Source organism: Neobacillus sp. OS1-32 (assembly GCF_030915425.1).
GTDB classification, from domain to species: Bacteria; Bacillota; Bacilli; order Bacillales; family Cytobacillaceae; genus Neobacillus; species Neobacillus paridis.
Window position 1 is genome coordinate 2,997,481 of sequence record NZ_CP133263.1, and the last position, 461,373, is coordinate 3,458,853.

Consider the following 461,373-nt stretch of genomic DNA (forward strand, 5'->3'; position numbering starts at 1 on the left):
TTTAATGATAAAAAATTATGCTGTAACCTTCAAAATATCTTTTCCACAATTTTATCCACATGAAGAATAGCTAACTCATAAACATGATTTAACTTTTCCACATTATCCACAAAAATATCTGTTTTTATCCACATTATCCACAATTATTAAATGAATTACCCACAATTGGATTATTACATAAGCGACTTATCCACATTTTTTATGTTTTTCTCCAATTTAATCAATCGTTTAATTAAGGGCACATTAGCCAGTTTTAATTAAACGATTGGTTAAATGAAAACTCGTCGACTGGCGAGTCCTTAAGGACGAAGGCAGAGGCGTAGTTGAATTTATGCGACATAAGGAGGTATAAAATTTAGGAAAATTTTATACCTCCTTATTAGCTAAAAAAATAACCCTCCAAAAAAAGGAGGGCCCAGTTTTAATTAAATATCTCAATTTCAAGTCCAGGAATCGCATTAAGAGACAAATCCGCTCTGACTCCTTTTTCAAACATTACACTGCCGGCTGCCGCAATCATGGCAGCATTATCGGTACAAAATGATAACGGCGGTATCACTAATTCCACATCCAAGCCGGAAAAGGCTTCCTCTAAAGCACTTCTAAGACCTTTGTTTGCGGCCACCCCACCGGCTACTAACACCTGTTTTACTCCATATTCCGCAACGGCATCGACGGTTTTTTTCACTAAGACATCGACTACACTTGCCTGAAAGCTCGCAGCTAAATCCTCTGGGGCAATCGCTTCACCGCGCTGCTCAGCATTGTGGACAGTGTTAATAACAGCTGATTTTAACCCGCTGAAGCTAAAGTCATAAGAGCCTTCAAGCCAGGGCCGTGGCAAATCAATCACCGGGCTGCCTTCGTGAGCCAAGCGATCAATATGCGGACCCCCAGGATACGGCATATTTAATACCCGGGCTACCTTGTCATAGGCCTCGCCGGCAGCGTCATCGCGCGTTTCCCCAATCACCTCAAAATGACCATGTTCCTTCATATAGACCAGCTCTGTATGTCCCCCTGAGACGACCAGGGCTAAGAGTGGAAACTGCAGTTCTGTTACCAGCCGATTGGCATAAATATGCCCGGCAATATGATGGACTGGCACAAGCGGTTTTTGATGCGCAAAGGCCAGCGCTTTCGCCGCATTAACCCCTATTAAGAGAGCACCTACCAAACCCGGGCCTTCAGTAACAGCAATTGCATCAATTTCTGACATTGTGACATTTGCCTGCTTAAGCGCCGCTTCGATCACAATCGTTATTTGTTCAACATGATGTCTGGAGGCAATCTCCGGGACAACCCCTCCAAAGCGTTTATGGCTTTCAATTTGCGATGCTACAACGTTCGCGATAATTTCGCGGCCATTCTTTGTAATCGCCGCTGCCGTTTCATCGCAGCTTGTTTCAATTCCTAAAATTAACAAATCCTTTTTCATACGTTCACCCACATTACTAAGGCGTCTTCTTGATTATCCGAATAATAATTTTTCCGAATGCCGCCATTTTGGAATCCCATTTTTCGATACAGCGATTGAGCGATATGATTCGTCACCCTCACTTCCAGTGTCATTGTCCGGACTCCTTTAAGACGGGCAAGTTCCATTAAATAGCGCATCATCGCGTCACCAAGTTTTTTTCCGCGATATTCCGGGAGGATGGCAACATTCGTCACATGTGCTTCATCCACAATCATCCATGCTCCGCAGTAACCAACTACCCTTTTGTCATGTTCAATGACAATGTAAACCGCAAATTGGTTATTGTGTAATTCATTATAAAAAGCCTCCCTGCTCCACGGCAGCGTGAAAGAAGCATGTTCCACCTCTAAAACCTGGTCAATATCATCTTCTCGCATATAGCGAAATACATATGAATCGTCCATTTCTCATTTCCTATCCATTTAAAGTTTTTCCTTGTTTCTCCAGCCACTTTGCTTCGGCCTCCGCTAAGCGAATATAGTTAGGCACAAAAGTATGCACATCCTCACCCGGCTTATCTTTTCCTAACCATGCTAGCTCAGCAGGACGGGGATTTTGTTCAGTTGGATTTGCAAAAATCGCCTTTGACCCCAATCTTTCTTCAAATACCTTGCGATGAAGCGGCACATCATTACCGACAAACAAAACAGCTTGGCCTAGTTGCGCTAATTTGGGTGCCCAATCTACAGCCATTGCTAACTGATCTGGTTCAACGGTGGTAAGTCTACCATTTTCAAAACGGTACAACCCTGTATAGACTTGTCCCCTTCTAGCGTCAAATATAGGTGACACATAGCCTTCAAAGCGTCTTGCCGGCGCGGCTGCCAATACCTCCAGGCTGGAAATGCCGACAAGAGGAATATTTAACGACCACGCTAATGTTTTCGCAATGGTTACGCCAATTCTTACTCCAGTATAAGAGCCTGGACCCTTGGCGACCACAATTTTTGTCAAATCTGTCGGCTGCTTTTCACAATCCTCCATGAGTGTCTGAATCGCCGGCATGATCCGAATGGAGTGATTCTTTTTTAAATTGGTAATATATTCACCAATTACTTGATCTTCCTGTAAAAGCGCTACCCCCAACGGATTATTGGAAGTATCGATCGCTAAAATCGTCATTGAAAAATCTCCTTACATAATTGCTCATATCTTCGGCCTTTGGGAATGAGGACGATGGTTCGCTGTTCGCCTTCATGATGATATAAATAAACCGTTAACAGCTCATTAGGCAGCTGCTCTTTGATGACATGGGCCCATTCCACTACAGTGACACCATGACCTTCAAAGTATTCATCAAATCCCAAATCCTCCAATGAATCTTCTACCCGATAGACATCCATATGATATAAAGGGAGCCTCCCCTGATACTCTTTTATAATGGTAAAAGTGGGGCTGTTAACAGTCCTCTTAATATCCAAACCTTTAGCAATACCTTTTGTAAAAGTAGTTTTGCCTGCCCCTAAATCGCCTTCAAGGGCAATCACATCACCCGGCTGCAAATGGGCGGCAATTCTTTCTGCAAATTCACTGGTTTCCTCTGAATTATTTGTTTTTAGTTCATACTGGGCCATCTAATCACCTATTTTACTGTAAAAGATCTTTATCTTCATTTTACCTTATTTTTATACAAAAAAACCTTAGGATGTTTCCTAAGGGAACGTATTTGATATGTAGTCTTTTAGTTAGCGAACATAAAAAAAGCCGAAACATCGTTTCGTGCTGACTATTTTTTGAAGATGGCGGTCTGGACGGGACTCGAACCCGCGACCTCCTGCGTGACAGGCAGGCATTCTAACCAGCTGAACTACCAGACCAGATTGCGGGGGCAGGATTTGAACCTGCGACCTTCGGGTTATGAGCCCGACGAGCTACCGGACTGCTCCACCCCGCGATAATAATAAGATATAAAATTTTCCTATGCCCCATGCATAAGGACTGTCCCTTCCTCTACCAGCTTATTCAGAGGAGCTAATGCGTCGGGACAACTCGGAGTTTATTCATTGAAGCAACGCTCGTTGCTCCACCCCGCGATAATAGAAAAATATTGTTTTATTAAAACAGCCCGGCAGCGTCCTACTCTCACAGGGGCGCGTGCCCCAACTACCATCGGCGCTGAGAAGCTTAACTTCCGTGTTCGGTATGGGAACGGGTGTGACCTTCTCGCCATCACCGCCGGACTATTTAGCTGACACTATTTTATTATAATGTCTTTTTGAAATTTTTCAAGGGGAAATCTAAATTTTTTCATTCCCTCAAAACTAGATAATACAGAAGAAGTTCCATTGAAGAACGAGTTCGCTTTCTGATTCATGTCTAGCTCCAGCGTCCAGCAACTAGTGTCTTTCGGTCTTTTCCCTACGATAAGTCAACATTGAATCGTTTCACTCTTCGTGTTTCCTTTATCTCAGTCAAAGCCCACCACAAGGAACACTTCGTCAGCGTAGGCATCGCACGAGGAAAAAGCATTAGCTTTTTCGAGGAAGCCATACGTTGCTAAGCGGACGCTTCCGCTTTTCTATTTGGTTAAGTCCTCGATCGATTAGTATCAGTCAGCTCCACGTGTCACCACGCTTCCACCTCTGACCTATCAACCTGATCATTTTTCAGGGATCTTACTAGCTTAAAGCTATGGGAAATCTCATCTCGAGGGGGGCTTCATGCTTAGATGCTTTCAGCACTTATCCCGTCCGCACATAGCTACCCAGCGATGCCTTTGGCAAGACAACTGGTACACCAGCGGTGCGTCCATCCCGGTCCTCTCGTACTAAGGACAGCTCCTCTCAAATTTCCTGCGCCCACGACGGATAGGGACCGAACTGTCTCACGACGTTCTGAACCCAGCTCGCGTACCGCTTTAATGGGCGAACAGCCCAACCCTTGGGACCGACTACAGCCCCAGGATGCGATGAGCCGACATCGAGGTGCCAAACCTCCCCGTCGATGTGGACTCTTGGGGGAGATAAGCCTGTTATCCCCAGGGTAGCTTTTATCCGTTGAGCGATGGCCCTTCCATGCGGAACCACCGGATCACTAAGCCCGACTTTCGTCCCTGCTCGACTTGTAGGTCTCGCAGTCAAGCTCCCTTGTGCCTTTACACTCTGCGAATGATTTCCAACCATTCTGAGGGAACCTTTGGGCGCCTCCGTTACTCTTTGGGAGGCGACCGCCCCAGTCAAACTGCCCACCTGACACTGTCTCCCACCCCGATTGAGGGGTGCGGGTTAGAATTTCAATACAGCCAGGGTAGTATCCCACCGACGCCTCCACCGAAGCTGGCGCTCCGGTTTCTCAGGCTCCTACCTATCCTGTACAAGCTGTACCAAAATTCAATATCAGGCTACAGTAAAGCTCCATGGGGTCTTTCCGTCCTGTCGCGGGTAACCTGCATCTTCACAGGTACTATAATTTCACCGAGTCTCTCGTTGAGACAGTGCCCAGATCGTTACGCCTTTCGTGCGGGTCAGAACTTACCTGACAAGGAATTTCGCTACCTTAGGACCGTTATAGTTACGGCCGCCGTTTACTGGGGCTTCGATTCAGAGCTTCGCTTTTAAGGCTAACCCCTCCTCTTAACCTTCCAGCACCGGGCAGGCGTCAGCCCCTATACTTCGCCTTGCGGCTTCGCAGAGACCTGTGTTTTTGCTAAACAGTCGCCTGGGCCTATTCACTGCGGCTTTTCAGGGCTATGCACCCTAAAAAGCACCCCTTCTCCCGAAGTTACGGGGTCATTTTGCCGAGTTCCTTAACGAGAGTTCTCTCGCTCACCTTAGGATTCTCTCCTCGCCTACCTGTGTCGGTTTGCGGTACGGGCACCTTGAATCTCGCTAGAGGCTTTTCTTGGCAGTGTGGAATCAGGAACTTCGGTACTGTATTTCCCTCGCCGTCACAGCTCGAGCCTTCACGGTGAACGGATTTTCCTATTCACCAGCCTAACTGCTTGGACGCGCATGACCAGCAGCGCGCTTACCCTATCCTCCTGCGTCCCCCCATCACTCAAACGATTCAGAGGTGGTACAGGAATATCAACCTGTTGTCCATCGCCTACGCCTTTCGGCCTCGGCTTAGGTCCCGACTAACCCTGAGCGGACGAGCCTTCCTCAGGAAACCTTAGGCATTCGGTGGATGAGATTCTCACTCATCTTTCGCTACTCATACCGGCATTCTCACTTCTAAGCGCTCCACCAGTCCTTCCGGTCCAGCTTCAACGCCCTTAGAACGCTCTCCTACCACGGACACCAACGGTGTCCATCCACAGCTTCGGTGATACGTTTAGCCCCGGTACATTTTCGGCGCAGAGTCACTCGACCAGTGAGCTATTACGCACTCTTTAAATGGTGGCTGCTTCTAAGCCAACATCCTGGTTGTCTAAGCAACTCCACATCCTTTTCCACTTAACGTATACTTTGGGACCTTAGCTGGTGGTCTGGGCTGTTTCCCTTTTGACTACGGATCTTATCACTCGCAGTCTGACTCCCACGGGTAAGTCTTTGGCATTCGGAGTTTGTCTGAATTCGGTAACCCGATGAGGGCCCCTAGTCCAAACAGTGCTCTACCTCCAAGACTCCAAGCCGTGAGGCTAGCCCTAAAGCTATTTCGGAGAGAACCAGCTATCTCCAAGTTCGATTGGAATTTCTCCGCTACCCACACCTCATCCCCGCACTTTTCAACGTGCGTGGGTTCGGGCCTCCAGTAGGTGTTACCCTACCTTCACCCTGGACATGGGTAGATCACCTGGTTTCGGGTCTACAACTACATACTAAAGATCGCCCTACTTAAGACTCGCTTTCGCTGCGGCTCCGTCTCTTCAACTTAACCTTGCATGCAATCGTAACTCGCCGGTTCATTCTACAAAAGGCACGCCATTACCCGTTAAAGGGCTTTGACTACTTGTAGGCACACGGTTTCAGGTTCTCTTTCACTCCCCTCCCGGGGTGCTTTTCACCTTTCCCTCACGGTACTGGTTCACTATCGGTCACTAGGGAGTATTTAGCCTTGGGAGATGGTCCTCCCAGCTTCCGACCAGATTTCACGTGTCCGGCCGTACTCAGGATCCACTCAGGAGGGAACGAAGTTTCGACTACAGGGCTTTTACCTTCTCTTGCGGACCTTTCCAGATCGCTTCGTCTACTCCGTTCCTTTGTAACTCCATGTTGAGTGTCCTACAACCCCGAAAGGCAAGCCTTTCGGTTTGGGCTGTTCCCGTTTCGCTCGCCGCTACTTGGGGAATCGCGTTTGCTTTCTCTTCCTCCGGGTACTTAGATGTTTCAGTTCCCCGGGTCTGCCTTCCTTACCCTATGAATTCAGGTAAGGATCCTACTCCATTACGAGCAGGGGGTTCCCCCATTCGGAAATCTCCGGATCGACGCTTACTTACAGCTCCCCGAAGCATATCGGTGTTAGTCCCGTCCTTCATCGGCTCCTAGTGCCAAGGCATCCACCGTGCGCCCTTTCTAACTTAACCTCTGACAAATGATCAGCGTCGAATCTCTGCGTCAGCTTCGTTCACTCAGATCCTCACGTGCCCTTAAGCACGCTCCGGTCTTCGCTCACTCGCTTCCTTGACCTTCTCGCTGCTGATTTGTCATGACCTAAAAGGTTTAAAACCTAAAATGGCGATACTCGGTTCTTACTTGGTTACTTCTTCTATTACGATTATCTAGTTTTCAAGGAACAAGGCCACTGATTTTCATCACGAAGTGATGGATCATATAGCTTTATGAGAGATTATTCCCTCAAAACTAAACAAGGCGACTTCCACGAATCAACTTCATGAATGACCTTCTTAGTTTTGCTTCAAGCTGCCTTGCGACGAGCTGAGGAATACTTCCTCGAACTACTGCGGCGCAGGAGCAAACTTAACGAGAGGATTATTCTCTCAAAACTAAACAAACAAAATACGTACAACAAACTCTTTATTTGTTCGCAAGAACAAAATGATCCTTAGAAAGGAGGTGATCCAGCCGCACCTTCCGATACGGCTACCTTGTTACGACTTCACCCCAATCATTTGTCCCACCTTAGGCGGCTGGCTCCTTGCGGTTACCCCACCGACTTCGGGTGTTACAAACTCTCGTGGTGTGACGGGCGGTGTGTACAAGGCCCGGGAACGTATTCACCGCGGCATGCTGATCCGCGATTACTAGCGATTCCGGCTTCATGCAGGCGAGTTGCAGCCTGCAATCCGAACTGAGAATGGTTTTATGGGATTGGCTTAGCCTCGCGGCTTCGCTGCCCTTTGTACCATCCATTGTAGCACGTGTGTAGCCCAGGTCATAAGGGGCATGATGATTTGACGTCATCCCCACCTTCCTCCGGTTTGTCACCGGCAGTCACCTTAGAGTGCCCAACTGAATGCTGGCAACTAAGATCAAGGGTTGCGCTCGTTGCGGGACTTAACCCAACATCTCACGACACGAGCTGACGACAACCATGCACCACCTGTCACTCTGTCCCCCGAAGGGGAACGTCCTATCTCTAGGAGTGTCAGAGGATGTCAAGACCTGGTAAGGTTCTTCGCGTTGCTTCGAATTAAACCACATGCTCCACCGCTTGTGCGGGCCCCCGTCAATTCCTTTGAGTTTCAGCCTTGCGGCCGTACTCCCCAGGCGGAGTGCTTAATGCGTTAGCTGCAGCACTAAAGGGCGGAAACCCTCTAACACTTAGCACTCATCGTTTACGGCGTGGACTACCAGGGTATCTAATCCTGTTTGCTCCCCACGCTTTCGCGCCTCAGCGTCAGTTACAGACCAGAAAGCCGCCTTCGCCACTGGTGTTCCTCCACATCTCTACGCATTTCACCGCTACACGTGGAATTCCGCTTTCCTCTTCTGCACTCAAGTCCCCCAGTTTCCAATGACCCTCCACGGTTGAGCCGTGGGCTTTCACATCAGACTTAAAGGACCGCCTGCGCGCGCTTTACGCCCAATAATTCCGGACAACGCTTGCCACCTACGTATTACCGCGGCTGCTGGCACGTAGTTAGCCGTGGCTTTCTGGTTAGGTACCGTCAAGGTACCGGCAGTTACTCCGATACTTGTTCTTCCCTAACAACAGAGCTTTACGACCCGAAGGCCTTCATCGCTCACGCGGCGTTGCTCCATCAGACTTTCGTCCATTGTGGAAGATTCCCTACTGCTGCCTCCCGTAGGAGTCTGGGCCGTGTCTCAGTCCCAGTGTGGCCGATCACCCTCTCAGGTCGGCTACGCATCGTCGCCTTGGTGAGCCGTTACCTCACCAACTAGCTAATGCGCCGCGGGCCCATCTGTAAGTGACAGCTTGCGCCGTCTTTTAGCTTATCTACATGTGTAAATAAGAGTCATCCGGTATTAGCTCCGGTTTCCCGAAGTTATCCCAGTTTTACAGGCAGGTTGCCCACGTGTTACTCACCCGTCCGCCGCTAACCTCGAGGAGCAAGCTCCTCTTGATTCGCTCGACTTGCATGTATTAGGCACGCCGCCAGCGTTCGTCCTGAGCCAGGATCAAACTCTCCAATAAAGTTGAGTTGAAATAGCTCATAAAATTTAACGTTGGCTTCATTTCAATAAAGAAATGAATGATTATTGTTTGTTGACGTTTTTGTTTGTTTAGTTTTCAAAGAACCATCCAACTAATTAAAGTGGAGCGGGTGATGGGAATCGAACCCACAACAACAGCTTGGAAGGCTGTGGTTTTACCACTAAACTACACCCGCATATAATAATAATTTACTAACCACATTTTGCTTACGAATCTTCATGCCTCTTCCTCTTCAAGTTTAATCAAGGATGTTTTATGCGTCGAGGCAACTCGAAGTGAATCCATAGGTGCTTTTGCTCATGGCTGTGGTTTTACCACTAAACTACACCCGCATACATTATAAGATGAGGTTGATTATTTTGAATGGTCGGGAAAACAGGATTCGAACCTGCGACCCCTTGGTCCCAAACCAAGTGCTCTACCAAGCTGAGCTATTTCCCGTTAATATGGCGCGCCCGATAGGAGTCGAACCCATAACCTTCTGATCCGTAGTCAGACGCTCTATCCAATTGAGCTACGGGCGCGTTTTTAATAACCAACTTTTAAATAATATCACAAGCACATTGGTTTGTCAATGTTTTTTTGGTGCGGCCGAGAGGACTTGAACCTCCACGGTGTTGCCACCACTAGGCCCTCAACCTAGCGCGTCTGCCATTCCGCCACGACCGCATTATCAACGACGAGATTCATCTTAGCAGATATATTTCTATATTTCAAGAGGTAAATTCTGGTGCGGGTGAAGGGAGTCGAACCCCCACGCCTTGCGGCGCCAGATCCTAAGTCTGGTGCGTCTGCCAATTCCGCCACACCCGCATTTTTTGAAATGGCTGGGCTAGCAGGATTCGAACCTGCGAATGACGGAGTCAAAGTCCGTTGCCTTACCGCTTGGCTATAGCCCAACAATAATAAATTATTATGGAAAGAAACAGGAAATGGACTAAACCTCATCTCCCATTTCTGATGACCCCTACGGGATTCGAACCCGTGTTACCGCCGTGAAAGGGCGGTGTCTTAACCGCTTGACCAAGGGGCCGAAAATGTTTATTAAACGGAGAAGGAGGGATTTGAACCCTCGCGCCGCTTACGCGACCTACACCCTTAGCAGGGGCGCCTCTTCAGCCACTTGAGTACTTCCCCTATATGGCTCCGCAGGTAGGATTCGAACCTACGACCGATCGGTTAACAGCCGATAGCTCTACCACTGAGCTACTGCGGAAAAATAAAATGTATTCCATACTCATTGCATAAATTGTGTCCCCGCCTCAGTATGCTTATTCAAGCAGCGTCTCGGCGTGTACAACTCGCAGCTTTTCCACGACGCTTTGCTCGTCTTTACCACTGAGCTATTGCGGAATAAAACTAAAAAATAAGGCAGATGCCTTATCGACTCTTTACATTATAATGACGGGAGAAGTTAAAGTCAATAAGATTTATAGTAGAAATAAATGGAACGGAGCATATTTATTTTAGAATAACTTCCTTCACTTTTGCTAATTTGCCCCTGCACCTTCCGCAAACAAATCTGCTCGTGTTGATACTTCTTTTTCTCTGATAGGTAAGATGGCAATTGGTACATTGATAGACGAGAAATTTTTTCACGGGACGTTTTGCTTTGGCTTCCGGGAGCTGATTACAAAAACGGGGTGCACCTACTTTTTTTAATAACTGCTTAAAATCCTTATCACGGTGTTGGTGTCCTTTTCCTTCAAGATGAAGATGGTAATGACATAATTCGTGCTTAATGATCCCGATTAATTCCTTATGGCCAAGCTGCTCTAGATATCTCTTATTTATTTCTATATTATGGGTTCCCAGAAGATAGCGGCCCCCGGTGGTTCTTAATCTGGTGTTAAAAACTGCCCTATGCTTAAATGGCTTGCCGAATGAATCGATGGATATCTTTTCAACTAATAATTGCAGTTCTACATCATTCAATTTTCCGCTCCCTCGCTTCTGTAAGAACGTGACAACCTATTATAGCATATATTATTTATACACTTAATGAAAATCCACTTTGGGAGGTTTCATTATGCCGACTTGGTTTCAAAACCAAATGAAAAGAGCCTTTTTTGAAAAAAACCGCCATCAGATCAAATTATTAAACCAATGTTGGTTTTTTTACAGAAAAAAACACTGCTCATAATAAAAGCGTAAGCGCCTTGGATAATTCCAATGGGCAACAAGGAAGCTGGCCCAAAGGCTGCTATTAGTCTTCTTGGCAGTTTGATTTTAGAACCAAAGAAGTCCCAGGCGCTTTCACTATATTAAAAAACAGTGTTTTTTCTTTTGATCAGGACGGTTGCAACATTGTTAGGGCCACGCGTCCTTTTTTCATATCGACAGAATCAACCCAGACTGTGACAACGTCTCCCACGGAAACGATGTCCATTGGATGCTTTACAAAGCGTTTGCTAAGCTTGGAGATGTGAACAAGCCCATCCTGCTTTACTCCGATATCGATAAATGCACCAAAGTCGACTACATTTCGGACCGTTCCCTGCAGTTCCATCCCCGGTTTCAAATCCTCCAGTTTTAAAACATCTTTTTTCAACAGTGGACGAGGCAGGTCATCACGCGGATCTCTTTCCGGCCTCATTAATGCATCGACGATGTCTTTTAGAGTTAATTCACCTATGGCCAACTCTACAGATACAGCCTTTAAGTCGAGTCCATTTAAAGCATTTTTCAACTCTTCCGTTCCTAGATCTGCCGTGGTAAAACCTAGGTTCGTTAAAAGTTTCTTAACCTCATCATAGTTTTCCGGGTGAATTGCGGTACGGTCTAACGGTTCTTGCCCATCAAGCACCCTGAGGAAACCAATTGCCTGTTCATACGTTTTAGCTCCAAGCCGAGGGACCTTCTTTAACTGTGCCCTGCTGGTGAATTTTCCTTCCTCCTCCCGCAGCTTGACGACATTATTTGCAGCCGTCTTGGTCAGCCCGGAAACATATTGCAGCAATGATGCGGAAGCAGTATTGACATTAACACCAACCTGGTTAACTGCCGTTTCCACAACAAAATGTAACGATTCAGAAAGCCGTTTTTGCGATACGTCATGCTGATATTGTCCGACTCCTACCGATTTTGGATCAATTTTGACTAATTCAGCCAGCGGGTCCTGCAGGCGGCGGGCAATCGAAACGGCACTTCTTTCCTCAACATGCAAATCCGGAAACTCTTCACGTGCCAAATCCGATGCGGAATACACACTAGCGCCAGCTTCATTTACGATAATATAGAAAATTTCTTCATCCATTTCTTTTAAAATATCCGCAACAAATTGCTCTGTTTCCCTCGAGGCCGTGCCGTTTCCAATGGCACACATTTCTACTTTGTAATCTCGCAGGATTTTGATTAATTTTTCACGAGCTTCCTTCGTTTTTGAAACAGGGGGATGCGGATAAATTACATCAATTTTGAGTACTTTTCCAGTTTCATCGACGACAGCCAGCTTGCAGCCAGTCCGATAAGCAGGGTCCACTCCTAAAACCATTTTCCCTTTTAGCGGCGGTTGTAAAAGCAAATTCCTTAGATTTTCGGAAAAAATATGTATCGCTTGTTCTTCCGCCTTTTCAGTTAATTCGTTACGGATCTCCCGCTCGATTGAAGGCTGAATTAATCGTTTATAGCCGTCTTCAATTGCTTCTTGAACAATTGCGGTCGCAGGAGTATTTTCTTTTTTTACCCATTTTCTGGTTAGATAAGAAAGAATGAAGTCAACATTCATTTTGATCGATACTCTGAGAATGTCTTCTTTTTCACCACGATTCAAGGCCAAAATGCGGTGAGGAACAATTTTACTTACCGGTTCTTCATACTCATAGTACATTTCGTAGACATTTTTTTCATCCTTCTCCGCATCCTTAACCGCAGAGACGACGGAACCAGATTTAAATGTTTCGCGGCGAATCCACTTGCGGCCGTCCGCATCATCAGACACCATTTCGGCAATGATATCCCGCGCCCCGGCAATGGCATCATCGACAGTGAGCACTTCTTTTTCATCGGACAAAAATTCTTTTGCCTTCTCTTCAACGCTCTCGGTTGAAAAAGTAAGCAGCCACTCCGCCAATGGTTCGAGACCTTTTTCTTTGGCAACCGTTGCCTTTGTCCGTCGCTTTTGTTTATAAGGACGGTATAAATCTTCGACCTCTTGCAGCTTCTCCGCTTTGACGATTGTCCGTTGCAGTTCTTCGGTTAATTTCCCTTGCTCAGCAATAATTCGTAATACTTCTTCTTTTCGCTGATCAAGGTTTTGGAGATATTGCCATCGTTCTAAAATGTTACGGATTTGAACTTCATCAAGAGCGCCGGTCATTTCTTTGCGGTAGCGGGCAATAAAGGGAACTGTATTACCCTCATTTGTTAATGAAATGACACTCTTCACCTGTTTGGGGGATATTCCTTGTTCAGCGGCGATTTTGCCGATATGTTGATCCTCTTTTACGATTGTTTCAGTCACTCAGATAAACCTCCATTCCTTTCCTCTTATTTTATCAGAATAACGGGGGTATTTTCATTAACACAAGTCCGTCAAAAAGAAAAAGCAAGCTTTTTCAGCTTGCTCAAGCAGTTGAAGGCAGAAAAATATGTACGAAAAAACGCTCTTTTTTCTTAAAAGAGCGTGTCATTTCCCTAGAATTCGATGAGACCTAGACTCACTTGTAAGGCTTCATCCACTTTCTCCATCATTTCCTCATCGAGATGGGTAATTTTATCGGTTAATCGCTGTTTATCGATTGTACGAATTTGCTCCAACAGGATGACGGAATCTCGTTCAAATCCGTAGCGTTTTGCATCAATTTCAACATGAGTAGGTAGCTTCGCTTTTTGAATTTGAGCAGTAATCGCTGCAATAATAACTGTGGGACTAAACCGATTCCCGATATCGTTTTGGATGACAAGAACAGGACGGACACCGCCTTGTTCAGAACCAACAACTGGGGATAGGTCCGCGAAATATACGTCACCACGCTTGACAATCAAAGGTTTAACCTCCGCTTACAAGACGTTCAACGGTATGCTCTGCCTCATATTCTGCCTGAAATGCTTCTGATGCGATTCTTAGATTGATTTTAGCCATTTCCATGTATCCACGTCTCATGGATTCGCGAATTTGTCTCTGTTTTCGTTCGCGTAAATACATTTTTGTTGCCTGGTAGATAAATTCACTGCGGTTTACATTTTCTTGTTGAACAAAACCATCAAGTTCTGTTAACAAATGTTGTGGCAATTTCACCAAGATCTCCGTAGTTGCGCTGGATTCAGACACAAACATACACCTCCACCATCACTACACACCATTTTTAAAAAAACAGAATTATATCCATAAAACTGCCCATGCCATCATAACTGCCCATAAAAGGGCTACCATCGGCATGTTATCATTTATCTATACCATAATTTATAATAACATTATTCTTCCTTCGTGCATAGTCTAAATATAATCCCTACTGTATTATAAGCCAATTGGACATTCTTTTATGCACGATTTACACGCAATCTCATCAATATGTTAAATATTCTCTAATAGAACTCACGAATTAAGCAGATAATTTTTTATAGCGACTATCTTTCCGTCCTTTTTATAGATCCTTGGAACCCGGGCGGCTATGATACACGGTACTTCATAATTGATTGTTTCCAGCTTAGCAGCTATTTCATTAACGGAGATAAATTGATTCCCCTGGGTGCCAATCAATGTCACTTCTGTTCCACGCGGAAAATATTCCGGGAGGCGCACCATGCATTGATCCATACATATTCTGCCGACAATTGGAGCCCGTACGCCTCCGACTAACACTTCCTGGCCTGAAAGTTTACGGATCCAGCCATCGGCATAGCCAATTGGAAGCGTACCAATCCACTCATCCCCTTGACTTTCATAGGTTGCTCCATAGCTAACCTTATCCCCCTTGTGCAGCTTTTTGACATTGACAAGCCTTGTTTTCAATGAAAAAGCTTCGTGCAAAGGAAAGGGGATTTCTTTTTCCATTTCCAGTGACGGGGTTAACCCATACATGGCTATCCCCAGCCGGATGGTGTTAAAATAAGCCTTCTTAAAACGGATCGTGGCAGCACTATTGCTGGTATGAACATATTGAGGACGCTGGGACAACTGGCCAAGCATTTTTTCAAAAAAGGCTAATTGCTGATTGAAATAGGTGGTATCGAGTTCATCAGCTGTGGCAAAGTGAGTAAAGATGCCTTCAAATACCAACCGTTTATCCCTTGATACAAACTGCTCAATGGCTGTTAATTCCTCACTGCTCCGTACGCCAATTCTCCCCATGCCTGAATCTACCTTAATATGAAGCAACAGACGGTCGCTGTCAGACAAATATTTTTGCGCCTCCTGAAGCCATTCCTGTTGAAAAACAGTCAGGGTGATATGCTTATCGGCTGCCGTCCGGACATCTTCCGGACGAGAGGCACCTAATACCAGAATCGGGGCGGTGATTCCTTTGTTCCTTAAGGCAATCGCTTCGTCAAGAAAAGCCACTGCTAAGTAAACTGCTCCGGCCTCTAAGGCAGCCTGGGCCACTTGAACATCACCATGGCCATAGGCATTTGCTTTTACCACGGCAATGACGTTTATTTCCTTTGGAACGTGTTTCTTTACTGCAGCAACATTCTTACGTATTGAATCTAAATCCACTTCTACCCATGTATCACGGTAAAAAGTTCCTTGCGCTTCCATGGTTTCACTTCCTGTTTTATTAAATGAACATTCCCATTCTACCACTAACACAAAAATTCTAAAAGTTGGAGTGAATCCTGCATGCCAGTATGTTTTGCTATCGTTTGCACGGCCTTTTTCAGAAAAAACAGACCCCGGCTCGAGGTCTGTAATTCATTCTTGATTATTTTACTTCTTCGGCTTGGACAGATTGGGCAACTTCAATCATTTCTTTTTTTGATAAATTTTTTGAAGCAATCATATAGTCAACGCCATCATGGGACCAAGTGATTGAATGTTTTGTTACTGCTCCGATCGTAAAGCCTAGATCAACAAGATTGCCTTCAACAAAGGTCGTAGAGGCTTCCTTGACCTTTACTTTTTCCTGAACAAGTGTATAGGATTTCTTGCCATCATAGGTTAGAACCACACGTTTGCCATTATCAAGGGCAATTTCTTGTTCATCCTGTAGCTTCGTACCTTCTAGTTCATATGTTGGATACTTTACAATAAAGTCTGCGTTACCGCTGTCGGCCATCGCCGGTAAACCAAGCTGGGCACGAGTCATATTTTTTTCCATTTTAAAATCGTCTTTGTTAAAGCTTGCCTTAAATTTCATCTTTTCAAACTCGACCGTCACGAGAGCATTGCGGTCCGGATCCATCACCTTTACGCTGGCCGGGGATAAATCTTTTTTATTCAACTTAATCTCTTGAAACGGAAGCATTGAATTATTTTGATAGCGGGTCTTCGTTTCGAATATATAATGATCTTTTGTTTCGGCAAATTTAGCTTCTTTGTCGGCAACAATATCCTTAATCAACGACTCGTACAGATAAGCCTGGCTGCTGTTTTGCGGCCAATCGCTTTGGAATTTAAAGCTTTTATTTAAAGCCGGAGTTAGCACAAATACACCTTGATTATTCCGTAAAATCATTTGGCTTTGGTCTTTTTCCGTATTTTTCAAATTAACACGATAAAAAGTTGGATCCTTATGCCAGATTTCCACATTATAAACTTGCGATTCTGCTCCCATTTTCAGCGTCATTTTGGCATCCACTTTATAGCTCGTTAGGTCCTTTTCCTTTAACTCCTTCACCACATCATTCTTGTGATTTCGAGCCACAGGCAGCGAGAATTAAGATGGCCATCAGCCCGGTCATGAGCAGCATGAATTTTTTTCTCATTCCTTCAACCCCTTCTTGTCTCATTTCGTATGATTTTGAGAAGAGAAAGGCAGGGATCAGGCTTCAAACTAACCGTTGCTGACCTTGTCTCTCCTATTCCATACGAATATATGAGACAACCCCGGGGAATATGCGCTGGAGCTAGACAATTCTTAAAGTAAAATTAATCCTCAATAATTACTTGGGCCACGCAATAATCGCGGCTGTGTGAGATGGATACATGTGCTTGACCCGCAGGTCTGACGATAAACGGCTTGCCTAAATGATCTGTTTCAATTTCAATGTCTAAAAACGACAGTTCTCTTCCGATTCCGGTCCCAGCTGCTTTGGCGTATGCTTCTTTGGCAGCGAATCTGCCTGCTAAAAACTCCGTCCTTCTTGCTGCAGATAGTTCTTCAAATTGCCGCTTTTCATTTACAGTTAACACTCTGTCAACAAATTTTTGCTGTCGGGATAACAACTCCTTAACTCGAGAGAGCTCAATAATATCAATGCCAATCCCTTGAATCATGTCCATCTTCCTTCTATAACATTATTTGTTAGCATAATAGTGTAAAAGAACAACAATCTGTTTATGATGATAGTGAGAGGGGGTCCTTCCTTTGTTTACCAGAACCGAAAGCTTGCAAGATTTTCTTCGCTTATACCCGATCGTTTCATTGATAGTCGCCATTCATCTCTGGCTTATATTTATTAACCATTTTACCGATTTTTCCAAACTATTGGTTTTATGAACATTTTTCCGGCGTGAATCTTTATATAATGGAGGGCGAAATTTGGCGCCTGATTACGCCGACGTTTATGCATACCAGCTTTTCGCATATGCTGTTTAACAGTTTTTCGCTGGTCTTATTTGGTCCGGCATTAGAGCGGCTTCTCGGCGGGAGCAAATTTTTATTCATTTATCTGGCCTCTGGTGTCATTGCCAATATCGCTACGGTGATGCTTGAACCGCTCAGCTATACACATGTCGGCTCGAGCGGTGCCATTTTCGGTCTGTTTGGTTACTATATTGCAATGATTGTGTTTCAAAAAAATAGGCTCTCCAAGGAAAACTCACAAATTATTATTACCTTATGTATCGTTAGTCTCATTATGACCTTTATCCAGCCAAATATAAATATTACCGCGCATCTTTTTGGCTTATTAGGAGGTTTTCTCCTCGGCTATTTTTTTAAATGAAACTTGCCGATTGGCGAATCCGTTAGGGTGACTTATGAGGCGTAGTTGAATTTATGCGACATAGGGAAATTGGTGAAGTTTTCTATTAGCCCCAAAATGGGGAGACCCCTTGCCAATCAGCTGGAGAGCTCCCTCTGTCTTTCTCTTGAGTACCATTGATATACCTTTTGAATGTCGCTTCTTTCAAGATCAACTACCGCTATCCAGGAATCACCTGCACCTGACTTCACAAATGCCTCCAGTGTTCCAAGTCCTTGCCTCTGTTGAAAATAACTTTCCCGTAATTTCAAGCTTTGAATCCTTTTCCTTGGCATGAACACAGTCGTCCTGTTAATGGTCCGGCTGCGCAGGCACAGCTGCTGCTGTTCCAAGCTCCAACCGGCATCGTTATATTTTAAAATGGCCCACCAGGTTCCCACAACAAGAATGATCAGCGAAAAGAAGCCCCAGGTTTGGAAGAAGAAGATCGCTGCCGCGACGATCGGCAAGACAATGTACCAGATTCGCAGGATATAGCGCCGCCTCGCTCTTTTTGGAGCAGAACTTAAAGCAGGCTCCAATTGATAGTCCGGCAATGGTTCCTTTAACAACGAAGCTATTTCCTTCACTCTGACAATTGGCAGTAAAATAACCTTGGACTCTTCCTCATTTGCCGTTGAACCGCCCGCACTCACAATGGAAACGGTGGCATAGCCAAGCATTTGCCGGATTATATTCTCGCTAATTCGAATCGCTTGAATCCGCTTTAACGGGATCGTAATTTGTTTTTTCTCAAGCAGACCTTGGGAAATGATAAGATCTTTTTCCGTTTTAATCACGTTAAAATTTGCATATTTCAACATCGTTACGGCTAAAGAAATAACCCAAGCCAGAAAAAAACCAATAAACACAAGAAAAGCCAAGGCAATAATGTTATGGACGGCCCATTTCTCCAAATCGCCAAAAATCTTCTTATAGGGTATAAAGTCATCGAGCTGTGACAAAAAGGCGATAGCTGCAGAAATCACAACACCAACTCCACCTGATGTTAACGAAAGAATCATTAATTCAGGAACCGATATCGAAAAAACGATTTGTCCTTCAGGTTCATCTTTTAACTCATGGTTTTCACCTGTTTTTGCGACCGTGACATATTGCTGAATCAGTTTCGCATCGTCCTTAGAAACTGCCGATAGGACCGCTTCTGCCTCTTCACCACCGCCTGCCGTTTCAATTTGCACCTTAACAAGCCCAAACATTTGCTGCAAAAGCCCCTCTGTGAGGTTAATGCTTTGAATTCGTTCAAAGGGAATGTATCGTTTTTGCCGAACAAACACGCCGTATTCGATGCGAAGCTCATCCTCCTCGAACCTGTATGTATAACGAAGCCAAGAGATTACCCCGATAATGAGGGAAATAATGACAGCAACTAAAGATATAGCCAATGTGATAAGAAGTGATATTTTCCCCTCACTGCCACCCGAGATGATGAGTGCAATCAATGGGAATAATAGCTTTTTTAATCCTTTGCCGGCTGATAAAACAGATGCTATCGGATGAAGCCGCTTTGGTTTAGACATCCTCTTCCGCCACCCTTGCTAACTTGGAAATAAAGAAACGTAATTCCTCGGCCTCCGTCTCCTCTAATGCCGGAATGGTATGGGCAGTGGCGGCTGTATGAACGACAACGGAGGCAAGCTTATATTTTCTTAAAAGAGGACCCTGATTTGTATCAACATGCTGAACCCGGACCATCGGTACTAAAGTCCGTGTTTTGACAAATATCCCCTCCTCCAGTTCAATTTCTTCTTCGCGAACTTCATACCGCCAGCTTTTCCATCTAAGGGTCGGAAAGAGAAAAATATGTAAAACAGGAAAAATAACTGCCAGCACAATCAAAATGATTGATATCCAACCCGGGAGATCAAAAATATGTAATAAAAATACGGCAGCAGCCGTAATCAACCAACCAATTAATGAGGTGATGACACCGGATATCCGCCATACCGTTAATGCTTTCTGTGAAATTCGCTTTTGCGGCTTCGAAATCATTGGTTTTGCCCCTTTCACTGAAACGTTCCACTGTTCAAGTATACAAAAAATTAAGTAAATCGCACCAGCTAATTATGCACAAAATGGCGAATATAAAAAAGAGCATGGACAATTGTTCTATCCATGCTCTTGTTCCATTTATCAACGAGCGGTTCGCACGCTTCTGTCCTACTATCATCAGAACGCTTTCTTGTTTTTTAATTAATGATTATAGCTTCGTGGTTTTGATGATTTACCGCCGCTTCTTGGTTTGATTGGAGCCTTTTTTCGACGGTCGCTATTGAACCCGCGTGACTCATCTCTTCTTCGACGGTCACGATCAAACGGTTTTTTATCCCGTCTTTGTGGAAGTGGTGCTTCTTCCGTCAATTTCACCGGTGTTGTATCCGGTTCTTTCGTTAACATTTTCAATGCAGCAGCAACTACGGTTGAAGCATCATTCGTTTCCAGCAACTCTTCTGCAGCCGCTTTATAATATTGCAGATTATTGTTATCAATCGACTGTAAAATTTTATCGACGACAGCCCGCTGTTGACCTTCCAGCGCTTCATCAAGGGTCGGCGGCTTCATCCGTTCCATTTTCCGTTTCGTTGTTTTCTCGACAACAAACAGATACGATTTCTCGCGCGGTGTTACAAATGTCATCGCCATGCCGGCTTTTCCAGCACGTCCGGTACGGCCGATGCGGTGAACATAGCTTTCCGGGTCTTGTGGAATATCAAAATTATAGACATGGGTGACACCCGAGATATCCAGCCCCCGAGCTGCCACATCTGTAGCAACCAGAACATCAATGGATCCTTCTTTAAATTTGCGGAGAACTGAAAGCCGTTTTGCCTGGCTTAAATCGCCATGAATTCCTTCGGCAGTGTATCCCCTTAAATTCAACGCTTCTGATAATTCATCTACACGGCGTTTCGTCCGTCCAAACACTATTGCCAGCTCTGGTGCTTGAATATCAAGCAGCCGGGTTAATACATCAAATTTATTTTTTTCCTGTACTTCCAAGTAGTATTGTTCAATGGAAGGAACAGTCATTTCCTTTGTTTTCACACGAACCACTTTAGGGTCCTTCATAAATTTTTCAGCAATCCGCTGAATCGGCGCTGGCATCGTTGCTGAGAATAACAGCGTTTGCCGTTCTTCCGGAATTTCCGCAAGAATCGTTTCGATATCCTCAATAAATCCCATGTTTAGCATTTCATTTGCTTCATCGAGAATAACAGTATGAACATGGTCAAGGCGGATCGTTTTTCTGTTAATATGATCCAGGAGACGTCCTGGTGTCCCGACAATTATATGCGGTGCTTTTTTTAACGAACGAATTTGCCGGCCGATATCCTGACCGCCATAGATTGGCAGGACGCGGACTCTCTTTCCTGCACCAATTTTATAAAGCTCTTCCGATACTTGAATCGCAAGCTCTCGTGTTGGTGCAATGATAATCCCTTGAATGGCTTCGAGTTGTTTATCAACCTTTTCTACTAATGGAATTCCGAAAGCGGCTGTTTTACCTGTTCCTGTCTGTGCCTGGCCGATCACATCATTATTCGCAAGGCTGAGTGGAATGGTTTCTGCCTGAATTGGAGTAGCTTCTTCAAATCCCATGCGGAGGACAGCCTTTAATGTCGCTTGGCTTATTCCTAGTTCTTCAAACTTCGTCAATGTTTTCATTCTCCTTCGTCTATTTGAAAATTATTGTATATATCTAGTGCCGAATCTATTCTCACGATACGGATCTATTCGAATTTACGCAACATCTTTATTTTACCAAAAAAAGACATTCCTCCAAAGGAGTATGCCTTCATTTCGTCAATTTCTAGACATGCTGAAAATAATCATAACATTTTCATACATATATTGCAATAAAGTGAAATTTAAACCCGCTGGGTCGTACTCCCGTTAAGGCAGGATAAACGGGTTGTCCTGCATTTCGGGGAATGGTGGCCACTTGGTTGGCATTATGCTAATGGAGTATGTTTCTCGCCAATTGGGGTGCGCTTTTCGCCAATTGGCGTGCGCTTTTCGCCAGTTGGAGTGTGCTTCTCGCCAATTGGCGTGCGCTTTTCGCCAGTTGGAGTGTGTTTCTCGCCAATTGGGGCACTCTTTTCGCCAGTTGGAGTGTATTTCTCGCCAATTGGAATGTGCTCCCCCGCCAATTACAGCATGCTATCCGCCAATTGTTGCTGGAATCCATCCATTACCAATAAGGTTATTCCTTCTGTAATGCTTTGACAACTTCTTCTAACTTCATTCCACGAGATGCTTTAACCAACACGAGCGTGTCTTTATTGACATGCTGCTCTAACTGTTGCACTAAGGCATCTTTATCGAAAAACGCAAACACCCGGTTTGCACCTAAAACTTCTCTTGCAGAATGGGCAATCTGGGCGCCAAGTTTGCCATACGTAAATAGCAAATCAATTTGTTCAGGATTTAAATCGGCACCAATTTTTTGATGATATTGCTCCTCTTCAGGGCCAAGTTCAAGCATATCGCCCAATACGAGGACCTTCCGTTCAAAGCCGTTGAGATTGGCCACCAATTCGATTGCCGCCATCATCGAGGTGGGGCTGGCATTATAGGCATCATTAATAATTTTTTCACCGTGACGTCCTTCCACCAACTCCATCCGCATATTCGTCAGCTTAACCTTCTGGAGCGCCTCGCTGATTTTTGCAAACGGAATGGAAAAATGGCGAGCAATCAACATTGAGGCAAGTGCATTGAGAATATTATGGGTTCCCAAAATGGGCAGTTCAAATGTTTCATTTGCCGCGTTAATTTTAAAACGGTTTCCTTGTTCCAGCTGCGTGATTTCGATTGGATAAAAATCATTATTATCATTTCTGCCAAAGGTTTGCACTTCAATATTGCCTTGATGCTGCTGAATCCTTTCCATTAACAACGGTTCGTCGCCATGAAGGACAGCGAGACCCCCAGGTTTTAGCCCTTGCAAAATCTCAAGTTTGGCCTCGGCAATTGCTTCTCTCGAGCCAAGATCCAGTAAATGAGATTCACCGATATTAGTGATTACAACCGCATCCGGACAGGCAATCTTTGTTAAAAGGGCGATTTCCCCCCGGCCGCTCATCCCCATTTCGAGAACAGCAATTTCCGTGTCCTCTTCCAGACTTAACACCGTTAATGGCAAACCGATATGGTTATTAAAATTCCCTTCCGTCTTTTGGACTTTGTAGGCTGTCGCCAATAAACTTGCCGTCATGTCCTTTGTCGTTGTTTTACCATTACTTCCAGTGATGCCGACAACCTTGAGATTTAATTCGTGACGATATTGCCGGGCCAATTCCTGCAAACTGGCGAGGCAGTCTTCCACAATGATAATCGGCAAATGGCGCGGTGGATTGGGAACATCCTCCTGCCACAGCGCAGCAGCAGCACCTTTGCCAATCGCTTCCTCAACATATTTGTGGCCGTCCACGTGCTCGCCTTTAAAGGGAACAAATAAATTCCCCGGTGCAATTTTTCTGGAATCAATCGTCACTCCGGAAATTTGTATTTGAGAAAATCGGCTTAGATCATTTTTTGCCGAAATTATTTCTGCAATCTGCTGCACAGACCGTTTGATCATGTTCATATCCCTCCTTGTAGATAAGAACGGACATGGCTCCTGCCGTGTCTTTAGATAGTGTATTTGATTTGCTGCTTCTCAGCATGCCGTTCTTTTGCCAGGTTAACGAGGCGTTCAATTAGTTGCGGATACTCAAGCCCTGTATGCTTCCATAATAATGGGAACATGCTAAATGGCGTAAACCCGGGCATCGTATTCACTTCATTAATGATCACCTTGCCATCCTTTGTTAAAAAGAAATCGGCACGGACAAGTCCCGAACAATCCAAAGCTTTGAAGGCGCGAATCGCCATGTCTTTTAATTGCTGATATTCCTCCGCTGTAATATCAGCAGGGATAATCAGCGCGGTATTTCCGTCCTCATATTTTGCTGTGTAATCATAGAAATCCTTTTTCGGGACGATTTCACCGGCCACGGAGCATTCCGGTTCATCATTTCCAAGCACACCAATCTCAATCTCACGGGCGATTACTCCCTGTTCAATAATTACTTTTCGGTCAAATTGGAAGGCTTCTGCGAACGCAGCCTCTAATTCTGCCCGATTCCGGCATTTGCTGATGCCGACACTTGAACCGAGATTAGCCGGCTTTACAAAGCAAGGATAGTCAAGCTCGGCTTCAACTTTTGCATAGGCTGCTTCTTTGGCTTGCTCCCATTCTTTTTTAAGAAATGAAACATAGTTAACTTGTGTAAGTCCCGCTTGGGCAAAAATATTTTTCATTAAAACTTTATCCATTCCCGCTGCAGAGGCAAGAACGCCATTCCCAACGTATGGGATATTTAACAGTTCGAATAACCCCTGAACCGTCCCGTCCTCACCATTTGGCCCATGCAGTAACGGAAAAACCACATCAAGCGAATCCTTTTCCTGTTCGGAAGCTTGGAATACGGCCGGGGCCAAGGCTGCCGGGGATAATTTGTCCCCCTCTGAAAACTGCAGTGCCTTCACGTCTTCCACCGGCGCGGTCAGTTCAGGACCTTTAATCCAACGGCCCTCCACATCTATGTAAATCGGGTGAATTTCGAATTTTTCCAGATCTAATGCTTTCATGACTGCCATCGCTGTTTGCAATGATACTTTATGCTCGGCAGATTTTCCTCCATACAACAAACCTATTTTTGTTTTCATCGGTCTACCTCCAATTTTTCACTCATGTTTTATTTTATCACTTTATGGAAGCAAAGAAATAATTTCAGATATGTTTTTTTATTTAGGAAAAAAGGCGTACTTCGGCAACTTTAAACTATTTTATGTCTTGAACAGCTTGCTTAAAAACGAACGATCAAAAATTTATCAGAATTTTAACAAATAGCCGGCTGGTTTTCTAATATCCTTGTTATCAATGAATCGTTCTCTTAAATGAAAACTCGTCGCTTGGCGAGTCCTTAAAGACGAAGACAGAGACGTAGTTGAATTTATACTCTCTTATTAGCTAAAAAGAACCAGTCCCCCATCGTTAGGACTGGTTCAGTCTCAGGCATTTACTTCACATTTAGCTTCCACTCTTTTGTTTTTTTGTCAAAAATAATTTTGGCATGAGAACGGTCTCGGGAAATCTGCAAATACTCCTCATACATATCATCCATATTAGCGAAATCACCGAGCACCCAAATGGGAATTTCTATCCTGGTCCGCTGGTGGTCAGCATCTCTTAATGAAAGACAAATTCCTTCTTTAATTAATGGTGTTAAGGTAAGCAGAATTTCTTTGTTTACCGGCGGATACACCCGTTTTTTGCGGATCCCCAGCAGTGACTTTTCCACTCTTAATCCTCCGAGTTTATGGGAGATGACGATACTAAACAATTGAAAGAAATCCTTAAAAGTGCGATAATACGTTTTATTGTACCAGCCATCATCATTAGCTAAATAAACAAAGCGATTGCCCAATTTATTATAAAAAGGGAGCCTTAAATGATGCTTGTGGTGGCCCAAATATAACAATTCTGCCATTTCCTGACCGGTCAGTTCATTCAGAACATCTTCTTCAATAAAGTCAATCCAGCAAAAATTCCCGTATCCGTACACATCCTCAGCTGCCAGTTTATTAATTCTTTCAACCGGACAATATTCAAGTAATGTATGCATGTTAAAATCAGCATCATCAAAGCGGTGCTCCAACAGCAGCAGGTTATTTAATGTTCCTGAAAAGGTTGAAACAAACTCAGCAAATTCGATACCATGAGAAATGACATACTGATCTGTTTGATTTAAATGAACATAAATAAGGTCCCGTATGTCTTGATGATGCTTTTTCACTGCCAAACTCCTCCGTTCGATGAGAAAGATGCCAAACGATTCTCAATACTTTATTCAAAAGGAAGTTGTCAAATAACTTCCAGATGCTTCGTTCATACTTACTTATTTTAACAAAAAATAGATCAAATAGCTTATTTCATTTTATTTACAAAAAATAAGCTATGATAACATTGTTGTCATTTTTTGATATAAGAATTTGCAATATATTGACACATACTATTTTTACCTATTATTGATCTTCTGTCTAATTTATTGACCACAAATCTGCCATTTTTTATTTAGGTAAGTCACACAGGAAAGGGTGAGCGAGAAATGATTAAAGATATGACAGAAAATGAAATTAGCTTATATATCATTAAAACCTTAAAAGAAAATAAAAAAGCAGAATTTGAGGCAATGATTGATGAGCTTCAACCTTATGATGTGGCTAAAATTTATCAGGAGCTGCCTGAAAAGCACCGACACCGGTTCCTCCTTTTTTTAAAATTTGACGTTCTTGCTGACCTGATGGAAGAGCTTGATAAAGAGGAACAACTCGATTTATTGAATATACTGGGAATTGAAAAGTCCAGTAAAGTGCTGAATTTAATGGACAATGATGACTTAGCAACATTACTGCATGAAATGTCTCCGGAGAAAAAGGACTCCTTTCTATCTGAAATGAACAAGGAAGAGTCAAACGCGGTTCAGGATATTATGAAATATCCACCGGAAACAGCCGGCCGATTAATGACAAACCGCTTTGTCTGGATCCGTAACTACTATACTGTTCGAGAAGCCGTCGATAAGTTGAAATCCTTTGCCGAATATGCCGAGTCACTTAACTATTTATATGTGATTGATGAAAACAGCCGACTTGTTGGCGTTGTCTCCTATCGTGATTTACTTTTAGCAGAACCAGGTGAAAAAATTAACGAAATCATGTATGAGCGGGTCATTTATGTCACCGTCACGACCGACCAGGAGGTTGTCGCCCAAACTGTTGAACGCTATGACTTTATTGCTGTTCCGGTAGTCGATGAGGACCATGTACTTGTCGGGATTGTAACCGTTGATGACGTTCTCGATGTTGTCATTAAAGAAGCAAATGAAGATATTGAAAAATTATCAGCATCCGGGAAGGCCATTGATTTTGAAACGAAAACATTGGTTGCAGCCGCCAGACGGCTTCCCTGGCTCATTTTGTTATTATTTATCGGACTTATTTCCGGCAGAATTATCAGCGGTTTTGAAGAGACATTGCAGAAAGTCGTCGCCCTTGCCTTTTTTATGCCGATGATTGCCGGTATGACCGGAAACACCGGAACCCAATCTCTGGCAGTGGTTGTCCGCGGCCTGATATCTCATGATATTAATAAAAAGGTCATTTTTCGTTTAGTGATGCGCGAGCTTGGGGTTGGCATTTGCATTGGTGTAACCTGCGCTGTGCTCATCTCGATCATCGCCTATATTTGGCGGGGGAATTTCATTTTAGGAATCGTTGTCGGCTGTTCCCTATTTTTCACCCTTATTATTGGAACGCTAGCCGGAACGGTCATCCCGCTGATTCTTTACCGTTTAAAAATTGATCCAGCAGTAGCATCAGGGCCCCTGATCACAACGCTTAATGATATTTTCTCATTGCTCACTTATTTTGGGATTGCGACAATGTTTTTACAATATTTAGTATAAGTAGCGAAACAACCTTGTCTTTTGGCAAAAAACTGAAACCTTTCTTGCTGAAAAAACGTTATCTATATAGGGGATGCTTTATATTGCATAACATACATTATTGTTGTGACTCAGAAGCGAAATAGTATTCCGCTTCAACTTGGGCAAAAATGAAATGAATAGGTGAAGCCTATGAATGAACATATGAAAAAAAATGATCGGTTTGATTGGACCCTAACACTGCTGTTATTTTTATTTTTTCTGATTAGCTGCATTGCTATCTACAGTGCACAATCTACCGGACAGTACGTGGGCCGGAACTTCATGGTGAACCAAATCTTTTGGTACGGCGTTGGCGCGGTCATTATAGCAGTTACCATCTTTTTTGACAGCTTTCAATACAAAAAGCTGGCGTGGATCTTATATGGTTTTGGGCTGCTGCTGCTGATCGGGGTATACATCGCCCCTGAGAGTATAGCACCGATTAGAAACGGCGCAAAAAGCTGGTTTTTAATTGGAAGACTCGGACAAATTCAACCATCTGAATTTGTTAAAGTGTTTTTGATTTTAGCCCTCAGCCGGGTAATTACATCGCATCATGAGAAAAATCCGATAAAAACTTTAAAGACAGATTTTATCTTGCTTTTGAAGCTTGGCATTACTACGGCAGCACCGGTTGGCTTAATTATGCTCCAGCCGGACCTGGGAACCGCTCTCGTGATTTTATCCATCTTGACCGGGATTATTCTTGTTTCCGGAATTTCGTGGAAAATCATTGTGCCGATCTACGGGGCGGCGGCGGCTCTTGGCACCGGGATCATCTATCTTGTCGTGAAAATGCCAGAACTCCTTGAAAAATACTTGCATGTCCCAACCTACCAATTCAACCGGATTTATTCCTGGCTCGATCCTTATACATATGCCAGCGGTTCCAGCTATCACTTGGTTAAATCATTAAGTGCCATCGGTTCAGGACTTATCTCTGGCAAGGGGTTTCGTAACGGTGAAGTGTATGTTCCCGAAGCCCATACAGATTTTATTTTCAGCGTGATTGGCGAGGAATACGGCTTTATCGGCGGCAGTATCGTTATCAGCCTTTACTTTTTACTCATCTATCATTTAATCAAGACGGCATTGGATACCAATGATCCCTTTAATTCGTATGTCTGTACCGGGATTATCAGCATGATTGCCTTCCATGTATTTCAAAATATCGGGATGACGATTCAAGTGCTGCCAATTACCGGGATTCCGCTGCCATTTATCAGCTATGGCGGCAGCTCACTGATGGGGAATATGTTTGCCATGGGGTTGGTTTACAGTATCCACTTTCATCATCGAAACTACATGTTCTCGTCAGATAAATCATTAAATATCTGATCAGCAGGCGGCAGGTCTATGCTCTGCCGCTTCTCTGCATTTGTTAGAGTTCCAGCCATTTCAACCGGAACATAGGAACCTCTTATATTTCGATTGAAGCGGTTTGATGTGAAAACATTTTGGGAATGTTTCCCGGAAACAAGCCATAATTATTTGATAATGAGACAAAGTGTTATAAACTAAATGAAGATTACTTAAAAAAAGGGTGCGCTATGAAGGAATTTATTTTTACAATTTTAGACTTTTTGGCACAGTTGGGCTATTTAGGCATAGCCTTAGGACTAATGATTGAGATTATTCCAAGTGAAATTGTTTTAGGATACGGCGGTTACATGATATCCCAAGGTCATCTTAATTATTTTGGGGCGATTATTGCCGGCACAATTGGCGGAACACTGGCACAAGTCTTTTTGTATTGGGCTGGATATTATGGAGGTCGGCCATTCTTAGAGAAATACGGAAAATATGTCTTGATTAAAAAGAAACATATCGATGTGGCTGAGCTGTGGTTTCGCAGGTACGGTGCCGGTGTCATATTTACGGCCAGATTCATCCCGGTAGTTCGCCATGCCATTTCCATTCCAGCCGGTATCGCGAAAATGCCGATTTCTAAATTTATTCTATATACGGTGGCGGCAATCGTCCCCTGGACTGTCCTCTTCCTTTATTTAGGAGAAGTATTAGGCAGTAACTGGGCTCATATTAAAGAATATGCCCAGCCATATGTCATGCCGCTCATCATTGCTGCGGTTGTGATTGGCGCCATCTATTTTTTAATCCAAAAAACGCGAAAAACCACCGAATAACTTCAATCGGTGGTTTCTTCTTTGGACGGTTGGCGCGAAAACTTTTCCTGAGCCCAAGCATCAAGCTTCCTGACATGACTTTTGCCAATCGTAAAGCCATAGAGAATAAGAAGGACAATAATTAAGGTAAACAAATCTACTTTTCTGGTAGAAATAAAATTGACAATTCCCATCAACACCTGGGGAATTACTCCGGTGATTGCGAATAAAATCGTGGCTACCTTAAACCAAAAACTTGATTGCAAGCCATAGCGCGCATATAGGAGAAAAAAGGTCGAGGACCATGCCAACACCTCAAGACAGACTAAGATCATCCACTTATTTTCAACCAAAAAAGCCATTTTTCTAACCTCCTATTAAACAAAAAGCCCAAGAGATGACTGATAATCAGTATCTCCCAGGCTTTTATCCTTCCGTGGACACAGAACAACTGAAGTGCGAAACTGGACAATTGAATAGCGGTTCTGTGTGTTTTCTCTCGGACCAGCTGACTTTCTCAAATCACGGAACCCTAGAAAACCATTTATTTTCAATTTTAATGTCATTTTACCACACAAAACCGCGAACAGCACGTCCTTTTTACTTTTTAAAACGATATGGCAAGGTGGTCACAATCACATTTTTCCTATAGATCAGATAGGAGCGGATCAATAGACCAGATTGATTGTGCAAAATATTATGCCAGCTCTTTTTCGGGATAAATTGCGGAATCAACACGGTCACTTCGTAATTCCTCTCTTTTGCTTTATGCTGGACTGTATCAATAAATTTGGCTAATGGCTGCAGTATGCTGCGATAGCGCGATTGCAGCGTGACAAGCCTTACATCCGGATAGGCTTGCCGCCATTTTTCCTCAAATCGTTTTTCATCCTCACGATCAAAGGAAATATAGACGGCATATACTTGATCTGCTAATGTTTTCGCATAGTTAAGGGAGTGTTCAACTACCTTTGTAATTCCGGCAACCGGAACGATGATCACATTTCCCTCCGGTTCAATCGCTGGCTGCTCCGAATGGATTCGCAGCTGTTCGCCAACATCCCGATAATGACGGTGAATTTTAAGGAAGATCGTCACAATGATCGGCAAAAAGACGACAGCAAACCAAACATGAGTAAATTTGGTTAAAAAGAATATAATCAGTACGGTTAGGGTAATCACTGCCCCGATTAAATTCGCACTAAGCCGCGCGGTCCATCCGGCCGGTTTTTCGCGAACCCACTTGATAATCATCCCGGTTTGCGACAGGGTAAATGGAATAAATACCCCGACCGCATAAAGCGGAATTAACTGCTCCGTCTGCCCTTGGAAGATAATGATCAAGAAGATTGAGGCAATTCCCAAAGATACGATTCCATTTGAATAGCCAAGACGGTCTCCTCTGATCGTAAACATTCTCGGCATATACTTATCTTTTGCCAGATTGTAAGCCAATAATGGGAAGGCTGAGAATCCCGTATTCGCCGCCAACACTAAAATGAGTGCAGTTGTTCCCTGAATAAAAAAGTAAACCATATTGCGCCCGAACGTTTCCCTGGCGATTTGTGAAACAACAGTTTCATCATGTTTTGGGGCAATGCCGTAATAATACGCTAAAAAAGTAATCCCGGAAAACATCAGGGCCAATAAGGAACCCATTAAAATGAGTGTCTTGGCCGCGTTTTTTGGCGCCGGTTCTTTAAAATTCGGAATCGCATTGGAGATCGCTTCTACCCCGGTTAACGCCGAGCAGCCGGAAGCAAAAGCCCTTAATAAAATAAATAAGGTTATCCCTTGAACAGGTGTTCCAAGCGGCGCATGCAGACCTTGCGATACATGGCCTGTAGCGATTTTATAAAGACCTGTGACAATTAAAATGAACAATGCAAAAACAAACAAGTATACCGGATAGGCTAAAATCGTCGCCGATTCCGTTAATCCGCGCAGATTCAAGATCGTAATCACAACAACAAGAAGACAAGCAATCAATACAGTATGTGCATGTAATACCGGAAACGCTGAGGTAATCGCATCCGTCCCCGCAGATACACTTACCGCTACCGTTAATATGTAGTCCACTAATAACGAACCACCGGCAATCAAACCGGCCTTCTCGCCTAAATTTTCCTTGGACACAAGATACGCTCCCCCACCTTGCGGGTAAGAAAAGATAATTTGCCGATAAGAGATGATGAGCGCAGCTAATAAAAACAAAACCCCAATCGCAATCGGTACGGAATACCAGGCTGCAATCACACTGATCGATGCCAGAACAATCAAAATTTGCTCTGTTCCATAGGCAACTGATGAGAGCGCATCAGAAGACAGAATCGCAAGAGCCTTTAAGATATTCAATTTTTGTTCGCCTAATTCCGTTGATTTTAACGGTCGGCCAATTAATATTCTTTTTATAGAAGCACGCAAGGGAAGTCACCTACCTGAAGTTATTGAAAAATTACCGAATGATTTTATCACGAAATGTCCGTAAAGATAAATACTTTCTTTTGACAATTTAGGTAACAATGCTTTGAGATGAATTTGAAAAATTGGATTCTTCTTTTAACTAAAGCAAAAAAGCATGAAGCTTATCTTCATGCTTACTTTATAATATAAATGTTTAAGCCGGTTCCTATTCCATTCTTTTTACTACGTTATTAGTTCTTTCTTTCCATAAGAAAAGAAGATAGAGCAGCATGGAGAGAAACACGGATACTGCTGCCGTTTGATAAATGGTGCTGTATCCGAACAAGTGACTGATTTGCCCGAAAACCATTGCACCGATGCCGATTCCCAAATCAAAAAAGGAAAGAAAGGTAGCATTGGCCATGCCCCTGCGATTAACCGGTGTGTTTTCAATCGACCATGCCTGTAGTGCAGGCTGTACGGTTCCAAAGCCAAAACCGTATAATACTGCTGCCGTGTAAAGGATGGTACTGCTTGGCAGCCACGCCAATAAAAGCATGGCAATGAACACTAACAATGTCCCCGGTATAAACACAGCCTGATGCCCTTTTCGATCATACAGCTGGCCGGCAAAGGTCCGGGTCAGTATCAATGAAAGAGCATAAACCATAAAGTACCATTGGATGCCGGAGATATGTTTTTGTGCCGTATATAATGGCAGAAACGAAGCAATCCCGCCAAACGTAACCGTTAGGAAAAACATCAGCACCGCAGGCTTTAAGGCCGTTTTCTCATAGATATCCAGCTTAGCCCTGGCTCTTTTGGTCTCTGGGTCAACTTTTCGATACGTCACCCTTGTAGATAACAATAAAGCCATTAACCCTAAACCGGAGCAGATCAGAAAAAATAGCTTAAATGACAAGATACCGGTTAAGATCAGTCCAAGCGATGGACCAATCGACATGGCCACATTTCCTGACAAACCAAAATAGCCCATTCCCTCGCCGCGTCGCGCAGCCGGGATTAAATCAGTCGCGATCGTACCGGAAGCCGTGGTCGAAAACCCCCAGCCGGCCCCTTGAATAACCCGCATGATAAACAATAACGCGATACTGGTCAAGAAGCCGTAAGAACCGACCGATACAACAAAAATGGTTAAGCCGGTCAAATAAATTAAGCGGCGTCCTTTTGTTTCCAGCCAATTCCCGATAAACGGGCGCAGAAGTAATGCCGAAAAGGTAAAGATACCCACGACAAAACCGATTAATTGATCATTCCCACCCAATTTTTCGACATAAAGCGGAATCGTGGGCAATGTCATTTGAAAACCAAGGAAAATAAAAAAGTTAGCAAATACTATTAGAATAAAATCTTTTGTCCAGATCTTTTCTTTACTTAGCGCTTTTTCCATATAAGGTTAAAGTCCTCTCTTTGTACTAAAATGAAAAAACGTTTCTACTTATCGTAGAAACGAAATTTCATTCTGGTGGCTACTTGGAAGCAGCTGTTTCAATCACACTTGCGGATAGCTATAGTGTATACCATTTTTGTCCATTTATGAAGTAATCAGCTTACATTTCCTCAGGAGCCGCAATTCCGAGCAGGCGTAGTCCTTCTTTCAGCACCTCGGTTACGCTATAAACAAGTGCTAGTCGAGCTGTTTGCTCCTCACTCTCTTCAAGGATACGAACTTCAGCATAGTATTTATTAAACACTTGGGCAAGATCGATCACATATTTGGCAATCTGCGAAGGATCTAGATTGTCACAAGCGCGTTTGATAACATTTGGAAACTCAAGTAAATGGCTGACAACCTTCCATTCTTTCTCCCATGAAGTATGATAGTCCGGTACTGCAGCATCAGCCTGCCAATTGGCTTTTCGTAAAATCGAACATGCTCTGGCAAACGTATATTGTACATACGGACCTGTTTCTCCCTCAAAGCGAATCAATTCCTCTAAAGAAAATTCAATATCGTTCATCCGATTATTTTTCAAATCGTGGAAAATGACAGCACCGACACCAACTTGTTTGGCTACTTCATCCTTGTTGGCAAGCGTTGGGTTTTTCTCTTCAATATTGTGACGGGCCATTTCGATTGATTCATTTAACACTTCTTCTAATAAGACAACCTTGCCTTTCCGGGTGGACATTTTCTTACCGCCGGTCAGCATCATCCCGAATGGAATATGTGCCATGTTTCCAGCCCATTCGAAGCCCATTTTCTTTAATACAGCAATTAGCTGTTTAAAGTGCAGGCTTTGCTCATGGCCGACGACATAAAGCGATTTGACAAAGTCATACGTTTCTTTCCGATATAGGGCAGCAGCTAAATCACGCGTTGCGTACAGTGTTGCACCGTCTGACTTTTTGATCAGGCATGGCGGCAGTCCTTCTTCTGTTAATTCAACAACCAGGGCTTGATTGGATTCCACCAGGAGGCCTTTTTCCTCCAGCATGTCGACGATCCGGTCCATTTTATCATTGTAAAAAGATTCACCGGCAAGAGAATCAAATTCTACATTCAATAGATCATAAATCCGTGAGAATTCCTTTAACGATTCATCGCGGAACCATTCCCAAAGCTCCACCGCTTCCGCGTCGCCATCTTCAAGTTTTTTAAACCAAGCGCGGCCGTCATCCTCCAGCGCCGGATTCGTTTCTGCGACTTCGTGAAACTTTACATAAAGAGCCAATAATTCGGAAATCGGATTGGCTCTCACCTTGTCGGCATCGCCCCAAAGTTTATAGGCGGTAATCAGCTTACCAAACTGGGTGCCCCAGTCGCCAAGGTGGTTGATTTTAATTGGTTGATAGCCGCATTTTTCAACGATCAGGGCGATGGCATTCCCAATAACGGTGGAACGCAGATGTCCCATTGAAAACGGCTTGGCAATATTTGGTGAGGACATATCAATGGTAACATTGCCGTTTTGCCCAAAATCATGTGTACCAAACTCCCCTTTTTGGGTGATAATTTGGCTGATAATTTTTTCTGAAACAAGCTTTTTATTTAGGAAGACGTTGATATAACCGCCCACTACCTCTACTTTTTCAAAAATTGGCGCCTTGATTTGTTCACTTAGTTCTTGGGCTATTAGATTGGGCGCCTTCCGTTTAATTTTTGCCAGTGTAAAACAAGGAAAGGCTAAATCGCCGTGCGCTGCATTTTTTGGTTTTTCAATCAGCAGTTCAAGTTCAGCGGCTGTTTTTTCACTGTTAAGCAGTTCAGCCAGCACTTCTGCAAATTCTTTTTTAAAATTCATGGTTTTTGACCTCCTATATTTGTATAAAGTAAAAAAACTCCCGTCTCCATGAAAAGAGACGAGAGTTTATTTTTCCCGCGGTACCACTCTAATTGTTCTAATGAACCAGCTTCTTTTTGTAACGGAGAGTTCTCCGGCCTACCCTACTTAGTTCAGGCGGCATCTCAAAAGTGCGTTTCATTATCTCGTCCGTACCAGGCTTGCACTATCCCTGATTCGCTTAAACATCCCAGATAACTACTCTCTTTTTCATTGATTTTAGTATGACTTGTTTTACAAGATATTATACTGAAAGAAATCTAATTTATCCAGTCATTGCTGATGATTTTTTTTTGAAGCTGGTTATCCTAAGGAGAAGGAGGGATTTAGATGGCCAGAAGAAATAAAATTCTTGTTCCCGGGGCCCGTGCAGAATTAGACAAGTTAAAAGCGAAGGTTGTCCAGTCACAGAGCCCTGAGGAAGCAAAGTTTGAAGCGGCGGAAGAGGTAGGAGTACCGCTGAAAAAGGGCTACAATGGGCAATTAACTTCCCAACAGGCCGGAAAAGTCGGCGGCCGGCTGGGCGGCAGCATGGTTCGCGAACTTGTCAAAATGGCCCAGCAAAATCTGCGCAACAAGCAATAGTACCGGTTGCTGAATGTGTCAACCGTAACGTTTTAGATTCATCATGTAAAAATATTGGCTTAAGCGGTGCCTATGGGGCAAAGTGATTAGATAATATATTTATCATGTCCCATATTCGTATGCTGTGGGACAAATCTAAGGTTAATAATTGCGGTTATGTCCCATAGACCTCTCCTATGGGACATTTCTTACCTTTCCATACTTGGAAAGGTCCCATAGCCATTAATTCGGGAGCTTTCTAAGCAGGAACACCTTCATTATTTGGGCAATTTGATCCGAACTAAGCGGTTCATGGTTTTTCTCCCAATCAAAAATTAAGGCAATATACATTTTCAACAACAAAAAGCTTGTTAGTTCTGTATCCATAGAAGGGATCGACCCCTTGGAAATTGCGGTATCCAGTTTATTCTTTAAGTAAGCAATAATCTCATCTTCGACATGCCGAAGCATCTCGGAAACAGCCAATGTTCCCATCTCTGCTTCTTCTTGAACCAGTTTAATCATTAACTGATGCTTGGATCGAAACTCCAGGATCCGAAATAACCCCCGATGAACATTTTCCGTTATAGGCAGACCAGGTTGAATGACCGCTTCTGCCTCTGCTATCATTTCTTTTACTAAAGTGGAGATAATCTCCTCAAACAACTCTTCTTTATTTTTAAAAAAAGTATAAATCGTTCCTTTTCCGACATTGGCAAGCCTCGCCACTTGGTCCATTGTCGTTGCTTTATAACCAAATAATGAAAAGGACTTTGTTGCTGCTTCTACAATCATTCTTTCTGCGGTCAGGAGCCAAATGACTTCCCTCCTCTTTGACCAATTTAGTTTTTTGGTCATTTTTCTTAATTCAACTATAGCACAGCACAAACTTGCTTTCAATTTTTTTTGTAAACTTTTTGGAAAATGTTCAAGAATCCTCGCCAACTGGAAACCACAAAGAGCAAAGACAAAGGCATAGTTTCAGTTCACCAAAAAGCATAGTTTTTTGGTGCCCATGCTGGAGAAACTTTCTTTTGTGCACTTTTATACGCTAAGAAAACCCTAACCTTCTAATAAGTTTAAAAAACCGGACAATAGCTGCCCGGTTTTCACTCATCCTTGTTTGCGTCATTAGCTGTTTTGGAATTTTTTAATCTTCCCGCATCTTTTAATGCTTTCTTAATAATAATCTCAATTTGCGCATTTACACTGCGGAATTCATCCTCTGCCCATTTTTCCAATGCATCATATGTTCTCTGATCAACACGCAGTAAAAATCGCTTTTTTTCGGCCACAACATCACAACCTTAGTAAATCGTTCCTGCATTAATTACCGGCTGGCTTCCTTTTTCAGAAACAATCGCAACCATTAAATTATTCACCATTTGTGCCTTCTTCTCCTCGTCAAGATCGACAATCCCTTCTTCTTTCAGCTGGTCAATTGCCGATTTAACCATCGTTACAGCCCCGTCAACAATGACCTTCCGGGCAGCCAGCACGGCTTTAGCCTGCTGTCTTTGTAACATCGCTGAGGCAATTTCACTGGAGTAAGCCAAATGCATGATCCGAGCTTCAATAATTTCCACGCCGGCAAGCTCCAGCCGCTTTTGCAAATCCTTCGTCAATTCATCCCCGACTTCATCAGAGTGCTGACGCAAAGAAATTTCATAATCATTATTGACATTATCATAAGGATACTGGCTGGCTATATGACGCAGCCCCGTTTCACTTTGGGTGTGGACAAACTCTTTATAATCTTCAACATCAAATACAGCCTTCGCCGAATCAAACACTTTATAAACGACAACCGCTGCAATCTCAATTGGATTACCCTCTAGATCATTGACTTTCAATTTATCACTGTTAAAGTTAATGACTCTTAAAGATACGGTTTTTCTTACCGTAAGCGGAATGGTTAGATAAAACCCTTCATGTTTGATCACACCAAGATAGCGGCCAAACAAGGTAAACACCTTCGCCTGATTCGGCTGGATAATCGTAAACCCAGAAAATACAAGTAACGTCAATAAACCGCACAAGATGGCAAGGACCAAAAACAGGAAGCTTTCTTTTAAAACAAATTGCTCAATTCCAACGGCTGTCAATGCCCCCAGCAACAAAAACAATAAAAGTCCAACAAAGCCATTCACTTTAAACATGTCTTTCTCTGTCATCCCAAACACTCCCTTTTATATTTTATATCATTATAGAAAGGGCTTTTTGGTAAAATTTTTTAAGAAACTAGCCCACCGGCCAGCCTCAAAAAGTGAAGACAAAGGGATCCTTGAAGCCCAAAAAAAGAGTGCCAGACACTATGTGAAAAAATCACATAGTGTCTGGCACCCTCGCTGGTATTAGAAGTTTTTATATTTGCCCTCAGATTTCGGTTTGCCTGGCCAAATCTTTCCTTCGATCTTTTCGTATTGATCAAGCAAGGTTTCCAGGAATGTAAGCTTCGGTACGAGCCAATGCATCAATAGCGCGGAAATGAATCCTATTAGAGCACCAGTCAAGACATCTCCCGGATAGTGGACGCCAACCATGATGCGGGAAATTCCAACGGCACAGGCAACGGCCAGCCACAACCAGCCTTCTCTTTTACGGACAAGCCATATCGAAAAACAAATGGCAAAAAAGATGATCGAGTGATCGCTTGGAAACGCATTATCGACAGCATGATCGACAAGCTTATTCACATGGGACAGCTCGGCAAACGGCTGATAGTGGGAGTAAAAGCTGCCAGCAATTTTTCCAATAATCTCAGCAAGTACCACAGCCAAAATACTTTGGATCATCATCATTCGGTTTTTTGTGGTACGGGTAAACCAATACACAAGCATCCCCAAAACTAACACATACACCATATATTCCGCCATAAAAATGGCAACCGGATCAAGCGCCTGATAGGTCTTTCCAACATCATTAATTGAGCGAAAAACGTCTATATTTAGTTGCGAAATTGACATCGACATATCTCCTCATCCATTATTATTCCCTTTTTCTAGTAAACCACATCCTTGAAATTATATCATTCTGAAGGTCTTCAAAAAAGGGGCTGGAAACTTTTTTTACTAGTTACAAAAGCCAATCGAAAACCAGATCCAGATTTTTCGTTAAAAACGCTAATCAAACGTTTGATTCACCAGGATCGGTATTGGCGGTTTTATACCATTACTGTTCAAAAATATTCCATCAAAAAAGGAAGCAAGGTGACTCCCCTGCTTCCTAAAGGCTATTGGATGCTATCACTTGTTTGTACCAGTAGTAGCTTTTCTTTTTAATACGGCGCAAATCATGAGATCCTTCTTCGTGTTGGTTCACATAGACGAGGCCGTAGCGTTTTTGAAAACCGTTAAGCCAGCTTAACAAATCAGTAAACGACCAGACACAATAGCCCAATACTTCGGCACCATCAGAGATCGCCTCTTGAATCGCCGAAACATGGGATCGAAGATAATCAATGCGGTAGTCATCCTCAATCACATTATTCACTTTGAGCTTGTCGTATTCTCCCAAGCCATTTTCACTAATTAGAATCGGTAAATCATAACGGTTAGTGATTCTGCGAAGCGCCATTCTCAGACCTTGCGGGTCGATATTCCAATCCCAGTTGGTTCTGTCCAGATTGGGGTTCACCGTTGTTTTAAACAGCCCGGGAATACCTGAATCTCTTGATGTCCCTTTTATTCCGGTTGTATTCATTTCCCCGGCACCAACGCCGCCATCTAAGGGATTCATCTCAAAGGTCGTGGACTGATAATAGTTTAAACCGATAAAGTCCGGTCTGCCTTCTTTTAATAAGGCAAAGTCCCCTTCCTCGACAGACGGTGCGAGCCCTTTCTCCGCCAGGTAGTTCCAGGCAATTTTCGGATATTTCCCCCATGCATAAATGTCCATCCACCAATGGCTATTCAATTCCTCCGCATTTTCAGCAGCTGCTATATCTTCTGGCTTCGATGTTGCCGAGTAGGCGGGAGAGTAAGCAAAACTGGGACCAATCTTGCCATTCGGAACATGGCGGCGGAATGCCTTGATCACACTGGCATTGGCAAGATTGGCATGATGATTCACTTGATAGAATAGCTTTTCATTTTGCACCCCTGGTGGATGAGTGGCATAAACATACCCGTGGCTGGTAAAAATATTTTGTTCATTCAAACTGACCCAATATTTTACACGGTCCCCGAAGCGCTTAAACAGTTCTATACAATAATTTGTAAAGTCCTCAATGATTCTGCGAGATTCCCAGCCGCCGTATTCGTCCTGAAGCGCCTGAGGCAAATCCCAATGATATAAGGTTAAAATCGGCTCAATATGATATTTTTTCAATTCATTCATTAACCGATCATAGAACTCAATACCCTCCTCGTTGACTGTTCCCCTTCCATTTGGAAAAATCCGTGCCCAAGAGACAGAAAACCGATAAGCCTTGAGTCCCATTTCCGCCATTAACCAGACATCTTCCTGATAACGGTGGTAATGGTCTACTGCTACATCACCTGTTGTTCCTTTAAAAGTCTTGCCGGGAATCCGAACGAACTGATCCCAGTTTGTCAGCCCTTTTCCGTCCTCATTCCAGGCACCTTCCACCTGGTAAGCTGAAGAGGCCGCCCCCCATAAAAATTCTGGTGGAAAAGGTTTAAGTGTTTTATGTATCACTGTCTCACTTCCCTCTCATTTATTTACAACAAGATGCAATTAATTCAGAACATCAGCTTCTTAATACAATATTTTGTCGTTGTAAAAAGTGATACAAAGCGCCAATTAAATTAGAGTCATTCCCAAACTGACATCTTTCCACTTGAACCGTTAAACCGTCTGGATGATATTTCATTTGCTGTAACTTTTCATTCAGTTGTTCAATAAATCCCTCGCGATGACTAATGGCTCCGCCTATCAAAATCTTTTCTGGGTCGATCATAAACTGTAAATTATATATTCCAATAGCAAGCCGCTGTAAAAACTTATTAATTTCTTCCTGCACATCCAGATCCCCATTCTCAGCCCTTTCAAAAATCTCTTTTCCGGTAAGAACCGCTGGAGATACACCTTTTCGTTTAGCCACTTGCTGAATTAAACCGCCTACGGCAGCTAAGGAGCTCCATGTTTCCCATGGCGGACCACTCAAATAGTCCTCCATAATCATATAGCCGAATTCCCCGGCAAAGTGATTTTTCCCATGGCGCACTTTTTTATCAAGAACAACTGAACCACCAATCCCAGTGCCAATCACGATACAGAGATAGTCGTTCACGTCCTTTGCTGCTCCTATCCAACCTTCCGCCAATGCCGCACAATTTGCATCATTTTCAAGCTCAACCTTCAACTGTGTCCGTTCTTGAAGAAGCTGCTTGATGTTCTGTCCATGAATATAAGGAAGTGCCGTAACGCCATCAATGATACCTGTTTCCACATTGACTGCCCCCGGCATACTGACGGCCAAGCCTTTACATAGATGATGATGTTGCAGTTTTTTCAGGATTAAGTCAACTGTTTCCAAAAATGATTCAAGGCTCGCTTTAGGTGTGGGAACCGATGATTTTTCTATAAACACCCCCGTTTCATCCATAAGGGCATATTTAATGGAGGAACCTCCAACATCAAGTACCGCGTAGTAATCCACTTAATAACCTCCAATCAACCCTCTATTTGAAAGAATTGCCCAGGGAGCAGAGACAGGTTCTAAAAAATCTGGGAATCTTTGTTTCTTTTATCCGCCTGCCGACTTTGTGCCGCATGATTCCCTGATTATTAACTCAGAGTCAATAAATACAGGCTTTAATTGTGACTCCCCGTTGATTAAATCATTCAGCATATATGCCGAAAGTTTTCCAAATTTCTCTTTATCCTGTTTCACCGTAGTAAGTTTGGGGTCACTGTAACGGCAGGCCGCAATATCATCACAACCAACAATTCGAATATCCCGCGGACAGTTTAACCCCGCTTCATTAATCGCCCGCAATGCCCCTAGTGCCATCAAATCTGAAACTGCAAAAATAGCCTCCGGCAGCTCTTGACATTGAAGGATCTTCTTCATCGCGATATATCCACTTTCCTCGTGAAAATCACCGTACTGAATCCACTCATCCTGCAGTTCAAGTCCAAATTGATTCATTGCCTTTAAGAAACCCTCTTTGCGATGAACAGAAATAGCAGAATCCCATTTACCGCCAATGTAACCAATTTTTCTTACGGCGTTAAGATAAAAAAACTCGACCACTTTTCTGGATAAATCCACGTTATCTGTCATTAAATAACTTGCCTTAGGTCCATTTAATTCAATATCAATTCCAATACAAGGAAATCCCTCCATCGCTAATTGATAGGTAGATTCCTCCACTTCCTCCCCGGCAATGATTAAACAGCCATCCACGTGAAAATGCCGGCACCTTGCTAAATAACTGCCATTATCTGAAGAAAAGCGTTCATTCGAGAACATTAAGATATCGTAGCCTAAAAGTCCGATGTTTTTTTTGAAGGATGAAATAACCTCATTGAAATACGGATGGGTCATATCTACATTTATTTTTCCGGCATAGATTAATCCAATCAGATTAGACTTTTTCGTTGCCAATGATCTGGCGGAGAAGTTAGGCTCATATCCATTTTGATTAATGATATCCATGACTCTTTTTTTTGTCTTTTCACTAATTCCCTGATAATTATTAATGACCTTTGAAACAGTGGCTTGTGAAACACCTGCCAATTGGGCAATATCTTTAATGGTTAAATTCATCTTGATCCCTTCTATTTTTCAAAAATATACTAGCTTCATTGATAGATTACTAAGCGTTGCCACGAACAACAATGACATTTGGCAGGGCCCTACTTTACAGAGCCTTCCGTAATGCTCGATATGAATAACCGATTAAACAATAGGAAAATAACCAGAAGCGGTACAGTTGCCCAGAATACGCCTGACATAATCATTCCAAAATCCACGTTCCGGGTATTACTGAGCTGAGCTAACGCCACTTGAATCGTATAGTGTTCCGGATCCCGCAAAACCGTAAACTGCCAGAGGAATTCTCCCCAAACAGCCGTAAACACAATAATTCCTAAGGTGGCAAAGGCTGGCAAAATAATTGGAAGCACAATTTTTCGATAAATTCTAAAGTTCGAACAGCCGTCCAATTTGGCTGCTTCCATTAACTCATCCGGGACTGCTTCACTGATATATTGCCTCATCAGAAAAATCCCAAGCGGATTCAAAAAGAACAGCATCATCACACCTGGTAATGTATCCAATAGTCCTGCTTTGGAAATCAGAAAGTACTGCGGAATCAGCCCTAATTGCGGTGGAATAATCATCGTTAAGAGAATCGCAGTGAAAAAGAATTTTTTACCGCGAAATTGAAACTTGGCAAAGGCAAATCCGGCTAGGGAGCTAATAAATAAAACCACAACTGTTACCACCGCACAGACCACAAAGGAGTTCCACATCGAATGAAAAAAATCAATTTGATTTAATACTTTTTTAAAATTTTCCACCAACAGGCTCCCCGGCGTGATGATTGGCGGAATCGAGTTGTACGCTGAACTGGGTCTTGTCGCCATTACAAACATCCAGTAAAAGGGAAACATCGAAAACAGAGCGGCAAGGGATAAAAATAGATACACAAAGACGCGTCCAAGCGACAGTTTTTTCGTTTTTTCTACCGTATTCATCAATCCCCCCTCCTCTTCCTGGCCATACCTGATGTTAAAAATGTATTAATGGCCGCAAAGGCTGAAATCAATACTAATAAAATGATCGCGGTGGCTGATGCGGTCCCAAACGATTGTAATTTAAAGGCATCCCGATATAAATACATCACGATCGTCATCGCCTCGTCCCTGGTAAAAGCACTTGTCCCCAGGAAGACGGTTGGTTCGGAAAATAATTGCATTGCCCCTACCGTTGAGGTGAAGACTGTTAGAATGATAAAAGGCTTCAGCATGGGCATTGTAATATGGATCAGTTGTTGAAATTTATTGGCTCCATCAATCGTCGCGGCCTCGTATAAATCATTTGGAATACTTTGAATCCCGGCAAGATAAATAATCGTGTTATAGCCAACCCATCTCCAAAAGACCATAATTGAAATGGCAATTTTTGTCCCCCATTCAGAACTTCCCCAATGCACCGGATCAAGCCCGGCAAGACTAAGTACATAGTTAGCCAAGGATGATTCATGGTCACTGAACAGTACACTAAAAATGAGGGCTACCGCTACCATCGAGGTAATATAGGGCATGAAAATGGTTACTCTGAAGAAATTTTTAAACTTGAGAAAGGCCTGGTTCAATAAATAGGCAAAAATAATTCCGAAAACCAATTGCGGCGCTGTGCCCATCATTCCTATGATAATGGTATTGTAAACTGATTTCCAAAAAAGCGGGTCTGTTAAAACCATTTTAAAATTGGATAATCCGACAAATGTCATCGGGCTCAGGCCGTTCCACTTTTGAAAGCCTAAATAAATACTAAATAAAGCCGGATACAAACCAATCAATGCAAAGATAATAAAGAAAGGGGCAATGTATAAGTAGCCAGAAATCATGTCTTTCTTCGCCTCAGACCGGTACCTTTTCTTTCTTATCGTTACCTTGTTAGTTCCGATAGTCGGTTTGACATGATCCATTTTCTCACCTCGGTTCGATCAAAGGTGGGCATGATACCCAGGCTGTTTTACCTGGGCAGTCAAATCCACCTCTATATACTGGTAAACTAGTAAATTAGCGGCTTAATAAATCTTTAGCACGCTTAACAGCATCTTTCCATTCTTTTTCAGGATCTGTCCCTTTATTTTGAACATTTTTTAGGGCATTCAGCACTTCTTGATAAACAGGAAAGTATTTTTCCCCTTTAAAAATGGCGCCATTGACATCTTGTGCTGCTTTCGCAAATACGGGTGCTGTTGATTGCCCGCCAAAAAACTTGTCTTGATTATTCTTGAAGGCTTCCATATCATAAACAGATGGTGCAGATGGGAATAATCCCTTTTCTTGGAAGGATTTTAGTTGATTTTCTGGGGAGATTAGCCACGATGCAAATTGATACGCTTCTTTCGCATGTTTCGTTTCCTTTGGAATAGCGATGAACGACCCGCCCCAGTTGGCGGCAAAATCTGATGGCAAGGTGGCTACGCGCCATTTTCCAGCAGCTTCGGTTGCATTGCCCTCCATCCATCCTTTTAACCAGCCGGCTCCTAATTCAGCGGCAAATTCACCTTTATTTACGGCATTAGCCCACTCGGGAGACCACATTTCAAATTTACCAACGATTCCTAGTTTATTTAACTTAACTGCATAATCATAAGCTTTTTTAACCGCATTACCATCCTGCTCTAGCAATAATTCTCCTTTAGGGTTGAGGAATGTCTCTTGAGCGGCATCTAAATAGGCTCTGAATGCCATTTCGATGCTATCGATAAACGGCTTTCCTGTTTTCTCCTTCACTTTTAGACCTGCTTCTTCAAAGGCCGCTGGTGAGTTGATTAATGCTGCCACTTTTTCGGGGTCTGTCGGCAGGCCGGCTGCCTCAAATACGTCTGTACGGTAGTATAAGGCTTTCGGTCCGATATCCGTGGGCAAGCCAATTAAGAAATCACCTTTTTCGTTCTCACCGGTCTTCCATTTCCAATCAAGATACAAGTTCTCGATATCTTTGGCACCGAGGTCATATAAGTTTTCGAAGCGGTCTTGCGCGGCTTTAAAGCGATCAAGCTGATCAATTTCCAACATCGTTATATCTGGTGCCCCGCTTCCGGCAGATAAGGCCGTAAAGAGTGCGTCATGATGCTCTGCTGTTTCAGCTGATCTTACTTTTATTTTGATATTCGGGTGTTCTGTTTCGTAAGCTTTCGCTAAATCCTCATATCCCGTAGCACCAAAGGTCCAAAAATTTAAGGTTATTTGTTTTTCACTGCTTTTGCCAGAGTCGGATGAGGCCTTTTCTTTTCCATTACATGCAGCTAATGACACCGCAAGCACTGCTGACAAACCAATGGCAGCCAGTTTCTTAATGCTTTTCAATAGGATCCCCCCTGTTATTCTTGTTACATTTAATAACATGCTTTTAGAGAATGAATGGATTTCGCTATTATTTATGTACTATTCACCCCCCCTGTTTTCTATATTAGTTCCACAAATCAAAGTAACAGTTGCCTTCTGTTTGGAAACCGGTTTCGTTCACACATATAGGAATTCTCGAAGAAAACGGTTTCGTGGTGTAATTATATGTTAAATTTTTAGAATATTCAACCACTTAATTAAATATTTTTTCTTTTTTGCGAAAACGGTTTCCTTCTGTTATGTATTTTGTTTTTCAAAATCGAGTTATAACCCTTCGTAATCGGCATTCCTTAAGACTTAATCGTTTGCTCGATTGGCAATGGATCAACGAGCTTTCTAGACTTACGTGTCTTTTATCGTCAATTCTACTTTTTTAGTTCCTATATTTTCGGGAAGGGCAGCTATTAAGTTCAAAAAACTCAGCGCCTTCCTTAGACAGAAAGATTACCAAATTATTCACATATAAGGGACAGCCTTAGTTGTTTTCTTTTATACAATAGACTTGCAGTTTAAGAAAGGATGTGTCAAATGCTGCTGAAAAAACCTCTTATAAAACCCCTTAAGTTACATCTTCTGGAATTGCTGGATAAACGAATGGATTTACCTCAAGACCACAAGCTTTATTATTGGCGCCTCAAAAAAGGTTATGAAGGTGAAGTGCGGTTTAATTCTTTGACAGAAACACTCTCTTGTGACTGTTACATCTTCAACGGGCTGCGGTTTGAATTCAACAATACTAAGTTCCAAATTGATTCGCTGATTGCTACAGGGCAAACCTTGTTTATGAACGAAGTGAAATACTTTGCTGGCGATTACTTCTATAGGGATGGACTGTTCTATTCGTTTAGCGGCAAGGAACGCAAAGACCCATTAATCCAAATGGAGCGAAGCGCATCCCAGCTCCGGCAGCTGCTCCGAAGTCACGGATTTCACATGAAAGTTGAGCCTCATGTTGTCCACGTTCATCCAGAATTCACTTTATACCAAGCTCCCCTCGAAGCACCAATTATTTTCCCCACACAACTTAGTCATTATATTAATAATTTAAATTTGATTTCATCCAGGTTGAACCAAAAACATGAGATTCTGGCGGAGAAATTACTTTCCCTTCATGTGGAGGAAGACCCATATGCACAACTTCCGCCTTATACATATGAGGGCTTGCAGAAAGGTTATACTTGTGCGATCTGCGACTCGTTTGCCATCACGGTTGACGGGAGGAATTGTATCTGTGGCGACTGCGGGCACGTGGAGAGTGTGGAAGCCGCCGTATTGCGAAGTGTTGAGGAGTTAAAGCTACTTTTTCCAGAGTTGAAGATTACAGCAAATGTTGTTTATGATTGGTGCCAGGTGGTGGATAGCAGGAAGAGGATCAGCAGGATCCTTGGGAAGCATTTTAGGATTGTTGGATCTCATCAATGGGCTTACTATGAGTATGAACCTATTGGTAAAGGTATCCATAGTTAGGGCGGCGTGCACCTTAAGAAGAATAGTAAAGACTTTTTATGAAGGATATTTGAACTTGATTTCTGGATGGTTTTGTCCTTCATTCACTTTATGAAGGACACTTGACATCCGTTTCGTGGTGGTTTTGTCCTTCATCCGCCTTGTGAAGGACATTTAGCCTCGGTTTCGTGATGCCTTTGTCCTTCATCCGCCTTATGAAGGACATTTGGCTTCGGTTTCGTGGTGGTTTTGTCCTTCATTCACCCTATGAAGGACATTTGGCCTCGGTTTCGTGGTGGTTTTGTCCTTCATTCACCCTATGAAGGACATTTGGCTTCGGTTTCGTGGTGGTTTTGTCCTTCATCCGCCTTATGAAGGACATTTGGCTTCGGTTTCGTGGTGGTTTTGTCCTTCATCCGCCTTATGAAGGACACTTGACATCCGTTTCGTGATGGTTTTGTCCTTCATCCGCCTTATGAAGGACACTTGGCCTCGGTTTCGTGATGGTTTTGTCCTTCATTCACTTTATGAAGGACATTTGGCCTCGGTTTCGTGGTGGTTTTGTCCTTCATCCACCTTATGAAGGACATTTAGCCTCGGTTTCGTGATGCCTTTGTCCTTCATCCGCCTTGTGAAGGACATTTAGCCTCGGTTTCGTGATGCCTTTGTCCTTCATCCGCCTTATGAAGGACACTTGGCTTCGGTTTCGTGATGCCTTTGTCCTTCATCCGCCTTATGAAGGACATTTGGCTTCAGTTTCGTGGTGGTTTTGTCCTTCATCCGCCTTATGAAGGACATTTGGCATTGGTTTCGTGATACCTTTGTCCTTCATTCACCCTATGAAGGACATTTGGCCTCGGTTTCGTGGTGCCTTTGTCCTTCATCCGCCTTATGAAGGACACTTGACATCCGTTTCGTGGTGCCTTTGTCCTTCATCCGCCTTATGAAGGACACTTGGCCTCGGTTTCGTGGTGCCTTTGTCCTTCATCCGCCTTATGAAGGACACTTGACTTCGGTTTCAGAAGTGTTTTGTCTTTCATCCATCTTGGGTGATTTCAAAGGTTTTTTCAAAACTCCCACCAATACACTTACTGTCATCACGATCATTAGGCCTAAAACCCCGCCGCTTATAAAAAAGTCATAGCTGGGCTTAACCCCAAAGAGGTAACTCCAATAGACCGTACCAATAAATAGCACCAACAAGAATAGTTCAAACAACAATGCCATTAAAATAAACATTAAATAAGGAACAACAATTTTTTTATTTGAGACGTGCTGTAAGGTTAGCCCCTGCCAACACAAGTCGGCTAATTTCCCCATCTCCATCACCCCAATAAAACATACTTAGTACACAGTATGTCCATGGGTAATTAGTTAGAAACCAACCGAGCAAATAATTCAAATTTGTTGTTCAAGTTCCAGGTAAGCAACATAAAAAGAGCGTTACACCGTTACTCCAATAAAAAATAGAACGGGCTCCAATAAGCCGAATTCCAGCCTATTGGGTGCCCCTTTTTTAGGAATGCCAAGCAGCAGGGTTGCCAAGCCTTACGTTCAAAAATTCAAAGGTAAGCTGTTTTCCCCTAACCTTTTTAAAATAGCCCTGTTTACTTCCGGCTTCCAACACAGTCCCTTATTTTTTCGGTGCCAGGATTAGCTTGTCTGAATCGGCCCGATACTTGCTGGGATCGGTATAGGTCAAATGATATTTTCCGGTTGTCCAGTCGGCCATTTGATCATGGTACCATTTGCTTAAGACATGCCCGGATTGACCCGGGCCGACAACATTATAGCTTTTACTTAAATCCTTCAGATCAACAACCGAGCGCCAGGCAGCACCATGATTTACCGCACCGGTCTTCGAATCCCATCCGGCAGCACCGACGGTCACCCGGCTTCCTCCCATCGGAATGGGGTCTTTAAAATTAAATAATAGATTTAAAGGTTTGATCGCTGATAATGGATGATTAAATGGGACAGCATGGAATTCGCCCCATTTCCAGTCGGAAGGGGTGTTCCCCTGCATGTCACTGGAACGATCAACCGCCCGCTGAAAGGCCGTTAACACAACTTTTTCCAATCCGCCGGCATCCCGCATCCAAGGTCCAGGGGTACCTTCGTTCGCTCGGCGAATTAATTGATCGACAATTTGCGCCCTGCCCTCAAATAATCCCTGCATCTCCTCCGGAATATCTTCGTCAAATAAGACATTACCAATTTCCTGCATCCATAAATGAAATACAAGCGGGGCAGCTTCTTCTTTGGAATCGACATAGTTCCAATCCTTCATGATTTCGTACACCTTTTTATCAATCGGCCGCCACTGGTCTTTTTGCCCATCTAAATTTTTAATAAAAATTGGCATGAACTCTTCTGCCTGGAGATTATGCTGGTCAAATTGCAGTGCCAGCATATCATCAACCGAAAACTGAGACTTGCTTGTTAACACTTGTCTGATCCGCTCCTGCCGATAAGGCTGAGCCCATGTATTCGTAAGATGATATGGATAATCTTCCCCGACAACTTTATTATTGGCAGTTGAAATGAATCCTTCTTCCGGGTTCACCACAGTCGGCAACTGATCCCAGGGGATATACCCCTTCCACTCATATTCGTCTGTCCAGCCGGGGACTGGAACAGAACTGTCGCCCTTTTTACGAATCGGAATTAGCCCGTTTGCACGATACGCAATCGTACCGTCGGTGGAGGCAAAAACAAAGTTTTGCGCCGGGGTATGGAAATAGGTTAGCGCCTCTTTAAATTCGTCCCAGTTTTTTGCAACATTAAACTTCATCACAGCCTCTAATTCTGCCGATGGATCTAATGCCGTCCACCTCATTGCCAGCGCTGTATTCGGTTTGTCATCATGGGCAAATTCTGAAATAATCGGACCATGTCTTGTGACCACCACCTCATAGGCTAAGGTCTTTTTCCCTTTGACCTTGATTGGTTCCTGAATGACCTTTGCCTGTTCCCATTTGCCGTTATATTTAAATTCTGTCGGGTTCTTGGGGTTTCTTTTTTCAATATATAAATCTTGCACATCAGGGCCGACATTGGTGACGCCCCAGGCGATGTAATCATTTCTTCCTAGAATAATTCCTGGTACACCGGCAAAAATCACCCCGCTAACGTTCATATCCGCGGCCTTCAAGTGGGACTCATACCAGATTGCCGGAGTTGCCAAGCCTAAATGGGGATCATCCGCCAAATAAGGAAATCCCGATTTCGTCTTCTTTCCGGAAACGACCCAGTTGTTACTGCCATTCCATTCATTCGGGATCACCGCTGATGCCAAGCTTTTTACCATATCAAGCTTTTGCTGTTTTAAAGCCTGTATGACGGTTGGACCATCCTTTGGATAGGATGGAAATAGATCCAAGGCCTTTTCCTCGGAGAAGTTTTGTGCCAAATAATAGCGGAATGCTTGTCCTTCCCAGTGGCCGCCCAAATCAAATGCCATATATTTTCCGATTGTTAATGAATCAATTGGGGTCCATTCCTTTGGCTCATATCCCGCAAAGGTAAATTCAATCGGAAGCTTGCCGCTCTCCTTCGCATCTTTTATATAGGCATTAACGCCGTCTGCATACCATTGCAGTACATTTTTGGCTTCAGCTGAATAGGCATTAATAAGAAGCTTCTGCTGCCCGGCGCAAGCCCAACGTTCGGAAAAATTTGTCTTGATTAACAGTTGCCTCACCGATTACTTCGCTTAACTGTCCCGATGCCTGTCTCCTACTTAAATCCATTTGGAACATTCGGTCCTGGGCGGTGACATACCCCTGTGCCATATATAAATCATGTAGAGTTTTGGCTTCGATATGCGGCACACCATTTTCATCCCGATAGACGGAGAGCTTTTGCTGCAACCCTTTTAAAGCCACTTCCCCTTCCGTGACCGGGAGACTTCTTCTGACAAAAATATAAGCGGAAATCACGGCTATGATGAACAATGCCAGAATCACCCCCAAGGAAATAAGGGTGATTTTCTTAAACTTTTTTTGCGGAAGCCGCTTATGTCTTACCACAACATCTGTACTCAATTAATTTCCCCCTTGGTTTATTTTAGTAGTTTCACATTTTATTATAATATTCTGACACATTGTTTGTCATTTAGTTTCCAATAAACCAAGGGGATTGATTCTTTTTGGGATAGTGACTCCAATAGGCACAAATCCTTAACGGGTTACCGATTCCCGAAGTCTGTCAACAAACCAGCGGCGCAGCATGGCTTTTCCCCAGCCGTCATGATTTTCCTGCAGTGTTTGCACCCGCCAGTACATCGGAGGATGGGGCATGAACTGAAATTCTATCAATCTGAGAAATAATGGATTTCGCTTTAAAGAAGAGATATCCTTTTTCGAATCCTCTTTGACAACCATGCTATATTCCACTGATTTGACCAGTGCTTCATCCTGATATCTGGCCAATGTCACTAAGCTGTCAGCCATTTGATCGTGTCCGCCTTCAAGCAGAGCGGCGCCTAAATGATCGGCGCGGACCTCCATCCACTGTGAGCAAAAGGATTGATAGATGGGAAAAAGCAACATCAAAAACCACATCATGAAGAAGAACGGAAACTTGTATTCCTCGATATTGTCAATATTGCCCATGACAAACAGAACAAATGAAATGACAGCCAGAAGAAAGCCGAACCGCCACACCTGGCCCCATAACACATCGCGTTTTTTCACATGAATCGCTTCATGGGCCAAAATTCCTTCAATCACTTCGAGCGGAAGCTTTAGCGTTGCGGTTGTCAAGGTCACCATTGACTTCCCGATATTCATACCGGTTGCCAGGCCATTGAATTCACTCGATTCTGCTTCATATACCCTCACGTTCGGGATTCCTGCTTTTTCAAAAATCCGCTGCGAGATTTCAATTAAACGCTGATCCGTCGTTTCCTTCGCATCCATGGCCACCATTAAGATTTGATCGGAAAAATAAAGATTAATCAGCCAATATAACAGTCCGATTGAAACAAGTAACCATCCGGGGACATTCAAATAATATAAGACCAAAAGTAGGCCCGTATAAGCTGATACCCCTTTTACCGTCGCGGCAAAATATAGCTTTCCAAGGAGACGCTTGAGATTCTTTTTATGGTAAAACGGGAGAACCTTGATCGGCTCCGCTGCCGATGGCCGCATGGCTTCAAATGTTTCCTTCCATTTTTCCGGCTCGGTAACAGTCAGATAAATCGTTTCTCCTGGTAATGACAGCCTTAGCACTTGATGAAAGCTGGTGGTGAAATCAGTGTTAGAGGTAAACAGCGTTAGTAATGGATGCAGCCTTAACAGGTCAACTGTTGATTCCAACCGCAGTTGTTCCACGTCCGAGAGCGGGAATTTGCGTGCTTCGAACCGTGATACAATATACAATATTTCGTCAGAACGAGAATAATAGACGTTGGCACTCTTATAGGCGAAAAATCGCTTGCATAATTCAGTTGCTACGCTCACTAGTCCAAAGATAATTAAAAACTTTAAGGGGCTTTCAGGGCCGTACACAAAAAATAACACAGCCCCGGAAAATACGAGTACGACGACAAGAAAGTCAGCCACAATCCGCATGTAACCCCGTTGAAGCTCAATTTTTTCCACCGCAACAGTCTTTAATTCCGCTTGCAGCTGATCAAATTTTTCCTTTCCTGCTGCTAACGTTGTTATGGCAAAGTAGCCGCTGGAAAGAAACCCGATGTAAATGAAGCACTCGGGAAATGAATATTGATAAAAGGTATAGCCAATGGTCAGGACTGCGGCAATAATCTCAACGATATAGGCAAACTTTTTAAGAAATTTTTCCGCTATCAGCCCCACGACCTGGATAATCGCACCAATCAATAGGAAGAGCAGAATTTCCTGTATACTTGGCAGCATCGTTCCACCTACTTTTCTGAGCTAAGCTTCATTTGTTTCGTCATTTCAATCACTTTCTCCATTTTTAAATCAGGATTCAGGATCATCAGTGAATAGCGCAGCCCTGCTTCATCCCACATCAGCCCATTAATGACCTTTTCATATTCCGCATTCTGTCCGCGAACGGTCCATTTTCCTTTCTTAATTGCCATACCCTTTCCTTCCGGTGTTGGAAAAATCGAGACGGTAAGGGCAGGGATATTTTGCTTCAGGTAGTTCACGGTAATCTCCGTGCGATTCACTTCTCCTTTGAGTTCATCAATTTCGACTTTATCCACTGTTAAATCTTTAAAAATCAAAAACGGTTTTCCCAACGCTTTTTCGGCGTCGGCAATTGAACCAGTTTTGCTACCGATTTCCGACTCCATCGGGGTGATTTTTACATTTTCCGGTAGTTTCAGTTTAAACGTATCGGCGGTGAACTTCGGTGAAAAGTCAATCTTCTTGTACTCCATTTCTGTTTTTTCGTCTCCGACCTGAGACGTTAATTTCACCATAAACCATGTTTTTTGATCAATCCATAATTCCATATCACCCAGAAGATTTTCCTTTTCCTTTGCGGTTAACTTAATGTGATAGGTGTTAAATCCGTGGATTTTTTCCTCACCGACGATTTTTTTCGTATGGGTGTCCTTCATCGCTTCCAGCATGGTTGTCATTTGTTCTTTATGCGTCATCGTCGGTAGTTCTTGATCCGATAAATCCATGCTATAGGCTTTCTTGCTTCCCGTTTCATAAGTAATCAGCTGTTTTCCATCATTGACCGCATAAGCTTGATGGTTTTTTTTCGGAAGATTGGTAGAGACCATCTTTCTCTTGCCATCGCTTCCGGCATACTCTTTAAAATAGATATGTTCTTTTGTTTTACCGCTTGAGGTCACCTTCATGGTTCCTTCCGCGTAGTAGGAGTTACTATCGCCTTTTTCAGCTAAAACCTTTGACACAATTTCCTCTGCTGACACGGTTAATTCCCCCTTACATCCTGATAATATGCCTAAAACTAACAGTAAACTTATCATTATACTTTTTGTTTTCAACTCTCATGCCCTCTTTCTTTGATCCAGCAAGCGACCAGTGTTCCGTATCCGCTCGCTGACCAGAGTTTAATTTTTCCTTCGTGTTTTTCTATCAACATTTTGGCGATGCTCAGGCCAAGTCCGGAACTGCCGCCAAGTCCTCTCGCTCCCTCTGCCTGTACAAATGGTTCAAACACACTTTCCTGTTGCTCAGTAGCGATTGCTTTTCCTTGGTTTTGGATCAGAATCACTGTTCCGTCCTCACGCCATTGGTTTACTTGTGTACTAAAAGGCGGGAAGACCCATTCTGGCAGCGGTGTCGAACTTGAGACTGCCGCAAGCCATATATGGTGGTCGGATTCGGTGTGGCGAATGGCATTCCCCATAATATTATCGACGATGCGTACCATTTGCTTGGGATCCACTTCATAAAGCCCTTCTACTGATTGTTGAACCGTCAGGGGAATTCTTTTTTTGCAGCATGGTTCTTCGTAACCGGAAAGCAGCATCTCGAAAAATTCCTCGCCATCGACCTCGACCAATTCGATCTCTTGCTGCGACGATTGCAAAGACGTGTACATTGATAAATCATCCAACATTTGCTTCATGTATTCGAGCTTTTCAAATAAAATTTCCTTGTATTCCCGCTTTTCCTGATCGGTTAACGTGTTTTCATTCTGCAAGGCCTCAGAATAAGCGCGGATAACCGTTAACGGGGTTTTTAAATCATGGGAAAGTGCGGCGACAATGTACTCCTTTTCTTTATACTGCTTCGCCAATTCCTGTTGGGTCTGTTCAATCTGCTGCTTCATTTTTCGAAAATGACTTACTAACTCGCCGATTTCATCCTTTGATTCCCTGTATGGTTTTTGACAAGCTTGGCCTTGTGCAAATGCCGTCATCTCCATCCTTAAGTGCTGCAACGGCCGGTTTAATTTGCGGTTGAGGAGGACGACAACAACAAAATAAATTAACAGAAAGAAAGCGCCAAACAGAGTTCCCAATAAAAGATAACGATTGTTAACCCCCTCGACCCATTCTTTACGGCCAAAGGTCACTTCATAAATACCGATGATCTGCCCGTCATGCAAGACAGGTTTCTTAACCGTATAAGTCCGGTAATGCTTCTCGATTTCATTCAAGTTTTTATACAGTTGCTCAGTATTTTCTTGATACAAGCGGGAAGCCGGGTCGCTTAAGGAGGTGTAGACCATGACACCATCCGGCCGGTACAATGATATTTTCGTAGACTTGTTTGCCAACTTTTCTACTGACGAATAGTTTTCGATTGGCTGTACAGCATATAAACTTGGTTTTTCAAGCCTGGGTTCCAGCTCAGACAGCCTTTTGGAAATATCGATATATTCGAGAAAATCCTGTTTCTGATCCAGGCTGCTGATGCTGACATAGAGAAAATAAAGACCAGCCACCGGTAAAAGCATCACAACAAAATAACTGATCATGAGCCAATATTTAATTTTCATGAAAGCTGCTCTCCTATAAAACGGTAGCCTGCCCCCCAAACAGTCTGGATGAATTTTGCCGAACGGGTTTCATCATGTAATTTTGCCCGCAGGCTTTTAATGTGAACCGTAACAGTATTGTTGCCATCCATGTTCTGCTGCTGCCAAATATGTTCGTAAAGCTCGGCTTTCGTAAAAATGTGGAACGGATTTTTGGCAAGAAGAAATAACAAATCCAGTTCTTTCGCCGTCAGCTGCACTAAAGATTCATTTAAGTACACCATTTCGTTTGTAAAATCAATCGTTAAGCCGTTTGAATAACGGATGCGATTTTTCCCATGTTGTTTATGTAAATAGCGGCGAAACCTTCGTAAATGAGAGTTAATGCGGGCGCTAAGCTCCTCAAGGCTAAATGGTTTGGTCAAATAGTCATCGGCCCCCAAGTCCAGGCCACGAATTTTGCTTTCGTCTTCGGCTCGGGCACTAACGATTAGCAAGGGAACATCACTTTCCAGCCGGATTGTTTTGCAAAGTGTGAATCCATCCATTTCCGGAAGCATTAAGTCAACCAAGACAAGGTCGTAAGTGTCCAGCTTAAAATCCTCCCAGCCCTCCTTGCCCGTAGAAGCCCAGGTTACACGATACCCTTCCTTTCGCAAATGATCGCAAACAATACGCGCTATTTCTTTATCGTCTTCAACTAACAACAGATTCTCTGATTTCTCCATCTTTCCTTCCTCTTCCTTTCCACTCCATTATAATTGAGAAATTTATAAAGTTCGGATTTTTTATAATGACTTAATAATTTCGCTGGTGCCTCGACACCATTGTGCTTAGCCGAATATGTAAAAAAACATCGCTCAAAAAGTCTGAACGATGTTTCGACTGATTATTTGTGCACCGCTAAATGGGCAAAATGAAAGTGATCGAAGGCATGCAAGTCGTCTTGTCGGTCGGAAAAATACATTTCTTCGATATTGGCTGGAGCGAGATTTTCATACACCAACATACCGCAATCCTGCAATTCTTGGTCGAGCTCAAACGAGTCAAAGCTTGTAATAATTGGTTCACCAGTACTGGCGGTGATTTGCCGCATCTGGGTCATTTTCCTGGCAGCAGTTTTTTCATCAAAAGCACTATGATCCAGGTAATCAAATACAAAGGAGCTTCCGGCTACCGCAAGATTGGATACGGCCGATAGGAGCCTGAGAAAGTCCCTTTTTTCCAGGTACATCACAACGCCGAGAAGGCTAAAATAGCTTTGCTTTTGCTCATCATAGCTGTCCTTCTTAAGTTCCGCAACAAATGAATCGGTTGTAAAATCAACTGGGACAAACTTCAAATTTGCCGGAATGTCCATTCCCAATTCATTAAGCCGGTTACGTTTAAAGGCCTGTGTGGCAGGATGGTCTACTTCAAAGATGGTAAAATCATGAGGAAGGTTTTCTTGGCGGAAGGCAAACGTGTCTAAGCCAGCACCTAATATCACATATTGCCGGACACCGCGATTAATGGCTTGCATAAGGCCATCTTCTGCATATCTTGAGCGGCTAACCAGCTGTGGAATCGTCTGGTTATTCATCACCCATTCCAGCTTTTCAGCAAAGGTCGGCAACGTTTCACCTTTCTCCTGATCAAAAAAATGAATGGCATTTGCCCAATTCGCGGCGATTAATTGTTTTTCTTCATCAAGCAAAAGGGAATTGGCAACTGGATCCTGAAAAATCGGCTTTTGGCTTTTCGATGTATGATATCCTCTGGCAAAACAGCTAACTAAGGCCGTTAAACTCCCCTTATTTTTTTCCAAAAAAACTCCCCCCTTTTAAAAATAGAAACTCCCAGCCAAATGGTGGCCAGGAGTCCATCATAAATCAGGGAGATTATATTGTCAATAAAATAAATATTTTAGCATAAAATTTAATTTTTGTCAATATATTTTTGAAGCTTTCCTTTTTACATACACAGCCCGGCGAGGAAGATTCCCAGTGCTTGCTGCTGGATTTTATCAAATTGCTCGAGCGGCAGCGGATTAACTCCATTGCCAAGCTCAATCGTAAAGCCTGGCCGGCGCCACTCCTGGATGAACCAGTCCTTGTACCCGGCATAGCTTTCGATATTTTTAACCGGGGCATAACCGCTCACACGACTGAACTCCTGAACAATTGTTTCCGATTCGGGCGGTTCCAGATTTTCAAATCCCCAATACATCTCTTCCCCCTGGGTATGAAATGCCAGAACTTTTGAAAAGTCACGCTGCCTCGTCAGCTCCGCCATTGCGATTGCTTCCGGCTCTGTTAACGGCTTCTTGCCGCCATAATCCCGCGGTCCCGGCTGCTTTTGGTTCCGTGCTCTTTCCCCTTCCCAGTTGGCAGGGAATTGATCATTTAAATCCACCCCGTTAATATTGGCCTTCCAGCCAGTAAAGTCTAAGCTGCCTTGGTTTAGCTCCAGTACTCGGGTCCGCCACCGTTCGTTGTCCGGCAGCCCGTGTAAAACAAGATTAACACCGTCCGGATTGACCATGGGAACCAGTGACAATGACGTTTCCGTGTATAGTCTGGGAGTCTCGACACCGCCCATTGGAGTTTGATTCGTTAATGATAAAAGATAGTCATTCAAACATGTCAGCAGCACCGCCGTCGTAATCCACTCATTGGCGTGAAATGAGCCATTATAGTGAATTTTTTTATCTCCATTACCGATTCTTACTTCAGGAATTTCTCTTCCCAGCACAGATTGTCCGATTGCGGAAACACGGATAAATGGATAAATCTGCTGCAATCGTTTTAGGTCCTTTTTCAAGACACGATAATCGTAATTTTGTTTGCCTTGAACCACTCTCTCCGTTATCCGTTGCGGAATATGAATGGTCTGTCCCGTCTGTAAATGATCTGGGTTGATCTCTGGATTCACTAAATACAAGCCATCGAGAGGTAAATTTTGTTTTTGGGCAATCGTCGAAATGGTATCATTTTGTTGTATCTGATAATCCTTGACCATAAATCCCGGAATGATGATCTTCTGCCCAATTGGCAGCTGGTCCAGATGCAGTTTTGGATTGGAATCAATGATGAGGGGAAGCGATATCGTAAACAACTGGCTATAGTACGATAATGAATCACCGTGCCTGACAGTGATCTCCATGGAGGATCTCCTCCTGTTCATTAATCTTATTATTTTCAATGTATGCAAAAATAAAGAAAATAGCGCCTTTAAAATCCAAAGACACTATATGTAAAAAATTCACAAACTGTCCACCCCAGGAGGACATTTGTCCACGAACGGTGTCAGGCACCAATAAAGGTACTCTTTTCAATCACGATGTTCTTTTCCCATTCCTTTTTTTCTTCCGTTATATTTTGTAGTCTGTGGGCGCCGCGGCTTTCTTTTCTTAAGGAGCCGGCATAAGCTGCGGCCCAGGCAACGCGAATTTTGTCTGCCAGTTGTTTCGCCTTGCTGCCATCTGCGGTTTCAATTTGTGCCAGCATTGCCGCCAGTTGGTTTGCCGCTTCCACCAACGAATCAGTGGATCTTTCGATGCCTACCTTTGTCCACATGATTTCCTTCAGTGTTTTCATCATATCCTGTTCCATTGTTGCCGTTATACGGTCATCGTGATCCTCGCTACCCAGAGGCAGATTTTCCTTTTGTGGCAAAGGCACCGTCTCATTCGCCGCCATTTGTCCAACCCTTGATCCAAAAACAAGAATCTCAGTGAGTGAGCCGCCGCCTAAGCGGTTTGCACCATGAAGGCCACCGGTACATTCGCCGCACGCATACAATCCGGCGACACCGGTTCTCCCCCATTCATCCGTCTGAATTCCGCCCATACAGTAATGCTGAACAGGCTGCATCACCCAGTCACCCGTATAGCCTTTTTGATGAAGGCGGTAAAGCTGCGGGCTGTCCTGCTGCAAATCTTCTTTAGATAGATGTGAAAAATCAAGCAGCACTTTTTTTTGTTGATACATCGCATAACATAATACGTCTCTTGTTTCCAGCTCTTGTCTCGGGTACTTATCCATAAAGCGTTCGTTCGCCTCATTGACAAGGATTGCCCCTTTGCCAAAAATCTTTGTCAACACATCAATATTAGCCGGCGTTTTCAATCGGTAAGGATAAAATTGAACAAATTCCATATCTACCAGCTTGGCCCCGTGTCGAAATGCCAGTCCGATTCCTTCCCCGGTGACATCTCTTGGGTTATCGGTCGAATCATACAATCCGCCAAATCCGCCCGTCGCCAGAATGACCGCAGCTGAATAGGCTACAACCCGCTCTTTTTCCATGTCAAAAGTCACACCGCAAACGGTACCATTATCTTGAAGTAACTCCACTAATGAGGCTTGTTCGTGAAAAACAACCCCGATTTCCCGGGCATAGTCCCGCATTGCGGTGGTGACATTTCTTCCCTGTCCATTTCCGGCATAAACCCGTCTTGGAAAAGCATGGCCAGGTGTCGCAATTTTCCGTTCCCGTTCTAAGTTGATTCGATATTTTGTTTCCAATTCATTTACCCTATATGTAGATTCTTCTGCCAATATCTTTGCCAGCCTTTGATCCGTTAAATATCTGCTGCCAACGATCATATCTTGTAAAAACTGTTCAGGCGTATCACCTGGTGAGAAGATTGCAGAAAAGACAGCATTTGTTAATACGGACGAGCCGCCCATCCCGGCTTTTCCCTTTGTGATTATGGCAACGGCTGTACCTGCTTCTTTGGCAGAAATGGCCGCCGTCAGTGCGGCCAATCCCCCGCCAATCACCACAACATCATATTGAAAAACTTGCCCTTTCGACACAAAACTCATCTTCTTTCTTTACCATTTTGAAACAACACCACGCCTTATTAAACGTGTGATTCGATGAAGACATTGCCTTTTTCTTGCAACCTTTTGTACCCCAACTGCTCTCTTTTCCTATCCTCATTTTACCGTAGTTCTGCGGTAATGGCCCTGCCAGCTGTTCTTCCGGTAAATAAACAGCCGCCGACAAAGGTCCCTTCCAGTGAGCGATAGCCGTGAACGCCACCGCCGCCAAAACCAGCAGCCTCCCCAGCGGCATACAGACCGGGGATGGGTTCACCATGATGGTCCAAAACCCGCCCCGATAAATCAGTTTGCAATCCGCCCAAGGTTTTGCGGCTCAAAATATTTAAGCGAACAGCGATGAGCGGTCCGTTTTTCGGATCTAGTATTTTATGCGGCGGGGCGACACGGATTAATTTATCGCCAATATAATGACGTGCGCCGCGAAGAGCAGTGATTTGTAAATCCTTGGTAAACTTGTTGTCGATTTCCCGGTCTCGCGCCACTATTTGCCGTTCGATTTCTTCGAGCTTCAATAGGTTTTCCCCTGTCAGTTGATTCATCCCGGCCACAAGGTCGGCCAGGTTATCAGCGACAATAAAATCTTCCCCATTGTCCATAAACGCTTTGACCGGTCCGGGGGCACCGGGAAGCACTCGGGCCAATACTTTGCGGATACTCTTTCCGGTTAAATCAGGATTCTGCTCGGAACCGGACAAAGCAAATTCTTTTTCAATAATCTTCTGCGTTAAAATAAACCACGAATAGTCATAGCCAGTCTTCTGAATCGCTTCAAGGGTACCTAATGTATCAAAACCTGGGAAATTCGGTGCCGGGAACCGCCGACCTAGGGCATCGAGCCAAATGGACGAAGGCCCAGGTAGAATCCGGATGCCATGATTTTTCCAGATCGGATTCCAATTTTTTAAACCTTCGGTATAGTGCCACATCCGGTCCCGATTCACAATCCGGCCCCCGGCTTCTTCGGTGATCCCGAGCATTCTCCCATCAACATGGGCCGGGACACCTGAGACCATATTTTTTGGAGGCTCTCCTAAGCGGCTTGGCCAATTTTTCCGCACCAAATCGTGGTTGCCGCCAATGCCGCCGCTCGCTACTAGAACCGCCTGTCCGCGAAATTCAAATTCACCAACTACCTTTCGGGAACTCTCTTCACCCCGAAGCACGGTGCTTGGCTCAAGGATTGCTCCACTGACGCCAACAATGGCTCCGTTTTCTTTAATTAGTTGATCGACACGATGCCGCGGGCGGTAATCTACTAAACCAGTTTTCATATGTTCGCGAACTCTACGTTCAAATGGGGCCACCAGACCGGGGCCTGTCCCCCAAACAATATGAAAACGGGGAACCGAGTTGCCATGTCCTTCGGCGATGTACCCGCCTCTTTCCGCCCAGCCTACTACCGGGAAAAAGCGGACTCCCATCCGATGCAGCCAAGCGCGTTTTTCACCGGCGGCAAAATCGACATAAGCTTTTGCCCATTGGATCGCCCAGTAATCCTCATCGGTTTCCCGATCAAAACCAGCCGTTCCCAGCCAATCCTGCCAGGCCAATTCCTTTGAGTCTTTAATTCCCAAGCGACGCTGCTCGGGTGAATCAACTAAGAACAAACCGCCAAACGACCAATATGCCTGCCCCCCAATTGAGACCTCAGGCTCCTGATCTAACAGTAGCACTTTTTTGCCGGCATCAGCAATCTCTGCAGTCGCCGTTAACCCGGCCAAGCCCGCCCCAACCACAATCGTATCAAACTTCATACTCACCATCCTCCGTTTCTTAACATGATATTGTTCCAGTTTAGTAGTTAGTATATATTTTGGGAGATTTCATCGTCAATGCCAGTTTTTTGAAATATCAAAAAATTGATCCTTGCTTTCAGCATCTAAATTTGGCAGTAAACCCAAGGCTCTGTCGAAAAAAGACTCTTAAAGAGGCGATAAATCTCAAAGGAATTTGTGCCAGAATTGTAGAATTTCTGCTGTAGTCATTTTTGACTAAAACAACCCAATAATGACTATAGAAGTGGAGTGAAATAAATGGTAGCAGAAACAATGGAAAATATATTATTGAAAGAAATCATTTCATACTCCTTCGATGAAATATTTATTACTGATGGTAAAGGGAATGTGTTAGCAGTTAGCCCTTCATGTTATGAATTATACGGAGTGGAACCGGAGCAGTTAATCGGGGGAAATGTATTTGAGCTTGAAATAGAAGGCTTTTTGAACCCATCTGTTACAGCTCTTGTTCTAAAATCACAGCAGCCCGTTACCATTGTTCAACAAACAAAAGCCGGAAAAAGAATTTTGGTATCAGCCTATCCCATTTTTCTGGAGGGCAGGCTGGAACGAACGTTAAGTTTTTCAAGAGATATCACAGAATTTGAAAAGCTAAAGGAACGAAATGAACAGGTTGCCGAAACACTTGCGATGTATAAAAAGGAAATTGAAAACCTCAAGAAATTGGAATCATTTCTCTATAAAAATCCCAAAATGACTGAAATCATGGGTATTGTTGAAAAAGTTGCCAATCTTGATGTGACCGTGCTAATTGAGGGAGAATCAGGCGTTGGCAAAAGCCGAGTTGCCCACCTATTACACAAACAATCGTTTCGACATGAAGAACCTTTCATTGAAGTCAATTGCGGGGCAATCCCTGAATCTTTATTTGAATCCGAGCTTTTCGGATACGAAGAGGGGGCCTTTACCGGTGCAAAAAAAGGAGGCAAGAAAGGTTACTTTGAAGCGGCTGGTTTGGGAACTATTTTTCTTGACGAAATTTCGGAAATTCCTCCAAATCTGCAAGTTAAGCTTCTATCGGTATTGCAAAATAGAAAATTAACAAGAATTGGGGGAAGTAAAGAAATAGAAATCAAATGCAGGGTTATTTGTGCGACCAATCAAAATTTAAGAAAACTGGTCGCAGAGAAAAAATTTAGAGAGGATCTTTATTACCGGATTAATGTCATTCGATTGTCACTCCCGCCACTTCGTGAAAGGAAAGATGAAATTCCCTCACTAATCAGCGAGTTCATTGCAAAATTCAATCAAAAGTATAATATAAGTAAACAATTTTCCCCAGAAATGGTCAGGTGGCTTTGTCATTAAATGATGTAGACCCGAGTTTTTTCGAAGGAATGAGGAAAGGAATTGTCGCGTTCAGAATAAAAATCACCAAAATGGAAGCAAAGGCTAAATTAAGCCAAAACCACCCAGTGGAACGACAAGAGTTAATTATTAAGAACTTGGAAAACCGTTCGAATCAGGATAACATCCAAGTGGCCTCTCTGATGAGGAAAAATCTCCAAAAATCCAAATAAAAGTTAGTCCTTATAGAATTAAAGTTGTTAAAAGCTTTGTTATAACAGTATTATCGTTAATCTAGCAAAAGAGTACCACACAGCATCCCTCTGGATGTGACTGGTACTCTTTTAATTGCATCAAACCTCATACATGACTTCCTTTTAGAACATGATGGTTTGGAAGCTATATTACTTGACGAAATTTCTGAAATTCCTCCTAATAAATAGGTTACGCTTTTATAGTTTTTACAAGTAAGAAATTTAGTGAAAAAAACGAAGGTAAAGTGCAACAAGATAATTAACGATAATAATGAGAAAATATATTTTTCAAAATAATAGGGTCTGCGTAAAATCTTATGTAAATCAACCAAACTATACACAATAACAGCTGAATAAAATACAAAAGTGAAACCGCAAGCTTTGAATACAGTTCTGGAAATGTCGTTTCCAAATTTGTCATACGCTTTATTTTCTTTCCTAAATTATACTCTGTTCACCCCTGGTTAGTACTTCTGTATATTCATTTATTATTGGTAAATCAGGCGGACTAATATTGGAGGGAATTTCGGTCAAATTGAAGAACTTTAATTCTCTCACTTCAATTTCATCACCTTTTAATACCCCACCATAATCCTTACATATGTAAGCCGTTACTACATTATATACTTCATCCCCATTAGGATATCTATAGTAAAAATCTTGTCCAGAGAAGACATTGAGCAAAGTTAAATTATTTGCAGTCAAACCTGTCTCTTCGAATAATTCTCTTTTAGCTGCATTTTCTAATGTTTCCCCTATCTCCAAAGAACCCCCAGGTAACCCCCAACAATTATTATCCCTCCGAAGCTGTAATAATAGTTACTACTATTTACAATGATTACACATGCACCAGCCATAATTAGGGGGCGACTACCAACTATTTTTCTTAAATCCATAATGTATCCCATACAATCCTCCAACATGAACGTGGTAATTCGATAATCCTGCTCAGTAGCTTGGTATCTCCAACATAAAGAAGCAATTATTTGGATAAACGCCCTTGATAGCTTATATGATTTATTTACAATTTGCCATTCTATGCAATTATCTCGCCTGAACAGGCCTTCAGTTTTTCCTTAGCAATTTCATTGCATGATCAAGATTATCAGTAAATAAGAAGGCTTAGCCAAATTTCTCATTCACTATTCCAAAAATAAGCGTTAATATCTAGAGCTCGTCTCTTAAACGTTAATTTATTAATACCTAATATGCCTTGCCTGGTGAGTATATTTTTTTAACAAGTTCAAACATCATTCCAACTCCCCTATAAATATTTGTTTAATTGCAAATCCTTGCTTAACTTTTGAAATTTAGTTTAATAAAAAGGGAGACCCCTCATTGAATCTTCTATTATCCAAAAACTCCAGAATAACATTCACAAATTTATCTGTTTCTTCTAAATCCGGGAAATGAGCACTTTTTTCAAATAAGATTAATTGACTGTTGGGTAGTTCTTTATGTATTAATGTAGATATCGGCAACCCTGTGTTCCGATCATAAACACCCGCAATTATTAAAGCCTTTTGCTTTATATATTTTATGCGAGATTCTAAAGGAGACCCATTACAACTATTCTGAATACAGCGCATCATTAACCCTGTATTGATTAACTTGCTTTCCTTCCAAAGTTGCCTGTTCTTATGTGCAATCCTTTTGTTCTCAAATAGGAAGGAATCAACAGTTTCAGTATCAACAAAGTTCCAAACCTTTTCATAAATATCTTCTAGAGAAAAATAATTCTGTAGGAACTCTGAAATATTTTTGCGAAGCTCGAAATTACCTACTGAAAAAAATCCTGCTATTTGAACCATCTTTTGAATTTCTGATCTCATCAAACTAGGGCCGGAAAGGATAATCTTATTTATTTCTTTAGGAAATGCATAAGAAAATTCAAGAGCAAGTTCTCCCCCGAACGAATGTCCCAATAGATCAACTTTTTCCACTCCTAGCCACCTTTTTAGCTCTTTGAAGTCCTCAATTAATAGCTCAATAGTGTAGTCATCATCTGAGGTTGGCTTATGAGTTCTACCACAACCTCGCTGCTCATAATAGACAATGGTTCTTGTTTTGGAAAGCAATGGACCTGCTGTTCTTTCAAAAGTGTAATGGTTTCCACCTGGACCACCGTGAATTATTATTAAAGGCACTGTATTATTTTCAATACCTTCAATTTTCACCCAATGCTTTATGCCGTTTAGTTCTATCATATATTCGCCGTTAATAAGTTTCATAAAAGGAATCCTACTCATCTAGATAAAATTTGGAATATAAGAAAGCTCATTTTTCTATTCTGCTTCGTTCTCCGCAATTCCTTCTAAAACTCCCCGTTGCTTAATAATTTCAACAAAAAGGACGTAATCTTTCTTGATTAACTCATTGTTTAGGACAATTCTTCAAATTTGGCACAATCAAACTCAAATATTAATTTGAATATACCTTGCAAGAATAATTAATGATACACTATTTGCTAGTTAGCTAACTAATTACTGAAAGAAGGGCAATATGTGAAAATTGATTTTCCAAGGATTTCTCCGGAGTTATCTTTAAGAAATTTTAACGATATTTTTTATGAAGAAGACCCGATACTCGAAATGTGTAAAATCGAAGGCTCTGCTTTTGAAAATGAAGCCTTAGATAGAGTCCGGCTATATAATTCCGTGATTAAGAATTGTAAATTCACGAATACAGACTTTAGTAATATTGATATGACAGATGTTTGTTTTGAGAATTGCGATTTATCAAATGTTAATTTAAGCAAATCTTCTGTTCATCGGGTCGAATTTAAAAACAGTAAGTTAATCGGTGTAAATTTTGTGGAATCTAGCATAGGGAATGTTAAATTCGAGAATTCAATATTAAACCTGGCGGGATTCGGCAATTCCAAGCTAGAAAAAGTGATCTTTGAAGAAGCTTCATTAAAAAGTGCAGATTTTTATGACTGTAAACTAAAAAAGGTTGAATTCCAAAAATGTAATCTTGATGGAGCAAACTTTGATCAAACGTCATTAAAAGGAATCGATATTAGTTCGTCTGCTTTTGATACACTTACGGTTTCTATTGAAAGCTTAAAGGCTGCAAGGTATCATCCTATCAGGCAATTCAGTTTGCAACGCTAATGGGATTGATTATTAAGGATTAACCTATCTGGATAAATTATTAACCGTTCTATAACAAAGTTGGAAATTTTAACAGTTGAAGAAACATACTGTGCTGCATCATCACAGTATGTTTCGGGTAGTCTATCGATTTAGCTGTTTAATAAACTCTCTCATGAATCCTGGCAGATCGGGCCAAGCATGACCAGATACGAGATTGCCCTCAACATGGAGAGTATTTTCAATATAGGTGGCACCTGCTGCTTCAACATCCGGTTTGCAGGCGATATAAGCTGTCAGCTCGCGGCCCTCTAAATACTGGCGGACCGTTGTTAACACAAGGCTGGCATGGCAAATGGCGCCAACCGGTTTATTCGCTTCAAAGAAGTGGGCGACAATTCTTGGGACGTTTTCATTTAAACGAATGTATTCCGGCGCTCTCCCCCAGGGATAATCAAGCCATCAAATTCCTCCGGATTGACTTCCTCAAAGGCTAACTGAGATTCAATTAGATATCCTTTGCTTTCGGTATACGTATCCCAGCCGATGAAGTCATGAACAACCGTTTGCAGCTTCTTTTTTGATGGTGCAGCAATTTTTACCTCATACCCTTCTTCTAAACAACGAAAGTAAGGATAGTAAATCTCCAATGCCTCGACTGCATCTCCAGCAATCATGAGTACTTTTTTAGACATATGTAATTCCTCCCCTCCATTTTTAGCAAACAATGTCTATCATCATAATATATTCTCTTTATTTTCCAAAATCCCCTTTATTTTTATCCTTGTAAGACAATTTTTCATAATATCGCAAAATTATTGGGCCAATGCTTTGGTATACTTTAGAAAAAGAACTTTGAATTGGGGGTTGTTATTATGCTAATCGGTCATATTAAAGAAATTGTCCGCCATCCGGTAAAATCTTTTTACGGTGAAAGTGTCCAAGAAACAAAAATCATGGAATATGGTCTGTACGGTGACCGCAGCCATGCTTTTTTAGACGAAACAAGAAAAGGAAAGTTTTTGACGATTACCCAATTTCCCGAAATGGCTCGCTATAAAGCTAGATTCGTTGGAGAAGAATTAGAGGATCAATATCCAAAGGTGGAAATCATTACACCTGAAGGGAAGATTGTTGAGTGGGGCGACGAGGAATTAACCCAAGAAATTAAAAATCAATCAGGCCGAAAAGTCTCTCTGATTACCTATCCCCCTACACATGTACCTTTAGGAGCAATTGAAGAAGAGCACATTCAACTGGTAACCGATGCTTCGGTCAAAAGATTGGAAGAAATGTGGGGAAAATCAGCGATTGATTATCGGCGTTTCCGGCCGAATATCCTGATTGACTTAGAGGAAAAGATTCCGTTTATCGAAGACACATGGTTCGGCAAACGAATGAGAATCGGAAAAGAAGTGGAAATCGAGCTAATAAGGCATTGTGAGCGGTGTATGATTATCACTGTTCATCCAGAAAGTGGCGAGAGAGATCGATCCTTGCTTAAAACAGTGGCAAAACAAAGAGATAATCATTTTGGTGTTTATGCGTCTGTGATAAAAACCGGGAAAATTCACGTTGGGGATGAAATCGTTCTTCAAGAATAAACTTGGACAGCAACATTTGCTATTCTTAGAGGTTATTTAGACCAACTTTATCCAGCCTCTAATGCAAATCACCCTTAAACATGCCAGCACCTATTATTGGATGCTGGCATGTTTCATCTGATAATTTTTATATTACCGCGTTCTATTCTTTTTTTGATGTAACGGAGCATGAGAAGTTTAAAAAACTTTCTGGTTGGCGGAAAAAGCAGAAAAAACCCGATAATATCAGTGATAAAACCAGGAGCTAACAGCAGGATGCCGCCAATTAAAATACAAATTCCATCTAAAACGGCACTGCCGGGAATTTGTCCATGCTGCAGCTGCTCTTGGGCCTTGCGAATCGTTTGCAGACCTTCTCGTTTCGCCAGATAGGCCCCAATGACCCCTGTTGCAATAATCAGCAATAAAGTGGCCCCGACGCCAATCGTTTTTCCTGATACCAGTAACACAGCAATCTCTGCTGCTGGAATGGCTATAAGCAATAGAATAAAATACCGCATACGAATGCTCCCTTTCGATCGGATTGATTCCATTATAGCGGCCTGGCCTATTAAAAGAAAGGAATTGTTCTCGATTAGTTCAACATTCTGCCTCTCCTCTTTTTCCATCAATCGTTTGATTAATACGACCTCCCCCGCTTTTACTAGCCTGCTTGGTCCCACACTCTCAAAATTAGCTATGATCAATAATGGTGGCATTACCCAAGGATGGCACATTTTGCAACCCCCAGGAAAATTTTTTCTTGACAGCGTCAAATGTATTAGTGTACTATTCAATTAGTACACTAATACATTCATATTGGAGGAACAACGAATGAATGCTTTTATCGGATTAGTGAAAAAAGACCTATCATTGATGAGATTTTGGTATCTGATGTGGCTTGCGTTCACGGTAATAGGCATGGGGGGAGGTTATGCCCTGACAGAGAAATTCGATCAACCAGATGGAGTTGTCCCTATTTTTGTGATGCTCGCTGGGATTCATATTTTTTTGATGCCTATCCTCTTACTGCATGTGTTAAGAATAGAAGGAAAAAATCAGATGTGGCTGTATAACCCGCAAAGCAGCCAGATGCTTTTATTTTCAAAAATCTGTGCTGCCCTGTTATTACAAATCGGAGCTCAAGTCCTTCTATCGCTGTACGGTCTTTTCGTTATGAGCGTTCTTGTAAATAATGATTTAATCACTCGCTTTAGCGAATTCCTCCCTGTCAAACAAGGGATTTACTTCGAAATGGCGATTTTATCGACTTCGATTTATATTTCCATGTGGGTAGTTTTCCTATGGACGTTCTATCATTCTTTAGGCAAATTTCCAAAGTTAAATCATTTCCGTGGACTTTTAGTTCTTTTGGTTTGGGTTGCCTATAACCTATTGGAAACTTTTCTTACTAAAATCCACGTTATTGAACATAATCTGTTTGCATTCGGGATCAATTTGCAAGTGGCACCGAAAGCGACCTACGATCCTAGCAAAAGCTGGAGAGTGGAATATATAGAGGCAGCATTACCGATCATCCCAATTTTGTATTATACGATATTGACGGTCAGTTTATTTTTTGCCGCCAGCTGGCTCCTCGAAAAGAAAGTTGAGGTGTAACGATGATGGCAAATCATTTTGAAACATCGAAACCAATTTATCTGCAAATTGTTGATACCATTTTTCAAACAATCGTCCGTGGGGAAATCAAGCCGGGAGAAAAGCTGCCATCTGTTAGAGAAATGGCGATTCAATCTGGAGTGAATCCTAATACGATTCAAAGATCATATGCGGAAATGGAAAGGATGGGAGTCGTGGAAACAAAACGGGGGCAGGGCACATTTGTCACTGAAAGAAAAACCATTGTCGACGAACTGAAGCAGACCATGCAAACCGAAGTGATTGGACAGTTTATCAAAAACATGGAGGAACTGGGCATTACCAAGCAGCAAATTATCGCCGCGCTGCAAGAGTATTTAAAAGAAGGTGAGGAAAAATGACAATCCGTTTCGAAAATGTGACCAAAAAATACGGTTCGGAGGCAGCCTTGGATCATGTAAACCTGCAGTTTCAGCCGGGGAAAATATACGGTCTGCTTGGGCCCAATGGCAGCGGGAAGTCGACAACATTAAAAATGATTACCGGTCTTGTTTATCCGAACAGTGGTACAATCACGGTTTTAGGACAACAGGTTACCCGAAAAATGTGTCATTCCGTCGCCTATTTAACGGAACTCGACATGTTTTATGATTCCTTTACCGTAGATAAGGTCGTTGCCTTTTACGCTTCACAATTTCCCGATTTCAATCTTGAAAAAGCGAATGAACTGCTGAAAGAGATGAATCTTTCCGGCGATAAAAAAATGAAACAATTGTCAAAAGGAAATCGCGGTCGTTTGAAGCTTGTACTCATTTTGGCAAGGGAGGCACCGATTCTCTTATTTGATGAGCCGCTATCCGGCTTAGATCCAATGGTGAGGGATTCGATTGTAAAAAGCCTGCTAACCTACATCCAGTTTGACAAACAAACCGTGGTGATTGCTACTCATGAAATGGATGAAATCGAAGCAATTTTGGATGAGGTAATGGTGATTTACAATGGCCGGATTGTTGGCAACGAAAATGTCGAACAACTTCGCGAACAGCAAGGCCTTTCCGTTTTGGAATGGTTTAAACAAACGATGGAACAAATGGGAGTGTGAGAAAGATGGATTCAGTAGTTGAGTTAAAACAGGTCACAAAAAAGATTCGCGGCAAAACGATTATTGACGACTTAAGCTTTACAGTCCAGGAAGGAGAGGTTTTTGGCTTCTTGGGACCGAACGGCGCCGGAAAAACGACGACCATCCGAATGATGGTTGGCTTAATCAACATCACTTCCGGTGAAATTACAATTTGCGGAAACAGTATTACGAAGGATTTTGAAAAGGCGATTAAACAAGTAGGAGCGATTGTAGAAAATCCTGAGCTATATAAATTTTTAACAGGCTATCAAAACCTGCAGCAAGCTGCCCGGATCATAAAAGGCGTTACCAAGGAAAGAATCGATGAAGCTGTGGCACTGGTCGGTTTAAGCGATCGGATCCATGATAAGGTTAAAACGTACTCCCTCGGGATGCGCCAAAGGCTCGGGATAGCACAAAGCCTGCTGCACAATCCGAAGGTGCTGATTCTTGATGAGCCGACCAATGGACTTGACCCGGCAGGAATTCGAGAGATCAGGGATTATCTGCGGAAGCTGGCTCAGGAAAAAAAACTTGCTGTCATTGTTTCCAGTCATTTGCTGGCGGAAATGGAAATGATGTGTGACAGGATTGCCATCATTCAAAAGGGCAAATTAATCAATGTCCAATCCGTAAGAAATGAAGTCGAGACGGATAAGAAAACTTATTTGTGCGATGTAAACAACCGGAAACAAGCCATTGCCTTATTGGCGAAGCATCATATTCAGGCAACCGAGCACACGGAAGGGATTCAGCTATTACTGGAAACGACTCAGGTTCCCGATGTATTAAAGATTCTCCTTCAGAATGACCTGCTTGTTTTTGAAATGAAAGTGATCAAAAAATCTCTCGAAGACAGATTTTTAGAAATTACCCAGGAGGAGGCAATAATGCATGCTTAAGCTGATTCAAAATGAATGGGTGAAAATTTGGAAACAAAAAAGTACTTTGTTGATGATGGTCTTGGTCATCCTCATGGTCTTTGCCGCAGGGGGCTTAATGAAATATTTTGACTCAAAAGAGCCCCCAGCCAAGTCCGATTGGAAGCAAGAACTGCAAGCGGAGAATAAGAACTTGAAACAAAATCTGGAGCAGATGGATATGGCTGCACCTTCGGCAATTGAATATCAGAAAAAACAAATTGCCATCAATGAATATCGGATTAAACATGATTTAGCTCCTGATCAGGAAAGAACTGTTTGGACATTTTTGCGAGACTCGACAGATTTCATTAGTTTTGCCGGTCTATTTGTGATTATTGTTGCAGCTGGTATAGTGGCACATGAATTTTCCTGGGGCACCATCAAAATATTGCTAATCAAGCCTTACAAAAGGTGGAAGGTTCTGCTGTCTAAATATCTTTCTGTAAATCTCTTCTTCTTGTTGATGCTTGCGGTCGTATTCGTGACCGCGGGAATTACCGGCTTTGTTCTTTTCGGCTCCGGAGAAGCAGCCAATAATGTGCATCTCGCATACGTAGACGGCAAAGTAGTAGAACAAAATCTCTTTTTCTATCTTGTAAAAACATATGCTTTAAATTCTCTCAGCGTCTATATGCTCGTCACCATGGCCTTTATGATTTCGGCTGTTTTCCGTAACAGCGGTTTGGCCATCGGGCTGTCCGTATTCCTGTTACTCATGGGCGGAACGATTACAAACCTGTTGGCGGCAAAATTTGATTGGGCAAAATACAGCCTGTTTGCCAACACTAACTTAATGCAGTATTTCGATGGGATTCCACTTGTCGAAGGCATGACAATGACCTTTTCCATCACAATGTTGTTGATTTACTTTGCCATTTTTCATCTGCTCGCCTTTGGGATTTTTACAAAACGGGATATTTCGGTTTAATTATAAATGGGTCCCCTTACCTAGAATTGGATTGAATAATGAAAATTAAAATTGCTGAAAAGGTGTATCAGAAAGCGCACTACTGCGCCTACTCGATACACCTTTTATACTTTGCTGTCATCCCGTCTGCATGGGTCAATTCAAGCGCCAATATTTTCTCCTTGCAGCTTATAGACCGGAAAGTGCTATTTTATCCGCCTTTGTTTTAGTATCCCTATGATCATGGGAATGAAGGTGCCAATAATCGCCACCGGTAAGAACCACACGCCAAAACCGCCACTCCATCCTAAAGCAATTGAAACAGATTCCAATTCGATGAGAGAAAGATTGACAAGGCAAATGTTTTTTAGTTGATTTACTAATTTTCGGCTGTGTAAATAAAATTGTTCTGCGTTAGATTCATTCAGTCTGCCAGGATAGTTATGGGCTTCGGGGAATTTTTCAAGCACGGTCATTAAAATAAGAATAAATGCCCCCACCAATGGAAGGATTAGAAGTTCCCATTTTGATCCCCAACGGTCCACCTCACCAACAGCATTATAATGTCCTGGCACTTGGTCCGGCAGCATTCCCCAAACAACAAGTAAAAGGATAATTGACCCAAAATAAAATGAATACCCAATTATATCCCAAATAATCTCACTCTTTGACTTTGGAATACGTATTTTGGGCCTTTCCCAATAATTTGCCAATTCGTCTTTCCTCCATTTACAACATGCTAAAATAACTGCATTGGTAGAAATGTTTTTATTCATAATTTACTGTGATACGACTCAAATCTTATCTCATCAATATCCCATTAGATATATTCGTTGACTCTTCCCAATTATCCTTTAAAAAAATCTTGTTTGTTTCTGTTCTTATTTTTTTCCAGCCTATCCAATTCCACCAAAGGACTATAAACGTTTAGGTTCAGAGCGAATACCCTTCATAAAGGCGACAAAATAATTCGAAAAAGCTGATAAAATTGTAATACTGGCAAGAAAACCGAGCGTAACATTTTATAGCGAATTCTATGGAAAAAGCGTCGAACTGTCTCATAGCGAGGTTCTACGGCATGAAAAAAATAGAGAAAATGTCCTTCATCCGTGGATTAGGAGAACCATTCATTTTCTATTAATCCTGTTATTGTTTATAATAGTAACCGAGGTGAGGAATATGGCACGTGAACGGAAATTTTCGACTGATGAATTGTTTCAAGCAACCAAGGCGTTGCTGCTGAGTCACGGCTATGAGGGATTTACCTTCAGTCTTTTAGCTGACAGCTTGAATGTCTCGCGCGGCGCATTATATAAATACTATGAAAATAAGGACGAACTGATTACAAACTACATCTTTTACGAAATGGATCAATATTTGCTTAAACTCAAACAAATCAACTTATATCAAGGGTTTGAAGCACAGCTTCAGTTTCTCCTCGACTTGATGTTTAGCTACTCTAATATTCAGAAACTGATTAAAATTGGTCAGCAGGTTCCAGGCCATCAGGATAAATTTAAAACAATTCATACAGATATGTACCGCTTTTTACAGGACTTTGTTGAATTGGGGAAAAAGGAAGGGAAACTGAAATGTCACCTTCCCAATAATTTGATTTTGGGATATATTTTTCAATCTGTTGCTATCCCCAATCATTCAGAAATCCCATATTCCCTTTGGGTCAGTTCCCTTAAAGAGATGATTTGTCACGGAATACTTTCAAACAATTAAATTGACACTTGCGTTACTTTAAAAGATAATGATAATGACTATAGTGTCAATTTTATTTTTGTCCAAAGTAACACTTGTGTTACTTTGAAACTTCTAAAGAAGGGAGTTACTAAAAAAGTGAAGAAAATCTTACAAACGGTTACCGATCGTGTTTCGAGCAAAAGGGGTATGTGGATAACGCTTGCTTCATGGTTTATCATCACCATGGTCCTTGCCGTTTTTGCACCAAGTGCCAAGGATTATGAAGTATCGACGATTGCTTCGCTCCCCGATGATGCCAAATCAGTGATTGCCCAGAAAAAGATGGATCAATACTTTCCTAACAATGAAGGAACACCGGCTATTTTGGTCTTTCAAGCCAAAAAAGGCGAAGTGAAGATTCAAGAACTTGGCAAAGTCTTGGAGAAAATAAAGGAAAAAAATATTAATGGAATTGATCAGATTATCCCGATCGCCTCCCTTCCACCGCAAGCAACAGCGGGCTTTTTTTCTAAGGATAAAACAACAGCCATCGTCCCCTTAACTTTCAACGCTTCACTCGAAAGTAAGGAAATCAGAGATTCCTTGGCGAAGGTTAAAGATATTGCTGCGGATACAACGGACTATAAATTATATGTAACCGGACCTGCGGGGATTGCCGCTGATACACTTGACCTGTTTTCACGTGCCGACCTCGTCCTGATTTTATCAACAGTCGGTTTAATTCTTATTTTATTAATTGTGATTTACCGGTCGCCATTATTAGCCTTGATTCCGCTCTTAGCAGCCGCTTTTGTCTATGAAGTGGTAAATCAGCTTCTGGGAATCATGGGAAAAGCGGGGCTTGTGTTAAGTAATCAGACATTGTCGATTATGTCGATTCTATTATTTGCCGCAACTATTGATTATTCCTTATTCGTCTTTTCGCGCTATCGGGAAGAGCTGACAAATCATGAAAGTAAGTTCCAGGCGATGAAGGAAGCAATGCGGGAAACAGGCATGCCGGTCTTCTTTTCGGGCGGAACGGTTTTAGCGGCGATGCTGGTGTTATTCTTTGCTCAATTTGGGGACTACCGGAACTTTGCTCCGACCTTTGCCACGACAATGGTTGTGATTATGGCAGCATCAATCACCCTTGTTCCGGCATTGTTCACCTTGTTTGGCAGAAAATCATTTTGGCCGAAAATACCTCATGTGGGGCAGGCCTATGCCAGTAAGCATGTATTTTGGGGAAAAATCGGCCGACTCGTGGCGAAAAAGCCTGGCCTTTCTGTCGTTGTGATTGGCATTTTCCTGTTAGTTTCAGCAAGCAATTTGTTTAATCTTAAATATGAATATGACACAATGAAATCTTTTCCAAAAGATATGCCTTCCCGTCAAGGCTATGAAATTTTAGCACAAAAGTTTGAGAGAGGAGATTTGGCTCCAACCACTGTGGTGTTTGAATCTAAAGATCCCGTTTCTAGCGAACAGCAGGAAAAATTAAGAGCCACGTTGGAGGCACAGCCGCTTGTCAGCAATGTCCGCTTAGGCGAGAAAACACATAATGATTCAGTGCTTTATTATAGTCTGACTTTTTCCGGAAACCCCTATGCGATTAAAACAATTGATGGGCTGGAACAAACAATTAACCATTCCAAACAGATTGTTGCGGACAGCGGCCTTCATGGTAAATTGTATTTTGCGGGCGAAACCGCCACTAAAGTGGATGACCGTATTGTCAATGACCGGGATGTCAAAGTCATTGTCACATTGGAGACGATTTTAATTTTTATCTTATTAATTGTTTTAACCAAATCAGTTAAAATGCCGATTTATATGATGGGCACGATTCTTGTTTCATTCTTTGCCGCATTAGGCTTGGGTACCTTCCTAAGCAATTTGTTTTTTGGAATTGATACAATCAGCGACCGCGTGCCGCTGTATGCCTTTGTCTTCCTTGTCGCCTTGGGAATTGACTACAATATCATGCTCGTCTCGAGGTTCCAGGAGGAAAGAGCAAAGCATACGATCAAAGAAGCGGTGGAAATCGCCGTTACCAATACAGGCGGGGTTATTTCCTCTGCCGGCTTGATTTTGGCGGCCACCTTTGCCGTATTAATGACCCAACCGATTCAATTATTGTTTGTCTTCGGCTTCATCGTCGCAGTCGGCATTCTGCTCGACACCTTCTTAATCAGAGGAATGTTACTGCCTGGATTGATTGTTCTATTAGAAAAAGATAAACAGGTTAGTGAGAGCAAATAATAGCAGTTGCCTTTACTGCCAGAAGCTCAATAAAGGGGGACGGTCCTTTAGCAGAGAACCGTCCCCTTTTGTTATTTCCATATGTTCTTTATCGGATTTGCCGTTTTACTTTTTCCGGCATGCTCTAAACCGTAAAGGTCCTCCAGCGTTCTTAAAAGATTGAAGTGGTTTAGCTTGTCCTTGTATTGACCGGGCTTGACCATGGGGCCGACGAAAAAGGTGGCTATTTTATTATTTTGTGAACCATCGTCCTCGTCCCAGGTTACAATCAATAAACTATTATGCTTGTTCGCCCATTGGACATATGGATCGATGTGTTTCCTCAGCCACTTATCTGCTTCCTTAATGGAGCCATCATGCATGTCATGTTGCAGCGTGGGAATGACAAAGGATACCGTCGGTAGTTTCGTAAAGTCCTTAGGAAAATTTGTTAATGGCTGATTAACCTTCTTTGGTACGTTGATAAAATTCACCCAAGGATTATGCTTACGGGCATATCCACCGGGACGAGTAGATTCCCCCTCAAAGCCAGTGGAAGGAAGGTCTTCGGAATAACCGACAAATGTATCATTTTTTGCAAGCAGCTCACTCGCCAAATTATCCGTAGAGAATTTCTTTTTGGGGACCTTATCATCCGTCACACCTTGATTAGACCCGGAGAACAAATCCAAATAGTTAGGCTGGCTGGGATGCTCAATCGCATAAAAGTTTGTCATATTTGCCCCCTGCTGCATCAGTGAATTGATATAAGGAGCTTCTGAATTTCCTTTAATTGCTTTTAGTGATCGATTTTCCTCAACAACTACGACAATATGGTCAATTTTTGGAAGCTTTCTCTCTGTAGCGATATTTTTTTCGGCTGGAGTTTGCTTTTTCGCCTCTTGATTTTGAGCACAAGCCGTTAAAATAACGACAACTATTAAGAACGACATTCCCCACTTTTTAATCAAAATTCTCTGCCTTCTTTCCTTTCATTTTTAATTCTATTATTACCCAAACAACACCATAATGACCAGTTTTTGGCAAAGGGAAATCAATCACTGTATCAAAAAGGGTAAAAGTATATGAAAAGGGAAACATAGGCACCAGCAAAAAGGGCCAGCCATATCCGCTGGAATCACGGCAAGGGGATGACCTTAGACTTATCTAAATGACCAGAATAACCACAAAGTAGATGACCATAGCTACCATACCAATTGGAAAGGCAAAGCGAGCATATTCGCCGCTTGTAATTTTTAACTTTCCGGCAGCAATGATATTCGGAATATTCCCGGGGATTAACATTCCCCCGCTAATCAGAAGACCCATCAAAATATCTTTAATGGTTTCATCATTCATCGCCGGGCTGATTTCTGCTGCTGCCAGCGTGGCATTATCCAAGATGGCTGACACCATATTGATCCAATACATAAGTTTTGGACTTACATCTAGTAGATAGGCCTCAATAAATGGTTCGAATCCAGCGCCAAGAAATGTCAACGCCATAACGAACAAATAAATTTTCAAACTGCGGATGATAATTTCCCCATAAGACTCTTTCTCCGACTTGGTCTCAGTACTGAATGCAGAATCAGCTTGGCTGTAACCTTGTGATTGCTCCTCCAGCTCCATTCCCGCTGCGACTTCAGCCTCACCTGAACCCTTCCGGGGATGGATGAAAAAAGCAGCTAAGATACCAAAAATAATCACAACAGGGATGACAGAAGTTCCGACTAACTTTAATAAATATAGAAATTCCTCATCCAGTTTGCTGACCACAATCGTTGAAAGCGGTTCGCCAATCGGTGTCAGTACAGCACCCAAGCCAATCGCAAAACAGGCCAAGACAACCACACGGACTTCCGACTTGCGATCAAGCCGCAAAACACTCACGACGGCAACAAGAATAATGGCCGCAATAATAGCAGTAATCACACTGGAAAGCAAGCCCAGAGTAATGACAAACAGGGCAATAAACAACCGGTAAGGCATGACACTACTAATCCAAAGGACACCTTTTTCAATCGGAGCCTGGAACCAGCGGAACAAAAGACCGGCAAACAGAACGGCAAGTGTAATGTTGATAGGATGAACGAGTGCTTCCTTTACAAGCGGCCAGGAAAATACTTGACTCACTGTTACCGCCAACAGCCCCATGATAAATAAAAATACTTCCAGGTTGCGCTCGACAAACTTGGTAAAGGGTAAAAATAGTACGAGCAGCAAGATGATGGATAAACCAATGATCATTCGATCACTTCCTCCTTTTGTTTTTTATATAAAAAAAGCCTGCCACCAAAGGGACATACTTCTCCCTTGGTGACAGGCTCCTCCTAAAAAATAAACTCTTTAATTATTAATAATATTATTCTACCTTATCTTGGTTAGAACTTTCAACATCCAGTCAGGTTATATTTTAACATATAGGAATTCAATCGATTCTATTTTTATATCAAACTGATTGAATTAACACAGAACCCCTCCATACCTAAATACTTACATTAATAGACCTAGAGTGTTTTTTAAAATGACTTATTACTCTCCAACCAAGGAAAATTGTCATTAGGACGTTTCCTATCCCGTCAACAATCCATATAACTACTGGATTTGAACTATAACTAGATAGAATAAACGCACTTGGTAAAACAAATAAATAAGATGTTAGTACTGCAATTATGCTTGGTACTTTTGTATCTAGTAAAGAGTCCAAGACCGACAGTAAGAAATATTGCAATGCATAAAATACAAAGAAAGAGATATGGACCAGCATAATATTATACGCCAATTGGAATGCGTCAGTGGATGGTTGGAGTGAAAATAATCTAATTATATATGGTAGTAATATAAAAATAACCAAAATAAAGAATAAATTTATTGGAATTATTTTCCTGAACAATTCAATTATATTTGATTTTAAAGATACAAGTTCAATTTGATTCTGACCTATTTGCTTTGATAGATGTATAGTAATTACTACACAAAATGCTTGTGGCAACATATACATTAGGCTTGAAATCAAATCAGCTACTTGATTACTAGCAATATGTGTAACTCCGCCCCATCCAACAAAAAGAATTAATACAAATGAAGCAAACCAATCATTTACTGTCGTTACACCTTTAGGTATACCTTTAAGGATGACATTCTTTAGGTATTCTTTTTCAATTGTTATTTTTTTACTTTTAAAAAACGAAATAGACAACTCTTTAGAAACGAAAATAACTACTACCAAGAGCATTAAAATTCTTACAATTAGTGTTGAAAGAGCAGACCCGGCAACATTTAATTGAGGAAATCCAAATTTGCCATAAATAAATATCCAATTTAAAAGTACATTTAATAAATTTCCGAAAATAACTGTATAAAGAATAATTTTTGCCTTCTCTAAAATATATACAGTTTGGGCAAACAGACTGTATATTAAAGCAAATATTGATGACCATTTTAGGACTTCAATATAATTTACCACTAAATTTGAAGTTTTAGAAGGTTGGCCAAATAATGTAAAAAAAGCTCCTGTAAAACTACAAATAGTAATTACAATTAGTGAAAATATAAACCCTAAAAATATCATTTGAATTAAACGTGAAAAGAATACTTGTTTATCCTTCCTTATATTTAATCTTGAAATAAGAGGGGTATATATAGAAAATATACCCAAGAAAAACATCATCACTACATTAAAAAAGATTCCTGCCTGCCCCACAGCGCCTAAATTTTCTTCGCCTAAAGGAGCAACCATTAAACTATCTACAATAGTGAATGAAAAATTTACCAAATTATATAAAAAGATAGGAATTGTAGAGTTTATTATTGAGATTGTTGTAAACGACTGTTGTTCAATACGCAAAATCCACTACCTCTTTCTAGGCTTATTAATTCCGCCACCAATATATTCTGATATTTCAAGTTTATAATTGTTTGGATCTATGAAGTATACTGATCTCGAGGAATGGTACTCTACTTCATAGTTATAAAATAATTTCACATTTAATTCGACAAATTTCATACTTGCTTTTCTTTTATCGTTCAAAGCATTTTCCTCCAATAACTGATGGAAAAAGGGCTGGCTGTGGTGGTTCATACATTTACTCCTGTTTAATCCAAGTCAGATTATTACTAAATTTTACATTTTCACCGGGATTAATTACAAATATACACAAATTTTACCATAATGTAAAATGTATTAATAATCACAATATATTTTAATTTTTAGGTTATTTTGTATATCCTTGCTCAATCACTCTTAACCTAAAACATAAAGAATTGGCAGGAGCCCGCAGATGCAGAGCTTCATCCTATTAAAATACTTTCTAAATAGTCATTTAGGAAGATTCCTTGTGGGTCAAGTTCTTGTCTTATGGAAAGGAAGTCTGGGAGCTTTGGGTAGAGGGCGTGTAACTCATCTTTTTCCAGGTTGTGCATTTTTCCCCAATGTGGTCTCCCCTCATATTTTCTCATGATGGACTCCATATCGCGAAAATAGTCTTCATAAGGCATCCCTTTGTATATATGGAAGGCAATGTAGGCAGAATTCCTCTCGTACGCTGGACTAAGCCAAATGTCATCTTCCTTGACCGTCCTGCACTCTATGGGAAAATGAACTTGGTACTGCTGGTCCTCAATACGCTGCCGTACCTCTTGAAGTGCCGATTTGAAATGCTGAAGCGGAATGCAGTATTCTATTTCCCTGAATTTAACCAATCTTGGAGTCGCAAAAAGCTTATAACTATTTGCTGCTATTTTTGTGCTGCCAACCGCCTTAGCAGATAGTCTGCTGATAGAGCGACAACTCTTTGGAAAGGCTCTGCAAAGTTCCGAAAGGATGAAAAATAAATAGTTTTCCAAAATGAGAAGATTAAGACGGTGAAGCAATAAACTTTGAGGCTTTCGTTCGGTAATGTTCATGGTTTTTACCTGGACAATATCTGAATACGGAAATAAATAAAACTCAAAATGGCGGTTCTCTTTCATGTAACGTTCAAGCTGTGGCTCAAACTCAGAGTAGATTACTTTCTCACTTCGATATTCGTACACAAGGCCTTTAATAATTTTTAGTTTGACTTTGACAATAATTCCAAGACTTCCAAGAGAAACGAGGCAGGCCTTAAAATAGCGTGAGTTTTGTTTTTCAGAAACGGTAAGAATTTCACCTGAGGCGGTTACGAGAGTTAATTCCAAGACTTGGGTTGCCAGAGTGCCGAACATCAGTCCCGTTCCATGGGTTCCTGTTGAAATCGCTCCGGCAATACTTTGGACATTGATATCCCCCAGATTTTCTTGTGCATACCCGGCATGACCAAGTGCCTCTCCCAATTGAAACAGCCTGGTTCCGCCCAGAACCGTGACGGTGCTGTTTTGCTTGTCAATCTGTTCAATTCCGCTTAAGGAATCAAGGGAAACAAGCCATTCCTCTGTTTTTACTAAACTCGTAAATGAATGCCCGGCCCCCACCACGCGAATAGTCTTCTTTTGCTTTGATGCTTCTTTCACAATGGCAACAACCTCTTCGACAGAGGATGGATACCATGTTTTTTCCGGACTACTTTCGCATGTACGGGCCCAGTTTCTCCATGGTCTTCCTTGAACTGTTTTCATTAAAGAAAGCATTTCCCTTCCCCCCATAAGTAGGATAACGATCGACAATTCGCCCATCAGCTATGCAAACAATCTCATTAAAACGCTCACAAATTTCCCCGGCTTTGGCCGCCCGGAAAATAACGGCATCGCCAATTTCCAGTGTTTCTTTTTCATAATAAATCGGCGTTTGCACCTCTCCTGCCCCCTCAAATGGCAGGAGTTTGCCGCCTGGCGGATAAACCGGCTGAGGCACCTTATCCTTTCCATGTGGTCCGGATGCAATGTACCCACCCCCAAGGCATGTATAAATAGTGGAAGTCGGCTTCCTTACAACCGGAAGTGCAAAAAATAAGGCGGGTTGAAAGCGAAAATTTTGATAATAATCGAATAACAGCGGGGAATAGAATCCCGATCCGGCAGTCAGTTCGGTAACTACCTCTTCTTTCGATGTCGTGTCAAGGCTCCCCGTTCCTCCGCCATTGACAAAGGCCACCGGCTGCCCTTCCCTTTCTAACGCTTGAACAACCGATTTCCTTCGCGCCACGATTTTAGTTAATGACTGCTTTTTCATAAAAGTGACAGCACGATTTTTTAGATGCTGTGAAGGCATTCTATCGCCTACCCCGGCAATTTGTGCTTCATAACCCATAAGGCCGAGCAGTTTCAACCCAGAGGACTGCTTTATTTTTCGCACAAGCCGGATGACTTCCTCTTCCGTTCTCAATGGAGAGCGCCTTACACCAAAATGCAGGCTGCCGATCATTGTGCTCATATCGACATCAATGCACAGATAGAACATTCCCTTTGCCCTTCCAGCTATCTCCTTTAGGTGATCAATGTGTTGGAGGGAATCAACCATACAAATAATTTGTTTCCGATTCCCATTTAACCGGGCAATTTGAAACAGAGCCTCCGAATCCCAGCAAGGATAGCCTAACAAAATATTATCAAAACCGTTTTCCGTGAGAAAAATAGCTTCATGGGGACTGTAGCACATGAGGCCTTGAAAAACGGAATTCGATTGAAAAATCCTGTTTAAGACAGGAACTGACCGGATCGATTTAGTGGCAATTCTAATTTTTTTACCGTTCGCCTTTGCCGCAATCCTCCGGCAGTTATCATCCAAAGCTTGGACATCTAAAAGCAAAGCAGGAAGGGATATATTCTGGAATAGTTCTTTTGAAAACAATAACGATCACCTCACTTTATTTATCAATGCAAATTCAAATCCTTAAAAATGATTGCCTTGGATTACTGGTTCTTCTAAATGATACTGTCCTTTCCCGGCATTCATGACTAATCGGACAATAAATAATTTATAGAGGAGAAGGTCCCCTTTCTAGCCAACATCTTGTCTTCTGTGATGATCATATGCGGCCACAAAAGGCGGGATTGTTGCCATTACGCATGCACTCGCAGCCTCCTTCAGCCAAGACCGGATAACCGTCAATGCTATTTCTCCGGTTCTGATTCGCTAATAAATCGCATCAATTCGCTAATAAATGACCTGAATTCGCTAATAAAACTATAGAATCGCTAATAAATGTATAAAATCCGCTAATAAGGTGGGACTTTACACTTTTATGAAGTAAAAAAATCAGTAAATGGCTATAAAAATATTTACAAATAACCCCTAAACAAAAAGGCCTCTATTGTTTAATTATTTACATCAATAGAGGCCTTTCCCGCTTAACGAGCCGGGGCACCCGCCAAAATTTATCCCAATCTCGTCCCATTCGGAACCGGCTTTTCGGGTTGTGCCAATACAGGGACAATTCCATCCGCATAGCCGATATCAAAAAGCATTCCTTCAGAAAGCTCGCCTGCCATTTTTCGTGGTGCTAGGTTAACGACAAATAACGCCTGCTGTCCTTCAATTTCCTTTGGATTTTCTCTTTCACCCTTCATTCCGGTTAAAATCGTTCTGGTAAAATCGCCAAAATCCACCGTCAATTTAATTAACTTTCTCGAGTTTTCAACGTCTTCGACCAATTTAATTGTGCCGACACGAATATCAACCTTTTCCAGCTCATCAAACGTAATCACAGGTTTTACTGGTGCTGTCATATAAAGTTCCCCTTTACATATGATATTAACTTTTGGACTCATTTTAAAAAAGAATGGGATAATCAATGTAATTGTAACACTCTTTTTTACTGAAAAAAATCATACTCAGTTCCCTCTTCATTTTTTTTCTCATTCTAAATCAATGCGAGTATCAACCAAACGTTATCCACCTTTAAAGGAAGCATAAGCTAGCTATTCCTCCCTAATTTATTCAATAATTTTCCATAATAAAGGACATTCTATATTTGACATTGGAAAAGAAGGGTGATGATGTTGAAGCATTTTTTTAAAAGGCGGGCGAGGCTTTTTCGGTTTTTTTCATTGTTGCTTATTTTAACGATAACGACATTGTTTTTCTATCAGCCCTCTAAAGGAAAAGAATCTAAGCAGTTAAACCTTAAATATGGTGACAAACCAGGGCAAACTTTGGACATCTACACACCTGCTATCAACAAGAATTCTCCGGCCATTATTTATGTCCATGGCGGTGGTTGGATGAGGGGGGATAAAAGCAATGTCGCGGCAAAGCCTGCCTTTTTTACCAATAAAGGCTATGTATTTGTATCCGTTAATTATCGTCTCGCCCCTCAAGTAACATATGAGGAAATGGCAAAAGATATTGCAACAGCGATTAAATGGATTTACCTTCACGCCGAACCTCATCATATTGACAAAAGGAAAATAAATTTGATGGGACATTCTGCAGGCGGCCATTTGGTCATGCTGATTGGAACAAAACCTAACTTTTTAAATCGGGCGGGTCTTCCTCCGGAAATAGTGAATTCTGTCGTAAACCTAGATGGACCGGTCGATCTCATGAATTATATCCCGAAAAATAAAAAATACAAGCAAGTATTTGGTGACGATCAGCAAGTTTGGCGTGAGGCGTCGCCGATTACCTATGTTGCCCAGCGAAATTTACCGCCGATGCTGCTGGTTGGGCCCAATAATAAATCTACTTCCTCATTTTTAAAAATAGCAAAAAACTCTGGCAACACGTTACAAACATTTACAAGCAAAACATTGACACACCGCGAAATTACAAAACTGTTAGGGGGGAAAAACGGATCAGAAGAGGCGAAAAACATGACTCAGGCAGTGGTGAAGTTTTTAGAAACGCATAATTCAGAGTTAAAAAAGGATGATTTCAGCAAAAGATTCAAAAAGGAATTACTTTTCGGTAAATTATGTTACTATAATAATAAACCCAAAATTGCTGGAGGTAAAAAAATGGTACTGCCAAACTTTGAAGAAAACCTACAAAAATACGCAAAGCTTTTAGTGGCGAAAGGAATTAATGTTCAGCCCGGAGATTGGGTAAAAATGACGATTAACGTTGATCAGGCACCTTTAGCACGGCTTATCACCAAAGAGGCTTATGCCTTAGGTGCGGAAAAAGTCATCGTCAAATGGTCTGATGATGAAATTACGAAACTGCATTACTTGCATCAGCCGACAGAAGTGCTGACGGACATTCCTGATTATGAAATCCAAGAATCCGAAGATCATGTATTAAATCATCGCGTCAGCAGGCTATCGATCGTCTCTAGTGATCCCGGCCTATTGAATGAAGCCGACCCTGCTAAGGTCGCGGCTTATCAAAAGGTAGCCGGCAAGGCGTTCAAAGCGCAGCGGGTGGCGACCCAAAATGATGATTTAAAATGGACGGTTGCTGCGGCTGCCGGAGCCGGCTGGGCCGCTTCAGTGTTCCCAGACCTGAAAACATCGGAGGAACAAGTGGATGCGTTATGGGATCAAATTTTTAAAACCTGCCGTGTCTATGAAGATGATCCTATTGCCGCCTGGGATGAACACAAAAATACCTTGGATGAAAAAGCAACGAAATTAAATGAAATTCAGTTTGATGCCTTGCATTATACAGCACCAGGCACAGATTTAACCTTAGGACTGCCAAAGAACCATATTTGGGCAAGTGCCGGAAGTTTAAATCCAAAAGGTGAAGAGTTTATTGCCAACATGCCAACAGAGGAGGTATTTACCGCTCCTGATACGCATCGCATGGAAGGCGTTGTTCGCAGTACAAAACCATTAAGCTACGCTGGGACCTTGATCGAAGGCATTGAAGTGCATTTTAAAGATGGCAAAATCGTCGATATTTCTGCTGAAAAGGGGGATGAAGCGATTAAGAAGCTGGTGTTTGACAACGAAGGCGGAACCGGCCTCGGGGAAGTCGCTCTTGTTCCGGACCCATCGCCAATTTCACAATCCGGGATCATTTTCTTTAACACGTTATTTGACGAGAATGCCTCCAATCACTTAGCGATCGGGGCAGCATATCCAACGACCATCCAAGGCGGGACAAAAATGAGCGAAGAAGAATTATTAAAACACGGTATGAATACATCTACGGTTCACGTCGACTTCATGATTGGCTCTGACAAAATGAATATCGACGGAATCAAACAAGACGGTACGGTTGTTCCAATCTTCCGCAACGGAGACTGGGCAATCTAACAAGATACAGCACGGGGACGGTTTTACTTCCTTTATGAAGTAGAACCATCCCCGTCTTTTTATTTTAAGTTCGTTCTATCATAAACCGTCCGTCCCGCAACCACCGTTTTTACCGCTTGGGCTTTTAGCATATCCTCTGAGGTGCCGGCAAATAGATCACGGTCAAAAATCGAGAAGTCGGCAGCGTAACCGGGTTTAATCAGCCCGCGCTCGTGCTCTTTACAAATAGCCTGGGCACTGCCGACCGTATACATGCGAATGGCATCAAACCGGGAGATTTTTTCCTTCGGCACATATCCTTCATGCGCGGCATAAGGCCTTTTCCGCTCTACCGCAGCATAGATCGAAGCAATCGGATTAAAATCCTCGATTGGGGCATCCGTTCCTGCGGCACACATAATGCCATGATCTAATAAGGTCTTCCAAGGATAAGCATATTCCAAACGTTCTTCGCCAAGGCGGTCAATGACCCAAGGAAAATCAGATGGAACAAACGCTGGCTGCACATCGACAACTACCGGCAATTTCGCCATCCGTTCGATTAAATCTTCACGCAGAACACAGGCGTGGATTAAGCGGTCACGTTTGCCGCTTGGCGCCGGATACTGCTCAATCACATTGAGAATTTGTTCCGCCCCGGCATCACCAATCATATGTACGGCAACCACTTCATCATATTTACGGGCAAGCTTGACAAGCTCCTCCAGCTGTTCATCAGTTTGCACCAGCAGCCCGTTATGGCCCGGCTGATCGGCATACGACTTGGATAACGCAGCGGTTGAACCGCCTAATGACCCATCCGTGAAAATTTTCATCGCTCCCGGCTCAATAAATGGCGCGTCAAAGTCAAGATTCGCCTGCATCATTTTTTCAAAAACAGTATAGTGTCGAAGCAGGTTTACACGGAAATGATGTTTCTCACCAATAACACGGTGAAAGGCCGTCAGCGGATTATGAAAATCGCCGAAATAGGACATATCTTCCGTATGGGCACCTGTTAAGCCGACCGACAGCATCTGCTCAACCGCAAGGCTTAGCTCCGCTGCCAAAGAATCAATATAGGCTTCTCCTCCCCGGGGAATCGCATTGGTCACGAGGTCTGAGGCTTTTTCATATAAAAGCCCATTTAACTTTCCAGCGGGATCCCGGCCGATCTCCCCTCCGGCAGGTGCCTTACTTGTTTCCGTTATTCCGCCTGCCTGCAGCGCCGCTGTATTTCCAAGAACAACATGATGACAAACCCTAGTTAAAAGGATCGGTCCTTTTCGAATCGCATCAAGTTCAGCCATGGTTGGAATTCGCTTATCAGGAAAATTATTTTCATTCCAGCCTTCGCCAAACAGCCATTGATCAGCAGGTGTTGTCTCCGCTGCCTCCTTGACCATCGCTAACATCTCTTCCGCCGAACGGGCTTTTGTTAAGTCGAGCCGAAGTAACTTTTCTCCTTGAAAAATCAGAATGAAGATGGCTGTCAACGAACCCCGGGTACATGACCGTACCTTGCAAATTGATGCACTCATCTGCCTGGACATGAAGCTCAGCAAACGAGCCGACCGCTAGGATTCTATCATTCTCAACCAGAACAGCTTCAACCGTTTCATTTTCTTTTTCCATCGTGTAAATGGTTCCACCATACCACAGTTGTTTCATTAAAATGATCCCCTCACCGCAATAGTTTCCTTAAATCAGCTGAAAAACCAGCACACATTCAACGGCCCAGCTTATTCAATCTCTTTTCCTTGCCTTAACAGGACCAAAGTGCCCAGCTACCTTTTTCCAAATTCCAAAGATTATAAATGAAAATAAGACACAGCAGAAGAATAACAAGATCTATTCCTATTATAATCGATAATAATGGAATGCTGACAGGAATCAATTTTAAGATATATTTATTTATAGGTTCCTTTAATGCTGATTTTATAGCCCAAATTTACGAGTAAGTTATGAAGCAAATTGACCCGTGATACTTTCATTCTCTTACATATCGATTTCCAGGAGTAAAATTCCTTCCTAAACCACATATATCCTTCGAATAGTTCTTCAGCAGTCATTTGTTTCGGTTGATAGGCAACTCTTGTTTTTCCGTTATATGCACTCCAGTCGTCTGTCAAAAGCCTTCCTTCTCTTTTATACTGTTCATAAACCGGGGTTTTGGGTAACGGTGTCAGAATGCTGACGGTTACCCCATCAATGCCAAGGTGATTGCAGGCATCCAGTGTTTTCTTAAAAACATCGCGGTTATCTGTATCAAAACCAAAAATGATTCCCGCCTGCACTGAAATGCCGTGCCTGTGAATATCGCCAATGAGCTGCTCATACTTTGCAACATTGTTGATCCGCTTGTTCACACTTTGCAGGCTTTCCTCGGAAAAGGACTCAATTCCGACAAAGAAATAAATACAGCCGGATTCTTTGGCAAGCTGCAATAGTTCCTGATCACGGCACCGCTCCAGCGTCACCTGGGCAGCCCAGCGCTTGTTTAAGCCCTTCAACTCTTTCATCAGTGCTTTAGCATACCTGATGTCACCAAAAAAGTTATCATCCCAAAAAACAAAATATTTGCTCTTCATTTGGCGAATATCTTCAATTACTTCAGCAATCGGCCGTGTTCTGAACGAATCATGATAAATTTGTTTAAGGTTGCAGTACGCGCAATGATAAGGGCAGCCTCTTGAGGAAATGACCGCACCTTTTGTAAAGAATCGCTTATGAATTAAATCCCGCCTTGGAATTGGAATTCCAGCCAAGAAAGGGATCTCACCCATCTGATAGAGCTTTTTCTCACATTCGCCATTGTAAAATTCCGAAAGAAACTGTGGCCAAGTTTGTTCTGCCTCGCCAACAATCAGATAATCACAATGCTCCATTGCTTCGTCCGGTAAAAGGGTGACATGCGGTCCGCCAAAGACAACCTTTGCTCCCATTTCCCTGAATTTTTCCGACATTCGATAACAGTGGGCAGCGTTTGAAGTATTCACGGTGATCGCTACTAAGTCAAAATGCCGGTCAAAGGGGGTCTTTTGGTTGTACTCATCCACTAAGGTTACGAGATATTTTTCCTGGTCAACAAAGGCGGCCAGATACGGCATGGTAATCTGGACAAAGTTATTAAATTGCCTTTTTCTAAAGCGATTGATTTCTTGATTCTCCGGAGTAATCATCAATAATTTCTTTTTCACTCTGCATCACTCTTCACTATTGAAATATCTCAGATTGTTATGTATCGTGACCTAACAAAAAATCTATCTTCCATATAGGTTGGGACAACGGCGGTAAATATGATAGTCTTATTAAAAATATGTTTATAACCCTTAGTAAGAGCGTGGCTGACTTACCTACCCATCATTTAGGAGGGACTCTGATGACATCTTTTCAGCTTAATGAAAAAACAGCAGCCTTTTTAGCGAACTATAAACTATTTGAAGACGATGTAATTCAACAGGTTCAATTGCAGCATCGTTTAAGTTTAGTAGAAGCATTTGCGATTCAAACAGGAATGCATGTATTGGAAATTGGCTGCGGTCAAGGCGATACTACCGTTGCAATAGCAGATGCAGTGGGAGAAAATGGCTTTGTTACGGCAATTGATATAGCCAGCCCTGATTATGGTGCACCGCTGACATTAGGCCAATCTGCTGATCGAATTATGAACTCCGCACTAGGAAAACGTATCTCCTTCCAATTCGAAACCGATTTTGACAAATTTGAATCGACTGCACTATTTGACATGGCGGTCCTCTCACATTGCTCATGGTATTTTAAGAGACCGGAGGATGTACTGCATTATTTTAAAAAACTGCGGGGCATGACTAAACGTCTATGCTTTGCAGAATGGGATCTTGACTTTACCAGCATGGCGCAGCGTGCTCATTTTTGTGCGGCTTCGATTCTGGCGTTATATTCAAACTTTATAAATAATGATGGAAATATCCAAAATTTATTTGATAAAACCCAGATAAAACAGCTGTTGAAACAAGCAGACTTTCAAATTGAAAAACAACTTGTAGTTGATGCAACGTATTTGCAGGATGGGCAATGGGAAAAGAGTTACGCCAATAGTATTCGCCAACAATTTAGCCATGCTTTACCAATGATTCAAACATTGGTCAACAGTTATTATGAATTGATGAATACCTCAACTGGAAATGAGCAGTCATTAAATAGTTTCATTCTCTGTGCACACTAAAAATCAAAGATAAGAGAGACTAACCTCTATTTTAAGAAGATTAGTCACTCTTATTTCTAAAGATTCATTTCCATCCCATTGATCCGAAAATATGATTTAAGCAGTTTGTTTTTTCCATCACAATTACCGATTGGGGCAGCCGCTTCCATTACGATTATTTCGCTGTGTCGTATTCCGGCTCTTTCCAGGCGAGTGTGATTCCAACGCCCACCACCAACATCACCGTAGCAAAATAAAAGGGATAATTAAGATTGACATCGAACAAAATCCCGCCTATGATCGGGCCAATCACGTTGCCAATACTTGTAAACATCGAATTCATCCCGCCAACAAACCCCTGTTCGTTTCCGGCAATCCTTGATAAATACGTTGTAACCGCCGGCCGCATTAGGTCAAAGCCAACAAACACAGTGGTGGTAACAAGCAGAATCGTTGCATAGGTGTTGACCACGGTTGTTAAAAACACCAGAACTGTTGAAAAAATAAAACAATAAAGGATTAAGCGAATCTCACCCAGCCATTTGATCAGGGGGCCAAAAAAGACAATTTGAAAAATGGCTCCGAAAATGCCGCTGCCTGCTATAATGATGGCAATGTCCTTTGGCGTAAAGGCAAATTTATGATCGACAAAAAGGGAGAATAACGATTCAAAAGAAGCTAGACCAAACTGTGAGATGAAAATGACCATAAAAGCAATAAAGTACATCGGTGCAAAAATCCGGCGAAACCCTGTTCTTTGTTTGGCCACTTGCTCATTTTCAGTATTTCGTTCCGGCTCATGAAGTAAAAGAAAAGATAAAATCCCGGCAAATAATCCAAGGCCGGCGGCAAAGAAAAACGGCAAGCGGGTTCCAATTTCCCCCAAAAAGCCGCCAAGCCCCGGCCCGAGAATAAAACCTGCTGAAATAGCCGCCGACATATAGCCAAGCGCTTTTGCCCTTGTATCCAATGTGGTAATATCAGCAATAAAAGCCGTTACCCCCGGCATGATAAAGGCTGCACTGACACCGCCGAGCATGCGCGAGACAAACAGAACTTCCACTGTTTTGCCGATTCCGAATAAATACTCCGAAAGTCCAAAAATGACCAATCCAATAATAATGATATTTTTCCGTCCGAAGCGGTCTACCCAGCGGCCTGCTATTGGAGACACAAACAGCTGCGTCAGCGCAAAGGCCGCGACCATATAGCCGACAACAGACCCGGTTATATGTAGTTCATTCATTATCGCAGGGGTAACCGGAATAACAAGGCCGATTCCCAAAAAAGCGATCAATAGGTTCATCAATACAATGACTAATGCCATGTTTTTTTTCATATGGTTCTACTCCTCCAGATAACCATTATAAAGCAATACTAAGATAATTTCATACCTTTTACCTCCCGAACAATACAGTTATTTTTTTGCGGATCATCGCCTTTTACTTGCGGATGGCCATGCTTTACTTGCGCTCTGCTAATCTACTTGCTGATAGAGTACTTTCTTGCGGAGACAATTTTTCCAAAAAAAACACCCAACCCCGGAACTTGGATTGGGCGTTGCGTATTATGATTCCTTCCAAAGAAGAACACCTGCTACCATAATTTTCAAAGATCAATAATATAGTGATGAAGTTCACTATTTTTTACCAACTATAAGCACCAGGACATTCCACTGGCTCATAATAACAATGCTGTTTATATTGTCCTGCAAATGGTTGATCGTACCATGTTGGTGGACATGGGGCATGGGGATTAAAATACCATAAGGCATGTTTAGCCGGGAAATTCCTCCAATAATCTAAGGTTTGTTTGGCCAGTCTTCTCTCAGAACTTCTCGCAGCCTGGTAAAATACATTCCCCTTTTGAACTGCTTCAAAGGAATAGTTTCCTCCTTGTACTTGAAAAATTACCTGTGGAATTGTCCGTAACCCTTTAAAGTCTAAACAATTAGCCTTTACACGATTCACAATTACATTTCCAACAAGCAACATTCCCATTTTTCCTTCACCTTCGGCTTCAGCTCGCATCATCCTTGCCATCAAATCAACATCAGAAGATCTATATTTTGCTCTCGGCATCTTTTTCACCTCTGATTTAAATGTATGATTAAAAGCCTTCAATATGTTAACGGGTTCGGTTAAAACATTATCCTTGGACTTAGAAAAGCGCAAGCGCCTTGATCAGCGGCGTATGGCCTCCTCAAAAAAGCTATCGCTTTTCCTTCGTGCGATGCAAATGCTGTCGAAGCCTTCCTTGTGGAGCGCTCCAACTGAGATAAAGGAAACACGATGCTCCTGCGCCAAAGTCAATTCGAAGAAGAGAATGTTCAGCTCGTCGCAAAGCTACATGATGTTTTTTCATAGAAGCTGCTTTGTTGACTTATCGTAGGGCGGAGAGCGAAGGACACTAGGCGCTGGAGCTGGACAATTCTCAAAGTCGAAAATTTATACTCCCTTATCTTTTAAAAAAGGGAAGTTGTTTGTAATAACCCAACTCCCTTTAATATTAACCTTTTAACAACAATTACTTTCATTACCTAATAACACGAGTCCATTGGCCTCTTGATTAAAATCAAGGGTGAGATTCTCCGTATAGGGCTCAATATCTGGATCAATTGCTACCGTTATTTCATTAATGGCCACTACTTGATCATTCTTAGTCGGCTCCTCCAGAGCCAGTCCTACTTTTGGCTCTGCTCAGCCAAAGCCTGCAAAATAAACACGGATATTTTCAGCATTGTATTGTTGAAACAATTGCTTTAATACATCACGAGCTTGATCTGTGATTATCATTTTTCCATCGCCTTTCTAAAAATTAACTTCATTATATCACTTGGTTCTTATCATAGATAAAGTTTTAATTGTTCATATCCTCTATTCTCTTCGCTCATTAAAGGGACTATTGCACTCTTTTCAGCCAATTCCGCAGTCACTTTCCGGATCCATGCAACTTCTGCATTAGCTCTTCCTTTTAATACAGGATCATTTGTTTCGGCAGCGTTCAGACTCTGGTTAATCACCCACCATTGAGGAATAATATTTGCACGTTTTAAATCGTCCTGCAAACGACCGGCCTCTAAAACCGGGGTCGCTTCGGCTAGGGTAACGATCACCACACTCGTTTCCTTCGGGTTTCTTAAACGAGGCAGCAAATGCTTGGCACTCTCTGGAATATCCCCTGTTGAACGGGCAAGCTCTTTATGATAGGCTTGAGCGGCATCCAAAAGGAGAAGGGTGTGGCCAGTTGGGGCAGTATCAATCACCACAATGGCATCCTTTGAACTAGCAACAACTTCCGCAAAAGCACGAAAAACGGCGATTTCCTCTGTACAAGGAGAGTTTAAATCCTCTTCAATATAGGCAAGTGCTTCTTCATCCAGGTCACCGCTAACTTTAGATAGCACTTCAGACCTGTAAGCCGCAACTTCCTCTTTTGGATCAATTCGACTGATGGTCAAACGGTCATTGAATTCGCTATTTTGAAAAACAAACTCTAAATGGGCAGCAGGGTCTGTTGTCGTTAGGTGCACTTTATGGCCTTTTTCTACTAGCCCTACAGCAATGGCAGCTGCGATCGTGGTCTTACCAACACCACCCTTACCCATTGTAAAAATAACTCTCTTATTGTTGGCAGAAAAATCCTCAATCACTTGATTTAGGCCTGGTAAAGATATTTTCTTTTCGTCCATCTTTGCTTCTGCAACCGGCAGCGTATCCTGTTTAAATAAATGCCGCAGACTTTGAACGCCTGTTAAGGAATATGATACAAATGGCAAGGCATATTTGACCATTTGCTTTAAGTCGGCAGGTGTTTGTCTTATTGCATGCTGCTGCCGCTGATAAACTGATGAAGAAAGTTGATCATCAGATAGATACGACTGCATTAGCCCATTAATGATCAAAGTTTGATTGGAAATACCAATTTCTTTTAATTCCTTAGCTGCTCGACTGGCTTCAAGTAGAGATGACTCATCAGGTCTGGCAACAAGAATCAACATTGTCTTTGCTGGATCAGAAAGTGCCCTCATGGTTTCCACATAGATTTCCTTCTTTTCGGATAATCCTGAAAGCGGACCGAGGCATGAGGCACCATGGGTACTTTCGTCCAAAAAGCCGCTCCAGGCGGTTGGTAATTGCAATAGGCGAAGTGTATGCCCAGTTGGAGCTGTATCAAAAATGATATGATCATAAGCATTCACAACTCTTGGGTCTGCAAGTAAGTTGGTAAATTCATCAAATGCCGCAATTTCAACCGTACAAGCACCTGATAATTGCTCCTCCATGGTCGCCACTACTGTATCAGGAAGTTTTCCGCGATAAGGCCCGATAATTCTGTCCCGGTAAGCCCTTGCGGCTTCTTCCGGATCAAGATTACAAGCATAAAGGTTAGGAACATTGGGTATTGCTATTGGAGCATTCGTTAGCTCCACTTCCAGAACATCCTGTAAATTTGAGGCAGGATCTGTACTAACAAGCAAAACTCTGTTTCCTTCGTCCGCTAAGCCTACAGCTGTTGCACAGGCGGTTGAAGTTTTCCCGACGCCGCCTTTTCCTGTAAAAAATATGAACTTTGTATCCGCAATCACTTTCAGATTGAAGGATTGAAACATGATTTCCCACTTCTCTCTTATTTTGATGGTTTTAAATCAATGGTCAAACGTGGTTTTGGCTTTTCGGCAAGTTCCTCCACTTTTACCCCAAACCATTCAGCAAATTCTTCATTGGTTGGGTAGGCTCCAATTTTTGCTGTTTTTCCCTCAACCAAAGTAACCGGAAGTGAATCTGGGCCCTTTTCATGAAGGATTTTATTTACCTCCTCGTTCTCAACAAATATTCCTGGTTCTGTTCCCAGGTTATATCGTTTAATGTCATATCCTCTCTTCTCCAATAAAAAGATGGCCGTTGCTACTCTCGTTAACTCTGGATTAACATTTGGACCGCATACACCTGTTGGGCAACATAATGCCGGGTCAAAAATCTCTACTTTACTCATTACTGTCCCTCCTATAATTATATAAGTATTTACTTATATGAAATCAATAATCAAAGCCATGAGTATTGAATCACTCAGCTATTTAATTACTTACCCGTTTCGCCAAAGCGTTTTACCCGATCTTCAATTTCGTCACGGACACGCAGGAAAACCGCTTAACAGCCACAACGAAGCGTTGGATTGCTTTTTTCAATTTGTTTGATTTTCTCTGTCTGTTCAGGAACATGCTCTAAAATATCTTCCATAAGTCCATATAGTTCACTATTCTCATTTAGGGAATAGTAAATCCATTGGCCCCTTCGTTCTTCCTTAACCATCCCTGCATCTTTTAATTTACGGAGATGCTGGCTTATCGATGGCTGGCTCATGTCAAAGACCTCCTGAAATTCACAGACACAGCATTGTCGTTGTTTTAACATGGCCACAATCGTTAAGCGTGTTTTATCACCTAATAATTTCAACATATTTGCGGCATGTTCTATTTCCACCAAAGATTTTTCCATGGTATACACCTCTTCTCAAGCAACATAAATAAATAATTATTTACTTATATAATAGAAAAATATTCAATGGATTTCAAGACTTAAAAATGGGAGAACGTAACAACAGTACGCCTCCCAATTCTTTTTCATTGCCATAAAAAAATTTTCCCTATTATTTCCTGGAATTTCACATAAATCTTTACAGCCTGACGCTGTACCAATGCGATTTTTCCGTGGCTTGTTTTAATAATCGGGTTACTAAAATCAGCTTCAAGTGAAGTTAGGGATTACAATATTAAACTCTCCCCTTGGCAAAAAACCAGACACAAAATGATCGCGTTAAATAAAACGAAAGACAGATAGAAATCCAGGAAATATACCATTCCCAATGTATGTATTTGATGAGATCAGTGTATTTTTCAATCACCACTTCAGCCATTGTCAACACAGAAGTATATCCAACATAATACCCTATTTGAATAAGTTTGCTTCGGTCGTTTGGATACCAAACATTAAAGGCGGCACAGATGACCGGAAAGGCATAATACTCATAGGTGAAGCTCGTCCGACTGACAGAGGAAAAAAATCGAATAGGGTATTCAAGCAGCCCCAGCTGTACGACTACTAAACCGATAAGGAAGGTAATAATCTGTTTAAACAAAAAGGCCACGACTGCAAGCCGTATTTTATTTTTCGGTATGAAGAAAAGAATTCCGGTTGCAACTGCGTACACCGCTAATAAAATCCACCATTCTATTCTCATGAGGGCCTCCCGTTTGTTTGAAACAAGGCTTCATCCTTATAGAACCAATTGCAGCAAGCTTGACTCACGTAATTGAGAAAGCCAATGTAAATCCACATCCCATACCACGTCAATAATTGATATTCTAATAAATCTGTATATCTCTCAAGCATAATATCAAACAGCGTCGTGCCAGTAGCCCATACAAAAAAGTAGATAAATCTATACCATAGACTGCTCTTTGGTTGATAATGGACGTAATATATGGCAAATAATACTGGATAAAAAAAATAATTAATTGTCAGAGGAAGATCGGTCGCTTTTGGCAGCTCCCGTACAGGGGCACTTAACAAACCATATTTAAAGGAAGGCATGTCACAAAGCCAAATGACCGCTTGAGACATCAAGAATGCCAACAGTCCTTTGCGCCATTCTTTGCGTGGAATAAACAGAAGAAAAGCAATAAAGCCAAACAGCCACATGGCTAACAGAATCAAATGCTCCATCATCATACCTCAGAAATCCCCCTCTCCTAAGTAAACTATTATGAACATTATAGTATTTTCCTTTTTCTTAAATCGTATTCAATAACACTGGGAGCAAAATAAGGGAGTTAATCAAGCGGAAAGCGTACAAAGAAAAAGGTTGTCTAAAAAGAAGATTCCCTTTAGACAACCATCATTTAGATGGATCGGTACCCGTATCGTTCATCGTTGAATTCTTCCCTTTAACCTGCTTTAACGTCGCTACGATAAGAAAGCTAACAATCACTAATAAGAGCCAGGAACTCACCTTACCGAGATGAACGGGACTCCATACTTCGGTTTGATTTGGATATTCCCAAGCTCCAAAGAACGTTGCGATATTTTCAGCAATCCAGATAAAAAATCCAATGAGTACAAAAGAAAGTGCAAGTGGCATGCGGTATCGAGTTCTATCAACCTCGTATGTGACCCATGATTGCCAAAAGACAATTATGACAAGCCCGGATAACCACCAGCGAACATCAATCCAATAATGGTGGGTGAAAAAATTTAAATAAATCGCAGCGGCAAGAAGCACCACCTGCACAAATGGTGGCCACTTCACCAGTTCAACCTTCAGCCTCCTCCATGCCTGGCAAAGATAGCTCGCCACACTTGCATACATAAATCCGCTATATAAAGGAACACCAAAAATTTTGAAATATCCTTCCTCAGGATAAGACCAGGAGCCCATATGTGTCTTGAAAATTTCAAGTGCAAGTCCAATGAGGTGGAACAAGGTGATTACCTTTAGTTCATCCCGTGTTTCCAACCCAGAACGTACCATCACCCACTGCATCAGAAGACAAATGATGAGCAGCCAGTCATACCGGGGCAGGAAGGGAAGCGGGAGGATTTTTGTAAAAGCCAACGAGGCAAAAATTACAACTGGAAACAAACAAGATAAGGCCTGCTCCCAGCCAAAACGAACGAGTTGCCTTAGTGCTCTCACGGTTTGAGCCTTCAGGGTTTTTCTCTGAGAATTACTTTGGATGGTTAAATTCAAAAATAGCTCCCCCTTTATGAATTTTCGGTGCCAGCATCACTTCGATATTCTAAAATATCGCCAGGCTGACAATCTAAAGCCTTACAAATTGCTTCTAAAGTTGAGAACCTGATTGCCTTTGCCTTTCCATTTTTCAATATCGAAAGGTTAGCCATCGTTATTCCAACCCTTTCCGAAAGTTCTGTTACGCTCATTTTTCTCTTTGCCAGCATCACATCAATATTGATAATTATCGCCATTGTTTTCACCTCAGACCGTTAAATCATTTTCTGATTTTATATCTATAGCTTCCTGTAAAAGTCTTTGAAGAACGGCAGCAAAGACGGCGATCACAATAGAACCAAAGATAATGATCAATCCAATTACTATAATACCTGGGGCATCGTCTTTCTCCGCCATGAGATAAAACAGTGGCATGCCTGCTACATACAAGATACTGATGGTGATGGCACAGTTTTTTATTTTTTTTAAAGCCATTACAGAAATTTGCGAGAAGGCTTTGTTCTTGTCAATATAGTGTAAAAGTTTAAAAGCCTGATACAAAGCAAAGTAAAAAGGGATCGCCGCTCCATACATGACAAGTAAAACGAGATATTTCATAAAAGCAACATCCGGATACAATTCTGCTGTAAACTTGCCGATCTTCGGCACCAAAAAGATGCACAAAGCAAGCACAGGGATTCCAATAAGAATAACAGCAATTTTTAAAAAGAGTGTTGATCCTCGTCTCATCAAAAGCACCTCGATAGTTTATTTATCAATATTTTACCCTTATATTTATCGATTATCAATAAATATTTATCATTTATTAATGAATTATTATCGATATTTAATTTCTCACCTCTAAATACTCATGCCTTATAACGTTAAAATCTAAACCTTGAATACACAATGGTCCTAATGCGTTTAAATACTAACTATTTAACTGCAAACCGACTTTAATGACACTTGGAGAGGCAGAATAAAGAAATAGAGTTATCCTGCTCCTCCTTAATGCGTTATCTCTTTAACACTAGTTTCTTATCTTCTATGACATAAACACAATCAGCCACTCTCTCTATAAAAGTTCGATCATGTGAAACAAGGAGAACAGTTCCCTCATATGCTTTAAGGAATCGTTCCAAGGCTTCAATACAAAAAACATCTAAAAAGTTTGTTGGCTCATCTAAAACTAGTACATTATATCTTCCTAAAAACAGTTGACACAACACGAGACGAATTGCCTCCCCGCCACTTAAATTGCGGACATTCTTTTTTAAATCATTTCCTGTAAAACTCATGGAGTGTAGGACAGAACGAATTTTTCTCTCATCGTAGTCGCTTCTGTCTTTCATAAAGCCGAGGACCGATTCATTTTTTGTTAATTGATAATCCATCTGTTCAAAGGAACCGATAACGGCTTTTGGAGAAATTGTAATCCCTTCACCCCGCTGTAATATATGGCGAAGCAAAGTTGTTTTTCCTGAACCATTCTTTCCAGTAATGGCGATTGTCTTACCTAATGGAAACTGGAAGCTCGCTTCTTCGAGAAGTACCTTATTCCCTGCTTTTATCGTTAAACGGTTCGCTATAACTGGAAATTTATTGTGTAATTGAAGAGCATTTGACTGGTGAAAACGAATGATTTGCTCCTCTTTGGGAGCTTCCACCGCCTCAAGCTGTTCCACTCTCTGCTCGATTGCTTTTGCTGCTCGTTGAACGGCCTTTTGACTTGTATCCTTTGATTTTGTCATAAACATTTTATTCGCCTTTGCTTTTGTTTCCTTTTTGGACATACGCCCGTTCGCCTGTGTGATTTTTTCGGCCTTCTTCATTTTTTCCTCTGCCGCTTTCATAAGACGTGATTTCTCTTTGAGGTATTGATCATGTTGTTCCTGTTGCTGTCTTTTCTGAAGCTCTTTTTGGCGAGCGTATTCGGAGTAATTCCCTGTATATTCGGTTACCATTCCATCTTCCAGTTCCCAAATCTTTGTTACAAGTTTATCCAATACATACCGATCGTGACTCACAATGATTAAAGCACCATAATAGTAAGACAATTCTTCGATGAAAAATTGTATACCTTCTCCATCTAGATGAGTGGTTGGCTCATCAATTAATAATCCTTCATGATAGTTTGAGAAAATTTGAGCTAACTTTAGCCTTGTCTGTTCACCACCGCTAAAGTTTTCGATCTCCGTTTCTGGAATAGACAGTCTCCCTTTTAGCCCGTAATCTACCTCGGTTTTTTCAGGTGATGTTAGTTGATCAAAATAGGCAAAATCTATGAAGCGTTTCACATGGCCTTTATCTGGCTTAATTTGACCAGCCATAAGTTTCAGCAGGGTACTTTTTCCCGCACCATTCTTTCCAACAATGCCAATTCGATCAAACTGGTGCACGGCCAACCTCGGGATATTTAGTACTACTCTATCTAAAAATGAAAGTTCTATATTTTCCATTTGAATACATACATTTTCCATTACTCTTCGCCCTCCTTCGTCTGTCTATTTACTCCTACCAAAATATCTAAATCAACGGTAATCTCAGAAAAACCTTGATTTGTAAATTTATCAATTTGTTCCTTCTTCGAGTTCCAGGCAAGTGGAGACATTTGAACTAATTTTGATAAATCTGATTGAGGTAATTTCTTGGTATAGCTTAAATGGATCATGTTCACTAGTTGAAAATGCTGGTTAAAAAGTGACACCGTTTCATCATTTTTATAAGTTTTCCTATCCATATCATCGAAAAGTGCTTTCCGAAGTTCTTTAAGATAATTTGTGCGAGGAACCACTTTAACAATGAGACCGTCTGACACTAAAATCCGCTTGAAATCCTTATAATTGGCAGGAGAAAGGATATTCAAAATGATATGGCACGATTGAGCCGATATGGGTGAGTGAGCTAAATCACCGACAAGCCAGATGGATTCTTTGTAATTGCTGGCTGCCATTCTAATGCCTTCCTTTGAAATATCTACACCTAATCCTGTAATTGTCCCATTCTTACCTTTATCTAAAATCCTTTGTAAATGGGAACCTTCGCCACAGCCAGCATCAAGAATGAGGATTTCACCAGTAGAAGCATGTATCTTTTCATTGATAACTTCTGAAATTTTCTGATGAAGCGAGGTATATAAGTTACTTTCCATAATGATTTTTTGTCTTGCCTTAAATAATTTCTTGTCGTAATGGCTATGTGCAGAACGAGTCATCATGTTTACATATCCCTGCTTTGCAAAATCAAACGTATGATTATTCAGGCAGATAAGGCTTTTTAAATGAGTAACCGCCATTGGACTATTACAAAGTGGGCAACTGAATACCTGAACATATTTACTAGCTAATTCAGCACTTTTTTCTTTATTAGTCATATTTCCTCTTCCTTTCAAATAAAAAAATCACAAGCATCTGCCTGTGACTTGAGAGTAAAGGGAGTAGACCCATCCTTATTCCGTTAGGGGGCTATTAAAAGCCGTCAGAAAATAAACCTGCCTTTGGAGTACACAAAGTAAGGTTAAAATAAGACAAAAATAAAGAAAGGCAGAATAAGCCGCCTTTCTGTACATTACATATTTTTTCACGCATAATCAGGCATCAGTGACCCCATTCAAAAGTTGGTTAAGTGGAGAAACAAATTGCCGGTATAGGGTGAATGACTACTTCACAAATATGAAATGAAGATTATTAAAAAAGGACAGACTAATCCCGTTTACTCTGCATCACGAACAGAGCCTTTGACCGTATTCAATTACTGGTTCAAAGTTGGGAATCGTAGTCTCATTGCATGTGTCATTTTTTAATAATCCTCCTAAACGTTTATCATTCACTTATAATTGTATACTGGCCTTTTAAAGAAGTCAAAGGTAATATGTATCTAAGTGACCAAGTATAGTCGAGATTCACTAATTTCAGAATTCAGCAAATGGTTGGTGCCTGACACCACTCGGGGTGTCAGGCACCATTTCGACTTAAACCGTTACTTCCAATGAGTAACCAGTTTGTTCTTGAATTTTTTTGCTGATTTCTTTTTTATTCTTAAACAAAAAAGCCGATTTTCTCGAACAAAAAAGGCAATCAGCTTTTTTGAGATATCCTATTAACGAATGTAATCCATCTTAATTATATTTTTCGTCTCACATTTTTGATTACAACTTGGCTATGAGGAATACTTGGCATACTTACCATGCTATAACTTAAGTCCTGTGCAGGGACTTCATAATCCATTTGGTTGACAAGAAAATCAAGGCACACTTTCATGATTTCAATTGTGACCCATTCACCAGCACAGCGATGCCCCATCATGTAGTCTCCACCACCTTGGGGGATGAATGAAAACGGGTTCTCTTCCCAATTGGCAAAGCGGGCAGGATTAAACACATCCGGATTGTCCCAAATTTCAGGGTCATGGTTTGTGCCATAAAGGTCTAAAAGAGTTAGAGTACCTTCTTCAAATTGATAGCCGTTCCAGGAAAAATCTGTCTTCACCCGTGCGATGACAAAGGGAAAAAACGGATAAAAACGACGAACTTCTTGAATAAACATCTGAGCATATTTGGCGTCTCCGGATTGGAGTTTCTCCCTTTCTTCCGGATAATGATGTAATGCTAAAGTAACGAAATTAATAAATATGGCAATTGCCACAATCGGGCGTAGAATATTGATGACTTCAACAGAAGCCGTTGCGGAATCAAGGAGATTTCCATCTAGATCACGATGCCAAGAGAATCTATGTAAAGCTGTATTTTCAGGAGGTTTCACAGTCCCTTGGCGGACCTTTTCAATCAGTTCGCCCATCCATTTTTCTACATCATTTCGGGCATTTCTCCCCAGCCAATGGTTGGGCCCGACTGCACCTGCGGATTCGAACATTGCCCCCAAATCCTTGGTCAAATTCTCCATTTCATCTTCCTTCATTGGTACTCCAGCCCACTCACAGGCTATCCGACATAATATTTCCTTGGTTTCTTCATAAAAGATTAGTTCATCCATTTGCTCCCAATTAGCTATAGCTACCTCCCATTGTTTTTTGGTAAGGCTAGATAGCCTGCTAAGTTCATCAGGGGACATGATGGACATAAACATTTCCTTGCGATGTTGGTGGGCTTGTCCATCTAATGCTTGAACACCATTCTGACCAAACAAGGTTTGGATCGCCCGGTTAGGTGCAGCGCCTTTCCTTTGGAATTTCTCGGTGTCATAAAAAACTTCCGCTGCCTCTTTTCCCCCCATGCAGATTGCTTTCTTCCCAAGTAATCGAGTCTCAAAGACATCGGAATGAAAACTGCGCCGTCTATTCAAGATGTACATATAGCCTTCTCGCATCAGGCTTAAACTATGGTCTAATCCTTCTTCCCGAGGCATATTTTGTTTATTTATCATAGAATCAACTCCATTTTTATGAGTTAATCCTATTATTTGTCAATCCATCCTTGTTTACTCAAAAGAGTGCTTTTCTCTGTTTTTTTACAAAAGAATGGCAATCACTAAGGATTTCAATTGAGGGAAAGTAATAACAGCTTTTGAGATACTACAATGGTGGTGAACATTCTTGGAAAAATTTATAATAATAATCCTAATCTTTACTGAAATTTTTCTCCCGGCTCAACAAATAAAGGCAAAGAAACACATGAACTTCCTCCGCATTGGCAAGACATAGTAAAACGGAAAGCCCGGTAAACAAGTGACGACCGCAACAAAGAGCAGGGTAATTCATATAATTCGCCCTGCTTTTTCTTTTGCTATACCACTTAATAATGAAATTCATCTTAAGAATTGTTAAGAAATTCCACCACTGTTTCTTTAGGTTTTAAGTCTATTCTAACCATAGAAATACAATTTCGAAGGAGTGAATAGGCTTGAAATCAATAATGTTTTTTCTTCAATATCTCTTTTGTCCAAGAAAAATAGGGGCTGTTTTACCAAGTTCAGATTATCTTGCCGAAAAAATGATTGAAACGGTTGAATTCCAATCAGCCAAATATATTGTTGAATATGGAGCAGGAACTGGTGTCTTTACAGATAAAATCATAAAATACAGAAGACCAGATACCGTAGTTATGTTGTTTGAGAGCAACAAAGTGTTTTACGAGACGTTAAAAGAAAAATACAAAAGTGAAAACAACCTTATCATCATAAACGACACGGCAGAGAACATAGACAAATATGTAAAAAAATATGAAATTCCCTATATTGACTATGTGATCTCTGGTTTGCCTTTTGCGAGTTTACCGCAGAATGTCTCGAATGTTATCTTAAATAAAACAAGAAAGTTGTTGAAAAACAGGGGGGAGTTTATTACTTTTCAATATACCCTGTTTAAAAAGGCACTTTTCAATCAATATTTTGAACAAATTAACATTAAACGTGAATACCGAAATATTCCGCCTGCTTTTGTGTTATGTTGCCAAAATTAAGTGTAGGTTACTAGATGGTACGTAAGGGATGTGAAATAGATTGAGTACAAAAATTTTAATTGTTGATGATGATAAGGAAATCAGAAACCTTATCTCTGTCTATTTAGAAAACGAAGGAATCCAGACAAAACAGGCAGAAGATGCCCTTGAAGCGTTAAAACTACTGGATAAAGAGGTGTTTGACCTCATTATTTTAGATATAATGATGCCGAAAATGGATGGAATTGAAGCCTGTATGAAGATTAGAGAAGAACGCCATATGCCCATCATCATGCTTTCAGCGAAATCAGAAGATATGGATAAAATCCAGGGGCTTGCTTCTGGTGCAGATGATTATATAGCGAAACCATTTAATCCATTGGAACTCATAGCAAGAGTAAAGTCTCAACTTCGACGATATAAAAGGTATAATGCCGAAGCTGATAATGACAAAAGCATCATTGAAATTGGCGATTTAAAAATAAATACGGATACTCGCCAAGTATGGGTGGGGAAGAAGGAAGTAAGGCTTACACCGAAGGAATTTGATATACTTGAACTTCTTGTCCGTAATAAAGGCATAGTGTTAAGCGTCAGCAAAATATACGAAGCTGTTTGGAAAGAAGACTTTTTTAAGTCGGATAATACGGTAATGGTGCATATCACAAAAATTAGGGAGAAGATTGAAGAAGATCCGAAACATCCCATCTATATCAAAACTGTTTGGGGAGTCGGCTATAAAATATGAAGAGATATCGAATCAAGAATTCATTACTTGTAACACTTTTGGTAGCAGTTGCTATTAGTTTTTTTGTTTCGATTGTTGTCATGACAATTATCTCTCAAATTATTTTGCATTATTATAATATTAAATATCTTACTATTGATGAAATTGGAGTAACTACCTATAATTTTATCGTTTTTTTAATATTTACTTTTGTTATCCTTTCTTTTATTGTCACTTTCTTAGCAATGATTCGAAAAAAAATTATGTATATAAAGCGTATTACAGAAAGTATTAATGATATTGCCAATGGAAACTTGGGATTAACCATTGAAATGAAAGGAAATGATGAATTAAGCAGACTTGCTGAAAACGTCAATAGTATGTCTAAAGAATTGGCGAGCAAATTTGAATATGAAAGACAATTGGAAATGGCAAAAAATGAACTAATAACAAATGTATCCCATGATTTGCGTTCGCCTTTAACATCCATAATTGGATATTTAGACTTGTTGAGAAAGGGTAAGTATTCAGATCAAAGTCAACTAATTGAATATCTTGATACTTCTTACTCAAAATCAAAAAGACTTGAAGCTCTAATCAATGAACTTTTTGAATATACTCGTTTAACAAGCCCTGATGTCCAATTAGACTTTAATGAAGTGGACTTGGTGGGTTTATTAGTACAATTGATCGGGGAATACGTTCCCATTTTTGATAAGGAAAAACTAACTGTTGTAAAGGAAATACCCAATGAAGAAATTTCCGTTATAATGGATGTTGAAAAAATGGTACGGGTTTATGAAAATCTTCTTGCAAATGCAATAAAATACAGTTTAAAACCGTCAGAAATACACATCAAGTTGGAAAAACAGGGTTCTATGGCAATTTTGAAAGCATCAAATCAAGTTGAATCTCCTCCTGTTGACGATATAAATAAACTATTTGATAGATTTTTTATAGGGGATAAGGCAAGAAGGAATAATCAAGGTACGGGTCTTGGACTTGCCATCTCAAAAAGAATTGTTGAATTGCATGGTGGAAACATTCGAGCAGAATATAAAGAAGGTTGGATAACCTTTAGAGTAGAGCAACCGATAAAACAATGACTTATGGATTAAAGTCCCATAAGTCATTGTTTTTTATTAGAACTTAAGAATTCTTTAGGATTTCCCATACTGTTTCTTAATCCTCTTTGCTTATGATGTAAATATCAAAAGCAAAGGGATGTGAGCCAATTGAAAAAGAAACTTATTATTGTTGCAATATGGATTTTATCCGTTTATATATTAAAGCAAAATCATTTACTGTCACTTCATTTGGATGCATTAAAGGAATTTATCACTGGAAACACAAAATACGCAATGTTAGTATTTGTGGGTCTATGGATCGTAAGGCTTTTTGCCTTTATACCAGGTGTAACGCTAATGATTTTGGGTGGAATTTGCTTTGACCCACTATTAGGCTTTTTTCTATCTATGGCGGGAATACTTATTAGCGAAACATTGGTATTTGTTCTTTCCAAAACACTTTCAAGTAAAAAGTTAAATCAATTTCTTGAGCATAAAAATCCACAACTAAAAGCACTTCTGGAAAAGTACAATTATAAGTTTTTGGCATTGGGTATCATTTGTCCAATAGCCCCGACTGATGCAATTTGTTTTTTGTCGGCATCCGTTGGGATTCATTATCGAACCTACATCTTAACAATCATGATTTCAAACATTCCAGTCGTGATGTTGTATAGCTTTCTTGGAATAACTATTGGTGAATCACTACTTGGTGTTACCTTGATCGTAATTTCTGTTGTAGTAATTGGAGTTATTACGGTAAAAATTTGGAACAATTTAAAACAGAAACCATGCAATTTAACGGCAAATAAAAGCATTACTTCAATAGAGGTATCACTTTAACGAATAAATGCCATTTCTCTATTTACAAGAGCATCTTTTAACCATCGTGGATGCATTTTCAATAAATCATGAGGCAGGTTTAGTTGCCCAAAAAATTTAATTTCAAGTGATTCATTCTGAATTACATCTAAGTTCTCCTCCTGTAATTTCAGCAAGAAAACAAGTTGTTATAAAATGTACTACTTTACCATTTGGATAAACAAATATTTGTGAATTAGGGTCAGAATAAACACCAATTAACTTTTTAATACTGATATCTAAGTTAGTTTCCTCCTTTACTTCCCTGATGGCTGCTTGAGAAACTGTTTCTCCTATTTCTACATGTCCCGAAGGAATGCCCCATAGTCCTACATCTGCTCTTTTCTGTAATAAAACTTGATTCTCCTCATTAAAAATGATAACAGCAACACCAGCCCTTAATTCATCAATTCTCTCCATACGAAAAACCTCCTTTTAAAATTAAAAAAAGGCCGAAAGGAAAGATGTCAACGCATAACAAATACGCTGAACCTTTCCCCTCGGACCTTTTATGTCAATAGGTGCCTTTTACATTTTGTAAAAGATGTAGACCTCGGTCACAGTCCTATATAAATAGCGGAACCCTATCTACAATTTTCCAGTTCAAAAACGAAGATTATTATTTTTTGTACATTTTATATTGTACAACAAATCTTAAAATAATTGAACTTGATGTATATGAAAAATAGTAAAGATAACTTCAAACAATAATAAAACTGTGATTGATTTAATACACACAAAAAAGCTTCCCTCCATTCCTGGGGAAGCTGCTTTGGTCTTTATCTATTATTTTTTTACTGTTGTTTTTGCGGATTTCCCCTTATTTCCAGCTTTATCCTCCACATAGACATAAATTGACGTTTTTACTTTTTGCTTTTTAATTTTGACAGAGAAGTTTCCATTGCGATTGACCGTAGCAGTCGCCACAATTTTCGAACCAATTTTCACATAAACCTTCGCTCCGGCCTCTGCTTTACCTGTTACTTTTGTTGATTTCACTGTAACTTTGTCAACTTTTGGCGCACTCGGCGGCGTCTTATCTACAACTTTTACCTTTGTTCCTTTACTAACATTGCCCGCCTGATCGACCGCTTTCACAAGGAGAATCGTACCCGCCTTTTGCTTTTTAATCGGCAGAGAGAAGCTCCCCTTTTTATCAGCGGATTTTGCCGCTAATTGTTTACTGCCTGCTGTTACAATAATCTTCGCATTTGCTTCTGATTTCCCAGTAATTTTGCTATCTTTATCACTGATTGATTTTACTGAAGGGGCTGATGGCGCAGTTTTGTCAATGACGGTTAGTTTTACTGTTGGGCTGGCTAAACCTCCAGCATTTACAGCTTTCACATATAAAACAGTACCAGCTTTGATTTTGTTGGCTAGCTTAATAGAAAAAGTCCCTTTGTCTGATGTATTGCCCTTTAAAGTTAGTTTATGTTTATCCGTAATTTCAACCCTTGTCCCCTTTGGTGCTGAACCAGTAATCATTAGACTTTCAGAAGTAACATTGTTTACCTTCGGTGCTTCTGGGGCAGTTGGTGTTGAAGGATTTGGACTTGGATCTGGCGTATGTCCAGGTTCTGGATCTGGTGTCGGTGTGACTGGTCCAGGATTTGGTTCTGGTTTCGGTACTGGCGTTGGTGTTGGGTCTGGCGTTGGTGTTGGATCTGGAGTTGGGTTTGTTCCAGAGTTATCTCCTGGGTTTGGCTCAGGATCAACCGTAGTTGAAATACTTATCTTACGCTCCTGCATCTTTGCTCCTTTTGCTGTTAATCGTAGAGTATAATCCCCAGTTTCCATTTTCTTACCAACCGTAATCGTAGTTTTGATGCTTCCATCCGAATCGATGTTTGTATCATCCCATTGGTATGATTGAATTAGTTGTTTACTAGAATTATATAAGCTTAAAGCAGGGCTTGTTCCTGTCCCCTTCGCTCCATCTTTTAATACCTTGCCAGTGACAGTTATTTTTTCTCCTGTCACATATTTTTCCTTATCGGTATTGAAGTCGATGGTTACTTCCGCTGCATATGCAGGGGCAACATAGCCAAAAACTAACATCATAATAATGGCTAAAACCAACCTTTTCATTATGTTCACTCCTTGTATATTATGTATGGAAGAAAGAGAGGTCACCCCCTCTTTCCCCAAAACTTTTTTATTTATTCCACTGAAAACTGTTTACTTTCGGTCTTGGCTAATGGTGTTGGATCATCAAGGCTGCTCCAAACGAAGACCTCAGCCGTGTATTCCCCTTTTTCTAATGAATCGAGCGGCAAGTTTACAGCCACTTGATCGCGGGCACCTTTATTAAGTTTTTTGAGGCTAAAGGTTTCGAAGACGACAACTTCTTCATCGCTATTTTTCACCTGAACGATGACTTGGGCATCAGTTTTCGCATCGCCGCAATTCGCTACTTTAGCCGCAATCGATAAAATGCCATCCTCTTTTTTTACTTCAATCGCTTTTGCTCCCTCTTTGTGTGAAGGGCCTTCGATGACAACCGGATAATTTGAAACAGTGAAGGTCACTTCTTGCAGATCGTCACTGCCTGCTTGACCAAATTGCAGCGTATACTGACCGCTTGGCGCCAATTCATCCGGTGTGAATTTTGCTGTGTACGTTTTACCTTCAGCGGAGTCTAGTGTATACTCTTTGCCATCTGGATCAATAACCTTTGCTGTCCATTTCACAGAATTAGTTGCCTCAGCATTAAAGACAGCTGGATTTTCCGTACTGACATCTGCTGATGTGCCAAACTCATAAGAAGTAGTCACGGCACCTTCTGGTTTTGTGCCTTTATAAATGACAATGTTTTTCTTGGTAACATGACCAGCGAGATCAGTTGCAAAGATTGTTACTACGTTACGGCCAGTTTTTAAATAATCTAAAGTAACTTCAGCTTCGTGAGAGTGGGGTCTCATCGCAAACGGTTCATCAAATTCGTGTTTATAGACCTCTTCTCCGTCAACCACTAAACGAAGCTCATCAAAGTTATCGGCTGTCTTCACTTTCAAGACGGGATCCTTATCGCCTTCTGCTACAAAATTCCCTTCTGGAATTCCGCTTACTTCAATTTCAGCTGGTGTTGTATCAATAAAGACTTGACGTCTAAATTCAATTTTATTGCCTACAGAATCTTTGCTGCTGAGGTAAAGATCATGTACGCCATCCTCGGTAAATTTAAGCTGTGTGCTGAACTCATAGTTTTTCGTTTTTTCATTGTATTTCAGCGGGATAGTCACTTCCCCACCTTCGAGATTGTCTGCTTTCACAGTTAATTCCTCGACCTTAGAAGCATCAGCAATATAGCCTGTTACCGGAATTTCACGAGTATCATAGACTCCAAGTGCTTCAGGTGCTGATGTAATGACATATGGAATCGTATCATCAGACACATTCGAGATTGCCGCACTGCCAACATTATAGGCATTGTCCACTGCCAATACAGAAATCGTTGAGGATTTCTTGACGTCTTTTAAATTGATTTTAAATGACTTTGTCTTACTGGCATCATAATTCCCAATCTCCTCACCATTAACCTGAACTTGAACAAATTGCAGGCCGCTTCTTTCATCCGCAGCATCGAAGGAAAGAATGCCATTTTTGGAACTATAGGAAATATTTTTAACAACTGGGTTCTTTGTATCGACAATGACAGGGATCTTCATGACTTGCGGATCTTTGCCTTCATAATCGACCTGTGTTTTGACTTGATAATAATATAGGCCATCTTCCGCTTTGCTGCTCTTGATAAAGCCATCCCAAGTTGTTTTGCTAGGCTTATAGACATATGGAGCAGTAGCTTTATAGTTTTTGCTTTGATTCTTGTCTGTTGCGAGCGTGCGTAATTTATTACCGTCTTTATCGGTAATGCTGTATTCTACTTCCTTACTATTACGTAAGAAGGAAAGAGCCGGTGCAATGGAATCATTCAAATTATCAGCATTTGGTGAAATGGCAATGGTATTTTTGTCGTACTTGCCGGAAACACCATTTCGCCCTATCGCATAGCCTTCATCATCAACCATGACGGAAATACCAAAATATGAATCTTGATCGTACACCATATTGTCAAGAACCGGTGGTTTATTCCAATCTCCTTTGTAGCCGACATATGGAACGATTAGATCAGGGAAGCCTTGATCCTTCGTATTAATGAGGCGGACAAACCCTTCGACAAAATAGCCGTTTGGCATCAGTTTTTCTAGTTCTGCTTTAGCATCTTTCAGATCTACTCTAATGGTAATATCTTTGGATTTACCAGCAAAAAGAGTAAATTCTGGTGTATCGACTGTTACCTTTGCTTTTGTAATATTGCGTTCTGCTAATGCTAGAGATTTTCCAGAAACCGCATCTGTTAGAACAGACGTATCGACCTTGTAGCTTGCATCATCTTTACTCACGTTTGTTGCTGTTAGTGTAAAGGTAAAGGAGTCATCCTTGATTTCTTTTAACTCTACTTTTGCTTCATTTGAGTCTTTTTTCGTGACATAAACAGGAGTCGAGACAGCGGAATGAAGCTGCATGATTCCTGATCCTTGACGACGTGGTGAATAGTAGATACCATCATGATCTAGGTCTTCTACTGGTTTCGCGGTATTCATCAATAACACTTTGGCACGCTTCGATTTTTCTGCATTTTTTAGCTCAGGGAATAATTGCTGTACACGTTGAAGAACTAATGCAGACCCACCGGAAACATGTGGAGCAGCCATCGATGTCCCGCTCATCACACCGTATTTATTATCATTCAATGTGGAATAAATTTGCCCGCCTGGAGCTGTAATTTCCGGCTTCATTTCAAGGCTTGGTGTGACGCCCCATGAGGTGAAGTCAGACATATGTCCTGCAGCGCTGTTAGCAACGGTTGCTGTTTTTCCTGTAAACGTCACCTTTCCAGTACCGCCATTGGCTGTGAATTTTGAAATTAATGTGTTGCCGTCACTTTGACTTAACGAAACTAACGGAATCTTTGGAGAGTTTAAGGCCATGCTGACATAGTCACCATGAGAAGGATGTCCCTTCACGATGACGCCTGCTGCACCAGCTTTTTCTGCTTGGGCTTGGATTTCACCATAGTTTGGATTGGTAGCCACACGAGAAGCGAATACTACTCTCCCTTTCACATCTTTGCCTGTATACTGGGCAGCACTGCCATCACCCACATAAACAACATCCTTTTCCGCATTTCCAAACACTTCTAACGGATCTGGAGAGGATTGCTTTTTATAGGCAATTGACAGAGCCTCATTTCCAAATTTCATGCTCATTTGGTCGAGCGTGATTTTATTATTTTCTATCGATGCTACCGATAAGGAGCTCTTCGATACTGATGGAGCACCGACTAAGCCAATATCAGGGTTGGCAGCAAGTGGATTTTTACCGAACTCACCGCTGATATTATCGGAGTTCCCTGCAGAGATGGACATGACAATTCCATTTTGCACGGCATTATCCACCGCTTTTTGCTCCATATTGTTATCATCAACAAACCCTGCTGTCGAACCTAAGCTCATATTTAGAACATCAGCCCCAAGCTTAATTCCATCGTCAATCGCTTTAATATAGACATCCCCAAAAGTCGATGGCATTGCCGGGTCATTTCCAAAAACTTTCAATGCCAACAATTGCGCCTCAGGAGCTACCCCTTTAATACCATCCTTTGATTCATCCCCGTTAGCACCGACTGTTCCACCCACATGCATACCGTGCATGGAAGCATCTGGCCCCAAATCAAGAATTTCATCATTCTTATCCATATAGTTGTAGCCATAGGGGATTTTTTCTGTGTAGAATTTCCCTTCCAGGTGTTCCTTATCAACGATATTTGAAACGGAATCTTTTGTTAGCTTAATACCATTTTTGTCTGTTAATTTCATATCTTTATGATTGTAGTCAAGGCCCGTATCAATGATTCCGACAACCATCCCTTTACCGTTGTAGCCGGCATTCCACGTTTGTTGGGCTTCGACCATTTCCTTGCTGGAAATCATATTTGGCTTTTCCTTAGGGCGTTCATATTCCGTAGCAATCGAGACACTTTCAACCCCTGGGATTTTTTCAATTGCTTCAATATCTCCAAACTCTACCTCACCACTAATCCCATTTAATACCGTTGTGAAGGAGTTTTGCACTTTTAAATCAATTTTTTCTTTTTTGACCTGATCAATGAAGTCTTGTTGTTCCTCTTTTATCGCATCTTCTAAACTTTCTTTTTGTGAAGTTTTTAAGTCCTTATACATGATCCCTTTTTTAGTGGCCTGCTTAATAGCAGGTTCACCTTCCAATTCAATGATGACCCTTACTTTTTCAGCATCATCAAATCCTGCTGTTTCTTTAATTTTCTTTAGACCTTCCTTTTTAATTCCATCTAAAAGTTGATTTACAATACCGGAATTTTCCTTCGAAGCTGCGTATGTAGGCCCTCCAGAATAAAGACTCGACACTGTGAGTAATGAGGCTAATCCAAGAGAGGCCGCTTGCTTCATTTTTTTACTCTTTTTCAATGAAACTCCTCCTTAAATTATTGTAAAATACTAAAACACATGTCCCCCCTTATAAATTTTTCTCTAGTAAATATGGTAAAACTGCCAAATTTACCCTAGCAAAAGGACTATACCATTAAAAGCTATTGTTCGTATATAGCTTATTTTGTAATATTTTGAATTTTTGGAATAAATTTTTCCCCAGTATCACTCTTATTTTGACAAAACCTCTTAGGCATTTACATATTTCCAAGGAAATTGATCATTCTCACAAAAGATTTGTCTTAAATAGGATCGTAACTTTCACTATTTTTCAAGTAACTTCCTATGAAGTTGCTTTTTATAGTTAATATTGTCACAAAAATTCAATAGAAAAACTTTGGGCAAAAGAAAAAGGGCTGTCCGAAAAGTGGTTTTTCAGCCCCAAAAATTAAAAATAGAAAAAACCAAGAATGTTGATATTACGGCATTCTTGGTTTTTTATTTTCGGTGTTTTTTACTCAAAAACGGACTTTCTAGACAGCACCGAAATTATATTGATTTTGATTTTAAACAAACGTTTGATTATCGGTCTAATAATCATTACATTTATAATGTTGTTGCTGTTTATGCTTACTTGTTTTCTTCGGTTCCAGTGTCGACTATGTGACAATAGATACCGATTCAATGGCATGAGGAAACCAACTGAAAGGTAAACGAAGCAGCTTAACTCTTACGGGGCAAGGATTGCTGCTCTTTCGCTATTCAACCATTTAATGTCTTGGACCCCAAAGCATGATGGAGACCCCAATTAAACAAATGGCCGCTCCAATCCAATCGTATGTATCAGGCGTTTTTTTATCAACACCCCAACCCCACAATACGGAAAGAATAATAAATACTCCACCATATGCCGCATATACTCTTCCAAATGAAGGAAATTTTTGTAGAGTAAGGATGATTCCGTACAAAACTAAAATAATCCCTCCGATTATTCCATACCAACATGGGTTGCCTTCACGTAACCATAACCAGACTAAGCCATTCTTTTTCTAAGCTTATATAAAATATGGTCCTACTCAGCTCGTTAAAAATACTTTCCCTTTATTCCTTCTTGAAGATTCAGCAACACGAACAGCCTCTTTTACTTGCAACAAATCGTATTGAGAGTCTTTCTGCATAAGTGTTAATTTTTTGTCATTTATGAGCATAATCAAATGATGAAACGTTTCTTGCCAGGCTCGCACTGATACTTGTTGATTCCAATAACGTAAATGAAATAACTTAGTATTCACTTCTGCCTGTAGTGAAACTTTCTTCCAGTCCACAGGTATTCCTGATAATAAACCAAGAGTTAAAAAAATCCCATTAGGGCGAACACAAAACGCTAATTCAGTACCATCATTGCCCCCAACTGAATCAATGGCGGAAGTTGCCCCCAGTCCATTTGTTAGTTCCATAACAGTATCGTGTAATGCTGTCTCTGATGTATTGATTACATAGGAAGCACCAAGTTGAAGTAAGTCTTTTGTATAATTGTTGTTTCTTGTTACAGCAATAAGCCGAAAACCGAGAACTTTTGATAATTGAACAAAAATACGACCAATGGCAGAACCACAAGCATTTACCAATAAAACATCATTTGGTTTCAGACTTAAAACCTCTGTAAATATTACCCATGCTGTTACGGGATTTATGTATAACTGTGAAGCTGTATAATCATCAATGGAGTACGGGATTGGCACTGCAAATTCTGCAGATGTCTTAACAAATTCTTGCCATGTCCCTTCCCCACGCAAAGGTAAAACACGTTTACCAATTAGCTCTTGTGAAACAGAAGCCCCTACGTCTTCTACAATTCCTACGCCTTCATAACCAGGGATATTAGGCAATGAAATCCGATGGGAGTATGCCCCTTTTATTGGAATTAAGTCAGATGGATTGATAGGGCGAACTTTCATACGAACCAGAACTTCTCCGTTCTCAGGTGGCAGGATATTTTTACGTTCAACTTTTAAAACATTTTCTGGACTTCCGAACTCATAAAATTTAATACATCTTGCTTCCAGACCAATATGTCCCCTTTAAAAAATCAGATTTATTTAATAATATTATCTCTACATGGTAAAGAAGGTAAAGTAACAGTAACGTACCGTTCACATGAATTTCTCATATTATTTGCACAATCTTTTAAGACACTCAAACGATGTTTCCTAAGACCCTCTATATTCGAAACGGAAGGGATGAATAGTTCGTCTAATGAATAAAATGGGAATGGGGTATTAAAGAGGTGAAGATCGCAATGAAAAAGCTGTATTTGTCTACATTGACTCTTACGCAAAGTATCGCTTTGTTTGGCTGTACCAATAGCACAGAAATTGTAAAAAACACGAAAGAAGATCATTATAAGCAAAAAATCATTATCATGGGCTCAGTTAATGATCCACTCCCGCAAGAAGCCAAAAATGTTGAATATATGCCAAGTAATTTAGAACCGCAACAAATTCCAAATTTTAATCTTAAAGAGCCAATTATCATGACCCGAATGCCTTACTACGAAAAGAAAAACAGTGATAATTCTCCATCTAATATAAACAGAAGGTAAAAAGAGTTCCAATTTCATTTTTGGGAAAGTAGTTTTTTATGGATTAATCTCTTATTTCACTATTTTGACTAAAATTTCTAAACACCAATATTTCCACTCATTATCATTAGTCGCTAAAACATCTTGAATGAGTGAAACAATTTCATTCGGGAACGTAAGTAAAAATTCCGCCACTTCCTTTGCTATTGGCCAGTTCATATCCTGAATCCATTCCAGAAGACCTGGCAACAAAAGCAATTGTTCATTTCTACTTAACTTCTTTATTTGGTTTACTTTTACAAAGTCATGCTTATTTCTTGGCATAAAGTCAGCGTTATAACTCATGTTAAGATGACCCTACCCAGTACCAACTTTTATCCAGCTTTTCAATCTCTTTAAAATCACCATCAAAATCATTTTTATAAGGTCTTTGGTCATTCGGCACATAAACAAATCCGGAAAAGTTGTCTAAAATACCACGATAAGTGAAGAACAGAACCGAATAATTATTTTCATTCCTCTCCATAATAATTTCACCGCCACCTTTATCTTCTTCTCTATACTGTCGAGTCGACTTTTTTGCTTAGTTAAATAACGAAAGATAGATAAATAACAAGGTCTTACCTCCCTTAGTTCCCTGAATCATATCTCCGAATCCAATCCAAAAAAGGTTCGAGGCTCTCCCAGCATACTGCAATTTTAATCCGACTAATTTCTCAATTTCAGCTTTAATTTTTTCCTTCATCCATTACTCCTTATAAATGTCAGTTATTTGCTTCGACGGAGAGAAGTAAAACTCTGTGGCCAAAATATATACTCCCAATAATCCAAGGCAAATCAGGGTTATTGAAAATATTAAATAAAAAAGGTTCCACTAGTGTTGCATTAATTTAATTTCACTATTAGGAATACTTGAAATGTTCAATTTTATTATTCTCTGCAAAGAAAAAGTCCTTTATAATGGATAGGTCAGGTGGTAATCCGTCCAAATCCAATATAAAAGGACTAGCTCATGGACAAGATTACACGAAAAACTTCATTTGGACAATGGTTTTCACCAATAAATCTTCAATTATTTGAGGAACAGGTGAAAACGATGAAATTAGATTACTATACAAAGAAATTAACGACGGAGTCGTTCCTAAAATTACTTCTTTTTGCGCAGCTACAAGAAGTGGAAAGCCTTCATGCGCTTGGAGATTACCTTTTCGATGATCAGCTTCAAAAGGAAATTGACCTTGATTCTATTAGTATTTCTCAGCTGTCACGCCGTTTAAATGGGATGAATCCTGATCTATTCCAAAGGCTTTTTCTTGATTTGGTGTCCCAAATTCATGTCAAAACACATTACACAAAACTTGTGATGCCATTAAAAATCATCGATTCAAGTACCTTGCCACTCAATTTGACGAATCATAAATGGGCAAAATTCCGCAAAACAAAGGCTGGAGTAAAACTGCATTTGCGGCTTGTATTTATGGAAAAAGGCACTTCTTACCCGGAAAAAGCCGTTATGACTACGGCAAAAGAACATGATCGTGGCCAGCTTGAAATCATGGTAGATGACAAAGAATGCATGTATGTGTTCGACCGTGGTTACTTAGATTACGAACGTTTTGACCGCATGACCGATGATGGTTACTTTTTTCTTTCAAGGTTACGTAAGAACGCTGTTATACGGGAAGTTTACAACTTTAAACTACCGGAAAATTCTTCTGTTTTATCGGACCAAATGGTGTTGATTGGAACCACACAAAATCGTGCTGAAAATTATTTTCGACTGATAAAAGTTCTGGATTCAAAAGGAAATGAACTCCATTTAATCACCAACCGTTTCGATTTGGAAGCTGATGAAATTTCAGAGATGTACAAATCACGCTGGGCCATTGAATTATTTTTCAAATGGATCAAACAGCACCTCAGCATAAAAAAGTTTTACGGTCAAAGCGAATGGGCGATTCAGAATCAAGTGTTCATTGCACTCATTGTTTTTTGCCTACATGTTCTAGCGCAAATTGAATTAAAAAGTAGTCGAAAAATCCTACAAATTAGCCGATATTTAAGGGCTGCACTATGGAAACCGGCGCATATTTGGCTTCGAAAGATTGAAGGAAAAGCTGTTCCTTAATAAGCAAATTTGTTGTCGTCCCACAGGTCTTCAGGTTTAACTGTAAATAAATTTCCAAATGGACAGAGCCACCTTTAAATGGGTATTTATCTTTTTGGCCCTAAAAGGGTGAAATATTTTAACTGAAAATTCCGATACTTTTTATGCAACACTAGTGAAAAGGTTCATTATTTTTATAGTCCACCTCGTAGGAATGACAATTTTTAATATTTTATATATCCAATCCCAAATAGCCCGTACAAAAAGAAAAAACTACGCTTATTCCATTCCAACAATTCATTGAAATACTCAACCAGATGTTTATCCCAAATGGATTTCAATGTTTTTATTCCTAATAAACAAATCCTGATAACATGATTGTTAAAATCATCAGCCCAAAATAATATCCAATATAGTCCCATTTCGACACCATCAAAACCTCTTCTTAGCAGAATATTTTTTAAGGTCATAACCCTTGCTGAATATTGCATTATTAAAGCCCCTTATGTAGAAAAAACTTGGGCTTTAATCAAAATAGACAGGTTCTTGTGGATTACGCATATGTTTAAATGCCAATTGAATTTGTGATTCTGTATTTCTAGCTATTGACAAAGATGGTAGTTCATTTTCTGCAAAAAATTCAACTGCATTTGTTTCAATACCCTCTTGTGGTTTTCCACCAATGATTTCACATTGGATAAACATTTTATAAACGTGATATGGGGAAGGTGGATGTGGATGGCACTTCTTATCAAATACAGCTATCAATTTTTTTGCTTTCACATCAAACCCTGATTCTTCTTTTACTTCTTTAACTGCAACTTCACTCGGAGATAAACCTACGTCGCCCCAACCCCCAGGTAACGCCCAATCCCCATCTGTGTTTTCCCTAACCATTAAAATTTTATTATCTTTAAACACAACAGCTCTAATGTCTACTTTAGGAGTTGCATAACCTGTTTCATTGGCAAACAAATCTTTTATTACAGTCTTACTAACATCTGTATGTAGTGACAACATTTCAACGCTAATGTCTCTAATCATTTCAAATCTTTCCAAGTCATATATATCTTTCGAATAAGTTAGCCCTGCCTGTGCAATAGATTGAAGCTGTTTTGCCCATTCTAGCCATTTTGGTTCCATCTATCTTCACCACCGAATCAATTTAATACCTATAGTTTTAATTTTTTATTTAACCCAAATAAAGAAGCTACCTCTTGGGGTCGCCCACGTTGCATAATTACTGAACTATTCTTTTAATGTTTCTAATGCCGTATGCCTTCGTTTTTGGAAAGTTGGAATCGTGTACAAAACACTTTTACCCTTTTCCGTTAACTCTATATATGGAATTTACCCTTAGTCCTTCCAAATCCATTGGTAAACCCTTCAACTCCATTCCCACAGAGGAAATTGTTTATGTTTCAGGTTTTAATTTCATCATCGCACCATAATATTGTGAAGCCGTCGTAAAAGAAATAAATGCGCATAATTCACTTATTTCCTCTTCAGTGAAACATTCTCTCAAAATATCAAAAGTTGAATCAGCTATGTCTCCCTTTTGCTTTAAAAAGACTTCTGCAAATCCTACTGCAATAGATGTTTTTTCATTAAATTGATCTGGGTCTGGTTTCCCTTTGGCCTTACAATACTCACATCCGTTACTTTGAGCTAATGTTTTTCTCACTTGTTCCTTTAATTCAGACGTTAATAGTCCATCTTTTTCTAACACATCTCCTAACCGATTCCATCCTTCCATTATATCTATATTATGCCCCAATAGTCGTTGAAAAGGTGTTTCCCCAAAATTAGATTCCACAATTCTTGCCATAAAAGTTCCTCCTTGTTATATTTAACTATGAATTAATTATAAAAAACAAAATAACTAAATCACATTAAATTCACAACAATTATCAAACAAATTCTATTTGAAATTGACGATTTTTGGAGGAAAAACTTTAAAAATGAAAATAAATGATATTGATAAAAAAATTTTAAATGAACTACTTAATAACAGCCGTTTATCAATGAGCGAGCTTGGAAGAAGGGTAAATCTGTCCTCCCCATCAGTAACGGAACGGGTAAGGCAAATGGAATCATTTGGAATAATAAAGAAATATACTTTAGAAGTTGATTATGAGAAATTAGGTTTACCAATCCAATGTATAATTGAAGCAACAGTTAAAAAGGGTGACTATAAATCTTTTAAAAATTATATTGAGAAACTTCCAAATGTAGAATTCTGTTATCGAATAGCAGGAAGTGCGTGCTATATGCTTAAAATGCAGTTTGAAACTTTCGCTAAAGCAGAAAAATTCATTGATGAAGTAAATCCAATCGCACATACTGTAACACATTTTATTTTTTCACAAGTTCCGACGAATTTAAAAATTAATATGGATTGAATAGTTTTTAGTTAGAGGCATTACTCTAAATTACCTGACACGTAGTAAAAATAACCCAGCATTAATAATGATCGAGATTCTCGAACAGATTCCTGCTTATTCCACAAGATGGCTCTAAAATGAAAATGAGCGCTGATTCTTGTTACTGACGCCCGTTTGTGGAAGATGGCTATCGAACTAAAGCGTTAGTTGAATAAACCTGATCCGGGACGTAGTTTATATTTTTTTGAGATACTTGGATCCTGGCTGTTTTTTAAAAATTGGAACATATATAGTAAAGCATCTTTATCTTCATTGGACATAGGAAGCTTTACTTCTTGGGTCCTCTTTCGTAATATAGCAGAACCTTCTTTTACTATATCTTTCATAGTAATTATGTATTCTGGACGAAACTTACTCATATATAAACACCTCGTCTACTTTCCTATTTAAAACTTTTGAAATTTTAAAAGCTAATTCAAGAGTTGGATCATATTTATCATTTTCAACACAATTAATGGTTTGTCTTACAACTCCACATTCCTTAGCAAGATCTTCCTGCGTAATTCCTAATTTTTTCCTTTGACAGACAATGAACCTGATCGAAGCACAAAAGTATAATCCTTCCATTCGAGTCTGTCTTCTAATAGCCAGATTTTTAGAAAAACCTTTAGACGAGTTATTTTGGATCGATGATTAAGAAGAATTTCAATAAAATCAACAGTTATGAAAGGGGAGTTTCAAATGCGTTTACCTAAATGGGGGTTATTGACATTCAATATTCTGTTGTGTGTGGTATTCGCATATGTAAGTATTTCGTCATTTTCTAATGGAGCAACTATCTGGTGGTTGTGGGGGTTAATCTCTATTCTATATGGCTACACCACTATAACCCGATTTGTAAAGGGATATAACGAAGGTTGGTCCTCCACTGAAATTGTTGAGGATGAACGAACTTGGAATGTTCGACTGGTATCATGTTTCATCGCTTTTATTTATATTCTGCTTTTCTTAACTGCTGGAATTATAGTATTTTATATGGGATATCTTTCCTTCGACCCTGTTATTTATATGATTCTTGCTGTTAGTACAAGTGTAGCGGTTTTTGCCATTTCGTAAATTGTACAAACAATTCCAAGATAGGGAGTTTTCGGCTCCTTATCTATGGATATGGAAATTAATTTAATTTCGTAGGGAGAGATAAAATTGAGCAAGAAAGCATTCCATATATACAATATCATTGTCTTGGTTCTGCTCTTATCATTTAACCTTTTAGTCTTATTTGCCTTTGGGATTGGCGAGGGTGGAATGAGATTTTCGGATTGGTTTCCAATAGTCGCTTCATTTATCATTTGGGGTATCTTTTACCGTATTCAATTTTCACGTTCTACCAATACGTGGAGAATATCTTGGTTTTTCATTATGTTAGTGTTTCTTTTCTTCTGGGAAACTGGTCTTGGTGCAACTTTCGGGAAGTTGTTTAGTTTAAATTAGGGCATTATTTTATTTAAACGAACGTTTGATTAATGATCGAATAAAGTGAAACTTCCATTATCCGATTTCTTTAGTGAAGAGGAATATTAATCGCTTAAAGAGCAGGTGAAGTTACACTTTCCTGCTCCCTTACATTCATTTTCTCCATACACTCCAAAAAGTTCACTTAATCTTTTGCAATATTTCAATGGCGGTTTCATCAAACTCTTCTAACTTCTCTCCTGCTGCTGGTCTTTCAAATGGCATCCTTCTCATTAATTCCACTCCAATCTCTAATCATCTTCTACTTCAAATAAACCCGAATATTTATTTGCAAAAATTTCCCCCTAAGCCAATTTAACTCCTTTTAAGTAAAGAGCAACATGTATCTATAAAGTACGTGATTTCTCCCCGTCAATATGTTTAGGAACACCTGATAAATCGAGTAATTCCTTCAAATGGATAGACTTTTTACGATTTGCTTCTATCGTAATATTGTAAGGACCAGCTAAATTCATTAGCGACTCCATTCGTACTCCATCTTCCATGAAGTGGGAATCCAGCAATTCTAATTCAAATGATACGTCTTTATCGCTTCGATTATGTAACACAAAATTACATTCTCCATTCAATAAGTCTTCGCTGACATTCTCAAAATTGCAATTACCATTACCATCGTATGAAATGGCTGTAATTCCACTTGCCAACGTTTCTTGGTACATTGTGATTAGAATATTTGGTAAAATTGCATATACGATTACAACTATTACAATTGTCCGAAAGCGATATTTCTTCATGCCAATGAAAAGTAAAATTATGGCGATTATGAATAAAATGGACCCAATGATACCGAGGGGGATAAATCCATCTTGATTACGGATTGGAAACGACATGAATATAGAACGTGCTTCTAACATTACGTTATTAGGAAACGGGAAAAATAAATACATACATATACCTAAAATAACAACTGAACTAATGAGTGACAGTTTACTTCTTATCATCATACCCCTCCTCTATTTAATTTCTTTTACAAACATTCATCTCACTTCCAAAGCGGAGGCAAAACATCTGCTCTGGATACTGACCGTTTGTTGGATACTTAATCTCACTACAATGTTTTTCTTCAGTAGCAGGATTAAAAACAACAATATCCATTTCTTTTTTAAGAAAATGCTCTTTATCCAGTCCAAAATAATTAATATTCCGTTCTAATTGGATTTTATAATCTATTGGTAAATTGGCTCTTAAGAAAATTGCCAATTTAAACTGGATGCTGAACTCATTGTAAATCTCAATAGTGCCATCGGAAACCATGTTCATGAACCCAACTAATTGAGCTTGTAAATCCATCGTTCACCCCTTATATAAATTTTCTGTTTGAAACGGAGCAAAATCTTCGTCAAAGCACATATAGCAATAGCCTGTTTGGTCATGATTGAAAATTGCATTTCTCTCCTCAATTAACCCTTTAGGCGTGATACAATACGCACGAACTCTTTGTAAATCAGTTCATCATCTTGGTAGCGATAAACTATTAAGACATTTGATTTTTGAACTTTATTCTTTTGAAGAATCAATTCGTTAAGATAATCAATTCTTTCAGCAGATTCAATGTATTGTATCCCAATAACATTATGTGGAATATACCCATCATCTGTTTGGGAAAATAGCTTTTCAATTGTTTCAACATCTTTCCTCGGAAGACTCTCTCTCTCCAAATGTAAGGCAAGATATAAAAACTGTTCATTATCCAATCGGGCATCCCACTTCCACCAAGACAAATCCATTGGTCGGGAACGCCCTTTTAATTTATCAAATTTAGAATCTTCAATGAATGCATCGAAGCCAAGCATTTCTCCTAATTGGGCAAAAAAATCAATTTCTCTTTTTGTGAACATAGAAACATTATGCAAATGGGACAAGTTCATTCTTCGATAATTCCTTACATAGCCCTCAAAAAATTGTACGAGATTAAAATATTGTTTTTCCAATTAGTCCACCCTCTTTTTCTAACGTAATTCATAAGCTAAATCAATATAAGGTCGAATTTGTTCAAAATCATCTACCCATTCTAATCGGATATATGCCTCATGGGGATATTTGTCAATCTCATATTCCTTGCGTTCAAATTTTCTCCCCAGTAGATTATCAATTTCCTCTTGTACACTAAGACCTAATCTTTTTTCTTTTTTTCCGATATGCAATATTAAGCATCGTTGTCTTTGAGTAGTTAAAGTAGCAAATTTGGGCTTCTTGATTCTTTTATAACCAATACCATCATTGGTTTCGGCATCTTGTATGTCCTTGTAACCAGACTCATACCATATATAATCATGGATTTTTCTTGCTAATTCTTGAGCCTTTACCTTTTCAAATTGCAGGAAGAAATATTCATTGGTTTTTGGGCTACCTATACAGTTGATAACGCAAAATTCTTCAAACTGTTCTAATAAAAAGCATGTCAAAACTTCATTAGTATTTTTAAAGTATTGTTGCTGTTCCAAAAAGAAGTTTCTAATCTTTTCCCATGTCAAAATGATATTTTCTTCAACTTCCTGATTAACAGCAAATCTGTTTTTATGACCTTCGATTTGATTGATTTCTAAGTATGAATTTAAACCAATCTTTGTTTCTATTAAAATTGAAACCGAATTTGAGAGGATTGCTCCATCAGGAATATAATACTTTTTTTCTTGTAAGTTATTTATTACCTTATCAGTTTCAGCAATTCCTACTACAACTGCTTGTGGAGTCTTACGGTGTAGTTCATTTGAGACTTGATACATGTATTCAAAGGAGTCTATGTTGTTTTCTTTTATTCCTAACCACTGGATAAAATTCCTGGTTAGAATCGGTGAGGAATGCTGTAAAACATTCACAAATGCTTTTGTTGCATTATTTTCAATCTGTAATTGCTTTGTTTCTTCAGAGCCTTTTCTTGTCTGCCCTCGATAGTAATGAAAAATATTCTTATAAATTGACACTTTTTTCACCTTCTATCATCATATTTAAAGTTGAGTATTTCTTTATTTCTCACAATTATTCTATGTTATTATTTGGTATTATGAAAGCTATATGGATAACAGTTACAAATAATAAACAAATGAAGGGAATAGTAGAACAGATATGCCTGATACTAATTGAATATTTTGCGAAAATGGAGTTTGGCTCATGAGGATGTCACGGTTACTTCGGAAGTAGATGACCATGGGATAGATTTTATTGTAAAAAAGATTAAAGAGGTCGTTTTGCGAGGTCCAGGTAAAATAATAAGAAGGTGAAACCATATGATAGGAAAAGATTTTTTACAATGGAAATATGCTCGAAATTATCAATCATTTCACAACAAATGCAATAAGTGTAAGACAAAAACTCGTTTATTGTATCCAAACTATTAAAATTGGAGATAAAACTATTGAAAATGCCCAGGTTCTTACTTGTCCAAATTGCTCACAAATCGACAATGAAGATTAGCAGGTCCTATAAGAAAAATAAATGTTATAAACTTAGAATAGTTACTAAACAAAATAAAAACAACCACCTTAACTCTTTGCAAAAGCAAAAAAAAGATGGTTGTTTTGTAAAGCAAAATGGGTGGTCGTTCTCTGTCCTTTCGATGACATAACAAAAGCTCCACCACTAATATTTTACCAAATTTCTAAATAAACAGAAAGCAAAAGTGGTATTGCAAGAGTAATTCATTCTTTCAAATCTTGTTGAAGCAACTCCAATAATTCTTTCTTTGTTTCAATCTGAAGTAAGGAAATGAATTCCCTTAGCCCTGTATTGTACAAGCACAACATTAACAGCCTTTCCCGTTCTTTATTAAATGGAAGAAAAATTCCAGAAATCATCTCCAACTTATTCTCAGATGGCGTATATTCCTCATAAATCTTATAATTTATCGGCTGAGCTTCTTTCTTAGGAATTAACATAGGTTCAAATCTCCCTCCTCCATGTTTTGGTACAATAAGGACATTTCCAAGCAAAGATAGAATCCCAATTGGAAATGCCAATTTTTTCACTTACATAATGTAGATTGTATTGCTTTTGTTCTTGTTCGGTGAGAACTCTTATTAAACTCTTACCACAATACGGACAATATTCTTTTGGTATTTCTTGCTCATTTTTCATTCTTTTCTTCTATCACTCTCAACAATCTGACATAATCCTTCTTTTAGAAGAAGCCGAACATCTATACAGGCTTCATTAAAATCAATCTGACTGTAAATTTCCTGTTCCCAAAAATTAATTTGGTCTTTTTTACGAATGATAACATGAACATTCTCTAACATCTGATAGTATTTCATCCTTCACCCTCCCACAATATCAATCGTGTTCTGTATCTGCTTCGTAGAGTTTCCTTTGTATCATCAGAAATAACTTCTACCCCAGATATAAAGTAATTACTCCCTCTTTCTCGGCAGTTTCTATACAACAGGATAAGAAATGGAGCAACCTCTCCTTTTCTTGGTCTACATCAAGTTGCATTGGGTGCAAACCCGAAAAGATTAAGACAGCAGGATGCAACAGTTCTCTAATGGCTTCACTGTAAAACTCTCGATTCTCCACTTCCTTGTATGCTTGTTGTAGCGTTTGATAAGAGACAGTGATTTCATCCCCTCTCCCACTAAAATCTTCGCCATATGGATTAGCCAGACCCAATGGCACATAGAGATGCTCAACATTTGGATTCCAGACCTGAAACGATTTCGTTGCAAAAACCTCATTCTTTTTATTTCGTGCTTCAATATAAAAACCCATAATTCCTTCTCCCCCTTATCTCTCCATTAAGTGACTTGATAACTCCTCCAGCATTGCCAAATACTCCTTTTCGCTGTCAGGTTCACCAAATCCATATTCCTTCAACTGAACTGTAGGTGTCTGTAACCATCCCCGAATATCATTGTCCATTTCCAGGTCCTCCAAAAACAAAATCTCCTCCACCAATTCGTTAATATCTGTATCCTTTTCCTGCATAATTTCATTGCTCATTCTAAAATCCCCCTTATTCTTAAACATTCCATTAAAAAGACCACCTACATCAAAAAGAAAACTTTCACATAGTAGCCAACGACTAAAGCAACAGCAATGGTAAGTACGTCTCCAACTAATTCAATGGTAAGATTTTGTAAAGGGCCTTTCAGCTTTTCCAGTAACATTCTCTCTCCCCCTTTTCAATACAGTTTGGAAACAAACACAATTAAAAACGCCCAGTCCTATGACTGAGCGTTAATATATGTAATATGGACTTTTATAATAGATATCAAAAGTCTTCATTTTGTTTCCTCGTTTCAATAATTATTGTTTCCTATAAGTTTATGATAACTACAGTTCCACACGATATCAACTCAAATTTATTAGAAGTTTGAGTCAAGTATTTGTGGGCAGTTTTTTTATCCCCACAGGGGTGAAAGCGGATTCACTTATTTAGAGTGCTCTCTTGATAGAAAATTTGTCTTTTTTAAAAACCGGCCAACTCTTTTAATGCTTTGTACACTGGAATATTCGCCTTGCCTTTTAGGTAAAGGATATTATCCCTTGTAGCTTCACCAATCGTGCTTTTCACCTTTTCCACATAATGTCTCGGGGGGTTCTTTTCTTCCTTGGTTTCTGTCCATCTTTCCACTCGCCCGAATAGTGTTCTCAAAGCTAAATTATCGAGGAATGCCACCAATCCGGTGATCATGGCACTTACGCCTTTTTCCACCCAACTACGCCCATTTTTGAGCCTTTTTGCGAAGACTCTCATTGTTCCCTCTGCACTTCCCATTGGTCTCATTCCAGATGTCTCAACCCCCTGCTCTTTAAGCCATTCTCGATAATCCCTGAGGGCTTCAGGGTACTTTTCGAGCTGACGAAGCAACTGGTCCAGCCGTTCTTCTTGTTCCCTCGTTTCAAGAGTTCCGACGGCATTATTTAATTCTGTAAGTAGTTTCTGACTGTCATAGGACGCGAGAGCCTTTTGCATTTGGCGATAGCGAGGGTGTTTACGGAACAGGCTGCGAATATCTCGTGCCACGTGAAATCGGTCAATCGAAAAGAAAGCCCTGTCCTTAAAATGCTCACGGCAGGCTGTGATCCAACTAGCACCATCACCGTTTATCACCAGTTTGTGGACAGTGGGGTCATACTCGAAATTCTCGATGAGAAAGTCCTCAAACGCCTCCCAAAAGGGCTGTTTCCCACGGTGAATAAAATGCCGTTTATCTTTTAGACTTACCCGTTTTCCGTTAATTTCCCAGCCTTGATGAACCGCTGCTATTTTTTCTTCCTTTCCTCTTTTTCCTTTTCCCTGACGTTTCACATATATACCGTCCACCTCTACAAATAACACTGAGCGGTGTATAGGCTGACGCTCTTTTGGAATACTGGCAACCTGTAACAGATGTTGACGTATAGCTTCGTGACTGATCACACGGTAGCCTAAAAGTGTTTCAAGCGATTCTGCGGCCTTTCGGTAAGAAGGCCCTGTAATGGCAAGCTCTAGAGCGGCTTCCTCAATAAGGGGACTGAAGGTACCTGCCCCTTCAAATTCCAAATAACGATCAAGGAGATAGACATATTCATTTTTCTCTCTATCACGGTAATAGTTCCGTTCAATCGTGATTTCCCCAAAAAGGCTGTCTAACGTGGTGGTACGCTTATCGAGTAGACGATAACGCTTTTTATTACGCTCTTCGGCAATCTGTTGGTCCATGTCCTCTAAAAGAGTCTTCATAACCCCTGAGAAGGTTTCCTGTAATTGCCTCCAAACTAATTGTTCAATCTGTTTTAAATTGGGATATATTGTGCTATTCTTTTGCATGAGGGCTTCCTCCTTTGGATTGGGTTTGGTCGACTATGATTCTACCAAGGAGTAGCCCTCTTTTTCATGTATTTAGCTTAGAACACTACCGCGCTTTCGCTTGGTGGCCCCTTCATTTGGTGAGCGATCTGACAATCCCTCACCAAATGAAGGGGTTAAATTTTGCCCACATTAATTTTACTCATACTTATTAGAACAATCTAAGAATGCTATAACAGGATTATCAATTTCCTCTTGTAGCTTCTACCCATTCTCTAATATTCTTGCAACATTCCACAAATGCTAATCATAGTCTTGTCTTTTATTTATTCCTTTATTACTTGCTTCCTTTACCCTCTACGTTGTTCACAAATAAAAAACAATGTCCTTTTTCTTCCTCCTGCTTTCCTCTTCCTTCTCCTCCTCAAACCCTTTTCCAGCTTAGGCTCACGCCCTTTCCCCATCTTCTGGAATAGAAAAAAGTTTGTCCTCCCTTTTCCCCACTTTTGCTCAAACTTGTACCGAATTTTCAGGGTCTTAGACATAAAAAACTTTGTCCAAAAATCCTGTATTTCTCCTGCTTTTTCTCCCGCATTTCTTATTTTCCTTCTGCATTTTCCTCTGCCTTTCTTCACCATTTTTCTCTTTCTCTTTCCTGACTTAAACCTTGATTTATCAGTATCTATCGGGATTTCATTTAATCGTTTGATTCAATCTGGCTGACGTACCAACGGTACGTATCCTTGCTTTTTCTCCCGCTTTCTTCATGCAAAAAAGACCGAAGGGCGACCAGGCTTTCACCTGATTTTCCTCCAGTCTTGACCAAACTTTTTTATTTAAGGACATACATTATTGTGTTAACCCAAAGTTTTTTAGGTGAGTACACAAGAACGTAAATAATTATCTATCCATTTATTCCACTGTCACCGACTTGGCGAGGTTGCGCGGTTTGTCGACGTCGCAGCCACGGTGCAGGGAGGCATAGTATGCCAATAATTGTAATGGAACCACAGAGATAAGTGGTGTTAATAATTCGTGTACTTCCGGCAGGACAAAGCTGTCTTCGTCCATGTTGAGACCCTGCATAGAAATGATACAAGGGTTAGCTCCGCGGGCCACGACTTCCTTGACATTGCCGCGAATACTTAAGTTTACTTTTTCCTGGGTGGCAAGGGCAACTACTGGGGTGCCGTCTTCAATTAAAGCAATGGTGCCATGCTTTAACTCTCCGCCGGCAAATCCCTCCGCTTGGATATAGGAAATTTCCTTAAGCTTTAGTGCACCTTCCAGGCAGACATAGTAGTCAAGCCCACGGCCAATAAAGAAGCAATTACGCGTCGTTGATAGAAATTCTCTTGAGATGATTTCAATCAGCTCTTTTGAATCACAAAGAACATCCATCGCATTGGCCACTAAACCAAGTTCATGAGAAAGGTCAAAGCCAATATCGATACCGTTGCTCTTGGCAGTTACCTCTGCCAGAACGGCCAGCACAGCGATTTGGGCTGTGTATGCTTTAGTCGAAGCCACGGCAATTTCAGGGCCGGCATGCAGCAGTAAGGTAAAGTCTGCCTCACGAGATAGGGTCGACCCTGGAACATTTGTAATCGTTAATGCCGGGTAACCCAACTCTTTTACCTTTACAAGAACAGAACGGCTATCGGCCGTTTCACCGCTTTGCGAAATGAAAATAAACAATGGCTTTTTCGATAATATAGGCAGATTATAACCAAATTCACTGGAGATATGAACCTCTACTGGAATCTTCGCCATTTTTTCAATAAACTGCTTGCCAACCAGGCCGGCATGATAAGAAGTCCCGGCTGCAATAATATAGATCCGGTCTGCTTCGTTTACCGCATCAATGATCTCTCGGTCGATGGTCAGTTCACCCTGTTCGTTCCGGTACGTTTGAATAATTTTTCTGATAACGGCGGGCTGTTCATCGATTTCCTTCAGCATATAATGCGGATAGGTACCCTTCTCGATATCACTTGCATCCAGTTCCGCTGTAAACGGTGGACGGTTTATGATCTCACCGTTCAAGTTTTGAATCGTCACTTCATTCTTTTTTAACAACAACAATTTCTTTGTCCATTAATTCGACGAACTGGTTTGTCAATTGCAGCATTGCCATGGCATCGCTGGCCACAACATTAAAGCCATTTCCGAGACCGACTAAGAGCGGACTTTTATTTTTCGCCACATAGATCGTTTCGCTGTCCTCAGCGTCTAATAGGGCAAGCGCATAGGAGCCATGTAACAGCTTCAGCGTTTTCCGGAAAGCTTCCAGGACATTTAAGCCTTCACCCACAAATTTCTCAACCAGCTGCACAATCACTTCTGTATCTGTTTCACTTTTGAAGGGAACGTCTGCTAAAAATTCACGTTTTAACAGTGCATAATTTTCGATGACACCATTATGAACCAAAGTAAACCGGCCGGTTGCACTTTGGTGAGGGTGAGAATTTTCTTTACTTGGAACCCCGTGAGTTGCCCAGCGGGTATGACCAATCCCGATGGTTGCAAACATGTCCTTATCAACAGCTCGACGTAAATCAGCAATTCGTCCTTTTTCTTTGAAAACATGAATACCCTGATCATTTTTTAAGGCAAGGCCTGCTGAATCGTAACCTCTATATTCAAGCTTTTCTAAACCTTTTAGTAGAATTTCTTTTGAGTCGTTATTTCCGATATATCCAACAATTCCGCACAAGTTCTTTTCCTCCCTGTCAAGGGGGCAAGAAACTTCCCGAGGGCATTACTTGCCCCCTTATCTCCGTTTTTTTGAGGTATCTGTTTATACCTTTTCCAAACATAAATCACAATATGCCGCATTTTCTTCCCTTTGTGCACAAGGTTGCCCCTGTGTTTTAAAGAAGAAATTTCGGTTGTGCGTTCAACCGGGAGGTATCCGCCGAAACCTTCGATAAACCTCCTCCTCGTCAACTAACCGACTCTCTTTCGATTAGTCCAGGCGCTTTAAAAAGAAATTTTGTCAGCTGCCCTCCTTTCAAGGAAATACAAAGCAAGTTAATACTACATGAAAAAGAGGAGACTAGTCAACAAAAAAGTAAAATTTTGTGGTACTCTCCACTTATCATAAAATATGCATAAAGGAATGTAATGTTCCCTTATGCATACCCATTTCCTCTTATTCTTTTAAGCCCATTTCCTGCTCAACAACGGCAACAATTCGAGCAACATAAGACGAGCAAAGCTCTTCTGTTGCTGCCTCAGCCATTACGCGAACGAGCGGTTCTGTCCCTGATGGACGCACAAGGATTCTTCCATTGCCAGCCATCTCAGATTCCACTTGTTCAATCACTTCTTTGACCTTAAGATTATCTGTTACATGATATTTATCGGTAACCTTGACATTCACCAGTTTTTGCGGGTACTTTTTCATTTCCCCTGCCAATTCACTCAGTGGCTTTTGGGTTGCCTTCATAATATTGACCAATTGCAAGCCGGTTAATAAACCATCACCTGTCGTATTATAGTCCAAGAAAATAATATGACCGGATTGTTCACCGCCTAAATTATAGCCATTTTTCTTCATTTCCTCGACCACATAGCGGTCGCCCACTGCCGTGGTAACACTTTGAAGGCCATTGGCTTCCAGCACCTTATAAAAACCAAGATTGCTCATTACTGTTGAAACAATCGTATTATGCTTAAGACGGCCATGTTCCTTCATGTATTTGCCGCAAATATAAAGAATCTGATCGCCATCGACGATGTTTCCATTTTCATCAATAGCGATCAAGCGGTCACCATCACCATCAAAGGCAAGACCAACATCGGCACCCTTTTCCTTCACAAAAGCAGCCAGTGCTTCAGGGTGTGTTGAGCCGACGCCGTCATTAATATTTAAACCATTGGGAGCTGCCCCCATGGTTGATAAGTCAGCGTCTAAATCAGCAAATAAGTAAGTCGCCAGTGAATGGGTTGCACCATGAGCGCAATCCAGGGCAATATGAATACCGGAGAAATCCTCTTCAACGGTGTTTTTCAAGTATTGCAGATACTTTTGCCCGCCTTCAAAATAATCCATCACCAAACCAAGATCTGCACCGATTGGACGAGGTAATTGATCCTCTGGTAAGTCCATTAATTTCTCAATCTCCAGTTCTTGCTCATCGGATAATTTGAAGCCGTCAGGACCGAAGAATTTAATCCCATTATCGGCAACTGGATTATGCGAAGCTGAAATCATGACGCCGGCTTGGGCCCCTAATGCCTTTGTTAAATAAGCCACACCTGGTGTCGAAATCACCCCAAGACGCATGACCTCCGCCCCAATCGACAATAGACCTGCCACTAGAGCCCCTTCCAGCATATGGCCGGAAATGCGGGTGTCACGTCCGATTAAAACCTTGGGACGGGCTTTATCTTTTGTTAACACATAACCGCCAAACCTGCCCAATTTAAAAGCCAGTTCAGGGGTTAATTCGCTATTCGCTATTCCCCTTACTCCGTCAGTACCAAAATATTTTCCCATAACAAACCGCTCCTTCAACATTTATTACTCGAAATTAAGCATTATTTTTAATGGTAATTTTTGCTGTGGATTTATTTAGCTTCCAATCGATATTAGGCGGACCGTCTACCTGAATATTGACATTGTGACTCCCCTCATCCATGTTGGAAAGATCAACATAAACATCAAAATCATCCGGACCTAATGATTGCAAAACAGCGCTTGGCCCATTTACAAGGATACTAATCATTTGATTATTCGGGTAATCTATCTCTGCGACAAAATCGCTGGCAAGTCCTTTTATTTTGATCGGAATTTTTGTGACTGTTTTTTCTTCTTGCTTATTAACAATTACCTTAACTTTGACTGTCTGCGGTGTTACTTTGGTAATTCCATTGGAAATGATGACAGGCAATTCCAAGGTGGTATTATCCGTTATTTTGCTAACATTCACTTCCACCCGAACACTGTCGGTTCTTTTTAACACATCATCATTTGCGGAGATGACTGCTTCTCTTGTTTCAAGTTCAATTTTATCAATCGTTACACCTTTTGGTGGAGTTCCTTTTTGAACAATGCTGATTGGAACCTTCTTACTGTTATCCTTGATCGGGATCGTGACTTTGACTGTCTCTGGTTCAACCGTTACATCCAATTTATTTAAATTTTTATCTAAGACTTGCACATCTGCTGCTCTCGCTATCGTTTCTGTCAGTTTCTCTTTTTCTTCAATCGCCGCTTTGACGTAAGTGATCTGGTCAATCAGACTTTTCGCTCCGGTAATTTTAACCCGGGCCGGTTCCACAATCGGTTGCCCGGCTAGGTAGCCATCGGCAATCTGACTGCGATTAAACTCTCCTTCCACCTTATATTCCCTTGTGACTTTCTCTTGAACGGTCACGTAGACAAATTCCGGTTTAATCGTTGCCTTAATCCGATCATTTAAGTCTCTCACTTTGAGCTTGACCTTTTGTCTGCCAATTTTGGCATCCTTTAGGTCCACATATACTTCAAAGTTTCGCAGTGCTTTAGCCGTCTGAACGACTGTAATTGGGCCTTTTAAACTGACGTCTACTGTATTTGGAACACCGGTTACCACTAAATTATCGGTATCATAGTATGCTTTGACAGGGAAATCTTTTATGTCCTCTGTCCTTTGATCCAAAGGCACATTGACATCTTTTGTTCCCGGATTGACAGAGGAATAGAGCAGTACAGCTAACACCAAGGCAAGCCCTTTTATAAACCAAGGATTATCCATCAATTTATCCATTGCTTTTCCCCCTCCAGTTCCAACGGGCTGAAGAAGCTTGTTTTGTTTTGATATGCAGCAATAATTCATTGCTGAGCATTTCTCTTAATTCTTCTGCTTTTAAATCCCGGTGAAGTTCTCCATTTCTTGTTAGTGAAATACCACCGGTTTCTTCGGAGACAACAACCGTTATACTGTCCGTTACCTCGCTGATCCCCAACGCTGCCCGATGTCTCGTTCCTAATTCCTTTGAAATAAATGGGCTTTCGGACAATGGAAGATAGCATGCAGCCGCGGCAACATTATTTTTTTGAATTATGACAGCCCCATCATGAAGCGGAGTATTTGGAATAAAGATATTAATTAATAGTTCTGCAGAAATCTTTGAATTTAGCGATATTCCTGTTTCGATGTAATCACTCATCCCGGTTTCCCGCTCGATTGAGATTAGGGCGCCAATGCGCCGCTTGGCCATATAATCAGCTGCCTTGAGAATGGCTTCCACTGTTTTTTCCTGACCATCTTCGTCTGGACTCGTGCTCCTTGAAAAAAACTTTCCCCGTCCCAACTGTTCGAGGGCCCGCCTAAGTTCCGGCTGAAAGATAATGATAATGGCAAGAAAACCATAGGTGATGACCTGCTGCATCATCCAGCTCAACGTAGTTAAGCCAAAAAAATCACTGGCAACCCTGACAATTAAAATGACCAAAATTCCTTTTAATAACTGGACAGCCTTTGTTCCTTTGATTATATTTATTAGTTTATAAATGACATACCAGACCAGGAGAATATCAACAACACTCGATACATATTTCCAAAATGTCCAATCCGCAAACGGCATGTTTTTTCCTCCGTAATTTTGCTTAAAAAATACCTGTTGTCATGCAACTCATTTATTATAACATATTATGATATGGTCGTTTTAAAAAAACAAATCACCCTGTTTGAGTCAAGTATTTGTGGGCAGTTTTTTTATCTCCACAGAAGTGAAAGCGGATTCACTTATTTAGAGTGCTCTCTTGATAGAAAATTTGTCTTTTTTAAAAACCGGCCAACTCTTTTAATGCTTTGTACACTGGAATATTCGCCTTGCCTTTTAGGTAAAGGATATTATCCCTTGTAGCTTCACCAATCGTGCTTTTCACCTTTTCCACATAATGTCTCGGGGGGTTCTTTTCTTCCTTGGTTTCTGTCCATCTTTCCACTCGCCCGAATAGTGTTCTCAAAGCTAAATGATCGAGGAATGCCACCAATCCGGTGATCATGGCACTTACGCCTTTTTCCACCCAACTACGCCCATTTTTGAGCCTTTTTGCGAAGACTCTCATTGTTCCCTCTGCACTTCCCATTGGTCTCATTCCAGATGTCTCAATCCCCTGCTCTTTAAGCCATTCTCGATAATCCCTGAGGGCTTCGGGGTACTTTTCGAGCTGACGAAGCAACTGGTCCAGCCGTTCTTCTTGTTCCCTCGTTTCAAGAGTTCCGACGGCACTATTTAATTCTGTAAGTAGTTTCTGACTGTCATAGGACGCGAGAGCCTTTTGCATTTGGCGATAGCGAGGGTGGTTACGGAACAGGCTGCGAATATCTCGTGCCACGTGAAATCGGTCAATCGAAAAGAAAGCCCTGTCCTTGAAATGCTCACGGCAGGCTGTGATCCAACTAGCACCATCACCGTTTATCACCAGTTTGTGGACAGTGGGGTCATACTCGAAATTCTCGATGAGAAAGTCCTCAAACGCCTCCCAAAAGGGCTGTTTCCCACGGTGAATAAAATGCCGTTTATCTTTTAAACTTACCCGTTTTCCGTTAATTTCCCAGCCTTGATGAACCGCTGCTATTTTTTCTTCCTTTCCTCTTTTTCCTTTTCCCTGACGTTTCACATATATACCGTCCACCTCCACAAATAACACTGAGCGGTGTATAGGCTGACGCTCTTTTGGAATACTGGCAACCTGTAACAGATGTTGACGTATAGCTTCGTGACTGATCACACGGTAACCTAAAAGTGTTTCAAGCGATTCTGCGGCCTTTCGGTAAGAAGGCCCTGTAATGGCAAGCTCTAGAGCGGCTTCCTCAATAAGGGGACTGAAGGTACCTGCCCCTTCAAATTCCAAATAACGATCAAGGAGATAGACATATTCATTTTTCTCTCTATCACGGTAATAGTTCCGTTCAATCGTGATTTCCCCAAAAAGGCTGTCTAACGTGGTGGTACGCTTATCGAGTAGACGATAACGCTTTTTATTACGCTCTTCGGCAATCTGTTGGTCCATGTCCTCTAAAAGAGTCTTCATAACCCCTGAGAAGGTTTCCTGTAATTGCCTCCAAACTAATTGTTCAATCTGTTTTAAATTGGGATATATTGTGCTATTCTTTTGCATGAGGGCTTCCTCCTTTGGATTGGGTTTGGTCGACTATGATTCTACCAAGGAGTAGCCCTCTTTTTCATGTATTTAGCTTAGAACACTACCGCGCTTTCGCTTGGTGGCCCCTTCATTTGGTGAGCGATCTGACAATCCCTCACCAAATGAAGGGGTTAAATTTTGCCCACATTAATTTTACTCATACAATCACCCTTTATGAGTGATTTGCGTCTATTTTGTTTCTTACTGTTCGAAAAACCCAGTAACTTCCTTGGCTGACTTTTTCATTTGATACCAAATCCAATCAAATACCTCATTAACCTCGTCAATCTGACCCGTTACATGTCCAGCCGAGGCGAGATATTTTTCCCCATGAATCACCGTCACATCGCCTTGAATTTCGCCCTCAATTTTCAATTTGCCATTGCGTACCACCACATCACCTTTAACTACTTCTCCTTTAGGAACAATGACCGTATTATTTTTGACTACTAAGTTCTTTTGATTGGTAACAGAAAATTCCCGATCCTGACTCCAGGTTGAAAACAGGCTGCCCATCATGAGGACAACAAACAGGGAGGCAGCAGAAAGAAATGGGTGATTTCTCAATAGGCGTGCGGCCAAAACCTTTTTCTTTTCTTTTGGCAAGCGGGCCAAAACATGGGCGGTAAAATCAGCAGGGGCCTGCATATTGGAAATACTTTTTACAAACGCAACTGTTTTTTTCAGTTCGTTAAATATAATTTCGCACTCTTTACAGCTTCGGAGGTGCTCTCTTAGGATCTGTTCCTCTTCTGGATCAATTTCTTCGTCCAAATACTGGTGCATAAGTTCTATGATATGTTCTGGACACATAAACAGCTTCACCTCTTACACATACCGTAATTGTTGTCTTAAAGCTTCCCGGCCGCGGTGAATTCTGGTCTTCACCGTTCCAAGGGGAAGCTCAAGAATTTCACTAATTTCATTTAAAGATAGATCTTCGATATATTTTAATACAATGGCCGAGCGGTATTTTTCCGGAAGTTTTAAGATTTCTTTTTGAACAATCTCTTGCAGTTCAAGGCTTTCTAACTCTGTTTCAGGCAGAGGTGTGTCGGACGGAATCTGCGAATACATCGTTAACCCTTCGGAACCGGCTACTTCTGCATCTAAATAGTAATCAGGCTTCTTCTTCCGCAATCTGTCAATGCATAAATTAGTAGCAATTCGAAAGAGCCAAGTGGAGAATTTTAAGTCTTGGTTAAATGATTTTATATTCACATAGGCGCGCAAGAATGTTTCCTGGGCGATATCTTCTGCTTCATGGCTATTTCCAAGCATTCGGAAACAGAGCTGATACACGCTGTTTTTATAAATTTCAACGATTTCCCCAAATGCATCTTGATCGCCTTTGATAACTTGTTTTATTCTTTTTTTTATAATTGCATCCATTCTATTACCTCAGCTCCAATGCTGCTAACCGATAATACGATTCGGTTGCAAAAAAGTTTCGTTTTTAACGAAATTAGTCCTTAATACCTTTAATTTTAACAAACAATTACTAGATATTGCTAAAAAATTGTGACAGAAATTTAGGTTTTGAGATGACTATAACAGACAATACCAACATTAAAATTTTTTATATGTATGTGATTCTCTATAGAGATTTTTCCCTGTTTCTAAATTAAAAACAGCTGCCGATGTTGAGAGCAGCTGCTTAGGTTTGAATTATAAAAGTTTTTCACCAAATAAGGAACCCATAAGTTCGACTGCAATCGAAGCTGTTTTGTTTCTTTCATTTAAAATTGGGTTGACTTCTACAAATTCCGCCGAGGTAATTAAATTGGACTCCTCTAACATCTCCATCGCTAAATGGCTCTCCCGATAACTGATTCCACCAATGACAGGCGTTCCTACACCTGGGCATTCGCTTGGATCTATTCCATCCAGATCTAATGACAAATGAACACCATCCGTTTTATCTTTCAGATAAGCAATCGTTTCCTCCATGACCCTGGACATGCCGAGGCGGTCAATTTCATGCATCGTGAAGACTTTAATGCCTTTTTCTTTTATTAAAATTCTTTCACCTTCATTTAACGACCTGGCTCCAATAATCACGACGTTCTCCGGTTTTACCTTGGGTGAATAGCCGCCGATTCCCGTTAACAAAGGATGTCCAATCCCAAGGCTGACGGCTAAGGGCATCCCATGAATATTTCCAGATGGGCTTGTCTCGGCCGTATTTAAATCACCATGAGCATCGTACCAAATTACCCCAAGGTTTTGATAGTGTTTTGCGCCCCCAGCTAAGGTTCCGATAGCAATGCTGTGATCCCCTCCCAAAATAAGCGGAAAGGCCCCAGATTGAATAATCTCATCGACTTTCTCGGCGAGTACCGCATTTTTCTCAGCTACCAAATCCAAATTTCTTAAATTGGATTTCTTATCTACGATAACTTCAGGTCTGCCAATCGCGATATCGCCCAAATCATGAATTTCATCAAATAATGGCTTTAAGGACTCAATAATTCCCGCGTATCGAATAGCACTTGGCCCCATATCCACCCCGCGGCGCATTTGCCCTAAATCCATCGGCATTCCAATGATTGAAAGTCTCCTGTTCATTTATTATTCCCCCAGCCTTTTTTCTTATATTTTAACTTTTTACATTAGAATGACTCAACTTAACAGAATTTTGCATAAATATACGAATGGTTTGAAATTCAGTCGATAATGGCTTTATTTGGCATGCTTTATGATCAAAAAAGCTCAATGAACCTGGCTTGTCCAGCCGAGTATCATTGAGCTATCCTTCATTATTTATCCTAATTTCCGATTTGGAATCTTATCGATATTATCAAGCATGATTCCTGTTCCAACTGCTACGCAATCCATTGGGTTATCGGCTACAAGTACCGGCACCTTCAACTCATCCGCAAGTAGCATATCCATGCCGTGCAGCAATGCACCGCCGCCTGTTAAAATAACGCCGCGGTCAATGATATCGGCTGAAAGTTCTGGAGGCGTACGTTCAAGAACACTTTTTGCTGCTTGAACAATAACCGAGACGGATTCACGCAATGCCTGTTCGATTTCTTCCGAATGAACCGTGATTGTTCGCGGCAAACCACTGACCATGTCACGTCCTCTGATTTCCATTTCTTCTGAGCGCGATCCCGGAAAAACGGTTCCGATATTAATTTTAATATTTTCAGATGTACGTTCACCAATCAATAGTTTGTACTCGCGCTTAATATAGTTCAAAATCTCTGTGTCAAACTTATCGCCAGCCATTTTAATGGAGGAAGAAGTCACGATATCGCCCATTGAAAGAACAGCAATATCTGTCGTTCCTCCTCCAATGTCAACTACCATGTTGCCGCTTGGTTGAAAAATATCCATCCCCGCGCCGATGGCAGCCACCTTTGGTTCTTCTTCCAAATACACTTTTTTTCCACCACTTTTTTCAGCAGCTTCACGGATTGCCTTTTGCTCAACACTTGTAATGTTTGTCGGGCAGCATATCAGAATACGCGGCTTAGACAAAAAGCCTTTGACATTGAGCTTATTAATAAAATGCTTAAGCATCGCTTCTGTAACATCGAAGTCAGCAATGACACCATCTTTTAGCGGACGAATGGCAACAATATTTCCCGGTGTCCGTCCCACCATACGGCGTGCTTCCTCTCCAACAGCCAATACACGATTGGTATTTTTGTCTATGGCAACTACAGAAGGCTCATTTAATACAATTCCACGGCCTTTTACGTGAATTAACACATTAGCTGTTCCTAAATCAATCCCAATATCCCTTGCAAACATTCTCTATTCTTTCCTCCTCGAAAGATTCCACATACTTTTCCTAATTGTTTATTCTACCATATTCATGTCAAATTCCATAACATTTTCATTAAAAGATGTTAATTTTTGATGAATATTGTCGGAAACGGAGGATTTTCAGAGAATAGTGAGTTTTATATGGATAAACAACAGATACATAATCAATTTGCAATTGATTATGTAACCGCCTCTCCCTCCTTTTCTTCTTTCTGGTATTTCATTTTTGTTGCTTCTCCACCCCGTAAGTGACGGATCGATTTATGATAATCTAAAATTTCTTTTACCTCGGTTGCAAGCTCAGGATTAATCTCAGGAAGTCTCTCGGTTAAATCCTTATGGACTGTACTTTTGGATACGCCAAACTCTTTCGCAATCACGCGAACCGTTTTCCTCGTCTCCACGATATACTTTCCAATCTTGATAGTCCTCTCTTTGATGTAATCGTGCACACTCTCGCCCTCCCTAAATTGGATGTGGAGTGTGAAATGAGACCCGCTTATCACTGTGACGAAATACTGCATCCGCATGGTTTGGTGTCAGGCACCGCAAAAAGACATTTGTCCACGTGGGGTGGACAGTATCTCGAAATAAATTTGGGACCATGCGGCAGAAAGTTAGTCTTTCTGAATCATACGATGAATAATTCATGTCCCCGGCTGAATTCCCGCTAACTTCAAACGACTCCTCACCTCAAACACTCTCTTTGTAAAGGTTTGTAACCATTGTATTAGCTTGGATATGGGTTTATGCACAAAATACACAAACAGGACAAGGGGGAAGGGAAATAATCAGATTGAAAACAAATTCACCTTCTTTTTCGACACATTTTATTTCGATTGTAAAAACATACTGATTCAATGCTTTTCTCGGAAATAGCCGAAAGTCAAGAATATTTCCCGAGAAATTTGTCGAATTATTCAATGGCTTATAAGTTAAAGTTACTGACCTAACCTTGATTGATTTTGGATTTCTTGCACATTTGGATTTCCAACAAAAAAAGTCGAGAACAACTCCCGACCATTTTTTGTAACTGATTATTCCTTCTTGTCGCCGAGGGCAAAGGTAATTTCGGCTTCGCAGGCAACTTGGCCATCTACGGTCGCAACAGCCTTTCCTTTCCCAATCGATCCGCGCAGCCGTACCATTTCAACCTCAAGCCGCAGCTGATCTCCCGGTTTTACCTGTTTCTTAAAACGACAGTTATCAATACCTGCAAAAAAGGCCAGCCGACCACGATTCTCCTCTTTTTTTAATACTGCAACGGCTCCTACCTGTGCAAGTGCTTCAACGATTAATACTCCTGGCATTACCGGATAATCGGGAAAGTGTCCATTAAAAAATTCCTCATTCGCAGAAACATTTTTAATGCCAACCGCTCGTTTTCCTTCCTCCACTTCTAAAATTCGATCGACCAGCAAAAAGGGATAACGGTGCGGAATAATTTCTTTAATTTGATCAATATCAAGCATATCGTTGGTACCTCCTACTAATAACAACTTATAATTCCATTTTACTATTAAAACTATCTAAAAGGGAAGGGCCTCAGGCGGCCCTTCCCTTTTATTTCTCTTTATTAACTAAATCTATAATATGAGTCCAGGTAGATTCCTTAAATACATCGGCAGCTTTTCCACCGCCCAGTACAGAGTATCCCACGACTGCTCCCGCTACAATGCTGACAAACATGAAGACAATCAATAAGATAAGGCGAAGCCAAATTGGAATAAGCCGGATCCTAATTCGTTTATTCGGCAATTCTGATATTTCTGCATTATTTGTTTGCTTATCTCTATTTTGTTTGACTTGAGATTTTTCTTTTTTAAATTCTTCCCTTGTTCTCAATTGTTCCTGATTTACATTATTTAAAGCCATCTTTATTCCCCTTTGCCGAAATCCGTATTTTTGCCTTAAGTACTTCTCTTACGGACCTGGTTAATTACCTCTTATTATAACCAATTTCAATTCGCGACTCGACAAAATTTTATTCTGCTTTCTTTTATTATAAAAAATTATACAGGAATGCACATTACTTTTTTAGGAAATTTCAATTGAGAGGCCTGTTTTGGGTTACTGCAGTCAGTTGAAATGCTGCTGAATATTAAAAAAACACAAGAGACGATAATCCCTTGTGTTCCAGTTTCAAAAATATGAGCCATGAAGGACTCGAACCTTCGACCCTCTGATTAAAAGTCAGATGCTCTACCGACTGAGCTAATGGCTCTAAGAATGGCTGGGCTAGCAGGATTCGAACCTACGAATGACGGAGTCAAAGTCCGTTGCCTTACCGCTTGGCTATAGCCCACCGAGATAAGAATAATATGTCCAAAAAAAAAGAAATTATGTATGGTGGAGGGGGACGGATTCGAACCGCCGAACCCTGAGGGAGCGGATTTACAGTCCGCCGCGTTTAGCCACTTCGCTACCCCTCCAACAAGTGCCGGCCAGAGGACTTGAACCCCCAACCTACTGATTACAAGTCAGTTGCTCTACCAATTGAGCTAGGCCGGCAAAGAAATAAAATATGGTGGAGGATGACGGGATCGAACCGCCGACCCTCTGCTTGTAAGGCAGATGCTCTCCCAGCTGAGCTAATCCTCCAATATGGTGACCCCTACGGGATTCGAACCCGTGTTACCGCCGTGAAAGGGCGGTGTCTTAACCGCTTGACCAAGGGGCCATAATAAAAAAATCAAGTAAGCTTCCAAGCGGGCTCGAACCGCTGACCTCTTCCTTACCATGGAAGTGCTCTACCTACTGAGCTATGGAAGCAAAGCTCAACATCTTGTAGACATAAAAATGGCTCCGCAGGTAGGATTCGAACCTACGACCGATCGGTTAACAGCCGATAGCTCTACCACTGAGCTACTGCGGAACAATGAAATATTGAATATACTCAATGCATAACTTGTGTCCCCGCCTCAGAAAGTAAATTCAAGAAGCGACTCGGCGTGTACAACTCGTAGCCGATTCATGAAGCTTTGCTCGTCTCTACCACTGAGCTACTGCGGAACAATGAAATATTGTTTATTTGAAATAAATTTCAATATAGCCCGGCAGCGTCCTACTCTCACAGGGGCGCGTGCCCCAACTACCATCGGCGCTGAGAAGCTTAACTTCCGTGTTCGGTATGGGAACGGGTGTGACCTTCTCGCCATCACCGCCGGACTATTTAGCTGACACTATTTTATTATAATGTCTTTTTGAAATTTTTCAAGGGGAAATCTAAATTTTTTCATTCCCTCAAAACTAGATAATACAGAAGAAGTTCCATTGAAGAACGAGTTCGCTTTCTGATTCATGTCTAGCTCCAGCGTCCAGCAACTAGTGTCTTTCGGTCTTTTCCCTACGATAAGTCAACATTGAATCGTTTCACTCTTCGTGTTTCCTTTATCTCAGTCAAAGCCCACCACAAGGAACACTTCGTCAGCGTAGGCATCGCACGAGGAAAAAGCATTAGCTTTTTCGAGGAAGCCATACGTTGCTAAGCGGACGCTTCCGCTTTTCTATTTGGTTAAGTCCTCGATCGATTAGTATCAGTCAGCTCCACGTGTCACCACGCTTCCACCTCTGACCTATCAACCTGATCATCTTTCAGGGATCTTACTAGCTTAAAGCTATGGGAAATCTCATCTCGAGGGGGGCTTCATGCTTAGATGCTTTCAGCACTTATCCCGTCCGCACATAGCTACCCAGCGATGCCTTTGGCAAGACAACTGGTACACCAGCGGTGCGTCCATCCCGGTCCTCTCGTACTAAGGACAGCTCCTCTCAAATTTCCTGCGCCCACGACGGATAGGGACCGAACTGTCTCACGACGTTCTGAACCCAGCTCGCGTACCGCTTTAATGGGCGAACAGCCCAACCCTTGGGACCGACTACAGCCCCAGGATGCGATGAGCCGACATCGAGGTGCCAAACCTCCCCGTCGATGTGGACTCTTGGGGGAGATAAGCCTGTTATCCCCAGGGTAGCTTTTATCCGTTGAGCGATGGCCCTTCCATGCGGAACCACCGGATCACTAAGCCCGACTTTCGTCCCTGCTCGACTTGTAGGTCTCGCAGTCAAGCTCCCTTGTGCCTTTACACTCTGCGAATGATTTCCAACCATTCTGAGGGAACCTTTGGGCGCCTCCGTTACTCTTTGGGAGGCGACCGCCCCAGTCAAACTGCCCACCTGACACTGTCTCCCACCCCGATTGAGGGGTGCGGGTTAGAATTTCAATACAGCCAGAGTAGTATCCCACCGACGCCTCCACCGAAGCTGGCGCTCCGGTTTCTCAGGCTCCTACCTATCCTGTACAAGCTGTACCAAAATTCAATATCAGGCTACAGTAAAGCTCCATGGGGTCTTTCCGTCCTGTCGCGGGTAACCTGCATCTTCACAGGTACTATAATTTCACCGAGTCTCTCGTTGAGACAGTGCCCAGATCGTTACGCCTTTCGTGCGGGTCAGAACTTACCTGACAAGGAATTTCGCTACCTTAGGACCGTTATAGTTACGGCCGCCGTTTACTGGGGCTTCGATTCAGAGCTTCGCTTTTAAGGCTAACCCCTCCTCTTAACCTTCCAGCACCGGGCAGGCGTCAGCCCCTATACTTCGCCTTGCGGCTTCGCAGAGACCTGTGTTTTTGCTAAACAGTCGCCTGGGCCTATTCACTGCGGCTTTTCAGGGCTATGCACCCTAAAAAGCACCCCTTCTCCCGAAGTTACGGGGTCATTTTGCCGAGTTCCTTAACGAGAGTTCTCTCGCTCACCTTAGGATTCTCTCCTCGCCTACCTGTGTCGGTTTGCGGTACGGGCACCTTGAATCTCGCTAGAGGCTTTTCTTGGCAGTGTGGAATCAGGAACTTCGGTACTGTATTTCCCTCGCCGTCACAGCTCGGCCTTCACGGTGAACGGATTTTCCTATTCACCAGCCTAACTGCTTGGACGCGCATGACCAGCAGCGCGCTTACCCTATCCTCCTGCGTCCCCCCATCACTCAAACGATTCAGAGGTGGTACAGGAATATCAACCTGTTGTCCATCGCCTACGCCTTTCGGCCTCGGCTTAGGTCCCGACTAACCCTGAGCGGACGAGCCTTCCTCAGGAAACCTTAGGCATTCGGTGGATGAGATTCTCACTCATCTTTCGCTACTCATACCGGCATTCTCACTTCTAAGCGCTCCACCAGTCCTTCCGGTCCAGCTTCAACGCCCTTAGAACGCTCTCCTACCACGGACACCAACGGTGTCCATCCACAGCTTCGGTGATACGTTTAGCCCCGGTACATTTTCGGCGCAGAGTCACTCGACCAGTGAGCTATTACGCACTCTTTAAATGGTGGCTGCTTCTAAGCCAACATCCTGGTTGTCTAAGCAACTCCACATCCTTTTCCACTTAACGTATACTTTGGGACCTTAGCTGGTGGTCTGGGCTGTTTCCCTTTTGACTACGGATCTTATCACTCGCAGTCTGACTCCCACGGGTAAGTCTTTGGCATTCGGAGTTTGTCTGAATTCGGTAACCCGATGAGGGCCCCTAGTCCAAACAGTGCTCTACCTCCAAGACTCCAAGCCGTGAGGCTAGCCCTAAAGCTATTTCGGAGAGAACCAGCTATCTCCAAGTTCGATTGGAATTTCTCCGCTACCCACACCTCATCCCCGCACTTTTCAACGTGCGTGGGTTCGGGCCTCCAGTAGGTGTTACCCTACCTTCACCCTGGACATGGGTAGATCACCTGGTTTCGGGTCTACAACTACATACTAAAGATCGCCCTACTTAAGACTCGCTTTCGCTGCGGCTCCGTCTCTTCAACTTAACCTTGCATGCAATCGTAACTCGCCGGTTCATTCTACAAAAGGCACGCCATTACCCGTTAAAGGGCTTTGACTACTTGTAGGCACACGGTTTCAGGTTCTCTTTCACTCCCCTCCCGGGGTGCTTTTCACCTTTCCCTCACGGTACTGGTTCACTATCGGTCACTAGGGAGTATTTAGCCTTGGGAGATGGTCCTCCCAGCTTCCGACCAGATTTCACGTGTCCGGCCGTACTCAGGATCCACTCAGGAGGGAACGAAGTTTCGACTACAGGGCTTTTACCTTCTCTTGCGGACCTTTCCAGATCGCTTCGTCTACTCCGTTCCTTTGTAACTCCATGTTGAGTGTCCTACAACCCCGAAAGGCAAGCCTTTCGGTTTGGGCTGTTCCCGTTTCGCTCGCCGCTACTTAGGGAATCGCGTTTGCTTTCTCTTCCTCCGGGTACTTAGATGTTTCAGTTCCCCGGGTCTGCCTTCCTTACCCTATGAATTCAGGTAAGGATCCTGCTCCATTACGAGCAGGGGGTTCCCCCATTCGGAAATCTCCGGATCGACGCTTACTTACAGCTCCCCGAAGCATATCGGTGTTAGTCCCGTCCTTCATCGGCTCCTAGTGCCAAGGCATTCACCGTGCGCCCTTTCTAACTTAACCTCTGACAAATGATCAGCGTCGAATCTCTGCGTCAGCTTCGTTCACTCAGATCCTCACGTGCCCTTAAGCACGCTCCGGTCTTCACTCACTCGCTTCCTTGACCTTCTCGCTGCTGATTTGTCATGACCTAAAAGGTTTAAAACCATAAATGAGCGATTACTCGGTTCTTACTTGGTTACTTCTTCTATTACGATTATCTAGTTTTCAAGGAACAAGGCTACTGATTTTCATCACGAAGTGATGGATCATATAGCTTTATGAGAGATTATTCTCTCAAAACTAAACAAGGCGACTTCCACGAATCAACTTCATGAAAAGTCTTCTTAGTTTTGCTTCATGCTGCCTTGCGACGAGCTGAGGAATACTTCCTCGAACTACTACGGCGCAGGAGCACGTTACTTCATTGAGAGGATTATTCTCTCAAAACTAAACAAACAAAGAACGTGCAACAATCTATTTATTTGTTCGCAAGAACAAAATTTATCCTTAGAAAGGAGGTGATCCAGCCGCACCTTCCGATACGGCTACCTTGTTACGACTTCACCCCAATCATTTGTCCCACCTTAGGCGGCTGGCCCCTTACGGTTACCCCACCGACTTCGGGTGTTACAAACTCTCGTGGTGTGACGGGCGGTGTGTACAAGGCCCGGGAACGTATTCACCGCGGCATGCTGATCCGCGATTACTAGCGATTCCGGCTTCATGCAGGCGAGTTGCAGCCTGCAATCCGAACTGAGAATGGTTTTATGGGATTGGCTTAGCCTCGCGGCTTCGCTGCCCTTTGTACCATCCATTGTAGCACGTGTGTAGCCCAGGTCATAAGGGGCATGATGATTTGACGTCATCCCCACCTTCCTCCGGTTTGTCACCGGCAGTCACCTTAGAGTGCCCAACTGAATGCTGGCAACTAAGATCAAGGGTTGCGCTCGTTGCGGGACTTAACCCAACATCTCACGACACGAGCTGACGACAACCATGCACCACCTGTCACTCTGTCCCCCGAAGGGGAACGTCCTATCTCTAGGAGTGTCAGAGGATGTCAAGACCTGGTAAGGTTCTTCGCGTTGCTTCGAATTAAACCACATGCTCCACCGCTTGTGCGGGCCCCCGTCAATTCCTTTGAGTTTCAGCCTTGCGGCCGTACTCCCCAGGCGGAGTGCTTAATGCGTTAGCTGCAGCACTAAAGGGCGGAAACCCTCTAACACTTAGCACTCATCGTTTACGGCGTGGACTACCAGGGTATCTAATCCTGTTTGCTCCCCACGCTTTCGCGCCTCAGCGTCAGTTACAGACCAGAAAGCCGCCTTCGCCACTGGTGTTCCTCCACATCTCTACGCATTTCACCGCTACACGTGGAATTCCGCTTTCCTCTTCTGCACTCAAGTCCCCCAGTTTCCAATGACCCTCCACGGTTGAGCCGTGGGCTTTCACATCAGACTTAAAGGACCGCCTGCGCGCGCTTTACGCCCAATAATTCCGGACAACGCTTGCCACCTACGTATTACCGCGGCTGCTGGCACGTAGTTAGCCGTGGCTTTCTGGTTAGGTACCGTCAAGGTACCGGCAGTTACTCCGATACTTGTTCTTCCCTAACAACAGAGCTTTACGACCCGAAGGCCTTCATCGCTCACGCGGCGTTGCTCCATCAGACTTTCGTCCATTGTGGAAGATTCCCTACTGCTGCCTCCCGTAGGAGTCTGGGCCGTGTCTCAGTCCCAGTGTGGCCGATCACCCTCTCAGGTCGGCTACGCATCGTCGCCTTGGTGAGCCGTTACCTCACCAACTAGCTAATGCGCCGCGGGCCCATCTGTAAGTGACAGCTTACGCCGTCTTTTAGCTTATCTACATGTGTAGATAAGAATCATCCGGTATTAGCTCCGGTTTCCCGAAGTTATCCCAGTCTTACAGGCAGGTTGCCCACGTGTTACTCACCCGTCCGCCGCTCATCTCGAGGAGCAAGCTCCTCTTGATTCGCTCGACTTGCATGTATTAGGCACGCCGCCAGCGTTCGTCCTGAGCCAGGATCAAACTCTCCAATGAAGTTGAGTTGATATAGCTCATAAAATTTAACGTTGGCTTCATTTCAATAAAGAAATGAATGTTTATTGTTTGTTGACGTTTTTATTTGTTTAGTTTTCAAAGAACAAAAGCTCCATCGCTTAAGAGCGACTTTTTAAATATATCATCCGTAAACAATATTGTCAACAACTTTTTTTGTTGTTTTTATTGTCAGCAGCGACGTTTATTAATATATCAATTTAAAACACAAATGTCAATCATATTTTTATAATAAATTAAGACCTTCATTTAGCCTTTTAATCTACTTTTCCGGCCTTTTCTAATATACTTTATACATTCATGCGGTGATGCCACCCTCCTAAATAAAGCAAATAACACCTTATATCGCTCCTCCATTGCACGCTTGACGATATGATCTATCCGGTCATCCCCTAAATCAAATAAAATTTCATCCATTTCTCTTTTAAGTAGATACTCCATTTCCTTTACTTCTTTTTCGTTAATCAGAAGTCCGAGCATTGAATAACCCCCATAACTTTTTTGTTATAGTAGGTTTTCCAAATAGTGAAATTTTATAATAAATTCTTCACTCATATTTTGATAAAAACGAGCATAAGTTGGAGACAAGGATGGTTTTGGACGAGGTGAGGGTTCAGAATGAATTTTTTTGTTGTTTTAAACGGAAAGGCTTTAAAGAACGTAGTACTTATTTTAGTAGCCGCTTTTTTTACGGCATGGTTCCTCTATATTGAGAATATGACCCAAATTCCTGTTTTTTCAACTAAAGACGGTCCGAAAGCTGTTTTTCACGGAGAAAAAGGGGTTGCTTTGACCTTTAATATTGGCTGGGGTGATGAAAAGGCTGAACCCATTTTAGACACGCTAAAAAAGGAAAATGTAAAAGCAGCAACGTTTTTTTTAGCAGGTTCATGGGCGGAAAGACATCCTGATATTGTCGCCAGAATTGTTAAAGAAGATTACGAAATTGGGATTCTCGGTTATAACTATGAGGATTATACTGAACTGGAAGACGCAAAGATTGGTCAGGACATCGCTAAAGCCCGAGAAGCATTTGGAAAACTAAATGTCAAGGACATAAAAGTACTGCGTGCACCAACCGGGCATTTTGATGAACGCACTTTGAAAATCGCCAAGCGCTACGGCTATACCGTGGTTCATTGGAGTGTCGATTCCAAGGATTGGCAAAATCCTGGAGTAGAGAGAATTGTTAAAAATGTGAAGAAGGCAGATAATGGAGCGATCGTACTTCTGCATGCATCAGATTCGGCAAAACAAACGGAGAGAGCATTACCTTTACTTTTACAAGGAATAAACAAAAAAGGATTACAGCTTGTAACAGTCTCGGAAATGATCGCTAACAGTGATGTTCGATCAAAGGAAATCAAGTAAACAGAAAGGAGCATGTGCGATAAATGATCGCTGCGTGCTCCTTTTTTGGTAAATTAAACAGTTGATTTTTTCATTTTTCCTTTCTGATTTACTGAAGGTTTACCTTTACCGACCTTTTGGCCTGTTTTTTGCTGCCTTTCCTGCTCGGATTTGGCGTTCAATTTATGAAGAACTAATATTTGGTAGGTGTTGCAAGCTAGTAAGGCAATGACCATTGGATAGAACCAGTTGCTCGAGTTGATATTTAAAACAGGAACCCATTCTAGGATGGTAACCACGATCATAAAAAACAGCGCCGGTATAAACGCCTCACGGTTGGTCTCTTTTCTTTTAATCCATGCTACAGCCAGCCCGACGATAATTAGCAGAAACGCCGGAGCAAGATACGGCAGCAGGGAATCCCCAGACTTGGCAAAGTTTGTATAGCGCAAATAAACTAAATCAAATAAACCAAAAAGAATCAGAACGACTTGCACCGCGTTCCATAGGGAGACCGATTTAAAGATACCCAGTCCAAAACGATGGATGGTTAAGTAAGCAAAAAAGCCCATTTGACTGATGACACTAAATAAAAAGCCCATAACGAATAGCCAAACAATGGCTGAAATAATATCAAGAACTTTAAAGTCAGCAAAAAATGGCTGCAACTCATGCCAGCGTACCAATAAACCGACAATCGCCGTCGTGACCCCGCCCACTAATAATGTATTCCAAAACAGTTTTACTAAATTACGGCTTGTCACCCTATTAACCCCCAGAACATAAAATAATTCCCCTTTGATTGTACCAAGCAAAATAAGAAAAAGCCATTATTTGCAATACAAACGAATAATCTTTCCTCAATTTCTTCATTATAAAATTAAGGATTTTATGTGAAGGGAGCTTAAAAATGAGAATTAACCATATGTTGCTCCTCCTACCCATCATGATGGTATTATCCAGCTGTTCTTCCAATGATTCAAACGGCGGAGGGCAAATCGATTATGATCAGACCAAAAAAATGGTGGTCGACATTCTTAAAACAAATGATGGCAAGAAAGCAATTCAAGATATTATGAGCGATGATAATTTAAAGGAAAAACTCGTAATGGACCAAAAGGTGGTCAGTGATACGATTGAAAAAACATTAACCTCGGATAAGGCGGTAGCTTTTTGGAAAAAGACCTATAGTGACCCAAAATTTGCTCAAGGCGTTGCCAAATACATGCGGTCTGAAAATGAAAAAATATTGAAGGATTTAATGAATGACCCTTCCTACAGGGCGATGATGATTGAGGTCTTTAAAGAACCGGAAATTCAGAAGGAAATGGCAGATGCTTTGAAAAGTAAAGCGTATCGGGAACATGTGCAAAAGGTTATCTCGGAAACATTGGACAGCCCACTGTTTAAGGCCAAAATGCAGGAATTTCTAATCAAAGCAGCAGAAGACGCAAAAGCGCAGGCGGAAGCAAAAAGCAGCAAAAGTTCCGGGAGTTAAACAGCGGTAGGTGTAAGTTTTATTTATTTAAGTAGACGAGTAGTTGGATTGACCATATCGAATGCGGCAAAGCAGCGAAGCAATTTACCAAAAAGGCCCCTTCCCATCATCGGAAGAGGCCCTTTTATTAGTTATCCAAACGGTCAATGACTTTTTCTGCAATTTCTGTATAAATTTTTCCAAGCCTGTGGTCTTCTTGATAAATGGATGGTGCAAAATCATCATCATTCCAATCAGGCTGGTCAAGCGGCAGTTGCCCGAGGACATCTGTATTTAATTCCTCCGCCAGTTTATCGCCGCCGCCACGACCAAATACATATTCCTTTTCACCTGTTAATTTGCTTTCAAAATAAGCCATATTTTCAATTACGCCAAGAATTTCATGCTCTGTCCTTAATGCCATGGCCCCGGCGCGGGCGGCAACAAATGCGGCTGTTGGATGAGGTGTCGTCACAATGATTTCCTTACAATGCGGCAGCATGGTGTGAACATCAAGGGCAACATCACCTGTTCCCGGTGGTAAATCTAATAATAAGTATTCGATATCTCCCCATTCTACTTCGTTAAAGAAGCTGTTTAACATCTTCCCTAACATTGGTCCGCGCCAAATAATTGGGGCATTGTCTTCAACAAAGAAGCCCATGGAAATGACTTGAACGCCGAAACGTTCGACCGGAATAATTTTTTCCCCGCGAACAACCGGGCGCTTAGTAATCCCCATCATATCAGGGACGCTAAAGCCGTAAATATCGGCATCGATTAAGCCCACCTTTTTCCCGAGACGAGCAAGAGCCACAGCAAGATTGACGGAAACCGTAGATTTGCCGACTCCGCCCTTACCGCTGGCAATGGCAATAAATTTTGTCTTTTTGGATTGAAGTAGATTGGCTTCCTGTTCAGATTCGTCATGACGATGAGCTTCCAGTACTTCTTCAGGGAGTTGGCCAAAGCGGATCCCGACAGTGGAGGCCCCAGCTTCCTTTAGAACATTGACGATTTGGGTTTGCAGTTGCAACTGCTCGCCTGTTCCTGTTCGAGCAATTTGCACTTTCACACTGACATGGTTTTTTTCCTGTTTAAGTTTCACTTCTTCAATAGCATTTAATTCTGCTAAGGTTTTATGTAAAAATGGTTCTTTGAGGCTGCCGACAACCTCGCGGACTCTTTCTTCTGTTAACATCAAAAAACACACCTCGCTATTTGATTTCATTTTTCCTTTTTCAGTATACCATAACCGGGCCTTGAAACAGTCATTTGAATCACAAGATCATTGAAGTAAAAGGCTACATGAAAACTCGCCGACTGGCGAATCCACGGTTCATGGGGCGTAGTTCAATTTATGCGACATAGGAAAGCATAAAATCTGGAAAAGTTTTATACTTTCCTTTAGCTAAAAAATGGAAGGAATCGCCTTCCATCATGAATCTGTTTCTTTTAATTCTTGTTCATTCGTAAAATAACGTAATATCCCCCGATAAATAGAATCCGCAACCTTTTCCTGATACGATTCCTGTTTTAAATTTTCTCTTTCGACAGGGTTGGATAAGAAACCGACCTCGACTAAAACTCCCGGCCTTTCCGCATATTTGAGTATATACACTTGACTTATTGGTTTTGCTTTACGAGTTGTATTCTCCAAGTTTTTGCGCAGTTCCTCCTGAATAAATTTGGCTGCCCGAGCATTTTCTTTATGATGCGGAGCATAAAAGGTTTGGGCACCGCTCCACCGCGATGATGGAATAGCATTCAGATGGATGCTGGCAAAAAAGTCATTATCAGAGTCGTTAATCATTTCCAGTCTTTTTTTCAAATCTTCTACTTTTCTCCGACTGTAGCCTCTTATACCCGGGTCTGCCAAATCCTTATCGGTTTCCCTTGTCATAATCACCAGAGCCCCCTGCTGCTGTAAATAGTCGCGAACCTTTAAAGTTATTGCTAAAGCAATGTCTTTTTCAAGAGTATCGCCGCTTCCGGCGCCGCCATCCGGCCCACCGTGCCCAGGATCAAGCAAAATAATTTTTCCCGATAACGGCAGATTCCACGTCTTCCATGAATCATTCTCGGAAAAATCATACAGAAGAATGAGAAATAATAAAATTAATCCAAGGGAAAAACTAATTACTTTCCACCTACGATTTAGCAACCCAATCATTCCTTCCCGCTCTTCACTAAACAGTAAAATATATGGGACAAGTGTTATTTTTAGAACAGGAAGAAATAAAAATCGTATACATTGAGTGCTTTTAACAAGTAATCAAGGCTCAATTGCAAGAAACCAGCCGGCTAACACAAGTAACCGTGTTTATGCATAAGTAAAGAACTCTATCCGCAAGTAACCGGCCTTTATCCGCAACTAAACGGCCAAGACCATTTGTCATATTCCTTTGAAATTTCTCCTCCCAAAGTTGTAGAAAAACTTCAAGCTTTTCTCCGAGGAGGAATTTTCCAACTATTGATATCTTTAAGACATCAAGAACAAAGGGGAGATTCAGATGTTAAATAATAAGATAGTTATGATTACTGGGGCATCAAAAGGTCTGGGCCGAGCATTAACATTGGCGTTTGCCAAACAGGGGGCAAAGCTGGCAATCTGCGCTAGAACAGAAGCACCGCTGGAAAAAGTGAGGCAAGAGGCCAAGGGTTTAGGTGCAGAAGTACTTGCGGTTTGTGCTGATGTTTCCAATCCAAGAGATGTCGAACGGTTCGTTGCACTAGCAGAAGCGGCTTATGGAAAAATTGATGTCCTCATTAATAATGCTTCGATCTTGGGGCCAAGCCCGATGCCGCTACTGCTTGATTACCCCGAAGAGGACTTCGCTGAAGTATTACGGGTGAATGCCGTTTCACCATTTCTCGTCACGAGAAGGGTGATCTCGGGCATGCTTGAACGAAACCAAGGATCGATTATTAATGTTACATCGGAAGCCGGAAACGTTGGCTACGCCGGCTGGGGAGCATACGGAATTTCAAAATTCGCCGTCGAGGGCCTCACGCAAACATGGGCTGATGAATTAAGCGCGACAAATGTCCGGGTAAACATGGTGGACCCTGGTGAAATGGATACCGAAATGCATCGTCTGGCAGTCCCCGATTGCGATTATCGATTGGCCGATCCGGAAGATGTTGTTGGCGTCTTTTTATATTTGGCATCCGATCAAGCAGCGGAGATGAATGGCCAGCGGTTGACAGCACAATCAGGGGAGGTGTAAAAAAATGACGGTAAAATCTTGGGATTTTTATCTTCCTGATGAATTGAACGCTTCTTATCCCCCAGAAAAACGCGGATTAAGAAGGGATCATGTTCGAATAATGGTGTTGAATCGGCATACAGGAGAAACGAAGCATGATTGTTTTTTTCAGTTAACGGAGTATCTCCAGCCGGGAGACCTCCTGATATTGAATAACAGCCGGACGATCCCGGCCGTTTTACAGGCTGAATGGTGCAGAAACGGGAAATTACTTGCGGAAAAGGTCGAGGTTCGGCTGGCAAGACGGCTTCAAGAGGATATATGGGAGGCACTTATTGCAGCGAATCCAATCACAATAGGCGACACCCTGAGGTTCGCACCAGAGCTATCGGCATCGGTGCTTGCGGAAAAAGAAAATTCACCGCTTAAAATGATCCATTTTTCGAAAAAAGGTACCGAGCTTTTCAATATGATTTATGCGCTCGGGGAGCCGATCCGCTATGAGTATATTGTTGAGCCATGGGCTTTGGACTATTATCAAACGGTCTTTGCCAGCCACCCCGGTTCAGTCGAGATGCCCTCAGCAGGCCGGGCTTTTAGCTGGGAGCTGCTGTTTAAACTAAACCGAAAAGGGATTCAAGTGGAATTCATCCAACTACACACCGGCTTAAGCTATTTACTCGATGATCAGTGGCACCAGTCCCCTGAAGAGAACGATGAGGAGTACCACATTTCAGAAAAAACATTGAAACTCATACGGCAAACAAAAGCAAGCGGGAAAAGGGTGATAGCGGTGGGGACAACGGTTGTTCGAGCACTTGAAACTGCAGCCAAATATTGTGCACCGTCAGGGGTAACCAATTTATATATCGATCGCCATTTTCCTTTAAAAATAGCTGATGGAATCATAACCGGCTTTCACGAACCAAAAGCCAGCCATCTCGATATGCTTACCGCCTTTATCTCGGAACATGATTTGCTGAAAGCCTATGATCAAGCTATTAAATCCGGTTATCTTTGGCATGAATTTGGCGATATGAATTTGATTTTATGATTGGTGGGCTGACAACACCGGCCTTACATTTTTTCAAAAAGCTTGTCTTTCATCCACTATTGTCTTTGGTCAAAAATAAGTCCTTTCTAAAAAAAGCAGAAGTCTGAAATTATAAATAAGTTATAATATTGCTATGAACAATAGATCGGGAGGGAAACAGGATGCCGATTGAGTCTCGAAACGAGGAAATGATCCTTTTAAAAGAAATTGCTGAGCTTTTGAATGAGGGAACAGACACAAGCGACGTGCTATCCGGTGTGCTAAAGAAACTCCTTGATGTGACAGGGCTGCAAACAGGCTGGATCTTTTTAATCGACGATCATGGAAAGCATCATCTCGCTGCTGCTGAAGCCCTCCCGCCAGTCTTAGCCGACAACCATCATCAGCGGATGTGCCATGATGATTGCTGGTGTATCGACAGGTACAATAAACGCAAGTTAAACAAGGCCACTAATATTATCGAATGTAAACGAATTGAAGATGTACTCGAAGAAGGCGCGGGAGATACAGGCGGCCTGACCCACCACGCCACTGTGCCGCTAAGAGCGGGACATGAGCGGTTCGGGATTCTAAATGTCGGCTCGCCATTTAAAACGCATTTTGAAAAAAATGAACTGGCCTTGCTTGAGGCAGTTGCTTATCAAATCGGCACTGCCTTAAAACGCATAAAGCTGACACAAAGGGAGCAGGAGACAGCGCTGATTGCCGAACGCAATCGGCTGGCAAGAGATCTTCACGATTCCGTTAACCAGTTGTTATTTTCCCTCAGCCTTACCGCAAGGGCGGGAGTGGAAATGTCAGCGAACAAAGAAGTTAAACAAACGTTTAGTTATATTCAAGATTTAGCTCAGCAAGCCTTGGGAGAAATGCGTGCTCTTATCTGGCAGCTCCGACCGCAGGGACTGGAAAATGGCCTTGTCAGTGCACTTAGAAGTTACGCAGAGATGCTGGATCTTTCACTTGAAACGAAGGTTACCGGTGCCGCCAGCATACCGGGGAAAGTCGAGGAAGCTTTGTGGCGTATCGGACAAGAAGCCCTTGGCAATTGTAAAAAACATTCACAAACGGCTGCAGCAAGGTTATTTGTTCATATTTCTCATGATGCGATTGTCATGACCATAAAAGATAATGGCTGTGGCTTTCAATATGAAGAAAATCATGAAATTCCCTCCTTAGGTTTGAAAAATATGAAAGTACGGACAGAAGCGTTACATGGGACTTTTCAATTAAAAAGCACACCGGGGAGTGGAACAGAAATCCAAATCCAGATTCCATTTTAAGGTCAAATCCGCTTTCCTTTAGGTTGAGACCATATTACGGAACACAAAACCATTTAAAGGAGTGAAAACTTTGAGCATTCGCATCTTAATCGCCGATGATCATCATGTTGTCAGAAGAGGACTTGCTTTTTTTCTACGGACGCAAAAGGACCTCGAAATTATTGGGGAAGCAGCTAATGGGAAGGAAGCAGTTGAGCTAGCCAAAGCATTAAAGCCGGATCTCATTCTGATGGATTTGCTAATGCCGGAGATGGACGGAATTGAAGCAACCAAGATCATCAAAAACCAGCAAGCTGAGATCAAAATTATGATGCTAACCAGTTTTTCCGATCAAGATCATGTCATTCCCGCCCTTGAAGCCGGTGCTTCCGGATTTCAGCTAAAGGATATCCAGCCTGATGAACTAGTTACCTCCATCAGAAAAATAATCTGCGGCGAAAGTCAGCTGCACCCTAAAGCCACCTCCCACTTACTGGCAAACTTGTCCAATCAAAAAAGCCGGACAAAAGAGCCGCTCGAAGAATTGACGAAACGAGAGTTGGAAGTTTTAAAGGAAATTGCCAAAGGGAAAAGCAATAAAGAAATTGCAGCGGCATTATATATCACTGAAAAAACCGTGAAAACCCATGTCTCGAACTTGCTGGCCAAACTTGAGCTTGCCGATCGGACGCAGGCTGCCCTTTACGCTGTGAAACATCAATTAGTTGATTAAACAACAAACCCTTTGGTTATCGACCCAAGGTGTCGGAGGTTTCTCATAGGACCGTGCATATCGCAACGGCTTGTCCCCATATTTGCTTTGCTAAGGAACATTCATACTAAGGACCCAATCTACCATCAGTTTGAGTAGGCCACGAACGGAGGGATACAGCCCTTTTAAAAAAAATAAAGACCCCCAACCAATTTGTTGAGAGCCTTTACAGCTTATTGATCAATGCTGCTGAAAAAAGGATGCCAGCTTCGCGGCTACTTCGTCTTCGTCTTCACCGTCCACTTCCAAATGAAGGAGATCTCCTTCCTTAACGGAAGTCGACATAATATGGATAATGCTTTTCATATTAAACTTTTTACCATCTTTCACTAAATGGACGGTGCTTTTATATGGCTTTAATAATTTTACAAGCTCCCCCGCCGGACGAGCATGCAACCCATTTTCAATTCGCACTTCAATTTGTTTTTGAATCATATCTTCAACTCCTGGTTCTTTACAAAAGCTTGGGAACTTCTTTGACACTTTCTGCCGCCTTGACGACTTCCTCCAAAGAACTTCCAATTCCCGCTTCAATAACCGCGGTGTAAGCTCCTTCAACCAACGGGGCATCGCAAAAAGCAACTTTTGTATTAGTTTCCAACAATTCGACTGCCAGCTGGGCATTTAACAAAGCGCTGCCTAAATCAAATAACACAGCGACGCCGCTTTCTGAGTCCGCTTTTTCAATTGCCTGCTTGATTTTGATTGCGCTTGTTCCAATTTCATTTTCTTCTGTCCCGCCGGCAATAGCAATCTCTACCTCTGGCTGGATTTGATGCAAGATTTTTCGCAGACCTTCCACCACTTCGTGACTATGAGAGATTAATACAATACCGACACTCATGAGGCAGCACCCTTTAATACCGTGAATAAAGAGCTAAATAAAAGTTCGGAGGAAACGGCGCCGGGATCGAACGTCCCAATTGATCTTTTTCCTAAATAGGCTGCCCTGCCCTTTTTAGCTTCCATCGCTTTTGTTTCCACCATGCATTCATGCGTAAATTCGATTAATTCATCCATGCCTGCTTCTGGATTGTCCAGCCATTTGCTAACGACGGGCTCCCATACATCGACCATCGTTTTCTCGCCTATTTCCGCCTTTCCCCGTAGTTTAATTCCTTTCAGTGCTTCATTTAGGGCATTGGCCAAATCAATATTAGTGCACTCCCCTTTTCCTTTCAAAGCGGCAGAGGCTTTTAAAAAGGCCGTCCCGTAAAGCGGTCCCGAGGCGCCGCCCACTTTTCCAATCAGCGTCATCGCTACCTGCTGTAGCATCGCACCGATGTCCGTGAATTCCTGGGTAGCTAGTTTATTACTCACTTCTTGAAATCCTCTCGCCATGTTGACACCATGGTCTCCGTCACCAATTGCCCGGTCTAATTCCGAGAGATAATCTTTTTGTTCTTGGATTCTTTCATTTGCCAGAATCAGCCAGTCTTTCATATTTTGTTGATTCATCTGCTTTCCACCTCCATTATTTCCAAGCAGCTGTATCCGCAGGTGCTTCAAGAAGTTCAGTCAATTCATCATCCAGTTTCAAAATTGACAGGGAAAGGCCTGCCATCTCAATCGATGTCATATACTCGCCAACAAAGGTTTTATACACTTGGACACCCTTCTTCGCCAAAATTTCCGAAACGTCTTTATTGAAAATAAATAATTCCATCAGTGGTGTGGCACCTAAGCCATTGATCAGGACGGCAACCTTATCTTCCGCTGTGAGCTGATGTTCAGCGAGAACTTTTTCAACGAGCAGCTCAGCAATTTCATGGGAGGTTTTCACCTTTGTTCTCTCAATACCAGGTTCACCATGGATCCCCATGCCCACTTCCATTTCTTCTTCAGAAATTTCAAATCCCGGCTTCCCTACAGCTGGAATCGTACATGGAGTGAGGGCAATCCCCATACTTTTTACGTGGCTGATTACTTTATTGGCGACCGCTTCGACTTCTTCTAAGGAACCGCCTTTTTCCGCTTTTGCTCCGGCAATTTTATGTACAAAAACCGTACCGGCAATACCGCGGCGGCCGGTGGTAAACGTGCTGTTTTCAACGGCAACGTCATCATTAACAATGACTTTGGCAACCTTAATTCCTTCCGCTTCCGCTAATTCTGCAGCCATTTCAAAATTCATAACATCGCCGGTGTAATTCTTAATCACCATTAGGACGCCATTACCACTGTCAATGGCCTTCATACCTTCGTAAATTTGATTCGGAGTAGGAGACGTAAATACTTCACCTGCGACTGCAGCATCCAGCATCCCTCAACCAACGTAACCTGCATGTGATGGTTCATGACCGCTGCCTCCTCCGCTGATCACGGCCACTTTGCCGGGAACAGGAGCATCGGCACGAACGATTACCGTTGTTCCTTCGAGATGGCGAAGTTTATCGGGATATGCCTGAACCATCCCTTCAATCATTTCATGAACCACGGCTTCTGGGTTATTGATTACTTTTTTCATTGAAAAAACCTCCTCAATATATATGCCTGTACATAAACCTTCAATGCATAATTCATGCCAAATGAAAAAGGGCTCTATTTCAGGCCTTTTGAAATCGATTCCAAAAAAATAGGGAAAATGTATCAATGGTGTTGATACTTTTTCCCAACAAGGCTGGTTAAATGATATTTTCTCACCTTGGCAGCGACCGTTTTATGGGTGACCCCTAGTGCCTGAGCGATTTGGTTAAAACTTGGGTAAAACTGAACGACATGAGTATAGATCATTTTTTCATAGTCTTCCATCATTTGAATTGGCAAATTTTCAATTAATTCCGCGAAGGCTGCCTTCGTTTCTTTACCGCTTGATTGTGATGGATTGATAATATAATCAGGAAGGCTGGTAATCGATAGGGTGTCGCCATCTTCCAGTGTAAGTAAACGCTCCATCATATTCTGCAATTCACGAATATTGCCGGGCCACTGATAATTTTTTAGCACTTCCATAAAGCCTGCTTCATATTTGTTGATATTTTTTCCCAAGCGGTCATTATATCGGATCCGAAAATATTCTGCCAACAGCGGAATATCGGATAATCGCTTTCTTAACGGGGGAAGATGGATCGGTACGACATGAAGCCGGTAATAAAGATCTTCACGAAATGTGCCCTTTTCCACCATCTGCTCTAAATCTTGGTGGGTTGCTGCGATAACCCGGACATCGAGAGAAATCGTTTCGTATCCCCCGACACGTTCCAGCTCTTTTTCTTGTAAAACGCGCAATATTTTGGCTTGCAAATCAAAATTGAGATCACCGATTTCATCCAAAAAGATTGTGCCATGATTGGCTAATTCAAATTTTCCTTTTCTCGTTTAAATTGCTCCGGTAAAGGCCCCTTTTTCATGGCCAAATAATTCACTTTCAATCAACTGCGGCGGGATCGCGGCACAATTAACACGAATAAATGGCTTTTCTTTGCGGGAACTGGCCCCATGAATCGCTTTAGCCACCAGTTCCTTTCCCGTCCCGCTCTCACCGGTAATCAGCACGGTCGCATCTGTTTTGGCCACTTTGTTTGCAAGCGAAATCGTATCTTTAAACGTTGAACTTTCACCAATCAATGGATTAAAGGCGGCATCAAATAATTGATGTTTCGACAGCTCCCTTTCTAAATATCGGGTTCTTTCCTTTTCCATTTGCAGTTGTTCAACCAGCTTTTTCATATCATCAATAGGAAGCAAGGCAATGACCGTCCCGCGAAATTCACCATCGACCATCGTCGGATTGACTCGGGCAATATAGGTAGCCTGCCTGGAAAATGAGACAATTTTCGCCCGTGAGACATATTGAGTATGGATCTCGTTCCACAGATCCTCACCGACAATATCACGAACATGGTAATTCAGTCGTTCCTGTTCCATTAAGTTCATAAAGGCGGAATTTAAAAAGATTAATTTCCCGCTGACATCAGACAAGGCCATTAAATCATCGACAGATTGAAGGACCAGCTCTAGCTCTTTCTGTAATTTCTTTGTCTCGCTTAGCTCTCTGCTCAAAGCCTCTATAGTTGAAATATCTTGAAAAATGGCCGTAGCTCCAATAATTTCATCGTCTAACAAAATCGGTGACCTATTTGTCATAATGACTCTGTTGCCGAGCTGCTGCCTTTGGGCTGCCTCTTTTTTGCCTGACTTTAATATAAAGGCCAAATGGGAGTCAGGAATGACCTCATTTGCCTTTTGGTTGAGCAAGTCCCTATCTTGTTTTCCTAATAATCGTTGTGCTTCATCATTTACAAAGGTAATTCTATTTTCCTTATTCACTACGATAATACCGCTAAGAATATGCTTAAGGATAACATCAAACGTTAACGAGTTTTCCACTAACAGCCGATCCGCTTCTTTCTGGATCCCATCATCTGGCTGCTGCTGGAGCAGTTGCGCAATCTCTGCTTGTTCGCATGGGGTAAGCGGATTCTCACAATGAATTGAGATTGACTCTCCCCGTTTGATTTTTAATGAAACGATCTGATAAAAATGGGTGATTGGAACTTTTTGTCCCCGATATTCGAGTATGACATTCTTCAGTTTCTCGTGGTTTTCCAGGATGCCTTGAAATTTGGCTATCAATGTTGCCACAACCCGGATATGCAGTCCATTTTCTTTCATTACTTTGAATTGGTAACTAAACATTTTTATCCCTCTCAGAAAAAACAGAAATAACGGTCCTCGTCACCATCTACTATGACAAATTTTTTCGTGAGCCGTCAATGTATTTTTAGGGACAAAAAGGCTCTCAAGCCATAAGGATTGAGAGCCTTTTGGTAAATTCGAAAAGTATCGTTTTGAGCATTTTATACTCCCTATTAGCCGAAGAAACCAGCCTGCTAGTGCAAGTAACCGTGTTGATGCGCAAGTAAAAACTGCTAGCGCAAGTAGCTGGCATATTGTCCGCATACATTCTGGTGCACAGTAAATTCGTTAATGTAACCGCAGTTTATGGCGCATTTTTCCTTTTTCAAAGCCCTCTTGCCACCAGATATGGACATATTGCTCGCACTGGTAATAAAGCGCTTCGCTCATTGCGCCTTCTTGTCCGCTGCCCCAATATAATAAAAAATTATACAGGGTATCAATTAAATGTTTTTCTTCTTGAAAACAGCGCAGTCTGACTTTTTCGATTTCCTCACCGTAGTAGCCAAACTTGCTGAATTTTGCTCCCAATAAATAAGCTTCAAGGGCAATATCATAACAGGCCTCTTCAACACCCGCATTCATAATCAAGTTCGAGGTAAGTCTCATTGAACCAAATAATTGCTGCACCCGCGTCTTTAGCGATTGGATCGATAACTCACGCAGGACAGAGCGTTCATATTTCATTTGTTTTTCCAGTCGCTTTTCTTTAAAGGTTGTAATTACAGTCACTTCTTTTCACCTCTTAGCACTATTCTTTATCCCGCGTTCAGAAGAAATGCAAAGAGTTGATTGAATTCCATTGCCAAATTTTTTATCCCGTTTTGCCCTTCATCCGCTTGATAACGAACACTTCGAGCAAATTTTTGTCCTCTTTTTCTATTCCTTTAAATTAAAATAAATGGTGAGCAATTGTTCGGCTACGATATCATGTGAATGAACCTTTTCCACATATTGTCGGCCTTTTTCGCCAAGTTCACGACGCCATTCAGGATGTTCAAGCAGCTTTTTGGTCTGTTCATATAAATTATCAGGATTAGCATTCACAATTGGTAACCCGGGCGGAAAGGTAGAGATAAGATCAGGACGAATAAATGTGACTACAGGCTTCCCCAGGGCCATCGATTCCACACTTAGTAATCCGTAGGATCCGCATAAGACCTGATCAAGAATGATATCCGCATTCCTGTAAACTTTAATCGCTTCCTCATGGTTCATTTTCTCAATTCGCTGATAGTCAAAATCATACTCATCCTTTAATCTTTCTATTGTCTGTTCAATATAGCGGGTACCTTTAAAGTCCGGATTGGTTGGGGCATGAAGAATAAGCGGCCTTTTCTTTTGCACGGACGGATAATTGGGCTCGAAATGCGACAGGTCAATCGCAATGGGTACGACATGTACCTTCTCATAATAGTCTTTGACGTATTCATACACCTCATAATCTTGAACAATGGCTTCTTTTATATAGGCGGTAATTTTCAATAATTTAGCATGGATATCTTCATTAGGTGGGGAGTCTCCCGTATATACATATGGATTATGGATTTTCGCCCGGTCATGAAACCGGACATCATTCCCCCAGTGATGCATAATCATTTTTTTATTTCGGCTTCTTATTTCCGGCAAATCGGTAAATTCCGGGGAAAGGGTTGTGCCATAATGAAAATGAAATAGATCAAAGTAATCGAGAATATACTGAGTCTTTTCTTCAAGGCCGTCCTGATCGGTATTGACGAGAAAATCCTTATAACCGAGGTAAGAGTGGAACGTGTTATAGCCTATTGAATAATGCCCTTTTTTTGTCAGAGCACTGCTCAAAATTCCCATTTGTCCGGCAATTTCAGTCGTTCCGTGAAAGATTCTCAAGCTTCTTCCCTCCTTGAAGCCATTGATAGGTTTTAGCAACTCCCTCGGCAATGGTATGAGATGGTTGCCATTTTAAATCAGCGCGGATCTTCTCAGCCAGGATACTCCTCCTTTGTACGACATCCACTTTTCGCTTTGGAGCAAACTGTAATGGAAGGTCTTTCTGCCCGCATACTTTGCGAACCTCTTCCGCTAAGTCAAGGACGCTTGTTTCAATCCCGGTTCCCACATTATAAACAGCCCCAACGGCTTTCTCGTTCTTAGCCGCCAGCAATACCGCATCCATCGCGTCTTCCACATAGGTGAAATCCCGCGTTTGACTTCCGTCGCCGAAAATAACCAGTGGCTGTTGATTTTGCGCTGCCTCGAAGAATTTCGCCACCACCCCGCAATAGGGATTGCTAGCGAGCTGCCCTGGTCCATAGACATTGGAAAATCTTAGAATGCTAATCGGCATTTGATACATTTCCTGATAGACATGACAATAATGCTCCATTGAAAATTTGCTGGCTGCATAAGGAAGTTTGATATTATAGAAAGATTCCGGTGTCGGTAAAATGTCAGCTTGGCTGTATATAGAGGTAGTGGAGGCATAGACAAATCGCTTTAATCCACGGCAGCATTCCTGTGTCTTTTGCAGAAGCAAATAGCCTCCAAAAAGATTGGTTTCAAAATCATCATTCATGCTCTCTACGGATAAGACGAGATTTTTACAGGCAAAATGGAAGACATATTCTACCTGAGGCAATACCTCTTCCAATATTTTTTCATTCGTAATACTTCCTTCATAGAAGGTGACCCGGTCTGATTGCGGAATGGCCTCCCTATTTCCGGTTGATAAATCATCGATAATATAAATATGGTCACATAAGGGCATAAGTCTTCTAACAAGCTGCGACCCTAAAAATCCGGCACCGCCCGTCACAACAACATTTCCAAATTTCATCGTCAGTTTCCTTCCTTTCTGTTCATATCCGTTGTGGAGAATGAGGTTAATGGAAAGTTGACAACTTGTTTCTTCAATTCTGATTGGTAGATAGCAAAAATAACTTCCAGTGCTTTTTTCCCCTCTTTTCCATCAATCAGCACATGTCGGCCCTGTGAATTTACCGCTGCAATAAAGTCCTCATACATATAAAGCTCTTCATTCCCATCATTTAGAAGCTGGTCCAGTTCTTCCATATTGGTTTCCTCTCCTTCCATAAACCAGCGCGATATTTTATTAAGAGAGGGACCTTCGATGGAGATTGTCCCTTTTTCCCCAAAAATTGATAGAGAGTAACCAAGATTATAAGGCTTTGTAACAATATTCGCCTCGATAATCCCCTTGGCGTTATTTTTAAAATGAATAATCCCTACCGCCACATCCTCCGTTTCCTTGATTGGCGATGTTTGAGTGATTTCTCCATACACCGTTTTTACATCGCCAAGAAACCATTGCAGCAGATCCACTAGATGAATGCCTTGATTGATTAGCATTCCACCATCAGTAGACCATTTCCCCCGCCAAGCAGCAGCTGAATAATAGTCTGGTGTGCGATTAATTCGAATCGAAGCAACACCCAAATAAGGTTTTCCAATTTTTCCGGTGTCAATCAGCTGTTTTATTTTTTGCATGACTGGCCGAAACCGCAGTTGGTGGCAAACCATAAGTTCCCTTTGCTGTTTCTCTGCCAGTGCGATGATTTCATTCGCCTCTGCAATAGACAGTGCCATCGGCTTTTCCAGGACAACATGTTTTTGCGCGCGGAGGACTTCTTTAGCCATCAAGGCATGCAATCCGGAGAAAGAAGCAATAATAATGGCATCAATTTGCGAATCTGCAAGCATTTCTCGATAATCTGTGTAACATGTGATCGTTTGGGGTTCTCCTGAAATGGATTGATAGTACTCCTTTGTTTCCTCCATTCGCGCCACATGCAGGTCACTAATGGCGGTTAGCTGTGCATCCTTACAGCTGGCCAATGCCTGAAGATGCTTTCTTGAGATGAACCCGCAGCCAATCAAGCCAAATCGAACCGTCATTTTAGTTTTCATCCTTTTGTTTTAATATCGAAATAATTTGATCTTGTTCCTGCTCTGTTAAAAATGGATGCATAGGAACCGCAAAAAGCCTTTCAGACAACGCTTCGGCAACCGGGAAATCCCCTGTTTTGTATCCTAATGGAGCATATACCTGCTGTAAATGAAGGCAACGGGGGTAATACACGGCTGTTTGGATCTGCGCTTGCAGCAACTTCTTCATCCGTTCTTCACGGCGCTGTGAACCTATACAAAACAAGTGATAAATATGAGTACAGTGATCGGACTCTATGGGTAATGTTAAATCGGAGACTCCCGCGAGAGACGTACGATAACGCTCCGCAAGCTCTCTTCTTCTTTGATTCCATTCGTCAATTTTCGCAAGATTGATGAGCAGGATGGCGGCATGCATTTCATCAAGCCGGCTATTATAACCGATGCGATCATGGAAATATTTCTTGGTTGTTCCATGGGTGCGAAGTTTTCTAATTTTATCTGCCAGTTCACGATCCGATGTTGTAATGATTCCCCCATCCCCCATGGTTCCAAGATTTTTTGTTGGGAAAAAGGAGAAACATGCAGCATCTCCCAGACTGCCAACCGCTTGATTCTTATACATAGCTCCAAACGCTTGACAGGCATCTTCGATAACGATGAGTCCATGTCTTTGTGCAATCTCATTAATTTCATCCATATCAGCGGGCAGCCCGAATAGATGTACAGGAATAATGGCCTTTGTCTTTTCTGTTATTTTCCCCTCTATTTCACTAGGGCTAATATTATAGGATACCGGGTCTACATCTGCAAACACCGGAACAGCCCCGACTCTCGAGATGGCTTCCGCGCTTGCAAAGAAGGTAAATGGTGTGGTAATCACTTCATCTCCTGGCCCAATTCCGTATGCCTCAAGTGTAAGCACAAGTGCATCGGTTCCATTGGCAACAGCAACCGCTTCTGTAACACCTAACCGCCCTGCAATTTTTGCCTCAAGCTCTTTCACTTTTGGCCCTAAAATATACTGGCCGCCTTCAATCACCTCTGCTATAGCCTGCAGCACTTCTTGTTCAACACTTTTGAACTGACGTCTTAAATCGACAAGGTTAATCATTCTCTTCCCCTTCTCTCTATATCAAATATGCGTACACTGGTCTTTCAAGCATCCGCCTTTTCCATGCATGTTCTATTTTTCAGGCTGCGCATCATGAAGAAAGCCAGATAAACATCATTTGATCTAGTCATGTTGTTTATATGTCATCCTAATCTATGACTTACAGATACACGGGGAAACGGCAGGTAACTATTCATCATTGATTTTCCCTTTTTTATCACCCTCTATGGCTCCATTAACCGTTTTTCCGCAAATTGTATGATTATGTCCTAAATTGTGATCGAATTTCACGATTTAGATGTTTGTCCATTTCCACCCTAATTGCCAGACATATGATGTAATATATTTTTTAGAAATGAGGAGAGTAAATAAATGGACATCCAAGATTCACAGAGGAAAACAGAGACCATTGCAGTTATTGGATTAGGATACGTAGGTCTTCCTTTATCTGTCATGCTCGGGGAAAAAGGCTTTTATGTAACAGGAATTGATCTAGATACTAATCGGGTAATGAAGCTACAACAGGGAAGAAGCTATATCGGAGACATTGATGACACGACATTAAAAAAGGTCACAGATAGCGGGCACTTCCATGCCACCACCAATTTTGATGCGATAAAAGCTGTCGATGCCATTATTATTTGTGTACCTACCCCCTTAACTCAGCATAAGACACCGGATGTAAGCTTTATTATGAGTGCCGGAATGGAAATTTCCGCAAGACTTCAAAAAGGCCAGCTTGTTATTTTAGAAAGCTCTACTTTCCCGGGTACTTCAAAAGAAGTACTTTTGCCTATTCTGAAAAAAGGCGGGTTAAAGGTGGGCACTGATTTCTTCTTGGCGAATTCACCTGAACGAATTGACCCAGGCAATAAAAATTTTCGGGTCGATGAGATCCCGAAGGTCATTGGGGGAGTGACGGAGCAGTGTCGAGACAAGGCATTAGCTCTTTACCAGAAAATTTACCGTGAAGTGGTACCTGTTTCTTCAACAGAAGCTGCAGAACTGACCAAGCTACTTGAAAATACGTTCCGTTTTGTCAATATTTCATTTATAAATGAGATGGCGATGCTGTGTGATCAATTAAAAGTTGATATCTGGGAAGTGATTAGTGCCGCTGCCACTAAACCATATGGATTTACCCCATTTTACCCGGGGCCGGGAATTGGTGGTCATTGCATCCCGGTTGATCCGATCTATCTTCAATGGAAACTGCAACAATATGAGACAAGTAGTGCCTTTATCACCATCTCGGACCAAATCAATACAAAGATGATTGACTACATCGTGACTCGGACTGAGGAGCTGCTAAAACCAACACAGACACTTTCTTCTGCAAAAATCTTGATTTACGGTATCACTTATAAAAAGGATGTCGCTGATATACGGGACTCTCCGACATTAGAGATCATGAAACAATTTATCCAAAAAGGGGCCACTGTCAGCTACCATGACCCATATATTCCACAATTAACAATTCTGGAGCATTCGATGACCAGTGTTGCTTTAACAGAGAACTTATTAAGCGAAATGGATTGTGTGATTATTTTAACAGATCACTCATCCATTCCACTGGACAAAATCTTACACCACGCCCAGCTTGTTTTTGATACGAGGAATGTGACAAAAGGACATCAAGGCACAGCCCATGTCGTTCGTCTTGGAGAAGGAGACAATTTATAGAGGATTACTTTGATCAGTGGGGGATTATCCTTTCCCACTGATTTTTATTGTCCACATCGTTGACTATCCTCTGTAACAGACTTAAAAAACCTCGGAATAACGCTAACGCTGGATGGTTTTTCGAAAAAAGTGCTGGAGTTTTTTCATTTTTCATCTGAAAAACCGGGCAATACGACCCGGTCCTTGTGGTTTAACAATTCATATTGTCCCTATAGAGGGGCTATTCTTTTATTCTTCCTGGATTTCCAACAACGGTCTTGTTGGCCGGAACATCCTTCGTAATCACACTGCCCGCTCCAACAATGGCATTTTCCCCAATCGTAACTGCCGGTAAAAGGGTCGCATTGTTCCCAATCTTTGCTCCTCTTTTAATAACGGGGCCTTGATGTTTGAAATTCCCCATCCCCATATACTTATCATTTGATGAAGAAACACATGGTCCAATAAATACTTCATCTTCAATGATCATATCTGCGGTAATATAGCAGCCCGTTTGAATAGTCACACGCTTTCCAATCCGTGTGTTTGTTTCCACGATGGCATTACGGCCCACAATGCTGTCTTCGCCGACTGTTACCTTTTCTCGGATACTTGTTAAGTCACCGACAAAAACACCAGATTCTAACTTGACATGACGATAGATCACACTATTACAGCCAATCGTAACATGATCTGCAATCACTAATGGATCAAGGGTTTTTCCCGGCTTTCGTGCCATTTTTTTGTTAGAAGATGTTGGCTTGCCAAGAACCGTCAGTTCTCCAATTTGAACAAAATCCCCAATCCTCGTATCCTTTTTAATAATCACGTTATGCCCAATCGTGACATTGTTTCCGATTACGACATTCTCTTCAATTACTACGTTCTCCCCAAATGTGACATTATGACCTATTTGTGCTGATGCATGGATCATACACCGACCCCCTCCTATAATGGAATAAGTGAAGCTGTTTCCCATAAGAGATAACGCTTCACTTTCACTATCAAAGCTGCTGGTAAATGGATAAAAGCTCGCTTGCTATTTTTTCACCCGAATGATAGGTTTCCACATATTTTCTACCGGCTACTCCAAGTTGATAGCGCCGCTGTGGGTCTTGAATTAATTCAAGTAGTACATCAGCAAGAGTTTCCGGAGTTGCCTGGACAATGGGCAGTTCGTCAGGAAACTTACTGCGGACATCATCTCTAATGAATGCGACGACCGGTTTCCCCATCGCCATTGCCTCAACACTGAACATGCCATATGTTCCACAGAGCAGCTGATCAATAATAATATCTGCATTCTTATACTCAGCGATGGCTTTTTCATGACTCATCTTTTCGAGAATTTTAAATGTAAACGGTGCCTTGCCTTGAATTTGCTCCATAGCTGCTTCTACATAGTCAGAGCCTTTAAAGGCGCGATTGGTTGGGGCATGAATAATGACAGGATGATGATTTGTAACAGATGGATACGCAGGCTCAAATTCTTCGACATTACAGGCAAGTGGCAGTATAAAGACATTTTTGTAATAATCCTTTACGTAAGGGTACGTTTCATAATCTTGGACGATGGCTGTATCAATATACTGAGAAAGAAACGTAAGCTGTTTGTGAATTTCTTCATCCGTATAATAGGTGGGCGGAAGCGGATAGGGATTCAGCTTTTTGACCATTGCTTCACTGCGGACGTCACTGCCCCAGTGATGCATGATCATTTTCTTCCCGTTTGCTTTTAAGAGCGGAAGATCCGCGAAATCTTGCATTAACGTGTTAGCATTATGAAAGTGGAAAATATCCGTATTCTTAACGAGAAACTCCATTTCCTTCAATATCTCAAAGGCATCCGTATTGATAATGTCTCCCTTATAATTCAAATACGTGTGAAAACAGTTATATCCGGCAACATGATGTCCCTTTTTCCGCAGCTCTTTACAAATAATCCCCATCTGCCCAGCAATTTCAGTTGGGGCATGCACAATGTTCATATACATCTCTCCTTCCGCTATAGTATATTCACATTGGATAAGTTGGTTAGTTATATTACAAAAAATAGGGACGTGCGGACTCACCATTTATTCCAAGGGCTCATACGCTGTAATAGGACAAAAGGAAAGGGTGAGAATTCATTTGTCAACAAATCAATATATGACAGCCGAAGAACTTGGTATCCAAAATCATCTTTGTGTGCTTCCTTATGGAGATGAATCTGAAAGCGGGATTTGTAATTGGACAGCGGAGGATTTAAAACCATATCAATTCTATTTAGTAAATGATGTTGCCATCGATTCAATGTTTGGCGGATTGATCTTCAATCCAATCTGCGGTAGAAAAGATCATTTTATGTACCCGATGTATACTGATTTTGGCAAACCAGTAGAAAAGGAAGATTGGAAGCTAGCATTAAAGCGACTTTTCTTACGAAATTATAATTTGGATGCTGCAGCAAAAAACACAACAGACGGAAAAAAGCTGGATATATGGGTGACCGTCCCATATCCCAATATTACCCAAACAAACTTTGGTAAAGTGGAAGGGGCAGCCATTAATTTTAAAATTGAAGAACATAGAGTCTTAGCGATGACATGGTGGATCAACAGGTTTTTAAGCAAATGGGAAAAGGCCAAGCATCTCCAAGAAAAATTAACCCTTCGAGGATTTGTCTGGCCGCGGGCATCCATTGACAGCCAAGAATGAAAATCTTGTGCAAAAGATGACCACCTATATTCGGCAAAAAGGGTTACTGTCTTTATGGCTGCAACAATATGGTTCTGTCGGATGCGTGGAATGGAAAAAGTTTGGCTTTGACGCTACCTGTACGCATCCAAATTTTTATGGAACCACCGGGCCAGACTTTCCCTGGATTGCCAATTCTACGGTGTTTGCCCAATATTTTCGTATTGGCATGCAAATCACCTTCGGAAAAGGGTTGATGTATAAAGAAAATCATTTGCTTGATTATTTAAATTACGGTATTTACAACGAGTACATGACTAAGAGCCTTCTCGTCTTTCAATTCCCGAATCAGACCATGCGCGAGATTTATCAAAATCATCCCAATGAATACACCTATCTCTATTCTTTTATCAAAAAGGTTTATTCTCCTGTTTATCCGACCGCGGCATTCCCGGCATAACCATATAACGAACTGGTATAAAAGGATCGGTAAAACAATCCCCAGTGGCGGTCTTTATCACCGCTGGGGATTGTTTCTTTCTAAACAAAAACAGGCTATTTCACCAGAAATGAAATAGCCTGTAAACGTTGATATATCATTGTTTTCATGAAGATTAACGTTTTGAGAACTGAGGTGCTCTACGTGCGCCTTTAAGACCGTACTTCTTACGTTCTTTCATACGTGGGTCACGTGTTAACAAACCTGCACGTTTTAGAGTTGGACGGTATTCTGGATCTACTTGAAGTAATGCACGGGCAACACCATGACGGATTGCGCCTGCTTGACCAGTGTAGCCGCCGCCTTTTACGTTGACAAGAACATCATAGCTTCCTACTGTTTCAGTAGCTACTAATGGTTGTCTTACAACAACACGTAGTGCTTCGAATGGGATATATTCTTCAATGTCACGACCATTAACAACAATTTTACCTGTACCTGGGACTAAACGTACGCGAGCAACTGAGCTCTTACGGCGACCGGTACCAATATATTGAACTTGTGCCAAGTGATTTCCCTCCTTTTAATTAACCGCGAAGCTCGTAAACTTCTGGTTTTTGTGCTTGGTGTGGATGCTCTGCGCCAGCATACACATGTAATTTTTTGAACATTGCGCGACCTAGAGAGTTTTTTGGAAGCATGCCTTTTACTGCAAGCTCAAGCATTTTCTCAGCATAGTTCGTACGCATCTCAAGAGCCGTTCTTTGTTTTAAACCGCCTGGATGTAAGCTGTGACGGTAGTAAATTTTATCATTCAATTTATTACCAGTAAGTTGAATTTTAGATGCATTTAGAATAATTACATGATCACCAGTGTCAACATGTGGTGTATAAGTTGGTTTATGTTTTCCACGTAAGATTGATGCTACTTCGGAAGCAAGACGACCAAGGGTTTTGCCTTCTGCATCAACAACGTACCATTTGCGCTCGATATTGTTGGCATTTGCCATAAACGTTGTACGCATGAATTTCCCTCCTAATTAAAATCCTCAAAAATTATTTTTTGGCACTATCACCAGCAGCGAGCGTCAAATTCTGTTTCTTGGAATTAACGATCATTGCCGCTGTACAGCTTAATTTTTCGATCATATATTTTCAAATCACGACTAAAACTTTCCGGGGCTTTATCGTGGGATTAAAAACACACACATATTATATAATAAATATTCAGGGACTAATTGTCAAGAAAAATGTTACACCTGGTAGGGTTGTTTTCATTCATTTATTTTAACCATACTTTTCGTAAAACACCTTCCACAAAAACAATCCCTGCGGTGGGGCTGTTTTACCGGCAAAGCGCCGATCTTTTTTGGCTAAAATAGCCGTCATATCTTCGGGAGACCGTTCACCAGATCCTACTTCCAGCAATGTTCCGACTAATATCCGTACCATATTGTACAAGAAGCCATTGCCCAGAAAACGAAGTGTGAGTAAATCGTCATCGAGCAAAAAATCAATCGTTTCAATTGTCCGTACCTTATCGACCACCTCTGTCTTGGCTGAGCAAAAACTGGTAAAGTCTAGCGGCTGGCCAACTACATACTGACTTGCCTGCCGCATGGCCGCCAAATCCAAGGCGTAAGGATAACGATACGAAAATTTTCGTTCAAACGGGTCCCGCTTTTTTGACAACAGCAGCCGATAGCGATACTCCTTCCCAACCGCATCATAGCGGGCATGGAAGGAAGGGCTGACCTTTTCAACATGAAGAATGGAAAGATCGTCAGGAAGCAGTGAATTTAAGGCAACGACCCACTTATCATCAGGGATCAATAGCGGTGAGTCAAAGTGAATTACCTGTCCCTTGGCATGAACGCCGGCATCCGTACGGCCTGAAGCCGATACTTTCACTTCACGCCCTTTATGCATCTTCGCCAACACCGCTTCTAATTCCGCTTGCACGGTGCGCTTGTTGGGTTGGACTTGATACCCGAAAAAATCTGTGCCATCGTAGGCAATAATTGCTTTATACCGTTGCATAGTTTAACTCCATTAGGAACGAAAATAGATTAGCATAATTGTCACCACTGCTAGGAAAGCCAGCTGCAAGGTATCAACTGTTTTCCAGCTCAACTGGCGATATTTGGTTCGACCTTCACCGCCGCGATAGCCCCTCGCTTCCATGGCAATCGCTAGCTCCTCGGCTCGCTTAAACGAGCTGACAAACAACGGGATCAATAGTGGGATAATCGCCTTAATCCGTTCCATTAGCGGCCCGCTGGCAAATTCGACGCCTCTGGCAATCTGTGCTTTCATGATTTTGTCTGTTTCCTGCATCAGCGTTGGAATAAACCTTAATGAAATAGACATCATCAGCGCCATTTCATGAACCGGAAAGCGGAGTTTCTTTAATGGGTTTAACAGGCTTTCAAGTCCATCGGTAATTTCAATTGGGGTCGTTGTCAATGTCAATAAGGAAGTCATTAAGATCAGAAAGAAAAACCGAAAGGAGATATAGAAACCCATCTTAATTCCTTTAGCATAGATTTTCACGAACCCCCAATCCACCACAACGGTTCCTTCCCGCGTAAAAAACAGCTGTAACAGAAAGGTAAATGCTACTAGCCATAGTACTGGCTTTAGGCCCCCATATAAGAAGCGGATGGGGATCCGCGACAACCCGATCATCAAAAATGTATAAACGCCAATAATGGTATAAGTCAGCCAATTATTTGCAATAAAGATAATACAAACAAACAGAAAAATAATCGTTAATTTCGAACGCGGGTCCATTTTATGAATCATCGAGTCTGCAGGAACATAACGGCCAAAAATCATTTTTTCCATCATGATGTCACACCCCGCCTTAACTGCTCCGCTACTGCCGCCGATAATTGTTCAATCGATAAAAAGATCTTCTCCAGCTTGATGTTCCCTTTTTCCTCTAGCTTTAGTTGAAAACGGACTACCTCAGGGACATCCAGCCCCATTTGCATTAAATCCTGGGGAGCGGAGAAAATTTCTTCAGGTGATCCTTGTTTAACGACCTTTCCCTGTTGCATGATGACAATTTGATCGGCATATCTAGCGGCGTCCTCCATACTATGGGTTACCAGAATGGTCGATAGCTTCCGTTCATTGTGAAGCGCATAAAACATGTCCATAATTTCTTTGCGCCCGCGAGGATCCAATCCAGCTGTTGGTTCATCGAGAACAATCACATCAGGATCCATTGCTAACACCCCTGCGATCGCCACCCGGCGCATTTGCCCGCCCGATAAATCAAATGGAGATTTATCGAGGATTTCTTCAGTTAAGCCCACCTGTTTCAAGGCAATTCGGGCCCGCTTCTTTGCCTCCGCTTCGGAAATACCGAAATTCATGGGTCCAAAAATGATGTCCTTTTCGACTGTTTCCTCAAACAGCTGATGTTCCGGAAACTGAAAGACAATCCCAACACGCTGACGAACAGGACGCAGGTCTTTATTTTTTTGATGTGCTTTAATTTCTCTGTCCCCTATTGTCACGGTTCCTTCAGAAGGAATCAGCAAAGCATTTAAATGCTGCAACACGGTAGACTTGCCGGAACCAGTATGCCCGATGATCGCCAAATATGTACCTGAGGGAATTTCAATCGATACATCCTGGATCGCAAGCCGCTCAAATGGGGTGTTGGCTTGATAACGGTAATTTACATGCGAGAGCGAAATGTCCATAACTCTTCCACCAACTCTTCTTCCGATAAATAATGCTTTGCTAACGAAATTCCTTGTTTTCTAAATGCTTTCATCACTTTAACTGAAAATGGGATATCTAATCCTAATTCAATCAATTGCTCATCCATTGAGAAAATTTCTTCAGGTGTGCCTTCCCGAAAAACTTCGCCTTTATTCATCACAATGATTCGATCAGCTTTTGCAGCCTCCTCTAAATCATGGGTTATCGAAATAACCGTCAAAGCTTTTTCATCCTTTAGCGTTCTGACCGTTTCTAATACTTCTGCCCGGCCTCTTGGATCCAGCATAGATGTTGCTTCATCCAAAATGATGATGGCTGGCCTTAATGCGAGGACACCGGCAATGGCAACGCGCTGCTTTTGTCCGCCTGAAAGATGGTGCGGCTCTTGATGCAGAAACTTATCCATTTTAACCTTTTTTAATGAATCCTCAACCCTATGGACCATCTCTTCCCTGGGGATGCCCATGTTTTCTAAACCAAAAGCCACATCATCCTGGACAGTTGTTCCAACAAATTGATTATCAGGGTTTTGAAACACCATTCCGATCTTTTTACGAATATCCCAAATGTTTTCTTCGACTAATTTCATACCGGATACAGTAATTTCCCCCTCTTTGGGAAATTGCAAACCATTTAACAGTTTTGCCATTGTCGATTTTCCCGACCCATTATGACCAACAATCGCCAGCCACTCCCCCTCATATATTTCAAAGGAAACATGATTAAGGGCATTTTGCTCCTGTCCATCATATTGAAAAGTCACCTCTTTTAGTGACACAATTGCTTTGCTCATTGCTGTGTTCCCCCCTAACCCAACTGCCTTTCTAAATGGCAGCTTACGTTAAGCTATAGCTCCATTTCGTATACTATCTATAAAAATAACATAGATTTGTTTGAAGAAATAGAACTTTGCTATATTTCGTCCCTTTCTGATATACAAAAAAAGCCTGCACCTCTTCCCAGGGCAGTGCTCTTAGCAACTTCTGCATGTATAAAAATTTTTAAATGGAAGAGGTGCATGAGCTAGACGAGTCACAATAAAGGAGAACGGTGTTCCTTTCTTCAGATGGTTAATGGAAAACCGGAAGCTCTAAAAAACAGAGTTGTGCTCATCATAACACTCTTTTTGGCTGGTTCATCAGGCGGTGTGAGCAGAGCTTAGCTTGCCTATATTCAAGTCTGAAATTCAATCATTTCCACTATACTTAAATACTATTGCGACGCTCCGCCTCTGTACAACAAAAGGGCAGAGAACAAGTTTGTTACAAAACTGTCCAGCGCCCTTGTTGTCTGAAAAGATTTTTATACTAATTCGATAATAACCATTGGAGCACCATCGCCGCGGCGTGGTCCAAGTTTCATAATTCTAGTATATCCACCTTGGCGCTCTTGGTAACGTGGAGCAATATCAGAGAATAGCTTTTGTAGTGCGTCTTGACCATTTTCTGCATCTGCTACTTCGTTACGTACGTAAGCAGCGGCTTGACGGCGAGCATGAAGGTCACCACGTTTTCCAAGCGTAATCATTTTCTCAACAGTTGAACGTAATTCTTTGGCACGTGTTTCTGTTGTTTCAATGCGCTCATTGATAATTAAATCGGTTGTTAAATCACGCAGCATTGCTTTTCTTTGTGCACTTGTGCGTCCTAGCTTTCTGTATGCCATGAAGGGTTCCCTCCTTTGTTGAAGTCATTAAAACGGATCGCTTAGGTAAAAATCCTTAGTATTCAAAAAACGGACTAATCGTCTTTACGCAAGCCTAATCCAAGCTCTTCTAGTTTTGCCTTCACTTCTTCAAGTGATTTACGGCCTAAATTCCGTACTTTCATCATATCTTCTTCAGTTTTGTTGGCCAATTCCTGAACCGTATTAATGCCAGCACGTTTTAAGCAGTTATATGAACGAACGGAAAGATCAAGTTCCTCAATGGTCATTTCGAGAACTTTTTCTTTTTGATCTTCTTCTTTTTCAATCATGATTTCAGCATTTTGTGCTTCATCCGTTAAGCCGACGAAGATATTTAAATGCTCCGTTAAAATTTTTGAACCAAGAGCAATTGCTTCCTTAGGTCCAGTGCTTCCATCTGTCCACACATCAAGTGTAAGCTTGTCGTAATTCGACAGTTGTCCTACACGAGTGTTCTCTACCTGATAAGACACACGAGAAACAGGCGTATAAATGGAATCAATCGGAATCACACCAATTGGCTGGTCTTCACGTTTATTTTGATCAGCAGGTGTATAACCACGGCCCCGTCTGGCTGTTAACCGCATACGGAGATGCCCATTTGCCGCTAATGTTGCAATATGAAGGTCTGGATTTAAGATCTCAACGTCACTATCATGGGTAATGTTCCCTGCTAGGACCGGACCAGGACCTTGCATATCAATCTCCAATGTTTTTTCTTCGTCAGAATAGATTTTTAAAGCTATTTTTTTGATGTTTAAGATAATGGAAGTTACATCCTCTACGACGCCTTCAATTGTTGAGAACTCATGAAGTACCCCATCGACCTGAATCGCGGTAACAGCGGCACCAGGCAGTGAAGATAAAAGGATACGACGTAAGGAGTTACCCAAAGTGGTACCATATCCACGCTCTAGTGGCTCTACGACGAACTTACCGTATTTGGCATCATCGCTGATCTCAACCGTTTCGATTTTTGGTTTTTCTATTTCGATCATCCATTAACCCTCCTTCAAAACGTCGAAACCTCAATTAGACAGTTGCTAATCGAAATTCCCCCATGTATATGTTCCCGTTTTTAAGCACAACAACTGGAATAAGTCTTCTGTATAAAGTTTACATAAATTCATATCATATCCCATTATAGACAGGTGATATAAATTCTATACAGAAAAATTATACACAACGACGTTTTGGCGGACGGCAGCCGTTATGTGGAACAGGTGTAACATCTTTAATAGCGGTAACTTCAAGACCAGCAGCTTGAAGTGCACGAATAGCAGCTTCACGTCCTGCACCAGGTCCTTTAACCGTTACTTCTAAAGTTTTCATTCCATGCTCCATCGATGCCTTTGCAGCTGTTTCTGCAGCCATTTGTGCGGCAAATGGAGTAGACTTACGAGAGCCTTTAAATCCAAGCGCCCCTGCACTTGACCATGAAATCGCATTTCCATGTACATCAGTGATGGTTACAATTGTATTATTGAAAGTTGAACGGATGTGTGCAACACCTGATTCAATATTCTTTTTTACACGACGTTTACGTGTATTTGTTTTACGTGCCATTTCATTTACCTCCTTTGCCGATTACTTCTTCTTGTTCGCTACAGTCTTACGAGGACCTTTGCGTGTACGAGCATTGTTTTTCGTATTTTGTCCACGAACCGGTAAGCCGCGGCGATGACGTAAGCCACGATAGCAGCCAATTTCCATCAAGCGCTTAATGTTAAGAGAAACTTCACGACGAAGATCACCTTCAACTTTTAAGTGGTCGACAATATCACGGATTTTATCAAGTTCACTTTCCGTTAAATCACGTACACGTGTATCTTCTGAAACGCCAGCTTCCGCTAAGATTTTTTGCGCGGTATTTTTACCAATACCATAAATGTAAGTTAATGAGATTACTACACGTTTTTCACGTGGAATATCTACACCAGCAATACGTGCCATTTAGAATGTGCACCTCCCTCGAGTTTATCCTTGTTTTTGTTTATGTTTAGGGTTTTCACAGATAACCATAACTTTTCCGCGTCTACGGATAACTTTACACTTTTCGCAGATCGGTTTAACAGATGGTCTTACTTTCATTATCCTAACCTCCTTAATAGTACGGAGTGCAAGCGATTATTTAAAGCGGTACGTAATTCTTCCGCGTGTTAAGTCATATGGAGAAAGCTCAACAGTGACCTTATCACCAGGAAGAATACGAATAAAGTGCATTCGAATTTTTCCGGAAACATGAGCCAGCACTGTATGACCATTTTCTAATTCTACCTTAAACATCGCGTTTGGCAAAGTTTCAATCACTTTACCTTCAATTTCAATGACATCATCTTTGGCCATCGGTCTCGTCTCCCTTCTCATTTGGAAATAAGCGGTTCATTAAGACTAGTAATGTAAAGCGGGTCTTCCCATTCGTAAGTTGTTAGCAACCTTTCCAGTTTACCATACTATACGTTATTTGTCCGCAAGTAAATTTTACTTAATGAAGGAATATTATCCTCATGTCATTCTTGCCCAACTCTCGGTCCTATATTCTTAGGACAATAGAAAAGCCAATTGCTTTCACATACTATCAAATCTTTAGGGAGATAATCGAGAGTCGCATGCCAGGATTTATCGGGTTGAACATTAACTGATAACCCTCAACAATTCTTCGATATCAGCAAAAACTTTTTTAATATCCTGCTGACCATCAATGTTGCGTAAATATCCTTTTGCTTCATAGAAAGTCAATAATGGTTCTTGTTGTTTGATATTGACATCTAATCTGTTTTGAACAGTATCCGCATTATCATCAGCCCGTTGATAAAGCTCTCCGCCACAACGGTCACAAATGCCCTCTTTTGCCGGAGGGTTAAATACTAAATGATAGGTAGCACCACAGCTCTTACAGATCCTCCGTCCAGTCAAACGCTCCATTAAAATACTTTTATCAACATTAATATTAATGACATAATCAATTTTTTTACCCAACTCTTGTAACAGAGTTTCCAACGCCTCTGCCTGAGGTACGGTTCTCGGAAAACCATCCAGCAAGAAGCCTTGCTTACAGTCTTCTTTACTGAGCCGTTCACGGACAATCCCAATCGTAACTTCATCCGGGACCAGTTCACCTTTGTCCATGAATGACTTTGCTTGTAATCCTAACGCTGTTCCCTCTTTCATCGCTGCACGGAACATATCTCCTGTTGAGATATGAGGGATGCCGTATTTTTCAACGATTTGTTCTGCCTGCGTACCTTTACCGGCACCTGGAAGCCCCATTAATACTAAATTCACACGTGTTCCCCCTCGTGCTCTAAAGTAGGTTGATTGGGTCCTCTGTGTGAGGAACCCGTTCACCTGTTACTTAATAAAACCTTTATAATGACGTTTAACTAATTGTGCCTCAAGCTGCTTATATGTTTCCAGAGCAACCCCGACTACAATGAGCAGACTTGTTCCGCCGATTTGTGCAGATTGTGGCAGGTTGGCAATCTTAATAAAGAAGACCGGAAGCACTGCAATCACCGTAAGGAAAAGCGCTCCGACAAATGTTAAACGATATAAGACGCGTGTTAAATATTCCTGTGTGCTTTTACCAGGACGAATACCTGGGATATAGCCACTTTGCTTTTGTAAGTTTTCCGCTGCTTGCTCAGGATTAACTTGAATAAAAGCATAAAAATAAGTAAACGCGATAATTAAGGCAGCATATATGGCCATCCCGATCGGGTGAGAGTAATCAAATACCTTCATAATCCACAGCGTTACACTATTTTGTGGAAAGAATGAGGCAATCGTTCTTGGTGTTACAAGAAAGGAGACAGCAAAGATAACTGGAATAACGCCAGCTGCATTTACCTTTAACGGCATATGGGTCGATTGACCGCCAACCGGATTCCGTCCTACTGCCATCCGTTTTGCATATTGAATCGGAATTTTACGTGTTGCTTGTTGAATGAAAATAACTCCAACAAAAATAGCAATAATTACTAATGCGATGACCAACATGGTTACAATACGGATGAATAATGCTTCTCCAGCATTCTCAAATTGTTGAACATAAATTTGGTTTAAAACATTGGGAATACCTGCAACAATCCCAGCAAAAATGATGATGGAAATACCATTTCCAACACCTTTCTCTGTTATTTGCTCACCCAGCCACATTAAAAAGGCTGTACCAGCTGTTAATACAACCGCAATTAGTAAATAAGTAGGAATTCCAGGATTTTCAACTAACTGACCGCCTGCCAAGTTATTAAAGCCATAGGACATCCCTAGAGCTTGGATAAAACCAAGAACTACGGTCATATAACGGGTAAGCTGGGCTGTCTTACGGCGTCCCGCCTCTCCTTGTTTAGACCACTCCGTTAACTTTGGTACTACATCCATTTGCAGGAGCTGGATAATAATCGAAGCTGTAATGTATGGCATAACACCCATGGCAAAGATGGAAAACTGTCTTAACGCCCCACCGCCAAAGGTGTTTAATATACCAAAAACACTTAACTTATCTTGATCTGCCAGCACCTCTGCATTTACGTTAGGTACCGGAATAAACGTACCCAGTCGGAAAACGACCAACATTAAAAGGGTGAATATGATCTTACGTCGTATATCACCCACGCGCATAAAATTGGAGAGTGTTTGGAACATTAGATCACCTCGGTAGTTCCACCGGCAGCTTCAATCGCTTCTTTAGCAGCAGAGGAGAATTTGTGAGCTTTGACAGTCAACTTTTTCTCTACGTTCCCTTTTGCAAGAATTTTAATTCCTGATTTTTCGTTACTTACGACACCCGTTTCAATCAGAAGTTCTGGAGTTACTTCTGTACCTTCTTCAAAACGGTTTAACACATCAAGGTTCACAATGGCGTACTCTTTACGGCTAATATTCGTAAAGCCCCGTTTCGGTAAACGACGGGCTAAAGGTGTTTGGCCACCTTCAAAGCCAATGCGGACTCCACCGCCAGAACGGGCCTTTTGACCTTTATGACCTTTACCGGCAGTTTTCCCATTACCTGAGCCAATACCGCGTCCTTTACGTTTACGTTCCTGACGTGAACCTTCTGCAGGTTTTAATTCATGAAGTTTCATTTCGGCACCTCCTTATGAAAAACAACGTTCGATTATTGTTCTTTAACAGTTACAAGGTGAGCAACTTTATTGATCATGCCGCGAATGGCTGCATTATCTTGATGCTCAACTGTTTGATTTAATTTACGTAAGCCCAGTGCTTTAACTGTTTCGCGTTGGTCCTGCGGACGACCGATCACGCTACGCTTGAGGGTAATTACAAGTTTATTTGCCATTTGATTTCCCTCCTTATCCTAACAGTTCTTCTACTGATTTACCACGTAATTTCGCTACGTCTTCAGCACGTTTTAATTGTGTTAGTCCTTGAATGGTTGCACGAATTACGTTAATTGGTGTATTTGTTCCTTGAGATTTGGAAAGGATATCCTGAACCCCAGCTAATTCAAGAACCGCACGAACTGGGCCACCTGCAATAACTCCGGTACCTTCTGCAGCCGGTTTTAACAAGACTTCTCCAGCTCCAAACCGTCCAACTACTTCGTGAGGAACAGTCGTTCCAACCATTGGTACTTCAATAAGATTTTTCTTGGCATCTTCAATTGCTTTACGAATTGCATCAGGAACTTCCTGTGCTTTACCGGTTCCGAAACCGACATGACCGTTTCTGTCTCCGACTACAACAAGTGCAGAGAAACGGAAACGACGTCCACCTTTTACAACCTTCGCAACACGGTTAACCGTAACTACGCGTTCTTCTAGTTCAAGCTTGTTTGGATCAATACGACGCATGTTTCTTTAGTCCCTCCTTTGTCTATTAAAATTGTAAGCCGTTTTCGCGTGCAGCATCGGCTAATGCTTGAATACGTCCATGGTATAGGTATCCTCCACGGTCAAACACAACAGCTGTAATACCTTTTTCCACCGCACGTTTTGCAACTAATTCTCCGACTTTTTTAGCTGCTTCGATATTGCTTGAAGACTCAAGGTTAAGCTCTTTATCTAGTGTAGAAGCACTTGCTAAAGTAACTCCTTTGCTGTCATCGATTAACTGAGCATAAATATGCTTATTTGAACGAAACACATTTAGACGTGGACGAGCTGAAGTTCCGCTTAATTTCGCGCGTACACGAGCATGTCTTTTACGGCGAACAGCGTTTTTATCTAGCTTCGTAATCATTTACGTCACTCCTTTCGTTTACCTATGCGGCATTACTTACCTGTTTTACCTTCTTTGCGGCGTACATATTCACCTTCATAGCGAATTCCTTTGCCTTTATAAGGCTCTGGAGGACGAACCGCACGAATATTGGCTGCCAATGCACCAACACGTTCTTTATCGGTACCTTTTACCGTAACCTTTGTATTGGATGGTACTTCAATTTCCAGGCCAGTTTCTGGTTCCATTTCTACAGGATGTGAATAACCAACGTTCAATACAAGCTTTTTACCTTGTTTTTGAGCACGGTATCCAACCCCGATTAGTTCTAGACTTTTCTCGAATCCTTTAGAAACACCCTCAACCATGTTCGCTAAGAGCGCACGAGTTGTTCCATGTAATGTGCGGTGTTCTTTTGAATCTGAAGGACGAGTAACTGTAACGATGTTTTCTTCAATATTAATAGTAATTTCCGGATTGAAAGAGCGAGTAAGCTCGCCTTTTGGGCCTTTTACGGTAACAGTATGATTGTTTAAAGAAACTGTTACACCTGCCGGAATTTCAATAGGTTTTTTTCCTACGCGAGACATTTAGTGCACCTCCATTCATTCAAAAACTCGACTTACCAAACGTAAGCTAATACTTCGCCACCGATTTGTTTTGCCCGAGCTTCTTTATCGGTTAAAACACCTTGTGAAGTTGATACAAGCGCAATACCCAGACCATTTAGGACACGTGGTACCTCATTTGATTTAGCATAAACCCGCAGGCCAGGCTTGCTAATGCGCTTCAAGCCAGTAATAACACGTTCATTATTTGCACCGTACTTTAAGAAGATACGGATAATTCCTTGTTTATTGTCATCGATATATTCAACATCACGTACGAAACCTTCACGTTTTAAGATTTCGGCGATTTCTTTTTTAATATTAGAAGCAGGTACTTCTAATTTTTCGTGACGTACCATATTCGCGTTGCGAATACGAGTAAGCATATCTGCAATCGGATCTGTCATGACCATTATTTTTACCTCCTTCCACAAACTCTAGTTTTACCAGCTAGCTTTTTTAACACCAGGAATTTGTCCTTTGTATGCTAATTCACGGAAACAAATACGGCAAAGCTTAAATTTGCGATATACAGAGTGTGGACGTCCGCAACGTTCGCAGCGTGTGTACTCTTGTACTTTGAATTTAGGCGTGCGTTTTTGTTTCGCAATCATTGACTTTTTAGCCACATTTTCGCCTCCCTTATTTAGCGATTACTTTTGGAATGGCATTCCAATTTGAGTTAAGAGCTCATGAGCTTCTTCATCAGTGTTGGCAGTAGTTACGATAACGATATCCATACCACGAACTTTGCTTACTTTATCGTAATCAATTTCAGGGAAGATTAGCTGCTCTTTAATACCTAATGTGTAGTTACCGCGACCATCGAAAGCTTTTTTAGAAACTCCACGGAAGTCACGTACACGAGGTAAAGATACAGAAACTAATTTATCCAGGAATTCGTACATGCGCTCACCACGAAGGGTAACTTTTGCACCGATCGGCATCCCTTCACGCAGACGGAATCCAGCAATTGATTTCTTCGCACGAGTTACCACAGGTTTTTGACCTGTAATTAAGGATAGTTCTTCTACTGCGTTATCAAGTGCTTTTGCATTTTGAACGGCGTCACCAACACCCATATTGATAACGACTTTTTCGATTTTTGGTACTTGCATAACAGATTTATAATTAAACTTGCTCATAAGAGCTGGGGTAATGTCTTTCACATATTTTTCTTTTAGGCGGTTCATTTCGTGTACCTCCCTTCTTCTATAAACTATTTATCTAAAACTTCACCGGATTTTGCTACGCGTACTTTTTTGCCATCAACCGTCTTATAACCTACACGAGTCGGGTTACCTGTCTTAGGATCGATAGGCATTACGTTTGATACATGAATTGGTGCCTCAAAGCTGAGGATTCCGCCTTGTGGATTTGCTTGAGAAGGTTTAGAGTGTTTTTTCACAATGTTTACACCTTCTACTAATACGCGGTTGTCTTTTGGATAAGCCGCCAGGATTACGCCTGTTTTGCCTTTATCCTTACCAGAGATGACTCTGACTTTATCACCCTTTTTTACATGCATCTATTCGCACCTCCTTAAAGGCAATTTAATTGATATTATAAAACTTCTGGAGCTAAAGAAATAATTTTCATAAAGTTGTTATCGCGAAGTTCACGGGCTACTGGTCCAAAGATACGAGTACCACGTGGGCTCTTATCTTCTTTAATAATCACACATGCGTTTTCATCAAAACGAATGTAGGAACCATCTGGCCGGCGTACACCGCTCTTAGTACGGACAACAACTGCTTTAACAACGTCACCTTTTTTAACAACGCCTCCTGGTGTTGCTTGTTTGACGGTACAAACGATCACATCACCAATGTTAGCCGTTTTGCGGCCTGAACCACCGAGAACTTTAATCGTCAGTACTTCACGAGCACCGGAGTTGTCAGCAACTTTCAAACGTGTTTCCTGTTGAATCATATGTGTAACCTCCCTTCGGAAAAGCTATCTTCCGAACAATTAAATAATAACAGCTTTTTCTACTATTTCAACTAGACGAAAGCGCTTTGTAGCTGAAAGCGGGCGAGTTTCCATTATACGTACGATGTCGCCAACTTTTGCTTGATTTTGCTCATCATGAGCTTTGAACTTTTTAGAGTACTTAACGCGTTTACCATAAAGCGGATGCTTTTTGTATGTTTCAACAAGAACGGTAACAGTTTTATCCATTTTGTCGGAAACCACGCGTCCAGTGTAAACCTTGCGGTGGTTACGTTCACTCATCAATGTGAACCTCCTCTCGAGTTTTACTTGTTAAAGCTGATTTCTCTTTCACGAATAACAGTCTTCATGCGAGCAATCGCTTTGCGTACTTCACGAATGCGAGCTGTATTTTCAAGTTGTCCTGTCGCCAATTGAAAGCGAAGGTTGAAAAGCTCTTCTTTTAGGGATTTAACTTTTTGTTCAATTTCAGCAGTGGTAAGGTCACGAATATCATTAGCTTTCATTTGATTCACCACCAATTTCTTCACGTTTTACAAACTTACATTTTACAGGAAGTTTGTGTGATGCTAGACGAAGAGCTTCACGAGCGATTTCTTCAGAAACACCGGCAATTTCAAACATTACTTTCCCTGGCTTTACCACAGCTACCCAGCCTTCTGGAGCACCTTTACCGGAACCCATCCGGACTTCTAGAGGCTTAGCAGTGTAAGGCTTATGAGGGAAAATTTTGATCCATACCTTACCGCCACGTTTCATGTAACGAGTCATCGCAATACGAGCCGCTTCAATTTGACGGTTTGTAATCCAAGAAGCTTCTGTTGCTTGTAAACCGAATTCACCGAAAGTTACTTCAGTACCGCCTTTTGCGTTTCCACGCATTTTCCCACGATGTTGACGGCGGAATTTTACGCGTTTTGGCAATAACATCTTATTTGCCTCCTTCCTCAGTTTTCTTCTTTGTAGGAAGGACCTCTCCACGATAGATCCATACTTTTACACCAAGCTTGCCATAAGTAGTGTCAGCTTCAGCTGTAGCATAATCGATATCAGCGCGAAGTGTATGAAGTGGAACTGTTCCTTCGCTGTAATGTTCTGCACGGGCGATATCAGCACCGCCTAAACGACCGGATACCATTGTTTTAATACCTTGTGCACCAGCGCGCATGGCACGTTGAATAGCCTGCTTTTGGGCGCGACGGAAAGATACCCGATTTTCTAATTGGCGGGCGATATTTTCAGCAACTAGTTTCGCATCAATATCTGCCTTTTTAATTTCAAGAATATTGATGTGTACGCGTTTGCCGGTAAGTTGATTTAAAGCTTTACGAAGTGCCTCCACTTCTGTACCGCCTTTACCGATAACCATACCAGGCTTCGCAGTATGGACTGTTACGTTCACACGGTTAGCAGCGCGTTCAATTTCTACTTTGGATACAGAAGCATCTTTTAAACGCTTCGTGATGTATTCACGAACTTTAATGTCTTCGTGTAAAAGTTCAGCAAAGTCTTTGCCTGCGTACCATTTTGATTCCCAGTCACGGATGATCCCGATACGCATACCGACCGGATTTACTTTTTGACCCACAGATTATCCCTCCTTCTTCTCTGATAAAACGATTGTAATGTGGCTTGTGCGTTTATTAATTTGGCTTGCACGACCCATAGCGCGTGGGCGGAAACGTTTCAATGTTGGCCCTTCATCAACAAATGCTTGAGCTACAACCAGATCATTTACGTCCATTTCGTAATTGTGCTCAGCATTGGCCATAGCTGACTTTAATACTTTTTCAACGATTGGAGAAGCAGCCTTCGGAGTTAGTTTCAAAATGGCTACCGCTTCACCAACTTGCTTACCTCGGATTAAATCAACGACTAAACGTGCTTTACGAGGAGCAATTCGAACTGTTCTTGCAACAGCTTTTGCTTGCATTAGGATGCCCTCCTCTCTTAACGTCTTGTTTTCTTATCATCACCGGCATGACCTTTGTAGGTACGAGTTGGCGCAAATTCTCCAAGCTTGTGACCTACCATGTCTTCCGTAATATAAACAGGCACATGTTTACGGCCATCATATACAGCAATTGTGTGACCAATAAATTGTGGGAAGATCGTAGAACGGCGAGACCAAGTTTTAATTACTTGTTTCTTATCCGCTTCATTTAACTTTTCGACCTTAACCATTAAATGATCATCGACAAATGGTCCTTTTTTTAAGCTGCGACCCATGAATGAACCTCCCTTCGTGATTGCTCTACGGTTCTATCTTTGAACCGTAGTTCAATCCCGTTATTTTTTACGACGACGAATAATAAGTTTATCAGACTTGTTTTTCTTCTTACGAGTTTTGTAACCAAGAGTTGGTTTGCCCCAAGGTGTCATTGGTGATTTACGTCCGATAGGAGCACGACCTTCACCACCACCATGTGGGTGATCGTTAGGGTTCATAACAGAACCACGAACAGTTGGACGTTTACCTAACCAGCGTGAACGACCTGCTTTACCGACATTAATAAGTTCATGTTGCTCGTTCCCTACTTGACCTACAGATGCACGGCACTCTGCCAGGATCATGCGGACTTCACCAGAAGTTAAACGAACTAGAACATATTTGCCTTCTTTACCAAGTACTTGAGCACTGGTACCTGCAGAACGGACCAATTGACCGCCTTTTCCAGGTTTTAATTCGATATTGTGTACAACAGTACCAACAGGAATGTTAGCAAGTGGAAGTGCATTCCCCACTTTAATATCTGCCTCAGGACCAGACATAACTTCCATTCCAACTTCTAAATTTTTTGGAGCTAAGATATAACGCTTTTCTCCATCAGCATAATTAATTAACGCGATATTCGCGGAACGATTTGGATCGTATTCGATAGTGGCAACGCGTCCTGGAATGCCATCTTTATCGCGTTTAAAATCGATAAGACGATATTGACGCTTATGGCCGCCACCTTGATGACGAACAGTTAACTTACCTTGATTATTACGGCCGCCTCTCTTTTTCAATGGTGCTAAAAGAGATTTTTCTGGAGTGTCAGTAGTGATTTCTGCGAAATCTAATACTGTCATGCCACGACGACCATTAGAGGTAGGTTTGTACTTTTTAATCGCCATTTTATTTCCCTCCTCTTCTTGTCACATTTTATGATTCAAAGATCTCAATTTCTTTGCTGTCAGCAGTTAGCTTGACAATGGCCTTACGACGTTTGTTCGTGTATCCGCCAAATTTACCCATTCGCTTGAATTTGCCTTTATAGTTCATGATGTTTACTTTTTCTACTTCCACACCGAAGATTTCTTCGATTGCGTCTTTGACTTGAGTTTTGTTTGCTTTTACATCTACATCAAAAGTGTATTTTTTCTCAGCCATTAGATCAGTAGAACGTTCAGTGATAACGGGGCGCTTAATGATTTCGCGTGCATCCATTATGCAAGCACCTCCTCTACTTTTTCAACCGCTGCTTTGGTCATAATGAGTTGATCATGACCCACAACATCCAATACATTGATGCCATCTGCTGTTACGACCGTTACTCCCGGGATGTTACGAGCGGATAATGCTACGTTTTCATCCAAGTCAGCAGTAACAACTAACGCTTTTTTCTCAACAGAAAGGTTGTTTAAAACAGCTTTGAATTCTTTTGTTTTTGGAGCTTCGAAAGCTAAGTTCTCTAATACTATAAGATTTTCATCTAATACTTTAGAAGATAATGCCGATTTGATCGCTAAGCGACGAACCTTTTTCGGTAATTTATAGCTATAGCTGCGTGGCTGCGGACCAAATACAGTACCACCTCCGCGCCATTGTGGTGAGCGGATAGACCCTTGACGAGCACGGCCTGTTCCTTTTTGACGCCATGGTTTACGTCCACCGCCTGCAACTTCTGAACGGTTTTTAACTTTATGAGTCCCTTGACGTAATGAAGCTCTTTGCATCACAATCGCTTCAAATAATACGTGTTGGTTAGGTTCAATACCAAAAACGGATTCATTTAACTCGATTTCGCCGACTTGTGAACCGTTTTGGTTGAATAATGTTACTTTTGGCATTCTATTGTTCCTCCTTTCTTATGAAATCGTTATGCCTTTACCGCACTTTTGATTTTTAGTAATGCTTTTTTTGCACCTGGCACATTACCTTTAATTAAAAGCAAGTTGCGTTCTGCATCAACCTTAACGATCTCAAGGTTTTGAACGGTAACTTGTTCTCCGCCCATACGTCCTGGTAACATTTTACCTTTGAATACGCGGTTTGGAGCAACCGGTCCCATAGAACCAGGGCGACGATGATAACGTGAACCGTGTGCCATCGGGCCGCGAGATTGTCCGTGGCGTTTGATCGAGCCTTGGAAACCTTTACCCTTTGAGATTCCTGTTACATCTACTAAATCGCCTGCAGCGAAAATATCAACTTTGACTTCTTGACCAACTTCATAGCCTGCTAAGTCATCTCCGCGAAATTCACGAACGAAGCGCTTAGGAGCAGTATTTGCCTTGCTAGCATGACCTTTTTCCGGCTTGTTGGCAAGCTTTTCGCGTTTATCTTCGAAACCAAGCTGTACGGCTTCATATCCGTCGTTTTCAACTGATTTCTTCTGAAGAACTACGTTTGGAGCTACCTCAACTACAGTTACCGGAATTAAGTCACCGTTTTCTACAAATACTTGAGTCATACCAATCTTTCTTCCTAAGATTCCTTTGGTCATTTCAGTCACACCTCCTATTTTTCTTAACATTTATTTTGATTAGAGTTTAATTTCAATATCAACACCTGATGGCAAATCTAAACGCATGAGTGCATCCACAGTTTGTGGTGTTGGATTTACAATGTCGATTAGACGCTTATGTGTCCGCATTTCAAATTGTTCACGAGAATCTTTGTACTTGTGTACCGCACGAAGAATGGTGTAAACAGATTTTTCAGTTGGAAGCGGAATCGGACCAGAAACGGCTGCACCTGAACGTTTTGCTGTTTCAACAATTTTTTCAGCGGATTGATCAAGAATTCTGTGATCATATGCCTTTAAGCGGATACGAATTTTTTGTTTTGCCATTATTTTCCCTCCTTTATTCGCCTATTTTTAAAATAGACATTCTCCGTGAGAATTTCCCTAACACAGCGCCATGGCAAAGCGGCCGGGTGTGTCAGCAACCTCCCACATCATCGCAGTCAAAGACCAACATTGTTAATTATACATAAAACACAGGGCGAACGCAACATTTATCTTGCATTCACTGCGGTGAATTTCACTTTTCCTATTATAGCGGGCGATATTGTCTTTTTCAATAGCTTTAAAACACTCACCAATAATTCCTAATTACCGTCTTTAGAGTTAGAAAATGATTAATGTATATAATAGAAGAAACGTATGAAAATTAAATGAAAAAAGCAGCTGGATCCTAGGTTTCCAGCTGCTTTCATGGATTCATTTATTATTCGATAACGGTAGTGATTGAACCAGAACCTACAGTACGTCCACCTTCACGGATAGAGAACTTAGTTCCTTCTTCAATCGCAACTGGAGCGATAAGCTCAACAGTCATTTCAGTATTATCGCCAGGCATTACCATTTCAGTACCTTCTGGTAGAGTAATGATACCAGTAATATCAGAAGTACGGAAATAGAATTGTGGACGATAGTTTGAGAAGAATGGAGTATGACGTCCGCCTTCTTCTTTAGATAATACGTAAACTTGTGCTTTAAACTTTTTGTGTGGAGTGATGGATTTTGGCTTAGCCAAAACTTGTCCGCGCTCAACTTCTTCACGAGAAACACCACGTAGAAGGGCACCGATGTTGTCACCAGCTTCAGCAAAGTCTAATAGTTTACGGAACATTTCTACACCAGTTACAGTAGTAGATTTTGGCTCTTCAGTGAAACCAACGATCTCAACTACGTCACCGACTTTAACCATACCACGCTCTACACGGCCGGTAGCAACTGTACCACGACCAGTAATGGAGAATACGTCTTCAACTGGCATCATGAATGGTTTGTCGTTGTCACGAGTTGGAGTTGGAATATATTCGTCAACCGCGTTCATAAGTTCAACGATTTTTTCTTCCCATTGAGCATCGCCTTCTAATGCTTTCAGAGCGGAACCTTTGATGATCGGAATATCATCACCAGGGAAGTCGTATTCTGATAGAAGGTCACGAACTTCCATTTCAACTAATTCTAAAAGTTCTTCGTCGTCAACCATGTCGCATTTGTTTAAGAATACAACGATGTAAGGTACACCTACTTGACGAGATAGAAGAATGTGCTCACGAGTTTGTGGCATTGGACCGTCTGCTGCAGATACAACTAGAATCGCACCGTCCATTTGGGCAGCACCAGTGATCATGTTTTTAACATAGTCAGCGTGTCCTGGGCAGTCAACGTGTGCATAGTGACGATTATCAGTTTCATACTCAACGTGTGCGGTAGAGATTGTGATACCGCGTTCTCTTTCTTCTGGAGCACCGTCGATTTGATCATATGCACGAGCTTCTGCTTTACCTTGTTTTGCAAGAACAGAAGTGATTGCAGCTGTTAAAGTAGTTTTACCGTGGTCAACGTGACCAATTGTACCAATATTAACGTGTGGTTTTGAGCGGTCAAATTTCGCTTTTGCCATTTTAAAAAATCCTCCTTTGGATTAAATTGTTAAGTATATTTAAGTGGAAACTGTAAAACCAGGAATCCCTGCGATTACAGCCTCCATTCTTACTAAAATAGTTATACTTTAAAGAATAGGGAAAATCAATTATTCCCCTTTATTTTTTTTGATAATTTCATCAGAAATTGATTTTGGAACCTCTTCGTAATGATCAAAGTGCATCGTGAACACGCCGCGACCTTGAGTGCTTGAACGAAGAGCTGTAGCATAACCAAACATTTCTGAAAGTGGAACCATTGCGCGAACAACTTGGGCATTGCCGCGTGCTTCCATTCCCTCAACACGGCCGCGGCGGGCAGTAAGCTGTCCCATAATATCTCCTAAGTATTCCTCAGGAATAACAACTTCTACTCTCATGACCGGTTCGAGAATAACTGGATTACACTTTGCTGCTGCATTTTTTAATGCTAATGAAGCTGCAATTTTAAATGCCATTTCTGATGAGTCAACATCATGGTATGAACCATCAAATAATTTCGCTTTGATGTCAACCATTGGATAACCGGCAAGCACGCCGCGTTCAAGCGCATCTTTTAATCCCGCTTCAACTGCAGGGATGTACTCACGTGGAACGACACCACCGACAATAGCATTTTCAAATTCAAAGCCTTTTCCTTCTTCATTTGGTGAGAATTCGATCCAAACATCCCCGTATTGGCCACGTCCGCCTGATTGGCGCGCGAACTTACCTTGAACTTGTGCAGTTCCACGGAATGTTTCGCGATAGGCTACCTGTGGAGCACCTACGTTTGCTTCAACTTTAAATTCACGCTTCATCCGGTCAACGATGATATCAAGGTGAAGTTCACCCATACCAGCGATAATCGTTTGTCCGGTTTCAGGATTTGTTGAAGCCCGGAATGTTGGGTCTTCCTCTTGAAGTTTCTGTAATGCCGTAGCCATCTTGTCTTGGTCTGCTTTTGACTTTGGTTCTACCGAAAGTTCGATAACCGGCTCAGGAAATACCATTGACTCTAAGATAACCAGGTTTTTCTCATCACATAGAGTGTCGCCCGTCGTCGTATCTTTTAAACCTACAGCTGCAGCGATGTCACCAGCATATACTTGAGAAATTTCTTGACGGTGATTTGCGTGCATTTGCAGAATCCGTCCGATACGTTCCCGCTTTCCTTTAGTAGAGTTTTGAACATAGGATCCGGACTCCAGTGTACCAGAGTATACACGGAAGAATGTTAATTTACCGACATAAGGGTCAGTCATAACTTTGAATGCAAGAGCAGAGAATGGCTCATCATCACTTGAGTGACGTTCAATCATTTCATCCTCGTCATCCACTGCATGTCCTTTAATAGAAGGAACATCTAATGGAGATGGAAGATAATCAATAACAGCATCAAGCATTGGTTGTACACCTTTGTTTTTAAAGGCTGAACCACAAAGTACAGGATAGAATTCTACATTAACAGTACCTTTACGAATCCCTGCTTTCAGTTCTTCGACAGTGATTTCTTCACCGCCAAGGTACTTTTCCATTAATTCTTCATCAATTTCAGCAACTGCTTCAATTAATTTTTCACGGTACTCTTCAGCTTGAGCTTTGTACTCTTCAGGAATCTCTGTTTCCTCTATATCTGTCCCTAGGTCATTTCCATAAATTTCTGCCTTCATTTCGACCAGGTCAATAATGCCTTTAAATTGATCTTCAGCACCAATTGGCAGCTGAATTGGATGGGCATTCGCTTGCAGACGTTCATGCAATGTTTTTACAGAGTATAAGAAGTCTGCACCGATTTTATCCATTTTATTAACAAACACGATTCGCGGTACGCCGTATGTTGTTGCTTGGCGCCAAACGGTTTCTGTTTGTGGTTCTACTCCAGACTGGGCATCAAGAACAGCAACAGCACCATCAAGTACGCGAAGAGAACGTTCTACTTCAACGGTAAAGTCTACGTGTCCTGGAGTGTCAATGATGTTAACGCGGTGATTCTTCCATTGCGCGGTAGTTGCAGCAGAAGTAATCGTAATTCCGCGTTCCTGCTCTTGTTCCATCCAGTCCATTTGAGACGCACCTTCATGAGTTTCACCGATTTTATGAATTTTACCAGTGTAATAAAGGATACGCTCAGTAGTCGTGGTTTTCCCGGCGTCGATGTGTGCCATGATGCCTATATTACGAGTCTTTTCTAAGGAGAACTCTCTTGCCATTTAAGTCTTTCTCCTTCCTAGTAAGAATATATTTTTGAATGTAAAATTACCAACGATAGTGAGCAAATGCTTTATTTGCTTCAGCCATTTTGTGTGTATCTTCACGCTTCTTAACAGATGCACCAGTGTTGTTTGCCGCATCCATAATTTCGTTAGCTAAACGTTCTTCCATCGTCTTTTCTCCACGAAGACGGGAATAGTTTACTAACCAGCGAAGTCCAAGAGTTGTACGGCGGTCAGGTCGCACCTCAACAGGAACTTGATAGTTTGCACCACCTACGCGGCGTGCTCTTACTTCAAGAACCGGCATAATGTTCTTTAATGCTGCTTCGAACACTTCCATTGGTTCTTTGCCTGTGCGTTCGCGGATAATATCAAAAGCAGAGTATAAAATTGCTTGAGATTTACCTCTTTTACCGTCAATCATCATTTTATTGATTAAACGTGTAACTAATTTTGAATTGTAAAGCGGATCTGGTAACACGTCTCTTTTTGCTACTGGACCTTTACGTGGCATGTTTTTTCCTCCTTTCAAAGAAGCTTCCTTAATTAATCAGATTATTTCTTAGCTGCTTTTGGTTTCTTTGTACCATATTTAGAGCGGCCTTGCATCCGGTTGTTAACACCAGCTGTATCAAGTGCTCCACGAACAATGTGATAACGTACCCCTGGTAAGTCTTTAACACGTCCGCCACGGATTAGAACAACGCTGTGTTCTTGCAGGTTGTGGCCGATACCAGGAATATAGGCAGTTACCTCAATACCATTTGTCAAACGTACACGTGCATATTTACGTAACGCTGAGTTTGGTTTCTTTGGTGTCATCGTCCCAACACGAGTACATACCCCGCGTTTTTGTGGTGATGATAAGTTCGTTTGAGATTTTTTAAAACTGTTATAACCTTTATTCAGTGCAGGAGATTTTGATTTATACGTCACTGCTTGACGTGGTTTGCGCACTAATTGGTTAATTGTAGGCATTTTTATTTCCTCCCTTCACGATTGTTAAGCCCACACATCCAGGTGGTTCATTTTTTTGCAAAAACAAAGTTTTTGTAGACAGCACAATCTACAAAAACAGTTTTTAACGAATGATAGCAACAGCTGCCGCACCAACTTCTATTCTGCACGCCTTCCCCAACTTTTTCATAGAGTCAACGTAATAGATCGGAATGTTTCGTTCCTTGGCCTCGTTCACCGCTTTTGCAACTACCTTATGGTCTGCATCGCTGGCAATAATAAGTTCCCGGACGATTCCCTCTTGCAGTGCTTTTACTGTTTGTTTTGTTCCTATAATAAATTTACCAGCCTGCAATACTTTTTCATAAGACATCTTTCATATCCTCCAAAGTATCAGGTGTATAGGAGCACCTTTGATATATTACCATCTTCAAAATAAGATGTCAAACAAAAATTTCAGTTTCATTAATGGAGCTTTAAAAAGGCGGTACCCAATTTTTCTAGGTACCGCTTTTCAAATTAATCAATTGAAACCGGCTCTTCCGATGTTACTTCACGAAACATGGGCTCCGCTTTGCGATACCGCTGCATGCCGGTACCTGCTGGAACAAGTTTCCCGATGATCACATTTTCCTTCAAGCCCAACAATTCATCCCGCTTGCCTTTGATCGCCGCATCGGTTAGAACTCTTGTTGTCTCTTGGAACGATGCAGCGGATAAGAATGAATCTGTTTCCAGAGATGCTTTTGTGATACCAAGCAATATCGGACGACCTGTTGCTGGTAATCTGCCCTCCAATAATGCCTTTTCGTTGGCATCAGTAAATTGGTGAACATCTAACAGCGTACCAGGTAATACATCTGTTTCCCCAGCATCAACTACACGAACTTTGCGCAGCATTTGCCGTACCATTACTTCAACGTGTTTATCGCCAATTTCAACCCCTTGCATGCGGTATACCTTTTGTACTTCGCGCAGCAAGTACTCTTGAACGGATAGAACATCTTTTACCTTCAATAATTCCTTCGGATCAATCGAGCCTTCCGTTAACTCTTGGCCAGGTTCAATTTGATCACCGACAGCAACTTTCAAACGTGCTGTATAAGGAGCATTGTACGTACGTGTTTCTACTTCACCTTGAACAACAATTTCATGCTGGCGGTCGCGGCCTTCATTAATGCCGACAACTGTACCGCCAATCTCAGAAATAACCGCTTGACCTTTAGGATTACGTGCTTCAAAAATTTCTTGAATCCGCGGTAAACCTTGAGTAATATCGTCTCCTGCTACCCCGCCGGTATGGAATGTACGCATCGTTAACTGTGTACCTGGTTCCCCGATGGACTGAGCAGCAATAATACCAACTGCTTCACCCACCTCCACCTCTTGACCAGTCGCCAGGTTGCGCCCATAACATTTTTTACATACTCCATGACGGGTATTACATGTAAACGCGGAGCGGATTTTCACTTCTTCTATTCCTGCATCCACGATTGCCTTGGCAATGTCTTCAGTAATCAGTTCATTTTCACGAACCAGTACTTCATTTGTCTCAGGATGCTTGATCGTATTACGGGCATAACGGCCAATTAACCGCTCTTCCAAAGTTTCGATGATTTCTGTACCATCTTTTAAGGCACGGATGGAGAAACCACGGTCCGTTCCACAGTCATCTTCGCGGACAATAACGTCCTGGGCTACATCGACCAGACGGCGTGTCAAATAACCAGAGTCAGCTGTTTTCAGCGCTGTATCGGCAAGCCCTTTGCGTGCGCCGTGAGTGGAAATAAAGTACTCTAACACCGTCAGTCCTTCACGGAAACTTGATTTAATCGGCAACTCGATGATTCGACCAGCCGGGTTCGCCATCAAGCCGCGCATCCCGGCGAGCTGTGTAAAGTTAGAGGCGTTACCACGGGCACCAGAATCGCTCATCATAAAGATTGGATTTGTTTTATGCAAAGACTTCATTAGGCGTCCTTGAATGGTATCCTTCGCCTGGCTCCAAATGGAGATCACCCGGTCATACCGTTCATCTTCGGTAATGAGACCCCGTCTAAACTGCTTTTGCACGTTATCGACTTTGACCTGAGCATCGTGAAGGATCTGCTCCTTCTCACCAAGTACGACAATATCCGCCACGCCGACTGTAATCCCGGCCTTGGTTGAATATTTGAAACCAAGATCCTTCAAACGGTCAAGCATTTTCGACGTTTCGGTAATTTTGAAACGCTTGAAGACTTCGGCAATGATATTACCAAGGACTTTCTTTTTAAATGGATCAACCAGCGGCATACTCTTTATTTTCGCTTTTACATCTTCACCTTTTTCAACAAAATACTTCTCAGGTGTTTTTTCCTCTAAGTTGCTCTTAGTAGGTTCGTTGAGATAAGGGAAAGATTTTGGAAGAATTTCGTTAAAAATAAGTTTTCCCACTGTTGTGATAAGAAGCTTATTGTTTTGTTCTTCGGTAAAGGTTTCGTTCCGCAATGAACCGGCATGGACAGCAACGCGGGAATGGAAATGGACAAAACCATTTTGATAGGCAAGCAATGCTTCGTTTATATCTTTAAAAATCATTCCCTCGCCGATAGCACCCTCTCTTTCCAATGTCAGGTAGTAGTTACCTAATACCATGTCCTGAGAAGGAGTGACAACTGGTTTCCCATCTTTAGGGTTTAGAATGTTTTGCGCTGCCAGCATCAACAGTCTTGCTTCAGCTTGAGCTTCAGCCGACAGCGGTACGTGTACAGCCATCTGGTCCCCGTCAAAGTCCGCATTGTAGGCAGTACATACAAGCGGATGCAGGCGGATCGCCCGGCCTTCTACAAGTGTTGGTTCAAATGCCTGAATCCCTAATCGATGCAATGTAGGGGCGCGGTTTAATAAAACTGGATGTTCTTTTATGACATCTTCAAGCACATCCCAGACATCTGGAGAGACACGTTCAATTTTACGTTTAGCAGATTTGATGTTATGGGCTAAACCTTTCTCTACAAGCTCTTTCATCACAAATGGCTTGAATAGTTCCAACGCCATTTCTTTTGGAAGGCCGCATTGGTACATTTTTAAGTATGGACCAACAACAATAACCGAACGGCCTGAGTAGTCAACCCGTTTACCAAGTAAGTTCTGACGGAACCGTCCTTGCTTCCCTTTTAACATATGGGAAAGCGACTTAAGCGGACGATTGCCTGGTCCTGTAACCGGACGGCCGCGGCGGCCGTTATCAATCAATGCATCCACTGCTTCTTGCAGCATCCGCTTTTCGTTTTGTACGATAATGCTTGGTGCGCCTAAATCTAACAAACGCTTTAAGCGATTATTACGGTTAATCACGCGCCGGTAAAGATCATTCAGGTCAGATGTGGCAAATCTTCCGCCATCAAGCTGGACCATTGGACGAAGTTCCGGAGGAATAACCGGGAGCACATCCAGTACCATCCAAGATGGTTCATTTCCAGAGTTGCGGAATGCCTCTAATACCTCCAGTCGTTTAATCGCACGAGTACGACGCTGACCTTGTGCTGTCTTCAATTCTTCTTTTAAAATATCTACTTCCTTATCCAAGTCGATATCGGAAAGAAGCCGTTTAATTGCTTCTGCACCCATAGACGCTTGGAACTTATTGCCATACTTTTCGCGATAGGCACGGTATTCTTTTTCAGATAATAACTGCTTCTTTTCCAGAGCCGTGTCACCAGCTTCCGTTACTACATAGGAAGCAAAGTAAATAACTTCTTCCAACGCCCTTGGGGACATATCCAACACAAGCCCCATCCGGCTTGGAATCCCTTTAAAATACCAAATATGCGAAACCGGAGCAGCCAATTCAATATGCCCCATACGCTCACGGCGTACCTTTGCCCGTGTCACTTCAACCCCACAACGGTCGCAGACAACGCCTTTATAACGTACCCGCTTGTATTTACCGCAGTGACATTCCCAATCCTTCGTTGGACCGAAAATTCTTTCACAGAATAAGCCGTCTTTTTCCGGTTTTAACGTACGATAGTTAATGGTTTCTGGTTTTTTGACCTCTCCGTAAGACCATGAACGGATCTTATCCGGTGAAGCAAGGCCAATTTTCATATACTCAAAATTATTAACATCCAGCAAGGGGCCTACCTCCCTTTTGATTGAAGAAATCGGCTAATTCGTCGATTACTTCTGTTCTGACATCTAGCCTCTGACAGTTGTAAATCGCTGCAACGTTTTCGAGTTGCCTTAATATAAAGAGAGAACGCAAGCGCACACCCAATCGTGCGCTTGCCCATTTATGTTATTCTTTCGTACCAACCTTTTCCGATTCCAGATTTGGTGTATCCTGAGCAAGGTTTAACGTATCAACTTGCTGCAAGTCGTCTTCGTCATCGATATCCCGCATTTCGATTTCCTCTTCGTCACCGGAGAGAATTTTCACGTCCATACCAAGACTTTGAAGTTCTTTAATTAATACCTTGAATGACTCAGGAACCCCTGGTTCCGGAACATTTTCACCTTTTACAATGGCTTCATATGTTTTGACACGTCCGACAACATCATCTGATTTAACTGTAAGAATTTCTTGAAGCGTATAAGCTGCGCCGTAAGCCTCAAGCGCCCAAACTTCCATTTCACCAAAACGCTGTCCGCCGAATTGAGCTTTACCGCCAAGCGGTTGCTGCGTAACTAGTGAGTAAGGTCCGGTTGAACGGGCATGCAGTTTATCATCAACCATGTGTGCTAATTTAATCATATACATGATCCCGACAGACACACGGTTATCAAATGGTTCACCTGTACGGCCATCATAAAGAATGGTCTTCGCATCACGTGCCATACCGGCTTCTTCAATCGTTGCCCACACATCATCCTCGGTGGCACCGTCAAATACCGGTGTGGCAACATGGATGCCCAATTGTCTTGCGGCCATTCCTAAGTGAAGCTCCAGCACCTGTCCGATATTCATCCGGGAAGGAACCCCTAATGGGTTTAACATGATATCAACAGGTGTACCGTCCGGCATGAACGGCATATCTTCTTCAGGTAAAATCCTTGAGATAACCCCTTTATTACCATGTCGTCCAGCCATCTTATCGCCTTGGTGTATTTTACGTTTTTGAACAATATAAACACGGACAAGCTGGTTTACACCCGGAGGAAGCTCATCGCCATCTTCACGGTTAAATACTTTGACATCGTGAACGATTCCCCCTCCACCGTGTGGAACGCGAAGGGAGGTATCCCGTACCTCACGTGCCTTCTCACCAAAAATGGCGTGAAGAAGTCTTTCCTCAGCAGTAAGTTCTGTAACCCCTTTGGGAGTTACTTTACCAACTAGCAAATCACCGTCTTTTACCTCAGCACCGATGCGGATGATTCCCCGTTCATCCAAATTCTTTAGCGCATCTTCGCCAACGTTTGGAATATCACGGGTAATTTCCTCAGGGCCAAGCTTGGTATCACGTGATTCTGATTCATATTCTTCAATATGAATCGAAGTATAAACATCGTCTTTTACAAGACGTTCACTCATAATAATCGCATCTTCATAGTTGTAACCATCCCAAGTCATAAAGGCTACCAGCACATTACGTCCAAGGGCCAATTCTCCCAATTCCATTGAAGGACCGTCGGCAAGGATTTCACCTTTTACGACACGGTCGCCAGGCTTTACGATTGGGCGTTGATTGTAGCAGGTTCCTTGGTTAGAGCGGACAAATTTTAATAAGCGGTATTTATCAAGGTTGCCTTTAACCTCTTGTCCGTCTATTTCCGTAACACGACGAACCCATACTTGGCGGGCTTCTACGTGTTCAACAATACCGTCGTGTTTACAAATCACGGCTGCCCCGGAGTCTTTACCGGATACATATTCCATACCAGTACCCACTCTTGGAGCTTCCGGCTGCATCAGCGGAACCGCTTGACGCTGCATGTTTGCCCCCATCAAGGCACGGTTAGAGTCGTCATTTTCCAAGAACGGAATACAAGCTGTGGCCGCTGAAACAACCTGTTTTGGCGAAACGTCCATATAGTCGATCCGTTCACGTTTTACGGCAGTATTTTCCCCGCGGAAACGAGCAACTACTTCTTCATCCAGGAAGGCGCCATTTTCGTCAAGGCGAGAGTTTGCCTGGGCGACGACATAGTTATCTTCTTCATCAGCAGTCAAATAATCAATTCTGTCCGTTACCCTGCCGGTGTCAGGATCAACCCGGCGGTAAGGTGTTTCAATAAAGCCAAACCGATTAACCTTCGCATAAGTTGATAACGAGTTAATCAAACCAATGTTTGGACCTTCCGGCGTTTCAATTGGACACATCCGGCCATAGTGGGAGTAGTGAACGTCACGAACCTCCATCCCGGCACGTTCACGCGTTAATCCACCAGGTCCCAGTGCTGATAACCGTCGCTTATGAGTTAATTCTGCAAGCGGATTGGTTTGGTCCATGAACTGGGAAAGCTGCGAACTTCCAAAGAACTCTTTGATCGACGCAATCACCGGGCGAATATTAATTAACTGCTGTGGTGTGATCGTTGCTGTGTCTTGGATTGACATTCTTTCACGAACAACCCGCTCCATCCTGGATAAACCAATCCGAAATTGGTTTTGCAATAGTTCACCGACAGAACGCAAACGTCTATTTCCCAGATGGTCGATATCGTCTGTATCGCCGACACCATGAAGCAAGTCAAAGAAATAGCTGATTGACGCAATGATGTCTGCAGGGGTAATATGCTTGATTGGCTCAGCCACATAAGCATTTCCCAATACATTGATCACTTTTTCATTTTCATCACCAGGAGCATAAATTTTAATGCTCTGAAGAATTATTTCGTCTTCCACTACCCCGCCAACAGGGGTAAAACTCTTAAAGTTAATATTTTTCTCAAGTGCCGGTAAAATTTTATCGAGGTTGCGGCGGTCAAGAACCGTCCCTTTTTCAGCGATAATTTCACCTGTTTCAGGATCAACCAGTGTTTCGGCTAACCGTTGATTAAATAAACGATTTTTTAAATGAAGCTTTTTATTAATTTTGTAACGGCCTACGTTCGCTAGATCATAGCGTTTTGGGTCGAAAAAGCGGGAAATCAATAAACTTCTCGCATTTTCAACGGTCGGTGGCTCACCGGGACGAAGCCGTTCGTAGATTTCAAGTAATGCTTTATCGATACCTTCTGTGTTGTCTTTTTCCAAGGTGTTTCGTAAATATTCGTTATCGCCAATTAAGTCGATAATTTCTTGATCAGAGCCGAATCCTAATGCACGCAAAAGAACCGTAACGGGCAGTTTCCGAGTACGATCAATTCTGACATATACGACGTCTTTGGCATCTGTTTCATACTCCAGCCAAGCGCCGCGGTTCGGAATAACTGTTGCTGTAAATCCTTTTTTCCCATTCTTATCGACTTTCGCACTAAAGTAGACGCTCGGTGAACGTACTAACTGGGAAACAATAACGCGCTCTGCTCCATTAATCACAAACGTGCCTGTTTCTGTCATTAGGGGAAAATCACCCATGAAAACATCTTGATCTTTTACTTCACCTGTTTCTTTGTTTACCAGACGTACTTTTACACGTAACGGAGCAGAATATGTAACGTCCCGTTCTTTTGATTCTTCGACAGAATACTTTGGATCGCCAAGACTGTAATCAATAAATTCCAGTGATAGATTACCTGTAAAGTCCTCAATTGGTGAAATATCCTGGAACATTTCACGCAGCCCCTCATCAAGAAACCACTGATATGAAGAGGTTTGGATCTCAATTAGATTTGGTAATTCTAAAACTTCACTGATTCGTGCGTAACTCCTCCGCTTACGGTGGCGTCCATACTGAACTAGTTGACCTGTCAACTGATTCACCCCTCAAATCAAGCGTAATTTGAAAAATCTATGAACTTTTAAGAAGGGGAAAAGCCCCTTTTCAAAAGACAAAAAGAAAAAGGGTTTTTTGCTCAAAAACCACAATTTCACATTTTGACTATTATTTTGTCATCATTTCCGTTTTATCCTTATTTTATACTGAAAAATAAGCATTTGCAGGAATAAAACGGTAAATATTATGATGGCATTTTATAATGCTACCACAAAGGTAACATATAGTCAACTAATTTTTGCTTTAAATATATAATATCCTTTTGATTTCGTTACCGTCTCAACTACTGAAAAAATAGTTTTTAGCTTCTCCAATGCGGAAGGGGCACCTTGTTTCTTTTGAATCACTACCCAAAGTTCACCACTTGGAACAAGAATTTGTGCACTCTGTTCAAAAATATCGTGAACTGTTCTTTTTCCTGCCCGAATTGGCGGATTGGTTAAGATCGCAGCAAAATCTTTTTCTTTAACAGATAATAGTCGGTCACTTTCATAGATTTTGACATTATCAATCCGGTTAAGGGCAGCATTATCCTTTGCCAACTGGATGGCGCGTTCATTTACATCGACCATGTGCACCAGCCGGTCAGGATAATCCATGGCAATCGCTAACCCAATTGGCCCATAACCGCAGCCTACATCCAACACCTGACCAGCTACAGCCGGCATCACAAATGACTCAATGAGTAAACGCGAGCCAAAATCTACCTCTCTTTTTGAAAAAACACCATTGTCAGTCTTAAAGCGGAAAGAATGATTTCTTAAGGTATAATCCCAGTGTTTTGGATCACTTTCAACCTTTTGAACATGAGAATAGTAGTGTTCAGTCACCTGACTCACCCCCTGAGGAGTTTAATTTTAGAAGAATATCGCGGATAGGCAAAAAAAGCCCGCTTATCCAGCGAGCTTTTCTTAGCGTTTAAATTACTTAACTTCGACGTTAGCCCCAACTTCTTCAAGTTTAGCTTTAATTTCTTCAGCTTCTTCTTTAGCAATACCTTCTTTAAGTGGTTTTGGAGCGTTGTCAACAAGGTCTTTTGCTTCTTTAAGACCAAGACCAGTGATTTCACGAACAACTTTGATAACCTTAATTTTTTGGTCGCCAGCGCCAGCTAAGATAACATCAAATTCAGTTTTTTCTTCAGCAGCAGCAGCACCTGCACCACCAACAACTGCTACTGGAGCAGCTGCAGTTACACCAAATTCTTCTTCAATTGCTTTTACTAAATCGTTAAGTTCTAGAACAGTCATATTTTTAACTGCTTCAATGATTTGTTCTTTAGTCATGATTAAGTTTCCTCCTTAATTTTCGTTTGATTATTTTAAAGACCGGGTAGATTGTCAAACTTAAATGCTAAGCGCCCAAGGGTGGTCGCTTTCGCTTTTCTATGCGCCTTGTTCTTCTTTTTGATCTGCCACTGCTTTTGCAGCAAGAGCCAGATTGCGAATTGGAGCTTGTAGTACGGAAAGCAACATAGATAGCAAGCCTTCGCGTGATGGAAGTTCCGCAAGAGCTTTTACATCTTCAACTGTTGCGATATTGCCTTCGATGACACCTGCTTTTAATTCAAGTGCCTCATTGTTCTTGGCAAAATCATTTAAGATTTTGGCTGGAGCTACTACATCTTCAGTACTGAACGCAATGGCGTTAGGACCAGTTAATGCATCATTTAAGCCGGAAAGTCCAGCTGCTTCAGCAGCACGGCGAGTCATCGAGTTTTTGTAAACTTTGAATTCTACACCAGCTTCACGAAGTTGTTTACGCAGTTCCGTTACTTGGGCAACTGAAAGTCCGCGGTAATCGACAACAACTGTTGATACGCTGTTTTTTAATTTATCAGCAATCTCTTCAACAATTTGTTTTTTAGCTTCGATAGCACTGCTCATTCTTAACACCTCCTGTAGATTATCTCCATTTATACCGGGCAATGAAAAAGCCTCCACATCTTTTCATAGACATAGAGGCCTCATAAATAGCATTATGCTAAATCTATTCGGATCACCTCGGCAGGAAATTAAGCCTGATAAGCACCTGCTGTCTACGGTACAAATGTTTTATTTTTAACAACAAATCACATTATAGTAAATGTCGTTGTTGTTGTCAATTGGTAAAATTACCTTGCAAAAATTATCTTGCAGCTACTGAAGAAGGATCAACTTTTACGCCAGGTCCCATTGTAGAGGAAACGGTTACGTTCTTCATGTAAGTACCTTTAGCTGCAGAAGGTTTGGCTTTTAGCATTGTGTCAAATACAGTCGTGAAGTTTTCTACTAACTTTTCGTTTTCAAACGAAGTTTTACCAATTGGCACGTGGATGTTTCCAGCTTTATCAACACGGTATTCAACTTTACCAGCTTTAATTTCAGCAATTGCTCTGGCTACATCAAATGTAACTGTGCCTGTTTTAGGGTTTGGCATTAAGCCTTTAGGTCCTAATACACGACCAAGCTTACCAACTTCCCCCATCATGTCAGGTGTTGCTACGATGACATCGAAATCGAACCAGCCTTGTTGAATTTTGTTGATATATTCTGTATCGCCTACATAATCAGCGCCAGCTGCTTCTGCTTCCTTCAATTTTTCACCCTTCGCAAAGACTAAAACGCGTTGGGTTTTACCAGTTCCGTTTGGTAGTACTACAGCACCGCGGATATTTTGGTCCGCTCTCTTAGGGTCAACCCCTAAACGAAAAGCAACTTCAACTGTTGCATCAAATTTTGCATAGCTTGTTTTCTTTGCAAGATCGATTGCTTCTGCAACCGGATAAGCTTTTGAACGGTCAACAAGCTTCGCAGCTTCTATATACTTCTTACCTTTTTTAGCCATTATTATTTTCCTCCTTGATATGTGGTTTTAACGTCGTTAAATAACTCCCACGAAAAAGGTTGCGAGTATTTTAAAACTACGCAACCCCCTCATTACACATTAACAGTTACATGGATTAGTCTTCGATGGTGATACCCATGCTGCGTGCAGTACCTTCAACCATGCGCATTGCTGCTTCAACGCTTGCTGCGTTAAGGTCAGGCATCTTTTGTTCCGCAATCTCGCGTACTTTATCACGCTTTACTGTTGCTACTTTATTACGGTTAGGCTGGCCTGAACCAGACTGAATTCCAGCTGCTACTTTCAAAAGAACGGCAGCAGGAGGAGTTTTCGTAATAAATGTAAATGAACGGTCTTCAAATACCGTAATTTCAACAGGAATAATCAATCCAGCTTGATCTGCTGTACGAGCGTTAAATTCCTTACAGAATCCCATGATGTTAACACCGGCTTGACCTAGTGCAGGACCAACTGGCGGTGCTGGGTTCGCTTTACCAGCAGGGATTTGTAATTTAACAACTTTAATTACTTTTTTAGCCACGAGACACACCTCCTTAAAGTCCGTGATGTGGTTAATAGGGACCCAATTGGGAATATTCCCTCCCACTCATTAATAGTCTTTATATAAAAAAATAAAGAGCTTGACAAAAGTCCTGTCTCTTAAACTGAGACATATTGACCTATGAAATATTAACATTTTTTAAAGTTGATTTCAAGTTTTTTTACAATCTAATTAGATTTTCTCAATTTGTGAGAAGTCCAATTCAACCGGTGTATCACGGCCAAACATATTAACGAGTACTTTTAGCTTCGCTTTATCCTTATCCATCTCTTCAATATTGCCGGTAAAGTTGGCAAATGGTCCTTCCTTTACACGTACCGTTTCGCCGATTTGGTAATCGACATCAATCCGTTTTTCCTCTACACCCATCCGCTTGAGAATAACGCCCACTTCTTCCGGAAGCAGCGGCGTTGGCTTGGAACCAGATCCTGCAGACCCAACGAAGCCAGTAACCCCGGGAGTATTGCGTACGACATACCAGGAATCATCTGTCATCACGAGTTCAACTAATACATATCCAGGGAATACCTTGCGTTTCACTACCTTTTTCTTTCCGTTCTTGACATCGGTTTCTTCCTCTTCCGGTACAATCACACGGAAGATTTTATCCGTCATACCCATAGACTCTACACGTTTTTCCAAATTCGCTTTGACCTTATTTTCATAACCTGAATAAGTATGAACCACATACCAATTCTTTTCCATTTTGTAGGACTAAATGTCCGTCCCTCCCTACTCATTAACTTACCATTCATTTTACTCTTTCTTGCACCACCAAGGAAATTGCAAATACAATATACCTATTACCGGTCGCTTTCAGTTTTCTAAGCAAATTAAAAAACCCGTTTAAACGGGCTTTTGCTAAAAATTTCTTTATTGATTACCATTATACCATGAACTACCGCTTATTATTCAAGAATTAAACGAATCAATCTTGAAATTCCTAAATCTAACACCGTGAAAAAAAGAGCAAAAAAAGCAACCGTCGTTAATACGGTAATCGTCGAACGAATAAGCTCTCCTCGTTTGGGCCAGCTGACTTTTCTCATTTCACGGACAATATCACTGAAGAACTTCTTTATGCGTTGCATGTTTGAAACCCCCAACTAGAGCAAATAGCATTGCCAGAATCTGAATCTTATTTTGTTTCTCGGTGGATTGTATGGGTTGCACAAGTTTTGCAGAATTTTTTTAATTCTAATCTATCTGATTGTGTCGCTTTTTTTTCAGTGGAATAATTCCTTGAACCGCATTCGGCACAAGCCAGAATCACTTTTTTACTCATCTCTAACACCTTCAATATATCCCTAAAACTTTAACATGACGTCCATTTTTTTGTCAATAACTATCAACCATTCGTCAGATAACAACGGCAAATTTTTTATCCCGCCAGATGTCATAAGGTTAATTCCCGTATTTCCAAGTAGCGCTCAAGCTTCCGCTTTACCCGCTGTAAAGCATTATCAATCGACTTCACATGGCGATTAAGCTCTTCTGAAATTTCCTGATAGGATTGTCCATCTAAATAAAGAGCCAATACCTTTCGCTCCAGATCGCTTAATAATTCGGTCATTTTGATCTCAATATGGTCAAATTCCTCTTGATTGATAATCAGTTCTTCCGGATCCAATACCTTGGTGCCAGACAATACGTCCATTAAGGTACGGTCTGATTCTTCATCATATATCGGCTTGTCCAATGATACATAAGAATTTAATGGAATATGCTTCTGCCTTGTTGCTGTTTTTATGGCAGTGATAATCTGGCGGGTAATACATAACTCAGCAAACGCTTTAAATGAAGTGAGCTTGTCCTCGCGGTAATCACGGATAGCCTTATAAAGACCGATCATCCCCTCTTGAACAATATCTTCCTTATCTGCCCCAACCAGAAAATAGGATCTTGCTTTAGCACGCACAAAATTACGATACTTATGGATTAAATAATCCAACGCATCACTATCACCTTTATGCACCAGATCAACAATTTCCTCGTCTTCCATCATGACCAGCTGCCCATTGACCTTTGCTCCGAAGTCCGTACTCAAGCGTAATCCCCTCCACCGACAAGCGTAGATAATATTATTATACATTAGAAATATTTTCTAGTCGAGGGCTCATTTATGTCCTCGGCGCCATTTTTCGAAAATTTCTGCCATTTCATCACTAATAGGTATTTTCGATCCCGGTTTTTTTTCTTGAATGCTTTTTACTTGATGTTTTATGCCTTTTTCAACTGATGTCATCTCATGCAGCAGCTCCCGGGCAGATATTCTCAGTGCCCCTTGTCCAAAAATGGCCCATTGCTCTGTATAATCGGAAGTGGCTACATGGATCTGTGTTTTTCGATTATTTAAACTAATTGCCATTTTTTCAATCCGTTCATCAGCCGTTTCATTTTCTCTTGTAAAAATGACTTCAACTTTATGATTTTTATATTTCTTTGCTGTCCCCGGAACATAATAGGCATCAAAGACGACAATCACCCGATAGCCTGACATGGCTTGGTATTCAGCCATTCTCTCAACTAAGCGATCCCTAGCGGCAGCTAAATCATGCTCCTTTAGGGCTTTTAACTCCGGCCACGCCCCGATAATGTTGTAACCATCAACCAACAGGATATCCATACGTCATCCCCCAAGCGGGTGTCGTTTCCGATAAACCTCATACATGAGCAAAGCAGCAGCAACCGAAGCATTTAATGAAGTCACCTTGCCCGCCATCGGCAGCCGAATGAGAAAATCACATTTTTCCTTGATCAGCCGCCCCATTCCTTTCCCTTCATTACCAATGACTAAACCAAGCGGCAGCGTTCCGTCAAACTGGCGATAATCCTGTTTCCCCAAAGCATCTGTTCCCGCAATCCAAAGGCCGCGTTGCTTTAATTCATCAAGCGTTTGTACCATGTTGGTAACCCGGACGACTGGTATATATTCAATTGCCCCGGTTGAGGCCTTCGCAACCGTTGCCGTTAAACCGACAGCCCGGCGTTTAGGAATGATGATTCCATGCGCTCCTACAGCATCAGCTGTTCTCATCATCGAGCCAAGATTATGCGGATCTTCTATCTCATCCAATAATAAAAAGAAAGGAGGTTCATTTTTCTTTTCAGCAGCCGCAAATAAATCATCCATCTCTGCATAGTGATAAGCAGCGATATAGGCAAGCACCCCTTGATGATTCTGTTTGGTTATTTGGTCAATTTTCTTCTTCGGCACAAATTGGACAAGGACCTTCGCTTCTTTTGCCAGTTGAATAATTTGCTGCATTCCGCCACGCTGTGACCCTTCAGCAATTAAGACCTTATTAATATCCCGTCCGGATTTAAGCGCCTCGATGACCGGATTTTTGCCAATGATATATTCCTGATTCATGTTGCTGCCCCTCCTTTCTTTTCCTCTACATATAAAAACGCTTGGTGGATAAGTTCTTCCAGCCTTTCGATTTTTCCTGATAAAAATAAATACCCCATCAACGCTTCAAACGCAGTGCTATAGTGATAAGTTTGCACATCGGTGTTTTTCGGAACCGTTCCCGATTTGGCATTCCTGCCGCGCATTACCACCGCCAGCTCCTCCTCTTGTAAAACATTGTCATCGATCAGCTGAAGGAGAATTTGACATTGCGCCTTAGCCGAGACATACCTGGTTGCCGCCCGATGTAATTGATGAGGTCGAACTTCCCCGGCAGACAGCAGATGACGGCGGACATAGGTTTCAAATATCGCATCGCCCATGTAGGCCAAGGCAAGAGCTTTCATTTGGTATGCGTCTAATGTTTTTTTGTTTTCCAACATCTGTTATCCTCTTTTCCACCTTGTGCCTTGCGGGGTGTCTTCTAAAATAATATTCATTTCTTTTAATTGGTCACGAATTTGATCAGCCAATTGGAAATTACGGTTTTTCCGTGCTTGAATCCGCTGTTCAATCAGGGCGTCAATTTCTTCATCCAGCATTTCTTCTTGTTTCAATGTTAGCCCCAGCACACCAAATAACTCTTCAAATTCTGTCGTAAAGGCATCAATCACTTCAACCGCTGTATTTTTTTCTAATAAATAATAATTGGCCAGTTTTGATAGCTCGAATAACACAGAAATCGCCAATGCTGTATTAAAATCGTCATCCATCGCTTCGATAAATTGCTCACGCAAGGCAGAAATTTTATCAAGCCACTCTTGATTATTGTCAGTTAAATTGGTGCTTGCCTCCCTGCGGTGCTTTAAGTTTTGGTAAGAGGTGGTTAGCCGTTCAAATGCCGCCCTCGTGCTCTCCAATAATTCCTCGCTATAGTTGATCGGATTACGATAATGTACGGAAAGCATAAAGAACCTGAGTACCTGTGGGTTGTGCTTCCGAATAATATCGTGAACGAGGACAAAGTTTCCTAGTGACTTTGACATTTTTTCGTTATCAATATTAATATAGCCATTATGCAGCCAATAGTTAGCAAATGTTTTACCAGAAAGTGCCTCCGATTGGGCGATTTCATTTTCATGGTGCGGGAATGTCAGGTCCTGACCCCCGGCATGAATATCTATCGTCTCGCCGAGGTATTTTTTTGCCATGGCCGAGCATTCGATATGCCAGCCGGGCCGTCCTGGTCCCCACGGGCTTTCCCAGAAAATTTCCCCTTCCTTCGCCGCCTTCCATAAAGCAAAGTCTAAATCGTCTTCCTTTTTGTCACCGACTTCAATCCGGGCGCCAATCCGCAGCTCGTCTATTGATTGATGAGAAAGCTTGCCGTACTCATCAAAGCTGCGTGTCCGGAAGTACACATCTCCCTCTGATTCATAGGCATAGCCTTTTTCCACCAGCTGCCGGATAAAATCAATAATGATATCCATATTCTCCATTACCCGTGGATGAACATCAGCTCTTCTGCAGCCTAATGCTGATACATCTTCAAAATAGGCTTCGATAAAACGGTTGGCAATGGTTGGGACATCCTCTCCTAGCTGATTGGCAGCGCGGATTAATTTATCATCAACATCAGTAAAGTTCGAAACATATTGAACTTCATAGCCGCGATATTCAAAATAACGGCGAACCGTATCAAAGACAATCGCTGGACGGGCATTACCTATATGAATATAGTTATAAACAGTCGGACCGCAAACATACATTTTCACTTTTCCTTCTTCAAGCGGTACAAATGTTTCCTTTTTACGTGTGAGCGTATTATAAAGTTGAATGGCCATTAACCTTTTTCCTTTCTTGTTTTAATTCTTCCAATTCTTTTCTCAGTTGTTCCAGTTCCTGCTGCATTTCTTTAAAACGATCAGCTACCGGGTCTGGAAGGTCACTATGATTTAAATCCCGTTTTATTCGTTTACCATCCTGAACAACGACTCGCCCCGGAATCCCCACCACGGTGGAGTTAGGAGGTACTTCTTTTAAGACAACAGAGCCGCCGCCAATTTTGGAATTTTCCCCAATCGTAATCGACCCAAGTACCTTTGCCCCGGTAGAAATAAGGACATTGTCTTTAATAGTCGGATGGCGTTTGCCTTTTTCTTTTCCTGTCCCGCCTAATGTTACCCCTTGATAAATCGTGACATTATCACCAATTTCGCAGGTCTCCCCAATGACCACACCCATCCCGTGGTCGATAAAAAATCTCCTGCCTATTTTTGCCCCGGGATGAATTTCAATTCCTGTGAAAAAGCGGCTAATTTGCGAAATAACGCGAGCAAGGAAAAAAAATTTACGCTTATACAAGGCATGAGCCACTCGATGAGCCCAAATAGCGTGCAAACCTGAATATGTTAATATGACTTCTAAGTAAGTTCTCGCCGCCGGGTCCTGATCAAATACAACTTCTACATCTTCCTTTAATGTCTTAAACATTCCCATCCCCCCAATTAGAAAAGAGTAAACCCTTTGGTCAGCAGCACACCATGACCAGTATAAGATAAGCGGCTAAAATTCTGTTTCCAGCCTTCTCGACGATTTGCCGTGAACTTTTCTCTTGAATAAAAAAGCGCCCCTGTCCGACGACAGAGACGCTTATGCGTGGTTCCACTCTGATTAGGCACTAGTCTTTTCAGCGTAATTTTCTAACAAACACTGAAAACCTGTATGCCTCACTCTTACTTGTTAACGGAAAGGTTCCGCTCAAATCTACTCGGATAAACTCCTTTTGAAATGAGACTCAGAGGTGCATTTCAAAAAATGAGCGGCTTGAACCACTTTCAGCCGGTGATGGTCCTCTCTTTTAAGCAATCATTTTTCTACTTTTCCTCATCAACGATTTAGCTCATATCATTTATTTTCGCTAAATAAATTCGACTATACTTCGGCAACTGCCCTAATGTCCCCGTCTATCGTCGAGTGTTCATTTATATTTACTATATTACACTTTTTCGCTATTGTTAACCAATAATTTGTTGAATTCTTTGTTGAACCTTTTCTTTTCCTAAAAGTTCGATGGATTTCGGCAGATCTGGCCCATGAGTTTGTCCTGTTACAGCGGCACGAATTGGCATGAACAAGTTCTTCCCTTTTTGACCAGTAGATTTTTGCACGGCTTTCATTGCCGCTTTAATTCCTTCCGCTTTAAAGTCTTCCATTTGGTCAAGCTCTGCTAAGAAGGCCTTTAATACTTGCGGTACCTGCTCTCCAGCAAGCACCTCTCTCGCTTCTTCCTCATATTCCACCTGTTCTTTAAAGAACAACTCGGAAAGTTCAACAATTTCTGCACCAAAACTCATCTTTTCCTGCAGCAATGCTACCAAACTGCGAACCCAGTCTCTTTCCTCAGCGGATAGATTCTCAGGTACCCTGCCGGCCTTGATGAGATGCGGCAAAGCAAGCTCGACAGCCCGATCAACATCGACTTTTTTCATGTATTGATTGTTCATCCAGGTGAGCTTTTGCTTATCAAATAGGGCCGGTGATTTCGACAGACGGCTTGCATCAAAAAGCTTAATAAACTCCTCTTTGGAGTAAAGCTCCTCTTCGCCTGCCGGTGACCAGCCAAGCAAAGTGATAAAATTGAAAATCGCTTCCGGCAAATAGCCCAACTCTTCATATTGTTCAATGAATTGGATAATCGATTCATCACGTTTACTTAATTTCCGGCGGCTTTCATTGACGATCAGGGTCATATGACCAAAAATTGGCGGTTCCCAGCCTAAGGCATCGTAAACCATCAGTTGTTTCGGTGTATTAGAAATATGGTCATCCCCACGCAATACATGGGAAATCTCCATTAAATGATCATCAATTGCAACGGCAAAGTTATAGGTAGGTGTACCGTCCTTTTTCACCATAACCCAGTCACCCATGCCTTCAGAGTCGAAGGAAACAACACCCTTTACCATATCATCAAATGTGTAGGTTTTACCTTCCGGAACAACGATCCGAATGCTTGGCATGCGCCCTTCTGCTTCTAACCGGGCACGGTCTTCAGCTGTTAAGTGACGGCATTTACCGGAATAATGCGGCGTTTCACCACGTGCGATCTGTGCTTCTCGTTCTGCCTCTAACTCCTCTTCGGTGCAATAGCATTTGTAGGCCTGACCATTTTCCAGCATCTGCTTGTAATATTTTTCGTAAATATCATTGCGCTCTGATTGCCGGTATGGTCCGTATTCACCACCGACATCAACGCTTTCATCCCAATCAATTCCAAGCCATTTTAAATATTTTAATTGACTCCGTTCACCGTCTTCAATATTCCGCTTCTTATCCGTATCTTCAATTCGGATAATAAATTTTCCGCCTTTATTACGGGCAAATAAATAGTTAAATAGCGCCGTGCGAGCATTTCCGATATGCAAATGTCCGGTTGGACTGGGAGCATATCTTACACGTATTTCGTTTGACATGGTAATGCCTCCACTTTCCTAATAGTCATCTTGAATCATTTTATCATGATGAATTGGCGGGTTAAAGTCTAATGGTTCACCTTTTTTAAAAGTACCACCGCTTGAGCAGCAATGCCTTCGCCCCTGCCGGTAAAGCCCAATTTCTCAGTTGTAGTCGCTTTTACATTGATTTGGCTGGTTTCCGCCTCCAGAAGTTCAGCGATCCGCCCCCGCATTTGTTCAATATAGGAAGCCATTTTGGGTTTTTGGGCAATAATGGTGCAATCGGCGTTGACAAGCTGATAGCCTTTTTGTTTGACAAGCTGCCAGACATGCTCCAACAGCTTTGCGGAGTCGGCATCTTTAAACCTTGGATCAGTATCGGGGAAATGCTTGCCGATATCCCCTTCCCCAATAGCACCAAGACAGGCATCGCAAACTGTATGCAATAATACATCGGCATCAGAATGACCTAACAATCCCTTTTCATAGGGAATAGTAATGCCGCCGATGATTAAGGGCCGCCCCTCGGTTAGTTGGTGAACATCAAAACCTTGTCCAATTCGAAACATCACTTAAACTCCTTTTTCCGTTTTTTTAAAATTGCCTCTGCGAAGTATAAATCTTCCATCGTCGTTAGCTTTATATTATCATAATCACCTTCGACGATTGCTACACATTGGCCTAAGCGCTCGACAAGACTTGCATCATCAGTCCCAATAAAGCACTCCTTGTCAGCCTTTTCATAGGCCTCCTTGAGGAGGGAAACGCGAAAAGCTTGTGGGGTCTGGACAGCCCACAAGCTCGAACGATCAACAGTTGCTTCGACAACACCATTCTTTACCTTTTTCATGGTGTCTTTGGCCGGCACGGCAATAATCGCTGCCCCTGTTTTCGCGGCCAATTCAGTTAAAAGCTGAATTTGTTCTATTTGGATAAAAGGTCTTGCACCATCATGAACAAGAATAATTCCATCGGTTTCGACCGTTTTTAAGGCATTAAAAATACTGTCCTGCCGTTCTTTTCCACCCGGAGCAAAACCGCAAACCTTGGTTAACTGATACTGTTCAATCAATGCTTTAATTTCTGATTCATCCTGGGGATGGACCGCTAAAATGATTCCTGCACAGGCATCGTCTGCTTCAAACACTCGTAACGTGTGAATCAAAACAGGAATTCCATCCAGCTCAAGCAAAAGCTTATTTTTCCCCGCTCCCATTCTTTTTCCCTGACCCGCTGCAGGGATAATGACTTGATAAGTCATATGGAAAACCTCATTCTTTCTCTCTATCTTGTCTAGCTTTGAACCGAAGGCTCAACGCTGAAGTGCTTCTGCCTTTCAAACCATTATAATGCCTTCTCCAATAATTTCGGTTTGGCAAAAATCATTCTACCGGCAGATGTCTGAAGGACACTGGTGACAAGAACTTCGATTCTTTTGCCAATATACTCTCTGCCTTCTTCCACCACAATCATCGTCCCATCATCAAGGTAAGCAACCCCTTGGTGATACTCTTTTCCATCCTTAATGACTTGAACCGTTAATTCCTCTCCTGGAAGTACAACCGGTTTAACCGCATTGGCCAAGTCGTTAATATTTAACACTGGTACATTTTGTAACTCACAGACTTTGTTTAAATTAAAGTCATTGGTGACAAGAATTCCGCCCGTTAATTTTGCCAGCTTCACAAGCTTCGAATCAACCTCTTGGATTTCCTCAAAATCACCTTCATAAATTTCCACTTTAATGGCCAATTCCTTTTGGATCCGGTTTAAGATATCAAGTCCCCTTCTGCCGCGGTTGCGTTTTAACACATCAGAAGAATCCGCGATATGCTGCAGTTCCTCAAGAACAAATTGGGGGATCACAATCGTTCCTTCCAAAAATCCCGTCTGACAAATATCAGCAACCCGGCCATCAATAATAACACTTGTGTCCAAAATTTTTAATGACTGAAGTGATCCCTTTTCATTATCCTCATCAACCGTTTTTTTCTTATTCCCGCCTCTGCTGAAAAGACCCATCAGCTCATCACGCTTTTTAAGGCCGACCTGAAAACCGAGGTAGCCAAATAGCAGGGTCAATACAATCGGGGCAACCGCATTTAAAATAGGAACCTGCACTGCGTTGAGGGCAAATCCAATTAAAAAAGCGACCACTAGACCAAAAATTAGGCCCACACTGGCAAACAACACATCCGTGACGGGTATTTTTATTAAAGAATCCTCAGCCCATTTAATAAAATTAAGCACATAATCAACTGCCCAAAAGGTAAGAAGATAAAAAATAATAGCACCTAAAATAGCAGTGACATAGGAATTATTAATCAGGGATAGATCACCCATGCCAGCAACATTTAATAATTTGGGTAAAAATAATATTCCAAGCGTACCACCAATAAGGAGGAAGCAGGCTTGCACAATTCGTTTTAACATTTCTTCACCTCCTCTAATAATTATAAACATATTCATAGGATTGAAACCGTGATTTGCCAATTATTTTTTAAATTGTTAGCAATATGAAATCTTCTTGTTATAATAAAGAACTTTCAATTTATAGGGTAGCATCATAGGAAATTTATGTCAAATAAATTGAAAAATTTTTATTTTAACATAGTTTCTATGTTCTAGCAATACTTTTTTGGCGATAATTGGTGTACAGCTAGTAAACTAGCAGAGTTTTTCTTGATTACCCTAGTGCAGCCTTTAATGCTTCAGCGACGGAAGAAACACCAATCAATTCGATTCCTTTTGGACCTGTCCAGCCGCCCAAATTGTTTGCCGGCAAAATGACCCGCTCAAAACCCAATTTCGCAGCTTCCTGAACACGTTGTTCAATCCTTGAAACCCGTCGGATTTCTCCTGTTAAACCCACCTCGCCTATAATACAATCCGCCGGTCTTGTCGGCTGATCACGGAAGCTTGAGGCAATACTGACAGCAACAGCCAGGTCAATCGCCGGTTCATCCAGTTTAACACCGCCGGCTACTTTAACGTAAGCATCCTGGTTTGCCAGCAGCATCCCAACCCGTTTTTCCAGCACAGCCATTAATAACGGCACACGGTTATGGTCAATGCCTGTTGCCATTCTTCTGGGGTTACCAAAGCTTGTTGGGGAAATCAATGCCTGAATTTCTACCAGAACCGGCCGTGTCCCTTCCATAGAAGCAACAACAGTGGAACCAGCAGCCCCGCGCGACCGCTCTTCAAGGAAGATTTCAGATGGATTTTCCACCTCTTCCAAGCCAGATTCCTTCATTTCAAAAATCCCCATTTCATTTGTCGAACCAAAGCGGTTTTTCACCGCTCTGAGGATCCGATACGTGTGGTGTCTTTCCCCCTCAAAATAAAGCACTGTATCAACCATATGCTCAAGCAGGCGCGGCCCGGCAATCGACCCTTCCTTTGTCACATGCCCGACAATAAAAATGGCAATTCCTTTTGTTTTTCCAATTCGCATCAATTCTGCGGTGCACTCCCGAACTTGCGAGACACTCCCAGGAGCCGACGTCACATCCGGATGAAATATGGTTTGAATCGAGTCAACGATGACAAAGCTGGGGTTTGTCTGCTCGATTGTCCGATTCATTTCCTCAAGGTTGGTTTCCGCATAAACAAGCAAATGTTCAGAAGAGATCCCTAATCGCTCGGCTCTTAGTTTCGTCTGGCGCAGCGATTCCTCACCTGATATATATAAAACCTGATGACCTTTCTCTGCAAGCTGTGATGAGACTTGCAACAGAAGGGTGGACTTACCAATTCCCGGGTCACCGCCAATTAACACCAGCGAGCCTTTAACCACACCGCCGCCCAGGACACGATTGAGCTCTGCTAAATCTGTATAAATGCGCGGTTCACTTACCGTTTCAATAGACGTAATTGGAGTCGGTTTGGTTACAATCGTTCCTCCTTGTGAATGAGCAAATGCCCCTCTTCTCGCCGCTCCCGTAACCTCTATTTCCTCCACCATTTTGTTCCAAGTCCCGCACCCCGGACATTTTCCCATCCATTTTGGCGATTCATACCCGCACTCTTGACAAATAAACTTCGTTTTTCGCTTTACCATCTGTTTCTTCCTCTCCAGTCTAGCAGAGAATTTCCATCCTATCGAAAAAAGAGGTACACGGTTCATTTTTATTCACGTGTACCTCTTTAGTTTTTTAAAAATTAAAACCCTTATTTCTTCTTAACTTTGGTTATTTTGTTACCGTTTCTCTCTCTGCGGTTTTGACGGTAAATTCTCCATCTGCCACATCTATTATAGCATGCTGGCCGGTTAATAAGGTTCCTCTTAAGAGTTCCTCTGAAAGCCGATCCTCTACATGTTTTTGAATGGCCCGTTTCAACGGTCTTGCCCCGTATTCAGGATCATACCCTTCCTCAGCTATTTTATCTCTGGCAGCAGCTGTTAATTCAATTGAAATATTTTGCTCTCTCAGCCGCTTAATTAACTGATCCGATAACAGAGCGACAATTTCATTTAAGTGCTTTCTTTCCAGCGCATGGAAGACAATGATTTCATCAATGCGGTTCAAGAATTCAGGACGGAACGCTTTCTTTAGCTCCTCCATTACTTTACCTTTCATATCTTTGTAATTTTGGTCACTGTTGTCCTGAATATTAAAACCAACATATTTGTTCCGTTTCAGCGCTTCGGCCCCTACGTTCGAAGTCATGATTAATACGGTATTACGGAAATCCACGGTCCGCCCTTTAGAATCCGTTAACCGCCCATCTTCAAGGACTTGGAGTAAAATATTAAACACATCAGGATGCGCTTTTTCAATTTCATCCAGCAAGATAACGGAGTAAGGCTTTCTGCGTACTTTTTCCGTTAATTGGCCGCCCTCTTCGTAACCGACATACCCTGGAGGGGAACCGACAAGACGTGATGTCGAATGTTTCTCCATATATTCTGACATATCAATCCGAATCATCGCATCTTCATCGCCAAACATCGCTTCGGCAAGGGCCCGGGCTAATTCTGTTTTACCAACACCTGTAGGGCCGAGGAAAATGAAGGAACCAATTGGACGCTTTGGATCTTTCAATCCGGCTCTGGCACGACGAACGGCTTTGGCAACCGCCTTAACGGCCTCATCCTGACCGATAACCCGGGAATGAAGGATTTCCTCTAAATTAAGCAATTTGGCCGTTTCGGTTTCAGCAAGCTTGGAAACAGGAACCCCCGTCCAGCTTGAGACAACGCTGGCAATATCCTCCACTGTCACTTCATTATTCTCTTTGCCTTGCTTTTCTTTCCAGCTCTTTTTCGTTTCCTCCAGTTGTTCACGCAAACGCTGTTCGGAATCTCTTAAAGAAGCAGCTTTTTCAAACTCCTGACTTTGAACAGCGGCATCCTTTTCTTTTCGGACTTCTTCTAGTCTCACTTCGAGCTCTTTCAAATTTGGCGGGGTTGTGTAAGAGCGCAGCCGTACCTTCGACCCTGCCTCATCAATTAAATCAATTGCTTTATCCGGCAGGAAGCGGTCCGATATATAGCGGTCCGATAATTTCACCGCAGCTTCAATCGCATCGTCGGTAATCGATACGCGGTGATGGGCTTCATAACGGTCGCGTAATCCCTGTAAAATTTGAATCGATTCTTCAATTGTCGGCTCATCGACCCGAATCGGCTGGAAGCGGCGCTCGAGAGCAGCATCCTTTTCAATATATTTACGGTATTCATCAAGGGTTGTTGCCCCGATACATTGCAGCTCCCCGCGGGCAAGCGACGGCTTTAAGATATTGGAAGCATCAATTGCACCTTCGGCCCCGCCGGCACCTATTAATGTATGGAGTTCATCGATGAATAGGATGATATTCCCAGCCTGACGAATTTCATCCATGACCTTTTTGAGGCGGTCCTCAAATTCACCGCGGTATTTTGTACCAGCCACCACGGTCCCCATGTCAAGGGTCATAACCCGCTTATCGCGGAGGATTTCCGGTACCTCGTTATTAACGATTTGCTGTGCCAGTCCCTCGGCAATAGCTGTCTTACCAACACCAGGCTCACCGATTAGCACCGGGTTATTCTTCGTCCGGCGGCTCAGCACTTCAATGACCCGCTGAATTTCTTTGCTGCGGCCAATGACAGGGTCTAGGCTTCCTTCCCGGGCGATTGCCGTTAAATCCCGGGCAAGGCTGTCAAGTGTCGGAGTGTTCGCGCTTGTGGAGGCGCCTCCTTGATGCCCGCCGGTTTCATTGCTGCCTAATAATTGCAGTACCTGCTGACGTGCTTTATTTAAGCTGACACCAAGGTTATTCAGGACACGTGCGGCAACACCTTCTCCTTCGCGGATCAATCCAAGTAAAATATGCTCAGTTCCTACATAGGAATGTCCTAATTTACGAGCTTCGTCCATGGAAAGCTCAATCACCTTTTTGGCTCTAGGTGTATAATGAATGATTTGCGAAGTCTCTTGACCCTTGCCAATCAGGTTCTCAACTTCCTTTTGAATCTTGTCCGAGCCCAAGCCCAGACCGTAAAGGGCTTTGGCAGCAATTCCTTCCCCTTCGCGAATTAATCCTAATAAAATATGCTCAGTTCCAATATTATTGTGTCCCAGGCGGATTGCCTCTTCCTGTGCCAAGGCTAAAACCTTTTGAGCTCTTTCAGTAAACCGGCCAAACATCATTGTGCTCACTCCTCACCTATAATTTATTGAATTCCATTTTAAGACGTTCACGAATTAACGCGGCCCGTCTAATATCCCTTTCATGCGGTCTAAGTTGCCCCCCGGCATACTGCTGTAAGAAACCAGGTTGGGTCAAAATCATTAATTCATTTAGGATCGACTTTGACATATTTTGAATGTAACCCATATCAATTCCCAGTCGTACATCCGATAAACAACGGGCGGCTTCTTTTGATTCTATGATTCGGCTATTGGTTAAAACTCCTAATGAACGGAATACTCTATCTTCTAATTGTATGTTAGAAGTTTTCCGCAATGCTTCACGTGCTGACCTTTCTTGTGAAATTAACTGGCTGACGACACCTATTAAATCCCGGCAAATATCCTCCTCTGATTTCCCAAGGGTAATTTGATTGGAAATTTGAAAAATATTCCCTAAGGCTTCACTTCCTTCACCATAAATTCCTCGTACCACAAGTCCTAATTGGTTTATTGCAGGGATAATTCGATTCATTTGCTGTGTCAAAATTAACCCTGGTAAATGCATCATTACGGAAGCGCGGATCCCTGTACCAACATTCGTCGGACAGCTGGTTAAATATCCGTATTTTTCATCAAAGGCATATTGAATGTGACTCTCAAGCCAATCGTCGATCTCATTAGCAGCCTGTAAGGCTTCGGTTAATTGCAGTCCGGGGAACAAGCATTGAATTCGAATATGATCCTCTTCATTAATCATAATACTAATTTCTTCATTTTCGGTTAATAATACTGCTCCGTATGGTGAATCCTCAGCCAGCTGCGGACTGATTAAATGTTTTTCAACTAAAACTCTTTTTTGAAGCGGCTGCATGTCTTCTATTTTTAATAGCTCCATTTGGCCAAACTTTTGCAAGCCGGAATTTTGCAAGAGCTGTTCCATCTCGGAAATCACCTGTTGTGCCTCTTGATGGGAAAATAATGTTGGAAATTTATATTGTTCAAAATTGCGGGCTAGGCGAATCCGTGTAGTGAGGACGATATCGGAATCTGGCCCTTCCTCGCTCATCCATGAACTAACCGCTTGATTTAAGAAATGCTCGAGCGACACATTATTTCCCTCCCTCGTAACCACTGGTCAATTTCTTCTCTATGCTACGAATTTCATCGCGAATCTTTGCTGCTGTTTCAAATTCCTCCAGCGAAATACATTTTTGCAGTCCTTCCTTTAACTCTTCTAGTTGTTTGCGCAGATGTAAATCGCCGCCAATTCTTTTTGGAATTTTCCCGTTATGTGTCCAGTTGCCACTATGAAGCCTTCTTAATACAGGCTGTAACTGGTCTTTAAAGGTTTCATAACAGTGGGAACAGCCAAACCGGCCCAGTTTTAAAAATTGCGGGAATGTCATTGAACAGTTTTCACAATGAAGGAGTTCCTCCTGTTGAAATGGACTTTGGCTTGGCTTTTGAAAAGTGGGGTCAATTTTTAATAATCCTGCTAATAAGTTATTAAAATCAAAGCCCGACTGTCCATTAAACATCAATATTTCACCTTTTTCTTGGGCACATACTTCACAAAGATTTACCTCTGTTTTTTCACCATTAACAATTTTTGTAAAGTGAAATGCCGCAGGCCTTTGATGACACTCTTGACAAATCATAATTTCACCTCTCCTAACGCTTGACTTTTTCTTGTAATCATTAGGAATAAAACCCTGTTTAAATTAGGAAATACTGCTATATTACTATTTATATTTCAAAGTCGTAAGCATGGCTCTTAGCATTCTTGCTCTTAGTTCATCACGATACGGAAGATCAATATATAGAACAGAACGGTCCATCACGCTTAACATTATTTTTGCTTCCCGATCCGTTATGATGTCCTCGTCAATTAACCTTCCTATAACATCTTCTGCACTCGCTTGACTAATCCTGCTTTGAAAAAGTGACAATAAATGGTCAATTAAATCAGCTGAATCGTGGGATTCCACTTTCATGATACGGATATATCCCCCGCCACCACGTTTACTTTCGACAATATAGCCCCTCTCGATTGTAAATCGGGTATTGATAACGTAATTTATTTGTGACGGTACACACTGGAATTTATCAGCTATTTCACTTCTCTTTATCTCCACATGGTCCGCTTCACTCAACTCTAAAACCCGCTTTAAATATTGCTCAATAATATCGGAGATGTTCCTCATCTTCGCACCCCCACTTCGATCTGACTTTGACTATATTTGACATTAATTATACTTAATTTTTTCCTAAGATGCAACGAATCACTACACTATGATTTTCTCCAAATCTTATAGGAACAAAACATAAAATATATGAGAAAATATTACTAATTTAACAAAACAAAAAAGACAACCTATGCAGATTGTCTTTTTTGTTTGCCCGGCAGCGTCCTACTCTCACAGGGGCGCGTGCCCCAACTACCATCGGCGCTGAGAAGCTTAACTTCCGTGTTCGGTATGGGAACGGGTGTGACCTTCTCGCCATCACCGCCGGACTATTCAATTGAGGTTCATTCCCTCAAAACTAGATAATATAGAAGAAGTGTAAGAACGAGTTCGCTTATATTAATTGTCCAGCTCCAGCGTCCAGCAACTAGTGTCTTTCGGTCTTTTCCCTCCGATAAGTCAACATCGAATCGTTTCACTCTTCGTGTTTCCTTTATCTCAGTCAAAGCCCTCCAAGCCATACGTTGCTAAGCGGACGCTTCCGCTTTTCGATTTTGGTTAAGTCCTCGATCGATTAGTATCAGTCAGCTCCACGTGTCACCACGCTTCCACCTCTGACCTATCAACCTGATCATCTTTCAGGGATCTTACTAGCTTAAAGCTATGGGAAATCTCATCTCGAGGGGGGCTTCATGCTTAGATGCTTTCAGCACTTATCCCGTCCGCACATAGCTACCCAGCGATGCCTTTGGCAAGACAACTGGTACACCAGCGGTGCGTCCATCCCGGTCCTCTCGTACTAAGGACAGCTCCTCTCAAATTTCCTGCGCCCACGACGGATAGGGACCGAACTGTCTCACGACGTTCTGAACCCAGCTCGCGTACCGCTTTAATGGGCGAACAGCCCAACCCTTGGGACCGACTACAGCCCCAGGATGCGATGAGCCGACATCGAGGTGCCAAACCTCCCCGTCGATGTGGACTCTTGGGGGAGATAAGCCTGTTATCCCCAGGGTAGCTTTTATCCGTTGAGCGATGGCCCTTCCATGCGGAACCACCGGATCACTAAGCCCGACTTTCGTCCCTGCTCGACTTGTAGGTCTCGCAGTCAAGCTCCCTTGTGCCTTTACACTCTGCGAATGATTTCCAACCATTCTGAGGGAACCTTTGGGCGCCTCCGTTACTCTTTGGGAGGCGACCGCCCCAGTCAAACTGCCCACCTGACACTGTCTCCCACCCCGATTGAGGGGTGCGGGTTAGAATTTCAATACAGCCAGGGTAGTATCCCACCGACGCCTCCACCGAAGCTGGCGCTCCGGTTTCTCAGGCTCCTACCTATCCTGTACAAGCTGTACCAAAATTCAATATCAGGCTACAGTAAAGCTCCATGGGGTCTTTCCGTCCTGTCGCGGGTAACCTGCATCTTCACAGGTACTATAATTTCACCGAGTCTCTCGTTGAGACAGTGCCCAGATCGTTACGCCTTTCGTGCGGGTCAGAACTTACCTGACAAGGAATTTCGCTACCTTAGGACCGTTATAGTTACGGCCGCCGTTTACTGGGGCTTCGATTCAGAGCTTCGCGTGAGCTAACCCCTCCTCTTAACCTTCCAGCACCGGGCAGGCGTCAGCCCCTATACTTCGCCTTGCGGCTTTGCAGAGACCTGTGTTTTTGCTAAACAGTCGCCTGGGCCTATTCACTGCGGCTTTTCAGGGCTTTGACACCCTAAAAAGCACCCCTTCTCCCGAAGTTACGGGGTCATTTTGCCGAGTTCCTTAACGAGAGTTCTCTCGCTCACCTTAGGATTCTCTCCTCGCCTACCTGTGTCGGTTTGCGGTACGGGCACCTTGAATCTCGCTAGAGGCTTTTCTTGGCAGTGTGGAATCAGGAACTTCGGTACTGTATTTCCCTCGCCGTCACAGCTCAGCCTTCACGGTGAACGGATTTTCCTATTCACCAGCCTAACTGCTTGGACGCGCATGACCAGCAGCGCGCTTACCCTATCCTCCTGCGTCCCCCCATCACTCAAACGATTCAGAGGTGGTACAGGAATATCAACCTGTTGTCCATCGCCTACGCCTTTCGGCCTCGGCTTAGGTCCCGACTAACCCTGAGCGGACGAGCCTTCCTCAGGAAACCTTAGGCATTCGGTGGATGAGATTCTCACTCATCTTTCGCTACTCATACCGGCATTCTCACTTCTAAGCGCTCCACCAGTCCTTCCGGTCCAGCTTCAACGCCCTTAGAACGCTCTCCTACCACGGACACCAACGGTGTCCATCCACAGCTTCGGTGATACGTTTAGCCCCGGTACATTTTCGGCGCAGAGTCACTCGACCAGTGAGCTATTACGCACTCTTTAAATGGTGGCTGCTTCTAAGCCAACATCCTGGTTGTCTAAGCAACTCCACATCCTTTTCCACTTAACGTATACTTTGGGACCTTAGCTGGTGGTCTGGGCTGTTTCCCTTTTGACTACGGATCTTATCACTCGCAGTCTGACTCCCACGGGTAAGTCTTTGGCATTCGGAGTTTGTCTGAATTCGGTAACCCGATGAGGGCCCCTAGTCCAAACAGTGCTCTACCTCCAAGACTCCAAGCCGTGAGGCTAGCCCTAAAGCTATTTCGGAGAGAACCAGCTATCTCCAAGTTCGATTGGAATTTCTCCGCTACCCACACCTCATCCCCGCACTTTTCAACGTGCGTGGGTTCGGGCCTCCAGTAGGTGTTACCCTACCTTCACCCTGGACATGGGTAGATCACCTGGTTTCGGGTCTACAACTACATACTCTAATCGCCCTATTCAGACTCGCTTTCGCTGCGGCTCCGTCTCTTCAACTTAACCTTGCATGCAATCGTAACTCGCCGGTTCATTCTACAAAAGGCACGCCATTACCCGTTAAAGGGCTTTGACTACTTGTAGGCACACGGTTTCAGGTTCTCTTTCACTCCCCTTCCGGGGTGCTTTTCACCTTTCCCTCACGGTACTGGTTCACTATCGGTCACTAGGGAGTATTTAGCCTTGGGAGATGGTCCTCCCAGCTTCCGACCGGATTTCACGTGTCCGGCCGTACTCAGGATCCACTCAGGAGGGAACGAAGTTTCGACTACAGGGCTTTTACCTTCTCTTGCGGACCTTTCCAGATCGCTTCGTCTACCCCGTTCCTTTGTAACTCCATGTTGAGTGTCCTACAACCCCGAAAGGCAAGCCTTTCGGTTTGGGCTGTTCCCGTTTCGCTCGCCGCTACTTAGGGAATCGCGTTTGCTTTCTCTTCCTCCGGGTACTTAGATGTTTCAGTTCCCCGGGTCTGCCTTCCTTACCCTATGAATTCAGGTAAGGATCCTGCTCCATTACGAGCAGGGGGTTCCCCCATTCGGAAATCTCCGGATCGACGCTTACTTACAGCTCCCCGAAGCATATCGGTGTTAGTCCCGTCCTTCATCGGCTCCTAGTGCCAAGGCATCCACCGTGCGCCCTTTCTAACTTAACCTCTGACAAATGATCAGCGTCGAATCTCTGCGTCAGCTTCGTTCACTCAGATCCTCACGTGCCCTTAAGCACGCTCCGGTCTTCACTCACTCGCTTCCTTGACCTTCTCGCTGCTGATTTGTCATGACCTAAAAGGTTTAAAACCATAAATGAGCGATTACTCGGTTCTTACTTGGTTACTTCTTCTATTACGATTATCTAGTTTTCAAGGAACAAGGCTACTGATTTTCATCACGAAGTGATGGATCATATAGCTTTATGAGAGATTATTCTCTCAAAACTAAACAAGGCGACTTCCACGAATCAACTTCATGAAAAGTCTTCTTAGTTTTGCTTCAAGCTGCCTTGCGACGAGCTGAGGAATACTTCCTCGAACTACTACGGCGCAGGAGCACGTTACTTCATTGAGAGATTATTCTCTCAAAACTAAACAACAAAAACGTCAAACTTTTTATCCTTAGAAAGGAGGTGATCCAGCCGCACCTTCCGATACGGCTACCTTGTTACGACTTCACCCCAATCATTTGTCCCACCTTAGGCGGCTGGCCCCTTGCGGTTACCCCACCGACTTCGGGTGTTACAAACTCTCGTGGTGTGACGGGCGGTGTGTACAAGGCCCGGGAACGTATTCACCGCGGCATGCTGATCCGCGATTACTAGCGATTCCGGCTTCATGCAGGCGAGTTGCAGCCTGCAATCCGAACTGAGAATGGTTTTATGGGATTGGCTTAGCCTCGCGGCTTCGCTGCCCTTTGTACCATCCATTGTAGCACGTGTGTAGCCCAGGTCATAAGGGGCATGATGATTTGACGTCATCCCCACCTTCCTCCGGTTTGTCACCGGCAGTCACCTTAGAGTGCCCAACTGAATGCTGGCAACTAAGATCAAGGGTTGCGCTCGTTGCGGGACTTAACCCAACATCTCACGACACGAGCTGACGACAACCATGCACCACCTGTCACTCTGTCCCCCGAAGGGGAACGTCCTATCTCTAGGAGTGTCAGAGGATGTCAAGACCTGGTAAGGTTCTTCGCGTTGCTTCGAATTAAACCACATGCTCCACCGCTTGTGCGGGCCCCCGTCAATTCCTTTGAGTTTCAGCCTTGCGGCCGTACTCCCCAGGCGGAGTGCTTAATGCGTTAGCTGCAGCACTAAAGGGCGGAAACCCTCTAACACTTAGCACTCATCGTTTACGGCGTGGACTACCAGGGTATCTAATCCTGTTTGCTCCCCACGCTTTCGCGCCTCAGCGTCAGTTACAGACCAGAAAGCCGCCTTCGCCACTGGTGTTCCTCCACATCTCTACGCATTTCACCGCTACACGTGGAATTCCGCTTTCCTCTTCTGCACTCAAGTCCCCCAGTTTCCAATGACCCTCCACGGTTAAGCCGTGGGCTTTCACATCAGACTTAAAGGACCGCCTGCGCGCGCTTTACGCCCAATAATTCCGGACAACGCTTGCCACCTACGTATTACCGCGGCTGCTGGCACGTAGTTAGCCGTGGCTTTCTGGTTAGGTACCGTCAAGGTACCGGCAGTTACTCCGATACTTGTTCTTCCCTAACAACAGAGCTTTACGACCCGAAGGCCTTCATCGCTCACGCGGCGTTGCTCCATCAGACTTTCGTCCATTGTGGAAGATTCCCTACTGCTGCCTCCCGTAGGAGTCTGGGCCGTGTCTCAGTCCCAGTGTGGCCGATCACCCTCTCAGGTCGGCTACGCATCGTCGCCTTGGTGAGCCGTTACCTCACCAACTAGCTAATGCGCCGCGGGCCCATCTGTAAGTGACAGCTTGCGCCGTCTTTTAGCTTATCTACATGTGTAAATAAGAGTCATCCGGTATTAGCTCCGGTTTCCCGAAGTTATCCCAGTCTTACAGGCAGGTTGCCCACGTGTTACTCACCCGTCCGCCGCTAACCTTTAGGAGCAAGCTCCTAAAGGTTCGCTCGACTTGCATGTATTAGGCACGCCGCCAGCGTTCGTCCTGAGCCAGGATCAAACTCTCCAATAAAGTTCGAGTTGATTAGCTCATAAAATTTAACGTTGGCTTCATTTCGTTAGAAATGAATGATTATTGTTGTCCAGCTACAGCGCCCTAGCACCTAGTGTCCTTCGCACTCCGCCCTACGATAAGTCAACATCGAATTGCCTTCGGCTTCTTCGTGTTTCCTTTATCTCAGTTGGAGCACTCTAGGCCATACGGTGCTGACCAGGGTGCTTTCGCTTTTCTATGTTGACGTTTTTGTTTGTTTAGTTTTCAAAGAACGATCATCGCTCAAAAGCGACTTTCTTATGTTAACAAGAATGATAGTCTTTGTCAACATATTTTTATAATTTTGGTGGAGCCTAGCGGGATCGAACCGCTGACCTCCTGCGTGCAAAGCAGGCGCTCTCCCAGCTGAGCTAAGGCCCCCAAACTAAAAAATGGTCGGGAAAACAGGATTCGAACCTGCGACCCCTTGGTCCCAAACCAAGTGCTCTACCAAGCTGAGCTATTTCCCGTTAATATGGCGCGCCCGATAGGAGTCGAACCCATAACCTTCTGATCCGTAGTCAGACGCTCTATCCAATTGAGCTACGGGCGCATTATTAACATGGTGCCGAGGACCGGAATCGAACCGGTACGGTAGTCACCTACCGCAGGATTTTAAGTCCTGTGCGTCTGCCAGTTCCGCCACCCCGGCAAATCTGGAGCGGAAGACGGGATTCGAACCCGCGACCCCCACCTTGGCAAGGTGGTGTTCTACCACTGAACTACTTCCGCATATTGAATGGTGCGGGTGAAGGGAGTCGAACCCCCACGCCTTACGGCGCCAGATCCTAAGTCTGGTGCGTCTGCCAATTCCGCCACACCCGCATTATTAAATGGTGAGCCATGAAGGACTCGAACCTTCGACCCTCTGATTAAAAGTCAGATGCTCTACCGACTGAGCTAATGGCTCATACTGTTTAACCTTTTGTCGATTGCTTTTAATGGTGGGCCATGAAGGACTCGAACCTTCGACCCTCTGATTAAGAGTCAGATGCTCTACCAACTAAGCTAATGGCCCATTATCAACAAATTGATAAAAGAGGCAAAAGGTGCCGGCCAGAGGACTTGAACCCCCAACCTACTGATTACAAGTCAGTTGCTCTACCAATTGAGCTAGGCCGGCAAAGAAATAAAATATGGTGGAGGATGACGGGATCGAACCGCCGACCCTCTGCTTGTAAGGCAGATGCTCTCCCAGCTGAGCTAATCCTCCATTACTTTATGCCCGGCAACGTCCTACTCTCACAGGGGCGCGTGCCCCAACTACCATCGGCGCTGAGAAGCTTAACTTCCGTGTTCGGTATGGGAACGGGTGTGACCTTCTCGCCATCACTGCCGGACTATTCAATTGAGGTTCATTCCCTCAAAACTAGATAATGCTGAAGAAGTCATAAGAACGAGTTTCGCTAAGCGGACGCTTCCGCTTTTCTATTTGGTTAAGTCCTCGATCGATTAGTATCAGTCAGCTCCACGTGTCACCACGCTTCCACCTCTGACCTATCAACCTGATCATTTTTCAGGGATCTTACTAGCTTAAAGCTATGGGAAATCTCATCTCGAGGGGGGCTTCATGCTTAGATGCTTTCAGCACTTATCCCGTCCGCACATAGCTACCCAGCGATGCCTTTGGCAAGACAACTGGTACACCAGCGGTGCGTCCATCCCGGTCCTCTCGTACTAAGGACAGCTCCTCTCAAATTTCCTGCGCCCACGACGGATAGGGACCGAACTGTCTCACGACGTTCTGAACCCAGCTCGCGTACCGCTTTAATGGGCGAACAGCCCAACCCTTGGGACCGACTACAGCCCCAGGATGCGATGAGCCGACATCGAGGTGCCAAACCTCCCCGTCGATGTGGACTCTTGGGGGAGATAAGCCTGTTATCCCCAGGGTAGCTTTTATCCGTTGAGCGATGGCCCTTCCATACGGAACCACCGGATCACTAAGCCCGACTTTCGTCCCTGCTCGACTTGTAGGTCTCGCAGTCAAGCTCCCTTGTGCCTTTACACTCTGCGAATGATTTCCAACCATTCTGAGGGAACCTTTGGGCGCCTCCGTTACTCTTTGGGAGGCGACCGCCCCAGTCAAACTGCCCACCTGACACTGTCTCCCACCCCGATTGAGGGGTGCGGGTTAGAATTTCAATACAGCCAGGGTAGTATCCCACCGACGCCTCCACCGAAGCTGGCGCTCCGGTTTCTCAGGCTCCTACCTATCCTGTACAAGCTGTACCAAAATTCAATATCAGGCTACAGTAAAGCTCCATGGGGTCTTTCCGTCCTGTCGCGGGTAACCTGCATCTTCACAGGTACTATAATTTCACCGAGTCTCTCGTTGAGACAGTGCCCAGATCGTTACGCCTTTCGTGCGGGTCAGAACTTACCTGACAAGGAATTTCGCTACCTTAGGACCGTTATAGTTACGGCCGCCGTTTACTGGGGCTTCGATTCAGAGCTTCGCTTTTAAGGCTAACCCCTCCTCTTAACCTTCCAGCACCGGGCAGGCGTCAGCCCCTATACTTCGCCTTGCGGCTTTGCAGAGACCTGTGTTTTTGCTAAACAGTCGCCTGGGCCTATTCACTGCGGCTTTTCAGGGCTTTGACACCCTAAAAAGCACCCCTTCTCCCGAAGTTACGGGGTCATTTTGCCGAGTTCCTTAACGAGAGTTCTCTCGCTCACCTTAGGATTCTCTCCTCGCCTACCTGTGTCGGTTTGCGGTACGGGCACCTTGAATCTCGCTAGAGGCTTTTCTTGGCAGTGTGGAATCAGGAACTTCGGTACTGTATTTCCCTCGCCGTCACAGCTCAGCCTTCACGGTGAACGGATTTTCCTATTCACCAGCCTAACTGCTTGGACGCGCATGACCAGCAGCGCGCTTACCCTATCCTCCTGCGTCCCCCCATCACTCAAACGATTCAGAGGTGGTACAGGAATATCAACCTGTTGTCCATCGCCTACGCCTTTCGGCCTCGGCTTAGGTCCCGACTAACCCTGAGCGGACGAGCCTTCCTCAGGAAACCTTAGGCATTCGGTGGATGAGATTCTCACTCATCTTTCGCTACTCATACCGGCATTCTCACTTCTAAGCGCTCCACCAGTCCTTCCGGTCCAGCTTCAACGCCCTTAGAACGCTCTCCTACCACGGACACCAACGGTGTCCATCCACAGCTTCGGTGATACGTTTAGCCCCGGTACATTTTCGGCGCAGAGTCACTCGACCAGTGAGCTATTACGCACTCTTTAAATGGTGGCTGCTTCTAAGCCAACATCCTGGTTGTCTAAGCAACTCCACATCCTTTTCCACTTAACGTATACTTTGGGACCTTAGCTGGTGGTCTGGGCTGTTTCCCTTTTGACTACGGATCTTATCACTCGCAGTCTGACTCCCACGGGTAAGTCTTTGGCATTCGGAGTTTGTCTGAATTCGGTAACCCGATGAGGGCCCCTAGTCCAAACAGTGCTCTACCTCCAAGACTCCAAGCCGTGAGGCTAGCCCTAAAGCTATTTCGGAGAGAACCAGCTATCTCCAAGTTCGATTGGAATTTCTCCGCTACCCACACCTCATCCCCGCACTTTTCAACGTGCGTGGGTTCGGGCCTCCAGTAGGTGTTACCCTACCTTCACCCTGGACATGGGTAGATCACCTGGTTTCGGGTCTACAACTACATACTCTAATCGCCCTATTCAGACTCGCTTTCGCTGCGGCTCCGTCTCTTCAACTTAACCTTGCATGCAATCGTAACTCGCCGGTTCATTCTACAAAAGGCACGCCATTACCCGTTAAAGGGCTTTGACTACTTGTAGGCACACGGTTTCAGGTTCTCTTTCACTCCCCTTCCGGGGTGCTTTTCACCTTTCCCTCACGGTACTGGTTCACTATCGGTCACTAGGGAGTATTTAGCCTTGGGAGATGGTCCTCCCAGCTTCCGACCGGATTTCACGTGTCCGGCCGTACTCAGGATCCACTCAGGAGGGAACGAAGTTTCGACTACAGGGCTTTTACCTTCTCTTGCGGACCTTTCCAGATCGCTTCGTCTACCCCGTTCCTTTGTAACTCCATGTTGAGTGTCCTACAACCCCGAAAGGCAAGCCTTTCGGTTTGGGCTGTTCCCGTTTCGCTCGCCGCTACTTAGGGAATCGCGTTTGCTTTCTCTTCCTCCGGGTACTTAGATGTTTCAGTTCCCCGGGTCTGCCTTCCTTACCCTATGAATTCAGGTAAGGATCCTGCTCCATTACGAGCAGGGGGTTCCCCCATTCGGAAATCTCCGGATCAACGCTTACTTACAGCTCCCCGAAGCATATCGGTGTTAGTCCCGTCCTTCATCGGCTCCTAGTGCCAAGGCATTCACCGTGCGCCCTTTCTAACTTAACCTCTGACAAATGATCAGCGTCGAATCTCTGCGTCAGCTTCGTTCACTCAGATCCTCACGTGCCCTTAAGCACGCTCCGGTCTTCGCTCACTCGCTTCCTTGACCTTCTCGCTGCTGATTTGTCATGACCTAAAAGGTTTAAAACCTAAAATGGCGATACTCGGTTCTTACTTGGTTACTTCTTCTATTACGATTATCTAGTTTTCAAGGAACAAGGCCACTGATTTTCATCACGAAGTGATGGATCATATAGCTTTATGAGAGATTATTCCCTCAAAACTAAACAAGGCGACTTCCACGAATCAACTTCATGAATGACCTTCTTAGTTTTGCTTCAAGCTGCCTTGCGACGAGCTGAGGAATACTTCCTCGAACTACTGCGGCGCAGGAGCAAACTTAACGAGAGGATTATTCTCTCAAAACTAAACAAACAAAATACGTACAACAAACTCTTTATTTGTTCGCAAGAACAAAATGATCCTTAGAAAGGAGGTGATCCAGCCGCACCTTCCGATACGGCTACCTTGTTACGACTTCACCCCAATCATTTGTCCCACCTTAGGCGGCTGGCTCCTTGCGGTTACCCCACCGACTTCGGGTGTTACAAACTCTCGTGGTGTGACGGGCGGTGTGTACAAGGCCCGGGAACGTATTCACCGCGGCATGCTGATCCGCGATTACTAGCGATTCCGGCTTCATGCAGGCGAGTTGCAGCCTGCAATCCGAACTGAGAATGGTTTTATGGGATTGGCTTAGCCTCGCGGCTTCGCTGCCCTTTGTACCATCCATTGTAGCACGTGTGTAGCCCAGGTCATAAGGGGCATGATGATTTGACGTCATCCCCACCTTCCTCCGGTTTGTCACCGGCAGTCACCTTAGAGTGCCCAACTGAATGCTGGCAACTAAGATCAAGGGTTGCGCTCGTTGCGGGACTTAACCCAACATCTCACGACACGAGCTGACGACAACCATGCACCACCTGTCACTCTGTCCCCCGAAGGGGAACGTCCTATCTCTAGGAGTGTCAGAGGATGTCAAGACCTGGTAAGGTTCTTCGCGTTGCTTCGAATTAAACCACATGCTCCACCGCTTGTGCGGGCCCCCGTCAATTCCTTTGAGTTTCAGCCTTGCGGCCGTACTCCCCAGGCGGAGTGCTTAATGCGTTAGCTGCAGCACTAAAGGGCGGAAACCCTCTAACACTTAGCACTCATCGTTTACGGCGTGGACTACCAGGGTATCTAATCCTGTTTGCTCCCCACGCTTTCGCGCCTCAGCGTCAGTTACAGACCAGAAAGCCGCCTTCGCCACTGGTGTTCCTCCACATCTCTACGCATTTCACCGCTACACGTGGAATTCCGCTTTCCTCTTCTGCACTCAAGTCCCCCAGTTTCCAATGACCCTCCACGGTTGAGCCGTGGGCTTTCACATCAGACTTAAAGGACCGCCTGCGCGCGCTTTACGCCCAATAATTCCGGACAACGCTTGCCACCTACGTATTACCGCGGCTGCTGGCACGTAGTTAGCCGTGGCTTTCTGATTAGGTACCGTCAAGGTACCGGCAGTTACTCCGATACTTGTTCTTCCCTAACAACAGAGCTTTACGACCCGAAGGCCTTCATCGCTCACGCGGCGTTGCTCCATCAGACTTTCGTCCATTGTGGAAGATTCCCTACTGCTGCCTCCCGTAGGAGTCTGGGCCGTGTCTCAGTCCCAGTGTGGCCGATCACCCTCTCAGGTCGGCTACGCATCGTCGCCTTGGTGAGCCGTTACCTCACCAACTAGCTAATGCGCCGCGGGCCCATCTGTAAGTGACAGCTTGCGCCGTCTTTTAGCTTATCTACATGTGTAAATAAGAGTCATCCGGTATTAGCTCCGGTTTCCCGAAGTTATCCCAGTCTTACAGGCAGGTTGCCCACGTGTTACTCACCCGTCCGCCGCTAACCTTTAGGAGCAAGCTCCTAAAGGTTCGCTCGACTTGCATGTATTAGGCACGCCGCCAGCGTTCGTCCTGAGCCAGGATCAAACTCTCCAATAAAGTTCGAGTTGATTAGCTCATAAAATTTAACGTTGGCTTCATTTCGTTAGAAATGAATGATTATTGTTGTCCAGCTACAGCGCCCTAGCACCTAGTGTCCTTCGCGCTCCGCCCTACGATAAGTCAACATCGAATGCCTTCGGCTTCTTCGTGTTTCCTTTATCTCAGTTGGAGCACTCTAGGCCATACGGTGCTGACCAGGGTGCTTTCGCTTTTCTATGTTGACGTTTTTGTTTGTTTAGTTTTCAAAGAACAAAGCTATTATGTTGAATCAGTCTCATATTATCGCTCAAAGGCGACTTTTTTATATTACCAGGTTATCAACTAAAAGTCAATAATTTTTTCTTCTTTTTTAAAGAAGATCTATTGCCTGGCAACAACAAAAATTACTATACCATCATAAATAGTTTTCTGCAATAGTTTTTTATGGTAATAGTTATAGTTATAGTTGTAGTTGTAATTTTCACTATTCTGGATAAAGATGAAAAAAGTGCCACAGGTGCGGCACTTTTTAATCCTAATATATTAACGTTGACGCATTAATGGGAATAATAATACATCACGGATCGAAGGGGAATTCGTCAATAACATAACTAAACGGTCGATTCCAATTCCTAGTCCTCCGGTTGGCGGCATCCCATACTCTAAAGCTTCAATATAGTCTTCGTCCATCATATGAGCCTCATCATTGCCTTGTTCACGTTCTTTTAACTGTGCTTCAAAACGTTCTCGCTGGTCAATTGGGTCATTAAGTTCAGTGAAGGCATTGGCATGCTCGCGTGCGACAATAAACAGCTCAAAACGATCTGTGAAGCGTGGGTCTTTTTCATTTTTCTTAGCCAAAGGTGAAACTTCTACCGGGTGACCATAAATAAACGTTGGTTGAATTAACTTCTCCTCAACCTTTTGTTCGAAGAATTCATTTACAATATGACCAAACTGCATATTATCGTTAATTTCTACTCCATGCTCTTTTGCAAGGGCACGGGCTTCTTCGACACTCATTTCTTTCCAGAAGTCAACTCCGGTATATTCCTTAATGGCATCAACCATATGCAGCCTTTTCCATTCCGGTTTAAGATTTACTTCATATTCGCCATATTGAATCGTTGTCGTTCCTAATACATCTTGCGCGACATAAGCAATTACATTTTCCGTTAGAGTCATAATATCATGGAAATCGGCATAGGCTTCGTAAAGTTCAATCATTGTAAATTCCGGATTGTGACGGGTAGATACTCCTTCGTTCCGGAAAACACGGCCAATTTCATAGACTTTTTCAAGGCCGCCGACAATCAATCGTTTTAGATGCAGCTCGATAGCGATCCGCATATATAATTGCATATCAAGAGCGTTATGGTGAGTAATAAATGGTCGTGCCGCAGCACCGCCGGCGATTGCATGCATCATCGGCGTTTCAACTTCTAAATAGCCATTATCATTTAGATAACGACGCATCGAGCGAATAATTTTACTGCGGGTAATAAAGGTTTCCTTACTCTCTTGATTCATAATCAAATCTAAATAACGCTGACGATAACGTTGTTCCACATCTTTTAGGCCGTGAAACTTATCAGGCAGCGGACGAAGTGCTTTTGATAAGAAAGTAAAGTCTAAAACCTTTATGGAGAGTTCGCCTGTTTTTGTTTTGAACACATGGCCAGCAACTCCAACAATATCTCCTAAATCTGCGGAGGTGAAAATTTTATACGACTCTTCTCCAACAGCATCTTGTCTTACATAGATTTGAATTTGGCCGGATAAATCCTGAATATGCGCAAAACCAGCCTTTCCTTTTCCGCGTTTTGTCATAATCCGACCGGCTAAACGGACAGAAATATTTTTTTCTTCAAGTTCCTCATTGGTTAAGGATTCGTAGGCATCAATAATATCCTTCGCAAGATGTGTCCGCTCAAAGCGTTTTCCAAACGGATCAATCCCATTTGCCCGCATTTCAGCCATTTTTTCACGTCTGACAATGAGTTGATCATTCAATTCTTCGTGACTCACAATTATCCACTCCATTACTATCATAATTATGTAAAACGCTAGTAACAACACGTACTATCATTTTTATACATACTTCTAATATATTACACAAATTTTGCTTTTTAGACATCCCAAAGACCCTTTAAAAAAAACTGCCAGTGACAAAACTGGCAGTTTCCTATAGGAACAAAGCTATTATAGAAAAAGAGTCTGTCAATGTCAACTTATCAGACAATTGCCTGATTCTCTTCCCTGGCCTCTGCTTCCAGTATTAACTCGTTTAATAACGAACTTAATTGATCTCTTGTATGGCATTCATTAATCGCATTGCGAACCTTCGCATTGCCGCGGATTCCTTTTAAATACCAGGCGGCGTGTTTGCGCATCTCCCGAACGGCAATATCCTCGTTTTTCAAAGCGATTAAGCGATCCAGATGCAAGAGGCAAACATCGATTTTCTCACGGACAGATGGCTCACCACTCAGTTTTCCTGTTTCCAAGTACTGTACCGTACGGTAAATCATCCATGGATTTCCAAGAGCGGCTCGGCCGATCATGACACCATCAGCACCAGTTTCATCAAGCATCCTTTTGGCATCCTGCGGGGTTTTCACATCTCCATTGCCAATTACCGGGATGTTAACGGCTTGTTTTACTTCGCGAATAATATCCCAATTCGCCTTGCCTTCATACATTTGTACCCGTGTTCTGCCATGAATCGCAACCGCTTGTCCACCTGCCCGTTCAACAGCCTGCGCGTTTTGAACCGCATAAACATGCTCCTCATCCCAGCCCATCCGCATTTTAACCGTTACAGGCTTTTCTACAGCATCAACAACCGCAGCTACCATTTCATAGATTTTGTTTGGGTCTAAAAGCCATTTGGCCCCGGCATCACATTTTGTGATCTTCGGGACAGGACAGCCCATGTTAATGTCGATAATGTCGGCGTTTGTATTCTGGTCAACAAATTTAGCCGCTTCAACCAGGGTTTCTTTTTCGCCGCCAAAAATCTGCAGGCTTAACGGCTTTTCCCGCTCATCAATATATAGCATATTCATGGTTTTTTCATTTTTAAACACAATCCCTTTGTCACTCACCATTTCGGCACAAACGAGGCCTGCGCCAAACTCTTTAACGGTTAAACGGAATGCAGAGTTACAGACCCCAGCCATTGGTGCGAGGACAACAGGGTTGTTCATTTCAATCTTACCTATTTTTAGCACATCACCAGCTCCTTAATCTTCCTTGTCACCCAGGCACCTATAGCTTTGCTATTCTTTCGGTGCCAAATCCTCGATCGATATTTTTAAACTATGTGCAATCCTTACTAGCAGCTCCTCGGTGGGCAGACGATTTCCTCGTTCAATTTCACCTAAGATGGATACTGAGACCCCCAGTTCCTTCGAAAAGCCCTCCTGAGTATATCCCTTTAGCTTCCGATATGCCCGAATCCGTCTTCCCCATTTTTCCGCTTCCATAATCGGACTCCTTCTCTATCGGGTAATTCATCCAACAGTATTGAAATAGGCTGTTCCATACCAACCATCTTATATTCCGGCTTCATTTCCAAAAGCGGCACTAATACAAATGCCCGTTCCTTCATCCTGGGATGGGGAACAATTAGTTTCACATGATTAATATTTTCTTGATTAAATGCCAGAATGTCAAGGTCAATTGTCCGTGGTCCCCACCTTATTTCCCTCTTTCTTCCAAGTTCTAATTCAATCGTTAAACATCGGTCTAATAATTCCAGCGCATCTAAATCTGTCTCTATCTCGATCACCATGTTTAAAAATGGATCCTGGTTCTCATATCCGACAGGGTCTGTCTCGTAAATGGAGGAGTAATTTACCAACTCGATATCCGGGGAGCTTGTCAATTTTTTGATTGCCGTAAGCAACTGTTCAAGACGATTACCAACATTAGAACCGAGAGCAATAATGGATACGTTTTTCATGCCTATCTACCCCTTGTAATTTCCACAGCAACAGAATCATAATGACCAGGTATCGGCGGATCAGGTTTCGTCACCTTCACCGTTACCTCTTGAACAAGCGTAAATTGATTTAACACTCCAGCAGCAATTTTTTCCGCTACAGATTCAACTAATTTATAAGGTTTTCCTTCAACAATTTCTTTACACAATTGATATAACTCCCCGTAATGAACCGAGTGTTCCAATTTATCCGTTTCACCTGCCTGCTTCAGATCGAGAAATACGATTAAATCAACGGAAAAGCGCTGTCCAAGTACTTTTTCCTCAGGAAAAACCCCATGGTAACCGTAAAACTCCATTCCGTTCACATAAATTTTATCCAAAGTTTTCACCCTTCCCCATCATCGCATCCATCATTTTTGCCATTCGGCTCATTTCCTTCACATCGTGGACCCGAATCATTTGGCAACCTTTTTGGATTCCATAGCAAATGGTTGCCCCGGTTCCTTCCATTCTTTCATTAACGGGAAGATCCAACGCCTCACCAATCATTCTTTTTCGTGAAGTAGCCAATAATACAGGGTATCCGAGCATGACCAGCTTATCTAAATTCTGCATCATCAAAATGTTTTCGTGATAATCTTTAGCAAAGCCTATTCCCGGGTCAAGAATAATTTTTTCATCCTTCACACCGGCTTTCTTGGCAATCGTAATGCTCTCAAATATATCGTTAATGACGTCCCGGACAAAATTCTGATAATTTCGCTCACGACGATTATGCATCAAGATAATCGGTACATCATATTTTGCCGCAACAGCTGCCATTTGCTCGTCCGCCTTGGCTCCCCAAACATCATTGATCATATGGGCGCCTGCTTCTATGGCTTGCTTGGCTACCGCCGCTTTATAAGTATCAATCGACAGAGGAACATCCACATGCTTGGCTACCGCTTCAATCACCGGAATGACCCGTTTTAACTCCTCTTCTGCTGAGACAGCGGCAAATCCCGGACGTGTTGATTCTCCGCCAATATCAATAATATCCGCCCCATTTGCGACCATTTCCTTTGCATGTTCTACCGCTAGTTCTACCTCATTAAATTTACCGCCATCCGAAAAGGAATCAGGTGTTACGTTCAAAATCCCCATGACATAAGTCTTTTTTGAAAAATCTAACGTATATGAGCCACAATAAATGACTTCCTCTGCTTCCTTCAATTTCATAATTCATCCCCCTGTTGTTAAAACTTTTCACTGTTTTTATCATACATGAAATTCATATGAGAATCATTTTTTCATAAAAAAAAGGCCGGTAGCCACCGACCCTTTATTATTTCCTATTCTGCATCATACTGATACAACGCTGTACTTAAATAACGTTCGCCATTATCTGGAATAATGGCCAGTACCTTTTTGCCTTTGCCAAGTTCCTTTGCCACTTTTAATGCAGCATGCACAGCGGCACCGGAAGAAATACCGCCTAAAATTCCTTCTTCTCTGGCTGCGCGGCGGGATGCAGCGAATGCTTCATCAGTACTTACTTGAATGATTTCATCATAAATTTGCGTATTTAAGGTGTCAGGCACAAATCCGGCTCCGAGCCCTTGAAGCTTGTGAGGACCTGGTTTTCCGCCCGATAGAACAGGTGAATCCTGTGGTTCAACCGCAACTATTTTGATATTTGGAAACTTTTCACGGAGGACGCTTCCTGCACCAGAGATGGTTCCGCCTGTACCGATTCCGGCAACAAAGGCATCAAGCTGGTCCATTTGTTCAGCAATCTCTTTTCCTGTTGTTCTTTTGTGAACCTCTGGATTTGCTTCGTTCTTAAACTGTTGCGGCATAAAATAGCCATTCTCGGCGGCCAATGCTTCTGCTTTGGCAATTGCCCCTTTCATTCCTTCTGGTCCAGGTGTTAACACAAGCTCGGCACCGTAAGCGCGAAGCAGATTCCGCCTTTCCAAACTCATCGTCTCCGGCATCACAAACACGGCTTTGTAGCCTTTTGCTGCAGCAACCATGGCCAAACCGATTCCCGTATTACCACTAGTTGGTTCAATAATGGTATCTCCCGGTTTAATCTGTCCCTTTTCCTCGGCTGCTTCAATCATCGCTAACCCGATCCGGTCCTTCACACTGCTTCCTGGGTTAAAATATTCCAGCTTTAAGTAAACCTCAGCGCTGTTTTCATCTGTTATTCTGTTTAGCTTTACAATTGGTGTTTGGCCAATTAAATCAGTCACCGAATTGGCAATACGTCCCATAATAAAGGCACCTCTATTCCGAGTATTTTTATTGGTTTTATATACTTATAATTTAGCAATTTTACCTTGTCTTGTCAATTATTTTTAACGGAAATTTCAGATATAAAAGAAGCACAGAAGTACATTCTCCTATGCTAAGATGTTTTGATCTATTTAATTGGCTTCCTGCGCCAATTGTTCTAACTCCTCTTTGGAATAATGATATTTTTCATTACAGAAGTGGCAATGGGCTTCTGCCCCTCCATCTTCCTCAATCATTGCCATTATTTCCTGCCTTCCTAACCCGACAATGGCATCTGCAAAACGTTGCTTGGAGCAAGTACATTGGAACCGTACCGGCATCGTTTCAATAATTTTGACGTGCTCCTTACCGAAAAGTTCCGCCAAGATTTCCTCAGGAGTTAACCCTTGTTCAATCAATGTTGAAATTGGCGCGATCGTTTGAAGCCGCTGCTCCAATTTAGCAATGACCGAATCCTCGGTTCCGGGCATGATTTGCAAAATAAAGCCGCCGGCAGCCAGAATTGTATCATCCGGATTTACTAACACCCCAACACCGACAGAGGATGGTGTCTGTTCTGAAGTAGCAAAGTAATAAGTGAAATCCTCCCCTAATTCACCGGAAACGAGCGGAACCTGGCCGGAAAAAAAATCCCGCAGACCGATATCCTTGACAACGGACAGCATTCCATTCGTGCCAACCGCACGGCGGACATCAAGCTTCCCGTGCTCATTTGATTCAAAATCCACCTGAGGGTTGGTTACATAACCACGGACCTCACCTTTGGCATTACTATCAACAAGAATTGGACCAAGCGGCCCGCCACCGTCAATTTTTATCGTTAGTTTTTCATCACCTTTTAACATCGCCCCCATCATGACCCCTGCGGTCATCGCACGGCCAAGCGCGGCGGAAGCAGTCCGCCAGGTTTGATGACGACGCTGCGCTTCACTTATTATTTCCGTTGTCCGCACCGCATATGCACGAATCATTCCATCATAAGCTAACGCCTTAACTAAATAATCCTTCAAAAAATCACCCTCCGAATTTCTTCGTGAATCATGGTTAAAATTGCCCGTGCTTCCACTAATCCTATCATTCTTTAGAATTCCCCAAATTTCGTTTATAGATGAGCTGCAAGCCCTTTAACGTTAAAAATGGGTCGACCACATCAATCACATTTGTTTCATTAGCAATTAACGGGGCCAAACCGCCTGTTGCAATCACTTTCGGTTTGGTTTTACTTTGCTCCGACATCCGTTTAACAATTCCTTCAACTTGCCCGACATAACCATAGACAATCCCTGCTTGCATGGCAGCGACTGTGTTTTTCCCAATTACCCCCTCGGGACGGGCGATTTCAATCCGCGGCAATTTGGCCGCTTTTGAGTATAATGCTTCAGTGGAAATACCAATTCCGGGGGCAATTGCTCCGCCTAAATATTGCCGATCCTCATTAACATAGCAATATGTTGTTGCCGTGCCAAAATCAACAATAATAAGCGGGCTGCCATATTCATGGATCGCTGCCACTGCATTGACAATGCGGTCAGCACCAACTTCCCTAGGGTTTTCATATTTGATGTTTAAGCCTGTTTTAATGCCAGGGCCAACAATCAGCGGTTTTAGCTGAAAATATTTTTGGCACATCCGTTCCAAGGCCAGCATGATCGGCGGTACAACGGAAGAAATAATAATCCCATCAATGTCGGAAAAACGAAGCCCGGCATGTTCAAACAACGCTTTAATACTCATGCCAAATTCATCTTCCGTACGATTTCGGCTTGTTTCAATCCGCCAATGAAATTTTAACTGATCCCCTTTATAAACACCGAGCACCGTATTGGTATTCCCCACGTCAAAAACAAATATCAAGTTTATCACTCACTTTTAAATAGAATTTTCTTATTTACATGCAAACATAATACCATAATTTAAATTGGTTGAAAAAAAGAGGGCTTCATGCGAAGCTCTCTTTGCGATATTATTTATAGTCAATTTCATCAGGAGGGGTATCGAGGAATGATTTCTCCTCGTCAGGCTCCTCGTCCTTCTTTTTGTTAATATTAACTTTCAGGTCATCCTGCTTTTTGGTGCCAACTTTAACGGTTGCCAATTCTTCAGGATTTTCCGGTAAGTGGCCATGATCTACTAAATATTTAATTTGTTCTGCATTTAGTGTTTCTACCTCAAGCAAGGTGTTGGCAATCAAATCAAGCTTATCGCGGTTCTCGATAAGAATCTTTTTACATCTTTCGTAAGATTCCTTAATAAATCGTTGAATCTCAAGGTCGATTTCATAAGCAATCGCATCCGAATAATTTTGTTCATTGCCGATATCGCGCCCGAGAAATACTTGACCACCTGATTGTTGACCAAACTGTAATGGACCAAGCTTATCACTCATCCCAAATTCCGTCACCATTCGGCGGGCAATACCGGTCGCCCGCTGGAAGTCATTATGGGCTCCCGTACTTACTTCGCCAAAAACAATTTCCTCTGAGACACGGCCGCCTAATAAGCCGACAATTTTATCTAACAGTTCTGGTTTAGTCATGAAGTAACGGTCTTCTTTTGGAAGCATGACCGCATAACCGCCAGCCTGTCCCCGTGGAACAATGGTAACCTTATGAACCATTTCGGCCTCATCCAATACTAAACCGATAACCGTATGACCTGCTTCGTGGAAAGCGACAATCCGGCGTTCTTTTTCGGAGATCACCCGGCTCTTTTTCGCCGGACCGGCAATGACCCGGTCAGTTGCCTCATCAATATCAACCATATCTATTTTCTTTTTATTTTGCCGCGCCGCTACAAGGGCTGCTTCATTTAATAGGTTCTCTAAATCGGCACCGGAGAACCCTGGTGTCCGCATCGCAATATTTCTTAAGTTCACCGATTCGTCTAAAGGCTTATTGCGGGCATGAACGCGCAGTACTGCTTCACGACCATTAACATCAGGACGGTCAACCGTAATTTGCCGGTCAAAACGGCCTGGACGCAGTAAGGCTGGGTCCAAAATATCAGGACGGTTGGTAGCAGCAATGATAATAATTCCTTCATTTGCCCCAAATCCATCCATTTCGACAAGCAATTGGTTTAACGTCTGCTCGCGCTCATCATGGCCACCGCCGAGACCGGCTCCACGCTGACGGCCAACAGCATCAATCTCATCGATAAAAATAATACAAGGAGCATTTTTCTTTGCATTCTCGAACAAGTCACGTACACGGGACGCCCCGACCCCAACGAACATTTCAACAAAATCAGAACCGCTGATGGAGAAGAATGGAACCCCTGCTTCACCCGCAACTGCACGGGCAAGCAATGTTTTACCGGTCCCTGGAGGTCCAACAAGAAGAACCCCTTTAGGAATCCGTGCCCCCAGTTCAGAGAATTTCCGCGGGTCTTTTAAGAACTCCACTACTTCGATAAGCTCAGCTTTTTCTTCATCAGCACCAGCAACATCTCTAAAACGGACCTTTTTCTTGTCATCATTATAAAGCTTTGCCTTGGATTTACCGAAGTTCATCACACGGCTGCCTCCGCCTTGAGCCTGGTTTAATAAGAAGAAGAATAAAATAAAGATAATCACAAACGGAATAATCGAAGTAAAGAAGGTAACCCAGCCGCTTGTTTCCTTCGCCGGCATTACTTCAACCTTGGAACCAGCCTTATCAATCCGGTCAAGGATTTTCTCACTGTTTGGGATATAAGTGATGAATTTTTTATTACCTGCTTCCAATTCACCACGCACTTCAAATACACCGCGCTCAGGCTGTATTGAAAAAGATTTGACACCATTATTTTCTAATTGTTGAACAAATTTGTCATATGAAATATGATCGGTTGGCTCATTGCTTCCATTGAAGAAACTAACGACGCCGATAATAACTAAAAATATCAATAAATAAAAGATGGTGTTACGGAAAATCCGATTCATCTCTTACCTCCTCCCGCGTTAAAACAGACTATATAAAATAGTATCATAGAAAATCTTACAAATTCAAGAAAATACACTTGCTTCCAATGGCTATCATTTAATCGTTATTGCTATATACTTCAGGTTTTAGCACTCCAATATATGGAAGGTTTCGATACTTCTCCATGTAATCCAATCCATAGCCGACGACAAATTCATCCGGAACGATAAACCCGACATAATCGGCTTTGATGTTACTCTTTCTCCCCGCCGGTTTATCAAGCAAGGTCACAATTTTAATCGATTTTGCCTTGCGGTACTTGAATAAATCGACTAAATAACTCAAAGTAAGACCGCTGTCAATAATATCCTCGATAATTAAAATATCTCTGCCTTCAACAGATGTATCCAAATCTTTGAGGATTTTTACTTCTCCGGAAGAAACAACAGCATTGCCATAGCTGGAAACATCCATAAAGTCCATTTCCAAATAACAATCCATTCGCTTTAATAAATCAGCCATAAACGGCATAGCACCCTTTAAAACGCCGATGGCAAGCGGAAAGCGATCATGATATTCCTCTGTTAATTGGGCTGCCAACTCCTTTATTTTTTCTTGAATCTCGTCCTCTGTTACTAGTACCTTTTCAATATCGTGTTTCATATGTGCCCCCTAGAAGATGTTAATTTATCATAAGTGAATTGTATATAGTGTTTTGTTGTCGGGTTCATTCCTTCAAATGCTGACTTTTTTAAACCTGGAAGCCAAATAATACAATCGTCTCCATCCGTAATGATCGGCCATGTATTTCGATCTTGTAACGGGATCTTTTGATCAATAAAAATGTCCTTTATTTTTTTTGATCCTTGCATTCCTTTAATAGTCATTCGGTCACCCATTTTCCTGGTGCGAATAATAATCGGCCATTTGATGCTCTCTGCCGGAAACACAGCTGTATTGGCGCCCTTCTGCAGCGTCTCCTTATCAGCATATTGGAGCTGAATTTGTCGGCCATTTGGCAGGTGAATCCGCCCCGGCTCCTTCAAGATAAAATAATACGATTCCAATTCAGACTTATGTTTTCGAAATGAAAGTAATAAATCACCATAAGAACGATAAACCTTTAAACCATTGGGAAAGTCAAGTTTCCCTGAAGGTTTGCCATGATTGATTAAGTTTAAAACCTGATCTATATGTAACGCAGAAAGATCAGCAGGTTTTTCTTTATAAAGATAGTTTAATATTAGTTGAATCCCTCTCCTTTGTAAAGGTAAAGGCACTCTGGAGAATAGCCCGATATCAATGGTAACTTCTGACGCTTCTCTTTTTTCACTACTTTATTCAATTCTTGGACAGTTAATTCCTGCAGAAACATTTCATCCGCTTGTAATTCCTCACTAAAGCGCTGAAATTGCTCATGAACCTGAGGATTTTCGGTTTTTAAAAACGGCAGAACCTTTAAGCGATAGCGGTTACGGCTGTATACTTCGGTTTGATTGCTAGGATCAATCCTTGGGGTAAGATTGTGCTCCTGGCAATATTTCTCAATGTCCGTTTTCGTTAGGCATAAAAACGGGCGGAAGATCGTTCCGCTATGAAACGGGCGGGAGAACAGAATGCCTGCCCTTGCCATTCCCGTACTTCCTCTTGTCAGCCGCATGAGGATCGTTTCGGTTTGGTCATCACCATGATGGGCCAGAGCTAAGTAAGGAGCATTATACTTCTCCATAACCTTATAATAAAACTCATAACGGACCTCCCGACCTGCCGATTCAGCACTTTTTCCTGTTAATTTCATCATCTCCGGAACGTTTACTTGGACCATCTCAAAAGGAATCCGGTTTTGTTGGCAATACTCTTTGACAAACAACGCATCTTCATAAGATTCCGGCCCTCTGAACATATGATCAATATGAGCAGCGACAATAAACAGGCCTTGTTTCTCTCGATTCTGGAGCAAAAAGTGAAGAAGTGCCAATGAATCGGGTCCTCCTGAAACACCAACAACGATTCTTTTGTTCTCAAGCTTAAATGCATGATGCTGAAGAAAGGCTGTAACCTTTGTTTGCAACATAAAATACACTCTTCCTTAGATATAAGTTACCTTTTAGTTTACAACTTTATTTAAGCTTGTTTCAAACTATAGGTTCTCTCTATCAAAAGATTGTCCCTTAAAACTCATTGATTCCTTTAATACGATTAACTTCAAAAGAAGTTTCACTTATTATTGTAATTTTAGTACAATATACAAGGCATAGAAAGTCGCTACAACTACCATAATCAGAAAAAATTCCAGCCAATTGTGTTTTTTCTGTTTTCTGCGATATTGTTTCCTCGTCATTGGTTTAGAATCTGGAGACGTCGGGGCTGATTGTTTGATTCCAGCGACACTGTTTCCTCTTCGCCGCCCTGTTTTGCTATTAACATTTTCTCTATTGGGCTGATCGCTGATACATTCCAACAGGTCTGTTCGCATCTGCCCGGCGCTCCGATAGTGGCCCTGCAACGCCTTTATGATGACCGATTCATACATTTTAAGTTCCGGCCGTTGCCGGAGTGCCTCTCGGAGTTGGGAGATTCCGCCAGTTGTTTTATTAAATCTTTTTGGATAGGCTGAGTTTATCATCATCATCGCCACGGCAAATAAATCATAGGTTATCTCAGCTTTTCGCGAGCCCAGTCCCCAATAGCCCCGGTCATAAAACTCCGTAAATTCCTTGATCGACCGGCCCTGGATTGTTGTACCGCCAACATCGATACACCTGATTTTGGGCGGCGGTCCGGAAATAATTAAATTCTCCGGTTTTAAGTCACCGAACACCCAACCCTTTTCGTGAAGTTCAGCTAAATTATTTAATAACTGAAGAAAGAGAACAGGCATCCAGGCCTTCCCTTTTTGTTCTAAAAAAGACAGCAGATTGGGGCCGTGGATATATTCCATTACATAAAAAGAAATCCTTCCCTGGCTGCTTGTCCAATCATCGACATCAAGCAAAGAAGGCCCAAGGGAGTATGGCCCCTGGACCTTTGCAAAGGATTTTAACACATTAACCTCAGAGGTGATTGACATATCATTATCACTCATTTTCAACGCTACCTGCGCTCCCTTAAAACTGGCAAGGTAGACCACTCCGTTTGCGCCAAATCCCAGTTCCTTTATAACCGTATACTGATTGCCATGCCATTTCCCTGTTATAACCGTACCAGAGCGAACCTTACACTGACTCTTCAAAGAATGATTCATCATCATTTGACAGCAGGCTCCTTATTGAACGTTTTTGGTTAAACGAGGAAAGGGCAGTTCTGATCGCTGGTCCCGTAGGTGTAATGCCCCCGGTTGACAGTTGTGAAAAAATGGTTGCCAAACTTTGTAGTTTTGGAGTCCAATCGAGCAATTTTTCGACATAACTATTTTTCCCGGGAAATACATAAACGGAAAATTGGTTATTCCCTGTTCTTGCCGTTAAGCTTAAGGAAAGGTCAAGCAGAGCCTCTTTTACTGTCTCCAGCTTCTGCTTCATACTTGCGCTTGTATCGACAAGAATCAACACTTCTAAATCGACAGTTTCCCCTAATTCATCGACAACCTCCATCACTTCACCACGTTTCTCCGGAGGAAGGTCTTCCATTGATTGGGAACGCCCTAAAATTTGCTGCAGTTCGCGATTGACAACCCCTTGGATTGTTTGATTCATTGCTTTTCGGGTGACCATCTGAACCGTTTGCGAAAGCTGTTTCGCATAGACGATCTGGCTCACCCCGCCGCCTGAGGCGGCAATCCCTTCAATTTCGGTTATTCCTTTTTCATCAATGACGTCGTGCTCCATTACTCCGATCACATTAACGGTCAGACCCTGTTCCTTGGCGAGTGCAGCCATGGCAATCGGGTCCTCGCCTTGATTTGAGCAGCCATCTGTAATTAATAGAATCTGACGGATTTTACCTGTGTACATAACCTACTCCCTCCACAACTTGAGTTGCTATCATTTTCGACGGGGAAAAGGTTATTTATACATATTTATTGACAGAGCTGGATAAAATAAAGCAGTTATGCCTGACGCCTAAGCTTCTGAACCGGAATGGAGGCCCACTTCGGTGTATTGTGCTTAATTTTCGCTACTGCCACCGTCATATCATCATCAATCATATCCGCCCTGGAGCGAATCACTTCCTCTAAAATCAAATCAGCCACCTCTTGCGGATCATCGGTTTCCAATTCGAGCAGCTTCCGTTTCATCCATACATCATAATTTTCCACATGTTTTGGTCCCTCAAAGACCCCGTCACTCATCATGATTAACAAATCGCCAGCCTTTAACTGCTCAGCGACAACATCTACTTCAAACTCCTGAAGAATCCCCATTGGTAAATTGCTGGCTTGGATTTTTATTATTTTATGGCCTCGTTTAATAAAACTCGGGGTGGAGCCAATCTTCAAAAACTTGGCTGCAGCGGTTTGTAAATCAATCATGGCCAAGTCCAATGTCGAGAAGATTTCATCCGTGGTTCTAAGCGAGAGGATCGAGTTGACCGATTTAATGGCTACCTTTTCCTCAATCCCTGATTGCAGAATTTTTTGCAGCAGCTGGAGGGTTTCTTTACTTTCGTAATGAGCACGCTCGCCATTTCCCATGCCATCGCTGATTGCTAGCGCATATTTTCCAAACCCGAGTTCAATTGTCGAATAGCTGTCACCTGAAATTAACCCGCCGTCCTTGGCCGCATGGGCAAAACCTGTTTCAACAACAAATGCCTTGGAGGACCTAAAAGTGGTCTGACAAAAACCACCGGAATGGCTGGCACATTCCTCCTTTTTCACGACGATTGTTTCCCCCAGAATATCCGTCAGCATCGGAGCAATTAACTTTTCACATTCACCGTGGCCATTGCAGAATGGCACAGCCATTTCAATGTCAATATTACCCGGTTCCAAGCTATAGATTTCCACCTGCTCAATATGGATGCCAAACCCCTGAATCGCCTCAATGATTTGCTCTTCCTGCTTATAATAATTTTCCCGTTCCCGTTGAATTTCTTTTGCAAAATTATCCATCACTTCAGAAACGCCCATTAACTGATCGGCAACCAGTTTCCGGCTTTCATGAACTTTTCGCTTTAGCTTTTTACTGGCTTGAAAAAAAGTTAATTCCTGACTGATCGTGTCATAGACCTTTTTCGGACGGGAACAAAGCTTTTCCCATTCCCTTGACACCCTTAAGGAGATACTGCCGTCATTTTGATCCATTTCATGAATAACTTCCTCCATCGCAGTATATGTTGTAGCAAAGTTCTTCGCCCAGCACTGCTCCTTCTTAAAGCAGTTTTGACAGGTCTTTGCGGTGACATTGCCCATGAAATAATCAAGCTCCCGCTGGCCTTCATCTTCCTTTGAGAGAAGCTCCATTTGTGAAAAGCTCTTCGACAAGGCATCAAAGACACTGGAGAATTGCGAAACCCGATGCGCGGTCACATCGCGCATTTTCCGCATGTATTTTTGCTGTTCAGCTGTATATTCCGGAGTCCCGGGAATATATTTTGCCAGTCTTGACGTCAATGCCCTAGGAGTCAGTAGAAATAATCCAATTGCGGCAGCCGATTCTAGCAGCATCAGTTTTACCGACCCGCCACCTTCGCCGTACATTCCGATTAACAACGTAGCAATGAGTAATCCAAATGAAACGCCCACTTTTTTCCCTTCCTTTAACAAGCCACCCAGCACCCCGGTGAATGCTAACAAGCTCATGTGATAGAAACTGGAAATGCTGGCAAGGGTAAAAATCAGCCCGGTCACGACGCCAACTGTTGAGCCGACTGTGGCACCGGCAATGAAAGCAAAGATCATCACCAAGTAGCGGGCCAAAATATGTTCAATCGATAGATCGTAAAGCTTCCAGCCGATGGTGCCGGTCATAATCGATGCCAGCATGATAATTAAGCAAACGATTTCTTCCGTCTTTAACAGCTGGCGTCTTTTATATAAAGTGAATAACGGGATGCTTTGTAAAAAGATTAAAGTTAAAATAAACGCCAGACACGCTTGAACCCCCACCATCATGCCATTATAGATTGTTAATTGATGGAAAAGGATAAAGGACTCTGCCCATTTTCCAACACCGAGAATGGCGGCAACATAGAAAGGCAGTGCCTTCATTTCATTCTTAAGCCATTTTTGGCTGATTCGGAAGACAATCAAAAAGAAAATGGTGATTGTAAAGGTAAAAGCGGCGTTGGCTAATGAAAGAGTTGCCGCGCCAGTGATTAATCCTATAAGGGCAAGTGGTGCCCGATCCTTTTTAATGACATAGACAGATGCGAAAAAAGGTAGACTAAATGGGGTCAATTTCGCCAGAATTAGCGCGCGCCCAAGTAAAAATCCGATCATTAAGAGCAGAATCCCTTTTCTGATAAAAAAGGATTCCAGCTGAAATTGTATTTTCCTCATTATCTTCTGAAAAGCCATTTCTGTTGTCTGAAAATTAACTTCCCCGGGCGACTCTATTAACTCTTGTTCTACCTTTCCCATGGAACCACTCCCCTGCTATTTTCTAGTTGTCCCCTATTATAAAATTGCTAGATTTAAAAGTTTGTCAAAATTATGAACGGAATCCCCAAATTTGTTCGACTGTTTCTACTATATTCACTCATAATCATTCAAAACGAGGCCAAATTTGTGATTTAGGGTTCGCTTGTTTAAGCAAACGCTTTTCCTCCGTACAAATTTCAGCTGGCATAGTCTGGCCTGAGCAGCTAGACAAAAAAAAGACAGGTCGTCAGTGACCCGTCTTGTCATTCTGCTATATTCGCTTAAAAGTTAGCAGCAAGTATATTAACCTCGTCTGGCTCCTCTTCCGCCACGTTTTGACTCTGTATGTCGCTTTAGCGAAGATAGGCGGTCTTCACTGTCTTTTAAAAAGCGCGCCATTTTTGCTTCAAAGGTTTCTGTTCTATTGCCGCCGCGGTCATTGGCCTTACCATGACGAGGACGTTGCGAATGGGAGTTCCTTTCCTTAGGCTCTGGGCGATCCTTGGCCTTCTTAATGGACAGGCCAATTTTCCCATCCTTTTCAACATTCAGGACTTTGACCTCTACTTGGTCACCAACTTTCAAATGATCATTGATATCCTTTACATAATTGTCAGCAACCTCGCTAATGTGTACGAGTCCTGTTGATCCATCCGGCAGCTCCACAAACGCTCCGAAATTTGTAATCCCTGTTACCTTTCCCTGTAACTTGCTGCCTACTTCGATTGACATAAAAAAAATGTTCCTCCTTAAAAATTTAAAAAATCATACTTACTTTATTATACAGAAAGGAAAAATTAAGTGTCAATAAGCTTAAGCTTTGGTTCATTTTTCCTTATCCTCTTCCGGAATATTAAAGATAATTTCATTCTTTTCCGAGAAAAAGTATTCTTTTCTTGCCAGCTTCCCAATATAATCCTTATCATGGAGTTTCACGATGTCCTCTTTCAGAATACTTTCTTTCTTCTTCAACTGTGATAACTTCTGTTCCAGCTTTTGCTTTTCAGCAGTTTTCGCTTCTATTTTTGCGGATTGGGAAAGAACACTGGAAATCATTAAATAAGAAATAACACTGGCCAAAACAAAAAATAACGAAAGCCGTCTGATTAACAGCTTCTTTTTCCTGGCTGAGGCAATTTCTGCATATTCCTGCTGCTTGAGATACGTTGTCTGAATCTTGGAAACATTCCTTCGTCTTTCCGCTCCCATTTTCCTTACCCTTCCTTACTCTTTTCTCTTCTTCCATTTACTTAACCAGTTAATCATATAATTCGTTATTTTCTTGGAATTTCCTGCTATTCTATTATATAACTTCTCGACTGAATTTTTAAGACCTTTCGGCAAAAGTCCCCATAATATCAAAAATATTTTTTCCAAAATTCCCAGGATGATCTTCATGATAAATTGAAATGCTTGGAAAATGAATTTGACAAGGGTCCACAGCCCCTTGCCAAATGCCAAAACAATCACCGAAATTAGCTGAATCAAACCAACGACCGGTTTATAAATGAGAAGCTGGAGGGACTTTTTAATAAATCGGTAAGTGTAAATGAAGATTTGGATAACCCCTTCGAGCAAGCGCAGATAGATGCCTTGTAACAAGCTCTGGTAGGCAGCAAATCCGCAAATAAGGGCAAGAAAAATATAGAACCGGATTTCTCCTTTATTAACAAGAAATAAAATATAAAAGATCAGTAATGCCTGGATCGCCCAAAATAATAAATCATTGATAAACACAATCCAAGCTTTACGTTTCGGTCGTTTTAAAAAGCGCTGATACGTGTCAAACATAGCACCAAACAACGACCCCATGCCAATCATCGAAACCATTGTTAAAAATTGCGTCGAAAGTGTCATCGGAATAACTTGCTAAAGAATCCCTTAGCTTTCTCCCCATGGTGCTCATCAAGGTACACCAAGTCATAAATTTTACCTTTGATCGACACAATCCCTTTTTCCACATCCAAATTTTTCATTTGCAAATTTTGCCCTTTAATCGCCAAAAACCCCATCACGGTTTCTAGCAGAAACTCTTCATTATCAAAGCTCTCCACTTGTTTGACGCCTGTAATATCAAGAAGCTTTCTTCCTCTCATGATCACATCATGATCCTGAATACTGTCTTTTGCTGTATTTGGCTCATATAATTGGCTCATTTTTCATCCCTCACAATCATTTGTACAACCATTCTGTACATTTTTATGTGAAAAATGAAAAATTAGAACCGGATTAGTCGACCGGGTTATCTGTCGGTCGAACCCTTTCTTCTTGCAAAATCGTATACATTTCGGCTGCTTCTTCTTTCCGGGTTGTCTCTTGAATCCGCTCAATTCTTACCGTCAATTTCCTTTGCCCAAGCCTTAGGGTTAATTCATCACCAACCTTAACCGTCGAACTGGCCTTGGCTTCCTTGCCATTAATCTCAATTCTGCCTTGATCCGATACTTCTTTCGCTAAAGTCCTGCGCTTAATTAACCGCGATACTTTTAAAAACTTATCCAATCGCATAAATATTGCTCCTCCTTATTTATCCCGCCTTAACAGGCAGTAAGACCCCCACTGATGGAAGTTTCACTTTATAGACCCTTTGCCTTCGCTTCCTCCCAATACCGATCCAGTTCCTCAAGCGAATAATCCGCAAAATCCCTGCCGCTTGCCTGCACCTTTTGCTCAATATAGCGGAACCGGCGGATGAACTTTTCATTGGTGGCAAATAAAGCCTCCTCCGGATTAATCTTTAAAAACCTGGCTACATTCACAATGGCAAACAGCACATCCCCGAATTCCTGCTTTGCCCGGTCAAGACCTTCATCCGTTCCATCCAGCTCTGCGGAAAATTCCTCAAGCTCCTCTTTTACTTTCTCCAGGGCGGGGGTAATTTCCTTCCAATCGAAACCAACCTTTGCAGCCTTTTTCTGCAGTTCATAAGCACGCAAGAGATTAGGCAACGAATAGGAAACGCCCTCTAAAATCGAAGCCGGTTTTACTTCACCTTTTTCCTGCTTCTTAATCTGTTGCCAATTTCTCACAACCTCTTCAGCATTTGCCGCCGACCCGGTACCAAATACATGTGGGTGTCTGCGGACCATTTTTGCTGACAGACCTTCAATGACATCATCAATAGTAAAATACCCTTCATCACTGCCAATTTGGGCATGAAGCATCACCTGGAGTAGGACATCACCGAGTTCTTCAATCAAATGATCAATATCACCGCTGTCAATCGCTTCGATCACCTCAAAAGTTTCTTCAATCAAGTATTTTTTTAATGATTCATGGGTTTGCTCCTTATCCCACGGACAACCTTCGGGACCCCTTAAGTCGGCAATAATCTGGCAAAGCCTCGTAAATGTCTTCCACAAAATCTGATCATTTGTTACAGGCGGGACATATACTGAAGTCAAATTATTAAGTGATACATGGCGATCCAATTCATAGAGCGGCACTTTGGTCAGGACTTCATCCTGACTGCCCGCCGCAGTTACAATCACGACTTCGTAATCATCCGGCAATTTTTCCATTAAGGTTAACTTAACATTGGAGGCAGAAAATGGATCGTACACCTGGGTGATGATGATATGTTGGTCGATTTGCAGCTGACCGGAGTGAAGTGAGGTTCCATCAAGCAGTTGAAACCCTTCTACCGGATCAATCTTTAATGCAGCCAATAAAGGATCGATAAAACTTTGCCCGCCGCCAATGGTTACTTCAATCCCCTGTTTCGGGCCAGCCGTCAGCAAAAGCTGAACCGTTTGCTCGGCCACAAGCGGGTGCCCTGGAACCACATAAACAAGATCAGCCGTTTCCGCCTCCTTCAGCAATATCTGGACAATTTCCTGATACACTTCGGCAAATTGGGCATGCTTTTCATAGACTGAATCAAAGGAGGTATAGTTTAACCCCTCCTGTTCCAGTTCGGCAACAACCGGATGTTCCTTTGTCCGTAAAAACAGATGCTCTGCTTTGATTAATTTGCGATACACGCCCAGCGGCAACTGGTCGATCTCTCCAGCCCCGAGACCGATGATTTCAATTTTTTTCATCATGATTTTTTAATCCTTTCGTGACATTAAGTACATGAGCCTGCTGCCAAATGGAAATAAGACAAGCTCATCCTTCAGAAACACATTTCCCCTCATAATCACCCATAAATAAGTAAATCCGCCGCCAATTACAGCTCCTAACGCCTCCAAGGCCGCCCCTGCCCGTCCAATATGGTGTGTACTAAAGATTACCCCGGTAACAAATAAGAAGGCCTTTAAAAAAACAAGCATCGCAAATGTTGCCGCAGCAACGATCAATAACAACCGGAATGGCAGCAGAGATAGGCCGACCATCTGCTTCAGCCTTAAGATAAAAACAAGACTAATCAATCCAAGTGTGATTAACGATGAAACAGCCGCACCCATGGTTCCGTATATAGGTATGAGTAAGATATTCAGAAAATATTTAAGCGGAAATACACAAGCAACAGCAACAGCGGGAAATAGCAGGCTGCCTAATCCTTGCATGATCGCAATCACCGTTAGTATGACCGAAGTAAACAAGATGACAAAACTAAGAATTCCCAGTATGTCCGAGCCAAATTCGTTTTCAAACAACATGATATTGGTTGGTTTGATGATCGCCCATAAGCCAAAGGAGGCTCCTGCCCCAATGACGATACTTAACTTTACAGCAAGCCGTATTTTATCATGCAAGCTGGCTGTATGATCTGCTAGTCTTTCCCTTGTCATCAATGGGACAATCGCTAGTGACATCGATGTTGCGGCGACAGTTCCTAATTGAATTAACGGCTGCCCGCGATCAAAAATCCCTTTCAGGCCTTTCGCCATTGACTGTTCGATACCGCTTGCAGTCAGTAATGAATAAAGATTTAGAGCATCTACCAGCTGTATCATAATCAGCAGCAGGCCGCTAATGCAGACCAAAAACCCCTGCACGGTCAGAGCTTTAACAATTTCCTTTATCTCAAGATAATAGCTGTGCAAGTTTACTTTTTCAGGAACAATTCGTTTCCATTCTTTACGTTTCCAAATAAACATAAACAAGATAATTGCGGAAATGATACTGCCGGTAATGGACCCAACCATCGCACCACTGCCCACCAGATATAAGGAAAAGCCTTTATGAATAAACAGACTGGCTAAACAAAGAATCGTTACAATTCGTACTGTCTGCTCACCTACCTGTGATAAGGCGGTTGGTACCATGTCCCCCCTGGCTTGAAAATAACCGCGTAACACGGAAACAAGCGGAAAGGTTAAAAACACAATCGAGACGACCTTGATTAAACTTGCCAGTTCACCGTCATTCATCCATATGGCAATTTTATCTGCTCCCAAATAAAGACTAAGAAAACAAACGAGGCCAAAAAACTGTAACGAAAAATAGGATACAAGCAAGAGAAAGCGGGATTTTTCCTCATTCCCATTTTCCTGTTGTTCGGTAAAAAGCTTTGATATGACTACTGGAAACCCGGTCGTCGAAAGGACAACGGCAATGCCGTAAAACGGATAAACTTGTTGATATATGTAAAAGCCGATATCACCGACAATATTTTGAAAAGGAACCCGATAGACGGCACTTAAAATCTTCGTAACGACGGCCGCAATGGTTAAAATAAAGGTTCCTTTAACTAAAGTCTGCGCTGAAGAAGTCTGCTTCATTGGCTCACCTGCCATTTTTGAACTCCAATGTAGTATTATAGCATAGTTGGGATTTAGGGGCAGAAAAAAGGCAGCCGCGCTGCCTTTCATTGTCTAGCTACAGCGCCCAGGCGCTTCCGCTTTTCTATTCTACTGTTCCATTTGTCTTGCTAAGAATCCCGCGGCGGTCTCAACCGCCTTTTGTTCAACCTCACCCAGCGTTCCTTCTTTTGTGAAAATCACTACTGCTCCAATCGGATCGCCGTTTGCAATAATCGGCCCAATTGTATATGATGAAATCGGCTCTTCATTCCCTTCAATCAAGGCGATATCACTCTGCTGTGTTACGAGAACGGAATTGCGTTCCTCCATCACTTTTTCCACTAATGCACCTATATTTTTATTTAAATAATCTTTTTTAGAGCTGCCCGCTACTGCGATAAAGGCATCGCGATCACAAATCAATACAGGATTACCGAGGCTGTCAAATAGGGCTTCTGCATACTCTTTGGCAAAATCGCTTAATTCGCTGATTGGTGAATACTTCTTTAAAATGACCTCCCCATCGCGATCAACAAAGATCTCTAACGGGTCCCCTTCACGGATACGCAAAGTTCTACGTATTTCTTTTGGGATCACGACTCGACCTAAATCATCAATTCGACGAACTATTCCAGTTGCTTTCATCCAATGTTGCCTCACTTTTCATCTGATGATTTTTCAACTTGGCGAGAAACTATGTAACTGTCTAGCTGCAGCGCCAAGGCGCTGCCGCTTTTCTATTCGCCAACTTTGAACTTAGTATCTTTCAACTGGAAAGTTCTATTCACTATTTTTAAACAGACGGAGGAAATATTCCCTTTTCAGCGTTAAGCAAAAGCAACATTGATGATCATTGTCCAATTTCTGGATTACATTCTTAAACTGGGTTTTCCTGTTCCTTCTTGGCTAACGGTAACCCTTTAATCATTTCAAACACGATATGAAGCCATTGCTCCGTTTTATATTCCTTGGTATTGACAATAATTTTGAGCCTTTTTCCTTCCATGCCTGGAATTACTGACCTGCCAAAGCGGCTGCCAATATGGAATAGCTTGCTTCCATCCAACGTGTTCGTGATTTCTTCGGTTAATAAAATGGTTACTTCTTGTTTCAACTGCTTAATTTGCTCGACTCCATTTTGAATGGCAAAAACTTTCATTTCGGCAATTTGGAACAGATACGAAACTTCGGCCGGATATTCTCCAAAGCGGTCTAACATTTCCGCTTCCAGTTCTTCAACATCCTGAAGCGTTTCGATGCCCCTGAAGCGCTTATACATTTCAATCTTTTGGTGTCCATCTTGGATATAAGCATCTGGAATATAGGCATCGATCTCCAGATCAATTTCTACTGATCGCTTGACTTCCACATGTTCTTCCCCAAGCTCAGCCTTGCGCTCCTCAATCGCTTCTTTCAACATCTGCGAATACAGATCGAAGCCGACAGAATCAATAAAACCATGCTGCTGCGCGCCCAATAGATTTCCCGCACCTCTGATCGATAAATCGCGCATCGCAATTTTAAAGCCGGAGCCGAGTTCAGTAAATTCCTTAATCGTCTGCAGACGCTTCTCGGCAACCTCTGTCAACACTTTATCTTTTCGATAGGTAAAATAGGCATAAGCGACACGATTCGATCTGCCGACGCGGCCGCGCAGCTGATAAAGTGTCGAAAGCCCCATGCGATCAGCATCATAAACAATTAACGTATTGACATTAGGAATATCGACACCTGTTTCAATAATCGTGGTGCTGACGAGCACATCAAAATCGCCGGCAAGAAAACCTAACATCACCGACTCCAATTCATTTTCTGTCATTTGTCCATGGGCAAAGGCCACCCGTGCATCAGGGACCAGCATGGAAATTTCCTCCGTCTTACGTTCAATATCCTCTACTCTGTTATATAAAAAGTAGACTTGTCCGTCGCGGGCAAGCTCGCGTTCAATCGCCTCTTTGACAAGCGAACCATTGTATTCCATCACATATGTCTGCACAGGGAAACGATTCTCCGGCGGTGTTTCAATTACCGAAAGGTCGCGAACCCCTAGCATCGACATATGAAGAGTCCTTGGAATTGGGGTAGCTGTCAGTGTCAGTACATCAACATTTGTTTTTAGCCGTTTAATTTTTTCCTTATGGGAAACTCCGAACCGCTGCTCCTCGTCAATAATCAAAAGCCCCAAATCGTGATAAGTGATATCCTTTGAAAGCAGGCGGTGGGTTCCGATCACGATATCTATCGAGCCGGCCTTCAACCCTTTGATTGTTTCCGTTTGCTGCTTTTTTGAACGAAAACGGCTTAAAATGCCGATATTAATCGGATAGTCCTGGAATCGCTCCCGCAGTGTCTCATAATGCTGCTGCGCCAAAATGGTTGTTGGTACCAGAAAGGCAACCTGCTTGCCATCGGTGATCGCCTTAAAGGCTGCTCTAATGGCCACCTCCGTTTTTCCATAACCGACATCACCGCATAACAGCCGATCCATCGGCCGCGGCCGTTCCATATCCTTCTTAATCTCCTGAATCGAACGCAATTGATCTTCCGTTTCCTGGTAGGCAAACGAGGCCTCAAATTCCCGCTGCAAATCTCCATCAGGTGAAAAGGCAAACCCGACGGCTGCTTCCCGTTCGGCATACAACTTAATTAAATCATCAGCAATATCTTCAACGGATGATTGGACTTTCTTCTTTACCTTTTTCCAGTCACTGCCGCCAAGTTTATAAACCTTGGGTTCTTTTCCTTCCGAGCCGACATATTTCTGGACAAGATCGATTTGATCAATGGGCACATACAGCTTATCGGTTCCCTGGTAACGAATATGAAGATAATCCTTGTGAATTCCATTTATCACAAGCGTTTCAATTCCTAAATATTTTCCGATCCCATGATTGACATGGACAACATAATCACCAGCTTTAAGTTCAGAATAACTTTTTATTCTTTCAGCATTGGAAAGCTTCTGGCGATTTTTAACAGACTTTCTTACCCGCTTACTAAACAGCTCTTGTTCCGTAATCACAGCAAGCTTTTGAATCGGTAATTCAAACCCTGTTTGCAACGATGCTTTGATAATTTGAACCTTGCCCGGCGGCATTTGTTGATTAGCATCAGCAACGACCGCAGGAATTTCATAGTCTTCGAGCACCCGCTCTAATTTTTTCACTCGTTCCTCATCAGGGCCAAGAAAAACAACTGCATAATTTCCTTTGATCCAGCGGTCAATTTCCGACTTTAACAGATGCATTTGTCCATGAAAGTTCTGCATTTGCTTGCAGGAAATATTAACGATATTTTGCGGGTTTGTATTGGCGACATGACGTAAAAATAGTGACAGGTAAAGAATGGGATGCTCATTTTGCTGCATTAAGTTCTGCAGTTTATGAGATATCTGAAGGTCATGAATAATTTCACCTTCGCTTAATAGCGATGTGTACCATTCCGCTTCATCCTTGACAAGGGAATCATCCATTTCCTGTACCCGGCTGATTTCATCAATGACAACAAGGCCATTGCCCGGAAGATAATCTAGTAAACTATGAGGGTTTTCATAGGCGAGCGATAAGTACTTGAACACCTGATCCGGTTCTTGTTTGTTTTTTAATTGCTCGATTTCATAGCTGATATTCTGCGATAGCTGTATTTTAGCTTTTTCATCATTGATTTTTCTAAGGCTTTCCGCTAATCCGGATTCAAGTCCTGAAATAATCCGACTGTAATGTTCCGGCTCCAATAGCAATTCGGTTGCCGGTCCGATTGATACCTTGGACACTTTCTCTTTGGAACGCTGGTCTTCTAACGAAAAATAGCGAATCGACTCAATCTCCGTATCAAATAATTCTACCCGCAGAGGGGTGGCTTCGGTCAGCGGATAAATATCAATAATTCCGCCCCTAACGCTAAATTCTCCGGGTGTCGACACCATTTCTTGACGGTTATAGCCCATCATCACAAACTTATTTAAGATTTGATCAGGATCAATCTCTTCGCCAACCTTTAAAGAGAGCTGATATTTTTGCCATAAAACTTTAGGAGGAAGGATTTTCTTCAACCCGGCAATAGGAACAATGCATATTCCTTGTTTTTGCTTGCTCCAGTAATTTAAAACCTCGATTCTTTGTGCCTTTAATTCCGGACTGGCAATGCTAAGCTCAGCTGCAATTAACTCATTGGCTGGAAAAAGAAATACTTCCTTTTCACTTAATAGATTAACAAGATCATCATAGAGTTTTTGTGCCTGTAATAGATTATGGGTTACGAATAGCACCGGCCTGTTTATTTGTTGATAAAGTGCTGCTGTTAAAACTGTTCTCGAAGACCCCGATAATCCGGCGATTAACTGTTCTTTTAATCCCCCATCGACTCCAGCGATACATGTGCTAACATCGTCTTGATGGAGAAAAAATGACTTTAAACCTTGCAAGAGCTCTCCTCCTCCCTTAACAAATCAAGCAGAAATCGTTCTTATCTGCTGCTTTCCATTTTTCTTATTTAGTTCTGTGAGATTATAAGGAAATATCATTTACAAATGGCAATAGAAAAATGCTTTGGAGATCGATCCAAAGCGGATTAGTGTATAAGGAAATCGTATTGATGGTAATCAGGGTTTCGTTCCAAGCTTTCCTGACAGTCTTCACAAATTGCCCTTATCTGAATGTCACCGGATGGTTCATATATAACCATATCCTGTCTCTCTTGTTCTGTTAATTTATCAAGGCCAAGTACTTCCGAATGAACTGATACTTGCTCAATCGAGCCAAGTTTTACGCCACAATGACGACAATAATAATGAATGGCCACACCTGTCCCTCCCTAATCTGCTATTCCTTTACTAGTATGAACGCTGCCGGAGGAACTTATTCACATCTGATTGTTTTCAAGGAATTTTTTCCAGTTATATTTCTTTATTGTATGAACGGGTGGCCTGTATCATGATCTATTAGCTTAGCCGAAGGTGCCTTGAACAGGCTGGCACGGGAGTATCGATTACTTATTGTACTGATTCATTACCTGTAAAAAAGGCAATGTGAGCCAAGCCTCACAGGCCTCCGCACTCTTTTTTAGCGCCGCTTGGATCGCTGCGCTCTCGTCCGGACGGAATCTGCCTAAAACATAGTCAATAATACTGACCCCTGGTTCCGGTCGATCGATCCCAATCCGAATCCGGTTAAATTCTTGAGTCCCTAAATGGGCCACAATCGATTTGATGCCATTATGTCCGCCCGGACTGCCTTTTTGCCGCAGCCGAATTTTCCCAACCGGCAAATCAAGATCATCATAAATGATCAGCAAATCCTCTATCTCTATTTGATAGTAATCGATCACTGCTCTGACCGCCTCACCAGACAAATTCATAAAGGTCAACGGCTTTAACAACAACACCTTTTGCCCCGATGCCTGTCCGATTCCGTACAAGCCCTTCCACTTTGACTGCGACAGCGGGATGTTCAGGCGTTTCGATAACTCATCAATGGTATCAAAGCCGACATTATGTCTTGTGTGTTCATATTGCCTTCCCGGGTTTCCCAAACCAACAATTAATCTCATCTGTCCTTCTTTCTCTCCCTCTCCCGCTTTAACCTGTCTTTTCAATAATTTCCGAAACATCGCTATCTCCCATTTTAAAATTATGCGATAAAAGACGTAACCTGGTCCAGGCTACGTCTGTTTCTCTAGTTTTACTCTTTACCCAGCGGCTCTGTTTCTCTTCCTTCTTCATGAACAGGATGACCGCCTTCCTGCTGCTCACCGGCATTAATTTCCTCTTCCTGCTTTGGCGGCAGAATCGAGGCAATGACTGTATCGTCTTCGAGGTTAATCGTAAAATCACCTTGGTGAAGAATATCGCCAACTGTTGTGGTTTCACCAACCTGAAGGTTTGTCACATCCACTTCAATTTGTGGAGGAATTTGATCCGGCGTGGTCGTAATCGGCAGTTCATGCAGCACCTGCTGCAAAACACCGCCGTCTTTAACACCGGCAGCTTCTCCCGTTAAAACAAGTCTGACATCAACGGTAATGTTTGATTTTTTATCGACGGCCAAAAAATCAATATGAATAATTTGTCCATTGATACTGTCCGCTTGGTAGTCAGATAATATGACATCTACTTTATGGCCATCGACATCTAAAGAAATAATGCCATTTCTGCCTGACTGGCGTATCGTCTTTGTTAAGTCAGCCGAGCTAACAAACACCGGTTTGTTTTCAACCCTGGCTCCATAAATAACCGCAGGAATATTGCCATTATCGCGGATTTTTTTTAATGCTGACCGCCGCATATCCTTCCGCTCCTGTGCTTGTAAAACAGTACTCATGAGTTTGCCACCTTCCTATTTTTTTCGAAAGACTCTTTATAAATATCCCCAAAATAGGAAGGGTTAAACATTTTTTATCCACGAACGAAAGAAGGTAAATGACGATTCACGCTCCAGACCCTTTTCCGGACGATACTGATTAGTCAAACAAGGTGCTGACCGATTGTTCTTCGTGAATTCGGATGATCGCTTCAGCAATTAATGGTGCAACTGAGAGAGTCTTAATCTTGGCAATCTTCTTTTCTTCCGGAAGGGCAATTGAATTGGTTACAATCAATTCTTTTATTTTTGAATTTTGGATACGCTCAATCGCCGGGCCGGATAATACCGGGTGGGTACAGCTGGCGTATACTTCTTTCGCTCCGTTCTCTACGAGGGCGTTAGCCGCCAGTGTGATGGTTCCAGCGGTATCAATGATATCATCAATCAAAATGGCAATTTTCCCTTCGATATTACCAACAATGTTCATTACTTCTGCGACATTCGGTCTTGGACGGCGTTTATCAATAATGGCAATTGGTGTTTTTAAGCGCTCTGCCATTTTTCTGGCCCGAGTTACCCCGCCATGATCCGGTGAGACAACGACAATATCGCCGGTTAACTCCCGTTGTTTAAAGTAATCAGATAAAATCGGTACGCCCATTAAATGATCAATTGGAATATCAAAGAATCCTTGAATTTGCGGTGCATGTAAATCCAGTGTCAACACACGTGTTGCCCCGGCAGTTTCCAGCAAATTAGCTACCAGCTTAGCAGTAATCGGCTCTCGTGAGCGGGCTTTTCGATCCTGACGGGCATAACCGTAATAAGGCATAACAATATTAATCGTTTTTGCTGAAGCTCGTTTTAAAGCATCAATCATGATTAATAATTCCATCAGATTTTCATTGACTGGCTGGCTGGTTGATTGAATCACATAAACATTGCAGCCGCGGACACTTTCTTCAATATTAATCTGAATTTCTCCGTCACTGAATCTGTGCACGGCACATCTACCTAATTCTACGCCAACTTCCTTGGCAATTTCTTGTGCCAAGGGTATGTTCGAATTTAAACTGAACAACTTTATTTTTGGATCTAAATATTGATTTGACATCATGAGCCTCCGTAATTGGTCTTATTTCTTAAGCTTAAGTTTGTCTACATAGTTTTCCTTGTTTTCTTGCCGTGCACGCGCAATCGATAGTGCATTTCCAGGTACATTCTTCGTGATCGTCGAACCTGCGGCTACATACGCTCCTTTACCAATCGTGACTGGAGCCACCAAGTTCGAGTTACAGCCAATAAACACATCATCTTCAATTTTCGTTAAATATTTATTTTTTCCATCATAATTAACCGTAATCGAGCCACAGCCTATATTCACGCCGCTGCCCACTTCTGCATCGCCAATATAACTGAGATGGGAGGCTTTGCTGCCTTGCCCAAAAACAGACTTTTTAATTTCAACAAAGTTTCCAATTTTGACATCATCGTAAATATTGGAGTCTGGACGAATATGGGCAAATGGACCAATATTAACCCGTGACCCAATCGAGCTGCAAAAAGCAGCTGATTGCCGAACCACTGTGTGATCGCCAATTTGACACGACTCTATTTCTGAATATGGACCAATTTGGCAGTCTTCGCCAATCAATGTCTTTCCTTTTAACATCGTTCCCGGATATATAACCGTATCCTGACCGATCGTCACATCCGCTTCAATATAAGTGTTAGCCGGGTTGATAATGGTTACACCATTACGCATATGCTGTTCATTAATGCGGGAGCGCATAATCCGCTCTGCTTCCGCCAAGGCTACCCGATCATTGACACCTAAAGTTTCGTTTAAATCATTGGTTTGATAGGCCGAAACCACTTCACCCTGATTTTTTAGAATTTCAATAACATCCGGTAAATAATATTCCCCTTGAACATTGTCGTTAGAAACATGCTTTAAAGCATCAAATAAGGTAATATTATCAAAACAATAGGTTCCCGTATTAATTTCGTTAATAGTCCGTTCAGCCTCAGTAGCATCCTTGTGCTCGACTATTTTTTCCACGAGCCCATGATCATTACGTACAATGCGGCCATAGCCTGTCGGGTCTGCTATTCTGGCCGTAAGGATGGTGGCTTTTGCATTTGTGTCCTCATGATGTTTAAAAAGTGCTTCCATCGTTTCCGCCTTCATTAACGGGGTATCCCCACAAACAACAATGGTCACTCCTTCTTTCCCGGCCAAACGGCTTCCAGCCTGCATGACAGCATGTGCTGTTCCAAGCTGCACCTCCTGTAAGGCATAGCTGGAGGTTTCACCTAATTGTGCCTTAACCTGCTCAGCACCGTGGCCAATGATCGTCACCATTTCCTCAATGTTAAGCATTTGGACCTGATCCACTACGTGCTGGACCATTGGCTTACCACATACCGGATGCAGCACTTTATAAAGCTTTGATTTCATCCGCGTTCCTTGTCCTGCGGCTAAAATCACAGCATAACGATTAGACATGGACAATCCTCCAATATCTTTTTATCCTTTTTACCCATTATAAAATATTATCGTAAACAGGGATTCATTTCAAGAAGAACAGTGGGAGGTTTATTTTGTCAAATATACAGAGAACGTAGAGGAAATGATCGAGGATTTGGTTTTTCCAATATAAAAAGAGCCTTCAGCGAAGAAAGGCCCTAGTTGTTTTCAATCTCAGGAAGCTCCGGCTTCTTCAAATTCCACTTCTAACTCACCAAGGCGGTGGTACTCAGCCAAAACAGCTTCTTGGATTTTCCCGCGCGTTCCTGAATTGATTGGATGGGCAATATCACGAAATTCCCCATCAGGAGTGCGCTTGCTTGGCATTGCCACAAATAAACCGTTGTTCCCGTCAATAACTCTGATGTCATGAACAACAAATTCATTATCTAAAGTGATTGAAGCAATTGCCCGCATACGTCCATCAGTATTAACGCGGCGTAGTCTTACGTCAGTTACTTCCATGTGCTCACACCCTTTTCCTTTTGATAACAAGCTAGTTTAATAATTCCACAAAACCCCGCGGATTCCTTCCTTATTTGAAAAATTTTTTGAAAAATAAGGGCTCAATAGTGAACTTATGTAAAAACGGGCATTTTTTAACATTTGCAATAAAAAATCTCAACAATCGTATTTATCTTACTATTTAACTAATGCGATTACCTCAATTTCAATTAGGACATCTTTGGGCAGGCGGGCTACTTCCACGCAGGAACGTGCCGGTTTATGGACTGAAAAATATTCCCCATACACTTCATTAACTGCGGCAAATTCATCCATATTTTTAATAAATACAGTTGCTTTGACAACCGTCTCCAATGAGCCACCTGCTGCTTCAAGCACTGCCTTCAGATTACGGAATACCTGGTGAGTTTGTTCTTTAATGCCACCTGAGATTAGTGTTCCTTCTGGTGTCAAGGGTATTTGCCCGGAACTGTAGAACATATTGTTAACAATTATTCCTTGTGAATATGGACCAATCGCAGCCGGTGCTTGATTAGTTTGAACGTATTTCAATTTCATTTCCCCCCATTTTTAATAAAATAATTTCCTTCATGGACCTTTATCTTTTTTTCCTTTACGTCAACATTTGATAGTCTCACAAGGGAAAGATAGTCATCGACTAACCGCTCTTCCGTTTCTTCTGCCTCAACTAAAACGGCAATCCCGGCAACATGGGCATTAAATTCCTCCAGCATGCTGATCATTCCCATGACCGTGCCGCCAGCCTTCATAAAATCATCGACAATTAATACGCGTGATCCTTGTTTCATACTCCGCTTCGAAAGGACCATTGTTTGAATTCGCTTTGCCGAACCAGAAACATAATTGATGCTAACGGTTGGCCCTTCGGTTACTTTGCTATCCCGTCTTACCATAATAACCGGTACATTCAATTGACTGGCAACAGCGTAAGCAAGTGGAATTCCTTTTGTAGCAATTGTCATGACCACATCAATATCGGTCTCGGCATAGGCTGAGGCAATAATTCGTCCGGCCTTTTGGACAATCGTAGGATTGCCTAAAATATCAGTCATATATAAATATCCACCTGGTAACAGCCGTTCAGGGTCAGCAATCAACTCGCAAAGCTCCTGCACAAAAGGTTTTGCTTCCTCCATACTGACTTTTACAAAAAATTTGACACCCCCGGCCGCCCCGGAAACGGTTTGCAATGTGCCGATTCCTCTTTGCTCAAATGTTTCTTTAACAATCGCCAAATCCTCACTGATGGATGACTTGGCAGAAGAATAGCGTTCAGCAAAAAAGGTGAGCGGCACCAGCTCACGCGGATGATCCAGTAAATAATTCGTCATATCAATAAGACGTTCACTGCGGCGAAACTTCATAACAACCCCCCCAAAAACCGGTATGGCAAATACAAAAGATCTTTTGTGACGTACTGCCCATTTTCCCGCCAAAACCGTATATTCTAATTAAAGAATACTATTATTGTGCGGTTTTAATCAAGCGAATGTCGTTCACCCAGCATTCTTACCGCAAAAACTTGATCACAAAAACCTCTTAATCCGTTGTAAATCCGGTGCATTCTGGAATCATGCTGCACCAGTCCAAAAACCGTTGGACCGCTGCCGCTCATAAGAACAGCATCCGCGCCGAATCGCTTCATTTGATCCTTGATCTGGGCTACCTCCGGATGAAGATTTAATGTTACATCCTCCAAAACATTGCCGACATTTGCACAAACCTGTTGATAATCATGCTGATGAATCGCGTTAATCATGGCAGCAATATTGGGATGCCCACACCCATTTATGTTTAGCCGGCGATAGACTTCAGCGGTTGAAACACCTATGAATGGCTTTGCTAAGATGACCCAGCAGGTAGGGGGAGCAGGCAACTCTGTAATCGATTCCCCCCTGCCTTTTGCCAACGCTGTGCCGCCATAAACACAAAAAGAGACATCAGATCCAATTTCACTGCCAAGTTTGGCTAATTCATCCAACGTCAAACCAAGTCCCCACAGTTTATTTAACCCTCTTAACGTTGCTGCAGCATCACTGCTTCCACCGGCAAGCCCGGCAGCTACCGGGATGATCTTCTCAATCGTGATGACGACACCTTTTTTTACCTGATATCGATCCTTTAACAGCTGTGCTGCTTGAAAGGCCAAATTTCGCTGATCATCAGGTACATAGCGATTATGGGAAAGAATATGTATTTTATCGTCATTTGTTAATGCCAGCTCTACCCGATCAGCCAGATCAATGGTAGTCATAATCATTTCAACCTCATGATACCCATCAGGCCGTTTATATAAAACATCCAATGCTAAATTTATTTTAGCCGGTGCTTTGACTAAAAGCTTCACGCTTGTCCACCTACTTTATCGTTCGTTCCTTAATCCAGCTCCACAAGGAATGCTTCATCAGAATTATCATCGCACGAAGAAAAAGCGTTAGCTTTTTCAAGGAGCGCCTATCCCCTCGAGGTCAAATAACCTTCGACCTAAAAAGTCAAAAACGGACTTTTAGAACATTTGCTTGTTGGGGCTGACCGAGGCGCTTGCGCTTTTTACTTCGTTTCCACATTTTGTCCTATTTTACCACAAAACGAACCATGTAAGACGTATTTTATGATTGATATCCTGTGAAAAATAATATTCTAATGGTTGCTGTTGTTGCAAATCAGACAAATTTAAAGGTCAGAAGGAAATTCCTCCTGACCTGACTGTGGTATATTGTTTGTTTATTTTCAAAAGCAGTGATTTCCTTGAAAAGGCCTAAGATTATTGAGAACTCCTGTTGGCTATTTGCTGCTCCGCGAGTTCAATGGCACGTTTCACCATATTTCCCGCATCTCTGGCACGAATACCGCCCCAGCCTTCATTTTGAACAACATCGTAGAAACCAAGATCCTTTGCCAGCTCTTCCTTAAACCTTTCGGACATAATACCTCTTCTTCTGCCCATCTAAACAACCCCTTTCATACCACAGTATCTTTAGTATAGGGGGATGCAGCTGCTTTCATGATGTCCAAAAATTTCCTGTAAATAGCAAAAGCAGTAAACATGCGCAAGTTTACTGCTATCCATTGCCCATAGCCTAGCTTAGAGCTGCACGTCCTGCTGTATCTTCATAGAAGGTAATTTGAACCGTTTCTGTTAGCACATCAGCGTAACTATAAGAAACACGTTCAAAAGCATTTTCCTCCTGATCCAACTCAATTACAAAAACAGAAGGGTAAGTTTCGGCAAGAACACCCGAACGTTCAATCGTTTTCCGGCGTCCTCCGTTTGCCTTCAGCAACAATCTTTTCCCTAAATTTGAATCAAGGGCTTTTTTAATATCCGCCAAGGTTTTTGTCATTCGGTCCACCTCACTAATGTAAAGTATAACAAACTGACACAGTTTTGTCAAACAAAAATATAAATTATATCAGTCCAACAAAAAGTTTGTCAATATATTTTATCCTATTTTTTATTTCTAATTTTCAACATTTCTTATCATTGCCTTAATATCGCTAAATATGTATAATTACAAAAATAAAATCAAAAGATAAAGGGCGAAGTGCCTAAAAGCTGGACTAAACTCGATATATGAATAATTACTATTCAAGCTGAAGCCATCTTAATACTGTAGCACTCGGCCCTTTTTTCCTATAGCTAATTTTCATCCTGAATCGTGTTAAAAGGCATTCCGGTCCTTAGGACACCTCTCGTTTCAATTCCCCCTAATCCCTTCGCACCCGTTAAGGTATTTCGTAACACGTCCCAAACGTTAATCCGCTCCATAAATGGAGTAAAGCTGATTTTTGCCACAATATAAACCGGATCCAGTGCATGAATGTTAATTCTTGAAGGAGAACTGGCAAAGTTTGCACCAGCATGAATCAACGACTCAAAATGAGATTGACATGCTCCGGCGAAAATCACCAATTGATCCAAATGGGGTACCTTTTTCCTCGCCTCTTTAACCGTTTGCACGAAATGTTTTGAATGACGATAGGCATTAATATCGGACATTTTCCCCTTCGCTTTGGAATAAGCGTCATGGCCGGTAATCACCAAAATATCTGGACGGTAATAGTCAATTAATCCGCCAATTTTCAGCGCCATTTCCTTTTCATTACAGTGAAATCCTAAAACAGGAACACCTATTTTCTCATATAAAGCCATACATTTTTTTAAGTAAGCCGGGTCCCCGTCTAAATGAAGCACCTTCCCTGGAATTTGAAAATAGTTACTTGGCTTGACATACCCGCCTGTCACTTCATATTCCTGTCTCTCCCGCAGCAGATCAACATCCTGTGTAAACAGCTTGAGCGATTGTTCTTCAAGTGTCCGATATTCCTTCGTTATCTTTTGTCTCTCCGTTTGATTGATGGCGACCAAATCCTCATATGGTGCATCAGCAACTAGGCGAAAATCTTCCCCAAATAAGAACGCAACCTTCCGGCCATCTATCATTTGTATATCGATAACACGAAAGAGAAGATCACAATTATATGAACGTCTTCCGACAATATCATTTATTTTTATATCCACTGCCGTCACTCCAAATTAGACCAGCAAATCAGGCCTTGAATAAGGTTTCTTTTCATAGGCTATGCATAGAAGGATGTCCGTGTGAAATTTGCAAAAAAAATAGACCCGCACAGGGTCTAGTGAAAATAATGATACAATTCGTCACTTAAACGGGCAAATTCTGCTAATGACAGTGTCTCGCCTCGTCGCGACGGTTCAATCCCGCTTGTTTCCAATGCTGAAAGAATCTCTCCCTTCTTTCGTTTGCCGTCAGCAAGCTGGCTTGTTAAGTTATTTAATAAGGTTTTCCTTCTTTGGGCAAAGCACGCCTTCGTCACTTGGAAAAAGAACTGCTCATCCTTTACCTTGACGGCAGGAGATTCCCTTTTAGTCAGCCTGATGACAGCTGAATCTACATTAGGCTGGGGTACAAATACGGTTTTCGGTACAATCATCACCGTCTCTGCTTCCGTATAGTACTGCACCGCAATCGAGAGGGAACCATAATCTTTTGTTCCCGGTACGGCTGAGATCCGGTCAGCGACTTCTTTTTGCAGCATACAGACGATACCGCGGATTGGCAGCCGCTCCTCCAACAGCTTCATAATGATTGGCGTTGTCACGTAATAGGGCAAATTCGCAACTACCACAATATCCTCGAATTCGGTGAATTCTTCAGCTATCACCTGCTGCACATCGGCCTTCAACACATCGCTATGAATAACCTTGACATTATCATAAGGTGCTAATGTATCGGCTAAAATCGGTAATAGCCGCTGATCAATTTCAAAAGCTACCACCTTTTTACTCAGGCGGGCAAGCTGCTCTGTCAATGCTCCGATCCCCGGTCCAATTTCAATCGCTCCGGAATGATCGGTTAGCTCAGCAAAACTAACAATCTTTTTTAAAATATTGGTATCAATTAAAAAGTTTTGTCCTAAGCTTTTCTTAAAGGAAAAGCCGTATCTTTCCAAGATTGCCCGTGTTCTCAAAGGGGTGGCAATATCTTTATCCATTTTTTTGTTCCTCCTGCCGAACAATCATTAGCGCCTCGATAAATTCCTGTTTGCTGATCTGAAATATCATTAAGCGTTTATGCAGCTGCTTTCCATTTGTATAGCCTATTTTTAACAGTTTCCCTAATTGATTCCGCCGCTCTTTCGCACCTGGTCCGCCAATCAAACCGGCCGTTATTAAATCTTCCTGGGAGATTTCCTCAGCAATTGTTTCCCTCGTGATTTGCGCATTCTTTAATGCCCCTCGAATTGCTTCAGGGGTGGCATGCTCGACACCAACACCCTTTCCACCCTTGGCGAGGGCTTCCTCTTTAGGTAAAAAAGCATGTTTACATCCAGGAACCTGATCCGCAATCGTTTTTCTTATTTTTTCACCAGGATAATCAGGATCGGTAAATATAATCACTCCTCGTGTTTCCTGAGCCCGCTTTACCTTTTCAATTGTTACTTGGTTGACGGCCGACCCATTGGTTTCAATCGTATCGGCGTCAACCGCCCGTTTGACTGCTGTTGTATCATCCTTGCCTTCGACAACAATAATTTCCTGAATACGCATGAATCCTCCAAAAGTCAAAAAAATTTAAAAAATAAAAAAAGCTGAAACATTTTTGTAATGTTCATCGTCTATATTAACGATACAAATCATATAATCAAGTATAATTAAGTTGAAGAAAAAAGCAAAATGCAGCGGACTGAGCGTCCCCTGCATCATCTCCTTACTGTAAGATTTTTATTTTGACTTTCTTCCTGCCCCAATGGTAGGCCTCAGACTTAGACGGCATGAATAAATCAATTTTATATCCTTTAATTGCACCGCCTGTGTCGGCAGCAACAGCATAGCCGTAGCCTTCAACATACACCTTTGTGCCAAGCGGGATAACCCTTGGGTCCACGGCAATCACTTTTGCATTCGGATTGGCCCGAAGATTAAAGCCGGTTGCTGTCCTTCCGGAACAGCCGTTGCAATACGCTGTATAGGCTGTTGCCGTTACATAATATTCCGTTCCTGTTGTCACTCCGCGGGATACCTGCTGCGTTGTATCCCTCGTTCCAACAGCCAGCACCTGATCTTTTTTCTCGCGTATGACATGCTGCCTGATTAGATTTCTCGAGACCTCTTTGCCATTTTCCAAAACCACTTCGTATTGTTTGGAGATCAGTCCTGGCTTCCCTGGAGTAATGGTTTTTTCTATCCCTTTTGATAGACGATGATCCTTTTTGGTAATCACAGCAAAATCGAGAGGTTCTTCCACTACATCGGTGACTTTTTCGACGCGAATGACATTAACAACGTCACCTTTTTTAATCGTTTCTGTTAACGATGGTTCAACTCGGTCCATTTCAGCTAGTTCAATGCCCTGTTTTGTTAAAAAGTCAGCGACGGTAGTCGAAGTAGACCACACCTTTTTCTTTTTTCCGCCATCAATCAGTTGAAGACGAAAAGCTTTTTTAATGCCGATCCTCATTTTATGCTTGATTGCTGCTTCTGGAATTGGTGTAATCCAATCACGCTCATTCATTTCGATCTTCTGTTCATTTAGAAGCTCAGCCACAGAACCAGCTGTAGTCCAAATCGTTTTTTTCTCGTTGTCCTTGACAATCGTTACCTGTCTCGCTTGCTTCCATATGACATTAAGGTTATCCGTTACCTTATGGTTTGCCTTTGGCTGCAAGTAGTCTTTTGAGTGGGCGGCTACATCCAGCTCATCCAACAATTCACGAACGGTCGCGGCATGGGTTTTGACGATGATTTCTTCACCATTTAAAGTAACCGCAACCGTTTTCTTTGAACCTTCATAAGTGAAAACCCCAAGAGCTGTCAATAAAACTGTGAAACTAGTAAAAGCAATGGCCGCACTCCTCCCACTCAAAGACTTGAAAAACAGGCTTTTCATGTTTTTGAATACGATGAAAAACGCCTCCTTTTCCTGGAGAGATTATCTTGAATCAGACGGTCGACTGTAAATCTTTGCCTTCCTCGCAAAGGTATTTTTAATTATGCATAAGATTTAGAACTTTGCAAAGATAAACTTATCGACATCGTTATCCTATGTGGAAAAGGAGACATGTAGAACTTTTTGTTATTAGAAAAAATTAGGACAAGCTTCCAAGGCATTCGACAAAATGGTTTATCATTTTATGGCGAATAATTTTTTGGCATTTCGGGTAGTTGCTGCGGCAACCTCTTCCAGTGTCAAGCCCTTTATTTCCGCAATTTGCGCCGCTACAAGTCTGACATATCCCGGTTCATTGCGCTTTCCGCGGTATGGGTGAGGCGCTAAATACGGACAATCTGTTTCAATTAAAAGCCTGTCCAATGGGACTTCCGCCGCCACTTCCTTTGGCTTTTTGGCATTCTTAAACGTCACCGGACCTCCCAAGGAAATATAAAAGTTCATTTTGATACACTCTTTTGCCACCTCGGGACTGCTGCTAAAGCAATGCATAATGCCGCCTACTTCCTCAGCCCCTTCTTGCTTGAGGATTTCGATAATATCAGCTGTAGCCTCGCGGTTATGGATGACGATTGGTAGCTTTACTTTTTTAGCAAGCCGAATTTGTTTGCGAAACACCTGTTTTTGGATTTCCTTTGGCGACTTATCCCAATGGTAATCCAGGCCCATTTCTCCTAAGGCAACGACTTTCGGGTGGGAAGCCAATTGTTCAATCCAGTGAAGATCCTCCTCGGTCATATCAATGGCGTCAACCGGGTGCCAGCCAACACAAGCATAAATAAACGCATAGGCCTCTGCCAGTTCCATCGCCTTTTGGATGGTTGGACGATCAAATCCGACCACGACCATATGGGTGACACCCTCATTTTGGGCCCTTTCAATTACATCCTGTAAATCTTCGTGATATTGTTCATCATTTAAATGCGCATGTGTATCAAATAACATTGTGAAAGACTCCTCTTTATGAATTTTTTCCCACCATGTCAAATAAACCAGAAAAAAAAGGAAAAGCCACGAAATTTGTTACACGTGGAACATCGAAATCGAAAGCTGAGCATTTCCTAAAGGAAAGGCGCCTTCATATTCCATAGGCGCCTTCAAGTTTCGAGGTTATTTTACTTTTGCTCCCTTTGGCAAGGTTTGATCCACTGTAGCTAATGCTAACCGACCGTCTTTAGAACCAGCAAGGATCATCCCTTGTGATAACTCTCCGCGCAGCTTCACTGGCTTTAAGTTGGTGATGCAGATGACCTTCCGACCAACCAGTTCTTCAGGTTTATAGTATTGGGCAATTCCGGAAACTACCTGGCGCTTTTCATAGCCAAGGTCAAGCTGCAGCTTTAATAACTTATCTGCCTTTTTCACCGGTTCACATTCAATAACTTCAGCAACACGCAAATCAATCTTCATGAAATCATCAATCGAGATTTCCGCAAGTGCTTCCGGTTTTTCTTCCTGCTTTTCTTCAACCTTGGATGTCTCTTGAGTACCGCCTTGCATTTTGCTTTTGATAAATTCCACTTCATCAGTAATTTCCAGTCTAGGGAATAATGGGGCGCCTTTTTCCACCTTTGTTCCACTTGGAATCACCCCAAAGTTTTCAAGGCTTTCCCATGATTGCAGCGCTTCATCCTGAATCCCCAGCTGTTGAAAGATTCCGCCTGGAGTACGTGTTAAAAATGGCTGTAACAGAATCGCAATGCGTCGTAATGATTCTGCCAAGTGAACCATGACACTGGCAAGCTCCGCTTTTCGCGCTTCATCCTTGGCCAGCATCCACGGCTGTGTTTCATCAATATATTTATTTGTCCTGCTGACCAATTGCCAAATGGCGGTCAAAGCCACGGAGAACTCCATTTTTTCCATAGCTTCTTCATATTTTGCCACCGTTTCCCGATTAACTTGGAGCAGCGACTCATCAAATTCGCTTACGGAGCCGGCGTAATCAGGGATAGTTCCGGCAAAATACTTTTCAATCATGGCAACGGTCCGGTTTAACAGGTTGCCCAGATCATTAGCTAAATCAAAATTAATTCTTTCGACAAAACCTTCAGGAGTAAAGACTCCGTCCGCGCCAAACGGAACTTCCCGCAATAAATAATAACGAAGCGCATCTAACCCATAGCGGTCAATTAAGGTAACAGGGTCAACGACATTCCCCTTTGACTTCGACATTTTGCCGTCCTTCATCAGCAGCCAGCCATGGGCAAATACCTTCTTCGGCAGCGGCAGATCTAAAGCCATCAGCATAATTGGCCAATAAATTGTGTGGAAGCGGACTATTTCCTTTCCTACCAAATGAACATCCGCCGGCCAATACTTCAAATATTTGGCATCATTGTCTGTTCCATAACCCAATGCGGTGATATAATTGGACAGAGCATCGATCCAAACATAGATCACATGCTTTGGATCGCCTGGCACCTTAATTCCCCAATCAAACGTTGTTCGTGAAACAGCCAAGTCCTCAAGCCCCGGTTTAATAAAGTTATTAATCATTTCATTCTTCCGTGACTCCGGCTGAATAAATTCCGGGTTTTCCTCGTAATATTGTAACAGTCTATCTACATACTTACTCATTTTGAAAAAGTACGACTCTTCTCTGACCTTTTCTACCGGACGTCCGCAGTCGGGACAATTGCCATCGACCAGCTGGCGGTCAGTAAAAAAGGATTCACATTGGGTACAATACCAGCCTTCATATTGGTCAAGATAAATATCACCTTGCTCCAGGAGTCTCGCAAAGATCTTTTCAACCACCTGCTTGTGGCGGTCTTGGGTTGTCCGGATAAAATCATCATAGGAAATATCAAGCTTTTGCCACAGTTCTTTAATTCCGCTGACAATCCCATCAACATATTCTTGCGGTGTAATCCCAGCTTCTGCTGCTTTGCGTTGAATTTTTTGTCCGTGCTCATCGGTTCCCGTTAAATACATGACATCATAACCGCGCATCCGCTTATAACGGGCCATTGCATCCCCGGCAACAGTCGTGTACGCATGTCCGATATGTAAATTTCCGCTTGGATAATAAATCGGTGTCGTTAAATAAAAGGTTTTTAACTTTTCCTCCATCATCAATGCCTCCTCAATTTTAAGCCCCATCTTACAAGTATTACCTATTTTTTCTACTTCTTATCAACAAAATATACCGAAAAACATAGCTTTGTGCAAGAAACCCTCTAAGAAAAGAAAAGTGCGATGTTTATGCTGCCGAAGCGTTCCTTGCGGAGCTGGACAATTCTAAAAGCTAATTTTTTTCCTTTTTACACCCACAAAGAATTTTACCATAATCGAAGTGTATAGTTGAAAAAATAATCCCCTTTCTATAAATTTGTCGTTTTATAGCATAATTAATTTGGTAATATTAAAAGAGCAAAGGCTATATTAACGCCCTGAAAATCTTATAAAACTAGCAGTGATCAACTGATAAAAATTTTTCCCTTATTTTTCAAAATTAAATTATTGACGAATTTGGGAAACGCTGGTATTATGAATCTATAAAAAGTTTGTCGAATAATGGCGAATTAATAAAGATACAAATATCATAGTCTAATAGTGAGAGGAGATTAATAAAATGAAATCTACAGGTATTGTTCGTAAAGTTGACGAGTTGGGCCGTGTGGTAATTCCTATCGAATTAAGACGTACTCTTGGCATCGCTGAAAAAGATGCATTAGAAATCTACGTTGATGATGATCGCATTATTTTAAAGAAATATAAGCCAAACATGACTTGTGCGATCACTGGTGAAGTTTCTGATGATAACCTGTCACTTGCCGGCGGTAAAATTATTTTAAGCCGTGAAGGTGCAGAATTATTAATTAAAGAAATCCAAAGCAATTTTGAATTAACAAAATAAAAACCGATTCAGCTAAAAGCTCCAGACCCATGAAGGGTTTGGAGCTTTTTGTTTTTATCGTTGAAGATGATAGGCTTGATAAACCTCTCGTTTGGGCACTCCCCGGTCTTTTGCCGTTAGCTTAATCGCTTCTTTTGAGGTCTGCTTTTTAACGGTAATATAATAATGGACATGTTCTTCAAGCGTTAACTCCGCCCACCAGCTGTCGGTATCTTCCACCTGCTCATTAGAGCCTTCGACAATAAGACAAAATTCGCCCCGAATTTCATTCTGATTGGCCCATTGAATGATTTCTTTAAGGCTACCTCGAATAAATTCTTCAAATTTTTTCGTCAGCTCACGGCACAAAGCGATCTTCCGATTGCCCAAGACCTGTTCCATAAGTGCCAGGGTCTCCTTCAATCGGTGCGGCGATTCATAGAAAATTAACGTCGCTTGCTGCTGCTTTAAACTTTCCAATTGTTTCAGCTTCTCGCGCTTATTGCGATGAAGAAAGCCAAAAAAGTAAAATGGCTGACAGGATAATCCGGAAGCAATCAGTGATGTCAGGGCAGCATTAGCACCCGGCAGCGGTACAACGGTTATTTTTTCATTTATCGCGCTATTGACAAGTTCATAGCCAGGGTCTGAAATCGCCGGCATCCCGGCATCACTGACCAAGGCAATTTTTAATCCATCCTTTAACTTATGGATCAGCTTTTCGCCACTAGATTCCTTATTATGCTCATGGTAACTGACAATCGGGGTTTCAATCTCAAAGTAGTGCAGCAGCTTCATGGTATTCCTAGTATCCTCAGCAGCAATCAAATCGGCTTCCTTTAATATTCTGATTGCCCGGTAGCTGATATCCTCCAGATTTCCAATTGGCGTTGGAACGAGGTACAGGATCCCTTTTTGCTCCTGATTATCAAAGCTCTTCTGCTGCCACATGATCATCACTCGTCTCCCTTAAAATATAGTCCAGTTTTTGTTTGCGTGATAAATGCTTAAACCAATACTCTGCTTTCAGCGCCTCACTTTTGCTTTCATAGCCTTTTGAAAAGGTTAGGGTTACTGGTCCTCTGCCGCGTGTATATTTCGCCCCTTTTCCTTCATTATGAAGCTTTATTCTCCGCTCCAAATTATTCGTATAGCCGCCATAAAGGCTGCCATCAGCACATGTTAGGACATAAAAATAATGTTCATGACTCTCCATATAAAATCTCTCTTACTTCCTTCGTATATTCATTATCTTTATTATAGACAATCAGCGGCTTTTCAATTTTTAACTCGGGACTGCCATCCTTAATCGCCTCAATTAGCAGTGTATTGGCATCCTTCCCTGCCTTCGGATAGACAAACTGCATCCGTTTTGGCTCAAGTCTGTACTTCCGCATTAATGTGATGATGTCAATTAACCTTCCAGGACGATGGACAAAGGCCACTTTGCCACCCTGTCTGACTAAATCACTTGCCACTTTTACAGCATCCTCCAATGTACAAAGAATTTCATGGCGGGCAATGGCGAGATGTTCATTGGGGTTCATTTCACTCTGCGGCGGCGTCGTAAAATAGGGCGGATTGCAGGTGACAACATCATATTTCCCATACCCCAGCTGCCGCGGCATATCCTTTATATCGCCAAGAATCATTTGCAGGCGATTTTCAAGACCATTGTACTCGATACTTCTCACCGCCATATCATAAAGCCGCGGCTGGATTTCGACACCAGTAATGCTGCCCTTCGTCCGTGCACTTAAAAATAACGGAATCACACCATTTCCGCTGCAAAGATCCAACAAATTCCCTTTTTGGATCGGGACATAAACAAACCTTGCCAGCAGCACCGCATCCAGTGAGAAAGCAAATACAGACGGACTTTGAATAATTCGCAAATTTTCAGCTAATAAATAGTCTAAGCGCTCATCATCCTTTAATTTGACCACTTCTACCATCCTTTTTCTCTATTGTCCAGCTCCCAGCGACTAGTAACCAGGCGCTTCCACTATATAAAAATAGAGGCTGCTTCAGCCCCTTCTGGTTATTTCTTATTAAGAAAGGAGAGACAGAACAGGCAATCTCCTTCCTTCCGCAGGCTTCCAAAGTGGAGGTTGCAAATATGAAATCCCTCGTGATACAAGCGAGCGAGATTATCATAGCCTTCTCCTACATCAAACGCCTTGACCTTAGACGAAAGTGTTGAGGATGCGCCAGCAGAAGGGCCGTGTCCCTTCTGCTTATGGTCTAAAGACCCGCTTTCCTCTTTCTCCGTGATCACATCTAAACGGCGTCTAAGGTGCTCATTTTCCAGCTTTAAATAATGATTCTCTTCCAGTATTTCAGCTAAATGCTGCTTTATTTCTCCGAGCTGCTGATATAGATGGCCAATTTGTGTTTCCATATTACTGACTGACTCGAATATATCCTTCTTATCCACGTCTTCCACCTCATTAATCTGTGGATTGTATCGAAAAGGCACCTTCTTTAATCATTTCATCCAGCGTATATTCCAGGACCCGCTCGTGTTCCAGCAGCTCCACCTGAAGTACCCGCTCTAATATATTTAATCCGACTACTTTGCCGGTACCATTCGGTGTTTCAATGATTTCCCCCAAATCCGGCAATGCTTCTTTGGCTGATTCATATTCATCATTTTCATACTTCAAGCAGCACATCAGCCTGCCGCATAAACCAGAGATCTTCGTAGGATTTAATGATAAATTTTGATCCTTCGCCATTTTAATCGATACAGGATCAAAGTCACCTAAAAAGGTGGAACAGCATAACATTCTGCCACATGGGCCAATTCCGCCCAACATCTTGGCTTCATCGCGAACACCAATTTGCCGCAGCTCAATTCTCGTCCGAAAAATGGCTGCTAAATCCTTTACAAGTTCGCGGAAATCTACCCTTCCATCGGCAGTAAAATAAAAAATAATTTTATTACGATCAAATGTATATTCAACATCTACCAGCTTCATATCCAGCTGATGCTCTTGAACCTTGGCATTACATAATTCGTATGCTTCCATGGCAGCCTGTTTATTTTCCTCAACAATCAATCGATCCTTTTGATCCGCAATTCTTACGACCTTTTTTAATGGGAGGACAACATCGTGTTCCTCCACCTGCTTCCGAGGAATGACCGCCTTGCCATATTCAACGCCGCGTACAGTTTCCACGATGACAAAGTCATCCTTCTCGATTGGGAGGTCTCCAGGATCAAAATAATAGATTTTTCCCGCTTTTTTAAAGCGCACTCCTACAACATCATACAAAAGTAGATCCCTCCTGAATTTTTAACACAAGCTGTTCCATCATCAGCTGAGGATTCATATTGGCATCAAGCTTCCTTTTCGCTTCAAGGATCGCCGACATTGTGTCCGTTAGACGCTGCCTGGATGTAGTTAGGGCAAATTGCTTTAACCGTTCACTTTCTCCCTTAAAAACAATCTGCTCCTCTTTGTCTAATTGTATATATAGTAAATCCTTAAATATAAGAAGTAAAAGATCGAGACCACGGTGAATCTGCTCTTTTTCTTTGAAGTGTTGAAACCAATCACTTTGAAGCATGACCATTGCTTCAAGGGGACCCTTTTTCAATACTTCATATAATTTTACCACTATTTTTTGAGCTTGTGCAAACCATTCATCGACATTTAATTCCAGTGCTTCTTCTAAATTATTCGTGAGCTGTGCCAGCAGTGGTGCTTTTCCCGGCTGAACGCCATTTTCGATTAATTGTTTTACCATGACATTTGGCGACAGTGGCTGGAATGTTAAGATTTGGCATCTGGAGACAATGGTAGGCAGCATGCGTTGGGGCTGTTCGGTTAATAAAAAGGCGACCGTCTGGGTACTTGGTTCCTCTAAAAACTTTAATAAACTATTGGATGCGCTGATACTCATTTTATCAGCATGAACAATTAAGTAGACCTTTTTCGCCGATTCAACCCCTTTTTTGGAAAACTCCGCCTGCAGATTTCTAATTTGCTCAACCTTAATCGATAACCCATCCGGCTCCACCAAATGAACATCGGGATGATTACCGCTATTGATGCGCCGGCAATTATGACAGGTTTCACACGGTTTGTAGCCATCAATTAACGACTCACAAAAAAGAGCCTTGGTAAGCAGCAAACCTATATCCTTTTTTCCTGTTCCCCTTAGTCCCTCAAAAAGGTAAGCATGGGCTACTCTCTGTTTTATTAGACTGTTACGGATCATTCTTAAAACGACAGGCTGCAGCTCCTCTAATTGCTCCCATGTTTTGACCAAACTAATCACTCAATTCATTTTAGAAATGTAGAAATTGCTCAATTGGCAGGACGAATACGGTCGCTCCGCCTACTTCCACTTCAACGGGATATGGGACATAGGAATCGGCATTGCCTCCCATTGGAGAAACGGGTGAAACCAGCTGTTCTCTTGCTCGACAGTTATCCTTAATTATCTCAAGGGCGCGGTCCACACGGACATCTTCCGTACCAATCATAAACGTTGTGTTCCCAGACTTTAAAAAACCACCAGTACTGGCAAGTTTAGTCGCCCGAAAATTATTTTCAACCAAGGCCTTTGATAAACGATTGCTATCTTGGTCCTGAACAACAGCAATAATTAATTTCATTTGTAACACCCTCTCCTCTTTTTCGACTCAAAATTTCCTTTTCTTATATTATATCAGTTTCCCCTTAGGCTTTCGATGAAAAAAAGCCTTCCATGAAGGCTACAGTATCGCTAATTTTTCCTTGACAAGTTGAAGTGTTTGTTGAAAAACTTCCTCCACCGTACCGGAAGCATCTATTTTCACCATTCTGTTTGGAAAACGTTCCAGCAGGATTTGATACCCTTCCCTTACTCGATGATGGAACTCAAGATCCTCTAAATCCAAGCGATTGATTTCCCGACCTTTGTTTTTATTAATCCGCTTCAACCCTAATACTGGTTCTATATCAAAGTAAATCGTTAACTGTGGCAGCATTTGTTCAATCGCAAATTGGTTGATCTTCCACACTTCATCCATCCCTAAGCCGCGAGCATAGCCTTGATAGGCCAGCGAGCTGTCCACAAAGCGGTCGCAGAGGACAATTTTCCCTTCATCCAGCGCCGGCTTCACCCGTTCGATTAAGTGCTGTCGTCTCGCTGCGGCATATAACAGTGCCTCCGTCCGCGGGTCCATAGCCGTGTTATTTTTATCTAAAATCACCCGGCGAATTTGCTCGGCGATATCAATGCCCCCAGGCTCACGAGTTAACAGGGTGTTTTCGAGCTGATTGGCAATCATGCCAATAATGGTCGATTTTCCTGCCCCATCAGGCCCTTCGAATGTTATAAATGTTCCATTTGTCATTTTATTATCCTCCAAACCAGTTCCACTCTTATGCTGTAAATACTTTGATCTGTCCTTCGTGTAATAAAGCTCCGCCTTGAACCCTTGCTCCTGCCTCTAGTAAATGAAACAGTTGTGTCAGCTTCTCCGCGGTAATCAATTCTCCTTGAAAAAGTAATGGAATACCCGGGGGATAAGGAATAATTTGCTCGGCACAAATTTGCCCAACAGATTTAGCAAGTCGTTCTGCCCTTACCGTTAACCCCGCCATCTCCTTATAATCAACCGCTAAGCGAGAAATGTTCGCACCATTTAACGTATAATCCCAAGCCCTTTCTTGTACGCGGCAATCTGCTAAACTATCTGCGACCTTTGCGGCTGCTTCTTCTAAAGGAAATTCTTGTCCAGCTTTTAATAATGGTAAAATGAGCAGCACATTATTTGGGTCGGCTAATTCCGGATAAAGTGATCTCCCTTCTAACCGTTGCTGCAATTCATAGCCATTTAATTCGCATCTTGACTGAATCGTCACCTTTAACAGGTCGCCCTTTGAGGTCGTTGGATAGTCTAATACTTTAATCGCCGAAATATCAGCTAACTGTGCCTTAAAGTGGTCTATTTTCACATATAAATCGCTTAGATCCTGCTGATTGTATGCCGCTAAATACTGCCTGGCTATATCCAAGGAGGCCATAATCGGATAAGATGGACTGCTCGATTGAAATATTTGCAGGTAATGTTCCAGCTTGTCAGATGACAACAGCTGGCTATTAAAATGTAGAAACGATCCCATCGTCATTGCCGGTAGTGTCTTATGCGCTGACTGCACCACCATATCAGCCCCTATACTCACTGCTGATGCTGGGAAGGGATGGCCGACTATCAAATGGGCACCATGAGCCTCATCCACTAGAACAGGAATTTGTTTCTGATGGGCTATATCAATAATTTCCTTGAGGTTATAAACCAGTCCATAATAGTTAGGATAGGTTAAAATAATGGCTCTCGCCTCAGGATATAAGCAAATGGCCTCTTTTATCATATTGACACTTACACCTGCCGCTATCTTCCAATCGATGCTATATTCCGGTTCGATAAATACGGGCTTGGCCTTTGCTAATTGCAGCGCATTTAGCACGGACTTATGACAGTTCCTTTGTACTAAAACAATATCGTCCTCGGAACAAGCTGTCATAATCATCGCCAAATTTCCGCCGGTTGAACCATTTACAAGGAAATAGCTTCTTTTCACCTGAAATAGTTCTGCTAAAAGCTCTTCCGCCTGTAAGATAGCTCCTTCAGGTGCATGCAAATCATCTAACCCTGATAACTCCGTTGCATCCATCTGAAGCAATGCTTTAAAGGTGTCGTAACTATCAGGAAAAACTAAACCATATTTATGTCCAGGAACATGAAAAGAAATTGGTTTTTTACTTATATGATTCACCAAGGCGTTCACTAATGGTAATGTTAATTGCCGATCGATCATGGATTTCAACTTCCCTTTAAGAGTCTAATTAATTTTAACAAAAAAGTGAGTGAGATGCTCCCACTTTCTAATGCAAAAAAATAAAGCCCTTCTTGAGGACTTTGTCAGGAAAAAATTTCTGGGGTTGTTACTTTTTTAAGCTGTTTAAGGAAATATTTATATTTCGGGTTATTTGTATCCGTTTGAATTAACTCATGTTCACAATCTGAGCAAATAAAAGAAGTGTATAGGTGTATTCCTTTCGTTTTTTGATTTTCACAAATCACGCATTTTTCTTCAAACCGCTGAGAAGCTAAATTTGAACTCAAATCCTCCACCTCCATACACTAAGTGTTGCCGGTAAATTGAATTTGTATACAATTTTTTGAATTATCTCTTCCTACTTATCTCCTTGATTATTTTATGTTACATTTTTCATTTGGGTGTATGTCTCTACCTATTTTTTTGACAAAACAAAAAAAGGCAACCTTTACAGATTGTCTTTTTTGTTTGCCCGGCAGCGTCCTACTCTCACAGGGGCGCGTGCCCCAACTACCATCGGCGCTGAGAAGCTTAACTTCCGTGTTCGGTATGGGAACGGGTGTGACCTTCTCGCCATCACCGCCGGACTATTTAATTTGAGGTTCATTCCCTCAAAACTAGATAATGCTGAAGAAGTCATAAGAACGAGTTTCGCTAAGCGGACGCTTCCGCTTTTTGATTTTGGTTAAGTCCTCGATCGATTAGTATCAGTCAGCTCCACGTGTCACCACGCTTCCACCTCTGACCTATCAACCTGATCATCTTTCAGGGATCTTACTAGCTTAAAGCTATGGGAAATCTCATCTCGAGGGGGGCTTCATGCTTAGATGCTTTCAGCACTTATCCCGTCCGCACATAGCTACCCAGCGATGCCTTTGGCAAGACAACTGGTACACCAGCGGTGCGTCCATCCCGGTCCTCTCGTACTAAGGACAGCTCCTCTCAAATTTCCTACGCCCACGACGGATAGGGACCGAACTGTCTCACGACGTTCTGAACCCAGCTCGCGTACCGCTTTAATGGGCGAACAGCCCAACCCTTGGGACCGACTACAGCCCCAGGATGCGATGAGCCGACATCGAGGTGCCAAACCTCCCCGTCGATGTGGACTCTTGGGGGAGATAAGCCTGTTATCCCCAGGGTAGCTTTTATCCGTTGAGCGATGGCCCTTCCATGCGGAACCACCGGATCACTAAGCCCGACTTTCGTCCCTGCTCGACTTGTAGGTCTCGCAGTCAAGCTCCCTTGTGCCTTTACACTCTGCGAATGATTTCCAACCATTCTGAGGGAACCTTTGGGCGCCTCCGTTACTCTTTGGGAGGCGACCGCCCCAGTCAAACTGCCCACCTGACACTGTCTCCCACCCCGATTGAGGGGTGCGGGTTAGAATTTCAATACAGCCAGGGTAGTATCCCACCGACGCCTCCACCGAAGCTGGCGCTCCGGTTTCTCAGGCTCCTACCTATCCTGTACAAGCTGTACCAAAATTCAATATCAGGCTACAGTAAAGCTCCATGGGGTCTTTCCGTCCTGTCGCGGGTAACCTGCATCTTCACAGGTACTATAATTTCACCGAGTCTCTCGTTGAGACAGTGCCCAGATCGTTACGCCTTTCGTGCGGGTCAGAACTTACCTGACAAGGAATTTCGCTACCTTAGGACCGTTATAGTTACGGCCGCCGTTTACTGGGGCTTCGATTCAGAGCTTCGCTTTTAAGGCTAACCCCTCCTCTTAACCTTCCAGCACCGGGCAGGCGTCAGCCCCTATACTTCGCCTTGCGGCTTCGCAGAGACCTGTGTTTTTGCTAAACAGTCGCCTGGGCCTATTCACTGCGGCTTTTCAGGGCTATGCACCCTAAAAAGCACCCCTTCTCCCGAAGTTACGGGGTCATTTTGCCGAGTTCCTTAACGAGAGTTCTCTCGCTCACCTTAGGATTCTCTCCTCGCCTACCTGTGTCGGTTTGCGGTACGGGCACCTTGAATCTCGCTAGAGGCTTTTCTTGGCAGTGTGGAATCAGGAACTTCGGTACTGTATTTCCCTCGCCGTCACAGCTCGAGCCTTCACGGTGAACGGATTTTCCTATTCACCAGCCTAACTGCTTGGACGCGCATGACCAGCAGCGCGCTTACCCTATCCTCCTGCGTCCCCCCATCACTCAAACGATTCAGAGGTGGTACAGGAATATCAACCTGTTGTCCATCGCCTACGCCTTTCGGCCTCGGCTTAGGTCCCGACTAACCCTGAGCGGACGAGCCTTCCTCAGGAAACCTTAGGCATTCGGTGGATGAGATTCTCACTCATCTTTCGCTACTCATACCGGCATTCTCACTTCTAAGCGCTCCACCAGTCCTTCCGGTCCAGCTTCAACGCCCTTAGAACGCTCTCCTACCACGGACACCAACGGTGTCCATCCACAGCTTCGGTGATACGTTTAGCCCCGGTACATTTTCGGCGCAGAGTCACTCGACCAGTGAGCTATTACGCACTCTTTAAATGGTGGCTGCTTCTAAGCCAACATCCTGGTTGTCTAAGCAACTCCACATCCTTTTCCACTTAACGTATACTTTGGGACCTTAGCTGGTGGTCTGGGCTGTTTCCCTTTTGACTACGGATCTTATCACTCGCAGTCTGACTCCCACGGGTAAGTCTTTGGCATTCGGAGTTTGTCTGAATTCGGTAACCCGATGAGGGCCCCTAGTCCAAACAGTGCTCTACCTCCAAGACTCCAAGCCGTGAGGCTAGCCCTAAAGCTATTTCGGAGAGAACCAGCTATCTCCAAGTTCGATTGGAATTTCTCCGCTACCCACACCTCATCCCCGCACTTTTCAACGTGCGTGGGTTCGGGCCTCCAGTAGGTGTTACCCTACCTTCACCCTGGACATGGGTAGATCACCTGGTTTCGGGTCTACAACTGCATACTAAAGATCGCCCTACTTAAGACTCGCTTTCGCTGCGGCTCCGTCTCTTCAACTTAACCTTGCATGCAATCGTAACTCGCCGGTTCATTCTACAAAAGGCACGCCATTACCCGTTAAAGGGCTTTGACTACTTGTAGGCACACGGTTTCAGGTTCTCTTTCACTCCCCTCCCGGGGTGCTTTTCACCTTTCCCTCACGGTACTGGTTCACTATCGGTCACTAGGGAGTATTTAGCCTTGGGAGATGGTCCTCCCAGCTTCCGACCAGATTTCACGTGTCCGGCCGTACTCAGGATCCACTCAGGAGGGAACGAAGTTTCGACTACAGGGCTTTTACCTTCTCTTGCGGACCTTTCCAGATCGCTTCGTCTACCCCGTTCCTTTGTAACTCCATGTTGAGTGTCCTACAACCCCGAAAGGCAAGCCTTTCGGTTTGGGCTGTTCCCGTTTCGCTCGCCGCTACTTAGGGAATCGCGTTTGCTTTCTCTTCCTCCGGGTACTTAGATGTTTCAGTTCCCCGGGTCTGCCTTCCTTACCCTATGAATTCAGGTAAGGATCCTGCTCCATTACGAGCAGGGGGTTCCCCCATTCGGAAATCTCCGGATCGACGCTTACTTACAGCTCCCCGAAGCATATCGGTGTTAGTCCCGTCCTTCATCGGCTCCTAGTGCCAAGGCATCCACCGTGCGCCCTTTCTAACTTAACCTACGGCAAAAGATAAGCTTCATATCTCTGCGTCATCTTCGCTCGTCAGCATCCTCACGTACATACTGCGTACGCTCCGGTGCTTCCTCACTCGATTTCTTGATCTATTCGCTTCTCTTTTCCCTCTTTTGACAAATGATCAGCGTCGAATCTCTGCGTCAGCTTCGTTCACTCAGATCCTCACGTGCCCTTAAGCACGCTCCAGTCTTCGCTCACTCGCTTCCTTGACCTTCTCGCTGCTGATTTGTCATGACCTAAAAGGTTTAAAACCTAAAATGGCGATACCCGGTTCTTACTTGGTTACTTCTTCTATTACGATTATCTAGTTTTCAAAGAACGAGGCTACTGATTTCAATCACTTCGTGATGTTTCATCGTAGCTTTACATCATGCTGCCTTGCGACGAGCTGAGGAATACTTCCTCGAACTACTACGGCGCAGGAGCAAATATTGGTGGAGCCTAGCGGGATCGAACCGCTGGCCTCCTGCGTGCAAAGCAGGCGCTCTCCCAGCTGAGCTAAGGCCCCATAAAGAGATATTAAATTGAAGTATGGTGGGCCTAAATGGACTTGAACCATCGACCTCACGCTTATCAGGCGTGCGCTCTAACCAGCTGAGCTATAGGCCCATACTTATTATTTATTAAAAGAGATTTATTCTCTCAAAACTAAACAAGGCAACTTCCACGAATCAACTTCATGAATGGCCTTCTTAGTTTTGCTTCAAGCTGCACTGCGACGAGCTGAGAAGTTACTTCCTCGAACTACTACGGCGCAGGAGCAAACTTAGCGAAAGGATTATTCCCTCAAAACTAAACAAACAAAGAACGTGCAACAATCTATTTATTTATTTGTTCGCAAGAACAAAAGTTATCCTTAGAAAGGAGGTGATCCAGCCGCACCTTCCGATACGGCTACCTTGTTACGACTTCACCCCAATCATTTGTCCCACCTTAGGCGGCTGGCCCCTTACGGTTACCCCACCGACTTCGGGTGTTACAAACTCTCGTGGTGTGACGGGCGGTGTGTACAAGGCCCGGGAACGTATTCACCGCGGCATGCTGATCCGCGATTACTAGCGATTCCGGCTTCATGCAGGCGAGTTGCAGCCTGCAATCCGAACTGAGAATGGTTTTATGGGATTGGCTTAGCCTCGCGGCTTCGCTGCCCTTTGTACCATCCATTGTAGCACGTGTGTAGCCCAGGTCATAAGGGGCATGATGATTTGACGTCATCCCCACCTTCCTCCGGTTTGTCACCGGCAGTCACCTTAGAGTGCCCAACTGAATGCTGGCAACTAAGATCAAGGGTTGCGCTCGTTGCGGGACTTAACCCAACATCTCACGACACGAGCTGACGACAACCATGCACCACCTGTCACTCTGTCCCCCGAAGGGGAACGTCCTATCTCTAGGAGTGTCAGAGGATGTCAAGACCTGGTAAGGTTCTTCGCGTTGCTTCGAATTAAACCACATGCTCCACCGCTTGTGCGGGCCCCCGTCAATTCCTTTGAGTTTCAGCCTTGCGGCCGTACTCCCCAGGCGGAGTGCTTAATGCGTTAGCTGCAGCACTAAAGGGCGGAAACCCTCTAACACTTAGCACTCATCGTTTACGGCGTGGACTACCAGGGTATCTAATCCTGTTTGCTCCCCACGCTTTCGCGCCTCAGCGTCAGTTACAGACCAGAAAGCCGCCTTCGCCACTGGTGTTCCTCCACATCTCTACGCATTTCACCGCTACACGTGGAATTCCGCTTTCCTCTTCTGCACTCAAGTCCCCCAGTTTCCAATGACCCTCCACGGTTGAGCCGTGGGCTTTCACATCAGACTTAAAGGACCGCCTGCGCGCGCTTTACGCCCAATAATTCCGGACAACGCTTGCCACCTACGTATTACCGCGGCTGCTGGCACGTAGTTAGCCGTGGCTTTCTGGTTAGGTACCGTCAAGGTACCGGCAGTTACTCCGATACTGGTTCTTCCCTAACAACAGAGCTTTACGACCCGAAGGCCTTCATCGCTCACGCGGCGTTGCTCCATCAGACTTTCGTCCATTGTGGAAGATTCCCTACTGCTGCCTCCCGTAGGAGTCTGGGCCGTGTCTCAGTCCCAGTGTGGCCGATCACCCTCTCAGGTCGGCTACGCATCGTCGCCTTGGTGAGCCGTTACCTCACCAACTAGCTAATGCGCCGCGGGCCCATCTGTAAGTGACAGCTTACGCCGTCTTTTAGCTTATCTACATGTGTAGATAAGAATCATCCGGTATTAGCTCCGGTTTCCCGAAGTTATCCCAGTCTTACAGGCAGGTTGCCCACGTGTTACTCACCCGTCCGCCGCTCATCTCGAGGAGCAAGCTCCTCTTGATTCGCTCGACTTGCATGTATTAGGCACGCCGCCAGCGTTCGTCCTGAGCCAGGATCAAACTCTCCAATGAAGTTGAGTTGATATAGCTCATAAAATTTAACGTTGGCTTCATTTCGTTAGAAATGAATGATTATTGTTGACGTTTTTGTTTGTTTAGTTTTCAAAGAACAAAAATGTATCGCTCAAGGCGACTATATTATTTTAACACTTTAAGTTGTTTTTTGTCAACAACTTTTTTATCGTCGTTTTAGCAGCGACCTTTAAAATATTACATGATTTTAGAATAACCGTCAATACTTTTAAAAAAAAAATGAAAAACCGCTGTGTGGAGCGGTTCTTATTAAATAACCCATTGCTGAATCGCCACTAAAGCAAATAGGCCTGGAATTCCAAGAAAGCCTGAAACAGCAGATGTAATAAAATTAATCGGCACATGAATTCCATATTGATTTCCTGCAACATTTAGGAAGAAGAGAAATAATGCTCCGATAATTAATTTAATCGCAGCTTGACCAACAAGTCGGGCTGATTTAAAAGGCGCTCCAAATAACAGCATTAAAATAACCAGACCGCCTAAAACAGAAATCACATAAATTGGTTCCAAGAAAGCAGTCCTCCTCCAAAGATTACTTTACTTCATGCTATGTACAAGTTGTCTTCAATAGACCTAAAAAAAGTCTGGAGCGAAATGTCCAGACTTCCTGAGGGTGGGGGACTCTTTCCCCCCTATCTTCTTAATGAGATCTTCCTTTGTTTTGCCTCTTTCAAAAGAAAGATATATTTCGCTTCTGCGATTTTTGCTTGAACAATGACTTCGTCTGATGGATCAAAACTTTTTTCCAGCAGCAGTTTTTCCTGCTGCCATTTTTCTTTATGTTTATTTAACTGAACTAACAGCTTCTCATCAAACTCTCTTCGAAGCCACTCTTTCCGCCGAAAAAACATGACTAATCCTCCCGGGATATTCAATAATCAATCTTATTATAATTCACGCCGGCCCTCTAGTGCTTTTGATAAAGTGACCTCATCGGCATATTCAAGATCGCCGCCTACTGGAAGCCCATGAGCAATTCTTGTTGTTTTAATTCCTGACGGCTTGATTAACCGGGATATATACATCGCCGTGGCTTCCCCTTCAATATTTGGATTGGTTGCTAATATCACTTCCTGGACTGTCTCATCCTGGAGTCGTTTAATTAAATTGGGAATATTAATATCCTCAGGACCAATGCCATCCATAGGTGAAATCGCCCCATGTAAAACATGGTACAACCCATTGTAATCCTTCATTTTTTCCATTGCTATCACATCTTTTGGATCCTGGACTACACATATTATGCTCTTATCCCGGCGTTCATCTTCACAAATATAACAAGGATCTTGATCGGTAATATGGCCGCAGACAGAACAATAGGTTAAATTACGTTTGGCATTAACCAGCGCTTTTGCAAAGTCAAGGACCGTATCTTCCTTCATGCTTATGACGAAAAAAGCCAGCCGGGAAGCGGTTTTTGGACCAATTCCAGGCAGCTTCATAAAACTATCAATTAACTTTGAGATTGGTTCAGGATAATGCATTTTCTTTTTCTCCCTACATAAAAAGCAAAAGTGCCCGTAACCGTTGTAACCACGGGCACTTTTGCTTTGCTTTTTATTGCCCAGCCTCAGCGCCTAAGGGCTCGAGGTCAAATAACCTTCGGCAATAAAAGTCAAAGAACCGACTTTTTTGCCGAAGAACATTTGCTTGTCGCCCTTAATCAAGCCGCTTTTCTAATTAAAATGGTAAATTTAATCCTTTTGTAAATTGTCCCATTGTATTGTTTGTCAACTCATCCGCTTTTTTAAGAGCGTCATTGACCGCTGTCAGCACAAGATCTTGAAGCATTTCAACATCATCAGGATCAACCGCCTCCGGCTTAATTTGGACATCTACGACTTCTTTATGCCCTGTTACAACTACGGTAACAATCCCGCCTCCGGCTGTTCCTTCAATTTTCTCCTGGCCTAATTGTTCTTGTGCTTCTGCCATTTTCTTTTGCATTTTTTGCATTTGCTTCATCATATTTTGCATGTTTCCACCACGCATCATAAGCTCTCGCCTCCGTATTTTTCATCTTTTAATTTCGGTTCAATTGAGCGCTTTAAACGCTTTTCTTTTTTAATCAATAATTTCTACAAATTCAGCACCAAATAATTTCTTTGCTTCGGCAATATGAGGCTCTTCCTCGGAGGAATATTGTTCACTGCTTCCATCATCTCGATTGTAGCTGTCGTGAAGGAAATTTTCACGAATCGTCAGCCATTGTTCTTCTGGAACACCTAACAGTAAGAAACGCTTCGATGTTAATTTAAACAGCCCTGCCGCAACCGCTTCGAGAAAATCATGACGGTTCATCGCCATTTGGCAAATCATTTCATGCTTGAATTTTATAATAATGGCCGTGGCTGAAGCCGCAACCGGTTCCGCTTCATTTAATAAGGCAGCATGGGATTTCAGCAGGTTCCCCAGCATTTCACCCCAATTTGCTTTCACCAGATTTAAATCACTTTTTGTTGCCTGCTTTAAGACTTCATTGATTTTTCCAAGCGGCGGCTGAAAAGCATTCCTTGATGCTCTATGAACAGGTTTCTGCGGCTGTGGTACGGCCTCGTGAGCAGTCTGAGACACACCCATAGTCTTTAATTGCTGCAACTCCTGTTCAAGCTGGTCAATTTTTGATAATAATTGTTCAATAGCTCCTGATTGTTGAAGCTGCGGTGGTGCTGTCTCCAATTGACAGAGCTTAACAATCGCCACCTCCAAGAATATTCTTGGGTGGTTCGTCCATCGCATATCCTGCTGGATTTTATTCAAAAAGTCAATCAGCTGATAGATTTCCTCAATCGGGACTTCCTCCGCCATTTGTCGGAATTCATCATCAAGCATAACCCGTTCTAGTGACTCTTCCAGTTGGGGTGCTGTCTTATACAGCAGCATATCCCGATAAAAAAGAATCAAGTCCTCAATAAAACGGGCGGGGTCTTTCCCATGAAACAACAACTCATTTAAGGTCTCAAGGCCCTGTACCACATTTTTTTCCTTTATTGCCCGGGCCAGTTTATTTAAAAAGCCTTGCGAGACGGCCCCTGTAACGGTCAGCGCATCTTCAAGCGTTACCCGCTCCTGGCTGTAGGATATGGCCTGATCCAATAAACTTAGGGCATCCCGCATGCCGCCTTCAGCACATCTGGCAATCATTTGCAAGGCCCGTTCTTCACAATCAATCCCCGACTCATCAGCGATCAATTTCATTCGATCAACAATCGAGGATGCCGTAATTCTTCTAAAATCAAAGCGCTGGCAGCGGGAGATAATTGTCAATGGAATTTTATGCGGTTCCGTTGTCGCTAAAATAAAGATAACATGCTTTGGCGGTTCCTCTAATGTCTTCAGCAGAGCATTAAAGGCGCTGATTGACAGCATATGCACCTCGTCAATAATGTACACCTTATATTTGACGGCAGTTGGCGCAAATTTGACCTTATCAAGAACATCACGCATCTCTTCTACCCTGGAATTGGAGGCTGCGTCAAACTCTAACACATCTGGAATGGTTCCATTTGTTATTCCATGGCAGGCAGCACACTCATTGCATGGTTCCGCTGTAGGCGCGTGTTCACAGTTAATCGCCTTGGCTAATATTTTCGCTGCACTGGTCTTTCCTGTTCCTCTCGGTCCGGAAAAAAGATAGGCGTGAGAGATTTTTTGTTGAAGTAAGGCGTTTTGTAATGTCTTTGTCACATGTTCTTGTCCAACGACATCAAAAAACGTTTGCGGACGCCAAACACGATATAACGCTTGATATGCCACAAGACACCGCCTCCTTCAAAAATTTTTCATCCTTACCATTATAACGTATTCACATACTATTTTCCAAAGAGTTCACAAAAAAACTCACCCCAATTCTGAGGTGAGTTTGATTTAGGTAATATGTAATAACTGCCGTGCACCTTCCTTCGACTGACACCCATAGGCGTTACTTAAGCAGTTAGCTCGGCCCAGGCACCCCTGCGGCACATGGGAGCGTCCACTTAATGCTGCTTCCTTCCGGACCTGACATGGTTCATGGATTCCCATTGCGCAGGACCCAGGCGTCAACACCACTTACTTAAGGCAGGCCCTACAGGATATCAGCCTCGGGAAGGGATTCAGTCCCGCTAGAGCGGATTGCGGGTACAGGGCACCGCTACCTCCCCACCTAGCACGGCAAAGTTGATACCAAATATTTAATTGCGTCGTATCTGACGCCTTTTTAGTATACAAACAATTGCGGAAAAATGCAATTGTTATTGACTGTCAATTTCTGTAAGTGTTGCTGTCTGCAACAGCTTTTTCTCCTGCTTTTTCCGCGCTCTGATTTTTTTAAAAAAATTTGACAGCATCTCGCTGCATTCTCCTTCAAGCACGCCCTTCGTCACTTCACACTGATGATTGAAGCGTGAATCCTGGAGCAAATTCAGCAACGTTCCGGCACAACCGCCCTTAGGGTCAGCCGCACCGTATACGACTCGTTTGACTCTTGATAAAATAATTGCTCCAGAACACATTGGACATGGCTCAAGCGTCACATACAGGGTTGTATCCTCGAGCCGCCAGGAGCCTTGGGCCCGGCAAGCTTGATCAATCGCCAGCAGTTCAGCATGAGCCAGAGCATTCTGCTCGCTTTCCCGCAAATTATGTGCCCGGGAAATAATTTGACCTTGATGAACAAGGACGGCACCAATCGGCACTTCGTCTATGCTCTGCGCCTTTTTCGCTTCCTCCAACGCCTGTTTCATAAAAAATTCATCATCTTGTAATTCCATTCAGCCCAAACCGCCTTTACAAGAGTTTTAAATTTATCACATTATAACATGAATTCCCTGCTGCTCTCATAGAATGGTTGTAGCGTATGTGTGCTTTTAGGAGGGAATAAACATGCAAATCCATGTTGTCAGAAGAAATGAGACTTTGACGACGATCGCAAGAACGTTTCATACTACGGCTCAAGATATTACCGAAGCAAATGATTTGCCCAATCCTAATAATCTCGTCATCGGGCAGGCCCTCATCATTCCAATTGTTGGCCGCTTCTATTTTGTACAGCCGGGAGACACCCTTTTTTCAATTGGCCAAAAGACAGGTGTCCCGTACCAGCAGCTAGCATCGATTAATCAAATCCCCGTGAATCAGCCATTGCAAGCCGGCCTCAGGCTTTACATTCCCGAGGGACGAAAAAGAAATGCCGAGTTTAATGCTTATGTTGAGCCGCGCGGCACCACTGTCGCTCCGGTATTGGAAAGCAGCGCCCGTGAAGCGGCACCCTATTTAACCTATCTAGCGCCATTCAGCTTTCAAGCACGCCGCGATGGGACGTTGAAAGAACCTTTGCTGAATCAATTCCCGGCGATTGCCAGAGCCAACCGCAATACATTAATGATGGTCATTAATAACCAGGAACAAGATCAATTTAGCGATGAACTTGGGCGGATTTTGCTCAATGACATGAACATCCAAAATCATTTTCTTAATAATATTGTTGCCACAGCAAAAAAATACGGCTTCCGCGATATTCATTTTGACTTTGAATTTCTGCGCCCAGCTGATCGGGAGGCCTATAACCGCTTCCTAAGGAAGGCTAAACAAAGATTCCAGCGAGAAGGTTGGCTGATGTCAACCGCTCTCGCACCGAAAACGAGTGCCACACAGAAGGGGTTATGGTATGAGGCTCATGATTATCGGGCCCATGGGGAAATCTCCGACTTTGTCGTCATCATGACGTATGAATGGGGCTATAGCGGCGGCCCGGCAATGGCCGTATCGCCGATTGATCAGGTAAGACGAGTATTGGATTATGCCATAACAGAAATACCATCAACTAAGATCTTAATGGGGCAGAATTTGTATGGCTATGATTGGACTTTGCCCTTTGTTCAGGGGACCGTAGCCAGAGCTGTCAGCCCGCAGCAGGCGATTCAGCTTGCTGCTACCCATAATGTCCCGATTGAATATGACACGAAAGCGCAGGCACCGCATTTCCGCTATAGAGATGCAGCCGGAAAACAGCATGAGGTCTGGTTTGAAGATGCCCGCTCGATTCAGGCGAAATTTGATTTAATTAAACAACTAAATTTACGGGGCATGAGTTATTGGAAACTTGGTCTGGCCTTTCCGCAAAACTGGCTCTTAATCGTGGAAAACTTCAATGTGACAAAACATTAATCCTAAAGATGATGTGGAAAGCTTTTTAAAAGAAAGGATTTAATATTAAAGGGAGCTATTTATGCAATCCTTCATTCCGTTATCACGATACTGCCATTATACGGCAGTTTTTTTTATAAAAAATTCCATACCCCTTCCTACTGTAGATTATGATAAAATATACTTTGCATGTAAAAAAGTGTCGCTTTTTGGAACTCGTTGTCAAATATTGATCATGGTTAGGAAGATTCCAGCTGCCGAGTCTCGTATACTAAAAATATAGCGAGGTCGGGAGCAGTTAATCGATAGGAGTGCAGCCGTAGGAGAAGGAGGAAAATACATGGGGGAGATACCCTTTATTACCGTTGAAGGGCCGATTGGTGTAGGAAAAACATCTCTTGCCAAAGCCATTTCAAAGCAATTTCAATTCGCGCTATTAAAAGAGATCGTCGATGAAAACCCCTTTTTAGGAAAGTTTTATGAAAACATTGAGGAATGGAGCTTCCAGACGGAAATGTTTTTTCTCTGCAATCGCTTTAAGCAATTAGGGGATATCAACACCCATTACTTAAGTAAAAACCAAGCAGTGGTCGCTGATTATCACATCTTTAAAAACTTGATTTTTGCAGCGCGTACATTAAACAAAGAAGAATACAAAAAGTATTATAAGATTTATCAAATTTTAACAGAAGATATGCCAAAACCAAATGTCATTATTTATTTAAACGCCGGTCTCGATACGCTGCTAAACCGGATTAAACAAAGGGGACGCGAAGTGGAAAAAAACATCAGCCCACTTTATTTAGAACAGCTGTCTTTGGACTATGAACAAACGATGACAGTGTTTGAAAAGGAACACCCGGAAATACCGGTTCTCCGCTTTAACGGCGATGAGTTTGATTTTGTTAAAAATCCACATGACTTACAATTGATTATCCTAAAATTAACAGATGTACTAAAATCAGCAGCTGGACAAACAAGCTATAGAATTGGGGGATGTTCGTGAGCATCGTGATTGGCGGTATGATTGGTCTTGGGAAAACAAGTGTTGCTGACACATTGAAGGCACACTTCACACAAAAGGGGATTGAGAGCAAAGTATTTTACGAAGCGGTTGATGATAATCCAATTCTTCCCCTTTATTATGAATTATCACCGGAAGAATTAGATGCCAAAAGAATTCCGTTCTTGTTGCAGCTTTTTTTCTTAAACAAACGCTTTAAAACTGTCAAGGACTGTGTCACCTGGAGAAATCCGATTTACACGATTCAGGACCGCTCGATTTATGAAGATTGGTATTTTGCCTATGTCAACATGAATCTGGGCAGGATCTCCAACCTGGAGTTTAAAATTTATGAAGAGCTGGTTGATAATATGATGGAAGAATTGGCACAGCTTCCGAAAAAAGCCCCGGATTTAATGGTTTACTTAAAGGGCTCCTTCGATACGGTACTTGACCGCATTATGGCCCGCGGCCGCAGCTTTGAGATCAATCCCGAGCTGAAGGAGTACTATTTTGAAGTCTGGAAGGGCTATGATGAATGGGTCATGAATCGATATGATGCCAGTGAGGTACTCATTATTGACATGGACAAAACCGATGTGGTGAATAACGAGGCAGACGCCCAAAAGGTTTGCCGCGATGTCGAAAACAAATTAAATGAAATTCTTTTTACATCTCGAGCACATATTGGCTAATCCAGTATGTGCTTTTTTTAGAACCTAAAGGTGATGGCGCAAATGACGTTTCGATGCCATGAAGCGGTTTGCCATTTCAATGGTGCACTACTCTCTTACAGCACTTGCCTCTATTCTTTGCAAAAAAAAATCCGCTACAATCGCTTGTAACGAATTTTTATCTCCAGTTTTTATGCGCGATCAGAATAAATATGGCGGAGGAAGAGGGATTCGAACCCCCGCGCGGTGTAACCCGCCTGTCGGTTTTCAAGACCGATCCCTTCAGCCAGACTTGGGTATTCCTCCATAACAACATGTGTTAATTTATCATAAGTTTTACCTCAATGTCAACTACATAATGAAAAAAATATCCGGGCGGATGATCCGCCCGCTTTAAAATATTGGGAATATATTCAGGATACGTGACCGCCCGGCTCTTTTTTACTACTTTTAATTAACCTTCATCCCGCCAGCCTCTCACTTTTACAACGGCTTAATAATCTCGCGGCCGCCCATATAAGGACGCAGTACCGTCGGAATGATGACACTGCCGTCTTCCTGTTGGTAGTTTTCCAAAATGGCAGCGACCGTACGGCCAATCGCAAGACCGGAACCATTTAATGTATGCAGATGCTCAGGCTTTGCTTTCGGATCGCGGCGGAAGCGGATATTGGCCCGTCTTGCCTGGAAGGCTTCGAAATTACTGCAAGAAGAAATCTCGCGGTATGTTCCGTAACTAGGCAGCCACACCTCAATATCATATTTTTTAGCAGCGGTAAAGCCTAAATCAGCGGTACACATGCTTAATACATGATATGGCAGCTCCAATAGCTGTAATACCCGCTCGGCATCATTAGTTAGTTTCTCCAGCTCTTCATAGGAGTCTTCCGGCTTCACGAACTTAACCAGCTCGACCTTATTGAATTGATGCTGGCGGATTAGGCCTCGGGTATCACGCCCAGCTGATCCTGCCTCTGAACGGAAGCAGGCGCTGTAGGCCGCATATTTAAGCGGCAGATCACCACCGCTGAGTATTTCATCACGGTGTAAATTGGTTACAGGCACTTCAGCAGTTGGAATTAGGAAATAGTCTTCACTTTCAATTAAGAAGGCATCTTCCTCGAACTTAGGCAACTGGCCGGTTCCCGTCATGCTGGCTCGGTTTACCATGTATGGCGGCAGGACTTCGGTATAACCATGCTCATCGACATGCAAATCGAGCATAAAGCTGATTAAGGCACGCTCAAGCCGGGCACCAAGCCCTTTATAAAACACAAAACGGCTTCCAGTTACTTTAGCGGCACGTTCAAAATCCAGGATTCCCAGCTTGTCGGCAATTTCCCAATGGGGTTTTGCTGCAAAATCAAACTCACGAATATTGCCCCATTTTCGAATTTCAACATTGTCATCCTCTGAATCGCCGACTGGAACACTTTCATGCGGAATATTAGGAATGCTTAATAACAAGTTTTCTAACGTTTCCTCAACGTCCCTAAGTTCATCGTCGAGCGTCTTAATTCGATCACCGACTTCCCGCATTTCTTGGATTAAGTGGTCAGCATTCTGCTTCTCACGCTTTAACGCAGCAACTTGCTGTGAAACTTCATTACGCTTCGATTTCAGCTGTTCAGACTCCACAATTAACCCACGTCTTTTTTGATCCAGTTCTTCAAACCTGTCTAAATCCGTTAAATCTTCACCACGATGCTGTAACTTTGCTTTGACTTCAGCAAAATTGGCCCTTAAAAATTTTAAATCCAGCATTTGTTCAGACACTCCTTTATTTTTAAATTTGGGATACCTGCAAGTTTGAACGATATTTCTACAGTTGTAAAACAACATATCTGCAATTTTGCCCAATATATTTGCTGCATTGTACGACAAATCTGCAGTTCAGAAAAATAAAAAACCCCCGCCCCAAAACAGGGACGAGAGTTACCCGCGTTACCACCCTGGTTGACAGTAAAAAACTGTCCACCTCGAAAAATTAACGGTTTCTGCCGAAGGTATTTACTGGCCCTATTATGAAGCGTTCCATACCTTGCTCGAGGAGGGATTCACAAAGATCATTCACCGGTTTACACCAGCCACCGGTTCTCTTGAGAATAAATCTCTTGTTACTAGTTCCTCTCATTGCTTTATCATTATAATTCATTTTGTATTCTTAACTGTACTATATTTATGAACCAAATGCAACCTGCTTATACCGCTTTCTTTATACGAGCGTTTTTTCCTTTGCTTCCTTGACCATTTCTACAAAATAAGCAGTAAAGCGATGATCTTCCGTTAATTCCGGATGAAACGAGCAGCCAAGAAACTGCCCATCGCGTGCGGCGACAATGCGGCCTTCATGTTTGGCGAGTATTTCAACATTTTCACCAGCCTCAACAATGTGTGGTGCGCGGATAAACACAGCCGGAAAACTGGTCGCGACATTTCGGATTGCGAGGTCGGCCTCGAAGCTATCCACCTGCCGGCCAAAGGAATTGCGTTCAACCGTAACGTCCATCACGCCAATATGCGGTTCATTGTAGCCAACGAGATTTTTTGCCAAAAGAATCAGACCGGCACAAGTTCCAAACATCGGCTTACCATCTGCAGCAAATTTTTTTAATGAATCCATAAAGTCATACTTATCAAGTAAACGACGCATCGTCGTGCTCTCTCCACCAGGAAGAATCAGACCGTCAATCTCGTTCAACTCTTCTTTATGTTTAATTGCAATGGCTTCCACACCACATGCTTCTAATGATTGAATGTGTTCGCGAACAGCCCCTTGTAACGCAAGAACGCCAATTTTTACCATAAAAATACCCCTTTTTTAAAAAACAGAACTTTTTTATCAAAAGTCCTGTTTTGCAAATTTAACGTATTAATATTTTTCAAGTGTCTAGCTCCGGCTCCCAGCGACTAGTCGCCTTCGCTTTTCTTTTTACCAGCCGCGGTCTTGCATCCGTTCTGCCGGTGCTAATGATGAAATTTCAATACCTTTCATCGGTGTTCCTAAATTTTTGGAAAGCTCGGCAATCAATTTATAATCTTGATAATGGGTCGTTGCCTCGACAATGGCCTTTGCAAAAAGTGCAGGATTTTCTGATTTAAAAATACCAGAGCCGACAAATACCCCATCAGCCCCCAACTGCATCATTAATGCGGCGTCAGCTGGGGTTGCCACACCACCGGCAGCAAAATTCACCACTGGAAGGCGGCCAAGACGTTTGATTTCAAGCAGGATTTCATATGGTGCTCCTAGATTCTTTGCTTCCGTCATCAGTTCATCCTCGCTCATGGATACAACCTTACGGACTTGTGCATTTACCTTGCGGATATGGCGAACAGCCTCAACAATATTTCCAGTTCCAGGCTCACCCTTCGTACGAAGCATTGATGCTCCTTCACCGATTCTGCGGGCCGCTTCACCCAGATCACGGCAGCCACAAACAAACGGAACGGTATATTCCTTTTTATTTAAATGGAACTCCTCATCAGCAGGAGTTAATACTTCACTTTCATCAATATAGTCAACGCCCATAGCCTCCAAAACGCGAGCTTCAACAATGTGGCCAATTCTTGCCTTTGCCATGACAGGAATCGAAACAGCATTCATGACCTCTTCTACAATTCTAGGATCAGCCATTCTGGCCACACCACCAGCCGCCCGAATGTCGGAAGGGACCCGTTCAAGAGCCATTACCGCTACTGCACCGGCCTCCTCGGCAATTTTCGCCTGCTCGGCATTGACGACATCCATAATGACACCGCCCTTTTGCATTTCAGCCATGCCACGTTTTACGCGATCCGTACCTGTTAACATTTGTTAAAACTCCTCCTCTTGTTTGCAATATTAAGAAAAATTTTTTCATAGTTTTATATTTTTCCCATGTAGATAACTAGAATAATTTTTTTCCATAACCACATTAAAGCAACAAAAAAGGATTCCTGTCAAGAAGGAATCCTTTCTTTAGCTAATAGGGAAGTATAAATTTTTCCAAATTTTACACTTTCCTTAATCGTATAATTCAACTACACCTCATGAACTATCCTTAAGGACTCGCCAGTCGACGAATTTCCATTTAAAGAACTTTGCTGGCTGACAAACTCAAGTTTCATCCTATTTTTAGAACCAGCCTTTTACTGTCGAAGAAATGCCGCTCCATACATCGCCAAAGAAACCGCCAATTCCTCTCATCATTAACACAAACCAGTTGGCTTTTTCAACATCCTGGGCCGCAACTACAGCTACCTTCAACTTATTCTGGCCATCAGTCGTTAAAAATTTCATTTTGTCGCCATTCTTTGGTTTAACCGTTAAATAGCCGACAGTTTCACCTTTTTTAATTGGCGCCGTTAATTCGCCATCTTTATTAATTTTCTTTTTATCCAGTACTAACACTGGTTGATAATTTTTGTTCTCGCCATTTTCAATCACCATATCAATGGCTGACTTCGTATAAATTTTAACCTGGTCGTCTTTCCCCTTAATAACCGGAATTGTTTTATGACCTTTGACCTGATAGTGTTTTGGCACAATTTCTTCTCTGGTTGTATTGGTGAAAGCATAATCAAACATTTTCCTTGTTTCATCAAAGCGGGCTTTATAACCGCCTTTACCGTTGGCGCCTACAGCATTTTGCACAACCGTAATAAATCTTTTGCCATCACGGCTTGCTGTTCCAGTAAAGCAATAGCCAGCAAAATCAGTTGTGCCTGTTTTGAGGCCGTCCACGCCTTGATAGCCGTATACTAAAGATGGCAGCATCCAGTTCCAGTTTTTCATCACAATCCGGTCATCTGTACCCTCACGGAAGACTTTCATTGGAGTGCTGGCTGTTTTTAACACATCCGGGTAGTCATTTATCAGATGAAAGGCCAAGGTCGCCACATCATGCGATGACATCACGTTTTCGTCATCGGATGATCCAGCCGGCTGCTGACCATGATAATCTTGATTATTCAAACCAGTGGAGTTAACAAATTTTGTATGGGTTAATCCTAACTTTTTCGCCTTTTCATTCATCATTTTAATAAAATTCGCTTCTGACCCGCCGATAATTTCAGCCAACGCAATGGTGGCACCATTAGCCGAATAAATCGCCATCGCTTCATATAATTCTCGTACTTTATATTTTCCATCCTTGCGTAATGGGACATTCGATAAATCTCTTGGCTGTGACATTTTATAAACGAGATCACTGACAGAATACTCTTGATCCCACTTTACTTTCCCTTGTTTTACGGCATCAAGCAAGAGATACTCCGTCATCATTTTCGTCATGCTGGCAATTCCCAGTGGACTATCTGCATTTTTTTCGTATAAAATCTTACCTGTCTCAGCATCTACCAAAATAGCTCCATCGGCATTTACATTTAAAGCTGCTTGTGCATTGGCCTGCTTTGGAGCAGCAAAAAGGCTGAATGACAATGCAACTGCCATCGTGCCGGCAGCCAACTTTTGAAAAACTTGTTTTTTCACAATTACGCCCTCCAACGATTTAGTACACTTTGGTTATTTTATCACAACTCCAAAGTAAATCATAGGCAGAGTATAGGACGAAGTTATTTCCAATTTCATTTTAGGACGATTGTCATAAATAACCACTCGCCGACTGGCAAGTCGAAAGGGCGAAGACAGAGCGTAGTTCGTCCAAAAGTACTACTCTTGGGCTGCAATGACGATGCTCAGAAAACTTTCCCTTGTGCACTTATGCTTTCTTAGTAGCTAAAAAAGAGAAGCCAAAGCTTCCCTTTTTACATCGAATAATTTGGTGCCTCTTTTGTAATTTGGACATCATGCGGATGGCTTTCTCTTAGACCGGCCCCCGTCATTCGGATAAATTGTGATTTTGTTCTCAATTCTTCCAGGTCTTTCGTCCCGCAATAGCCCATGCCAGCCCGCAGGCCGCCAATTAATTGGTAAATTGTATCGGCCAAAGGACCTTTATATGGCAGGCGGCCCTCAATTCCTTCTGGAACAAATTTTTTCGCATCCTCTTGGAAATAGCGGTCTTTTGAACCCTTTTCCATTGCCGCAACAGAACCCATGCCACGGTAAACTTTAAAGCGGCGGCCTTGGAAGATTTCTGTCTCGCCCGGGCTCTCTGAAACACCTGCCAATAGGCTGCCAAGCATAACCGCATGTCCTCCAGCCGCAAGCGCCTTGACAATGTCTCCAGAATATTTAATACCGCCATCAGCAATAATCGTTTTACCATAATTCATTGCAACAGTAGCGCAATCATAGACGGCTGTAATTTGCGGTACACCTACGCCGGCAATAACCCTTGTCGTACAAATCGAACCCGGTCCAATTCCAACCTTCACTACGTCCGCTCCTGCCTCAATTAAAGCCTTCGTTCCTTCTCCGGTCGCTACATTTCCGGCAATAATGGTTAATTCAGGATAAGCATTTCGAATTTGCCGAACGGTATCTAGCACACCTTTTGAATGGCCGTGTGCTGTATCGACAACAATCGCGTCAGCATTTGCCTTAACAAGTGCTTCGACTCGCCTCATTGTATCCTTCGTAACACCAACGGCAGCGGCCGCAAGCAAGCGGCCTTGGCGATCCTTGGCCGAATTTGGAAACTCGATTACTTTTTCAATATCTTTAATTGTGATTAACCCTTTTAATACCCCGTCATCATCAACAAGCGGCAGTTTTTCAATCTTATGCTTCTGGAGGATTTTTTCCGCTTCAGCCAAAGTAGTCCCAACAGGAGCCGTAATCAAATTTTCCTTCGTCATCACATCGGAAATTTTAAATGAGTAATCTTGAATAAAGCGAAGATCGCGATTGGTAATAATCCCGACGAGCTTTTGTTCCTCCTCATTATTGACAATCGGAACGCCGGAAATGCGGTATTTTCCCATTAAATGTTCGGCATCATACACTTGGCGGTCAGGGGTCAGGAAAAATGGATCAGTGATCACACCACTTTCAGAGCGCTTTACCTTTTCGACCATTTCGGCTTGCTGCTCAATTGACATGTTTTTATGAATGACACCCAAACCACCTTGCCGTGCCATGGCAATCGCCATTTCCGACTCTGTTACCGTATCCATCCCAGCACTAATAATTGGGATATTTAGCTTTACATTTGGCGATAACTCAACTTGTAAATTTACATCTCTTGGAAGAACCTCAGAAGCCCCCGGAACCAACAACACATCATCAAACGTTAATCCTTCTTTTGCAAACTTATTTTCCCACATTTTCCATGCCTCCAGGACAAAAATATTATTTGTAGGTTATCAATTGGACAAAATACTGTCAAGGGAGATACACTAAGTTAGATTATTCTGAAAAAGGTGGTAAATTTGAACAACTTTCATAATGGCTGGAAAGCCTTCTCTTGTTTTTTTTCCGCAGAATACTGCCAAAACTTCTTAAAGACGTGTTATTTAAAAAATAATATTGCCAACCCAGACGCAAAAAGTTATGAAAATTGTTATTCATTCCTTTATTATTTGGAACATGGACAAATATATTATCAGCAAGCGGAAAAATCTCCTCTTATTATAAAACCAATTCTCCTTTTTTATGGCTTGGTTCATTTGATTAAAGCATGCATTTTAACCATTGATCCTGCTTATCCAGAGTCAACTGCCGTCTTGGCCCATGGGGTATCAACACGAAAACGGAAAAAACAAAACTACCTCTTTTTTCAGGACGAAGTAAAGATACAAAAGAATGGACTTTTCCCCTATATGTCCGAAAAAATGTTCCATATGAAACATTTAGAAGGCGAGAAAATCGTCATGGAAGATTTATTACAGCTAATCCCAGAACTGAATGACTTATTTCTTTTCCACGAAAACAAAAGAACCTTTGAGAGAATACATAAGGATGGGGAGCAATTTATCATTTCGGAGTCCGTTTTGGATTTCTATCATATGACACGGAATCGCTTTAAAGAATTTTTAACCGTAAAAATGGGACGTAATATTGAATTTTTTGAAGAGGGGATTCGCTTTAAACTACAACATGGGGTTTCAAATGCAATACCACTAAAATTTAATCTGGATGGAGGATGTTGGGCCTTTCCGTTACAAAAGAATAAAATTTTCCATTTTCCGGAACTGCTGATTCACTATTTATTACTATACAATTTAAGTATGATCGCCCGTTATGAAACAGAGTGGTGGAGTGAATTAACCAAAATGATGCCGAACCGTGATTATCCATTTATTGAGTCTTTCCTGCAGATTACACAAAAAAAAGGGCCGTTTTTAATTTATCAGTATTTAACTCAATCACAAGCTAAAAGCTCAATTTAAAACCTCTGTTTCAGCTTCTAGCAGTTTATAGATTGTTTCTTGAATTATTTCCCGAGCAAACAAACAAGACAATCTTCTCAGATTGTCTTGTTTGTTTGCCCGGCAGCGTCCTACTCTCACAGGGGCGCGTGCCCCAACTACCATCGGCGCTGAGAAGCTTAACTTCCGTGTTCGGTATGGGAACGGGTGTGACCTTCTCGCCATCACCGCCGGACTATTTAATTTGAGGTTCATTCCCTCAAAACTAGATAATACAGAAGAAGTGTAAGAACGAGTTCGCTTATATTAATTGTCCAGCTCCAGCGTCCAGCAACTAGTGTCTTTCGGTCTTTTCCCTACGATAAGTCAACATCGAATCGTTTCACTCTTCGTGTTTCCTTTATCTCAGTCAAAGCCCTCCAAGCCATACGTTGCTAAGCGGACGCTTCCGCTTTTCGATTTTGGTTAAGTCCTCGATCGATTAGTATCAGTCAGCTCCACGTGTCACCACGCTTCCACCTCTGACCTATCAACCTGATCATCTTTCAGGGATCTTACTAGCTTAAAGCTATGGGAAATCTCATCTCGAGGGGGGCTTCATGCTTAGATGCTTTCAGCACTTATCCCGTCCGCACATAGCTACCCAGCGATGCCTTTGGCAAGACAACTGGTACACCAGCGGTGCGTCCATCCCGGTCCTCTCGTACTAAGGACAGCTCCTCTCAAATTTCCTGCGCCCACGACGGATAGGGACCGAACTGTCTCACGACGTTCTGAACCCAGCTCGCGTACCGCTTTAATGGGCGAACAGCCCAACCCTTGGGACCGACTACAGCCCCAGGATGCGATGAGCCGACATCGAGGTGCCAAACCTCCCCGTCGATGTGGACTCTTGGGGGAGATAAGCCTGTTATCCCCAGGGTAGCTTTTATCCGTTGAGCGATGGCCCTTCCATGCGGAACCACCGGATCACTAAGCCCGACTTTCGTCCCTGCTCGACTTGTAGGTCTCGCAGTCAAGCTCCCTTGTGCCTTTACACTCTGCGAATGATTTCCAACCATTCTGAGGGAACCTTTGGGCGCCTCCGTTACACTTTGGGAGGCGACCGCCCCAGTCAAACTGCCCACCTGACACTGTCTCCCACCCCGATCAGGGGTGCGGGTTAGAATTTCAATACAGCCAGGGTAGTATCCCACCGACGCCTCCACCGAAGCTAGCGCTCCGGTTTCTCAGGCTCCTACCTATCCTGTACAAGCTGTACCAAAATTCAATATCAGGCTACAGTAAAGCTCCATGGGGTCTTTCCGTCCTGTCGCGGGTAACCTGCATCTTCACAGGTACTATAATTTCACCGAGTCTCTCGTTGAGACAGTGCCCAGATCGTTACGCCTTTCGTGCGGGTCAGAACTTACCTGACAAGGAATTTCGCTACCTTAGGACCGTTATAGTTACGGCCGCCGTTTACTGGGGCTTCGATTCAGAGCTTCGCGTGAGCTAACCCCTCCTCTTAACCTTCCAGCACCGGGCAGGCGTCAGCCCCTATACTTCGCCTTGCGGCTTCGCAGAGACCTGTGTTTTTGCTAAACAGTCGCCTGGGCCTATTCACTGCGGCTTCTCAGGGCTTTGACACCCTAAAAAGCACCCCTTCTCCCGAAGTTACGGGGTCATTTTGCCGAGTTCCTTAACGAGAGTTCTCTCGCTCACCTTAGGATTCTCTCCTCGCCTACCTGTGTCGGTTTGCGGTACGGGCACCTTGAATCTCGCTAGAGGCTTTTCTTGGCAGTGTGGAATCAGGAACTTCGGTACTGTATTTCCCTCGCCGTCACAGCTCAGCCTCACGGTGAACGGATTTTCCTATTCACCAGCCTAACTGCTTGGACGCGCATGACCAGCAGCACGCTTACCCTATCCTCCTGCGTCCCCCCATCACTCAAACGATTCAGAGGTGGTACAGGAATATCAACCTGTTGTCCATCGCCTACGCCTTTCGGCCTCGGCTTAGGTCCCGACTAACCCTGAGCGGACGAGCCTTCCTCAGGAAACCTTAGGCATTCGGTGGATGAGATTCTCACTCATCTTTCGCTACTCATACCGGCATTCTCACTTCTAAGCGCTCCACCAGTCCTTCCGGTCCAGCTTCAACGCCCTTAGAACGCTCTCCTACCACGGACACCAGCGGTGTCCATCCACAGCTTCGGTGATACGTTTAGCCCCGGTACATTTTCGGCGCAGAGTCACTCGACCAGTGAGCTATTACGCACTCTTTAAATGGTGGCTGCTTCTAAGCCAACATCCTGGTTGTCTAAGCAACTCCACATCCTTTTCCACTTAACGTATACTTTGGGACCTTAGCTGGTGGTCTGGGCTGTTTCCCTTTTGACTACGGATCTTATCACTCGCAGTCTGACTCCCACGGGTAAGTCTTTGGCATTCGGAGTTTGTCTGAATTCGGTAACCCGATGAGGGCCCCTAGTCCAAACAGTGCTCTACCTCCAAGACTCCAAGCCGTGAGGCTAGCCCTAAAGCTATTTCGGAGAGAACCAGCTATCTCCAAGTTCGATTGGAATTTCTCCGCTACCCACACCTCATCCCCGCACTTTTCAACGTGCGTGGGTTCGGGCCTCCAGTAGGTGTTACCCTACCTTCACCCTGGACATGGGTAGATCACCTGGTTTCGGGTCTACAACTACATACTCAGATCGCCCTATTCAGACTCGCTTTCGCTGCGGCTCCGTCTCTTCAACTTAACCTTGCATGCAATCGTAACTCGCCGGTTCATTCTACAAAAGGCACGCCATTACCCATGAATGGGCTTTGACTACTTGTAGGCACACGGTTTCAGGTTCTCTTTCACTCCCCTCCCGGGGTGCTTTTCACCTTTCCCTCACGGTACTGGTTCACTATCGGTCACTAGGGAGTATTTAGCCTTGGGAGATGGTCCTCCCAGCTTCCGACCGGATTTCACGTGTCCGGCCGTACTCAGGATCCACTCAGGAGGGAACGAAGTTTCGACTACAGGGCTTTTACCTTCTCTTGCGGACCTTTCCAGATCGCTTCGTCTACTTCGTTCCTTTGTAACTCCATGTTGAGTGTCCTACAACCCCGAAAGGCAAGCCTTTCGGTTTGGGCTGTTCCCGTTTCGCTCGCCGCTACTTAGGGAATCGCGTTTGCTTTCTCTTCCTCCGGGTACTTAGATGTTTCAGTTCCCCGGGTCTGCCTTCCTTACCCTATGAATTCAGGTAAGGATCCTGCTCCATTACGAGCAGGGGGTTCCCCCATTCGGAAATCTCCGGATCGACGCTTACTTACAGCTCCCCGAAGCATATCGGTGTTAGTCCCGTCCTTCATCGGCTCCTAGTGCCAAGGCATCCACCGTGCGCCCTTTCTAACTTAACCTACGGCAAAAGATAAGCTTCATATCTCTGCGTCATCTTCGCTCGTCAGCATCCTCACGTACATACTGCGTACGCTCCGGTGCTTCCTCACTCGATTTCTTGATCTATTCGCTTCTCTTTTCCCTCTTTTGACAAATGATCAGCGTCGAATCTCTGCGTCAGCTTCGTTCACTCAGATCCTCACGTGCCCTTAAGCACGCTCGGGTCTTCACTCACTTGCTTCCTCGACTTCTCGCTGCTAATTTGCCATTACCTAAAAGGTTTAAAACCATAAATGAGCGATACTCGGTTCTTACTTGGTTACTTCTTCTATTGCGATTATCTAGTTTTCAAAGAACGAGGTTACTAACTACAATCATATGTGATGTAGTTTTAAAGAATTGGTGGAGGATAGCGGGATCGAACCGCTGACCTCCTGCGTGCAAAGCAGGCGCTCTCCCAGCTGAGCTAATCCCCCACTATTATGTCTATGGTGGGCCTAAATGGACTTGAACCATCGACCTCACGCTTATCAGGCGTGCGCTCTAACCAGCTGAGCTATAGGCCCATACTTATTATTTATTAAAAGAGATTCATTCTCTCAAAACTAAACAAGGCAACTTCCACGAATCAACTTCATGAATGGCCTTCTTAGTTTTGCTTCAAGCTGCCTTGCGACGAGCTGAGAAGTTACTTCCTCGAACTACTACGGCGCAGGAGCAAACTTAGCGAAAGGATTATTCCCTCAAAACTAAACAAACAAAGAACGTGCAACAATCTATTTATTTATTTGTTCGCAAGAACAAAAGTTATCCTTAGAAAGGAGGTGATCCAGCCGCACCTTCCGATACGGCTACCTTGTTACGACTTCACCCCAATCATCTGTCCCACCTTAGGCGGCTGGCCCCTTGCGGTTACCCCACCGACTTCGGGTGTTACAAACTCTCGTGGTGTGACGGGCGGTGTGTACAAGGCCCGGGAACGTATTCACCGCGGCATGCTGATCCGCGATTACTAGCGATTCCGGCTTCATGCAGGCGAGTTGCAGCCTGCAATCCGAACTGAGAATGGTTTTATGGGATTGGCTTAGCCTCGCGGCTTCGCTGCCCTTTGTACCATCCATTGTAGCACGTGTGTAGCCCAGGTCATAAGGGGCATGATGATTTGACGTCATCCCCACCTTCCTCCGGTTTGTCACCGGCAGTCACCTTAGAGTGCCCAACTGAATGCTGGCAACTAAGATCAAGGGTTGCGCTCGTTGCGGGACTTAACCCAACATCTCACGACACGAGCTGACGACAACCATGCACCACCTGTCACTCTGTCCCCCGAAGGGGAACGTCCTATCTCTAGGAGTGTCAGAGGATGTCAAGACCTGGTAAGGTTCTTCGCGTTGCTTCGAATTAAACCACATGCTCCACCGCTTGTGCGGGCCCCCGTCAATTCCTTTGAGTTTCAGCCTTGCGGCCGTACTCCCCAGGCGGAGTGCTTAATGCGTTAGCTGCAGCACTAAAGGGCGGAAACCCTCTAACACTTAGCACTCATCGTTTACGGCGTGGACTACCAGGGTATCTAATCCTGTTTGCTCCCCACGCTTTCGCGCCTCAGCGTCAGTTACAGACCAGAAAGCCGCCTTCGCCACTGGTGTTCCTCCACATCTCTACGCATTTCACCGCTACACGTGGAATTCCGCTTTCCTCTTCTGCACTCAAGTCCCCCAGTTTCCAATGACCCTCCACGGTTGAGCCGTGGGCTTTCACATCAGACTTAAAGGACCGCCTGCGCGCGCTTTACGCCCAATAATTCCGGACAACGCTTGCCACCTACGTATTACCGCGGCTGCTGGCACGTAGTTAGCCGTGGCTTTCTGGTTAGGTACCGTCAAGGTACCGGCAGTTACTCCGATACTTGTTCTTCCCTAACAACAGAGCTTTACGACCCGAAGGCCTTCATCGCTCACGCGGCGTTGCTCCATCAGACTTTCGTCCATTGTGGAAGATTCCCTACTGCTGCCTCCCGTAGGAGTCTGGGCCGTGTCTCAGTCCCAGTGTGGCCGATCACCCTCTCAGGTCGGCTACGCATCGTCGCCTTGGTGAGCCGTTACCTCACCAACTAGCTAATGCGCCGCGGGCCCATCTGTAAGTGACAGCTTGCGCCGTCTTTTAGCTTATCTACATGTGTAGATAAGAATCATCCGGTATTAGCTCCGGTTTCCCGAAGTTATCCCAGTCTTACAGGCAGGTTGCCCACGTGTTACTCACCCGTCCGCCGCTAATCTCGAGGAGCAAGCTCCTCTTGATTCGCTCGACTTGCATGTATTAGGCACGCCGCCAGCGTTCGTCCTGAGCCAGGATCAAACTCTCCAATAAAGTTGAGTTGAAAAATAGCTCATAAAATTTAACGTTGGCTTCATTTCGTTAGAAATGAATGATTATTGTTGACGTTTTTGTTTGTTTAGTTTTCAAAGAACAAAGTCATTACTTCAAATCGCTCCGCATGATTCTTCTTTGAATCAAACCCTTATGCTCCGCGATTTTATTATGTCGCCCCGAAGCGACTTTATTAATATACCATTTGTATATTTGTATGTCAACAGTTTTTTTATTTTAACTACACAAATTTTTATCTATCTGCCTACTTAATTTATTATCCAAAAAATAACGTCGTCGCCTTAAAAGAATCAATACCTGGTAATTTTTTGTCACAAATTATTAATTAAAATTTAGGAAGATCTAATAGACAGAATTTTACTTTATCAGGCAAACTAAACTTGTTCTACTTACCTCAACTATCATATCTTTCTCCTTTTCAGGTAACTAGAGCCATGCTACTTGCCCCAACTATTACAGCTTTCCCTTTTTCAGACAACTAGTATGCTAAATTTTCCAAAGAACATCACAAAAAAAGGAACACCCTTAGAGTGCTCCTTCATTTGTTTATTCTTCATCGGCAGATCCAAGATCATCAAGGTTTTCTGCTGTATTATCACCATCATTGGATTCGCTGGATTCTCCTAAGACTTCACCGATGCCATGTTCGCCCTCAGCGGACTCTCCATCTTCTTCTTTTTCTACTTTTGCAGCTGTGGCAACAAATTCATTTTCATTTTCCCGCAGGCTTATCAGTTTAACGCCCTGGGTGTTCCGGCCTGTTCGAGAGATGCTGGCAACATCAATTCGAATCAGGACACCACCTGTTGTAATCAGCATCAGATCCTCTTCACCTGTAACGGTTCTTACTGATACAAGCTCGCCGTTTTTCTCTGTGACATGGCAGGTCTTGATCCCTTTACCACCACGGCCCTGAATTCGATATTCCGAAGCAGGTGTCCGCTTGCCGTATCCTTTTTTCGTCACAATTAAGATATCATTATCATCCTCCAAAACTTCCATACCGACCACTTCGTCATCCGCATCAAGGGTGATGCCTTTTACGCCGGTGGCAGTACGGCCCATTGACCTTACATCATCCTCTGGAAAGCGGATCAGCATTCCTTTCTTTGTACCGATGATAATCTGCTTGCTGCCGTCCGTTAAACGGACTGAAATTAATTCATCACCTTCACGAAGATTGACGGCGATTAACCCGTTATTTCGGATATTAGCAAAGGAAGACAAAGGTGATCGCTTCGATACTCCCTCTTTAGTTGTGAAGAATAAGAACCAATCATCGACAAATTCCTCAACAGGAATAATCGCATTGATCCATTCATCCTTGTCAATTTCCAGCAGGTTAACGATTGGTATTCCTTTAGCCGTTCGGCTAAATTCAGGAATTTCATACCCTTTGGATCGATATACTTTTCCTTTGTTTGTAAAAAATAGAATCGTATCATGGGTAGAAGTCGTCATTAAATGTTCGACAAAGTCATCGTCATGTGTACCCATTCCTTGGATTCCCCGTCCGCCACGCTTCTGGGCGCGGTAGGTTGAAACCGGCAGACGTTTAATATATCCATTATGAGTAAGGGTAATAACAATATTTTCTCTTGGAATCAGGTCTTCATCATCGATATTCTCAATTCCGCCGGCAGCAATTTCTGTCCGCCGCTTATCGTTAAAGCGTCCCTTAATTTCCAGCAATTCCTCACGGATGATATCAAGCAGTTTTTCCTCGTCGGCTAAAATTCCCTTCAACTCGGCAATCAATTTTACAAGCCCTTGGTACTCTTCTTCAATTTTTTCTCTTTCCAAACCGGTTAAGCGTTGCAGACGCATATCGAGAATCGCTTGCGCTTGTTTCTCTGAAAGATTAAATTGGGTCATTAAACCTTCCCGGGCAATATCCGTTGTGGCGGAATTACGAATGAGATTAATGACAGCATCGAGATTATCCAGGGCAACCCGCAATCCTTCTAAAATATGGGCACGAGCCTCTGCTTTGCGCAGCTCGAATTCTGTTCTTCTGCGAATGACGACTTTTTGATGATCCAGGTAATGGACCAGCAATTGCTTTAGACTCAATACCCTTGGGTGTCCGTTAACGAGCGCCAGATTATTGATTCCAAAGCTAGTCTGCATCGCTGTTAATTTATATAAGTTATTTAAAATGACATTGGCATTGGCATCTTTACGAACCTCAATTACAATTCGCATCCCTCTGCGGTCCGATTCGTCGCGAAGGTCCGTAATCCCTTCAATTTTTTTCTCACGGACCAGTTCAGCGATTCTTTCAATCAGTTTCGCTTTGTTCACCTGGTAGGGGATTTCATGAACAATAATCGTCTCTTTACCGTTCGATTTCTGTTCAATTTCGACCTTAGCTCTTAATGTGATGGAGCCTCTGCCGGTTTCGTATGCTTTCCGGATTCCGTTGCGGCCGAGGATGATTCCTCCCGTTGGAAAGTCCGGTCCGGGGATGATTTCCATCAATTCCAAGGTAGTAATGTCAGGATCATGGCTGAGAGCCAGCACTCCATCAATCACTTCACCGAGCTGGTGAGGGGGGATATTGGTTGCCATCCCGACAGCAATTCCAGATGTTCCATTCACCAAAAGGTTAGGAAATCTAGATGGAAGTACAACAGGTTCTTTTTCTTCACCATCATAGTTATCTTGATAATCAATCGTATCTTTGTTAATATCTCTTAATAATTCCATTGAAATCTTCGACATTCTTGATTCGGTATAACGCATGGCGGCTGCAGAGTCGCCATCCACTGAACCAAAGTTTCCGTGGCCGTCTACAAGCATGTAACGATAGTTAAAGTCCTGTGCCATCCGTACCATTGTTTCATAAACGGCTACGTCACCGTGAGGGTGGTATTTACCGATTACATCTCCAACAATACGGGCTGATTTTTTATATGGTTTGTCCGCATGAATGCCAAGATCATGCATGGCATAAAGAATACGGCGATGAACCGGCTTTAGACCATCTCGGACATCCGGAAGGGCACGGGAAACGATAACACTCATCGCATAGTCAAGAAAAGATGTCCTCATTTCCTGACTGATATTAACTTCTTTTATTTGAGAATTTGGTGTTTCAGCCATATTTGGTACCTCCTATTGGGATTCCCTTACTAAAAAAGAAAAGGAGGATAGTGGTCACCCCTCTACCCTTAACCTTTTTATATCCATTCTCAAGCTTCTACGCACTAAATCACTAAGGAAGGTTCCTTAGAAGGATCAATGCAAAAATAAGCTTTTCTTGTTTCAAGGACATATACACTATCCTTATACATCCAGATTCTTTACATATTGAGCATTCTCTTCGATGAAATTACGGCGGGGTTCTACTTTTTCACCCATTAGCATTTCAAAGGTTTCATCAGCTTCGATGGCATCTTCAAGGCTTACTTGGAGCATCGTTCTGGTTGATGGGTCCATGGTTGTTTCCCATAATTGTTCAGGATTCATTTCTCCCAAACCTTTATAGCGTTGAATATTCGGCTTTGGCTGGCTTGGCAGCTGGGCAAATATCCGATCGAGATCTTTATCGTTATAAGCATATTCAATCCGTTTACCTTGCTGAACTTTATATAATGGTGGCTGGGCAATATACACATAACCTGCTTCTAAAATTTTTCTCATATAGCGATAAAAGAATGTTAGCAGCAGGGTGCGAATATGGGCACCGTCAACATCAGCATCTGTCATAATAACGACTTTATGATATCTGGCTTTGGAAATATCAAAATCCTCGCCAATCCCTGTTCCAATCGCCGTAATCATCGCTCTCACTTCATTATTAGAAAGAATTCTGTCAAGGCGTGCTTTTTCCACGTTGAGGATTTTCCCCCGAAGCGGCAAGATCGCTTGGAAATGACGGTCACGTCCTTGCTTTGCTGAACCTCCCGCAGAGTCCCCCTCAACGATATATAATTCACTTTCTGCAGGATCCTTGGAAGAACAATCTGCCAGTTTCCCAGGTAAACTCGACACTTCAAGCGCACTTTTCCGCCGGGTTAATTCCCGGGCCTTTTTGGCAGCAACCCGTGCTCTGGCAGCCATTAAGCCTTTATCAACAATTTTCTTCGCAACCACTGGATTTTCTAATAAAAATTTCTCAAAGGCGGCCGAAAAAATCGTATCCGTAATTGCTCTCACTTCAGAGTTGCCAAGCTTCGTTTTCGTCTGTCCCTCAAATTGGGGATCTGGATGCTTAATTGAAATAATCGCTGTCAGCCCTTCACGAACATCCTCGCCGGAAAGGTTCGTGTCGCTTTCTTTAATTAAACCGTTTTTTCGGGCATAATCGTTAATCACCCTGGTTAACGCCGTTTTAAACCCTGCTTCATGAGTTCCGCCTTCATACGTATGAATATTATTGGCAAAGGAGTAAATACTTTCCGTATAGCCCTCATTGTATTGCAGGGCAACCTCGACACTGATTCCGTCTCGTTCTCCCTCGACATCAATCGGCTCCTCATGAACCACTTCTTTGGTGCGGTTTAAATGCTCAACATAGGATTTAATACCGCCTTCATAATGATATTCATTACGTTTATTTTCGACACGTTTATCTTCAATCGTAATTTTAAGACCACGGTTAAGAAAGGCCAGTTCACGAATACGAGTAGCCAGAATGTCATAATCATATTCTAGTGTTTCCGTAAATATTTCTGGATCTGGCTTAAAATGGGTAATCGTCCCAGTTTTATCTGTTTCCCCAATTATTTTTAAATCGGCAACCGGGACACCGCGTTCATACTTTTGATAATGGATGTGACCATCCCGGTGCACAAACACTTCCAAAAATTCGGATAGGGCATTCACAACCGAAGCCCCGACACCATGCAGTCCGCCGGAAACTTTATAGCCTCCGCCACCAAATTTACCACCGGCGTGGAGGATTGTCATGATGACTTCAACTGCCGGCCGGCCCACTTTTTCCTGAATGCCAACCGGAATACCACGGCCATTATCCTTTACGGTGATGCTGTTATCCGCTTCAATCGTGACATTGATTTCAGTACAGTAGCCTGCGAGTGCTTCGTCAATGCTGTTATCGACTATTTCCCAAACGAGATGATGGAGACCTTTGCTGCTTGTTGAACCGATATACATTCCAGGTCTTTTCCGAACTGCCTCCAGCCCTTCTAAAACCTGTATTTGATCGGCATCATATGCTTGCTCCTGAACTGCTTTTTGATCCATTGTCACTAGATTCACCTGCACTTTCTAAACGTAAGTAACTCTATATTTTTGAAAAAATTTAAATCTATCCTAATCGTTTATATTGACGTCTTTTTAAAGTACCTGAAGCAATTGACGATAAATAAATGTATTGATCGGTGACGATGACTGACTTATAGGGGTTCTTTGATAAATTCATCAGCTTTTGTTTGTGGCGGTCGATAAATTCCCTCAGCATTTCTGAATTCTGGACACTTTCTTTATCCAAAATGGCAATAATATCCTTTATCCTAATATTAAGGTTTTCGCCAATATGAATAAACATGTTCCACCTCAGATCACCCTTCGCATTGTACCGGAAGTGACTTCAAATGCAGAAGCCTCTTTCAATGTTTGATGGTCAATCCCGTCTACGCTTGTTGTTGTAACGAATGTTTGAACCTTGCCTTGAATCGTATTTAATAAGTGTGATTGCCGGTAATCGTCCAATTCGGACAAAACATCGTCTAAAAGCAAGATCGGATATTCACCAATTTCCGCGTGGATTAATTCAATTTCCGCGAGTTTGACGGATAACGCCGTAGTTCGCTGCTGACCTTGTGATCCAAAGGTTTGCACGTCGCGGTTATTCACGAAGAACAGCAAATCATCACGATGGGGGCCAAATAATGTGGTCCCCCTTTCTATTTCTCTACTTTTTACCTTTTCGAACTTTTCTTGATAGCTTGCTACCATTTTCGACAAGTCAAGCCTATCTAATACATCAACCGATGGTTTATATTGTATTTCAAGCGTTTCAAGTCCCCTTGAAATCCCTTGATGAATCGGTTTTGCCCAATTTTGCAGCAGCCGCAAGAATTCGAATCTCTTGGTAATAATCTTCACAGCCGTTTGAATGAATTGCTCTGTTAAGATTTCAAGCATTGTTTCGTCCGTCTGCTTCTTGATCTGCAACATTTTTAAAAAATGATTACGCTGCTGGAGAATTTTTTGATATTGACTCATATCATGTAAATAAATAGGGGACACCTGGCCTATTTCCATATCAATAAATCTTCTGCGAACTTGAGGGCTTCCTTTAACCAAATTAAGGTCTTCAGGGGCAAACATAACGACGTTCATATTACCAACGTATTGGCTTAATTTCCGTTGTTCTATATGGTTGCATTTTGCCTTTTTACCTTTTTTCGATATGACTAATTGAAGGGGTAATGAACCGTGCTGTTTTTGAACCCTACCTTCTATTTTAGCATAATCTTGATCCCAACGGATAAGATCTTTATCATTTGACGTTCTGTGCGACTTCGCCATCGCTAAAACATAAATGGACTCCATCACGTTTGTTTTCCCTTGGGCATTTTCCCCTAAGATGACATTTACTTTATTTTCAAATTCGATCAATAATTCTTCGTAATTGCGGTAGTTGGTTAAACTAAGCGATTCAATATACATGCAAACGTCATCCTCTTCAGAAATGCGTAAGCGCCGCAGTCAGGGGCGTGGAGCCAGTCAATCCGGCGGCGATATGATGTTTTTAGCCTTTGAAACATGGGCTGTAGATTATAGAGCTCCCAGGAGATGCAGCTAGACAAAGTTATTTGGTAATCACAAACTCACCAAAGCCGGGAATTTGGAGCTTATCACCGTCACGAAGCTTTCTTCCTCTCCGTTGATCCAATTCACCATTTATAAAAACTTCATGTTCACTTAAAAACCATTTGGCCATGCCGCCTGATTGAATTAGCTCAGCCAGCTTTAAGAATTGGCCTAATGTAATAAATTCTGTTTCCAGTTTTATTTTTTTAGGCAAATCATCACTCTCATTTCCCAAAAATATCAGTTAGGTGTTTTTAACAGTCTTTTTCCCAGACAAATTGTCTCAATACTTTATTTTACTAAAAATTTGCTTCTGTTTCAAAGATTACCTTGGAATGAAAGGACCGAGAAAAAAGCCACCTGAAAATAGTGGTGGCTTTGGATTATTAATACGTTCTAACCGGTAAAATCAACTGTAAAATCGTTTCGTCATTTAATGGACGAATGACAAACGGACGCATCGCGCCAGTAAAGCTAATGGTTATTTCGGTTCCTTCCAATGCTTTTAAAGCATCCATCATATATTTGGCACTAAAGGAAATTTTTAATTCTTCCCCGACGATGGACTCACTTTGAACTTCTTCTACTACCTTTCCTATTTCCGGTGTATTCGAGGTGATTTCAATAATGCCGCCCTCTTGTGTGGAAAATTTAACGACATTATTTCTGCCTTCACGGGCAAGTAAAGATGCACGGTCAATCGCTTGTAAAAATTCCTTCGTATTAACTGTAATTTCCGTCTTGCTATCGGCTGGAATTAATCTTGAAGTATCAGGATAATTGCCCTCTAACAATCTCGAGAAAAATAACAAATGCTTTGCTTTAAATAATATTTGATTTTCTGTAATCACGATATCAATCGGTTCATTTGAATCATCAATAATCTTACTTAATTCATTTAAACTTTTTCCAGGAATAACAATATTGTAACTAGCCTCATGGTCCGTTTCGATTTTCGCCTTGCGAAGAGCGAGACGATGGCTGTCTGTTGCAATACAGCTTAACTCACCGTTTTCTATCTTCCAGTTGACACCTGTCAAGATCGGGCGTGTTTCTGAAGTTGATACAGCAAAATGAGTTTGCCTGATCATTGCCTTCAAAAGATCGCCGGCAATTTGAAATTTATTATTTTCCTCAATTTGCGGCAGGTGAGGGTATTCCTCAGCATCAAGACCGATTAAATTAAATTCAGATTTACCAGAACGAATGACGGTTTGCAAATGATTTAAGACTTCAAGTTCAACAAAATCAGTTGGCAGCTTTTTCACGATTTCACTAAAAAATCTGGCTTGCAGAACAATCGCACCCGGCTGCTTTATTTCGACAATTTCATCCCCGGCTTCTTCTTTAGGGATAAATGACTCAATCGATATATCCGAGTCACTTCCCGTTAAGGTTACTCCCTCATTTGTTGCGGTTATTTTTATTCCCGTTAAGATCGGAATGGTCGTTCTTGAGGTAACTGCCTTCATAACATCTTGGACACTTTGAACAAGTCGGTCTCGTTGGATAATAAATTTCATTTTTTAATCCTCCGTTTTAGGCATATTTTTTTAGCATCAGCATATATTATTATTTTATAAAAAATAGGAGAAGTATTAGTAGGAGTTGTTAACATGTGGATAACCTATTTTTACAATGGAAACACAGCCTATCCACATGTGGACAGACTGTGCATATGTGTTTGAAAGTTATTCACAACTTCAACAACTAAGGATGTCCCGGTAAGACCAAGGCTGCCTTGGTTTCTTTAAATTTTCAATTGTTCATTGATTTCCTTCAGTTGCTTTTGCAGCAGTGAATCGGTTTGAAGCAGCTTGGAAATTTTTTCGTGGGCGTGAATTACCGTGGTATGATCACGGCCGCCAAACTCTTCTCCTATTTTGGGCAAGGAATAATCGGTTAATTCACGTGACAAATACATCGCAATTTGCCTTGGAAAAGCGACTGATTTTGTCCGTTTTTTGGCCTTAAAATCCTCAAGTTTTACGTTATAGTGCTCCCCGACAACTTTCTGGATTTCATGAATGGTAATGACTTTAGGCTTTGAGCTGGGAATAATATCCTTTAGGGCTTCAGCAGCTAAATCTGCGTTAATATCCTTATTAATTAGCGACGAATAGGCGACAACGCGAATTAATGCTCCTTCTAGTTCACGAATGTTGGAATCAATTTGATTGGCAATATAAAGCATGACTTCATTAGGAATGTCTAGGCCATCTGCCTTTGCTTTCTTTCTGAGGATGGCAATTCTAGTTTCCAAATCTGGCGGAGTGATATCGGTAATTAATCCCCATTCAAACCTTGATCTAAGGCGGTCTTCAAGCGTCGGAATTTCCCTTGGGGGCCGGTCGCTGGAAATGACAATTTGCTTGCTTTCCTCATGGAGGCTGTTAAACGTATGGAAAAATTCCTCCTGCGTTGATTCTTTCCCCGCTAAAAATTGAATATCATCAATGAGCAGGACATCAACATTGCGGTATTTATTGCGAAAGCTTTCCGCCCGGTTGTCGCGGATTGAGTTGATAAATTCATTGGTAAATTTCTCAGAAGACAAATATACCACCTTTGCCGTTGGATTGTGCTCCAATACATAATGCCCAATGGCATGCATTAAGTGGGTTTTTCCTAGTCCTACACCGCCATAAATAAAAAGCGGGTTATACGCTTTTGCCGGCGCTTCCGCAACAGCAAGGGAAGCAGCATGAGCAAAGCGGTTCCCGGAACCAATGACAAAGGTATCGAAAGTGTATTTGGGAATTAATACGCTTGTCGGAAAATCGTTGTGATCGTCATCCTTTTTCATCTTCTTTGGCGGCGTTCGCAGTTCTTGCTCTTCCTCTGGTTGATCCTGCGGAATGATAAACTTGGCCGTTAAGCTTTCTCCGGTGAGTTCATACAAAATCTCAGTTATTAAATCGGAGTACCGTTCCTCCAGCCAATCACGTGCGAATTCATTGGGAACATTGATGACAAGCTGATCGCCTTGAAGAGACTGGGCTTTCGTTGATTTAAACCATGTCTCAAAACTAGGCTTGCTTATTTTCTTTTCAATATTGGAAAGAGCTGCCTGCCAAAGGTCCGCAATATTTTCCAACGATTGTCCCTCCCTTATAAAAGTATTTATGTTGACATCGTCGTCTTTTCCCATAAAAAATAACTATAAATTTATTAATATATGAAAAGGTATTTTGTGGATAACATATAATAAGGATAGAATGCAGGATTTCGACAATATCCACTACCTGTGGACAAGATTTTACAGAACCTTGGGATAACATGTCCACAGGTTATCCACAAAATGTGGATAATTATTTTTTGGGTAGAAGTTATTCAGAGTGAAAACACAAATATAATAACAAATAATAGCAGGCTACGCAATGGTTTTTCTAAACTTATCCACAAGACGAACGATGTGTGTATAATAATTGTCCACAGGTTGATAATTTGTGAAAAACCTGTCAATATCTTGTGTGGATAGCAGAAAAATGTCGATTAATATCCACAATTAAATGTAAACTGTTCGCTAAAGAACACTATGATAAGAAATTGGAAATTTAGGTTAATGGTTGAAGGACAGTTGACAATATAATGAGGACATCTTTATAATAAATAAGACTGTCGTCTGAAATTGAAATGAGGACTTTTCCTTTTGGGAGGTGTCATATATGAAAAGAACGTATCAACCAAATAAACGGAAACATAGCAAAGTTCACGGTTTTCGCAGTCGCATGAGCTCCAGTAATGGACGTAAAGTTCTAGCTCGTCGTCGTCGTAAAGGTAGAAAAGTATTATCAGCTTAGACCACTGAAACGTCTCAGTGGTCTTTTTTCTAAGCAAAAAGTTTTCATACTGATTGAAGGTGTTAGGTAATGAAAAAGGAACTGCGGATAAAAAAAAATAAAGACTTTCAGACAGTATTTCAACAGGGCAGATCGTTTGCCAATCGCCAATTTGTGGTTTATTCATTGCCGAAGGAGGACCAAGAATTTTTTCGCATTGGTTTATCCGTTAGTAAAAAGCTTGGTAATGCGGTTACGCGAAATAAAATTAAAAGATATATTCGACAGTCCGTTTTTGAACTGAAGGATCAATTATTGCCGGGGTATGATTATGTAATTATTGCCAGGAAACCGGCAGCCGAAATGGACTTTTTTATGATAAAAAAAAGTTTAACGCATGTTTTTAAGGTAGGAAAGGTATTAAAGAACCGATAAAAAATGATCAAATTTACCGTTTTGTTAAAGCAATTTTAATAAAAAGATGTTAGAATTACCTTTGAAACCCATTACAGAAAAATATACATAATTTTTATAAATATCTATATTAACTCCGAGGAGGAAAAACTGGTTGAAAAAAAGAATTTTACTTGTATTTGGGATGCTTTCGATTTTCCTGCTGCTAACGGGGTGCAGCGAAGTAAACAAGCCGATTACCCCGGAAAGTAAAGGCTTTTGGAACGAGTATATTGTCTATCCCTTGTCCTGGCTGATTAAAGAAGTAGCTCATATTTTTGGCGGCAACTTTGGGATATCCATTATAATCGTAACAATTATAATCCGTCTGATTATTTTACCGCTTATGATTAAACAGACAAAAAGCTCAAAAGCGATGCAGGCCCTGCAGCCGGAAATGCAGGCACTGAAAGAAAAATATAGCTCCAAAGATCAAAAGACCCAGCAAAAACTGCAGCAGGAAACCATGGCGCTATTCCAAAAACATGGCGTCAATCCAATGGCAGGCTGTTTCCCGGTATTGATCCAAATGCCGATTTTAATTGGATTTTATCACGCGATTATGCGGACGAGAGCGATTGCCGAGGGCAGCTTTTTATGGTTTGATCTTGGTGACAAGGATCCATGGTATATTTTACCGATTGTCGCTGGTATCACAACGTTTATCCAGCAAAAAATGATGATGGCTGGCACGGCAAACCAAAATCCGCAAATGGCAATGATGCTTTGGATGATGCCGATTATGATTGTTATTTTTGCCATTAGCTTCCCATCAGCGCTTTCCTTATATTGGGTGGTCGGTAATATTTTCTCGATTGTGCAAACCTATTTTATTAAAGGGCCGGAGATAAAGGTGCAAGCAACCGGTAAAATGGGAGGAACTAAAAAGTGAAACAGGTAACTGCTACAGGACAAACCGTCGAAGAAGCAGTAGAGTCAGCTTTAGCCCAATTAAATGTAACAAAAGATCAAACAGATATTGATATAATTGATGAAGGAAAAAAGGGGATTTTCGGAATTTTTGGCTCACGTCCCGCTGTTGTCAAAGTTTCCGTGATCATGAACCCAATTGAAGAAGCAAAGAATTTTTTGAGTCAGGTCAGCGAACAAATGGGTTCTCCTGTTGATATTGATGTAAAACAGGAGGGCAAACTGGTGTATTTTACCTTAACTGGTGAAAAGATTGCATTGTTGATTGGAAAACGAGGACAAACCCTTAATTCGCTGCAATATTTAACCCAGCTGGTGATGAATCGGTTTTCGCAAAACTATGTGACCGTCATTTTAGATGCGGAGAATTACCGCGAGCGTCGGAGTGAAACATTAATTCAACTGGCCCAACGCTTGGCCCAAAAGGCTGTAAAGACGGGAAAAGAAGTAACCTTAGAGCCGATGCCTTCCTATGAACGAAAGGTCATCCACACCGCTTTGGCTGAAAATAGACGAGTAAAAACGAGTTCTGATGGCATAGAACCACACCGTTATATCGTTATTTCACCAGTAAGAAAATAAGTCAATCGTATTTTAAGACATCCTTCCGATTTGGGAGGATGTTTTTTTCTTCCCTTTTTTTGAATAGGTACTTGTTGATAACATTGCTTGAGTCATTCTGTTTGTTTTATTGTTATTCACATGTGGATAAGTTAAAATAGTACAAGATTCTTATTAACCTGTGGATAAAAGTATAAAAAACGGGTTTTTTTGTGATAAGCTATTCTTTTGGATAAATAATCGATTACTTTATATAATTTTTTTAATGTGAGGTGAAACGGAATGGACTTTGATACGATAGCAGCCATCTCAACGCCGATGGGGGAAGGAGCGATCGCTATTGTTCGCTTAAGTGGAGAAGCAGCCATCCTGATTGCCGATAGGCTTTTTAAAGGGGTGAATGGAAAAACACTTGCGGAACAAGGCAGCCATACGATCCATTATGGCCATATCCTTGACCCCAAAACCGGGGACGTAGTCGAAGAGGTCATGGTTTCCGTGATGAAAGGACCAAAAACTTTTACAAAAGAGGATGTAGTGGAAATCAATTGTCACGGTGGACTTGTCTCGGTGAATCGAGTGCTTCAGCTGGTATTAAGTCATGGTGCACGGCTTGCGGAACCGGGGGAATTTACCAAGCGTGCTTTCTTGAATGGGAGGATTGATTTATCACAGGCGGAAGCAGTCATTGACCTGATTCGGGCGAAGACAGATCGAGCGATGAATGTCGCTCTCGGACAAATGGAAGGAAGACTCTCGAGGCTGATACGCCGATTACGGCAGGAAATCTTGGAGATTTTAGCGCAAATTGAGGTAAACATTGATTATCCCGAGTATGATGATGTTGAAGAAATGACTCATTCATTGTTGTTGCCAAAGGCCGCTTATGTTCACGAGGAAATCAAAAAGCTGCTGCAGACATCGCAGCAAGGAAAAATTCTCCGTGAAGGTCTCTCCACCGTTATTGTCGGCAGACCGAATGTCGGTAAATCCTCGTTATTAAACAGCCTTGTACAGGAAAATAAGGCGATTGTGACGGATGTTCCTGGTACAACAAGAGATGTTATCGAAGAATATGTCAATGTCCGCGGTGTGCCGCTAAGACTATTGGATACGGCCGGTATCAGGGAAACTGAGGATATCGTCGAGCGAATCGGTGTCGAGCGTTCCCGTCAGGTGTTAAAAGAGGCGGATTTAATTTTACTTGTGTTGAATTATTCGGATCAGCTGACAAAAGAGGATGAAAATCTGTTCGAAGCAGTGAAAGGGATGGACACGATTGTCATTATCAATAAAACAGATCTGCCGCAGCAAATTGACCTCGAGCGGGTTCATGAGTTAGCAAAGGAACACCGGATTGTGACAACCTCATTGTTGCAAGACCGCGGGGTGGATGAGTTAGAGGAAGCGATTGCCTCGCTGTTTTTCAGCGGCTCTGTTGAGGCAAAGGACGCAACCTATGTATCCAACAGCCGGCATATTGCCTTATTGAACCAAAGTTTGCAGGCGATTGAGGAGGCCATCGCCGGCGCCCAAATGGGAACACCGATTGACATCGTTCAAATAGATTTAACGCGGACTTGGAATCTGCTAGGTGAAATTATCGGCGAAAGTGTCCAAGACGACTTAATCAACCAGTTGTTCTCGCAATTCTGTTTAGGAAAATAATTGGTTCAATTTTCTTGATTTCATGACTGGAAAAGGGAACCCATGGCCAAATACGGTCAATGAAGCAGGGGTTCATAGCCCGAAAAGAGAGATCCGCGGCCGCAAAGCTCAATGAAACACAATATTTTTCAGATAGGTACAAAGATGGACAACATAAATGAAATGATATTTAGTTTTCCGTGTAGCGGAAAAGGAGGAACACATCAATATGCAACAATATGAAGCAGGAAATTACGACGTTGTCGTCGTTGGGGCCGGACATGCCGGCTGTGAGGCAGGCCTCGCGGCGGCACGCATGGGTGCCAATACTTTAATGATTACAATCAACCTCGATATGGTGGCCTTCATGCCCTGCAACCCTTCTGTCGGCGGTCCAGCCAAGGGGATTGTCGTTCGGGAAATAGATGCTCTTGGTGGGCAAATGGGTAAAAACATTGATAAAACGTATATCCAAATGCGGATGTTAAATACCGGTAAAGGCCCCGCAGTGCGTGCCTTACGGGCTCAGGCGGATAAAAATGAATACCAGCGCGAAATGAAACGAACGCTGGAAGAAGAGCCCAACCTTACGTTAATTCAGGGAATGGTCGAAGAGCTGATTGTCGAGGATGGCGTCTGCAAGGGGGTTATCACAAAAACCGGAGCGATTTATCGTTCCAAAACCGTCGTCATTACCACCGGTACCTTCCTGCGCGGCGAAATTATTATCGGTGAATTAAAATACTCAAGTGGCCCGAATAATCAGCAGCCATCGATCAAACTGTCAGAACACCTGGAACGGCTTGGCTTCGAGCTTGTCCGCTTTAAGACAGGTACACCGCCAAGGGTAAACGGGAACACGGTTGATTATAGCAAAACGGAAATCCAGCCTGGTGACGAGGAGCCAAGAGCATTTTCCTACGACACGACCCAATTTATTACCGACCAGCTCCCATGTTGGTTGACTTATACGAATGAACATACCCATCGATTAATTGATCAGAATCTGCATCGGTCACCGATGTATTCCGGGATGATTAAAGGCACGGGTCCGCGCTACTGTCCATCGATTGAGGATAAGGTTGTCCGATTTAACGACAAACCGCGCCACCAGATCTTTCTTGAACCGGAAGGCCGAAATACGAAAGAGGTCTATGTTCAAGGCCTGTCCACCAGCCTCCCTGAAGATGTACAGCACCAGCTGGTGAAAACCGTCGCCGGTTTAGAAAACGCTGAAATCATGAGGCCTGGCTATGCGATTGAATATGATGCCATCGTTCCTACACAGCTGTGGCCGACGTTAGAAACAAAGGTCGTCAAAAACCTTTATACAGCTGGTCAAATCAACGGAACATCCGGTTACGAAGAAGCGGCGGGACAAGGGATCATGGCTGGAATTAACGCCGGTCTTAATGCCTTAGGCAAGGAAGAATTGGTGTTAAGCCGCTCTGAGGCCTACATTGGGGTGTTAATTGACGATTTAGTTACCAAAGGGACAAATGAACCATATCGCCTGCTTACATCGAGAGCGGAGTACCGTCTGTTGTTAAGACATGATAATGCCGACTTACGTTTAACGGAAATTGGTTATAAAATTGGCTTAATTGGTGAAGAACGCTACCAAGCATTTTTAGCGAAAAAAGCGGCAATTGATGCGGAGAAGGAAAGACTCCGGTCAACCATTTTAAAACCGTCTGATAAAAATGTTCAAGAGCTAATTCGCAGCATCGGCGGCAGCGAGCTAAAGGATGGAATCCGTGCCTCCGACTTGTTAAAACGGCCGGAAATGACCTATGAATTACTGGAGACTATCGCTAAGCCGGATTCTCCATTAAGTAATGAAATGAAAGAGCAAGTTGAAATTCAAATTAAATATGAGGGCTATATTGAAAAATCAATGCAGCAAGTGGAACGATTGAAAAAAATGGAGGATAAAAAAATTCCGGAAAATATTGATTATGATGCCATCTCCGGGCTTGCTACCGAAGCGAAACAAAAGCTTAAGAAGATTAGGCCATTATCGCTGGCCCAAGCATCAAGAATTTCTGGAGTTAATCCAGCCGATATTTCAATTTTACTTGTATACCTTGAGCATGGCCGAATTGCCAGAATTGCCAATGATTAAGTGAGTGAGGAAATTTACCCAATGAATAGTGAACAATTTACCACGATCCTGAAGGAAAAGGGAATCAGCTTGACAGAAAAGCAGCTTGATCAGTTTGAACAGTATTATCTGACCCTTGTTGAATGGAATGAAAAAATGAATCTGACGGCCATTACTGCCAAAGAAGATGTTTATTTAAAGCACTTTTATGATTCGCTGACGGCAGCATTTTACTTTGATTTTTCCAAGCCTCTTCGTCTTTGTGACGTTGGGGCTGGTGCCGGGTTTCCGAGCATTCCGCTAAAAATTGCTTTCCCGGATATTGAGGTAACGATTGTCGATTCGTTGAATAAGCGAATTTCCTTTTTACAACATCTTGCCAATGTATTAGGGTTGGAAAATGTCCGGTTTATGCATGACCGGGCGGAAACCTTCGGGGGCAATCCTAGCTATCGCGAGAGCTTTGATGTTGTTACGGCAAGGGCTGTTGCGAGAATGTCTGTATTAAGTGAGCTCTGTCTACCGCTTACAAAAGTGGGCGGTTACTTCATCGCCTTGAAGGCAGTCAATGCTGATGAGGAATTAACTCAAGCCGAAAAGGCGATCACCACGCTCGGCGGCAGGCTTGAAAACAAATTCACCTTTACTTTACCAATTGAGCAGTCGGAACGGAATATGATCATCCTTAAAAAGGAAAAGCCAACACCTAAGAAATACCCAAGAAAGCCTGGTACCCCGGCAAAGGCCCCCATTCAGTAGCACTCTAAAACAGCTATCGCTCTTGATAGGGAGTTGCTGCGGGACGAACGGTCAGAAAAACTGTTTGCGGTACTAACATATTTTTTGTAAAAATGGTATTCTATGCAGGAAGAATTATTTTGAAAAGAGAATAAGTAATAGGGAGTTTCGAAAGGTGGTGTTGGGGATGAAGAGTTCGTTTAGCCGCTTTTTTGGCCTCGGAGATAAAGGGGAACAGACGGTTGAGCTTGAGCAAGAGCTGGACGGTGAAAAAAATGAAGAAATCAAAAAAATTCCAATAGATCAAATTGTTCCTAACCGCTTCCAACCGCGTACTGTTTTTGATGAAGAGAAAATTGAAGAATTATCACGAACCATTCATATACATGGGATTATCCAGCCAATTGTTGTCAGGGAGTATGCTGCTAATCAATTTGAAATCATTGCCGGAGAGCGGCGCTGGAGGGCAATGAAAAAGCTGGGTTGGACTGAGGTGCCGGCAATCGTAAAAGATATGACGGATACGGAAACCGCCTCGATTGCCTTGATCGAAAATTTGCAGCGGGAAGAATTATCTCCGATTGAGGAAGCGATTGCTTACGGCCGACTGCTGGAACTGCATAATTTAACGCAAGAGGCATTAGCGCAGCGTCTCGGAAAAGGGCAGTCAACCGTGGCGAACAAACTGCGCCTCCTTAAATTACCGCAGCCGGTTCAAGACGCTTTATTAAATAAGGTGATCACTGAGCGCCATGCGCGTGCTCTTATCCCACTCAAGGATCCGGAAAAACAGGTAAAATTACTTGAGGAAGTCATTGAGAAAAATTTCAATGTCAAACAAACGGAAGATCGTGTAACCAAGCTGCTGCAGGAAAAGACGGCCAAACCGAAACCGAAGCGGAAGGCCTTTAGCAAGGATATGAGAATTGCCGTCAACACGATTCGTCAATCGCTATCAATGGTTACCGATAACGGCATTAAGCTGGATGCTGAAGAAGAAGAATTTGACGATTTTTACCAATTTACCATTCGGATTCCAAAGAAAAAATAATAGATTGAAATACATAGAGAGGCTGACTTTTGTGACAGTCTCTTCATTTTTTTTCTGCCTCCCTCAAAAGATTCCTCTCTTTCAGCGGATTATTTTTTGAAAAAAACCAACAACCCATCCATTTCGTGATAAAATAGAGAAATGGGAATTTTACTTTTTACACGGCATAGCAGATAATGGCGTGAATCGAGAAAATATTTGCTAGAGTGTAAGAAACATATTTTTTGAGAAATAAGGGTGGGTGACATCGTGGGTAAAATTCTTTCCATTGCGAACCAAAAGGGCGGAGTTGGCAAAACGACGACCGCTGTCAACCTAGGCGCCTGCTTAGCACATATCGGTAAACGAGTCTTAATGGTAGATATTGACCCGCAGGGGAATGCTACAAGCGGGATTGGAATTGAAAAAGCCGTGGTCGAACAGTGTATATACGATGTTTTAGTAGACGATGTTGAGGCAAAAGAAGTCATCAGGCCAACGGCAATTGACAATTTATATGCGATCCCGGCAACCATTCAACTGGCAGGGGCAGAAATCGAACTGGTACCAACTATTTCTCGCGAAGTACGGTTAAAACGGGCGCTTGAAGAGGTGAAAGATCAATTTGATTATATTATCATTGATTGCCCGCCGTCACTGGGGCTGCTCACACTCAATGCTTTAACCGCTTCTGACTCGGTGATCATTCCTGTCCAGTGTGAATACTATGCTTTGGAAGGGCTAAGCCAATTATTAAACACAGTTAGGCTGGTGCAAAAACATTTAAATCAGGATTTGAAAATTGAGGGCGTCTTATTAACAATGCTCGATGCCAGAACAAATCTTGGAATTCAGGTAATAGAAGAAGTTAAAAAGTATTTTCAAGATAGGGTTTATAAAACCATCATTCCTCGCAATGTGCGTCTAAGTGAGGCGCCAAGCCATGGGGAACCGATCATCACCTATGATGCCAAATCCCGTGGAGCTGAAGTGTATATAGATCTGGCAAAGGAAGTGGTTGCAAATGGCTAAAGGATTGGGAAAAGGGCTGGATGCTATCTTTTCCAACATGGAAGCCGGAAAAGATGAAACAGTTCAAGAGATTAGACTCAAAGAGCTTCGTCCAAACCCCTACCAGCCGCGAAAATCCTTCAACCAAGAAGCGATTGATGAATTAAAAGCATCAATTTTGGAACATGGAATCCTGCAGCCGCTGATCGTTAGAAAAAGTATTAGAGGCTACGAAATTGTGGTTGGGGAACGTCGTTACCGGGCCGCCAAGGAAGCAAAGCTCGCTAGTGTTCCGGCAGTTGTCAGGGAATTTTCGGAACAGCAAATGATGGAATTGGCGGTAATTGAAAACCTGCAGCGGGAGGATTTAAACCCGATTGAGGAAGGACAAGCTTACCAAACCTTGATGGAAAAACTAGACTTAACACAAGAGGAAGTAGCCAAACGTTTAGGAAAAAGCCGTCCGCATGTGGCCAACCATATCCGTTTACTATCACTGCCGCCGAAAATTCAACAACTTATTTCCGATGGGAAAATTTCCATGGGCCATGGACGGGCCTTGTTAGGCTTAAGGAAAAAGAGCCATCTTCCAACGGTAGTAGAAAAGGTCATCAAAGAATCGATGAATGTCCGTCAGCTGGAAAAATGGATTCAACAATTAAATGAAAATGTTCCACGTGAAACAAAAAAGCCGGAAAAGAAAAAAGACGTTTTTATCGTCGAACGGGAGCATATGCTGCGGGAACGGTTTGGAACTACTGTAACAATTAAACAGAATAAAAATAAAGGGAAAATAGAAATTGAGTTCTTTTCCCAGGATGATTTAGAACGAATTTTGGAAATTCTCGAACAAGAGCATGATTCATAGTAAGCCATCTGTCGGATGGTTTATTTTTTTTCAATAATCCTTTTCTTTAGCAAGAAAACATGTTAGGTTTAAACTATTATTATTTTGACAAACAAGTTCAGGTGAATGTTGATGTTTTTATTAGGTACGATGGTGAATGGTTTATTGATTATTATTGGGACAGTCCTTGGAAGACTATTAAACCGCATTCCTGAGGGCATGAAAAATACCGTTATGTATGGAATTGGATTGTCGGTTATGGTTTTAGGGCTGCAAATGGGTTTGAAAAGCGATAATTTTTTAATTGTGATTCTCAGCCTTGTCTTCGGGGCAGTGATTGGAGAATGGCTGAAATTGGAAGATAAATTAAATGATGTTGGCAAATGGCTTGAAAATAAGGTTGGAAACAACGGGAAAGGCAGCGTATCAGAAGGGTTTGTGACGGCTACATTAATTTTCGTGATTGGAGCAATGGCGATTCTTGGTGCCCTGGACAGCGGGATCCGCGGCAACCATGATATCTTGTACACCAAATCGCTGATAGACGGTTTTACCGCTTTAATCCTCTCCACTACACTTGGAATCGGTGTCATTTTTTCGACCGTCCCTGTGGTCTTATATGAAGGTTTGATTGCAACATTTGCGACACAAATTAATCAATTAGTTCCGAAGCTGTTAATGCAGCAGTTTATTACCGAGATGACGGCAACGGGGGGAATTATGATTTTTGCCATCGGGCTCAATATGATTGGTTTAACGAAGGTAAAGGTTGCTAATCTTCTTCCAGGAATAGTCGTCGTCGCAATTATTGTCACGATTTTATATCATGTTAAAATTTAACAGGGACCTTTAACGGGTCCCTGTTTCATTGGTCTTTTCTTCTTGAATCATAGTTTTTTGATAAAGCAGTCCTGTCAGGTAGATCCCGTCAGCGATGGTTCTGGCCATTTTCATGACTAGGTTGAGACGGGTATTTTGTAAAACGAAAAATTCCATAAAACCGCTGACATTGACGATCCCTGTGATATGGATGTCGCCAACAGCCGGAAGTTCTTTATTGACACCGGCACCTGGCTTAACCGGACCGTTACCAACCTGGATCATGCCCACATTTTTCATCCGCCCGAGGCAGGCGTCAATACCAACAATAAAAGGGTTCACGTGCTTCATTTGAATTTCCTTTAGTCTATCCTCAAGATTAACGGCATGAATCGGTTCATCAAGTGTTCCATATACATAAAAGGATGGCAGCCTTTTTTCCTCCAATAATGTGCCAATTAACGGACCTAATGAATCTCCTGTGGAGCGGTCTGTTCCGATACATAAAAGGACAATTGGACGGCTGGTGATTGTCGGGATATTGGCAAGTAATTCAGTGGCAAGACTTTGAACAGCATAGACATCATCATGGAGGATATATGTTTTCGCTTTTCGATCGAACAAGTGCGCTTTCAGATTCATTACGTCCACCCCTTAACAACGAAACATTTACATTTGCTTTAACATTATACGGAAAATTTAGAATTTCTATACGTAGCCAAGTTAAAAATGTTAAAAACACTTCACTATTCTCTGTTTAGAAAAATTGTTAAAATAGATGGGGAATGAAAGCTTTGAAAGTTGGTGTATAAATGGAGGATTTTACTACAGAAAAAGGATTTAAAAAAAATATCATTGATAAATTACAAAATGAAGATACATGGATAAGTCTCGGTCAAGGATTATTAAAGATTATTCTCATTATGGCCATTGCCAATATCATTATTCGAATCGGCAAAATAGCGATCCATAATGTTTTTAAACTGCGGAATCTTTCCCCGCTTAAAAATTCAGAGCGCAGGGAAGAAACATTGGCGAAGCTGTTGGATAATACGATTACCTATGTGGTCTATTTTATCGCCTTTATGATGGTTCTTTCCGTTTTTGGGATTAATGTTGAAGCGCTGATTGCCGGTGCAGGAGTTGTCGGTCTGGCAGTCGGGTTTGGCGCCCAAAGCCTGGTGAAGGACGTGATTTCCGGATTTTTTATCATTTTCGAGGACCAATTTTCGGTTGGCGATCATATTAGGGTAGGAGAATTTGAAGGGAATGTCGAAGCAATAGGATTAAGAACGACTAAAATAAAAAGTTGGACCGGAGAAGTGCATATATTGCCTAATGGCAGCATTACCCAGGTTACTAATTTTTCGATCAATAATAGCATCGCTGTTATCGATATTGCCATTGCTTATGGTGAAGATATTGAAAAGGCGCAAAAGGTAATTGAAGAGGCGCTTACAAAGATGCCAAACGAGTATGAAGAGTTAGTCGATACCCCGCAGCTGCTGGGGATTCAATCAATGGGCCAGGCAGAGGTGGTGCTCAGGATAATCGCCGAAACATTGCCAATGCAGCATTCCACTGTGGCAAGAATGATTCGCAAGGATATTAAAGTCATTTTAGACGATAATGGAATCAAGGTTCCGGCACCTAAATTTGTCATGTACCCTGATAAACAGCCAAAATAGAAAGGAGAATGCAAGATGGAGGAAAAGGTGTTTGCCCTAAATGATATTGTTGAGATGAAGAAGCAGCATCCATGCGGAACAAATCGCTGGAAGATCATCCGCATGGGTATGGATATCCGGATTAAATGCGAGGGCTGTGGCCACAGCGTGTTGATCCCCAGAAGAGAATTTTCCCGGAAAATGAAAAAGGTTTTAGTCAAGCATGAAGAATAAAATAAACTTCATGCTTTTTTTATTGTTCTTATGATTCGCCGATAAAATTACTTTTTCGCTGATAAAACTGACATATCGCCGATAAAAGGTCTCGTTTCACCGTTAAATACGAAAAATTCGCCGATAAAATTATAGAATCTATTTTTATAGTATTGAATACGAAAACAGCTCTATAGTTTTTCTAGATTAACAAGACAGTCATAGAGGGTGCTGCCTAAGCCATTATCCGATTCACGGCTGGAAGTTAAATTATTTACCGGTCCGCCAAACCTGCGCCAAATTCCCTCTTCGATATTAATCGTATTAGGGTGGGCTGCTGCTAGGATGGAAACAAATCCTTTAATTTCTCCGCGCTCATTCCAAACTCTGACTTGGTCGCCATTTTGCAGGCCTAAACCAGCCGCAATATTTGAGGCAATCTCGACTTTAAGCTTCACATTTCCTCCCAGTAAATGATAATGTTGCGAATGGTTGGAACGCAGAGGGTGAATCGTTAGTAGGCTATATGGATATTTCTGCGCCAGCTCCGGATTAGACCACTTCGATTCATCGGGAACCGAAAGCGTTAATAAGCCGGTACCCCCTTTTTGTTGAGCCAATTGCGAAGTAAATTCAAATTTACCTGATGGCGTTGCGAACTTCCTGTCCTGCCAAGGAATTTTTATTACCGGCAGTTCCAAAGTGCCTTTTTCCTTTAATTTTTCCAGGGTAAGGCCTTTTTCCTTGAGTGGTTTAAGCGTCATATTCAACCATTCATCCCGGGTAAAATGAAAATCCGCTCCAAACCCGAGCCGCTCGGCTAATTGCGTCCAAATCCACAAATCTGATTTCACTTCACCTGGGAGTTCTGTTACCAGCTGTGGGCCGTAATTGACATAATGGTGATACATCGAGGAATAATAAAAATCTTCTTCCTCAAAGGCCGTTGTTGTCGGTAAAACATAATCCGCCAGCTTGGCCGTATCAGTCATAAATTGCTCGATAACCACTAACGTCTCGACTGAAGAAAAAGCCCTTTCTACCACTGCTGAGTCGGGAACCTGCGTCAGCGGGTTGCCACAGGTTACGAAAATCATTTTGATTTCCGGATCCTTTGCGGTTAAAACTCTCTCGGCCTGTTTCATGATTGAAAACTGCCGCTCACTTTTGCGCCGGTTGGGAAGAGTCAAGTCCGCAAACGCAAAGCTTTGGCCAACTTGGATATTGGCATAATTGGCGCCGCCGCCGGGGATACCGATATTGCCGCTGACCGCGACAAGGGCATCGATCAGGCGGATGGTATTACCGCCGTTTTTATAGCGCTGCAGGCCCAGCCCCATAAAAGTTGCCGTTGGTTTGTCAGCATATAGATAAGCTAATTTTGTTATCGTTGCGGCTGGTACCTCTGTCATATCCGTTATTTTTTCAAGTGAAATCCCGTCCAACAGCTTCACTAAATCAGGAAATCCATAAGTGAATTGTTCAATAAACGCCTGGTCTTCGAGACCCAAACGCAGCATTTCTTTGATGACACCGGCTGCTAAAATTCCGTCCATTCCCGGTTTAATGGTAATATGCTCATCGGCCATTTTAGCGGTTGCGTTAAACAGCGGGTCAATCACATAGAGTTTTGCGCCTAGTTTTTTAACCTCTAGTAGCTTTTCATAAAAATGCATATTAGTACGGGCGGCATTCCGGCCCCAAATGATAATATTTTTACTGTTATAAAGATCATTCGGCTCATGGCTTAAGACATTGCCAAAATCCCATTTTTGCGCTTCGATCCCGGAGCCCCAGCATAGTGAACCATATAGCTCGGTCACACCTCCATAGCAATTAAAGAAGCGCTGATCGAGATTTTTTAAAATCCCGTTATTGGCGTAATCATGGCTGTGCAGCACTGCTGTTGTACCATATTCTTCTTTGATAGCTGTTAATTTAGCGGCAATTTCATCGAGTGCCTGTTCCCAAGAAATCTGTTCGAATTGACCGTTTCTCTTTTTTAAAGGATATAGTAAGCGATCGGCTGAGTTGGCCCTTTTTTCCAGCATGCGGCCGCGCCCGCAAATTTTCCCTTTTGTAATCGGATGATCGGGGTCGCCTTCAATTTTTGCTACCCGACCGTCTTCGATGGTCACATGAAATCCGCAGCTATCCCAGCAATTTAACGGGCAGGCTGCCTTTATTACTGTCGCCAACATGTTCACCCCCGAAACGTTAACTTTTTAAATAAGGATAATACAATTTTTTTTAAAATACTATGATATTTTACTAGGACAGGTTCCTATGGGACAAAGTAGGAGGTATATCTGGAGTAAATGTCCCATAGAGCGGTGCTATGAGACAAATGGAGCAGCTAAAGAGCAATTGTCCCATAGTGCAAAACTATGGGACAACGCTAAAATTACTTATTTATATTTCGGTATTTCCAGAACAAGTTTATAAGAATCTACTAAACTATATAAATTATACATTTGCGCAACTTGTTTTGCGGCCCAGCCAATATCTGAGGCGTATTGATGGGTTGCCTTGCCCGTAGCCACGGCCCCGCCAGGATTCCACCTCATTTTGTAAAGCGTGTCCTGTCCGGCATTAATATAGCCGTTAGCGATAAATTGTGCTCCGCCAATAATCGCCGCTTCTGGTGTAAACCAGCCGGCATTATAAGCAAATTGAGCACCGCTGTTATGGCATCAGCATCATAAGCCCCGACTCCATACATATTGTAAACGGTTTTACCATTTACTTTAATTCCTTTGGCAAGTTCGGATTTCCCATTATTTGTTTCCAAGAGAGCATGGGAAATTAAATACATCTCGTTAACCCCGTATTTCTCTCCGGCAGATATAAAGGTTGCTGCTGTTCCTTGTAATACACCTTTCCCGGATAAAACACGCTGATTTACCTCATTGGCATTTAAGTTGGTTGTCACTGATAATTTAAGGAATTGCAGTGAATTTGCGGTGGTGCCAAGGAAGTTATTCGGATTCAAATAATAGGCAATATCCTCCGGACTGGCATTAACCCATGTTTTATTATAGGTCACTTTATACCAATCCTTATCATCTTTGCCCTTTACAGTAGCGAGAATCTTGAAGGTTTCCTTGTCTTTTACCTGTCCCACATTCCAATAATCTGGACCGGCACCGCCCTTTACATTCCAACCGGTTCCATTTACGGTACCGCTTTCAGGATTTGTTAAAGTTAGGGCATCGGCCTGTAGAAACGTATCGTATTTTTTATCTGTTTGTGGATGGCTGGCGATCTCTAATTTGAGCATTTCAGACAAGCTTATATTGTAATTTTCATACACCTTTTCGATGTTCCCGCTCGTTGTATTGGGATTAAATGGTGCGGTTTTTGATAAGAATTGAGAGCTGACATAACCGGTTTTCCCATTTGCAGTTACCTTTGCCCAGCCGTCTTTCTCTGAAATAACAGTGACCATTGTTCCCCGCGCCAGTTGTGTTATAATCTCCGCATTTGTCGAAGCTTGAGCCCTCATACGCAGGCTGGCCCCGTATTCAACATCTACATATTTAATATCCGTTTGAGAGTTATTTTGACCCGCTCCGTTATTGGTTGAAGGAGCAGAGCCAGAACCGGTATTCGTCCCGGAAGCCGGTTTTGTTGCGCTTAGAAAATCAGAACTGACATAACCAGTTTTTCCATATGCCCCAATTTTAGCCCAGCCTTTTGCTTCAGAGTAAACAGTGACCTGTACCCCCCGGGCCAATTTTAACAAGACAGATGCTGTGGTGGAGGCACTTTTTCGCATATTTAACGAGGAACCAAGGTTCACATTAACATATTTAGTAACTGTTTTCGGTTTTTTAGGCGTTTTCGCTGGTTTTCCAGTCACCTTTTTTTTGGCAATCAAAAAGGAAGAACGAACGAAACCTTGTTTTCCATTTACCTCAATTTTGGCCCAGCCATTTGCTTCTTGACACACCTTTACACTGGTCCCATTTTTGAGTCTCGTAATAATCACTGAATTTATCGAAGCACTTTTCCGCAGATTTAACGAACCGCTGGCTACATTGACATATTTCGTTAATGGAAGGCTATTTACTTGAGTTGTTTTTTGCGCAGCCTGAACAGCATTGTGAAAAGCAACTGTTGATATGACGACAAAGCAAACTATGAAGATGATGGTTTTTTTTAAAAAATTACCAAGTAACGGAGGTCGTCTTGTACATTGTTCATTTGTCTCTCTCATAGTGTTCCCTCTTCAATAAATGACTTGAGTAAGGATAAAATTGTTTATTTTTGGCAATGATAAGATTTGCTTGTTTTAAATTTTACCATATTTGCTAGTTAAATAGAGAACAATGTTGGAAATTGCTGAAAAATGTTAACAAACTCAGTAGATTAAGAGTTTGATCATTTCTTGTCTTTTTCCTGACAAATGCCTATAATTGTGAAAGGTATTTGTAAAGGGCGGAGCAAAACTTTTGTAAAGGGTATTTTGCTGCGAATGATGCTTTGACTAATCACACCGCCTTGATAAAAATTAACGGTATTTAAAATAGATAAAAATTCTTTGAGGAGTGAACGTGAATGGCATTAACTGCTGGGATTGTCGGCTTGCCGAATGTCGGAAAGTCGACGTTATTTAACGCAATTACCCAAGCTGGTGCGGAATCAGCAAACTATCCTTTCTGTACAATTGACCCCAATGTCGGGATTGTTGAGGTGCCGGATTACCGGCTGCAAAAATTAACAGAGTTGGTCCATCCAAAAAAGACCGTTCCCACCGCGTTTGAATTTACCGATATCGCCGGAATTGTCAAAGGCGCCAGTAAAGGGGAAGGTTTGGGGAATAAATTCTTATCGCATATCCGCGAAGTAGATGCTATTTGCCAGGTGGTTCGCTGCTTTGCTGATGAAAATATTACCCATGTTTCCGGTAAAGTGGATCCGATTTCCGACATCGAAACGATTAATTTGGAGCTCATTCTTGCCGATATGGAAACAGTTGAAAAACGGATTGGCCGGGTGGAAAAAATGGCCAAGCAAAAGGATAAGGATTCGGTAGCCGAATTTGAAGTTCTAACGCTGTTGCGTGAGGCCTTTGAAGCGGAGAAACCAGCGCGTTCGGTTGCTTTTACCGAAGAGCAAATGAAAATAGTCAGACATTTGCATTTATTAACGATTAAACCAGTACTCTATGTCGCTAATGTCAGCGAGGATGATGTTGCTGATCCATCCGAAAATGACTATGTAAAGCAGGTTCGTGAATATGCAGCAAAAGAAAATGCCGAAGTTATTGTCATTTGTGCCAAGATAGAAGAGGAAATTGCCGAATTGGAAGGCGAAGAAAAGCAAATGTTCCTGGAAGAACTGGGTATTGCTGAATCAGGGCTTGATCAGTTAATTCGCGCCGCTTATCATTTACTTGGGTTGGCAACTTATTTTACCGCTGGTGTGCAAGAGGTGCGCGCTTGGACATTTAGAAAAGGGATGAAGGCACCGCAATGTGCGGGAATTATCCACTCTGATTTCGAACGCGGTTTTATTCGCGCAGAAGTTGTTTCCTATGAGGATCTTGTAGCTGCTGGAAGCTATAATGCTGCCAAGGAAGCTGGTAAAGTCCGCTTGGAAGGGAAAGATTATGAAGTACAAGACGGCGATGTTGTCCATTTCCGTTTTAACGTATGATGAGAGTGTCAGGTGTGGTACCTGACACTTTTTCGTTATTGAAAAAAGACTTATTAGCGATTTTGTCCCACTTATTAGCGAATTGGATCATTATATTAGCGAATTTAGCTGTTTAATTAGCGCTTTTCCAAAGTATATTAGCGTTTCGGAAAACAAATTGCTTTTCCATCCAGCCTATGTTATAATTTGAATTCGTGAGTAATGAATAATTGCTCCTTGCCCTTTTAAAAAAGAGAGGGCCGTTTAGACCAAAAGGAGGTGTAACCGTGATGAATAAGTACGAAATTATGTACATCATCCGCCCAAACATTGAAGATGAAGCAAAGAAGGCTCTTGTGGAGCGCTTTAATAACATTCTTCTTGAAAATGGAGCGGAAACAGCTGAATCAAAAGATTGGGGTAAGCGTCGTTTAGCTTACGAAATCAATGATTTCCGTGATGGATATTACGAAATCGTAAATACAACTTCCCCAGCAGCTGCAGTGCAAGAATTTTCTCGTCTTGCAAAAATTAACGAAGATATCATTCGTCATATCGTAATTAAAGAAGAAGACTAAGATTAATTTTATGATAAATTTTTTCCAAGCTTACATGTTTCACGTGGAACATCTTGGAAAGAAAGGGAGTTGATTCCGATGATGAATCGTGTCGTGCTAGTTGGCCGTTTAACGAAGGATCCAGAATTGCGTTATACCCCTAGTGGAGTAGCTGTTGCTACCTTTACTTTGGCATGCAATCGCCCATTTTCCAATCAGCAGGGTGAGCGCGAAGCAGACTTTATTAACTGTGTTGTTTGGCGCAAACCGGCGGAAAATGTCGCTAACTATTTGAAAAAGGGCAGCTTGGCTGGAGTTGATGGGCGCATTCAAACGCGAAACTACGAAGCTCAGGATGGACGCCGCGTCTATGTGACGGAAGTCTTGGCTGAAAGTGTGCAATTCCTTGAACCTAAAGGGTCATCCAGCAACAGAAACGGCAACGATTTTTACGGCGCACCACCACGGGAGCCTCAAGGGTCTTCATATGGCGGCGGCAATCAGAATCAACAACGTCAAAATGCTAATCAAGGGTTTACAAGAGTGGATGATGACCCATTTGCAGGAAGCGGCCAAATTGACATTTCTGATGATGATCTCCCATTCTAATGTAACCTATAACGAACGGATTTATTAACTTCTAAAGGAGGGAATTTTCATGGCAGGAGGACGTAAAGGCGGACGTGCAAAACGCCGTAAAGTGTGCTATTTCACAGCTAATGGCATCACTCATATTGACTACAAAGATGTCGATTTACTTAAAAAGTTCATCTCTGAACGCGGAAAAATTTTACCACGTCGTGTAACCGGCACAAGCGCTAAATACCAACGCAAATTAACCGTTGCGATCAAACGCGCTCGTCAAATGGCATTACTACCATTTGTTGCAGGCGAATAAGAAAAGAGAAAGCGACCGTTTGGAGCTTGATAAAATAAATTGAAAAAAGACACCCGTCAAGGGTGTCTTTTTTTGAAAGTAGGAAAGCATAAACTTTCCTATTAAGCACATAAGCGCAACTACGCCTCTGTCGTCGCTTTAAAGGGTAGTCAATCGGCGAATTGTCATTACTAAGACTTTGTAAAATGAACGCACAGCAGCATAATAAAGGAAATGGCCATCATGCTGATAGCCCACAACCAGGCAAGCTGCATATTGCCTGAATCTATGGCGATATAAATGGCAGTAGGAATCGTTTGCGTTCTTCCGGGGATGTTACCGGCAAACATTAATGTCGCACCAAATTCGCCCAGCGCCCTGGAAAAACTTAATATTGCACCAGAAATGATCGCTTTAAGAGCAAGCGGAATTGAAATGGTGAAAAAGAGCTTTAGCTCATTAGCCCCGTCCACCCGGGCAGCATTTTCAATATCCTCATCAATCGCCTCAAATCCGGCTTTTGCCGATTGATACATCAGCGGAAAGGCGACAACTGTTGAGGCAATTACAGCGGCCCATTTTGTAAACATCAGCGGCTGGTGCATGAGCAATTCAATAACTTGTCCAATCGGACTATTTCGGCCAAAAATTACGATTAATAAAAAGCCGACAACCGTTGGCGGCAATACTAACGGCAGAAGGAACCCCGTCTCCAGCAAAACCTTTCCTTTAAAATTCTTTCCAGCCATAATTTTTCCAAAAAATAGTCCAAAAATAAGTACCAAGATACCTGAAATAGATGCAATCTCGACAGAAAGTTTAATCGGTGACCAAAAGTTTGCTGACATTTCGTTAATTCAATCCCTTAAAGCCGTACTTCTTTAAAATCGTTAAGTAATGCCCCGGAGCCGCCATAATTGATTTTAAAAGCGGCTTTAATATCAGTTAAAGCAGCTTGTAAACTTGCCGCTGCTGAAACGGTTAATTCTACTTTTTTACCATCAGCGATCATCTTGTCCGTCTTACTCGTTGAGCATCCTGAGACAAATAGGATGAACAGCATGATAGAACATTGAAATAAAGATTGTTTTTTCATCCATTTCTTCCTTTCCCGGTAAACCTATACTTCATTATAACCTGTTATCATTTCATTTTATAAGTTTATTCGTTAAGGAATGATGAAAGTTTCGAAAAATAGTTAAAATAGATAGGTTGAATAGAGTTTTAGATGTCGATAAAATAAGGATTAGGTTTCCAAATCATTTAGGGGTGAAGAAGTGAGAAATGCAGGTAAATTAACGGAAGGTGCCATTCTATTGGCAGCCTTCACAGCCATATTATTAATTACGATATATATACCGCTGGTTGGCTCGATCTTGAATTTTGTTTTGCCACTGCCATTTATGATGTTTGCGGCAAAAAATAATTTAAAAAATATTATCGCCTTTTTTATCGCCGCGGTGTTTATTTCATTCATCGCAGGCTCCTTTATGGGCCTAGGGTTCATGCTACTATATGGCATGATTGGTTCAAGTATAGGCTATTTATTGCAAAAAAATAAGAGCCGGACAACTATATTGATTTCCAGCTCCCTTATTTTGATGGCCGGATTGGTGATTACCTATGCGGTCAGCGTCGCCTTTTTTAAATTTGATATTATTCATGAGTTGACGGAGGCCTATAAACAATCGTTTAAAATGTCAGAGGATCTGTTAAGGTCAATGGGACAAGAAAGCCAATTGGCGCAAATCCATAAACAATATACGACGATGATTAAAACGCTGCAAGCGCTTGCCCCGAGTTTGTTGATTATGGTCTCAATTATATCCATATTTATCATCCAATGGATTTGTTTTCCGATTATTAAAAGATTCGGCATCAAGGTGCAGCCGTGGGGCAGCTTCCGGAACTTAACCCTGCCGCGCAGCCTGTTATGGTATTACATTATTGCAATGGCCATTCATCTCCTTGCCCACCCGGCAGAAGGCACATTTTTATATACTGCTGTCATCAATGCGATATATATATTGGAAATGTTTATGGTGATACAAGGGCTGTCATTTCTCTTTTTTATCTTTTATCAACGGTCTGTGACAAAAGGGCTGGGGGTCTTTATTACAATTCTCGCTTTTATGTTTCCAACTATTCATTATATAATAATGTTATTGGGTATTACCGATTTGGGATTTGATTTTCGAAAGCGGTTTGAAAAAAAACAGTAAGACTTTCAAATAGGAGCTGAAAACGTTGCCGGCATTTATAGAAAAGAGGTCAATCCGATACCCTTTTTACGGTTTACTGGGCGTTGTAGTCATACTGCTTCTCGTCCTTTTCTTATATAATTGGATCTTGAGTCTGGCTGGGCTGGTATTAATGATCATCCCGGTCTATTATATGTTTATCGTAGACCGGCGCCAAAGACAGGAAATGGAAGAGTATATCGCCACTCTTTCTTACCGGGTCAAAAGGGTTGGCGAGGAGGCATTGCTGGAGATGCCGATCGGGATAATGCTCATCAATGATGAATATTATATCGAATGGGCCAATCCTTTTTTGGCTTCTTGCTTTGATGAGGACACCCTGATAGGAAGATCACTTTATGATGTGGCCGACGATCTGATTCCGTTAATAAAACAAGAAATAAAGTCAGAAATTATCACTCTTCGTGAGCGGAAGTTTCGTGTTATTCATAAACATGAAGAGCGGCTGCTATATTTTTTTGATGTAACGGAGCAAAAAGAGCTGGAACAAATCTATCAGAATGAACGAACCGTGATTGCCATCATCTTTTTAGATAATTATGATGAGCTGACCCAGGGTATGGATGATCAAATGCGTGGAAGCATCAATAATTTGGTCACTTCTATTTTGAATAAATGGGCAAATGATAATGGGATTTTCCTCAAGCGGGTTTCATCAGAGCGCTTTATTGCGGTATTTAACGAGGAAATCCTCCATTCCCTGGAAAAGGGGAAATTCACCATCCTGGATGATATCAGGGAAATGACTTCAAAACATAATGTTTCCTTTACCTTGAGTATTGGAGTGGGAACAGGGGTCTCCTCGTTGCCGGAATTAGGCGTGTTAGCTCAGTCGAGCCTTGATTTGGCATTGGGTCGGGGCGGTGACCAAGTGGCAATTAAACTGCCAAACGGTAAGGTGAAATTTTATGGTGGGAAAACTAACCCGATTGAAAAACGAACAAGGGTAAGGGCACGGGTCATTTCTCATGCCATAAAAGATCTAATAACCGCAAGTGATAAAGTGATCATTATGGGCCATAAAAATCCGGATATGGATTCGATCGGTGCCAGTATTGGCATTTATAAGGTAGCCCAGATGAATCAAAAAGATGCCTATATTGTCGTGAATATGCAAGAGGTCGATAATGGTGTCAAACGCTTAATGGATGAAATCCGCACCCAAGAGAGGTTATATTCCCGGTTCATCGGCCCGGAAGAAGCGCTGGAAATTGCCACAGATAAAACCCTGTTGGTTGTCGTTGATACCCATAAGCCTTCAATGGTCATCGAAGAACGGCTGCTAAATCGCATTGACCATGTTGTCGTCATTGACCATCATCGCCGTGGCGAGGACTTTATTAGTAATCCATTGCTGGTTTATATGGAACCATATGCTTCCTCTACGTCGGAACTGGTGACTGAGTTCCTTGAATATCAGCCAAAACGCGCTAAAATAGAGGTAATTGAAGCGACTGCTTTGCTAGCTGGAATTATTGTCGATACAAAAAGCTTTACGCTGCGGACGGGCTCGAGGACATTCGATGCGGCATCCTACCTTCGGGCACATGGAGCTGATACGATCCTTGTTCAGAAGTTTATGAAAGAGAGCATAGATACATTTAAACAAAGATCAAAATTAATTGAATCTGTTGTTTTTTATCGTAACGGCATTGCCATTGCCAAAGGCGGCGAATTTGACGTACATGACCAAGTGATCATTGCCCAGGCGGCCGATACGTTACTATCGATGGATGGCGTCCTGGCCTCCTTCGTGATTGCCAAACGGAATGAAGATGTTATTGGCATCAGTGCCCGCTCCTTAGGAAATGTCAATGTTCAAATTATTATGGAAAGCTTAAAGGGCGGCGGGCATTTAACCAATGCCGCAACGCAGCTATCAGGATTAACCATAGCTGAAACAGAAGCGAAATTAAAGCAGGCAATTGACGAATATTTTGAAGGGAGCAAAAAAGAATGAAGGTTATTTTTCTAAAGGATGTCAAAGGAAAAGGAAAAAAGGGTGAAATCAAAAATGTTGCTGATGGCTATGCTCATAACTTTTTGTTAAAACAAGGCTTGGCAATTGAAGCAACAAAAGCTAATATCAGTTCTTTAGAGGCACAAAATAAAAAGCAGGAAAAGCTAGCGGCCGAGGAGCTGGCTGAAGCCAAGAAATTAAAGGAAAAATTGGATCAGATTACAGTGGAATTATCAGCTAAAGCAGGTGAAGGCGGCAGACTGTTCGGCTCCATTACATCGAAGCAAATTGCTGAAGAACTGCAGAAAAAGCATGGCATTAAAATTGATAAACGGAAAATGGAAATGTCCGATGCTATCCGCTCCCTGGGCGTTACCAAGGTTCCGGTGAAACTTCATCATGAGGTCACCGCTACCTTAAAAGTACATGTTAAAGAAGTGTGATTTTCCAGTTCAAATTTGGACAAATCATGATAGAATAGAGATAGACTCTTATCCATGTGATCGGTTTTAACTGGTCACTTTTCTTTTTGCAAGGCTTTGTTAAAACTTGTTTGCTGACTGCCGACTCATTCTATTTGACGACATCGGCGACAAAAGCCTTCACAGATCCCTTTTAAAAAATAATCCTTCTTCCAGGAGGTTTTGCTATATGAGTGACTTATTTGCTGACCGCATGCCTCCGCAGAATATTGAAGCCGAGCAAGCGGTTTTAGGAGCCATTTTTTTAGAACCGTCTTCTTTAACATTGGCTTCTGAAATTTTGATGCCTGAAGATTTCTACCGGGCTGCTCACCAAAAGATCTTTAACGTCATGTTAAAGCTGAATGATGAAGGCAAGGCAGTCGACCTAATAACCGTCACCGAGGAATTATCAGCCACGAACTTGATTGAAGATATTGGCGGTGTCAGCTATTTAAGCGAGCTGGCCGGCTCTGTTCCAACGGCTGCAAATATCGAATATTATGCTAGAATCGTAGAAGAAAAGTCTTTATTACGAAGATTGATCCGCACCGCCACAAACATTGCAACGGATGGATATACACGTGAAGACGAAGTGGAGACAGTTCTAAATGAAGCGGAAAAAAGCATTCTCGACGTGGCCCAAAGAAAGAACGCCGGGGCCTTCCAAAATATTAAGGATGTTCTTGTTCGGACATACGATAATATTGAGCTGATGCACAGCCGTGTTGGCGATATCACCGGGATTCCGACGGGATTTACCGAACTCGACCGGATGACCGCAGGATTTCAGCGCAATGATTTAATTATTGTCGGGGCTCGGCCATCTGTTGGTAAAACCGCGTTTGCCTTAAATATTGCCCAGAACGTCGCCATTAAGGCCGGTGAGAATGTTGCTATTTTCAGCCTTGAGATGGGGGCAGAGCAGCTTGTCATGCGGATGCTCTGCGCCGAGGGAAACATTGATGCTCAAAGGCTTCGTACTGGTTCCCTGACCGATGATGACTGGGGCAAGCTGGTCATGGCAATGGGCAGTCTGTCGAATGCGGGGATTTATATCGATGATACCCCTGGCATCCGGGTAAATGAAATTCGTGCTAAATGCCGTCGTCTCAAGCAGGAACATGGTTTAGGAATGATTTTAATCGATTACCTGCAGCTGATTGTTGGAAGCGGCAGGCCGGGTGAAAATCGCCAGCAGGAAGTTTCGGAAATTTCCCGTGCCCTGAAACAGCTGGCCCGTGAACTTGAAGTGCCTGTCATTGCCCTTTCACAGTTGTCCCGTGGTGTCGAGCAGCGCCAGGACAAGCGGCCGATGATGTCTGATATTCGTGAATCCGGAAGTATCGAGCAAGATGCTGATATTGTTGCCTTCCTCTATCGCGATGACTATTATGATAAGGAATCGGAGAATAAAAATATTATTGAAATCATCATTGCCAAGCAGCGTAATGGTCCGGTTGGGACGGTACAGCTGGCATTTGTAAAAGAATATAATAAATTCGTAAACTTAGAGAGACGTTTTGATGATTCCATGGTACCGCCTGGTGCTTAATACCTTAATACGAATGGTTTAGGGATAGCCGTCATTGGCTGTCCTTTTTTGTACGCAAATTTTGCAACGGGAGTGAACCGCCCTAACGGACTCGCTAATCGGGCAGGTTTCCATTTAGTGGGCATAATTTTCCTACGTGTGTGATCCGCTTTACCAAAGCCGTCGGTCATCAATAGGTTGCTATTTTAAAAGATTGTACGAACGAATTTAGCATTTATTATACAAAATGTTCGTGTTTTATTGATTTTTGCAGTTTATATTGGTACACTATAGGGGTGGAAAATATTAAATTACCTAAAAGCGAATATTTCGGAGGTGCCTTTCATGTCATCAGTTGTTGTTGTTGGAACACAATGGGGAGACGAAGGAAAAGGGAAAATTACCGATTTTCTGTCAGAAAATGCAGAGGTTATAGCTCGTTATCAAGGGGGAAATAATGCAGGTCATACGATTAAATTTGATGGTGTAACGTATAAATTGCATTTGATCCCATCAGGTATTTTTTATAAAGAAAAGATAAGTGTGATTGGAAATGGAATGGTCGTCGATCCTAAAGCGCTTGTTGAGGAACTGGCCTATTTACATGAGCAGGGCATTTCAACCGATAATTTGAGAATTAGTAACCGGGCCCATGTAATTCTGCCATATCATATCAGACTGGACGAAGTCGAAGAATTACGCAAAGGCGCCAATAAGATTGGTACAACGAAAAAAGGCATTGGTCCGGCTTATATGGACAAGGCTGCCCGCGTCGGCATTCGCATTGCCGATCTGCTTGACTATGAAGTTTTCGAAGCAAAATTGGAACAAAATTTGGCTGAGAAAAACCGCTTATTTGAGCGGATTTATGAAGTGGAAGGCTTTAAAAAGGAAGATATTCTTGATGAATACTATGAATACGGTCAGCAATTTAAACAATATGTTTGCGATACATCGGTTGTATTAAATGATGCTTTGGATGAAGGAAAACGCGTCCTATTTGAGGGGGCGCAAGGCGTAATGCTGGATATTGACCAAGGCACCTACCCATTTGTAACGTCATCAAATCCAGTTGCTGGCGGTGTGACTATTGGTTCTGGTGTAGGCCCTTCAAAAATTAACCATGTAGTTGGTGTTTGTAAGGCCTATACTTCCCGCGTTGGAGACGGTCCGTTTCCTACAGAACTGCATGATGAAATCGGCCAGAAAATTCGGGAAGTGGGTCGTGAATATGGTACAACAACTGGGCGTCCGCGCCGGATTGGCTGGTTTGACAGCGTTGTTGTCCGCCACGCACGCCGTGTCAGCGGTTTAACCGACCTCTCTCTCAATTCGATTGACGTCTTAACAGGAATTGAGACGCTAAAAATATGTACTGCCTACCGTTATAAGGATGAAGTGATTACCGATTATCCGGCAAGTCTGAAAGTTTTATCGGAATGTGATCCGATTTACGAGGAGCTTCCTGGCTGGACAGAAGATATTACTGGTGTTAAATCTTTAGATGAACTGCCTGTCAATGCCCGCCACTATGTGGAGCGCATCACCCAGCTGACAGGTATTCCACTGTCGACATTCTCTGTCGGTCCCGATCGGACGCAGACAAACGTTGTCCGCAGCGCCTGGAGACAGATCTAATTGTAATGAAGAGTTAAGAAACCTTCCGCGTTCGGAGGGCTTCTTTAACTTTAATTGGATGCTAAGAGGTAAAGTTGAGTTGCTAGCGGACAGCAGCAGATTGTTTTTCGGAGCTTTGAAGGATAAAATAAGGTTGGTAGCTGAGGAAAGCGTCTTTCATCGGGGTTATGAAGGACAAAACCTGTTAAAAAACCGAGGAAAATGTCTTTCATCAGGGTTATGAAGGACAAAGCGTGTTAAAAAACCAAGGGAAATGTCTTTCATTAGGGTTATGAAGGACAAAGCGTGTTAGAAAACCGAGGGAAATGTCTTTCATTAGGGTTATGAAGGACAAAAAGTGTTAAAAAACCGAGGGAAGTGTCTTTCATCGGGGTTATGAAGGACAAAACGTGTTAGAAAACCGAGGGAAGTGTCTTTCATCAGGGTTATGAAGGACAAACCGTGTTAGAAAACCGAGGGAAGTGTCTTTCATCGGGGTTATGAAGGACAAACCGTGTTAGAAAACCGAGGAAAATGTCTTTCATCAGGGTTATGAAGGACAAAACGTGTTAGAAAACCGAGGAAAGTGTCTTTCATCAGGGTTATGAAGGACAAAACCTGTTAAAAAACCGAGGGAAATGTCTTTCATCAGGGTTATGAAGGACAAAACGTGTTAGAAAACCGAGGAAAATGTCTTTCATCGGGGTTATGAAGGACAAAACGTGTTAGAAAACCGAGGAAAATGTCTTTCATCAGGGTTATGAAGGACAAAACTGTAAGAAAAACAAGAAGAATTGTCTTTAATAAGATATCTTTAGGACGAAACTACAAGAAAAAGATAAAAAGAATTAAAAAAGTATTGCACTTTATACAATAAACATGCTATGATAAAAAACGTCGTCACAAACTGATAATAAAGTAGTATGAGCCATTAGCTCAGTCGGTAGAGCATCTGACTTTTAATCAGAGGGTCGAAGGTTCGAGTCCTTCATGGCTCACCATTTTTCATCAAAATTGGCCCCTTGGTCAAGCGGTTAAGACACCGCCCTTTCACGGCGGTAACACGGGTTCGAATCCCGTAGGGGTCACTAGAAAAGCGGAAGGCGCCCGCTAATCGGCGACAAGCATAAGACGGGCCGGCCTGAAGGTTGTTTTTTAACCTACTGGACGGATTGGCTTATGACCTCGAGCCGATGGAGCCTGTAGCTAGACATCGGCATTTGGCGGGTCGGTGAAAGACTGGCAAGGACGGTCTCCTTGCTGATTCGTCATTAATATTGGTCTGGTAGTTCAGCTGGTTAGAATGCCTGCCTGTCACGCAGGAGGTCGCGGGTTCGAGTCCCGTCCAGACCGCCACCATACATAACTTTGTACAGTAAAAAATTTATATGGCTCAGTAGCTCAGTCGGTAGAGCACGTCCGAATAAGCTACTTTGAATAAGCTTCAGCGTACCCATCGAGCCGCATCTTGAAGAGACCCTCTGAGATGAGGACGAAGGACGAGCACTATTAAGTTTTAGGAAACAATAACCTCATATGGCTCAGTAGCTCAGTCGGTAGAGCAAAGGACTGAAAATCCTTGTGTCGGCGGTTCGATTCCGTCCTGAGCCATCTTATTCTAAAAAACGCTTGCACATGGCAAGCGTTTTTTAGCTTCCTTCAGTTTAATTTAATTGTAAAATTCCCTTCAATTTTCAACAGCCACAAACCAATATACTCCAATCCATAAGTTTACGATGCCCCTCTCTTAGTACTAGGAAAACTCTTGAATGATAGGAATTTTAGCCTGGTCGAATGACCGAATTATAGGCAGATTTTACTGGCATATTTCATAAAAAATAGGAAAATGTCAGCGATTATACATTTATATTACATTATTAAGACTGCAACATTATTCGAAAAAAACTATGGTAAAGTAAAATAGGTTTGAAAATCTGGAAGACTTTGATCATGAGAGTACTAGTTTAAAAGGTTTAGGAGGATAAAATGGCCTTTTCGAATAAGCGATATTTAATATTAAAGACTTCAGTTATTTCAACACTGGCAGTCTCGACAATTGCATTTAGCACCGGTCCACTTGCCTTTGCTAACACAGATAAAACGAATGCCTATCAGGTTTATGTTAATGGTACATATGCCGGCAATATTAGCAATAAAAAGGTCGTCAACCCAATGTCTGAAAAACCAGAAGAGATCAGCAAATCTCAACCAACATCTGCTCCAAAAGACCTATACATACCAGAACGTGTTTTATCCAATACTGCTAAAGGCACTCAACCAATCAAAACCTTAAAGGATGTATTTCAGATAAAGATTCAAGCCGCTGCCATTGTGATTGATGGAAAGCCAGTAGTTTATCTAGATCGTAAAGAAACTGCCCAGGAGGTTATGAGAAACCTTATGCTTCAATATGTTTCCAAGGATCAATTAGAGGAGCTTGAAGCTAGAAAGTCTTCCCTGGATAAGGCTTTACCACCATTAAAGGATGATGAGACGCGGATAGTAGACGTTCATTTTTCTAAAAATGTTTCTGTCAGCGAACAGAACGTTGAGCCTGAAAAAATTTTGGCGCTTAGGGATGCCGTCACCTATTTGCAAAAAGGAACAGTACAAGATAGAAAATATACGGTTCAGAACGGCGATACACTTGAATCAATTGCCCGGCAGCATGGCTTAAAGCTAAAAGACCTCTTAGAATTGAACCCGCAGCTTTCAGAGAAAACACTTTTAAAAATTGGTCAAGAAATGAATGTTACCACACTTACCCCACTATTGGAAGTAATCGTGGAAAAGGAAACAAAGAAAAAAGAAACCATTCCGTTTGCTACCAAAACGGTTGAAAACTCAAGTTTAACCAAAGGGCATACAAAAATAACCCAAGAAGGCAAGGATGGGCTGCAATCGGTAATCTATAATATTACCGAACAAAACGGCACCGAAACCTATAAGGAAAAAGTTAGCCAACAAACTCTTAAGCAGCCGGTAAACCGTGTTGTTGTCAAGGGAACGAAGGTTATTCCTTCCCGAGGTGAAGGAGACTTTGCCTGGCCGACAGTTGGCGGCTATATTTCCAGTCAAATGGGGTATCGCTGGGGTAAATTGCATAAAGGAATTGACATTGCAAGGCCAAGTGACAGAACCATTAAAGCAGCCGATAATGGTGTAGTGGTGGCTGCTGGTTGGGGAAGCGGCTATGGAAATCGAATCATCATCGATCATCGGAATGGATTTCGCACATTATATGGCCATATGTCGTCGCTTAAGGTAAAAGCTGGGCAAGCCGTTTCCAAAGGGATGGCAATCGGTATTATGGGTTCCACGGGAAATTCCACAGGTGTCCATTTACATTTTGAAGTATATAAAAACGGTGGCCTAGTCAACCCTTTGAAATATATAAACAGATAAAATTAGAGAGATTCCACGCTAATGCGGGCGCAATCAATGTCTCTGGCTCATAATGCCGGAGGCTTTTTCATTTTAATCTGACGTCAGAGAAAATCAGCTAGGTACTTCACTTTTCGTTGTTAAATACTTCTAATTGATGAATTTAGGCGAAAATAATGGTAAAGTAAAATAGAATAGTTATGACTTTTCGCAATATGTAAGATAGATTAGAGTTTCACATTATGGAGAGGAGTAACGGTATGGAAAAGAAGATTCTCATAGTTGATGATGAAAAGCCAATTGCAGATATCCTCCAGTTTAATCTGAGAAAAGAAGGGTATCTCGTTTATTGTGCATATGACGGCAATGAGGCACTTAATTTAGTAGAAGAAGTACAACCTGACCTCATCCTTCTCGATATTATGCTTCCTGGCAAAGATGGTATGGAAGTATGCAGGGAAATAAGGAAAAATTATGAAATGCCAATTATTATGTTGACGGCCAAGGATTCAGAAATTGATAAAGTTTTGGGGCTTGAACTAGGTGCTGACGACTATGTGACAAAGCCATTTGGCACAAGAGAACTGATTGCCCGGGTAAAAGCAAACCTGCGCCGCCATCAGCAAGTGATTTCTCAATCCGAGACAGAAAATGATACGAATGAAGTTTCAATTGGCACGCTTGTGATCCATCCGGATGCCTATATTGTATCCAAACGCGGGGAAACAATTGAATTAACGCACCGGGAGTTTGAATTGCTTTACTATCTGGCGCAGCATATTGGTCAAGTCATGACTAGGGAGCATTTGCTGCAAACCGTTTGGGGCTATGATTATTACGGTGACGTTCGAACCGTTGATGTTACAGTAAGGCGTCTCCGTGAAAAAATCGAAGATAACCCAAGCCACCCAGCATGGATTGTCACTAGACGCGGGGTGGGATATTATTTACGGAATCCCGAACAGGAGTAATGACTTGTGAAAAAGGTTGGTTTCTTTCGCTCTATACATGTTAAAATTGTGATAATCTATGTCCTCCTTATTTTAGTAGCAATGCAAGTAATCGGTGTTTATTTTGTCAAACAGCTTGAGACAACCCTCAGGACCAATTTTCAAACATCGATTAAAGAACGGGTAAATTTGCTTGCTTATAATATTCGTGAGGAAATGGAAAAAGAAAGAACACCTGAAGATCCGACACTTGAAGATAGTATCGGCAAAATTCTTCGTGATTTTAAAGCAGTGGATATTTCAGAAGTGCAGGTAATTGAAGGCCGGTCGCTGAAAATTTTGGGGACATCTGAGACTAATAATCAAGGAGTTGTCGGGCAGCGAACGACAGAACTGCGAATTAAACAATCAATGGTGTTGGAAGAGGACCAAAGTGTGATTCAAATTGATCCCCAGACTGGTCATCGGATTTGGGTTCTCTCCACCCCCATCAAGTCCGGCAATAAAGTTCTTGGCGCCATTTATTTAGTGGCAAAAATAGAAAGTGTTTTTACCCAAATGAAGACGATAAATAGTATTTTTGCCAAAGGGACGGCAATTGCTTTATCAATTACCGCAGTGCTCGGAGTTTTGCTGGCTCAAACAGTGGCAAAGCCTATCGCTGATATGAAGAAACAGGCGTTGGCAATGGCGAAGGGGAACTTTTCCCGGAAGGTTAGAGTGTACGGTAACGATGAAATTGGCACGCTTGCGACAACCTTTAATCATTTAACCAAAAAACTGCAGGAAGCCCAAGCGATGACAGAGGGGGAACGAAGAAAGCTGTCATCGGTCTTGTCGTTCATGACGGATGGCGTGATTGCCACGGATCGGAAAGGCCGTGTGATCTTGATAAATGATCCTGCTACCGAAATGCTGGATGTTTCACGTGAAACAGTTCTTTCCCAGCCGATTGTCTCCGTTCTAGGCTTGGAAGGCACCAATACGTTTGAGGATCTACTAGAAGAAAAGGATTCCTTAATTTTGGATTATAGTACAAAAAATGGACCATATATTCTTCGGGCCAATTTTTCTGTGATTCAAAAAGAAACCGGTTTTGTCAATGGATTAATTGCTGTCCTCCACGATATTACCGAACAGGAGAAAATTGATGCTGAACGAAGAGAATTCGTCGCCAATGTTTCACATGAGTTAAGGACACCGTTGACGACGATGCGCAGCTACTTGGAAGCATTGGCTGATGGCGCCTGGAGCGATAAGGAAATTGCTCCGGGGTTTATAGAGGTGACACGAACCGAAACGGAAAGAATGATCCGTCTTGTCAATGATCTGTTGCAGCTATCGAAAATGGATAGTATCGACTATAAACTCAATAAGGAATGGGTCAATTTTGTCGTTTTCTATGACCGTATTATTGACCGGTTCGAAATGTCTAAGCAGCAAAATGTCACCTTTAAACGGATGCTGCCGAACCATGCCATCTTTGTGGAAGTGGATGAAGATAAAATGACACAGGTGCTCTACAACATTATCTCAAATGCCTTAAAGTATTCACCAGAAGGCGGACAGATCACCTTCGCGATCAAAGAAAAAGGCGACAATATCATTGTTAGTGTGACAAATGAAGGTGTTGGCATTCCAAAAGAGAGTCTTGGAAAAATATTTGATCGGTTTTATCGCGTCGATAAAGCTAGAACCCGTAAATTGGGCGGTACAGGACTTGGACTAGCCATTGCCAAGGAAATCATAAAGGTTCATGGCGGCAAAATTTGGGCAAAAAGCAGAGAAGGGAAAGGAACAACCATTGCTTTTTCGCTGCCGTATGAGAGTACTGAAGAGGATGAATGGTCATGAGATACGAAACAATCAAATCGGTTATTCTGACAATCTTAGTCTTGGTCAGTATTTTATTAACCTGGAATCTTTGGACATATCAGCCTGATTACGAAACAATGAAAAGCCGTAATTATGTCAATGAAGTAACCTTGAGTAAAAAACAGGAAGTCAAGAAAATTATCCGTCCCGACCTAGCAATGTTTCATATTAATGGCAAGCATTATGGCACGTATAATGATGGAGAATTGGAAAAAGTCATCAAGGAATTAAGCAAATGGACTTTTTTCGATTTAAAAAATTATACAGACAAGGTGAATAATTTTAATCAGTTGGTCCATGGCAGCGGTAATGCTGAAATCATTTTTCCCGATGAAGTACCAATTGAATTATATCGAAGTGTCCTAAACATCAAACAAAGGAAAGTCCCATCGTTTAACTTTGATCGAATTGTGATTAATGTGGAACATTCCGAAAAAGAAAACGGGATTGTCTATTTTGTTTCCTCGAAAAATCGCGATGTTTACATTAGTAATATTTCACTGGCTAATCTTAATGCTTTTTATCGCAGCTTTTTTAAAAATGGTGATGAGTATCCTGTCTATTTTGCTTATAATCCGACAAATACACGGACGATTTTTCTTCCTAAGAATGAAACAAAAATGATTATGTACAAGTATGTGCCGAAAACCCTTGATTCTGAGGAATTTAAGGAAGCGCTCTTTAGTGACCCAAGTTTTGTCAAAAAAAGTATACTAACCAACGGGGAAGAGTATACAAATGACTCAAGTAAATTGACGATTATAAATGATAAAAACATGTTGTCTTATGTAAATCCAACAGCAGAGGATAATTATACGGAAAATGCTTATGATTTGGTGAAGCGCAGCATTGATTTTGTCAATGAACACGGCGGGTGGACTGATCAATTCCGCTATGCTGCCAAGGATGAATATAAGCGAATGGTTACCTTTCGATTGTATAGCAAGGATGGCTTGCCAGTATTCAATGATGTAGGACTTTCGGAAATCACCGAGGTGTGGGGCCGAAATGAACTTAATAAATATATTCGTCCGAACATTTCCTTGGAGCTGCAATTAACAACAGAGGCCAAAAGCGTTATCAGTTCGTCAGGATATGAAGCGCTGGAAATGGTAAAAGATAGGCCAAACTATAAACCGGAGCTTCTTGAACAAATCGTATTAGGTTATCACATGGAAAAGGATCCGGAGGGGAGTAAGCTGATCCTCTTAAAGCCCGCCTGGTACTATCGCTACGATAATCAATGGGAAATGATTACAACGAAAGATGGGGGGGACCGGGACATGGATTGGAGTAAAATTAAAACCATTTTTATCATTACGTTTTTGGTCCTGGATGTCTACCTTTTATATCAATTCCTGAAAATCCGTGATGCCAATAAATATGAGATTATGAGCGATGCTTCGTTTGAAGAAAAATTGAAGGCGGCCGAAATTACCTTTGGCGAGCTGCCAAAAACATTAATTAAAGCGAAATATTTAGGTGCGACACCTAAAGTTTTTACCGCAGAGGATACGAAGAAATTAACAGGACAAAGGATTGCTTCAAAGGAACCGAGTACTGTTTTAATTGCAAATTTGGAAAAACCGCTGCAATTAAGTTCAAAGTTTGAACCTGCGGAACTGACGGCTTTTTTGAAGGGTCACGTGTTATATGGCGATCAATATCAATTTTGGGAAAAAAATGATAAGCAGCAGACGATTACCTATTTTCAACAATATGACAACCTCCCATTATATCATAATATTAATGGGATGATTTCTTTTAAGTTTAATGTGAAGAATCAGGTTGTTGCCTATCAACAAAGTTATTTGGAAGGAATAGAAGGTATGGCAGCTAAGAAGGAGGAAATTCTTTCTCCATTAAAGGTAATTGAAACGCTGCATCAAAAGGGACTCCTGAAGCCGAAAAGTAAAATTACCAAGGTTGAGCTTGGTTATTCGACACTCATTCAGTTAGCAGCATCCCAAGTTTTGGCCCCAACCTGGCGCTTTGAGGTAAATGGCAAGGAAAGTTTGTTTGTCAATGCCTTCGAAGGTCAGATTATTGATTTTAATAGTGATGAAAAAATGAGTGTGGAGTGAGTTAGCATGTCTTTACGTTACAGCATCCTGGCCAGCGGCAGTACGGGCAACGCCCTTTACGTCGAGTCAGACGAACATTCCTTTTTGGTAGATGCGGGTTTTAGCGGAAAGCAGATGGATGCTCTTTTTCAACAAATTGACCGTGATCCCAGCAAGCTTTCTGCGATTTTTGTCACCCATGAACATAGTGACCATATAAAAGGAATCGGCGTCTTGGCACGCAAATATAAATTACCGGTCTATGCCAATGAAAAGACATGGCAGGCCATGGAACACGCAGTCGGCGTCATTCCAACCGAGCAGAAGTTTGTGTTTAACATGGAATCGGTAAAAAGTTTTGGTTCGATTGAGATTGAATCATTTGGTGTTTCGCACGATGCTGCAGAGCCAATGTTTTATATCTTCCATCATTCCGGAAAAAAACTGGTGTTAATTACTGATACCGGATATGTCAGCGACCGAATGAAAGGAATCATCTCAAATGCCGATGTGTATGTGTTTGAATCGAATCATGATGTGCAAATGCTCAGGATGGGCCGCTATCCGTGGAATCTTAAACGAAGAATTTTAAGTGATGTCGGACACGTCTCCAATGAAGACGCGGCACTTGCGATGAGTGAGGTCATTGGCGACCGGACAAAAAAAGTGTATCTTGCCCACTTAAGCATGGATAATAATATGAAGGATTTGGCAAGAATGTCGGTGACCCAAACATTAGAAAGCCGCGGGATCATTGTAGGCGAACAATTTGGGCTTTATGATACAGACCCGAAGACCCCAACCATTTTAACGGCAGTATAGAATCGAAAAATGAGAATGCCATCGTAATTGTTTAATAAAGGTATTTGACAAAAGATTGATTAATTTAAAGTAAAGTGAAGGGGCTGTCCGAAAGTCCATTTTTGAGTAAAAAACACCGAAAATAAAAACCCAAGAATGCTGATATTATCAACATTCTTGGGTTTTTCTATTTTTAATTTTGGGGCTGAAAAACCACTTTTCGGACAGCCCCTTTTGTAAAGTTAATTGACCTGTTTATTTTTCTGGATCTGGAATAATATTGATCTTCTACAGAATGATATTAGGCTTCGTTAATTATTTTCTTTTAAAGACAATTTTTCCGCCAACGATAGTGTAATCTACAGGTGTCTCGGAGATGTTCTTAGGCTTGATTTTAGTAATATCCCGATCAAGCACGACCATGTCGGCTTTCTTGCCTACTTTCAATGTTCCCAGATCCTTTTCACGGAATATTTGGTAGGCAACATTTTTGGTCACTGCCTGAAGCATTTCCCGAACGGTAAGCGCCTGCGAAGCATTACGAACCATATTCTTATCTTGCTCACCCGGATATGGGCTGTTTCTGGTGACTCCTGTCTCGATCGAATTAAGCGGGCGGTAGTCAGGAGTCGGTGGGTAGTCGCTGGAGCCGGCAATCGTTACTCCTTTATCCCACATCTTCCTTGCCGGGTAAAATGCCAAAGCTCGTTTTTCACCAACCATAGATTTTTCCAACTCATAATATTGGTCTTTATAAAACCAGAATGGCTGTAATGATGCAATGACCTTTAAGGCCTTCATTCTAGGAATATCCTTATCTGAGATTGCCGAAATATGTGTGATCGTATGACGAGAATCCCGTACGCCATTGGCTTTGGCAGCTTTTTCAATTGCGTTGAGGCTCATGTTGACAGCACCATCACCAATCGCATGGATATGAACCTGTATCCCAGCTTTGTCCATAGCCGCAACCATTTTGTTGAATTCATCCACTTTCCAAACTGAATCGCCACGAAAGTTTGGACCCATTCCTGCATTTTTTGTATATGGTTCAAGGAATAGAGCGGTCTTTCCTTCGGTTACCCCATCGGCAAATAGTTTAGCCGTGTGTACTTGCAGCCAATCAGAATGATATTTTTGTTTAGCAGCTTTTATCGTTTTAACCACTTCTTTAGGATTGTCCCCCGGGTCGACAAAATAGGCGCCGGAGACACGCATCGTCAACTTTCCTTCCTTTTCCAATTCACCGATTGCATCAATAACCGGGACACCCTTTAATTGAAAGGTCATAACGCCAGTCATCCCATAGCTGTGCATTTCCTCTTGATATTTCAAAATGGCTTGTTTATATTGTTCTTTAGTTAACTTAAACAAATCACTGACTTTATTGACCAAATTCGTGGCACCTTCCCGTAAAACACCCCGTGGAGAGCCATCGGCATTGTGTTCAATCATTCCGCCTTTAGGCGCCTTGGTATTCTTCGTAATTCCGGCCATTTCAAGTGCCTTAGAGTTTACCCACACAGAATGTTGATCAATCGAATAGAGAATGACTGGTATATCGGAAACCACTGCATCAAGATCCTCTTTTTGTGGCCCTGGATTCGTCCCATCCGCTAGTTTAAATGGGCCATTTTGCCAGCCGTTACCTAAAATGATCTTATCATGAGGATGGTTCTTTCTGAAATCGGATACAGCCTTAATGTATTCTTGCTTACTTTTCAAAGTGGTAAGATCTACTTGAAAAAGCTTTGTAACCCAAAGTGACTCTATATGCGTATGGCCATCCATAAATCTCGGAGCAACCATCTTTCCCTTTAAATCAATAACCTTGGTGTTTTTATCCACATATTTTTGGACACCTTTGTACTGCCCACATAAATGATTTTGCCGTTCTTTGCAGCAATTGCCTGAGCTGTTGGCTGGCTTTTTTCCATTGTATAGACAATCCCATTTTTAAGAACTAGAGAAGCTTTTTCACCAGATGTTTTCGTTGATTTTGGACTGTCTTTGGTAAAGCCGCTTAATACTGGTAATATTGCCAAAAGAATGATGATTAAAAATGCTAGACTACGATTTTGTAGAATACCTTTCATTTGTTAAGCCCCCTTTAGTATAAGAAAATAAGCTTTTCTGTAAGGCTAGTTCGTTCTGTTTAGCAAGTTCCAACATATAGTCCTTATCCTCTGGTTAAAGCCCCCCTACACATTATTTAGACATTTCTGCAGGAATGTTTCACCTATATACTAAGGTTAAGCGTTTACAAAGGAAATAGATTTTTGAGCTATAGTTTTCGGCATTCTTCTATTAAAACATGTTTCAAATCATGAAACATGTTTTAATAAAAGAGCTGATAATCCTAGTGCCTCTGAAACATGTTTCAAACTATGAAACATGTTTCGATGAAAGAAAAATAATGAATGTATCAATGAAAAGGGATCATAAATAAAAACTCGCCGATTGGCGAGTCCGTAAAGGGGCATGGAAAAGACCGAGGTCGCTTTTAAATAAATTCCGTGAAGGGGTAATTTTTACTTTGCTGATTGCTCCATTATTTCGACCATATATTTATAAGAAATTAATTCAATAATACTAATCATGGAGATTCTTGATGTCAAATCTATTTCGTTATAATGGATATAATCCGAAAATATATACAGATTAATATGGCTCATGTTTTGTACAGGATTATTATTTGCTGATGTGATCGAGATAACAGTCGCTTTTGATTTAATATTCAATTGTTCAATATCCAAAATCAATTCTCTATCCTCTCCGCCATACGATAAAAAGAAGACAAGGTCATTGTTTCGAATTCCGCTTAATAGCATCTTGCGAAAGTAGTGGTCTTCTGGAAAAACAACTTCAAAACCGAGGCCAGAAAAAATATATTCAAAATAATGGGCAACACTTTTGTTTAAACCGCGTGCCATTACGATGAGCCTTGGCTTATTTTTAAGAAGATGAATAATTTTATCCACTTTTTCCTCATCAAGTACACGAACGGATTCATAAATATTTTTTAAATACTCAATTCGATAATTTTCCTGTGAGACAGTAAATGGATTCGTGTTTTTGATAAAGTTTGAATCTGTATATTTTAAAATGGCAGTAAATTCACTGTAGCCGGAAAAACCAATTTTTTTTAAAAAACGGCTCATGGTAGCAGAGGATACATAGCATTTTGCGGCCAATTCACGTATTGTGCTTCTCTTTACCTCTTCGATATTTCGAATGATATAATTATATAGTTCCTTTTCATTATTATTCAGAGTATTAAGGTGTTTTGATGTAATTTCAAAAAAGTCCATTTTTTCCGCCCCCAATAGGAAAGGTTTTCATTATATTTTCAGCTTTTTATCATTTGATTTAAAAAAGAATTATATAGTTTATTTAACTTAACTAAACTAAATGTAACTACTTTCAAAATTTTAGTCAATCATTCATTTTTCAGGAGGACGACCATGCTTGCGGATTATCGAAAAATTTTCAATAGATTAAATCAAGCCGTTTACGAGTTTTACCTGCAATATAACAAAGGTGCACAAAAAATAAATGAATACAACTTAACTGTTCAGCAAGAAAATATACTTCTCTATATCATGCGGAATCAAGGGGTGAGAGCAAATGATATCGCGGCAAATTTTTCAATTACAAAAAGTGCAGTTAGCCAAGTTTTATCAAAGTTAGGTAAAAGAAAATTTATAGTTCGTGAAAGTAATCCAAACAATCTTCGTGAATCTTTTATCTTTCTTGGGGAGGAAGGGAAAAAATATGCTCAATTAATTGCCGAAGCTGATGAGACATTTATTAAAAAATACTGCTCTCAGATAAAAGTGGAAGAACTGGAGCAAATGGTTCAAACAATGGAAAAGCTTAGTAGCCTTTTTAAGGAAAATAACGAAAGTTAAAATATGCAAAGGTGAGAACACTCTGTGCCTTTTTCAATCAGTATTTTCCCTTTGGCCTGAGTATAATTATATTAATAAGCCAAAATAAAAAGTATCAATCATATCGTAAGAGAGGAATGATGTAATTTGGGTTATTATGATGATCATTCACCGAACCGCTCCAGTGGACAGAAAGGTAAGGGTGGAATCTTTATTGCCAGCCTGGTAGGCGCCATTTTAGGTGCCATCTTGGTTATCATTGCCATTCCCGCTCTTTCCAACAATGGGCTTCTTCCCTATACAGTGCAGCCAAATCAAAAAACTGCCGAAACAACTACAGATAATACCGGACAACAGACGATACATAAGCAGGTTGCCTATGATGTAAAAACCAATACCACCAACGCCATTGATAAAACCGCTGCAGCTGTTGTCGGAATCAACAATATCCAATAAACAGCTTTTGGTCGGATAGTGATAACGGCGATAATTCTGATGAAACAGCAGGAACCGGTTCAGGAGTTATTTATAAACAGGCCGGCGGAAAAGCCTATGTTGTCACAAACCATCATGTTGTTGAAGGTGCAACAAGGCTGGAAGTCAGTCTATCTGATGGAACAAAGCTGCCAGCCAAGCTATTGGGAAGTGATATTTGGTCTGACTTGGCGGTCCTTCAAATAGATGCAAACAAAGTAAAAAAAATCGCGGAATTTGGCGATTCTGACAGTTTAAAAATAGGAGAACCGGTGATTGCGATCGGCAACCCGCTTGGTCCGACCTTTTCTGGCTCGGTTACCCAAGGAATTATCTCCGGGCTAAACCGGACAATACCAGTTGACATTGATCAGGATGGTGTGGTTGACTGGCAATCGGAGGTTTTACAGACGGATGCCGCGATTAATCCGGGTAACAGCGGCGGAGCCTTGATTAATATGGCTGGTCAGGTCGTCGGGATTAACTCAATGAAAATTGCTCAGAATGCGGTTGAAGGGATTGGTTTATCGATTCCAATTAATTCCGCCAAGCCAATTATTGATGATCTTGAGAAATATGGCAGTGTCAAACGGCCTTATATGGGCTTGGACTTAAAATCAGTGGATGAAATTCCTGCCTACTATCAGCAGGAGGCGTTAAAGCTCCCGCGCGATATAACCTATGGTGTGGCGATTCGCCAAGTTGTGCCGGGCTCACCGGCGGCACGCGCCGGACTTCAAGAGTTGGATGTCATTGTCGAGATGGATGGTCAAAAAATCAATGATGTCATTGATCTTCGCCAACACTTGTATACGAAAAAGAATATCGGCGAGAAAATGACCATCAAATATTACCGCAATGGCAAGCTGCGGGAAACAAGTTTAACGTTAACTTCAGATAAAATACAATAGGAATGGTTGAAAACAGGAAGGTGTTTGACTCACTTTCCTGTTTTTCTTAATGCAGTATGATATAGTACGGGTAGTCAATGTCAATAATGAGGAAAGGTGAAAGAGTAAAATGATTTATTGCTGTGAGGAACATGTCGAGCTGGGTTTAGATATCATTGTGGATGAATATGAAACATTTCCGGTATTAACAAAAATTGATGTGGATAACTTATCAACAAGTTGTGAATTTTGCTCAAACAGGGCTGTATATTTTGTGGCGAACAAGTGATTTCATACAAGATGTGGATAAAAAATGTGCATATGTGGATAACTTCTGTGGATAAGTTGTTTGTAAGCTGTGCTTAATTCCATTTAAAAGGGTTGTGGATTGTGAATATCTCAATTATTACGGTTGGAAAATTAAAAGAGAAGTACTTGAAGCTGGGGATAGAGGAGTATCTCAAGCGGCTTTCCGCCTATGCCAAGGTGGAGATGGTTGAAGTTGCAGACGAAAAGGCCCCGGAGGAGTTAAGTGAATTGGAAATGCTCCAGGTGAAGCAAAAGGAGGGCGAACGAATTCTCACCAAAATTAGTGCGGATACCTATGTAATTGCTTTGGCGATTAAGGGGAAGATGCGCTCATCAGAAGAATTGGCCGAGTCGTTGGATCAACTGGCCACCTACGGTAAAAGTAAAATTGCCTTCGTCATCGGCGGATCACTGGGACTGAGTGACGAAGTCTTGCAGCGGGCGAATGAACAGCTGTCGTTCTCGCGGATGACCTTCCCCCATCAGCTGATGCGATTGATTTTGCTTGAGCAGATCTATCGGGCGTTTCGGATTATTAGGGGTGAACCGTATCATAAGTAAATGAGGTGTTAAAATATTGGTGAAAAAGTAATGGAGCGGGCTTTAGAAAAGTAAATTATATTTATAATGTCCTTGTTGGGTACATTTAGAAATGAGACGCTTAACCAAGGTTATTACTAAGAATGATGCAGGGGTAGAAGTTGAGAAAGATATTTAAAAGTTTTCATTAATTGGAATGCAAAATACGACTGCATAACAGTAATGATAGAAAACCTATTTGTAAATGTTGTTTTTCTCAGTTGAACTCCATAAGGTGGATGTAAATATGCTTAAAGAAGTCTGTGTAGACTTTTAACCAATACCGAAGGAGAAGTGAACGAAAGTGATAAACATAACCATTCCAAAACCAGATGTTTCCATTACTAAACAGAAGAACCCGGAATTAAGTAATATTTATGGATTTACAGAATTCCACCTCATTCCTAGAGATAAGGGTGGCATTTTTATGTTCTACAGTCATAACCAAGAGCTATTATTTGTTGGTAAGGCAAGGAAATTGCGGCAAAGAATTAAAAAGCATTTTGAAGATACAGTATCCCCAATTAAAATGCATAGGAATGAAGTTGCAAAAATCGATGTTTGTATTATCGAAGACCCTGTACATAGAGAGATTTATGAAACGTATATTATTAATGAATTCAAGTCGAAGTACAATATAGACAAGGTGTTTTTTAGGTGAAAATTTCATACAGGCAATAGATTTTCCAATAACGTAAGTGTAAAAAACCTCCCTATGATTTTTATAGGGAGGTTTTTTTGAATAAAAATGAATACAGAGCAGTATGGGATGTTAATTTATGTGTTGACAAACTATATAACTACTACTAAAATTAAAAATTATTTAGAAATAGTGAATTAAATTTAATAATTAGCAGGCTATGATTGCTATGGGTCACACTATAGCAGGAGCAGCTTCTGGAGAGATCGCAGGAATTTTGCGGCGCCGAAGGGTTCACAATCTCAGGCAAAAGGACAGAAGAGTACTGAATATTTATTTGTTGTGTTGATACTATTTAGCATACCAAATATTATTTATTATTCTTTTGGAAAAGAGATTGGATATCCTCCAATCTCTTTTTTTATGGTTTAAACTAAAATATTTTATTAGGAGGAGTTAGGATTGGCACAACAAGAATTAAAGAGGGATTTATCAAATCGGCATGTACAACTAATCGCAATTGGCGGTACCATTGGTACGGGATTATTCTTAGGGTCCGGTAAAGCCATTCAACTCGCGGGCCCATCCATCATCCTTGCATATTTAATCGTAGGAATCGCCGTTTTTTTTGTTATGAGGGCACTAGGAGAACTCCTGTTGTCTAAAGCAGGTTATCAATCTATTACAGATATTGCTGAAGACTATCTTGGACCACGATATGCTTTTGTAACCGGATGGACCTATTGGTTTTGTTGGATAATGACTGCTATGAGTGATGTGATTGCCGTTGGTGTTTATGTACAATATTGGTTCCATATTCCACAATGGATCCCTGCAATTGTCTGTTTGATCATTTTACTAGGACTCAATCTACTAACTGTAAAGATTTTTGGAGAATTGGAGTTTTGGTTTGCTTTAATAAAGGTAATAACGATTCTCGGATTAATTGTTATTGGGATTATATTACTGGTGATGGGATTCAAGACAAATCAAGGTATGGTTACGATTAAAAATCTTTGGGCACAAGGGGGACTTTTTCCAAACGGAATATCAGGCTTCTTACTTTCATTCCAAATGGTTGTATTTGCATTTGTCGGTGTGGAATTAGTAGGTGTCTCGGCAGCGGAAACATCCAACCCGGAAAAAAATATTCCATCGGCTATCAATAAAATTCCTTTAAGGATTCTATTTTTCTACGTTGGCGCACTTCTTGTCCTTTTATGTATTAACCCATGGACGGAATTAAATGCAGCAGAAAGTCCTTTTGTTAAAACGTTTAGTTTAGTTGGAATTCCGATTGCAGCAGGAATTATTAATTTTGTCGTATTAACCTCAGCAGCTTCTGCTTGTAATAGCGGAATGTTTTCAACAAGTCGTATCCTATATAGTTTAAGTAATAATAACCAGGCTCCATCTAAGTTTACAAAACTAAATAAAAATCATGTCCCAGGTAACGCATTATGGATCTCCACGGTAGTCCTATCGGTGGGAGCCCTTTTGACTAAGCTTATTCCAGAACAAGCTTTTGAAATCGTGACGACCATTAGTGCGATTTGTTTTATTTGGGTTTGGGGTGTCATTCTGATTTGTCATTTAAGATATAAGAAAACACGTTCAGATTTACAGGCAGAATCAAAATTTAAAGCACCATTCACACCATTTATTAATTACGTTGTCCTAATCTTGTTTGCCATCATTCTCATTATTATGCTGTTTGCTGAAGTTACACGGCCTGCCCTATTGTTGACGCCTCTATGGTTTATTCTATTATTTACATGGCATTCAAATAGGAAGAAGGAAGAAAAAAATATTAAATTATCTGCATAGGGTCAACCATAAGTTGACGGCTATTTCTTTACATACCATCCGACAAAACGAGGACCAAATTCAATTGAACTGCGACATTGGAATAGGCCCCCCAACAACATGGTCAGATCCAATGCTTGATGGAGTATTGCGCCACTGTATCTTTTTCATTTAGGCAAAGATTATCCCTCATTGTAATGGTCAACAAAAATACGATAAAATAAAGACAAAAGACAGTAGGGGTGAACGATTGAACGACCCTGAATACATTCTTAACCTGTAATAAATGCAGCAAGAATTGAATCAAAAAGGTTAGAAAAAATGGGGGGCACCCTACTCCCCGAACTAATGACCGGTGAGGTAAGGGGAACTATTGAAGGATGAAAATGGAGAAAGGGTGAATGGAATGAGCATGAATCAACCACAGTCTAATTACTCATATGCTGATTATCTTGAGTCTTCGGAAGAAATTCGATATGAAGTGATTGACGGGCAAATTATTAGTATGTCGCCAGCACCGACACCAAAGCACCAGCATGTTCAAAGAGAGTTATTAATTGAATTTGGTACGTATTTAAGGGGAAAAGAGTGCAGTGTATTTGGTTCTCCCATCGATGTGTGCCTTTTTGCGAATCAAACAACACCAAACGAAAAGATCAAGGATTGGGTTCAACCAGATATTGTGGTCATATGTGATCGTAATAAAATCAACCCACAAAATATTGTTGGTGCTCCCGATTTGGTGATTGAAATTCTTTCTCCCTCCACCGCTCGAAATGACAGAGTCATCAAATTCAATAACTATCAAAAGGCTGGGGTCAGAGAATATTGGATTGTCGACCCCTCAAACGAATACGTGGAAGTATTTCTGTTGCAGAACAATCGCTTTATTTCATCAGGTTTCTATACAAAAGAAGATTCCATAAAGGTCAACATATTTGAAGATTTAAGCATAGAACTTAAACATGTTTTTCAGAGATGATAGTGGGAAGTAAACCATTCGGAGGAAGTGTTAGAGGAAGCTCACTTGAATAGTGAGATCTTTTGGATTCCTTTAAACTACAATTAGGAATAACAAAAGAGACATACGGGTTTAATGGAATCCTTGGTCCTTTTTGATAAAGCAAAAGAACCCGGTTCATAATAATGGCGAGTTTTAAAAACGCATGTGGTATTTTAAAAAGCATTATTTTATAACAGTTTATATTTTGAAGCACGACCTTTTCCTTCTAATTTTAATTTACCAGTATCGGAGGATGATTATGAACAGAACGAAATGGTTGCTCATTTGTCTTTCTCTTTTATTAGGATTAGTGGGTTGTAGTGCAAAAACGGATCGTCAAGTCGAAAAGATAATAGATAAGGAACATTTAACGAATGAAGAGAAACAGTTGGTAAAAGATTCCATGCTAATTGAATATGTAAAAGATACATATGGCAATATTGTTCAAATTACAGGTTTTGAAATCATTCCAGAAGAGCCGGAAGAAGCACCCCCTTATATTACGGTAAAGGTAAAAGACAGAGAGAAGGGATGGGTTGCCGAGATTTCATGTGAATTGTATTCAACTTCGAAAGGAAAAACAACATGCAAACCATACGACAATTATTTATTTAGGGCCTTGAGTGAAGAGGTTCAAAAGGAAGTGGAACCTGCTCTTAAGAAAGCATTTGGAGCGGAAAAAGGAAATGTAAGCTACTTTGCGTTTGCATCGGTAGACAATGCGCAAGAAAAACGGTGGAAGTTTCAGCAAAAGCCGGATTATGAGAAGTTAAAGGCTGAAGTTCCGATAAGCATCTATATTCATTCAACGGCAAAAGAATCGTCTATTGGAGATTATTCCAATCAACTGTTTACATTTATTCAAAGTCTTAAAAAACAAGAAGCAATACTGCTCGATTCGAACAATGGCATAAATTTTTATAAGGATGAAAAATTACGGGATCAATACGGAAATGTATATGCAAAAATCATAACACTTGATCAAGCAGACATAAAGGAAATGGAATCTCCTGAACAGCTGAAGAGCCATGTAAGAAAAGGCTATATGGATGGGTATAATGGCGAGAAAGAAAGGTTTGAAAGGAGAATGGGCGACCAATAGCTAACTTAGTGCTTAATGTTTTATGATAAAATGAAGACAAATATACATGAACGGAGTGATTAGATGCGTTGGATTGAGGTACAAGAACGTTTTCCAAATGAATGGGTTGTATTAGAAGTCATTAAACCGTATCACAAATAGAAGGTTTTTTTACTAATTTTGTAAATTGGGTTAAAATCGTTATTTCCCTTAAGAGATGGAGACGATTTTAACAAGGTCAAGATGTAGAGTGTTAATACCAGACGGATTAACACTCAGTTCACTATATTTTCAAATTCAATATGAAAAAAATTAAAAAAGGATTTAAGTAATTTGTCTAATATCTCAGAGTGATTATCCTTTCTCCATGCAATGGATGCTTCTAAAGATACATTTATATCTTCCACTTTACGCTGTATGACCCCGCCGCAAGGAGTACTGGATGAAGGTGTCAATGCTACCCCCATACCAGCAGCGACCAATGCCAAAACAGATTGGAGGTCATTGGCCTGAATCATAATTTTTGGTGCAAATCCGGCCATTTGGAAAATACTCATAAAAGTTTCGTAATACAATACACCTGCTGATTTAGGTGTCATGATAAAGGTTTCGTCCGCCAAATCACGAAGGTTAATGGAATGTTTGTTAGCAAGGGGATGTTTTTCCGGTAACGTAGCCAAAAAACATACTTTTGTTAATGGCCTTACATGAATTTTATTACTATTAACTGGAGCCGCTACAATACCGATGTCAATCCTTTTTTCATTTAAGGCTTTGATTTGATTGGCGGTATTCATTTGGTGTAATGTTATTCCAACATGAGGATAAAGCTCATGATATTTTTGAATGACTGGAATAAGATCCTGTACTGTTCCACTAAACCCAATTACTACTTCACCTTCTGCCCCAGTAGAAGATAATCGCGTGCTAACGCATGCTTGTTCAACTTGATCAAGGATTTGGTATGCTTTGTTTAGAAACACCTTTCCGGCATTTGTCAACTCAACATGTCGCTTTGTCCTATAAAACAGTTTGGCTCCAATTTCCTCCTCTAACTCTTGTATTTGCCTACTAAGAGGTGGTTGGGCGATGTGTAACCTTTCTGCGGCTCGACCAAAATTCAATTCCTCCGCAAGAGCAAGAAAATATCGGATATGTCTCAGTTCCATTTACTTTCCTCCTTCTTATTATTAATACCTATTAGGTATTAATACATCAATTTATAAGTATTTCTCTTAATTATTCTGATTATTTAAAATAAAGTCAAGAGAATAAAAAGAATGGGAGGGAAAGAAAGTGAAAGGAAAGGTTTCGGAGAATAAAAGATTTTTAATTGCATTACTTTTCTTGGGGTGGTTTATTTCTTCTCTTGACCGAATGTTTATTAACATTGCCATCCACCCTATAGCACAAGAATTACACTTAGATGCGGCTTCTATGGGAATAATATTAAGTATTTTTTATTTAGGGTATACCCTTATGCAACTTCCCGGTGGTTTGCTGGCCGATTTGTTTGGATCTAAGCGAGCAATCATTATATCGATTACTGCTTTTTCACTATTTGCTGGATTATCCGGTTTTGCTTGGTCTCTTGTATCCTTACTAATTATTCGTTTAATCTTTGGTCTTGGTGAGGGTGCCTTTCCAGGAGGAGCCACAAAACTAATGAGTGAACATTTTTCTAATGAAAAAAGGTCTCGTGTTCAGTCCATATTACTTGTCGCTATTGGTTTGGGTTCGTTCTTTGCCAGCATTGCCGGTGCGTATCTGATTACTTCAATTGGCTGGAGAAATGTTTATTTTCTTTTTGGAGCAATTGGAATAGGTATTGCGATGATATACTATTTTGCCCTTCCGTCCGTTAAAGAGAAGAGCCAACAGAAAGATCAACAAGACAAGAATATACCGATTAAAGAGTTGCTTCGTACAGCTGCCATTTGGAAAGTGGTAGTTGCGTTATTCGGCTTGTATACAGCTATGTGGGGTCTGATAAGTTGGGTACCTTCTTATTTAATAAATGTAAGAAAAATTGATTTGTTAAATACAGGAATCTATTCAGCCCTACCGGCTATTTCCACTATGCTTGGCTACTTAGCAGGAGGATGGCTGGTTGATAAGGTCTTTAATAATCGCGAGAGACTAATGATCATCATTGGAAATGCTCTTTCCGCCTTCTTTATCTATGCTATGTTTACGGCTGAATCGATAGCAGTGGTCGTCACATTTCAGGTATTAGCCGGATTTACTTTTCAGATTGCCTATATGGGGATCTTGTCCATTCCATTGAAATCACTCCCTTCTTCCATAATGGGATCTGCTTTCGGTCTGCTAAATACCGGTGCCAATCTAGCCGCTTTTGTTACTCCTGCTGTAATGGGGATTTTGATAAAACTATTTGATGGATCGTATGAAATGGCCTTTTACTATTTGATTCTTGGAAATATCCTGTCGTTGGGTTTGGGACTAACCCTTAAAAATAATCGCTTGGTACGAAATGAAAAATCAATAATTAATCAAGATAACACTCTTGATAAAAAATTTGAGGTGGAATTGATATGTTAAAACATGAATTGCAAAATAGAATGGATCGCTTTCAAAAGACAATGGAAACACATTCTTTGGACTCCTACATCATTACGGCTGAAGAGGATATTTGGTACTTTACAAATATTACCTATAAGCCAGAAGAACGTCCATTTTTTCTTGTTATATCTCCCAATCAACAACCAGTATTAGTGGTGCCAAAACTTGAAGAAGCACATGTGTATAAAGGAATCCTAGACTGTAAGGTTATCACCTATTGGGAATACCCTTCACCTGTGGGAGAAAACTGGTATGAGGTATTGAATGATTTAATTAAAAGATTTGAAAGAACAGGAATAGAGGACAATGTGAAAACAGAGGTATTTTTAAAAATCAAAGCAAAGGAACTGATTCCAAGCAAGCTAGTCGTTGAGCAACGAAAAACAAAAAGTCTATACGAACTTGAAAAAATTAGATGGAGTGCAGGAATATCGGACAGAGCGATGGAAATGATTTTCAAATCAGTTTACACAGGGGCTGCCGTTGTTGAATCTTTTGCTTTGTCAGGAAGCATCCAATCCGAGCTTATGCGGACAAAGCAATTTGATCCACTCTCTACTTCACTCCTGACGGCAGTATGGCCAGCACCCGTTAGTTCCATGCCGCATAGTGTTCCCAACTTCGATGATCGACTGGGGAAAGGACCGAACGTGGCAATGGCTTATTTTAGAATAAACGGTTATGCCTCTGAATGTGAGCGAACCTTTTTCCTTGAAAAGCCAACAAAAGAAGAGGAGGAGTTATTTCACTACATGATGAATGCCCGACAAAGGTCATTGAATGTATTGAAAGCCGGGGTAAGAGCTGCAGATGTTGATTCCGAGGCAAGAAATTATCTTGTAAAGAATGGATTGGGAGGAAATCTGTTGCATCGGACTGGGCACGGTGTGGGCTTGGGGAACCATGAGGCACCTTTTGTGGCAGAAGGTAGTGATGAAATTTTGGAAGAAAATATGGTGATCACGATAGAACCTGGTATTTATATTGATGGAGTTGGAGGTTACAGGCACTCCGACACGATACTTGTGACAAAGGGAGGGTATGAATTTTTAACAACAGCCCCTACAGAACTAACTGATGTCATCATCAAAGGGTCTAAGTAGCTGCGGTGAACCGTATCACAAATGATGGCAAAGCAGAGATTTGTAGTTATCGATAAAAGATTCGGCAAATAACATTTTTTTACGTAAAACTCTGGGGCCATAATATGACCCCAGAAATGATTTTTATAGGTTTTTGGCTACAACCATTAAATTTGTCGGTTGTGGTTATCGTTTTTTAATTTACAAAAATAGGTATCTAAACCAGTCCGTACAAACAAGGTTTACATAGACTAATGATGTAACAAGACAAAATCCTATGGAGGTCATTTATTTATGAGAAATATTGGATTCGGTGGTTATCCATGCCCACCACAACCATGTCCGCCGATATACTGTCCACCTAAAGCATTTCCTACCCAGTACGATCCACCACTATTTGATCCACCACAACAATATGTAAAAACAAATTTGTTTAATAAAGTAGTAACACATGTACACCCTTCTCATACAACTACAGTAAACAAACACATGATTAATCATCAACACTATTTCCCGCACACAGAATCATGTGTAAATGAATGCTGTGAAACACATACAATGTGCGGTGTTCCAGTCAATCCCTGTTGTCCAACAATGCCATTTGGATACTAGCTTCTTCTCCCCTCACCGTTTAGGGTGGGGGGATTCGTATTGGGAAATTAGCTGGCAACCTGACAGGGGGCACTATGGTAAGCAAATTGTGGAATTATGGGATCTGGGGCAACCCATACCTGAGAATTCCCCGAACGAGAATGGCATGTTTTAAGAACAAAAAGCGCAAGCGCCTTCGGAACAAGCACAGCTAGTTCCTGAGAGGCTTATTCTTTTAGCAGCCTTCCTTAGTGGTCATTACCGTTGGGATCATCTAATTTATAGCCAATTCCGCGAAAGGTTTTGATATAAACCGTTTTTCTGTTTTTCTCGCCAATTTTTTCTCTTAAATGGGAGATATGGACATCCACTATCCTAGTTTCGCAGGAATAGTCATTCTTCCACACAGCATGAAGCAATTGGTCGCGGGATAGCACTTTGCCTTTATTTTGAGCTAAATAAAGAAGCAATTCAAATTCCTTTAATGTCAATTCCAGTAGATTTTCACGGAAGTAGGCTTCAAAATTATCGGGAAATATGGAAATTTCACCAATGCTGATTTGCTGAACATCCATGTCATTTCTGTTTGCAATTTCCAACTGATTCTTTGTCCTTCTTAAAATAGCTTTAACTCTGGCTACAACCTCTCTTGGACTAAATGGTTTAACGATATAATCATCCGCGCCAAACTCAAGCCCCAAAATTCTGTCAAGTTCTTCATCTTTGGCTGATATCATGATAATTGGAATCATGATCTTTTCTTGCCGGAGCTGCCTGCATACTTCCATTCCATCCAGTTTTGGAAGCATTAAATCCAATACGATGATATCCGGTTCTTCTGATATCGCAAGTTTCTTACCTTCCATCCCATCCATTGCAGTTATGACTAAAAACCCTGCACGTTCCAAGTTATATTGTAGCAAGGTAATAATGGATGGTTCATCATCAATAACTAGTATTTTATTTTTCATAAGATCCCCCATATAAGCTAAAGCTTATTGATCAAGATAACCTGTGGAAAAAAATATCGATATGGACGAGCATTGGCTTACCATATCTTATTTTATGAATCAATTGTTAATCCAGTATAAAGTGAATGTTAAGAATTAGTAATTATTGGGGTATTCTAATAATTATCTAAGGCAGACGAAGTCGATCCAAATTTACACAGAATTAATAGTTATTAACTAAACATTTACCTTTAATTTATTCTCCCTTAATACTTATTTACTATAGTAATCACTGTAAGGTAATTCAAAAAATTCATAAGTTAATAGGGGGAAATTTAGCAAATGAAAAGATTAAAACATCTAAGCCTGTTTGTCTTACTTTCCGCATTGATGGTGGTCATGGCTGCTTGTGGAAGCGGCAATGCAAAGACAGAAGGTAATGCCAGCAAAGAAGCACCTAAAACAGAGGAAAAGAAAGAATTATCTGGTTCGTTGGTCATTTCGGGCTCATCGGCCATGCAGCCATTGGTAGCAGCCGCTGCTGAAGAATTTATGGCTGAAAATCCAAACGTGGATATTCAAGTAAATGCTGGTGGATCAGGTACAGGCCTTTCACAGGTTGCAGATGGATCTGTTCAAATTGGCAACTCGGATGTTTTTGCTGAAGAAAAAGAGGGAATTTCGGCTGACCAGCTGGTAGATCATAAAGTCGCCGTCGTAGGGATGACTGCTGCGGTTAACCCTAACGTTGGCATTAAGGATATTAAAAAAGCAGATTTAATTAAAGTTTTTACTGGAAAAATTACAAACTGGAAGGAGCTCGGCGGTAAGGATCAAAAGATTGTTCTTGTAAACCGTCCCGACTCTTCAGGTACACGTGCTGTCTTTAATAAATTTGCCTTGGATGGGGCAACACCTGCTGAGGGAATTACAGAGGATTCTTCGAACACCGTCAAAAAGATTATTAGTGAAACAGAAGGAGCCATTGGTTACTTGGCATTTTCCTACTTTACAGATAGTTCTGTAACACCGCTGGCCATTGATGGCATTGAGCCAACTGCTGAAAACGTACAATCCGGCAAGTTCCCTGTGTGGGCCTACCAGCACTCTTATACAAAGGGGGAAGCAACAGGACTGGCTAAAGCATTTCTCGACTTTATGATGTCTGAGCATATTCAAAATGGTCTGCTGCAAGAGCAAGGATATCTACCAGTCACAAAAATGCTCGTAGAGCGTGATGCTAAAGGAAACCAAAAGAATATATAAAAATTTCGATGCCTGGTTCCGCTGCGTTTATGTGCTGAGGATCAGGCATCTTTTATAGCAGGAGGCAGATTTGAATGGTGGGAAAATTACAGAATATCACAACAATTTTAAATGTCATTCCAAGGATTTTCCAATTATTTTTGAATATATCCCTTGTTATACTTGGGGTAATATTGTCTGTTTTACTAGTTAAGGAATTAATGGTCTTTATACAAATTTTAATCGATGGAGGCAACAATGACTTTAAGCTGTTTCTTGCCAATATCCTAATCTTTTTCTTATATTTCGAGTTTATTGCCATGATTGTGAAGTATTTTAAGGAAAACTACCATTTTCCGATAAGATACTTGTTATATATTGGGATTACAGCAATGGTAAGAATCATTATTGTCGATCATGATCATCCTGTAAATGCCTTATTTTATTCCTTAATTATTCTAATCCTAATAATTGGCTATTTCATTATCAATTTAACACCTCGTGAAAGGTCCGATCATTCACTGTTTACTAAAAAAGAATAGTGTGTATAACTTATAATAATGGTAAAAAATAGAACTGCTCTTATTTTGTATAGTTATCGAAGTAACCTTGAATATAGATCATGGGTGTTCCTTTGTCCCCGCTGCCGGAAGTCAAATCTGATAATGAGCCAATTAGGTCGGTTAATCGGCGGGGGGTAGTGCCTTGGGCTTCCATTGCACCAACTAGGTTTTCATTTTTATTTTGGATATATTCAGAAATAGCTTGTTTCAGCTCTTTTCCACTAAGGTGAGAGAAGTTGTTATCTGCTAAGTATTTTAGTTTCACTTCATTTGGTGTGCCGTCAAGTCCTTCAGTATAAGCGGGCGATACAACCGGATCGGCGAGCTCCCAAATTTTACCTACCGGATCTTTGAATGCCCCATCACCGTAAACCATTACTTCCACTGTTTTTCCTGTCACTTCTTTGAGCTTGGCCTGAATATTATCGACGATTGGCTGACAATTATTAGGGAATAGCTTGACACTGTCTTCCGTTGCTTTATTGGATCCAAGCAGGCCATAGGTCTCGTTAAATCCACTACCATTGATTGATTCCTTAAGAATATCATCCAGACCATAAACATTTTTAGCACCATTGGTTGTTAAAATACGTTTTGTTCTAAAACGGGAATGAATATCACAAGTTAAAACATTTTTGGTAAAGTCTAAAATGGTTTTTGGATTGTTTGAGAAGATAACTTCACAATTTGCGCCTTCCGCTTCTATTAAACTTTTATAATAATCAATATAGTCAACACCAGTGAATGGATGTTTGTTATAACCGAAATGCTTGCGGAAATCAGCTTCTGATAGTACATCTGTCCAAGGGTTGATTCCTTTTGTATCCAGTTCGTCAATATTTACCAGGTGATTCCCCACTTCATCAGAGGGATAACTTAACATTAAAACGATATTCTTTGTTCCTCTAGCAATCCCTTTTAAGCAGTTAGCAAAACGGTTGCGACTGAGAATTGGAAAAGTCACACCAACGGTTTCTTCCCCAAATTTACCCTTAATATCTGCTGCAATATCTTCAATCGTCGCATAGTTCCCTTGCGCACGGGCAACAATCGATTCCGTAACCGTGACAATATCCCGATTCTCAATCGAGAAACCTTCTGCCATTGCTGTATTTAATACAGTATTCACCACAATTTCTTCAATGTTATCGCCTTTTTTAATGATCGGTCCGCGAAGTCCTCGTACTACTGTTCCAACTACTCTTTCCAATATAATCTCTCCTTGATCAGAGTCTTATTTTGTTAAATTTAGTACAACTTTTCATTCGATTTAACTATAACCTTTTTAATGATATTAGTAAAATTAATGTTTATAATATTTGATATAAGGAGAGTTTATATGATTGGAAAATTAGATTTATATCGTATTTTTAACGTTGTAAGCCGAAATAAAAGTTTCTCAAAAGCTGCCCAGGAGCTATATATGACACAATCTGCGATTAGCCAATCCATCTCAAAGCTGGAGAATGAATTAGATATACAGCTTTTCTATCGAACATCAAAGGGCGTAGAATTAACAAATGAAGGCAATCTATTATATGAGCATGTGGACTCAGCAATAGGAATGATTGATGTAGCGGAAGGCAAATTATTAGAATTCAAACAATTGAAGATCGGGGAATTACGGATCGGGGTTGGAGACACAATCTCACGTTACTTTCTGTTACCCTATTTGGAGAAATTTCACTTCAGATACCCCGGAATCAAATTAACGATACTGAATGGAACATCAACAGAAATTTGTACTTTTATTAAATCTGGCAGGGCGGACTTAGGAATATGCAATTTACCGATACAAGATGAGCACATCCAAGCTATACCATGTAAGGAGATTCAAGATATTTTTGTTTGTGGAGAAAAATATAAACGAATGACGAAGAATCCGATTAGTTTTGAGTATTTAATGAAAATGCCGCTGATATTTCTTGAAAAAAAGTCAAATTCAAGAATCTTTGTAGAAAACTTTTTGAAAAGGAGGGGATTTCAGGTTTCGCCTGTATTCGAACTCGGGTCATATGATTTATTAATAGAATTTGCAAAAATAAACTTAGGCATTTCGTGTGTCATAAAGGAGTTTTCAAAGGGTTACATAGAAAGAGGAGAATTATACGAGGTATTGCTAGAAAATGAGCTTCCAAAAAGGAGCATTGGCATTTGCTATTTAAAAAATGTTTCGTTATCACGTGCTGCGAAAAGGTTTATCGAAAGTATTTGAAAAAGTGCCTGGCACCACCACATGTTGTCGAAACTTCGACATTATTCGAGGCGTGCCTTATTCAAGGATCTTTTGTCCATCCTTTGACGGGAATTTTGGCAAAAAAAGGGAGGCCCGTAACTTTCATGAGCTCCCCAAACACTAAATTATTACTTTATAAGTTTCGTTCGTTTTTAAATAAGACTTGGTAAGTCTAGGAAAGGGATTCTAAGGACATTCCTATGATATGTTAATTAGCCACACAATCATTGTTTTTACTAGATATGTTCTTATTGCTCGGCAAATGAGAAAAAAGGAAGATCCCAAGACAAACGGCAATTTATTTACATCTTCTGTGAAGATGTAAAGGACATAAATTTTATTATTACCTCCCTTCAATCTCTTATTGATATTTTTCAAACTTCAGCAGTAGCTGAGGTTTCTTTGAATATGGAAATATTTAAAAATCAAATGAATAAATGGTTGGCTGCTGTACCTAGTTATATCAAGTAATGCCTAAATATTTCTGTGTACGAAGGTTGAATATATAAAAGAATTTCTTAAAAAGGGACCTTCTTAGTCCTAGAATTCCAAGTATTTGGATTCCTTTTTTATTTACCAATTTCCAGTAGTTTCTGTAAACTAAAAAAAAGCTGTCTTGGAAAAGGTATTATTAAAAGACCTTCTGAGGCAACCTCTATTTTATTATTGGTGCCTATTAGGTAAATTATTAAAAATTAGATTTTGCCCAGCTTTTATTAGGCATTGGTGGAGCTAACCATTCTAACCCTTTAGTAGCAGCTTGATGCATTTTCTGGTATGAAGAACTGTTAGATCCCTTTAGGTATACTTCATGGTGCGGTGCTTGGTCATGTTCGCCTGATAATTTGTAATTACCATTACTATAAAATTCAGCATTAACATAGTAATCGATATCTAAAGATGTAACCAATGGATTTCCAACAGCGTGAGTAAGCTTGAATGTAATTTTTGACTTACCAAGATTTAGATTTTCTATATCTATTCCTGATGAGGAAGCTGTTCCGCTTTTTAGAAATTTTTTATTTTTGTCATAACCATGAGTTGTTCCAACAGATCTATTTAATCCTACTGAATTCCCTGCGGAACAAAAACAAATATTAACATCTGCTCTTGTTCTATAAGATGAAGCAGTTGCATTGTAACCTCTATCATCACCAGTAAACCAGCGATATTTAGAAAATAGATTTGGGTTTTCAACCCAATAATCAGCTAAAAATGTAGTATATCTAAGAGTCCATTGTTTTGTTGAGGCTGCTGCCGTTTCAAGTGAAAGAAATTTATATCCTTGAGTCTGAATGTTAATATTACTTATTTCTTTCACAATATTTATTTCATCATAATATGAGTCTTCTTTCTCTTCGGCAGTTAAAATAATATTATTCTTTTTAATTGATTCATCTAATTCCTTAATTCTATCCTTATCCATTAATTTTTTAGCAACAATGCTATACGTATAATTATCATCATGATTTATAGTAGGGTCTGTAAATTCACTATTATTAACGGTAGGCGATTTAAAACTGGTGTATAAGAAAAAGATGCAAGAAGCAAACTCAAGAAAAAGGCTGAGATTATAGCAAGTATTAAATTTCGTAACATATTATACATCCTAAAATTTTGGTATCATTTTCCATTAAATTGCACTATAATAGGGAAAGGTACTATCTAATCATTTTGGTCAAGAGTAATATTATATTAATAATACCTTAATTCTGTTAGGGGAGGACCATTATGGATAAAATTATTTTATTTGATGGGGAATGTAACCTTTGTGATCATAGTGTCCAATTCATAATTAAGCGAGACGATAAAGCTTTATATAGGTTCGCATCAATTCAAAGCAGTGTAGGAAGAGAAATTTTATTAAATTATAATGTTGATGAAAATACTGACAGTTTTATACTTGTTGAAAACAATCAATGTTATTATAAGTCTTCAGCAGCATTAAGGGTGTGTAAAAATCTAAATGGGGCTTGGAAATTCCTTTCAATTTTTCTGTTTTTACCAAGTGGATTTCGCGATTTTTTTTATGATGTAATTGCAAAGAATAGATATAAATGGTTCGGAAAAAAGGATAGTTGCATGCTTCCTTCACCTGAGATTAGAAAACGTTTTTTATAAAGTAATCACAGTATTAAAATTTCCACGACGGTACTAGGGGGAACATGTTCTTTGAATTAAATATAACATGTGTATATCATTCAGTATATAATATATATTTATTTAAAACTGTTTAGAAATTACCGGTTAAACAGGTGGTGAACTGTCCCACAAATGGGTGTGTCTTTTTAAATAAATTCCTAAAAACCGTAACTAAATGATCGAGCAAAAATTAAAAGAGGTTGAAACGAATACATTTCAACCTCTTTCTATTTAAATTATTCGGCATCCATAAATGGATAGGCAATTTCTGCGGTTGGAGCAAAGTTTTCTTTGATCACCCGCGGGCTGGTCCAACGAACCATGTTAAAGACAGAACCTGCTTTATCGTTTGTACCGGAACCGCGAGAGCCGCCGAATGGCTGCTGGTCAATCATCGCGCCGGTTGGTTTATCATTGATATAGAAGTTTCCGGCTGCGCCCGATAAACGGCGCTCCAGGTGAATAATCGCTTCACGATCTTGTGCAAAGATGGCCCCTGTTAGGGCATAGATAGATGCTGTATCAACAAGCTCTAAAGTTTCTTCTAATTGATCATTTTCATAAACATAAATGGTTAATACCGGTCCAAAGATTTCTTCTACCATTGTTTTGAAGTTTGGATTGGTTGTCACAATGATGGTTGGTTGAACGAAATAGCCAACTGAATCATCATAAGTGCCACCGGCAATAATTTCTGCTTCTTCAGAAGCGGCGGCATAGTCGATATAGCCTGTAATCGAATCAAACGCTGGTTTATCAATAACAGCACCCATGAAGTTGGTAAAGTCTTGAATATCGCCGACTTTAAGCTTCGCCGTTTCTTTCAGTAAACCAGCTTTCACTTCTTCCCATAAGCTGGCAGGGATGTATGCGCGGGAAGCGGCTGAACATTTTTGACCTTGATATTCAAACGCACCGCGAACGAGATTGGCTACCACTTTGTCTACTTGTGCAGACTCATGAACAAAGACAAAGTCTTTGCCGCCTGTTTCGCCAACTAGACGAGGATATGATTGATAGTTGGCAATGTTCTCGCCGACTGTTTTCCAAATGGTTTGGAACGTGCTTGTTGAACCGGTAAAGTGGAATCCGGACATCCGTGGGTCTGTTAATACCACTTCCGATACTTGTGAACCACGGGAAGGAACAAAGTTAATGACTCCTTTTGGTAACCCTGCTTCTTCCAATATACGCATAAAGTAGTAGTTTGATAGTAGGGCAGTTGTTGCCGGTTTCCAAACAACGACATTCCCCATAATCGCTGGTGCTGATGGTAAGTTCGCGCCAATCGATGTGAAGTTAAATGGAGATATCGCCAATACAAAGCCATCTAATGGACGGTAATCGGTACGATTCCAAATATTTTTCATGCTGCTTGGTTGAATTTGATAGATTTGGTTTGCACAGTCAACGTCATAACGTAAGAAGTCTACCAATTCTTGGGCAGCATCAATTTCTGATTGATAGGCCGTTTTGGATTGTCCTAACATGGTGGAAGCATTGATGAGATCGCGGTATGGACCAGAGATTAAATCAGCCGCTTTTAAGAAAATCGAGGCGCGGTGTTCCCAAGGCATATTGGCCCATGCTTCTTTCGCCGCCATCGCTGCTTCAATAGCATCACGCAGCTCTTTTTCCCCTGCTTGCGAATAGTTTGCTAAAACATGTTGATGATCATGTGGCATAACCACTTGCTTTATTGTATCTGTCTTGACATCTTCTCCATTAATAATCACAGGAATATCGATCACGATTTCAGATTGACGTTTTAATTCTGCCTTTAATGCTTCCCGTTCTTTTGTACCTGGAGCATAGGTATAACCAGGCTCATTTTTAGGTGTTGGGATTTTAAAAATTCCGTTACTCATTCTTTCACGTTCCTTCCTGTTTAAATTCTCTATTGCAATTAAAAAATTTACATATTTCACTTAATTATTATAACATAATTTTTCTACTAATGCGCTTTCTTTTGCCCCTTACTCAATCTGTACTCCTGCAGTATCTAGCATTATTCCAAACAATCAGCATTTTGCCAAATTCATCAACAGAATTCGGATGGTGACAGAGGCTCTAAAAATACAACCATTAAGGTTTATCATGTACATATTTTGGCAAGTCTAGTAACATAGTATTAAAATCTTAAGCTACTATTATAACTGGTAAGTTAAAAGAATTCGATAAAGTGAAACTTCCATCAGTGGGGTTTTCTTCATCCCCCACTGATGGTTAGTCCCGTTCTACTGACTCTAATCAAGGCAATCGCCTTGATAAGACTCATTACGAACCCGATTGGTTCAACTAAGCCGCTGAAAAAAACGCAGCGGCAAGTTTCACTGTATCTTACCAATCGGACCTTTACGGGCAGTTGATCCCCCACCTAGATTCCTTGTAGACTTTGACTCCCCGAGGTGGGGGGCTTACTGACCGTTAAGGCGGGATAAATATTTATAATCCGCACGGAGGACATTGATGTTTGAATCATTAACGGTTTCAGAAATTAAAAGTTTTTTTACTTCGTCTAATTATCGTAAGGGGCACAGCTATTATATGCAAGGCAAAGTGAAAGAGCTGGCCTACGACCCCGATAGAGAAGCTTGGTATGCGGTGGTCAAGGGGTCAAAGCGTTACCGGGTGGTTGTTTATGAGAGTGCGCTTGGTCTTGAGTGCGAATGCAATTGCCCAGCCTTTGATAGGTATGATCAGGAATGTAAGCACGTGGTCGCCGTGATGCTTGAAATTCATGAACAGTTGGCTGTTAAAGGAAATGCTTCTTCCCGAGATAGGAAGCTGCAAGCCATGCTAGAAGAGCGGGAGAGGATGCAGGAGGAGTACGCCAGACAACAGCAGGAAAGGCAATCCATTTATGTAAAGCAGCTCACCAATCAATTTATTGCTGTGCTGTCAAACCAGCAGGAAATTATCTACCAAGATGATTTGACAGAAAAGCAGCCATTGTTGGTGGAGTGGATTTGTAAAGTCAAACAAACGTATCAACACACCGTTCTCTCGTTAGAAATGAAGGTAGGCCATAAGCGAACGTATGTGGTGAAAAATATCGTGGATTTTCTCCGGGCGATCAGGTTGAAAAATCAGTATCCGTTCACGAAAACTTTTTCCTACGACCCGACTGAATATACGTTTACTGATCGCGATCAGGAAATCATTGACCTGCTGCAGGAGACGATTAAATATGAAGAAATGTACCGAAGCCTGCAATCTCCCTATGCTTACGGTACAACTTCAGATGTACGAGCGATAACAATTTCTCCCTTGCTCGCGGACCAGCTAGTCGAAAAGCTTGCGGCAAGGCCGATCACATTTCAAAGTAGGGACAATGTTTATCATCAGTTGAACTTCCATATACATGAACTTCCTTTTTCCATGCAACTGGATAAAGGCAGCAAAGCAGCCTTTCAATTAGATGTTTCTGAATTTGGGTTTGTTGATTACCTTGATCTGTATGGTTATGTGGTGAAGGACAATACGCTTTATAAACTCACAGCGATACAACAAACGTTTGTCAAAGAAGTAAAGAAACTTGTCCAGCTGGCGAGTACCCCTGTTATCCCCATTAGTCAGGAGCAGATTGTGCCGCTTCTTTCTTACGCCGGTCCTGTGTTGAATGAGGTGGGGCGACTTGAGATTGCGGATAGTATCTCAACGAAAATAATGAAGTTCCCACTAAAAGCTAAGGTATATGTGGACTGTATCGATGATCTCCTGCACGTGACGCTGGAGTACCATTACGGTGACCACATGATCAATCCCTTTTTGCACCAGCCTGTAAAGCCAGAGATGGATGCCATCTTAATGAGGGACAGTGAAAAGGAACAAATGATTATGAATGTCCTCGAATCGACTCAGCTGAAGTCGAATGGGCAGCTACTTTACTTGGAAGGGGAAGCGGAAATTTTTGAATTTTTATATGAAATCCTTCCAAGATTAGAGGAGATGGCAGATATTTTCTTAACGAAACAAGTTAAATCCCTTATTCTTCCAGAACAGCGGAGCCCTGTGACTCATGTCGATGTGGATTCTTCCGGTAATTGGCTGGACGTCAGCTTTGTAATGGATGGGATTGAGCAGGCGGATATTGAGCAGATCCTTTTGTCTGCCATTGAAAAAAAGAAATACTACCGCCTGCCTAACGGTGCATTTGTGCCACTTGAATCAGAGGAATTCCAACCCATCCGGAACATCCTGCATGATTTCCATATTAAGCCGGCGCAGTTGAATCAAGAGTCCTTCCGGCTGCCGCTTTATAGAGGGATGGAACTGGAAGAACTGGTTGCAGGAAAAAAAGGGAGTAAGGCGAAATTTGGAAAATTATTTCGGCAATTGCTTACCCGCCTAAAAAATCCGGAGGAACTGGACTTTGAGGTTCCTGCTTCATTGCAGGCTGAGCTAAGGGATTATCAAAACTACGGCTATCAATGGCTGCGGACTTTGCAATATTACGGATTTGGCGGGATTTTGGCGGATGATATGGGCTTGGGTAAAACGCTGCAGGCCATCGCATTGTTAGCAGCAGATCAAGAGAAACAGGAGGATCATCAGCCATCGCTTATTGTGGCGCCTGCTTCACTGGTCTATAATTGGAAAAATGAACTGGAGAAATTTGCACCGTCCTTACGAGCGGAAGTTTTGATTGGGTCTCCAGGGGAACGGTCGGATATGCTGCAGTGTGCCACCCCTCCCGATATTTGGATCACCTCCTATCCAACGCTGCGTTAAGACAGTGACTATTATCGGCAGCATGCCTTCCGCATGTTGATCTTAGATGAAGCACAGGCGATTAAAAATCATGCAACCAAAACAGCGAAGGCTGTACGGGATATTCAGGCAGCTACCCGGTTCGCGCTTAGCGGGACGCCGATTGAAAATTCCATTGATGAGCTTTGGTCGATTTTTCAAACGATTATGCCGGATTTCTTTCCGAACCAAAAGGCTTTTCGCCAGCTGCCGACGGAAAAGGTAGCAAAAATGATTAAGCCATTTTTACTGCGAAGGGTAAAAAGGGATGTATTAAAGGAATTGCCGGATAAAATTGAAACAGTCCATGTTTCCGACCTTACGAAACAACAAAAAGAGCTGTATCTGGCCTATTTGGAGAAAATTAAAACAGAAACGGCAGATTCGCTTCAGGGAGAAGGTTTTCAAAAAAGCCGAATGAAAATTCTTGCCGGGTTAACAAGACTCCGTCAATTATGCTGCCATCCTTCATTATTTTTAGAAAATTATAAAGGAGACTCAGGCAAGCTCCAACAACTCATGGACCTTGTTGTAAATGCTCTTGAAAATGGTAGGAGATTACTGATTTTCTCGCAATTTACGAGTATGTTGCAGATCATTCGTGAATCATTGGAAACGGCCGGCATTACCTTCTTTTACCTAGACGGACAAACCGGTTCAAAGGAACGGGTTCAATTGGTTGAACGGTTTAATAATGGGGAAGTGGACATCTTTCTTATCTCCTTGAAGGCTGGAAACACAGGACTGAACTTGACGGGAGCGGATACGGTTATTTTGTATGATCTTTGGTGGAACCCGGCTGTCGAAGAACAGGCTGCGGGACGCGCCCATCGAATGGGACAAAAGAATGTTGTCCAAGTCATTCGCTTAATTACAAAGGGCACCATTGAGGAAAAAATGTATGAACTCCAAGAGCGGAAGAAAGAACTTATTGAAACCGTCATGGAACCAGGTGATCAGGCCCTGTCGAGAATTACGGAAGAGGATATACGGGAGATCTTGAATATATAGATCTATTTGCACTATAGATCCCCAAGACATGCTGAATCCCTCAAAAGTCACGAGCGTTTTCGGCTCATTTATAAATTTGGATTTTTCCAAAGGGTGCAATTCCACTGTCCCTCTCCGAAGTTTGTTGAATCTATCGGCATTTTTCGGTGCGTGCCAGGCCCTGTTCTTTGAGTGGGGGTTCTTTCATCCCCCACTTTTTGTGTTCCATAATACCATGGCTAACTTTATCGGACAAAAATTAAGAATTTGTTAAGCTTGGAATGGTAAAGTTAATCCAACATGTACGATTGAGATAAATAGTTGATTGGAGGATTAGCTGATGGTAAACCCGAGAAAATTAAAGATTTTACTTGCTGCCTCGGTGATCGGATTAGGAACGGTTAGTTACATCCCACATACTTATGCGGAAAGTCAAACAAAGGTCCAAACTGCACTGGAGGAAAATCTGCTGTCAAAGCTAGAAATGAAAGGACTACAGCTTGATCAGGCGTTCTCCCCCGATGTAAAGGCGTACTCTGTTACGGTGGATAATGAGGTTCAGGAGATAAATTTGCTTTTAAAAAGCAATCATTCGGGCTCTCAAATTACCGTTAATGGGAAGCCTGTGGGAAATGGTACTTATGGCACTTATTCACTAAAAACGGGGGAAAATATTTTCATCATCACCGTCCAAGACGGCACGGGTGCCTCTGGTACTTATAAGCTTACCGTTACCAGAAAACAAAATGGAAATAACTTGCTGAAACACATCAGACTATCAAATGGGGTGCTGTCCCCTAGTTTTTCTTCCAGTATTACAAGTTATAATATTGAAGGGTTGAAGGACAAAACGAAGTTGAAACTAGTTCCGACCGCTGCCGTGACAACATCAACCATTAAAGTCAACAACAAGTCAGTTTCAAACAATGGTATTACGGTGGATATTTCTGCCGGCGAAAGCGATATCCGCATTACCGTTACTGCAGAAAACGGAAAAACGAAAACCTATACCTTACATGTCAAACGATCGGCGAGTAATGATCCGTCACCGGCAAAATCAAACCCAGGCACGGGGGCAACTAAGAAACCTGCCGCCGGTTCTTCGTCCGGTACAGGCATAGCAAACAATCAAAAAGGTTCCCAAGCTGTTTCAGGACAGAAAACGACAACAGGTACAACCGAACAGACCACAACCAGTACCGAACAAAAAACAACTAAGGCGATGCTGTTCTCTCTCAGCGTTTCTACAGGCACGTGGGATAGCTCTTTTGTAAAGGACGAATTTACTTACCATATTGCTGTCACGAAAGGAACAAAGAAAGTCACCATTTCCCCTGTGGCAGCATATAGCAGTTCAACGATAAAAATCGAAGGAGACACGAAAAAAACCATTCAGTTAGAAGCCGATAACAAAACAGTTGTTTCGGTGGTAGTCAAATATAGTGACGATGACCGAAAAACCTATGTCCTTGTGTTTGATCGAAAATCATCATAATATACCAGGTGCCATAGGAGTATGGATATGGCACCGGGAATTACCGGACAAGCTAGTGCCTCTCGTCTGATGTTCAGCATGGGCCGTGATGAAGTTCTGCCGAAGATGTTTTTTACCTATTTACATCCAAAGTTTAAAACGCCAGTTCTTAATATTTTGTTGATATGTACGATAAGTGTTGTCGGGGCACTATCGCTTCAGATTTCCCTTGTTGCCGAATTAATGAATTTTGGCGGATTAACCGGCTTTATGTTCGTCAACCTGTCTGTCATCGTTTATTATTACTTCCGTAAAAAGGAGAAAAAGTTCATTCGCTATTTCCTAATTCCGGCCCTAGGGTTTATCATTTGTTTTTATTTGTTTATCCATCTTTCCGGAATCACCTTAACAACAGGCTTTGCGTGGCTGGCAATTGGATTGATTTATTCACTCATCAGCACGAAGGTATTGAAAAAAGCCCCGCCCATTATGGAGGGTTTGTAAAAGAGATTTATGGGATATTTTGTTTAAGAAAGTGCAGTGGGGTTTTGGCGATCCGCTGCACTTTTTTTCTCTGCAAACCAGAGAGTGGAAGGGAAAAAGAGCGCATGGGGCGGCTTGGTGACACAAACTAGCGATCAATATCCTACATTTCTTACTGAGGCTTTCACTAACCCCAAAAATATAAGTGCCTGACACTGTCTGTTATTTTAAGAAATTCTTCTAAACAATTAGGTGGTGCAGGCACTTCCTATTGATTTAAGCTTTATATTTTGGTACACCATAGATTATGAATCCAGGAATGATTGATAAACACCAGGAGGGATCTGCATTGGAACTAAGACAACTAATGTATTTTATTGAGGTGGCCAAGCATAACAGCATTACCAAAGCAGCGGAACATTTGCATATTTCTCAACCGGCTTTGAGTAAGTCGATTATGTCATTGGAAAACGAATTGGGGACAAATTTAATGATCCGTTCCAATAAAACAAGCCATTTAACGGATGCTGGAAATGTGGTATTGGAATATGCCCAAAAAATGACGGCACTGGTAGATGAAATGCAATTAACCCTCAGTGATTTGACGAATCTCTCTATAGGACAGTTAAACATTGGATTACCACCCTTTATTGGAAGCTTATTTTTCCCACAGGTTATGGCGAAATTTCACCGGGCATACCCCAATATTAAAATGGATATTACCGAATATGGCGGGGCCAGGGTGGTGAAGAGTGTCGAAGAAGGCGAATTTGAGCTTGGTGTGGCCGTACTGCCTCTAAATGAGCAGATCTTTAATGTCTACCCCATTGTCGAGGAGGAAATGAAGCTGATTGTCCATCAGAGCCATCCGTTAGCGACACGTCAGGAAGTAAATATAAAGGACTTAAAGGATGAGGAATTTATTTTTTATCATGAGGAATTTGCCTTAAACGAAATAATTCGCAATCACTTTTTTATTATTGCTGGATTTGAACCCAACATCCTGTTTAAAAGCTCCCAGTGGGATTTGATGTCAGAGATGGTTGCTGCCAATTTGGGATTAACGATTTTGCCACAGTCCATCTGTGAGCGGCTGTTGGCCAAGGACATTGAAATTCTCAGCCTGAAACCGACCATCATGTGGCGGCTCGCTGTCATTACCAAAAAGGGACGCTATCTTTCCAATGCAGGCAGGACATTTATTGAATTCATTTTAAACGAAAAATTATAACCCAAAGTTATGAAACATATTCTTAATATGTATTTTACGAATGGCAGAAAACGTCGTAATATTGACTCCTAGTTCATATACAGCTATGGAAACTTACACATAAAGGAAGGTTATCTTACATTGAAACTAGGAATCATTATTATACAAGTATTATTTTTACATGTTTTTCTCTTTTTGGGTGTGGTATTAAAACAAGTCATACCCCTGCCAATCCCCGCCTCCATGTTCGGGTTAGGTCTGCTGTTTCTCGCTCTAAGCTGTCATATCATAAAAATCGAATGGGTGGAACAAGGGGCAACTTGGTTAATGGCAGAATTACTGCTATTTTTTATTCCTTCAGCAGTGGGAATTGTCAATTACCAGCAAATCATCAGTATGCAGGGAGTAGAAATTGTTGTACTGATTGCTGTTAGTACCATGATTGTAATGGGGATGACTGCCCTGACTGCTGAAAAAATTACGGCCAGGAAGAGGAGTAGTGAACAGCATTGATGATGGTTGTATTTACGTTAGCGACATATATCATTTATATATTTGCCAAAAAAACCTATGGAAAAATAGCCATTCCTTTTTTTCATCCATTATTGTTGGCGCCGATTCTATTGATTGTACTTATTTCCATCACACATGTCTCAGCTAATCAGTACTTACAGGATTCGAAATGGCTGTCACATATGCTTGGCCCTGCCACGGTAGCTTTTGCCGTGCCTATATATAAGAACCTGCCAATTGTAAAAAAATATATTGGCACCATCATTGTCAGCATTACTGCTGGAACACTTGTAGCGATTTTTACAACATTGCTGTTATCAAAATTGATTCATTTAAAATATGATTTTATTATCTCCATCCTGCCACGGTCGATTACGACACCAATCGCCATTGAGGTGTCAAAGGAAATTGGCGGCTTGCCAACCCTGACGACTGTTTTTGTGATTATAACCGGTGTCATTGGCGGTGTTGTTGGCCCAAGTGTTCTCAAATGGCTGTCCATTAAAACACCGATTGCCAGAGGTCTCGCCTTGGGGATGGGAGCACACGGTGTCGGTACCAATAAGGCGATGGAATACGGAAAACAAGAGGCAACGTTTTCTTCCTTAGCGATGATTTTTGCCGCTTGTATCACCTTGGTTTGGGGGGTGCTGCTGATTCCTTTTTTACTAAATTAGCAGCTGTTTTTCACAACTGCTCCATGAAGAAGTTGATGGCAGATGGGAAGGGTCAGTTCCTTCATACGTTAAGGTAAAAGTGAACTGGCCCCTTTTTGGTGAGTGGACTTAAGATTATAAATTATTTTCAGTTCATTCTCTGTTAATCTGGTAGCGATGGCGGTAACAAATTCTTCCGTTACTTTAGGAAGATACGACTTTAATGCCTGATTGACCAGTGGCCCCATTGGTCCACTGGCAGTGATTTCAAGCAGGCCCGTTATTCTTGTTTTGTTAGGAGCAGTTGCTTCTGCCAAGAAAAATCCCTCACCTGTGAATTTCTCATTGATGCCTTTTAAATTGAAGCTAACCTTTGTCGGTTCCACCCATTCTTTTATCGTTACCATCAGACTGATTCTTTTCTTAATAAATCCAATAATACTATTAAATTCCCAACTGGACTGACGGTTCGTGTATCTCCGATGTTGAATATATCCTGGTATAAGCGGCGCCCAGTTATCCATATCCTTAACAAACTCCCAAACCTTTTGAATCGGTAAATCCACCTCAACTTGATACATCCCGTTTGGCATACCTTTTCCTCCTTTCCATTGCAATATCAGACGTTCATTTATTTATATGTTTTTGTGGTCAAAGGGGGATTTGTACCGCGTTAGTTCTGGCGAGTTTTAATATTGGAGGCATAATTTTTCAATATGTGTTATAAATGTGAAGAATCTACCATATTTTTATAAAAATGCAACAAAATATTTTACAAATTTGTGAACTGTTATATAATACATATAAGGGTTTTGAAAACAACTAAAACAAATGATGTTAGAACAAAGTCCCAACCAATGGAAGAATATAGGTTGAGCTTTGTTTTTCTGTTTGTTTGAGTCTTGCAGCGGTCTCTTATTTTTTCAACATATAAATAGCTTATTAACTATATTAAATGTTTCAAATCTATAAATAATAGTGATAGACTATAATAAGGTTATAAATGATTCAGGAAAGATGCGTGACCAGGTTGCGCTCTAGCATGTTTGACGTCTAACCGGGGGAAACTGCACCTTTTCTGCAAATCTTAGGGGATAAGGATGGGGAAAATGAGTAGCAAACAAACTGAGACAGACGTTATCTTAATTGGTGCCGGAATCATGAGTGCCACCTTGGGGACGCTCTTGAAGGAATTGGTACCGGACTGGAACATTACTGTGTTTGAGAAGCTCGATAATCCTGGGGAGGAAAGCTCTAACGAGTGGAACAATGCGGGAACGGGGCATTCTGCATTATGCGAGCTAAACTACACTGTCGAAAAACCGGATGGTTCCATTGATATTAGTAAAGCAATTCGAATCAATGAACAGTTTCAGGTTTCCAGGCAGTTTTGGTCTTATCTTGTAAACAGCAAATTGATACGTGATCCACACGAATTTATCATGCCGCTGCCTCATATGAGTTTAGTACAAGGGGAAAAAAATGTATCATTTTTGAAAAAACGTTTTCAAGCGCTAACGAACAATCCTTTGTTCCAAGGGATGGAGTTTTCCGATGATCCGAAAAAATTAAAAGAGTGGATTCCGCTTATTATGGAAGGTCGCACATCGAAGGAGCCTATCGCGGCTACAAAAATCGACTCTGGCACTGACGTTAACTTTGGAGCTTTAACGCGGTGTTTGTTTGACCACTTAAAGAATCAAAACGTAGATATTAACTATAGACATCAAGTTGAGGATATAAAACGAACTGAAAGCGGTTCATGGGAATTGAAGGTATGGAATATCGATACTGGCAGCATTGAACGCCATTCGGCCAAATTCGTCTTTATCGGTGGCGGCGGCGGATCCTTGCATTTACTGCAAAAAACCGGTATTCCTGAAAGCAAACATATTGGCGGTTTTCCGGTAAGCGGACTATTCCTCGTATGCAACAATCCGGAAGTTATCAAGAAGCACCATGCAAAGGTATACGGAAAAGCTGCAGTTGGTGCTCCGCCAATGTCTGTGCCGCACCTTGATACACGATATATCGACAATAAAAAATCGTTGCTATTTGGACCGTTTGCCGGGTTCTCACCTAAATTCTTAAAAACCGGTTCAAATATGGATTTAATCCGGTCGGTAAAACCGAACAATGTGATCACGATGCTGGCAGCTGGTGCAAAGAACATTCCATTAACAAAGTACTTGATTCAACAGCTTTTGTTATCGAAAGAAAAACGGATTGAAGAATTGCGGGAATTTATTCCGAATGCCAAAAGCGAAGATTGGGATATCGTCGTCGCCGGCCAACGTGTACAAGTTATTAAAGATACAGTTGTCGGCGGCAGAGGAACGCTTGAATTTGGCACGGAAGTTGTCAGTGCCGCTGATGGTTCAGTCGCGGCATTACTCGGCGCCTCTCCAGGTGCTTCTACGGCCGTTCACGTTATGCTTCAAGTGATTAAAAAATGCTTCCCGCAGCATCTAAGTGAGTGGGAACCAAAAATAAAAGAAATGATTCCATCTTATGGCCTGTCACTGGCAGAAAATCCCGAACTTTTCCACGAGGTTCAGACTTCAACCGCACGGGCACTTGGCCTGAGCGAAAAAGTTCAGTTACAGGTAACGGCCAATTTTTAGATAATAGAGGGGCTGCCCAAAGGTTTTTACGCCTAACCTTTGGACAGCCCCTTTTGATTTCGAAAATTTGGCGCTTAATCGAGATCCGGTTAGTCCTCGCTAATACCTGCAATTCCTTTAAATACCTCACAGGCGATTTCAATATTTTCATCACGAAAATCATATTCAGATGTGTGAATATGAGGATAATCCTCCCCATTTCCGACGAAAAAGAAGGCCGCTTTGGCTACTTTAGCATAGTGACCAAAATCCTCGGAAGGCCGCAGTGCTTCTTTCATTTCATAAAGGGCGATCCCCTTCTTTTTGGCAACAGCACGAACCTTATCCACGCACTCCTTATCATTTTTCGTTTCAGGGAATGAGTCACTATATTCAATCTTAACTTTTAAACCAGCTTTTGCAGCTTCCTCATGAGCCAGTTTTTCCAAGCTGCCGCGGAGTTCTTCCAAATCTGCTTCATATAAGGCCCGAATCGTCAACAGCAGTTCCCCTTTGGACGCAGACATGCCGAATGCTCTTTCCCCAACGTTAATTTGGACAATGGTGCAAAGTAATAAATCTTTCCTGTTTTCCGTCAATCCAGGAATCGCATCAATGATTTTCGCAATCGCAAACGAAGGATTAATCCCCGTTTCCGGTTGGCTTGCATGAGCCGGTGCCCCTTCAAATTTAATAATCATCCCGGTGGAAGCACATTGAATATTGCCATCAAGGACATTTACCGATTGGAATGGCATCCCACTCATATTGTGATAACCATAAATTTCTTCAATCTTTTCGTCTTTTAACATCGACAGACATTGAACCGCGCCATTGCCGACTTCTTCAGCAGGCTGGAATAGGAAGAAAATGTTTTTGTCAGCCCCTTTTTGGTCGACTTCCAAGGCAAAGCCTGCTAATGTAGCGGAGTGACCATCATGTCCACATTTATGTGCCTTTCCCGGGAATTTTGAAGCCCATGGGAGATCAATGACCTCATCCATCGGCAAGGCATCAAAATCAGCTCGGAAGGCAATATTCGGTTTATTATTGCCAGCCTGATAAATAGCATAAAACCAATTTCCTTTATCAACAATTTTCAGGTTGCTCGTATGAGTTTGCAAGAATTCTAATAAATGTTGCTTTGTCCATACTTCTTCATTGGAGAGCTCTGGATGTTCATGTAATTCATGCCGTAATTGAATCGCTAAAGCTAAATTCCTTTGATCCATTTGAAATCACTCCTAATATAGCTTTGATGGCTTGTTGGCTCGAACCTGTCAGCAAACACCTAAGTTTATTGGCAAGTCCCCCACCCTTTCGTAAGCGTGGATGGATATCATGTCATATAGTCAAAAATTTCGATGTGCGGGAATTTTTTTAAGTCCCGTTCTTATTTCATCGGTAACCAAACATGAATAAATTATATTGATTATCGAATTTTTAAGCAAGGGACAAACACGCCGCAAATGGTATTACTGATTTAGTAATTTGACAAATAACTTCTGAAACAAGCGTTTAGCTTTCAAACCAGAACCTCCTGTTAAAACTGGGAGGACGAAAAAGGCTGTCTTAAAAGGTGTGCCAGACACCATTGAGACAGCCTCTTTGTATAATTTTATAATTTGGTATTGTAGAGACGACCTGACTACGAACTTGTGCGGCTGAAATTTTCACTGTTCCTAGAAGTAGCCTAAGTACCCTGACAGCGGATGTTTTCCTAGTCTCGGTCAAGTAGAAGCAGTCTAGGTGCCCGGACCACAGAAATTTACCTTTTGGGATATCCTCGCTCTATTTAGTGGTTTCGGGCCTGCCCCAGTGCTTCTCGTTTCATCGTCCGCCGCCAAGAAAAGAACGGTTTTCTTGGCAATAGCAAGCCCTTGTATTTTCTTGAATGATATTCCAATATTCCCTCCCCTAAAGCGACAAAGGAAAACATCGATAAGGTGATCATCAGCGAGCTGAATAATGGCACCCATGGGTAGGCATCCATATCAATTAACACATCAAACAAAAACATCGGCCAAATCAGTGCAGTGTTATCAATTAAGTAAGAACCGTCTATTTGCTGTAAAAAAGTCTGTGAAATGAATATTCCAAAGATGCCAAGCTGCCCCAGCAAAAATAACATGCTGCCCAAATGCTGGATAAAATAAGCGACCCACTGCGGGTAGCAGCCTGGCCAATAATATCGTTTCCACAAGCCCCAAACCCGTGAACCCGATACAATCCCTGCTTCATAAAAGGTTTCTTTTTGAATAAGTGAAACCCCTTTATATACCACTTCCCCGACTTTTCCTAATTCAAAAATAACCAAAAAGCTGATCATCCAAAACGCCCGGTGTGGTGAAAGAATAAAGAAGGGAATCGTTGAAATGATCACAAGATAAAAGAATACGGGTATGCGGGAGAATAGGTAATTCCATCCCTGCAATAGGACCCGGAAAAATTTCACGTGGGCGGCGGCGACACCGAAGGGAAGCGCCAGCAAAAAAGTAATCAACGAAATCGTAAACACAGTTGTTAAGGTACTGCGGGTGCCCATGATCAAGGCACTGTAGATATCTCGTCCCTTCTTATCAGAACCTAATGGGAATTCCTTACTTGGTGGAAATGGCGGCAGGATAAAATCCAAATTGCTCTCCGGCCCGACAATATAGCTATGAGGGGTGACATCTCGGTCAACATTGGGCAAATACGGTCCAAACAAAAAAATGAAGGCGATGAAACCGCAGCCGATAATGCCAATCCATAAAGAGAGTATTCTCCTCATGAAGCCCTGCCCCCTTTTTTAGGATTAAGAAAATATTCCAAGATTTGGCCAGTCCATTGGGCAGCCAGCAACAGAACCATCACTAATAAACTAAAGCCAATGACAGCAGGCACGTCAATTGGCAATGCCTGTCCAGCGGCAAACTTGCTCTTCAATTGGATGGCTGCTATTAATCGATAACCTATTCCATGGTACGATGTTAAAAATTCTACGACGAACATGCCGGAAAATAATAGTAAAATAATTGGCATATAGTGCTGCAGCAATTTGGGATAACAATTTTTTAGCATATGCTTCCAAAGGATGGTACGGTCAGGAACCCCTTTTGCCTTTGCGGTATGAACATAGCCCTTTTCTTCTTCCTCTTCTAATGCTTGAAACGTATACCTGGCAATCACAAACGCTGGATACATGCTTAAAAATACGATCGGAAATAAAAAGCTGTACCATTCCTCATTCCCATACATCCGCAATCGTGGAAAACCGTGACTCATTGCTAAAGATAACAGGGTCTGGACAAGGAAAACCAGAAAAAAATCAGGCACGGCCTGCCCCAGCCAGGTCGATCCCCTGCCGAAAAAACGCCCTAGTTTGTTTCGCTGCAGCCGATAATCAAATACACCTTTTGTAATACCGAGAAGGATGCTGAGAAACATGGCAGGAATCAAAACGACCATACTGCGTTTAAAGTAAAGCCACAGTTCAACCTCAACAGGCTGGTTAAAAACCGTCGTTCCAAGGCTTTTTGTCGTTTTCACTTCTTCTGCGTAATGATAGATATTGTTTTTATAGTTATCCCAAGTAAAATGGTAGGACATCACATCTTTAACACCCACTCGTTGGGATTGTGTATCTCTCGGCAATAAAACAATTAAGATCACAATGAGTGCCATACTAACCCAAAGTAAAAGGCTGCCAAAAAGGCGAAAAAAGAGATTCATATATTTATATACCTCCAAAAATTGGGGATAAAAGTATGCTGATTTCATTGTATTACAGATTAGTCTGTTAATTCAAACTATATCCAATTTCTATCTCTTTGGTTGGGAACTCTTGCTAATTTATTGAAAAATATTAGTATTTTTTTGAAGATGATTCTAACTTGAATAGATATTTGATAGAATATAAAAATGTTTTTAATATAGCAATTTTAGATTGAGGTGGCACGATTGAATCGATTGACCAATAAAGAAATCCTGTTTATTGGCTTTATGTTATTCTCGATATTATTCGGCGCAGGAAATTTAATTTTTCCGGCATATTTAGGACAGGCTGCTGGCGAAAATGTCTGGGCAGCGATTATTGGCTTTATTATTTCAGATGCGGGCCTTGCCGTATTAGCGTTTATCGCGATTGCCAAATCAGGCACATTCGAATCTTTATTAAATAGGGTTCATCCAGTTTTTGCGTTCCTTTTTCCAATCGTCATTTATCTATCAATCGGGCCGGGGCTGGCCATTCCTCGCGCAGGCAGCCTTGCGTATGAAATGGGAGTCAAACCCTTCTTACCTAATGTAATTGGCTCCTCACCGTTAGCACTTTTGGTTTATACAGTGGTCTTTTTTAGTATCGTCTTTTGGTTTGCAAAATCGCCATCGAAATTAATAGATAGAATTGGGAAGGTTTTAACACCGACTTTGTTAGTGTTAATGATTGTTATTTTTATCAAAGCGTTATTTACAGACATGGCTCAATTTAAAGAAGCTGCTTTAGCTTATAAAGAGAATCCAATTTCACAAGGCTTTTTAGATGGATATCAAACAATGGATGCACTGTGTCCGTTAATTTACGGAGTCCTTTTTACGACAATTTTTAGAAATAAGAACATTACCAAGCCGTCCTTGCAGGTAAATTATCTCGTCCGATTTGGACTCATATCCGGGCTACTTTTATCGATCTGTTATCTGATTATTGCCTACTTGGGGGCTTCAGCTTCGATAACGGGAAAAGTGGATAATGGAGCCATTGTATTAAGCGTGGTATTACAGCAATTGTTTGGGACTAGTGGAACAGTTGTATTAGGAGTCATTTTTACCTTAGCCTGTTTAAGCGTTTGTATTGGCTTGATCACATCATGTGCTCAATTTTTCTCCAGCCTTTTCCAAAAATTATCGTATATTCAATGGGCGATCCTTTTATGTGTAATCAGCGGCTTAGTAGCGAATCTTGGTCTATCTCAGATATTGAAAATATCGGTACCGATCTTGGGCTTATTGTATCCAATGGTTATTGCCTTAATTATTTTGGGCCTGGCGCATGATCGATTACCTTTTCATCAACGTCCGGTGTATGTTATGACCATTGGACTAGTCGGCTTATATAGCTTGGTGGAAGTCATCAACTCACAATGGTTGCATGGTTCCCTTTCAGTATTATTATCGAATGTTCCTTTACAAAATATGGGCTTTGGCTGGGTGATTCCCGGATTGCTTGGCTTTACAATAGGTTGCCTTGTGGAAAAATATAAGTCGACTACGGAAACAATGGAGAAGAAAGCAGCCTAAAGTGCCCCTGTAACTTCCGAATAAATGAAGAAAAACAAAAATGGAGCCTTACAGCTAAGAATAGGCTCCATTTTCATGTTTATAGTTTTGGTAAAAAATATGTCCATCACAGGCGGATGTTTGTCCATTTCAAATATTGTTCAAAACTATACAATTGATTTGTAACAATATTTTTGAAGCAATCAATTAATTTCCTTGAAAAAGTATTCGCCTGGTCTTGCCCTTTTGGCAAGGCGGCTCTAACAGCCCGAAAAGCGCTGGTCTTGTAGCATTCGGTCAAGTAGCCGGGCTCTAACAGCCCGAAATGGATGTCCATAAAGGTTGATACTCGAAATATTTTAATTTTATAATTGGAGCAGAGGTATCAACTACAGAAATGAGTGTGGAGTGACAATGGCGATTTTAAAAAATGATTGGGCACCTTTGCTTGAGGGAGAGTTCAAGAAACCATATTACCAACAGTTACGAAAAAATTTGCTGCATGAATACCAAACGCGTGTGGTCTATCCGGACATGTATGATATTTACAATGCGTTGCATTACACTCCGTATAATGACACGAAGGTCGTCATTATTGGCCAGGATCCTTATCATGGACCGGGGCAGGCACATGGATTAAGTTTTTCCGTTAAGCCTGGCGTAGGCATTCCGCCATCCTTGCAAAATATCTATAAGGAGCTGCAGACTGATTTAGGATGCTATATTCCTAATAACGGTTATCTCGTAAAGTGGACGGAGCAAGGGGTACTAATGCTCAATGCGGTATTAACCGTCCGGGCGGGAATCCCCAATTCACATAAAGGCCTTGGCTGGGAGATGTTTACGGACAAAGTGATCGAAACATTGAATCAAAGAGAAACGCCGGTTGTGTTTATTCTTTGGGGTAATTTTGCTCAACAAAAACAGCAATTGATCACATCGTCACGGCATTATATCATCAAGTCGCCTCACCCAAGTCCATTTTCCGCCAATCGGGGCTTCTTTGGCAGCCGACCCTTTTCCCGCACGAATGCAATCTTGCGGAAACTGGGCATGCAAGAAATTGATTGGCAAATACCAAATCTGTAGCTTGCTAATTTTAGAGCCTGGGGCATTATAGCTCGAAAAATCAATGAGCTAGGTTACCTACCCCCCCCTCTGAATAAAGCGTTATTAATTAGAGGTCATATAACCAGGTCCATCGTCTCCCAAAAAATTTAACGACAGCTGGAGCTCCCAAGTTCAAAAAATAGGGGCGCCATTTTGATATTATTCAAAATGGCCCCCGTCTTGATTAACTGGCAGATCTTTTGATTCGAGCTTCCTTTTGATTAGCCATTTTCTGATAAACAAGCGCTAGTAACATTGCCGGGATAGTGCATGTAATCATCCCGATAAAAGCGTATTGTGGTTCGATTGCGTATAAATAACCGCCGAATATCGTGAAAACTGCTGTACTCCAGCTAAGTGCCAGCGCCGAGTACATCCCTTGCGCCATTGAGACCTGTTCGTGCGGGACATTTTTAATGAGGTATTTCATAAAGGCATAATGTGCCATCGCGAATGAGCATGCATGCAATGTTTGGGCAATGCAGAACATCACGACATTGGGAAAGGCAAATACCAGGATCCAACGAACGGTCGATCCAAGTGCCGCCAATGTAAGTAACGAGCCTGCTGAAAATTTCCCGAAAGCCCGGTCGGCAATGGAAAAGAAAATGATTTCAGCGATGACGGCAATGTTTAAAATCACGCCAATTAAATATTGGGGCGCATGAATGTCTTGTAGGAAGATGTATCCATAGCTGTAATAAGAAGCGTGTGCCGCTTGCAGTAAAATCACAATGACGAGCACCAGGCCAAAGTATTTAACGCGAAATAATCGCAGCATGCCGCCTTTTTTTGCTTGTTCAGTTTGTAGTTTTTCTGATAAAACTGCGGGTGCAGGCATAAATCCAAGCAACACAAATACGCTTGTACCGATTAACAGCGCCCATAAAATCACTTCGTCCCCAAACTTCCCTGTAAAGACAGTTAAGATCATGCCGGCTACGACAAAGCCGATCGAACCCCAAGAACGGCTTTTTCCGTAATCTCTCAGCTGCTTGCTCTGTGCAAGGACTCCGGCCGCACTATCCAAAGCGGGCATCAAGGTGGGATAAACAATATGTAAAAGTAAGGTGATCATTAGCAGGCTGGTGAAGGTAGCTGTCGGTATGTAACCAAGAATGGCAATAAGCGTACCGAGGGTCATTGCCTTTAGCAAAGTTCGGCTGCTAAATTTCACTGATAAATAAGGAAAGGCAAATAAGGTCGATAGTCCGCGGACAACCAGCCCCAAGCTCATAATCAAACTGGCTTGGGAAATCGTAATTCCCTTTGTATGAATCATCCACCCGGTCCAATAGGGAAGAAAAACCCCCCATGTTAAATAAAAACTAAAAAACTGTCTGCTCATCCAGCGTTGTGTATTCATCATAGAACCTCCCAATGATTCTATCATATCAGGAAAATACAATTTTATAAAAGCAATAAAAAGGCCTTATGAAGGACAATAGCTGCGACAAAACTTGGTTAGCTGTCTTTCATTCCGGCCATGAAGGACAAATCTCGCAACGAAACCCGGTCAACTGTCCTTCATCCCAGCCATGAAGGACAAATCTCGCAACGAAACCCAGCGAAGTGTCTTTCATCCCGGCCATGAAGGACAAATCTCGCAACGAAACCCAGTCAACTGTCTTTCATCCCGGCCATGAAGGACAAATCCGGTATCGAAACCCAGCCAAGTGTCTTTCATCCCGGCCATGAAGGACAAATCCGGTATCGAAACCCGGTCAACTGTCCTTCATCCCGGTCATGAATGACAAATCCGGTATCGAAACCCAGCCAAGTGTCTTTCATCCCGGTCATGAAGGACAAATCCGGTATCGAAACCCAGCGAACTGTCTTTCATCCCGGCCATGAAGGACAAATCCGGTATCGAAGCCCGGTCAACTGTCCTTCATCTCCGCCATGAAGGGCAAATCACCCCGTTTTTTGCAGCGATGATTGGCTGGCTTGGGGTGTTTCTAACGGGTAGTGATGCCTCCTCCAACGCCTTGATCGGCAGTATGCAGACAATTATCGCACATCAACTTGGGCTTGATCCGGTTATGATTGCTGCCTCGAACTCAACTGGCGGGGTGAGGGGGAAAATGATTGATGCCCAAAGTATTGTTGTCGCAACCTTTTACGAGGATTGGACGGAAGGAGCTAATGCTGTCGGTTTTTCTTCCATAGTCTTGCATTGTCGGCGTTAGTGGGGATTCTGGTCATGCTGCAAGCCTAGGTGTTCCCATGGATGATCTCCCCATATTAGATTGCTTGGAGCGCCTTATTGAATGAGGGGATCTTTATCTTTTTAAATTTGAAAAAATAGGCCGCATATGAGTAACATAAAAATGATAGCATCTCTGACGATGCCCAATAAAGCAACGTACGGAAGTGAAGACATGAAATATCGCAAAATAGTTCATGGACGGCTGGACAAGCGTATAAACCGGTTTATCGCCGAGGTATTTATAAGCGGAGTAAGAGAAACGGTTCATATCAAAAATACCGGCCGCTTAAAAGAACTACTGCAACATAATGTTGAGGTCCTCTTGGAGGAGAGTGACAATCCCAATAGGAAAACAAGATTCTCGCTGATTGCAGCAGCGAAAAACGGAGGCTGGGTAAACGTTGATTCTCAAGCTCCTAATCAGACCGCCTTTGAGGCTCTAGAAGTGGGAAAAATACAGGAAATAGGTTGCGTTAACTCGCTTAAAAGAGAAGTGACCTTTGGCGCTTCCCGATTTGATCTTTATTTTGAAAAGCAAAATGAAAAAGGATTTATTGAAGTAAAAGGTGTAACGCTAGAGAAAAATGGAGTTGCGTTGTTTCCGGATGCCCCAACCTCAAGAGGGGCAAAACACGTATTAGAATTGGCAAAGGCAGTTCATGAGGGATATACAGGGGCGATTCTGTTTGTCGTACAAATGAAAGGCTGCCATGCGTTTTCCCCAAACCGGGAAATGGATCCCGCTTTCACGGCTGCCTTATTCCAGGCAGCAAGCGAGGGTGTGCAGATTTTGGCCTATGACGCGATTGTGAAAGAGGATGAACTGGTTTTGGACCAGCCGCTTCCGGTTTACTTATCGCGCCTATGACCTTGGTATCTGATAGTGAATTTACTGTCGGATGAGGCTTTTTTTACTGTCAAATAACCATGTATAACTGACGGATAGCACCTTTTTACTGCTAGATAGCCATGTTTAATTGACGTATCGCACTTTTTTTACTAATTAACTGGAACCTTACATTACAAAAAACAGCGGGATTATAGTTTTGGACCCCGTTGTTTTTTGTGTAATCTTAGTCTATATTAACAAGTTCTCAAAGTTGAAAAACGTATAATTATTTGTTAATATTTAGATGTTAAATAATTAGATATCTCAATAAGGGGAAGGGAGAAATACGAATGAGACTGAAGGGGAAAGTAGCGATTATTACTGGCGGAGCTTCCGGTATTGGGGAATGCATGGTTGATTTATTTAGCAGTGAGGGTGCGATTGTGATTGCTGCAGATATTAATGAGGCAGCTCTGGAAAAGGCTAATCAAAAGAAAAATGTTTATGGGATGAAATTAAATGTCGCTTCCGATGAAGAATGGCAGGTATTAGCGAAGGAAGTAAACGACCGTTTTGGAAAAATTGATATCTTGGTTAACAATGCCGGGATTGCGTCGGAAAAACCATTCCAGGAGATCAATTTGGATGATTGGCAGAAAATGCTGGCGATTAATGGTTTTGGTCCCTTTGCTGGCATGAAACATGTGGCACCGTATATGGCGGCGCAAAAGCAAGGCTCAATCATCAATATTTCTTCTTATACCGCACAAATCGGTCAGGGATATAATCATTATTCAGCATCGAAAGGAGCGGTACGGGCGATTTCAAAAGCTGCTGCAACTACTTTTGGCTGGCAGGGAGTGCGTGTGAATGCACTGTTCCCGGGAATCATTGAAACCCCAATGACAAAAGCTTTAAGTACATCAAAGGAACTTCTCGGTCAGTTAATCCAAGCAACACCGCTGCAGCGATTAGGCAAGCCGGAGGATATTGCTAATGCGGCCCTATTCTTGGCATCTGATGAATCATCCTACATCAACGGTGCCGAAATTGTAATTGACGGCGGATTCTCAGCGCAATAATGGGTGCTTAATATAGGCCCTTAACTAGATTAGGGGCCTATATTATAGAAAGTAGGGAAATAGTTAGATGAAGGAACAAACAATTTTTGAGCTTATTCATTTTATGGATAAGGTGACCAATAATCTAATCATTCAATGGAATAAACAGTTCAATGAAGACCTCGGAATCTCCCATGTTCTTGTTCTCACCCATCTGCTGGAAAATGGAAAAAGCCGGCCTTCTGATATTGCCAAGTCTTTAGGATTAACCCCACCTACCTTAACCCACCTGTCGGAAAAACTTGTGAAGAGAAATTTAGCCGTACGAGTCCTGGACGAGTCCGATCGGCGCATAATCTATTTGGACATTTCCGATAAAGGCATAGCCATGGTACATAAAGCCAATAAGGAAGGCGTTGCCCTTAGGGAAAATCTTTTTCAAAAGTTGACGAAGCAAGAGCTAGAGCAATTGTTAAAAATTTATGAGAAACTGAACGGGGCATTATGAGTTTCTCGGTTTTGGTTTAAAACATCTGTTAAAATCCTTAACGAAAAAGCTGATCAAATTGATAAGATCAGCTTATTTCCTTTTTGGCTCCTGTTTTTAATAAGAAAACAGTTCTTCTGCAGAAATACTTAATCCGTCAAACAGATTGGACAATATATTGTCTTCTCTCCCATAGGTATTCCAACGCTGATAGATTCCTTCAGGATATAAAATTGCAGTTTTATTTTAAAATCGCAGATAACTTCATATAAATCGCAGATAACTTCGCAAAATCTGCAGATATATTTAAAAAATTGCAGATATACCAAAAAGGAGAGCAGACCGTACCTGCTCTCCAATTACCCCTATTATTTTTCCCCTTTGTTCTAGGATCCAGCTTTAGCGCCTAGCTAGTTTTCATCCCCGATTAGTCTTCCTTGAGTATCTTGCGCAAAGCGATAGCCTTAAGCAGCTCGAGGTCAAATAACCTTTTACCCAAAAAGTCAAAAAGCGAACCTTTAGGGTAAAATAACATTTGTTTGTCGGAGCTGGCCACTAAGGAAAGCTACTGAGAGAATAAGTTTCACAGGAACAAGCTGTGCTTGTTCCGAAGGTGCTTGCGCTTTTCTTAAATTAATAGATTAATTACGAATGAGATAGTCAAAGGCACCTAAAGCGGCCGTTGCGCCTGATCCCATTGAAATAATAATTTGATTATAGGCACTGTCGGTACAATCCCCTGCAGCAAATACGCCAGGGAGGCTTGTAGCACCGCGCTTATCAACAATAATTTCACCAATGCGGTTACGTTCAACCGTTCCTTCGAGCCACTCGGTATTTGGTACGAGGCCGATTTGAACGAATACACCCTGCAATTCAATATGATGTTCTTCGCCAGTAGCTCGGTCAACATAGGTAATCCCGTTCACTTTATCAGTTCCGGTAATTTCCTTAGTTTGTGCGTTCTTGACGACCGTTACGTTTGGCAGGCTGAACAGACGATCCTGCAGGACAGAATCTGCCTTCAGCTCTGGAGCAAATTCAATCACTGTGACGTGCTTGGCGATACCGGCGAGATCAATCGCCGCTTCAATTCCGGAGTTACCGCCGCCAATAACTGCAACATCTTTGCCTTCAAATAACGGACCGTCGCAGTGTGGGCAGTAGGCAACGCCTTTGTTTTTAAACTCGGCTTCGCCGGGCACGTTCACATTACGCCAGCGGGCACCTGTTGATAGGATGACGGTTTTGCTTTTTAAGACAGCACCGCTTTCCAATTCAACTTCAATCAGGTCTTTCTTTTCTATGCGTTTGGCACGCTGCGAATTGATAATATCAACATTGTATTCTTTCACGTGCTCCTCAAGGCTTGCAGCCAGTTTCGGACCCTCTGTATATTTTGTTCCAATAAAATTCTCAATTCCGAGTGTATCCAAAATTTGGCCGCCAAAGCGTTCCGCGACAACACCTGTACGGATGCCTTTACGTGCTGCATAAATCGCGGCACTGGCACCAGCTGGACCACCGCCGACCACCAAGACATCAAAAGGTTCCTTGTTAGAAAGCTCGGAGGCATCAACTGTGCTACCCAACTTAGCGAGAATTTCCTCCAGTGACATCCGGCCGCTGCCAAACTCTTCTCCATTAAGGAAAACAGTTGGTACCGCCATGATGCCTCTCGCTTCTGCCTCTTCTTTAAAGGCTGCACCGTCGATCATTGTGTGCGTTACACCAGGATTGAGGACGCTCATGATGTTGAGCGCCTGAACCACATCAGGACAGTTATGGCAAGTTAGGCTGACGAATGTTTCAAACTGATATTCGCCTTGCAAGCTTTTTACCTGATCGATTAGCTTCTGATCAACCTTTGGAGCTCTGCCGCTTACCTGCAGCAAAGCCAGCACTAAGGAAGTGAACTCATGTCCAAGCGGAATACCGGAAAAAATGACCCCGGTATCCTCGCCAATACGGTTTACGCTAAAACTTGGTGTTCTCTCTAATGTTGCATGCTCTATTTTAATTTTTGGCGACATCGTTGCCAGCTCATCAACAAGAGTTAACATGTCTTTTGATAATTCGTCAGAGCCAGCACTGACCTTCAGCACGATATCGTTTTCCATTAATTGAAGATACTGTTCAAGCTGTGCTTTAATTTCTGCATCTAATATCATGGAATGCACTCCTTAAATTTTACCTACAAGATCAAGGCTTGGCTTAAGGGTTTTCGCTCCTTCTTTCCATTTTGCCGGGCAAACTTCACCTGGGTTGTTGCGTACATATTGTGCTGCTTTAATTTTGTCAATCAATTGGCTGGCATCACGGCCAATACCGTCTGCATTAATTTCAACAGCTTGGATGACACCGTCTGGGTCGATGATAAATGTACCGCGGTCAGCAACGCCTTCCCCGTCTCTTAATACCTCAAAGTGGTTGGAAAGGACATGTGCAGGGTCACCAATCATCGCATAAGTAATTTTGCCGATAGCATCTGATGTATCATGCCATGCTTTATGTGTGAAATGAGTATCTGTTGAAACAGAGAATACTTCCACGCCAAGTTCTTGAAGTTTTGGATATTGCTCTTGAAGGTCTTCCAGTTCAGTTGGGCAAACGAAAGTAAAGTCTGCCGGGTAGAAGCAAACGACACTCCAATGACCTTTGAAATCAGCTTCTGTTACTTCGATGAACTCACCGTTTTTGTAGGCTTGTGCTGTGAATGGTTGTACTTCTTTTCCAATAAGGGACATAATGAAATTCCTCCTAGATTTGATATTTTTAAATCATAGATAGCTTGTCCAATAATGATTGGATTAAGTTATCTATAATTATTTTTAATTTATATTAATTATTATAAACTTACGATTTAATTTGTCAACCGAAAAGTAATAATAATTTTAATTAGATACTAATTGTTACATAGTTTATCCACTTTGTAAAAGAATACACCTTTATGGACAAAGTTTTTCTGTACAAGTGCATAACTGAGAATAGAACAGGTTAAAAGAGATAATCAACCTAATTATGTTAAAAATCACACTAATTTTAATAATCGGCGGACTACACAAATCTTTCCCCGCTTATAGTTGTAATCGATATAATAGGAATGAAGAGCCTGCTACCCTGCTTGAAGTTAAGAAATGAGAATGGTCATAACAGGAAACTGTTTAGGATAAAGAGGAGGAGAAGAATTGATCGAGGAAAGTAAAAAATATCCGAAAAGGAAAACCTGGGTATTTCGTATTGTACTGAGTTTACTGATCATGTCAGTGATTTACGCCATTTTTATGTTTTTCATCACCCCATCAGGCCCTGCCCAACATAAGTTTGAAAGAGTGAAGAGTGATTATGTATTGATGATTTTACAATGTATTTTCGGCTGTATCGTGATCTTTCTTCCTTCAAGGGTGGAGCGGCGGTTTCATATTGATATACCAGACATAATGGAAATTATCTACTTTATTTTTTTATTTTGTGCGATTTATCTTGGGGAAGTCCGTAATTTTTATTTTAGAATTCCCTATTGGGACTTGATTCTCCATTGCTTCAGTGCTGTTATGTTAGGGGCATTGGGATTTGTCCTGGTAAATTTCTTTAATGAAACGGATAAGCTTAACATTGAGTTAAGTCCTTTTTTTGTTGCCTTATTTTCCTTTTGCTTTGCTCTCGCCAGCGGGGCGGTCTGGGAGATTTACGAATTTGTCGCTGACAGCCTGTTAGGGACAAATATGCAAAAATTTATTACCGCCGATGGAACGATTCTTTTTGGTCATGAGGCGCTTGCTGACACAATGGAAGATATTATTGTTGATGCTTTGGGGGCATTGGTGACCACAACAATAGGATATTTTCATTTGCGAAAATTGCAGCGAAACCGGAATCAGCCATATAAATTAGCAAGATAATCCTGGCGGTTGGTGTCGGCACGGTGGTGAAAATGAAACAGGCCGGATTGTGTTTTACTGATAAATTTAGTAGGGGGTTATCGGAATTTGGAATGTTGCTAATTTTGTCATAAAATTTTAATAGAGTAATATGTAATAAGTATTACTAAGTGGTATAATAAAAATACAATCGCTTACATATTTAAACTGTAATCGCAGAATATTGGAGGTCTGCAATATGGATTTTTTTGAAATTACAGCGAAACATATTCATTCATTAAATTTAAGTGAGAAGGATTTGTATAAATATATCATTCGGAATATGGAAGAGGTACGGGGGAGCACCATTCGTGAGTTGGCTGCCAAATGCTATGTATCTCCGGCAACGATCATACGTTTCCTCAGAAAAATCGGCTTTTCCGGATACAGCGAATTTATTGCCATCCTTAAATATACCGATACGGACATGAAGGAAAGTCATAACCCTTTTGTGGTGCCACAGGAAGATTATCGAATAGAATACTTAAAAAATATCTATGAATCTGTCCGTGTACTGGATAATGACAAAGTCGATAAAATTATTCAGCTTTTGAAGGAGAAGCCTAGATTGATCGTGATGGCTCGGGGGTTAAACAAAAGTGTAGCCCATTATTTTGAGTATGTTTTTTCCGGCTTTGGGTTTGAAGTTATTTTCCCTGAGGATCACTACTTCCGGCAAATGCTTCTAAACGGCATCCGTAACACAGACCTCGTGTTTTTCTTGACATACGGCGGAGAAGATAAGGAATTGATCAGGGAAATTGAACTATTAAATATAAAATCAAAAGCCACCGTTGTCTCGATTACATCGGCAAATAATAACCCTGTCCAAAATATGAGCCATATTAATTTATATGTGTTTGCTGATTGTATCCAGGTTGGCGGCATTGACATGACTTCCCGTATTTCAATGATTGCGATTATTGAATTACTTGCCTATAAATATATGGAGGAAATTGCCGAGAATAAGGAAACCAGCAAGCATATCTCCAATATCAGTTTAAATGAGGAATTGGGTGAAGCCCTGTTAATATAGAAAAAAAGTATTTTTAAAAAGGTCTCAAATTATGACTTCATAGTTTGAGGCCTTTTTTTATTGCCTTAAGATTGTCGAGATGACTAGCTGCATCCTGGATCGATGAAACATGTTTCATGGTTTGAAACATGTTTTTGACATGGGGGTAAAACCCGCTGATTTACGGGAATTTGTTTCGTCAATTGAAACTTTTTTAAAGGATTGAGCCCTTGATTCTAAAGCCCCAAAATCTATTTCCAAGTGCTTGATTCCGCACTAAGATAAGGGTGTAAACATTACTGCAGGAATGTTGAAGGAATAAATTTAGCTTGGTTGACGAAAGGAGAAGATTAAATGGAACGGATATTTAATAGCTTGATATTTTGTCAGCCAATGCATAAGGAGTAAAAACGATGGAAAATAAAAAAAAGCTTCGTTTATTTGACTCGGTCCTGATTGCAGTAACAATTGTTCTAGTAGCTGAATCTGTTGCACCGGCCGCATCCATTGGGCCGTCACAATTTTTCTGGTGGGCGTTGCTGTTACTCGGTTTCTTTTTACCATATGGTTTAGTTTCGGCAGAGCTTGGTACGGCCTACAATGACGAAGGCGGTATCTTTGATTGGGTGAAACGAGCATATGGCCCGAGGAATGGCGGCCGGGTTGCCTGGTATTATTGGATCAACTATCCGCTCTGGATGGGATCACTGGCCGTATTATTTCCAACCATCATTACGCAAATTAGCGGTTATGAATTCGGAACAGTCAGTTCCATTATGATTTCATTGGTATTTATTTGGGGTGTAACCGTTATCAGTTTATTCCGCGTCAGTGACAGCAAATGGATCTTGAACTTAGCGGCATTATTCAAAGTATTCATCATGATCAGTCTGGGCGGAATCGGCATTTATTTCGCCGTAACACAAGGTGTAGCTAATACGTTTAACGCAAAAACACTGTTGCCTTCACTTGATATAAACAGCCTTTCATTTATTTCGGTTATTATCTTTAACTTCCTCGGATTTGAAGTAGTCGCAGCAATGTCAAGTGAAATGAATGATCCGCAGAAGGATATACCGAAAGCACTGGTCTTGGGCGGCTTAATGATTGCAGTATTCTATATTTTGGCAGCATTCGGAGTTGGGGTTGCCATTCCATTTGACAAACTGACAACCGATAGCGGCTTAATCGACAGCTTCACGATTTTACTTGGTGCAAAAGGCGGCTGGTTTGTAACAATTGTCGGCTTGATGTTCCTGTTTACCTTAGCGGCGAACTTAATTTCCTGGGCTTACGGGGTCAACTATGTTGCCCTATATGCCAGTGAAAACAACTGTTTTCCGAAGATTTTTAAATGGAAAAACGAAAAGACTGAGATGCCTATTGGCGCTCCGATTGTCAATGGTATCGTGGCATCGGTGCTGGTCTTAATTGCACCGCTGATGACCCAGTTAGGACTGGAGGATATTTTCTGGAGCTTCTTTGCCCTTAACCTGGTTACACTGCTGGCATCTTATATTTTGATGTTCCCTTCATTCTTAAAACTGCGGAAAATCGATCCTGATCGGGAACGTCCTTTCAAAGTCAAAGCAAATGGCCCGATGTTAAAGATCATTACTTATGTACCGCTTGTATTATTGATAGTTTCGGTTGTTTTCACCGTCGTACCATTGAATGCAAGTAAAGACGAGATTATGTTCAAACTTCCTCTGATGATTGGCACCATCATTTCCATCATTGTCGGGGAATTAATTGTAAATCACAGTATAAAACAAAAAAATAAACAAGGAGTTGGACACGATGAGAACATTGCTTAGCACACCAAAAAAAGATGGATATCGCATGCCTGGTGAATTTGAGCATCATGACGGCTGTTGGATGATTTGGCCGGAGAGACCTGATAACTGGCGCTATGGCGCAAAACCGGCACAACATGCTTTCGTTGAAGTGGCGAAGGCGATTGCCCAATTTGAGCCAGTAACCATGTGCGTCAGCAAGGAACAATATGTCAATGCCCGCCATATGCTTCCTGAAAATATCCGGGTTGTCGAAATGGCATCCAACGACTCTTGGATGCGTGATGTAGGACCAACCTTTGTCGTCAATGATGAAACCGGCGATGTCCGCGGTGTTGACTGGGCCTTTAACTCTTGGGGCGGATTTGTTGATGGACTTTACTTTCCTTGGGACGAGGATGACCGCATAGCCGAAAAGGTTTGTGATATTGAAGGGATAGACCGTTATCGCTTAAATAACTTTGTCCTTGAGGGTGGCTCGATCCATGTTGACGGCGAAGGCACATTAATTACCACGGAAGAATGCCTGCTTAGCCCGGGACGTAACCCTCATTTAACGAAGCAAGAAATCGAAGATACGTTAAAAGAGTATTTAAATCTGGAAAAAGTAATTTGGCTGAAACGTGGGATTTATCTCGATGAGACCAATGGCCATGTTGATAATATCTGTAATTTTGTGCGCCCTGGAGAAGTCGTATTAGCGTGGACCGATGATAAAGACGACCCGCAATATGAAATTTCTAAAGAATGTTATGACATTTTAACCAATACAACGGACGCCAAAGGCCGCAAGTTAATCGTTCATAAATTGTATGTTCCATCTCCTGTGTTAATTACTAAGGAAGAAAGCGAAGGGGTAGACAGTGTAGACGGGACCCTGCCGCGTGTTGAAGGCGACCGCTTAGCAGCCTCTTATGCTAACTATTACACGGCCAACGGCGGCGTTATCGTTCCATTATTCGGCGATCCAAATGATGAGAAAGCCTTGGAATTGTTTCGAGAAATCTATCCTGAACATAAAGTAGTAGGTGTTTATGCGCGTGAAATCCTGCTTGGCGGCGGCAACATCCACTGCATTACCCAGCAGCAGCCTTCAGGAATCCCAGCAGGAGTGAAGAAAGAGAAAGAATTGGTTTTGGCATAATAAATGATGTCTCACGTCCCATTTCGAAAATGAAATGGGATGTGAACTCCCAAAAGCTATATTGAAGTAGAGAGAGGTAAAAACTGAATGTCAAGAATTGTTATTGCACTCGGTGGAAATGCACTAGGAAATTCACCTTCGGAGCAAAAACGGGCCATCGATGATGCTGCCCATGCACTGGTCAATCTGATAAAAGATGGGCATGAAATCATTGTGAGCCATGGCAACGGCCCGCAGGTGGGCATGATCCAACTAGCTTTTGATAAATCTTCACAGCTGGACGGCAAAGTGGCTCCAATGGATCTTCCAGAATGTACGGCCATGAGTCAAGGATATATCGGCTTCCATTTGCAAAATGGGATTAAGAAAGAACTGAGAAAACAAGGGATGCCATGGCATGTTGAAACGATTGTGACACAGGTAGTCGTTGATCAAGACGACCCGGCTTTTGCCAATCCAACCAAGCCAATCGGCAGTTATTATGATGAGGAGACTGCCAAGGCTTTAATGGAAAGCCATCCTGGCGAGGTATATGCCGAAGATGCCGGCAGAGGCTGGCGCAAGATGGTACCATCGCCAAAACCAATTGATATTGTCGAACGTGATTCGATTGTCAACCTGCTTGACCAGGAATTTATCGTCATTGCCTGTGGAGGAGGTGGTATACCGGTCATTAAGGACGAAAACGGCGATTACCAAGGAGTATCAGCTGTTATTGATAAAGATTTTGCTTCGGCAAAATTAGCTGAGCTTGTCGACGCTGATTATCTCTTTATCTTAACGGCGGTTGACAGAGTGGCGATCAACTGGGGCAAACCAGATCAAACAGAGCTGGCACAGCTTACAATTGAAGAAGCAATCAAATATTGTGAAGAAGGACAATTTGCTCCGGGAAGTATGTTGCCAAAAGTGCAGGCAGCGATCCAATTTGCCCAAAGCGGCAAAAATAAAAAAGCCGTGATTGCTTCTTTGGAAAAAGCCTCGCTGGCAATGAAAGGCTCCACCGGAACATTAATCACAGCTAATGTAGGCTGATTTTGTAATCATAAATCCTTATAAATACGTTACTAATAGAAAAATAGTTTTTGAAACTTAGGAGGAATAAACCATGACAGCAAAAGACTTTATCGATACGAACGATTTTACCAAGGAAGAATTAATGAACATTGCTAATCTATCACTTGCACTTAAAAAATGTATTAAAGCCGGCTATTATCCACAGCTTCTGAAAAATAAAACATTAGGGATGATTTTCCAACAATCATCAACTAGAACACGTGTATCGTTTGAAACAGCAATGGAACAGCTTGGCGGCCATGCTCAATATTTAGCACCAGGTCAAATCCAACTTGGCGGCCATGAAACGATTGAAGATACAAGCCGAGTGCTTTCCAGATTAGTAGATATCCTAATGGCCCGTGTTGAAAGACATAAATCTGTCGTCGATTTAGCAACACATGCTACGATTCCGGTCATCAACGGGATGTCCGACTATAACCACCCAACCCAAGAAATGGGCGACATTATCACCATGATTGAGCATCTTCCGGAAGGCAAAAAGTTAGAAGACTGCAAGGTTGTCTTTGTTGGCGATGCTACACAAGTTTGTGCTTCCCTTGGCTTTATTACAACGAAAATGGGAATGCGTTTTGCCCAATTTGGACCAAAAGGTTTCCAATTAAGAGAAAACCATATTAAGATTATGGAAGAAAACTGCAAAGTATCAGGCGGCAGCTTCTTAATCACTGAAGATGCCGATGAAGCACTGAAAGATGCCGACTTTGTTTATACAGATGTATGGTATGGCCTATATGAAGCGGAATTATCAGAAGAAGAAAGAATGTCAATCTTCTATCCAAAATATCAAGTAACCATGGATCTAATGAAAAAAGCAAACCCAGGTGCTAAATTCATGCACTGCCTGCCTGCTACTCGCAATGAGGAAGTAACGGATGAAGTTATCGATTCTGATTTTTCAATAGTATTTGACGAAGCTGAAAACAGACTGACAGCTATGCGAGGATTACTTGTTTACTTCTTAGGTTTGAGCAAACAAGATATTGAAAAAGAAACAGAAGCAAAATTTGAATTGGAACAAGCATTACAGGCAGCCTTTAAAACAGATAAGGAATTAGTTCTTTCCTAAGTCTTAGGTGGATAGGTTCGAGGCTGCTATAAATGGTGTCAGGCACCGCACCATAGTGCCTGACACCGACAGCTTCCAGCTTTAAAAAATCCGGATCAACTGACGGCGTATCGGGGTTTTTTAAAGCTGTTTGTTTATTCATTGGGAAGAATATTTCTTGTTATGACGCTTGAAACAGAAAATAAATTTTAATATGATGAATTGGTAAGTTTACTTTGATTTTGACCTGTGGCAGATAATATCTGCGCTTGATTTAAAAGCAACCGGGGACACCTCTATCATAAAAGGGTTGATGAAATTGGAAAAAGAAATATTCTTCAAGGTTGACAATGAACAGCTATTTCAAAAGGTAAAGCGGGCTATCATGCAGCTCATCAAACATTCCGCTTCGCAGAATCTAAACCGGCTTCCCCCTGAAGCAGAACTGGCTGTAATCTTGGGGGTAAGCAGAACCGTCATTAGAGATGTTCTGGCCGACTTGGAATCAAAGGGCTTTATCAGCCGCCGCCGAGGAATCGGTACGATTATTAATACCCATGTGCTGGAGGCAGGAGCCCGCCTTGATATCGATCAGGAGATACTCGAGGTTTTGGCTCAAAAAGGATACAAGCCTTCGGTTGGAAATATTCATTTTGAAAAAATATCCGCCGATGAAAATATTGCTGCCCGGCTAAAGGTGGACCCCGGTGAAGAAATTCTTCAGGTCGAAAGTGTCATCAATGCTGACGGCTTGCCTGCGGTTCACATTACGGATATGCTGCCGCTTCGAATTATCCAGGTATCATATGAGGTTCAAGATTTTGAGAGATCGATTTTTGATTTTATGAAGGAGAAGTGTTCGGAACAAATTGAATCGGATCTGTCCCACGTCAAACCAGTAAATGCTAATGCCAAACTGGCTGAAATTTTTCAGGTGGAGATCGGCCGTGCCCTTCTCTTTTTGGACGAAGTGGGCTATACAGCCAGCAATGTGCCCGTCCTTTTGTCGCAGGAATACTTTCATCCGGCTATATTTGATTTTTCGGTATTCAGAAGGAAATTATAAGGTAAGAAAGCGGCTTCAAAATCCGTATTTCTGCTTTAGAGGACAGAAAGCGGCCTTCTATATGCCCACAAAATTCATTTTTCTGCTATACCCGTTCTTTTTGCTAAAACCAGACTTTGGAAATTACCTCCATAGTATGGTTTTTTTATTGGGGATTTTTACAAAATAAAGACACAATTAATACAAATATTTTATAAGAAAAATATTCTACAATGAAGTTAAATAGGAAATATTCATTTTTCCATGTTGAGTAAGGAGGAATTAGCTTGAATTCTTCACAGGGAACATTGAAACGGTCATTGGGGATGATGGCGATTGTATTTCTGGGCCTTGCCTATATGTCACCCTTTGCCGTTTTCGATACTTTTGGAGTAGTATCAGCTGAGACACATGGACATGTTCCTGCCTCGTATGTCTTAATAACTATTGCAATATTATTCACGGCACTAAGCTACGGGAAAATGGCGCGGCTATTTCCTGAAGCAGGTTCTGCCTATACGTATGCAAAAAAAACGATCAGTTCGGAGCTGGGATTTCTCGTTGGCTGGTCGGCCTTGTTAGATTATTTATTTTTACCGATGATTAATGCCCTGTTATCAGGGATTTATTTATCCGCAAGTTTTCCCCATATTCCCGTCTGGGTTTGGATTGTCAGTTTTGTGTTCATCATTACCGTTATGAATATTGCCGGGATTAAAGTAGCCGTTTCGGCCAATACCTTATTTGTTATTTTTCAATTTTTGGTCGCTGTTCTTTTTATCATTTTAACCGCCCGGGCCATTATAAGCGGTGAAGGTAGCGGCAGCTTTACCGTAAATCCTTTCTATTCCCAGGATATCAGCTTGCGCCTGTTATTCTCCGGTGCTTCCATTCTGGCGTTATCGTTTCTTGGTTTTGATGCCGTTACCACGTTAGCTGAAGAAGCGATTAACCCGACGAAAACGATTCCGCGGGCGATCTTTCTGATTGCCTTAATCGGCGGCATCTTTTTTATAACGGTCACCTTTTTTATGCAAAATCTATACCCGGATGTTTCGCTATTGAGCAATATTAACGGAGCCTCCCCGGAAATTGCCAAGCATATCGGTGGCATCATGTTTCAATCTATTTTTACCAGCGGCGCCCTTACGTCGGTAATTGCATCCGGTTTAGCAGCGCAGACAAGTGCCTCACGCTTGATGTATGCCATGGGCCGGGATGGCGTTCTGCCAAATAAATGGTTTGGCTATATTCATAAAGAAAGGCAGACACCTGTATATAATATTATCTTTATCGGCATTTTGGCGCTGAGTGCCTTATTTTTAAACCTTGTTACGGCTACGTCGCTGATTAATTTCGGCGCCTTTACCGCATTTACGTTCGTGAATCTGTCCGTTATTGTTTATTATTTAAAAAATAAATCAACGTTAGGTTGGAAACGCTTTATTGGGTATGGGCTGTTCCCGTTGATTGGCCTGGCCTTCACGATTTATTTATGGTTCAGCCTTGATCGGCTGGCGATTATTTTTGGATTTTCCTGGCTGGTCATCGGGTTTGTAGTTCTACTGTGGATCACCAAAGGATTTAGGGTGAAACCGCCGGAATATGAATTTGTCGACAATTAAGGGAATGGCGGCATACGGCAGGTATATTGATTGTGGGCGCAAGTAAAGTTGTCGCATCCATAAGATAAATGGCGCTATGCGCAAGTAAACGAGGGTTATCCGCAAGTAAATTTTGCCAGTGACTGGATTTGACGTATAATCAATTATTGAGTAAGCAGTTTTCCGTTTTTTGAGGAGGTTTTACAATGATCGATGCGATCAATGAGATCACGAAAGAGGAATTAAACGCACTGGCGGAAAATAAATTATTGGTCAATAAATGGTTGTATGACAATCCGGCAGATTTATTTAAGAAAATACAGGACTACATCGAAATCGATCACTTTAGTTTACTTAGTTTCATATCAGCGTTAAATGCCGGGTTTCATATCATTCTTTATGGCCCACCGGGGACAGGAAAGACAACGCTCTCAGAGATCATTCCGAAATTGCTGTATCGAGCCTACCCTGATATGAACACGGCAAGCAGTGACTGGAATGTTGGAAAAGTAATCGGCGGGCGGAACATCCAATATGCAAAGAAGCCTGATGGAGGATATCAGGAACTGATTGTGCCCACGAATGGTGTCATTACCGATGGGATTATCGATTGTTATCAGAAAATGTTGCTGACGGAGGATTATATCACCACCTTTACCGTCATTGATGAGTTTAACCGCACGGATATGGATGCCTGCTTGGGACCGTTATTTACGGCATTGGGTTCGGAAAATAAAGTGTTAAAACTAGCCTACCAAAAAGGGTTCAATCAATATCTTCATGAAATCATCATCCCGAATCGCTTTCGAATGATTTGCAGCATGAATAAGTATGACCGCACCTTCACATCCGAGCTTTCCGAAGCCTTAACGAGGAGATTTAAATGGATTTTTATCGGTCCGCCGGAAGATCGGCAGAAGGAAAATGCCTTAATCATTAATTTGCTTACCAGCAAGAAAGGTCCGTTACAGGATGTCGAGCTACCGGAGGAATTGATTGAAGTCCCGGACTACGAATCGATCCAGTACTTTGAGGAAGAAGTACTGGCAAAACTAAATCAAATCATTAATGATATTAGAGTGTACCTTCCGCTCGGAACATCATTCCTGATTGATGCCTATAAAATTGCCTTTCATTATTTTAAAATACGACGGGGCTTAATGAGCAGTGAAATTTCCTTATTGGGGATCGATCCCGATGAGTCGGAAAAGCTGCTGAAAAACGATACTACCTATCGCCAATTATTGGACAATATAACCGATCAAGATAAAAAGCAGCAGTTTGCCAATCTGCTGGCCGCCATTTTCACTGAGGTTATCGATGCGGCCCTCTGCATGACGGTGATTCCCGCCTGTGAAGCGTTAGTGGAAGAACCGGATAAGCTGGACGAAGTGAAAATGATCGTAAATAGGTACCCGCACAGTTTCATCGAACTACAGAGAATTGAAAGTATATAATTTTGGGGTTAAGCAAAATGTTAGATAAGCTGAACTATTTCCCGAGACGAAATATCTTTGAAGAAACCCAACATCTTGTCGCCTCGTTTTTCTCTGCGGGTGATTATCAAACGGACTATGACGATATCACCAAAAGTCTACTAACGGATGAAGCGGACGACGAGAATAAGGCGTTTTACTATTCCTTATTTTTATTATGCCTGGTGGCAAACTTGGAAAAGACGAACAAGCTGATCCACAAAATCATCAAGAGTCTGAGGCAGCATCGCCGGGAAGTGCATTTTTTTGCAGAAGATTTATCGAGCGGCGAGCTGGATATCGACAGGTATATCCAGCTGAACAAATTGGTGAAGAACCCCGAGAAACAATACCCTTTGAAAAAAATGCAGACCACCTTTCAGGTGCCGGAATACCAAATAACTGCCAAGATTATCGCCAATTTACTTCACTTAATCGAATTCAGCTTAAAACAAATCGATGTTCATCAGGAAACGGCTGTCATTAAAGAGACGATCAGCTTAGGAAAGACGCTGCGCCAGTTTCAGCTCGTCCTAAAACAACGGTATAAGGTCAGTTTTTCTCATAAAGATACCTATATCAGGTTGAAGCATAAAGTGAGGAAGCGCTACAGAAACAGGAAAATCATCAATCCGATTTACAATGAACTGATCCAATTATATGAAAGTTTGCTGTCATTAAAAGGGCTGGCGAAGCTTCCGATCAATAAAATTGACTTTCGGATGTTTAATGAGAAATTTGATGATCGATTATTTGAAATTTGGCTGTTTTACAAGGTCGCCTTGTTTTTGGGCGATAGGGTGAAAAAGGCCTCTGGGCTGAAATTTTACCCGTTATTTAAGGCGAGAAAGGAAAACCTGCCGGCCGTCGAAATCTATACTGATCATGAAACGTATCAGGTGTGGTTCCAGAATCGCAAACGGTTTATCCAACATGCCGATATCAAATGGGCCTATGTCGATCAGGCTGGGAGAGAAAGGTCACTCGATGCCATACCGGATATCGTCGTCATCAGAATCGATCCGGCTGATCAGCAAAATCCGCCGGCGATCTTGGGCACGCCCATCCTGATTGACGCGAAAAATCGCAGCTGGGATATCGAAGCAGATTTTGTCTCAATCAAGCCGGAAATTACGCATTTAGTCTATGTTTGGGATAATTTTAAAAATTTATTCCACGACGAGTTCAAAGCGATTTTAGTGGCCCATAATCCTGACCAATATGGCGAACGGGATTTTTATCATAAGGATTACAAGGATGATGTTCGCATCAAGGTGATGTCCCTGCAATTAACCGAGGGCAATTTAACGAATATTGATAGCGGCTATCTAAATGGTTTCAGTATGTATCTGGATGGTGATCAAGAATGACTAGTTTTGTGTTTGCCGAATACAATCGACTGAAGGCCGATGCCGAGCGGATCAAACGATTTAAGTCGGCATCCGTGGAGGAAGGCCAGCGGACATTTATTTTTACAACCAATATCAAAACGCTTTCCACCTACTTAAACTACATTGAGGATGTCTATGCTAAAACAGCAGCGGTGGAGGCCGATAAACAGAAAAATAAGCATTTAGATAAAGTGAAATTTAAAAATCCCTACCACCAGACTGAACAGGAATATGTGACGAGAAGTGATATTGTCAAAAAGGCGATTGATTATTTTCATAACAAAAAATGCCCGAATGTTTATATTCTTACCTGGCTTTTGTTATTGAAAGTGCGGGAAAGTGATTTGAAGTCAGCGGGCAGTCAGCAGCCCTATATTATGGCTAGATTCCATGATATCTTTAGCAAATTGCCCTACTCCCATAAATTTCGGCTAACCAAGTATGTTAAAAATATTGAACATCGGACGGGGTTTGATGCCAAGGAAGTTTTTTCAACCAATCCCCTGCTGACTTCGATTATTCTATATGGGGACAGGGAATTGTATGAGGCCTATTTTACATCATTAACCAAAAAAGAGGATATTACCGATTTTATTAATGATGTTTTGAGTGACGGAACTTCTTCACCCATCGCCCAAAGAATCAGCAACTTCCAATATAGTGCCTTAAAGGAAGAGGCCCGTTACTTTTATTTAAGCTTTTTATTAAGAGAAACCGTTAAATCATTTCAATTAAAACTGCTGCAGCAGCAAGAAACGGATATTAATCATTTGCTGAAGGAATTTGTCGATCATATTCCCGTTGATAAGGATCTATACCCGGATTGGCTAATGGAAAAGCCCGCCGCAGGAGCTGCCACCATCCATGATTTAACTGAATTTCTCTACCACGAACTCAGCGAACCGGAATTTAATGAAATTCTGCATAGCATTTCCATCGGGACGGGGATTCCTTTTGTATAAAAATGTCAGGCGCCGTAACGAGGTGCCTGACCATTTTTTTAGTTGTTTTTCTTGGCAAGGAAAAGCAATTCAGTGATCGGTGTCTTTTTCTGGTTTTTCCGGCTTTCAAAGTTGTAAATTTGGTTGAGATTGACGACCTTGAACTCGCTGAAATGGGCTGGATTTTGAAAAAAGTCACTGATGACTTGAATGCTGTCTTCAATCGCCTCGCGATTATGATTGCTTTCACTATTGGAATAGCTGATGGCAATATAGTCTGAGTTTGATTTCATCACCAATTGGAATAACAGCTCCTCGAACGTACTCCGGCGATTATAATTGGTATAATCATACTCTTTCCCAAGGCGGTACTCCCCCGACGCCCCAATAATTCCTTTTTCGTATTCGGTTAAATCAGGAATCGTATGATACTTAGCAATCAGATTTAATAAATGATAGTTTGAATCATACAGCCGCCAATTGTATGGCGGGTCAAGATACAGGACGCTGGAAGCAGCATCGATCTCTCCAATCAAATTGAAGGTATCCTGCTGATAGACAAGATGCTCTCTGTCACTTGTAATCACCTCCGGAATCACCAAGCGAAATTCCTGCAGCGTATTTGGCCGATAAGTCTTGTAAAAGGCCTGGTAGGTGGCACTCGTATTTGAAAACAAGGCAACCGACTCCAGCAGAGAACAAAGCAAATAATAGTATTCCTGTTCGGAAATAATCCGATTCCGGAACCAATACAGAATGATATTTAAAATCAGGTCGATCCGTTCACCATGTTCCTTTGTGAAAAACATCCTTCGGCCAATATGGTTATTGCGGTTTTTCAACTTCAATAATTTTTCATAGATCCCGACAAGCTTGGCATGCACATAGGCGTCTTGCTGCACGATTTCACTTTCGCATAAGCTGCCGATTAATGATAATCCATTGGTAAACTTAGCCATCGCAAACGGCTTTTCCCCGAACGATTCAAAATAGGCGGTGACTTCATCAACAGTTTTTTCGATTTTTGCCTTTTCTTCCGGTCCCGCGGCCTCAAGCTTTGCAATTAGCTTTTTTAGTGCAGTTGCCTGTGCCTTAAGGCTTTTCCAGGTGACAAGATTGACATACTCAGAATTGGCGCCCTCTTCACAGTAATTGCGAAAAATAAAATTCTCTTCGGTTATCGTGAAGTCCGCCCCATCATCAGAGGAATAGTCGCGTCGATCGGCAAGAAACGATAAATAGGTTAACACCATCACAATCCGATCATAGTCTTCGGTTAAATGTTCCGGGTGAAAAACTTGGCTGTTTAAGGCCACAAGCTTATTCATCAAACTGGTGAAATCAGCGGAATCCACGGCTTGCTTCAACCGCCGGCAGCTGTAAAAATCATCGTTCACATCACTGAACAATCCTTTAAACGCCGGGTACTGATTATTTTCGATATAGGCTTTTCCCAATACAAAGGAAACATCATTAATATCATTAGCGATAATCCGATAACCCTTTTGTTTGAAAAATTTTCCGACGTTATTGGTACCGGCAAAGGCATCGAAAAGGGTCTGAAAATCGCCGCCGGTAAATTCAACTATTTCCTTATAAATAGAATCAAGGACCCGATCCTTGTTTCCCATATATTTGTTCATGAAAACCACCTATATTTGACAGGATATAATAAATTCCTTCGCCGTAACCCTATTTGGTTTTTGGCCAAAGTTGCGGTACATATGATCCACTTGGTTGATGTTGACGTGTTGATAATGCTTTTGACAAATTCCGATGATATCGTCAATTTCCAGGATACACTGGGACGTATTGGAGTAACTGATCACACAATTTAACCGATAAAAGCTGCATTTTTGCAGCATCTGGTCGAATTCTTCATACGCCTTCGTTTTAATGCAAAAATTGGATTGATAGCGGTCCGTGCGATAACGTCCGTTAAATTGGATATCAGGATAGTCATATTTTACCAGTGTTTCGGGAATGTGATAAAACCGCGAATAATGCGCGTTCGTATAAGGTGGATCGATATAGACGGTGCCGATCTCGGCCAAAATTTGCGCGTTTTTATCCGAGAGAAGCTCTGCATAGTCTTCGTTGAACGCTTTATTTTCAATCCGGCCATTTGTTAAAAACATTTTGATTTCGGTAATTTTCTCATTAAATAATGTTTGCACGAGCAAACGTTTTTTACCGATAATTTTTTTCCTTTCCCGCAGGTTAATCTTCAACCGCGAGCGGTCTGTGGCTTCCTGAATGATTTGCGGCTGGGCGAAATGGTCACCGACGCTGCAAACAATATTGTGGAGTACATACAGTAATGCCGAAAGATAAATATCTTTTTGCTTTGCGGTAATTTTTCCCGTTTCATAAAGCCGGTCAATCGCATAGCGAATACTGTCGATTTCGATACACTGCTCCAAACTGAAATACGGATTGCCGTAATAGGTACTAAATAGAATATAAGGAAAAACAACTGCCTTTGTTTGATATTTTTCAATATGCGCTTCGGTAAAATAGCTTAAACAATCAGCAAATGAAGCATGCTTGTTTTGGTAATCGGTGTAAAACGGAGAATGGTTATACAGCTCAATAAAATCATTGAAATCCGCATCATTGTATTGATGCAGCCTTCCTAGTAATTCCCGTTCATACTGAATCGGAGTTTGAAAGATTTCTAGAAGCGTCTGTTTATTATCGTGATAGAATTCGCTGGTAAAAATGATGTCGTCATTGAGACTGTTCAGGTCGTTCATACTCGTATATTCAATTAGCGCTTTGGCGGTTATATAGCTGTATTCCTGGATATCATTCGTGTAAACAATGAATTTTTCCTTTAAGGCCTGTCCAACGACATTCGAACCGGCGAATAAATCAAGAACCGCCTTGTCCGGCGGGGTGAGTTCTTCAATCACGTTGACGATCTCATGTAGCAGCTTCGTTTTAATTCCCAAGTACCTGATAAGTATATGAATCATCTTATTGTCCTCCAAAAAATTGCAGATATCTGGTGAAAAAATGCAGATAACCAGTGAAAACCAGCAGATATATTTTAAAAAGAATCGTGTTTAGTTACGTTTTGAAACGCTCTAAACTTTAATTATAGGGGAAATTTGTGCAAAAAAAAACCGTTTGAAACGGAAAACAGTTTTATCCAATTGTCCATATATTTTCCTGAATATGTGTGTTTTAAAAATGTGGCAAAACTTTGAATTTATCAATTCTGGATGATGATATTTGATGATTTGTGATTGTTTTTGAAACGGCCATTTATTATAAAGTCAGGAAATGAGATTTGGTTCCATATTTTCTCTGTGCCTTGTATTCTGTAAAAATTAGCCGTTACGAAGGAAACATACGCTAACGCGCAAAAGAAAGCTATGACGAGAGATTTGCTGGTTTCTAACTCTCATTATGATACTGACGGAGCATATGGGACGTTTCTAAATTGTGTAATACCCATGTAAATCTGCATGGTTAAAATATATATCTATGGATCTAGAGGAGGAATTTTTACAATGCCAGTAAATTTAAAAGGAAAAAGTTTCTTAACCTTAATGGATTTCACACCGGAGGAAATCAGATATCTGCTTGATTTGTCACATGATTTAAAAGCAAAGAAACGTGCCGGAATTTACAATGATGTCCTCAGAGGGAAAAATATTGTGCTGTTATTTGAAAAGACATCAACCAGAACAAGATGTGCCTTCGAAGTGGCCGCATTGGATGAAGGCGCACGTGTTACATTCCTTGATTCCAACAGCTCCCAAATGGGGAAAAAGGAATCGCTTGAAGATACAGCAAAGGTTCTTGGCCGTTTCTATGATGGCATTGAATACCGCGGCTATGACCAAAAGGTAGTCGAGGATTTAGCCAAACACTCAGGAGTTCCGGTATGGAATGGTTTAACCGATGTGGATCACCCAACACAAATCCTAGCAGACATGCTGACCATCGAAGAACATGTGGCAAAACCATTAAACAAGACAAAAGTAGTCTTTGTGGGGGATACCCGAAACAATATGGCCTATGCCTGGATGTATGGCTGTGCCAAAATGGGCATGCACTTTGTGGCCTACGGACCAAAGGAATTGCACCCATCACCAGAAATCATCGAAAAGGCTCAGATCGTTGCCAAAGAAACTGGCGCCATCATTGAAGTATCTGACAACATTGAAGCGATTAAAGGCGCAGACGTTCTCTACACTGATATTTGGGCATCAATGGGCGAAGAAGACCAGCTCGCTCAGCGTGTAGAGCTTCTTACTCCATTCAGAGTGAACGAGGATATGATCGAGGCAACTGAAAACCCAGATGTGATCTTCATGCACTGCTTACCATCCTTCCATGACTTCGAAACGAAGGTAGCCAAGAATGGAAAAGACACAATGGGTCTTGATATCAGAGAAGTAACCGATGAAGTATTCAGAGGCAAACACTCCGTTGTCTTCGATGAAGCAGAAAACAGAATGCACACCATTAAAGCAGTTATGGTGGCAACTCTATAATTTAAGATTATGCACAATGAAGACTGCCAGAGCAGTAACTGTATAATTTTAGAATTTTAATATAAAGGTTGGGGTTTATCCGCCAGCCTTTATATTATGCCCAATTTGCAGAAGATTGATAGAAAGAGGAGTCGAAATATGTCAAGAATTGTAATAGCGCTTGGAGGAAATGCGCTTCAGGCCAATCCAAAAGATACATCAGCGGAAGCACAGCTTTTCACTTGTAAAGAAACAGCAAAACCAATTGTTGATTTAATCGAGGAAGGACATGAAGTCATTGTTGCCCATGGAAACGGCCCGCAAGTAGGTCAGATCGTGGCAACGTACGAAGCGGCCAACACAATCGATGACGGCAAACCGGTGATGCCATTTCCAGAGTGCGGTGCCATGAGTGAAGGCTATATTGGCTATCACCTGCAACAGGCAATCAGGGAAGAAATGAGGGCAAGAGGCATCCAACGCGACGTGGCCTCGATCATCACTCAAGTGGTTGTAGATCCTAACGACCCTGGGTTTAAAAATCCTACCAAACCTGTTGGTTCCTTCTTTTCACAAGAACAAGCTATGAAGCTTCAAGAAGAAAAAGGCTATGTGATGAAGGAAGATGCCGGCCGCGGCTATCGAAGAGTAGTGGCCTCCCCAGCCCCAATTGCGGTGGTAGAAGAAAAGATTATTAAAACAATGGTAGATGCCGGCCATGTGGTCATCACCGTTGGCGGCGGCGGTGTGCCTGTCATTGAAAAAGAAGATGGCACCCTCGAAGGCGTAGCTGCGGTTATCGATAAAGACTTAGCATCTGAAAAACTTGCCGAACTGCTTGATGCCGACGAACTGGTCATCTTAACAGCGGTAGAACAAATTGCCATTAACTTTAACAAACCGAACCAAAAGAACCTTGCTAGCATCACATTAGAAGAAGCACACAAGTATATTGAAGAAGGACATTTTGCCCCTGGCTCGATGTTACCAAAAGTAAAAGCAGCGATGCAATTTGCAAAATCCAAAATGGGTAGAAAGTCAATTGTCACTTCACTTAACAAAGCAAAAGACGCACTCCAAGGAAAAACCGGAACCGTCATTATACAATAATGAAGGAAGGGCACCCGCTGTTGTGGGTGCCCTGTTCGGGGTATCTACATTCATTATGGCAATATCTACACTTTTTCTCAATAAATCTCCATTAACTATAATTAATTATTGGCTTGCATGACTAAGCCATCAAAAAATTGCTTGAGAGACACTTTGCCTCCGGTTGATGATTTTCCTTGCAAGAAGAGAATCTCTTTGTGGATATCCTTATACCCATAGAGCGTGTTAGCATACTCCATCGTTAATTCATTTTCAAAATCATCCTGGCACAGATTAGCAAGATTTACCATACCCTTTTTTATCGCTCGTCTAACCCGCTGAAAAATAATTTTCTTTTCATGAGGGTCTAGAGCAAAATGTTGATCGAAATTGATCGAGTTAAAAGAGATATTTTGTTCGATCATCACTTGGCAAATATTTAAGATATCAGCCGAACCCGCTTCCGAAGTTATTCCTAAAAACCCCAGAATAGATCGTACCTTCTTTTTTGTTTCATTAAAATGATTTGAATGTAAATCTGTAAAGCTTTCTGAAGAGGATCCTAATAAGTTTTGAATTTTTTTCAGTTTTTGTTCCATCAAAATACTTTGTTTTACGCGATCAACGATGGTCCGGACTTCAATAATATTGATGGGTTTATCGATAAAAAATTCGATTCCAGCTTTATAAGCATCTTCTCGCAATTCACTATCTCGTACTTGTGAAATCATAATAAATTTCAACTCGGGTTTGGTTTTGCCAAGTGCCTCCACTAAGGCAATCCCGTTTAGTTCGGGCATCAACAAATCGACTAATACAATATCAACATCGAGTAACATCAGTTCATTTAAGGCGTCTTTAGGCGATACCGATGCTCCAACTACCCGATTGCTCATGTCTTCTTCCACGATTCTTCGCAAGATCATCGTGACTGCAAGATCATCGTCAATAATATAAAAATTCATGACTGTTCCTCCATCGTTAGTTTTTCCTTGCTCAACGTTAAAAAGAAAATCGTTCCTTTTCCTTCTTCAGACACAACTTCTATATTCCCGCCGAATTGTTCTGCCACAATAATTTTAACGTGTGACAAGCCAATCCCCCGATAAACATCTCCCGTACGTTGATTAAATTTAGTAGAAAAACCCGGTTGAAAGATCATATCTTTAATCTCTGAAGGAATACCAGGACCGTTGTCAGCAATACTTATCAGCAACTGCTCTCCCTGATCCTTGACAATCACGGTGATAGAGCCTCCATGTTGATTTCCGATTGCATCAATGCTATTGGCAATAATATTCGACAAGATCGAAACCAAGTAGTAATGATTATTTATTTGCAGGTCAATTTGGTTCTTGACCGTAATCAAAATATCCAGTTCTCTTTCTCTAATAAGACTGCGTGAATGCATTAGGACGATTTTTAGGATGTCGCTTAAACGCATAAATGAGTCATTTTCTACTTCAAAATAACTCCCCAGCCCTTTGATCACGTTTTGATAATCTTTCTTTACTTCATGTACATCTCTGGCAATATCTAACGCAATACTTCCATTTTTGCTGGAAGGGTTTTCAATACAAAGCTCTTTATTGAGTAAATAAGCATTTTTCATGATTCTTTCAATTTCGTTAATATTCTTATTCATAAAATATACTTCACTTTTAACGGCCGAAACTGACCATAAAAAGTTATAATACCGCTGCTCATGACTCTTTTTTCGAATCATAAGCGTAAAGTAATGATACAAAAAGGCAATAAAGCAGCTAATAAGACTGCGTAGCAACGCTACTAAAAACAAGATTTTAAATAAATGGAGACTGTAATTTGAAAAATTCAACAGCAGACTAACTTCCAAAATATTAGAAACATAATCACAGAGCACAATAGTAAAAAAGAAAGAACTATCATTGCGATAGGCACGATGCCAGTATAAAAAATAGTACATACATCCGTAACAAATATAAAAAGCAATATCGGTAAATATATACTGTGCAATTGTTTCGATGGCATAATTATTGGTTATAAAAAGCAGAAGTCCTCGGAAAAAAGGTGAAGCAAATGCAATTCCAAGTGTTAATGGGATCGGATTGAGATCATCATTAAAATATAAAAAAACGGGTAATAAGATGACGGCCAGGGTCAAAATGAAGCCATCCACAAAAAACGGTATATTAATTTGTGCCGCTAACGCAATACAAGTGGCAGCAACGCTTATTCTCTTGATTTTATCTTGATTAATGTTGCGAGAAAAAAACGGAATAAAAAATCCCTCCTCATAAAAACTTGTCGAATCTTTTTGAGGTTTTTTGAAGCCTCCCAATACACTTTGATTATAGAAGTGAAAGGAGGAACAAGCAATGAACAATTTGCGAAACCTTTTAGACGATACTGCAGAGGAGATGACCTTATGAATAATGTAAGCGTTGCAAAAAACACAGATGACTTTATGAACAATGTAGATTCCAGCACAGAAAAGCGTCCAAAAAAGAAGTTTAAATTAAGAATGCCCGGAGCATTTGTCATCCTGTTTTTCTTAACAATTGTTGCTGTAATCGCGACATGGGCGATTCCAGCAGGGTCTTATTCCAAGTTATTTTATGATCCATCTAGTTCTAAATTGACAATTACTGATCCTAATGGAGATGTCAAAAGCCTCCCTAGTACGCAAGCAGAGCTTGACAAACTTGGTGTTAAGATTAACATCAAACAGTTTACTTCGGGAGCAATAACGAAACCAGTCTCTGTTCCAAACACCTATCAAAGATTAGAACAAAAGCCTGCAGGCCCTGGAGCGATAACAGACAGTATGGTTCGCGGGACAATTGAAGCTGTTGATGTTATGGTATTTATTTTTGTTTTAGGCGGCTTGATCGGTGTTGTCAAGGCGAGTGGTTCGTTTGAATCCGGTCTTATAGCTTTGACGAAAAAAACGAAGGGACATGAGTTTCTCTTAATATTCTTCGTCTCTATTTTAATGGTTATAGGTGGAACTTTATGCGGTATCGAGGAAGAAGCCGTAGCATTTTATCCGATTTTAGTTCCTGTGTTTTTAGCGATGGGCTATGATTCCATCGTTTGTGTAGGTGCCATATTCTTAGCAAGTTCTGTTGGTACCGCATTTTCTACAATTAATCCTTTTTCCGTGGTCATTGCATCGAATGCTGCGGGTATAAATTTCACTGAAGGTCTTACTTGGCGAATTGCTGGGTTAGTTGTCGCAACGATTTTTGTAGTCCTTTATTTACGTTGGTATTCTAAAAAAGTGAAAGCGAATCCTACGTTCTCTTATTCTTATGAAGACCGTGATGAATTCAATAAAATGTGGTCTGTAGCATCTTCTGAAGGCAACCAAGATTCTGCGTTTACAGGGCGTAAAAAATTGATTTTAACATTGTTTGTCGCAGGATTCCCGCTTATGGTATGGGGCGTTATGGCTGCGGGCTGGTGGTTTCCTACCATGGCTGCTTCATTCTTAGTATTTGCTATTATCATTATGTTCTTAACGGCTACAGGGAAAAACGGTATAGGCGAGAAAGGTGTAGTCGATGCGTTTGTCAATGGTGCATCGAGTTTAGTGGGTGTTTCCTTAATTATTGGTCTTGCTCGAGGGATTAATCTCGTGATGAATGAAGGTTTGATTTCTGATACGATCCTTCAATTTTCATCCTCTCTTGTTTCGCATGTAAGTGGGCCAATTTTTATTCTGGTTATGTTAATGATCTTCTTTGTTCTTGGATTTATTGTTCCGTCGTCTTCTGGATTAGCTGTTCTTTCGATGCCGATCCTTGCTCCTTTAGCTGACACGGTGGGGATCCCGCGGTTTGTGGTTGTTACTGCTTATCAATTTGGACAGTATGCTATGCTCTTCTTGGCACCGACTGGATTAGTAATGGCAACTTTACAAATGTTGAATATGAGGTATTCTCATTGGTTTAGATTCGTTTGGCCAGTTGTCCTTTTTGTTCTAGTTTTTGGTGGAGGAATGCTGGTATTGCAAGTGCTGATTTACTAGAATTGAAAGCTTCCTTATTCTCTCTAAGCTTTTAGTCTGGACTTGGCATATTCTGCAAAAATACGTCAGTGTTTCTAAAAATGTAGTCGTTGTCACATTAGTTGTCGGAAATAAAGCCTGGTCAAAGCAACATAAAATGTGATCGTCGTAAAATAAGCGAAGGGGCAGCTCCCGTTATGATCAGCGGGAGCTACCCCTCTTTTTAGCAGACAGCCAGATATCTGTGATTATTCCGCCAAGCTCTCTGATAATAGTTTTTCCTTCCACATAACCGTAATACTGAGACCAACGGCCAGAACGACAGCGGCAAAAAGATAAGGATAGTGGATATTGATGTCAAACAAGATCCCGCCCAATGCCGGGCCGACGATATTGCCTAAGCTCGTGTAGGTTGAGTTCATGCCGGCGACAAATCCTTGTTCTTTTCCGGCGGCTTTCGATAGAATGGTCGTCAATGCCGGCCGCATCAAATCAAAGGCGAGGAAAATAAAGCTTGTTACCGCCAGCACAGTCCAAAAACCTGAGATCACAGTGGATACAACCGCCAAAATGACCCCTATAACTAAGCAAATTTGGATCAGCTTCTTTTCACCAAGCAGGTCGACCATTTGCCCAAACATAAACACCTGCACGACCACCCCGAAGATCGAGCTGATCGTCACAATAGCAGCGATATCTTTAGGGGTAAAGCCGAACTTTTCGGCGGAAAACAGGCTAAAAATAGTTTCATAGGATGATAGCCCAATCGCCAGCACAAAGACAATCATAAACGCAATAAGGTAAAGCGGGTGAAGGGACCGTTTGATATCCTTCAAAAAATTGGTTTGTTTTGCGGTCGCCGAAATTTCCGCAAGCTGCTCTTTTGTCAGCGGCTCTTTCAAAATAAAGATCGATAAGAAACAGGCGAAAAAGGCAATCACCGCCGCAAAGAAGAAGGGCACGCGCACCCCGTATTCCGCGATAAACCCGCCGATACCAGGCCCGATAATAAAGCCGGTGCTAATGGCAGCTGAAAGATAGCCCATTGCTTTCGGCCGTTCGTGAAGGGAGGTAATATCCGCCACATAGGCAGTTACCCCCGGCATAATAAAGGCAGCGCTAAACCCTCCAACTACCCTTGAAAAATAAAGCACCCACACAGTATTACCTAAACCAAAGAGAAGCTCTGAAGCTCCAAAAAGAAATAAGCCGATCAGGATCATCATTTTTCTGCCGTAACGGTCAACCCAGCGACCCGCGAGCGGCGATATCAGCAGCTGTGCCACCGAAAAGACGGCAACGAGATAGCCCATGGTGCTCCCTGACAAATGCATAATATTCATAAACGACGGCATCACCGGGACAATCAGGCCAATCCCTAGAAAGGCAATGAATATATTGCTTAGAAGAATGATAAAAACCATCTTTTGTTCTTTTATTGTCTTTTTCATACAACACCTCTTTTGTGTAAAAATTAACGCTGGGAAATGCCCCGCCAAAAAACGGCCCAAGAGGCTTCTAATTTTTCCGTCAGCCGGTTCTCGTCATTACCGTAGACAAGCTCCAGCATAATCGAATCGACTACGCCGAGGAAGGCATAAGTCAGGGTTCTTGCCGTATCTCCGACTACTGCTCCGGCATCGAGCCAATCTTGAAATTTACTCTCCAGGACTGCCTGCACCTGCTCTTCGATATCGAGGACTTCTTTCTCAATTTCTTCCTCCAGATGTGCCGGCGGAAAAAAAGTCATCCGCAGCCAAAACTTCAACTGCTCATTTCGTTGAAAAAAATGAATAATTAATTGGAGAAATCCATATAAATCTGTTTCCGGATGTTGTGCATCAACATTACCAAAATATTGGAGCTTGGTAGACAGTTCCGTCTCCTTGGCATCACGCAAAACCTGCAGAAAAAGATCATCCTTACCCTTAAAATGGGCGTAAATCGATTGCTTTTTCATCCCGACTTCCTCAGCGATTTGCGCAAGGGACGCCCCTTCATAACCATGCAATGTAAAATATTTTAATGCAGCTTCTTTAATTTCCTCACTCTTCAATCATAACACCTCAAATTTAACGAACGTTCGTCAGTTATTGTAGCAAAAATAATGGGTAATGGCAAATTTTTAGTATTGGGCAATTAAGTAGCCGTTTGAAAGTGGAGGGGATCCGCTAATTAAGGTAAGCTATCCGCCAAATGGGGCAGGCTACAATAGGAGTAGGGTTATCGCCAATAGAAGCTGGCCACACGCCAATAGGAATGTGGTTATCGCCAATAGAAGCTGGCCACACGCCAATAGGAATGTGGTTATCGCCAATTGGAAAGCGTCAGACGCCAATAGGAGAGTGGATATCGCCAATTGGAAAGCGTCAAACGCCAATAGGAGAGTGGATATCGCCAATTGAAAGCAGAAATGTTCTTCATAACAAGGATGAAGGACACATAACTGGTTTTTAAAGGCCGAAATGTCCTTCATAACAAGGATGAAGGACACATAACTGGTTTTCAAAGGCCGAAATGTCCTTCATATCAAGGATGAAGGACACATAACTGGTCTTTAAAGGCCGAAATGTCCTTCATAGCGAGGATGAAGGACATTTAATTGGTCTTCAAAGGCCGAAATGTCCTTCATAACAAGGATGAAGGACACATAACTGGTTTTTAAAGGCCGAAATGTCCTTCATAGCGAGGATGAAGGACATTTAATTGGTCTTCAAAGGCCGAAATGTCTTTTTTTATTACTCGCTAGGTATCACAAAAGTGGAAAAGACAAATCTTGATCCTAACTAATAATTACATGGTCTAAACGATTTAAGCTAACCCCTTTTTTGCACTCAAATTTCACGTATCATGCTGTATGAGCCTTATAGGTCATGAACGATTTGCGCTAAACTGCTTGTTGTTTCGGAAAGTTGGCTTATGGCCTGATTGATTTCGCCAAAATAGTAAGCAAATGATTCTAGCTCGGTTTCGATATCTTTGCTTTGTGTCTTGCTGCCTTCCACCTCGTCGACAATTTTGGTGAAGAATGAAGCAATGTCGTTCATTTTTTTGGAGCCAGCTTGAATTAAATTATTTACCTGGACAATCATGGTGGTTAATTTTTCAACCTGAGTATGATTTTTGTGAATTAATTCGTTCACATCGGTAACAGAAGCTTTCGTTCGCTCTGCCAATTTTTTTACCTCATTGGCAACGACCGCGAATCCTCTCCCTTGATCGCCGGCTCTGGCTGATTCGATGGCAGCATTTAAGGCCAATAGGTTGGTTTGGTCGGCAATTTTCTTGACAATCTGGACGATTTCAGTGATTTTTTGAGAATTTTCCTGCAAAATCTTGATTTCATCAGTAATCGCATTGGTATTGACTAAAATATTGGTCATGGCTATTTGTTGATCATCAATTTCTGTTTTTCCTTGGACCGACTTTTCTTGGACTTGATTTGCCGATGATACCCCTGATGTCGCCAGCTTCACCAAATGAGTCGTCTTTTCGGTTAAAGAAGTTACCGAGGCGTTCGTATGCTGAACAAAAGAGGATAAGTTTTCAACAGTTGTTAATACCCGTTCCCGAATTTGTTTCTTCTCTTGTTCTTCCCGCTTCATTCGTTCCATCTCTTCTTGATAAGCTTCCAACACCAGCTGCTGCTCAAGGTTAAGCAGTTTGGACACGACGTTGATGGCCTCCATCAGTTCATCTTTGTCTTCAATATTTTGTTGCAATATTTCTGCAAAGGATTGAAACAGACTTTGAAAAGCTGCCATGTACCATTTGGTATGCAGCCCGATCACGAGGTGGATATGAGCAATCCGATTTCGCCGGGTAACAAATTTTCTATCAATGACCCCTGAAAATAGTTCGTAAAGATGCTTTTTCAGCGTTCCTTTCAGGCGATCAACCGTACTATTTTTCCAAATAATCTGCTCTAAAGATTTTTCCTTTTGAATTTGTGTGTAATACTCGCTGACAATCATTTCCATGTGCTGTTCGAAAAATGGCTGAATGACTTTGGCAATGGCTAAATCCCGCTTGCTTAATTGAATGATCATTAATTGATTTGGAAGGTCTTTAAATCCATCCACATCCAGTACAACTTCTTTTTTTACCAGCTCAAGATCTCTGAAAACCTTTGAAGCTTGTTTAGTATGATTCATTGTCGGCATGCCCCCTATGGTATTCTGCCAAATTCCTAATCTTTTTTAAAATAAGACAACAAATTTATATTATCCGACAGAAACGCCCTTATCAAACTGATTTAGTTAATTTCAAAAAATTGTCACTTTTTTGTGTGCAATGATGAAAAAAGCCTTTCCCGCTGTTAAGCAGGGGTGATCGACATACCTTAGCAAGACAATCATGACTTGTCGTTCACCCAAAAGGCGAAGAGGCTATTCCAAAGGTGCCTGACACCATTTGAATTGCCTCTTTTGTATGATTGGGTTTAATAGAGACGGCCTGACCTCGAACTTATGCGGCTGAAATTTCCACAGTTTCGGTCGCTTAGAGGCAGTCTAGGTGCCCGAATAGTAGATATAATCAAAGTTTGGGTCAAGTAGAAGCAGTTTAGGTGCCCGAACAGTAGATATAATCATAGTTTCGGTTAAGTAGAGGCGGTCTAGGTGCCCGAACAGTAGACATAATCATGGTTTTGGTCAAGTAGAAGCAGTCTAGGTGCCCGAATAGTAGATATAATCAAAGTTTGGGTCAAGTAGAGGCAGTCTAGGTGCCCGAACAGTGGACATAATGATAGTTTCGGTCGCTTAGAAGTAGTCTAGGTGCCCGAACAATGGATATAATCATAGTTTCAGTCAAGTAGAGGCAGTCTAGCTGCCCGAACAGTGGACATAATGATAGTTTCGGTCGCTTAGAGGCGGTCTAGGTGCCCGAACAGTAGATATAATGATAGTTTCGGTCGCTTAGAAGTAGGCTAGGTGCCCGAACAATGGATATAATCATAGTTTCAGTCAAGTAGAAGACATAATGTGGAATTTTCCCCGGTATTAAAAACCAACAAAATGAAGAGGCTAGATCCCAAAAGCTCATTTTTCAATTTCCTTTTGGGATATATCCTCCGACATAAACTCTTATTTGGCGGCTCTTTTCTAAGCAGGTGCAGGATGGCAAAGATTAGTTCAGTTGTTTTACCTGCTGCTTTAAGATTTTTCCACTGGCGTTCCGCGGCAGTTCCTCGACGAACGAATACAGCCGTGGACACTTATAATCGGCTAAATAGGCGCTGACAAAGGCGCGCAGTTCCGCTTCTGTCACCGTACCTTTAGTAACAACAACCGCTTTGACAGTTTCGCCCCATTCCGGATGAGGGATCCCGACCACACACGATTCAGAGACAGCCTCATGTTTCGCTAATACTTCCTCGATTTCCCGCGGATAAATATTGACCCCGCCGGAAATAATCACATCCTTTTTGCGGTCGACAATGTAGACATAGCCGTCCTCGTCCCTGTAAGCAATATCTCCGGTATACAGCCAGCCGCCCTTGATCGCCGCCGCCGTTTCCTCCGGCTTTTGATAATATTCAAGCATCAAACTGTCGCCCGCTAAAATAATCTCCCCATATTCGTTTGCAGCTGTCTCGCTGTCATCCGGACGAACGACCTTCAGCTCCATATTGACGGTTGGATACTTACCGATGCTTCCTGCTTTTGTAAGATGTTCATGAGGGTACAGGAGCGTGCCGTTCGGACCGGCCTCCGTTAAACCATATACCTGATAAAAATTGTCATTTTTAAACGCCTTCTTGACCCGCTCGTAGGAAGCCAGTGCCAGCGGGCCGCCACCGTAAGCAAACACACGCATGCTTGATAAGTCGTATTGGTCAATCTCCGGGTCTTGCGAAGAAAGCAAATAGGCAATCGGCGCTGCAAAGGAAAAGGTGGTTTTTTCCTGCTGAATCAGCTGTAAAAATGTCTTGGGTGCAAAATCGCCAATGACATGGGAACAGCCGCAGTACAGGCCGCTCATGAAAAAGGTATTGATCGGTGCCGAATGCGACAGCGGCATAAGCGTCAGCATCCGATCCTGATTGGACAAGCCAAAATTAACCGAAACAGCGGTGGCAACCGCCAAAATTCGTTCATGGTTGAACACGGCCCCTTTGGGAGTGCCGGTTGTTCCAGAGGTAAATAAGATTTCGCAAACATCCCGAGAATCAATCGGCAAATCCAAATTATCCGCGGAAAAACTCGCGGCCAGCGCCGCCGCCTGTTGAATCGAGATAACATGGGGAAGCGGAAGCAGCTCCTTTGTTGCTTGGACATTTGCCTGCAATTCTTCCTCGTAAAAAATGCCGGCCGCATCAACCTCTTTCAGGATCGCCGCTAGTTCCGTGGGCGTCAGCCGGATGTTGAGCGGCATGGGAATCGCCCCAAGCTTCATTAATGAAAAAAAGGCATAAAAATAATGTTCGTTGTTCCGCGACATTACCGCCACCTTATCACCTTGGTGAACACCCTGGGCCTGCAGGAGCCTGGCGAGCTGATTGCAGGTGTTATTCATCTCGGCGTAGGTCAGGCGATTAGAAGCGGTGATAAAGGCCTCTTTTTCCGGGTATTTTCTTGCATTTCTCTCAAGTACTCCATGGACAGTTGTTCCCATTATTCCAACTCCTTTGAATGAAGATATCGTTCCTTATAGGAAAGGATTTCGTCACGTAAAATTTGCAGCTCAGAAATTTGTTCGTTGATTTCGTGCAGCTTGCGGTCGGCATATTCGATGATTCGCTTTTTCTCCTCCACTCCTTCTGGATTCGTTTCGTAAAGATCAATCATTTCTTTGATTTCCTGCAGGCTGAAGCCCAGCTTTTTTCCCGGAGGATCATTTTCAGCCTTCTCCGTTCCTGGTTCGTATACTTGCGCTGCTTCGTTAAACTTTCACGTGTTTCCGAAGAAAGCATGCCAATCTCTTCATAGTAGCGAATCGTCCTTGAGCTGATATCAAACATCGCGGCCAGCTCGCTAATGGAAAAGAGATGCTCCTCTGACATTTCTATCACTCCTAGTTGACGTTAACGTAGACTTAACTTTATAATAATTCTGAATAATCTAATTTGTCAATACAAACCAAAGGAGTGATCCCAATTGATTTCTCAAGATACAGCCGTTAGAGGACAAAATGCATACAGTTTCGACGAATTCGTCGCCAAGCGTGAAGCCCTTGACTGGTATCAGGACGAACCGTTTTTGCAAAAAGTGGTGAAAAAATATACCGGTTCAGCCTATGGAGAGATTCATAAAAAATTGTTGGCCTTTTCGCCGACTGTTTCATCCCGTTGGAGCACCTTAGCCGCCCAAGCGGCCAGGCCGGAGGTACGGCCTTATTTGCTGCATTATGATGCCTTTAATCACAGGATTGATCGAATTGTTAGACCGGCGGAAACGCTGGAATTAGAAAAGGGCGTTTTTGGCGAAGGCTTGTTCTCCAGTCAGATGCCTGCTTGGGAAAGCTTTGTCAAACGGTTGCTGATTCATCAAATCGGCGAAGGCGGCGTCACCTGCCCGTTAACCTGTACCCATGGACTGATTGCCTTGTTGGAGGAGTTTCCCGATGAAGACCATCCCGAGCTGCAGGACATCCTACTGCATACGAAGGAAGGGATAAATGGCGAGTTTGCCATTGGCGCCCAGTTTATGTCGGAAATCCAAGGTGGCTCGGACTTACCAGCAAATGTTTTGGAAGCGGTTCCTGATGGAAAAAACTATCGTCTTTACGGCAATAAGTTTTTCTGTTCCGTAGCCCACGCTGATTATTCCGTTGTCACCGCGAAAATATCCGGGTCCGACAAGGTCTCGACGTTTATCGTACCGTCATGGCTGCCGGGTGATAAAGCAAAGGAAAAGAGAAATAATTATCAAATTAACCGGATTAAGTGGAAAATGGGGACAGCTGAAGTGCCAACAGGGGAAATCCAATATAACGGCGCCTTGGCCTATCCAATCGGACCAAAGGATAAGGGGATTGCCGTTGCGGTTGGGATTGTCCTTACGCTGTCACGGCTTGAAATCGGGATTGCCTGCGCCGGCTTTATGCTGCGGGCCGCACGGGAAGCAAAGCTTTATAGTGATTTCCGGACCGTTTTTGGCAAAAAAATCAAAGACTACCCGCTGGCCGCAAGCAAGTTAAAGCAAATAGAAAATGCCGCGGAGCGGACAACCGCAGGCGCCTTCAAAATATATGACCTGTTTTTACGATTGGAAAAGCCGCTGAATCCCGGTCTAAAATCGGACCGCCCGCTGGAAATGAGAAAGCAGCTGTTTAACCTGAGAGAGCTGATTTTGCTCCAGAAAATTTGTACGACCAAAAAAGGGGTCGAGGTCTTGCGCGAGGCCATCTCGGTGTTTGCCGGTCACGGCGTCATGGAGGAGTTTTCCTCACTGCCAAGGATCTTCCGCGATGTCGTCGTCAACGAACAATGGGAAGGCCCGCGGAATCTACTGTTAACGCAAATTTACCGCGATCTTAGCCGTGTCGCTGATTGGTACCCGCCCGCTGAGTTTGTCAGCAGTGTGCTGGAGGGAGCTTCTCAGGAGACGATTCAAAGCTTCTCTGTGCAGCTTGAGGAGCTGCTGCAACGGCCGGTCCTGGGTGAAGTATCGGATGCATCGATCGAAGCAGCATTGGATTGGGACGCTTTTTGCAGTGCCTTCTTTAAAGCCTATCAGGAAGTCGCATTAGCGGAAGTATAATGGGTAGGGGCGATTCCGTCGCGAACGAAGTTACAGCAGGAACCGCCCCTTATAAGTGGGCCAGAACCATTAGTGCAGGTCCCTATCTATTATGGTAACCGTTTTTGTGTTATACTGTAATCAATAGAGTGTGGAGTTTTAGTAAGATGGAGGAAATCTTAAACCAAATTTTAAGCGAAATGAAAGATTTAAAACAAGATATGACTGTTTTAAAACAAGATATAACCGTTTTAAAACAGGATATAATCGTTTTAAAAGAAGGTCAAGAACGAATCGAAGCAAAAGTTGATAATCTTTCATCAGAACTGCACATGCATTCGTTCCGATGATGAAATTTCACATCCCCCGATCACTTAATCAAAATAGGGTACGAGAACCGTTGCGATTCTGTACCCTATTTGCTGTATTGCGAACCCATTAGAAAATTCTACAGACCTCTTTTTATGCTAATCTCATCTTAAAATCCTGATAGCCAAATTGGTGGATGATTTCGCAGTTGCCGTCTTTGTCCTGCACAGCGATGGCTGGTAAGGGCATGCCGTTGAAGGTGGTGTTTTTCACCATCGTGTAGATCGCCATATCGGCAAAAACTAAACGGTCGCCGCTCTTTAACGGCGCATCAAACGAGTAATCGCCGATGATATCGCCGGTTAGGCAGGTTTGCCCGCCAAGCCGATAGGTGTACGGCTTCTCGCCCGGTTCACTAGAGCCCAGCAGCGGCGGGCGGTAGGGCATTTCCAAGACATCCGGCATATGGCAGGAGGCTGACGTATCAAGGATGGCAATCTCGACTCCGTTTTGATGGGTATCAAGAACGGTGGTAATCAGATAGCCGGCATTGAGCGCGACCGCTTCGCCCGGCTCAAGATAGACCTCCAAGCCGTATTTCTGCTGCATTCGTTTAATACAGGCTTCCAGTCTAGGAATATCATAATCTTCTCTGGTAATGTGGTGGCCGCCGCCAAAGTTGATCCATTCCATTTGCCCGAGCCACTCACCAAACTTCTCCTCGACTGCATTCAACGTCGTTTCCAAATCGTCAGCGTTTTGCTGACAAAGGGTGTGGAAATGCAGCCCGGAAACACCGTCCAGCAGCTCGGGACGGAAATGCTCTCGCGTTACGCCAAAGCGTGAACCCGGTGAACACGGGTCATAGATAGCATGGCCGATTTGTGTCGAGCATTCCGGATTAATCCTCAAGCCGACTTTTTTCCCGGCTGCCAGCGCCTTATCCTTAAATTTTTCCAGCTGTGAAAAAGAATTAAAGATAATATGGTCGCAAAGCAAGATAATTTCATCGATTTCATCCTCACGATAGGCCGGGGCAAAGATGTGATTTTCTTTGCCCATTTCTTCACGGCCAAGGCGGGCTTCAAATAACCCGCTCGCGGTGGTGCCGTCTAAATACTTGCCGATCAATGGATACAACGTATACAGTGAAAAGGCTTTTTGCGCTAAGACAATCTTACATCCTGTCCGCTTGATGACCCCATTCAGGATTTCCAAGTTTTTTTCCAGAAGCGCTTTATCCACAACATAACAAGGTGTCGGTAATTCGTGAAACTTCATCTTTTAGTCCACAAGCTCTGGGTTGAAGCTTTCCTTCCATGGTAATCCCCACTTGTTTAAAGCGTCCATGAATGGGTCTGGATCAAACTCTTCGACATTGTACACACCTGGTTTATTCCATTTGCCGGTCAGGACCATCATTGCGCCGATCATCGCCGGAACACCGGTGGTATAGGACACCGCTTGGGAACCGACTTCGCGGTAGCACTCTTGGTGGTCACAAACATTGTAGACATAATACGTTTTCTCCTGGCCGTCTTTCTTGCCGCGGAAAATACAGCCGATGTTCGTTTTCCCTTTTGTGCGCGGTCCAAGCGAAGCTGGATCTGGTAACACCGCCTTTAAGAACTGTAGCGGAATAATTTGTTTCCCTTCAAATTCAATCGGTTCAATCGAGGTCATGCCGACATTTTCGAGACATTTCAAGTGGGTTAGATAGCTTTGACCAAAGGTCATGAAGAAACGGATCCGCTTGATGCCAGGAATGTTTTGCGCCAGCGATTCCAGCTCTTCGTGGTACATTAAATACATATCACGATCGCCGATTTCCGGGAAATTGTAGACGCGCTTGATTTCCATCGGCTTCGTTTCCACCCATTCGCCCTTTTCCCAGTAGCGGCCGTTGGCAGAAACCTCGCGGATATTGATTTCCGGGTTGAAGTTGGTAGCAAACGGATAGCCGTGGTCGCCGGCATTACAGTCAAGAATGTCGATATATTCAATTTCATCAAAATAATGTTTCAAGGCATAGGCGGAAAATACGCCGGTTACGCCAGGGTCAAAGCCTGAGCCAAGCAGGGCGGTAATCCCGGCTTCTTCAAAGCGCTGGCGGTAATCCCATTGCCATTTGTATTCAAATTTCGCCGTATCTTCCGGCTCATAGTTCGCTGTATCCATATAGTGGGTTTTCGTTGCCAGGCAGGCATCCATAATGGTTAGGTCTTGGTATGGCAAGGCCAGGTTCATGACGATATCCGGTTTGACCTGATTAATTAAGGCAATCAGCTCATCGACATTGTTGGCATCGACTTGGGCGGTGGTGATTTTGGTTTTACCGCCGTCAAGCTTTTCTTTTAAGGCATCACATTTCGACTTGGTCCGGCTGGCGATACAAATCTCTTCAAATACCTCACTGTTTTGGACACATTTGTGAATCGCGACAGAAGCTACCCCGCCACAGCCGATAATAAGCGCTTTTCCCATTTTTCAATTCCCCCCAATTAATTTTTTTCAACAAAAAAAGCAAGTGCCAGGCGCATAAACGCACAACACTTGCTTTGATATAATCAGCAATATTAAAAAGCAAAAAGATACCCATAGAAAAACCATGTGGATATTTTACCAATAAAGTCACCAGACTTATGGTAGAAAGCTCTTAAATATTCAAACTATATCAAATTAGGATCAGAGTCTATATAGCAAATAATTACTTTTACCACTCTTATTGACCGTTTCACAAGTTGATGTGCTTATGCACTGGTTGTAAAGTAACCAACTTATAAAATTTGAGCTTTTAACTCAATCAATAAGGCAACTAAAGTTGCCAATCGGCATTTGACCCGGCTGTCCGTTGCCTTAACTCCTTTTTCAGAAGTGGTCAAAAATTATCTGCTGGAAAGACTCGAAGATTTGAATATCAGCTTTCCAATTAACGCTATTTCATCGTATCAGCATCCAAAATAAATAGCAAGAGGAAATTTGAAAAAAAATCACACGTCCGTATTGGTAATTTCTCCATATTGGTTAGCAATCCTCAAACAAGGTGCTGAGGAAAGAAATTTCTTCGCAAACTGCTCCTTCTCCATTGGTTTGCTAAAATAAAGCCCTTGATACGCATCAAACCCTTTGTTGGCTAAAAAAGCAAATTGATGAGCGGTTTCAACGCCGACTGCGATGACCTCAATATGGAGCTTTTGAATTAATTTCACCATTTCCAAGGCCACATTATGACTGCATTCACCATTGTTAACAATATCATCAATCATATGATGATCGATTTTGATCACGTTGAACTGGTGTTTCACGACAAAATTTAACGCGGAGTATCCTGTGCCAAAGTGATCGAGGGCAAGAGAGATTCCCAGCTTTTTAATGCCATCCAACGATTTTTTAACCTGCTTCTCCTTATGGGAGAGGACGGCTTCATTGATTTCAAACTCCAGCCATTTGGCCTCCAGACCGGTTTCAGCAAGAATTTTTTTGACATCTTTAAGAAAATGGCGACACATTAATTGCATCACGGAAATATTGACAGATACTTTCAACGGCGGATACCCTTGGTCCTGCCATGCCTTCATTTGCCTTGAAACGGTTTTTAAAATCCATTCCCCCAGCGGGATAATGAATCCCGATTCTTCGGCAAAATGAATGAATTCCAAATGGGTGATAAATCCCAGTTCAGGATGGGACCAGCGGATATATGCCTCAGCCCCGACCACTTCTTTACCATCAGGCCCGATTTTCGGCTGATAGACCATAAAGAATTGCTCTTTTTCCAGGGCTTTAGTGAGGTCATTTTTCAGTAAAAATAATTTATAGCTGTCCCGATCCATCGATTGCTGATAAATTTGATAATGGTTTTTCCCGCTATGTTTCGCATGGTACATGGCGATATCAGCATGCTTGAGCAAGGTCTTGATATCTTCGCCAGCGTCGGGAAAAATACTAATCCCAATGCTGGAGGAGATATTTAATTCATATTCCTCGACGGTAAAGGGGATACAGAAGGATTGCACGAGCGCCTCAGCCACTCCCAAAAGATAGTTCTTATTGGGGATCGATTGGATGATGATCGAAAACTCGTCCCCGCCGAGACGGCCGACAAAGGTATTACAATCAACAATACTGCTGAGGCGGTGGCCGACTTCCTTTAGTAAGCCGTCGCCAATTTCATGGCCGAGGGTATCATTAATATTTTTGAAGCCATCCAGGTCCAGGAATACGACGGCCATTTGCGTTTGTTTCATTTTGGCGGACTTTAGCGAATCTCTTAACTGGCTTTCGAAATGTCGACGGTTCGGCAGACCGGTTAAATAATCATAGTTTGCCAGATGGTCAACGATATCCGAAGCCTCTTTTTGCTTGGTAAAATCTCTCAGGTTAAAGACAATCCCATGAATATAAGGATCGTCGAGATAGTTGTTAAAGGCTACGTCACACCAGCGGATGGATCTGTCTTTATGTTTAAATTTGAGCTGATGGCGAATCGATTGATTAGGATGCTCGGCAAGATGCTGCAGGATATTTTTTCCCAGGCTGGCATCTTCAGAATGTAAATAATCGACGAAGTTTTTGCCGATGGTATCAAACGTGGAAAAGCCAAGGACACGTTCAAATGCCGGGTTGAGATAACTAATGCTGCCATCCTTGTCGATGATCCCGACAATATCGTACGAGTTTTTCGTTAACGCGCTTAATTGCTTATCCTTTTGGGCCAAGCGAAATTCCATTTCTTTTTTTTCCGTGATATCTTCTTTTAGCGCAAGAAACTGAAAGGGCTTTCCGTTTTGGTCGAGCAGCGGAGTGATGATTAACCGAACCCAGATAATTTTTCCATCTTTTCTTCTGTTTTTGATGTCGCCGCGCCAAATCTTTCCCGCCTGAATCGTCTCCCACATCTCTTGGAAAAATTCCTTTGAATGATAGCCGGCGTTAAATATTTTTGTCGACTTTCCGAGCAATTCCTCAGGTGTATAAAGGGTCAGATCAAAAATATTCTGATTGCCGTACAAAATATTGCCATCGAGGTCTGTCAGGACAACGTTCATGGCCTGATCAACCGCATACACCGTTTTTTCATTAATCAGGATTTTCTCGGGGTCATGGTCAGGAATGTGGTTCCACCTACTCCCGGTACAGTCCATATCAGGCTGCCCAACATCGGAATGGATGGCATTTGTCTGTTCTTCCTTGTGATCACCAATTGGATCGTTGTGGTCCATTGCTTGACGCCTCCATTAGCATACTGGTCTATTATAAGTATACAATAGTGTCAAGATAGGAAATTTACTAGATTATAGAAAAATTGTGACAAATTCGGGAACCGAAGCAACAGAGACTCCACTAATCTACCAGTTGGTAATATATCCAAGATAGAGTATTTCCCCATCGGTTGTGATATAATTCGACATAGATTCGTATTTTACTCGTTAGCGGGAGTTGGAGAAATGATTAACGGTTTAAAACAGCTGTTTAATGAAAGTACATATGATATCAGAAAGTTAAATAAATTAGTCGCTTTGGTCAATCAACAGGAAGCGAAGTACGAAGCATACAGTGATGAAGAGCTGCGCGGCATGACGGCGATTTTTAAAGAAAAGCTCGAGCAGGGAGCGAAATTGGATGATATTAAAGTAGAGGCGTTTGCCGTTGTCCGGGAAGCGGCCAAACGGGTGTTGGGACTGCGGCACTATGATGTCCAATTAATCGGCGGCTTTGTCCTGGCCGAGGGCTCGATCGCACAAATGAATACCGGCGAAGGAAAAACATTAGTGGCCACACTGCCCAGCTATCTTTACGCCTTAGAGGGCAAGGGTGTTCATATCATCACCGCTAATGAATACTTAGCGCGGCGAGACAAGGAAATGATGGGACAAGTCCATGAATTCCTTGGCTTAACCGTCGGCTTGAATATCTCGCAAATCGAACCAGAGGAAAAACGGCAGGCGTATCAAGCAGATATTACATACGGAACGGGAACGGAATTTGGCTTTGATTATCTGCGCGATAATATGGTCATGGACATCGACGACAAAGTGCAAAGAGGGCTGCATTATGCGATTGTCGACGAAATTGACAGCATCCTCATCGATGAAGCAAGAACCCCGCTGATCATTGCCAATAAATCTTCCGAAGGGGCCGAGCTTTATAAAATTGTCGCATCGATCATGCGGGAATTCCAAAAAGATATTGATTATAAGGTGACAGAGCAGAAGGAAGCGTATTTAACCGACGAAGGTGCCTCCAAGATCGAAGCTGCCTTTGGCATTGCCAACCTCTATGAAGCTGAGCATCAAGTACTCGTTCAGGCGGTCACCCAAGCGTTACGGGCCCATGCGGTGATGAAGCGCGATGTCGATTATATTGTCAAAGACGGAAAAATTGAACTGATCGATCCGTATACCGGCCGGGTGATGGAAGGCCGCTCCTTCAGCGAAGGTCTCCATCAAGCCATTGAAGCCAAGGAACAAATTGAAATCACCCCGGAAAACGAAACGTTTGCGACGATTACTGTGCAGAACTACTTTATTATGTACAAAACATTATCGGGGATGACCGGCAGCGCGATGCCGTCGAAGAAGGAATTCAACGAAACGTATAACCTGAAAGTCGTCGAAATCCCGACCAATAAACCGGTACAGCGCATCGATCTTCCGGACTTACTGTTCACCAATTATGACGCCAAGGCGAAAAAAATTGTCGCTGAAGTGAAAAAAATGAACGATATCGGGCGCCCGGTATTAATTGGAACAACGTCGATCGAACAATCAGAAAGACTGTCGAAGTATTTAAAGAAGGCCAACATCGTGCACGAAATTTTAAATGCGAAAACCGAAGAGGACGAAGCCCGGCTGATTGCCACCGCCGGGCAACGGGGCCATGTGATGATTGCCACCAATATGGCCGGGCGCGGAACCGACATCCTGCTCGGGGAAGGCGTGGCCGAATTGGGCGGCCTCCATATCATCGGGACGGAACGGCATGACAGCAATCGCATCGATATGCAGCTGAGAGGCCGGGCCGGGCGCCAGGGGGACCCTGGTTCTTCCCAATTCATTATTTCGTTAGAGGATGACTTGTTCCTGCACTACGATGACGAGCAGCTGAAACGCTACCGGAAGAAGCTGACCGCCGATCCGGACGGGCTGGTACTCGCCCCCGATCCAATCAGTTTTGCCAAGAAAGTGCAGGAAACGGTGGATAGCCGCCACTATTCGGCGCGCAGCCATTTATTGAAGCTGGAAACCGTCATCGACCGCCAAAGTAAAGTGATTTACCAAATGCGCGATATCCTGCTGGAAAAAGAACCGCAGGAAATGGCTGAAGAAGCGTTGAAATATATGCAAGACTACTGGCAGCAAGTGGTCGAGAATTATTTTTCCAGCGGCAGCCTGCAAAACCCGGAGGCCTTGATGGAAGAGCTGTCGGAAATGTTCGGTGACTTAGATTGGGATGTGGAAGAGCTGGAGGATCTCGATAAAAAGGCTATCGAAAATCGGGTAGAAGCGGAAATTGCCCGTTTCGCTGCCTCGATCGAGCCTTTCAAAGCGGATCTGGAATTAGGCGAACAGTTAAAGCAGTTCATGCTGTTTGAAATGGACACCAACTGGGTGAAGCATTTGGATTACATGAATCAGATAAAAGAAGGAATCGGCTTACAAGGCTATGGCCAGGAGGACCCTTACCGCAAATTTGAGGTGGCAGGGTATGAGGCCTTTAAATACCTGCTATTCACGATTCAAGGCGAAACGAGCCGGCATTTAGTCAGCTTGATCGAGGACCGGCTTACCACCGGGGAAGATGAACAAACCAGCGGGGTTGACGTAGAGGAAGAAGAAATCGGCGAGTTAAATGGAGAGCTCGAGGAATTGGAGAAGGTGGAGTAAATGGCATTATTCGAAAAAAAAGAAACCGACGCTGCGGCTAAGCAAAATACAAGTGCACAAATAGAAGAGACTGAGGCAGCAGACACAGTGGAAACAACGTTGCATTTCCCGGAGCAGTGGGACATTCCCGCGAAAGAACGCTATGTGTATCAATTTCACCATAGCAGGCTGCCAAAATTAAAAGCCAATCAGCTGTCGATCAGCGGCTATAAGTTCACTGAGGTGGACGGCAATATTGAAGTCGAGGCGTTTATTCGCAGCACCGTCGACCGGCCGGTGCAAATTGAAGCGGTAGATTTAATCTTATTCGATGAAACCGGACAGCCAGCAGCACGAAAACACGATGACTGGGACGAATTAGGGGAGCTGCCGCCGTTCTCCTGCACCCCGTGGCGATTTATCTTCACACAGGAAGACCGGCTCTCTGATGCGGCGCTAACAGACAAGTGGCAAATCCTGTTCGAGCTGAAGCAAAAGGCGGAGGAATCGCTTGATCTTGACCCGGCTTGGGAGGAACGATTGACCCCAGAGAAAAAGGCCGACTTCGAAAACCTGCTGACCAAGCTGCCTAAGTTAGGACCGAAAGAAATCAATATTACCGGGGTAGAACTGGCCTTCCTCGAGAACCAATCGCTTGAGGTCATTGTCCTGATTCGCAACGGCACTGAGCAGGAAGTACAAATCAGCCAGCTGCCGTTAACCGTGGAGGATGCCACTGGCGAAATCGTCTGCCAAGGGCAATTTACACTCCCACCGTTAAAAGTAAAACCAAAAGGGGCGAAACCGTGGGCCCTCGTCTACCCGGCAGAGTTGATTGGAAAACCGGATGCGGATTTCAGCAAGTGGAAAATATCCGTCAAACAAGATAAATAAGAAGATAAAAAATCGTTGATCAGGGATCAACGATTTTTTTACGCCATCGGTGCGCTGTTTGGCTGATTTCTTTATACATTAATGGTGCTTTGTTAAAAGCACGTATTTGTTCAGAAGATGAACAAGCGACGCGGGCTGATCAGAATTGGAGAACATTCTGATTAGCTATGTAAAGTCGGGCCAATTCTGTTGATAAAGATCGCCTTCGATTTTCTCTAATGTACGATAGCGAAATGGAATCAGTTCTTCATCCTTTTTCTTAATAAAACTTCTGGCCATTTCGAACGGGATTAAGTTATACGTCTCTTCACCTTCTGAAATCAAGTAGGAGCCGATGACATTTCCTCCGTTTTTCATATTGAGTGATAAAAACGCCGGGTAATAGGTCTCATCAGCCGCCATTAAAACAGCCTTAGCAGTGATCGTGCCGTCCTCCTCGACCTCAACGGCATCATTGCTGATGTTTTCCAATGTCTTAACAGCCCAACCGGGTCGTTTATAACCGCCAATGATCTTCGGAGGATTAGCGTTCAAGGCATCAAGAATGTCATTCGGATTGTTTGAGTTGTTCATTCAGCCATAAACCTCCATTTACTATACGCTGGGAAAGTGTTACAATTTCCCCTTTATTCTCCGCACAATTAGATTATCATATTCACTTTTTTAGTACAAACAATTTCAAGTTTCTTCAAATACGACAAAGAAAGCAAAAACACATAATTAAAAAATTTTACGCTCCAATTTGTGTACCTCACCGATAAACCATTGATATAACAGCCTTTTATTTAGCCAAAAAAAATTAAAAACTCTAATTTTTACAATTTTGTAACATATTAAACTAGAAAAGGGTGGACTTTTTGGGAAAATTGTAGTTATAATGGTATGTATTACCACAGTAATTTCAGCCCAAAATATACTAAAAAGGCTGGATTTTACTAGTGTTTTGTATTATTATAGTTTCAGAGGTTAGACTTGGCAATTAGCCCAAGTTTCTCTATCTAGTGAAGAATTTTCATTAGACTAACCTTGTTAAGTTTATTAGGCGTTGGTTGTATTGGACAGACCGATACTTCTAATGAACTAATTTTTATAAGAAGAAGGGAGAAAAAAAGGTAATGAAAAAGAAAGCTATTAAAATTGCAACAGCTTCTGTCGTTGCAGCGTCTTCATTTGCGGCTGTAGCACCTTTCTCAACTGAAGCCGCATCAAGCGTGCCGTCGACTGTTGCAAAGGCTGTAAAATCAATGAAAGCTGCCAAGACTGCTTACAAGTCACTTGGTGATAAAGGTAAAGTAGCATCTGTAGCTTCTGTTCAAAAAGCAGTAAACCAAGCTAAAGCTGACTACAGCAAGGCTAAAGCAGCCCTTGCAAAGTACAAAGGAAAAGATAAATCAAAATTAAACAAGCAGTTAATGGCTGCAATGCCAGCTTATCACAATGCTACTGCTTACATATCTACTGTAAAGTATGCTCAAAACATTAAGAAACAAGCTGATTCCTTTGCAGCTGCTGCAAAAGCAGGCAAATCAATCGACGCTAGCAGCTATGCTAAATTCAAAACAACTTTATCAAAAGCTAAAAAATATGTAATGGATAAAATCGTAGGTTACGCTGACCAAGCTGTTGTGAAAGCCTACATCACTCCAGCATTAGCAGCTCAAAAAACAGTTGACAGCTACTTAGTATCTGTTAAATCTGTTGACGAAGTTGTTGCTGTAACTGTAGACGAAGGTTCTAAATTAGAAGATGTAAATCTTCCAAAAGAAGTAACTGTTACACTTGTTAACGGTAAAAAAGCTCAAAAAGCTGTAACTTGGGATACAAAAGAGTTAGAAGCTAACCTTAGCAAACCAGGCGAATACACTGTAAAAGGTGCAGTAGCTGGAACGAAACTAGAAGCTTCTGTAAAAGTAACTGTTAAAGCGGTTAATCCTAAAGTTGAAAGTGTAAGTGCGATTAACGCTAAGCAAGTTGAAGTTAAATTCAACAAAGCTATTGATGAAGATTCAGTTCTTGATGCTGACGGTGTAGTTCAAAATATTGGATTCACAACAGTTGGAACTGCTGCTTCTACAGGTGAGTTAACTGGTGAACTATCTGAAGATGGTAAAACATTAACAATCACAGCTGCTAACACTTTCAAAGGTGACTATGCAGTAGCTACAACTGACAAAGCAATTAAATCTGCTGATGGTGTAGCATTAGATAAATATACAACTCTTGTTCATGCTGAAGATAAAGAAGCTCCAAAATTAGTTTCTAGCTCAGCTTCTGCAAAAGTATCAACAAACAAGATTTCTCTTGTATTTAACGAACCAGTTCAATCAGCTGGTGCAATTGTAACTGTCAATGGTGAGGCTGCAACTGTTTCTAAAAACGCAAGCAACCCTAACCAACTTGATGTTACAACTACTTCTGCAATTGCAGCTGGAACAACTGCAAATGTAAAAATTATTAATGTTCAAGACTATGCTAATAACTATACTACTCCTAACCCATTAGAAGTTTCAGTTGTAGTAGTAGCTGATACAGTTGCTCCAAATGTTGTTTCTGTTAAACCAGTTGGAGAAAATAAGTTAGAAGTTAAATTTGACAAAAACATGAGCCTTGCATCTTTTGCAAACCATGTACGTCTAGTAGCTGGTTCTGGTACTGTAACTAACCTTACTGCAACAGCTGGTTCAGATGCAAAAACAGTTATCTTAACTGGAAGCCTAAGCTACACTGATAGCTACAGTGCATTGCTATTTATCGACAGTGATGTTAAAGATACTGCTGGTAACAATGTTGCTGCTTACTCTACTAGCGTTGTATTCAGCAAAGATAATGTAGCTCCTACATTAACAAGTGTTGAGTATAAAAATGGTAAATTATCAGCTAAATTCAGCGAAAATATTGCTGCAGGTGGTAATACTACTGTTACTGCAATTAATCAAGCAACTGGTGTATCTACAACAATTACATTGAACTACACTGCATCAACTGGAAATGCTGTAATTTCTGGTGATACTTTAACTGTTACACAAGGTTTAGTTGATGGTACTTACCAACTACGTTTACCAGCAAATACTGTGGTAGATTTAGCTGGTTCACCAAATCAAAATGCATTAATTGTTAAAGATTTTGTTGTTAAAAATGATGTTGCTGGAGATAATACTGCTCCAACAGTAACTCAACCTACGGGTTCAACTGTTACTCCAGGTGCTCCTGGCGTAGAACAAACAGTTACTTATACTGCAGCTGATGCTGGTAGCGGTATTAACCTTGCAACAGTACGTGACCTTAACAACTATACTTGGGATGGTAAGGCACTACCTGCAGATTCTTATGTAACAACTGTTCTTACAGGAACAGCTGATAAAGCTACTTCTGTGGCTGTAACTGTTCATATTCCATCTAATAAAATCACTGCAACTAAAACTGCAGCATTTACAATTAATGGAATTAGAGACAATGCAGGTAACACAATTACAGCAGTAGGTACAGGTAACGTTACTTTAGCTGATGGTGTTAAACCAGAATTTACTTCTGCAGCAATTGCAGCTAATGGTACTTCTTTAGTGCTTGGATTTAGCGAAGCTGTAACAGGTGTAGATAAAGCAGACTTTGTATTTACACTTAATGGTGTTACTTTACCAGCTGCTAACCTAGCTACAATTTCAGTATCTAATACAGAGCCTAATAAATATGTAACAAACATTGTTGCTAACGTAGAAGATAATGATACTACAGTTGTTGGTAAAGCTGATGCTCCTAAAGACGTATTGTACATTGATACAAATGGTACACCAGGTCTTCAAGCAGATGACTTAATCTTAACAGCAGTTGACCCTGCAACTTATGCTTCTACAGATACAACTACTACGATTAATTTAAATGCAGCATACGTATCAGGTCTAAAAGTTAAATTCGTTGAGGATAAAACTCCTTCAACTGCAACTCCTGTTAAAGATACTCAAGGTAATGCTGGAGTTTACAATAAAGAAATCGTTATTAAATAAGAATTCATTCTTACAAAAACCTCTCGAAATTTCGAGAGGTTTTTTGATTAAGGGAATGGTGTCTATGTTTACCACTCCCTCGAAATATGTCAAAAGACATTTGGAGAGCCTGTTGAGAGAAACCTCACCAGGGTTTTTCTTTTTGCCAGAAACTGAATCAAATAGAATCACAAACATATATTATTTTTATGAAAAATATATTTTATGCCCTAATTCCTTTCGAGGAGTTTGGGCTATTTCTATTTGAGGAGGAATATTAAAAAATGAATATCAACGAAGCAAGCAGTCAAAAAGATATAGAGACTGTTAAGAAACAACAGCCTATTCATCAACCAAGAAAACGGGTGGACATTGTTTCAATCAAGTTAGTAAAAGAATCAAGTATTCTTTATAAGGGTCGAACCATTCGCTCTCCACAGGATGGCTTTGAATTAGCTAAACAGTATCTGGGAGATGTGGACAGAGAGCATTTCATTGTAGTATGCCTTGACACCAAGAACAATCCTACCTGCATTAATACTTGCCACATAGGAAGTTTAAATGCTTCTATCGTGTCCATTCATGAAGTATTCAAGACAGCGATAGTTGCCAATAGTGCATCTATCATTGCATTTCATAACCATCCGTCTGGAAACCCGGAACCATCGAAGCAAGACATAGACGTGACCAAGCGATTAGTGGAGGCTGGAAAAATAATAGGCATAGATGTCATTGACCACATCATTTTAGGGGATGGAAATTTTGTTTCTCTAAAAGAGAAAGGTTATCTGTAGGAGGAGCATGGAATATGATGAATCTTGATTCTTTTGTAAGGACAATGAAAAGGACATTCCATATTGTAGTAAAAAAAGATGAAGTTGGCTATGAAGCTTATGACTTCTATCGTGAAGAACTGGATGAATTGCTAATCCCAGCGGAACACCTAGTAAAACTACCCGACCCTTTGCTCCTTGAAACACTATCGTATGTGGATGATAAGGGTTATGAGTGGATTGCTGGATTTGTGTTGGGTGGAGAATCAAGGAAGAAATTGTATGAAGTGTGGATAAGAAATGGGGAAGCAATTGCCTATGAAATATACATCTAATGAAAGGAGAAGTAAGAGTGATGAAAACTTACAGTAAGATTGTAATGAATGGTGAAAAATGTTACAGAGAATTCCATGAAGATACCGGCTTTTACGGACAGACTACTCTTACCGAGCAGGAATTAACGGAACAATTGCTACTGGAAATAACGAAGGAAATCATTGAAATAGATAATGGTGAAGTAGATAAAGCCATTTCAACAATTCCAGACCAAAATCAAAGAGAAATTGTGCAACGCTATTTAGAATATCTTGAAAGGATAGCCGAATCATTCTAGTAAACTCACGACATTTCTATAGGAGAACTTACGACAAAACTAATTAGAGCAATAACTCGTTTAGTGGTTCCTATGAATGGCAAGGATTTATTATGAATTTAGCTGCAACAATCATACGGCATTATTATATTACTGTCGTGAGTTGGAAAGGAGAGAGCAAACCGTGAAACCATATCACTGGTAGAAGGCTATTGATGTATAACAGCGTACATCAATAGCCTTTTTGCATTTTAGGAGGTGAATGGAGCTTGGATATAGAGAAGTTTGAGAAATGGCTTTTTGCGGAGGGGAAAGCCCCCAAAACCATCGAGTCGTATGTGAACGATGTGAAAGGATTCCAATCGTACTTGCAGGAGAAGCTGAAGGAAATGCCAGTCCTTTCCCGCTTCTCCTTTGTGAAATACAAGGAGCATCTGATGAAGGAGGGCTATGCCGTTTCAACTATCAACAAAAAGATTAATAGTCTAAAAGTCTACAACGATTTTCTGAGAACCGAAGGAATCGTCAGCGAGTCGTTCATCCAGCTGAAACGGGACAGAATCAAAATAGCCGACGGGAGCGAGGAGTCGGTCGATGCTCTCACAGAGGAACAGGTGGAAAAACTACTCTTCTATGTGGAGGACAGGCAAAAAGTCACGCTGAGAAACAAGCTCATCGTCTATTTGCTGCTATATACGGGAGTCAGGGTGAGCGAGCTGGTCGGAATCCAAATTGCCGACATCGACTTCCTCACCAGCAGTCTGAAAGTGACCGGAAAGGGCGGAAAGAGGCGAGAAATCGGGCTCAGACAGGACGTCCTACATTTGATAAGGCAATACATGAAGGAAGAGCGTTCCGGGTCTGTTTTCAGCGATAGCCCCTATCTTTTGCTGAGTCAGAGGGCAGGGAAGATGCATCGGGATGCGGTGAGGGATTGGCTTGCCAAAATATCGAAAGAGTTGGGATTCAAATTGCATCCTCACCTATTCCGTCACACCTTCTGTACGAGATTGCTGAAAAAGGGAGTCGACCTCACCACCGTCAGCAAACTCGCCGGGCACTCGACCGTGAACATGACGGCGAAATACTATATCCAAACCACAAGGCAAGAGAAGCTGGATGCCGTCCAGCTTCTCTAATCAGACAGCAAGAAAGGAGGAATAGAACATGCCTCAATGGTTGATTGAAGTGTTGAAAATCGTCATTGAAGAAATCGGCAAACGCAGAAAGCCTTAACCCTTGAGAAGTTCCAATAGCTCTTTTGACGGATTGTCTGCGTCGACAAAAAGAATGATGTAGTCTAGCCCAACGTTTGTCGCGAGAATGGCATCACTGAAAGTCTTCCGCAGGTGGTAGGCGATTTCTTGAGCTTTTCCTTCTTCGGTTCGAATGAAATAGGTCGCCACGTTCGGATAGATAGCGGTTTTGCGAGACTTCAGCAACTCTTTCAGCCGCTTATGATGAAATTTTGTCCGCTCCACCTGCGAAGGCTTGTAGTAGCCTTTTTCGTTTTTTTGAATGCCCAACTCTTTCATGTACCTAGAGAGTGTGGATTGGCTCACTTGGATGCCATATTCTCTTTTCAATGCTCGGACAATAGCAAGTTGGCTCTTAAAGTCTTGTTCGTCTAGTAACTTAAGCAGCGCCTCCTGTCGTTCATCCATTTGCTCTTTCCGTTCTTCATTTCTGTTGTGTAAGCTGTTTTCCATATGTTTTCCTCCTTTGTTCACAAAATTGTCATATTTAAAGTCTGGTGCCAGGCACCACCCGATTTTCCTTGTTTCACAGAATGTTTCACGGAAATGTAGGAAGGCTCTGCGGAGATGTGGCTCTCCGTAGGGCTTTTCTTTTTGTTTTAAGGCTGAAATAGTAAATAAGATTATGCTAGAATAGAGTTGCAACTGCAAAGTAAAGGACGGGTGCCTGTCACTCCCCGAAATGAAAGTGCCTGTCACTCCTCGAATAATCTTGTTTCACAGGGTTGTTCCACAAGGGATGAATGGAACTGAATCTTATAGAAATACAGGAAAAGCCTTGTCGAGAGAAATCTCTGCTTGGCTTTTCTTTTTTTAGAACGGCGCCAGGCAGGCGTTAACTTTTGAAAAGTGAAAGTGCCTGTCACTCCCCGAATTATCTTGTTTCACAGAATTGTTCCACAAGGGGTGAATGGGACTGAATCTTATAGATATAGAGGGAAGGCCTGGTGGGGGGAAATATCCAAACCTTTTTTATTTTTCATTTTCTGTCCATTTCAGAAAGAAAGGTACAAAAAATGCTATAATAGAATTTGCAATAGGGCTTTCATGGGTGGTGGCTCATTCCCCGAAAGGGGGTGATGCCTTATGACAGTATTCGAGAGTTTGATTTTGATGATCTCCTTTGCAACGTTAATCGTAGCGATACTGTCGCAACAAAAAAAGTAACCACCCATTAAACGCCTAGCCAGCATTTGGGTTGGTTACTTTTTTAAACTATTGCGGCTGCTCCCTTGAAGGGCTATTGCACCTAGACCGAAGGTGTTACCGCACCTTTGGTCGTTTTTAATGTATTCATTTTCTAATTCCATTATACCCTGTTTTTCCGAAAATGAAAACATCCTCATGAAAGTGCCTGTCACTCCCCGAATAATCTTGTTTCACAGGATTGTTCCACAAGGGATGAACGGGACTGAATCTTATAGAAATACAGGAAAAGCCCTGCCGAGAGAAATCTCTGCTTGGCTTTTCTTTTTGTTTGAAACCGAATCAAGTAGAATGACAGAGACCCCACTCCTTTACATCATGCCTTTACTTTCTGCCTTTTTGGCCAGACAAAATTTGATATGGCGATTAATAAGTCAATCCCCAATACGAATGTCCATAACTTTAGTACACCAAAAAGGGCTTCTGTTCGGCTGGAGTCGTTAATTAAAAAGATTACCCCTACTAACAATCCTGCACCAATGAGATAGGAAACAACATGCCTCAACCAGCTTTTTAAATAATGGAGGGCATATTCTGGTCCGAAACGCTCCTTGGGCTTTGGTCCTTCTTTCATGATGAAATAACAAAATCTCTCATCAGCCCATTCGATCATGGATTTTCCGAAAGCGAGAGAAACTCCAATATATACAGCGGCAATTGCATGTGCAGAAGTTGCGGTTGCTCCTCGATATAAATCTACACAAGCAGTAGTCAATAAAATGAAGTCAATGACAGGGGTTAAAGCAAAGAAAAATAGCCCTAGCTTCTGTTTCTTTAGGACATATCGTGTAATAAGTCCTAACAATATGACAATCCAAAATCCTATTTCACAGGCAACAATCATCCATGCAACAAAATTCAACGCGACACCTCTCTTATTAATACGGTTGTATTATTTAAAAATGATTTTACCATGTGGATTGAAATAATACAATTGTATTGTTTAATTGCGAATACCCATTTTTCTTGATAAAATAAGGTATGCCAAAAATAGTTGACCATGATTATAGAAAAAAACTAATTGCGGAAGCGACATGGCGAGTGATCCTAAATGAGGGAATGGAAGGAGCAACGGTAAGAAAAATTGCGAAAGAAGCTGGATTGTCTTTAGGGGCATTACGTCACTATTTTTCAACACAAAATGAATTACTCGTTTATGCGATGAATCTCGTCAAAGAAAGAGCAACCGCTCGTGTTATGAAAATAGTAATGAGTGAATTACCGCCAAAAGAGAAAGTAATGAGAGTCATTCTGGAAATTGTTCCTGTCAATGAGGAAACCATGGCTGAAATGGAGGTCTGGTTTGCCTTTATTTTTTATTGTAAAAACAAGCGGGATGTGTTTGATTCACACTATGATGGCATTTTCCCAGGACTCTGTAAATTATTCACCTTTTTAGAGCAGCATCACTTACTTCGGAAAGACCTTCATAAAGAGATTGAAATAGAAAAATTATATGCCATCATTGACGGCTTAGCCCTTCATGCAATGTTAGAGCCTTCCCGGGTGAATCATGAGCGAATTGTCAAGGTACTTACCCATCATTTAAAATTGATTTGTATTTAGGGCTGGTCCAGGCACGCCCGGAATTTCATTTCGATTTATCTAAGCATTTTCGGCAAATTTCGAGTAGTACCTGGCACCGTTCAAATGTATAGTTGTAGTGAAAGATTCATAGAGATATAAAAACATAAAGGGTTGGGGGTCGAAAGGATGAAGTATACAAAGTATGTTATAAGTGGTGTGATTGTGGTGGCTGCGCTTGTTATTGCGCTTGCCTCTTTTGCAATGGTTCCGTCCGGCTATAGGGGGGTTGTATTGCAGTTGGGTGCTGTAAAACCAACCATATTCAACGAGGGGGTTAATTTTAAAATCCCATTTATTCAAACAGTTCAGCCAATGGAGGTGCGGGTGCAGAAAGAGGAAGATTCACAAACCGCCGCTTCCAAAGACCTGCAAATTGTTACAACTAAGGTTGCCGTC

The 461,373-nt window shown here is 42.2% G+C and carries 406 protein-coding genes, 38 tRNA genes, 18 rRNA genes, 1 other RNA gene, 16 pseudogenes, 2 riboswitches and 4 other annotated features (1 of these 485 only partly in view); of the genes and pseudogenes, 131 read left to right on the plus strand and 348 right to left on the minus strand.

Annotated features, from left to right (window positions below):
• Positions 1–421: 421 nt before the first annotated feature.
• The 19 genes from tsaD to RCG24_RS14915 form a co-directional block, all read right to left on the minus strand.
• The gene (tsaD, locus tag RCG24_RS14825; protein WP_202654716.1) at positions 422–1,438 is read right to left on the minus strand and encodes a tRNA (adenosine(37)-N6)-threonylcarbamoyltransferase complex transferase subunit TsaD; all 1,017 of its coding nucleotides are present in this window, start codon (positions 1,436–1,438) and stop codon (positions 422–424) included.
• Positions 1,435–1,884: a ribosomal protein S18-alanine N-acetyltransferase gene (gene rimI, locus RCG24_RS14830; protein ID WP_202654715.1), complete on the minus strand. Its 450-nt coding sequence runs from the start codon at positions 1,882–1,884 to the stop codon at positions 1,435–1,437. Before rimI ends, tsaD begins: the two co-directional genes overlap by 4 nt.
• A 10-nt stretch (positions 1,885–1,894) precedes the next feature.
• Entirely contained in the window at positions 1,895–2,602 is a 708-nt protein-coding gene (gene tsaB / locus RCG24_RS14835; protein WP_202654714.1) for a tRNA (adenosine(37)-N6)-threonylcarbamoyltransferase complex dimerization subunit type 1 TsaB, read from the minus strand.
• Entirely contained in the window at positions 2,599–3,054 is a 456-nt protein-coding gene (tsaE, locus tag RCG24_RS14840; RefSeq protein ID WP_202654713.1) for a tRNA (adenosine(37)-N6)-threonylcarbamoyltransferase complex ATPase subunit type 1 TsaE, read from the minus strand. Before tsaE ends, tsaB begins: the two co-directional genes overlap by 4 nt.
• Before the next feature lie 166 nt (positions 3,055–3,220).
• A tRNA-Asp gene (locus RCG24_RS14845) sits at positions 3,221–3,297 on the minus strand.
• A gap of 3 nt (positions 3,298–3,300) precedes the next feature.
• Positions 3,301–3,374, minus strand: a tRNA-Met gene (locus tag RCG24_RS14850).
• 169 nt (positions 3,375–3,543) lie between these two features.
• A 5S ribosomal RNA gene (gene rrf, locus RCG24_RS14855) occupies positions 3,544–3,660 on the minus strand.
• A 342-nt stretch (positions 3,661–4,002) separates the two neighbouring features.
• Positions 4,003–6,944: ribosomal RNA gene (locus tag RCG24_RS14860) — 23S ribosomal RNA — on the minus strand.
• Positions 6,945–7,427: 483 nt separating this feature from the next.
• Positions 7,428–8,977 (minus strand): 16S ribosomal RNA (locus RCG24_RS14865).
• The 16S, 23S and 5S rRNA genes sit together here with 11 tRNA genes alongside, the layout of an rRNA operon.
• 122 nt (positions 8,978–9,099) lie before the next feature.
• A tRNA-Gly gene (locus RCG24_RS14870) sits at positions 9,100–9,173 on the minus strand.
• Between the two features lie 189 nt (positions 9,174–9,362).
• Positions 9,363–9,439: transfer RNA gene (locus RCG24_RS14875), tRNA-Pro, on the minus strand.
• Between the two features lie 6 nt (positions 9,440–9,445).
• A tRNA-Arg gene (locus tag RCG24_RS14880) sits at positions 9,446–9,522 on the minus strand.
• A 59-nt stretch (positions 9,523–9,581) separates the two neighbouring features.
• Positions 9,582–9,667: transfer RNA gene (locus RCG24_RS14885), tRNA-Leu, on the minus strand.
• A 59-nt stretch (positions 9,668–9,726) separates the two neighbouring features.
• Positions 9,727–9,811, minus strand: a tRNA-Leu gene (locus RCG24_RS14890).
• Positions 9,812–9,822: 11 nt separating this feature from the next.
• Positions 9,823–9,897: transfer RNA gene (locus RCG24_RS14895), tRNA-Gln, on the minus strand.
• Between the two features lie 62 nt (positions 9,898–9,959).
• Positions 9,960–10,031, minus strand: a tRNA-Glu gene (locus RCG24_RS14900).
• 16 nt (positions 10,032–10,047) lie between these two features.
• Positions 10,048–10,135, minus strand: a tRNA-Ser gene (locus tag RCG24_RS14905).
• A 4-nt stretch (positions 10,136–10,139) separates the two neighbouring features.
• A tRNA-Asn gene (locus RCG24_RS14910) sits at positions 10,140–10,214 on the minus strand.
• Between the two features lie 245 nt (positions 10,215–10,459).
• Positions 10,460–10,933: a SprT family protein gene (locus RCG24_RS14915; RefSeq protein ID WP_202656421.1), complete on the minus strand. Its 474-nt coding sequence runs from the start codon at positions 10,931–10,933 to the stop codon at positions 10,460–10,462.
• A 94-nt stretch (positions 10,934–11,027) separates the two neighbouring features.
• Here RCG24_RS14915 and cmpA point away from each other — a divergent pair, with 94 nt between their 5' ends.
• Entirely contained in the window at positions 11,028–11,141 is a 114-nt protein-coding gene (gene cmpA / locus RCG24_RS14920) for a cortex morphogenetic protein CmpA (RefSeq protein ID WP_202656422.1), read from the plus strand.
• A 147-nt stretch (positions 11,142–11,288) separates the two neighbouring features.
• Here the strand turns inward: cmpA and RCG24_RS14925 are convergent, their stop codons facing one another.
• The 6 genes and pseudogenes from RCG24_RS14925 to acpS form a co-directional block, all read right to left on the minus strand.
• Positions 11,289–13,460: a Tex family protein gene (locus tag RCG24_RS14925; protein WP_202656423.1), complete on the minus strand. Its 2,172-nt coding sequence runs from the start codon at positions 13,458–13,460 to the stop codon at positions 11,289–11,291.
• Positions 13,461–13,633: 173 nt separating this feature from the next.
• Complete coding sequence (locus tag RCG24_RS14930; RefSeq protein WP_202656424.1) at positions 13,634–13,984, minus strand: type II toxin-antitoxin system PemK/MazF family toxin; 351 nt, start codon at positions 13,982–13,984, stop codon at positions 13,634–13,636.
• A 4-nt stretch (positions 13,985–13,988) separates the two neighbouring features.
• Complete coding sequence (locus RCG24_RS14935) at positions 13,989–14,270, minus strand: CopG family ribbon-helix-helix protein (protein ID WP_199421044.1); 282 nt, start codon at positions 14,268–14,270, stop codon at positions 13,989–13,991.
• A 264-nt stretch (positions 14,271–14,534) separates the two neighbouring features.
• Positions 14,535–15,698, minus strand: a complete 1,164-nt coding sequence (gene alr, locus RCG24_RS14940) for an alanine racemase (protein ID WP_308077388.1) — start codon at positions 15,696–15,698, stop codon at positions 14,535–14,537.
• Between the two features lie 163 nt (positions 15,699–15,861).
• Positions 15,862–16,864 (minus strand): annotated as a pseudogene (locus RCG24_RS14945) (DUF4367 domain-containing protein).
• A 163-nt stretch (positions 16,865–17,027) separates the two neighbouring features.
• Positions 17,028–17,375: a holo-ACP synthase gene (gene acpS / locus RCG24_RS14950; RefSeq protein WP_202656427.1), complete on the minus strand. Its 348-nt coding sequence runs from the start codon at positions 17,373–17,375 to the stop codon at positions 17,028–17,030.
• Between the two features lie 236 nt (positions 17,376–17,611).
• On the opposite strand from acpS, the gene RCG24_RS14955 reads away from it, so the two are divergent.
• Positions 17,612–18,046, plus strand: a complete 435-nt coding sequence (locus RCG24_RS14955) for a rhomboid family intramembrane serine protease (protein ID WP_308077389.1) — start codon at positions 17,612–17,614, stop codon at positions 18,044–18,046.
• A 116-nt stretch (positions 18,047–18,162) separates the two neighbouring features.
• On the opposite strand, the gene RCG24_RS14960 is transcribed toward RCG24_RS14955, so the two are convergent.
• The 7 genes from RCG24_RS14960 to RCG24_RS14990 form a co-directional block, all read right to left on the minus strand.
• Complete coding sequence (locus RCG24_RS14960) at positions 18,163–19,605, minus strand: PH domain-containing protein (protein WP_202656429.1); 1,443 nt, start codon at positions 19,603–19,605, stop codon at positions 18,163–18,165.
• Complete coding sequence (locus tag RCG24_RS14965; RefSeq protein ID WP_202656430.1) at positions 19,598–20,077, minus strand: PH domain-containing protein; 480 nt, start codon at positions 20,075–20,077, stop codon at positions 19,598–19,600. The genes RCG24_RS14960 and RCG24_RS14965 overlap by 8 nt, the downstream gene beginning before the upstream one ends.
• Positions 20,078–20,278: 201 nt before the next feature.
• Complete coding sequence (locus RCG24_RS14970; RefSeq protein WP_308077390.1) at positions 20,279–21,742, minus strand: degradosome RNA helicase CshA; 1,464 nt, start codon at positions 21,740–21,742, stop codon at positions 20,279–20,281.
• Between the two features lie 296 nt (positions 21,743–22,038).
• Positions 22,039–22,236, minus strand: coding sequence for a hypothetical protein (locus tag RCG24_RS14975; RefSeq protein ID WP_308077391.1), 198 nt, complete (start codon positions 22,234–22,236; stop codon positions 22,039–22,041).
• A gap of 53 nt (positions 22,237–22,289) precedes the next feature.
• The gene (murF, locus tag RCG24_RS14980; RefSeq protein WP_202656433.1) at positions 22,290–23,669 is read right to left on the minus strand and encodes a UDP-N-acetylmuramoyl-tripeptide--D-alanyl-D-alanine ligase; all 1,380 of its coding nucleotides are present in this window, start codon (positions 23,667–23,669) and stop codon (positions 22,290–22,292) included.
• A gap of 50 nt (positions 23,670–23,719) precedes the next feature.
• Complete coding sequence (locus tag RCG24_RS14985) at positions 23,720–24,799, minus strand: D-alanine--D-alanine ligase (protein ID WP_308077392.1); 1,080 nt, start codon at positions 24,797–24,799, stop codon at positions 23,720–23,722.
• A 353-nt stretch (positions 24,800–25,152) separates the two neighbouring features.
• Positions 25,153–25,929 carry a hypothetical protein gene (locus RCG24_RS14990; protein ID WP_202656435.1) on the minus strand — a complete coding sequence of 259 codons (777 nt, stop codon included), beginning with the start codon at positions 25,927–25,929 and terminating at the stop codon, positions 25,153–25,155.
• A gap of 312 nt (positions 25,930–26,241) precedes the next feature.
• Here RCG24_RS14990 and mgtE point away from each other — a divergent pair, with 312 nt between their 5' ends.
• From mgtE to RCG24_RS15005, 3 genes are all read left to right on the plus strand, one after another.
• Positions 26,242–27,600 (plus strand): magnesium transporter, encoded by a 1,359-nt coding sequence (gene mgtE / locus RCG24_RS14995; protein WP_202656436.1) that lies wholly within the window; start codon positions 26,242–26,244, stop codon positions 27,598–27,600.
• Between the two features lie 171 nt (positions 27,601–27,771).
• The gene (locus RCG24_RS15000) at positions 27,772–28,959 is read left to right on the plus strand and encodes an FtsW/RodA/SpoVE family cell cycle protein (RefSeq protein WP_308077393.1); all 1,188 of its coding nucleotides are present in this window, start codon (positions 27,772–27,774) and stop codon (positions 28,957–28,959) included.
• Between the two features lie 212 nt (positions 28,960–29,171).
• On the plus strand, positions 29,172–29,765 hold the full coding sequence (locus tag RCG24_RS15005) for an undecaprenyl phosphate transporter UptA (protein WP_202656438.1): 594 nt from the start codon (positions 29,172–29,174) through the stop codon (positions 29,763–29,765).
• A 2-nt stretch (positions 29,766–29,767) separates the two neighbouring features.
• Here RCG24_RS15005 and RCG24_RS15010 read toward each other — a convergent pair whose 3' ends face one another.
• The 4 genes from RCG24_RS15010 to argS all read right to left on the minus strand — a co-directional run bounded on the left by RCG24_RS15010 (position 29,768) and on the right by argS (position 35,413).
• Positions 29,768–30,106, minus strand: a complete 339-nt coding sequence (locus RCG24_RS15010; RefSeq protein ID WP_202656439.1) for a hypothetical protein — start codon at positions 30,104–30,106, stop codon at positions 29,768–29,770.
• Between the two features lie 51 nt (positions 30,107–30,157).
• Positions 30,158–30,291, minus strand: a riboswitch (guanidine-I (ykkC/yxkD leader).
• Between the two features lie 53 nt (positions 30,292–30,344).
• The gene (locus RCG24_RS15015) at positions 30,345–32,168 is read right to left on the minus strand and encodes an APC family permease (protein ID WP_308077394.1); all 1,824 of its coding nucleotides are present in this window, start codon (positions 32,166–32,168) and stop codon (positions 30,345–30,347) included.
• Positions 32,169–32,373: 205 nt separating this feature from the next.
• Positions 32,374–33,558, minus strand: coding sequence for an MFS transporter (locus RCG24_RS15020; protein WP_308077395.1), 1,185 nt, complete (start codon positions 33,556–33,558; stop codon positions 32,374–32,376).
• A gap of 160 nt (positions 33,559–33,718) precedes the next feature.
• Complete coding sequence (argS, locus tag RCG24_RS15025) at positions 33,719–35,413, minus strand: arginine--tRNA ligase (RefSeq protein ID WP_202656442.1); 1,695 nt, start codon at positions 35,411–35,413, stop codon at positions 33,719–33,721.
• Between the two features lie 51 nt (positions 35,414–35,464).
• Positions 35,465–35,675: a binding site (T-box leader), on the minus strand.
• Between the two features lie 107 nt (positions 35,676–35,782).
• Here argS and RCG24_RS15030 point away from each other — a divergent pair.
• On the plus strand, positions 35,783–36,037 hold the full coding sequence (locus RCG24_RS15030) for an alpha/beta-type small acid-soluble spore protein (RefSeq protein WP_202656443.1): 255 nt from the start codon (positions 35,783–35,785) through the stop codon (positions 36,035–36,037).
• A 222-nt stretch (positions 36,038–36,259) separates the two neighbouring features.
• On the opposite strand, the gene RCG24_RS15035 is transcribed toward RCG24_RS15030, so the two are convergent.
• From RCG24_RS15035 to RCG24_RS15080, 10 genes are all read right to left on the minus strand, one after another.
• On the minus strand, positions 36,260–36,874 hold the full coding sequence (locus tag RCG24_RS15035) for a TetR/AcrR family transcriptional regulator (protein ID WP_308077396.1): 615 nt from the start codon (positions 36,872–36,874) through the stop codon (positions 36,260–36,262).
• Positions 36,875–37,125: 251 nt separating this feature from the next.
• Entirely contained in the window at positions 37,126–37,311 is a 186-nt protein-coding gene (locus RCG24_RS15040) for a type II toxin-antitoxin system antitoxin (protein WP_308077397.1), read from the minus strand.
• A 12-nt stretch (positions 37,312–37,323) separates the two neighbouring features.
• Positions 37,324–38,190: an SPFH domain-containing protein gene (locus RCG24_RS15045; RefSeq protein WP_202656446.1), complete on the minus strand. Its 867-nt coding sequence runs from the start codon at positions 38,188–38,190 to the stop codon at positions 37,324–37,326.
• 180 nt (positions 38,191–38,370) lie between these two features.
• On the minus strand, positions 38,371–38,982 hold the full coding sequence (locus RCG24_RS15050) for an undecaprenyl-diphosphatase (protein ID WP_308077398.1): 612 nt from the start codon (positions 38,980–38,982) through the stop codon (positions 38,371–38,373).
• Positions 38,983–39,241: 259 nt separating this feature from the next.
• Positions 39,242–40,675, minus strand: a complete 1,434-nt coding sequence (locus RCG24_RS15055) for a glycoside hydrolase family 1 protein (RefSeq protein WP_308077399.1) — start codon at positions 40,673–40,675, stop codon at positions 39,242–39,244.
• 52 nt (positions 40,676–40,727) lie between these two features.
• Positions 40,728–41,639 carry an ROK family protein gene (locus RCG24_RS15060; RefSeq protein ID WP_202656449.1) on the minus strand — a complete coding sequence of 304 codons (912 nt, stop codon included), beginning with the start codon at positions 41,637–41,639 and terminating at the stop codon, positions 40,728–40,730.
• 87 nt (positions 41,640–41,726) lie between these two features.
• The gene (locus RCG24_RS15065) at positions 41,727–42,752 is read right to left on the minus strand and encodes a LacI family DNA-binding transcriptional regulator (RefSeq protein WP_202656450.1); all 1,026 of its coding nucleotides are present in this window, start codon (positions 42,750–42,752) and stop codon (positions 41,727–41,729) included.
• 89 nt (positions 42,753–42,841) lie between these two features.
• Complete coding sequence (locus RCG24_RS15070; RefSeq protein WP_202656451.1) at positions 42,842–43,684, minus strand: carbohydrate ABC transporter permease; 843 nt, start codon at positions 43,682–43,684, stop codon at positions 42,842–42,844.
• Entirely contained in the window at positions 43,684–44,640 is a 957-nt protein-coding gene (locus RCG24_RS15075) for a carbohydrate ABC transporter permease (protein ID WP_308077400.1), read from the minus strand. Before RCG24_RS15075 ends, RCG24_RS15070 begins: the two co-directional genes overlap by 1 nt.
• A 94-nt stretch (positions 44,641–44,734) precedes the next feature.
• Positions 44,735–46,033 carry an ABC transporter substrate-binding protein gene (locus RCG24_RS15080; RefSeq protein WP_308077401.1) on the minus strand — a complete coding sequence of 433 codons (1,299 nt, stop codon included), beginning with the start codon at positions 46,031–46,033 and terminating at the stop codon, positions 44,735–44,737.
• A 567-nt stretch (positions 46,034–46,600) separates the two neighbouring features.
• Between RCG24_RS15080 and RCG24_RS15085 the strand changes: the two genes are divergently transcribed.
• The gene (locus tag RCG24_RS15085; protein WP_202656454.1) at positions 46,601–47,539 is read left to right on the plus strand and encodes a nuclease-related domain-containing protein; all 939 of its coding nucleotides are present in this window, start codon (positions 46,601–46,603) and stop codon (positions 47,537–47,539) included.
• Positions 47,540–48,511: 972 nt separating this feature from the next.
• Here RCG24_RS15085 and RCG24_RS15090 read toward each other — a convergent pair.
• From RCG24_RS15090 to RCG24_RS15135, 10 genes and pseudogenes are all read right to left on the minus strand, one after another.
• Positions 48,512–48,838: a hypothetical protein gene (locus RCG24_RS15090; RefSeq protein ID WP_308077402.1), complete on the minus strand. Its 327-nt coding sequence runs from the start codon at positions 48,836–48,838 to the stop codon at positions 48,512–48,514.
• A 313-nt stretch (positions 48,839–49,151) separates the two neighbouring features.
• A pseudogene (locus RCG24_RS15095) lies at positions 49,152–51,564 on the minus strand (penicillin acylase family protein).
• A 135-nt stretch (positions 51,565–51,699) separates the two neighbouring features.
• Positions 51,700–53,403, minus strand: a complete 1,704-nt coding sequence (locus RCG24_RS15100) for a M56 family metallopeptidase (RefSeq protein ID WP_308077403.1) — start codon at positions 53,401–53,403, stop codon at positions 51,700–51,702.
• Positions 53,404–53,411: 8 nt separating this feature from the next.
• Positions 53,412–54,404: a LolA family protein gene (locus RCG24_RS15105; protein WP_308077404.1), complete on the minus strand. Its 993-nt coding sequence runs from the start codon at positions 54,402–54,404 to the stop codon at positions 53,412–53,414.
• Between the two features lie 71 nt (positions 54,405–54,475).
• Positions 54,476–55,942 carry a HAMP domain-containing sensor histidine kinase gene (locus RCG24_RS15110; RefSeq protein WP_202653287.1) on the minus strand — a complete coding sequence of 489 codons (1,467 nt, stop codon included), beginning with the start codon at positions 55,940–55,942 and terminating at the stop codon, positions 54,476–54,478.
• Positions 55,939–56,649, minus strand: a complete 711-nt coding sequence (locus RCG24_RS15115) for a response regulator transcription factor (protein ID WP_202653286.1) — start codon at positions 56,647–56,649, stop codon at positions 55,939–55,941. The genes RCG24_RS15110 and RCG24_RS15115 overlap by 4 nt, the downstream gene beginning before the upstream one ends.
• 161 nt (positions 56,650–56,810) lie before the next feature.
• Positions 56,811–57,728 carry a class I SAM-dependent methyltransferase gene (locus RCG24_RS15120; RefSeq protein WP_308077405.1) on the minus strand — a complete coding sequence of 306 codons (918 nt, stop codon included), beginning with the start codon at positions 57,726–57,728 and terminating at the stop codon, positions 56,811–56,813.
• 146 nt (positions 57,729–57,874) lie between these two features.
• Positions 57,875–59,065 (minus strand): M14 family metallopeptidase, encoded by a 1,191-nt coding sequence (locus tag RCG24_RS15125; protein WP_308077406.1) that lies wholly within the window; start codon positions 59,063–59,065, stop codon positions 57,875–57,877.
• A 143-nt stretch (positions 59,066–59,208) separates the two neighbouring features.
• On the minus strand, positions 59,209–60,732 hold the full coding sequence (locus RCG24_RS15130) for an FAD-dependent oxidoreductase (RefSeq protein WP_308077408.1): 1,524 nt from the start codon (positions 60,730–60,732) through the stop codon (positions 59,209–59,211).
• A gap of 119 nt (positions 60,733–60,851) precedes the next feature.
• Positions 60,852–62,507, minus strand: coding sequence for an FAD-binding dehydrogenase (locus RCG24_RS15135; protein ID WP_308077409.1), 1,656 nt, complete (start codon positions 62,505–62,507; stop codon positions 60,852–60,854).
• Positions 62,508–62,786: 279 nt separating this feature from the next.
• Between RCG24_RS15135 and RCG24_RS15140 the strand changes: the two genes are divergently transcribed.
• Complete coding sequence (locus RCG24_RS15140) at positions 62,787–63,857, plus strand: sigma-54 interaction domain-containing protein (RefSeq protein ID WP_308077410.1); 1,071 nt, start codon at positions 62,787–62,789, stop codon at positions 63,855–63,857.
• A 29-nt stretch (positions 63,858–63,886) separates the two neighbouring features.
• Positions 63,887–64,069 carry a hypothetical protein gene (locus RCG24_RS15145; RefSeq protein WP_308077411.1) on the plus strand — a complete coding sequence of 61 codons (183 nt, stop codon included), beginning with the start codon at positions 63,887–63,889 and terminating at the stop codon, positions 64,067–64,069.
• Between the two features lie 459 nt (positions 64,070–64,528).
• On the opposite strand, the pseudogene RCG24_RS15150 reads toward RCG24_RS15145, so the two are convergent.
• Positions 64,529–64,998: pseudogene (locus RCG24_RS15150) on the minus strand (NUDIX hydrolase).
• Positions 64,999–65,400: 402 nt separating this feature from the next.
• The gene (locus RCG24_RS15155) at positions 65,401–66,321 is read right to left on the minus strand and encodes an alpha/beta fold hydrolase (RefSeq protein ID WP_308077412.1); all 921 of its coding nucleotides are present in this window, start codon (positions 66,319–66,321) and stop codon (positions 65,401–65,403) included.
• Positions 66,322–66,594: 273 nt separating this feature from the next.
• On the opposite strand from RCG24_RS15155, the pseudogene RCG24_RS15160 reads away from it, so the two are divergent.
• A pseudogene (locus RCG24_RS15160) lies at positions 66,595–67,229 on the plus strand (pentapeptide repeat-containing protein).
• A gap of 100 nt (positions 67,230–67,329) precedes the next feature.
• Here RCG24_RS15160 and RCG24_RS15165 read toward each other — a convergent pair.
• Positions 67,330–67,880 (minus strand): annotated as a pseudogene (locus RCG24_RS15165) (DJ-1/PfpI family protein).
• 180 nt (positions 67,881–68,060) lie between these two features.
• Here RCG24_RS15165 and RCG24_RS15170 point away from each other — a divergent pair.
• On the plus strand, positions 68,061–68,789 hold the full coding sequence (locus RCG24_RS15170; RefSeq protein ID WP_308077413.1) for an MOSC domain-containing protein: 729 nt from the start codon (positions 68,061–68,063) through the stop codon (positions 68,787–68,789).
• Between the two features lie 113 nt (positions 68,790–68,902).
• Here the strand turns inward: RCG24_RS15170 and RCG24_RS15175 are convergent, their stop codons facing one another.
• Entirely contained in the window at positions 68,903–69,505 is a 603-nt protein-coding gene (locus tag RCG24_RS15175; protein ID WP_306792918.1) for an FxsA family protein, read from the minus strand.
• Positions 69,506–69,602: 97 nt separating this feature from the next.
• Between RCG24_RS15175 and RCG24_RS15180 the strand changes: the two genes are divergently transcribed.
• The 5 genes from RCG24_RS15180 to RCG24_RS15200 are packed head-to-tail and all read left to right on the plus strand — an operon-like array spanning position 69,603 to position 73,341.
• On the plus strand, positions 69,603–70,388 hold the full coding sequence (locus tag RCG24_RS15180; RefSeq protein ID WP_308077414.1) for a hypothetical protein: 786 nt from the start codon (positions 69,603–69,605) through the stop codon (positions 70,386–70,388).
• A 5-nt stretch (positions 70,389–70,393) separates the two neighbouring features.
• Positions 70,394–70,768 carry a GntR family transcriptional regulator gene (locus RCG24_RS15185; RefSeq protein WP_202653294.1) on the plus strand — a complete coding sequence of 125 codons (375 nt, stop codon included), beginning with the start codon at positions 70,394–70,396 and terminating at the stop codon, positions 70,766–70,768.
• The gene (locus RCG24_RS15190) at positions 70,765–71,469 is read left to right on the plus strand and encodes an ABC transporter ATP-binding protein (RefSeq protein ID WP_202653275.1); all 705 of its coding nucleotides are present in this window, start codon (positions 70,765–70,767) and stop codon (positions 71,467–71,469) included. The genes RCG24_RS15185 and RCG24_RS15190 overlap by 4 nt, the downstream gene beginning before the upstream one ends.
• Before the next feature lie 5 nt (positions 71,470–71,474).
• Complete coding sequence (locus RCG24_RS15195) at positions 71,475–72,392, plus strand: ABC transporter ATP-binding protein (RefSeq protein WP_202653274.1); 918 nt, start codon at positions 71,475–71,477, stop codon at positions 72,390–72,392.
• Positions 72,385–73,341, plus strand: a complete 957-nt coding sequence (locus tag RCG24_RS15200) for an ABC transporter permease (protein WP_202653273.1) — start codon at positions 72,385–72,387, stop codon at positions 73,339–73,341. Before RCG24_RS15195 ends, RCG24_RS15200 begins: the two co-directional genes overlap by 8 nt.
• Positions 73,342–73,526: 185 nt before the next feature.
• Here RCG24_RS15200 and RCG24_RS15205 read toward each other — a convergent pair whose 3' ends face one another.
• Entirely contained in the window at positions 73,527–74,033 is a 507-nt protein-coding gene (locus RCG24_RS15205; RefSeq protein WP_308077415.1) for a DUF1648 domain-containing protein, read from the minus strand.
• A 466-nt stretch (positions 74,034–74,499) separates the two neighbouring features.
• Between RCG24_RS15205 and RCG24_RS15210 the strand changes: the two genes are divergently transcribed.
• Positions 74,500–75,051 (plus strand): TetR/AcrR family transcriptional regulator, encoded by a 552-nt coding sequence (locus RCG24_RS15210; RefSeq protein ID WP_202653271.1) that lies wholly within the window; start codon positions 74,500–74,502, stop codon positions 75,049–75,051.
• A gap of 117 nt (positions 75,052–75,168) precedes the next feature.
• Positions 75,169–77,277 (plus strand): MMPL family transporter, encoded by a 2,109-nt coding sequence (locus RCG24_RS15215; protein WP_308077416.1) that lies wholly within the window; start codon positions 75,169–75,171, stop codon positions 77,275–77,277.
• A 71-nt stretch (positions 77,278–77,348) separates the two neighbouring features.
• Here the strand turns inward: RCG24_RS15215 and RCG24_RS15220 are convergent, their stop codons facing one another.
• From RCG24_RS15220 to RCG24_RS15240, 5 genes are all read right to left on the minus strand, one after another.
• Positions 77,349–78,227 (minus strand): alkaline phosphatase family protein, encoded by an 879-nt coding sequence (locus RCG24_RS15220; protein WP_235887956.1) that lies wholly within the window; start codon positions 78,225–78,227, stop codon positions 77,349–77,351.
• A gap of 196 nt (positions 78,228–78,423) precedes the next feature.
• Entirely contained in the window at positions 78,424–79,506 is a 1,083-nt protein-coding gene (locus RCG24_RS15225) for a DUF1646 family protein (protein WP_202653269.1), read from the minus strand.
• 238 nt (positions 79,507–79,744) lie between these two features.
• The gene (locus RCG24_RS15230) at positions 79,745–81,106 is read right to left on the minus strand and encodes an MATE family efflux transporter (protein ID WP_202653268.1); all 1,362 of its coding nucleotides are present in this window, start codon (positions 81,104–81,106) and stop codon (positions 79,745–79,747) included.
• Positions 81,107–81,549: 443 nt separating this feature from the next.
• Positions 81,550–82,854: a D-arabinono-1,4-lactone oxidase gene (locus tag RCG24_RS15235; protein ID WP_308079194.1), complete on the minus strand. Its 1,305-nt coding sequence runs from the start codon at positions 82,852–82,854 to the stop codon at positions 81,550–81,552.
• Positions 82,799–84,025, minus strand: a complete 1,227-nt coding sequence (locus RCG24_RS15240; protein WP_308077417.1) for an amino acid deaminase/aldolase — start codon at positions 84,023–84,025, stop codon at positions 82,799–82,801. Before RCG24_RS15240 ends, RCG24_RS15235 begins: the two co-directional genes overlap by 56 nt.
• A 178-nt stretch (positions 84,026–84,203) precedes the next feature.
• Between RCG24_RS15240 and RCG24_RS15245 the strand changes: the two are divergent.
• Positions 84,204–84,299: pseudogene (locus RCG24_RS15245) on the plus strand (SDR family oxidoreductase); the annotation flags it as partial.
• A gap of 253 nt (positions 84,300–84,552) precedes the next feature.
• Here the strand turns inward: RCG24_RS15245 and RCG24_RS15250 are convergent.
• A complete protein-coding gene (locus RCG24_RS15250; protein WP_202655592.1) occupies positions 84,553–84,903 on the minus strand; it encodes a hypothetical protein in 351 nt (116 codons plus the stop codon).
• A 270-nt stretch (positions 84,904–85,173) separates the two neighbouring features.
• Between RCG24_RS15250 and RCG24_RS15255 the strand changes: the two are divergent.
• Positions 85,174–85,830 (plus strand): annotated as a pseudogene (locus tag RCG24_RS15255) (alpha/beta hydrolase fold domain-containing protein); the annotation flags it as partial.
• Between the two features lie 303 nt (positions 85,831–86,133).
• The gene (locus RCG24_RS15260) at positions 86,134–87,378 is read left to right on the plus strand and encodes an aminopeptidase (RefSeq protein ID WP_235888241.1); all 1,245 of its coding nucleotides are present in this window, start codon (positions 86,134–86,136) and stop codon (positions 87,376–87,378) included.
• Between the two features lie 59 nt (positions 87,379–87,437).
• On the opposite strand, the gene RCG24_RS15265 is transcribed toward RCG24_RS15260, so the two are convergent.
• The 3 genes from RCG24_RS15265 to RCG24_RS15275 form a co-directional block, all read right to left on the minus strand.
• Positions 87,438–88,772, minus strand: coding sequence for an amidohydrolase (locus RCG24_RS15265; RefSeq protein WP_374049101.1), 1,335 nt, complete (start codon positions 88,770–88,772; stop codon positions 87,438–87,440).
• On the minus strand, positions 88,729–89,028 hold the full coding sequence (locus RCG24_RS15270; protein ID WP_308077420.1) for an imidazolonepropionase-like domain-containing protein: 300 nt from the start codon (positions 89,026–89,028) through the stop codon (positions 88,729–88,731). The genes RCG24_RS15265 and RCG24_RS15270 overlap by 44 nt, the downstream gene beginning before the upstream one ends.
• Positions 89,029–89,267: 239 nt before the next feature.
• Positions 89,268–90,557 carry a B12-binding domain-containing radical SAM protein gene (locus RCG24_RS15275; RefSeq protein ID WP_308077421.1) on the minus strand — a complete coding sequence of 430 codons (1,290 nt, stop codon included), beginning with the start codon at positions 90,555–90,557 and terminating at the stop codon, positions 89,268–89,270.
• A 182-nt stretch (positions 90,558–90,739) separates the two neighbouring features.
• Between RCG24_RS15275 and RCG24_RS15280 the strand changes: the two genes are divergently transcribed.
• Positions 90,740–91,564, plus strand: a complete 825-nt coding sequence (locus tag RCG24_RS15280) for a class I SAM-dependent methyltransferase (RefSeq protein WP_308077422.1) — start codon at positions 90,740–90,742, stop codon at positions 91,562–91,564.
• A 154-nt stretch (positions 91,565–91,718) separates the two neighbouring features.
• Here RCG24_RS15280 and norA read toward each other — a convergent pair whose 3' ends face one another.
• The 14 genes from norA to RCG24_RS15345 form a co-directional block, all read right to left on the minus strand.
• A complete protein-coding gene (gene norA, locus RCG24_RS15285; protein WP_202655605.1) occupies positions 91,719–92,882 on the minus strand; it encodes a multidrug efflux MFS transporter NorA in 1,164 nt (387 codons plus the stop codon).
• Positions 92,883–93,189: 307 nt separating this feature from the next.
• Entirely contained in the window at positions 93,190–93,624 is a 435-nt protein-coding gene (locus RCG24_RS15290; RefSeq protein ID WP_202655606.1) for a cell wall hydrolase, read from the minus strand.
• A 764-nt stretch (positions 93,625–94,388) separates the two neighbouring features.
• Positions 94,389–96,155, minus strand: coding sequence for an arsenical pump-driving ATPase (arsA, locus tag RCG24_RS15295; RefSeq protein ID WP_308077423.1), 1,767 nt, complete (start codon positions 96,153–96,155; stop codon positions 94,389–94,391).
• A 17-nt stretch (positions 96,156–96,172) separates the two neighbouring features.
• Positions 96,173–96,538: an arsenite efflux transporter metallochaperone ArsD gene (gene arsD / locus RCG24_RS15300; RefSeq protein ID WP_202655608.1), complete on the minus strand. Its 366-nt coding sequence runs from the start codon at positions 96,536–96,538 to the stop codon at positions 96,173–96,175.
• Positions 96,539–96,693: 155 nt separating this feature from the next.
• The gene (locus RCG24_RS15305; RefSeq protein WP_202655609.1) at positions 96,694–97,041 is read right to left on the minus strand and encodes an ArsR/SmtB family transcription factor; all 348 of its coding nucleotides are present in this window, start codon (positions 97,039–97,041) and stop codon (positions 96,694–96,696) included.
• A gap of 274 nt (positions 97,042–97,315) precedes the next feature.
• The gene (locus RCG24_RS15310; RefSeq protein WP_308077426.1) at positions 97,316–97,783 is read right to left on the minus strand and encodes a CBO0543 family protein; all 468 of its coding nucleotides are present in this window, start codon (positions 97,781–97,783) and stop codon (positions 97,316–97,318) included.
• A complete protein-coding gene (locus RCG24_RS15315) occupies positions 97,780–98,274 on the minus strand; it encodes a CBO0543 family protein (RefSeq protein ID WP_308077427.1) in 495 nt (164 codons plus the stop codon). The genes RCG24_RS15310 and RCG24_RS15315 overlap by 4 nt, the downstream gene beginning before the upstream one ends.
• 166 nt (positions 98,275–98,440) lie before the next feature.
• The gene (locus RCG24_RS15320) at positions 98,441–99,238 is read right to left on the minus strand and encodes a DUF817 domain-containing protein (protein WP_308079195.1); all 798 of its coding nucleotides are present in this window, start codon (positions 99,236–99,238) and stop codon (positions 98,441–98,443) included.
• 68 nt (positions 99,239–99,306) lie between these two features.
• Complete coding sequence (locus RCG24_RS15325; protein WP_308077428.1) at positions 99,307–99,531, minus strand: helix-turn-helix domain-containing protein; 225 nt, start codon at positions 99,529–99,531, stop codon at positions 99,307–99,309.
• A gap of 10 nt (positions 99,532–99,541) precedes the next feature.
• Positions 99,542–100,024: a DUF2975 domain-containing protein gene (locus tag RCG24_RS15330; protein ID WP_308077429.1), complete on the minus strand. Its 483-nt coding sequence runs from the start codon at positions 100,022–100,024 to the stop codon at positions 99,542–99,544.
• A gap of 266 nt (positions 100,025–100,290) precedes the next feature.
• Entirely contained in the window at positions 100,291–101,754 is a 1,464-nt protein-coding gene (locus RCG24_RS15335; RefSeq protein WP_308077430.1) for an Msr family ABC-F type ribosomal protection protein, read from the minus strand.
• Positions 101,754–102,647 (minus strand): putative RNA methyltransferase, encoded by an 894-nt coding sequence (locus RCG24_RS15340; RefSeq protein WP_308077431.1) that lies wholly within the window; start codon positions 102,645–102,647, stop codon positions 101,754–101,756. The genes RCG24_RS15335 and RCG24_RS15340 overlap by 1 nt, the downstream gene beginning before the upstream one ends.
• A gap of 377 nt (positions 102,648–103,024) precedes the next feature.
• Positions 103,025–103,069: an erythromycin resistance leader peptide gene (locus tag RCG24_RS21340; protein WP_142301762.1), complete on the minus strand. Its 45-nt coding sequence runs from the start codon at positions 103,067–103,069 to the stop codon at positions 103,025–103,027.
• A gap of 326 nt (positions 103,070–103,395) precedes the next feature.
• The gene (locus tag RCG24_RS15345) at positions 103,396–104,655 is read right to left on the minus strand and encodes a CYP152 family fatty-acid peroxygenase CypC (protein WP_308077433.1); all 1,260 of its coding nucleotides are present in this window, start codon (positions 104,653–104,655) and stop codon (positions 103,396–103,398) included.
• A gap of 476 nt (positions 104,656–105,131) precedes the next feature.
• Here RCG24_RS15345 and RCG24_RS15350 point away from each other — a divergent pair, with 476 nt between their 5' ends.
• The 4 genes from RCG24_RS15350 (at position 105,132) to RCG24_RS15365 (ending at position 108,305) form a co-directional block, all read left to right on the plus strand.
• A complete protein-coding gene (locus tag RCG24_RS15350) occupies positions 105,132–105,689 on the plus strand; it encodes a class I SAM-dependent methyltransferase (RefSeq protein WP_308077434.1) in 558 nt (185 codons plus the stop codon).
• 40 nt (positions 105,690–105,729) lie between these two features.
• Positions 105,730–106,416, plus strand: coding sequence for a response regulator transcription factor (locus tag RCG24_RS15355; protein WP_308077435.1), 687 nt, complete (start codon positions 105,730–105,732; stop codon positions 106,414–106,416).
• Positions 106,413–107,501, plus strand: coding sequence for a sensor histidine kinase (locus RCG24_RS15360; RefSeq protein WP_308077436.1), 1,089 nt, complete (start codon positions 106,413–106,415; stop codon positions 107,499–107,501). Before RCG24_RS15355 ends, RCG24_RS15360 begins: the two co-directional genes overlap by 4 nt.
• Before the next feature lie 129 nt (positions 107,502–107,630).
• Positions 107,631–108,305: a TVP38/TMEM64 family protein gene (locus RCG24_RS15365; protein WP_308077437.1), complete on the plus strand. Its 675-nt coding sequence runs from the start codon at positions 107,631–107,633 to the stop codon at positions 108,303–108,305.
• Here RCG24_RS15365 and RCG24_RS15370 read toward each other — a convergent pair.
• From RCG24_RS15370 to RCG24_RS15390, 5 genes and pseudogenes are all read right to left on the minus strand, one after another.
• Positions 108,302–108,743, minus strand: a pseudogene (locus tag RCG24_RS15370) (NUDIX domain-containing protein). The gene RCG24_RS15365 and the pseudogene RCG24_RS15370 overlap by 4 nt on opposite strands.
• Before the next feature lie 366 nt (positions 108,744–109,109).
• Positions 109,110–110,414 carry an Ig-like domain-containing protein gene (locus tag RCG24_RS15375; protein ID WP_308077438.1) on the minus strand — a complete coding sequence of 435 codons (1,305 nt, stop codon included), beginning with the start codon at positions 110,412–110,414 and terminating at the stop codon, positions 109,110–109,112.
• Between the two features lie 71 nt (positions 110,415–110,485).
• A complete protein-coding gene (locus tag RCG24_RS15380; protein ID WP_308077439.1) occupies positions 110,486–114,832 on the minus strand; it encodes a S8 family serine peptidase in 4,347 nt (1,448 codons plus the stop codon).
• A gap of 731 nt (positions 114,833–115,563) precedes the next feature.
• A pseudogene (locus RCG24_RS15385) lies at positions 115,564–115,830 on the minus strand (YnfA family protein); the annotation flags it as partial.
• A gap of 39 nt (positions 115,831–115,869) precedes the next feature.
• Complete coding sequence (locus RCG24_RS15390; RefSeq protein ID WP_308079196.1) at positions 115,870–116,859, minus strand: zinc-dependent alcohol dehydrogenase family protein; 990 nt, start codon at positions 116,857–116,859, stop codon at positions 115,870–115,872.
• Between the two features lie 233 nt (positions 116,860–117,092).
• On the opposite strand from RCG24_RS15390, the gene RCG24_RS15395 reads away from it, so the two are divergent.
• Positions 117,093–117,395: a hypothetical protein gene (locus RCG24_RS15395; protein WP_202655622.1), complete on the plus strand. Its 303-nt coding sequence runs from the start codon at positions 117,093–117,095 to the stop codon at positions 117,393–117,395.
• Positions 117,396–117,446: 51 nt separating this feature from the next.
• Here RCG24_RS15395 and RCG24_RS15400 read toward each other — a convergent pair whose 3' ends face one another.
• The 3 genes from RCG24_RS15400 to RCG24_RS15410 are packed head-to-tail and all read right to left on the minus strand — an operon-like array spanning position 117,447 to position 118,119.
• Entirely contained in the window at positions 117,447–117,719 is a 273-nt protein-coding gene (locus tag RCG24_RS15400; RefSeq protein ID WP_308077440.1) for a DUF5071 domain-containing protein, read from the minus strand.
• Position 117,720: 1 nt separating this feature from the next.
• Positions 117,721–117,900 (minus strand): hypothetical protein, encoded by a 180-nt coding sequence (locus RCG24_RS15405; RefSeq protein ID WP_202655624.1) that lies wholly within the window; start codon positions 117,898–117,900, stop codon positions 117,721–117,723.
• A 57-nt stretch (positions 117,901–117,957) separates the two neighbouring features.
• Complete coding sequence (locus RCG24_RS15410; protein ID WP_308077441.1) at positions 117,958–118,119, minus strand: hypothetical protein; 162 nt, start codon at positions 118,117–118,119, stop codon at positions 117,958–117,960.
• Positions 118,120–118,386: 267 nt separating this feature from the next.
• Between RCG24_RS15410 and RCG24_RS15415 the strand changes: the two genes are divergently transcribed.
• Positions 118,387–119,502, plus strand: coding sequence for an IS4 family transposase (locus RCG24_RS15415; RefSeq protein WP_308077077.1), 1,116 nt, complete (start codon positions 118,387–118,389; stop codon positions 119,500–119,502).
• A gap of 203 nt (positions 119,503–119,705) precedes the next feature.
• Here RCG24_RS15415 and RCG24_RS15420 read toward each other — a convergent pair whose 3' ends face one another.
• The 3 genes from RCG24_RS15420 to RCG24_RS15430 all read right to left on the minus strand — a co-directional run bounded on the left by RCG24_RS15420 (position 119,706) and on the right by RCG24_RS15430 (position 121,309).
• Positions 119,706–119,972, minus strand: coding sequence for a hypothetical protein (locus RCG24_RS15420; protein ID WP_202655626.1), 267 nt, complete (start codon positions 119,970–119,972; stop codon positions 119,706–119,708).
• Positions 119,973–120,006: 34 nt separating this feature from the next.
• Positions 120,007–120,624, minus strand: coding sequence for an NUDIX hydrolase (locus RCG24_RS15425; RefSeq protein ID WP_308077442.1), 618 nt, complete (start codon positions 120,622–120,624; stop codon positions 120,007–120,009).
• 271 nt (positions 120,625–120,895) lie between these two features.
• A complete protein-coding gene (locus tag RCG24_RS15430) occupies positions 120,896–121,309 on the minus strand; it encodes a carboxymuconolactone decarboxylase family protein (RefSeq protein ID WP_202655628.1) in 414 nt (137 codons plus the stop codon).
• A 133-nt stretch (positions 121,310–121,442) separates the two neighbouring features.
• Between RCG24_RS15430 and RCG24_RS15435 the strand changes: the two genes are divergently transcribed.
• Positions 121,443–121,883, plus strand: a complete 441-nt coding sequence (locus RCG24_RS15435; RefSeq protein WP_308079197.1) for an Lrp/AsnC family transcriptional regulator — start codon at positions 121,443–121,445, stop codon at positions 121,881–121,883.
• Between the two features lie 194 nt (positions 121,884–122,077).
• Here RCG24_RS15435 and def read toward each other — a convergent pair.
• Both def and RCG24_RS15445 read right to left on the minus strand, forming a co-directional pair.
• A pseudogene (gene def / locus RCG24_RS15440) lies at positions 122,078–122,284 on the minus strand (peptide deformylase); the annotation flags it as partial.
• Positions 122,277–122,492: a helix-turn-helix transcriptional regulator gene (locus tag RCG24_RS15445; protein WP_202655630.1), complete on the minus strand. Its 216-nt coding sequence runs from the start codon at positions 122,490–122,492 to the stop codon at positions 122,277–122,279. The pseudogene def and the gene RCG24_RS15445, both read right to left, overlap by 8 nt.
• 114 nt (positions 122,493–122,606) lie before the next feature.
• Here RCG24_RS15445 and RCG24_RS15450 point away from each other — a divergent pair, with 114 nt between their 5' ends.
• A complete protein-coding gene (locus RCG24_RS15450) occupies positions 122,607–122,981 on the plus strand; it encodes a hypothetical protein (RefSeq protein WP_308077443.1) in 375 nt (124 codons plus the stop codon).
• Positions 122,982–123,068: 87 nt separating this feature from the next.
• The gene (locus RCG24_RS15455) at positions 123,069–123,356 is read left to right on the plus strand and encodes a hypothetical protein (RefSeq protein ID WP_202655632.1); all 288 of its coding nucleotides are present in this window, start codon (positions 123,069–123,071) and stop codon (positions 123,354–123,356) included.
• 368 nt (positions 123,357–123,724) lie between these two features.
• Here the strand turns inward: RCG24_RS15455 and RCG24_RS15460 are convergent, their stop codons facing one another.
• From RCG24_RS15460 to RCG24_RS15625, 34 genes and pseudogenes are all read right to left on the minus strand, one after another.
• Positions 123,725–124,228 (minus strand): hypothetical protein, encoded by a 504-nt coding sequence (locus tag RCG24_RS15460; RefSeq protein WP_308077444.1) that lies wholly within the window; start codon positions 124,226–124,228, stop codon positions 123,725–123,727.
• Between the two features lie 127 nt (positions 124,229–124,355).
• Positions 124,356–124,688, minus strand: a complete 333-nt coding sequence (locus RCG24_RS15465) for a hypothetical protein (RefSeq protein WP_308077445.1) — start codon at positions 124,686–124,688, stop codon at positions 124,356–124,358.
• Between the two features lie 110 nt (positions 124,689–124,798).
• Positions 124,799–125,329, minus strand: a complete 531-nt coding sequence (locus RCG24_RS15470) for a hypothetical protein (RefSeq protein WP_308077446.1) — start codon at positions 125,327–125,329, stop codon at positions 124,799–124,801.
• A gap of 18 nt (positions 125,330–125,347) precedes the next feature.
• Positions 125,348–126,322 carry a hypothetical protein gene (locus RCG24_RS15475; protein WP_308077447.1) on the minus strand — a complete coding sequence of 325 codons (975 nt, stop codon included), beginning with the start codon at positions 126,320–126,322 and terminating at the stop codon, positions 125,348–125,350.
• A gap of 714 nt (positions 126,323–127,036) precedes the next feature.
• Positions 127,037–127,273, minus strand: a complete 237-nt coding sequence (locus RCG24_RS15480) for a hypothetical protein (RefSeq protein WP_308077448.1) — start codon at positions 127,271–127,273, stop codon at positions 127,037–127,039.
• A 195-nt stretch (positions 127,274–127,468) separates the two neighbouring features.
• On the minus strand, positions 127,469–127,648 hold the full coding sequence (locus tag RCG24_RS15485; RefSeq protein ID WP_308077449.1) for a hypothetical protein: 180 nt from the start codon (positions 127,646–127,648) through the stop codon (positions 127,469–127,471).
• 76 nt (positions 127,649–127,724) lie between these two features.
• The gene (locus tag RCG24_RS15490) at positions 127,725–128,102 is read right to left on the minus strand and encodes a hypothetical protein (protein WP_308077450.1); all 378 of its coding nucleotides are present in this window, start codon (positions 128,100–128,102) and stop codon (positions 127,725–127,727) included.
• Between the two features lie 15 nt (positions 128,103–128,117).
• Positions 128,118–128,333, minus strand: a complete 216-nt coding sequence (locus tag RCG24_RS15495; RefSeq protein ID WP_308077451.1) for a hypothetical protein — start codon at positions 128,331–128,333, stop codon at positions 128,118–128,120.
• 44 nt (positions 128,334–128,377) lie between these two features.
• Positions 128,378–128,500, minus strand: coding sequence for a hypothetical protein (locus RCG24_RS15500; protein ID WP_308077452.1), 123 nt, complete (start codon positions 128,498–128,500; stop codon positions 128,378–128,380).
• Between the two features lie 302 nt (positions 128,501–128,802).
• Positions 128,803–130,146 (minus strand): ISLre2 family transposase, encoded by a 1,344-nt coding sequence (locus RCG24_RS15505; protein WP_308077453.1) that lies wholly within the window; start codon positions 130,144–130,146, stop codon positions 128,803–128,805.
• Between the two features lie 891 nt (positions 130,147–131,037).
• A pseudogene (glmS, locus tag RCG24_RS15510) lies at positions 131,038–132,841 on the minus strand (glutamine--fructose-6-phosphate transaminase (isomerizing)).
• 438 nt (positions 132,842–133,279) lie between these two features.
• Positions 133,280–134,629, minus strand: coding sequence for a phosphoglucosamine mutase (gene glmM, locus RCG24_RS15515; RefSeq protein WP_308077454.1), 1,350 nt, complete (start codon positions 134,627–134,629; stop codon positions 133,280–133,282).
• 34 nt (positions 134,630–134,663) lie between these two features.
• Complete coding sequence (locus RCG24_RS15520) at positions 134,664–135,881, minus strand: CdaR family protein (protein ID WP_308077455.1); 1,218 nt, start codon at positions 135,879–135,881, stop codon at positions 134,664–134,666.
• The gene (gene cdaA, locus RCG24_RS15525; RefSeq protein ID WP_202656389.1) at positions 135,874–136,701 is read right to left on the minus strand and encodes a diadenylate cyclase CdaA; all 828 of its coding nucleotides are present in this window, start codon (positions 136,699–136,701) and stop codon (positions 135,874–135,876) included. Before cdaA ends, RCG24_RS15520 begins: the two co-directional genes overlap by 8 nt.
• A gap of 199 nt (positions 136,702–136,900) precedes the next feature.
• On the minus strand, positions 136,901–138,244 hold the full coding sequence (locus tag RCG24_RS15530; protein ID WP_308077365.1) for an ISLre2 family transposase: 1,344 nt from the start codon (positions 138,242–138,244) through the stop codon (positions 136,901–136,903).
• A gap of 225 nt (positions 138,245–138,469) precedes the next feature.
• Positions 138,470–139,081, minus strand: coding sequence for a zf-HC2 domain-containing protein (locus tag RCG24_RS15535; protein WP_308077456.1), 612 nt, complete (start codon positions 139,079–139,081; stop codon positions 138,470–138,472).
• Positions 139,082–139,096: 15 nt separating this feature from the next.
• A complete protein-coding gene (gene sigW / locus RCG24_RS15540; protein WP_202656387.1) occupies positions 139,097–139,660 on the minus strand; it encodes an RNA polymerase sigma factor SigW in 564 nt (187 codons plus the stop codon).
• Between the two features lie 276 nt (positions 139,661–139,936).
• Positions 139,937–140,836: an arginase gene (gene rocF / locus RCG24_RS15545; protein ID WP_308077457.1), complete on the minus strand. Its 900-nt coding sequence runs from the start codon at positions 140,834–140,836 to the stop codon at positions 139,937–139,939.
• A gap of 195 nt (positions 140,837–141,031) precedes the next feature.
• Complete coding sequence (locus tag RCG24_RS15550; protein WP_202656385.1) at positions 141,032–142,033, minus strand: rod shape-determining protein; 1,002 nt, start codon at positions 142,031–142,033, stop codon at positions 141,032–141,034.
• A 194-nt stretch (positions 142,034–142,227) separates the two neighbouring features.
• The gene (gene spoIIID, locus RCG24_RS15555; protein WP_202656384.1) at positions 142,228–142,500 is read right to left on the minus strand and encodes a sporulation transcriptional regulator SpoIIID; all 273 of its coding nucleotides are present in this window, start codon (positions 142,498–142,500) and stop codon (positions 142,228–142,230) included.
• Positions 142,501–143,085: 585 nt separating this feature from the next.
• On the minus strand, positions 143,086–143,520 hold the full coding sequence (fabZ, locus tag RCG24_RS15560; protein ID WP_202656383.1) for a 3-hydroxyacyl-ACP dehydratase FabZ: 435 nt from the start codon (positions 143,518–143,520) through the stop codon (positions 143,086–143,088).
• A gap of 91 nt (positions 143,521–143,611) precedes the next feature.
• Positions 143,612–143,923: a DNA-directed RNA polymerase subunit beta gene (locus tag RCG24_RS15565; RefSeq protein WP_202656382.1), complete on the minus strand. Its 312-nt coding sequence runs from the start codon at positions 143,921–143,923 to the stop codon at positions 143,612–143,614.
• A gap of 276 nt (positions 143,924–144,199) precedes the next feature.
• Positions 144,200–144,272, minus strand: a tRNA-Lys gene (locus RCG24_RS15570).
• 6 nt (positions 144,273–144,278) lie between these two features.
• Positions 144,279–144,353: transfer RNA gene (locus RCG24_RS15575), tRNA-Gln, on the minus strand.
• A gap of 42 nt (positions 144,354–144,395) precedes the next feature.
• A tRNA-Tyr gene (locus RCG24_RS15580) sits at positions 144,396–144,480 on the minus strand.
• Between the two features lie 6 nt (positions 144,481–144,486).
• Positions 144,487–144,559, minus strand: a tRNA-Thr gene (locus tag RCG24_RS15585).
• 14 nt (positions 144,560–144,573) lie between these two features.
• Positions 144,574–144,649 (minus strand) — tRNA-Val (locus RCG24_RS15590).
• A gap of 4 nt (positions 144,650–144,653) precedes the next feature.
• Positions 144,654–144,728 (minus strand) — tRNA-Glu (locus tag RCG24_RS15595).
• 19 nt (positions 144,729–144,747) lie between these two features.
• Positions 144,748–144,820: transfer RNA gene (locus RCG24_RS15600), tRNA-Thr, on the minus strand.
• 28 nt (positions 144,821–144,848) lie between these two features.
• A tRNA-Asn gene (locus tag RCG24_RS15605) sits at positions 144,849–144,923 on the minus strand.
• A 176-nt stretch (positions 144,924–145,099) separates the two neighbouring features.
• Positions 145,100–145,216, minus strand: a 5S ribosomal RNA gene (gene rrf, locus RCG24_RS15610).
• A gap of 342 nt (positions 145,217–145,558) precedes the next feature.
• Positions 145,559–148,499, minus strand: a 23S ribosomal RNA gene (locus tag RCG24_RS15615).
• Between the two features lie 490 nt (positions 148,500–148,989).
• Positions 148,990–150,539 (minus strand): 16S ribosomal RNA (locus RCG24_RS15620).
• Positions 150,540–150,806: 267 nt separating this feature from the next.
• The gene (locus RCG24_RS15625; protein ID WP_202655857.1) at positions 150,807–151,037 is read right to left on the minus strand and encodes a hypothetical protein; all 231 of its coding nucleotides are present in this window, start codon (positions 151,035–151,037) and stop codon (positions 150,807–150,809) included.
• Between the two features lie 138 nt (positions 151,038–151,175).
• On the opposite strand from RCG24_RS15625, the gene pdaB reads away from it, so the two are divergent.
• Positions 151,176–151,928: a polysaccharide deacetylase family sporulation protein PdaB gene (gene pdaB / locus RCG24_RS15630; protein WP_202655856.1), complete on the plus strand. Its 753-nt coding sequence runs from the start codon at positions 151,176–151,178 to the stop codon at positions 151,926–151,928.
• A gap of 53 nt (positions 151,929–151,981) precedes the next feature.
• Here the strand turns inward: pdaB and RCG24_RS15635 are convergent, their stop codons facing one another.
• A complete protein-coding gene (locus tag RCG24_RS15635) occupies positions 151,982–152,671 on the minus strand; it encodes a KinB-signaling pathway activation protein (RefSeq protein ID WP_202655855.1) in 690 nt (229 codons plus the stop codon).
• Positions 152,672–152,832: 161 nt separating this feature from the next.
• Here RCG24_RS15635 and gerD point away from each other — a divergent pair, with 161 nt between their 5' ends.
• Complete coding sequence (gene gerD / locus RCG24_RS15640) at positions 152,833–153,405, plus strand: spore germination lipoprotein GerD (RefSeq protein ID WP_308079198.1); 573 nt, start codon at positions 152,833–152,835, stop codon at positions 153,403–153,405.
• Between the two features lie 127 nt (positions 153,406–153,532).
• On the opposite strand, the gene RCG24_RS15645 is transcribed toward gerD, so the two are convergent.
• Both RCG24_RS15645 and cwlD read right to left on the minus strand, forming a co-directional pair.
• Entirely contained in the window at positions 153,533–154,585 is a 1,053-nt protein-coding gene (locus tag RCG24_RS15645) for an Mrp/NBP35 family ATP-binding protein (RefSeq protein ID WP_308077458.1), read from the minus strand.
• Between the two features lie 237 nt (positions 154,586–154,822).
• Entirely contained in the window at positions 154,823–155,557 is a 735-nt protein-coding gene (gene cwlD / locus RCG24_RS15650; protein WP_202655852.1) for an N-acetylmuramoyl-L-alanine amidase CwlD, read from the minus strand.
• 340 nt (positions 155,558–155,897) lie between these two features.
• On the opposite strand from cwlD, the gene RCG24_RS15655 reads away from it, so the two are divergent.
• The 4 genes from RCG24_RS15655 to RCG24_RS15670 all read left to right on the plus strand — a co-directional run bounded on the left by RCG24_RS15655 (position 155,898) and on the right by RCG24_RS15670 (position 159,639).
• Positions 155,898–156,614, plus strand: coding sequence for an SDR family NAD(P)-dependent oxidoreductase (locus RCG24_RS15655; RefSeq protein ID WP_202655851.1), 717 nt, complete (start codon positions 155,898–155,900; stop codon positions 156,612–156,614).
• A 4-nt stretch (positions 156,615–156,618) separates the two neighbouring features.
• Positions 156,619–157,647 (plus strand): S-adenosylmethionine:tRNA ribosyltransferase-isomerase, encoded by a 1,029-nt coding sequence (locus RCG24_RS15660; protein ID WP_308077459.1) that lies wholly within the window; start codon positions 156,619–156,621, stop codon positions 157,645–157,647.
• Between the two features lie 161 nt (positions 157,648–157,808).
• Positions 157,809–158,927 carry a GAF domain-containing sensor histidine kinase gene (locus RCG24_RS15665; RefSeq protein ID WP_308077460.1) on the plus strand — a complete coding sequence of 373 codons (1,119 nt, stop codon included), beginning with the start codon at positions 157,809–157,811 and terminating at the stop codon, positions 158,925–158,927.
• Between the two features lie 70 nt (positions 158,928–158,997).
• A complete protein-coding gene (locus RCG24_RS15670; RefSeq protein ID WP_235888276.1) occupies positions 158,998–159,639 on the plus strand; it encodes a response regulator in 642 nt (213 codons plus the stop codon).
• 219 nt (positions 159,640–159,858) lie between these two features.
• Here RCG24_RS15670 and RCG24_RS15675 read toward each other — a convergent pair whose 3' ends face one another.
• The 11 genes and pseudogenes from RCG24_RS15675 to RCG24_RS15725 form a co-directional block, all read right to left on the minus strand.
• Positions 159,859–160,113 carry an HPr family phosphocarrier protein gene (locus tag RCG24_RS15675; protein ID WP_202655848.1) on the minus strand — a complete coding sequence of 85 codons (255 nt, stop codon included), beginning with the start codon at positions 160,111–160,113 and terminating at the stop codon, positions 159,859–159,861.
• 19 nt (positions 160,114–160,132) lie between these two features.
• On the minus strand, positions 160,133–160,522 hold the full coding sequence (gene dhaM, locus RCG24_RS15680) for a dihydroxyacetone kinase phosphoryl donor subunit DhaM (RefSeq protein WP_308077461.1): 390 nt from the start codon (positions 160,520–160,522) through the stop codon (positions 160,133–160,135).
• Positions 160,519–161,136 carry a dihydroxyacetone kinase subunit DhaL gene (gene dhaL, locus RCG24_RS15685; protein WP_308077462.1) on the minus strand — a complete coding sequence of 206 codons (618 nt, stop codon included), beginning with the start codon at positions 161,134–161,136 and terminating at the stop codon, positions 160,519–160,521. Before dhaL ends, dhaM begins: the two co-directional genes overlap by 4 nt.
• Before the next feature lie 16 nt (positions 161,137–161,152).
• A pseudogene (gene dhaK, locus RCG24_RS15690) lies at positions 161,153–162,145 on the minus strand (dihydroxyacetone kinase subunit DhaK).
• A gap of 122 nt (positions 162,146–162,267) precedes the next feature.
• Positions 162,268–162,630 (minus strand): AAA-type ATPase lid domain-containing protein, encoded by a 363-nt coding sequence (locus RCG24_RS15695; RefSeq protein WP_308079199.1) that lies wholly within the window; start codon positions 162,628–162,630, stop codon positions 162,268–162,270.
• A gap of 111 nt (positions 162,631–162,741) precedes the next feature.
• Positions 162,742–164,316: pseudogene (locus RCG24_RS15700) on the minus strand (sigma 54-interacting transcriptional regulator); the annotation flags it as partial.
• Between the two features lie 288 nt (positions 164,317–164,604).
• Positions 164,605–165,048 (minus strand): YbaK family protein, encoded by a 444-nt coding sequence (locus RCG24_RS15705; RefSeq protein ID WP_202655843.1) that lies wholly within the window; start codon positions 165,046–165,048, stop codon positions 164,605–164,607.
• Between the two features lie 147 nt (positions 165,049–165,195).
• A complete protein-coding gene (locus RCG24_RS15710) occupies positions 165,196–166,185 on the minus strand; it encodes a glycosyltransferase family 4 protein (RefSeq protein ID WP_308077463.1) in 990 nt (329 codons plus the stop codon).
• Positions 166,160–167,131 (minus strand): NAD-dependent epimerase/dehydratase family protein, encoded by a 972-nt coding sequence (locus RCG24_RS15715; RefSeq protein WP_202655841.1) that lies wholly within the window; start codon positions 167,129–167,131, stop codon positions 166,160–166,162. The genes RCG24_RS15710 and RCG24_RS15715 overlap by 26 nt, the downstream gene beginning before the upstream one ends.
• Positions 167,132–167,133: 2 nt before the next feature.
• A complete protein-coding gene (locus tag RCG24_RS15720) occupies positions 167,134–168,210 on the minus strand; it encodes a Gfo/Idh/MocA family protein (RefSeq protein ID WP_202655840.1) in 1,077 nt (358 codons plus the stop codon).
• Between the two features lies 1 nt (position 168,211).
• A complete protein-coding gene (locus RCG24_RS15725; RefSeq protein WP_308077464.1) occupies positions 168,212–169,315 on the minus strand; it encodes a DegT/DnrJ/EryC1/StrS family aminotransferase in 1,104 nt (367 codons plus the stop codon).
• A 372-nt stretch (positions 169,316–169,687) separates the two neighbouring features.
• On the opposite strand from RCG24_RS15725, the gene RCG24_RS15730 reads away from it, so the two are divergent.
• On the plus strand, positions 169,688–170,998 hold the full coding sequence (locus tag RCG24_RS15730; protein ID WP_202655838.1) for a nucleotide sugar dehydrogenase: 1,311 nt from the start codon (positions 169,688–169,690) through the stop codon (positions 170,996–170,998).
• 220 nt (positions 170,999–171,218) lie between these two features.
• Here the strand turns inward: RCG24_RS15730 and RCG24_RS15735 are convergent, their stop codons facing one another.
• Both RCG24_RS15735 and RCG24_RS15740 read right to left on the minus strand, forming a co-directional pair.
• Complete coding sequence (locus RCG24_RS15735; protein WP_202655837.1) at positions 171,219–171,911, minus strand: N-acetyltransferase; 693 nt, start codon at positions 171,909–171,911, stop codon at positions 171,219–171,221.
• Positions 171,912–171,981: 70 nt separating this feature from the next.
• On the minus strand, positions 171,982–172,965 hold the full coding sequence (locus RCG24_RS15740) for a glycosyltransferase family 4 protein (protein ID WP_202655836.1): 984 nt from the start codon (positions 172,963–172,965) through the stop codon (positions 171,982–171,984).
• A 160-nt stretch (positions 172,966–173,125) separates the two neighbouring features.
• On the opposite strand from RCG24_RS15740, the pseudogene RCG24_RS21345 reads away from it, so the two are divergent.
• Positions 173,126–174,113: pseudogene (locus RCG24_RS21345) on the plus strand (DUF4855 domain-containing protein).
• 154 nt (positions 174,114–174,267) lie between these two features.
• Here RCG24_RS21345 and rpsI read toward each other — a convergent pair.
• The 123 genes from rpsI to metG all read right to left on the minus strand — a co-directional run bounded on the left by rpsI (position 174,268) and on the right by metG (position 280,044).
• Entirely contained in the window at positions 174,268–174,660 is a 393-nt protein-coding gene (gene rpsI, locus RCG24_RS15755) for a 30S ribosomal protein S9 (protein ID WP_042353680.1), read from the minus strand.
• Between the two features lie 19 nt (positions 174,661–174,679).
• The gene (gene rplM, locus RCG24_RS15760) at positions 174,680–175,117 is read right to left on the minus strand and encodes a 50S ribosomal protein L13 (RefSeq protein WP_202655833.1); all 438 of its coding nucleotides are present in this window, start codon (positions 175,115–175,117) and stop codon (positions 174,680–174,682) included.
• A 262-nt stretch (positions 175,118–175,379) separates the two neighbouring features.
• Positions 175,380–176,132: a tRNA pseudouridine(38-40) synthase TruA gene (gene truA / locus RCG24_RS15765; protein WP_308077467.1), complete on the minus strand. Its 753-nt coding sequence runs from the start codon at positions 176,130–176,132 to the stop codon at positions 175,380–175,382.
• A gap of 12 nt (positions 176,133–176,144) precedes the next feature.
• On the minus strand, positions 176,145–176,942 hold the full coding sequence (locus RCG24_RS15770; RefSeq protein WP_308077468.1) for an energy-coupling factor transporter transmembrane component T family protein: 798 nt from the start codon (positions 176,940–176,942) through the stop codon (positions 176,145–176,147).
• Positions 176,939–177,808, minus strand: a complete 870-nt coding sequence (locus RCG24_RS15775) for an energy-coupling factor ABC transporter ATP-binding protein (RefSeq protein ID WP_308077469.1) — start codon at positions 177,806–177,808, stop codon at positions 176,939–176,941. The genes RCG24_RS15770 and RCG24_RS15775 overlap by 4 nt, the downstream gene beginning before the upstream one ends.
• Positions 177,784–178,623, minus strand: coding sequence for an energy-coupling factor ABC transporter ATP-binding protein (locus tag RCG24_RS15780; RefSeq protein ID WP_308077470.1), 840 nt, complete (start codon positions 178,621–178,623; stop codon positions 177,784–177,786). Before RCG24_RS15780 ends, RCG24_RS15775 begins: the two co-directional genes overlap by 25 nt.
• A gap of 509 nt (positions 178,624–179,132) precedes the next feature.
• Positions 179,133–179,495 (minus strand): 50S ribosomal protein L17, encoded by a 363-nt coding sequence (gene rplQ, locus RCG24_RS15785; RefSeq protein ID WP_202655828.1) that lies wholly within the window; start codon positions 179,493–179,495, stop codon positions 179,133–179,135.
• 74 nt (positions 179,496–179,569) lie between these two features.
• On the minus strand, positions 179,570–180,514 hold the full coding sequence (locus RCG24_RS15790; protein WP_202655827.1) for a DNA-directed RNA polymerase subunit alpha: 945 nt from the start codon (positions 180,512–180,514) through the stop codon (positions 179,570–179,572).
• A gap of 178 nt (positions 180,515–180,692) precedes the next feature.
• On the minus strand, positions 180,693–181,082 hold the full coding sequence (gene rpsK, locus RCG24_RS15795) for a 30S ribosomal protein S11 (RefSeq protein WP_308077471.1): 390 nt from the start codon (positions 181,080–181,082) through the stop codon (positions 180,693–180,695).
• Between the two features lie 21 nt (positions 181,083–181,103).
• On the minus strand, positions 181,104–181,469 hold the full coding sequence (rpsM, locus tag RCG24_RS15800; RefSeq protein WP_202655825.1) for a 30S ribosomal protein S13: 366 nt from the start codon (positions 181,467–181,469) through the stop codon (positions 181,104–181,106).
• Between the two features lie 24 nt (positions 181,470–181,493).
• Positions 181,494–181,607: a 50S ribosomal protein L36 gene (rpmJ, locus tag RCG24_RS15805; protein ID WP_000868344.1), complete on the minus strand. Its 114-nt coding sequence runs from the start codon at positions 181,605–181,607 to the stop codon at positions 181,494–181,496.
• 36 nt (positions 181,608–181,643) lie between these two features.
• Positions 181,644–181,862, minus strand: a complete 219-nt coding sequence (gene infA / locus RCG24_RS15810) for a translation initiation factor IF-1 (RefSeq protein WP_007085268.1) — start codon at positions 181,860–181,862, stop codon at positions 181,644–181,646.
• 288 nt (positions 181,863–182,150) lie between these two features.
• Positions 182,151–182,801: an adenylate kinase gene (locus RCG24_RS15815; RefSeq protein ID WP_308077472.1), complete on the minus strand. Its 651-nt coding sequence runs from the start codon at positions 182,799–182,801 to the stop codon at positions 182,151–182,153.
• A gap of 66 nt (positions 182,802–182,867) precedes the next feature.
• A complete protein-coding gene (gene secY / locus RCG24_RS15820) occupies positions 182,868–184,163 on the minus strand; it encodes a preprotein translocase subunit SecY (RefSeq protein WP_308077473.1) in 1,296 nt (431 codons plus the stop codon).
• Positions 184,163–184,603: a 50S ribosomal protein L15 gene (rplO, locus tag RCG24_RS15825; RefSeq protein ID WP_202655822.1), complete on the minus strand. Its 441-nt coding sequence runs from the start codon at positions 184,601–184,603 to the stop codon at positions 184,163–184,165. The genes secY and rplO overlap by 1 nt, the downstream gene beginning before the upstream one ends.
• Before the next feature lie 32 nt (positions 184,604–184,635).
• Positions 184,636–184,818 carry a 50S ribosomal protein L30 gene (gene rpmD / locus RCG24_RS15830; protein WP_308077474.1) on the minus strand — a complete coding sequence of 61 codons (183 nt, stop codon included), beginning with the start codon at positions 184,816–184,818 and terminating at the stop codon, positions 184,636–184,638.
• Positions 184,819–184,831: 13 nt separating this feature from the next.
• A complete protein-coding gene (gene rpsE / locus RCG24_RS15835) occupies positions 184,832–185,332 on the minus strand; it encodes a 30S ribosomal protein S5 (protein WP_202655820.1) in 501 nt (166 codons plus the stop codon).
• Between the two features lie 25 nt (positions 185,333–185,357).
• Complete coding sequence (gene rplR, locus RCG24_RS15840; RefSeq protein ID WP_202655819.1) at positions 185,358–185,720, minus strand: 50S ribosomal protein L18; 363 nt, start codon at positions 185,718–185,720, stop codon at positions 185,358–185,360.
• A gap of 32 nt (positions 185,721–185,752) precedes the next feature.
• On the minus strand, positions 185,753–186,289 hold the full coding sequence (gene rplF, locus RCG24_RS15845) for a 50S ribosomal protein L6 (RefSeq protein ID WP_202655818.1): 537 nt from the start codon (positions 186,287–186,289) through the stop codon (positions 185,753–185,755).
• A 32-nt stretch (positions 186,290–186,321) separates the two neighbouring features.
• The gene (rpsH, locus tag RCG24_RS15850; protein WP_202655817.1) at positions 186,322–186,720 is read right to left on the minus strand and encodes a 30S ribosomal protein S8; all 399 of its coding nucleotides are present in this window, start codon (positions 186,718–186,720) and stop codon (positions 186,322–186,324) included.
• 30 nt (positions 186,721–186,750) lie between these two features.
• The gene (rpsN, locus tag RCG24_RS15855; protein ID WP_001085700.1) at positions 186,751–186,936 is read right to left on the minus strand and encodes a 30S ribosomal protein S14; all 186 of its coding nucleotides are present in this window, start codon (positions 186,934–186,936) and stop codon (positions 186,751–186,753) included.
• A gap of 24 nt (positions 186,937–186,960) precedes the next feature.
• A complete protein-coding gene (gene rplE / locus RCG24_RS15860) occupies positions 186,961–187,500 on the minus strand; it encodes a 50S ribosomal protein L5 (RefSeq protein ID WP_202655816.1) in 540 nt (179 codons plus the stop codon).
• A gap of 26 nt (positions 187,501–187,526) precedes the next feature.
• Positions 187,527–187,835: a 50S ribosomal protein L24 gene (rplX, locus tag RCG24_RS15865; RefSeq protein WP_202655815.1), complete on the minus strand. Its 309-nt coding sequence runs from the start codon at positions 187,833–187,835 to the stop codon at positions 187,527–187,529.
• Between the two features lie 35 nt (positions 187,836–187,870).
• The gene (rplN, locus tag RCG24_RS15870; RefSeq protein WP_202655814.1) at positions 187,871–188,239 is read right to left on the minus strand and encodes a 50S ribosomal protein L14; all 369 of its coding nucleotides are present in this window, start codon (positions 188,237–188,239) and stop codon (positions 187,871–187,873) included.
• A 39-nt stretch (positions 188,240–188,278) separates the two neighbouring features.
• Positions 188,279–188,542: a 30S ribosomal protein S17 gene (rpsQ, locus tag RCG24_RS15875; protein WP_202655813.1), complete on the minus strand. Its 264-nt coding sequence runs from the start codon at positions 188,540–188,542 to the stop codon at positions 188,279–188,281.
• Between the two features lie 23 nt (positions 188,543–188,565).
• Positions 188,566–188,766: a 50S ribosomal protein L29 gene (gene rpmC, locus RCG24_RS15880; RefSeq protein ID WP_202655812.1), complete on the minus strand. Its 201-nt coding sequence runs from the start codon at positions 188,764–188,766 to the stop codon at positions 188,566–188,568.
• Entirely contained in the window at positions 188,756–189,190 is a 435-nt protein-coding gene (gene rplP, locus RCG24_RS15885) for a 50S ribosomal protein L16 (protein WP_202655811.1), read from the minus strand. The genes rpmC and rplP overlap by 11 nt, the downstream gene beginning before the upstream one ends.
• A 1-nt stretch (position 189,191) precedes the next feature.
• Positions 189,192–189,848: a 30S ribosomal protein S3 gene (gene rpsC, locus RCG24_RS15890; protein ID WP_202655810.1), complete on the minus strand. Its 657-nt coding sequence runs from the start codon at positions 189,846–189,848 to the stop codon at positions 189,192–189,194.
• Between the two features lie 3 nt (positions 189,849–189,851).
• Entirely contained in the window at positions 189,852–190,193 is a 342-nt protein-coding gene (gene rplV, locus RCG24_RS15895) for a 50S ribosomal protein L22 (RefSeq protein WP_202655809.1), read from the minus strand.
• Between the two features lie 17 nt (positions 190,194–190,210).
• Positions 190,211–190,489 carry a 30S ribosomal protein S19 gene (rpsS, locus tag RCG24_RS15900; protein ID WP_202655808.1) on the minus strand — a complete coding sequence of 93 codons (279 nt, stop codon included), beginning with the start codon at positions 190,487–190,489 and terminating at the stop codon, positions 190,211–190,213.
• Between the two features lie 60 nt (positions 190,490–190,549).
• On the minus strand, positions 190,550–191,380 hold the full coding sequence (rplB, locus tag RCG24_RS15905) for a 50S ribosomal protein L2 (protein ID WP_202655807.1): 831 nt from the start codon (positions 191,378–191,380) through the stop codon (positions 190,550–190,552).
• 28 nt (positions 191,381–191,408) lie between these two features.
• Positions 191,409–191,693, minus strand: a complete 285-nt coding sequence (gene rplW / locus RCG24_RS15910) for a 50S ribosomal protein L23 (protein WP_202655806.1) — start codon at positions 191,691–191,693, stop codon at positions 191,409–191,411.
• A complete protein-coding gene (rplD, locus tag RCG24_RS15915; protein ID WP_202655805.1) occupies positions 191,693–192,316 on the minus strand; it encodes a 50S ribosomal protein L4 in 624 nt (207 codons plus the stop codon). Before rplD ends, rplW begins: the two co-directional genes overlap by 1 nt.
• Before the next feature lie 29 nt (positions 192,317–192,345).
• Positions 192,346–192,972, minus strand: coding sequence for a 50S ribosomal protein L3 (rplC, locus tag RCG24_RS15920; RefSeq protein WP_308077475.1), 627 nt, complete (start codon positions 192,970–192,972; stop codon positions 192,346–192,348).
• Between the two features lie 39 nt (positions 192,973–193,011).
• The gene (rpsJ, locus tag RCG24_RS15925) at positions 193,012–193,320 is read right to left on the minus strand and encodes a 30S ribosomal protein S10 (RefSeq protein WP_007085291.1); all 309 of its coding nucleotides are present in this window, start codon (positions 193,318–193,320) and stop codon (positions 193,012–193,014) included.
• 379 nt (positions 193,321–193,699) lie between these two features.
• Positions 193,700–194,887, minus strand: coding sequence for an elongation factor Tu (gene tuf / locus RCG24_RS15930; RefSeq protein WP_202655803.1), 1,188 nt, complete (start codon positions 194,885–194,887; stop codon positions 193,700–193,702).
• 129 nt (positions 194,888–195,016) lie between these two features.
• Complete coding sequence (gene fusA, locus RCG24_RS15935; protein ID WP_308077476.1) at positions 195,017–197,098, minus strand: elongation factor G; 2,082 nt, start codon at positions 197,096–197,098, stop codon at positions 195,017–195,019.
• A 46-nt stretch (positions 197,099–197,144) separates the two neighbouring features.
• Positions 197,145–197,615 carry a 30S ribosomal protein S7 gene (gene rpsG, locus RCG24_RS15940; protein ID WP_202655801.1) on the minus strand — a complete coding sequence of 157 codons (471 nt, stop codon included), beginning with the start codon at positions 197,613–197,615 and terminating at the stop codon, positions 197,145–197,147.
• A 41-nt stretch (positions 197,616–197,656) separates the two neighbouring features.
• Complete coding sequence (gene rpsL / locus RCG24_RS15945) at positions 197,657–198,079, minus strand: 30S ribosomal protein S12 (RefSeq protein WP_202655800.1); 423 nt, start codon at positions 198,077–198,079, stop codon at positions 197,657–197,659.
• 103 nt (positions 198,080–198,182) lie between these two features.
• Positions 198,183–198,431: a 50S ribosomal protein L7ae-like protein gene (locus RCG24_RS15950; protein ID WP_308077477.1), complete on the minus strand. Its 249-nt coding sequence runs from the start codon at positions 198,429–198,431 to the stop codon at positions 198,183–198,185.
• A gap of 146 nt (positions 198,432–198,577) precedes the next feature.
• Positions 198,578–202,177 carry a DNA-directed RNA polymerase subunit beta' gene (gene rpoC / locus RCG24_RS15955; protein WP_202655798.1) on the minus strand — a complete coding sequence of 1,200 codons (3,600 nt, stop codon included), beginning with the start codon at positions 202,175–202,177 and terminating at the stop codon, positions 198,578–198,580.
• A 163-nt stretch (positions 202,178–202,340) separates the two neighbouring features.
• Positions 202,341–205,901 (minus strand): DNA-directed RNA polymerase subunit beta, encoded by a 3,561-nt coding sequence (rpoB, locus tag RCG24_RS15960; RefSeq protein WP_202655797.1) that lies wholly within the window; start codon positions 205,899–205,901, stop codon positions 202,341–202,343.
• 249 nt (positions 205,902–206,150) lie between these two features.
• Positions 206,151–206,753 carry a class I SAM-dependent methyltransferase gene (locus RCG24_RS15965; protein ID WP_202655796.1) on the minus strand — a complete coding sequence of 201 codons (603 nt, stop codon included), beginning with the start codon at positions 206,751–206,753 and terminating at the stop codon, positions 206,151–206,153.
• Between the two features lie 93 nt (positions 206,754–206,846).
• Complete coding sequence (gene rplL, locus RCG24_RS15970; protein ID WP_202655795.1) at positions 206,847–207,209, minus strand: 50S ribosomal protein L7/L12; 363 nt, start codon at positions 207,207–207,209, stop codon at positions 206,847–206,849.
• Between the two features lie 99 nt (positions 207,210–207,308).
• Positions 207,309–207,809, minus strand: a complete 501-nt coding sequence (gene rplJ / locus RCG24_RS15975) for a 50S ribosomal protein L10 (RefSeq protein ID WP_202655794.1) — start codon at positions 207,807–207,809, stop codon at positions 207,309–207,311.
• Positions 207,810–207,844: 35 nt separating this feature from the next.
• Positions 207,845–207,985 (minus strand) — a sequence feature (ribosomal protein L10 leader region).
• A gap of 65 nt (positions 207,986–208,050) precedes the next feature.
• A complete protein-coding gene (gene rplA / locus RCG24_RS15980) occupies positions 208,051–208,749 on the minus strand; it encodes a 50S ribosomal protein L1 (protein ID WP_202655793.1) in 699 nt (232 codons plus the stop codon).
• A 115-nt stretch (positions 208,750–208,864) separates the two neighbouring features.
• Complete coding sequence (gene rplK, locus RCG24_RS15985) at positions 208,865–209,290, minus strand: 50S ribosomal protein L11 (RefSeq protein ID WP_048822996.1); 426 nt, start codon at positions 209,288–209,290, stop codon at positions 208,865–208,867.
• 192 nt (positions 209,291–209,482) lie between these two features.
• Positions 209,483–210,016 (minus strand): transcription termination/antitermination protein NusG, encoded by a 534-nt coding sequence (nusG, locus tag RCG24_RS15990; RefSeq protein ID WP_202655792.1) that lies wholly within the window; start codon positions 210,014–210,016, stop codon positions 209,483–209,485.
• A gap of 203 nt (positions 210,017–210,219) precedes the next feature.
• On the minus strand, positions 210,220–210,402 hold the full coding sequence (gene secE / locus RCG24_RS15995) for a preprotein translocase subunit SecE (RefSeq protein ID WP_202655791.1): 183 nt from the start codon (positions 210,400–210,402) through the stop codon (positions 210,220–210,222).
• 47 nt (positions 210,403–210,449) lie between these two features.
• Positions 210,450–210,596 carry a 50S ribosomal protein L33 gene (gene rpmG, locus RCG24_RS16000; protein ID WP_202655790.1) on the minus strand — a complete coding sequence of 49 codons (147 nt, stop codon included), beginning with the start codon at positions 210,594–210,596 and terminating at the stop codon, positions 210,450–210,452.
• Between the two features lie 111 nt (positions 210,597–210,707).
• Positions 210,708–211,316 carry an RNA polymerase sporulation sigma factor SigH gene (gene sigH / locus RCG24_RS16005; protein ID WP_202655858.1) on the minus strand — a complete coding sequence of 203 codons (609 nt, stop codon included), beginning with the start codon at positions 211,314–211,316 and terminating at the stop codon, positions 210,708–210,710.
• A 111-nt stretch (positions 211,317–211,427) separates the two neighbouring features.
• On the minus strand, positions 211,428–211,937 hold the full coding sequence (locus RCG24_RS16010) for an NYN domain-containing protein (protein WP_308077478.1): 510 nt from the start codon (positions 211,935–211,937) through the stop codon (positions 211,428–211,430).
• A 3-nt stretch (positions 211,938–211,940) separates the two neighbouring features.
• Positions 211,941–212,684 (minus strand): 23S rRNA (guanosine(2251)-2'-O)-methyltransferase RlmB, encoded by a 744-nt coding sequence (gene rlmB / locus RCG24_RS16015; RefSeq protein ID WP_308077479.1) that lies wholly within the window; start codon positions 212,682–212,684, stop codon positions 211,941–211,943.
• Positions 212,681–213,106, minus strand: a complete 426-nt coding sequence (locus tag RCG24_RS16020) for a Mini-ribonuclease 3 (protein WP_308077480.1) — start codon at positions 213,104–213,106, stop codon at positions 212,681–212,683. The genes rlmB and RCG24_RS16020 overlap by 4 nt, the downstream gene beginning before the upstream one ends.
• 3 nt (positions 213,107–213,109) lie before the next feature.
• Positions 213,110–214,507 carry a cysteine--tRNA ligase gene (gene cysS / locus RCG24_RS16025; RefSeq protein WP_202651832.1) on the minus strand — a complete coding sequence of 466 codons (1,398 nt, stop codon included), beginning with the start codon at positions 214,505–214,507 and terminating at the stop codon, positions 213,110–213,112.
• Positions 214,488–215,156 (minus strand): serine O-acetyltransferase, encoded by a 669-nt coding sequence (gene cysE / locus RCG24_RS16030; protein ID WP_202651834.1) that lies wholly within the window; start codon positions 215,154–215,156, stop codon positions 214,488–214,490. The genes cysS and cysE overlap by 20 nt, the downstream gene beginning before the upstream one ends.
• A 148-nt stretch (positions 215,157–215,304) precedes the next feature.
• Positions 215,305–215,565 (minus strand) — a binding site (T-box leader).
• 115 nt (positions 215,566–215,680) lie between these two features.
• Entirely contained in the window at positions 215,681–217,138 is a 1,458-nt protein-coding gene (gene gltX, locus RCG24_RS16035; RefSeq protein ID WP_202651836.1) for a glutamate--tRNA ligase, read from the minus strand.
• 68 nt (positions 217,139–217,206) lie between these two features.
• Positions 217,207–217,689, minus strand: coding sequence for a 2-C-methyl-D-erythritol 2,4-cyclodiphosphate synthase (gene ispF, locus RCG24_RS16040; protein ID WP_202651838.1), 483 nt, complete (start codon positions 217,687–217,689; stop codon positions 217,207–217,209).
• Positions 217,689–218,381 carry a 2-C-methyl-D-erythritol 4-phosphate cytidylyltransferase gene (gene ispD, locus RCG24_RS16045; protein ID WP_202651840.1) on the minus strand — a complete coding sequence of 231 codons (693 nt, stop codon included), beginning with the start codon at positions 218,379–218,381 and terminating at the stop codon, positions 217,689–217,691. The genes ispF and ispD overlap by 1 nt, the downstream gene beginning before the upstream one ends.
• Positions 218,382–218,464: 83 nt before the next feature.
• Positions 218,465–219,553 carry a PIN/TRAM domain-containing protein gene (locus RCG24_RS16050; RefSeq protein WP_308077481.1) on the minus strand — a complete coding sequence of 363 codons (1,089 nt, stop codon included), beginning with the start codon at positions 219,551–219,553 and terminating at the stop codon, positions 218,465–218,467.
• A gap of 253 nt (positions 219,554–219,806) precedes the next feature.
• Positions 219,807–221,183: a DNA repair protein RadA gene (gene radA, locus RCG24_RS16055; protein ID WP_202651844.1), complete on the minus strand. Its 1,377-nt coding sequence runs from the start codon at positions 221,181–221,183 to the stop codon at positions 219,807–219,809.
• A gap of 130 nt (positions 221,184–221,313) precedes the next feature.
• On the minus strand, positions 221,314–223,758 hold the full coding sequence (gene clpC / locus RCG24_RS16060; RefSeq protein ID WP_202651846.1) for an ATP-dependent protease ATP-binding subunit ClpC: 2,445 nt from the start codon (positions 223,756–223,758) through the stop codon (positions 221,314–221,316).
• A gap of 16 nt (positions 223,759–223,774) precedes the next feature.
• The gene (locus RCG24_RS16065) at positions 223,775–224,848 is read right to left on the minus strand and encodes a protein-arginine kinase McsB (RefSeq protein ID WP_202651848.1); all 1,074 of its coding nucleotides are present in this window, start codon (positions 224,846–224,848) and stop codon (positions 223,775–223,777) included.
• Position 224,849: 1 nt separating this feature from the next.
• The gene (locus RCG24_RS16070; RefSeq protein ID WP_308077482.1) at positions 224,850–225,398 is read right to left on the minus strand and encodes a protein-arginine kinase activator protein McsA; all 549 of its coding nucleotides are present in this window, start codon (positions 225,396–225,398) and stop codon (positions 224,850–224,852) included.
• Between the two features lie 84 nt (positions 225,399–225,482).
• Positions 225,483–225,944, minus strand: coding sequence for a CtsR family transcriptional regulator (locus RCG24_RS16075; RefSeq protein WP_202651851.1), 462 nt, complete (start codon positions 225,942–225,944; stop codon positions 225,483–225,485).
• Between the two features lie 194 nt (positions 225,945–226,138).
• A 5S ribosomal RNA gene (gene rrf / locus RCG24_RS16080) occupies positions 226,139–226,255 on the minus strand.
• 225 nt (positions 226,256–226,480) lie between these two features.
• Positions 226,481–229,417: ribosomal RNA gene (locus RCG24_RS16085) — 23S ribosomal RNA — on the minus strand.
• Between the two features lie 460 nt (positions 229,418–229,877).
• Positions 229,878–231,427, minus strand: a 16S ribosomal RNA gene (locus RCG24_RS16090).
• A gap of 326 nt (positions 231,428–231,753) precedes the next feature.
• Positions 231,754–231,829: transfer RNA gene (locus tag RCG24_RS16095), tRNA-Ala, on the minus strand.
• 12 nt (positions 231,830–231,841) lie between these two features.
• A tRNA-Pro gene (locus RCG24_RS16100) sits at positions 231,842–231,918 on the minus strand.
• 6 nt (positions 231,919–231,924) lie between these two features.
• Positions 231,925–232,001, minus strand: a tRNA-Arg gene (locus RCG24_RS16105).
• A 10-nt stretch (positions 232,002–232,011) separates the two neighbouring features.
• A tRNA-Leu gene (locus tag RCG24_RS16110) sits at positions 232,012–232,100 on the minus strand.
• Positions 232,101–232,105: 5 nt separating this feature from the next.
• Positions 232,106–232,180 (minus strand) — tRNA-Gly (locus tag RCG24_RS16115).
• Between the two features lie 8 nt (positions 232,181–232,188).
• Positions 232,189–232,273: transfer RNA gene (locus RCG24_RS16120), tRNA-Leu, on the minus strand.
• Positions 232,274–232,282: 9 nt separating this feature from the next.
• A tRNA-Lys gene (locus RCG24_RS16125) sits at positions 232,283–232,358 on the minus strand.
• A 32-nt stretch (positions 232,359–232,390) separates the two neighbouring features.
• Positions 232,391–232,466 (minus strand) — tRNA-Lys (locus tag RCG24_RS16130).
• Between the two features lie 32 nt (positions 232,467–232,498).
• Positions 232,499–232,571 (minus strand) — tRNA-Thr (locus tag RCG24_RS16135).
• A gap of 14 nt (positions 232,572–232,585) precedes the next feature.
• Positions 232,586–232,661: transfer RNA gene (locus RCG24_RS16140), tRNA-Val, on the minus strand.
• A 10-nt stretch (positions 232,662–232,671) separates the two neighbouring features.
• Positions 232,672–232,788 (minus strand): 5S ribosomal RNA (gene rrf, locus RCG24_RS16145).
• Positions 232,789–232,880: 92 nt separating this feature from the next.
• Positions 232,881–235,820, minus strand: a 23S ribosomal RNA gene (locus RCG24_RS16150).
• A gap of 483 nt (positions 235,821–236,303) precedes the next feature.
• Positions 236,304–237,853: ribosomal RNA gene (locus RCG24_RS16155) — 16S ribosomal RNA — on the minus strand.
• 525 nt (positions 237,854–238,378) lie between these two features.
• The gene (lysS, locus tag RCG24_RS16160) at positions 238,379–239,863 is read right to left on the minus strand and encodes a lysine--tRNA ligase (protein ID WP_308077483.1); all 1,485 of its coding nucleotides are present in this window, start codon (positions 239,861–239,863) and stop codon (positions 238,379–238,381) included.
• Between the two features lie 206 nt (positions 239,864–240,069).
• Positions 240,070–241,068 (minus strand): tRNA dihydrouridine synthase DusB, encoded by a 999-nt coding sequence (dusB, locus tag RCG24_RS16165; RefSeq protein WP_202654811.1) that lies wholly within the window; start codon positions 241,066–241,068, stop codon positions 240,070–240,072.
• Between the two features lie 48 nt (positions 241,069–241,116).
• Positions 241,117–241,323, minus strand: coding sequence for a helix-turn-helix domain-containing protein (locus tag RCG24_RS16170; protein ID WP_202654812.1), 207 nt, complete (start codon positions 241,321–241,323; stop codon positions 241,117–241,119).
• On the minus strand, positions 241,275–241,802 hold the full coding sequence (folK, locus tag RCG24_RS16175) for a 2-amino-4-hydroxy-6-hydroxymethyldihydropteridine diphosphokinase (RefSeq protein ID WP_202654813.1): 528 nt from the start codon (positions 241,800–241,802) through the stop codon (positions 241,275–241,277). The genes RCG24_RS16170 and folK overlap by 49 nt, the downstream gene beginning before the upstream one ends.
• A gap of 2 nt (positions 241,803–241,804) precedes the next feature.
• Complete coding sequence (gene folB, locus RCG24_RS16180; protein ID WP_202654814.1) at positions 241,805–242,164, minus strand: dihydroneopterin aldolase; 360 nt, start codon at positions 242,162–242,164, stop codon at positions 241,805–241,807.
• On the minus strand, positions 242,157–243,005 hold the full coding sequence (gene folP / locus RCG24_RS16185; RefSeq protein ID WP_202654815.1) for a dihydropteroate synthase: 849 nt from the start codon (positions 243,003–243,005) through the stop codon (positions 242,157–242,159). The genes folB and folP overlap by 8 nt, the downstream gene beginning before the upstream one ends.
• 113 nt (positions 243,006–243,118) lie before the next feature.
• Entirely contained in the window at positions 243,119–244,045 is a 927-nt protein-coding gene (cysK, locus tag RCG24_RS16190; protein ID WP_202654816.1) for a cysteine synthase A, read from the minus strand.
• Positions 244,046–244,198: 153 nt separating this feature from the next.
• Entirely contained in the window at positions 244,199–245,077 is an 879-nt protein-coding gene (gene hslO, locus RCG24_RS16195) for an Hsp33 family molecular chaperone HslO (RefSeq protein WP_202654817.1), read from the minus strand.
• A gap of 64 nt (positions 245,078–245,141) precedes the next feature.
• Positions 245,142–245,921, minus strand: a complete 780-nt coding sequence (locus tag RCG24_RS16200; RefSeq protein ID WP_202654818.1) for a type III pantothenate kinase — start codon at positions 245,919–245,921, stop codon at positions 245,142–245,144.
• Between the two features lie 109 nt (positions 245,922–246,030).
• Positions 246,031–247,989, minus strand: coding sequence for an ATP-dependent zinc metalloprotease FtsH (gene ftsH / locus RCG24_RS16205; RefSeq protein ID WP_202654819.1), 1,959 nt, complete (start codon positions 247,987–247,989; stop codon positions 246,031–246,033).
• Between the two features lie 97 nt (positions 247,990–248,086).
• A complete protein-coding gene (gene hpt / locus RCG24_RS16210; protein ID WP_202654820.1) occupies positions 248,087–248,632 on the minus strand; it encodes a hypoxanthine phosphoribosyltransferase in 546 nt (181 codons plus the stop codon).
• The gene (gene tilS, locus RCG24_RS16215) at positions 248,629–249,249 is read right to left on the minus strand and encodes a tRNA lysidine(34) synthetase TilS (protein ID WP_308077484.1); all 621 of its coding nucleotides are present in this window, start codon (positions 249,247–249,249) and stop codon (positions 248,629–248,631) included. The genes hpt and tilS (RCG24_RS16215) overlap by 4 nt, the downstream gene beginning before the upstream one ends.
• On the minus strand, positions 249,213–250,043 hold the full coding sequence (gene tilS / locus RCG24_RS16220) for a tRNA lysidine(34) synthetase TilS (protein WP_308077485.1): 831 nt from the start codon (positions 250,041–250,043) through the stop codon (positions 249,213–249,215). Before tilS (RCG24_RS16220) ends, tilS (RCG24_RS16215) begins: the two co-directional genes overlap by 37 nt.
• 150 nt (positions 250,044–250,193) lie before the next feature.
• Positions 250,194–251,216: a protein kinase domain-containing protein gene (locus tag RCG24_RS16225; protein WP_202655490.1), complete on the minus strand. Its 1,023-nt coding sequence runs from the start codon at positions 251,214–251,216 to the stop codon at positions 250,194–250,196.
• Entirely contained in the window at positions 251,185–251,922 is a 738-nt protein-coding gene (locus tag RCG24_RS16230) for a vWA domain-containing protein (protein WP_202655458.1), read from the minus strand. The genes RCG24_RS16225 and RCG24_RS16230 overlap by 32 nt, the downstream gene beginning before the upstream one ends.
• A 95-nt stretch (positions 251,923–252,017) precedes the next feature.
• Positions 252,018–254,492 carry a stage II sporulation protein E gene (spoIIE, locus tag RCG24_RS16235; protein WP_202655459.1) on the minus strand — a complete coding sequence of 825 codons (2,475 nt, stop codon included), beginning with the start codon at positions 254,490–254,492 and terminating at the stop codon, positions 252,018–252,020.
• A 303-nt stretch (positions 254,493–254,795) separates the two neighbouring features.
• On the minus strand, positions 254,796–255,224 hold the full coding sequence (locus tag RCG24_RS16240; RefSeq protein ID WP_202655460.1) for a S1 domain-containing RNA-binding protein: 429 nt from the start codon (positions 255,222–255,224) through the stop codon (positions 254,796–254,798).
• A 93-nt stretch (positions 255,225–255,317) separates the two neighbouring features.
• Positions 255,318–255,701, minus strand: a complete 384-nt coding sequence (locus tag RCG24_RS16245; RefSeq protein WP_202655461.1) for an FtsB family cell division protein — start codon at positions 255,699–255,701, stop codon at positions 255,318–255,320.
• Positions 255,702–255,716: 15 nt separating this feature from the next.
• Entirely contained in the window at positions 255,717–256,349 is a 633-nt protein-coding gene (yabQ, locus tag RCG24_RS16250) for a spore cortex biosynthesis protein YabQ (RefSeq protein ID WP_202655462.1), read from the minus strand.
• On the minus strand, positions 256,346–256,648 hold the full coding sequence (gene yabP, locus RCG24_RS16255) for a sporulation protein YabP (RefSeq protein WP_202655463.1): 303 nt from the start codon (positions 256,646–256,648) through the stop codon (positions 256,346–256,348). Before yabP ends, yabQ begins: the two co-directional genes overlap by 4 nt.
• A 73-nt stretch (positions 256,649–256,721) precedes the next feature.
• Complete coding sequence (locus tag RCG24_RS16260) at positions 256,722–257,000, minus strand: RNA-binding S4 domain-containing protein (RefSeq protein WP_202655464.1); 279 nt, start codon at positions 256,998–257,000, stop codon at positions 256,722–256,724.
• Positions 257,001–257,068: 68 nt separating this feature from the next.
• The gene (gene mazG / locus RCG24_RS16265; protein ID WP_202655465.1) at positions 257,069–258,538 is read right to left on the minus strand and encodes a bifunctional methyltransferase/pyrophosphohydrolase YabN; all 1,470 of its coding nucleotides are present in this window, start codon (positions 258,536–258,538) and stop codon (positions 257,069–257,071) included.
• Between the two features lie 6 nt (positions 258,539–258,544).
• Complete coding sequence (locus RCG24_RS16270; protein WP_308077486.1) at positions 258,545–260,176, minus strand: putative polysaccharide biosynthesis protein; 1,632 nt, start codon at positions 260,174–260,176, stop codon at positions 258,545–258,547.
• A 114-nt stretch (positions 260,177–260,290) separates the two neighbouring features.
• A complete protein-coding gene (gene spoVT / locus RCG24_RS16275; RefSeq protein ID WP_202655466.1) occupies positions 260,291–260,827 on the minus strand; it encodes a stage V sporulation protein T in 537 nt (178 codons plus the stop codon).
• Between the two features lie 232 nt (positions 260,828–261,059).
• Positions 261,060–264,605: a transcription-repair coupling factor gene (mfd, locus tag RCG24_RS16280; RefSeq protein WP_308077487.1), complete on the minus strand. Its 3,546-nt coding sequence runs from the start codon at positions 264,603–264,605 to the stop codon at positions 261,060–261,062.
• A gap of 146 nt (positions 264,606–264,751) precedes the next feature.
• Positions 264,752–264,982 carry an anti-sigma-F factor Fin gene (locus RCG24_RS16285; RefSeq protein WP_202655468.1) on the minus strand — a complete coding sequence of 77 codons (231 nt, stop codon included), beginning with the start codon at positions 264,980–264,982 and terminating at the stop codon, positions 264,752–264,754.
• Positions 264,983–265,168: 186 nt separating this feature from the next.
• Positions 265,169–265,729: an aminoacyl-tRNA hydrolase gene (pth, locus tag RCG24_RS16290; protein WP_202655492.1), complete on the minus strand. Its 561-nt coding sequence runs from the start codon at positions 265,727–265,729 to the stop codon at positions 265,169–265,171.
• A 131-nt stretch (positions 265,730–265,860) separates the two neighbouring features.
• Positions 265,861–266,499 carry a 50S ribosomal protein L25/general stress protein Ctc gene (locus RCG24_RS16295; protein ID WP_202655469.1) on the minus strand — a complete coding sequence of 213 codons (639 nt, stop codon included), beginning with the start codon at positions 266,497–266,499 and terminating at the stop codon, positions 265,861–265,863.
• A 139-nt stretch (positions 266,500–266,638) separates the two neighbouring features.
• On the minus strand, positions 266,639–267,595 hold the full coding sequence (locus RCG24_RS16300; protein WP_202655493.1) for a ribose-phosphate diphosphokinase: 957 nt from the start codon (positions 267,593–267,595) through the stop codon (positions 266,639–266,641).
• 21 nt (positions 267,596–267,616) lie between these two features.
• Entirely contained in the window at positions 267,617–268,990 is a 1,374-nt protein-coding gene (gene glmU / locus RCG24_RS16305) for a bifunctional UDP-N-acetylglucosamine diphosphorylase/glucosamine-1-phosphate N-acetyltransferase GlmU (RefSeq protein WP_308077488.1), read from the minus strand.
• Positions 268,991–269,185: 195 nt separating this feature from the next.
• The gene (gene spoVG / locus RCG24_RS16310) at positions 269,186–269,476 is read right to left on the minus strand and encodes a septation regulator SpoVG (protein WP_003347151.1); all 291 of its coding nucleotides are present in this window, start codon (positions 269,474–269,476) and stop codon (positions 269,186–269,188) included.
• Between the two features lie 177 nt (positions 269,477–269,653).
• The gene (gene ridA, locus RCG24_RS16315; RefSeq protein WP_306792968.1) at positions 269,654–270,028 is read right to left on the minus strand and encodes a 2-iminobutanoate/2-iminopropanoate deaminase; all 375 of its coding nucleotides are present in this window, start codon (positions 270,026–270,028) and stop codon (positions 269,654–269,656) included.
• Positions 270,029–270,030: 2 nt separating this feature from the next.
• A complete protein-coding gene (purR, locus tag RCG24_RS16320; protein WP_202655472.1) occupies positions 270,031–270,861 on the minus strand; it encodes a pur operon repressor in 831 nt (276 codons plus the stop codon).
• 113 nt (positions 270,862–270,974) lie between these two features.
• Positions 270,975–271,844, minus strand: coding sequence for a 4-(cytidine 5'-diphospho)-2-C-methyl-D-erythritol kinase (ispE, locus tag RCG24_RS16325; protein ID WP_202655473.1), 870 nt, complete (start codon positions 271,842–271,844; stop codon positions 270,975–270,977).
• Between the two features lie 417 nt (positions 271,845–272,261).
• Positions 272,262–272,444 carry a small, acid-soluble spore protein, alpha/beta type gene (locus tag RCG24_RS16330; RefSeq protein WP_202655474.1) on the minus strand — a complete coding sequence of 61 codons (183 nt, stop codon included), beginning with the start codon at positions 272,442–272,444 and terminating at the stop codon, positions 272,262–272,264.
• Between the two features lie 133 nt (positions 272,445–272,577).
• Positions 272,578–272,841 (minus strand): biofilm formation stimulator Veg, encoded by a 264-nt coding sequence (veg, locus tag RCG24_RS16335; protein WP_202655475.1) that lies wholly within the window; start codon positions 272,839–272,841, stop codon positions 272,578–272,580.
• A gap of 296 nt (positions 272,842–273,137) precedes the next feature.
• Positions 273,138–274,028, minus strand: a complete 891-nt coding sequence (gene yabG / locus RCG24_RS16340) for a sporulation peptidase YabG (RefSeq protein WP_374049102.1) — start codon at positions 274,026–274,028, stop codon at positions 273,138–273,140.
• Between the two features lie 107 nt (positions 274,029–274,135).
• Positions 274,136–275,014, minus strand: a complete 879-nt coding sequence (gene rsmA / locus RCG24_RS16345; RefSeq protein ID WP_308077490.1) for a 16S rRNA (adenine(1518)-N(6)/adenine(1519)-N(6))-dimethyltransferase RsmA — start codon at positions 275,012–275,014, stop codon at positions 274,136–274,138.
• Positions 275,007–275,570 (minus strand): ribonuclease M5, encoded by a 564-nt coding sequence (gene rnmV / locus RCG24_RS16350; RefSeq protein WP_202655478.1) that lies wholly within the window; start codon positions 275,568–275,570, stop codon positions 275,007–275,009. Before rnmV ends, rsmA begins: the two co-directional genes overlap by 8 nt.
• A 160-nt stretch (positions 275,571–275,730) precedes the next feature.
• A complete protein-coding gene (locus RCG24_RS16355) occupies positions 275,731–276,837 on the minus strand; it encodes a ubiquitin-like domain-containing protein (protein ID WP_308077491.1) in 1,107 nt (368 codons plus the stop codon).
• 309 nt (positions 276,838–277,146) lie between these two features.
• Entirely contained in the window at positions 277,147–277,914 is a 768-nt protein-coding gene (locus RCG24_RS16360; RefSeq protein WP_202655480.1) for a TatD family hydrolase, read from the minus strand.
• 165 nt (positions 277,915–278,079) lie between these two features.
• A complete protein-coding gene (gene metG, locus RCG24_RS16365) occupies positions 278,080–280,044 on the minus strand; it encodes a methionine--tRNA ligase (RefSeq protein ID WP_202655494.1) in 1,965 nt (654 codons plus the stop codon).
• Between the two features lie 502 nt (positions 280,045–280,546).
• Between metG and RCG24_RS16370 the strand changes: the two genes are divergently transcribed.
• Positions 280,547–280,831 (plus strand): transition state genes transcriptional regulator AbrB, encoded by a 285-nt coding sequence (locus RCG24_RS16370; RefSeq protein WP_202655481.1) that lies wholly within the window; start codon positions 280,547–280,549, stop codon positions 280,829–280,831.
• A 54-nt stretch (positions 280,832–280,885) separates the two neighbouring features.
• Here RCG24_RS16370 and rsmI read toward each other — a convergent pair whose 3' ends face one another.
• The 22 genes from rsmI to tadA form a co-directional block, all read right to left on the minus strand.
• Complete coding sequence (gene rsmI, locus RCG24_RS16375) at positions 280,886–281,761, minus strand: 16S rRNA (cytidine(1402)-2'-O)-methyltransferase (RefSeq protein WP_308079200.1); 876 nt, start codon at positions 281,759–281,761, stop codon at positions 280,886–280,888.
• Positions 281,739–282,026, minus strand: coding sequence for a GIY-YIG nuclease family protein (locus RCG24_RS16380; protein ID WP_202655482.1), 288 nt, complete (start codon positions 282,024–282,026; stop codon positions 281,739–281,741). The genes rsmI and RCG24_RS16380 overlap by 23 nt, the downstream gene beginning before the upstream one ends.
• On the minus strand, positions 282,013–282,756 hold the full coding sequence (locus RCG24_RS16385) for a tRNA1(Val) (adenine(37)-N6)-methyltransferase (protein ID WP_308077492.1): 744 nt from the start codon (positions 282,754–282,756) through the stop codon (positions 282,013–282,015). The genes RCG24_RS16380 and RCG24_RS16385 overlap by 14 nt, the downstream gene beginning before the upstream one ends.
• Positions 282,757–282,851: 95 nt before the next feature.
• Positions 282,852–283,247, minus strand: coding sequence for a DNA replication initiation control protein YabA (gene yabA, locus RCG24_RS16390; RefSeq protein ID WP_308077493.1), 396 nt, complete (start codon positions 283,245–283,247; stop codon positions 282,852–282,854).
• A 13-nt stretch (positions 283,248–283,260) separates the two neighbouring features.
• Positions 283,261–284,088 (minus strand): PSP1 domain-containing protein, encoded by an 828-nt coding sequence (locus RCG24_RS16395; protein WP_202655485.1) that lies wholly within the window; start codon positions 284,086–284,088, stop codon positions 283,261–283,263.
• Positions 284,081–285,088, minus strand: a complete 1,008-nt coding sequence (holB, locus tag RCG24_RS16400) for a DNA polymerase III subunit delta' (protein WP_308077494.1) — start codon at positions 285,086–285,088, stop codon at positions 284,081–284,083. The genes RCG24_RS16395 and holB overlap by 8 nt, the downstream gene beginning before the upstream one ends.
• A gap of 19 nt (positions 285,089–285,107) precedes the next feature.
• Positions 285,108–285,437 (minus strand): cyclic di-AMP receptor DarA, encoded by a 330-nt coding sequence (locus tag RCG24_RS16405; protein WP_202655487.1) that lies wholly within the window; start codon positions 285,435–285,437, stop codon positions 285,108–285,110.
• Between the two features lie 99 nt (positions 285,438–285,536).
• Positions 285,537–286,160: a dTMP kinase gene (tmk, locus tag RCG24_RS16410; protein ID WP_202655488.1), complete on the minus strand. Its 624-nt coding sequence runs from the start codon at positions 286,158–286,160 to the stop codon at positions 285,537–285,539.
• 28 nt (positions 286,161–286,188) lie between these two features.
• Complete coding sequence (locus tag RCG24_RS16415; protein WP_235888218.1) at positions 286,189–287,628, minus strand: aminotransferase class I/II-fold pyridoxal phosphate-dependent enzyme; 1,440 nt, start codon at positions 287,626–287,628, stop codon at positions 286,189–286,191.
• Positions 287,629–287,732: 104 nt separating this feature from the next.
• Complete coding sequence (locus tag RCG24_RS16420) at positions 287,733–287,936, minus strand: sigma factor G inhibitor Gin (protein ID WP_374049103.1); 204 nt, start codon at positions 287,934–287,936, stop codon at positions 287,733–287,735.
• A 183-nt stretch (positions 287,937–288,119) separates the two neighbouring features.
• Positions 288,120–288,236, minus strand: a 5S ribosomal RNA gene (gene rrf / locus RCG24_RS16425).
• A 94-nt stretch (positions 288,237–288,330) separates the two neighbouring features.
• A 23S ribosomal RNA gene (locus tag RCG24_RS16430) occupies positions 288,331–291,272 on the minus strand.
• A gap of 449 nt (positions 291,273–291,721) precedes the next feature.
• Positions 291,722–291,797 (minus strand) — tRNA-Ala (locus RCG24_RS16435).
• Between the two features lie 24 nt (positions 291,798–291,821).
• A tRNA-Ile gene (locus RCG24_RS16440) sits at positions 291,822–291,898 on the minus strand.
• A 251-nt stretch (positions 291,899–292,149) separates the two neighbouring features.
• Positions 292,150–293,699, minus strand: a 16S ribosomal RNA gene (locus RCG24_RS16445).
• Positions 293,700–293,969: 270 nt separating this feature from the next.
• A complete protein-coding gene (locus RCG24_RS16450) occupies positions 293,970–294,233 on the minus strand; it encodes a pro-sigmaK processing inhibitor BofA family protein (RefSeq protein ID WP_202653516.1) in 264 nt (87 codons plus the stop codon).
• 122 nt (positions 294,234–294,355) lie between these two features.
• Entirely contained in the window at positions 294,356–294,574 is a 219-nt protein-coding gene (locus tag RCG24_RS16455; RefSeq protein ID WP_202653515.1) for a YaaL family protein, read from the minus strand.
• Between the two features lie 36 nt (positions 294,575–294,610).
• Positions 294,611–295,207 carry a recombination mediator RecR gene (gene recR / locus RCG24_RS16460; protein WP_202653514.1) on the minus strand — a complete coding sequence of 199 codons (597 nt, stop codon included), beginning with the start codon at positions 295,205–295,207 and terminating at the stop codon, positions 294,611–294,613.
• A gap of 196 nt (positions 295,208–295,403) precedes the next feature.
• Positions 295,404–295,715 carry a YbaB/EbfC family nucleoid-associated protein gene (locus tag RCG24_RS16465; protein WP_202653517.1) on the minus strand — a complete coding sequence of 104 codons (312 nt, stop codon included), beginning with the start codon at positions 295,713–295,715 and terminating at the stop codon, positions 295,404–295,406.
• 72 nt (positions 295,716–295,787) lie between these two features.
• Positions 295,788–297,479, minus strand: a complete 1,692-nt coding sequence (dnaX, locus tag RCG24_RS16470) for a DNA polymerase III subunit gamma/tau (protein ID WP_202653513.1) — start codon at positions 297,477–297,479, stop codon at positions 295,788–295,790.
• Positions 297,480–297,611: 132 nt separating this feature from the next.
• Positions 297,612–297,876: signal recognition particle sRNA large type (gene ffs / locus RCG24_RS16475), an RNA gene on the minus strand.
• A gap of 79 nt (positions 297,877–297,955) precedes the next feature.
• Positions 297,956–298,474 (minus strand): tRNA adenosine(34) deaminase TadA, encoded by a 519-nt coding sequence (gene tadA / locus RCG24_RS16480; protein ID WP_202653512.1) that lies wholly within the window; start codon positions 298,472–298,474, stop codon positions 297,956–297,958.
• A gap of 112 nt (positions 298,475–298,586) precedes the next feature.
• Here tadA and RCG24_RS16485 point away from each other — a divergent pair, with 112 nt between their 5' ends.
• From RCG24_RS16485 to RCG24_RS16495, 3 genes are all read left to right on the plus strand, one after another.
• Positions 298,587–299,870, plus strand: coding sequence for a LysM peptidoglycan-binding domain-containing protein (locus RCG24_RS16485; protein WP_308077495.1), 1,284 nt, complete (start codon positions 298,587–298,589; stop codon positions 299,868–299,870).
• A 319-nt stretch (positions 299,871–300,189) separates the two neighbouring features.
• Positions 300,190–300,855: a deoxynucleoside kinase gene (locus RCG24_RS16490; RefSeq protein WP_202653510.1), complete on the plus strand. Its 666-nt coding sequence runs from the start codon at positions 300,190–300,192 to the stop codon at positions 300,853–300,855.
• Positions 300,846–301,547: a deoxynucleoside kinase gene (locus RCG24_RS16495; protein ID WP_202653509.1), complete on the plus strand. Its 702-nt coding sequence runs from the start codon at positions 300,846–300,848 to the stop codon at positions 301,545–301,547. Before RCG24_RS16490 ends, RCG24_RS16495 begins: the two co-directional genes overlap by 10 nt.
• Positions 301,548–301,739: 192 nt before the next feature.
• Here the strand turns inward: RCG24_RS16495 and RCG24_RS16500 are convergent.
• The 6 genes from RCG24_RS16500 to guaB all read right to left on the minus strand — a co-directional run bounded on the left by RCG24_RS16500 (position 301,740) and on the right by guaB (position 308,738).
• Positions 301,740–301,832, minus strand: a tRNA-Ser gene (locus RCG24_RS16500).
• Between the two features lie 177 nt (positions 301,833–302,009).
• Entirely contained in the window at positions 302,010–303,290 is a 1,281-nt protein-coding gene (gene serS / locus RCG24_RS16505) for a serine--tRNA ligase (protein ID WP_308077497.1), read from the minus strand.
• Positions 303,291–303,447: 157 nt separating this feature from the next.
• Positions 303,448–303,669: a binding site (T-box leader), on the minus strand.
• 72 nt (positions 303,670–303,741) lie between these two features.
• Positions 303,742–304,332, minus strand: coding sequence for a pyridoxal 5'-phosphate synthase glutaminase subunit PdxT (gene pdxT / locus RCG24_RS16510; protein WP_308077498.1), 591 nt, complete (start codon positions 304,330–304,332; stop codon positions 303,742–303,744).
• Between the two features lie 126 nt (positions 304,333–304,458).
• Entirely contained in the window at positions 304,459–305,340 is an 882-nt protein-coding gene (gene pdxS, locus RCG24_RS16515) for a pyridoxal 5'-phosphate synthase lyase subunit PdxS (RefSeq protein ID WP_202655280.1), read from the minus strand.
• A gap of 303 nt (positions 305,341–305,643) precedes the next feature.
• A complete protein-coding gene (locus RCG24_RS16520; RefSeq protein WP_308079201.1) occupies positions 305,644–306,960 on the minus strand; it encodes a D-alanyl-D-alanine carboxypeptidase family protein in 1,317 nt (438 codons plus the stop codon).
• Positions 306,961–307,274: 314 nt separating this feature from the next.
• Positions 307,275–308,738 (minus strand): IMP dehydrogenase, encoded by a 1,464-nt coding sequence (guaB, locus tag RCG24_RS16525; RefSeq protein ID WP_308077499.1) that lies wholly within the window; start codon positions 308,736–308,738, stop codon positions 307,275–307,277.
• Between the two features lie 105 nt (positions 308,739–308,843).
• Between guaB and RCG24_RS16530 the strand changes: the two genes are divergently transcribed.
• Positions 308,844–309,803 carry a YaaC family protein gene (locus RCG24_RS16530; RefSeq protein ID WP_308077500.1) on the plus strand — a complete coding sequence of 320 codons (960 nt, stop codon included), beginning with the start codon at positions 308,844–308,846 and terminating at the stop codon, positions 309,801–309,803.
• A gap of 97 nt (positions 309,804–309,900) precedes the next feature.
• Here the strand turns inward: RCG24_RS16530 and rrf (RCG24_RS16535) are convergent.
• The 12 genes from rrf (RCG24_RS16535) to dnaA all read right to left on the minus strand — a co-directional run bounded on the left by rrf (RCG24_RS16535) (position 309,901) and on the right by dnaA (position 325,429).
• Positions 309,901–310,017, minus strand: a 5S ribosomal RNA gene (gene rrf / locus RCG24_RS16535).
• A gap of 226 nt (positions 310,018–310,243) precedes the next feature.
• A 23S ribosomal RNA gene (locus tag RCG24_RS16540) occupies positions 310,244–313,178 on the minus strand.
• A gap of 380 nt (positions 313,179–313,558) precedes the next feature.
• A tRNA-Ala gene (locus RCG24_RS16545) sits at positions 313,559–313,634 on the minus strand.
• Positions 313,635–313,647: 13 nt separating this feature from the next.
• Positions 313,648–313,724: transfer RNA gene (locus RCG24_RS16550), tRNA-Ile, on the minus strand.
• A 251-nt stretch (positions 313,725–313,975) separates the two neighbouring features.
• Positions 313,976–315,525, minus strand: a 16S ribosomal RNA gene (locus RCG24_RS16555).
• A 567-nt stretch (positions 315,526–316,092) separates the two neighbouring features.
• Positions 316,093–318,651, minus strand: a complete 2,559-nt coding sequence (gene gyrA / locus RCG24_RS16560) for a DNA gyrase subunit A (protein WP_308077501.1) — start codon at positions 318,649–318,651, stop codon at positions 316,093–316,095.
• 183 nt (positions 318,652–318,834) lie between these two features.
• Entirely contained in the window at positions 318,835–320,757 is a 1,923-nt protein-coding gene (gene gyrB / locus RCG24_RS16565; RefSeq protein ID WP_202654640.1) for a DNA topoisomerase (ATP-hydrolyzing) subunit B, read from the minus strand.
• A 64-nt stretch (positions 320,758–320,821) separates the two neighbouring features.
• Positions 320,822–321,061 (minus strand): extracellular matrix regulator RemB, encoded by a 240-nt coding sequence (remB, locus tag RCG24_RS16570; RefSeq protein ID WP_202654639.1) that lies wholly within the window; start codon positions 321,059–321,061, stop codon positions 320,822–320,824.
• Between the two features lie 8 nt (positions 321,062–321,069).
• Complete coding sequence (gene recF / locus RCG24_RS16575) at positions 321,070–322,188, minus strand: DNA replication/repair protein RecF (RefSeq protein ID WP_308077502.1); 1,119 nt, start codon at positions 322,186–322,188, stop codon at positions 321,070–321,072.
• A gap of 142 nt (positions 322,189–322,330) precedes the next feature.
• Positions 322,331–322,546, minus strand: a complete 216-nt coding sequence (gene yaaA, locus RCG24_RS16580; protein WP_202654637.1) for a S4 domain-containing protein YaaA — start codon at positions 322,544–322,546, stop codon at positions 322,331–322,333.
• 172 nt (positions 322,547–322,718) lie between these two features.
• Complete coding sequence (gene dnaN, locus RCG24_RS16585) at positions 322,719–323,855, minus strand: DNA polymerase III subunit beta (RefSeq protein WP_202654636.1); 1,137 nt, start codon at positions 323,853–323,855, stop codon at positions 322,719–322,721.
• A gap of 227 nt (positions 323,856–324,082) precedes the next feature.
• A complete protein-coding gene (gene dnaA, locus RCG24_RS16590; protein WP_202654635.1) occupies positions 324,083–325,429 on the minus strand; it encodes a chromosomal replication initiator protein DnaA in 1,347 nt (448 codons plus the stop codon).
• Between the two features lie 571 nt (positions 325,430–326,000).
• On the opposite strand from dnaA, the gene rpmH reads away from it, so the two are divergent.
• From rpmH to RCG24_RS16645, 11 genes are all read left to right on the plus strand, one after another.
• Positions 326,001–326,135 carry a 50S ribosomal protein L34 gene (rpmH, locus tag RCG24_RS16595; protein WP_199420775.1) on the plus strand — a complete coding sequence of 45 codons (135 nt, stop codon included), beginning with the start codon at positions 326,001–326,003 and terminating at the stop codon, positions 326,133–326,135.
• A 69-nt stretch (positions 326,136–326,204) separates the two neighbouring features.
• On the plus strand, positions 326,205–326,549 hold the full coding sequence (rnpA, locus tag RCG24_RS16600) for a ribonuclease P protein component (RefSeq protein ID WP_308077503.1): 345 nt from the start codon (positions 326,205–326,207) through the stop codon (positions 326,547–326,549).
• A gap of 133 nt (positions 326,550–326,682) precedes the next feature.
• Positions 326,683–327,459, plus strand: coding sequence for a YidC family membrane integrase SpoIIIJ (gene spoIIIJ, locus RCG24_RS16605; RefSeq protein ID WP_202654633.1), 777 nt, complete (start codon positions 326,683–326,685; stop codon positions 327,457–327,459).
• Positions 327,456–328,079, plus strand: a complete 624-nt coding sequence (jag, locus tag RCG24_RS16610) for an RNA-binding cell elongation regulator Jag/EloR (protein WP_202654632.1) — start codon at positions 327,456–327,458, stop codon at positions 328,077–328,079. Before spoIIIJ ends, jag begins: the two co-directional genes overlap by 4 nt.
• 261 nt (positions 328,080–328,340) lie before the next feature.
• Positions 328,341–329,726: a tRNA uridine-5-carboxymethylaminomethyl(34) synthesis GTPase MnmE gene (gene mnmE, locus RCG24_RS16615; RefSeq protein WP_202654631.1), complete on the plus strand. Its 1,386-nt coding sequence runs from the start codon at positions 328,341–328,343 to the stop codon at positions 329,724–329,726.
• A gap of 208 nt (positions 329,727–329,934) precedes the next feature.
• On the plus strand, positions 329,935–331,830 hold the full coding sequence (mnmG, locus tag RCG24_RS16620; RefSeq protein WP_308077504.1) for a tRNA uridine-5-carboxymethylaminomethyl(34) synthesis enzyme MnmG: 1,896 nt from the start codon (positions 329,935–329,937) through the stop codon (positions 331,828–331,830).
• Between the two features lie 21 nt (positions 331,831–331,851).
• Complete coding sequence (gene rsmG / locus RCG24_RS16625) at positions 331,852–332,568, plus strand: 16S rRNA (guanine(527)-N(7))-methyltransferase RsmG (protein WP_308077505.1); 717 nt, start codon at positions 331,852–331,854, stop codon at positions 332,566–332,568.
• A 166-nt stretch (positions 332,569–332,734) separates the two neighbouring features.
• Positions 332,735–333,598 carry a nucleoid occlusion protein gene (gene noc, locus RCG24_RS16630; RefSeq protein ID WP_202654628.1) on the plus strand — a complete coding sequence of 288 codons (864 nt, stop codon included), beginning with the start codon at positions 332,735–332,737 and terminating at the stop codon, positions 333,596–333,598.
• A 249-nt stretch (positions 333,599–333,847) separates the two neighbouring features.
• The gene (locus RCG24_RS16635; RefSeq protein ID WP_202654627.1) at positions 333,848–334,609 is read left to right on the plus strand and encodes a ParA family protein; all 762 of its coding nucleotides are present in this window, start codon (positions 333,848–333,850) and stop codon (positions 334,607–334,609) included.
• A complete protein-coding gene (locus tag RCG24_RS16640; protein ID WP_308077506.1) occupies positions 334,602–335,456 on the plus strand; it encodes a ParB/RepB/Spo0J family partition protein in 855 nt (284 codons plus the stop codon). Before RCG24_RS16635 ends, RCG24_RS16640 begins: the two co-directional genes overlap by 8 nt.
• Before the next feature lie 111 nt (positions 335,457–335,567).
• A complete protein-coding gene (locus RCG24_RS16645; RefSeq protein ID WP_308077507.1) occupies positions 335,568–336,275 on the plus strand; it encodes a DUF554 domain-containing protein in 708 nt (235 codons plus the stop codon).
• 9 nt (positions 336,276–336,284) lie between these two features.
• Here the strand turns inward: RCG24_RS16645 and yyaC are convergent, their stop codons facing one another.
• The gene (yyaC, locus tag RCG24_RS16650; protein WP_308077508.1) at positions 336,285–336,896 is read right to left on the minus strand and encodes a spore protease YyaC; all 612 of its coding nucleotides are present in this window, start codon (positions 336,894–336,896) and stop codon (positions 336,285–336,287) included.
• Positions 336,897–337,066: 170 nt separating this feature from the next.
• Between yyaC and RCG24_RS16655 the strand changes: the two genes are divergently transcribed.
• Positions 337,067–337,942: a mechanosensitive ion channel family protein gene (locus RCG24_RS16655; protein ID WP_202654623.1), complete on the plus strand. Its 876-nt coding sequence runs from the start codon at positions 337,067–337,069 to the stop codon at positions 337,940–337,942.
• A 15-nt stretch (positions 337,943–337,957) separates the two neighbouring features.
• Entirely contained in the window at positions 337,958–338,155 is a 198-nt protein-coding gene (locus RCG24_RS16660; protein WP_202654622.1) for a DUF951 domain-containing protein, read from the plus strand.
• Positions 338,156–338,325: 170 nt separating this feature from the next.
• Here RCG24_RS16660 and RCG24_RS16665 read toward each other — a convergent pair whose 3' ends face one another.
• The 3 genes from RCG24_RS16665 to RCG24_RS16675 form a co-directional block, all read right to left on the minus strand.
• Positions 338,326–340,335, minus strand: a complete 2,010-nt coding sequence (locus RCG24_RS16665) for a molybdopterin-dependent oxidoreductase (protein WP_308077509.1) — start codon at positions 340,333–340,335, stop codon at positions 338,326–338,328.
• A 207-nt stretch (positions 340,336–340,542) separates the two neighbouring features.
• The gene (locus RCG24_RS16670) at positions 340,543–340,701 is read right to left on the minus strand and encodes a hypothetical protein (RefSeq protein ID WP_308077510.1); all 159 of its coding nucleotides are present in this window, start codon (positions 340,699–340,701) and stop codon (positions 340,543–340,545) included.
• Positions 340,698–342,353 (minus strand): SH3 domain-containing protein, encoded by a 1,656-nt coding sequence (locus tag RCG24_RS16675; protein ID WP_308077511.1) that lies wholly within the window; start codon positions 342,351–342,353, stop codon positions 340,698–340,700. The genes RCG24_RS16670 and RCG24_RS16675 overlap by 4 nt, the downstream gene beginning before the upstream one ends.
• 341 nt (positions 342,354–342,694) lie before the next feature.
• Here RCG24_RS16675 and ychF point away from each other — a divergent pair, with 341 nt between their 5' ends.
• The 4 genes from ychF (at position 342,695) to rpsR (ending at position 345,229) form a co-directional block, all read left to right on the plus strand.
• Positions 342,695–343,795 carry a redox-regulated ATPase YchF gene (ychF, locus tag RCG24_RS16680; RefSeq protein ID WP_202654620.1) on the plus strand — a complete coding sequence of 367 codons (1,101 nt, stop codon included), beginning with the start codon at positions 342,695–342,697 and terminating at the stop codon, positions 343,793–343,795.
• Positions 343,796–344,064: 269 nt separating this feature from the next.
• Complete coding sequence (gene rpsF, locus RCG24_RS16685; protein WP_202654619.1) at positions 344,065–344,352, plus strand: 30S ribosomal protein S6; 288 nt, start codon at positions 344,065–344,067, stop codon at positions 344,350–344,352.
• Positions 344,353–344,430: 78 nt separating this feature from the next.
• Complete coding sequence (ssb, locus tag RCG24_RS16690; RefSeq protein WP_308077512.1) at positions 344,431–344,940, plus strand: single-stranded DNA-binding protein; 510 nt, start codon at positions 344,431–344,433, stop codon at positions 344,938–344,940.
• Positions 344,941–344,989: 49 nt separating this feature from the next.
• Positions 344,990–345,229: a 30S ribosomal protein S18 gene (gene rpsR, locus RCG24_RS16695; RefSeq protein ID WP_202654617.1), complete on the plus strand. Its 240-nt coding sequence runs from the start codon at positions 344,990–344,992 to the stop codon at positions 345,227–345,229.
• A 170-nt stretch (positions 345,230–345,399) separates the two neighbouring features.
• On the opposite strand, the gene modB is transcribed toward rpsR, so the two are convergent.
• Positions 345,400–346,056 carry a molybdate ABC transporter permease subunit gene (gene modB, locus RCG24_RS16700; RefSeq protein WP_308077513.1) on the minus strand — a complete coding sequence of 219 codons (657 nt, stop codon included), beginning with the start codon at positions 346,054–346,056 and terminating at the stop codon, positions 345,400–345,402.
• A gap of 17 nt (positions 346,057–346,073) precedes the next feature.
• Positions 346,074–346,304, minus strand: a complete 231-nt coding sequence (locus RCG24_RS16705) for a hypothetical protein (RefSeq protein WP_308077514.1) — start codon at positions 346,302–346,304, stop codon at positions 346,074–346,076.
• A 181-nt stretch (positions 346,305–346,485) separates the two neighbouring features.
• Here RCG24_RS16705 and RCG24_RS16710 point away from each other — a divergent pair, with 181 nt between their 5' ends.
• The 14 genes from RCG24_RS16710 to RCG24_RS16775 all read left to right on the plus strand — a co-directional run bounded on the left by RCG24_RS16710 (position 346,486) and on the right by RCG24_RS16775 (position 362,135).
• Positions 346,486–347,430, plus strand: coding sequence for a YybS family protein (locus RCG24_RS16710; protein ID WP_308077515.1), 945 nt, complete (start codon positions 346,486–346,488; stop codon positions 347,428–347,430).
• Between the two features lie 25 nt (positions 347,431–347,455).
• Entirely contained in the window at positions 347,456–349,429 is a 1,974-nt protein-coding gene (locus RCG24_RS16715; protein ID WP_308077516.1) for a DHH family phosphoesterase, read from the plus strand.
• The gene (gene rplI, locus RCG24_RS16720; RefSeq protein ID WP_202654613.1) at positions 349,426–349,872 is read left to right on the plus strand and encodes a 50S ribosomal protein L9; all 447 of its coding nucleotides are present in this window, start codon (positions 349,426–349,428) and stop codon (positions 349,870–349,872) included. Before RCG24_RS16715 ends, rplI begins: the two co-directional genes overlap by 4 nt.
• A 208-nt stretch (positions 349,873–350,080) precedes the next feature.
• Positions 350,081–351,445, plus strand: a complete 1,365-nt coding sequence (gene dnaB, locus RCG24_RS16725; RefSeq protein WP_202654612.1) for a replicative DNA helicase — start codon at positions 350,081–350,083, stop codon at positions 351,443–351,445.
• 324 nt (positions 351,446–351,769) lie between these two features.
• A complete protein-coding gene (locus RCG24_RS16730) occupies positions 351,770–353,062 on the plus strand; it encodes an adenylosuccinate synthase (protein ID WP_308077517.1) in 1,293 nt (430 codons plus the stop codon).
• 904 nt (positions 353,063–353,966) lie between these two features.
• A tRNA-Lys gene (locus tag RCG24_RS16735) sits at positions 353,967–354,042 on the plus strand.
• Positions 354,043–354,057: 15 nt separating this feature from the next.
• Positions 354,058–354,129 (plus strand) — tRNA-Glu (locus tag RCG24_RS16740).
• Between the two features lie 191 nt (positions 354,130–354,320).
• Positions 354,321–354,397: transfer RNA gene (locus RCG24_RS16745), tRNA-Asp, on the plus strand.
• Positions 354,398–354,579: 182 nt separating this feature from the next.
• Positions 354,580–354,652: transfer RNA gene (locus RCG24_RS16750), tRNA-Phe, on the plus strand.
• A 375-nt stretch (positions 354,653–355,027) separates the two neighbouring features.
• Entirely contained in the window at positions 355,028–356,446 is a 1,419-nt protein-coding gene (locus RCG24_RS16755) for a peptidoglycan DD-metalloendopeptidase family protein (protein ID WP_308077518.1), read from the plus strand.
• Positions 356,447–356,685: 239 nt separating this feature from the next.
• Positions 356,686–357,396: a response regulator YycF gene (yycF, locus tag RCG24_RS16760; RefSeq protein WP_202654609.1), complete on the plus strand. Its 711-nt coding sequence runs from the start codon at positions 356,686–356,688 to the stop codon at positions 357,394–357,396.
• A 6-nt stretch (positions 357,397–357,402) separates the two neighbouring features.
• Positions 357,403–359,229, plus strand: a complete 1,827-nt coding sequence (gene walK, locus RCG24_RS16765; RefSeq protein ID WP_308077519.1) for a cell wall metabolism sensor histidine kinase WalK — start codon at positions 357,403–357,405, stop codon at positions 359,227–359,229.
• A complete protein-coding gene (gene yycH / locus RCG24_RS16770; protein ID WP_308077520.1) occupies positions 359,226–361,334 on the plus strand; it encodes a two-component system regulatory protein YycI in 2,109 nt (702 codons plus the stop codon). Before walK ends, yycH begins: the two co-directional genes overlap by 4 nt.
• 6 nt (positions 361,335–361,340) lie before the next feature.
• Positions 361,341–362,135 (plus strand): MBL fold metallo-hydrolase, encoded by a 795-nt coding sequence (locus RCG24_RS16775; protein ID WP_202654605.1) that lies wholly within the window; start codon positions 361,341–361,343, stop codon positions 362,133–362,135.
• Between the two features lie 294 nt (positions 362,136–362,429).
• Here RCG24_RS16775 and RCG24_RS16780 read toward each other — a convergent pair whose 3' ends face one another.
• The 3 genes from RCG24_RS16780 to RCG24_RS16790 all read right to left on the minus strand — a co-directional run bounded on the left by RCG24_RS16780 (position 362,430) and on the right by RCG24_RS16790 (position 365,425).
• Complete coding sequence (locus RCG24_RS16780; RefSeq protein ID WP_308077521.1) at positions 362,430–363,962, minus strand: amidohydrolase; 1,533 nt, start codon at positions 363,960–363,962, stop codon at positions 362,430–362,432.
• On the minus strand, positions 363,932–364,210 hold the full coding sequence (locus RCG24_RS16785) for a hypothetical protein (RefSeq protein WP_235888106.1): 279 nt from the start codon (positions 364,208–364,210) through the stop codon (positions 363,932–363,934). Before RCG24_RS16785 ends, RCG24_RS16780 begins: the two co-directional genes overlap by 31 nt.
• 435 nt (positions 364,211–364,645) lie before the next feature.
• Positions 364,646–365,425 carry a MurR/RpiR family transcriptional regulator gene (locus tag RCG24_RS16790; RefSeq protein WP_202654604.1) on the minus strand — a complete coding sequence of 260 codons (780 nt, stop codon included), beginning with the start codon at positions 365,423–365,425 and terminating at the stop codon, positions 364,646–364,648.
• 153 nt (positions 365,426–365,578) lie between these two features.
• Here RCG24_RS16790 and RCG24_RS16795 point away from each other — a divergent pair, with 153 nt between their 5' ends.
• The 8 genes and pseudogenes from RCG24_RS16795 to RCG24_RS16830 all read left to right on the plus strand — a co-directional run bounded on the left by RCG24_RS16795 (position 365,579) and on the right by RCG24_RS16830 (position 372,807).
• Positions 365,579–366,025, plus strand: coding sequence for a MarR family winged helix-turn-helix transcriptional regulator (locus tag RCG24_RS16795; protein ID WP_308077522.1), 447 nt, complete (start codon positions 365,579–365,581; stop codon positions 366,023–366,025).
• 126 nt (positions 366,026–366,151) lie between these two features.
• Positions 366,152–367,389 (plus strand): annotated as a pseudogene (locus tag RCG24_RS16800) (S1C family serine protease).
• A gap of 109 nt (positions 367,390–367,498) precedes the next feature.
• Positions 367,499–367,657, plus strand: coding sequence for a CxxH/CxxC protein (locus RCG24_RS16805; RefSeq protein ID WP_202654601.1), 159 nt, complete (start codon positions 367,499–367,501; stop codon positions 367,655–367,657).
• A gap of 101 nt (positions 367,658–367,758) precedes the next feature.
• Positions 367,759–368,238 carry a 23S rRNA (pseudouridine(1915)-N(3))-methyltransferase RlmH gene (rlmH, locus tag RCG24_RS16810; protein WP_202654600.1) on the plus strand — a complete coding sequence of 160 codons (480 nt, stop codon included), beginning with the start codon at positions 367,759–367,761 and terminating at the stop codon, positions 368,236–368,238.
• Between the two features lie 322 nt (positions 368,239–368,560).
• Positions 368,561–368,917, plus strand: a complete 357-nt coding sequence (locus tag RCG24_RS16815) for a nucleotide excision repair endonuclease (RefSeq protein WP_202654599.1) — start codon at positions 368,561–368,563, stop codon at positions 368,915–368,917.
• A gap of 226 nt (positions 368,918–369,143) precedes the next feature.
• Positions 369,144–369,224: riboswitch (glycine riboswitch) on the plus strand.
• A 134-nt stretch (positions 369,225–369,358) separates the two neighbouring features.
• The gene (locus RCG24_RS16820) at positions 369,359–370,723 is read left to right on the plus strand and encodes an amino acid permease (RefSeq protein ID WP_202654598.1); all 1,365 of its coding nucleotides are present in this window, start codon (positions 369,359–369,361) and stop codon (positions 370,721–370,723) included.
• 385 nt (positions 370,724–371,108) lie between these two features.
• Entirely contained in the window at positions 371,109–371,684 is a 576-nt protein-coding gene (locus tag RCG24_RS16825) for a Uma2 family endonuclease (RefSeq protein WP_308077523.1), read from the plus strand.
• 280 nt (positions 371,685–371,964) lie between these two features.
• Entirely contained in the window at positions 371,965–372,807 is an 843-nt protein-coding gene (locus RCG24_RS16830; protein WP_308077524.1) for a hypothetical protein, read from the plus strand.
• Positions 372,808–373,061: 254 nt separating this feature from the next.
• On the opposite strand, the gene RCG24_RS16835 is transcribed toward RCG24_RS16830, so the two are convergent.
• A complete protein-coding gene (locus tag RCG24_RS16835; protein WP_202654596.1) occupies positions 373,062–373,955 on the minus strand; it encodes a LysR substrate-binding domain-containing protein in 894 nt (297 codons plus the stop codon).
• Positions 373,956–374,082: 127 nt separating this feature from the next.
• Here RCG24_RS16835 and RCG24_RS16840 point away from each other — a divergent pair, with 127 nt between their 5' ends.
• The 3 genes from RCG24_RS16840 (at position 374,083) to RCG24_RS16850 (ending at position 377,063) form a co-directional block, all read left to right on the plus strand.
• Positions 374,083–375,348 (plus strand): MFS transporter, encoded by a 1,266-nt coding sequence (locus RCG24_RS16840; RefSeq protein ID WP_308077525.1) that lies wholly within the window; start codon positions 374,083–374,085, stop codon positions 375,346–375,348.
• Positions 375,342–376,472, plus strand: a complete 1,131-nt coding sequence (locus tag RCG24_RS16845) for a M24 family metallopeptidase (RefSeq protein ID WP_202654594.1) — start codon at positions 375,342–375,344, stop codon at positions 376,470–376,472. Before RCG24_RS16840 ends, RCG24_RS16845 begins: the two co-directional genes overlap by 7 nt.
• Positions 376,473–376,745: 273 nt before the next feature.
• A complete protein-coding gene (locus tag RCG24_RS16850; protein ID WP_202654589.1) occupies positions 376,746–377,063 on the plus strand; it encodes a CotD family spore coat protein in 318 nt (105 codons plus the stop codon).
• Positions 377,064–377,290: 227 nt separating this feature from the next.
• Here the strand turns inward: RCG24_RS16850 and RCG24_RS16855 are convergent, their stop codons facing one another.
• The gene (locus RCG24_RS16855; protein WP_202654588.1) at positions 377,291–378,013 is read right to left on the minus strand and encodes a response regulator transcription factor; all 723 of its coding nucleotides are present in this window, start codon (positions 378,011–378,013) and stop codon (positions 377,291–377,293) included.
• A gap of 321 nt (positions 378,014–378,334) precedes the next feature.
• Between RCG24_RS16855 and RCG24_RS16860 the strand changes: the two genes are divergently transcribed.
• Entirely contained in the window at positions 378,335–379,258 is a 924-nt protein-coding gene (locus RCG24_RS16860) for a phosphate ABC transporter substrate-binding protein (RefSeq protein WP_308077526.1), read from the plus strand.
• Positions 379,259–379,332: 74 nt separating this feature from the next.
• Complete coding sequence (gene psiE / locus RCG24_RS16865) at positions 379,333–379,779, plus strand: phosphate-starvation-inducible protein PsiE (protein WP_202654586.1); 447 nt, start codon at positions 379,333–379,335, stop codon at positions 379,777–379,779.
• Positions 379,780–379,819: 40 nt separating this feature from the next.
• On the opposite strand, the gene RCG24_RS16870 is transcribed toward psiE, so the two are convergent.
• Entirely contained in the window at positions 379,820–381,010 is a 1,191-nt protein-coding gene (locus tag RCG24_RS16870) for a coenzyme F420-0:L-glutamate ligase (protein WP_202654585.1), read from the minus strand.
• A gap of 129 nt (positions 381,011–381,139) precedes the next feature.
• On the opposite strand from RCG24_RS16870, the gene RCG24_RS16875 reads away from it, so the two are divergent.
• Positions 381,140–382,015 carry a LysR family transcriptional regulator gene (locus RCG24_RS16875; protein ID WP_202654584.1) on the plus strand — a complete coding sequence of 292 codons (876 nt, stop codon included), beginning with the start codon at positions 381,140–381,142 and terminating at the stop codon, positions 382,013–382,015.
• A 709-nt stretch (positions 382,016–382,724) separates the two neighbouring features.
• On the opposite strand, the gene RCG24_RS16880 is transcribed toward RCG24_RS16875, so the two are convergent.
• Entirely contained in the window at positions 382,725–383,462 is a 738-nt protein-coding gene (locus RCG24_RS16880; RefSeq protein ID WP_308077527.1) for a DUF3238 domain-containing protein, read from the minus strand.
• Positions 383,463–383,767: 305 nt separating this feature from the next.
• On the opposite strand from RCG24_RS16880, the gene RCG24_RS16885 reads away from it, so the two are divergent.
• The gene (locus RCG24_RS16885; RefSeq protein ID WP_202654582.1) at positions 383,768–384,157 is read left to right on the plus strand and encodes a thiol-disulfide oxidoreductase DCC family protein; all 390 of its coding nucleotides are present in this window, start codon (positions 383,768–383,770) and stop codon (positions 384,155–384,157) included.
• A gap of 257 nt (positions 384,158–384,414) precedes the next feature.
• Here the strand turns inward: RCG24_RS16885 and pruA are convergent, their stop codons facing one another.
• Positions 384,415–386,046, minus strand: coding sequence for an L-glutamate gamma-semialdehyde dehydrogenase (gene pruA / locus RCG24_RS16890; RefSeq protein ID WP_202654581.1), 1,632 nt, complete (start codon positions 386,044–386,046; stop codon positions 384,415–384,417).
• Positions 386,047–386,400: 354 nt separating this feature from the next.
• On the opposite strand from pruA, the gene RCG24_RS16895 reads away from it, so the two are divergent.
• From RCG24_RS16895 to RCG24_RS16925, 7 genes and pseudogenes are all read left to right on the plus strand, one after another.
• The gene (locus RCG24_RS16895) at positions 386,401–386,547 is read left to right on the plus strand and encodes a hypothetical protein (protein ID WP_308077528.1); all 147 of its coding nucleotides are present in this window, start codon (positions 386,401–386,403) and stop codon (positions 386,545–386,547) included.
• Positions 386,548–386,725: 178 nt separating this feature from the next.
• Positions 386,726–389,941: pseudogene (locus RCG24_RS16900) on the plus strand (SNF2 helicase associated domain-containing protein).
• Between the two features lie 319 nt (positions 389,942–390,260).
• Entirely contained in the window at positions 390,261–391,415 is a 1,155-nt protein-coding gene (locus tag RCG24_RS16905; protein WP_308077529.1) for a cadherin-like beta sandwich domain-containing protein, read from the plus strand.
• A 27-nt stretch (positions 391,416–391,442) separates the two neighbouring features.
• Positions 391,443–391,898, plus strand: coding sequence for an APC family permease (locus RCG24_RS16910; protein WP_235888103.1), 456 nt, complete (start codon positions 391,443–391,445; stop codon positions 391,896–391,898).
• Positions 391,899–392,226: 328 nt separating this feature from the next.
• On the plus strand, positions 392,227–393,108 hold the full coding sequence (locus RCG24_RS16915) for a LysR family transcriptional regulator (protein ID WP_308077530.1): 882 nt from the start codon (positions 392,227–392,229) through the stop codon (positions 393,106–393,108).
• A gap of 120 nt (positions 393,109–393,228) precedes the next feature.
• Entirely contained in the window at positions 393,229–393,600 is a 372-nt protein-coding gene (locus tag RCG24_RS16920) for a CidA/LrgA family protein (protein WP_202654577.1), read from the plus strand.
• Positions 393,600–394,277, plus strand: a complete 678-nt coding sequence (locus RCG24_RS16925) for an LrgB family protein (RefSeq protein ID WP_308077531.1) — start codon at positions 393,600–393,602, stop codon at positions 394,275–394,277. The genes RCG24_RS16920 and RCG24_RS16925 overlap by 1 nt, the downstream gene beginning before the upstream one ends.
• Positions 394,278–394,345: 68 nt before the next feature.
• Here RCG24_RS16925 and RCG24_RS16930 read toward each other — a convergent pair whose 3' ends face one another.
• Complete coding sequence (locus RCG24_RS16930) at positions 394,346–394,849, minus strand: SRPBCC family protein (RefSeq protein WP_308077532.1); 504 nt, start codon at positions 394,847–394,849, stop codon at positions 394,346–394,348.
• Positions 394,850–395,365: 516 nt separating this feature from the next.
• Here RCG24_RS16930 and RCG24_RS16935 point away from each other — a divergent pair.
• Positions 395,366–396,880 carry a malate:quinone oxidoreductase gene (locus RCG24_RS16935; protein ID WP_308077533.1) on the plus strand — a complete coding sequence of 505 codons (1,515 nt, stop codon included), beginning with the start codon at positions 395,366–395,368 and terminating at the stop codon, positions 396,878–396,880.
• A gap of 89 nt (positions 396,881–396,969) precedes the next feature.
• Here RCG24_RS16935 and RCG24_RS16940 read toward each other — a convergent pair whose 3' ends face one another.
• From RCG24_RS16940 to RCG24_RS16950, 3 genes are all read right to left on the minus strand, one after another.
• A complete protein-coding gene (locus tag RCG24_RS16940) occupies positions 396,970–398,091 on the minus strand; it encodes a M20 metallopeptidase family protein (protein WP_202654573.1) in 1,122 nt (373 codons plus the stop codon).
• A 563-nt stretch (positions 398,092–398,654) separates the two neighbouring features.
• Positions 398,655–399,632 carry a hypothetical protein gene (locus RCG24_RS16945; RefSeq protein WP_202654572.1) on the minus strand — a complete coding sequence of 326 codons (978 nt, stop codon included), beginning with the start codon at positions 399,630–399,632 and terminating at the stop codon, positions 398,655–398,657.
• On the minus strand, positions 399,629–400,573 hold the full coding sequence (locus tag RCG24_RS16950; protein ID WP_202654571.1) for an ABC transporter permease subunit: 945 nt from the start codon (positions 400,571–400,573) through the stop codon (positions 399,629–399,631). The genes RCG24_RS16945 and RCG24_RS16950 overlap by 4 nt, the downstream gene beginning before the upstream one ends.
• Positions 400,574–400,792: 219 nt before the next feature.
• On the opposite strand from RCG24_RS16950, the gene brnQ reads away from it, so the two are divergent.
• Positions 400,793–402,136, plus strand: coding sequence for a branched-chain amino acid transport system II carrier protein (gene brnQ, locus RCG24_RS16955; RefSeq protein WP_308077534.1), 1,344 nt, complete (start codon positions 400,793–400,795; stop codon positions 402,134–402,136).
• 393 nt (positions 402,137–402,529) lie between these two features.
• Positions 402,530–403,204, plus strand: coding sequence for a uracil-DNA glycosylase (locus tag RCG24_RS16960; RefSeq protein WP_202654569.1), 675 nt, complete (start codon positions 402,530–402,532; stop codon positions 403,202–403,204).
• Between the two features lie 205 nt (positions 403,205–403,409).
• Here the strand turns inward: RCG24_RS16960 and RCG24_RS16965 are convergent, their stop codons facing one another.
• The gene (locus tag RCG24_RS16965; RefSeq protein WP_308079202.1) at positions 403,410–404,591 is read right to left on the minus strand and encodes an MFS transporter; all 1,182 of its coding nucleotides are present in this window, start codon (positions 404,589–404,591) and stop codon (positions 403,410–403,412) included.
• Positions 404,592–405,075: 484 nt separating this feature from the next.
• Between RCG24_RS16965 and RCG24_RS16970 the strand changes: the two genes are divergently transcribed.
• The 4 genes from RCG24_RS16970 (at position 405,076) to RCG24_RS16985 (ending at position 407,832) form a co-directional block, all read left to right on the plus strand.
• Positions 405,076–405,414 (plus strand): L-lactate permease, encoded by a 339-nt coding sequence (locus tag RCG24_RS16970; RefSeq protein WP_308077535.1) that lies wholly within the window; start codon positions 405,076–405,078, stop codon positions 405,412–405,414.
• 141 nt (positions 405,415–405,555) lie between these two features.
• A complete protein-coding gene (sfsA, locus tag RCG24_RS16975; protein WP_308077536.1) occupies positions 405,556–406,302 on the plus strand; it encodes a DNA/RNA nuclease SfsA in 747 nt (248 codons plus the stop codon).
• A gap of 311 nt (positions 406,303–406,613) precedes the next feature.
• Positions 406,614–407,345 carry an SDR family NAD(P)-dependent oxidoreductase gene (locus RCG24_RS16980; protein ID WP_202654567.1) on the plus strand — a complete coding sequence of 244 codons (732 nt, stop codon included), beginning with the start codon at positions 406,614–406,616 and terminating at the stop codon, positions 407,343–407,345.
• Between the two features lie 67 nt (positions 407,346–407,412).
• Entirely contained in the window at positions 407,413–407,832 is a 420-nt protein-coding gene (locus RCG24_RS16985) for a MarR family winged helix-turn-helix transcriptional regulator (RefSeq protein WP_308077537.1), read from the plus strand.
• Between the two features lie 620 nt (positions 407,833–408,452).
• On the opposite strand, the gene ahpF is transcribed toward RCG24_RS16985, so the two are convergent.
• Together ahpF and ahpC are read right to left on the minus strand one after the other, a co-directional pair.
• Positions 408,453–409,982: an alkyl hydroperoxide reductase subunit F gene (gene ahpF, locus RCG24_RS16990; RefSeq protein WP_202654565.1), complete on the minus strand. Its 1,530-nt coding sequence runs from the start codon at positions 409,980–409,982 to the stop codon at positions 408,453–408,455.
• A gap of 12 nt (positions 409,983–409,994) precedes the next feature.
• Positions 409,995–410,558 carry an alkyl hydroperoxide reductase subunit C gene (gene ahpC / locus RCG24_RS16995; protein ID WP_202654564.1) on the minus strand — a complete coding sequence of 188 codons (564 nt, stop codon included), beginning with the start codon at positions 410,556–410,558 and terminating at the stop codon, positions 409,995–409,997.
• Positions 410,559–410,999: 441 nt separating this feature from the next.
• Between ahpC and RCG24_RS17000 the strand changes: the two genes are divergently transcribed.
• From RCG24_RS17000 to ptcA, 6 genes are all read left to right on the plus strand, one after another.
• A complete protein-coding gene (locus RCG24_RS17000) occupies positions 411,000–411,713 on the plus strand; it encodes a DUF2238 domain-containing protein (RefSeq protein ID WP_202654563.1) in 714 nt (237 codons plus the stop codon).
• A gap of 217 nt (positions 411,714–411,930) precedes the next feature.
• Entirely contained in the window at positions 411,931–412,767 is an 837-nt protein-coding gene (locus RCG24_RS17005) for a MurR/RpiR family transcriptional regulator (RefSeq protein WP_202654562.1), read from the plus strand.
• A gap of 392 nt (positions 412,768–413,159) precedes the next feature.
• Positions 413,160–414,563 (plus strand): APC family permease, encoded by a 1,404-nt coding sequence (locus RCG24_RS17010; RefSeq protein ID WP_202654561.1) that lies wholly within the window; start codon positions 413,160–413,162, stop codon positions 414,561–414,563.
• On the plus strand, positions 414,547–415,686 hold the full coding sequence (gene aguA / locus RCG24_RS17015) for an agmatine deiminase (protein ID WP_202654560.1): 1,140 nt from the start codon (positions 414,547–414,549) through the stop codon (positions 415,684–415,686). Before RCG24_RS17010 ends, aguA begins: the two co-directional genes overlap by 17 nt.
• A gap of 87 nt (positions 415,687–415,773) precedes the next feature.
• Positions 415,774–416,721 carry a carbamate kinase gene (gene arcC, locus RCG24_RS17020; RefSeq protein WP_308077538.1) on the plus strand — a complete coding sequence of 316 codons (948 nt, stop codon included), beginning with the start codon at positions 415,774–415,776 and terminating at the stop codon, positions 416,719–416,721.
• Positions 416,722–416,794: 73 nt separating this feature from the next.
• A complete protein-coding gene (gene ptcA / locus RCG24_RS17025) occupies positions 416,795–417,832 on the plus strand; it encodes a putrescine carbamoyltransferase (RefSeq protein ID WP_308077539.1) in 1,038 nt (345 codons plus the stop codon).
• Here the strand turns inward: ptcA and RCG24_RS17030 are convergent.
• On the minus strand, positions 417,801–417,974 hold the full coding sequence (locus RCG24_RS17030) for a hypothetical protein (protein ID WP_308077540.1): 174 nt from the start codon (positions 417,972–417,974) through the stop codon (positions 417,801–417,803). The two genes, ptcA and RCG24_RS17030, sit on opposite strands and share 32 nt — an antisense overlap.
• 156 nt (positions 417,975–418,130) lie before the next feature.
• On the opposite strand from RCG24_RS17030, the gene RCG24_RS17035 reads away from it, so the two are divergent.
• From RCG24_RS17035 to RCG24_RS17055, 5 genes are all read left to right on the plus strand, one after another.
• The gene (locus RCG24_RS17035; RefSeq protein ID WP_202654557.1) at positions 418,131–418,877 is read left to right on the plus strand and encodes a GntR family transcriptional regulator; all 747 of its coding nucleotides are present in this window, start codon (positions 418,131–418,133) and stop codon (positions 418,875–418,877) included.
• Between the two features lie 305 nt (positions 418,878–419,182).
• Entirely contained in the window at positions 419,183–420,481 is a 1,299-nt protein-coding gene (locus tag RCG24_RS17040) for an APC family permease (RefSeq protein WP_308079203.1), read from the plus strand.
• Between the two features lie 185 nt (positions 420,482–420,666).
• Complete coding sequence (locus RCG24_RS17045) at positions 420,667–421,917, plus strand: AAA family ATPase (RefSeq protein WP_202654556.1); 1,251 nt, start codon at positions 420,667–420,669, stop codon at positions 421,915–421,917.
• Positions 421,918–421,934: 17 nt separating this feature from the next.
• Complete coding sequence (locus RCG24_RS17050) at positions 421,935–423,305, plus strand: hypothetical protein (RefSeq protein ID WP_202654555.1); 1,371 nt, start codon at positions 421,935–421,937, stop codon at positions 423,303–423,305.
• Positions 423,302–424,288: a hypothetical protein gene (locus tag RCG24_RS17055; RefSeq protein ID WP_202654554.1), complete on the plus strand. Its 987-nt coding sequence runs from the start codon at positions 423,302–423,304 to the stop codon at positions 424,286–424,288. The genes RCG24_RS17050 and RCG24_RS17055 overlap by 4 nt, the downstream gene beginning before the upstream one ends.
• Positions 424,289–424,326: 38 nt before the next feature.
• On the opposite strand, the gene RCG24_RS17060 is transcribed toward RCG24_RS17055, so the two are convergent.
• A complete protein-coding gene (locus RCG24_RS17060; protein ID WP_202654553.1) occupies positions 424,327–425,910 on the minus strand; it encodes a DNA adenine methylase in 1,584 nt (527 codons plus the stop codon).
• Between the two features lie 9 nt (positions 425,911–425,919).
• Entirely contained in the window at positions 425,920–427,245 is a 1,326-nt protein-coding gene (locus RCG24_RS17065) for a DNA adenine methylase (RefSeq protein WP_202654552.1), read from the minus strand.
• A gap of 540 nt (positions 427,246–427,785) precedes the next feature.
• Between RCG24_RS17065 and argF the strand changes: the two genes are divergently transcribed.
• Complete coding sequence (gene argF, locus RCG24_RS17070; RefSeq protein WP_202654551.1) at positions 427,786–428,775, plus strand: ornithine carbamoyltransferase; 990 nt, start codon at positions 427,786–427,788, stop codon at positions 428,773–428,775.
• Positions 428,776–428,913: 138 nt separating this feature from the next.
• On the plus strand, positions 428,914–429,864 hold the full coding sequence (gene arcC / locus RCG24_RS17075) for a carbamate kinase (protein ID WP_202654550.1): 951 nt from the start codon (positions 428,914–428,916) through the stop codon (positions 429,862–429,864).
• A 101-nt stretch (positions 429,865–429,965) separates the two neighbouring features.
• Here arcC (RCG24_RS17075) and RCG24_RS17080 read toward each other — a convergent pair whose 3' ends face one another.
• A complete protein-coding gene (locus tag RCG24_RS17080) occupies positions 429,966–430,808 on the minus strand; it encodes a DNA-binding domain-containing protein (protein WP_308077541.1) in 843 nt (280 codons plus the stop codon).
• A complete protein-coding gene (locus RCG24_RS17085; RefSeq protein WP_308077542.1) occupies positions 430,805–432,163 on the minus strand; it encodes an ATP-binding protein in 1,359 nt (452 codons plus the stop codon). The genes RCG24_RS17080 and RCG24_RS17085 overlap by 4 nt, the downstream gene beginning before the upstream one ends.
• Positions 432,164–432,289: 126 nt before the next feature.
• On the opposite strand from RCG24_RS17085, the gene RCG24_RS17090 reads away from it, so the two are divergent.
• Complete coding sequence (locus RCG24_RS17090; protein ID WP_202654654.1) at positions 432,290–433,855, plus strand: YfcC family protein; 1,566 nt, start codon at positions 432,290–432,292, stop codon at positions 433,853–433,855.
• A gap of 227 nt (positions 433,856–434,082) precedes the next feature.
• On the opposite strand, the gene RCG24_RS17095 is transcribed toward RCG24_RS17090, so the two are convergent.
• On the minus strand, positions 434,083–435,309 hold the full coding sequence (locus RCG24_RS17095) for an MFS transporter (RefSeq protein WP_368857096.1): 1,227 nt from the start codon (positions 435,307–435,309) through the stop codon (positions 434,083–434,085).
• Positions 435,309–435,890 (minus strand): TetR/AcrR family transcriptional regulator, encoded by a 582-nt coding sequence (locus RCG24_RS17100; protein ID WP_308077543.1) that lies wholly within the window; start codon positions 435,888–435,890, stop codon positions 435,309–435,311. Before RCG24_RS17100 ends, RCG24_RS17095 begins: the two co-directional genes overlap by 1 nt.
• Before the next feature lie 140 nt (positions 435,891–436,030).
• On the opposite strand from RCG24_RS17100, the gene RCG24_RS17105 reads away from it, so the two are divergent.
• Complete coding sequence (locus RCG24_RS17105; RefSeq protein WP_308077544.1) at positions 436,031–436,291, plus strand: hypothetical protein; 261 nt, start codon at positions 436,031–436,033, stop codon at positions 436,289–436,291.
• 407 nt (positions 436,292–436,698) lie between these two features.
• Here the strand turns inward: RCG24_RS17105 and RCG24_RS17110 are convergent, their stop codons facing one another.
• The 4 genes from RCG24_RS17110 to RCG24_RS17125 all read right to left on the minus strand — a co-directional run bounded on the left by RCG24_RS17110 (position 436,699) and on the right by RCG24_RS17125 (position 440,837).
• A complete protein-coding gene (locus tag RCG24_RS17110; protein WP_308077545.1) occupies positions 436,699–437,988 on the minus strand; it encodes a globin-coupled sensor protein in 1,290 nt (429 codons plus the stop codon).
• Positions 437,989–438,961: 973 nt separating this feature from the next.
• Positions 438,962–440,449, minus strand: coding sequence for a class I adenylate-forming enzyme family protein (locus RCG24_RS17115; protein WP_308077546.1), 1,488 nt, complete (start codon positions 440,447–440,449; stop codon positions 438,962–438,964).
• Entirely contained in the window at positions 440,449–440,622 is a 174-nt protein-coding gene (locus RCG24_RS17120) for a hypothetical protein (RefSeq protein WP_308077547.1), read from the minus strand. Before RCG24_RS17120 ends, RCG24_RS17115 begins: the two co-directional genes overlap by 1 nt.
• Positions 440,619–440,837 carry a MerR family DNA-binding transcriptional regulator gene (locus RCG24_RS17125; RefSeq protein ID WP_308077548.1) on the minus strand — a complete coding sequence of 73 codons (219 nt, stop codon included), beginning with the start codon at positions 440,835–440,837 and terminating at the stop codon, positions 440,619–440,621. The genes RCG24_RS17120 and RCG24_RS17125 overlap by 4 nt, the downstream gene beginning before the upstream one ends.
• A gap of 94 nt (positions 440,838–440,931) precedes the next feature.
• Between RCG24_RS17125 and RCG24_RS17130 the strand changes: the two genes are divergently transcribed.
• Together RCG24_RS17130 and RCG24_RS17135 are read left to right on the plus strand one after the other, a co-directional pair.
• Positions 440,932–442,536, plus strand: a complete 1,605-nt coding sequence (locus RCG24_RS17130; protein WP_308077549.1) for an acyl-CoA dehydrogenase family protein — start codon at positions 440,932–440,934, stop codon at positions 442,534–442,536.
• A 146-nt stretch (positions 442,537–442,682) separates the two neighbouring features.
• Positions 442,683–442,865, plus strand: coding sequence for a hypothetical protein (locus tag RCG24_RS17135; RefSeq protein WP_308077550.1), 183 nt, complete (start codon positions 442,683–442,685; stop codon positions 442,863–442,865).
• Between the two features lie 112 nt (positions 442,866–442,977).
• Here RCG24_RS17135 and nspC read toward each other — a convergent pair whose 3' ends face one another.
• The 3 genes from nspC to RCG24_RS17150 all read right to left on the minus strand — a co-directional run bounded on the left by nspC (position 442,978) and on the right by RCG24_RS17150 (position 448,046).
• On the minus strand, positions 442,978–444,105 hold the full coding sequence (gene nspC, locus RCG24_RS17140; RefSeq protein WP_202654540.1) for a carboxynorspermidine decarboxylase: 1,128 nt from the start codon (positions 444,103–444,105) through the stop codon (positions 442,978–442,980).
• Positions 444,106–444,108: 3 nt separating this feature from the next.
• Complete coding sequence (locus RCG24_RS17145) at positions 444,109–445,308, minus strand: saccharopine dehydrogenase family protein (RefSeq protein ID WP_202654539.1); 1,200 nt, start codon at positions 445,306–445,308, stop codon at positions 444,109–444,111.
• A gap of 506 nt (positions 445,309–445,814) precedes the next feature.
• Positions 445,815–448,046: a sensor domain-containing protein gene (locus RCG24_RS17150; protein ID WP_308077551.1), complete on the minus strand. Its 2,232-nt coding sequence runs from the start codon at positions 448,044–448,046 to the stop codon at positions 445,815–445,817.
• 225 nt (positions 448,047–448,271) lie between these two features.
• Between RCG24_RS17150 and secA2 the strand changes: the two genes are divergently transcribed.
• Together secA2 and RCG24_RS17160 are read left to right on the plus strand one after the other, a co-directional pair.
• The gene (gene secA2 / locus RCG24_RS17155) at positions 448,272–450,710 is read left to right on the plus strand and encodes an accessory Sec system translocase SecA2 (RefSeq protein WP_308077552.1); all 2,439 of its coding nucleotides are present in this window, start codon (positions 448,272–448,274) and stop codon (positions 450,708–450,710) included.
• Positions 450,711–451,583, plus strand: a complete 873-nt coding sequence (locus tag RCG24_RS17160) for an accessory Sec system S-layer assembly protein (RefSeq protein WP_308077553.1) — start codon at positions 450,711–450,713, stop codon at positions 451,581–451,583.
• Positions 451,584–451,748: 165 nt separating this feature from the next.
• Here the strand turns inward: RCG24_RS17160 and RCG24_RS17165 are convergent, their stop codons facing one another.
• Positions 451,749–452,156, minus strand: a complete 408-nt coding sequence (locus tag RCG24_RS17165) for a hypothetical protein (RefSeq protein WP_202654535.1) — start codon at positions 452,154–452,156, stop codon at positions 451,749–451,751.
• 542 nt (positions 452,157–452,698) lie between these two features.
• On the opposite strand from RCG24_RS17165, the gene RCG24_RS17170 reads away from it, so the two are divergent.
• The 5 genes from RCG24_RS17170 to RCG24_RS17190 all read left to right on the plus strand — a co-directional run bounded on the left by RCG24_RS17170 (position 452,699) and on the right by RCG24_RS17190 (position 458,067).
• Positions 452,699–455,584, plus strand: coding sequence for an Ig-like domain-containing protein (locus RCG24_RS17170; RefSeq protein WP_308077554.1), 2,886 nt, complete (start codon positions 452,699–452,701; stop codon positions 455,582–455,584).
• 263 nt (positions 455,585–455,847) lie between these two features.
• Positions 455,848–456,357, plus strand: a complete 510-nt coding sequence (locus RCG24_RS17175) for a JAB domain-containing protein (RefSeq protein ID WP_308077555.1) — start codon at positions 455,848–455,850, stop codon at positions 456,355–456,357.
• 14 nt (positions 456,358–456,371) lie between these two features.
• Entirely contained in the window at positions 456,372–456,671 is a 300-nt protein-coding gene (locus RCG24_RS17180) for a hypothetical protein (RefSeq protein WP_308077556.1), read from the plus strand.
• Positions 456,672–456,688: 17 nt separating this feature from the next.
• Entirely contained in the window at positions 456,689–456,949 is a 261-nt protein-coding gene (locus RCG24_RS17185) for a hypothetical protein (protein ID WP_308077557.1), read from the plus strand.
• Positions 456,950–457,197: 248 nt separating this feature from the next.
• Positions 457,198–458,067, plus strand: coding sequence for a tyrosine-type recombinase/integrase (locus RCG24_RS17190; protein ID WP_308077558.1), 870 nt, complete (start codon positions 457,198–457,200; stop codon positions 458,065–458,067).
• 93 nt (positions 458,068–458,160) lie between these two features.
• Here the strand turns inward: RCG24_RS17190 and RCG24_RS17195 are convergent, their stop codons facing one another.
• On the minus strand, positions 458,161–458,637 hold the full coding sequence (locus tag RCG24_RS17195; protein WP_308077559.1) for an arginine repressor: 477 nt from the start codon (positions 458,635–458,637) through the stop codon (positions 458,161–458,163).
• Positions 458,638–459,270: 633 nt separating this feature from the next.
• On the opposite strand from RCG24_RS17195, the gene RCG24_RS21350 reads away from it, so the two are divergent.
• Positions 459,271–459,351: a putative holin-like toxin gene (locus tag RCG24_RS21350; protein WP_374049164.1), complete on the plus strand. Its 81-nt coding sequence runs from the start codon at positions 459,271–459,273 to the stop codon at positions 459,349–459,351.
• A 355-nt stretch (positions 459,352–459,706) separates the two neighbouring features.
• On the opposite strand, the gene RCG24_RS17200 is transcribed toward RCG24_RS21350, so the two are convergent.
• Entirely contained in the window at positions 459,707–460,252 is a 546-nt protein-coding gene (locus RCG24_RS17200; protein ID WP_308077560.1) for a hypothetical protein, read from the minus strand.
• A gap of 119 nt (positions 460,253–460,371) precedes the next feature.
• Here RCG24_RS17200 and RCG24_RS17205 point away from each other — a divergent pair, with 119 nt between their 5' ends.
• Together RCG24_RS17205 and RCG24_RS17210 are read left to right on the plus strand one after the other, a co-directional pair.
• Positions 460,372–460,956: a TetR/AcrR family transcriptional regulator gene (locus tag RCG24_RS17205; protein WP_308077561.1), complete on the plus strand. Its 585-nt coding sequence runs from the start codon at positions 460,372–460,374 to the stop codon at positions 460,954–460,956.
• Positions 460,957–461,103: 147 nt separating this feature from the next.
• On the plus strand, positions 461,104–461,373 hold the 5' portion of the coding sequence (locus RCG24_RS17210) for a prohibitin family protein (protein WP_308077562.1). 522 nt of this gene lie beyond the right edge of the window; only the first 270 of its 792 coding nucleotides appear in the window; it begins with the start codon at positions 461,104–461,106; its stop codon lies beyond the right edge, outside the window.

Bases quoted from the DNA above. Each gene is read 5' to 3' on its own strand.
- tsaD (WP_202654716.1), bottom strand. From the start codon at position 1,438: ATGAAAAAGGATTTGTTAATTTTAGGAATTGAAACAAGCTGCGATGAA.
- rimI (WP_202654715.1), bottom strand. From the start codon at position 1,884: ATGGACGATTCATATGTATTTCGCTATATGCGAGAAGATGATATTGAC.
- tsaB (WP_202654714.1), bottom strand. From the start codon at position 2,602: ATGACGATTTTAGCGATCGATACTTCCAATAATCCGTTGGGGGTAGCG.
- tsaE (WP_202654713.1), bottom strand. From the start codon at position 3,054: ATGGCCCAGTATGAACTAAAAACAAATAATTCAGAGGAAACCAGTGAA.
- cmpA (WP_202656422.1), top strand. From the start codon at position 11,028: ATGCCGACTTGGTTTCAAAACCAAATGAAAAGAGCCTTTTTTGAAAAA.
- alr (WP_308077388.1), bottom strand. From the start codon at position 15,698: ATGGAAGCGCAAGGAACTTTTTACCGTGATACATGGGTAGAAGTGGAT.
- acpS (WP_202656427.1), bottom strand. From the start codon at position 17,375: ATGATTCAAGGGATTGGCATTGATATTATTGAGCTCTCTCGAGTTAAG.
- RCG24_RS14960 (WP_202656429.1), bottom strand. From the start codon at position 19,605: ATGTCTAAACCAAAGCGGCTTCATCCGATAGCATCTGTTTTATCAGCC.
- RCG24_RS14965 (WP_202656430.1), bottom strand. From the start codon at position 20,077: ATGATTTCGAAGCCGCAAAAGCGAATTTCACAGAAAGCATTAACGGTA.
- murF (WP_202656433.1), bottom strand. From the start codon at position 23,669: ATGATCAAACGGTCTGTGCAGCAGATTGCAGAAATAATTTCGGCAAAA.
- RCG24_RS14985 (WP_308077392.1), bottom strand. From the start codon at position 24,799: ATGAAAACAAAAATAGGTTTGTTGTATGGAGGAAAATCTGCCGAGCAT.
- mgtE (WP_202656436.1), top strand. From the start codon at position 26,242: ATGATTAAAGATATGACAGAAAATGAAATTAGCTTATATATCATTAAA.
- RCG24_RS15000 (WP_308077393.1), top strand. From the start codon at position 27,772: ATGAATGAACATATGAAAAAAAATGATCGGTTTGATTGGACCCTAACA.
- RCG24_RS15005 (WP_202656438.1), top strand. From the start codon at position 29,172: ATGAAGGAATTTATTTTTACAATTTTAGACTTTTTGGCACAGTTGGGC.
- RCG24_RS15010 (WP_202656439.1), bottom strand. From the start codon at position 30,106: ATGGCTTTTTTGGTTGAAAATAAGTGGATGATCTTAGTCTGTCTTGAG.
- RCG24_RS15020 (WP_308077395.1), bottom strand. From the start codon at position 33,558: ATGGAAAAAGCGCTAAGTAAAGAAAAGATCTGGACAAAAGATTTTATT.
- argS (WP_202656442.1), bottom strand. From the start codon at position 35,413: ATGAATTTTAAAAAAGAATTTGCAGAAGTGCTGGCTGAACTGCTTAAC.
- RCG24_RS15030 (WP_202656443.1), top strand. From the start codon at position 35,783: ATGGCCAGAAGAAATAAAATTCTTGTTCCCGGGGCCCGTGCAGAATTA.
- RCG24_RS15035 (WP_308077396.1), bottom strand. From the start codon at position 36,874: ATGACCAAAAAACTAAATTGGTCAAAGAGGAGGGAAGTCATTTGGCTC.
- RCG24_RS15045 (WP_202656446.1), bottom strand. From the start codon at position 38,190: ATGACAGAGAAAGACATGTTTAAAGTGAATGGCTTTGTTGGACTTTTA.
- RCG24_RS15050 (WP_308077398.1), bottom strand. From the start codon at position 38,982: ATGTCAATTTCGCAACTAAATATAGACGTTTTTCGCTCAATTAATGAT.
- RCG24_RS15065 (WP_202656450.1), bottom strand. From the start codon at position 42,752: ATGAATTTAACCATTAAAGATATTGCCCAATTGGCAGGTGTTTCACAA.
- RCG24_RS15070 (WP_202656451.1), bottom strand. From the start codon at position 43,684: ATGAATACGGTAGAAAAAACGAAAAAACTGTCGCTTGGACGCGTCTTT.
- RCG24_RS15075 (WP_308077400.1), bottom strand. From the start codon at position 44,640: ATGGATCATGTCAAACCGACTATCGGAACTAACAAGGTAACGATAAGA.
- RCG24_RS15085 (WP_202656454.1), top strand. From the start codon at position 46,601: ATGCTGCTGAAAAAACCTCTTATAAAACCCCTTAAGTTACATCTTCTG.
- RCG24_RS15090 (WP_308077402.1), bottom strand. From the start codon at position 48,838: ATGGGGAAATTAGCCGACTTGTGTTGGCAGGGGCTAACCTTACAGCAC.
- RCG24_RS15100 (WP_308077403.1), bottom strand. From the start codon at position 53,403: ATGCTGCCAAGTATACAGGAAATTCTGCTCTTCCTATTGATTGGTGCG.
- RCG24_RS15110 (WP_202653287.1), bottom strand. From the start codon at position 55,942: ATGAAAATTAAATATTGGCTCATGATCAGTTATTTTGTTGTGATGCTT.
- RCG24_RS15115 (WP_202653286.1), bottom strand. From the start codon at position 56,649: ATGGAGAAATCAGAGAATCTGTTGTTAGTTGAAGACGATAAAGAAATA.
- RCG24_RS15125 (WP_308077406.1), bottom strand. From the start codon at position 59,065: ATGGAGATCACTGTCAGGCACGGTGATTCATTATCGTACTATAGCCAG.
- RCG24_RS15130 (WP_308077408.1), bottom strand. From the start codon at position 60,732: ATGAGTTTTGTGTCGAAAGGGCAAGTTTTTCAATATGATGTTGTGGTG.
- RCG24_RS15135 (WP_308077409.1), bottom strand. From the start codon at position 62,507: ATGAAGTTTGATACGATTGTGGTTGGGGCGGGCTTGGCCGGGTTAACG.
- RCG24_RS15140 (WP_308077410.1), top strand. From the start codon at position 62,787: ATGGTAGCAGAAACAATGGAAAATATATTATTGAAAGAAATCATTTCA.
- RCG24_RS15145 (WP_308077411.1), top strand. From the start codon at position 63,887: ATGAGGAAAGGAATTGTCGCGTTCAGAATAAAAATCACCAAAATGGAA.
- RCG24_RS15155 (WP_308077412.1), bottom strand. From the start codon at position 66,321: ATGAAACTTATTAACGGCGAATATATGATAGAACTAAACGGCATAAAG.
- RCG24_RS15170 (WP_308077413.1), top strand. From the start codon at position 68,061: ATGCTAATCGGTCATATTAAAGAAATTGTCCGCCATCCGGTAAAATCT.
- RCG24_RS15175 (WP_306792918.1), bottom strand. From the start codon at position 69,505: ATGTGCCATCCTTGGGTAATGCCACCATTATTGATCATAGCTAATTTT.
- RCG24_RS15180 (WP_308077414.1), top strand. From the start codon at position 69,603: ATGAATGCTTTTATCGGATTAGTGAAAAAAGACCTATCATTGATGAGA.
- RCG24_RS15185 (WP_202653294.1), top strand. From the start codon at position 70,394: ATGGCAAATCATTTTGAAACATCGAAACCAATTTATCTGCAAATTGTT.
- RCG24_RS15190 (WP_202653275.1), top strand. From the start codon at position 70,765: ATGACAATCCGTTTCGAAAATGTGACCAAAAAATACGGTTCGGAGGCA.
- RCG24_RS15195 (WP_202653274.1), top strand. From the start codon at position 71,475: ATGGATTCAGTAGTTGAGTTAAAACAGGTCACAAAAAAGATTCGCGGC.
- RCG24_RS15200 (WP_202653273.1), top strand. From the start codon at position 72,385: ATGCTTAAGCTGATTCAAAATGAATGGGTGAAAATTTGGAAACAAAAA.
- RCG24_RS15210 (WP_202653271.1), top strand. From the start codon at position 74,500: ATGGCACGTGAACGGAAATTTTCGACTGATGAATTGTTTCAAGCAACC.
- RCG24_RS15225 (WP_202653269.1), bottom strand. From the start codon at position 79,506: ATGATCATTGGTTTATCCATCATCTTGCTGCTCGTACTATTTTTACCC.
- RCG24_RS15235 (WP_308079194.1), bottom strand. From the start codon at position 82,854: ATGAAAACAGTTCAAGGAAGACCATGGAGAAACTGGGCCCGTACATGC.
- RCG24_RS15250 (WP_202655592.1), bottom strand. From the start codon at position 84,903: ATGACAGCACCAGTAAAACCTGTGATTACGTTTGATGAGCTGGAAAAG.
- RCG24_RS15260 (WP_235888241.1), top strand. From the start codon at position 86,134: ATGGTACTGCCAAACTTTGAAGAAAACCTACAAAAATACGCAAAGCTT.
- RCG24_RS15265 (WP_374049101.1), bottom strand. From the start codon at position 88,772: ATGTTAGCGATGGTCAAGGAGGCAGCGGAGACAACACCTGCTGATCAA.
- RCG24_RS15270 (WP_308077420.1), bottom strand. From the start codon at position 89,028: ATGAAACAACTGTGGTATGGTGGAACCATTTACACGATGGAAAAAGAA.
- RCG24_RS15280 (WP_308077422.1), top strand. From the start codon at position 90,740: ATGACATCTTTTCAGCTTAATGAAAAAACAGCAGCCTTTTTAGCGAAC.
- norA (WP_202655605.1), bottom strand. From the start codon at position 92,882: ATGAAAAAAAACATGGCATTAGTCATTGTATTGATGAACCTATTGATC.
- RCG24_RS15290 (WP_202655606.1), bottom strand. From the start codon at position 93,624: ATGCCGAGAGCAAAATATAGATCTTCTGATGTTGATTTGATGGCAAGG.
- arsA (WP_308077423.1), bottom strand. From the start codon at position 96,155: ATGTTTCAATCCTTCAATCTGAAAGTGATTGCGGATACAAAGTTCATA.
- arsD (WP_202655608.1), bottom strand. From the start codon at position 96,538: ATGAGTAAAGTAGAGATTTTTGACCCGGCATTATGTTGCCCAACAGGT.
- RCG24_RS15305 (WP_202655609.1), bottom strand. From the start codon at position 97,041: ATGGAAAAATCTTTGGTGGAAATAGAACATGCCGCAAATATGTTGAAA.
- RCG24_RS15310 (WP_308077426.1), bottom strand. From the start codon at position 97,783: ATGAGAATAGAATGGTGGATTTTATTAGCGGTGTACGCAGTTGCAACC.
- RCG24_RS15315 (WP_308077427.1), bottom strand. From the start codon at position 98,274: ATGATGATGGAGCATTTGATTCTGTTAGCCATGTGGCTGTTTGGCTTT.
- RCG24_RS15325 (WP_308077428.1), bottom strand. From the start codon at position 99,531: ATGGCGATAATTATCAATATTGATGTGATGCTGGCAAAGAGAAAAATG.
- RCG24_RS15330 (WP_308077429.1), bottom strand. From the start codon at position 100,024: ATGAGACGAGGATCAACACTCTTTTTAAAAATTGCTGTTATTCTTATT.
- RCG24_RS15335 (WP_308077430.1), bottom strand. From the start codon at position 101,754: ATGGAAAATGTATGTATTCAAATGGAAAATATAGAACTTTCATTTTTA.
- RCG24_RS15340 (WP_308077431.1), bottom strand. From the start codon at position 102,647: ATGACTAATAAAGAAAAAAGTGCTGAATTAGCTAGTAAATATGTTCAG.
- RCG24_RS15345 (WP_308077433.1), bottom strand. From the start codon at position 104,655: ATGATAAATAAACAAAATATGCCTCGGGAAGAAGGATTAGACCATAGT.
- RCG24_RS15360 (WP_308077436.1), top strand. From the start codon at position 106,413: ATGAAGAGATATCGAATCAAGAATTCATTACTTGTAACACTTTTGGTA.
- RCG24_RS15375 (WP_308077438.1), bottom strand. From the start codon at position 110,414: ATGAAAAGGTTGGTTTTAGCCATTATTATGATGTTAGTTTTTGGCTAT.
- RCG24_RS15395 (WP_202655622.1), top strand. From the start codon at position 117,093: ATGAAAAAGCTGTATTTGTCTACATTGACTCTTACGCAAAGTATCGCT.
- RCG24_RS15400 (WP_308077440.1), bottom strand. From the start codon at position 117,719: ATGAGTTATAACGCTGACTTTATGCCAAGAAATAAGCATGACTTTGTA.
- RCG24_RS15405 (WP_202655624.1), bottom strand. From the start codon at position 117,900: ATGGAGAGGAATGAAAATAATTATTCGGTTCTGTTCTTCACTTATCGT.
- RCG24_RS15410 (WP_308077441.1), bottom strand. From the start codon at position 118,119: ATGAAGGAAAAAATTAAAGCTGAAATTGAGAAATTAGTCGGATTAAAA.
- RCG24_RS15415 (WP_308077077.1), top strand. From the start codon at position 118,387: ATGGACAAGATTACACGAAAAACTTCATTTGGACAATGGTTTTCACCA.
- RCG24_RS15420 (WP_202655626.1), bottom strand. From the start codon at position 119,972: ATGCAATATTCAGCAAGGGTTATGACCTTAAAAAATATTCTGCTAAGA.
- RCG24_RS15425 (WP_308077442.1), bottom strand. From the start codon at position 120,624: ATGGAACCAAAATGGCTAGAATGGGCAAAACAGCTTCAATCTATTGCA.
- RCG24_RS15430 (WP_202655628.1), bottom strand. From the start codon at position 121,309: ATGGCAAGAATTGTGGAATCTAATTTTGGGGAAACACCTTTTCAACGA.
- RCG24_RS15435 (WP_308079197.1), top strand. From the start codon at position 121,443: ATGAAAATAAATGATATTGATAAAAAAATTTTAAATGAACTACTTAAT.
- RCG24_RS15445 (WP_202655630.1), bottom strand. From the start codon at position 122,492: ATGGAAGGATTATACTTTTGTGCTTCGATCAGGTTCATTGTCTGTCAA.
- RCG24_RS15450 (WP_308077443.1), top strand. From the start codon at position 122,607: ATGCGTTTACCTAAATGGGGGTTATTGACATTCAATATTCTGTTGTGT.
- RCG24_RS15460 (WP_308077444.1), bottom strand. From the start codon at position 124,228: ATGTCGTTTCCAATCCGTAATCAAGATGGATTTATCCCCCTCGGTATC.
- RCG24_RS15465 (WP_308077445.1), bottom strand. From the start codon at position 124,688: ATGGATTTACAAGCTCAATTAGTTGGGTTCATGAACATGGTTTCCGAT.
- RCG24_RS15480 (WP_308077448.1), bottom strand. From the start codon at position 127,273: ATGTTAATTCCTAAGAAAGAAGCTCAGCCGATAAATTATAAGATTTAT.
- RCG24_RS15485 (WP_308077449.1), bottom strand. From the start codon at position 127,648: ATGAAATACTATCAGATGTTAGAGAATGTTCATGTTATCATTCGTAAA.
- RCG24_RS15490 (WP_308077450.1), bottom strand. From the start codon at position 128,102: ATGGGTTTTTATATTGAAGCACGAAATAAAAAGAATGAGGTTTTTGCA.
- RCG24_RS15495 (WP_308077451.1), bottom strand. From the start codon at position 128,333: ATGAGCAATGAAATTATGCAGGAAAAGGATACAGATATTAACGAATTG.
- RCG24_RS15500 (WP_308077452.1), bottom strand. From the start codon at position 128,500: ATGTTACTGGAAAAGCTGAAAGGCCCTTTACAAAATCTTACCATTGAA.
- RCG24_RS15505 (WP_308077453.1), bottom strand. From the start codon at position 130,146: ATGCAAAAGAATAGCACAATATATCCCAATTTAAAACAGATTGAACAA.
- glmM (WP_308077454.1), bottom strand. From the start codon at position 134,629: ATGGGAAAATATTTTGGTACTGACGGAGTAAGGGGAATAGCGAATAGC.
- RCG24_RS15520 (WP_308077455.1), bottom strand. From the start codon at position 135,881: ATGGATAAATTGATGGATAATCCTTGGTTTATAAAAGGGCTTGCCTTG.
- cdaA (WP_202656389.1), bottom strand. From the start codon at position 136,701: ATGCCGTTTGCGGATTGGACATTTTGGAAATATGTATCGAGTGTTGTT.
- RCG24_RS15530 (WP_308077365.1), bottom strand. From the start codon at position 138,244: ATGCAAAAGAATAGCACAATATATCCCAATTTAAAACAGATTGAACAA.
- RCG24_RS15535 (WP_308077456.1), bottom strand. From the start codon at position 139,081: ATGTGTCCAGAACATATCATAGAACTTATGCACCAGTATTTGGACGAA.
- sigW (WP_202656387.1), bottom strand. From the start codon at position 139,660: ATGGATGCAATTATAAAAAAAAGAATAAAACAAGTTATCAAAGGCGAT.
- rocF (WP_308077457.1), bottom strand. From the start codon at position 140,836: ATGAACAGGAGACTTTCAATCATTGGAATGCCGATGGATTTAGGGCAA.
- RCG24_RS15550 (WP_202656385.1), bottom strand. From the start codon at position 142,033: ATGTTTGCAAGGGATATTGGGATTGATTTAGGAACAGCTAATGTGTTA.
- fabZ (WP_202656383.1), bottom strand. From the start codon at position 143,520: ATGCTTGATATTGATCAAATTAAAGAAATTATTCCGCACCGTTATCCC.
- RCG24_RS15565 (WP_202656382.1), bottom strand. From the start codon at position 143,923: ATGGCTTTAAATAATGTAAATCAGGAACAATTGAGAACAAGGGAAGAA.
- RCG24_RS15625 (WP_202655857.1), bottom strand. From the start codon at position 151,037: ATGCTCGGACTTCTGATTAACGAAAAAGAAGTAAAGGAAATGGAGTAT.
- pdaB (WP_202655856.1), top strand. From the start codon at position 151,176: ATGAATTTTTTTGTTGTTTTAAACGGAAAGGCTTTAAAGAACGTAGTA.
- gerD (WP_308079198.1), top strand. From the start codon at position 152,833: ATGTTGCTCCTCCTACCCATCATGATGGTATTATCCAGCTGTTCTTCC.
- RCG24_RS15645 (WP_308077458.1), bottom strand. From the start codon at position 154,585: ATGTTAACAGAAGAAAGAGTCCGCGAGGTTGTCGGCAGCCTCAAAGAA.
- cwlD (WP_202655852.1), bottom strand. From the start codon at position 155,557: ATGATTGGGTTGCTAAATCGTAGGTGGAAAGTAATTAGTTTTTCCCTT.
- RCG24_RS15655 (WP_202655851.1), top strand. From the start codon at position 155,898: ATGTTAAATAATAAGATAGTTATGATTACTGGGGCATCAAAAGGTCTG.
- RCG24_RS15660 (WP_308077459.1), top strand. From the start codon at position 156,619: ATGACGGTAAAATCTTGGGATTTTTATCTTCCTGATGAATTGAACGCT.
- RCG24_RS15665 (WP_308077460.1), top strand. From the start codon at position 157,809: ATGCCGATTGAGTCTCGAAACGAGGAAATGATCCTTTTAAAAGAAATT.
- RCG24_RS15675 (WP_202655848.1), bottom strand. From the start codon at position 160,113: ATGATTCAAAAACAAATTGAAGTGCGAATTGAAAATGGGTTGCATGCT.
- dhaM (WP_308077461.1), bottom strand. From the start codon at position 160,522: ATGAGTGTCGGTATTGTATTAATCTCTCATAGTCACGAAGTGGTGGAA.
- dhaL (WP_308077462.1), bottom strand. From the start codon at position 161,136: ATGAATCAACAAAATATGAAAGACTGGCTGATTCTGGCAAATGAAAGA.
- RCG24_RS15695 (WP_308079199.1), bottom strand. From the start codon at position 162,630: ATGGAAGTGCTAAAAAATTATCAGTGGCCCGGCAATATTCGTGAATTG.
- RCG24_RS15715 (WP_202655841.1), bottom strand. From the start codon at position 167,131: ATGAAATTTGGAAATGTTGTTGTGACGGGCGGTGCCGGATTTTTAGGG.
- RCG24_RS15720 (WP_202655840.1), bottom strand. From the start codon at position 168,210: ATGACGGTTCGATTTGGCTTGATTGGCTGCGGGTTCATCTCAAGAAAG.
- RCG24_RS15725 (WP_308077464.1), bottom strand. From the start codon at position 169,315: ATGATTAACCTTGTCGATTTAAGACGTCAGTTCAAAAGTGTTGAACAA.
- RCG24_RS15730 (WP_202655838.1), top strand. From the start codon at position 169,688: ATGGACATCCAAGATTCACAGAGGAAAACAGAGACCATTGCAGTTATT.
- RCG24_RS15735 (WP_202655837.1), bottom strand. From the start codon at position 171,911: ATGATCCATGCATCAGCACAAATAGGTCATAATGTCACATTTGGGGAG.
- RCG24_RS15740 (WP_202655836.1), bottom strand. From the start codon at position 172,965: ATGAACATTGTGCATGCCCCAACTGAAATTGCTGGGCAGATGGGGATT.
- rplM (WP_202655833.1), bottom strand. From the start codon at position 175,117: ATGCGTACAACGTTTATGGCAAATGCCAACAATATCGAGCGCAAATGG.
- truA (WP_308077467.1), bottom strand. From the start codon at position 176,132: ATGCAACGGTATAAAGCAATTATTGCCTACGATGGCACAGATTTTTTC.
- RCG24_RS15770 (WP_308077468.1), bottom strand. From the start codon at position 176,942: ATGATGGAAAAAATGATTTTTGGCCGTTATGTTCCTGCAGACTCGATG.
- RCG24_RS15775 (WP_308077469.1), bottom strand. From the start codon at position 177,808: ATGGACATTTCGCTCTCGCATGTAAATTACCGTTATCAAGCCAACACC.
- RCG24_RS15780 (WP_308077470.1), bottom strand. From the start codon at position 178,623: ATGAGCAAAGCAATTGTGTCACTAAAAGAGGTGACTTTTCAATATGAT.
- rplQ (WP_202655828.1), bottom strand. From the start codon at position 179,495: ATGGCATACAGAAAGCTAGGACGCACAAGTGCACAAAGAAAAGCAATG.
- RCG24_RS15790 (WP_202655827.1), bottom strand. From the start codon at position 180,514: ATGATCGAAATAGAAAAACCAAAAATCGAAACGGTTGAGATCAGCGAT.
- rpsK (WP_308077471.1), bottom strand. From the start codon at position 181,082: ATGGCACGTAAAACAAATACACGTAAACGTCGTGTAAAAAAGAATATT.
- rpsM (WP_202655825.1), bottom strand. From the start codon at position 181,469: ATGGCACGTATTGCTGGTGTAGATATTCCACGTGAAAAACGTGTAGTA.
- rpmJ (WP_000868344.1), bottom strand. From the start codon at position 181,607: ATGAAAGTAAGACCATCTGTTAAACCGATCTGCGAAAAGTGTAAAGTT.
- infA (WP_007085268.1), bottom strand. From the start codon at position 181,862: ATGGCCAAAGATGATGTCATTGAAATTGAAGGTAAAGTGATTGAAACT.
- secY (WP_308077473.1), bottom strand. From the start codon at position 184,163: ATGTTCCAAACACTCTCCAATTTTATGCGCGTGGGTGATATACGACGT.
- rplO (WP_202655822.1), bottom strand. From the start codon at position 184,603: ATGAAACTTCATGAATTAAAACCTGCAGAAGGTTCACGTCAGGAACGT.
- rpmD (WP_308077474.1), bottom strand. From the start codon at position 184,818: ATGGCAAATAAACTTGTAATTACCCTCAAGCGTAGCGTGATCGGTCGT.
- rpsE (WP_202655820.1), bottom strand. From the start codon at position 185,332: ATGCGTCGTATTGATCCAAACAAGCTTGAACTAGAAGAACGCGTAGTT.
- rplR (WP_202655819.1), bottom strand. From the start codon at position 185,720: ATGATTACGAAGCTAGATAAAAACGCTGTTCGCCGTAAAAGACATGCT.
- rplF (WP_202655818.1), bottom strand. From the start codon at position 186,289: ATGTCTCGCGTAGGAAAAAAACCTATTGAAATTCCGGCAGGTGTAACA.
- rpsH (WP_202655817.1), bottom strand. From the start codon at position 186,720: ATGGTCATGACAGATCCGATTGCAGATATGCTTACTCGTATTCGCAAC.
- rplE (WP_202655816.1), bottom strand. From the start codon at position 187,500: ATGAACCGCCTAAAAGAAAAATATGTGAAAGACATTACCCCAGCTCTT.
- rplX (WP_202655815.1), bottom strand. From the start codon at position 187,835: ATGCATGTAAAAAAGGGTGATAAAGTCAGAGTCATCTCTGGTAAGGAT.
- rplN (WP_202655814.1), bottom strand. From the start codon at position 188,239: ATGATTCAACAGGAAACACGTTTGAAAGTTGCTGACAACTCCGGTGCT.
- rpsQ (WP_202655813.1), bottom strand. From the start codon at position 188,542: ATGAGTGAACGTAACCACCGCAAGGTTTACACTGGACGCGTGGTTTCC.
- rpmC (WP_202655812.1), bottom strand. From the start codon at position 188,766: ATGAAAGCTAATGATATTCGTGACCTTACCACTGCTGAAATTGAACAA.
- rplP (WP_202655811.1), bottom strand. From the start codon at position 189,190: ATGTTATTGCCAAAACGCGTAAAATTCCGCCGTCAACATCGTGGGAAA.
- rplV (WP_202655809.1), bottom strand. From the start codon at position 190,193: ATGCAAGCAAAAGCTGTTGCAAGAACAGTTCGAATTGCTCCTCGTAAA.
- rpsS (WP_202655808.1), bottom strand. From the start codon at position 190,489: ATGGGTCGCAGCTTAAAAAAAGGACCATTTGTCGATGATCATTTAATG.
- rplB (WP_202655807.1), bottom strand. From the start codon at position 191,380: ATGGCGATTAAAAAGTACAAACCTACCTCTAATGGTCGTCGTGGCATG.
- rplW (WP_202655806.1), bottom strand. From the start codon at position 191,693: ATGGATGCACGCGAAATCATTAAGCGCCCCGTTATCACTGAACGTTCT.
- rplD (WP_202655805.1), bottom strand. From the start codon at position 192,316: ATGCCAAAAGTAACATTATTCAACCAAAACGGTTCACAAGTCGGCGAA.
- rplC (WP_308077475.1), bottom strand. From the start codon at position 192,972: ATGACCAAAGGAATCTTAGGAAGAAAGATTGGTATGACTCAAGTATTT.
- rpsJ (WP_007085291.1), bottom strand. From the start codon at position 193,320: ATGGCAAAACAAAAAATTCGTATCCGCTTAAAGGCATATGATCACAGA.
- tuf (WP_202655803.1), bottom strand. From the start codon at position 194,887: ATGGCAAAAGCGAAATTTGACCGCTCAAAACCACACGTTAATATTGGT.
- fusA (WP_308077476.1), bottom strand. From the start codon at position 197,098: ATGGCAAGAGAGTTCTCCTTAGAAAAGACTCGTAATATAGGCATCATG.
- rpsG (WP_202655801.1), bottom strand. From the start codon at position 197,615: ATGCCACGTAAAGGTCCAGTAGCAAAAAGAGACGTGTTACCAGATCCG.
- rpsL (WP_202655800.1), bottom strand. From the start codon at position 198,079: ATGCCTACAATTAACCAATTAGTGCGCAAACCACGTCAAGCAGTGACG.
- RCG24_RS15950 (WP_308077477.1), bottom strand. From the start codon at position 198,431: ATGTCTTATGAAAAAGTATTGCAGGCTGGTAAATTTATTATAGGAACA.
- rplL (WP_202655795.1), bottom strand. From the start codon at position 207,209: ATGACTAAAGAACAAATCATTGAAGCAGTTAAAAATATGACTGTTCTA.
- rplJ (WP_202655794.1), bottom strand. From the start codon at position 207,809: ATGAGCAGTGCTATCGAAGCTAAAAAACAAATTGTTGAAGAGATTGCT.
- rplA (WP_202655793.1), bottom strand. From the start codon at position 208,749: ATGGCTAAAAAAGGTAAGAAGTATATAGAAGCTGCGAAGCTTGTTGAC.
- nusG (WP_202655792.1), bottom strand. From the start codon at position 210,016: ATGGAAAAGAATTGGTATGTGGTTCATACTTATTCAGGTTATGAAAAT.
- secE (WP_202655791.1), bottom strand. From the start codon at position 210,402: ATGCAACGCATAAAGAAGTTCTTCAGTGATATTGTCCGTGAAATGAGA.
- rpmG (WP_202655790.1), bottom strand. From the start codon at position 210,596: ATGAGTAAAAAAGTGATTCTGGCTTGTGCCGAATGCGGTTCAAGGAAT.
- sigH (WP_202655858.1), bottom strand. From the start codon at position 211,316: ATGATGGAAGACGAGGAAATTGTTGATCTGGTGCATAAAGGTGATAGT.
- RCG24_RS16010 (WP_308077478.1), bottom strand. From the start codon at position 211,937: ATGGATATCCTGTTGGTTGATGGTTACAACATTATCGGGGCGTGGCCG.
- rlmB (WP_308077479.1), bottom strand. From the start codon at position 212,684: ATGAATCAGGAATATATCATTGGCAAAAATCCGGTCATCGAGGCGCTT.
- RCG24_RS16020 (WP_308077480.1), bottom strand. From the start codon at position 213,106: ATGTTGGAAAACAAAAAAACATTAGACGCATACCAAATGAAAGCTCTT.
- cysS (WP_202651832.1), bottom strand. From the start codon at position 214,507: ATGGCCATTCAACTTTATAATACGCTCACACGTAAAAAGGAAACATTT.
- cysE (WP_202651834.1), bottom strand. From the start codon at position 215,156: ATGTTTAAGACATTAAAGGAAGATGTAGAAGTTGTATTTGATCAGGAC.
- gltX (WP_202651836.1), bottom strand. From the start codon at position 217,138: ATGTCAAACGAAATACGTGTAAGATATGCTCCCAGTCCAACCGGACAT.
- ispF (WP_202651838.1), bottom strand. From the start codon at position 217,689: ATGTTTCGAATTGGACAAGGTTTTGATGTTCACCAACTAACCGAGGGG.
- ispD (WP_202651840.1), bottom strand. From the start codon at position 218,381: ATGACTTATCAAGTCATTATCCCTGCAGCGGGTCAGGGAAAAAGAATG.
- RCG24_RS16050 (WP_308077481.1), bottom strand. From the start codon at position 219,553: ATGTTAAAACGAATTGTGCAAGCCTGCTTCCTCCTTATTGGTGGTACG.
- radA (WP_202651844.1), bottom strand. From the start codon at position 221,183: ATGGTAAAGCGAAAAACGAAGTTTATTTGTCAAGAGTGCGGGTATGAA.
- clpC (WP_202651846.1), bottom strand. From the start codon at position 223,758: ATGATGTTTGGCCGGTTTACTGAAAGAGCTCAAAAGGTTTTAGCCTTG.
- RCG24_RS16070 (WP_308077482.1), bottom strand. From the start codon at position 225,398: ATGATTTGTCAAGAGTGTCATCAAAGGCCTGCGGCATTTCACTTTACA.
- RCG24_RS16075 (WP_202651851.1), bottom strand. From the start codon at position 225,944: ATGAGGAACATCTCCGATATTATTGAGCAATATTTAAAGCGGGTTTTA.
- RCG24_RS16170 (WP_202654812.1), bottom strand. From the start codon at position 241,323: ATGGAAGCGGAAAAATGGGGAAGACGGATTCGGGCATATCGGAAGCTA.
- folK (WP_202654813.1), bottom strand. From the start codon at position 241,802: ATGAAAAACGTATCCATTATTGCTCTCGGTTCTAATGTTGGTAATCGT.
- folP (WP_202654815.1), bottom strand. From the start codon at position 243,005: ATGAAATTGAAGGAAGCAGAGGAAGTCATTTATTGTGGCTCATATACG.
- cysK (WP_202654816.1), bottom strand. From the start codon at position 244,045: ATGGGACGTATTGCCAATTCGGTGACTGATTTAATTGGCCAAACACCA.
- ftsH (WP_202654819.1), bottom strand. From the start codon at position 247,989: ATGAATCGGATTTTCCGTAACACCATCTTTTATTTATTGATATTTTTA.
- hpt (WP_202654820.1), bottom strand. From the start codon at position 248,632: ATGAAACACGATATTGAAAAGGTACTAGTAACAGAGGACGAGATTCAA.
- tilS (WP_308077485.1), bottom strand. From the start codon at position 250,043: ATGTTGCAAACAAAGGTTACAGCCTTTCTTCAGCATCATGCATTTAAG.
- RCG24_RS16225 (WP_202655490.1), bottom strand. From the start codon at position 251,216: ATGATGAATCATTCTTTGAAGAGTCAGTGTAAGGTTCGCTCTGGTACG.
- RCG24_RS16230 (WP_202655458.1), bottom strand. From the start codon at position 251,922: ATGTACACAGGTAAAATCCGTCAGATTCTATTAATTACAGATGGCTGC.
- spoIIE (WP_202655459.1), bottom strand. From the start codon at position 254,492: ATGGGAAAGGTAGAACAAGAGTTAATAGAGTCGCCCGGGGAAGTTAAT.
- RCG24_RS16240 (WP_202655460.1), bottom strand. From the start codon at position 255,224: ATGTCAATCGAAGTAGGCAGCAAGTTACAGGGAAAGGTAACAGGGATT.
- RCG24_RS16245 (WP_202655461.1), bottom strand. From the start codon at position 255,701: ATGGGAGCGGAAAGACGAAGGAATGTTTCCAAGATTCAGACAACGTAT.
- yabQ (WP_202655462.1), bottom strand. From the start codon at position 256,349: ATGACACTTTCGACGCAATTTTTAACAATGGTTTCGATGATTGGCATG.
- yabP (WP_202655463.1), bottom strand. From the start codon at position 256,648: ATGAGCCAATTATATGAGCCAAATACAGCAAAAGACAGTATTCAGGAT.
- RCG24_RS16260 (WP_202655464.1), bottom strand. From the start codon at position 257,000: ATGCGATTGGATAAGTTTTTAAAAGTATCGCGGTTAATTAAGCGCAGG.
- mazG (WP_202655465.1), bottom strand. From the start codon at position 258,538: ATGATGAAAAAAATTGAAATCATCGGTCTCGGGGCTGGAGAGATCGAC.
- RCG24_RS16270 (WP_308077486.1), bottom strand. From the start codon at position 260,176: ATGGCAGGTGAGCCAATGAAGCAGACTTCTTCAGCGCAGACTTTAGTT.
- spoVT (WP_202655466.1), bottom strand. From the start codon at position 260,827: ATGAAAGCAACTGGAATAGTTCGTCGAATTGATGATTTAGGTCGAGTC.
- pth (WP_202655492.1), bottom strand. From the start codon at position 265,729: ATGAGATTAATTGTTGGTTTGGGAAACCCGGGAAGGCAATATGAACAC.
- RCG24_RS16295 (WP_202655469.1), bottom strand. From the start codon at position 266,499: ATGAGTACTGTTTTACAAGCACAGGAGCGGAAGGATATGCGGCGGTCA.
- RCG24_RS16300 (WP_202655493.1), bottom strand. From the start codon at position 267,595: ATGTCAAATCAATATTTAGATCCAAAAATAAAGTTGTTCAGTTTAAAT.
- glmU (WP_308077488.1), bottom strand. From the start codon at position 268,990: ATGTCTAATCGTTATGCTGTGATTTTAGCCGCAGGACAAGGAACGCGG.
- spoVG (WP_003347151.1), bottom strand. From the start codon at position 269,476: ATGGAAGTAACTGACGTAAGACTACGCCGCGTTAATACTGATGGACGT.
- purR (WP_202655472.1), bottom strand. From the start codon at position 270,861: ATGAAGTTTCGCCGCAGTGAACGTCTTATTGATATGACGAATTATTTA.
- RCG24_RS16330 (WP_202655474.1), bottom strand. From the start codon at position 272,444: ATGGGCAGAAGAAGAGGTATTATGTCCGAAAGGTTTAAGGAAGAGCTG.
- veg (WP_202655475.1), bottom strand. From the start codon at position 272,841: ATGACAAAAACCTTGGCGGATATTAAAAAAGCCCTTGATTCAAATTTA.
- rsmA (WP_308077490.1), bottom strand. From the start codon at position 275,014: ATGGATAAAGATATTGCCACCCCTTTGAGAACACGGGCAATCTTGGAA.
- rnmV (WP_202655478.1), bottom strand. From the start codon at position 275,570: ATGCGTATTCAGGAAATTATTGTTGTCGAAGGCAAGGATGATACAACA.
- RCG24_RS16360 (WP_202655480.1), bottom strand. From the start codon at position 277,914: ATGTTATTTGATACACATGCGCATTTAAATGATGAACAATATCACGAA.
- metG (WP_202655494.1), bottom strand. From the start codon at position 280,044: ATGGAGGAAAAGTTAAAAACCTTTTATTTAACGACACCGATTTATTAT.
- RCG24_RS16370 (WP_202655481.1), top strand. From the start codon at position 280,547: ATGAAATCTACAGGTATTGTTCGTAAAGTTGACGAGTTGGGCCGTGTG.
- rsmI (WP_308079200.1), bottom strand. From the start codon at position 281,761: ATGTGGCAGCAGAAGAGCTTTGATAATCAGGAGCAAAAAGGGATCCTG.
- RCG24_RS16380 (WP_202655482.1), bottom strand. From the start codon at position 282,026: ATGGAGAGTCATGAACATTATTTTTATGTCCTAACATGTGCTGATGGC.
- RCG24_RS16405 (WP_202655487.1), bottom strand. From the start codon at position 285,437: ATGAAATTAATTATTGCTGTTGTTCAGGACCAAGATAGCAATCGTTTA.
- tmk (WP_202655488.1), bottom strand. From the start codon at position 286,160: ATGACAAATGGAACATTTATAACATTCGAAGGGCCTGATGGGGCAGGA.
- RCG24_RS16415 (WP_235888218.1), bottom strand. From the start codon at position 287,628: ATGATCGATCGGCAATTAACATTACCATTAGTGAACGCCTTGGTGAAT.
- RCG24_RS16455 (WP_202653515.1), bottom strand. From the start codon at position 294,574: ATGTTTTTTCGGCGGAAAGAGTGGCTTCGAAGAGAGTTTGATGAGAAG.
- recR (WP_202653514.1), bottom strand. From the start codon at position 295,207: ATGCATTATCCTGAACCAATCTCAAAGTTAATTGATAGTTTTATGAAG.
- RCG24_RS16465 (WP_202653517.1), bottom strand. From the start codon at position 295,715: ATGCGTGGTGGAAACATGCAAAATATGATGAAGCAAATGCAAAAAATG.
- tadA (WP_202653512.1), bottom strand. From the start codon at position 298,474: ATGGAATTACAAGATGATGAATTTTTTATGAAACAGGCGTTGGAGGAA.
- RCG24_RS16485 (WP_308077495.1), top strand. From the start codon at position 298,587: ATGCAAATCCATGTTGTCAGAAGAAATGAGACTTTGACGACGATCGCA.
- RCG24_RS16490 (WP_202653510.1), top strand. From the start codon at position 300,190: ATGGGGGAGATACCCTTTATTACCGTTGAAGGGCCGATTGGTGTAGGA.
- RCG24_RS16495 (WP_202653509.1), top strand. From the start codon at position 300,846: ATGTTCGTGAGCATCGTGATTGGCGGTATGATTGGTCTTGGGAAAACA.
- serS (WP_308077497.1), bottom strand. From the start codon at position 303,290: ATGCTGGATTTAAAATTTTTAAGGGCCAATTTTGCTGAAGTCAAAGCA.
- pdxT (WP_308077498.1), bottom strand. From the start codon at position 304,332: ATGGTAAAAATTGGCGTTCTTGCGTTACAAGGGGCTGTTCGCGAACAC.
- pdxS (WP_202655280.1), bottom strand. From the start codon at position 305,340: ATGTTAACAGGTACGGATCGCGTAAAACGTGGCATGGCTGAAATGCAA.
- RCG24_RS16520 (WP_308079201.1), bottom strand. From the start codon at position 306,960: ATGGCAGTTGCATTGTCATTCAGCCTTTTTGCTGCTCCAAAGCAGGCC.
- guaB (WP_308077499.1), bottom strand. From the start codon at position 308,738: ATGTGGGAAAATAAGTTTGCAAAAGAAGGATTAACGTTTGATGATGTG.
- gyrA (WP_308077501.1), bottom strand. From the start codon at position 318,651: ATGGCTGAAACACCAAATTCTCAAATAAAAGAAGTTAATATCAGTCAG.
- gyrB (WP_202654640.1), bottom strand. From the start codon at position 320,757: ATGGATCAAAAAGCAGTTCAGGAGCAAGCATATGATGCCGATCAAATA.
- remB (WP_202654639.1), bottom strand. From the start codon at position 321,061: ATGTTTATTCATATTGGCGAAAACCTTAATATTAGGATAAAGGATATT.
- recF (WP_308077502.1), bottom strand. From the start codon at position 322,188: ATGTATATTGAATCGCTTAGTTTAACCAACTACCGCAATTACGAAGAA.
- dnaN (WP_202654636.1), bottom strand. From the start codon at position 323,855: ATGAAATTTATTATCCAACGAGACCGACTTGTTCAAAGTGTCCAAGAT.
- rpmH (WP_199420775.1), top strand. From the start codon at position 326,001: ATGAAAAGAACGTATCAACCAAATAAACGGAAACATAGCAAAGTTCAC.
- rnpA (WP_308077503.1), top strand. From the start codon at position 326,205: ATGAAAAAGGAACTGCGGATAAAAAAAAATAAAGACTTTCAGACAGTA.
- mnmE (WP_202654631.1), top strand. From the start codon at position 328,341: ATGGACTTTGATACGATAGCAGCCATCTCAACGCCGATGGGGGAAGGA.
- mnmG (WP_308077504.1), top strand. From the start codon at position 329,935: ATGCAACAATATGAAGCAGGAAATTACGACGTTGTCGTCGTTGGGGCC.
- rsmG (WP_308077505.1), top strand. From the start codon at position 331,852: ATGAATAGTGAACAATTTACCACGATCCTGAAGGAAAAGGGAATCAGC.
- noc (WP_202654628.1), top strand. From the start codon at position 332,735: ATGAAGAGTTCGTTTAGCCGCTTTTTTGGCCTCGGAGATAAAGGGGAA.
- RCG24_RS16640 (WP_308077506.1), top strand. From the start codon at position 334,602: ATGGCTAAAGGATTGGGAAAAGGGCTGGATGCTATCTTTTCCAACATG.
- RCG24_RS16645 (WP_308077507.1), top strand. From the start codon at position 335,568: ATGTTTTTATTAGGTACGATGGTGAATGGTTTATTGATTATTATTGGG.
- yyaC (WP_308077508.1), bottom strand. From the start codon at position 336,896: ATGAATCTGAAAGCGCACTTGTTCGATCGAAAAGCGAAAACATATATC.
- RCG24_RS16655 (WP_202654623.1), top strand. From the start codon at position 337,067: ATGGAGGATTTTACTACAGAAAAAGGATTTAAAAAAAATATCATTGAT.
- RCG24_RS16660 (WP_202654622.1), top strand. From the start codon at position 337,958: ATGGAGGAAAAGGTGTTTGCCCTAAATGATATTGTTGAGATGAAGAAG.
- RCG24_RS16665 (WP_308077509.1), bottom strand. From the start codon at position 340,335: ATGTTGGCGACAGTAATAAAGGCAGCCTGCCCGTTAAATTGCTGGGAT.
- RCG24_RS16670 (WP_308077510.1), bottom strand. From the start codon at position 340,701: ATGAGGTGGAATCCTGGCGGGGCCGTGGCTACGGGCAAGGCAACCCAT.
- RCG24_RS16675 (WP_308077511.1), bottom strand. From the start codon at position 342,353: ATGAGAGAGACAAATGAACAATGTACAAGACGACCTCCGTTACTTGGT.
- ychF (WP_202654620.1), top strand. From the start codon at position 342,695: ATGGCATTAACTGCTGGGATTGTCGGCTTGCCGAATGTCGGAAAGTCG.
- rpsF (WP_202654619.1), top strand. From the start codon at position 344,065: ATGAATAAGTACGAAATTATGTACATCATCCGCCCAAACATTGAAGAT.
- ssb (WP_308077512.1), top strand. From the start codon at position 344,431: ATGATGAATCGTGTCGTGCTAGTTGGCCGTTTAACGAAGGATCCAGAA.
- rpsR (WP_202654617.1), top strand. From the start codon at position 344,990: ATGGCAGGAGGACGTAAAGGCGGACGTGCAAAACGCCGTAAAGTGTGC.
- modB (WP_308077513.1), bottom strand. From the start codon at position 346,056: ATGTCAGCAAACTTTTGGTCACCGATTAAACTTTCTGTCGAGATTGCA.
- RCG24_RS16705 (WP_308077514.1), bottom strand. From the start codon at position 346,304: ATGAAAAAACAATCTTTATTTCAATGTTCTATCATGCTGTTCATCCTA.
- rplI (WP_202654613.1), top strand. From the start codon at position 349,426: ATGAAGGTTATTTTTCTAAAGGATGTCAAAGGAAAAGGAAAAAAGGGT.
- dnaB (WP_202654612.1), top strand. From the start codon at position 350,081: ATGAGTGACTTATTTGCTGACCGCATGCCTCCGCAGAATATTGAAGCC.
- RCG24_RS16730 (WP_308077517.1), top strand. From the start codon at position 351,770: ATGTCATCAGTTGTTGTTGTTGGAACACAATGGGGAGACGAAGGAAAA.
- RCG24_RS16755 (WP_308077518.1), top strand. From the start codon at position 355,028: ATGGCCTTTTCGAATAAGCGATATTTAATATTAAAGACTTCAGTTATT.
- yycF (WP_202654609.1), top strand. From the start codon at position 356,686: ATGGAAAAGAAGATTCTCATAGTTGATGATGAAAAGCCAATTGCAGAT.
- yycH (WP_308077520.1), top strand. From the start codon at position 359,226: ATGAGATACGAAACAATCAAATCGGTTATTCTGACAATCTTAGTCTTG.
- RCG24_RS16775 (WP_202654605.1), top strand. From the start codon at position 361,341: ATGTCTTTACGTTACAGCATCCTGGCCAGCGGCAGTACGGGCAACGCC.
- RCG24_RS16785 (WP_235888106.1), bottom strand. From the start codon at position 364,210: ATGAAAGGTATTCTACAAAATCGTAGTCTAGCATTTTTAATCATCATT.
- RCG24_RS16790 (WP_202654604.1), bottom strand. From the start codon at position 365,425: ATGGACTTTTTTGAAATTACATCAAAACACCTTAATACTCTGAATAAT.
- RCG24_RS16795 (WP_308077522.1), top strand. From the start codon at position 365,579: ATGCTTGCGGATTATCGAAAAATTTTCAATAGATTAAATCAAGCCGTT.
- RCG24_RS16805 (WP_202654601.1), top strand. From the start codon at position 367,499: ATGATTTATTGCTGTGAGGAACATGTCGAGCTGGGTTTAGATATCATT.
- RCG24_RS16825 (WP_308077523.1), top strand. From the start codon at position 371,109: ATGAGCATGAATCAACCACAGTCTAATTACTCATATGCTGATTATCTT.
- RCG24_RS16830 (WP_308077524.1), top strand. From the start codon at position 371,965: ATGAACAGAACGAAATGGTTGCTCATTTGTCTTTCTCTTTTATTAGGA.
- RCG24_RS16835 (WP_202654596.1), bottom strand. From the start codon at position 373,955: ATGGAACTGAGACATATCCGATATTTTCTTGCTCTTGCGGAGGAATTG.
- RCG24_RS16845 (WP_202654594.1), top strand. From the start codon at position 375,342: ATGTTAAAACATGAATTGCAAAATAGAATGGATCGCTTTCAAAAGACA.
- RCG24_RS16850 (WP_202654589.1), top strand. From the start codon at position 376,746: ATGAGAAATATTGGATTCGGTGGTTATCCATGCCCACCACAACCATGT.
- RCG24_RS16855 (WP_202654588.1), bottom strand. From the start codon at position 378,013: ATGAAAAATAAAATACTAGTTATTGATGATGAACCATCCATTATTACC.
- RCG24_RS16860 (WP_308077526.1), top strand. From the start codon at position 378,335: ATGAAAAGATTAAAACATCTAAGCCTGTTTGTCTTACTTTCCGCATTG.
- psiE (WP_202654586.1), top strand. From the start codon at position 379,333: ATGGTGGGAAAATTACAGAATATCACAACAATTTTAAATGTCATTCCA.
- RCG24_RS16875 (WP_202654584.1), top strand. From the start codon at position 381,140: ATGATTGGAAAATTAGATTTATATCGTATTTTTAACGTTGTAAGCCGA.
- RCG24_RS16880 (WP_308077527.1), bottom strand. From the start codon at position 383,462: ATGGATAAGGATAGAATTAAGGAATTAGATGAATCAATTAAAAAGAAT.
- RCG24_RS16885 (WP_202654582.1), top strand. From the start codon at position 383,768: ATGGATAAAATTATTTTATTTGATGGGGAATGTAACCTTTGTGATCAT.
- pruA (WP_202654581.1), bottom strand. From the start codon at position 386,046: ATGAGTAACGGAATTTTTAAAATCCCAACACCTAAAAATGAGCCTGGT.
- RCG24_RS16895 (WP_308077528.1), top strand. From the start codon at position 386,401: ATGGTTAGTCCCGTTCTACTGACTCTAATCAAGGCAATCGCCTTGATA.
- RCG24_RS16905 (WP_308077529.1), top strand. From the start codon at position 390,261: ATGGTAAACCCGAGAAAATTAAAGATTTTACTTGCTGCCTCGGTGATC.
- RCG24_RS16910 (WP_235888103.1), top strand. From the start codon at position 391,443: ATGGCACCGGGAATTACCGGACAAGCTAGTGCCTCTCGTCTGATGTTC.
- RCG24_RS16925 (WP_308077531.1), top strand. From the start codon at position 393,600: ATGATGGTTGTATTTACGTTAGCGACATATATCATTTATATATTTGCC.
- RCG24_RS16930 (WP_308077532.1), bottom strand. From the start codon at position 394,849: ATGCCAAACGGGATGTATCAAGTTGAGGTGGATTTACCGATTCAAAAG.
- RCG24_RS16935 (WP_308077533.1), top strand. From the start codon at position 395,366: ATGAGTAGCAAACAAACTGAGACAGACGTTATCTTAATTGGTGCCGGA.
- RCG24_RS16940 (WP_202654573.1), bottom strand. From the start codon at position 398,091: ATGGATCAAAGGAATTTAGCTTTAGCGATTCAATTACGGCATGAATTA.
- RCG24_RS16945 (WP_202654572.1), bottom strand. From the start codon at position 399,632: ATGAGGAGAATACTCTCTTTATGGATTGGCATTATCGGCTGCGGTTTC.
- RCG24_RS16950 (WP_202654571.1), bottom strand. From the start codon at position 400,573: ATGAATCTCTTTTTTCGCCTTTTTGGCAGCCTTTTACTTTGGGTTAGT.
- RCG24_RS16960 (WP_202654569.1), top strand. From the start codon at position 402,530: ATGGCGATTTTAAAAAATGATTGGGCACCTTTGCTTGAGGGAGAGTTC.
- RCG24_RS16965 (WP_308079202.1), bottom strand. From the start codon at position 404,591: ATGAATACACAACGCTGGATGAGCAGACAGTTTTTTAGTTTTTATTTA.
- RCG24_RS16970 (WP_308077535.1), top strand. From the start codon at position 405,076: ATGAAGGACAAATCCGGTATCGAAGCCCGGTCAACTGTCCTTCATCTC.
- sfsA (WP_308077536.1), top strand. From the start codon at position 405,556: ATGATAGCATCTCTGACGATGCCCAATAAAGCAACGTACGGAAGTGAA.
- RCG24_RS16980 (WP_202654567.1), top strand. From the start codon at position 406,614: ATGAGACTGAAGGGGAAAGTAGCGATTATTACTGGCGGAGCTTCCGGT.
- RCG24_RS16985 (WP_308077537.1), top strand. From the start codon at position 407,413: ATGAAGGAACAAACAATTTTTGAGCTTATTCATTTTATGGATAAGGTG.
- ahpF (WP_202654565.1), bottom strand. From the start codon at position 409,982: ATGATATTAGATGCAGAAATTAAAGCACAGCTTGAACAGTATCTTCAA.
- ahpC (WP_202654564.1), bottom strand. From the start codon at position 410,558: ATGTCCCTTATTGGAAAAGAAGTACAACCATTCACAGCACAAGCCTAC.
- RCG24_RS17005 (WP_202654562.1), top strand. From the start codon at position 411,931: ATGGATTTTTTTGAAATTACAGCGAAACATATTCATTCATTAAATTTA.
- RCG24_RS17010 (WP_202654561.1), top strand. From the start codon at position 413,160: ATGGAAAATAAAAAAAAGCTTCGTTTATTTGACTCGGTCCTGATTGCA.
- aguA (WP_202654560.1), top strand. From the start codon at position 414,547: ATGAGAACATTGCTTAGCACACCAAAAAAAGATGGATATCGCATGCCT.
- arcC (WP_308077538.1), top strand. From the start codon at position 415,774: ATGTCAAGAATTGTTATTGCACTCGGTGGAAATGCACTAGGAAATTCA.
- ptcA (WP_308077539.1), top strand. From the start codon at position 416,795: ATGACAGCAAAAGACTTTATCGATACGAACGATTTTACCAAGGAAGAA.
- RCG24_RS17030 (WP_308077540.1), bottom strand. From the start codon at position 417,974: ATGAATAAACAAACAGCTTTAAAAAACCCCGATACGCCGTCAGTTGAT.
- RCG24_RS17040 (WP_308079203.1), top strand. From the start codon at position 419,183: ATGATGGCGATTGTATTTCTGGGCCTTGCCTATATGTCACCCTTTGCC.
- RCG24_RS17045 (WP_202654556.1), top strand. From the start codon at position 420,667: ATGATCGATGCGATCAATGAGATCACGAAAGAGGAATTAAACGCACTG.
- RCG24_RS17050 (WP_202654555.1), top strand. From the start codon at position 421,935: ATGTTAGATAAGCTGAACTATTTCCCGAGACGAAATATCTTTGAAGAA.
- RCG24_RS17055 (WP_202654554.1), top strand. From the start codon at position 423,302: ATGACTAGTTTTGTGTTTGCCGAATACAATCGACTGAAGGCCGATGCC.
- RCG24_RS17060 (WP_202654553.1), bottom strand. From the start codon at position 425,910: ATGAACAAATATATGGGAAACAAGGATCGGGTCCTTGATTCTATTTAT.
- RCG24_RS17065 (WP_202654552.1), bottom strand. From the start codon at position 427,245: ATGATTCATATACTTATCAGGTACTTGGGAATTAAAACGAAGCTGCTA.
- argF (WP_202654551.1), top strand. From the start codon at position 427,786: ATGCCAGTAAATTTAAAAGGAAAAAGTTTCTTAACCTTAATGGATTTC.
- arcC (WP_202654550.1), top strand. From the start codon at position 428,914: ATGTCAAGAATTGTAATAGCGCTTGGAGGAAATGCGCTTCAGGCCAAT.
- RCG24_RS17080 (WP_308077541.1), bottom strand. From the start codon at position 430,808: ATGAATTTTTATATTATTGACGATGATCTTGCAGTCACGATGATCTTG.
- RCG24_RS17090 (WP_202654654.1), top strand. From the start codon at position 432,290: ATGAACAATGTAGATTCCAGCACAGAAAAGCGTCCAAAAAAGAAGTTT.
- RCG24_RS17105 (WP_308077544.1), top strand. From the start codon at position 436,031: ATGGGGCAGGCTACAATAGGAGTAGGGTTATCGCCAATAGAAGCTGGC.
- RCG24_RS17110 (WP_308077545.1), bottom strand. From the start codon at position 437,988: ATGAATCATACTAAACAAGCTTCAAAGGTTTTCAGAGATCTTGAGCTG.
- RCG24_RS17115 (WP_308077546.1), bottom strand. From the start codon at position 440,449: ATGGGAACAACTGTCCATGGAGTACTTGAGAGAAATGCAAGAAAATAC.
- RCG24_RS17120 (WP_308077547.1), bottom strand. From the start codon at position 440,622: ATGATTGATCTTTACGAAACGAATCCAGAAGGAGTGGAGGAGAAAAAG.
- RCG24_RS17125 (WP_308077548.1), bottom strand. From the start codon at position 440,837: ATGTCAGAGGAGCATCTCTTTTCCATTAGCGAGCTGGCCGCGATGTTT.
- RCG24_RS17135 (WP_308077550.1), top strand. From the start codon at position 442,683: ATGGAGGAAATCTTAAACCAAATTTTAAGCGAAATGAAAGATTTAAAA.
- nspC (WP_202654540.1), bottom strand. From the start codon at position 444,105: ATGAAGTTTCACGAATTACCGACACCTTGTTATGTTGTGGATAAAGCG.
- RCG24_RS17145 (WP_202654539.1), bottom strand. From the start codon at position 445,308: ATGGGAAAAGCGCTTATTATCGGCTGTGGCGGGGTAGCTTCTGTCGCG.
- RCG24_RS17150 (WP_308077551.1), bottom strand. From the start codon at position 448,046: ATGGACCACAACGATCCAATTGGTGATCACAAGGAAGAACAGACAAAT.
- secA2 (WP_308077552.1), top strand. From the start codon at position 448,272: ATGATTAACGGTTTAAAACAGCTGTTTAATGAAAGTACATATGATATC.
- RCG24_RS17160 (WP_308077553.1), top strand. From the start codon at position 450,711: ATGGCATTATTCGAAAAAAAAGAAACCGACGCTGCGGCTAAGCAAAAT.
- RCG24_RS17165 (WP_202654535.1), bottom strand. From the start codon at position 452,156: ATGAACAACTCAAACAATCCGAATGACATTCTTGATGCCTTGAACGCT.
- RCG24_RS17170 (WP_308077554.1), top strand. From the start codon at position 452,699: ATGAAAAAGAAAGCTATTAAAATTGCAACAGCTTCTGTCGTTGCAGCG.
- RCG24_RS17175 (WP_308077555.1), top strand. From the start codon at position 455,848: ATGAATATCAACGAAGCAAGCAGTCAAAAAGATATAGAGACTGTTAAG.
- RCG24_RS17180 (WP_308077556.1), top strand. From the start codon at position 456,372: ATGATGAATCTTGATTCTTTTGTAAGGACAATGAAAAGGACATTCCAT.
- RCG24_RS17195 (WP_308077559.1), bottom strand. From the start codon at position 458,637: ATGGAAAACAGCTTACACAACAGAAATGAAGAACGGAAAGAGCAAATG.
- RCG24_RS21350 (WP_374049164.1), top strand. From the start codon at position 459,271: ATGACAGTATTCGAGAGTTTGATTTTGATGATCTCCTTTGCAACGTTA.
- RCG24_RS17205 (WP_308077561.1), top strand. From the start codon at position 460,372: ATGCCAAAAATAGTTGACCATGATTATAGAAAAAAACTAATTGCGGAA.